This window comes from Rhodobacter sp. SY28-1, assembly GCF_005222785.1.
Lineage (GTDB): Bacteria > Pseudomonadota > Alphaproteobacteria > Rhodobacterales > Rhodobacteraceae > Tabrizicola.
This window is the reverse complement of record NZ_STGH01000002.1, coordinates 1-445,135: the sequence shown is the minus strand read 5'-3', so window position 1 is coordinate 445,135 and position 445,135 is coordinate 1. Positions and strand designations below refer to the sequence as shown.

Genomic DNA, 445,135 nt, shown 5'->3' with positions numbered 1-445,135 from the left:
ACCGACCGGAGTCTCGTCTGGAACAGCGACCTGATGGAGACGCTGGAGTTGACCAACCTGATGCCGAACGCCTTGGCGACGATCTACGGGGCCCATGCCCGGACCGAAAGCCGGGGGGCGCATGCGCATGAGGATTACCCGCAGCGCGATGACGTCAACTGGCGCAAACATTCGCTGGCCTGGGTGGATGGCGACAAGGTCACGCTTGACTACCGGGCGGTGCATACCGACCCTCTGACCACCGAGGCGCAAGGCGGGATCGCTCTGGCGAAGATCGCCCCGGCGGAAAGGAAGTTCTGATGGCAGTCACGCTGCGCTCGCTTTTTCGACGCAAGAAGGAAGTTAGCGAGTTCCACTCGGATGCTTACTGGCGTGATCGATATGAAGCTGGGGGGAATTCTGGAGCAGGGTCCTACGGCAGATTGGCCGAATACAAAGCCGGCTTCATAAATGATCTGGTGAAGACGCATGAAGTGCAAAGCGTCATCGAATTTGGCAGCGGTGATGGCAATCAGTGTTCGCTTCTGACGATTGAAAACTACACCGGGGTAGATATCAGCCCGGCAGTCGTCACCGCCTGTCGGAAGCGTTTTGCTGGACGAGAGAACTGGCAGTTTTTGACCGACGCAGAGTATCAAGTCAATCCAGCGCAAGCCGACATGTCCATGTCTTTGGACGTGATCTATCATCTGGTCGAGGATGCAATCTTCGAGCGCTATATGGAGACTCTGTTCTCTGCTTCGAGGCGGTTCGTGCTGGTCTACAGTTCGGATACAGATACTCCCAGCAGAGCGACCCATGTCCGGCACCGATCCTATTCGAATTGGATAGCGGCGCATGCGCCCGCTTTCGCTTTGGTCGAGGCGTTCGAACAACCCTATCCGATGCGACCGGGAAGCGACCCGCGCACAACGTCCTTTGCCAGTTTCAAGCTGTTTGCGCGCCCATGCGACACGCTGTCCGAGGGCAAACCGTGATCGTCGCGAATTTGGCCACCTATCCGCCGCGTCGTGACGGCATGCTGGACGTCGTACGAGCGCTTGCTTCGCAGGTCGACAGGTTGAATGTGGTCCTGAACGAGTATGATGTGATCCCTGCAGAACTGGCCAGCATTGACCGGGTGGTGCCGGTCATTCCGGAAGAGAACACGATGGATGTGGGCAAATTCTACGTCCAACCTGCCGCAGAAGATCTGGTGATGTATGTCGACGACGACATCTACCCTCGTGCTGACTTCGTCTCGCGCACTGTCGACCGGTTCAACGCACTTGGCCCCGGTCGCTGGCTGGCCGGGTATCATGGGTCGCTTTACCTGAAGCCGACCCTGAAACACCCGATCCGATACTTTTCCTTTTCGCGCCAGAGGATCGCAAACTATCGCAAAGTTTGGGCCTGTGACCGCGCCTTGGATCAAGCGACGGTGGTTGACCAGATCGCCACGAACTCGGCGATCATACGCGGGGCAGATGCCCCGACCTATGAGTTCATGCGCGACAGCCGCAAGTTCGTAGATGTCAGGTTGGCGCGCTGGGCGTTCGAGCGTGGGATCACGCCAGTGTGCCTGCCAAGGGATGCAAGCTGGCTGCGGATCGGGCGCTATGGACATGAGTCGATCCACAATAGCTTTACCATGCGTCACCACGCGCATGTTTCCGAAGAGATTTGGACCTACGCGTTCAAGGTCGCGGGTCGCGGCGAGGTCGTGCAATCGCAGGGAGGGATGGCATGAAGAAGTGCATTGTCAAGAAACAGCTTCAGAGGTCAGGGCAGATCTCTTTGTGCATTCTGCTGCTTGCCGCCTGCGATCCGGCCGAACTGGTCAATGACACGCTGAAGCGCACGGCGCATACGGTGGTGTTTCCGGTGGTGAACATCGACATGCCGGCTGAACCCGCCCGGAAGGCGACCAAGTGCATTCTGGACGCGGCCAGCGAGAACGAGCTGCGGCTTCTGGCGCGGGATGTGGGGGTGGAAGCGGGGACGGCGACCAAGGCCACGATCCGCGAGATCGCCTTGCGGCCTGCGGCGCAAAGCTGCTTTGCGGCGAATGGCGTTCCGCCTCTGGTCGGTGGCTGACACCCGACATGGCGGCGGCTGGGACAGAGCGGGGGGGTGTGAAGGGGCGCATCAGGCCAGACCTGAAGGTCGCGGTCGTCTTCTTCGGCATCACGCGCGCGCTGCGGCTGACCTTGCCTGCGATCCTTGAAAACGTGATCGACCCGGCCCGTGCCATCGCGCGGGAGGTGCGGCTGTTCGGGCATTTCTTCGCCCAGACGGCGATCCAGAACGCGCGGTCCGGGGAAGAGGGGCAGCTTGACCCCGAGGAATACCGGCTGCTGGCGCTGGACGGGGTGGAGCTTGAGGCTCCGGGCGCGTGTCTGGACCTGTATCCGATGGCCGCGATGCAGGCGAAGGGCGACATCTGGCGTGACGACTTCGCCTCGTTCCGCAATCTGGTGCATCAGCTGCATTCGCTGAAGCGGGCGACGCTGCTGGCGGAAGCGTTCGAGCCGGATATCGTGGTCTTTGCCCGGCCGGACCTGCTGTATCACGACAGCATGGCCGAGCCTCTGGACTTCCTCGCGCGGGCGCATCGGTCCTTCGTGCTGGTCCCGGACTGGTCGCAGTGGTTCGGGCTGAACGACCGGTTTGCGCTGGCCAAGGGGGCGGAGGGGATTGCCGCCTATGGCAAGCGGGCGGACCGGATGGGGGAATACTGCGCGCGGGGCAAGCGGCTCCATTCTGAGCGGTTCCTGAAATATGCGCTGGAGGGGCAGCGGGTGCGGCAGGTTCATCTGCGCGCTTCGCGCGTGCGGTCGAACGGGTTGCAGGTGCTGGAAGATTTTACCCCGGGTCGGGGTCCGATGGGCAAGCGCCAGCTGGTGCCCCTGGGGACGATCCGGCCCGAAGCGGCAGAGGCAAGGAGCGCATGATGAAACGGGTGATCGGGGCGGGTCTTCTGCTGCTGCCGCTGGTTCTGTCCGCCTGCGGGCCGATGTCGCTGGCCGAGGCCGAGCGGCAGTGCTTTGAGCGCGCGCGGCTGGCCAAGCAGCCCCGGGGCGAGGTCTCGGTCGGGGTTGGTTCGGGCGGGCGAACAGCGGCGGGGCTGGAGTTGAACGTGAGTTCGGACTTCCTTCTGGGCAAGGACCCGTCGGCGGTCTACGAGACCTGTGTGATGAACAAGGCGGGCGAGCCGCCGAGCCGACCCTTGTACGCGCGGCCGGATTGGCGCTGATGGCGAAGGATGTGATCCCCACGCCGGATCCGCGGCAGGTGCGGTTCGCCAAGGGCGCGCTGGAGCGCATCCGGCGGCGGCGCGTGCGCGAGTTCGAGGCGATGATGGTGACGGGGTTCACCCGGACCTGCCCGGTCTGCGGCTATGTCGGCGAGTTTGCTCCGGTGGGGGAACCTCCGCGTCTGGACGGGCTGTGTCCCTTGTGCCGATCACGGGAGAGGCATCGGCTGTTCAAGCTGTGGATCGACCGGCGGGGCGGGATCGGCAAGGACATGTCGGTCCTGCATTTCGCGCCGGAACCCGTGTTCGAGCCGATCCTGCGGGAGATGGCGGGGACCTATGTCACCGCCGATTTCATGCGGACGAAGGTCGACCGCAAGCTGAACATCGAGGCGCTGGAGCTGGACAACGCGAGTTTCGACCTGATCATCGCGCATCAGATCCTGGAACATGTCGATCACCACAAGGCGCTTGCCGAATGTTTCCGGGTGCTGACGCCTGGCGGGCGGCTGGTGGTGACGACCCCGGTGATCGAGGCCTGGGAGACGACTTACGTCAACCCCGCCATCACCACGGCGCGGGACCGGATGCTGCATTTCGGCCAGAAGGACCACAGCCGCTATTTCGGGCGCGACGTGAAAGATCACATGCGCGCGGCCGGGTTCGAGCTGCACGAGTTCGTCTCGGTCGAACCGGACGTTTCCACCTATTCCCTGATGCGCGGCGAGACGTTGTACGAGCTGACAAAGCCCGCGACCCCCACCCAGTCGAAGACCAAGACCAGGAAAGGTTGACCCATGGTCCAGTTCACCCTGCCGAAGAATTCCAAGATCCGCACTGGCAAGACCTGGCCCAAGCCCGAGGGCCGGAACGTGCGCAAGTTCCAGATCTACCGCTGGAACCCCGATGACGGCGAGAACCCGCGGGTCGACACCTATTTCGTCGACATGGATACCTGCGGTCCGATGGTCCTGGACGCGCTGATCAAGATCAAGACCGAGATCGACCCGACCCTGACCTTCCGGCGGTCCTGCCGCGAGGGCATCTGCGGGTCCTGCGCGATGAACATCGACGGGATCAACACGCTGGCCTGCATCTATGGCCTCGATGAGATCAAGGGCGACGTGAAGATCTACCCCCTGCCGCATATGGCGGTCATCAAGGACCTGATCCCGGACCTGACACATTTCTACGCCCAGCATGCGTCGATCATGCCGTGGCTCGAGACGAAGACGAACCGCCCGGCCAAGGAGTGGCGGCAGTCGATCGAGGACCGGAAGAAGTTGGACGGGCTGTATGAATGCGTGATGTGTGCGTCGTGTTCGACCTCTTGCCCGTCGTACTGGTGGAACTCGGACCGGTATCTGGGGCCTGCGGCGCTGCTGCATGCCTATCGCTGGATCATCGACTCGCGCGATGAAGCCACGGGCGAGCGGCTGGATCAGCTGGAAGATCCGTTCAAGCTGTACCGCTGCCACACGATCATGAACTGCGCGAAGACCTGCCCCAAGGGGTTGAACCCGGCCAAGGCGATTGCCGAAATCAAGAAGATGATGGTGGAACGGGTGGTTTAAGGGCCGCCCGTGCCGCTGCCACTGCTGATTCTGGCGGGCGCGGTCTACCTGTTTCTTTGGCACCAGTGGCGGACCACGACCTTGACGCGGGAGTGCCGCTGGCGACTGGATCGCAGCGTGGCGCCGGACTTCTGGCGCTGCGCGGTCTGCGGGGCCGAGGCGCGGGGGGCGGAGCCGAAGGATTGTCTGCGGCAGAAACGGTAGGGCTGGGCACGGCGTTTTCGATAACCGCTCGACGGAGCCCTTGAAGGCTTCGGTCCGTTTTCTTTCAAGAAATCGGCGCTTGCGGGGGGTGGCGGTTCCGGGAAGACTTGCGGCCATGAAGCCCGATCATCCCGAACACCCCGCCCCCGCCGATGCTGCAGCCCGCAAGGCTGTGGTCCCCGTGATTTGCTATCCGGTGGAGGGGCTGCCTCGGCCTGACCTTGCCGCCTACCGCGCGGCGCGGGAGGGGTGGACGCTGGTGTCCGAGGTGCTGGTCCCGCCGCGTGAGGCCCGCAGTTTCGAGGTTCCGGCGGGGTGGTTTTTCCGGATCGTCAGTGTCGAGGGGCCTCAGGTGGGTGACCTGAACCTGTTTGCCCTGGAGAACCTGGGCGAGCGGTTCTTTTCGGGCAAGACGCGGGCGCTGCACGGGACGCATTTGTCGACGGGGGACCGGATGTGGTCCTGTTTGCCCTATCTGCGGCCGATGGCAACGATCACCGAGGACACGCTGGACTGGTACGGGTTCGATGTCTTTGGCGGGTCGGTGCATGACGTGATCGGTACGCGCTGCGATCCCTATACTCATGCGCTGTTGTCGGGGGGCGAGCAGTATCACCACTGCTGCCATTCCAACCTGACCCGTGCGGTTGCGGATCACTGGGGCCTGCCCGCGAAGGCGGCGGAGTTGCATGTGCATGACGTGCTGAACGTCTTCATGTGCACCGGGTTCACCCGCGACACCGGGCAGTATTTCATGAAGGCCTCGCCCGTGCGGCCCGGGGACTACCTGGAGTTCATGGCCGAGATCGACCTTCTGGGGGTGCTGTCGGCCTGTCCGGGCGGGGATTGTTCCAGCGAGCATTCGTCCGATGTCGCCGCGTGTCATCCCCTGCTGGTGCAGGTGTTCAAGCCGAAGGCGCCTCCGGTCGGGTGGGCACCGTCGGGGCCGAACCCGTATGACCGGACCCACGGTTAGGAGTAGCGTTCGACCGTCTGTGCCTGAAGGTCGTCGTAGCGGTCGCCCCAGGCCCAGCCGATGGGGAGGAGGCGGTCGATCTCGTTCCGGTCGTGGTCGTCGAGGTCGATTTCGGGAGCCATGGCCCAAGCTCGGAGGTGCTCGGCCGTGCGGGTGCCAGGGATCGGCAGGATGTGCACGCCCCGGTCGAGGAGCCAGGCGAGGGCAAGGGCGGCTGGGGTGAAGCCTCGGCCCTGTGCGAAGGCGTGGAAGGCGTCGAGCTTGGCGCGGTTGTTCGGCCAGTTCTCCGGGTGGAAGCGCGGGATGCGGGTGCGGAATTCCTTCGGCTGGAAGGTCGCGGGGTCGGTCATGGGCGTGCCGAAGGCTCCGCGGGCGAGGGGGGAGAAGGGGACGAAGGCGACGCCAAGCTGGGCGCAGCGCTGGATGAGGCCGAGTTCCGGAGTGCGGGTCCAGAGGGAGTATTCGTTCTGGACTGCCATGACCGGGTGGACGGCGTGGCAGCGTTCCAGCGTGTAGGGGCCGATTTCGGACAGGCCATAGCCAAGGATTTTGCCTTCTTCGACAAGGCGTTGCATGGTGCCTGCGAGATCTTCCGCCGGGACTAAGGGGTCGTGGCGGTGGGCGTAAAAGAGGGTGACGTGGTCGGTGCCAAGACGCTTGAGCGAGCGTTCGAGTTCGGCGCGCAGGTGTTCCGGCCGGTTGTCGATGCGGCGGGCGGGGTCGTCGGAGAAGGCGGCCTTGGTGGCGATGTGCGGGCGTTTGCCTGACTGCTTCAGCCATTTGCCGATGAAGGTCTCGCTGACGCCCTCGCCGTAGCGGTTGGCGGTGTCGAGGAAGGTGATCCCTGCGTCCCAGGCAGCGTCGAGGGTGCGGAGGCTTTCGGCTTCCGTGGTGGGGCCGAACATGCCGCCGAAGGAGAGGCAGCCGAGGCCGAGAGCCGAGACTTTGGGGCCAGTCCGTCCAAGCTGCCGCTGTTTCATCGCCGTCTCCTGCCGTTTGGCGGCAGAAGACGGGACGGGGCGGGGATGGTCAAGCGTTGATGAAGTGGAGGCCCTGGAAGCGGGCGCGCAGGGCCTTGGTGCGCGGCGCGACGGATTCGGGGGCGTTCGAACGGAGGCCCTCGGCGATCAGGGCGGCGAGGGCCGGGGCGTCGGCGGGGGTGACGCCGCGGCGGACAAGCTCGGGCGTTCCGATCCTCAGGCCGTTCATGTCGCCGGGGACCTCGGGGAGGGGGAGGCCGATGCCGCAGGCTAGGAAACCTGCCTTGCGGAGTGTCTTCGAGACAGCCTGGCCCCCGCCGAAAGCGGCGGCTTCGATGGCGAACTGGTGCGAGGTGGTGGCGCCACGGTCGGCGGCGAAGACGGGGAGGCCGAGGGTGGTGAGTTCGTGGGCGAGGGCCTTGGCGAGGTCGGCCATCGCGTTGGCGTAGGCGTGCCCATGGTCGCGCCAGTCGAGGAGGGTGTAGGCGAGGGCAGCCGATTTCGCGGCGTCGAAGTTGGCGGTGAGGCCGGGGAAGGCGATGGCGTCGAGGCGTTCGGCGATGGCGGCGTCGTTGGTGACGATAAGGCCACCGGCGGGGCCGCCGAGGCTTTTGTAGGTCGACATCGTCATCAGATGCGCGCCTTCGGTCAGGGGGTTCGCCCAAGTACCCCCGGCGATGATGCCGCATTGGTGGGCGGCGTCGAACAGGACCTTGGCGCCCACTTGGTCGGCGATCTTGCGGACCTCGGCCACCGGATGCGGGAAGAGGTTCAGGCTGCCGCCGACGGTGATGATCTTCGGGCGGACGGCGTGGGCGAGGTCTTCGAGGCCTTTCAGATCAAGGGTATAGCCGTCCGCGTCGATGGGGGCCGCGTGGGTCGTCAGCCCATAGAGGCCCGCACAGCCGGCGGCGTGGTGAGTGACGTGGCCGCCGATGGTGCCGGGGGGCGCGATGATGCTGTCGCCGGGTTTTGCGAGGGCCATGAAGCCGTAAAGGTTGGCCAAAGCGCCCGAGGCCACGCGGATTTCGGCATACTTGGCGTGGAAGACCTCGGCGGCAAGCTCGGCGGCGAGGACCTCGATTTCCTCGATCGCCTCCAGCCCCATTTCGTACTTGTCGCCGGGGTAGCCGAGCGAGGGGCGCGAGCCGAGGCCGGAGGCCAGCGCCGCCTCGGCGCGGGGGTTCATCACGTTGGTCGCGGGGTTGAGGTTGAAGCAGTCCTGATCGTGGATCTCGCGGTTCTTCGCGATGAGGGCGTCAAGGCGGGCGGCGACCTGGGCGGAGGGTTTGGCGGCATCGGTGGCGAGGCGCTGGATGTAGGTCTCACACGCGGCGGGGACCCAGGGGCGGGGGGCGAGGTGGGGCATGGCGGACTCCGGTCAGGTCCGGGAAGATGACCTGTCCGCGAGAGCGGATGCAAGCCGGAAGCGGTCAGTTGGTGACGGTGGGCAGGCCGCGGGCAAGCCAGCCGGGACCGGCAGAAGAGCCGAGCATGCCTTCAGACACGTCGAGGACATTGGTGAACCCGGCAGCGGTGAGGGCCCGGGCCGTCCGCGCTGACCGGCCGCCTGTGGCGCAGATCAGTGCGATAGGGCGGTCGGTGTCGCCTTCGGCCAGTTCCGAAAGCCGATCGAGGAAGTCGGGGCTGCGTAGGTCCAGCCGCTGCGCGCCTTCCGGGCTGCCGGTATCGGCCCATTCGTCGGGCTGACGGATGTCTATGAGAAGGAGATTGCCCGCCTGGGCGCGCTGGAAGGCGGTTTCTGCGTCAAGTGTCTGCCCCGCCTGAGCCGGTTGCATCAGGGTATAGGCAGAGCCTGCGGCCACAAAGGCCAGTGGCAGGGAAAGCACGAGGCGACGTGAGAGCATGACACCGGACCCGTTTATTCTGTCCCAAGATGGGGACGCAGCGACCTTGTGCAAGGGCTTAGTCGAAGGCGGCGTGCAGCGCGATTTCCACCATCGCCCCGAAGCTGCGTTCGCGCTGGTCGGCGGGGAGCGCCTCTCCGGTCGTGATGTGGTCGGAGACGGTGAGGACGGCAAGCGCGCGGGCGCCGTGGCGGGCGGCGACCATGTAGAGTTCGGCCGCTTCCATCTCGACCCCAAGGCAGCCGTGGCGGAGGAGCTGCTCCGACAGGTCGGGGCGTTCGTCGTAGAAGGTGTCGGACGAGTAGATGCCGCCGACATGGACCGGGGTGCCCTTGGCCGTGGCGGCGGCGTGGGCCTTCTGGAGGAGGGTGAAATCGGCGCAGGGGGCGAAGTTCAGTTCCTTGAAGATGGTGCGGGAGGGCGAGCCGACAGTCGAGGCGGTCTGGGCCAGGATCACGTCGCGGACCTTGACGTGGGTCGGCAGCGCACCGGCGGACCCGATGCGGATCAGGGTCTTGGCGCCATAGTCGCGGATCAGCTCGTTGGCGTAGATCGACAGGGACGGCATCCCCATGCCCGAACCATGGATGGTGACGCGGTGGCCGTTCCAGGTTCCGGTATAGCCGAGCATGCCGCGCACCTCGTTCACCAGCACTGCGTCGGAGAGGAAGGTCTGCGCGGCCCAGCGGGCGCGATAGGGGTCGCCGGGCAAAAGCACGGTTTCGGCGATGTCGCCGGGCTTGGCGCCGATGTGGAAGGTCATTTTCCGATTCCCTGTCGTGTCTGCGGCTAAGGCCTTGTGCTTGCGCGGCTTTCCGGTGGTGTCCGGTCTGGTCGGGTGGCAAGGTCAAGCGTCCCTGGATCTGACCATTAATGCGGTGCAGCGGTCTGACCGGCAAGGGTGCAAAATCCGGTTTGTCCGCCCGTCCGACCTGCGCTATCCGGATGGGGATGCGGCGGGAGGGCATAGAGGCTTGGACTACGACATTACGCTGATCGCAGGTCACCGCGAGGCGCTGCTGGCGCGAACGCTGGAGTCGTTCACGCGGGATGTCTTTCCGAACTTCAACATCCGCCGGCTGATTGCGAACATCGACCGTTTCATGGGCGACGAGGCCGAGGGCGACCGCTGCGAGGCGATGATCCGCAGCCATTTCCCGGATGCGCTGATCTTCCGGCCCGAGACGCCGGATTTCGCTTCGGCCGTGATGCGGGTCTGGGCGGCGACAACGGCGCCTCGGGTGCTGCATCTGGAGGACGACTGGATCGCGCTGGAACCATTCGGCCCCGAGCGGATCGAGCCCCTGTTCGAGCCGGACGTGGGCGCGGTGACCTTCATGTGCGTGAACAAGCACACACGGGGGCTGTACCACCAGACCTCACGCCGGGTGGTGAAGAAGGGGCGCCGTATCGTCGAGGATACCCTGGTCAACGCGTTCTCCACCTCTCCGGGCGTGTTCGAGGGGGATTTCCTGCGCGAGGCGGCACGGCGGATGAAGCCGGGGCTCGACCCGGAAAAGCAGTTCTACCGGCAGATCAATCCGGACCTTGAGGCGCATGCCCTGCCGCGGCGCTGCATGTTCCTGCGGGGCAGCACGCACCGCGAGCTGGTGCAGGACATCGGGCGGCAGGCCCGGGCGGATGTGGGGCTGGTGAAGCTGTATGAAAACGGCGCCTCGGTCTGGCGCAAGGCAGACCCCGCGCCAGAGGGCTGAATGGTCTCAGACCATCTGGTGTGACAAGTCGGCAAAGACGGCGCGGTTGCCGCAGAAGCCTGCCTCATCCGGCCGCGCCGCCGAACCCTTGTCGAGGACCTTGCGGCAGGCGCCGCGGTCGGCGCAATGGCCGCAGGTGGTCAGAAGGTCGATCCATTGCGGATAGTTGCGCTTGAGGTCGGCCAAGGGCACGCCGAAGATGGCGGCCATCGCGGTCACCCGTTCAGTGATGTCCTGCGGCATGCGGAGGAAATCGAGGAGCTGGTCGCGGCTGATGCCGAGGTCGTGGAGGTCGCGGTCGGAAAGGGTGTCGGCCTCGGTGACCTCGTGCAGGCGGTGGATCAGGGAGCGGATACGGTCGAACATTGGAAGCCCTTGGCGTCGGGAGGATGGCCAAGCGTCGGGCAGGAAGAGGCTTACCGCCTTGACCTGCGTCAAGTGCGGTCTGCCACGGCGAGGACTTCTTTGCGAGAGACCGGGGATTTGGCGCGTTTCGCTATTCGGCAGCGACCGGGGCGGGATCGGCGAGTGCCACGAGGTCGAGCATGATCCGGTTCAGCTGGAAGTCCTTCGGCGTGTAGACCTGCGCCACGCCCATCGCCTTGAGCGTTGTCGCGTCGTCGTCGGGGATGATGCCGCCGACCACAAGGGGTTGGGTGAGGCCCTGCTTTTGCATGAGGTCCAGGGTTTCGCGGATCAAGGGCAGGTGGCTGCCTGAGAGGATGGAGAGGCCGATGACATCGGGCTGTTTCTCGACGGCGGCGGTGACGATCTCCTGCGGGGTGAGGCGGATGCCGTCGTAGGTGATCTCGATCCCGCAGTCGCGGGCGCGGGCGGCGATCTGTTCCGCGCCGTTCGAGTGGCCGTCGAGGCCGGGCTTGCCGAGGAGGAGGCGAAGCGGGCGGCCGAGTTTGGTGGCGACTTGGGCCACGGCGTCGCGGACGGGTTCCAGGCCTTCGGTGCGGTTCGAGGGGTGCTGGGAGACGCCGGTGGGCGCGCGGTATTCGCCGTAGAGTTGGCGCATCGCCCCGCCCCATTCGCCGGTGGTGACGCCTGCCTTGGCGCACAGGATGGAGGCTGGCATGATGTTTTCGCCGGACTGGGCGGCTTTCCGCAGCGCCGCGAGGGCTTCCTGGACTTTGCCCGGGTCGCGCTGTGCGCGCCATTGGGCGAGGCGGGCGCATTGGTCGGCCTCGGCCTTTGGGTCGGCGGTCATGATCGCGCCTTCGCCGGTGGCGAGGGGGGAGGGTTCTGTGGTGGTGAACCTGTTGACGCCGACGACAGTGGTCGCGCCGGATTCGATCTTTGCCAGGCGTTCGGCGTTGGCCTCAACCAGGCGGCCCTTCATGTAGGCGATGGCGGCAACGGCGCCCCCCATCGCGTCGATATGGGCGAGCTCTTCCAGCGCGCCTTGCTTGAGGGTTTCGACCTTGCGGTCGATGGCGGGGTTGCCGTCGAAAAGGTCGTCGTATTCCAGAAGGTCGGTTTCAAAGGCGAGGATCTGCTGCATCCGCAGCGACCACTGCTGGTCGAAGGGACGGGGCAGGCCGAGCGCCTCGTTCCAGGCGGGGAGTTGCACGGCGCGGGCGCGGGCGTTTTTCGACAGGGTGACGGCCAGCATTTCCAGAAGGATGCGGTAGACGTTGTTTTCCGGCTGCTGTTCGGTGAGGCCAAGCGAGTTGACCTGCACGCCATAGCGGAAGCGACGGAACTTCGGATCGGTGATGCCGTAGCGGGATTCAAGGAGTTCGTCCCACAGCGCGGTGAACGCGCGCATCTTGCAGAGCTCGGTCACGAAGCGGATGCCGGCATTTACAAAAAACGACATTCTGCCCGCCATTGCGGGGAAATCCTCGGGTGAAACTTTCACTTTTAGATCATCAAGGACCGCGCAGGCAGTTGCGAGGGCGAAGGCCAACTCCTGCTCTGGCGTGGCCCCGGCCTCTTGCAGGTGGTAGCTGCAGACGTTCATCGGGTTCCACTTCGGCAGGTGTTTCCCGGTGTAGGCGGCAACGTCGGTGATGAGACGCAAGGAGGGTTGCGGCGGCAGGATGTAGGTGCCGCGCGAGAGGTATTCCTTGATGATGTCGTTCTGGACGGTGCCCTGAAGGGCCCCGATGTCGGCGCCCTGTTCCTCGGCCACGGCGATATAGAGGGCGAGAAGCCAGGGGGCGGTGGCGTTGATCGTCATCGAGGTGTTCATCTGGTCGAGCGGGATGTCCGCGAAGAGGGCGCGCATGTCGCCAAGGTGGGCGATAGGCACGCCGACCTTGCCGACCTCGCCGCGCGAGCGGGGGTCGTCGCTGTCGTAGCCGGTTTGCGTGGGCAGGTCGAAGGCCACGGAGAGGCCGGTCTGACCCTTGGCAAGGTTCGTCCGGTAGAGCGCGTTCGAGGCTGCGGCGGTGGAGTGACCGGCGTAGGTGCGGAAGAGCCAGGGCTTTTCGGTCATCGTGGCCTCGTGAATCGAGCGGGTAATTTTATTGCGTCACGGATGGGATACGGGAAAGATCATGCCAATGTCAATCGCTGCGCTGCGGCGATGCTCCTCATTCGCCTTCGGCTTCTCATCGCTGGGGTCAGCCGGGGAGTGACGAAGTCATCGACGAGGTTTGCGGATTGGGGCAGGGTGGGACCATGTTCGGCACGGTGGCGGTTCCGGTCTGGTTGCTTGTCCTGATCCTCGGCTTTGCGGCGATCAGCTTTGCCACGCATTTCCTGTTCCCCTCCGTCCGCTGGTTCTTCCGGCGCCGGGCCGAGCGCGCCCTGTCGCGGCTGAACGCCCGGCTGGACCGGAAGATCGACCTGTTCAAGCTGGCGCAGCGATCCGACATGGTGGCGCGGCTGGCCTATGACCAGAAGGTGGTCGAGGCGGCCATGGCGCATGCGGCCGAGACCGGGGTGCCGGGGGAGGTCGCCTTCGAGGAGGCCCGACGCTATGCCCGCGAGATCGTGCCGGGCTTTTCGGCTACGGTCTATTTCGGCTTTGGGACACGTGCGGCGAAGTGGCTGTCGCGGCTTCTCTATCGGGTGCGGGTCGGGAAGGTGGACAAGGAACTGGGGCATCTGGACCCGAGGGCCACGGTGATCTTCGTGATGAACCACCGATCAAACGTGGATTATGTGCTTGTGACCTGGCTGGTGTCGGACCGGTCTGCGATCAGTTATGCGGTGGGTGAATGGGCGCGAATCTGGCCGCTGTCGGCGCTGATCCGGTCGATGGGGGCCTATTTCATCCGGCGCGGCGAGCGAAACGCGCTCTACCGGAAGGTGCTAGCGCGCTATGTGCAGCTGGCGACCGAGGAGGGAACGACTCAGGCGATCTTCCCCGAGGGCGGGTTGAGCCTGGATGGGCGGGTCGGACCGGCGAAGCTGGGGCTCTTGAGCTATATCGTCGAGGGCTGGGAGCCGGACGAGCGCGACGTGGTCTTCGTGCCGGTGGGGCTGGCCTATGACCGGGTACTGGAGGACCGGGTGCTGGTCGAGGCGGCGGCGGCGGGGACGCGACGGTTTCGTAATCGACCGGTTCGTGTGGCCTGGCATGCCGCGCGGTTCCTGTGGGCGCGGTTCCGAGGCCGGACGAAGGGTTTTGGGACGGCGGCGGCAGGGTTTGGCGCCCCTCTCAGTCTGCGGGCTCATCTGGCGGCGGGCGGGACGGTCGAGGCGCTGGGTGAGCGGTTGATGGCGGCGATTGCGGCGGTGGTGCCGGTCCTGCCGGTGCCGCTGGTGGCGAAGGCGCTGGGCGAGGGCGTGGCCAGCCGGGAGGAGTTGACGACGCGGGTGGAGGCGCTGATCGGGCGGTTGCAGGCGGCGGGGGCGGTCCTGAAGCTGCCACCGCAGGGGCTGGCGGTCACGGTTGAGGAAGGGCTGACGCCGTTGATCCGGCGCGGGCTGGTGCGCGAGGACCTGCAGCCGTTGGCGTCTGGACGGGCCCTGCTTGCATTCTATGCGGCCTCGGTGCCCGAGGTCTAGGCGTCGCTGCAACGCCGCAGACATAAAATTTCAAGAATAGCCGATCATACTATTGCAAAGTTGCGCGCAAGAATATTATCTGCCTCTCAACGGCGCGGCGATTCTGCGGCGCGGCATCTGGTTGGAGGCTAAGTTGGCTTTGGATACGCAAAACGCCCAAGTAATCTACGACGCGCCGAAGAAGGACCTGTACGAGTTGGGCGAGATGCCGCCCCTGGGTCATGTGCCGGCCAAGATGTACGCCTGGGCAATCCGGCGCGAGCGGCATGGCGCGCCGGAACAGGCCATGGTGCAGGAGGTGGTGGACACCTGGACCATCGACAGCAACGAAGTGCTGGTCCTGGTGATGGCCGCAGGCGTCAACTACAACGGCGTCTGGGCGGGCCTTGGCCAGCCGATCAGCCCGTTTGATGGGCACACGGCTGCCTATCATATCGCAGGATCGGATGCGTCGGGCATCGTCTGGGCGGTGGGTGACAAGGTCAAGCGCTGGAAGGTCGGCGACGAGGTGGTGATCCACTGCAACCAGGATGACGGCGACGACGAGGAGTGCAACGGCGGCGATCCGATGTTTTCGCCCAGCCAGCGGATCTGGGGCTATGAGACGCCGGACGGGTCGTTTGCCCAGTTCACCAAGGTGCAGGCGCAGCAGTTGATGCCGCGGCCCAAGCACCTGACCTGGGAGGAGTCGGCCTGTTACACGCTGACGCTGGCGACGGCCTACCGGATGCTGTTCGGGCACGAGCCGCATGACCTGAAGCCGGGGCAGAACGTGCTGGTCTGGGGCGCGTCGGGCGGCCTTGGGTCCTATGCGATCCAGCTGATCAACACGGCGGGGGCCAATGCAATTGGCGTCATCAGCGACGAATCGAAGCGCGACTTCGTGATGTCGCTGGGGGCCAAAGGGGTCATAAACCGCAACGAGTTCAAGTGCTGGGGCCAGCTGCCGAAGGTGAACTCGGAGGAATACAACACCTGGCTGAAAGAGGCGCGGCGCTTTGGCAAGGCGATCTGGGACATCACCGGCAAGGGTGTGAACGTCGACATGGTGTTCGAGCATCCGGGTGAGGCGACCTTCCCAGTCTCGTCGCTGGTTTGCAAGAAGGGCGGCATGGTGGTGATCTGCGCCGGGACCTCTGGCTTCAACTGCACCTTCGACGTGCGGTATATGTGGATGCACCAGAAACGCCTGCAGGGCAGCCATTTCGCGCATCTGAAGCAGGCTTCGGCGGCCAACAAGCTGATGTGCGAGAGGCGGCTTGATCCCTGCATGTCCGAGGTCTTTCCCTGGGCCGAGATCCCGCGTGCGCATACGCTGATGTGGAAGAACCAGCACAAGCCGGGCAACATGGCCGTGCTGGTGCAGGCGCCGCGCACGGGCCTGCGGACCTTTGAGGACACGCTGGAGGCGAGTCGGCTGATGTAATATCAACCGAAGCCAACGAATTCACCCTTTGCCTGCATATCTGTGCTTTAGTGGCGCAGCCAGTGAGAGGTGGCCCCTGGTTGGGTCCGCGTCTCTGGCAGCACTGTTGCGGGCCGAGGGAGTCATGAGCCACGACTGGGTTTTCGACGTCTTGTCGGATCTATTAGCCTACGCAAATCAGAACGATCTGCCTCGTCTGGCCGTGCGGGTTGCAGAGGCGATCTCGGAGGCGCGGCAGGAACTGGCGCTGCTGGACGGGCCGGACGAGCCGCCGCAGTCGCCTCCGCCATCGGGCCGCCACATGCATTAGGCCGGACTTACGCTTGCCATGCATCCCGATTATGGTCGGGCCCATGCAGGCCCCCGCGCTGACCTTTTCCGACGACCAGGCCGAGGCCTTTGACCGGCTGGCAGCCGCCTTCATCGGGGCCGGGATCGACCTGGCCGAGGGTGAGCTGTCCCCGATGGCCGAGGGGCGGACGTCGGTTCTGGCGGTTGTGGGCAAGGCGGGCTCGGGCAAGACCATGCTTCTGGCCGAGCTTTACAGGGGCCTGAAGGCGGCCGGGGTCGAGGTGATCTCGGGCGACTATGAGGGGCGCAAGCGCAAGGACCGGCGGACTTTGGCGATCCTGGCGCCGACGAACAAGGCGGCGAGCGTGTTGCGGTTGCGGGGCGTGCCGGCGACGACAATCCACCGGATCCTGTACACGCCGGTCTATGACCCGGAGTACGAGAAGATCGCGGAGTGGCTGGCGGGGACAGGGTCGCGGCCGGTGATCGACAGCCTCGCGATTGCTGGGCTGACGGATGTCGCGCTGGACCGGGCGCATGCGTTCTACAGCCAGGTTGCGTCAATCCCGGGTGCGCTGGCGTCGGCGGGGCTGAAAGGTTCCGATTTCATCAAGGGCTGGAAGCGGCGCGAGGAGCCGCTGGATGTGGGTTTTGTCGATGAGTCGTCGATGTTGGACGAACGCCAGTTCGACGACTTGCGCGAGATATTCCCGACGCTCGTCCTGTTCGGCGATCCCGCTCAGCTTGCGCCGGTGGGGCAGTCGGGCGAGATGGTGTTCGACAAGCTGTCCGAAGGGCGGAAGCTGATCCTGCATCGCATCCACCGGCAGACCGAGGACAACCCGATCCTGGACCTGGCTCATGCTCTGGGCGACGACCGGCTGGGGTTCGACGATTTCGAGGCTCTGGTGCAGGAAAAGGCGCGGGCCGATGATCGGGTGGTCTGGGCGGAACGGGTCGAGGCGGGGCTGATGGCGCGGTCTCCGGTGCTGGTCTGGCGCAATGCGACGCGGGTGCGGCTGATCCAGGCCTTCCGCAACGCCTATGGCGCACCGGAGGATGCGCTATTGCCGGGAGAGCCGCTGATCTGCGACGGGATCGAATTGCCGTTGAAGCATCGGAAAAAGCGGATCGACCTGGAGGCGCGGGGGCTGATCAAGGGCGCGCAGGTCATTTATCTGGGCGAGGGCAACCGCGAGGGGTTTGCGCGGCTGCATGTGGTGGGGGCGGAGGAGCCTCAGGTCAGCGCGGCGAGCATCATCAAGATCGAGAAGCCGGACGAGGAGGAACCCTTCATCCCGCACGCTGCGCGAATGGGGGCGGCCTTCCTGCACGGGGCAGCGGTGACGATCCACAAGGCCCAAGGCAGCCAGTGGGACGAAGTGCAGGTTTTTGCGCCCGACCTTTATGCGGCCGCGCAGTCGGGGCGGTCCGAGGCCGGGGTGCCATTGTGGAAGCGGCTGGCCTATGTGGCGATCACCCGGGCGCAGACGCGGCTGTACTGGGTGGTGCGGAACCGGCTGGCGCGGCCTGCGGGGCCGTTGACCGTGGACGATCTGCGGCGGGAGCCTGCCCCACTGGCTTTGGGCGAGGCGGAGTGAGGCTTTTCCTTGCGGGTCGGGCGGGCTAGAGTTGTAAGCAAGAATGGAGGCCCCGATGGCTTTGGTTTTCGTCCAGTTCCGCTGCACCCCAGGCCAGACCTATGAGGTCGCCAACGCGATCTGGGACCGCGAGGTGGTGAGCGAGCTGTATTCCACCAGCGGCGATTATGACCTGATCGCCAAGGTCTATATCCCGGACGACCAGGACGTGGGCCATTATCTGTCGTCCAGGCTGTTCGACATCCCCGGCATACAGCGGACGCTGACGACGATGACGTTCAAGGCGTTCTGACCGTCGCCGCGACCGGGTACCCAAATTCCTTGAGAAAGGAACTTGTCAAAATTCTTGCTAAAGAATTTTGGTCACAGCCAGGCGCTGCGTCCGGTGCCCACGGCAAGCGAGACACTGGCATAGCCGTCGCGGGCCAGCAGTGCGTCAAGCCCGGTGGCGACCTTTGGGACCATCGAAATCCCCTGATAGACCATGGCTGTATAAAGCTGGACGGCCGTGGCGCCGGCGCGGATCTTTTCATAGGCCTGCTCGGCCGATCCGACACCGCCGACCCCGATCAGCGGCAGAAGGCCGTGGGTGAGCTGCGACAGCCGGGCCAGCACCCTTGTAGACTTTTCGAACAAAGGCGCCCCTGAAAGTCCTCCAGTTTCCCCTTGGTTTGCAGATTTCAAACCTTCGCGGGACAGCGTGGTGTTGGTCGCAATGATCCCCGCGACTTTTGCGGCCAGGGCAACTTCGACGATGTCTTCCAACTCGCCCGGCGACAGGTCGGGGGCGATCTTCAGGAAAACCGGAAGCGGGCGCGCGAGTTTCAGCCGCGCCTCCATGACCTGCGTCAGAAGCCCGGCCAGCATCGTCCGGCCCTGAAGGTTGCGCAGGCCCTCGGTATTGGGAGAGCTGACGTTCACCGTGGCGAAATCGGCATGCGGGCCGCAATGCGCAAGGACCTTGGCGAAATCGCCGGCGCGGTTTTCCGAGGTCTTGTTCGCGCCAAGGTTCAGGCCCACCGGCACCGGGCCTCGGCTGCGTGCGGCCAGCTGGGCGCCAATGGCCTGCATGCCCTTGTTGTTGAAGCCGAAGCGGTTGATCGCGGCGCGGTCTTCGGTCAGCCGGAACAGACGCGGGCGGTCATTGCCGGGCTGCGGCAGCGGCGTGGCCGCACCGACCTCAAGAAAACCGAAACCCGCGCGCGAGAGGGGAGTAATGGCTTCGGCGTTCTTGTCGTAGCCGGCAGCGAGGCCGACCGGGTTGAGCAGAGGCATGCCCGCAAGCGTGACGTGCAGGCGGGGCAGGTCGACCGGACCTGGGTGCGGGGCAAGGCCCGCGCGCAGGGCCAGAAGCGACAGGCCATGCGCACGTTCGGGGTCCAGCCGGTGCAGGGCCGCGAGGCCCAGACGCTCAAACCTCTTCACCAGAGCCCCTCGGGGAAGATATGGCCGGTGGCCCCAAGCGGCAGGGACTTGTCCCAGACCACTTCGTCCAGCCGCAGGGCGCGGTAGAGATGCGGAAAAAGCTGGCCGCCGCGGGAAGGCTCCCACTTCAGCGCCGGGCCAAGCCGGTCGGGGTCGAAGGCCACGAGGACCAGGTCGCTTTCGGTGGCGAACCACTTGGCGGCGGTTTCGGCGACCTGGGCGGGGGTAGAGAAGTGGATATAGCCGTCGGCGAGATCGATCGGTGCGCCCAGGGTTTCCCCGGCGTCCTTGAACGCATCCCATTCGGGGCGGCGGAAGATCTTCAGGATCAGCATGCTGGCCGAATACCCAAGGTTAACGGGACTGGCAATGGTTTGCCAAAAATCACCCGTTTGTCACGATTTCGAGCGAAGGTTCTTTGACAGATGCCCCGCGACAGACGCATGCTGGGGCATTCACCGTTCAATCACAAGGAGACTTCCGATGAAACGGATTTCGAGACTCGCCATCATCGCGGCGATTGCCGCAAGTCCTGCCGCAGCGGAGACGGTGAAGCTGACGCTTCTGGGCGTCGGAGACGTCTACAATTTTGAGGAAGAGGATGGCCGTGGCGGCTTTGCGCGTCTTAACGCGGTGGCCAAGGCCGAGCGCGCGGCGAACCCCAACACGCTGTATCTATTCAATGGGGACATGCTGTCGCCCTCGCTGGCCTCGGGGTTCGACAAGGGGCAGAACACGATCGACTTCACCAACCTCGTGCCCTTCGATCTGGCGGTGCCGGGGAACCACGAGTTCGACTTCGGGCCAGAAAACTTCATGGAGAAGATGAAGGCGTCGAAATACCCGTGGGCGGCGATCAACATCACCAATGACGACGGGTCGGCCATCGAGGGCCTGGGCGGCGTCATGGTGAAGGAAGTGGCCGGTCTGAAGATCGCGCTGATCCCGGTGGCGCAGGATACTTCGCCCGAAGTGTCGTCGACCGGCAGCCTGAAGTTCCTGCCTACGGTGGAGACCGGGGTGGCCGCGGCAGAGAAGGCGCGGGAAGAGGGTGCGGATCTCGTGGTGGGCGTGGTGCAGACCAACATGGAGAACGACCGGGCGCTGATGGCGAGCGGGGCCTTCGACGTGATCCTGTCGGGCGACGACCATTCCTATGCCACGGCCTATGACGGGCGGACGGCCTATGTCGAAACCTCGATCGACGGGCAGTTCCTGTCGCCGATCGACCTGACGGTCGAGGTCACCACGACCGATGACGGCAAGCGCGAGATCTCTTGGGTCCCGGCTTTCCGGTTTATCGATACCGCCGCAGTGACCCCGGACCCGGACTCGGTTGCCATGGCGGATGCCTTGCGGGCGACGATGGATGAGAACCTGAATGTCGAGATTGGCACCGTGGAGGCGCCGCTCGACAGCCGCCGCAATGTGGTGCGGGCCGAGGAAGCCACGATGGGCAACCTGATCACCGATGCGCTGCGGGATGCGACGGGGGCGGATATCGCGATCATGAACGGCGGCGGTATTCGCGGTGATACGACCTATGAGGCGGGCCGGAAACTGACCCGGCGGGACATTCTGACCGAGTTACCCTTCGGCAATACCACGGTGGTGACCGAGCTGCCGGGGTCGCAGGTGCTGCTGGCCTTGGAGAATGGGGTGAGCCAGGTCGAGAATGGAGCGGGGCGGTTCGCCCAGGTCTCGGGCGTGACCTTTGCTTTCGACGCTTCGGCCCCGGCTGGGTCGCGGGTCAGTGAGGTAATGGTGGGCGGAGCGCCTCTGGAGGCGGACAAGCTCTACACGGTCGCAGTCAATGATTACATCCTTGGCGGTGGGGATGGCTATGCCAGCCTTGGCGGAGGCCGGATCATCACGGAAGGGCCGACGGGGCAGCTCGTGGCCAATGACGTGATGGCCTATGTCGAGAAGCTGGGCACGGTGAATATCGCCGTTGAGGGGCGGATCAAGAAGCTGGGGCAGTAAGGATCAGGGCCGCACCACGGAGTGCAGGGCGAGGTCGCGGCCTTCATCATCCTTGAAGAAAGCCATCCATTCCTCGGCCCCGTCAGGGTGTTTATGGATCATGTGCGGGGCGCCGGTCATGTTGGCGCCCCGTTCCGCTAGTGCGGCATGGGCTGACGTGATGTCGGGGGTGGAAAGGTAGAGGATGTCCGCCTCGTCCTGCGTGCCGGTTTCGCGTAGCATCAGCCGGGTGCCACCCAGGTCGAAGAAGGCGAGGCCGGGGAAGGCGTAGAGCTCGGGGATTTGCAGGGTGTCGCGCCAGAACGCGCGGGCGCGGTCGAGGTTTTTGACGCGGCGGGACAATTGCGAAAGCGGGGTCATGGGGATCCCTTGGTCTGGTGGCGTCCTCGCGGTGTGCGACAGCATAGCGCGGGAAGGCGCCAATTTCACTCCCCCAGCGGCTTGGCCTGGGCCGGACTTGGGCCTATCTTTGGCCGATGTGCGGGCGTTTCACCATCACCCATCCGAACGAGGCGCTGGCGGCGCTGTTCGATGCCGTACCGGGTAATGACCTGCCGATGACGCCGAACTTCAACGTCTGCCCGACGAATACGGTGGCCGTGGTGACCTCGGACGGCGGGGTCCGGCGGCTGCGGGCGATGCGCTGGGGGTTCATCCCAAGCTGGTACAAGGCGCCGAATGACGGGCCGCTGATCATCAATGCGCGGTCGGATACGGTGGCGACGAAGCCCGCCTTCAAGGCCGCGATCCGTGAGCGGCGGTGCATCGTCCCGGCCAGTGGCTTCTATGAATGGAGCGAGGGCGAGAACAAGGCGCGGCTGCCGTGGTATTTCACCCGGGCGGACGGTCTGCCGATGGCGCTGGCGGGAGTCTGGCAGCGCTGGGGCGACATGGATACGGTCGCCATCGTCTCGACGGAAGCCGGGCCGGGGATGGGGGCGATCCACCACCGCGAGCCGGTGATCCTGGAGCGCGAGGACTGGCCCTTGTGGCTGGGTGAGGCGGGGCATGGGGCAGCGGTCCTAATGAAGGCCACCGCCGAGGGAGTGATGACCAAGCCTTATCGCGTGGGGGTCGAGGTGAACTCCAACCGCGCCTTTGGGGCGCAGTTGATCGAGCCGGTTGCGGCCTGAGCCGGGCGGGGCGCGAGGCCCCAACCCTGATCGGGGAAGGTGCGGTCAGTCGGGGATGACGGCGGTTGCGTCGATCTCGACCAGCCATTCCGGGCGGGCGAGGGCGACGACGGTCAGCCCGGTGCAGACCGGGTGGACGCCCTTGATGTATTCGCCCATCACCCGGTAGACCGGCTCGCGGTGGCGGACGTCGGTCAGGTAGACGACCAGCTTGACCAGATGCTCCATCTTGCCGCCGGCTTCCTCGATCAGTTGCTTGATGTTCTGCATCACCTTGTGCGCCTGTTCCGCCGCGTCGGTGGTCATCAGGCTTTTGGACGTGTCGAGGTCCTGCGGGCAGGCGCCGCGGAACCAGAGGGTCGTGCCGCCCCGGGTCGCGACCAGGTGGCAAAGGTCGTTGTCCAGGTTCTGTTCGGGGTAGGTTACCTTGGTGTTGAACTTGCGATAGCGAGTGTGAGTGGTCATTTTCCGTGCCTCATGTCCTGGACGCGACCTGGGTCGCAATGTGTTCGCCGTCTTTCCAGCAGCCCCAGATAAAACTGGAGCCGCGCCGTGTCAGCCAGGGCAGGCCGACGAAGTAGAAGCCGGGGACGCGCGTTACGCCCCGGGAATGGTCTGGCCGACCTTCGGGGGTCAGCACGGGCAGGTCCAGCCAGCCGTAGTCATAGGTGAAACCGGTGGCCCAGATGATCGTTCCGATGCCTTGCGCCTTCAGGTCCAGCATACGGGTCGGGCGGGTCAGGCAGTCCGGGTCGGGGTAGATGCGGCGGGCCTCGGGGTCCTCGGGCAGGTCGAGGCCCTGTTCTTGGACGTGTGCGTCACATTCGTCGAGGAGGTTGGCCAGGTAGCTGTCGCCGTTCGCGATGTTTCGTTGCAGGTCGTCGGCAATGGACAGGACGCCGTCCTTGCAGGCTTCGGTCCGGCCAAGAAGGTGCAGCCCCTCACCGGCCAGACGGCGGAAGTCGATGTTCAGTCCGCCATAGGCGCCCGAGACGGCGATGGTCACATGCTCGGTTCCCGGGGCGGGGGCTTCGAGGTCCCATTTCCCCAGCGCGCCTAGCCACCAGACGAAATCCTTGCCGCGGTAGCGCCGGGGCGGGCGGTCGTGGGGGCCAAGCGAGAGCCAGGTCTTGCGGCCTGCGCGGTTCAACTCGTCGGCGATCTGGGTGCCGGAGGAGCCGCCGCCGACGACCAGAACGCCACCCGGTGGCAGTTGCGCGGGGTTGCGGTAGTGGGTGGAGTGGATCTGCATCAGGCCAAGGTCGGCGGGGACCAGCGGCGGGATCATCGGTTTCTGGAAGGAGCCGGTGGCGGAGACCACGTTGCGCGCGGTGATCGTTCCGGCGGGGGTGGTGGCGTGGAAGAGGCCGTCGTCGCCTTGGGTCAGATGCGTGACCTCGACCCCTTCGCGGATCGGGGCCTTGTTCGCGCGGGCGAAGGCGCGGAGGTAGTCGGCCACGTCCTCTTTCCCCGGGAAGGCGTCGGGATCGGTGGCGAATTCCATGTCGGGAAAGCGGTCATGCCAGGCGGGGCCATTTGCGACGAGGGAATCCCAGCGTTCGGCCCGCCAGCGGTGGGCGATCTGGTGGCGTTCCAGCACCAGATGCGGCACTCCCTTGCGGCCCAGATGGACCGAGGTCGCGATGCCTGCCTGTCCGGCCCCGATCACCAGGGTATCGACATGTTCGGTGTTCATCGTCTGGGTCCTTTCAGGCGGGAAGGCGTGAGGGGAGGGGGTCTAGGGCTGCGACCTCGCGCCGGAAGGCGGGGGTGTCGCCGCGGTCGTCGGGTATGTCCAGTTCCTCGGCAAAGCGGCGACCGGCGTAGGTGGCCCAGGCGATGGGGCCGGGGGCGGCGGCATCGCCGATCAGCTTGACGGAGCGGATGCCTGAGGCTTCCCACTCGGACTGCCGGGCGCGGAGATCGTGGTAGAGCGCGTCCTGCGGCGTGCGGGAGGTGACCATGACCACGGCGTCGGCGGGGAGGGTTTCGGTGCGACCGGTCCAGGTGCAGGCGAGAATGACCTCTCCCGCGCCGATGGCTTCGGGGGCTTTGTTGACGATGACGTTGACCCCGATGTCCAGCATCCGGCGCATGATGATGCCTTGTTCCAGCGTGTTCTTCGCCCATTCGGCGATCTTTGTCGCGGGGCAAACGAGATCGACGGTGCAGCCCCGCGCGACCAGAAGCTCGGCCAGGACCGAGCCCATGTAGAAATGGTCGTCGTCGTAGAGCGTGACGCGCCCGCCCGTCGGTCCACCGCCTGCCATCAGGTCGTCGGGGGTGAAGACGGGCATTGCGGGGTCGGTCGGGATCGGGTGCAGATACAGCCGCGCCACGGCATCGCGCCGCCAGGTGGCGCCGGTGGCGATGGCCACGTGTTCGGCCCCCATAGCGAGGATGTCGTCGGCGGTCAGGCGGCTGTCTCGGTAGACATCGAGGTTCGTGAGAGGCGCGATCTGGCCGTTGCGGTAGTCGGCCACGCGGCCCCAGGCGGAGAGGCCGGGGAGAAGGCGTTCCTTGGCCACGCGGCCGCCGAGGGTCGTCGTCGCCTCGGCGAGCGTCACCTGATAGCCGCGCCGGGCGGATTGTAGGGCGGCCTCCAGCCCGGTGGGGCCTGCGCCGACGATCAGGACGCTGGTTGAAGGCCCCTTGGGACGCGGGCGTTCGGGGTGCCAGCCCTTGCGCCATTCCTCCATGAATGCGGTGTTCTGGGTGCAGCGGCTGATGCTGCCGGTCATGTCACCGGTGACGCAGATGTTGCAGCCGATGCATTCGCGGATGTCCTCGATCCGGCCTTCCTGAATCTTCTTTGGCAGGAAGGGGTCGGCGATTGAGGGGCGGGCTGCGCCGATGAAATCGAGGATGCCGGACCTGATCTGGCGCACCATGGCATCGGCGCTGGTGAAGCGACCGACGCCGACAACCGGGCGCGAGGTAAGCGCCTTGATGCCGCGCACGAGATCCTCTTGTGCGGCTTCGCCCTTGAAACGCGAGGTACCGCTGCAGGCCTCCCATGTCCCGTGGGCGAGGTCCCAGAGATCGGGGAGGTCGCCGTGCATTTCGACGAAGTCGCGCACCTCGGCGTTGGAAAAGCCGTAGGGGCCGTCTTCGTGCAGGCTCATCCGGTAGGTGATGGCCAGTTCGCCCTTGGTCTCTTCCCGGGCCTCGTCGATCACTTCGCGCAGGAAGCGGCCACGGTTTTCCAGAGACCCGCCGTATTCATCGGTGCGGTGGTTAGTGGCGCGCGACAGGAAGTGCTGGAAGATGCCGAAGCCATGCGCGCCGTAAAGGCAGATCAGGTCGAAGCCCGCGGTCTGGGCGCGGCGGAAGGCGTGGCGGAACCAGCGGCGGAGGTCGCGGATGTCCTCTCGGTCCAGGGTGCGGGCCTGCACCGGGTCGGAGGTGAAGGTCAGGATCGGGCCGCCCGTCACGGCAAGCGGCACATCGCGGGAATAAAGGTTCGGGCCGTTGATGCCGGAATAGGCCAGCTGGATGCCCGCCAGCGCGCCGTGGCTTTTCATCGCCTCTGCCATGCGGGCGAGGGCGGGGATATCCTTGTCCTCCCACAGGTGCTGTTCGATGAAGGGGGTGATCTCGGACGAGGGATGGATTTCGGTCTGTTCGGTGAAGATCACGCCCCAGCCGCCTTCGGCCTTGGTGCGGCGCATCTCGACCACGGCCGAGGGGTCACGGTAGCCGCCACCGTTGCAATGGGGGACCTGGTAGAAGCGGTTCTTCGCCCGTTTTGGCCCGATCTGAACGGGGTCGAACAGGATGTCATAGCGGGGGTCGCGGGTCATGGGTTCAGACTTTCCGGTAATCCTGGGCCTGGGTCGTGATCCGCTGCGGATCGACCGGCGGAATGTCGGCGATCAGGAGGGCGGGATGTTCCCCCGCCTGCGCCAGAACCTCTCCATGCGGGCCGGCGATGAGGCTGCCGCCGACATAGGTCAGATCGCCCTCGGTGCCGCAAAAGTTGGCGTAGGCGATGGCAAGGCCGTGGTTGGCGGCCATCGCGGGGACGGTGTGCCGCACGACATGGGTGAAGGGCATCATGTTGGCGGTGGGGGCTAGGATCGCCTCGACCCCTTCGGCGGCGAGGGCGGCGACATGGGGGGCGAATTCCACGTCGTAGCAGATGAGAAGGGCGAGTTTCCGGCCCGCAAGGGTGAAGGTCACAAAGCGGTCGCCCGGCGTGTAGATCGACTTTTCCCGCGGGCCGTAGAGCTGGATCTTGCGGTAGCGGGCAAAGTCGTGCCCGTCCGGCCCGATGCAGAGGGCGGTGTTCCAGACCAGACCGGCGTCCGCTTCGGCATAGCCTACGACAAGGGCGGTGCCTGCCGTCCGCGCTGCCTGACGCACGCGCTGCAGCGCTGGGGCGTCGTCGGCAAGGGCAAGCCGGGCCACTTCGGGGTGGTTGTAGCCGGGCAGGAAGACCTCGGGCACGACAAGGACGGTCGCGCCCGCGGCGGCGGCGGCGGCAAGGGCCTGCTCGACCGCCACGCAGGCAGCAGAAAGGTCACCCCCGGCAGAGGGGGCTTGGAGGACGGCAAGGCGCATCAGGTCACCATCGGGTGGGGCGCCCTGCCGGATCGTGCGGTCGGGCAAGGCGCACAAGGGTTGGCGTTACTTTTTCAGGTTGGTCCAGATCGCGTCGTACAGCGCCTGGGTTTCGGCATCGCAGGCGATGATGAATTCGCCTTTCTGGTCTGCAGGCGGGTTGTTTTCCGGCGAGTCCTTGATCGCGGCATCCAGGAACTCGGTCGCGCCTTTGACGCCGGGACTGTAGGCGGCGTAGTTGGTGACGGCGGCGGCGTTCTGGGGATCAAGCAGGAAGTTCATGAACTTGATCGCGTTGTCGCGGTTCGGGGCGTCCTTCAGCAGCACCATGTTGTCCATCCACAGGACGTAGCCTTCCTTGGGGAAGGCATATTCGACATTCGCGCCCTCGGCCCGGGCCTTTGCGGAAAAGCCGTTGTAGATCATCCCGGCCGCCGCATCGCCCGAGACCAGAACGTCTTTGGCAATGTCGGACCCGAACGAGGCCCAATTTTCCTTTGCCGCCAGCAGCATGTCGTTCAGCGCCTTCAGCTGTTCGCGGTCGGTGGTGCATTGGGGGATGCCCAGATACAGTGAGCCGAGCGCCAGAACCTCGCCCTGGCTGTCGAGGACGTTGATCTTGCCCTTCAGCTCTTCCGGCGGGTTGAAGATGATGCCGAGGCTGTTGATGTCGCCCTGGTAGACGTCGCGGTTCACCGAGAACGCGGTCGAGCCCCACTGGTAGGGGATCGAGTGCTTGCGGCCCGGGTCGAACGGGACGTCCAGCCATTGCGGTTCGATGTTGGCGAAGTTCGGCATTTCCTCGGGCGCGTATTCACCAAGGATCCCCTCGCCGCGCATGATCTCGACCATGTAGTCGCCGGGGACGGCCACGTCGTACTGGCCGAGTTTCCCGGCTTTCAGCGAGGCCAGCATCGCCTCGTTGCTGTCGTAGGTGTCGATGGTGACGGTGATCCCGGTTTCGGCGGTGAACTTGTCGACCAGTTCCTGCGGGATGTATTCGAACCAGTGATAGACCTTCAGCTCGCCCTCGGCAAAGGCCGGGGTGGCGAGAAGGGTGGTGAGAGCCAGAAGTCGTTTCATGCGGTGTCTCCCTGTGCTTATCGGGCCGGGCGGCCCTTGCGGTTGATCAGATAGCTGAGGCTGACGAAAAGGACGGAAACCCCCAGCATCATGGTCGAGATCGCCATGATGTTGGGTTTGATCCCCTGCTTGACCGACCCGAAGATCGCGGTCGGAAGGGTCTCCATCCCGGCGCCTTTGACGAAGTTGGTGATGATGAAGTCGTCGAGGCTGATGATGAAGGCCAGAAGGAAGCCCGACAGGATGCCGGGGCCCAGAAGGGGCAGCAGGATCAGGCGGAAGGCCTGCCAGGGGCTGGCGTAAAGGTCGCGGGCGGCCTGTTCGTAGTGGCCTTCGATCCCCGACAGCCGGGCGGCGATGGGCAGGTAGGCGAAGGGGATGCAGAAGGTGATGTGGGCGATGAGGATGGTCAGGTAACCCGTGGTCAGCCCGATTGTGGTGAAGAAGATCAGGGTCGCGACGGCGATCACGATTTCGGGCACCAGAAGCGGCAGGTTGATCAGGGCGTAGCTGGCGGTCTTGCCGCGGAACCGGCCACTGCGGATCATCGCCAGTGCCGCCGCCGTGGCGATCACGGTCGAAACTGTCGAGGCGATGATGGCGATGGTCAGCGAGTTCCAGGCGGCTTGGCCAAAGCGCGTGGCCTCCGGCCCGGTGAAGACATCGGCATACCAGCGCAGCGAGAAGCCGCCCCAGGTAGTGATCGAGGTGGAGCCATTGAAGGAATAGGCCGCCACAACGGTCAGCGGCAGGTAGAGGACCAGAAGGCAAAGGAGCGTGACGGCCAGAAAGCCGGGATAATGACGGACGCCCTTCATTGCCCGGCCCTCGCCGCAGCGCGGGCCTGGATCATCAGAACGATCAGCACCAGCGTCATCAGGATGACCGAGACGGCAGCTCCGAAGGGCCAGTTGCCCTGGCTGCCGCGGAACTGTTCGTCAATCAGCGAACCGATCATGAAGGTCTTGGCACCGCCAAGAAGGTCGGGCGCGAGGAAGGCGCCGAGGGCCGGGACGAAGACCAGGATGCAGCCGGCGACGATGCCGGGGCGGACGACCGGCAGGACGACCTCGAACAGCGCGCGCCAGCGGTTGGCGCCAAGGTCGGCAGCGGCTTCGGAGAGGGCAAAGTTGTAGCGCTCGACTGCGGCGTAGATCGGCAGGACCATGAAGGGGAGGTAGCTGTAGAAGAGGCCAAGCTGCACGGCGAGGTTGGTGTTCAGGATCTCAAGCGGTTGGGAGATCACGCCAAGTCCGATCAGTGCGTCGTTCATCGGGCCCTGGTCGCGCAGGATGAAGCGGAGGGAGACGGTGCGGATTAGGAGGTTGACCCAGTAGGGGATGGTTATCAGGAACAGCCAGATGGGGCGCGAGGCCTCAGGCCTGGTGGCGATGAACCAGGCGGTGGGAAAGCCGATCAGCAGGCAGAGGAACGTGGCCAGCCCGGCCTGCCAGATCGATCGCCAGAAGATGGTGATGTAGGTCCATTCGATCTGGGCGGGCTCGTCCCCAAAAAGGCCGCGCGTGACGAAGAACTGGTCATAGGCGGCAAGGGTGAAATCCCATTCGACGCCGCCGCGGAATTCCTTGGTCAGGAAGGAGTAGACGACCATCAGGAGAACGGGCAGCAGCAGGAAGACGCCGATCACCGTCCAGGTTGGCGCCAGAAGGGGTCGGCGCAGGCGCGCATAGGTGGCGTCGCTGCCGCCTGCTTCGGGCGAGGGGGTGGGTGCAGCCCCGGCCATCAGTCGGCCAGAAGGCGGGCCGCGCCTTCCTCCAGTTTAAGCCCGATCCGCGCGCCGGGTTCCGGCAGGGCCACGCGGGAGGCGTTCTGCAAGCGAAGGGAGAACGGTTCACCTCCGTCCAGCCGGGTGATCAGGTGCAGGTCAGTGCCAAGGTAGATCACCCGTTCGACCGTGGCCTGCAGGTCGGGGGCATGGTCGGTGATGGCAACGCGTTCGGGCCGGATCGACAGGGCATGGCGTCCGCTGTTGTTGGAGGCCGCCGCGCAGACCACGGTGTGGCCACCGGGAAGTGTGACGGTGGCCTGGCCGTCGGTTACGGTGTCCACGTCCACCTCGATCAGGTTGGTCTCGCCGATGAAGTCGGCGACGAAGCGGTTGACGGGAGCTTCGTAGATTTCGCGCGGCGTGCCGATCTGCTGGACCTGGCCTGAGGACATCACGGCGATCCGGTCGGACATGGCCAGGGCTTCCTCCTGGTCATGGGTGACGAAGATGAAGGTGATCCCGGTTTCTTCCTGCAGTAACTTCAGTTCCACCCGCATCGCTTGCCGTAGCTTCAGGTCAAGCGCTGACAGGGGTTCGTCCAGAAGCAGGACCTTCGGCTGCGGCGCCAGCGCGCGGGCAAGGGCAACGCGTTGCTGTTGGCCGCCCGAAAGCTGGGAGGGCTTGCGGTCGGCGAAGCCCGAGAGGTGCACAAGCTCCAGCATCTTTCCGGCGCGCGCGTTCCGGTCGGACAAGGGGACGCCCTTCATCTTCAGGCCGAAGGCCACGTTTTCCAGCACGGTCAGGTGTGGAAACAGCGCGTATTGCTGGAAGACCGTGTTGACCGGGCGCTTTTCCGGGGGGAGGGACGCGATCCTTTCGCCGAACAAGTGGATCTCGCCTTCGGTCACATCCTCGAACCCGGCAAGCATCCGCAAAAGCGTGGTCTTGCCGCAGCCCGAGGGGCCGAGGAGCGTGAAGAACTCATTATCGGCGATATCCATCGACACGCCATGCAGGGCGGTGATCGGTCCATAGCGTTTCACGGCCTGGCGGATCGAGATCGCCGTCTGCATGTATGGTATACCCCTTGATTCGGTAAGAAAGGGTATCTTGGGGCGTTTCAGGTTGTATATACCCCCGCAGAGGTATCGATGCGCACAGACCAGAATTCGATAGAAAGCGGTCTTGCCGCTGCCATCCGGGCAACCGGAACGCCCGATTTTCCGGCAGCCCTGTTCGACTATCTTGTCGCGGCGACCGAGGCGGACAATCTGGTCATCCTGGCCTTTCCCAAGGGCAATGCGCCGCAGGTGCTGTTTCACAAGGCATCGGACCCCAGGGTCTTTGCCCAGATCGAGACAACCTATGTCGATGGGGCCTATCTTCTGGACCCCCTCTATGAGCTTCAGTTGTCAGAGGCGCCGCCAGGGGCCTACCGGCTGTTGGAGATCGCCCCGGATGCCTTTCACCGCAGCCGCTATTTCCAGGAATACTACCAGCAGACGACGATCCTGGATGAGGTCGGCTTTCTTCTCTATCCGCGCCCCGGTGTCGGGTTGACCTTGTGCCTGGCGCGTGACGCGAGTTCGGGCCGTGCCTTTTCGGCCCGGGCAATCGAGACCTGTCACCGGATCGCCCCCATCGTCACAGCACTGGCCGAGCGGCACTGGCCCGACATTGCCGCCCCGGCGCAGGCTGGGCCCGATGCCCTGGCCCGCATGAAGAAGGCGCTGGAGCGGGATAGGGGCATCCTCCTGTCGGGTCGGCAAAGCGAGGTAGCGCTTCTGATCCTGCGCGGGCATTCGACCGCGTCGATCGCGCAGCGGCTGGGCCTGTCGCCGCTGACCGTCAAGGTGTTCCGCCGACAAATCTATGAACGCTGCGGGATTTCGTCCCAGGCGGAACTCTTCGCGCTCATGATCCCGCATCTGGATACCGGGCGGACCGGGCCGGACCGCGGCTGACAGCGCATCCGGCCACAACCCAGACGGAGGGGCAAAAGGGCAATGGCCCTGAGGCGCAGGCCGATTGCGGCAGGGCATTTGTTCGGCTAACCCTATTGCCATGCGGTCTTTTCGTTGCGCAATTCTTGTTCTGTGTCTTTCCCTTTCCCCCTTCGCGGCAAGCGCGCAGGAGGTGACTGCTCAACCGCTGGAGATCAGGCCGTCCGGCGAGGCTTATCTGGACTCTCTGGGCTACCGTGGCATCGACACCGACGTCGGCTACTATGATCCAACTGGCGCCTTGCCCCCGCTGGAGACCAGGCAGGACCCGCAGAAGGCGCCGACGGAAAGTGACGGAACGACCGAGATTCATGCGCCGTCGGACCTGGTGATTATCGTGATTGCCGTGGCTATCCTGATCGGGGTGATGCTGATCTTCCTGCAGTTCGGGGGTGGGCTGACGTTTTCGCTGGAGGGCGAGGTGCAGAACCCGGCCCGGTCCCGGCGGCTGCGGGGGCAGCAGTCGCTCGCCGACATCGGCACTCCGGCGGATCTGCAGGCGATCCTTACGACAGCAGACCGCAGGCGCGCGCTGGTGATGCTGGTCCAGGCCGCCCTTGCGCGCACCATCGCGGCGAACGGAGTGATCCTGCAGCCAAGCTGGACGATGCGGGACGCGCTGCGCCATATTCCGAAGGCGCAGGCGCATCTTGACGCTCTGCGCGCCCTGGTGATGGCCGGAGAGAGGGTGCTGTTCGGCAACCGGGATGTGTCCGAAGAGGAATTCCAGTCCCATGTCGCCAAGATCCGTCCCCTGATGACGGGGCCTGCAGCATGACGGACACCAGCACCCAGAGCCCCGCGCCGATTCGGACCGATCTGGTGATCGTGGGTCTGGTGGCCGGGCTGGTGCTGGCCGGACTTCTGTATCTGTTGTCACAAGCGCAGCAGGAACTGCGTCGCTCGCCCGTGGGGTTCGATGGGTTGCAGGTTTGGCTCGCCTCGGAAGGGGGCAGCGCGCAGAACTTTACCGGGGGCTGGCTGCTGGATCCGGCCAGCATCGGCCTTCTGGTCCTGCCGGTTTTCGACACGGTGCCGGGCCGCGATCTTGAGCCTGCGCTGGACAAGCTGCAGCTTCTCTACCAGCAGGATGAATCGGACCTGGACTGGCGTCCGTTGCGGGAAAAGATCGAGACGCTGCCCGGGTTGATCGTCCTGCCGAAATGGCGCAGCGGCATGCGGCTGACGGGGATCGCCCATCCGGCGCTGCTGGTGGAAGAGGCCCGGCTGAATGCCCTTTTGCGCTCGCTTACCGGAGAAAAGACCATCCGTTTGTCGCGCGTCCGTCGGGTGTTCACCAGCTTGCCCTACCGGTCGCAGTCCGGGGTCGGGATGGAGGCCGAACTTTACGCGGCGCAACTGTTCGACGGGTCGGCCTGCGCGCCGATCATCGGGCAGGGGGCCGAGACGCTCTTGGCGTCCTGCCCGGTTGCCGGTTCCAACGGGACGGTCCTGATCCTGTCGGACCCGGACCTTCTGAACAACCACGGCCTGCGGCTGGGCGACAATGCCCAGATCGCGCGGGATTTCCTGTTGTCCGCCGCCGGTGACGGCAGTCTGGTCATCGACTACAGCCGCGACAACTGGCTGGCCTCGACCGAAGAGCCGATCCAGCGGGAACGAACCTGGGCGGACCTGTTGCGGTTCTTCCAGCCGCCGTTCCTGGCGCTTTGGCTGGGCGGCGGTATCACGCTGGCTCTGGTCCTGTGGCGATCCTTCCGGCGGGCCGGGCCGGTTCTTCGCACGAAGGTGGCGGACAGTGGCAAGCTCTTGGCGATCCGGGCGCGGGCGCGGCTGATGCGGCTGACCGGGCAGGATGGTGCGCTTCTGGCAGACTATGCCGCGGCCCGGGTTGCCGCCACCGCCGCGCGGCTGGTCGGGCCCGGTCATGCCCGACAGATCGGCGAGGAGCGGGCATTCCTGCGCTATCTGGCCCGCCGCCGCCCCGACCTCGCCGCGCGGCTGGAGGAGGTTATCGGACGGGTGAAGGCGCTGCCCGCCCGCATTCCCGCGACCGTCGCGATCCAACATGTCGAAGACCTGGAACAGATCCTGGAGTTGATTGCCAATGACCCTTGAAACCCTTCGCGACCGGGCCGATGCGTTGCGCGCCGAGATCGGGCGCACTGTCCTTGGCCAGGAAGAGGCCGTTGACCTGTTGCTGGTCGCGTTGTTCGCGCGGGGGCACATCCTCTTGGAAGGCCCGCCAGGCACGGCCAAGACCCTCTTGGCCCGCAGCTTTGCCGCCGCCCTGGCGCTGGAGTTCGGGCGTGTCCAGTTCACCCCGGACCTGATGCCGGGTGACATCCTTGGCACCTCGATCTTCAACTTCCAGACCAATGCCTTTGTCCTGACCAAGGGGCCGGTGTTCAGTCAGGTGCTGCTGGCCGACGAGATCAACCGCGCCCCGCCGAAGACGCAGGCTGCCCTTCTGCAGGCGATGAACGAACGGATGGTCAGCATCGATGGCACCGATCACACGCTGGGGTCGGACTTCATCGTCATCGCGACGCAGAACCCGATCGAGCAGCAGGGCACCTATCCCCTTCCCGAAGCCCAATTGGACCGCTTCCTGTTCAAGATCGAGATCGATTTCCCGCCCGAGGACGTGGAAATGGCGATCCTGAAGCAGCACGCCGCCAAGCCGATCGAGGCGGGGCTGGAGACGGCCGGGTTCGTGAAGGTGCTTGATGCCGCCACACTGGCAGAAAGCCGGGACCTGATCGACGGGATCATCCTGAAGGATGACATCCTGGCCTATATCCTGCGGCTGATCCGGGCGACGCGGACCAATCCGGAAATTTCGCATGGGGCCTCGACCCGCGCGGCGGATGCGGTGGCCCGTGCGGCCCGGGCGCTGGCGGCGCTGAGCGGGCGCGACTTCGCCATTCCTGACGACGTGAAACGGCTTTTCATTCCCGCGCTGCGCCACCGCATCGTGCTTGGCCCGACGGCCGAGATCGAGGGTCGGGACGCCGAGCAGGTCCTGCAGAACATCTTGAACCAGATCGAGGCCCCGCGCTGATCCGCCCTTCGCCCAGATTGCTGAAGGCAGCCGTGGCTGCGCTGCTGGCCTCGGTCGCGGCCGGGCTCTGGGGCGGGGCGCTGCGCGAGTTTGCGCTGGGGCCCTGGCTGGTGCTGATGGCGGTGGCCTTTGCCGATATCCTTCTGTCGCTGTCGCGCGGGAAGTCGGTCACCGCCAGCCTTGCGCCGGAAATCTTCCTTGGCGAAAGCGCCGACCTGACCCTGTCGGTCACTCCCGCGCCTGCCGGTCTGACGGTGCGGTTCGACTGGCCCGAAGGGCTGAGCGGTCCAGCCGACTGCCAGTTTGCGGGCGATGCGGTCAGGGTCACCTGTCTGGCGGTCCGGCGCGGGGTGTGGCGGTTGACGCGGCTCTGGCTCTCATGGCCATCGCGGCTGGGTTTATTCGAGTTCACGCCGCGTCTCGCCGTCGCGGTGGAGAGCCGTGTGGTGCCGAACATCCGGCCGGTCCAGTCCGGCGAGATCACCACCAGGGTGATGTCGAGCCTCTATGGCATGAAGGAAAACCGGGCGATCGGCGAGGGGTCCGAGTTTCACCAGCTGCGCGACTTTGTCCGCGGGATGGACGTGAAAAGCATCGACTGGAAGCGGTCGGCCCGGCGCCGGTCGCTGGTCGCGCGCGAACTTCAGGCCGAGCGCAACCACCATGTCATCCTGGCCTTTGACACCGGCTACCTGATGCAGGAAGAGGTGATGGGTCTGCCGAAGATCGACCATGCCACCACGGCGGCGCTGGCCACGGCATGGGCGGCGGCGGTCGGGGGCGATCTGGTGGGCTATTTCGCCTATGATGCGCGCCCCACGACCTTCATCGCGCCGCGTCCGGGTCGTCAGGCCTTTGCCCGCCTGCGCAGCTGGACCGCCGATCTGGCCCCCGTGGGACGCGAGACGAACCACACGCTGGCGCTGACCGACCTGAACGCCCGAACGCCCAAGCGCAGCCTGATCATCATCTTCACCGACTTCATCGACACCACTTCGGCCGAGCTGATGATCGAGAACATCGGCATCCTGTCGCGCCGCCATCTGGTGGTCTTCGTCACCATCCGCGACCCCGAGCTTGAGGCGGTGGTGGAGCAGGCCCCCGACGATCTGGACGGCGTGGTGACTCTGGTCGCGGCGAACCAGTGGGTCCAGGACCGCCGCCGCGTGCTGGAGCGGCTGGTGCGGCTTGGGGTGACCATCGTCGATGCCAAGCCGAACACGGTGACGGCCCGGCTGGTGTCCACCTATCTCGACATCAAGGCGCGGGACCTGATCTGATGGCAGAGACGCTTACCCTCCGCTCTGCCCGGTTCCGCGCCGAACGCGAGGCTGACTGGCGGCTTCTGGAATCGCTCGTCACCCAGGCCGAGCGTCGCGGGCTGCACCGGATGGACTTTGCCGCCGCGCGCGACCTTGCGGCAAGCTATCGGCGGGCTACGACATCCCTGGCCATCGCGCGGGAAATCTCGCTGGACCGGGCGCTGTTGGACTACCTGGAGGCGCTGACCGCGCGGGCCTATCTTTGCGTCTATGCCCCGCAGGAACGGCTTGGTGGATTGGTGCGCCGGTTCTTCACCGCATCCGCCCCGCAGGCGTTGCGCCGGTCTTGGGCGTTTATCCTGGTGGGTTTCCTCTGCATGGCGCTGGGGGGGCTGACGGGATTTCTTCTGTATCTGGAAAACCCGTCCTGGTACTTTGTCTTTCTTCCGCCCGAGCTTGCCGGCGGCCGCAGCCCGGATGCGACGACCTCGTATCTGCGATCGGTCATCTATTCGAATGATCCGGACACCACCGGGCTTGGGGCCTTTGCGACCTTCCTGTTCTCGCACAACACCCGCATCGCGATCTTTGTCTTCGGGCTGGGGGTGTTTGTCTGCCTGCCAGCGATTGCCCTGACCTTCTACAACGGGCTTGGGCTTGGGGCGATGCTGGCGTTGCATGTCGACCGGGGCTTGGGCTGGGACATGGGGGGGTGGCTGTCGATCCATGGCGTGACCGAGCTGTCGGCGATCTGCATCGCTTGCGGCGGGGGCATCCAGATGGGGGCGGCGATCCTGTTTCCCGGCGATCTGACCCGGCGCGAGGCCCTGCAGCGTGCCGGGCGCGACGCGGTGAAGCTGGCGCTGGTCGCTGCGGTGATGCTGGTTGTTGCGGCGATCCTGGAGGGCTTCTTCCGCCAGACGGTGCAGGATATGACCACCCGCTATGCCATCGGCTGGGGGATCGGTCTGCTCTGGCTGGCCTGGGCCATGCTGGCGGGACGAGGTCGGGCATGAGGATCTTTCGCCGCAAGAAACCGCGTCCGTCGCCCGACACGATCCTGTCGCCGGAGGGCGTGCCCCTGACGCTGAAGGTGGCGGGGGTTGGCGTCCGGGTCGCGGCGCAACTTGCCGACGTCTTGCTGACCATGGCCGGGGCAGGGGCGATCCTTCTGCTTCTTGACCTTATGCAGCTGACCCAGCCGCACACGCTGTTCGCCATCGCCATGATGCTGTTTTTCCTGACGCGCGTGCCCTATTACGTTATCACCGAGCTGATCTGGAACGGCCAGACGCTGGGCAAGCGGCTGATGAAGATCAAGGTCGTCAGCCACGACGGTGGCACGCTGGGCACCCACGCCATTGTCCTGCGCAACCTGTTGAAAGAGGCGGAGATTTTTCTGCCCGGCACGCTGCTGCTTGCCCTCGATGCCGCCTCGCCCACGCTGTCGCTGATCGCCTTTGCCTGGGTCGTCATGGCCTTCCTGATCCCTCTGCTGAACCCGTACCGGCAACGCCTGGGCGATCTTCTGGCCGGGACGCATGTGATCCACCTGCCGCAGCCGGTGCTGCTGAAGGACTTGGCGCAAGAGGCCATTCCGGTCGAGACCGATGGCACGCGGATCGTCTTCCTGTCCCACCAGTTGGACCATTATGGCGCGTTCGAATTGCAGACGCTGGAAGGCCTGTTGCGCGCCGACACCGGGCGGATGTCGCCCACGGCCTATGGCAACCACCGCAAGACCCTTGCCACGATCATCGAGAAGATCCGCCGCAAGATCGGCTATGCCGACCCGGTCGCCCCGGCTGACCATGCAGCCTTCCTGCAGGCCTTCTACACCGCCCAGCGCGCGCATCTGGAACAGCGCCAGCTGTTCGGGGATCGCCGCGCCGACAAGCATCACGCCGAGGCCGATACCCAGGCGTGAACAATTTGCCACAATTGCAAGGCACGGTTGCAGGACGGCTTGCTGGAATCCGCGGGATCGGGTCCTATCCTCACGCAGCCGTGAACATCGGCAGCACCGTATTCGAACGAAAGGCCTTTCTGGCTGAAGTCACATCGGAAGGAGTTCTCATGAGTTCTGCAACCACCAATCCGCCAGTAGCCGCGCTTGGCGTCGGCTCGATCATCAGCGAAAGCTTTTCCATCCTGTTCCGGCATCTCGGTCCGGTGCTGGTCCTGAGCCTTGGGCCGACGCTGCTTGGCATCGTGATCTCGGGTCTACTGAACGGCTGGAACGAAGCCCTGGGGGTGGCTGAGCCAACGGCGCCGGATGGCGGATACTTTGTCCGGGCAGGCATAGATACCATTGTCCAGCTGGTCCTGAGCGGCGTCACGACAGCGCTGATGGTGCAGATGGCCTATGATGCCAAGCTGCAGCGGCCGCTGCGGCTGGGCGCATATTTCGGCCCCGCCCTGTCGGCTGCGGTCCCGATTGCGATCCTGGGGCTTGCCGGGGGCATCCTGACGGTCCTTGGAATGATCGCGCTGATTATCCCGGGGCTGTGGATCTATGCGGTCTTCTCGATGATGCCGGCTGCGGTGGTGATCGAGAAGGTCGGGTTCGGAGGTCTGAGCCGCAGCGCCAACCTGACCAAGGACTATCGCTGGCCGATCGTCGGCGCGATCATCCTTCTGGTCATCATCGCGGCGGTCATCGGCTTTGTCGCGATGTTCCTGGTCGGGATATTCCTGGGTACGACCGGCTTTTCCGGCGTGGGTCTGGTCGTCGGCATCCTGGTCCTGGGACTGGTCTCGGCCATTGGCGCGGCGCTGGGGTCGATCTCGGTCGCGCTGATCTACGCCCGGCTGCGCGAGATCAAGGAAGGCGCCAGCGTGCAGGACATCGCGGCGGTCTTCGACTGAGACAAAGGGCGTCCCGGCAGCGCGATTGCGTTGCCGGGACGCCGGTTTATCAGGCCGCGGCGCGGCGCTGGGTCAGGACACGGGCCATGGTTTCGCCCATCGCCGAAGGGTTCGGCGCAACGGTGATCCCTGCGGCGGTCAGGATTTCCACCTTCTCCTGCGCGCTTTCGCCGAAGGCCGAGATGATCGCCCCGGCATGGCCCATCTTGCGGCCCTTGGGCGCCGACAGCCCGGCGATGTAGGCCACGATGGGCTTCGTCATGTGCTTGGCGGCCCAGGCGGCGGCTTCGGCCTCTTGCGGGCCGCCGATTTCGCCGATCATCATCACGGCATCGGTTTCCGGGTCCTGCTGGAAGAGCTCCAGGATGTCGCGGAAGGACGAGCCGTTGATCGGGTCGCCGCCGATGCCGACGCTGGTCGAGACGCCGATGCCAAGCGCCTTCATCTGCGAGGCTGCCTCGTACCCGAGCGTGCCCGACCGGCCGATGATGCCCACGCGGCCTGGCATGTAGATGTGCGGTGGCATGATGCCCATGAAGCCCTTGCCGGGCGAGATGATGCCGGCGCAGTTCGGCCCGATCAGACGCAGCTTGCGGCTTTCGGGATAGCGGCGGAGATAGCGCTTGACCCGCATCATGTCCTGCGCCGGGATGCCGTCGGTCACGCAGACGGCGGTCCGGATGCCGGCATCCGCGGCCTCCATGATCGCGTCGGCGGCGAAGGGCGGCGGCACGAACAAAAGCGAGGCCTCGGCGCCGGTGGCGTCCACGGCCTCGCGGACCGTATTGAAAAGCGGGCGGTCCAGCAGCGTTTCGCCGCCCTTGCCGGGGGTCACGCCGCTCACGACATTGGTGCCGTGCTTGATCATGTCGGCAGCGTGGAACTGGCCGATACGGCCCGACATGCCCTGGACGATGACGCGAGTGTTTTCGGTGATCAGGATGGCCATGGTGTCCTCCTTATGCAGCCAGTTTCGGACGGACGGCCACGGCCTTTGCGGCGGCCTCGGCCAGGGTGTCGGCGGTGATGAGCGGCAGGCCAGACTCCTGCAGGATCGCCTTGCCTTCCTCGACGTTCGTGCCCGCCAGACGGACGACGACGGGGATGGTCATGCCGACCTCACGGTAGGCCTTGACCACGCCCTCGGCCACCCAGTCACAGCGGTTGATGCCGGCGAAGATGTTCACGAGGATCACGCTGACGATCGGGTCGGCCAGCACGGTGCGGAAGGCGCGGACCACACGTTCAGGGCTGGCCCCGCCGCCGATGTCGAGGAAGTTCGCAGGTTCGCCGCCTGCCAGCTTGATCATGTCCATCGTCGCCATCGCCAGGCCCGCGCCGTTGATGATGCAGCCGATGTCCCCGGTCAGGCCGACGTAGGCAAGGCCGTGGTCCCCGGCGGTCGATTCCCGCGGGTCTTCCTGGCTGCGGTCGCGCAGTTCGGCGATCTCCGGGCGGCGGAAGAGGGCGTTGGTGTCGAAGCTCATCTTGGCATCGACCGCCAGAAGGTCGCCCGAGCCGGTGATGACCAGCGGGTTGATCTCGACCATCATCGCGTCAAGGTCGCGGTAAGCGCGATAGCAGGCCTGCAGGACGGTCACCATCTGGTTCACCTGCTTGCCCGCCAGCCCGAGCCCGAAGGCAAGCTCGCGGGCCTGGAACTCGACCAGCCCGGCGGCGGGGTCGATGGTCATTCGGCGCAGGCTTTGCGGGTCGGTTTCGGCCAAGTCCTCGATCTCCATCCCGCCATGGGCAGAGGCGACGATCATGATCCGCTCGGTCTTCCGGTCGAGGACGAAGCCGAGGTAAAGTTCCTTGGCAATGTCGCAGGCGGGTTCGACCCAAAGGCGGTAGACGCCCTTGCCAGCCTGATCGGTCTGCTTGGTCACTAACTGGCGGCCAAACAGGCTGGAGGCATAGTTCTGCACCTCGTCCACCGAGCAGCACAGTTTGACCCCGCCCGCAGCACCCCGGCCCCCGGCGTGGACCTGAGCCTTCACGACCCAGGCGTTGCCGCCCAGCTCGCGCGCCCGGTAGGCCGCCTGTTCGGGGCTGTAGGCAAGCCCGCCCTTCGGCACCGGGACGCCGAAGCGACCGAGGATTTCCTTCGCCTGGTATTCATGGATATCCATGTCCGTCCTCCTTGGGCATGACCGGATCGGTCACAGTCTGCCCGTGTTGCAGGTCTTGCGGGTGGTGGATGTGGGCCAGGAAGGCCCACCGATGTTACTTCGCGCTGATCGCGTCAGCGACGACCAACACGTTCCGGGCCATCTTCTCGCTGGCGGCGTCGATCATCTTGCCGTCCAGGCTGGCCGCGCCCTTGCCCTGCGCCTCGGCGGCGCGCAGTTCTTCGATGATGCGGCGGGCCTTGGTCACCTCGGCCTCGGTGGGCGAGAAGACCTCGTTCGCGAAGGTCACCTGTGACAGGTGGATCGCCCATTTGCCTTCGCATCCCAAGGCCGCCGCGCGGCGGGCACCGGCCTTGTAGCCCTCGGGGTCCGAGAAATCGCCGAACGGGCCGTCGATTGGACGCAGGCCATAGGCGCGGCAGGCGGTGACCATGCGGGCGATGGCGGCATGCCACTGGTCGCCCGGATAGTCGGGGTTCAGCCCGCCGATGTTGACGGTGCGCGCCCGCATCGAGGCGGCAAAGTCGGCCACGCCGAAGTGCAGCGCCTCAAGCCGCCCGCCGAACTGGGCGATGGCTTCGACATTGGCCATGCCAAGCGCGGTTTCGATCAGTGCCTCCAGCCCGACGCGGGTGGAGAAGCCCTTGGCCATCTCGATCTGGTTGACCATGGCGTCGACCATGTAGAGGTCGCCCGGCACGCCGACCTTGGGCACCAGGAGGGTGTGGACGCGGTCGCCCGCCTGTTCCATAACGTCGACCACGTCGCGGTACATGTAGTGGGTGTCGAGGCCGTTGATGCGGACCGACACGGTCTTGCCCTTGGCGGCCCAGTCGATGTCGTTCAGCGCCTGGATCGCGTTCTTGCGGGCCTGTTCCTTCTCCGGCGGCGCGACGGCGTCTTCGAGGTCGAGGAAGACGTAGTCGGCGGGGCCGTTTGCGGCCTTGTCGATCATCGTCGGGTTGCTGGCGGGAACCGCGAGTTCCGACCGCTGCAGGCGCTGTTTCTTCAGGGGGTAGAGGGTATGGCTCATCGTCTCACTCCGCGGCCAGGGCGACGACCCGGGCATCCTGTTCATAGACTTCCTGCGCCGCAGCGACGCCTGCACCCAGGGGCACCTTCGCCCCGGCGGCGCGCAGCGACAGTTCGGCCACGGCCAGCGCGGTAAGGCACATGCCTTCGTTCAGATCGCCCAGGTGGCCAATGCGGAAGACCTTTCCCGCCAGTTGCGCCAGGCCCGACCCGAACGAGGTGTTGTAGCGGGTCAGGCCGATCCGGATCACCTCGCGCGCGTCGACGCCTGCGGGGGTGCGGATCGCGGTGACTGTGTTCGAGGCAATCGAGGGGTGCTCGGCGCAGGTGTCGAGGCCCCAGGCCTGCACCCCGGCGCGGACGCCAGCGGCGAGGCGGGCGTGGCGGGCAAAGACCATGTCCAGGCCTTCGCGGTTGATACGGTTCAGCGCCTCACGCAACCCTTGCAGGACTGGGGTCGGCGGGGTGTGGGGGAAGTAGCCGGTTTCGGTCTGCAGCGCGTAATCGTCGAACTTCAGGAAGCTGCGGGCGATGCCGTTTGCCTTTGACGCCGCCATGGCCTTGTCGCTGACGCCCAGGATGCCAAGGCCCGCCGGGGACATCAGGCCTTTCTGGCTGCCGGTCACCGCAAGGTCGACGCCCCAGTCGTCCATCAGGAACGGGATGGAGCCGATGGAGGAGACCCCGTCGACGAACAGGAGCGCGTCGTGGAATGAGCTGTCCAGCGCCTGGCGGACCCCCGCGACATCCGAGGTGACGCCGGTCGCGGTTTCATTGTGGGTGACGAAGACCGCCTTGATCTTGCCTTCGCGGTCGGCGCCCAGGCGGCGGGCAAATTCGTTGACTGGGGTGGCGGCGCCCCAGGCGAGGTCGACAAGTTCGACATCAAGTCCCAGGTCCACCGCCATCTTGGCCCAGAGGGTCGAGAACTGGCCATGCCGCGCCATCAGCACGCGGTCGCCGGGGGACAGGGTGTTGACGATCGCCGCCTCCCAAGCGGAGGTGCCAGAGCCCGGAAACAGCATCACGCGGCCCTGGGTGGTGCCGAAGATCGGCTTCAGGTCAGAGAGGATCGACAGGACGAAAGCGCCGAACTCGGGCCCGCGCTGGTCCTGCTGCGGAACGTTCATCGCCATGCGGACGGTGTCGGGAACGTTGGTCGGCCCCGGGATGTACAGGTGGTTCAGGCCGGGGCGGAAGGTCATGGCGGGTCCTATGAATGCGGCGGTTGTCAGCGAACATGCTTCGCGCCCGATAATTCGGCAAATGCTGACGGGTTCTGCTGTGAATGCAGCAATTTACAAATGTGAGGTTTTGTAATATTGTAAATTCTACAACAGGAAATTTGTGTGCGACGGTATGCAGAAAACCTTCATTGGCCCCCAGTTGCGCCGCCTGCGGCAGGAGCGGCGCGAGACCCAAGGCGCTATGGCCCGGACGCTTGGCATCTCGGCATCTTACGTCAACCTGCTGGAAAACAACGAAAGATCGGTGTCGGTGCAGGTTCTTCTGCGGCTGATGGAGGAATACGGCGTCGACTGGCGCGATCTGGCAGACGACCAGACCGGCTCGATGTTGGCCGACCTGCGGGCCTGTCTGCAGGACCCGATCTTCGCCGGCAGTCAGCCGGACCTTGCCCAGTTGCGCGCCTCGATCGTCCATGCGCCGGACCTGGCGGCGGCGTTGCTGCGGTTGCATCGTGCCTACGGCTCGGCCATCGACCGGCTTTCCGCGCTGTCACAGACCGCGACGGATCCGGCGGGCAGCCCAGAGGCCTCTGTTCACGCGATCTTCCGTCGCAACCGCAACCATTTCCGGGAGCTGGAGCTGGCGGCGGAGGGATTCTGGGAAGGCGGCCGTCCGGACCGGGATGACGTGTATGCCAGCCTGAAGGCCCGGCTGCGTGACCGCATGGGAGTGACCGTGCGGCTGGCGCGGGTCGAGGACATGCCGGGTGCCTTGCGCACCTATGACGAAGCCCGGCGCGAGATCCTGTTGTCCGAGGCGCTGGACCACCCGAACCGCAGTTTCCAGCTGGTCCACATGTGCGCGCTTCTGGAGCGCAGGGGCCTTCTGGACAGCCTGATCGAGCGTGCGGGTCTGGCGGATCCCACGGCAGACAGCCGGTTGCGGGTAGAACTGGCGAACTATTTCGCGGCAGCGGTCCTGATGCCCTATGCTGCCTTCCTGGCCGAGGCGCGGGCCACCAAATACGACTTCGACCTGATGGCGACCCGGTTTGGCGTCAGCTTTGAACAGGCCTGCCACCGCGCGACAACTCTCCAGCGGGAAGGGGCGATGGGTGTGCCGTTCTTCTTCCTGCGGATCGACAAGGGCGGCAACGTGACCAAGCGTTTCAACGCGACCGAGTTTCCCCTGGCCGAATATGGCGGGGCCTGCCCGCGGCTGGACGTGCACACGTCGTTCCGGACGCCGGGGCGGATCGTGCCGCAGTTTGTGGAGATGCCGGACGGCAGCCGGTTCTTCGTGGTGTCGCGCACCGTCGACCGGCCGACCTGGTTCCGCCACGCGCAGGACAACCGGCTGGCCGTTGCCATGGGTTGCGCCATCGAACATGCGGCGCAGATCGGCTACGCCGAGGGACTGTCGGTGACAACCGCACGGATGACGCCCATCGGCATCAACTGCCGCATCTGCCCGCGCACCGGCTGCGACCAGCGGGCGCATCAGGCGGTGATCGACACAAGGCCGGTGGACGAACGGCGGCGCGGGGCCACACGGTTCGACGGCTGAGGCGGAACCCGCTGGAATGGTGGTGGCCGTTCGCCCGTCAATTCCCGGCTGGCGTTACCCCGGCATCTGATCGCGAGGTGATCGAAACACCGTCGGCAACCAGGTTGTTCGGATGCAGGATGACCTTGTCCCCCGGCGCAACGCCGTCCAGCACCTGCGCCAGGGTTTCATTGCGTTCGCCAAGTGTCAGCGATTGCAGCCGCGCCCGCCCGTCGCGCAGGACATAGGTTGCCCAGTTGCCCTGATCCCGGAACAGCGCGCCGACCGGGATGGTCAGCACATCGTCCTGGTGCCAGAGCGTGATCCGGCTGATAACCCGGAAGCCGTGGCCAAGCTGGCTGAAACTCTCTGCCGGGCCGGTCAGCGCCAGGATCACCCTGACCCGCTGCTCGTCGATGCCGAGGGCCGAGACCTTGGTCACCGCAAAGGGTTCCACCCGCGTGACCACCGCCGGGATCGGCGCGCCGCCCCAGCCACTTACGACCGCAGTGGCACCTTCCTGGACACGCACGGCGTCGCGGGACAGAAGTTCGACCTGGACCTCCATTTCCGAGGGATCGCCGATTTCCAGCAGCGGCGTGCCGGGTTGGACCACCTGCTCGCTTTCGGTCATGACCCGCAGCACGCGCCCGGACGCGGGGGCCAGCAGCTCGACACAGCATCTTGTACCGTCGCCCGTCCCGTCGGGCCGCAGGACCGCAAGCGCGCTTTCAAGCTCTTTCTCGCGGACTGCCAGATTGGCCAGCGCGCTGCTGACGGCGGCCTTTGCGGTCTTCTCCTCGCGGATCGCGTTGTCATGCGCACGCTGCGAGATGGCGCCCTTCTGATACAGCGCGATGGCGCGATTGGCTTCGCTTGCGGTGAACTCATGCGTGGCTTCGGCCTGGTCCAGCTGCGCGCGGGCGAGATCCATCGCGGCCTGTGCGGCGGCGGCCGACGCCTCGGCCACGGCGCGGGACCTGCTGTCCAGCAGGACAGGCGCCGCCGGGCCGATGACCGCGACGACCGTCTCACCCGCTGTCACACTGTCGCCGGCATGCAGGCTGACGCGCTGCAGCTTGCCTGCGATGGTCGCCGACACGGTGAAGACCTCGCGGATCCGGGCCTCGCCCTCTTCCTCGACCACAATTTCAAGCGGGCGCAGCGCGACTTCGGCGGCGTCCACCTCGACCGGGCGGGGCAGGAAGGCCCAGACCAGAAGGCCGGCGACAACAAGAAAGGCGGCAACGGGGATCAGGCGGCGCATCGGTCACTCCCGTGTCTTGAGGACTTCGATCATGTCGAGATTGTTGATCCGCCCCCGGATCGCCAGGGCCGAGACCAGGGCGGCGGCGAGGACGACAAGGCTGGCAATGGCATAGACCTCGCGTTCGATGACGAAGGGCACGCGATAGAGGTCCGAGGAGAAGGCCGCGACCATGGCGAGACCGATGCCGTAGCCGATCAGCCATCCCAGCGGCTGGGCAAGCAGGACAATGGTTGCCAGTTCGCCGAAGAGAACGCCCGAAACTTCCCGGTTGGTGAAACCAAGGACGCGCAGGCTGGCAAGCTCGCGTCCCTGTTCAGACAGCGCGATGCGCGAGAAGTTGTAGACCACCCCGACCGCGATGATCGCTGCCAGGACAACGTAGACCGTGATCATCACGGTGATGTTTTCCGCCAGGGTCTGCTGAAACCGTTCCAGCATCAGGGCGGTGACAGTGATCGTCTCGGTCTTCGGGGCGGCCTTGGCAGCGGCGTAGAAGGCTGCGTCCTGACTTCCGTCGATCATCAGGTTCACGCCCGAGATCAATGGGCCTTCGTCCATCAGCCGGTTCAGCGCCCCGATGTCCATTGCCGCACCCAGCCCGACATAGCCGAGCGAGATGCCGCTGACCGGCAGGGTCAGGATCGGGCGCCGACCCTCCAGCATCTCGACTGTCACCAGGTCGCCCGGCCGCACCTGCAGCGCATCGGCCAGGGCTTCGGACAGGATCAGTCCGCTGTCCGGCAAGTCCATCGGCCGCAGGGCTGTATCCAGCACCCGCGACAGCCCGGCCCCGGCCGGATGGCCGGTGATCGCCAGCTTTTTCGACAGGTTCCGGTGGCTGATCCGCGCGGCGACCTGACGGAAGGGTTCGGCCACCACCACGCCGGGCATCTGGCGCACGGCAAAGAGGGCGCGCTGCGGTTCCGGCACGCCGAAGACGATCTGTGCATCGTGGCGTTCGGTGCGGAAGAAGGTGACGTCGATCATGAAATTGATCGACCCGAAGGACCAGAGCGAGGCGACGAGGATCGCCACGGACATGGCGACCCCCAGTGTGCTGGAGGCGGTTCGCAACGGCCAGCGGAAAAGGTGCCGGGCCACCATGACCCCGGTCTGGCGCAACTGCACCAGCCGCCTGACCCAGCCGATTCGCTGCCGATAGCTTGCCGGGGCAGGGGGCGCCATTGCGACCGCAGGGGGCAGTCGCACCACCGTGCGAACCGCCTGGATCGCCCCCCCGACAGCTGCGCCCACGGTGATGACGGCGGCAAGACCGTAGATCTGGGGGTCACGCAGGAAGACGAGGTAGGGAAAGGAGAAGAACCGGGCGTACATTTGCGCCAGGCCCGCGCCCAGCCAGGTTCCGGCCGCCATCCCGATCAGGATGCCGATGGTGGCGATCAGCAGGACGAACTCGATATAGTGCTGCGCCACGGCTCGGGAGGAATAGCCGATGGCCTTCAGAAGACCGATCTGCTCGCGTTCCAGCGTGATCAGGCGCGACAGGGTCATGTTGACCAGCATGGCCGCGACCAGCAGGAAGATCGGTGGCAGCACCTTCACCATGGCGGACAGCTGTTTCAGTTCGGCGTCCAGAAAGGCATGCGAGATCTGGTCCTTGCGCGGCGCGGCACCCGTTCCGCCATAGGGGGCAGTCAGGCGATCCAGGGCCTCGATCACCAGGTCGGGATCGGTGCCAGGGGCAAGCTTCAGCACTAGGTTCGAGAACGCGCCCTCCAGATCGAACGCCGCTTCCAAGGCCGCGCGCGGGGCCCAGACCACGCCAAAGCGCCGCGGGTCGGGCATCATCTGGCCGGGGCCCAGCGCATAGATGAACTCGGGCGACAGGGCGACGCCGGTGACCAGAAGCTGGCGCTGCCTTCCGTTCATCACGACAGGCAGCGTGTCGCCGGGTCCAAGCCCGTGCGCTGTGGTGAAGCCGTCGGAGATCACGATTTCCCGTGCCGATTGCGGGTCGGGAAGTCGGCCTTCCATCAGGAAAAGCTGGTTCAGTCCCGTCTCGTCCCCCGGCAGCGACACGAACAGGACCGAGCCCGGTTCCTTCATCCCTTCGATGTCCAGAAGCCCCAGCCGGACGATCCGCGCTTCCGCCTCAAGCACGCCCTTGATGTCGCGGACCTCGCCCAGCAAGGCGCGGGGCGCGCGCGTCACATCGGCGAAGATATCGGCAAAGCGGTTCTCCTCATAATAGCGTGCCCGGGTTTCGTGCAGCGAGGCATAGGCGCCATTGCCAAGGATCAGCGTCGCGACCCCGGCGGCCAGCACCAGCGCAATCGCCAGCACCTGCGCCCACAGGCGGCGCAGGTCCCGCAAGACCTTGCGGCGGAGCGGCGGGATCACCACGACACCTCTGACGGTGCCTTTCTGGTGGCATTCACGATTTCCTCGACAATCCGGCCATCGGCAAAGCGGATCACCCGGTCGGCAATGTCCCGGATCGCGGCGTTGTGGGTGATGACCAGCGTTGTCGCCCCGACCGCCCGATTTACCTGGGTCAGCGCCTCCAGCACCTTGATCCCGGTGGCGCTGTCCAGGGCGCCGGTCGGCTCGTCGCACAGAAGGACCTGTGGATTCTTGGCGATGGCGCGGGCAATGGCGACGCGTTGCTGCTCACCCCCCGATAGCTGCGCCGGGAAATGGTCGGCCCGGTCCGACAGGCCGACCAATGCCAAGGCCTCGTCAGCCGGCATCGGGTGACGGGCGATTTCGGTGACCAGTTGAACATTTTCGCGTGCGGTCAGGCTGGGGACCAGATTGTAGAACTGGAAGACGAACCCGACGTGATCGCGACGGTACTGGGTCAGCCCGCGTTCCGTCAGCGCGGTCAACTGGTGTTCTTCGAACCAGGCCTCGCCCGAAGTTGCACGGTCCAGCCCGCCGACGATGTTGAGGAATGTCGACTTACCCGACCCGGACGGGCCGAGGATCACGATGAACTCGCCGGTCCGGGCCTGAAAGTCGATGCCGCGCAAGGCATGCACTTCGAGTGCCCCGTTGCGGTAGACCTTGGTCAGCCCCGACGCGCGAAAGACGATGTCGGCAGGTCCCTCCATATCGCTTCCGGCTCCTCTGGACGGCGCGCCCTGTGCACAGGCTGGGCCATGCTGCGGCACAAGGTGCCGGCGTGGCAAGCGTCCCGGCTAGTGGGCTGCCCGCTGTTCGGTCACATGCAACAGGGCCTCAAGCAGTGCCAAGTCCACGCTGCGCCCCGTTCCCATCCCGATCACGTCGACCTCGTCGCTGCCCCGCGTCTCACGCAGGGAGCAGCGCCAGTGCCCGTCCGGCTCTTGCGCCTTGCCGGTCAGCTGGATCGTCCAGCCGGGCAGGCAGATGTCGATCATGTGCAGAAGCTGCCCGACGATATCGGCCTTTCCAGCCACCTCGGGCGTCTTGGGAAAGACCCGCCGCACCAGGACCGCCGCCTCGTCCAGCAGGGCGGCGGTCACCGTGGGCTCGCTCTTGATCCTGCCGATCAGGCTGATGATCTCACTCTTGCTCATCTTGGGTCTCCCTTGGTTGGGTCGGTTCCAGATAGACCCGCCCCGCTGGTCCGCGCCTTGATCCGCATCAACGCCCCGCGTGAAAAGTACGCGCATGTTTCCGTTCGAAGCGGAAACCCGCGGCAGGAGGCCTGCGATGCCGAAGAAATCCCCAAATGTCCTCTGGTTCGAACACCTGTCGCGCGGCGATGTCGCGCTTGTGGGCGGCAAGAACAGCTCTTTGGGAGAGATGGTCCGCCAACTGGGCCGAAAGGGCATCAAGGTCCCCGGCGGCTTTGCGACCACAGCCGACGCCTACCGCGCCTATCTTGCCGCCAACAATCTGACCGACCGTATCGCAGATACCCTTCGGCGCTGGCAGGACAACCGGATCAGCCTGCATGAGGCAGGTTCGCAAGTCCGAGCGATGATCCTGGACGGCACCTGGCCCAGGGACATCGAAGCCGACATCGTGAAATCCTACCGCGAGCTTTCGCGCCGCGCCAAGACCACCGACCTGCCCGTCGCCGTCCGATCTTCGGCCACCGCCGAAGACCTGCCGGACGCAAGCTTCGCCGGCCAGCAGGAGACGTTCCTGAACGTGCGCGGCGAGGCCGCCCTCCTTGTCGCCTGTCGCCGCTGCTATGCTTCGCTGTTCACCGACCGCGCCATCACCTACCGCACGCTGAAGGGGTTCGACCATTCCAAGGTCGCGCTGTCCATTGGCGTCCAGCGCATGGTCCGGTCGGACACCGGCGGGTCGGGTGTCATGTTCTCGATCGACACCGAAAGCGGCTTTGACAAGGTCGCCCTCATCACCGCGGCCTGGGGGCTGGGGGAAAACGTCGTCCAGGGTGCCGTGAACCCCGACGAGTATGAAGTCTACAAACCCTTCCTTGCGAAGAAATCCCTCACCCCCATCGTCAAGAAGTCGCTTGGCGCGAAAGAGATCAAGATGATCTACGGGGGTGCTGAGGGCGGCACGACGAAGAACGTCCCCACCTCCAGGGCGGAACGCGCCGCCTTCGTGCTGAGCGACCGCGAAATCCTTTCGCTCGCCCGCATGGCCGTCACCATCGAGGCGCACTATGGCGGGCCGATGGACATGGAATGGGCCCGCGACGGCGACACGGGCGAGTTGTTCATCGTTCAGGCCCGGCCCGAAACCGTGCAATCCCGCGCCAAGGCGGGGCTGATCCGCTCCTACACGGTGAAGAAGGCCGGGAAGGTCCTCCTGAAGGGCCTTTCCGTCGGGTCTGCCGTCGCCACCGGCCGCGTCTCGATCCTGGAAAGCGCGAAGGATATCGACCGGTTTGTCGACGGCTCGATCCTTGTGACCTCCACGACCGACCCAGACTGGGTCCCGATCATGAAGCGGGCCTCGGCCATCGTGACCGACCACGGGGGACGGACCAGCCACGCCGCCATCGTCAGCCGCGAGCTTGGCCTGCCCGCCATTGCTGGCTGTGGCAACGCCACCCATATCCTGCACGACGAGCAGGAGGTCACCGTCAACTGCTCTGGCGGGGACGAGGGCGTGATCCACGAAGGTATTGCCGACTTCATCAGCGAGGACCTCCGCCTCGACGACCTGCCGAAGACGAAGACCAAGGTCATGCTCAACATGGCCAATCCCTCTGCCGCCTTCCGCTGGTGGCGCCTGCCCTCGGACGGCGTCGGCCTTGCCCGGATGGAGTTCGTCATCAACAATGCGCTGAAGGTCCACCCGATGGCGCTGGTCCATTTCGACCAACTTGTGGACGAGGACGCCAAGGCCCGCATCGCTGACCTGACCCGCGCCTATCCCGACAAGACCGATTACTTCGTCGATGGCCTTGCCCGCGGCCTGTCGCAGATCGCCGCCGTGGCCTACCCGAACCCCGTCATCGTCCGGATGTCCGACTTCAAGACCAACGAATACGCCGAACTTCTGGGTGGGCGGGCGTTCGAGCCGCATGAGGAAAACCCGATGATCGGCTTCCGTGGCGCGTCCCGCTACTACTCGCCCCGCTACGAGGCCGGGTTCGCGCTGGAATGCCGCGCCATCCTGCGCCTGCGCCGCGACATGGGTTTTGACAATGTCATCGTCATGATCCCCTTCTGCCGCAGTCCGGCCGAGGCCGACCGCGTTCTGGCCACCATGGCAAAGGACGGGCTCAAGCGCGGCAAGGACGGGTTGCAGGTCTATGTGATGGGCGAAATCCCGGCCAATGTGATCCTGGCCGAAGCCTTCGCCCAGCGGTTCGACGGCTTCTCCATCGGCTCGAACGACCTGACCCAACTGACCCTGGGGGTCGACCGCGATGCCGAGGATCTGGCCCAGCTGTTCGACGAATCCGATCCCGCCGTCCTCTGGATGATCGAGAGCCTGATTTCCCGCGCCCACAAGGCCGGGGCAAAGGTCGGTCTTTGCGGTCAGGCCCCCTCGAACGACCCGACCTTCGCCCGGCTTCTGGTCAAGGCCGGGATCGACTCGATCTCTGTCACGCCGGACAGCTTTGTCGCCGTCAAGCGCAACGTGGCCGCGGCAGAAGCATCCGGGGCATCGCGAAAATCACGGTAGCGCTGCCGCAGTGACTTCGACTTCAACCAGGAATTCGGGGCGGGTGAAGCCCGAGACGATCACAAGCGTCGAGGCGGGAAGTCGCGTCACGCCCGCAAGCCATTCGTCGCGCGCCCGCATGTAGCCTGCCATGTGCGCCCGGTCTGTCACGAATGCGTTGATCCGGACAACATCCGCCGGGCCCATCCCGGCCTCAGCCAGGATCGCCGCGCAGTTCTTCAGGCACTGGACCGCCTGCGCATAGGCGCCTTCGGGCAGTTCTTCCGCCTTGGTCAAGCCAAGCTGTCCAGATGTGCAAACCCACCGCAATCCTGCGGGCACCTCTACCCCATGCGAATAGGCGGCAAAGGGTGGGCGGATGTCAGGCGGGCCGAGGCTGCGCATCGAGAGTCTCCCAAAAGTGCCCGCCCATCCTGCTCTGTAAGGGTCGTGCATGGCAAATGCGCTGGTCAGAACGGCTTGAGATGCTTGAAAATCGTGCAGATGGTCCGCCACGGCCTGTCTTCGCGACATTTTCGGGCATCGGAAGCCGGTGAACCCATGAGAATCGCTGTCTGCCGCGCTGGCGCTTTGCAAAGATCGGACTACCGTCAATCGGCCGCCAACAGAACGAGCCGCGACCATGCCAACAGGAGAGTCTTCCATGCACTTGATGTCGAAAGCCTTGCTTGCCACGACACTCGCGGCGCTGTCCGCCGTGCCTGCAGTCGCCCAGAACGTCCCTGTCACCTTCGGAACCAACTGGGTCGCGCAAGCCGAACACGGCGGGTATTATCAGGCCGTTGCCGACGGGACCTATGCCGCCTGCGGCCTGGATGTGAAGGTCCTTCCCGGCGGCCCGCAGGTGAACAACCGCGCGCTGATGCTGGCGGGGCAGGTCGACTTCAATATGGGGGGCTCGACGCTCGACACGATCAACGCGGTGGTCGAAGGCCTGCCCATCGTCACCGTGGCCGCCAGCTTCCAGAAGGACCCGCAGGTCATCCTGACCCACCCGGGCGTGGCTGCGTCCTTTGCGGACCTCGCCAAGCTGGACAAGGTCCTGATTTCGGACGGGGGCGTCACCACGTTCTGGGCTTGGATGATCAGCGCCTACGGCTTCAAGCCCGAACAGCGCGAGGTCTACACCTTCAACGCGGCCCCCCTGATCGCCAACAAGACCTGGGGGATGCAGGGTTACCTTACCTCCGAGCCCTTCTTCGTCGAGAAGGAAGCAGGCTTCAAACCCGACGCCTGGCTGATCGCCGACGCGGGCTACAACGCCTATTCCACGATCATCGAGACGATGGCCGACACCGTGGCGAACCGGCCCGAGGTGGTGCAGTGCTTTGTCGATGGGTCCGCCATCGGCTGGTACAACTTCCTTTACGGCGACAACGCCAAGGCGATCGAACTGATCAAGGCTGACAACCCCGACATGTCGGACGAAGCCATCGCCTATTCCATCGCTGCGCTGAAGGAGCACGGGATCGTCGACAGCGGCGATGCCGAAACCATGGGAATCGGCGCGATGACCGATGCGCATATGGACGAGTTCTACGCCTCAATGGTCAAGGCGGGGGTGTTGCCGGATGGGGTGGACATCCGCAAAGGCTACACGCTCCAGTTCGTGAACAAGAAGACGGGCATGGACTTGAAGCCGGCCAACTGATGCAATCCGGGTGGGGCGGGGGCCGTCGGCCTTCGCCAGCGCTTTGGGGACCGCCATGACCGAACTGGCCCACCGCTCGATCCGCCCCCTGGGCAGCCGCCGCAAGCTTCTGGAAATGCAGGGGATTGCCAAGGTCTTCAACGGGACCGTGACCGCCCTGCAAGGGATGAACCTTGACCTGAACGAGGGCGATTTCCTGTCGCTCCTCGGCCCGTCGGGCTGCGGCAAGTCTACGGCGCTGCGGCTGATCGCGGGGCTGATGCAACCGACGCAGGGCCGCATCCTGTGGTCGGGCGGTCAGCAGAAGGGCGACCTTGGGGTGGTCTTCCAGGAGCCCACGCTGATGCCCTGGGCGACGGTGGCGCAGAACGTCTACCTTCCGTTCCGCCTGCGAGGGCAGGGGTATGACGCGGTCCGGTCGCGGGTGGCCGAGGCGCTGGACCTGGTGGGCCTCGCGAACTTCCACGATGCCTACCCGCGTGAGCTTTCCGGCGGCATTAAGATGCGCGTCTCCATTGCCCGGGCACTTGTCACAGGGCCGCGGCTGATCCTGATGGACGAACCTTTTGCGGCGCTGGACGAGATCACGCGGCAGAAGCTGAACAACGACCTTCTCGCCATGCGCGAGAAGATCGGCTGCACGGTGATCTTCGTCACGCACTCTGTCTTCGAAAGCGTGTTCCTGTCGGACCGGATCGTCGTCATGGCCCCGCGCCCCGGTCGGGTGGTGCAGGAAATCCAGGTCGACGCGCCCTATCCCCGGACGATGGAGTCCCGCACCTCGGCCGCTTATGCCGCCCATGCGCAGGTGGTGTCCGATGCGCTTGCCCAGGCGATGGGAGAGCCCGCATGACCCTTGCCGACGACCGTGCAGCCGTCTGGGACGCCGAGGAACGCGCCCGCGCCCGCGCCGCGCGGGTTGAGGCGGTGGCGCGCTGGCTGGTCCCCATCGCCGTTGTCTTCGCAACGCTCGGTCTCTGGCAGTGGTTCGTGATCGCCAACGAGGTGCCGCACTACATCCTGCCCTCACCCGTGCGTGTCTGGCAGCAACTTGTCGAGGACCGGGCGATCCTGGGCGATGCGCTTCTCGTCACCCTGCGCATCACCCTGATGGCGCTGGCCGTCGCGGTGATCGGCGGGGTCCTATTGGCAATCATTTTCGATCAAAGCCGCTTTGCCGAGTTGGTCTTCTACCCCTATGCCGTGATCCTGCAGGTGACGCCCATCGTCTCCATCGCACCGCTGATCTTCATCTATGTGAAGGAACCCACCGCGCGGGTCCTGATCTGCGCCTGGATCGTGGCCTTCTTTCCGATCCTGTCGAACACGACGCTGGGCCTCAAATCCACTGACCACAACCTGCGCGACCTGTTCTCGATCTACGGGGCCAGCCGGGTGCAGCGGCTGCTGTTCCTGCAACTGCCCTCCGCCATGCCCTATTTCCTGGGCGGCCTGCGCATCGCCGGGGGACTGGCGCTGATCGGGGCCATCGTGGCCGAATATGTCGTGGGCACCGGCGGCGCGGGGTCGGGGTTGGCCTTCCGCATCCTTGAGGCGTCGTATCGCCTGAACATCCCCCGCATGTTCGCGGCGCTGGCGCTGATCGCCGTGGTGGGCGTCGCGATCTTCGTGCTGACCAGCTTTGTCTCCTGGCTCATGCTGCGCAAATGGCACGAAAGCGCGATGCGGGGCGGGCAATGAGCCTGGTACTGCCAGATGGTCCGGTGTCGTTGCGCAACGCGACCGTGCCCGCCTGCCTGATCGGCGGGGCAGGGGACCTTGTGCGGCTGGACCTCGCCCTTGCGGGCGGCAAGCTTGTCGCGCCGGCTCCCGGCATGGCGGAGGTCGACCTGAAAGGCGCGATGGTCCTGCCGGCCTTCGTCGACATGCACACGCATCTCGACAAGGGCCAGATCTGGGGCCGGAGCCCCAACCCCGACGGCAGTTTCATGGGCGCGCTGGGCGCGGCGGGGGCGGACCGGGAAATGTACTGGTCAGCCGAGGACGTTCGCCGCCGCATGGACTTTGCGCTGCGCGGGGCCTACGCCCACGGGACTTGCGCGATCCGCACGCATCTGGACAGCATCCCGCCGCAGGACGCGATCTCCTGGCCGTTGTTTGCCGAAATCCGCGCAGAATGGGCGGGCCGCATCGACCTCCAAGCCGCCTCGCTTGCGGGCTGCGACATGGTGCTGGACCCGGCCTTCGACGTGCTGGCCGACCGGGTGGCGGCCCACAACGGTACCCTTGGCCTTTTCACCTTCCCGATGCCCGACATGCCCGCCCGCCTGCGCCGGTTCTTCCAGCTGGCCGCCGACCGGGGCCTTCAAACCGATTTCCACGCCGACGAGACGATGGACCCCGCAGTCAACACCCTGGCCCAGATCGCCGAGGCGGCGCTGGAGACCGGCTTCCAGGGTCGCGTCGTCGCCGGGCATTGCTGTTCGCTGTCCACCATGCCCGAGGTGGAGGCGCTGCGCACTCTCGACCTCTGCGCCAAGGCTGGGATCGGCATCGTCAGCCTGCCGATGTGCAACCTTTACCTGCAGGACCGCCACCCTGCCCGGACCCCCCGCAACCGGGGCATCACCCTGGTGCATGAAGCCCGCGCGCGTGGCATCCCGGTGGCTTTCGCCTCCGACAACAGTCGCGACCCGTTCTATGCCTACGGTGATCTGGACATGGTCGAGGTGTTGCGTGAGGCGACACGGATCGCGCACCTTGACCATTCCGCGACGGACTGGGTGCAGTCCGTGCTGACCACCCCGGCTATGCTGTGCGGCTTCCCCGCGCCGTCGCTTACCCCCGGCGCCCCTGCCGACCTGGTGATCTTTCGCGCCCGGTCCTGGACCGAGTTCTTCTCCCGCCCCCAAGCCGACCGGACTGTCCTGCGTGCGGGCCGGCCCATCGACACCGCGCTTCCCGACTATGCCGAGCTTGACGACCTGATGAGGACCGCATGACGACCGAAGCCCTGAAAGCTGCCCTCAGCCATCTGGAGATTGACGAGAACCCCATCTCCGTCCGCGCCAAGTCCCGCGATTTCTTCTGGTATTCCCCGGTCCTCAAGGCCCGCATGGACCACCTGACTGCCGATTTCGTCGTCTCCCCCCGATCCGAAGCCGAAGTGATCGAGGTCCTGGCCGCCGCCCATGCCCACGACGTCCCCGTCACCGTGCGCGGGGCAGGGACCGGGAACTACGGCCAGGCGATCCCCCTGAAGGGCGGGATCATCCTGCACATGAAAAACATGACGGCGGTGAAGGCGATCCATCCGGGCCGGGTGATCGTCGAACCCGGCTGCCTGATAAGGGACCTCGACGCCGCAACCCGCGCCCATTCAGGGCAGGAACTGCGGATGCACCCCTCCACTTGGTCGACGGCCACTATCGGCGGCTTTATTGGCGGGGGATCGGGCGGTGTCGGGTCCTGCACCTGGGGTGTCCTGCGCGATCTTGGCAACATCCTGCGCCTGCGGGTCGTGACGGCGGAGGCGACGCCGCAGGTCCACGACTTCACGGGGGAAGAGCTGCACCGCGTCAGCCACGCCTATGGCACGAACGGCATCATCACTGAGGTGGAGATGCCCCTCGCGCCCGCCTATGACTGGGTCGAAATCTTCGTCACCCACCGCGACTTTGCCACCGCCGTGCAGCTGGCCGGAGACCTCGGCCATCAGGACGGCATCCTGAAAAAGCTGATCTCGGTCTACGAGGCCCCGACAGCCAGCGCCTATTTCCAGCGCGTCGCCCCGCATGTGACGCCAGAGGACAACCTCCTTGGCCTGATGATCGCGCCGCAGTCGATGGACGGGTTCCTGACCTTTCTCGCCCGGTATCCCGGCGCGGAACTGATCTACCGCAGCGACCAGACGAAATGGGACCGCGAGCCCGGCCCGGTTTTCGAATACGGCTGGAACCACACCACCCTGCGGGCGCTGAAGATCGACCCCTCGATCACCTACCTTCAGGTCGGCTATGCACCCGGCGTCTATGAGGAGAAGACCGCCGCCATCCGCGCGGCCTTTCCCGGCGAACTGATCCAGCACCTCGAAGCCATGCGGATGGGCGGGCAGCTGGGCTTTGCGGGCCTGACGCTCGTCAAGTTCACCACCGAGGCGCGGCTTGATGAGATTGTCGCCCAGCACGAGGCGATGGGGGCCCATGTCTTCAACCCCCACCGCTACACGTTGGAGGAAGGCGGGCGGCAGTCCGCGGACGCGACGCAACTGGATTTCAAGCGCCAGGCGGACCCCAAGGGCATCCTGAACCCCGGCAAGATGATCGCCTGGGACGCACCCGACTGGAACTATTCCCGCATGTACGCCTACCCGGGGATGAGAGAGGCCGGATGACCACCCGCGCGCTGGTCCTTTACGCCCACCCTTGCGGCGAGAGTTTCGCAGCAGCCTTGCGAGACACTGTGACTGGCACGCTGAGGGAACGCGGTTGGGAAGTCGACCTCTGCGACCTTTATGCCGAAGGCTTCGACCCGGTGATGGGTGCCGAGGAACGCCGGGGCTATCACGACACCGCGACGAACACCGCGCCCGTGCAATCCCACGTCGACCGCCTGCGCGCCGCCCAGGCGCTGGTCTTCGTCCACCCGGTCTGGAACTTCGGCTTCCCGGCGATCCTGAAGGGCTATACCGACCGCGTCTTCCTGCCCGGGATCACGTTCAGTCTGCAGGATGGCCGGGTGAAACCCGCGATGACCCATATCCGCAAGCTCGCCGCCGTCACTACCTACGGTGCCGACCGGATGCGCGCCTTCTTCGCCGGCGATCCGCCCCGCAAGATCATGTCGCGGGCCTTTCGCCATGCCTGTCGACCGGATAGCTTTCTCTACATGGCGCTCCACGACATGAACCGAGCCGACCAGCGCCAGCGCGCGGACTATCTTGCCCGCGTGCAACGGAAGATGAGGCAGTTCTGAATGCGCGCCCTTGTCGTCTATTGCCACCCCTCACCGAAAAGCTTCACCGCCGCGGTCCGTGACCTGGTCATGGCGAAACTCCAGACCGCCGGGGCTGAAGTACGGCTCCATGACCTTTATGCCAGCGGGTTTTCCCCTGTCCTGACCCGCGAGGAATGGGAGGGCTATCTGACCTGCCCGACCAACTGCGCCCCGGTCAGCCGCGAGGTCGAGGACATCCGCTGGTGCGATACTCTGATCTTCGTCTACCCGACCTGGTGGTACGGGCTGCCCGCCATGCTGAAGGGCTGGCTTGACCGGGTGCTTCTGCCCGACGTGGCGTTCCTCATGCCTGATGGAGCGAACAAGACCATCCGCCCGGGCCTGCGCCACATTACCCGCCTTGGCGTCTTCACCACCTGCGGGGCCAGCCGCTGGCTGACCTTTGTCGTGGGTGCGCCTGGGCGGCGAACCCTGCGCCGGGGGGTCGGGTTCCTTCTGACACCGCGCCACCGCCGGGCCTTTGCGGCGCATTATCTGATGGACAGCTCTACCCCCGAAAGCCGCCGGGCCCACCTTGCCCGCGTTGCCGCCAAGATGGACCGGCTGATCGGCCGCCCGGTCCCCGTGCCGCTGCCCGAACCACCCTCTTTGCGCCCCGAGGCCGCCGAATGACCGCACGCGATTGGGCCAACTTCCGCGCCCCCGATTTCACCGCCATCGACCCGATGCGCACCATCGCGATCCTGCCCACGGCAGCGGTGGAACAGCACGGCCCGCACTTGCCCGTCGGCACCGACACGATCATCAACACTCACCTCTGCCGCTTGCTCGCCGACCGCGCGCCCGAAGACCTCGACCTGCGCATCCTGCCCGTCATGGCCGTAGGCAAGTCGAACGAACACCTCTGGGCCCCTGGCACCCTGACCCTGTCCGCCGCCACTGCCCTTGCCGCCTGGACCGAGATTGGCCTCTCCGTCGCCCGCGCGGGCGTCCGGAAGATCGTCATCCTGAACAGCCACGGCGGCAATGCCGACCTGATCTCGATCGTCGCGCGTGAGTTGCGGGTGCAGGCCGGGATGCTGGCCGTGCGCCTTGGCTGGGGGGCAATGGGCATGCCGCCAGGGCTCTATTCGGATCAGGAAACCCGCTTCGGCATCCATGGCGGCGACATGGAGACCTCGCTTCTCCTCCACTTCCGCCCCGACACCGTGGACATGACCGCCGCCCGCGACTTCCGCTCCACCGCCGAGACCGCCCCGATCCCCCCCATAGGCCCGGTGGCGCAGGCCTGGATCTCGTCGGACCTCAACCCCGCCGGAGTGGTGGGCGAGGCGCATCTTGCCACTGCCGATAAGGGTCGGCTTACGGCTGAGCATCTCGTCGCCGACGTGATCGGCCTGTTGCGCAAGATTGCGGCGGAGCCGTTGCCGGGGCGGTAGAGGCCACGGCCTTGTTGGTCGGTTGAAGAAAGCTCTGCCAACCGGTTAGTGGCGGCCGAGTGTCCTAGGGTCAGGGCACATTGATCATGCGTCTTTGGCCTGACTCAAGCTCCGCAAGGAGACTGGATCATGAGCAGCCTTTTCTGGCTGACGGACGCGCAGATAACGCGTTTGCAGCCCTTCTTTCCCAAGAGCCACGGGAAGCCGCGCGTTGATGACCGGCGGGTGATGAGCGGCATGAACACCAAGTTGCATGCCGTCACCGACGCCGAGGGCCGCCCTCTCCGCTTCTTCATGACCGCGGGCCAGGCAAGCGTTGAAATACAAGGGGGATAAAGCCCTGCATTCCCGGAAGGACGTCGCGCGGCAAACCCATCAAGCGTGACAAGTGCCGTTACAAACGCCGCAACCGGATCGAGATCCTGTTCGGGCGGCTGAAGGACTGGCGGCGGGTCGCTGCACGCTACGACAGATGCCCGAAGGTCTTCCTCGATGCCGTTGCCCTCGCCGCAACCGTCACGTTCTGGCTATGACGCGAGAACGAGTCCTGACCATAGCACGACGAAGGTCAGCGGCAGCATTGAGAAAGATTGGCGAGTGGCTACCGTAAGCCCCTTGGGCTGGAGCGGCCGGGCCTCGTGTCGAACCCAATCCACGACTGTGGGATTCAAGACGGGTGGGGCACGCAGCCGTTCGCTCTATCGTTCCGTATTGCCCCTCGCCCTTACCTTGGCGTCCATGCGACAATTTCCTGCAACAATCCATGCAAAGCACGGTCAAAGGCGGAGACCAAGACCTGCGTGTCGTCGGATGCGGTGGTCTCGGATGTAGAAAAGCGGCGGGAGGCGACAACGCGGCGGTCGGACTCGCGAATGAGAGTCATCATCATGGTGATCCGGACGACAAACTGATCCGGTGCCGACGGCTCGACCTGAAAGTCCATTAGCTCGGTCATCAGGGTGTAGTCGGGATTGAGACCGTTTGCCGTCCGCCCGACAAGCTCGAACCCTCCCAGGTTCTGGAAGGATGCGACCAGAAGCGTTTGCAAGAGGGCCGGCGCGGGTTCGATCCAGCGGCCGCCCGGCAGGTATTGCGCCTGATACGGGACCGGCTTGATCAGGATGCGGTCGGTCGCCAGCGCACCTGCCGAGCTTGGCAGTTCCACGATCAGGTGCCCGCGGCCTCGCGCTGGGGTGCCGGATCCGCTGGCGGGCGACAGAGTGTAGGCGTCCAGCTCTGCGCCTGCTTTCGAGAGCGACGAGATAGCCCCGCAGCCAGAAAGAGAAGACGTGGCGATAATCAAAGCGACAAAGATCCAGCGCATGATTCAGTTCCTGTATTCGGGGGTCTGCGTGCCAAGGATAAAGCGCCCCGGGTCACGCCCAATGCGGTCAGCCACCGCGCCGATGGCGGCAATCACCCGGCTCGCTTCGGTCGCCAGGTCGCGGTATTGCGGCAGGGCAGTGCGGGCAAAGGTCTTAAGTTCGGACGCGGTGTCACCGATGTCAGCTACGGTGACCTTCAGCCCGTCGATCAGACCGGGGATATCGTCCTTCATCACCGCATTCGCACTTTCGAACGCAGCCTCGGCTTTGCCCAAGGCGGCATCAGCGCGGGCCAGGGTTCCTTCGGCGGCAGTGGCCAGGGTTTCTGCGCGCGCTGCAATCGCATCGACCCGGGCGGTGACCTTCTCGACGTTTTGCAAGATGCTGGTGACCGCCTCGCGGTTTTCGGGCGTGGTGAACCGGCGGACATCCTCGATCAGCGCGATCGATTGCTTGAGAAGGTCGGGGGCGGCATCCGTCAGTTCCTGGACGACGGAAGGCTGCGACGCGATCAGCGGAACCGGCGCTGGGGGTATGGCGACGAGAGCTTCGGACGTCGGACTGCCGCCCGCGAGTGCCACGAACGAGACTCCGGTCACCCCCTGAGAGGACAGGGTCGCAACGGTATCCTTCCGCACCGGGGTGGCGGCGCGGATTTCGATGCGGACGCGCACGAACTGCGGGTTCTCGCGGTCCAGGTCAATGGACAGGACCTTGCCGACATCGACCCCGTTGTAGCGCACGACGCTGTCCTGGCTTAGGCCCGAGACGGTGTCGAAGACGATGTCATACTGCGCGTAGGCCCGCGTGATCTCGACCTGGGCGAGCCACAAAAGGAAGCCAAGAAGGGCGGCCATTGCGCCCAGGGTGAAGGCCCCGACCAGGATGTAGCGGGCTTTCGTTTCCATCAGGCGGCCCCTTGCAGCTGGGCGGCGTGCGCACGGGGGCCATGGAAGTAGGACCGGACCCAGGGGTCGTCGACCTCCATCATCTCGTCCATGGTGCCGGTCACCAGCACCTTCTTCTGCGCCAGAACGGCGATCCGGTCGCAGGTGGCGTGCAAGGTGTCGAGGTCGTGGGTGACAAGGAACACCGTCAGCCCGAGGGCCTTTTGCAGCGAGAGGATCAGATTGTCGAACTCGGATGCGCTGATCGGGTCAAGACCGGCGGTCGGCTCATCCAGGAACAGGATCTGCGGATCCAACGCCAAGGCACGCGCCAGCCCCGCGCGCTTGCGCATCCCGCCCGAAAGCTCGGACGGAAAAAGATCGCCTGCGGTCGCGGGCAGGCCCACCATCGCGATGCGAAGGTCGGCCAGGGCCGAGCGGGTCTGCGCATCAAGGGCCAGTTTTTCGCGCATCGGCGCCTCGACGTTCTCGCGGACAGTCAGGGACGAAAACAGCGCGCCATCCTGGAACATCACGCCCCACTTGTTCTGCACGGCGTCAGGTTTGCCTACCGTGGAGTCCGCCTCGGTAGGGGGATCGGTCAGGACTTCGGTGCCGAGAACCGTAATCGTCCCGGCAGAAGGGCGCTGCAGGCCGACGATGCTGCGCAGAAGGACGGACTTTCCGCTTCCCGATGCGCCGACGACGCCAAGCACCTCGCCCCGTCGAACATCGAGGTCGAGGTTCTGGTGGACGGTGGTCTTGCCGAACCGGTTCGTCAGATTCCGGACGCTGATGACTGTGTTCTCCATCAGACGCCCCAGATCGAGAAGAAGATCGATGCTATGGCATCGACGACAATGACCAGGAAGATCGCCACGACCACCGAACGGGATGTGCGGCTGCCAAGCGAGTCGGTGTTGCCTTCGACCTGCAGCCCCTGGTAGCAACCGACCAGCGCGATGATCATCGCGAAGATCGGCGCCTTGGACAGCCCGACCAGGGCGTGGGTGACCGACGTATTGGCCGCCAGTTGCGTCCGGAACATCGCGGGTGAAATCCCGAGGTCGATCCACGCCATCAGCGCGCCGCCCACAAGGCCGGTCATGTTGGCCACGAACCCAAGGATCGGCAGCATGACCAACAGAGCCAGCATGCGCGGCAGGACCAGAAGCTCGATCGGATCAAGGCCGAGCACCCGCATCGCGTCGATCTCTTCGCGCATCTTCATCGAGCCTATGGCTGCGGTGAACGAAGACGCGGACCGCCCGGCAACGATGATCGCGGTCAGAAGGATGCCAAGTTCGCGCAACATCGAAATCGAGATCAGATCGACGACGTAGATTTCGGCCCCGAACTGCTCAAGCTGCGACGCCCCCTGGAACGCAAGCACGATCCCGATCAGGAACCCCATAAGACCGACGATGGGCACGGCGTTCAGACCTGCCTGCTGCATGTGATGGGTGAGGGCCGTAAGCCGCAGGCGCGACGGATGCAGGGCGGTTGTTGCCAGCCGGGTCAGCACAAGACCGAAGAAGCCGATGGTCTGGCCCAGTCCGACCACAAAGCTGGAGACGGATTTGCCAACTTCGAATAGCACGTCGCCCGCTTCGTGATGCGGCAAGCGGCGGCGACGCTTTCGGGGCGAGGGCATCGCTTCCACGACGGTCCGAAGAAGAAGGGCCTGCGCCTCGGTCGCATTGTCGATAGTGACCTCGCGCCCCTTTGAATTTTGAGCGGCCTGGAAGGAGGCGATGGCCCAGGCTCCGGCAGTGTCAAGTTGAGTGACCTCGGACAGATCGAGACAGGTCGCCCCGGCCTGTCCATCAAGAAAGCTTCGCTGCCGATCCAGCGTGGTCAAGGTAACGGCCCCGACCATCTTGGCACGGGAGGTGCTGCCAAGTTCACCGGTTGCGGTGGACATCTGTCGCTCTTGAACAGGCCGACCGCGGGCACGGACACCCGCGCCCCACGACAGAGGCGTCATGCTTGGAGCTTCTTCTGCTCACGTTGGACCTTCCCACGCAAATCCTGGCAATCCTGCGCGCGCTGAGGGCGGTGAAAACGCAAGGCCGAGTGGGAAACGAAACGAAAGCGGAATCGGTTCCCTGTGCCGCGCAAGACGCTTTGTTGGGCAGAAGACGACTGCCTTGTCACCACCCAAACCCCGTTCCCGTCAGCCGGGGCCGTTCTGGTCTTCATGACCAACCAGCAGCAACCTGCGCGAATGTGTCCAGCGGTTCCGTCTGCTTCCCGCCTTACCGCTGATCTGCATCAGCACAAGGTGTCTCGACCTGCGGCAAGATCGTAACCGGCCATCACGCTGCTCCGGATTGATGGCGACTGAACAAAGGGGAACACCATGACACTTAATTTGCCTGCATCCCGTTTCAACACCGGGGTTCTTTCGGCGGAAAGGGAAATCGAGATGCCCACGACAGTGCATCGGGACGAGATCTTCACCCATGCCCAGCCGTTGCGCGCCCATGCCTTTCTGCTGGTTGGCGACCGGGCGATGGCCGATGACCTTGCCGAAGAAACGCTTCGGACCGCCTGGCGCGATTTCGCCAGCTTTCCGCCCAGCGACAATCTTCGCGGCTGGCTGTTCACGATCCTGGGCACCGTCCTCGGCTCATCGCCTATCGCTGAGTTATCTGGTCCTGCAACGATCGAAGAGACGGGAGCAGGCGACCTTCTGGTCCGCCCGATCGGCCTTCAGGATCTGGCGGAGTTCCGACGAGCACTTGCGGCACTGCCGGTGATCGAGCGGGAGGCTTTGCTTTTGACCGTGGCGGCAGGGTTTTCAAATGAGGACGCGGCGAGCATCTGCGGATGCAGCGTTGAGGCAATCCTGGATCGAGCCGATCGGGGACGGCAATCGCTGGCCGACAGGCTTGCGCCCCACTGAAATCCCCAGAGCCGACGCGGCGAACGATTACCGACGGCAAGCAAGGCCTATGCCGCGCGGGCAGACGACGGGAAAATCAGGGGTTCACCATCGGGCCGCACGGTCAGCATCTTTGTCAACTCGGTGTCGGAGAGTGTCGGGTCAACCTCGTCCGTCCAGACCCGGAAGTATCGCAGCTGGTAACCCCCGAACGAGGTGATCATGGCGACGTCCGACGCATCCGCCCCGCGCACCATCAGCACACGGCCGATCCTCGGGACGTTGTAGCGCGCGTCCAGAGTATGCCACTTGCCGCCAAGGAACACTTCGAACCAGGCGCAGAAATCGCCCGGGCCTGAATAAGGAACACCGATGTCGCCAAGATAGCCGCTGGCATAGCGGGCGGGGATGTTCATCGCCCGGCAAAGCGAGATTGCCAGATGGGCAAAGTCGCGGCAGACGCCGGTCTTTTCCCGAAAGACCTCAGACGCGGTCTTGGTGGCACGACCGAACTGGTAGCCGAACGTGACATGCTGGTGGACGAAAGCGGTGATGGCCTTTGCGCGTCCCCAGCCTTCCGGGGTCGAGGCAAATAGCCGCCAGGCCTCTTGGGTCAGGTTGTCGCTGTCACAGTAGCGGCTGGGGATAAGGTACTGCAGGACGTCGTCCGGCAGGTCCTGAATGGCGTGCTGGGCGGCATCGGGCGCATCTGTATCTGGCAACCCGTCCACTTCGACGACGCAGTCGCTGAACATCCTGGTCCGGCCCGAGGGGGCGACAAGCCGGGTGATCCAGTTGCCGAAGCGATCCTTGTAGCGATGGGTCTCGACGTTCGGCTCCACATGGACCAGATCGTCGCCGATCATCCGGCCCGCAGTCTCGCTGTGCGTGGAAAGCGCAAGCAGCATGGGAACCGGCGCTGTGCTATCAAGTTCAATCTCGAAGCCGATCCGAATGAGCATGGTGAAGCCTGTCTTGGGAATGCCGTTGGGTAGCCCCGTTTCGCAAGGTCTACCTGACTTCCAACGCTACGCGACCGGAAAGGTTCCAATGGCCAGCATCATCCGCATTCTGCACACGACCGAGTATCTTTATGATCAGCCGGTGATGCTGAACCCGCACCGGCTGATGTTGCGGCCAAGGGACGGCCATGACCTGTGGGTCGACGACGCCTATCTGACGATCTCTCCTCGGGCATCGCTTCGGTGGTTCTTCGATACCTTCGGCAATTCCATCGCAGAGGCGAGGTTCGACACCCTTACCAAGCGACTTCTCATCGAAAGCGAGCTTCTTTTGCGGCGCTACACGTCGGATCTGAGCGGCGAGAAAGCGGGAACACACAGCTGTCCGTTCCCGTTTAGATATACGAAAGATGAAGCGTTGGACCTCGCTCCGTTTCTGGCGCTGCAGAACCCGGGGGATGAAGCCCCCTTGCGCACCTGGCTGGCGGCGACCTTCGATGCGCCCGGTGCTGATGCGCTGACAGTGCTGCGCAGCCTGAGCGACTGCCTGCACCTCAACCTGCACTATTCGGCACGGGAAGAGATGGGCACGCAATCGGCGGCCGAGACATTGGAGCTTGGAGTCGGCACCTGCCGGGACTTCGCCTTTCTGTTCATGGAGGCCGCACGCTGTCTTGGGTTCGCCGCCCGCTTTGTCACCGGCTACCTGAACGACCGACCAAGGGGGCTGGGTTTGCAGGGCGGTGGATCAACCCACGCCTGGGCGGATGTCTACGTTCCGGGCGAGGGCTGGATCGAATTCGATCCGACCAACCGGATCACGGCGGGAAGTGACCTGATTCGGGTGGCCACCACCCGCACACCCGAGCAGGCCTCCCCGATCTCGGGCAGCTTTCAGGGAAACGGCGCCGTGTGTCTGGGTCTGCACGTCAGCGTCGACGTCGGAGAGGTGGAGGCCGCCTCACCTGCCGGACCGGGCGACCCTGCGTAAGGCGTGGCCCCAGCGGAACTGAATCGGACGCTGCTGGGTTCTTCTGGCGAACGGACAATATCTGGATCGCGAGGAGAGCGCCATGTTGACCCCCCAAATCGCTGCCGCCATGCTGGACTCATCATCAACAGACCCGAACGCCAGCGCAGAAGCGGGCAAGGACGCGCTTGTCACCTTGCACGAACGGACCGTCGATGCGCTGAAGGGCTATGTGAAGATGGTCGACAAGGCCGAGCCAGAGTTTCTTCCCGTTGCCCAACGGTTCCACGACCTTCACGCACGGCACGCAGCTACCCTGGCCGGGAAGCTTTCTTCCATGGGTGTCGCCGTCGATCCGGACGGGACCCTGATGGGCACGATCAATGAAACCGTCGTCGGCCTGCGCGCCTTCTTTGACCAGATCGACGAGGATGTGATGAGCAGCATCCGCAACGGCGAAAACCATGTCCTTGAAGCGTTCGACGACGCATTGGATCTTCCGCTTTCGCCTGAGGATGCCGCCGACATCTCGGCCATGCGTGACGAACTTGTCGGGCTCTTGGAAGACACGCGCGACCTTGATTGAAGCAAGCGTTGGCACCGCCGTAGCGACCCCGATGCTGGGTCGATACGGTGGCGCACCAGATTTTTCAGCCGAGCCTCGGCTTGCCCGACGCAGGCGCTTTGGCGCCAGCCGATGCAAGACAGGTCCTTGTGCTTTCCCGGCACAACATCCATATACCATCCATGGAGATGGTAGACATGGAAAACGTAACACCACTGCGCGCACCGCAGCCTGACAGCGAAAAGCTGACGATCAACCTTGGTTATGTCGACCTGGGGCGGATCGAGCTCCTGGTTCAGGAGGGTTTCTACGCCAACCGGAGTGACTTCATCCGGACGGCGATCCGAAAGCAACTGGATCAGCATGGCGATGTCGTCAGTGGCACCATCGAACGCCAGACGCTGGCGTTGGGCCTGCGCGACTATACCCGCGATGAACTTGAGACGCTGCGCGCTGCAGGCGAGATGGTGCATGTCAGGATGGTCGGACTGGTGCGTATTGCCAGCGACGTCTCCCCCGAACTGGCGCGCGCGACGATCGCATCGGTAAATGTCCTAGGCGGGCTGCAAGCCTCGGCCGAGGTGAAGAAAATCCTGGCCGATCGCATTCGGTAGAATCCAAAGGAAGACATGATGAAGACGTTGATTCCACGTGCATTCGGCACGGCGGCAAACCTCGCGCGCGCCGGTTCGGCAGCAGAGTATGCGAACGACCTTGTGCGGCGGACCCTGGCCCAGCACGGCCTTGCCCCGCAGACAAAGGACACGGTCCTTGCGCCAAGAAGTGCAGGGCCGACAAATCCAAGGTCGGCAAAGATGGCCAAGGGGGCAAAGCCAACCTCGGCCACAGGGATGCCGGACGGGGCCTCCTTCACGGCCAGCAATTTCTCCTGCACCGAGGGCGAGCGGCGCTATTTGACCTACCTTCCCGCCAGCGTATCAGATGGGCTTCAGGGCCTTGTCGTCATGCTCCACGGCTGCACGCAGACGCCCGAGGACTTTGCCGCCGGCAGCCGGATGAACGCGCTTGCCGAACAGCACCGCCTGCTCATCGTCTATCCCCATCAGTCGCGCGGGGAAAATGCGCAGTCCTGCTGGAACTGGTTCCGCCGTGGTGACCAGATGCGCGACCGGGGTGAGCCCGCCATCCTCGCCGGTTTGGCAGAACAGATTGCCGCGCGGCACGATGTTCCGTCGGACAAGGTCTTTGCGGCCGGACTGTCGGCTGGTGGGGCGATGGCGGCGATCCTGGGTGAAACCTATCCCGAGGTCTTTTCCGCCATCGGTGTGCATTCCGGACTGCCGGTCGGGTCGGCCAAGGATGTGCCCTCGGCCTTTGCCGCGATGTCGGGCAATCCGATGCCGCGCGCGTCGACCCAGCGCGCGCCTGCAGCGCGGGCCATAGTGTTGCACGGAACGGCGGACAGCACGGTTCATCCGCGCAATGGCCACGAGATCGTCGCCCAGGCGCTAGAGGCCGGACCGGTCCAGACACTTCAGACCGAAGATCGGGGCCAGGCCGCAGGTCGCAGCTACACCCGAAATGTGACCGTCGATGGTGCCGGGATTGCCCTGGTCGAACATTGGGAGATTGACGGTCTGGGGCATGCCTGGTCCGGTGGGTCACCCGATGGCAGCTACACGGACAGTAAAGGCCCCGACGCCAGCGCCGAGATCATCCGGTTCTTCCTGGTATAGTACCACCGGACCTTTGGCCAGGGCGTGCAGCGTCACGTTTCCTGGTCATGGGTCAGCCGCCGGAAGCAGACGGGCTGCCCTATCCGGGCAGCCCAGTTTCCGCGCGCTTGGGCAACGGCCGGTCAATCAGACCGGCAGTTTGACCTTCTTCTCGCGACTCCATTCCCGTGACGACAGCAGGGCCACCAGACTTTTGACTCCATCCGGCAAGGCGATGACGGACTTGTCCGCTGTCACTCCGGCCTTCTCCAGAAGCGCCTGAGCTCCGGGGGAATGGCCGATCGCCTTGCAATGCGCGTAGGCGTCGGACACGAAGTCCAGGGCGGCTTTCTCACCCTGCAACATCTGCGCCCCTGCGTCCGACAGCACCAGCGCCACCGCGTCAAAAAGAACGGAGGGCGCGCCGTCGATCTTTTCGTCGGCAGGCAGATGCTTTCCGCCTTTTAGCGTCACTCCGCCGACCTTCGGCGCGATGATCTTTACGGATGCGCCTGCCTCTGTCGCCGCGCTTTTCAAAGCGGCGACAACTTCACCCTCCGCGCCGTCGGTGACCAGGATACCCAGACACCGGCCGGTCAACGGCGCTGTCTTCTTCAGGATCGACAAGGCGGACGACACCGGCAAATCAAGGACTGGCTTGGCCGGGGGCATTGCGGGCGGCAGCGCTACCCCCAGCCCGTCGGCAACCCGTGCGGCCAGATCCTCCCCGACGTTGCGCAACTGTGCCAGCGCCCGTTCGCGGACATGCGGCAGCTGCACCTTGGACAGCTCGAACACCAGTGCGGCGACGATATGCCCCTGCTCGACCTCGGTCTGCGAGGCGAAGAACATCCGCGCCTGGCTGAAGTGGTCGGCAAAGCTTTCCGAACGGACCCGGCGCTTTTCGGCTGCGGGCTCTTCAAACCGGGCAACGGATACAAAGCCCTGGTCCGACGCCCTCGGCCCGCCGTCCTCACCCGCCTCACTCAGGCTGTTGGGCTCATAGTTCGCCCGACCCTGCGGGACCATCGTCTGCATCATGCCGTCGCGCTGGAAATTGTGCATCGGGCACTTGGGCGCGTTGACCGGGATCTGATGAAAGTTCGTCGTGCCCAGCCGGGACTTCTGGGTGTCGAGATAGGAAAACAGCCGCCCCTGCAACAGCGGGTCGTTGGAGAAATCAATCCCCGGCACGATGTTCGTGGGCAGGAAGGCCACCTGCTCGGTCTCGGCAAAGAAATTGTCCGGCCAGCGGTCCAGCACCATCCGCCCGATGATGCGCAGCGGCACGTCCTCTTCGGGGATCAGCTTGGTGGCATCCAGCACGTCATAGGGTTGCGCATCGGCGAAGGCCTCGTCGAACACCTGGATGCCAAGATCCCATTCCGGGAAATCGCCAGCCTTGATCGCGTCGAAGAGGTCGCGGCGGTGATAGTCGGGATCGGCACCGGAAATCTTCACGGCCTCGTCCCACAGGGTCGACTGCACACCCAGGCGGGGACGCCAGTGGAACTTGACAAACGTCGCCTCGCCCTCGGCATTGACCAAGCGGAAGGTGTGGACGCCAAAGCCTTCCATCATTCGCAAACTGCGCGGCAAGGCACGGTCCGACATCGCCCACATGATCATGTGCATCGATTCCGGCATCAGCGAGATGAAATCCCAGAACGTGTCATGCGCCGAGGCCGCTTGCGGAAAGCCGCGATCGGCCTCCGGCTTGACCGCGTGCACAAGGTCCGGAAACTTGATCGCATCCTGGATGAAGAAGACCGGGATGTTGTTGCCGACCAGATCCCAGTTGCCTTCTTGGGTGTAGAACTTGACCGCGAACCCGCGCACGTCGCGTGGCGTATCCTTCGACCCTTTCGAACCGGCGACGGTCGAGAACCGCACAAAAACCGGAACCTTCGCGCCCTTTTTCTGGAACAGCGAGGAGCGGCTCAGCTCTGGGATTGCTTCGGTGCATTCAAAGGTGCCATGCGCGCCAGTTCCCCGGGCATGGACGATGCGTTCGGGAATCCGTTCATGGTCAAAGTGGAAGATCTTCTCGCGGAGCACGAAATCTTCCAACAGCGTCGGCCCGCGCGGCCCCGCCTTCAGCGAGTTCTGATTGTCTGATACCGGAACACCGTGATTTGTGGTCAGGATGTCGCCCCCGCGCTGTTGCGTTTCTCCGCCTGTCCCTTTGGGAATGTCAGGAGCCGTCTCTTGATTGCTCGCCATGGTTTCATCCTTTTGTTCGAGGGCTGTTGTCGGGCGGTTGACGGACGGATCAGGACCTGCGGGACGATAGGCCGCCCGATGGGATCCCTCTTGAAATCGGAGCTCCAACTTCAGCCGTTCTCGTAGGTTGCGTGTCGAAAACCGCGAAGAGCCCTACGGTGTTTTCCACTCACATTTGTCTTTGTGGCAACGCAGGATGGGGCCAATGGTTCCTGCACCGGCGCAAGGTCTGCCACAAATGCACCCGCTTTTGCTGACACAGCCGACCCGAGCGCCACACCCCCTTTTCCCGCCTGACGCATGCTTTGAGCCCAGTTCGGAATGTCCAGCTTCACCCCCCGCGCCTTGGCCACCGCCATCGCCTACTTGGTGCTTTGCTAGATCGCCTTGCGCCCGTCCAGAGCCACCAGCACCATGATTCTCAAGGTCAAGTCGGGCTGTCAGAAGAATGCGAAGTAGTCTCCGTTACCCCAGCCTCAGCTAATGATCAGGTAGTGAGAAGGCTGGGCCACTCTGCAAGAGCCGCGGCGTCGGTCTGCTTGTAGATTTCGCGGTTCTGGAGGTGACTCTCCGTTCGAAAGTGGGTGTGGACTGAGGCATTGACTGAGGAATACTTCTGCAACGTTCGCGTGCGCCGGTACCGCAACATCTCCCATTCTCGTCGTCAGAAGGGCAGGTGCGAGTACTCGGCGCGATTGTTGAGCCAGCGCCCCATCTAGCGGTCATCACTGCGGCCCAGGTCCTCTAGAACAGCACCGCACGATCTTGACCGATCCGTCGCCGAGGAATTTCAGGCTGCCTTGCAACCTCTGTTCTTGGTGACGCTGCTTTTCCGCACTTCACCTTCGTGATCAACCGCCCGCCAGAGGTAGCGTGTCAACCGTTGATTTTCATGTAGACCTCGTCCAACTGCCACTGCCAGTGGCGATGGGCGCGCATCGCTTCGACCCGCTTGTCCCTGATCTCGGCGGTGAACATCGGGCCAAACCTGTTCCACCAATTGCGCACGGTCTCGTGGCTAACCTCGATACCGCGCTCATGCAGGAGACCCGCGACGTTACGGAGCGACAGTGGGAAGCGGACGAAGAGCATCACCGCCAGACGGATTCTCTCGGCTCGTCTTTAAGTACTGGAAAGGGGAGCGTTTGTTCATCCAGCGACGCTAGCGGGCCAGCGTACCAAGCCGCGGCCAAGTTCCTTTGACAACGCCTCCTTGCGAGCGACTACCATCGGCGTAAAGCCAAGTGCTTCGACGACACCTAGGCCAACATTTTGCGGGTTGAGCCGTCCATCCATAATGTGCGGATTGTCGGGTAGTTGGGCACGGTAACCTCGCGGGATTCACCGTTGATGGGCTGATGGAATCTGATTGTTTTCTCGCTGGCCGCATCGCTGTTGGCCGGTATTGTCTCCAGCAAGGCGGCGCGGGTCGCAAGGCGATACCGCTTGGGAGGACCCTTCGGCAATGCCGGAGCTTTACGGTAGAGAGGTGGATGCGGCGGCGCTGTCGGCGCGGGCAGGCAGCCTGACGCAGTTCGGCGGCGTGCGGCTGGTCACGGCGGGCGATGGGGTGGAGCGGGGACTGCGGCTGCTCGAGTTCCGCACCGGGTCGGGCCTGTGCTTTACCGTGCTTGTCGACCGGGCGATGGACATCGGCGAGGTGTCGCATGCAGGCCGCGCTATCGGCTGGCATTCCCCCACCGGCTTCCGTCATCCGGGCCTGCACGAACCCGAGGGCGAGGATGGACTGGGCTGGGTGCGGTCCTTCTCGGGCTTTCTGGCGACGGGCGGGCTGGACCATATCCTTGGCCCGGAAGAGGTGGATGCCGCCGAGTATGATTACCCCCGTCGTGCCACGGTGCGGCACGGGCTGCACGGACGGATCGGCGGCGCACCGGCGCGGCTGACCGGCTATGGCGAAAGGTGGGAGGGCGACCGCTGCGTCCTCTGGGCCGAAGCGGTGGTGCGGCAGGCCGCCGTCTTTGCCGAGGTGCTGGAGCTGCACCGCCGGATCGAGGCCGATCTGGGCGGCAACGAGATCCGCGTGACCGACCGGGTGGTGAACGCGGGCTTTGCGTGCACGCCGCACATGATGCTGTACCACGTCAACGTCGGCTATCCCGTTCTGGACGAGGGCGCGCGCTATCTGGCCCCGATCCGCGAGGTGGTTTGGGTCTCACACGGTGACGGGCTGGAGGCGCAGGGCGTGGGTTACGGCCGGTGCCCCGCGCCGCAACCGGGCTTCCGCGAACAGGTGTGGCAGCATGACATGGCCTCCGACGCGGCGGGTCTTGTGCCCGTGGCGCTGGTGAACGACCGGATCGGGCTGGGCATCCTGGTCGAGACACGCAAGGATCAGCTGCCCTGCGCGCTGCAGTGGCAAAACTTTCGCAGCGGCAATTATGTGATGGGGATCGAGCCGGTCAGCCACCATGTCCTGGGCAATCGCTTTGCACGCGACCGGGGAGAGATGATCTGGCTGAACCATGGCGAGGAGCGCCGTTATGACGTTCGCTTTGCCGTGCTGGACGGGGCAGGGGCCATTGCCGAGACTGAGGTTCGGATCGCCAGTCTGTGCCGCCAGCCCGATACCGATTACCCGCAACCGACCGGACAGTTCGCCCGGTTGAACCAGGACGGAAAGGCCCCGTCATGACGATGACCGACACGCCCTTTGTGCCCCGCGACTATTCGCTGACTGGCCCCGAAAACGCCCGAGCCGTGGCGGCAGGGCTTGCTTCGGCTGAGTGGTATCACTCCGACGTGCCGCGCAAGGTGATGAAGGACCTGATGCAACGGACCGATGGCCCGGCGATCCGCGATACGATCCTATGGCTGGGTCTACTGGTCGTCAGTGGCGCAGGCGGCGTGCTGACCTGGGGCACCTGGTGGGCGGTGCCGTTCTTCCTGGTTTACGGCGTGCTTTACGGCTCAGCCTGCGACAGCCGCTGGCACGAATGCGGGCACGGCACGGCTTTCCGCACGCCTTGGATGAACGATGTGGTCTACCTGATTGCCAGCTTTATGGTGATGCGCAATCCGGTCAGCTGGCGGTGGAGCCATGCACGCCACCACACTGACACGATCATCGTCGGGCGCGACCCCGAGATCGGGCATATGCGCCCGCCAAGCCTGGGAATGAAGGCGCTGGCTTTCGTCGGCATCCCCGACATCTGGCTGCACTTCCGCATCCTGTTGCGCAACGCGGCGGGGATCATCACCCCCGACGAGGCGGATTATCTGCCGGAAAGCGAACGCGGCAAGGCGATCTTCTGGGCGCGGGTCTTCGTCGCGATCCATTTGGCCGCCGTGGTCTGGGCGCTGGTCAGTTGGTCGATCCTGCCGCTGATGCTGATCGGGGGGCCGCGCATCTATGGCACCTGGCACATGGTGATGACGGGCCTTTTGCAGCATGGCGGGCTGGCCGAGGATGTGCTGGACCACCGGCTGAACAGCCGCACTGTCTACATGAACCCGATCAGCCGCTGGATCTACTGGAACATGAACTACCACGTCGAACACCACATGTTTCCCATGGTGCCCTATCACGCGTTGCCCCGGTTGCATGCGATCATCAAGAACGACCTGCCGGTGCCGGACCCTTCGATCCCCGTGGCCTATGCCTGGATGATCCGCGCCCTGTGGCGGCAGCGGCATGAGCCGGGCTATACGATGACGCCGGTTCTGCCACCGACCGCGCGGCCTTTCCGGGCCGAGTTGCACGACCATGTTCCAGCGCGGGAGGGTGTGGCATGACCTGGGTTTCGGTGTGCCCGGAGGGCGAGATTGACCCCGAGGACGTGATCCGCTTTGACCATGGAGGGCGGACCTATGCGGTGTACCGGTCTGCCGCGGGGGAGCCATTTGCGACGGACGGCCTGTGCACGCATGAAAAGGTGCATCTGTCGGACGGTTTGGTCATGGATGACACCATCGAGTGCCCCAAGCACAACGGGCGGTTCAATTATCGCACCGGGGCGCCGCTACGCGCGCCGGTCTGCGTGGCGCTGGCGACCTACCCGGCGCGAATCAACGATGGGCAGATCGAGGTGGACCTATGACCCGGCGGCTTCCCACGGTAGCTGACCTGCTCGCCGACAAGGGCAAGGGTCAGAAGACGATGCTGCGCTACTTCTCGCTGGACGAGGCGGCTGCGGCCGAGGCGGCGGGGATCGACATCGCCTCGGTCCCGCCGGAATTGTTGGCGCATCCGCAGTATCGGCAGCGGGCACCGGCGGTGTTCAGCATGACGGGCAAGGCCCATCCCGAGGCGGGGACGGCGGATGATTACCTGCGGTTCTGTGGCACGATGCTGCAGGCGGGGGCGGATGCGTTGTATTGCTCGGGCAGTTTCCAGACGGTGGAATATCTGGCGCGGGAATATGTGCCAGTTGTGGGGCATGTGGGGCTGGTGCCGTCGCGGGCGACGTTCACCGGCGGGTTCCGGGCGGTGGGCAAGACCGCCGAAGGGGCGATTGCCCTGTATCACGAGTGTCGCCGCTATCACGAGGCGGGGGCCTTCGCCGTGGAGATCGAGGTGGTGCCGGTCGAGGTTGCCTCGGCGATCAGCGCGCGTTTGCCGATCCTGTTGTGGTCGATGGGGTCAGGGCCGGGCTGCGATGCGCAGTATCTGTTTGCCGAGGATATCCTGGGCGAAAACCAGGGGCATATGCCGCGCCATGCCAAGGTCTACCGCAACTTTGCGGCGGAGCTGGACCGGCTGCAGGCGGAACGGATTGCGGCCTTCAACGAGTTCCGGGCGGATGTGGCCAGCGGGGCCTATCCAGAGGCGAAGCATGTCGTGGCGATGGACCCGCGTGAGCATGAGGCGTTTCTGAACGGGATCGGCGGATGAAATTCGGCCTTTCGGACAAGGCTGTCATCGTCACCGGGGCGGCCAGCGGCATCGGGGCAGCGATTGCCCGGATGCTGGCAGGCGAGGGGGCGGACAGCCTGATCCTGACCGACCGTGACGGGCCGGGGCTGGCGCAGATCGCGGCGGAGCTGTCGGCGGTTTCGGTCGAGGCGGACCTGATGGACTCGGGCGCTCCTGCCGTCATCGCAGGGGCTGCGCTGGATCGGTTCGGGCGGATCGACGGGCTGGTGAACGCGGCGGGGCTGACGACGCGCGGGTCTTTCGAGACGGGAACGGTCGAAACCTGGGAGGCCCTGTTTACCGTCAACGCCCGTGCGGGGTTCTTCCTGATGCAGGCGGCGATTGCCGACATGCGGCGGCGGGGGGCGGCGGGGGCCATCGTCAACATCCTGTCGATGAACGCCTATTGCGGGATCCCGGAACTGGCGGTCTACTCGGCCACCAAGGGGGCGATGGTGACGCTGACGAAGAACGCCGCCCACGCCCATATGGCCGATCGGATCCGGGTGAACGGGATCAACCTGGGCTGGGTCGCGACCGAGGCGGAGCAGGCGTTGCAGGCCGCGCGGCACGGGCCGGGCTGGCTGGAGGCGCAGGCGGCCGCGCAGCCCTTGGGGCGGCTGGTGACGGCAGAGGAGTGTGCGCGGCTGGCGGTGTTCCTGCTGTCAGAGGCGTCGGTCCCGATGAGCGGGGCGGTGATCGATCTGGAGCAGAAGGTGGCGGGGGCGATCTGACGATGGACGAGACGAACCGGGCGGCCCCGCGCGATTTCGAGGACCTGCGCCGGGCGCTGGTGGACCGGTCGGGAACGCTGAGCAAGCGGCTGGCGCAGGTGGCGCAGTTCTTCCTGAACCATCCCGAGGAGGTGGCGGTGTCCACGCTTGTCCGGCTGGCGCAACTGGCCAACGTGCCGCCCGCGACGATCACCCGGTTCGCCAAAGAGCTGGGGTTCCAGGGCTTTGCCGAGTTGCAACTGGTGTTCCGCGAGCGTCTGCTTGGCCCGCGCCTGCCCTATGCCGACCGCTTGTCGGGCATGGCGGACGGCGATCTGGACCGGCCGGGGAATGTCTTTGGCAGTTTTGTCGAGGCGGCGGTGCAATCGCTGCTGCGGATCGAAGAGGCGCTGGACCGCACGCAACTGGACGCCTGTGTCGAAGTGCTGGCCACAAGTGAGGTGGTGCATGTCGCGGCCGCGCGGGGGGCGTTCGGGCTGGGGGCCTATACCGTCTATGGGTTGGGAAGCATCGGGCGGCGGGCTCAACTGGTGGACAACCTGGGGTCGATGCGGGCAATGCAGGTCGCGGCGATGGGGCCGGGGGATACCCTGCTGGCGATGACCTTCGACGACTACACGCCCGAGACGGTGGAGGTGGCACGGTTGGCCGCGCAGCGCGGTCACCGGGTGCTGGCGATCACCGACAACGCGTTGAGCCCGGTCGCGGGTCTGGCGACTCATGTGCTCTATGTGAACGAGGCGCGGCTGGGCCATTTCCGTAGCCAAGTGCCGGCGATGGTCGTGGCGCAGGCGATGATCGTGGGCCTGGGCCGGCGGCTGAGTTTGGGTGAAAATTTTCAATCTATGAAAAATGAAAATCCTGTTGCATCGACTCGAGTGCTGGCCAAGGATGGCGGCGGGAGGACTGCGGGATGAAGCACAGCCGGTTCGAGTTCGACGGGGCGGAGGTTCTGGTCGTTGGCGCAAGCCGGGCGGGAATCGGGGCGGCGATTGCGCGGGCGTTCCAGGATGCCGGCGCGCGTGTCGCGATCACTGGAGCCGAACCGGAAGCCGCACCCGAGGACAGGACGCGGTTTGCCTATACCCAGCTGGACGTGACCGACGGGGAAACTGTGCGCGACTTTGCGGCGCGGCGGGAAAGGCTGGACGTGCTGGTGAACTGCGCCGCGATCACCGCGCGGGGCGAGGAGATGGCGCCGGACTTCTTTGCCCATGTGGTGAACGTGAATCTGCATGGCACCTTTCGGATGGCCGAGGCGTTTCATGCTCAGTTGAAAGCGGCCAAGGGGGTGCTGGTCAACATCGCCTCGATGTATGCGACCTTCGGCAGCCCGAAGAATCCGGCCTATGGCGCGTCGAAGGCGGCGGTGGTGCAGCTGACGAAATCGCTGGCGATTGCCTGGGCGGGGGATGGCATCCGGGTGAACGCGGTGGCCCCAGGATTTGTCGTCACGCAGCAATCGGCGCGGTCGCGCACGGACCCGGCGCATGTGGCGGCGGTCAATCTGCGGACACCGATGGGCCGCTGGGGCCAGCCGGAGGATATTGCCGGGCCAGTGCTGTTCCTTGCCTCGGACGCGGCGGCGTTCATGACCGGCACCTGCCTTGCCATTGACGGAGGATATTCGGTTGGCTGACCTTTCCCACATCGGCGCGGCGGTCATCGGGACCGGCTTTATCGGCGCGGTGCATTTGTCCACCTTGCGGCGGCTGGGGATTCCGGTCGTGGGCGTGCTGGGGTCCAGCGCGGCTCGGGGTGGGGAACGGGCGAAGGCGCTGGGGGTGGCGAAGGCCTATGGGTCGCTCGATGAGCTTTTGGCCGATCCGGCTGCGCAGGTGGTGCATGTCACCTCGCCCAACGTGGCGCATTATCCGCAGGTCAAGGCGATCCTGGCGGCGGGCAAGCATGTGATCTGCGAAAAGCCCTTGGCGATGACGGCCGCGCAATCGGCCGAGATGGTGGCGATGGCGCTGGCCAGCGGCAAGGTCGCGGCAGTGTGCTACAACACGCGGTTCTATCCGCTGAACCAGCATGCCCACGGCATGATGAAGGCTGGCGCGCTGGGCGATCTGCGGTTGATCACCGGGCATTTTCATCAGGACTGGCTGGCCAAGGAGACAGACTGGAACTGGCGGCTGGAGGCCGAAGAGGGCGGGCCGCTGCGGTCGGTCAGCGATATCGGGACGCATTGGGTGGACCTGACGAACTTCATCACCGGGCAGAAGCCGATTGCAGTGATGGCGGAGCTGGCGACCTTCATCCCAGAACGGCAGAAACCGCTGGGGCCGGTCGAGACGTTCACTGCCACCAAGGGCCCGACCGAGACCCGGAAGATCGAGACGGACGACGCGGCGACGATCCTTCTGCGTTATGGCAACGGCGGGCGGGGAATGATGTCGACCAGCCAGGTCAGCCACGGGCGGCGCGGGCTTTTGTGCTGGGACTTGTCCGGCTCCAAGGCTTCGGCGGCGTGGTCGGCCGAACATCCGGAGGATCTGTGGATCGGCCATCGCGAGGCGCCGAACCAGGTGCTGCTGCGCGATCCGTCGTTGATGAATGCAACGGGCGCGGCGGCGGCGTTCATGCCGGGCGGGCACCCGGAAGGCTTTGGCGACACTTGGGCCGCGTTCTTTACTCAGGTCTATCGCGATGTCGGGCGAGGGGGCAGGGGGGAGCAGTCGACCTGGGCCACCTTTGACGATGGGCATTACGAGATGCTGTTTTGCGATGCCGTTCTGGCCAGTGCGGCAAGCGGCAGCTGGGTCAGCGTCGGGTAGAGGGAGAGACACATGCATCTTGGCATCCTGACGGCACCCTTTGCGGAGATGTCCTTGGAGAAGGTCGCCGATTACGCCGCGGGGGCGGGGTTCGAGGCGCTGGAGATCGCCTGCTGGCCGCAGGCAGGGGGCGAGAAGCGGCGCTATGCCGGGACGGCGCATCTTCCGGTCGAAGACATGACGGCGGCGCGGGCCTCCGAGATCATGGGGATGATCGCGGGGAAGGGGTTGTCGGTGTCGGGTCTGGGCTATTATCCGAACCCGTTGCATGCGGAAGCGGGGCACCGCGAGGCGGTGACCTCTCATCTGAAGAGGGTCATCTCGGCGGCCGGGCTGATGGGGGTGAAGGTGGTCAACACCTTTGTCGGGGGCGACCGTTCACTGACCGTCGATCAGAACTGGGAACGGGCAACCGGGATTTTCGCCCCCATCGTGGCCCATGCGCGGGACAAGGGCGTGACGCTGGCCTTCGAGAACTGCCCGATGATCTTCAGCCACGACGAATGGCCGGGCGGGCACAACATCGCCTATGCGCCGAAGATCTGGCGGCGGATCTTCGAGACCTGGGGCGACGCCGTGGGCATGAATTACGACCCCAGCCACCTGGTTTGGCAGATGATCGACGCGAACCGCTTTGTCCGCGAATTCGGCCCTCGGATGGTCCATGTTCACGCCAAGGACCTGATGATCGACCGCGACGGGCTTTACGACCATGGCATCCTGTCCGCCGGGATGGGCTGGCAGATCCCCCGGATGCCGGGGCTGGGAGAGGTTGACTGGCAAGATTTCTTCGCCACCCTCTATCGCGCGGGCTACGATGGCCCCATCATCATCGAACACGAGGACCGCGACTTCGAAGGCTCGGACGAAAAAATCAAACGCGGCTTCGCCTTGGCGCGGGATGTGCTGCGCCCTTACGTCAAGTAGAACGACAACCAACGATCTGGGAGGATCACCATGAAACGACTGCTTTTTGGAACCGCGATGGCCCTGGGCCTGACCGGGATGGCCGCCGCCGAGGGCTACAAGATCGGCATCTCGAACACCGTGCAGGGGAACGGCTGGCGCGAGCAGATGGTCTGCGCGATGAAGGCCGAAGCGCTCGCCTCGGGCAAGGTCGAAAGCCTGAACATCGCCCACCGCAACACCGATGCTGCGGGCCAGTTGGAAGACATCCGCAACCTGATCCAGGCGGGCGTCAACGCCATCGTGGTCAACCCGTCGAACAGCGAAGGGATCAACGCCGCGATCAAGGAAGCGACCGATGCCGGGATCGTCGTCGTCGCCGTCGACCAGGCGGTGACCGAGCCGTCCGCCTATATCCTGTCGAACAACCAGACCGAATACGCCTACTTGGGTGCGAAGTGGCTGTTTGAACAGATGGGCGGCAAAGGTGCCGTGGTCTACATGCGCGGCGCTGCAGGTGCGGGTGCCGACAATGACCGTGACGTGGGCTTCAAGAAGGCGATGGCCGAGTTCCCGGAGATCACCGTCGCGCAGGAGGTCTTCACCGGCTGGCAGCAGGACCAGGGCAAGCAACAGATCAACGACATCATCGCCGCGGGCGTGCCGTTCCAGGGGATCTGGACCTCTGGCATCGACAACGTGATCGTCGACGCGCTGGTCGAAAGCGGCGCACCGATGGTTCCGGTCGTCGGCGCGGACAACGCGGGCTTCGTCGGCCAGCTTTCGTCGGTCGAGGGCCTGCAGGGTGCCGCCGTCACCAACCCCGGTTCCGTCGGTGGTGCGGGTGTCGCACTTGCGATCCAGATCCTGGACGGGAAGATGCCGGCCGAGAAGACCGTTCTGGTGAACCCGGCCTTGTGGGAAAACGTGACCGACGAGGGCAAGGCCAAGCTTGCAGCTGCCGCGAACCCGAACCTGTCGCCGGAATGGCCGGTGTCGGTGTCGATCGACGGCTGGACCAGCTACACGATGGACCAGATCATTGCCTGCAAGGGCCCGGGCGAGTAAGTCCGTCCGTCTGATCCATTGCGGCCCCCGGACAGCTTCCGGGGGTCGCTTTCCCTCACCCGAAAGCCTGCCATGCCGGATGTCCCCTCCGACGCCGTTCTCGACGCCACAGGAGTTGCCAAGCGCTTCGGAGCGGTCCAAGCTCTGAAGAACGCCTCGCTGCAAGTGAAGGCCGGGCAGGTCGTGGCGCTGATGGGGGCGAACGGGGCGGGCAAATCCACTTTCGTCAAGATCCTGACCGGCGTCCTGAAGCCTGACTCGGGGCATGTGAAGATCAAGGGCCGGGACAGCACTGTCGCCAACCCCGCAGGCGCCCGGCGCTGGGGACTGGTTCCGGTCTACCAGGAACCCTCGCTGATCCCCGACCTTTCGGTTCTGGACAACCTTCGGCTGGGTGACACACCGGTCGACCCCTTCCGCCACTGGGTATCGGAACTCGGTCTTCCCGACATCGATCCTGAGGCGCTGATCCGGTCGCTCCCCCTCGCCTCCCTCCGCATTGTCGACCTTGCCCGCGCGCTGGCCATCGAGCCTGACGTCCTCCTTCTTGACGAACTGACCGCCGCGCTGCCCACCGATCTTGTCGACCGCGTGCTGAAAACCGTCCGCGCCCAGGCCGACGCGGGCCGCTCGGTCATCTATGTCTCGCACCGTTTCAACGAGATCGCCGCGATCTGCGACCGCGCGACCGTGCTCCGCGATGGCCTGACCGTTGGCGACGTCGCCATCGAGCCCGGCATCGAGGAACGCATCGTCGAGATGATGCTCGGTGGGGCCGTTGCGGCCGCCGTCTCTGAGGACCGCCCGGCGAAGACCGTCCCCACCACGACACCGCGCCTGCGGGTCAAGGGTCTCAAGACCGGCACACGCCTCACCGACGTCTCCTTCGACCTGCACAAGGGCGAAGTGCTGGGCGTCGTCGCGCTGGAGGGCCAAGGCCAGGACGAGCTTTTCGACGTCCTCGCCGGCAACCGCAAGGCCAGCGCCGGCACCGTAGAGGTCGACGGCACCCCGAAGACCTTCCATCACCCCGCTGACGCCATCGCCGCAGGCCTCACGCTCGTCCCCGGCGACCGCGCCCACGCACTTCTCATGTCCCGCTCGGTCCGCGAGAACATCGCCGTGCCGCTGCTGGCCCGCATCAAGAACTGGGGCGCGATCCGGATGGGCGAGGAAGCGGCAAAGGTCGGCCAAGCCATCGAAACCCTGCAGATCGACACCCGCGCGCAAGGCGAGGTCCGCAGGCTCTCGGGTGGCAACCAGCAGAAGGTCACCATCGCCCGCTGGATCGCCAAGGGGGTGCAGACGCTCCTCCTCTTCGACCCCACACGCGGCATCGACATTCGCACCAAGCGGCAGATCTACGGGCTGGTCCGCGACCTTGCCGACGAGGGCGCGGCGGTTCTGTTCTATACCTCCGAGCTCGCCGAAATCCGCCTCGCCTGCGACCGCGCCGTGGTGATCTTCAACGGCCGCGTGGTCGACGTGATCGACGCGAAGGACGCCGACGAATCCACCCTGATGCGCGCCGCCTACGGGCTGACCGAAAGGGCCCCGGCATGACGCGCTGGATCGAAGCCAACAGCTGGACCCTGGGCCTCGCCGTCCTCCTCGCGGCTCTCCTGCTGATGACAAAGCTCATCCAGCCCGATTTCGGTGCCTCTGGTCTCGAAAGCCTCGCCCGCGCCGCGTTGCCGTTTGCCTTGGCCACAGTCGGTATGGCCATCGTCGTCATCGCGGGTGGCATAGACCTGTCGATCGCCGCGATGATGGCCGTCGCCAGCGTCACCGGAGCCGTCCTGATGGATGGTGCAACCGACGCTCAGTCGATCCCTATCGTGATCGGGGTCCTGCTCCTTGGACTTGCCATGGGCGCAATCAATGGCACTCTGATCGTCGTAACGCGCGTCCCTGACATCGTCGTCACCCTTGCCATGCTGTTCGTATGGCAGGGCGTCGCGCTCCTCATCCTCAACGCGCCGGGCGGTGGCATCGCCCCCTGGCTGCGCGGCCTCATCACCGGAAGCTTCGGTCCCGACTGGCTGCCCCGCGCCATTGTTTTCCTTGCCGTAGTCACCGCCGTCATCTGGCTCCCCATCCGCCGCTCCAAACTGGGCCTCCGCCTCTACGCCATCGGCTCAGACCCCCTCGCCGCCTTCCGCTCCGGCGTGCCCGTCGGCCAGACCCGCATCGTCGCCTACGCCCTCTGCGGCCTTTTCGCCGCACTCGGCGGTCTGAGCGTAAGCATGGGCACCGGCATCGGCGAGCCGATCCCCGGCCCTTACCTCCTCGCCTCGGTCGCCGCTGTCGTCCTCGGCGGTGTCGTCCTTGGTGGAGGACGCGGGGGCCTCCTTGGCCCGATCCTCGCCGTCCTGATCCTGCGCACCGTGCGGATGGACCTGACACTTCTCTCGGTCGACCCTAACGTCGCCGCGATCATCGAGGGCTCGATCATGGTCGCCGTCGTGATGTTCGGCGCGGTTCTCGCCACACGGGGGAGGCACGCATGACCCTGACCGACACCCCCACTGCAATGAGCCGCCTTGGCCGCCTGGTGGTCGACCGCCCGTTGCTGCCGCTGATCGGCCTGTTGATCCTGCTGGTGGCACTCCTCGCGATCCTGAACCCCGGCGTCCTCAGCATGTTCTGGGTCTCGAACACGCTGAAGATCGCGATCCCTCTAGCGATGCTTGCCGCATGCCAGACGCTGACGATGCTGACCGGAGGCATCGACCTTTCCGTTGGTACCGCCGCCACCATCGCCGCCTACCTGACCGCAACCCTCGCGCCGCTGATCGGTGTACCCCCGGCCATCGCGGTAGCCATCGCTTCTGCCCTGGTCATCGGCCTCGTCAACGGCTTCGGCATCGCCATTTGCCGGGTACATCCCCTCATCATGACCCTCGGCACCGCGCTGATCGCCACCGGCTGCCTTCTCGTCTACCAGCGCTATGTCATCGCCACCGGGGTCCTTATCCCAGACTTCCTCCTCTGGCTCGGCACCGGGCGGACCTGGGGCCTGCCGAACAGCCTTGCGCTCTTCATCCCCTTTGCGATCCTCGTCATCTGGGCCCAACGCCGCAGCGGCTTTGGTCGCCTGCTCTACGCCATCGGCGCGAACGAGGCCGCCGCGCGCCTGTCGGGCGTCCGGGTCTGGCAGGTGCACCTGACGCTCTACACCCTCTCCAGCCTGATCGCCGGGGTGACGGGCCTTCTCTACCTCGGCCAGATCAAGACCGCCTCGCTTTCGCTGGCGCTGCCGCTTGACCTGCCCTCCGTCGCCGCTGCCGTGATCGGCGGCACCTCGATCTTCGGCGGGCGCGGGGGATACGGCGGCACCATCGTGGGCGCGCTGATCCTGACGGTCCTCACCTCCATGCTCACCCTGATGCAGATCCCCGAGGGCGGCCGCCGCATCCTCTTCGGCCTCATCATCCTCGCCGTCACAGCCCTCTTCATCCGCCTCACCGAACGCAGCTGAAAGGACCCACCCATGGCAAAGTTCCGCATCGTCGGCATCAGTTTCGACCACATGCACATGGGCGACCTCTTGCGCTGCGTGCATGACCACCCGGAGGCGGAGATCGCCGGCATCTTCGACCCCGACCGCGGCACGATGCAGCGCGCCATCGACACCTTCGGTCTCCCCGAGGACAGGGTCTTCACCGACTTCGACACCTGCATGAAGACGGCGAAACCCGACCTTGCCATCCTCTGCGCCGCGACGGCCAACCACGCCGACTACACCATTCGCCTCGCCGCCTACGGCGTCCATGTCTTCGTCGAGAAACCCTTCGCTGCCTCAGTCGCCGATGCCCGCGCGATGATCGCCGCCATGCCGCCGGGCAAGACCCTCGCAATCAACTGGCCGCTGCGCTGGGTGGAAAGCCACGTCACCGCCAAGCGGCTGGTGGACGAAGGGATGATCGGTGAGGTGATCGAGATCCACTCCTACGGCGGCAACCGCGGCCCGCTTTACCACCTCGCCGACAAGATCGAGGTCAGCCGCGAGGAGGTCGAACGCCAGAAGCCCACCTCCTGGTGGTACAAGCGCTCCAGCGGCGGCGGCAGCCTTCTCGACTACCTCGGCTACGGTGCAACCCTTGGCACCTGGTACCGGAACGGCGAGGCCCCCCTGGAAGTGACCTGCGTTACGGATGAGACGCCGGGGATCGAGGTTGACCAGCACTCGGTCACCATCTGCCGCTATGCCAAGGGCCTGTCGAAGATGGAGACCCGCTGGGGCACCTTCACCGACCCTTGGGTGATCCAGCCGCAGCCAAAATGCGGGTTCATCCTGGTCGGGACCGAGGGCACCATTGCCTCGTGGGACTACGACTACCACGTCACCGTGCAAACCCGCGCCAACCCCGAGCCGCATCCGATCCCCGCCGACCCGTTGCCACTGGGGGGGCGAAACGCGATCGAGTACGTCCTTGGCTGCATCTCGCGCGGGGAACCCCTGGCTGGCCCTCTCGACCCCGCCGTCAGCCTTATCGGCCAGCGCATCGTCGACACCGCAGCCGAATCCGCCCGCCAGAAACGCACGCTGCCTCTGATCCCATGAGCGAACCAGACGCCGACAGCTATGCGCTGAAGTCCGCCGCACTGGCCGAAATTCCCGCGCCGGACCTGCCCTACCAGCCGCAAACCCCCCGCACTTACCGCCCTCGGATCGGGGTGATCGGGGCGGGGGGTATCGTGTCGGCCCATCTGGACGCCTATCGGAGCGCAGGCTGGGAGGTAGCGGCGATCTGCAACCGGACCCTGGCCAAGGCCGAGGCGAAGGCGGCGGAATTTGCTCCCAAGGCCCGGGTAACCGACCGCTGGCAGGATGTGCTGGACGACCCGTCCATCGACGTGGTCGACATCACCCCGCATCCGGCGGACCGGATGCCGATCCTTGAGGCGGCGTTGCAGGCGGGCAAGCATGTGCTGTCGCAAAAGCCTTTCGTGCTGGACCTGGACGAAGGCGCGCGGCTGGTGGCCTTGGCACGGACGCAGGGCGTGAAGCTGGCGGTCAACCAGAACGGTCGCTGGTCACCGCACATGGCCTGGATGCGGGCGGCGGTGCGGCAGGGGCTGGTGGGTGAAGTGACAGGCCTGCACTGCACGCTGCACTGGAACCACGGCTGGATTGCTGGGACGCTGTTTGAGGGGATTGAGGACTTGATCCTTTACGACTTCGGCATCCACTGGTTCGACTTTGCGCACAGCATTCTCGGCGACCGGGCGCGGAGTGTCTTTGCCATGGCAGGCCTTGCGCCCGGGCAGGCAGCGAAGGCCCCGCTGACGGCGCAGGCGCTAATCCGGCTGGACCGGGGGCAGGCTTCATTGGTGTTCGACGGCGCAACGCCCTTTGGCCCGCGCGATGCGACGGTGATTACGGGCACGAAAGGCACGCTGACCAGCGATGGCCCCGATCTGGGCCAGCAGGCGGTGACCTTGACCACGGCCGAAGGTCGGGCGCGGCCCGCCTTGCGTGGGACTTGGTTCAACGACGGCTTTCGCGGCGCAATGGGAGAGATGCTGGTCGCCATCGAAGAGGATCGAGAGCCCGCGAATGGCGCGGAGGAGAACCTTGGAAGCCTGGCGCTGGCCTTCGCGGCGATCCGGTCGCGGCGAACGGGGCAGGAGGTCGCCGTTGGAGCGGTGCGGCGGCTGGAACTATAGTCAGCGCACCGGGATGTTCTCGCGCAGGATGATGCGCGGCTCGATGTATTTGAGTGTCAGAAACGGCGCGGTCGAGGCTATGGAGCCAAGAAGCCGGATCACCGACTGCTCGCCGGTCAGTCTTGCGTTCTGGTCGATCACCACATCAATCACATCCTCTGCCAAAAGATCTCGGGTCAGGTTCGTCAGGTCGTGGAAGACGACGAAGGGCCGCCTGCCGCCAAGTTCGGCGACCGCGCGCGCAATGCCAGTTCTGCCTGCCCCGACACAGTAGATCCCGACGATCCGGTCCGACCCCCCCAGAAGCCGTGAGGCGGCGGCGTAGGATGTGCCGCTGTCCTCGTCCATCTCGATGGCGGGCAGGATGGTCAGGCCGGGGAACTGTTCGGCGATCACCGCGCGGAACCCTTCGGCGCGTTCCTCGTGTCCGTGATAGGCGCGCGAGCCGAGGAAAAGCGCCACGCTACCCTGCGTCTGCCGTGCCATGCGCCCCAGCACCAGCCCTGCCGTTCGCCCCGCCACGCGGTTGTCGACGCCGACGTAGGCCGAGCGGGGTGTTTGCAGCACGTCAGACGCGATGGTGACGACGCGAAGTCCCGCCTCGCAGAGCTGTCGGATCGCGTTGCGGCAGATCGGGTGGTCGACCGTGATCACGCCAACACCGTCGGTCTGCAGTGCAGTCCGTTCCATCGCCTTCACCAAAGCACTTGGCGCCAGCCCGTCGATGGCGTGAATTCGGCAGGATGCGACCAAGGGCAGGCTGGCAGCGAAATCGCGGATCGTCGCAGCGAGGTTGTGCATGAACTCGCTGCGGCCAAGCGGCAGGAAGAACTCCAGATGTGCCGGGCGCGAGGGCAGGATGACCTTATCCTCGGACGGCAAATACCCGAGCGCCTTGGCCGCAATGTTCACACGCTGCCGGTTCGCCGCCGAGACACCGGGACGGCCATTTAACACGCGGTCGACCGTCGCGGTCGAAACCTCGGCCATAGCGGCAATGTCGGTGATGGTGGCGCGGCGCATGGCGGACTGTCCAGGTTCAGGGGGTAGGCCAGTGTGGTTGGGATCACCCCCTCAACTCAGACCACAAGCGCCAATGGGCTTGCAAGAACCGTGCCGATTCAAGGGTCCGAGAATTGCGCCACGATTGATGTGATCCGATGCGACTTCGGTTCGCGCAGCCAGAGCGCGGCTGTCCCCTTCTTCGTGGCATGCCTTCGCGTGTCAGGGTTTCGCCGAAAGGCACCATCGCCTCAGCCTTCTTCACCCGTCGGTGTGGCGCTGACTGGCATCGACCGCATCATTGCAACCGTCTCGGGTTCTGCCCTGCGACATGCGACGGGGGGCAGGCGGCGGGCGATGAGGTCCATGTCTTCCAGCACCCGCGTACCGATCTCGCGAAGCGCAAAAGTCAATGCCCCGGCCCGGTGCGGCGAGAAGAGCATGTTCGGCACCCGGCGGATCGGATCGTCCTTCGGGATTGGTTCCACCGGAAATACATCTGTCGCAACCCGGATGCGTCCGGAGGCTGCTGCGGCGGTGAGTGCCTGAAAATCCGCCGCCGCCGCCCGGGACATGAGAAGCAGCATTGCCCCCGGCTGCATCAGGTCCAGGGCGCGGGCGTCAATCATTCCGGCGTTGTTGGTGGTTATCGTGGCCATGACGAAGACGAAGCGGTTGCCCGCCATAAGGGTGTCGAACTCAACCGGTTCGACCCCCAGCCGCTTCAGATGGCCGGGCGGCAGCCAAGGGTCGTAGACCTGAACCCGGCAGTTAAAGGGGGCAAGCAGGCGAAAAAGCGACCGGCCCAGATCACCGAACCCAATAATCCCGACTGTGGACCCTGCCAGAAGCTCGGACTGCTTGTTTCCTTCGAACAGCCACTTCTCTTGGCCCTGCAGGAACGCTGCGTGTTCGCCGTGGATGTTCCGAGCCAAGGACAGCGCCATGCCAAGCGCCATCTCGGCCACCGGGGCGGCAAAGACAGCGCCGGGGGCAAGGACGTGAACACCACGCCGGAAGCACTCGGCATAGTCCACGTTTGGCAGGAAGTTGGTCTCGACGTTGAAGATCGCCCGCAGGTTTGGCGCTTTTGCCAGCCGGTCGGCCCCCATCGCCTGCTGCGAGATCAGGATGTCGGTCTGCGGCAGGTGCTGCGCATAGAACGTGTCGCGAGCCTGTCCCTGCCATTCGGTCACCTCGTAGCGCGACCGCAATTCGGCCAGATCAACGGGCGAAAAGATTTCGTCTGTCGCTCGCGGTTCTGGATCATAAAGCACGCGCATTCCTGGTCCCTTCATCGGGTTGTCCGGCCCTTGATCTGGGTCGGACAGCCGTTCGTCAATCCGGGCCTAGACGGTGATGTGGTCGCCGGTGATCACATCCTCGACGTCCTGGATCGAGGATGTCTTCGGGCTAAGGTCGTCGGCCACCACCGTCCCGCGACGCATCACCACCATGCGATCCACCACCTGGAAGACGTGGTGAATGTTGTGGGCGATGAAGATGCAGGAATGTCCGGTGTCGCGCGCTTCGCGGACAAAGCGCAGAACGCCTTGCGTCTCGGCCACTCCCAGGTTGTTCGTCGGTTCGTCCAGGACGATCAGGTCGCTGTCGAAGTACATCGCGCGGGCAATGGCGACGGCCTGACGTTCGCCCCCCGACAAAGACCCGATGGGTGTCGTCGGCGGGATGTTCTTGGAGATGCCGACCCGCTTCAACAGATCGGCCGCGACCTGGTTCATCCGGTCCAGGTCCATTCGGCCCAGACTTCCCTTGGTCAGCTCGCGCCCGAGGAACAGATTTCGCGCGATGGAGAGCTGCGGGACCAGGGCAGAGTCTTGATAGATCGTCTCGATCCCGGCCGCGATTGCGTCATTCGTGGACGTCATTTTGACTGGCTTCCCCTTGATCCGGATCTCGCCCGAGGTATACGGAACCGCCCCCGACAGCACCTTGATCAGGGTAGATTTTCCTGCGCCGTTGTCGCCCAGAAGGCCGACGATCTCGCCGCGCCTGATCGAGAGGTTCACGTCGCGCAGGGCATGTACCCGGCCATAGGACTTTTCGATATGCCGCATCTCGACAAGTGGTTGGTCGGTCATGCTTCAGGTTCCTGCGTTGTGCCGGCGTTCCAGCGCGGCGTGCAGCGCCATCATTCCAAGGATGATCGCACCGATGAAGATGTTGTAGGCCAGTCCCGGCACCCCGATCAGGACGATGCCATTGCGCATCAGCCGCAGGATCAGGACGCCCAGCACCGTGCCGATGATCGTGCCGCGTCCGCCGGTCAGAACCGTTCCGCCGATCACCACCATCGCGATGACTTCAAGCTCATAGCCAGCGCCGGAGTTCGGGTTCGCTGCCGACACCCGGATCGACGAGATGATCCCGGCAAATGCCGCCATCGCCGCCGACAGCATGAAGAGGATCACCTTGACCCGATGGATCGGAACGCCCCGGTTTCGCGCTGCCCCGGGATTGCCGCCTGTGGCCTGGATCCAGTTGCCAAAGCGAGTGGACGTCAGAAGAAGATGTAAGATTATCGCCAGAACGATGAACCAGATCAGGCTCATGTAGATGCGCAAACCGCCAATGTAGAAGTCCCCGACCAAGAGCGTCGCGATCCACTGATCGCCCGCGTCCCAGGTCCGCTGCGGAAAGCCTGATGTCAGCCAGAGCGCCGCCCCACGCACGACAAGCAGCATGCCCAGGGTGACCAGGAAGGACGGAATGCCCAACCGCGTCACGAACAGCCCAGAGAAAAGCCCGATCCCCACGGCCAGAACCATTGCCACCACGAAGGCAGCCGGCAGCGGCATCAGGCCCGCGTTGAACAGGGCCCACATTACCACCGGCGAAAAGCCGAAGACCGACCCGACGGACAGGTCGAACTCTCCCGCCGTCATCAGAAGCGTCATCGCCAACGCAATCAGCCCAAGTTCGACCGTGAAGGTCAGCGCATTGCCGATGTTGTTCAGCGACAGGAAGGCCGGATTGATGGAGGTGAAGACGACAAGCATCGTCAGCAGAAGGATAAGCGGGCCAAACTCCGGCTTGGCAACAAAGCGCTTCAGGGCCCCTTGCTGTGCGGGATAGGCGGCCGAAACCGTGGAGGGTGTGGACATTCTGGTTCCTCGGGGAAGGGGAGACCGTTCCGCCCGCAACGGGTGCGGGCGGCTTCGGTCAGGGTCATCAACAGACGCGGCAGTAAGCCCGCGTCACTTGCCGCCCATGATGGTGTGGTAAACCATCGCCGTGTCTTTCTCGTAGAGCGCGCCGGTGGTGATGTTGAAGCCCAGCGGAATGCCGTCACCCTCCATCAGCAGCGACGACAAGCATAGGTAAGACGTTGCCTGCGGGTCCTGCCACATACCTGCGTTCACGTAGCCGTCCATCACCCCTTGTGTGGTGTCCAGCGAGTTGCCCCAGCCCACGACGGGGATTTCGCCCGGCTGCACGCCAGCTTGGTCCCAGACCCGCTTGACCGATCCCGTCACCATGTCGCCCAGACCGATCATGGCCTTGATCTTGTCGCGGTTCGCGGTGACGTAGTCGGTCATTCGGGTGATGACTTCGGCTTGGTCCAGCGTGGCATCGGTGACTTCCCAGGTGATCCCCAAGGGCTCGAACACTTCCTTGATGCCCTTCTCTTCTTCGACACCGTAGGAGGCACCGGGCACCTCAACTGGCATCCAGACGAAATCGCCGGATTTCACCAAACCCTTGTCGACGAGATACTGCGCCCAGGCCTTGCCGACGGCCTTCAGGTCGCCGCCGACATAGGCGTTCCAGTTCGGCGCAGAGTCAGAAGTGTTGAAATTGATGATCGGGATGTTGGCAGCGCGAGCCTCGGCCACGACATCGACCATCGAACCGGGATCGGGACTGGTCGAGCAGATTCCGTCAGCCCCCGCCGCGATGGCCGCACGCACGGCTTCCTGCTGGCTCGGCACGTCGCCCGAATGGAATGAGGTGTTGACCGTGTTGCCGGTCGTTGCGGCAAAGGCTTCGGCCCCCTGCAGGAAATAGGTCCAGACAGGATCGGCTGGACCGCCGTGCGATACCCAGTAGAAGGTCTTGCCCTCGGCGGTCGCAAGTCCGGCGGTCAGGGCGAGTGCCGCAGCGGCACCAAGCAACTTCTTGAACATTTGGGTTTCCTCCTTGATAACCCTTGGGTCTTGTGTGACCCGATTGACGGCCGGAGCCGGTCGTTTCCTGCAGGCAGCAGGACTGACCTGCGACGCTGATCACTCCAGCCCCGTCGTCGAACGCAATGCGACAAGGGTCTGCATCCCCTAAGCTTCACATTATCCTCGGGGGCCGGGTGCGTTCCGACTTTGCAGGCCCTCCTCCCATCGTGGGCCGTCGTAGGGGCAGCGCTTGATAGGTGCAGCTTGCGGGATGAGACAAATTGCCACAACGCAAGATCACATCAGATTACATCATCGCATCGATTGCTGGAGCGATGTCGAGTTAAGAGGCAGCCAAGCTTGAGAAAAGGTGACGACCATCATTGTCGCAACGAAGACGCAAGTGTCTCGAGTGCGTTAGTCGAAAGTGGGTCGATACCGTTGCGCTTTGACACCGCTGCTCCTGTCTTTTCTGACAAGCGCAATGGCCGCAGAACATGCTTGACCTGTTTGCCTCCCGACCAAAGGGTCCCTTGCTTGTATAGGGAGATCGTACGCCGATCAGGCTCGACAACGGCGGCTTCTTTGCATTTCGAATGGCTTACGATAGCAGCCATTAACGCCAGATGGTCACTCTCGGCCCATAGCGGACATTCATGTGTGTGTCGGATACCGGCAGCTCTCCAGACAACCGCCCTTCTGCGCGAGGTCGGTCACTGTGTCCAACACAGGTTTGCCCGGGTATGACCTCTCCTTTGCGGTCCTGTAGGCCTCGGAGGAAAGTCACTCGTTGCCTGGAACCTTGGAAGTGTGCCGGGCACTGAGGTCCGTGAGATTGTAGCCCCGGTGATCGCCGTCCCATGCGTGACGTTCTCAGCTAGGGATATCTGTCAGAAACGCCTCCCAAAACGATGAACGTTCAGTCTTACTGGTTCCGTTTGCGTCCTACGCATGCCGATTTCACTCAGGAAAAATGTGATTGACATTAATGATGATTATCATCATATAGCGGATAGATGATGATAATCATCAAAAGTGAACTCTGACCAGAAGCCCCAAAGGGATGGGCGGCCGACAGACGAGGGCGAAGAGGTAAACGCGATGGCGACCGTTGCAGCGAATGGGAATGAAACGGCTTTTGTTACCGGTGCATCTAGCGGGATTGGCAAAGCCACCGCACTTGCGCTGTTGAGGGCGGGGTATCGGGTGATCGGCACCAGCCGCAAGGCGACCCCGGGCGAAGTGCGGGACGGCATTCGGATGATCGCATGCGATGTGACGGATGATCAATCAGTCGCAGAAGCAGTGGCGCTGGCCCTATCCGAACTTGGCCGGATCGACCTGTTGGTCAACAATGCGGGTTACGCCGTGTCCGGGGCGGCCGAGGAAAGCTCGGTCGCGCAGGTCCGCGCGCTTTTCGATACCAACTTCCTGGGCGTCGTGCGGGTGACCAATGCGGTTCTGCCTTTCATGCGGGCGCAAGGACATGGCCGCATCCTGAACATCGGCTCTGTCTTGGGTCTGATCCCGGGTCCGTTCGGCGCATACTACGCCGCCAGCAAGCACGCGATCGAAGGCTATTCAGAATCGCTCGACCATGAGGTGCGCACCTTTGGCATTCGCGTCGCGGTGATCGAACCTTGGGCTACCAAGACCTCGATCGAGGCAAATTCACCGCAGGGTGACCGGCCGGTGGCGGCATACGGTCAGACGTTGGCCCGATATCGGGCGGCGTTTGATCTGGCGATGGCCGATGGAGACACCGCTGAGGACGTTGCGGCAACCATCGTGGCGGCGGCGCAGGACAAGACCCCTCGGCTCCGCTACCCCTCGGGCAAGGCCGCGCGGAAGACATCTCTTGCCCGGCGCTTCCTGCCACGCGCGTTGTTCGACCGCACGTTGCGCAAGCAATTCAACATCGCCTGAAGGCCCATCATGACAAACTCTTCCGGTTCGACGAGTCGCTATATCGACGCGGCAAACCAATTCATCTCGGTGGGCGGCACCCAACTGGCTTACCGTGAGCTTGGCCCGCGCGGTGGCGTGCCGCTGGTGCTGCTGAACCATTGGGGCGCGACCTTGGACAACTTCGACCCGCCGGTCGTTGATGGCCTTGCGGGCACGCATCACGTCATTGCGCTGAGCTATCGGGGGATCGGCCTGTCTGGTGGGACGGCCCCGGTCACGATTGACGGGATGGCGCGGGATGCGATCGCCGCGATCCGCGCCCTTGGCTTCGGCCAGATCGATCTGATGGGCTTTTCGCTTGGAGGATTCGTGGCGCAGGATGTCACGCTGAAAGAGCCCGGTCTGGTCCGCAAGCTGATCCTGACCGGAACCGGGCCGGCGGGGGGTGAGGGAATTGCCAGGGTTGGAGCAGTGTCCTGGCCGCTGATCTTGAAAGGCCTTGTGACGAGGCGCGACCCGAAGACCTATCTGTTCTTCACCCGAACCACCAATGGTCGCCGCGCGGCCAAGGACTTTCTGACCCGGCTGAAGGAGCGCAAGGCGGATCGCGACAAGGGCCCGTCGCCCCGCGCCTTCCTGCGCCAACTGTCGGCCATCCAAGCCTGGGGCCGTCAGACGCCGCAGGATCTCGGGCGCATCCGGATTCCGGTGCTGGTAGCCAATGGGGACGATGACATCATGGTGCCCACTCAAAATAGCCGCCACCTGGCCCGACGCATCCCAGGCGCACAACTGGTGATCTATCCCGATGCAGGCCACGGCGGCATCTTCCAATACCATGCAGACTTCGTGCCGAAGGCCCTGGCCTTCCTCGCCGCTTGATCCGCCATTCCAAACCGGAGAACACCCGTGAAAGCTTTTGTCGTCGACAAGTACAAGAAGAAGGGCGCGCTGCGTCTGGCTGATATGCCGGACCCGCAGGTCGGCGAGAATGACGTTCTGGTGCGCATCCAAGCCACCGCGATCAACCTTCTGGACAGCAAGATCCGGGATGGCGAGTTCAAGCTGTTCCTGCCCTATCGCCCGCCGTTCATTTTGGGCCACGACCTGGCGGGAACCATTGAGAAGATCGGTGCGAATGTTCGGGGCTTCAAGGTGGGAGACGAGGTCTACGCCCGCCCACGCGACCATCGTTCCGGCACCTTTGCCGAGTTCATCGCCGTCGATCAGGCCGACGTGGCGCTGAAGCCCGCAAGCCTGACGATGGAAGAAGCTGCCTCGATCCCGCTTGTCGGGCTGACCGCATGGCAGGCACTGGTCGAGGTGGGCAAGGTCAAGCCCGGCCAGAAGGTGTTCATTCAGGCAGGCTCTGGCGGGGTTGGCACCATTGCGATCCAGTTGGCCAAGCACTTGGGTGCTGTTGTGGCCACCACGACCAGCGCCGCGAACATCGAGCTGGTCAAAAGCCTCGGGGCCGATGTGGTCATCGACTACAAGACACAGGATTTCGAACAACTGCTGTCGGGCTATGACCTGGTACTGAACAGTCAGGATGCGGGCACGCTGGCAAAGTCGCTGAAGATCCTGAAGCCGGGCGGCCTAGTCGTCTCGATCTCGGGCCCGCCGAGCCCGGCCTTTGCCCGGGACCTGAAGCTGAATCTGTTCCTGCGTTTCGTGATCCGCATGCTCAGTCGGGGGGTACGCAAACAGGCCAGGCTACTTCGCGTCGGCTACGCCTTCCTGTTCATGCGCGCAGAAGGGGCGCAACTGGCCCAGATCGCCAAGCTGATCGACGCTGGCGTGATCCGCCCCGTGGTGGACAAGGTATTCCCCTTTGCCCAGACCGCCGAGGCGCTGGCCTATGTCGAAACCGGTCGTGCCAAGGGTAAGGTAGTGATCACCGTGGCCGGTTAGGCCGCTCACCGACCAGGTGGAACCAGGGGCCGCATACTGCGGCCCCTTCGCTATTGGACCTGCCGTTCCAACGTGCTGTGGCAATCGGCCCGACAGGTGTCCAGAATCTCATCCACCAAGGCCGAACTGTCCGGGCAGGCCCGCGACAGAACGACCGCGCCGACGGCCTGCGCAAGAAGGCTGATCGCCTGCGCCCGAGCATTGGGGTGACCCGCAAGACTGCCCTCCAGCGCCGCCACAAGACCCGCAATCCCTTCGCCGAACACAGCGCGAGTGTCTTCCGGCAACCGCGCCGCCTCACCACTCAAGGCCGCTGCTGGGCAACCCTGACCGCGCGTGTCACGATGCACGCGCGAGATATAGGCGTCGATCACATCGCCCACAGCATACCCGGCATAGCGCTCCGAGGTCTGGGCAAATCCCTTGGCCGATGCCTCGGCAATCAATGCCTCTTTCGAGGCGAAGTGATTGTAAAATCCGCCATGGGTCAGCCCGGCTTTCTCCATAAGATCTGCCACGCCCACACCATCGAAGCCCCGGTCGCGGAACATCTCTGACGCGACATCTACGATCCTGTCGTGGTTCGCCTGCTTCTTTTCCTTGGTGATCCGCATGTTGAACCCCTTTCTACAGCACCATATTTGCGGGATGCCGAATAATGCTGATGTATATCATTATTGCTTGATCAAGGGCAAGGATCACATCGTGCGGACTTCGCAGCGTCGCGCAATTCAGCCACGTGCCCCGTCAGCCGCGCGGAGAAAACAGTCGGTCCCGTGACTCTTGCAGGTGTCTATGCATCAGGTCACGCGCAAGGTCAGCGTTTGATGACTTGATTGCATCCAGAATTGCAGTGTGTTCAGCAAGTACCCGCTTGAGGCCATCTGCAGTACTACGGAGCGACAGACCGTGAAGACGCATGCCGACCGCGATGTGCTCTTCTAGCGCCTGCATCGCTGTCACAAAGTATGGATTGACCGAAGCTTGTGCGATGCTGAGATGAAACATGAAGTCAGCATCCGCACGGTGAGCCTGCCGCTTCGTCGCGTCACGCAAGAGGCTTAAGGCCTGCTTCATCTTTTCAAGCGCATCGGGGGAGTGACGCTTGGCCGCCATCGCGGCGGCTTCTGGCTCGATCGTAAGACGGAAATCGTAACAATGCTGGAGATCGGCGAGGTTCTCCATCTGACCAAAGCCGAGGGGTTCGCGCACCCCTTGCTCAAGGACAAAGCTTCCAGCACCGCGGCGGGAATAGATGAAACCTTGTTCACGCAAACGCTGAAGCGCATCGCGAATAACGGGACGCGAAACCTGGAACTCGGTCGCCAAAGCATGCTCGGTGGGCAAGCGCTCGTCGACGGCATAGGCACCAGACTTGATTGAGCGCTGAATGCGTTCAAACACCGTATCGGAAAGACTACGTCGGCCGACAATACTATTCGTCATTGGAGTGCAGAAGCTTCATTTCACACAGGTCCGGGTCGAACAGGCGGGATAGACTGTCCGGTCCGCCAAAGCCGCCCGATTTCGTCACTACAGTCAAGCCGCCACCGAGTGCGATCGGAAGCCCGGGTTGAATTTCCCCCAATACTTCCAGCGTTTCGATACCCAGCACTTGCAGGATGGTTTGCGCCGTCGCCCCTCCGGAAATGACCAGAAGAGACCCTGACGGCGGCGACAGGCGCAGCAATGATGCGCCCAGTTCTGCGGCGACGGACTGTCCGGTCACCCGCGCATCGCCAGGGACCGCCTGGATCAGCACAATTTCCGAGGTTTTGGCAAGAACCGGGGCGACGCCGTTGCGTGCCTTTATGTCGGTCAGGTGAGGGATGGTGCGGCGCATGTGGTCAAGCTGGGCCAGCGTGATCGGATCGGTGGAACCTACAATGCAATAGGTCGCCGACGGTGCAATCGATAGGCCGGGGGCCGACAGGCCCGGTTGCATTTTCCGTGCTATCGCCTCGGCAAGACCACGCGCTCCAACGTCAAGGTCATGTGGTTCCAACAGCGCTCGATCCATGTCTGCCGGGACCTCAATATCCGGAATGTATGCAGTTGCCGCATGGATCCCGAGTCTCGCCCTCACATCGACCGGTTCTGACAAACCGAAGCCACTGATTTGACGATTGCGAGTGATCCGCCCGAACTCTGGTATGGCAGGTGCCACCAGACTGCGCCTGTGCTCGATTGCGTCAAGCTCGGCCGCGACATTGCCCTTCAGACGTGAGTCCACCTTCTTGAACAGGGCAGTGCCGGGCGGAAGCAGGCTGATTGCCAGACGAACAGCCTTTGTTGCGGCATCAGGAGCGATCTCGCGACTGTCCGTTGAAACGCCGATCACCCGCGCGCCGGTGGCAAGCGCCTTTGGCAGCGCAGACGGGAACAAGGCCACCACGGTCGGGATGCCGCGCGCGGCAAAAGGCGCTGCAGCGTCCAGCGCCCCGGTCAGGTCATCAGCGATGATGGCCAGGTCAACCATCGCTGGCGCGCAGCCGCCTTTGTGCCTGCACGTCGGGATCGGGGTCCAGGTTGGCGGCCAGCAGTTTCTGCGTGTAGGGGTGTTGGGATGCCGAGAATATCTGCCCCGTAGGCCCGCTCTCGACGATCTGTCCCGCCTTCATCACCAGCACGGTATCGGCGAAGTCCCGCACGACCCCAAGATCATGCGCAATAAACAGGAAAGAGATGCCCAGGCGCTGCCGTAGCCCGTCCAACAGCGCGATCACCTGCGCCTGAATTGACACGTCCAGCGCTGAGACCGCCTCGTCACAAATGATCAGTTCCGGCTCCAGCGCCAGCGCGCGGGCAATGGCGATGCGCTGACGCTGGCCGCCGGAAAACTGGTGCGGGTAGCGTCGGGCATGTTCGGGGGCTAGGCCGACCTGCTCCAGCAGCTCGGCCACCTTGGCTTGTCTGGCGGTCCGATCAGGCATCAGGCCGTGAATGTCCCAGCCTTCAGAGATGATCTGATAGACCGACATGCGCGGGTTCAGCGACTGGGTTGGGTCCTGAAACACCATCTGGATTTCGCGGCGCATGCCCAGCACGTCGCGGGCCGTCATGCCGATCAGATCGCGCCCCTTCCAGACCGCCTGTCCGCTGTCGACCCCTTCCAGACGCAGGATGGCGCGCGCGAGTGTGGACTTGCCTGACCCGCTTTCGCCAACCACCGCAAGGCTTTGGCCACGATGCAGGGTCAGCGATACATCGTTCAAGGCCGTGAACGCGCCGTAGGTTTTGCACAGGCTCTTGACCTCCAGCAGAACCGGCGAAGCGATGTCCAGAATGTTGATTTCCCCTTTGCCGTGGGCCGCGCCGATCAACTGCCGCGTATAGGGATGCTTGGCCGCATGATAGACCTCGCGCGGGGTGCCTTGCTCGACGATTTCGCCCTTGCTCATCACCACGACGCGGTCAGCGATTTCGGCCACTACGCCCAGATCATGCGTGATCAGCACCAGACCCATGCCGGTTTCGCGCTGCAACTCTTTCAGCAGTGCCAGAACCTCGGCCTGGATCGTCACGTCAAGCGCGGTGGTCGGCTCGTCCGCGATAAGGATGTCGGGCTTCAGCATTAGGGCCATTGCGATCATCAAACGCTGCCGCTGGCCCCCGGAAAACTGGTGCGGATACTTGTGCAGCGCCGCTTCGGGGTCGGGAATGCCGACCCGCGCGATCAATTCCAGCGCCCGTGCCCGCGCCTGATCCGCGGGTCGGCCATGGGCGGTCATGGTCTCGATGATCTGCCAACCAACGCTGTAAACCGGGTTGAAATGGCTTAGCGGGTCCTGGAAGATCATAGCGATGCGCTTGCCGTTCAAAGCGCGATGCTCTTCGTAGCTGACCTTCAGCAGGTCCTGGCCCCCAAACAGGATTTCACCCTCGACGATATGGGCTGGCGGCATGTCGAGCAGGTTCATCACCGCCGACGCCGACACCGATTTGCCCGATCCGCTTTCCCCCAGGATCGCCAGGGTTTCGCCGCGCCCGACGCTCCACGATATTTGCTTTACCGCATGGACGGTTCCGCGCGCGGTGTGAAAGTCGACGGACAGGTTTCGAACTTCAAGCAAGGCGTCATTCATCGGTTGTGCTCCGGGCTTCCAGACGCCAACGCTGGGCAGGGTCGAGGGCAACGCGCATCCAGTTTGACAGCAGGTTCAACGCCAGCGTGGTGATGACGATGCACAGCCCCGGCCAGAAGGCGAGCCACCAGGCATTGCCAAGATAGGGTCGGCCCTGACTGACCATCAGACCCCAGGTCACATCCGGCGGCTGTATGCCGATGCCCAGGAACGACAGAGAGGACTCAGCCAGCATGACAAAGGCAAAATCGAGCGTGGCAATAGTGATCAAGGTCGGCGCGACCTGCGGCAGGATATGGCGGCCGATGATGCGCCAGTGCGAGGCTCCCATGACGATGGCCGCCTGCACGAACATCCGCTCACGCACTTCCAGCACTTCGGCCCGGGTGGTCCGCAGGTAGATCGGGATACGGGTGATGGCGAGCACCAGGATCATGTTCAGGATCGACGGTCCAAGGACGTAAAGAACCACCACCGCGATAAGCAGCGACGGGAAAGACATGATAACGTCGGCCAGTCGCATGATGACCTGCGACACGGTCTTTCCCATGTATCCGGCGACAAGGCCGAACAGGGCGCCGACGATAAGCGAGGCGATGACAGCTCCGGCGGCCACCAGCATCGTGCTGCGCGCCGCGTAGATCAGCCGGGCGAGCATGGGCCGACCCAGCGCGTCGCCGCCCAGCACGAAGGCCCAGCCGCGGGACAGGTCGAAGGGCGGGCTGTTGCGGCCACGCAGGTTCTGGTCGGTTGCGAGATCACCCAGCAAGGCGGGCCCCAAAAGAGCGCAGAGGAAGACGAACAACAGGACAATGACCGAGACAAAGGCCAGCTTGTCGCGCCAAAGCATCGACAGAACAGTCGCGGCGGCTGACTTTTCGGCGGAACGGGGCGGCTTGGCCAGGGATGCTTGGGACATGATGTGCTTCTATTGCCGGATCCGCGGATCAAGCAGGCCATAGGCGATGTCGATCAGGATGTTCATCAAGAAGATGGCGACGGCCGTAACCAAGATGGCGGCAAGAACCACGTTGAAATCGCGCTGCAGGATTGAATCGATCATCAGCTTGCCGACGCCTGGAAAGCCGAAGATCGTTTCGACGATGACCGCACCGTTCAGCATGGCGGCGGCCTGATCACCGATCACCGTGATGACCGGAAGCATTCCGTTGCGCAGCGTGTGAATAAAGATCAGCCTTAGGTTCTTGACCCCTTTGGCCCGGGCGGTTTTCACATAGGCAGATGACTGGGCCGACAGCATCGAGCTGCGCACCACCTGAACGATCAGCCCAAAGGGCCGAATGAAAAGTACAGCCATCGGCAGGATCCAGTGTGCAACGGAACCGACGCCAGAGGTTGGCAGCCAGCCCAAGCTAAGCGAAAACACCATGATGGCGACGATGGCGATCCAGAAGTCCGGCGCGGATGCCCCCACCAGAGACACGATCGACACCAGCCGATCAAAGAAGCCGCCGACCTTGAAAGCGGCCAGCGAGCCCAGGATGATCGCCGCAGTGATGACAAAGGTCATCGTGAGCAGCGCCAGCGGCAGTGTCCAGGCATAGGCTTCAAGCACAAGGTCAAGCGCGGGTCGCGCTTTGCGCAGACTGTCACCGAAATCGAACTGAAGAAGGTCCAGCACATACTGGTTGAACTGTTCCAGCAGCGGGCGATCAAGCCCGTGCAGCACTCGGAACTGTTCCTTCATCTCTTCCGTGGCGTCGATCGGAAGGAACAGGACCGCAGGATCCCCGGTAAGACGCGACAGGAAGAAGACTAGAACCATCAGCACGAGGAGCGACAGAAGGCTTGCCACCGCGCGCTGTCCGATCAGTTTGGTCATGGGACGGCTCCTTGGGGCAAGAACGGGCGATGCCGACTGGATCCGGCATCGCCCTGCTTGTCAGGTCTGCTTATTTGAAGTTGATCTCGCTCAACTGCAATTGGGCATTCGTCGCGATGGTGGGCGTGAAGTCCAGCCGTTCGCTGACGCGGCTGAGACCGACCATATGGAACAGCAGGACATCCGCGACGATGGTGTCATGGACATAGGCAAAGGTCTCTGACCAGAGGGCGGCACGTTCGTCCCCGGTCGCGGCCGAGGCCTTGGCGATCATCTCGTCAAGAGCCGGGTCAGCCACACCCGACTGGGTTCCGTCGCTGGCGTACTTGAAGAACATGGAGAACACCGGATCGCCGCGGCTGTTGTCGTGCTGCGCAACCACCAGGCGGGTGCCTTCAAATTCCGGGTAGGGCTTGGAATAGAACTGCTCGTGTTCAGCGACTTCCACCATCCGCAGGCTGGCGTTGAAGCCGACATCGGTCAGCATCTGGGTCAGCGCCTCGGCGACTTCGGTAACATTGGGGAAGTTCTCGGTCCGGGCGATGATCTCGATCGGCAGGCTGGTGTCGACGCCATCGGCTTTCGCTTCGGCGATCAGCTGCTTTGCAAGTTCCGGGTCAAAGGCTGGCGGCTTCAGGTTCGGGTTCCAGCCAAGCGTTGTGGGCGGAACCATCGCGACCGCCAGTTCCGTGCCTGCAGGCAGTAGCGTGCCGATGAAGGCTTCACGGTCGATGGCAGCGTTCAGCGCCTTGCGGATGCGGATGTCGCTGGTCGGGGCATCAAGGTTCTCGAGGCGCAGATAAACGGTTTCAGAGTTGGGATACGCGAAGTCGGTTGCCGGATTGTCCGCCGCTTCTGCCGTGATCTGCGGGGCAATGTCCGCTTCGCCTGCGGCGACCATACCAGCGCGAACGGCCGGTTCGGACCGGAATACATATGTGGCCTTGGTGACAGCTGGCTGCGCGCCCCAATAGCCGTCGCGACGATCAAGGACGATCTGCTGACCAGCAGTCCATTCGGTCATCACATAGGGGCCGGTGCCGATCGGATCGCGCACGAATTCCATCGGGGTCTCGGACGGCACGATGGTCACCAGCGACATCAAAAGCGGCAGGATCGGTTGGGCCGGTTCTGCCTTGACGTTGATGGTGGTGTCGTCCACCACATCGAAGGTCAGCTTCGTGTCAGCGAAGTAGCGCTTGCTTTCACAGGTGATGGCTTCGGAAAACACCCGGTCGAACGAATGCTTGACGTCGCCCGCGTCGAACGCCGACCCGTCCGAGAACGTGACGCCCTGGCGCAACTTGAACTGCCAGGTCCCGTTGCCCTTGTCCTCCCAGCTCTCGGCCAGGCGCGGCATCAGACCGGCGTCGCCGCGCACGTCCAGTTCTGTCAGCGTTTCGCTGATGTTCTGCATGATGACGCGACCAATGTTGGACCGCGTCGCCATGCAGGGCTCTACCAGGTCCAGCTCTTCGCTCAGCACCACGGTGATGTCGGTACCTGTCTGCGCAAGGGCAGATGTAACCGATGTTGACGCCAGAAGTGCGCCAACCAAAAGGGGCTTCATATACACAGTATCCTCCCATCGCAGCTTATCAGAAGCACGAGCAACGCTGCAGGTTACGCTCATGCCGCATGCGCAGGGTGTGCCAGCCGCACGCCATGGCTTAGCAATATTTCCCTTTGAGGCAATGTTGTCAAATCAAAAAAGATGAGTTGGTTCGTGGTCATGGCTACTCAGATTTAAATATATGATATATAATTCAAATTTGCCAATCATTGTGCGATACTAGGTGTGATTCTAGATTTTCTAACTTGACAACTTGTTGGCATCGGTGAAGTTTGAGGCAAGTTCTAACAGGAAGATTCATGTCACCGGAAGAGATCGCAGCGCGGATGGATGGGGTGCTGAGGCATCAGCCCGATGGTCGGGTCGAGGCCTTGATTCCCTCGCCAATGGTGCAAAACCATGCCGCATTCATCGAGCGCCTTGAGGGCGATGCGCTGGCCTGCCTGTGGTTTGGCGGCACGCTTGAAGGCAAGTCGGACATATCGATCTACGGCTCTGTTCTGACTCCAGACGCCAACGGCTGGAGCGTCAGCACGCGCCTGAGCGACGACCCGGACCGGTCAGAGCAGAACCCTGTGCTATGGCGCAACGGCGCAGGCAGCTGGCAGCTTTTCCACACCGCTCAGCCGTCCGGCAACCAGGACGAGTGCGTGATTCGTGCCCGTCCGATCACGTTTGACGGCACGCTTGTTGTCGGCTCTCCGCGTGAAATCGCGCTGCCCAAGGGCAGCTTCATCCGTGGGCGGTTCGTCAGGCGGCAAGACGGCGCATGGATGATGCCGGTGTTTCGCTGCATCTCGCGTCCGGGGCAGCGCTGGAACGGCAGTCACGACACTGCCGCTGTCGCGGTCAGCCAGGACGATGGACAAACCTGGGATCTGAACGAAGTCCCGGGATCGATCGGGTCGGTTCACATGACGATCGTTCCCTTGGACGGGGACCACATGGTCGCATTCTATCGGCGGCGTCAGTCCGATTTTGTCCACCGCTCGGAAAGCGCGGACGGCGGGTTCACCTGGTCTTCCCCGGTGCCGACGGATGTGCCGAACAACAACTCGTCGATCAACGTTGTCCGCCTTAGGGATGGCAGGCTTGCGATGGTCTGCAACCCGGTTTCCGCCGCGACCTCGACCGACCGGCGCGTGTCGCTGTATGACGAGATCGAGGAAGGCGACGACCGGCCGGATGCAACGGGCGGCTGTGCCCCGATCTGGGGGGTTCCGCGCGCCCCGCTGACGCTGTGTGTCTCTTCCGATGGCGGAAAAACCTGGCCGCTGCGCTCCATCATCGACGACAGTTCCGGAAGCTGCCTTTCGAACAATTCGGTTGATGGACGCAACAAGGAACTGTCCTACCCCTATCTGCTGGAAGGTCGGGACCGCGCGCTTCATGTCGCCTACACCTACTTCCGGCGCGCCATCAAATACGTCCGGCTGCCGGCAGGATGGATCGACAGAGGTCAGGCATGAGCAAGATCATCGGCATCACCATGGGCGACCCAACGGGAGTCGGGCCCGAGATCGCCATCAAGGCGGTTGCGGAAATGAGCACCGAAGATCGTGCCCACACCCGCATCTACGGCAACCTCGCCACGCTTGAACTGGCGCGCAAGGCCGTCGGACTGGATGTCGACCTTGACGGGCTTGTCGTCGATCTGCCGATCGAAGGGGGCCCGCTGCCCTGGGGCAAGCTGGATCCGCGCGGCGGCGACGCTGCATTCCGCTGCATCGAAAAGGCCGTGCGCGATGCAGAGGCCGGGACCATCGGCTGCATCGTCACGGCGCCGATCAACAAAGAGGCGCTGAATCTGGCAGGCCATCACTACGATGGCCATACCGGCATGCTGGCCGCGCTGACCGGTCAGAAATCCGCCTTCATGCTGCTGGCGTCGGATCGGCTGAAGATCATCCACGTCTCGACCCATGTGTCGCTCAAGACGGCCATTGATCGCGCAACGCCCGAACGCATCCTTGCGACGATCCGCGCCGGTCATCAGCATCTCAAGCGGATCGGCTATGACGCCCCGCGCATCGCGGTCGCAGGCATCAACCCGCATTGCGGCGAAGGTGGCCTCTTCGGCAGCGAAGACGATCTGCAGGTGGTGCCCGCCGTGGCCATGGCGCGTGCCGAAGGGATTGATGCGGTCGGGCCGATTTCGGCAGATACGGTCTATTACCGCGCCTATAGCGGCGTCTTCGACCTTGTCGTGGCCCAGTACCATGACCAGGGCCATATCCCGATCAAGCTTGTGGCCTTCGACACGGCCGTCAACGTGTCGTTGGGCCTGTCAATCGACCGGACCTCCGTCGACCATGGGACCGCATTCGACATCGCCGGCACTGGCAAGGCCAACCACGTAAACATGATCTCTGCTATCGCCTATGCCCGGCGGCTGGTTGCGGGGGCCAAGTCATGAATCCTGCGTCCAGACTGCCGGTCTCAGGAGTGTTCTGCGCCTCGGCGACGCCCGTTCTTGCCGATGGCTCGCCGGATCTTGCGGCCTTCGCCGCACATTGCCACGCGCTGATCGGTGAAGGCTGCGACGGAATTGCGTTACTTGGCACCACAGGCGAGGCCAATTCCTTCGGCATCGCACAGCGACAGGCTCTGCTGGATCATGTCATCGGCTCGGGCCTCAATCCACTGCGCCTTTTGCCGGGTACGTCGCAGACCAACGTGCCAGACAGCATAACCCTGGTCAGGCACGCCGTGGACGCGGGCGTGAAGGCCTGCGTCGTGTTGCCGCCATTCTACTACAAGGGTGTCAGCGATGAGGGCCTGTTCCGCTTTTATGCCGAAGTGATCGAGGGCGTTGGTCGCGACACGTTGCGGGTCATCCTGTACCACATCCCACCCATCGCACAGATCGGCATCTCGCTTGACCTGACTCACCGCCTGCGCGAGGCGTTTCCCGGCGTCGTCGTCGGGGTCAAGGACAGCTCAGGCAAGATCGAAAGCATGAAGGCCTTCGCCAGCGCATTCGAAGATTTCTCTGTCTTCGCCGGTGCGGATCCGTTCATGTTGCCGCTGCTGCAGGCAGGGGGGGCGGGATGCATCACCTCCAGTTCCAACCTGATCGGCCGCCACCTGCGCGTGGTCTTCGACAACTGGTTCGATGCAACCCAGTCCAATCGTGTGACGGCGGCCCAGGGCCGCATCAATGCCTGGCGGGATCTGTCAAACGCTTATGTTCAGTTACCGACGATCAAGGCGATGCTGGCCCGCCGTCGCAACCATCCAGGCTGGACGCGCGTTCGACCGCCGCTGGTCGAGTTGGGCGCCGAAGAGATCAGTTCGGTCTGGGCTGAAATGGACAAGTTGGAGGCGGCCGACAATGACTGAGAACCTTCATTCGATTGCGCGGACCATCACGCTGCTTCAGCCGACACGAATTGAAATCGGCGCAGGCGCAATCACCCGTCTGGGTGAGTGGGCCAAAGAGTTCAAGCGGATCTTCGTTGTCGCCATGCCATCGACGGCCGGCTTCGTTGATCGGGCTTGTCTGGTCGGCGACGTCGTGACCTATGTCGACATTCCACCCGAGCCCGACCTGCCGGCCGTTGACGCTGTATTGGCAGCGGCACGGGCCTTTCGACCCGACCTTGTGATTGGTCTTGGCGGTGGCTCCGTCATGGATGTTGCCAAGCTTGTGGCGGTCTTGTGGGATGCCGAGCAATCTGTCCTGGACGTTGTTGGCGTGGGCAAAGTCAACGGCCGCCGCACCGCTTTGGCGCAAGTGCCGACCACATCCGGCACAGGGTCCGAGGCGGGCATCCGTTCGCTTGTCACGGCACCGGATACGCTGGCCAAAATGGCGGTCGAAAGCGCGTTCATGCTGGCCGATCTAGCCGTACTTGATCCGGAATTGACGTACACCGTTCCGGCCGCCGTAACGGCTGCAACCGGGGTAGATGCGCTTGCCCATTGTGTGGAGGCCTTCACAAACATCAAGGCGCATCCGGTGATCGACGGTTACGCCACGCTAGGCATCACGCTTGTCGGTCGCTTCCTGGCCCGCGCCGTGGCTGATGGCACGGATACCGAAGCACGGACCGGGATGATGATGGCGTCCTACTTTGGCGGTCTCTGCCTTGGCCCAGTGAACACCGCAGGCGGTCATGCCTTGGCCTATCCCCTTGGCACACGTCTCAAGCTGCCGCACGGGCTGGCGAACGCGATTATCTTTCCGCATGTCCTGGCCTTCAACGCGTCTGCACGGCCGGAAAAGTCCGAGATCATCGCGCGACTTCTTGGCCTCCCAGGATCAGCCAAGGCAGACACCTTGTTCGGTGAAGGGTTTGCCTTTTGCGAGGTCTTAGGGCTTGATCTGCACTTGGCGCACTATGGCGCGCGGGAGCAGGATTTGCGGGGTTGGGCTGAAGAGGCGTTTGCAATCAAACGCCTGATCGACAACAACCCGCGCCCGCTGGCAGTGACCGACATTCTGTCGATTTATCAGAACGCGCTTTGACGGGTAGCGCCGTCTAGATGGAAATGCCTCGCGCCGTGGTGCAAGCCGCTGGGATGCCCTCTTCAACGCATTTTGCACTGCTAACTGAAGAGCCAAGTGGCAGCGGCGTGTAACGACGGATGCTCATCTGGGGCCCTTCGTTTCAGAACGGGGTCCGACTTCAGGACAGAGTCTTCCCATCGAAATGTGACTTGGGCCACGGCACGACTAAACTTTGCCGCCGAGCAGTCGTCACTTCAGTTCACAGCGAACGTCCGCTTTCCGCCCAACGCTCCCTCCCTTGGGCAAGAAGGTGGTATCCTGTATGGGTCGGCATTACCGAAGAAGGTGGGTCCGGTGGACAAGAGGTAATACCATGTCCATCGATCTTCTTCCCGCCCTACATCCTGCTCGAATCCCTTGAAACAAGGGCCGCATTATCGGCCAGGAGCGCCCACTGCTGCCACGCCACGTCTAGTCCATCCGCGTCCGCCTCGAAATGGCGGGAAACACACGCGGCCTGGCGCAGTTCAACATGGCTGTCAATAGCAAGCTTCGCGGTTGCGATTTCGTCGGCCTCAGGGTGCGCGATGTCTTCGCCGCTGGGCGGGTCAAGGAACGCGCCTCAATGATCCAGAGCAAGACGGGTAAACCGGTCGTTTTCGAGATCTCTGAGACCACCCGCCTGTCTCTTGAGAGGTGGATCAGCGACCCCGAGATGGTGGGCCTTGAGTTCCTGTGGCCCAGCCGAATCCATGGCAGCACACATCGCTCGACAAGGCAGTACGCACGAATCGTCAGTGGCTGGGTTGCTTCGCTCAGACTGGGGCCGAGCGCCCACGGAACGCATTTTATGCGCTAGGCCAAGGTAGCACAGATCTACAAAAAGACCGGCAACCTCCGTGCTGTTTATCTGCTGCTCGGCCACACGAAGATGGACAGCACAGTCCGCTACCTCGGGGTCGACATCGAGGATGCCCTGGCACTCTCGGAGCGGATCGACCCTTGATCAACCTCCCCGACCGGCGCACCATGCTCCGGTCGGCCTAAAGCGGCCATTCTAAGGTGCCCTTGCGAACGGCAGCTTTCCAAACCTCCTCTGACCCACTCGGCAGCAGAGTCACGGCGTGAATGGCTGGTGGGGAGCGGACTGCAGTCGAACCTTCTCCAATTCCGGTTTGGTCCCGAGGCTTATCCAAAGGGGCGACAAGCTCAAACCGAGGCGCCCATCTGCGGCGCCGATGCAAAGCTAGGAGTGATCGGACGCATAAACGTTGGCCGGTCGAACCTGCTCTATCAGAAATGGGCGGTTGAGGCCTCTATGGATGCCGCCGTGATCGTGAAGATTGATGCGACATCGACGACTGTAGATAGGTCTGGATTGCCTCTCAATTAATTCAAAAAAACGGTTCACGCTCCATCGCTATCGAAACTGTCGTCTGGCCCGCCGAGCAAACCGCTCACGGCCGCGCGCGGACTTGCACCGAATGCTTTGCGAAAACAGCGCTGGAAGTAGCTGAGATCGGAGAACCCGGCCTCATATGCAATGGTCGAAATCAGGTCATTGCGGCGTCCTGCCTGACGGTCGGCAAGCGCGCGCCGGACATGCTCCAACCGTTTGGTCAGCAGATACCGGGTCGGCGTCGAGTTGATCGCCGCAAACCCCCGCTGCAGCTGCCGTGTCGAGATGCCCAGATCGTCGGCCATTTCCTGGATCGACAGGTCATGATTGCGGTAATGCGCATCAATGTAGGCTTGGCCCTGCGCCAGGGCCTGCGCGCCGGAGATATCGCTGTCGATGCCGGAGAACCCGCTTGTTCCCGACCGTTCGTGCAGCATGGCACCGATCAGACCGAACAGGGCCTCGCGCATATAGGCTTCGCTGGTGGCGTTCTCGATCCCCTTCACGACTTTGCCAAGCACTGCACAAAGCGCCATGCTCGTCGGATCAAAGCGCGGCACGCTGATCCCGCCCCGGATCAGGTCGTAGCCGAATCGGGCATGCATCTCGGCGCGGGGAAGGTGCAGGGATATCTGGCGACTGTAGGATCCGAAGAACGTGAACTCGGACGGGCAAGCACTGTCGATCAGTACCATGTCGCCCGGCTCCAGGAGGCAGGCCGCATCGTTCTGCGACATCAGCGCACGGCCTTCTTCCTGCAGGATCAGGAAGTAGTTCTCGGAGTTGTCGCGTCTGATTTCCTTCTTGGTCCTGACCAGTTGCTGTAGGTCCGCGGCGACATGCGCGACCTCGATGCCTGCGGCGTGCTCCAGATTGATACCGCCACGAAGCTTTGCCGAACTTGACGCTGTGCGCATGTCAAAGCTGCCGCAGATCGAGAGCAGATCGGCGTGAAACTGGTCGGCAGGGACCTCGGACGTGCGGAAACGCATCAGCATCGGACAAATCTGTGTCGATGAAACTCAGGTTGCAAGTGAAACCAGTCCGGATTCCTGTGACAGCTGGTCTGCGTCGCATGAGTCCGCTTTTTTCGTCGCGACAGTCCAAGAATCCTCCCGCCTTTTGCCGGAACGTGACGGCAGGGAATACAGGGAGGAGAGAATGCTGGACTACAGCATGATCATCGGCGGCCATTCGGTCGCCGGTCAGGAAAGTTTTGCCGTGCACAATCCGGCGACGGGCGAACTGGTCGGTCGCGCGCCGAATGCCAGCCTGGCGGATCTGGACGATGCCGTCGCCGCAGCGCGCGGGGCGTTTCACGCCTGGGCCGCCCAGCCTGACGAAGCGCGCGCCGCCATCTGCGGCGCGATTGCGGGCAAGCTTGGGGAACACGCCGAGGACATCGCCCGGCTGCTGACGCTGGAGCAGGGCAAGCCGCTGGGTGGTCTGGGATCGCGCTTTGAGCTTGGGGGCGCGCAGGCCTGGGCCGGGTTCACCGGAACGCTGGGGCTGCCGGTCAAGGTGGTCCAGGACGACAACACGGGTCGGGTGGAACTGCACCGCAAGCCCATTGGCGTTGTCGGGTCGATCACCCCGTGGAACTGGCCAGTGATGATTGCCATCTGGCACATCCTGCCGGCCTTGCGGGCGGGCAATACCGTGGTCATCAAGCCCTCGCCCTTCACGCCGCTTTCGACGCTGCGGACCGTGGAAATCCTGAACACTATCCTGCCGAAGGGCGTACTGAACGTCGTCACCAGCGACGACCGGTCCACCAACATCGGCGCGGCGATGAGCGCGCATCCGGGCATAGCCAAGATCGTCTTCACCGGGTCCTGTGCCACAGGCGAGAAGATCATGCAGTCGGCGGCCCGCACGATGAAGCGGCTGACGCTGGAACTGGGTGGCAACGACGCAGGCATCGTCTTGCCCGACTGCGACCCGGCGGCGATTGCCGAAGGGCTGTTCTGGGGCGCCTTCATCAACAACGGCCAGACCTGCGCCGCGATGAAACGGCTTTACGTCCATGACAGTATCCACGACGCGGTCTGCGACGCGCTGGTTGCCTATGCCCGCAACGTGCCGATGGGCAACGGCTTGACCGACGGCGTGGCGCTGGGTCCGATCAACAACCGGATGCAGCATGACAAGGTCAGCCGCTTGGTCGCCGATGCCGCGTGCTCGGGCCGCGTGCTTCTGGGCGGGGCGCCGGACGAAGGGCTGTTCTTCCCGGTCACGCTGGTCGCGGACCTGCCGGACGACGCGCCCCTGATCGTTGAGGAACAGTTCGGCCCGGCGCTGCCGATCATCCGGTTCACCGACACCGACGAAGCAATCGCCGCCGCCAATGCCAGCGACAATGGCCTGGGCGGCTCGGTCTGGTCCAAGGACATCGGCAAAGCCAAGTCCATCGCCCTGCAGATGGAGTGCGGGTCGGTCTGGATCAACAAGCACGGCGCGATCCAGCCCAATGCCCCCTTCGGTGGGGTAAAGCGGTCGGGCTTTGGCCGCGAATTCGGCGAGGAAGGTCTGTTCGAGATGACCGACCTTCAGACCCTGTTCTGCTGAGGAGGCGGCCATGTCCAGTTTCGACTATATCGTCGTCGGCGGAGGGTCGTCCGGCTGTGTCCTGGCCTCGCGGTTGTCGGAAGACCCGGGTTCTCGGGTTCTGCTGATCGAAAGCGGGCGGCGCGACACGCATCCCTGGATTCACATCCCTTCGACCTTCTTCAAGGTCATCGCCAAGGGCCGCGACATCGTCGCCTATGTCGGCGAGAAAAGCGAAGGCGTGAACAATCGCGACAGCATCGTGTTGCAGGGCCATGTGATCGGCGGCGGGTCCTCGGTCAATGCCATGCTTTACGTCCGCGGGCATGCCAATGACTACAACCACTGGGCCCAGCTTGGGAACCGGGGCTGGAGCTATGAGGACGTGCTGCCGGTCTTTCGCGATCTGGAAGACAACATGGTGCATTCGGATGCCTTCCACGGCACCGAGGGCGAGCTGCATGTTTCTGAGCCTCGTTTCAAGCATCCGCTCAGCCGTGCCTTCATCCGCGCCGCGCAAGAGGCGGGGCTGCCCTACAACCCCGACTTCAATGGGGCCGAACAGGAGGGCGTCGGCTTCTACCAGTCCACCACCCATGAAGGGCGGCGCTGGTCCTCGGCCCAGGCCTTTCTGCGCAAGGCCGAGGGCAGGAAGAACCTGGAGATCCGGACGCAGACCCGCGTGGCCAAGGTGCTGTTCGACGGCAACCGCGCCTGCGGCGTTCAGTTGGAGGACGGCAGCCAGATCAAGGCGAACCGCGAGGTCATCCTGTGCGCCGGGGCAATCGAGACGCCACGGCTTCTGCAGCTGTCTGGCATCGGGCCGGGGGCGCATCTGCAGTCGCAGGGGATTGCGGTTGTCGCCGACCTGCCCGGTGTGGGCGAGAACTATCAGGACCATCTGGAAAGCACGGTCCAGGGCGAGACGCATGAACCGATCAGTTTCTATGGCGAAGACAAGGGTCTGCGTGCGGTCAGACACTTCCTGCAATACATGACGACGAAGACCGGCCTGATGACTTCCAACGTGGTCGAAAGCGGCGGCTTTGCCGATGTGTCGGGGATGGGTCAGCCGGATGTGCAGTTCCATGTCCTGCCCTTCATGGTCGGCTGGGCCGACCGGGCACCGGTCGAAAGGCACGGGATCGCCATCGGCCCCTGCTTCCTGCGGCCGAAGTCGCGCGGGACCGTGCGGCTGCGGTCGTCGAACCCCAAGGACCGGGCGCTTTTCGATGCGGGCAGCTTTAGCGACCCCGATGATCTGGAGGTTCTGGTGCGTGGTGTGCTGCTGGGAATCAAGATCCTGGAGCAACCCTCGCTGGCAAAGCTGATCAAGCGCCGCCACTTGCCCGAACCGGGAATCGAGAACGACCCGGCCGCCCTGCGCAGCTATGTGCGCCAGACCGCAAAGACGGTGTTCCATCCGGTCGGCACGGCCAAGATGGGCCCCGACACCGACCCCATGGCCGTGGTCGACGACCAGCTTCGGGTGCGCGGCGTGACCGGGCTTCGCGTCGCCGATGCCTCGATCATGCCGACCCTGATATCGGGCAACACCAATGCTCCAACAATGATGATCGCCGAAAAGGCGGCACGATTCATAACCGGCAAGAAGCTTGTCGCGGCGGCCTGACCGCCAGGAATTCCATCTCTCTGGGAGGAGAAAACATGAAGAGAACCACCCTGCTTTCAGCGGGCACATTGCTTGCATCCATGATGGCCAGTGGCGCTTTTGCCGACACGATCTGTGGGGCAAACACCGGCGAAGCCGCGACCGGCGCGCCTATCAAGGTCGGCGGTATCCACGGCAACGCAGCACCTGGCGACTTCTCGTCGTCGACCACGGCCGCGAATGCCTATTTCGACTGCGTGAACGCCAACGGCGGGATCAACGGTCGGCCAATCCAGTACCTGGTCGAGAATGATCAGTGGAACCCGGAACTGGCGGCCCAGGCGGCAGCCAAGCTTCTGAAGGACGAGAACGTCGTCGCCATCGTCGGCAACGGGTCCTTTGTCGAGATGGCGGTCAATGCGCCGACCTACAAGGAACAGAACATCATGGCGATGGCTTCGGCCTGCGCTGTGTCGGAATGCTTTGAAAGCTCCAACATCGTCTCTACCAACCAGGGGCCGCTGTCGTCGACGGTCGGGGCAGCGCAATACATGGTCGAAGAGCTGGCCGCGCAGTCCATCGTCTGCATCGGTCTGGCCATTCCCAACGTAGGCAACTGGTCCTGCGGCGCGATGGAGGAATACATGACCTCCAAGGGTCTGACTGGAGCTTCCGTCCTTCTGAACCCGGCCAGCCCCGACGTGAACTCCAGCCTACTGGAAGCTGTGGCATCGGGATCCGACACGATCCTGGTCAACCTGCCTGCCGGACTGGCCATCGCCTTCATGAAGGCCGCCGAAGAGCAGGGCATGGTCGACAGCTACAAATGGGCGTCTTCGACCCCGCTTTACGACCAGTCGGTCCCGTCGGCTGTCGGCAGTGCCTGGGATGGCAAGATGTACATCAACGCCGAACTGACCCCGTGGGACAAGGGTGGGCCGGACGCGACGAACTGGCTTGCGGTGCTGGACGCCCATGCGCCGGATGCGCCCCGCGACACCTTCAGCCAGTCGGGCTTCCTGTCGGCCAAGTTCTTCGTCGACACGCTGCTGAAGATGGACCCGGCCCAGCTGGACGACCGCGCTGCGGTGACCACCGCAATCAAGGCGATCAGCGGCTATACCTCGGATCTGATGTGCGGACCCTACTATGTCGGCGAGGCGGATCGGCACATGCCGAACCACGCCGGGACCATGGTCGTGGTGAAGAACGGCGGCTTCGAGACGGTGCGCGATTGCTACGAATACGACAGCCCGTATTTCGCGCCGATTTTCGAGAACGAAAAAGCGCTGGGACTGCGCTGAGACACCTGACAAGGGGGCGCGCAGCAATGTCGCGCCCCTGTCTTTCCGGAGGAACTGCCATGCGTGCCGTCCTGATATCAATCGGGATCTGGGGAGCCTTGTGCCTGGCCCTGGCCCTGCTTGTGGCTTGGGGAAAGCCTGCGCCCGTGATCGGAATGTTCGTCGTATCGGGCATGGCCGTGGGGTCGCTATACGCCCTGGGCGGGATTGGGCTGGTGGTGCTTTACCGCGCGACGGGCGTTCTCAACCTTGCGTCGGGTGCTGTCGGCATGGCCAGCGCGATGGTGGCCTGGCAACTGGTGCAATGGGGTATCTTCGCTCTGGTCTCATGGATCCTTGGCCTTGCGCTTGGAGTCCTGCTGGCGGTCGCCTATTGCCGCGTGATCACGCCCTACATGGCCTGGCGCGAGCCGGTGGTGAAGGCAGTGGCAAGCCTTGGGTTCGCGCTGGTCATCCTGGGGACCGTCAGCTTCCTTTGGCCCGATGATCCCCGGCGGTTTGAACTGCCGACCGACAAGGCCTTTGTCACGATCCTTGGCCTGCGCGTCACGGCGACGCGGTTGATGGTTGTCGCGGTCTCGATCCTCGCGGTCATCGTGATTTCCGTTGTTCTGGTGCGGACCCGGATCGGGTTGCATATGCGCGCATTGGCCAATGACCGCCGGATCGCCTCGCTGATCGGGATTCCGGTGGTCCGGGTCGAAACCATGGCGTGGGCAATGGCCGGTCTGTTGTCCGCCTTCACCGGGCTGATGTTCGCCAATCTGGTCCGGCTTGAGCCGGTCGTCATCACCTTCCTGATCATCCCCTGCATCGCGGCGGCCATCGCCGGGCGGCTGCAGTCGCTGCCCGATGTCCTGATTGGCGGCATCGCCATGGGCGTGATCGAAAGCCTGCTGACGCTCAGCGACCCGCTCAAGTCCATCCGACCGGTGGCCCCGTTCGTCATCGCGTCGGTCGTGCTTCTGGTCACCAACCGTGGCCGCCGCCTGACTTTCGCGGGAGAAGACTGATGAAAGTCACCGGTTTGCTTGCAGCCTTTGCCGTGATCGCCGTGATCGGGCTACTGCCGACGATCCTGGGCGGTCAGTGGATCGGCATCTTTATCTCGACCACCTGCTTCGCCTTCGCCGCGATGGGGGCGGGGTTCATGTATTCGCGGCTTGGTATGGTCAGCCTAGCGCAGGTCGCCCTGATGGGTCTGGGCGGCTGGGTCACGCTGCGGCTGAACCACGCCACCGACCTGCCGTTCGAAGTCAATCTGCTCGGTGGGGCGGTCGCAACCGCGGTCCTGGGAATGCTGCTGGCGCTGCCTGCCCTTCGGATGCGTGGGCTATACCTTGCGCTGGTCACGCTGATGGTTGCGGGCGGGCTGGAGGTCGTGTTCACCGCCTTTCAGTTTCCCAACGGTGGCGCGGGGTTCTGGGGGGTGGGAACTTCATTCTCGGCCCCGATGCGGCGACCGACCATCGCGCCCGATGATGCCAACTACCTGCGCTATTGCCTGGCGGTTCTGGTGCTGGGCTTCCTGCTGATCGAGGCACACCGCCGCAGCGCGCCAGGCCGGGCCTGGGCTTTGATCCGGCGCAGCGAGGCGGCGGCGCTGGCCTCGGGCGTGAACGTCACGTTCTACAAGACCTGGGCCTTTGGCCTGTCGGGCCTTCTGGCCGGAGCGGGGGGCGGGCTTCTTGCCGCCAGTCTTGGTCTACTGGACGCCGCGACCTTCCGCGCCAGCGAAAGCGTTCTGCTGTTCGCGCTGGTGATCGTTGGGGGCGCCCGGTTTTGGTACGGCGCGATCCTCACCGCATTTCTGTACCGCGTCGCCCCGGGCTTGCTGAACACCTGGGGAGTCGATGCAGACCTGGCGCTGGTCTTCTTTGGTGCGGCCCTACTGCATGCCGTGATGACCGCGCCGGACGGGATTGCGGGACAGATCAACGACCTCCTTGGCAAGGTCAGGAAGGAGCAAACCCGTGATCGTGCTTGACAAGATCACGATCCGGTTCGGAGGGCTTGTTGCCCTGGATGCAGTCTCGGCCGAGTTCACGGCGGCTGTCTCGGGCATCATCGGACCGAACGGGGCGGGCAAGACCACGACGATGAACCTGATCTCAGGGTTCATCACACCCACATCGGGCAAGGTGCTGGTCGATGGCGACGACATCCTTCGCATGCCACCGCACCAGCGCACCCGCTGGGGTCTGCGGCGTAGCTTTCAGCGCGAACAGATCGCCGACGACCTTTCGGTCTGGGAAAACGTGCTGGCCATCACCGACAATCTGCCCGGAAGCCGATCCGACCGCCGGACCGAGGCTGAGCAGGCGATAGACTTTGCAGGCGTCGGCAAGCTTCGCCACAGGCTGGGGGCCAGCCTGAATACATACGAACGCCGCCTGACCGACCTGGCGCGCTGCTTTGCCGGTCGTCCCCGCCTGATCATGCTGGACGAACCGGCAGGAGGTCTTTCACCGGAAGAGACCGATCATCTGGGGGCGCTTGTTGTTCGTATGGCACGGCTGTCTGACGCAAAGGTTCTGGTTATCGACCATGATGTCGACCTGATCCAGCGGATTTGCAGCGAAACTCTGGTCCTGGACTTCGGTCGCCGCATCGCCTTTGGACCCACGCGGGAGGTCCTGAATGACCCGGCGGTCAAGGCCGCCTATCTGGGGGTGGAACATGCTTGAACTCTCGGGCCTTTCAGTGACCAGACAGGGGCGGGTCGTCGTCGACGATGTCAGCCTGACGGTCGAACCCGGCAAGGTCACCGCCCTTCTGGGCGCGAACGGGGCTGGCAAGTCCGAACTGGTTCTGGGAATTGCGGGCCTTCTGCCTGTCACCGGCGGCAAGGTCCTGGCGAACGGTGCCGATCTGACCGCGGCGTCACCCAACATGGTCCGTGCCGCTGGAGTGGCCGCTGTGCCCGAGGGTCATCAGATCCTGACTCAGCTTAGCGTTGAGGACAACCTCCGCGCCGCTGCCGCGCTGCTGCCACCTTCTGGCGAAGCCGAGACGCTGGACTTTGTCTGGTCGCTTTTTCCCGAGCTTGCCGAACGCAAGCCGCAACGCGCGGGAACCATGTCTGGCGGACAGCAGCAGATGCTGGCCATTGGCCAAGCGCTGATGTGCAAGCCGAAGTATATCCTGATCGACGAGATGTCGCTGGGCCTTGCACCCCTGATCGTCAAGCGGCTGACCAAAGTCGTCGGCGATCTGACCGGGCGGGGTATCGGGGTGCTTTTGGTCGAACAGTTTGTGGAAGTTGCCTTGCAACTTGCGTCGCATGTCGTGGTCTTGCGCAAGGGCAAGGTGCGCCTTTCGGTGCATCCGGATGAAGTGAGGGCCGACCGCACGATACTTTCTAACGCTTACCTGTGACAGGAGCCAGTTGTGCAACTCCTGTGAGATTGCTGTCAGACAAATGCGTCGCAGTCTTCGTTACCCCTACCCCACCTTCTGCTCAGGCAGCGAGAAGGCAGCGCCGCGCCTCCCGTTCTTTGTCTCGAGGTCCGAGCAAAGCCGAGGAGGCCGCCGTTCAGGCGGGATGCAGCGAATGACCGCTATCCGCCCTTCGTGCACTACCGGTCGCTCTCGGCGGCATTGTCAGAGACATCGCCGTACTGACTGTTTGACGTCCCCTGGATTGGATCAGGGGGGATAAGTCACTGTCTTCCAAGGCATGCGCCGTGAAACAGAGCCGTGCACTTCAACGGCCGAGCAACCATATGCCTAGCAGACTGGTCTCCTCTGAAAATACCTCGCCGCGTCATAGCCCGTGCCCGGTGTCCGAGGCGCTGTATCCGCGCATGTGTGGTACGATCACGAAGCGGTCGGTGGCCAAGAGTGGCGCGAGCTTGCGCCGGGTGTGCAAGCTGCAAAGCCAGCCGTGCATAGCACCACCGCCGGATTGGCCGGGTCGCCCCAGGTCTGGACGTTGTAAGTGATCCCGTTGGTCGGAACGGGTCCGGAGTCCTGCGCTAAAGAGAGGCTCGGAACGGCGTTCAGGGCCGCACCGGCAAGGACCCGGGCAAGGGTCCTGGCGGAGGTCCCTTCAGTTGGTGAGGCGGTCGAAGTCACGGTCCAGCGTCGCCTGGTCAAAGGCGGTCAGCCGTCCCATGCCGCCCGCCGCAAAGCGGGCACGGAAGGTACGGACCTGCGCCTCGGTCGAGGCGACGAACGGTCCGGCAGGGATGACGGCGTGGCGCAGCGGCGGGCCGCCGAAGACTGTCAGGCGGGCATCGTTCCGCGCGGTGAGACGAAGGTCTGCGCCATTCAAGAAGACGGCGGTGCCGGGACCGGCGCGACCGCCATCCGTCTCTACCTCGCCTGCGCGGATGACGGCAAAGGCGGTCTCGCCTGCCGGGACGGTCTCCTCCACCACCGCGCCTGCGTGCAGATCGATATCCACGATCCGCGCCGACAGAGGGGCGGAAATGGGCGAAGTCAGCCCGCCAGACGTGCCCAGAAGCACACGGCGCGTCACGCCATCGGCAGTCGTGGTCGGCACGTCGGCAGCCGCCAGATGCAGGGCGGCGGGCGCGACCTCGCGGTCGGCATCGGCATGGTCGATCCAGATCTGCAGGCCAAGGGCCGTGCGCCCACTGCGCGTGACGGTTTCCTCATGCATCACGCCCGCGCCTGCGACTGTAAGGTGCAGCGACCCTGGCCGGATCAGGTTGCTGTTGCCCAGCGTGTCCTGGTTCCAGAAGCCGATCTCGCTTTCGGGAAAGATGTAGGTCGCCACCGAAAAGCCCGCGTGCGGGTGCGGCGGGAACAGCGGCCCCCGCATCTCGAACAGCGAGATGACAAGGAAAGGGTCGATCCGGTCGCCCAGGCTCGCGGCCATCAGGTCAAGGGTGCTCAACTCCGGGCGGTCGATGCCGGTGGGCATGAGAAACAGGGATGCGGCCATGACTATGTCCTCTCTAGGCGTGCAAGAGAACTATGCAGTCCGGCTGATCGGCTGGTAGAATACGAAATCGAATACTCTATCCGAAAATCCGCATGATCTATCGCAACCTCAACCATCTCGCGACCTTTGCCGCCTTGGCCGAGACCGGCAGCTTCGCTCGGGCGGCACGACGGCTGCAGTTGCCGACCTCGACTGTCAGCGAGCATGTCGCGGCGCTTGAGAAGAACCTTGGCCTGCAGCTGGTGATCCGAACCACGCGCTCGAACCGACTGACCGAGGCCGGGCAAATCCTAGCGCAGGGTGCTGCGCGGATGATGGTGGGCGTGGCCGAAACGCTGGCTGGCGTCGAGGTGCTGGTGGACCGGCCCACCGGCACCTTGCGCCTGAGCCTGCCCTTCGCCTTTGCAGCCGACATAGTTGGCCCCGCTGTTGCACGATTTGCAGCACTCTATCCAGGCATCCGGCTGGACATTGTCGTGTCCAATGAGGTGGAAGACCTGATTGCCGGTGGCTTCGACCTTGCCGTGCGGATCGGGCCGTTGGAAGACAGCAGCCTGACCCGCCGCGGCCTGGGGACCATGCCGATGGATCTGGTGGCAAACCCCGCCTACCTCGCGGCCCGCGGTCGACCGGGCAGGCTGACTGACCTTGCCGGGCATTGTCTCGTCGGGATCCGACCGACTCTGTCCTTGTCCGCGACCGGCCCTGGCGGCCCCGAGACCGTACCACTGGACGCGCAAGTTGCGGTCAACGATCCAAAGACGATGGTGTCCATTCTGCGCGGGAGAGGCGGGATCGGCGTCGTCCCGCGCTTCCTCGCGCAGGCCGGACTGGACGACGGCAGCCTTGAGATCCTGCTGCCTGAGTATCGTTTGCCGTCAGCCGAGATGTCAGTCGTCTACTACGGTTCCGGAACGGCAAATCCACGGGCGGATCTGTTCGCGTCATTCCTACAGTCCGAAATGCGTGATCGCGCGACAAACTTGCGGCGCTAAGAATCTCAAGACCGTCCGCTTTCCGCCCTTTGCTGCCCTTTGAAGTTTGTCCTCACGACAGGCCGCACTCGCATGATTCTCCGTTGCGCCTTGACGAACTGTTCACGCCCGAATACCTACCGAGAGCAGCGCGGGCGTTGTGTAATGGTAAGACCTCTGCCTTCCAAGCAGAAGACGCGGGTTCGATTCCCGCCGCCCGCTCCAAGAATCATTTTCCGACAGTATGCCGACAAATCCTCACATGGAGGATGCATAACATTTTGAAAAGGTGAGGTTTTCACAGCGCTGCGCATTGGCCTTCCAAGCAGAAGACGCGGGTTCGATTCCCGCCGCCCGCTCCAGCCTCTTCCAGCAGAAAACCGAACTGTGTCCGCGCTGGGCAGGCCTGACGTTTGCTGCAATTCCAATACCTTGCTCGTGGACGCTTACGAAGCGGTAACCCTTTTCACGGCCCTTGGCCGGGCGGGACTGCAGGTCGCGACGGAATGACATCGTCGCAGCGTATCAGGTGGCATCAGGCAACGGAGCATCGCACATGACCGATCACGACGACCACGGGCCAGAGGGGCTGGCGGCCGACCTTCCGCATCTGACACGGCGTCGGCTGATGCTGACGGGGCTGGCCATGGGCGGAGCCGCGCTGAGCCTTTGGGGAGTGCGCGGTGGGGCCGAGACACTGACCGGCACGGCCGCCGACGGATCGGTCTGCGTGGCTCTGCCTGCCGAGACGGAGGGCCCGTTTCCGGCGGATGGCACCAATGTCCGGGAAGGCCAGACGGTCAACATACTGACCGAGACCGGTGTGATCCGCGAGGACATCCGCACCTCGATCGGCGGGCTGACCCCGGTTGCTGAAGGCGTCCCGCTGGCGCTGGAGATCACGCTGGTCGATGTCCGCAACGCCTGCGCCCCCCTGCGGGGAATGGCGGTCTATGCCTGGCAATGCGACGCCGAAGGGGTCTATTCGATCTATGGTGCGGCAGACCGGAACTATCTGCGGGGTGTCGGTATCAGCGACGCCGAGGGCAAGGTCCGGTTCACCAGCGTTTTCCCGGCCTGCTATCCGGGCCGCTGGCCGCATATCCATTTCGAGGTCTTCTCCAGCGCCGAAATGGCGGTGTCGGGGAAGGCTGCACTCCTCACCTCGCAGTTTGCCTTGCCGGAGTCGGACTGCCGCGCGGTATACGGCGCAAATCCGCTTTATGCCCCGAGCGTGCAGAGCCTTGACGGAGTCACTCTGACGCGAGACGGCATTTTCCGCGATAGTTCCCCGGCCGAGCTTGCGGCGCAGACTTTGACGCTAAGTGGTGATCCGGCGACTGGATACCGGGCAACCGGGCGGGTCGGGCTGGTGCTGTGACGGGAGAGTCGGTCTGAAGACCGATCTACGGGGGTGCGCTGTCGGTTGGCGCGTCTGCAGGAAAGGTCACCAGACCCGTCGTGCAGTGCAGCGACCGGCCCGGGAAGATGCGGGCGTACTTGGCGACAAACCGGTCGCGGCAATTGAGGAAGCTTTGGCCCTTGCTGCCTCGCCCGTGATGACGCAGGTGGAAATCGATGGCCCAGGCGCTGCCGCCCGCGAGTTCCGCCTGCAGGCACAGGTCGGGGCCGTAGTAATGAAAGCCTGACAGATCGGTCGAAGGCAGGACCGGCCGCACCCGGCGCATCAGGATGAAACATTCGTCCAGCGTCTCGACCCGTGCTGGCATCGCACCACGCCTGCGGTCCTGACCGTAGATGTCGCTGATATGGAAGGTCAGCATAAGGCGCGAATGACTGTCGGGGCGGAACCGGCCCCCGGCGATACCGGCCAGCAGCCACGTTGGGTCGCGCCCGGTCAGATCGTCCAGCAGAGCCAGGAGATCGTCATGGCCCTGCTCGATCAGTTCGATGTCGTCATGGCAGAAGATGACATAGCGACCCCGGGCTTCCGCCAGCAGCGGGCCTTGCCAGGAATAGCCGTCGAAACGGTTGCCTGCGCGGTTGTCCGCGGCCAGAAACTCTGCCCGGTCCGGTGTGAAGCCCAGCCGGACAAACGAGGCGATCAGCCGGTCGAACCGGTCCTGCGACTGGACCAGTGCGCAGACCGAGAAGGTCGGTCCGGATTCAGTCTCCGCCGGATAGTAGGCGGGCCGCGGATCGGTCAAAGGTTGTCGGCCTGCGGCATGCCAAGGACGTGGTAGCCGCCATCGACGTGGATGATCTCACCCGAGGTGCAGGCGCCATAGTCCGAGCAGAGCCAGACGGCGGTGCCGCCGATCGCCTCAAGCGTCGCGTTTGACCGCAGGGGGGTGTTCGCCTCAGTGTGGCGGTAGGTCGCGCGCGCCCCGCCGATGGCCGCCCCGGCAAGCGTCTTCATCGGGCCGGGCGAGATCGCGTTGACCCGGATGCCCTGCGGCCCAAGGTCGTTGGCCAGATAACGGGTGGCGGACTCCAGCGCGGCCTTGGCCACGCCCATCACGTTGTAGTTCGGAACCACCTTGTTCGACCCTTGGAAAGTCAGGGTGATTAGCGTCCCGCCATTCGTCATCAGCGGTTCGGCGCGGCGGGCGACGTCGATGAAGCTGAAGCAGGAAATGTTCAGCGAATTCAGGAAATTGCCCTTGGTCGTGTTGATGAAGCGGCCCGTGAGCTCGTTCTTGTCGGAGAATGCGATGGCGTGGATGACGAAGTCGAGGCTGCCCCAGCGGCGGCCGATTTCACCGAAACAGGCGTCAAGGCTGTCTTCGTTGGTCACGTCGACGTCGATCAGGAAATCCGATCCGACGCTGGCAGCCAATGGTTCGACCCGCTTGCCGAACGCCTCGCCCTGGTAGCTGAAGGCCAGTTCCGCGCCCTCGGCCGCAAGTGCCGAGGCGATGCCCCAGGCGATGGACCGTTCGTTCGCCACGCCCATGACAAGCCCGCGCTTGCCCTTCATCAGATCGGCCATGATGCGTTACCCGAGGTATTTGGACATGACGAGGGTGGCGTTGGTGCCGCCGAATCCGAAGCTGTTCGACAGCACAGAGTCGAGCTGGACGTTGTCGCGCATCGTGGTCACGATCTCGGACGGGTCGAGTGCGGGGTCCAGCGTCTCGACATTGGCCGAGGCCGCGATGAAATTGCCGTTCATCATGATCAGCGAATAGATTGCCTCCCAGACGCCCGCGCCGCCAAGGCAGTGGCCGGTCAGGGATTTCGTCGATGCGATGGGGGGCGTGGTGCCTTTGCCGAAGACACGGCGGATTGCCTCGACCTCGGTCACGTCGCCGACCATGGTCGAGGTGCCGTGGCTGTTGATGTAGTCGATCCTGCGGCCCTTGGGCAGGGTGGACAGCGCCAGCCGCATCGCCCGTTCGCCGCCTTCGCCCGACGGGGCGACCATGTCGTAGCCGTCAGAGGTCGCGCCGTAGCCGGTAACCTCGGCATAGATCTTGGCACCGCGCGCCAGGGCGTGTTCCAGTTCTTCCAGCACCACGACCCCGCCGCCGCCCGCGATGACAAAGCCGTCGCGGTTGGCGTCATAGGTGCGCGAGGCGCGGTCCGGGGTGTCGTTGTACTTGGATGACATCGCGCCCATGGCATCGAAAAGGCAGGAGAGCGTCCAGTCCAGTTCCTCGCCGCCGCCGGCAAAGACGATGTCCTGCTTGCCCATCTGGATCAGTTCGGTGCCGTTGCCGATGCAATGCGCCGAGGTCGAGCAGGCCGAGGTGATGGAGTAGTTGACGCCCCTGATCTTGAAGGGGGTGGCAAGGCAGGCGGAGACCGTCGATGACATGCCCTTGGTCACGCTGAACGGCCCGATCCGCTTTGGTGCGCCGGTTTCGCGGACGATGTTGTGCGCCTTGAAGAAGGCCTTGGTCGACGGCCCGCCGGAGCCGACGATGATGCCGGTGCGGTCGTTCGAGATGTCCTCGGGGGCGAGCCCTGAGTCCTTCACCGCCTGGTCCATCGCGATGAAGGTATAGGCCGCGCCATCGCCCATGAAGCGCAGGTCACGTTTGTCGATGTGGTCCTCCAGCACGATGTTCGGCTGGCCGTGAACCCGGCAGCGGAAACCGTGCTCGGCGTAATCGGGGGCGAAGACGATGCCGGATTTCCCGGCGCGCAGGGATGCCTCGACCTCGGCGGCAGTGTTGCCGATGGACGAGACGATCCCGATCCCGGTGATGACGACGCGGCGCATGGGGCCTCCCTTGATGGCTTGACGCCTGTTTAGGGCAGTGGGGGGGAGGGGGCAAGGGTGGGTGCTACCTCAACACCCATTCCAAGGGCTCACTTGTCAGATTTGCGGGAAGCAGTCGCGAGCCAACTTGGACGCCACCGCTTCTTGGTGACCGCGCCGCGTGCTCGATCTGCCGTTGCGGTCCACTGTTCGTTGGTCAAGGTTGCCCTCCGCCAAATGCGCCCTGTCCGATGCAAATCTGTCAACTAATCTACAGTGATTGCTTCAAGAAGTCGCCCTTGACTGCTGACCCAAAGAACTGATGTGATGTGACGGGTGGGTTTCTGACAATCCCCAAGGGTCATTGGTCCTTTGTGAACATCGGAGGCATTGAGATATACGCATGACCATAGACACCTTTGCTGTGCACTCTGCGTGCATATCGCTGGCAATACTTCTGTTCTTTGCTGTGAACTGGATTGGCCGACATGCGGTGAGCTTTGGATACTCCAGCACGACCCTTTTCGAGCACCCTAACGAATCTATTGCTTTGAACTTCGTTTTTCGAACCCTGCCGCCAATGGTGCTGATGGTGCTTTTGTCAGCAGTTGCCGTTGCCTCCGGAAACGATGAACTTCGCCTTCAAAGTTATTGGATCGCCGTCTACTACTTTCTCATACGTGCAGTCTATTTTCCAGTTTTTGGCCTTCATCAATTGATCGATTGGCGTCGCTTTTCGCTGCACGCTGGAATGGGACTGGCAGCAGCTTGGGCTGCTTACCGTTTCTTAATTCTGCCGAAGAAGTCACTTCTTCCAGATCTGGAAACCGCTGGCAACGAGCTATGGCTGGCCATGATTTTCTTCATGTATGCACTTGCAAACAGCATAACCGTTGTCGACTCACGCAGTGCTGGTAGGCGCAACTCTTTTGTTGCAAAGAGATATCTCTCCGCGAGATACCGCTACGGCGCGTTGATAGATGAGAGCACTACTGAAGACCTTCTAAAGCTAATAGTCTATTCTGTGATTGTATTTGAGGACTACTGCCGCCCCCCAATTGTGCGCTTTGTTGAGCGAACTCTGTTTTGGAGGGCGGGTAGAACGACTGGCGTGATGCAGGTGTCATCAGAATGCCGTCTAGATGACATGGAAAGTGTGAAGCTGGGCACGGCAAAGCTCAAGGAATCTTGGGTCGATCATAAGGAAGAGAGCTTTTGGGAAAGAGTTCGATCTGTAGTCGCTGACTATAATCGAGATGACGACTACGTTTACAAAGTTCTGGAAGTAATGGAAATTATTGCGAAGCGTGTTGAACCGAATTTTGCGATCGCCTACGAAAGTGCAAGCTCTTACCAGCCGATTCAGCGGCAGCGTAACATTAGCGGTCGAAGTTCGCGCGTTCGGCGCGCAAGATATTCTCAGATTGATTCTCCCAGACGACGCAAAACGCGATTGCGTGGGCAGAAATAGAGCCTTCGAAGATCGGATTCTCTTAGATCGGAATCCTTCCATCCCGCACCTTTCACACGGCTCGTGCAGTTTTCTTCTGCCGCCCCCCGCTTGCATTTCAGTTCATCTTGAGATTTAGCGCGTGAGGGTCGAAACCCCGATCCTCGCCAAATGGGGCCGCGACCGCGCGTCACTGGACCATCCGGACTATGACTTCTGGTGGCATGCCTGGGAGGCAGAGGGCTGGGTGAGCCTCGGAAGATCGCGCAACTTCGACTGGATGCATGTGCAGGCGGCACGGTTGTAAGGGCAAATGTTCGGCTCAGCCGGCCAAAAGCTCCGAACCGGATTTCAACACGCGGTCGCCGTCTTCCTGTTTGACGAGGTAGGCCGGATCGTCGCTAGTGGCATTGCGCGTGATCGATTTTCCCTTGATCTTGCGGGTGACCTTTGCCGTGAACACTTCGGTCACAACGCCCGTTGCCATTCCGCTGCCCCAGTGCCAGGTCACTGGCTCGCCCTTTTTGAAGGTCATCGTGTGCGCTCCGTTGCCATGCGACGGGCAACGCAGGACCCCGCGCACTGTTCCACGGACCGGCAGGCTGGCACTCACGCTTCGGAGAGCGCGACCTTCATATCCTTGACGAGGTAGATCGTCTCGCCATCCGCCTCCACGCGCCCATCCGCCACGCCCATCGTCAGGCGGCGGGTCTGCAGGGCTTTGGTAAAATCGACGTAGTAGGTCAGCTTCTTGCGGTCGGGGCGGACCATGCCGGTCAGCTTGACCTCTCCCACGCCAAGCGCATAGCCGCGCCCCTGCCAGCCACGCCAGCCGAGGTTGAAGCCGGTCAGCTGCCAAAGCCCGTCAAGGCCAAGGCAGCCCGGCATGATCGGGTTGCCGGGGAAGTGGCAGTCGAAGAACCAGAGGTCCGGGGTGATGTCGAACTCGGCCACCACATGGCCCTTGCCATGTTCGCCCCGATCCTCCGAGATGTCGGTGATCCGGTCCATCATCAGCATGGGCGGGGCGGGAAGCTGGGCGTTGCCGGGGCCGAAAAGTTCGCCCCGCGAACAGGCCAGAAGCGCTTCCTTGTCGAAGTAGGTCGGATACGACGCCATCCCTTGTGGTCCCCCATTTGCCCCTTCACCCTCCCTAGCATTCGGGGGCGAAGACTGGCAAGTCTGGCGGGATTTCTCGGAGGGGCCGACATGACGGCGTTGCAGCGGTTCATCACGGCCAGCGGGATGACGAACCTGGCTGACGGGATCGCGGTGGTGGCCTAGGGCTGGATCGCCTCGCTGCTGACCCGCGATGCCTTGCTGGTCGCGCTGGTGCCGGTGGCACTGCGCCTGCCCTGGGCCTTGCTGGCCCTGCCGGCGGGGCTGGTGACCGACCGGGTGGACCGGCGGCGGCTGATCCTGGGCATGGACGCGCTGCGGGCGCTGGCCTTCCTTTTTGCCGCGCTGTCGCTCTGGGCTGCCCTGCCATTGGGCGCAGCACCGGCCGAGGGCGTGTCTTCCCCCGGGCTTTATCTGGCGCTGTTGATCGCGGCGCTGGTCGTGGGCGGGGCCGAGGTCTTCCGGGACAACGCTGCGCAGACGATGCTGCCTGCGCTGGTCCCGTCCGAGCGGCTGGAGCGGGCGAATGGCCAGTTGTGGAGCGCGGAGTTGTTGACCAACGCGCTGATCGGTCCGGCGCTTGGGGCCTTCCTGATCGGGCTTTGGTTGCCCCTGGCCTTCGGGCTGAACGCGCTGGCCTACGGGATGGCGCTGCTGCTGGTCGCCGGGCTGGCGGGGCAGTTCAAGGCCGAGCGGACGAACCGGCGCGGCTGGAAGGCCGAGATCGGCGAGGGCTTCGCCTTCCTGCGTGGCGTGCCTCTGTTGCAGACCCTCGCCTGGACCACGGGGTTCTGGAACCTGTTCCACCAGATGATTGTGATTGGCGTGGTCCTGCACGCGCAGGAGAACCTGGGGCTTTCGGCGCAGGCCTATGGCCTGACCCTCGCAGGCGGCGCAGTGGGCGGGATCGCGGGCAGCCTCATGGGCGCGCGGATCGGGTCCGCGCTGGGTCCGACGCGGACGATGCAGTGGATGCTTGCGGCCTCGGGTCCCTGCTTCATCGGGATGGCACTGGCGCCGGGGGCCTGGACGCTGGGGCTTTGTTTTGCCGCGATGGAGTTCACGGGCTTTGTCTGGAACGTCGTTTCGGTCAGCACGCGACAGCGGATGATCCCGGATGCGCTTTTGGGTCGGGTGAACAGCCTGTACCGCCTATTGGCCTGGGGAATGATGCCGCTGGGGCTGGTCCTGTCGGGGCTGGTGGTGTCGCTGGGCGAAGGGCTGCTGCCGCGCGGGACGGCGTTGGTCTTGCCGTTCTGGGTGGCCGGGGCAGGGTCGCTGGTGGTGGCCGCGCTGGTCTGGGGCCGGATTCGGCAAGGTTTTGCGGGGATTTCCCACTAATCGCCACGATTCCGCATTGAAATAGTCGGGTTTGCGGCCCTATATCGACTGTAGCAACGTCAGGGACTGGCATTTGACCGGCACGGAACGCAGCGCGGACTGGTTGAAGGCGGGGGGCCTGCGCCCCACGCGGCAGCGGCTTGCGCTGGCGGAACTTCTGGTCGGTGACGGGATGAACCGGCATGTGACGGCGGAAAGCCTCTATGCGCTGTCGTCCGACGCGGGCGAGAAGGTCAGCCTGGCCACTGTCTACAACACGCTGCGCGCCTTCTGCGATGCGGGCCTGATGAACGAGGTCGTGGTCGACGGATCGAAGTCCTACTTCGACACCCGCACCGACGATCACCCGCATTTCTACTGGGAAGACAGCCACACCCTGACCGACGCCCCGGCCGAAGAGCTGGAGATCGCGTCCCTGCCGCAGGTGCCCGAGGGCATGACGGTCTCACGGGTCGATGTGGTGATCCGCCTGCGCAAGGCCTGAAACGGCTACAGCCCGTCCAGCATGGCGTGCAGCTCGTGCCGTGAGATCCCGATGTCGTCGAGGATATGGTCGCTGGCTTCAAGAAGCGTGGCCAGCGCCGCCCGTTCTGCGCGGCGGACACGCCAGCTGCGCAAGCGGGAAAGAGCCATCCGCAGCGACACACCGGGCTTTGCCTTCGTGGGGAAGACGTCGGCAGCCCGGCGTGTCTGCGGCGCGGGGATGCGCCCTGCGGTGGTCATGGAAAATGTCTGGATCTGTGACATGGGTTCAACGCTTTGATAAAAAAGAATTTAGTAGGCCGCGTCTAAAATTGACGCTGGGTCAGTTATTGCCATGAGCGGGCGGCGGCTTCCAGTTGCAACGCAATGAGACGGGTTGCTTTGGCAGGCGCGGTGTTGCATCTCGTTGCACGGGAGGCATGCGATGGACATTCCCGAGGATTTTGCCGGACGGCTGAAGCTGGCGCTGAAGCAGGCCAATCTGTCACCCGCCGCGCTTGGGGCGGCGGTGGGGGTGGACAAGTCCGTCGTCTCGCGCTGGATCGCCGGGCGGGTCCGGCCGACGCAGCACAATCTGGCGCGGATCGCTGGGGTTCTGGCGCAAAACCTGCCGGGTTTTACGGTCCTGGCCTTCGAGGCCACGGCTCCGGCGTTCCGGGCGTTGGTGCAGACGAACCTGCCCGAAAGCGGGCCTGAAGGGCAAAGCCTGCCGATCCCCTTCGGCCTGCTGGATGCCGCCCGGAGCGAGACGGGACGGCGGGGAATGGAGTATTTCGGGTCGTACTTCATGTACTACCGCGCCTTCAGCCAGCCCGGGCGGATTGCCCGCATGGCGATGATGCTGCGTCCCGTCGACGGATTGATCGAGGCGCGCTATGGGGCCGAAGGCTTTGCCTTTCAGGGCTGGGCGCTTCTGATGCTGAACCGGATGTATGTGGTTCTGGCCGAAGAGCGGTTCGAGGCCATGGCCTTCCTGGTCCTGAATGCTGGGCAGCAGCCGAAAGCGCGGTTCATCACCGGAATTCTCACAGGCCCGGCAGAGGGGCTTCTGATGCCGACAGCTTCGCCCGTGGTGCTTGTCCGCGAGCGCGACCTGTCCGGTGAGGCCGAGACCGATCTTGCTGCGCATCTGCAGGATTGTCGGCTTGGGCCGATTCTGGAGCCGGAAGCCGCGCCCCCGGCGGTGCAGCGCGTGCTGGAGGGCCGGACGCTGCCCCCGGGAGCGCTGCTGCAGGTGCCCTTCGCGACCGGCCAGGAGCCATGAAAAAGGGCGGGGTTTCCCCCGCCCGCACTTGTCACAACTGCCGGGATCTCACTTCGGAACCATCACCGTGTCGATGACATGGATCACGCCGTTCGACTGGTCGACATCGCCGATGGTGATCGTGCCGATGTTGCGCGACTCCGAGTAGATCATCGCCTTGTCGCCCCGGAACTTCACCGACAGCGCGTCGCCGGACAGGGTTTTCAGGTTGGCGAAACCGTCCTTGCCCACCTTGGCGCGCAGATCGGCCAGCTTCAGGTCGCCCGCCACGACGTGGGCGGTCAGGACCTTGGTCAGCATATCCTTGTTTTCGGGCTGAAGCAGCGTGTCGACAGTCCCGGCGGGCAGAGCGGCGAAGGCGTCGTTCACCGGGGCGAAGACGGTGAAGGGACCCGGGCCCATCAGCGCATCCACCAGGCCCGCGGCCGTCACGGCGGCGACCAGCGTGGTGTGGTCCTTCGAGTTCACGGCGTTTTCGACGATGTTCTTCGTCTCGAACATCGGCGCGCCGCCGACATCAGGGTTGGCGGCAAAGACCGAGGTGGCAAGGGCAGACAGCGCGACGGCGCCAAGGATGGATTTCAGCGACATGGGACACTCCGTTCCAGGACCAGCCAGACCATCCGGCTGTCACATTCAAGGGAACGGAGGCGTCAGAGCAGAAGTTTCGGCGGACCGATCACGGCTGCGTGAAGGGTCAGAACCATTGGCCCGGCTCCATCAGCCCAAGGTCCATCAGCTGCTGGCCGCGCCAGTCGAACTTGACGGAATTGGGCCAGCGGAAGCCGTGGATCGCGTGGCGCGACCCGGGGTTGGTGCGCAGCGCCTTGGCTGTACGGAAGGAACAGACGGCCGCCGTCAGGTTGTTGTGCCAGCGGCAGGAATAGGTGTTCATTTCTTCGTCGGACATGGTGAAGTCGGGCAGCAGCTTCAGACCGGGCTTGGCACGGAACAGCGAGATGCGGTCGATCCGGCGGCGGGCATAGGGGATATGCTCCTCGAACCGCCAGCGCAGTCCGCCGTAGAAATCCAGCTGCCGGTCTTTTGGTTGCCATTCGTTGGCCGGGTCCTTGCGGGCCAGCGCGTAATAGCCGGACCGGTCGAGCCAGGCATCCTCAACCGACACGGCGTCGGGATGCGCGGCAAGGTCTCCGGCATAGAGATCAATGACATAGGTCAGCATCGCCTGCCGCCGTTCCTCGGCATGGAAGGCCAGCATCTCGCCCACGCTGCGCGTTTCGCAGAACGGGTAGAACAGGTATTCGGCGTTGTGACAGTAATGAATCCAGGTGCCGGGAAAGCGCCCGATCGCTGCATTCACCGCCGCAACCAAGGCGCCCTCGGCATGGACGTCATGCTCGACGACATGGACCCGGGCTTCCTGTTCCGGCGGAATCTGGACGCCCTTCGGCGCCAGCAGGATGATGTCGCGAAAGCCGTGCCGGATGTGATGGGCCAGGGTTGAAGTGATCTCGACCTCGTCCTCGGCCAGGATCAGCGACAGGGGACCCTTGCCGAAACCGGGGGTCGTCCGTTCCAGAAGGGCAGGCAGGTTTGGGTAACGCATGGTCGGTCCGGGTGGGTCGCGGCGCAGACTCTGCGATCCTTCTTCCCGACGCAAGAGAGCATCCGGCACGCATGTCGCAGCGGTTGAGGCGGGGCCACGCTTACGCTAGAAGCCCGGCAGTTCCCAAGAGGCCCGCCGATGACCGAAGCCAAGAAGCTTTTCGTCAAGACCTATGGCTGTCAGATGAACGTCTATGACAGCGAGCGCATGGCGGAAGCTTTGGGCGCGAAGGGCTATGTCACGACCGAGGCGGTCGAGGATGCGGACATGGTGCTGCTGAACACCTGCCACATCCGCGAAAAGGCGTCGGAAAAGTTGTACTCCGACCTTGGCCGGTTGCGCGCGCTGAAGGTGGCGAAGCCGGGCCTGAAGGTCGGGGTCGCGGGCTGTGTCGCGCAGGCCGAAGGCGAGGAGATCCTGCGCCGGTCACCGGTCGTAGATCTGGTTGTCGGCCCACAGGCCTACCACCGGCTGCCCGAGATGGTCGAGGCCGAAGGGCGCGTCGTGGACACGGATTTCCCGGTCGAAGACAAGTTTTCGCTTCTGCCCGAACGCAAGTCCCTGCGCGGCCCGACGGCGTTCCTGACGGTGCAGGAAGGTTGCGACAAGTTCTGCGCCTTCTGCGTGGTGCCCTACACCCGTGGCGCCGAGGTCAGCCGTCCGGTCGCGCGCCTGATGGACGAAGCGCGTGGGCTGGTGCCGCAAGGGGTGCGCGAGATCACGCTGCTGGGCCAGAACGTCAACGCTTATCACGGCGCGGGGCCGGAGGGCGTCTGGGGTCTGGCGCGGCTTCTGCGTGCCCTGGCGGGGATCGAGGGGCTGGAGCGGCTGCGCTACACCACCAGCCACCCCAACGACATGGACGACGACCTGATCGCCGCGCATGGTGATTTGCCCGAGCTGATGCCCTACCTGCATCTGCCGGTGCAGTCGGGCTCGGACCGGATCCTGAAGGCGATGAACCGCAAGCACACGGCGGACGCCTATCTGCGGCTGGTCGAGAGGATCCGGGCGGCGCGGCCCGATATCCTGTTGTCCTCGGATTTCATCGTGGGCTTCCCCGGCGAGACGGATGCGGACTTCCAGGCGACAATGGACCTGATCCGCGCGGTGGGCTTCGGGGCCGCGTTCAGCTTCAAGTATTCTGCTCGTCCCGGCACCCCGGCCGCCGAAAAGCCGCCGGTGGCCGCAGAGGTCGCCGATGCGCGGCTGCAGGAGTTGCAGGCATTGGTCACTGCGCAGCAACAGTCGGCGCAGAAGGCCATGGTCGGCCGCGAGGTCGAGGTCCTGTACGAAAAACCCGGCCGCTTGCCCGGTCAGATGGTGGGAAAGTCCGGCCATCTGCACGCTGTGCATATCGCGGACCCTGTCGGCCGAATCGGTGAAATGGTTCGCGCCCGCGTTTCAGCTTCGTCGACCAACTCATTGGCGGCAGACCTGATTTCCCGCAGTGCTTGACCTTATCGGACGCAACTGCGATGGCAATAAAGCCGCAGTTCAGAGCCATTGGACGGCGATTTTCCGGTTCTGCCCGACGATTTCCTTCTCTATGACAGGTTTAGGCGGCAATATCGCCCGGAACGCGCAAAATGACTCGGCCGGGTCAGTTACGAGGAGTGGGGCAGTTATGAAACGGGAAAGCATGCTTCGGCAGGCGCTTTCGGTTGCGGTCGCGGGCCTGTGCCTGATGTCCGCACCCATGGCCATGGCTCAGGACGAGGCCGTGACTGGCAAGATCGAATGGGGCGTCTGGATCGACCGGGATGGCTGCCAGCACTGGTGGGCCGATGGCGGGACCGAAGGCTACATGGTGCCCCGGCGCGACCCCAAGACCGGCAAGCCGGTGTGCCTGAAGCAGGTCAGCTGCCTGACCGAAAGCACGGATGCCTATTTCGCCACGGCCAGCGCCACGCTGACGGCGGCAGGGCGGTCGAAGCTTGAGACCTATTTCCGCCAGACCGGTGCCTTTTCGTACTCGATCGGCGGACATACCGACAGCCGCGGGTCGGACGAATACAACCAGGGCCTCTCCGAGGCGCGGGCAGCTTCGGTGGCCGCCGTGGCGCAGTCGGTGGGCGCCGTGGTTGACAGCGTGACGGGCTATGGTGAAAGCCAGCCAGCCGCGTCCAACGCGACGGCCAAGGGCATGGCAAAGAACCGCCGTGTCGAAATTCTCTGCAAGAAGGGCTGAAGATCATGACGCTTGCAGGAAAGCTGGAATTGGTGCGTTTCGGCGCGGTGACACGGGCGGGCCTTGTGCTTGGTCTGGGGACTCTGCTGTCGGGCTGCGGCGGGTTCTTCGAAGGGGTCGAAGGGACCCAGCCCTACTCGGGGCCGGATTCGGTGATCGCCACGGCGGAAGACTACGGCCGCGATGCGGTGGCGCTGAAGGACGGCGAGGCGGCGATTGCCTATGACCCGGACGGCTGTCAGGTCTGGATCATCGACGACGGCGTCGAGGGCTATTCCAGCCCGCGCTTCGACCCGAAGACCGGCCTGCCGATCTGCGACGGCAAGTATCCGCCGGGCACCGTGATCGGCGTCTACGAGACAAGCGATGCGGGCATCCCCGACCGTGTGTCGGGTCCGGCCAGCGGCCATATCCGCCAGTAACCGGCCGCAAAGAGACCGTTTCACAAGGCCCCGGCACTGCCGGGGCCTTTTTCTTGGGCCGCAAGGGAACCGTTGTCATGAATTCGGCATGTTTTCCCACAACAGTTTGTGTCGGCATCGAGTTTCACTTGCCAGATGCCGTGTCCGGTAGCAGACTTTCCTTGTGGCCCCACATGAAGGAGACCCCGTTGGGCATCAGCGCGCTGACCCCCCCGTCCGCCGAGGATATCGTGGAAACTGTCCTCGAATTCCCTGACAACCGATTGCTGATCGACCTTTGCGGCGAATTCGACCGCAACCTCGCGCAGATCGAGCACCAGATGGGGGTCCACATCCTGCGGCGCGGCAACCGGCTGGCGGTGGTGGGCGACAAGGGGGCGCGGGAACAGGCGGCGGCAGTCCTTCGCTCGCTTTATGCGCGTCTGGAAGCGGGACGCAGCGTGGCGGCGGGTGACATCGACGGTGCCATGCGGATGGGTCGCCCTGCCGACGCGGAGAGCGCGGAACAGATCGAGCTCTTTTCGACCGGCATGGAGTTGCGAACCCGGAAGAAGCCGATCGAACCCCGGACCGAGGCGCAGAAGGCCTATGTCGCGAACCTGTTCCAGCACGAGCTTGGCTTCGGCATCGGGCCGGCGGGGACAGGCAAGACCTATCTCGCGGTCGCCGTCGGGGTGACCATGTTCATCTCGGGCGCAGTAGAGAAGATCATCCTGTCGCGCCCGGCGGTGGAAGCGGGCGAGCGGCTGGGCTTTCTGCCGGGGGATGCCAAGGAAAAGGTCGACCCCTACATGCAGCCGCTTTATGACGCGCTGAACGACTTCCTGCCCGCAAAGCAGGTGGAAAAGCTGATGCAGGAAAAGCGGATCGAGATCGCGCCCCTGGCCTTCATGCGTGGCCGGACGCTGTCGAACGCCTTCATCGTCCTGGACGAGGCGCAGAACGCCACCTCGATGCAGATGAAGATGTTCCTGACCCGCCTTGGCGAAGGCAGCCGGATGGTGATTACCGGCGACCGCACCCAGGTCGACCTGCCGCGCGGCACGGCCTCGGGGCTGGCCGAGGCGGAGCGGATCCTCAAGGGCGTTCGCGGGGTCAGCTTCAACTACTTCACCTCGAAGGACGTGGTGCGTCACCCGCTGGTCGGCCGGATCATCGAGGCCTACGAGGCCGACGAAGCCCAGGGGTGAGGGGCGACTTTCAAAAGGAGCGCTGGCGCGCGAGTTTCTTGTCTCGTCGTCGGCCTTCGCCTCCTCCTCGGTGATGGGGGTTCACCCCCAAACCCCCGAGAGTACTTGATGACGTGAGCAAATGGCATTTGCCCATGTCCGAAATACTCCCGCCGGAGGCAACCCGAGGAGGAGGCGAAGGCCGACGACGAGACAAAAGGTCTTCGCGCGTCAGCGCTCAATTTGACGAGCGGGCGTCTTCACGCTAGGGCGCTGGCATGGATCTGGTTGACACAGTGATCGAGGATGCGCGGTGGGAGGCGTTCGGGCTATCGTCCCTCGCCGAGCGCGCGGCAACCGCCGCGCTGGCCGGGGTCGATCTTGCGGCGGAGGGCTTCTCGGTCTCTGTCATGGGCTGTGACGATGCCCGGATCGCGGCCTTGAACGCCGATTTCCGTGGTAAACCGCAGCCGACCAACGTCCTGAGCTGGCCGTCGGAGGAGCGAGGGGCTGAGTTAGTGGGCGATGCGCCGGACTTGCCCGAACCGGGCGATCCCGAGGACCCTGAGTCGCTGGGGGACATCGCCATCGCCTGGGAGACCTGCGCCCGCGAGGCCGAGGAGCAGGGCAAGCCGATGGGGGACCATGTGACCCATCTTCTGGTGCACGGCGTGCTGCATCTTCTGGGCTACGACCATGTCGAGGACGAAGATGCGGCGTTGATGGAGGCGCTGGAAGTGCGGATACTTGCAACGCTTGGGGTTTCTGACCCATATTGAGCGTCGCACCCGCAGGACAGGTGTCATTTGGACAAAGGACCGATGGGCAGTAGCACCGACGGGTCTCCCGCAGCGCAGGGCGCGCTGACCGAGACCGATGATCCCGCCTCAGACCAAGGCCAGCGCGGCTTTCTGGGTCGACTTTTTTCCGCCTTCAGCCCTTCTGCCGAACCAGCAGCCCCCGAGGCCGCGCCCGGTGTGACGGCCATGTCGCAGGGCCTCCACGCGCTTCGCCGCATGCGGGTCGACGACGTGGCAATCCCGAAGGCCGAGATCGTGGCCGTGCCCCTGGACATCGGCAAGGACGAGCTGGTCGAGGCCTTCCGCGAACATGGCTTCAGCCGGTTGCCGGTCTACAAGGGCACGCTGGACCACCCTCAGGGACTCGTCCTGTTGAAGGACCTGGCCCTGCAGCACGGCTTTGGCGCCTCGGGGCGGTTCAGCCTCAAGCGGCTGCTGCGCCCGATCCTTTATGCTCCACCGTCGATGCCGACCGGGGTCCTGTTGCAGAAGATGCAGAAGGACCGCGTCCACATGGCGCTGGTCATCGACGAATACGGCGGGGTCGACGGGCTGGTAACGATCGAGGACCTGATCGAGACGGTGATCGGCGAGATCGAGGACGAGCATGACGAGGACGAAGGCGCGCTGTGGAAGGAAGAAAAGCCCGGCGTGATTCTGGCGCAGTCCACGGCGCCTCTGGAAGAGATCGAAGGGGCGCTTGGCCTGGCCCTGCGGACGGGCGAGGACGACGAGGAGATCGACACGCTGGGGGGGCTGGTGTTCCTGCGCTCCGGCCGCGTGCCCGCGCGGGGCGAGGTGATCGAGCATGAAAGCGGCGTCCAGTTCGAGATCGTCGATGCCGATCCGCGCCGCATCAAGCGTCTGCGGGTGCGGATGCCTGCGACAGCCGCGGAGTGACGGGTGACTGACGCCTGGCTGGCCGGAAGGCGCCGCCTTGCGCTGGCCTTCGCCCTGGGCGCGCTTGCGGCCCTGGGACAGGCGCCGCTCGGGTTCTGGTGGGCGACGCTTCTGGCGCTGGCCGGACTGATCTGGCTTTTGCGCCCGGTGACCGATGGACGGGGGGCGTTTCTCGTCGGCCTCTTTGCCGGTGCCGGGCATTTCGGCCTGGCGCTGAACTGGATCGTCGAGCCTTTCCTGATCGATATCGCCCGCCACGGCTGGATGGCGCCCTTTGCGGTGCTGCTACTGTCCTTCGGCCTTGGCCTCTTCTGGGCCGGGGCGGCGGTTGCCGCGCGGTTGTTTGCCAACCCGGTGTTGGGCTTTGTGGCGTCCCTCACGGCGCTTGAGGCCTTGCGCGGGGTGATCTTCACCGGCTTTCCCTGGGCCATGCTGGGCCATGTCTGGATCGGCACGCCGCTGGACCAGCTGGCCGCCCTGGGCGGGGCCTCGCTGTTGACGTTAGTGACGCTGCTGGCCGCCGCCTTGCCGGTTCTCTGGCGCTGGACAGGGGCGGCGGGGTCGCTTGCCTTCCTTGCCGCCGCGCTGGGCTTCGGCCTCTGGCGGCTGGCGCAACCCTTGCCCGAACCGGGCGCGCTGACCCTCCGCCTGGTGCAGCCCAACGCCGAACAGTCGGCGAAATGGGAGGCCGCCCGGGCGCGGGAGTTTCTGGACCGGCTGCTGGCGCTCACCGCCAAGGACACCCCGGCGGATCTGACGATCTGGCCGGAAACCGCCGTACCCTACATGCTGGAGTATGCCCCGGAAGTGGCCGGGATGGTTGTTGCGGCCTCGGAGGGGAAGCCCGTCGCCCTGGGCATCCAGCGTGAGGAGGGCGAGCGGTTCTACAACTCGCTTCGCGTGCTGGAGGGCGAGGGCGAGGAGACCGCGCGCTATGACAAGGCGCATCTGGTGCCGTTCGGCGAATACATCCCCTTCGGCGACCTGGCCTACCGATGGTTCGGCCTGCGGGCCTTTGCGGCGCAGGCGGGCAACACCTATTCGGCCGGGCCGGGACCGCAGGTTCTGGACCTCGGCCGCTTTGGCAAGGTGCTGCCGCTGATCTGCTACGAGGCGATCTTTCCGGGCGACGTGAATGCGGCCCCCGAACGGGCCGACTGGATGCTGCAGATCACCAACGACGCCTGGTTCGGGACGCTGACCGGACCCTTCCAGCATTTCGCTCAGGCCCGTCTGCGCGCGGTGGAACAGGGGCTGCCGCTGATCCGGGTGGCGAATACCGGGGTTACGGCGGTCGTCGACGCGCATGGGCGGCTGGTGGACCAGCTGCCCTTCGGCAGCATGGCCGCCCTCGACACCACGATCCCGGGCGCCCTGCCGCCCACGCCCTACAGCCGCTGGGGCGATCTTCCGGTCCTGTTGTTGCTGGCGGGCCTCGCCCTTGGCGCAATGGCGCGGCGGCGGATCGCGGCCCATTGACGGGCTGGCCCCGCCCGTCTAGTCAGGCGCATCTTGAACCCCCTCCACAACGGCTTCCTGGCGTGGCGGGGTGAACCCAACGGAGCACTTCCCATGAGCCGCCAAGACTACGTTTTCACCTCGGAATCCGTTTCCGAGGGTCACCCCGACAAGGTCTGCGACCGCATCTCGGATGCCGTCCTCGATGCCTTCCTGAAGGAAGAACCGAACGCCCGCGTCGCCTGCGAGACCTTTGCCACCACCAACCGCGTCGTGGTCGGAGGCGAGGTCGGCCTGTCCTCGAAAGAGGCAACCAAGGCGATGATGGGTCGGATCGACGGCATCGTCCGCGATTGCGTCCGCGACATCGGCTATGAGCAGAAGAAGTTCCACTGGGACAAGATCAAGGTCCACAACTACATCCACGAACAGTCCGCCCATATCGCGCAGGGCGTCGACAAGGATGGCGCGGGCGACCAGGGGATAATGTTCGGCTATGCCACGCTGGAGACGCCGGAATACATGCCGGCCCCCATCCAGTACGCCCACGCGATCCTGCGCCGTCTGGCCGAAGTGCGGAAATCGGGCGCCGAGCCGACGCTGGGCCCGGACGCGAAAAGCCAGCTGACGTTGCGCTATGCCAACGGCAAGCCTGTCGAGGTGACCTCGATCGTGCTGTCCACCCAGCACACCTCCAAGCGCCAGACCTCCAAGGTTATCCGCAAGATCGTGGAGCCCTATATCCGCGAAGTCCTGCCAGAGGGCTGGATCACCCGGAAAACCGAATGGCACGTCAACCCCACCGGGACCTTCGTCATCGGCGGGCCGGATGGCGACGCTGGCCTCACGGGCCGCAAGATCATCGTTGACACCTATGGCGGTGCTGCCCCGCATGGCGGCGGCGCGTTTTCCGGCAAGGACCCGACCAAGGTTGACCGCTCGGCCGCCTATGCCGCGCGCTATCTGGCGAAGAACGTCGTGGCGGCGGGCCTCGCCGAACGCTGCACGCTGCAGGTGAGCTACGCCATCGGTGTGGCGAAGCCGCTGTCGATCTATGTCGACACCCACGGCACCGGACAGGTCGAAGCGTCGCGCATTGAAAAGGCCGTGGCCGAAGTTATGGACCTGACCCCGCGTGGCATCCGCACCCATCTGGACCTGAACCGCGCAATCTATGCCCGCACCAGCGCCTACGGCCATTTCGGCCGCGCGCCGGAAGCCGACGGTGGGTTCAGCTGGGAACGCACCGATCTGGTCGAGGCGCTGAAGAAGGCGGTTTGATCCAAAGCTGCGCCGCCCTCACCCGGGCGGCGCAAGTCTTTCAGGCGGGCGCGGAATATTTCTGCGCGATCTCTCCAGCCCGCTTCTGCGCGGCCGTGAATTCGGCTGAGCTGAAGGCCTGCACGGTCTTCAACCCCGACACCGCGCCCGAGGCCCCGGCCACGATCAGCGCGGCAAGCATGTCCTGCAGATTGTCGGTTTCAGTGACCATCAGAAAATCATTGTCCCCGGTGGTCATGTAGAAGGACTGCAGCTTTCCGCCCGACGCTGCGACAAGCGCCGAAGTCGCTGCTTCCCTGTCCGATGGCTTGGCCAGAAGACCTTTCATTGCGGCGGCAGTATAGCTTCCAGTGATGATATAGCGTGCCATCCTCTGTCTCCCCAGGCACCGCCCGTCGGCCCATTGCCCGCGGGTCAAGTGCCAAGCCGGGACAGTAGCACGCTTGGGGCTGAAAGTATTGTTGGATCTGAATGCGTGGGGGTCGGGACGGTCCTGCGTCCGATGTGGCGGCACTTTGACCCAGTCGTCTCCTGTGGCTGACGGCTTGCGGGCGCGGGTCTGGCTTGACCATCCTGGCACCCGGTTCTAAAGCGCGCCATGTCCGACGCACCCGCCCCCCGCCGCAACTTCTATGGCCGCATCAAGGGCAAGACCCTGCGAGCCAGCCAGAAGGACTATCTGGCCGAGGACCTCGGTCCACTGACCCTGCGCGGCGTCACGCGGGACGACAACCCTGATCGCAAGGTGCTGGATCTGGGCTTCGTGCGCGGGCCGCTTTGGCTGGAAGTCGGCTTCGGCGGGGGTGAGCACCTCGTCCACATGGCCGCCCGCAACCCGGGCGTGACGATCATCGGGGCCGAGCCCTTCGTGAACGGCATCGCGATGCTTCTGGGCAAGATCCGGGGGGCGGGGGTCACGAACCTCTGGCTGCATCCGGGCGATGTGCGCGATCTGTTCGACGTCCTTCCGGATGCCTGCCTGTCAAAGGTCTTCCTGAACTACCCCGACCCCTGGCCCAAGGCCCGTCATCACCGCCGCCGCTTTGTGACGCCGGAATACCTGAACGCCCTGGCGCGGGTGACGGCCCCGGGGACCGAGTTCCGGGTGGCGACTGACATCCCGGATTATGTCCGCCAGACGCTGGAAGAGGTGCCGCCGGCCGGGTTCGATCTGGTTCATGAGGCGGGGCAGGGCGGGGCCTGGGACGACTGGCTGTCTACCCGCTACGAACAGAAGGCCCTGCGCGAGGGCCGTAGCCCGCACTACCTGACCTTCCGGCGGCGCTAAGGCCCGCTTTCCACGGCTCCCACCCGCCCACCCCGCCACGAAAAGCGGGCCGTGGACCCCGGCATCCGCTTGCGCTATCAGGCTTTCCGGAATGACAGGGGAGACGATGATGTCCGGCCATGGCGACGCGCAACCGATGAAATCCCGGAAGTCCGGGCCGTTGAAGGGCGTGGCAGCGGTGCCGGGCGACAAGTCGATCTCGCACCGGTCGCTGATCTTCGGCGCGATGGCGGTGGGGGAGACCAAGATCTCCGGGTTGCTGGAGGGCCAGGACGTGCTGGACACCGCCAAGGCGATGCGGGCATTCGGCGCGACCGTCACGCGGCATGGTGAGGGGGCCTGGACCGTGAACGGCGTGGGGGTCGGAGGGTTCCAGGAGCCGGCGGATGTGCTGGACGTCGGCAACTCCGGCACCGGCGCGCGGCTGATCATGGGGACCATGGCGACGACGCCGATCACCGCGACCTTCACTGGCGATGCCAGCTTGCGCAAGCGCCCGATGGGGCGGGTCACCGACCCGTTGTCCCTGTTCGGGGCGAGGGCCTACGGCCGCAAGGGTGGCCGCCTGCCGATGACCATCGTCGGCGCGGCGAACCCGGTGCCCATCCGCTATGCGCTGCCCGTCGCTTCGGCGCAGGTGAAGTCGGCGGTCCTGCTGGCGGGGCTGAATGCTCCGGGTGAGACGGTGGTGATCGAGAAGGAGCCGACGCGGGACCATTCCGAGCGGATGCTGGTGGGTTTCGGCGCTCAGCTGTCGGTCGAAAAGACCGGCGAGGGCCATGTCATCACCCTGACAGGCCAGCCCGAACTGCGCCCGCAGACGGTCGCTGTGCCGCGTGACCCGTCCTCCGCCGCTTTCCCGGTCTGTGCCGCGTTGATCGTCGAGGGGTCGGACATTCTGGTGCCGGGAGTTTCCCAGAACCTGACCCGCAACGGGCTTTATCTGACCCTGGTCGAGATGGGGGCGGAGATCGAGTTCCAGAACCCCCGCGAAGAGGGCGGCGAGCCGGTGGCCGACCTGCGCGTGCGGTTCTCGGGCAACATGAAGGGGATCGACGTCCCGCCGGAACGGGCGCCGTCGATGATCGACGAGTACCCGGTCCTGTCGGTCGTTGCGGCCTTCTCCACCGGCAAGACGGTGATGCGCGGCGTCAAGGAGCTGCGGGTCAAGGAGAGCGACCGGATCGACGCGATGGCGCGGGGCCTGGAGGCTTGCGGGGTGAAGATCGAGGAAGACGAGGATACCCTGATCGTCCACGGCATGGGGCCGGGCGGGGTGCCGGGCGGGGCCACCTGTGCGACCCATATCGACCATCGGATCGCGATGTCGTTCTTGGTCTGCGGGCTGGCCTCGAAGGCGCCGGTCGCGGTGGATGACGGGTCACCGATCCAGACCTCGTTCCCGGTTTTCGAGGGGCTGATGCGGGGCCTGGGGGCGGAAATCGAGCGGGGCTGAGGCCTGACATCGCCCAAAGTGTCCACGGTGGACAAACCAGGGAAACCGCGAGGTTTCAAGGGCTTGGGTTTTTCTGTTAGGCTTCTGTCAAGGTTTGTCCCCCCAGGCCGCAAGGGTTGACGGCCCGGGGGGCCTGGTCGTCAGAATACATCGACCAGGTAGAGAATGATGATGATGGGGATCGGGATGCCGATCAGCCAGGCCAGGACGCCTTTCATGGGTAAACTCCGTTTGGTTCGCTGAGCCGGTAACGCGTCCGGTTGGCCTTGGGTTCCCATTGCTGGCCTTCCCAATCCCGCTCCGCGCGACGCCGATTGCCCCGGCGGCCCACGTCGGGTGCTTGCAGTGCCGACCTCGCGGCGGCAATGATCGACCAAAGCGGAGGGCGGCCTTGGACCTGAACTGGCTGGAGGATTTCCTGGCACTGGCCGAGGCCCGCAGCTTTTCGCGTGCGGCCGAGGCGCGGGGCGTCACGCAAAGCGCCTTCAGCCGTCGGATCCGCGCGCTGGAGGATTGGCTGGGCGTGGGCCTGGTCAGCCGCGACAGCCATCCGGTCGCCCTCACCGACGAGGGCCGCCAGTTCCGCGAGACGGCGGAGGAGGTGCTGCGGATGCTGACCGCCAGCCGCGATGCCTTCCGCCACCGCGCCCATGTCGGCGTGCCGCAGATCGCGCTGACCTCGCTGCATTCGCTGGCGGTGACGTTTCTTCCGGTCTGGCTGATGCAGGTGCAGGACCGCATCGGCCCGGTCGCCAGCCGGGTCATGCCCGACAACTTTGACCGCTGCATCACCGCGCTGACCGAGGGCGGCTATGACTTCTTCCTGACCTATCACCATCCGGGCGTCGAGGTGCCGCTGGGGCGGGGCTTCCCCTTCGTCGTCGTGGGAAAGGACAGCCTTGCCGCCGTCGCGCGCCCCGGCTGGCCCCGTGCCTGGGCGACCGAGGGGATGCCTCTGGTGCAATATTCGCGCGGGTCCTTTCTGGGCAAGCTGGCGCAGATCGCCCAGACTCAGGAGGGCGCGCCCAAGGCCTATGTCGCGCATGTGAATGAGGCCTCGATGGCCGAGGCGATGAAGTCGATGGCGCTGCAAGGCCATGGCGTCGTGTGGCTGCCGCGTCGGTTGGTGGCCGAGGACCTGGCCTCTTCCCGGCTGGAGGTCGTGGCGCCGGAGCTGCCGATGGAGATACGCCTTTATCGCAACGCCGCACGGGGCCGCGCCCTGTCGTCCCGCGTCTGGGCTGCCGCCGAGGCACTGGCGCAGGATTATGCAGAAACGGAATAGGTCTGCATAACTTGGCATTGGCCCTGCCGAAAAAACAGGCGTAAATCGGGGCCATTGCGGCAGTCAGGCCGCATGACCCTCTGAAACCCAGACCGGACGCGCATGACACCCTGTTTGCACGGGGCGGTCGGCCTTTGCCCATGGACCCGATGATGACCCATATTCCCGCCCCGATGACCCGCCGCGAACATGACCTGCTCGGCGACCGCGACCTGCCCGCCGAGGTCTACTGGGGCGTCCACACCCTGCGCGCCATCGAGAATTTCCCGATCTCGGGCACCCGGATCGGCGAGGTTCCGGACCTGATCATCGCCCTGGCCGCGATCAAGGAAGCCGCCGCCTGCGCCAATGCCGGGCTCGGCCTGCTGGACCTGCCCCGCCGCGACGCCATCGTGGCCGCCTGCCAGGAAATCCGCGCAGGCCGCTGGCACGACCAGTTCGTCGTGGACCAGATCCAGGGGGGCGCGGGGACCTCGACCAACATGAACGCGAACGAGGTGATCGCCAACCGCGCGCTGGAGATCATGGGGCAGCCCCTTGGCCGCTATGACCTTTTGCACCCGAACGAACACGTCAACCTCAGCCAGAGCACCAACGACGTCTATCCCACCGCCCTGAAGCTTGCAGCCTTTGCCGGGATCGTGCGGCTGATCGCGGCGATGGCCTCCTTGCGCGGGGCTTTTGCCGAGAAGGCGGTCGAGTTCGCCGATGTGCTGAAGATGGGCCGAACCCAGCTGCAGGACGCGGTGCCGATGACGCTGGGCCAAGAGTTCAACACCTTCGCCATCATGCTGGGCGAGGACGAGGCCCGGCTGACCGAGGCGCTGCAGTTGATCCTGGAGATCAACCTTGGCGGCACGGCGATCGGCACCGGCATCACCACCGATCCCGCCTATGCGGCGCGGGTCTGTGCAGAGCTGGCGCGGATCACCGGCCTGCCGGTCGTCCCGGCCTTCGACCTGATCGAGGCGACCCAGGACTGCGGCGCTTTCGTCCAGCTGTCGGGCGTGTTGAAGCGGGTCGCGGTCAAGCTGTCGAAGACCTGCAACGACCTGCGGCTGCTGTCCTCGGGTCCCCGCGCGGGTCTGGGCGAAATCAACCTGCCCGCGATGCAGGCGGGGTCCTCGATCATGCCGGGCAAGGTTAACCCGGTGATCCCGGAAGTCGTCAACCAGGTGGCGTTCGAGGTGATCGGCAACGACGTGACGATCAGTTTCGCCGCCGAAGCGGGGCAGCTGCAGTTGAACGCCTTCGAGCCGATGATCGCCTACAGCCTGTTCCGGTCGGTGCGCCATCTGGAAGCCGCCTGCCGCACGCTGGAGACCCGCTGCATCCGGGGCATCACCGCGAACCGCGATGCCTTGCGGGCGTCGGTGGAGAATTCCATCGGGTTGGTGACCGCGCTGAACCCGATCCTTGGGTATGAGGCCGCGACCCGGCTGGCGCTGGAGGCGCACCACAGCGGGCTGTCGATCCCGGACCTCGCGCGGCGGCAGGGGCTGTTGACCGAAGCGCAGCTGGCCGCCGTGCTGAACCCCGAGGTGCTGACACGGCCCCAGCGGCAGGCTGCGGCAAAGCCTGTCGGGGCGGGGCGGGTCAGAAGGGACAATGGCCTTGGGCAAAGGCGGTGATAGTGTCGGTGATCCGCTGAAAGCTTGCGGTGGCGCGGGGGACTGAGTGTCGGGCGCGCAGGTAGCCGTGGACGAGGCCAGGTTCGGTGATTGACTGGGCGCGGCCTCCGGCTTTCCGGATTTCCCCGGCATAGGCGGGGGCGTCATCTGCGAGGGGGTCGCATTCGGCGGCAATGGCAAGGGTCGGGGGCAGGCCGGTGAAGTCGGTGTCCTGCAATGGGCTGACGGTGGGGTCTGCGTCCGGCGCGGGGCCATCGTGGCGGATGTCCTTGTAGAAAAGGACGTCGTCGCGGGTAAGCATGGGGGCATGGGCGTAGGTGAGGTAGCTGCCTTGGGTGAGGTCTCCGCCGAGGCCGGGGTAGATCAGGATCTGGCCCTTGATCTGCGGGTTTCCCCGGAGGGCGTGGCAGGCGGCAGCGGCGAGGTTGGCCCCGGCGCTGTCGCCGACCAGGATCAGGGGGCCTTTGGCGGCGAGGGCGCGGGCCACGGCGCAGGCGTCGTCGAAGGCGGCGGGGTGTTTGTGTTCGGGGGAGAGGCGATAGTCGGCGGAGACGACGGTCAAGCCGGTCGCCCCCCGGATGTCGGCGCAGACCCCGTCGTGGGAATGGAGGCCGCCGACCACGAAGCCGCCGCCGTGGAGGTAGAGGACAGTGGGTTGCGCGCCCGGATAGATGCGGCAGGGGACGCCGGCGATGGGTTGGTCGTGGGAGGTCACTCCGGCCGGGTAGGGGCTGTCGAAGGCCGCGCACATCCGGTCGTAGATCGCCCGCTGGTCAGCGATGGAGAGGGTCGCGGTGTTCTCGGGGTAGGAGTCGTTGGTCTTCTGGATGAAGGCCCAGGTGGGGGCGTCGATGAGGGTCTGGTAGTCGGTCATGGCGGGCCTCCGTTCAGCGGGGAGTGTAGGGGCCGCAAGGGGGGCTTGTCCACGCAGGACGGGGGTGGGGGAGGCAGGGATATCAAGGAGTTGGGTGTGGGCGTTAGGGGGGTGTTAAGGATAGGGGTCGGGGAGTGACGCTGTAGCAGAGAAAGATTAGTATGGAATCTGGGTGGCGAAGGCGGATGTTGCGTGAAATCACGCACCCTACGGCTCGCTAAACTACTAGAATTCTAGTATTCGACACCAGTCGCTGCGGGGCGCTTACCTTCAAAACGAGCCAAAATTATATCCATTGCGTCTCGAATTGCCGGGGAGGTCGAAAAAGGAATTGATAGTTTCGAGTACGCGCGCGCAATTTCTTTGTTCTGTCCCCCGCTACAGCCATGAAACCAAGAAAAGCAAACTGCGATATGATAGTCAATCAACCCCTGTACCATGGAAAAGTACCGAGACTTCTCAGCATCGTTGCCGTGAAAATTCTCAACTAAATCTACCAAAGATGAAAGCAAATTTACTAAGTTGAAGGACTGATCCGCCAACAGATCAAGTTCCAATTTCTTCGCTGGATCAAACTGCGATTCAATAGCAAAGTTAAGCAAGAGATCATTGACGGCACCACTGATCCTTTGAATTTCAGGTAGCTGGATTCTTGCGCGCGGATTGTCTTTCAGAAGGCGAGCCTTTTCCTGATTTATCAAAGAAAGCAGTGAGTAAAATGATTGTTCGAACACTTGTTTGTCGAGCGCGTTCTTCTGTGCGCCGAACAGTTTCTGTTGCTCAGACACTAATTTGCGGTTCTCGTTGCGCTCTTCTCGCATGATGCTTAACTCCTCGCGCTGAGAAAAAAGGCAAGCACAAGAAAATACAAAGCTGATCCAGAGAATAGTGCGTTCACTGCGCCGAAGGTATCTCCAAACGTGCCACCTTCTTTGCCCTTCGACACCGCATAAATGAAATTAAGACCATAAAGAAAAGCGAGAAAAAGACCTGCAATAACAACAATTTTTGCACTTACCCTCATTAGTGATTACCTCAATTTATGACGCTGGAGAATTTGAAATATAGTAGTCAATCTCGTGGCAAAAGGCAAGATGAACTGGCGCCGGATCTCTTTTCAAAAATCCCGCCTGAACTAACATTCCGGATCGGCAGGTGATATCGTACAATCACTGAGTTGCGTGAATATTAGCGCATGCAAGGTTGTGAGGATAGCTGGCTTGGGTTCAGCAAAGCGGGACTAGATACCCCCCGCCCGGCTTGGAATCAAGGTCGTAAGCCCGCCGGGACGCGCCCTCCCCACTGCCTGGCCACGGGCCGGGCGTTCTTCGCGGAAATCCTACACTGGAGGATTTCTGATCGCCCATCATCCCCCCGGGAGGGCGCTTTGAGGCGGCGGTCACTTGAACTGCGGTGGGAGGGGTTGAGGGATAAAGTGCTTCGATCTGCCGTTGGGGTGCCCGCCCGAGGGAGGGCGCCGCCCTTTGTTGGGCGGGGTGGTGGGCAGGGTGCCCACCCTACTCTCGGTGCAGGCGGAGACGGTGGGTTTGGATGGTTGGGGTTGTGCCCCCCACCCCTACCCCTCCCCACGAGGGGGAGGGAGGTCCGGTGGTGGGCGTTTCGCAGGGTGGTGCGCTGTAACGCACCCTACGGGTGGGTGTCTCAGCCCCTCGGAGCTGGGTGGTTGGTTGGGCGGCTGCGGCTCCCTGCTTTCGCGGGGATGAAAGGTGGGAAAAGGAGTCGGGCTGAAGCCCGACCTACGGGTTGCGCGCAAAGGGTCGACGCAGGCATCGACCTGCCAGGCAGGCCGTCGTCCGCCACCTACCCGCAAGGCGTGGTGTTCGTGCCCTGCAGGATGCGCTCCACTCGGTCCATCAGGTCGGCGCGGGAGAGGAGCGGCATGTGGCCGTCCTGGGGCAGGACGCAGACCGGCGCGTTCAGGCGCTCGCCAAGGCGGCGCACTCCGGGGAGCGGGAAGATCGGGTCGTTCTCGCCGTGGAAGAAGGTGATCCGGGCCTTCGACGCCTGCGCCTCGGGCGAGAGAGACCAGAGGAGGAGGCTGGCGGATTGCGAGCGGCCCCGGCCCTCGCCGGGCGTGTTGATCTGGTCCTTGAAGGCCTCACGCAGGCGGTCGGCCATCGCGCGCTTTTCGGGGGACACGCGCCAGCCGGAGCCGAGGTAGAGGGTGATGAAATACTCGTCCCAGACGGTCTTGGCGGAGAAGCTGCCGGTGGCAAGCGCCGAACCGGCCACGCCAAGCCCGCCCCGGACAAAGGCCAAAGCCGCGCCGGGGAAGGGGGTGGGGCTGGAGATGGCGATGACCTGCACCCTCTCGGCCCGGTCGATCCGGCCTGTGGCCTCGATGGCGATGGCGGCGCCGGTCGAATAGCCGAGGAGGTTGATCCGCGCGTCAGGGTAGCGGTTGGCGTAGTCGGCGATCCAGCGGGCGGACCGGTCAAGGTCGAGGGGCGGGTTCAGCGGCTCGCCCCGCATGCCGGGAAGCCGGTATTCCACGACGCGGTGGCGGGGGCTGTCCCAGCCGTTCGCGGGGCCGAAGATGCGCGTAGTGGTCAGCGCGCCGGGCAAAAGGAAGGTGATCTGTTCAGGGCTGGCGGCGGTGTTGGTGGTGTAGAGCGGCGGCTTTGCAGCCACGGGCGGCTTGGCGCAGGCGGTAAGCGCGAGGCCTACCACCAGTGCCAGCCAGCCCCATCTCACCGGGCAAACCGCTTGTACTTCACCCGCTTCGGCTCCAGCGCATCCGGTCCCAACCGGCGGACCTTGTCTTCCTCGTAGGCCTGGAAGTTGCCCTCGAACCATTCCACATGGGCGTCGCCTTCGAAGGCGAGGATGTGGGTGCAGAGACGGTCGAGGAAGAAGCGGTCGTGGCTGATGATGATCGCGCAGCCGGCGAAGTCTTCGATGGCGGCTTCGAGGGCCTGCAAGGTTTCGACGTCAAGGTCGTTGGTCGGTTCGTCAAGCAGCAGCACGTTGCCGCCCGACTTCAACAGCTTGGCCATGTGGACGCGGTTCCGCTCCCCGCCCGACAGGAGGCCGACCTTCTTCTGCTGGTCGGTGCCCTTGAAGTTGAAGGCCCCCGTATAGACGCGGGAGTTCATCGCCATGTCGCCCAGGTGGATAACCTCGGCCCCGCCGGAAATTTCCTCCCACACGTTTTTGTTCGGGTCGAGCGCGTCGCGCGACTGGTCGACATAAGCCAGTTTCACCGTGTCACCCAGCTTGATCGTGCCGGCGTCGGGCTTTTCCTGACCGGTGATCATGCGGAACAGGGTCGACTTGCCCGCGCCGTTCGGGCCGATGACGCCGACGATGGCGCCGGGGGGGACGGTGAAGGACAGGTCCTCGATCAGAAGCTTGTCGCCCATCGCTTTCTTCAGGCCCTCGACCTCGATCACCTTGTTCCCCAGGCGTTCGCCGTTCGGGATGATGATCTGCGCGGTGGTGGCGCGTTCGGTGACGGTCTGGCTTGCCATCTCGTTATAGCGGTTGAGGCGAGCCTTGCCCTTGGCCTGCCGCGCCTTGGCGCCGGAGCGGATCCACTCCAGTTCCTTTTCCAGGGCCTTCTGCTTGGTCTTGTCCTCACGGGCCTCTTGCGCCATCCGCTTGGCCTTCTGGTCCAGCCAGGCGGAGTAGTTGCCTTCGTAGGGGATGCCCCGGCCGCGGTCGAGTTCCAGGATCCAGCCGGTGATGTCGTCGAGGAAGTAGCGGTCGTGGGTGACGATCAGGATCGTGCCCTTGTAGTCGATCAGGTGTTTTTGCAGCCAGGCGATGGATTCGGCGTCGAGGTGGTTGGTTGGTTCGTCCAAGAGGAGCATGTCGGGCTTTTCGAGCAAAAGCTTGCAGAGCGCGACGCGGCGGCGTTCCCCGCCGGAAAGCGTGGTGACATCGGCATCGTCCGGCGGGCAGCGGAGCGCGTCCATCGCGACGCCGACGGTCGCCTCCAGCTCCCACAGGTTCTGGGCGTCGATCTGGTCCTGGAGGGCGGCCATCTCGTCCGCGGTTTCGTCCGAGTAGTTCATGGCGAGTTCATTGTAGCGGTCGAGGATCGCCTGCTGGGCCGCGACGCCGAGCATGACGTTTTCCTTCGCGGTGAGCGCGGGGTCGAGGTAGGGCTCCTGCGCGAGGTAGCCGACCTTGGCGCCCTTGGCGGCCCAGGCCTCGCCTTTGAAGTCCTTGTCCATCCCGGCCATGATCTTCAGAAGGGTCGACTTGCCCGCGCCGTTGACGCCGACGACGCCGATCTTCACCCCGGGCAGGAAGTTCAGGTGGATGTTCTCAAAGCAGGTCTTGCCGCCCGGGTAGGTCTTTGAGACGTTCTCCATGTGGTAGACATATTGATAGCTGGCCATGACGTGCTCCGGGGATCCTTGGGGTTGGCGCGTATGTAGCGATGAAGGGGCGGCGCTGCAACGGGAAGGGTGCGGGGATCCAGACTTGGCATTCGCCTGCGGAAACGGCCTTTGGGCTGCAGTGAAACTGGAGGTGCAGGATGCAGGCAAGATTGTCTTTGGCGTTGACGCTATTGACGGCAGGCGGAGCCGCGGCCCAGGTGACGAATAACGAGGCGCCGGGAAACCTTGCACCGACTGTCGATCCGGGCTGCGTGACGATGACCACGGCCGATCCACGTCTGTCGCCCCCGGATCTGGCATTGGGCGTGCTGGCCTGTGGCCGTGACGGCAACTGGGATGCTGCTGCGGAGCTCTATGTCCTGATGCTGATGCGATCGTCTTTCGACGTCAGGCGGGTCGCCGATCCCACCGCGCATCAGGCTGGCGAGGTGCTGACGATGCAGCTGAACGACGCCCAGTCCGAGGCGGAAAGGGCCAGCCTTGGCGAGGCCATCCAACGTTACGCCGACCCTGGCATGACCCAGCGCGACATCCTGTGTAACGCGCTCAGGACCTCGGGTGTGCCGCAGCATGATCCGTCCTGGATGATCCAGCACGGGATGGCCGCCTTCACGGGTCAGCAGGGCGACGGACTGGTTCCGGGCGCCGATCCGACCGTTCTGTGGGAACAGGTCATGCAGGAGGATGTGGCCTGCGGATGAAAAGCAACGCGTGAAGATGCGTCTCTGAACCGGCAGGCCATTGTAAAGACGCGCCTCCTGCGGTCAATTGATCGCAGGGACTGGCAGCGGGGGGCCATGCGGCAGGGGTTTCCGATTGCGACCAGGGGAATGGTCATTGGCCTTCTGGGCGGGTCCTTCGACCCGGCCCACGACGGCCATGTGCACATCACGCGTGAGGCGCTGAAGCGGATGGGGCTGGACCAGGTCTGGTGGCTGGTGACGCCCGCGAACCCGCTCAAGGCGCGGCAACCGGCGCCTTTGGCGGATCGGATCGCGCGGGCGAAGGCGGTGATGCGGGACCCGCGGGTGAAGATCACGGCGCTGGAAGAGCGGCTGGGGACGCGGGCGACGGCGGATACGATTGACCGGCTGAAGGCGATCTATCCCGGCGTGACCTTCGTCTGGCTGATGGGGGCGGACAACCTGGTGCAGTTCCACCGGTGGGGCCGCTGGCGCGACATCCTGCGCAGCGTGGCCGTGGGGGTGCTCGCGCGGCCGGGGGCGGGCGTGCAAGCGCGGTTGTCGGTCGCGGCGCGGGCGTTCCGGGTGCATCAGGTCGACCGGGGCGAGAATTTGCGCGGACGAAAGGCTCCGGTCTGGGCCTTCGTGAATTTGCCGATGAACGATGCGTCGTCGACCGAGATCCGGGCCAGGGGCGGGTGGAAGTCGGGGCGGTAGGGAAAGCTCCTCGACGACTTGGTCACTCGTCGCGGCGGCGCTCTGACGAGGAGACGCAGTCGAACGAGGAGGCGTCGGTCAGAGCGGCTTTTCCATCCAGACATCGGCCGGTGCCCCGGTGTAGGGCGCGATGTCGGTCCAGCCTGTCGCACGGTAGAGCGCAATCGCCTCGGACAGGGCGGAATTCGTGTCGAGCCTGAGCCACTGGTAGCCAAGCTGGCGCGCCTCGTTCTCGATCGCTGACATCATGCGGCGGGCAAGGCCCTGGCCGCGGGCGGAGGCATCGACCCAGAGGCGTTTCACCTCGGCTGTCGGGCCGTCGAGCGGGCGGAGCGCGACGCAGGCCACCGGCAGATCGTCGGACCAGGCGACGAGGCAGGCGCCACGGGGTGCGCGGTAGCTGGCTGCGCCGGGGTCGGGCAGCGCAAACATGTCGGGCCTGGCGGCGGGGACGCGGGCGACAAGCTCGTCGAAATAGGCCTGCCAGCAGGCCGTGACCTCCAGGCTGTCGGGATCGGCAGGGCGGATCTCCAACTGGTCGCGGTTGAGAAGTGTGGCGATCAAGTCCATTGCGGCTACGAGTTCGTTGGCCCGAGTCCCGGCCCGGGCGATCAGTCGTGCCGCCCGGGCATGGCCGATGGCATCATAGGCTGCAACCTCTGCCTCGCCCGCCGGGGTCAGGCGCGCGATCCGGCGGCGTCGGTCGGCGGGGTCGGTCGCGGTTTCGATCAGGCCTTCGCGTTCCAGGCTGCGCAGGAAGCGGCTCATCAAGCCCGAGTCCAGCCCCAGCCGATCCCGGATCAGCGCGACATCGGTCCCCTCGGGTCGCACCATGACCAGCACGCGAACCGCGCCGAGGGGTCGCCCGCGACCGAGGAACGAGGTGTCGAGCGCCCCCGCTTCGCGGGTAACGGCACGGTTGAAGCGGCGGAGGCGGGCGACGGCGTCAAGCATGATGGCGGACCCCAGTCAGGTGTTTTTCCTGACTATAGTCAGATATATGGCTCACGCAAGCGCGAATGCGGGACGGCAACGCAGGCTGGCGGAATCGGCGGGGTTGCGGTTATGACGGGGTGACGCTGGTGTGGGCGTGGAGGTGGCATGGTGATTTCGCGGCGGATGATGCTGGCCGGGCTTCTGGCCGGGGTTGCCAGTTCTGCGCTGGGCGAGGCGATGGACAGCTCTCCCCGTCCGGTGGCGCGCGGCGGCAAGGCGGCCGCACCTGCCCCGGTTGCGTCGCGCGGTCCCGTCGATGCCGAGGCGCTGATTGCGCAGGCCAAGCTGGGCGGGGCGGTCGGTTTCGTGCTGATGGACGCGAAGACCGGCGAGGTCCTGGAAAGCCGCGAGCCGGACCTGATGCTGCCCCCTGCGAGCGTGGCGAAGGCGGTGACCTCGCTTTACGCGCTGGACCGGCTTGGGCCGGGCTACCGCTATGCGACCCGGGTTCTGGCGACGGGGCCGGTGCAGGGCGGGATGGTGCAGGGCGATCTGGTGCTCGCGGGCGGGGGCGATCCGACGCTGCAGACCGACCAGTTGGGCGATCTGGTGGGGCGGCTGGCGCAGGCCGGGTTGAAGGGCGCGACGGGCCGGTTCCTGTATTGGGACGGCGCGCTGCCCGTCCTGCGCGGCATTGCCGGGGACCAGCCCGACCATGTCGGCTACAACGCTGCCGTGTCGGGGCTGAACCTGAACTTCAACCGCGCCTATTTCGAGTGGAAGAAGGTCGATGGCAGCTGGCGCACTTCGGTTGACGCGCGGGGCGAACGTTTCCTGCCCGCGGTCAGCATGGTGCGGGTCGATGTGGCGCAGCGCGAGGCGCCCTTGTTCACCTACGCGCCGGGACGGGTCGAGGAATGGACCGTTGCCTCGGCCGCGCTGGGCAAGGGGGGCAGCCGCTGGTTGCCGGTCCGCGACCCGGGCGCCTATGTGGCCGAGGTGTTCCGCACGTTGGCCCGTGCGCAGGGAATCCGGCTGGAGCCGGGCGAACGGGTCGGCGCTGTGCCCTCGGGCACGGAGCTGGGCCGGGTGGAAAGCGAACCCCTGACCGAAGTCCTGCGCGACATGCTGAGGTTCTCGACCAACCTGACGGCGGAATGTTGCGGGCTGACGGCCTCGCGGCTGACGACGCTTGAGGCTTCGGGGCGGGCCATGTCGGACTGGGTGGCGGCGGCCTTCGGGGTGCGGCTGGACCTGCATGACCATTCCGGCCTCGGCGGGCAGTCGCGGGTGACCGCGCGGGGGATGGCGACGGTCCTGCAGCGCGCCGAGGCCGGCGGGCGCGGGCTTCGGGCGATCCTGCGCGATGTGGGCATGAAGGACGACGCCGGGAAAGAGATCAAGGGCCACCCGGTGAAGGTTCTGGCCAAGTCGGGGACGCTGAACTTCGTCTCGGGCCTGGCCGGTCATGTGTTGCCGCCCGCGCCGGGGCGGGAGCTGGTGTTCGCCATCTTCTCGGGCGATCCCGAACGGCGCGATGCCGTGCCGGTTGCCCTGCGTGAGGATGCCGAAGGGGCCAGTGCCTGGACCAAGCGGGCGCGGCGGCTGCAGGGGCAGCTGATCAGCCGGTGGGCCGGGGCTTACGGCTGATCCCGTAGGCCCCGGCGGCCGAGATCAGGACGCCGCCCGGGCGCGGCTGGCGGGGGCCGGATACTGCGGCAGCCATTGGGCCTGCGCCTCCAGCATCTCGTCGACCATCGACCAGACCTCGGCGGGCGTGCAGACCGCGCCGACCAGCGGGTCGTGCAGGACGGCGAGTTTCAGAAGATCCACGTCGCCGGTTATGGCCGCCTGCACGGACATCCGCTGCACGTTGACCGAAGCCTGGCAGGTCGCGGCGCAAGCGAGCGGGAGGGTGACGCCTTCCACCATGTTGATGCCAAAGCGGTCCACCCAGCCGGGGCTTTCGATGATGCAGTCGTCGGGCAGGTTGGTGATCACACCGCGGTTCTTCACGTTGAAATGTCCGCGGTAGGGGCGCCCCGTCTCCAGCGCCTCGATGATGTGGGAGGCGTGTTCGTCGGTGCGCTTCCACTGCGACAGGGGCTTTTCGGCGTCTTTCAGCATCGTCGGATATTCGGTCTCGAACCAGTTCCGCGTCTCGCGCGTGTGGCGCAGATAGCCGCCGGTTTCGCCGTGGATCCAGTCGTCGGTGCTGATCCAGTTCGGGATGTCCTCGCGGCGTTTCCGGTACCAGGGCAGGTATTCCGAGAGGTGGCCGTTGGATTCGGTCGAGTAGAAGCCGAAGCGTTTAAGAACGTCGATCCGCACCTTTTCCTGGCGGCTGAAAACGGGATGCGCCTCGAAGGCGGCGATGAGTTCGTCCTTCTCGATCTTCCGGCCCTTGTGGCGGATGTCGAGGTACCAGGTCTGGTGGTTGATGCCCGAGCAGATGATGTCGACCTCGCCCATCGGCACGCCAAGGGCGGCGGCGATCTGGCGGTGGCCGTTCTGGACGCCGTGGCAGAGGCCGACGGTGTTGACCCCGCCGTGGTCGATCGCAGCCCAGGTCATCATCGCCATCGGGTTCGCGTAGTTGAGGAGGAGGTGGTCGGACGGGCAGACCTCACGGATGTCCTTGCAGAAGTCAAGCATCGCGGCGATGCCGCGCTGACCGTAAAGGATGCCGCCCGCGCAGATCGTGTCGCCGACGCATTGGTCGACGCCGTATTTCAGCGGGATCGAGATGTCGGTGGCGAAGGCTTCGACACCTCCGATCCGCACCGTGTTCATCACGTATTTCGCGCCCTCAAGAGCCTTGCGGCGGTCGGTGGTGGCGGTGACTTTCGTCTTGAGGCCCGAGACCTCGATCATCTTGCGCAGGATCTGGGCGATCATGTCGAGGTTCTGCTGACTGATGTCGGTCAGCGCGATCTCGATTCCCTCGAACTCGGGCACCGACAGGATGTCCGAGCAGAGCTTGCGGGTGAAACCGACGCTGCCCGCGCCGATGATGCAGAGTTTGAACGGCATGGTTGAGCCCTCCCTTTGGGGAAAAGGCTAGGCTTCACCAAGTCGGGCGTGTAGAGAAATCTTGTGCCAATTAGGGTAATTTCATGCTGTCCGCGCTTCTATCCCACGGCCACGACATCCGCGTCCTTTCCCCTCGGGGGGCGGTGCCGTCGCTGGGGGTCCTGGCCGAGGCGGTGGGCTATGAGCAGCGCCGGAATGAGCTGTATAGCTGGGACGGGATGAAACGGGGGAGCGAGCCGTTCCTGGTGATCCAGCATACCATCCTGGGCGAAGGGCGGCTGGACTTCGGCGGAGCGCGCTATCGGCTGGGGGCGGGTCAAACCATGCTGGTGACGATGCCGCACGCGCACCGCTATTGGCTGGAGCGTGGGGGGCATTGGGAATACTTCTGGTTCATCCTGTCGGGCCGCGAGGCCTTGCGTCTGGCGCGCGAGGTCTTGGCCGTGGCGGGGCCAGTGTTGCAGCCGGGGGCCGAAGGGGAAATGCGGCTGGCGGGAGCGTGTCATGGGCTGCTGACCCGCGCGCTGACGCCCGCTCAGGCTTCGGTCCTGGGGTATGAGGCACTGGCCGTGCTCCACGATGCGGCCTTTGCTGGGGCGAAGCCGCCCGTGGCTTTGGCGCCCGAGATGGCGCGGGTTTTGTCTCATATCGAGGCAAACCTTGGCGGCGATCTGCGGGTCGATACGCTGGCGCAGGTCGCGGGCCTCAGTCGGGCGCATTTCGTGCGGCGCTTTGCCGAGGAGGTCGGGGTGCCGCCGTCCGATCTTGTCTTTGCAAGCCGGATGGATCGGGTGGAGCGGCTGCTCACCGCGTCGGAGATGAAGATCGGCGACATTGCCCGGGCGACGGGATTTGCGGATGGGAACTACCTCGCCAAGGCGTTTCGTCGCCATCGGGGCCTGTCGCCGATGGAGTTCCGGGCGATGCGGGATGAGGCTTTGTGACTGACGCCTCCTCGTGCGCCTTCGGCTTCTCGTCGGTCAGCGAGGAGAAACGAAGTGCACGACGAGCGGGTCAGGCGGGTTCGTGCAAGCCTCGCAGGAAGGCGCGGTGGGGTAGGGCTTTGCTGGCCGCCATGCGATACTCGCGGGTCAGTGATTGGGCTGACTGCCGGGCTCTTGCGCGAAGTTCTGGACGAGCCGCCAGCCAGCCCTTCGCGGCCTTGGGGTTCAGAAGGCCCAACCCGTCCAGCACCGGGACATGCAGGTGGTGGTCGGTGTGGGGCAGGGACATCGGGAAGGGCTGGAAGTCCTCCGGCCCCGGGACCTTGGTCTGCCAGAGGGCGAGGCGGTCAGCCAGTCGGTCGGGGAGCGACCCCGCGACGTCCTGCCAGAACGGCGTATCGCGGCGTTCGGAGACATAGTGCAGGCGGATGAAGTCGCGGAAGTCGTCCACCTGACGCGCGGCGGCGGCGTTGAAGGCGGCGCGAGCGCGGTCGTCGGGGTTGGGCAGGACCGAGGACAGGAGCATCAACTGCACCACCGTGCCGTGGATCGAGGTCGCCTCCAGCGGTTCAAGGAAACTGGAGGAGAGGCCGAGGGCGATGCAGTTGTGGGACCACTGCTGGTCAAGGCGTCCGGCGTCGATCTTGATGTCGTTGCGGACCTCGATGGGGTGGCCGAGGGTGGCTTCGATTTCCGCCTTCGCTTGGTCCGGGGTGACGTGGGCGTCGGAGAAGACATAGCCGCAGCCGTAGCGGCCCTGGGTCGGGATCTTCCACATCCAGCCGGACCCTTGCGCCCACGCCAGCGTGCAGGGTTCGATCTCTTCGCCGTCCGGGATGTCCAGCCAGAAGGGGATCGCCCGGTTCACCGGCAGGGTCCCCCGGTAGCTGACCCACTCGCCCCCCATCGGGCCGATCAGCGCGCGGCGGAAGCCGGTGCAGTCGATGTAGAGGTCGGCCTCGACCCTTGTGCCGCCTTCAAGCTGCAGGGCGGTGATGTCGCCGGTCTCCGGGTGGCACTCGACGGATTGGACCTGATCGTCGATGGTGGTGATGGCTTTTGCCTTTGATCGCAACCACTTGCCCGCCAGCGCCTGATCGAAGTGGTAGGCATGGTGATAGGGGCCGACGGGGACGCGGCGGCCTTGAACCATCGCAAAGGGGCTGCGGTTGGCGTTCAGGAGGTGCTGGAAAAGGTGCGTCTGGCCCACGCTTTCGCCCTGCGCCACCTGGTAGACGTCCAGCGCGTTTACGTCGAACCCGGCCACCCGGTGCGGGTCGTCGATGGGGCCGTCGTAGGAGTGGCCCACCCGCCGCCAGTCGCGGTGGCGGATGCCGAATTTGATCGTGGCCCCGGTGGCGGCGAGGAATTCGGCCTCATCAAGGCCGAAGTGCTGGAGCATCTGGCGGAAGACGGCGGTGGTGCCTTCGCCGACGCCGATGGTCCCGATCTTCGAGCTCTCGATAACCGTGACCTCGCAAGCATGGCCGCCGCGACGCGCCGAGTCACCCAGCATCATCGCGGCAAGCCAGCCTGCAGTTCCGCCCCCCACCACACAGATGCGCCGGGGCCACATCGCCTTAGCCCGCCTTGCGCACGGGAACCCGCGCCCATTCCGGCAGCCAGTCGCCGTGCGCGGCCAGAAGGTCATGGGTCATCGCCCAGATCTGGTCGAGGTCAAGCTCGGCCCCCGTATGCGGGTCCAGCATGGCGGCGTGGTAGATGTGGTCCGGGTTTTCGGTCAGGAGCGCCTGCACCGTCAGGTCCTGCACGTTGATGTTAGTGCGCATCAGCGCGATCAGCTGCGGCGGGATGTCGTGGACGATGGTGGGCTGCAGGCCGCTTGCGTCGACCAGAACCGGCACCTCGACGGCGCAGCCATCGGGCAGTTGCGGGATGTAGCCGCGGTTGCCGATGTTGCCGTAGATCACTGAAGGCTCACCCGTCACGACCGAGTTCACGATCTGCGACGCGTATTCGTGGCTTTCCTTCACCTCGACGGTGTTGGCGGACTTCAGCGCCTCGGCCTCGCGCTTCCAGCGGGCGATCTGTTCGACGCAGCGCTTGGGGTATTCGTCCAAGGGGATGCCGAATTTCTCGATCAGGTCCGGGCGGTCGCGCTTGATGAACCAGGGGGTGTATTCCGCGAAGTGTTCGCTGCTTTCGGTGACGAAGTAGCCCAGCCGGGTCAGCATTTCGTAGCGGACCTTGTTCGGGCAGCGCGGGTTCCAGTGGGAGGGCTTGGGGAAGCGGCCCTCGTGGTAGCCTTTCAGGAGGTCGGGGTAGAGATTCTTGTAGGTCCCGTCCGCCTGCCGGTGTTCGAAGGTCAGGTAGAAGGCCATGTGGTTGATGCCGCCTGCGCGGTAGCGGATCTCCTCGACGGGCAGGTCGAGGTCGCGGGCCAGTTCCCAGGCCGTTCCTTGGACCGAATGGCAAAGGCCGACTTGGCGGATCGTCGGGTATTTCGCCGCGATGGCCCAGGTGTTGATCGCCATCGGGTTGACGTATTGCAGCATGATGGCGTTCGGCGCGACCTGCAGCAGGTCGTCGCAGATCGACCAGAGGTGCGGTACAGTGCGCAGACCGCGCATGATGCCGCCGATGCCGAGGGTGTCGGCGATGGTCTGGCGGAGGCCGAAGGCCTTGGGGACCTCGAAGTCGGTGATCGTGCAGGGGTCATAGCCGCCGATCTGGAAGCAGACGACGACGAAATCCGCGCCGGTCAGGGCGCGCTTCTGGTCGGTGTAGGTCTTGACGCTGGCCTTGCCGCCCAGGGTCTGCGCCATTTTGCCGACGATGATTTCGGATTCGGCCAGCCGCTCGGGGTTGATGTCCATCAGCCGGATTTCGGCTGCGGCAAGTGCCGGGCGGGACAGGATGTCGCCGGCGATGTTCTTGGTGAACACGGTCGATCCGGCGCCGATGAAAGTGATGACGGGGGTAGGCATGATGTTCCTCTAGGCTGCGATTTCGAAGGCCGCTTTGACAAGGCGGCGGGTGTAGTCGGTTTCGGGGCGTTCCAGGACGGCGTCGACAGGACCCTGTTCGACGATCCGCCCGTTCTGCATGACGATGACGCGGTGACAGAGCGCGCGGACGACCTTCAGGTCGTGGCTGATGAAGAGATAGCTCAGGCCCTTTTCGCGCTGCAAGCCGCGCAAGAGTTCGATGATTTGCGCCTGAACGGAGAGGTCTAAGGCAGACGTGGGTTCGTCCAAGAGGATGAACTCGGGTTCCAGCGCGATGGCGCGGGCGATGGCAAGGCGCTGGCGCTGGCCACCGGAGAATTCGTGCGGGAAGCGGGAGAGGATGGTGTCGGGCAGACCGGCATCGCGGAGGGCCTGTTTGACGCGGATTTCGCGGTCGGCGCGGGTGCGGCCAAGGCGGTTGACGATCAGGCCTTCCTCGATCAGCTGGCGCACCGACATCCGGGGGTTCAGGCTGGAGAACGGATCCTGAAAGACGATCTGCATCCGCTGGCGGTAGGGGTTCATGCCCTTGCGGTCCAGCCCGTCGATGCGGTGGCCGAGGAAATCCACCTCGCCTTCGGTGAGGTTGTTGAGGCGGAGGAGCGCCTGGCCGAAAGTGGTCTTGCCCGAGCCTGACTCGCCCACAAGGCCTAGCGTCTCGCCGCGCTTCAGGGACAGGGTCAGCCCGTCGACGGCCTGCAGCTTGGACCAGGTGCCACGGAAGGCTCCGCCCTTGCGCAGGTTGTAGGTCACGCGGATGTTGCGGCCTTCCAGCACGGTTTCCGTCCCCACCTGCGCGGGGTCGGCGCGGCCCTTGGGTTCGGAGCCGAGGAGGCGTTTGGTATAGGGGTGCTTCGGCGCGGTGAAGACAGTTTCGGTTGGCCCTTCCTCGCGCACCTCGCCGTGCTGCATGACATAGACGTGGTCGGCGAACTGGCGGACGACGGTCAGGTCGTGGGTGATGAGGATCACGGCAAGGCCGGTCCTTTCCTTCAACGCTTTGATGAGGTTCAGGATTTCCGCCTGCACCGTCACATCAAGTGCCGTCGTCGGCTCATCAGCGATTAGCACGTCGGGGTTGTTGGCCAAGGCCATCGCGATCATCACCCGCTGGCGCTGGCCGCCGGAGAGCTGGTGGGGATACTGGTTCAGCCGGGCCTCGGGTTCGGGGATCTGCACGTCTTTCAGGAGCGCCAGCGCCTTGGCCTTTGCCTCGGCCTTCGACATCCGGTTGTGGATACGCAGCACCTCGGCGATCTGGTTGCCGATGGTGTAGACCGGGTTCAGCGAGGACATCGGTTCCTGAAAGATCATCGACAGCCGGTTGCCACGCAGGCCCCGCATTTCCCTTGGGGAAAGCTGCGCCATGTTGCGCCCAGCATAGAGGATTTCGGTCTGCGGGCTGACGGTGGCGCGCTTGGACAGAAGCCGCATGATCGCGCGGGCGGTGACGGATTTGCCGCTGCCCGACTCTCCGACAAGGGCGATGGTCTGGCCCTTGGCAAGCGTGAAGGAGACGTCCTTCACGGCCTCGATGGTGCCGCCGTCGACCTTGAAGGTGACGCCGATCTTGCGGGCTTCGATGACGGTGTTGGTCATGGGCGGCCTCAATATGGGTCGATGGCATCGCGGAGGCCATCCCCAAGGGCGTTGAAGGCGAAGACGGCGAGAAGGATGAAGCCCACCGGCGACAGGATCCAGGGGTAGGAGCCGATGACCGAGAAAGTTGAGGCGTCCTGCAGCATCAGGCCCCAGGAGATCAAGGGCGGTTTCACGGCAAAGCCGAGATAGCCGAGGAACGACTCCAGAAGCACGATGGCCGGGATGCCAAGGGTGATCGAGACGATCACATGGCTCATCACGTTGGGCAGGATGTGACGGGTGATGATGCGCCCGTCACTTGCGCCCACGGCCTGTGCGGCGCGGACATAGTCGACCTTGGCCATGGCCATGGTCTTTGACCGGACCTCGCGGGAAAGCTGCGCCCAGCCGAGGCCCGCGATGACGAGGATCACGAAGGCGATGAAGACGGGCGAGGGCGCGGTGACCGGGATCAGGGTAGTCAGCGTCAGGTACAAGGGCAGCTGCGGGAAGGCGAGCACGATTTCCACGAACCGCTGGAACCACAGGTCGAAGCGGCCCCCGATATAGCCCGAGGTGATGCCCAGAAGCGTGCCCGCGATGGTGATGAGGGTGATCGAGGTCAGCGCGATGGTCAGGCTGATCCGGCTGCCCATGATCCCGCGGCTCAGGACATCACGGCCCAGCTTGTCGGTGCCAAGAAGCCGCAGGGGCGTCCCGTCCGCAAGGCCGATGAAATGGGTGTCCATCGGGATCAGGCCGAAGAGATTGTAGCTCCACCCCTCGACAAAGAAGGCGAGCGGGCGCGGGTTGTCGAGGTCGGGGCCCATGAGCGGCTGGAAGGTGATCGGGTCCAGCTCCTCGCTTTCCGTGATGGCATAGACCACGGGCCAGAGGGTGAAGCCCTCCTTGGTGGTGAAGCTGATCTGATCCGGCGGCGCGAAGGAGGCGCCGTTGGCGTTGGGGTTCTGCGGTGCGAAGAACTCGGCGAAGATCGCGATCAGGAACAGAAGCGAGACGAGGATCAGGCCCAGCATCCCGGGGATGGACTTGCGAAACCGCCGCCAGACCAGCGCCAGATAGCTTTGCGATGTGGTCGAGACGGTCGAGACGCGGGCATCGGCGGCTTCGCCTTCGTGGATCGTGGCCATCAGTTGCCCCCCACCCGGATGCGCGGGTCAAGCACGGCCAAGAGGAGGTCGGCAATGATGTTGCCGATGATGAGGGTTGCGCCAAGGACGAGGAGCAGCGTCGCGGTGACATAGACATCGCCGATGGCCATGGAGCCGACGATGGCCGGGCCGATGGTGGCCAGGCCGAAGACGATGGCCACCTCGATCTCACCCGTCAGCATGTAGGGCAGCACGACGCCCTGATAGGCGACCAGGGGGTGCAGCGCGTTGGGGACCGCGTGGCGCATGATGACCGCGCCTTCGCCAAGGCCCTTGGCCCGCGCAGTCTCAATGTACTGGGCGTTCAGCGTGTCCAGCAGGTTCGCCCGCATCACCCGCATGTTGTAGGCCAGCCCCCCGAAGGCCGCGACGGCGATGACGGGCCAGACATGCTGGATCAGGTTCCAGAACTTGCCCCAGTTGAAGTCGAGGAAGCCCTCCCAATAGGGCTGCCCACCATAGCGGCTGGAGTAGAACGACCCGATCTCCTGCACGTTCAGCTTGAACACCAGGATGTAGAGGATGATGAGCGCGAGGAGGAAGCGCGGGATCGTCATGCCCATGAAGCTGACGAAGCTAAGGACGGTATCGACCCAGGTGTATTGCCGGGTGGCGGCAAGGATGCCGAAGCCGATGCCGATCACGGTCGCCAGAAGGTGGCAGGTCAGCGCGATGGCGATGGTGGGCGGCAGGCGCTGGGCAAGGATCTCGGATACCGGCTTGTTGTAGGCGTAGGACTGGCCGAAGTCGCCTTCGCTGACGATGCCCCAGATCCAGTAGAAATACTGCAGGATCAGCGGATCGTTCAGGCCGTGCGTTTCGCGATACTGGTTGGCGGCTGCGGTTGCCGCCTCGGGCGAGGCCCCGCCCTGCACGATCATGTTGGTCCGGATGAAGTCGCCGTAGTCGCCTGGAGGGGCCTGGATGATCATGAAGGTGATGAAGCTCATCACGATCAGGACCGGCACCGATTGCATCAGGCGGACGCCAAGAAAGCCCAGCATCGCGGTTACCTGCCTAGGAAAAGGGGAAAGGACGGGGTGAAGCCTTGGGTGTCCGGGGGCGACGGTCGTCTGCCGCCCCCGAACTTCGGGAGGAAACCCTTAATTCGCGCTCACCGGCCCGGCCGAGCCCGGAGCACCGGGCAGGGTCTGCGGATGCAGTTCGGCGCCAAGCTGCTTGTCGGCCGGTACGAAGACACGTTCACGGATGATGTTGTCCTCTGCCCAGTTGTACATGAAGATCGGAGCCCCCGCCGGGATGTTGGCGAAACGCTTGTTGATGATCAGCGCACCGGGATAGGAGGTCAGGCCGACGGCCGTCACGTTTTCGGTGAACACCTTCTGGTAGGTCTTCATCGCCTCGATCTTGGCGGCGGCGTCGCGCGTGCCGGTGAAGGCCTTGATCGCCTCGACCAGCTGCTCTTCATAGGGCAGAAGGTCCATCTCGCCTGCCCCGTTCGCACGGTGCCAGACCGCCGTCATCGGACCGATCGGAGCAAGCCGGTCGGTGCCCTGGACGACCGAGACGAACTCCTGGTCGTTGCGACGTACCAGCCAGTCCCAGGCGCCAGAATCGCGGGCGTTGTCATAGTCCTTGCCGGTCAGGCTGTTCAGCGTGACCTTGACGCCCACATCCGCCATCATCGCGATCACGCCTTCGGCGAGGTTCTTGTCGGTGGCATAGTCGGCATTGGCCAGAAGCGTGACCGTCAGGTCACCGCCGCCGGGTGCGTCGACAAAGCCGTTGCCGTCGCCATCGGTCAGCCCGGCCGCCGCCAGCGCCTCTTTCGCCGAGGCCTGGTCGAACGGATAGAACACCGTCGAACCCGCATCGTAGAACGAGGTCGAGGTCAGGAGACCCCCGGCATAAGGCGCAGTGAACGGGCCTTTCACCAGACTGTCGCCCAGCCGCTGCCGGTCCATCGCGTAGGTCACGGCCTTGCGGAAATCGAGGTTCCGGTTCAGCTCGCGCACGCCCTGCGCCCGGGCATCGGGCTCGCCCCAGCCGTTGGCCGAGGTGTTGAAGAACATCTGGTAGCCGATGGACCGCGGACCAAAGGCCAGACGCGCCGGGCTGGCCGGATCGGCGGCCTTCTTCAGGCTTTCCACATAGTTTTCCGGCTGTTCCAGGTTCGAGAAGTCGCCCGTCCCGGCCACGGCCTGCACGTCGCGGTCACCCCAGGTGGACAGACGGAAGTGCATCTCGTCCAGATAGGGCAGCTGCTGGCCGGTCTCGTCGACCTTCCAGTAATAGGGGTTGCGGCGTTTCACCACGATGTCATCGGGGCGGTGTTCGACCACGACCCAGGCGCCCATCGTCGGGAAGTTCATGTAGTCCGACGGGAAGGCGTTCAGGAAGGCCTCATAGCTTTCGCCGCCGTATTTCGGATGCTTCGGCTTCAGGACATGCGCCGGGCCGGGGCAGAAATTGCCGTAGGCCATCGCGTAGAGGACCTGTTCCGGGAAAGCTTCCTGGAAGGTCAGGGTGAAGGTGTAGTCGTCCACCTTGGCGAAGGTCGCGTTGTTGTAGGTGGCGGGGCTTGCGCCCATCAGCGGGGTGACCTGCTCGTCCATGATGACATCGTTCCAGTAGAACTCGATGTCCTCGACGTCGAAGGGGTCGCCGTCCGACCACTTGGCGCCCTCGATCAGCTTGATGGTCAGGACCTTGCCGTCCTCGGACCATTCCCAGCTTTTCGCCAGGTTCGGCATCGGCTGCAGGTCTTCGGAGTTCACGGTGAACAGCGGGCCTGTCCGCGTCAGACATTCGACCAGGCCGATGTCGATCCCGCCCCAGCCGTAGGATTGCCCGGCCCAGAAGTTCCACCCCTCGGGCCGGCCGCCGATCACATGGCGCATCACGTCGCCATAGACGCCGGGGCCGTCGGGCATGTTCGCGGCCTTGTACACCAGCGGTTCCTTCGGCAGGCGTTCGGCCACCGGCGGCAGCTTGCCCGCATCCACGAAGGCCGTGACCCAGGCCGGTTCGGAATAGGCGGGCAGGGCCTTGAACTCGAAGATGTCCGAGCGGTTGACATAGACCGGTTCGGTCTGCGCCTCGAACTTGGGGGCCTCTGGCGGGGCAGTCGGCGCGGCCATCTCGGCCATCACCGCCCCGGTAGACACCCCCAGAAGCAACGTCGCCAAAGCGACGCGCTGGATACGGATCGTCATAGTACCTCCCTTGACCTGTGGTTGTTCCAGGTCGTTCGACGTTGACTGGGCCGCCGGTCGAAGAATTCCTCCTCCCCCGTCCGACAGTCAAAGCTTGCGGAAGTCGGGCGCTTCCAACAATATCACTTTGTCAGATAGTTTTCCGGTTTTCTAAGATCGGCGGGGAAGGGTGGGGATGGACGGCGGTCGCAGCACGGCGCAAAGGCGGCGCAACCCGATGCCGGTGCCGAACCACGACCGGCATTTCTATTCGCGCAACCGCGCCTTCGGCCGCTTCGGCATCCGCATCTTTGAACCCGAACTGATGGCGCTGCCGCACTGGCACGGCCATGTCGAGCTGAACTTCGCGATGAACTTCCGGATGGACTACGACTTTGACGGCACCAGCCTGACGGTGCCCGAGGGGCGGCTGGTGCTGTTCTGGGCCGGGGTGCCGCATCAGCTGACCGGAATCGACCCGGTCGGCGAGGGGGCACAGCGGCTGGCCAACATCTACCTGCCCTTGGACAGTTTCCTGCAGATGCGTCACATCATGCCGCTGCAGGCCGCACTGATCGGACGCGGCATGGCGGTGCTGCCCCCCTCGCTCTGCGACAGCGACCTCGTGCAGCGCTGGTATATGGACTACCGGTCGGGCGATTTCGAACGGGCCGAGATCGTCAAGATGGAGCTGAACGCGCTGTTCCGCCGCGCGGCGATCACCGGGGTCGATTTCCTGCGCCCGCCCCAGCACGAGATCGGGACGGACCGTTCGCTCAGCTCCGCCCATGTGCGCCACATCATCGCGATGGTGCGCTATGTGCTTGAAAATCTGGACAAACCGCTGCTGAACGCGCAGGTGACGGCGGTCACCGGGCTGCATGAAAACTATGCTCTGTCGCTGTTTTCAAAGACCATGCAGGTGCCGTTGAAACAGTTCATCAACCGGATGCGGCTGATGCGGGCGCGGGCGCTGTTGGTGGAAAGTTCGACGGCGATCTCGGCGGTGGCCGAGCAGAGCGGGTTCAGCTCGATCACCCAGTTCTACGCCCAGTTTCGCGCGGGATATGGCATCTCGCCTGCAGCGCTGCGTCAGCACTACATCCAGATGGATCTGCGCTAGGGTTGCGCCGCGACGGACGCAGATGAGCGCATCCGGCAGGGGACGGTTCCCCCTGCCGGACGCGCGGTCCGGTATCAGAACGACTGAGCCTGCTCGATGTTCTTGACCTGAACGCGGGCCATGCCCAGGTTCGCGGCCTTGCGGTCCAGGGCGACGTACATGAAGACTGCCGGGTTCTTTTCCATCGGGCGGATCAGGTGATACTGCTTGCCCAGCGAGATCAGGATGTCTTCGATGTGATCGCTCAGCTTCAGCATCTTCATCGCGGCGCGCTTGGCTTTCACCACTTCGGTGTTCGCTGCGGCTGCACCCTCGATGTCGAACGAGCCGCTGCCCTCGGCAGCCATCATCAGGCCGGTGTCGCTGTCCACCAGGCAGCCCGCGATGAAGCCCGAAATCTCGTTCAGTCCCTTGAGATCAATTGCCATTTCTTTTTCCTTCTTGAGGGCCAGCCCCTCGGTTTCGGTTCCAGCGGCGGTTGCTTCAACCGCGCTCTCTTTGGTTGGCTTGCGGACGGAGGTCACACCAAGGGCCGTCAGCAAAGTCTTGAACTTCATGCTCTACCTGCTTCAAGAACTTCTCAACGCTCATTGCACCAATCGCACTTCCGGTCAAAGCCCGGACAAGAACGTCCCGATGCTCGACAGTGACTGGTTTTTCGGTTAACTTTTGGTTAAGAAGATGGCGGATTATGTCCAATCCTTGCTCATTTGGTGGGAAGTTTTTGACAACTTCCAGTAGTGAATCAATTCCCCAGATCCGCTTCTGAGAAGCCTTCGGCGCGGCCTTGGCGGAGGGCGTCTTTTTCTTCGAAATCACGCTTTCTGACCGCTCCCGCATATCAGCGGTCAGCGGCAGGATTTTTAGCGCAACCGGCTCATCAACCAGTGTGTGGGCAGCGCAAAGTCTTTCGGCTTCGGCGACCGATTGGTCAAGCTTCAGGCAAAACTCTGCAATCCCGCTTGCCCGCATCAGGTCTGCTCGGTCCTAATCGCTGGAAGCGGCCTTGGCCTTGGCTGCCAAGGGGGCGGCAACGGGCAGAACGGCCGAAAAACTGCCGTCGGATTCCGCCGTGCAGCGCCGGATCACCTTGTCGGTGTCCCTAGTGCTGGCGATCAGGTCGGCCCGGGTCAGCGCCAGGATACTGGCGAGTTTGATCCTGTCGGGCAGGGCCTTCCAGAACGCTCGCTCCGTCTGCCGCCAGGCTTGCGTCATCGGCGAACACCAGACCACGAAATCGACGTTCCGCGCCACTTCCTCGACGATGTCCGTCGTCATGCGCGGGTCGGAAATGCCTGGAGTATCAATGATATCGACACGTTCCAGGATCTTCGCATCGATCTCGATCCGGATGCAGAGAAACCGCATCGCCTGGCCTTCGGTCAGTTCGGCCATCGTCAGTTCGACGAGGTGGCCGTCGAAGCCAAGCCCGGTCACCCGCTCCGTCGCGCCATGGCTGATCCAGATCGCCGGCATGTCGGTTGCAGTTACCCGGGTGGGCAGCAGCCGGCGGTCGAGGAGGCAGTTCAAGAGGGCCGACTTGCCCGAGCTGAATTCCCCCATCAAGGCAAGCGTCGGCCGTCGCGAGTGCCAGGCCGCAAGATAGGCCCGCGCCCGCTGCGATATGATGTCCGTCATTTGCGCTTCAACCGAAAGTCCGCAACGACAGCTTCGGTCTGGGCCTGCAATTCCGACAGGAGACCTTTCAGTGAAACAAGCCGCTTCCGTACCTCAATTTCAGTTCCCAGTTTTTGCCGCGCCTGATTGCCACGGGCGGCCCCATCGACAGACGCCAGCTTTTGCAAGGTTTCCAGATGTTCGACAAGAAACGCATGCAGGGTCTGGCGGGCAGCGTGAACAAAGTCCGAGACATGTTCATTGCGCAGTTCGTCGAGAAAATTCACCATCTCGGAGGTAACAAGATCATTCAGCCGTTTTATCATCGTGGCTGGTCCGGTGGCTTTTGCCAGCCAGCTGCCGATCCAGGATGTCTTGACGTCGAAGCTCATCGTCCGCATCAGGGTCGGCGGTGTCTTCGGCTCGGACAATTGCGGGGCCTGCACCGAAAACAGCTGGCTTTGGCCGTCAAGGATTTCAGCATAGATCGCGCTGATGGAATTGGCGGTCCGTTCATAGATCGCGCCGATGTCTTCGCTCATCTCGGTCGCGAAGGCGTGGTAGGCGTTGTTCAGCTCGGTGCGCAGATGGTCGGTGTCGGGCGACCAAGTGGTCATCCGGTTCCCGTCAAGCGCCATGTCGCGCAGCCGCGCGCTTTCGTGGTCGATGAACTCGCGGAAGGCGGTCGACATCTTGATCAGCATGCGTTCGGTGATCGTGGTGGCCAGTTGCGGAAAGTCGACCTCCAGCCCGTGCAGAAGCCGCTGCATCCGCGCGATCATCGCGTTCATGTCGAGGTTCGGCCTGATCTTCAGTTCGCCGTCGAGAGTGTCCGACAACAGGATGATCGACTGCTGCGCCACGTCGGTTGCCCGCACCAGGACATCAGCGGCGAAGGGCGCGCCGACATTCATCACCGACTTGTGGGTAATGAGGTTCTTCAGCTCGCTGATGCCCGACAGGTCGCGGATCTTGTCGGTGCTGTAGGGCGGCTGTCCCAGGTGCAACTTGTCACCCGTCCCGGTCTTTCCGGCGCGAACCACGCGGGCGTCGGCCAGAAGCATCAGCCGCTGCAGTGCGGCGCGGGGGATCGTGGACTGTTCGCCGCGCATGGCCAGTTCGGCCCAGACCGCGCTGCCGTAGATGATCGGAACCCGCGTTCGGATCCCCTTCGACTGCAGGACCCCGCGGATGAAGGCGTCGATCTCGGGGATCTGCACATCGGGGTTTTCCAGCTCGTCCACCCGGTTGACGAACAGGATGATCTGCTCGGCCTTCATCGCCATCAGGACGCGCATCAGTGCAAGGTCGACGGTGCTGAAGGCCTGGTTCGCGGACAGGACGATGACGCAGACGTCGGTCTTGCCCAGCGTGGCCCGTTCGCGGGCAAGGAATGGATCATTCACCCCGGGTGTGCCGCTGATCGTGGTCGGCAGGATGTAGTCGGCCGAATCGATGTACAGGTCCGCCGCCTTGGTCACGTCGGCATAGCGGCCGCTGGCCTGAGTTACCTCGCCGTCTTCCCCCAGACAGACGTATTTTTCCAGCAGGTCCGGCCCGAAGCCGCGGAACTGGTGCTGCTATCCCAGGAGGAAGCTGAAGTTCGCGCCCAGCCGCGCTTCGGTCTTGGCCCGCATCGCGCTGATCTGCGCACGCATCTCGTCCTGTTCGGCCTCGAAGTTCGCGCGCTGCGCCAACTTGCCAAGATGGTCGCCGTCTTCGGTCAGCTCGGCCCAGTCCTTTTCCGTGTAGAAGGTGAAGACCGCATCCGACCCGCGCGGCTTGGGCGTGTTGACATGGATCGAGGTCACGACCGAGGTCCAGGGGTTGACGTCCGAGGGCAGCATTTCCGGCATGCCGGTCAGGGCATTGGTCAGCTTGGTCTTGCCGGCCTTGACCTGCCCGATCAACGAGACCTTGGCGCTGAAGGCACCCATGTCCCGGACCAGTCTTGAAGCCACGCCTAGGCGTTCGGGCACGACAAGATCTTCCAGCCGGTCAAGCAGCGACCTGATCGAGGCAAGATGCGCCGACAGGCGGTGGGCGGCGACAGAGTGATCTTCATGCGCGTTTCCATCATTTCACAACTCCCGGCGGCGTGAGGCGAACTGCCCAACTGCCTGCATCATTCGTTACGCTTGCAATCATGCGCGACCCGGCGCCCAGCACCTGCAACCGGCAGTCAGGGCCAGGATCAAGCGGGCCCAGGGCCTCGACCAGTGTCATGGCCAGCCGCACCTCGGCAAGGCTGGCCGACCCCGGCAGGGCGGTTGGCCAGCAATCGCCTCCAATGCGGATATCGGTGCCCGAAAGGTCATCCGCCAGCAGCGCCGCGACGGGCTGGGTCGGTCCCCAGCCGGTGTCCGGCGCCTCGGCCAGGCTGTAGCGGATGGCGCGTCCCTTCTTCGCGGCCGCCGAGACGGCCGATCTGACTGTGTCGGGCGTCATCTCCGGGGGCAGGGCAAAGCCGTCGCGGCGGACGAGGATCGGCAGGCGGTCACCTGCGTCGAGAAGATAGACCCGCTCGGCCTCGACCAGGGACATGCGGCTCGCCAGGGCCCAGAGCACCTGGTAGAGGTCACCGGCGGGCAGAAAATCCGGCAAGGGCCCTGCCTCAACTTCGGCAATCTCGCCCCTCAGGGTCGGCATCAGAAAGCCGATGTTCAACCCCTTCTGTCCGTCGATCAGCAGGCTTCCGGCCGCGACACAGCAGCGGTCGAGATGGTGCAGGACCATGATGCGCGCGGCGTCGATCCGCCGGACCAAACCCCAGATCCGGGCGACCTCGGCCTCGATGCCGCCAGTTCCGGCCGCTGCGTTCGGGCCTGCGTCTTCCAGCCGGTATGTGCCTCTAAAGGCAGCATATTCCACCGACGGTATTTCTACCGCGTGCACGTCGATCCGCCCCCCAGGCAGCGTTGTTCCCTCGGCGGAGGTAAAAGTCGATTGAGGCAAAGTTTGGATGAATCTATGAAATAGTCATATTATACTCGGCGACCCGAACCCTGCCCTGCGACCGTCGCATCGGTTGGCCGGGTCGGCCCTGCTTCGGACGCCGCCCTGACCGAAATGAGACGCCCGCATGACGCGTCATGCGCGGAGTTGGTGCGGTTTGGGGGAGAGGTGGTGCCCAGAGCCAGCATTGAATACGTCTATATGCAGAGCTCGTCGATCATCAGGCGGTCTTATTGATACCTAGTGATCGTCAGAGTGCCTGATTTTGTTGGTTCAAGCTATCTCCCCGCCTATCTTTTCGGATCAGTCAATCCTACATCTAGGGGGGGATACAAAGGGGGATAGAATAATGCGCCTTCTGAACAGGCTCAGTGCAGCAAAGGTTCGTTCCTGCCAGACAGGCAAGTATGCAGACGGCGGCGGGCTCTGGCTGTACAAGCGAGAGGACGGCGGAGCGCAATGGGTTCTCCGCGTAACGATCCACGGGCGACGGCGCGAGATGGGACTGGGAGCCTTGACTGACGTCTCGCTTAAAGAGGCCCGCGAAGCTGCAGACAAGTGGCGGGCAACGGTACGGGAAAACAAAGACCCGATAAAAGAGCGAGAACGTTTGCGCCGAGAAGCGGCTCGCAATATGCATTTGCTTAAGGACATCGCCGTCGACGCCTTTGAAAGCCGAAAGGCCGAACTTAAGGGTGACGGTGCGAACGGCAGGTGGTTCAGCCCCCTCGAACTGCACGTGCTTCCAAAGCTGGGCAAGATCCCGGTCGCGGAGATCGACCAGAATGACATCCGCGACGTGCTGGCGCCAATTTGGCACACCAAGGCGGAAACCGCCCGCAAAGCGATTAATCGGCTTGGCATTTGCCTGAAGCACGGCGCGGCCTTAGGCTTGGACGTCGACCTTCAAGCGATAGCAAAAGCAGTAGCTTTGTTGGGCAGGCAGCGTCACAAACCGGAGAACATCCCTGCTCTGCATTGGCGAGAGGTTCCGGAGTTCTATGGAACTCTTTCAGATGGCACTCCTGCGCACCTTGCATTGCGCTTGGTAATCCTGACAGGCATGCGGCCTGGCCCCGTACGTAATATGCACCTAGCTCAGATTGAGGATGATGTGTGGACGGTAGCCGGAGAGGGCATGAAAGGACGTCGGGATTCGACCCCGGATTTTCGTGTGCCGCTATCGACTGAAGCTTTGTCGGTCATAGATCAAGCCAAACGACTAGCCCGAGATGGCGTGATGTTTCCCAGCGTCCGCAACGGAGTACTATCCGATGCAACGATGGCTCGCTTGATGGAGCGGCGGGGAATGAAAGCCCGGCCGCATGGGTTCCGTTCGAGTCTTCGGACTTGGCTTGCAGAAGCGACGGACGTTCCGCGCGACATCGCAGAAACCTGTCTGGGACATACGGTCGGCAGTGCCGTAGAGCGCGCTTACCGGCGAACTGACTTTCTGGAGCAACGGCGCATCATTATGGAGCGATGGGCATTACATGTCACCGGTCACAACGGCGCGGTAGTGAAAATGGCTATGGCTTCTAAATGATGCCGTTCCGGGGCCAGGGACTACACGATGATCATCGATGCCTTCGGCAAGATGCAAAGTGCATGGAAAATGTATTCCTAAAATCAATAGTTTAAGGAAAGTACTGTTAGCGTTCGCCACAGCTTGGCCATGCGTTTGGCCGTCTGGTGGACTTCCTTAGCTCAATGACGCGCAACTAGACTCACCTCATGGCAACGCGACTTGAGGCAAACCTATGGGAATTGTAGATCCACTCCTGACAGTGCGTGAAAGCGCGCGAATTCTTCAGATCAGCGTACCGACCTTCTGGCGTCGCGTCGCAGACGGGACTGTCCCCAAACCGGTGAAGCTCGGCGGTCTCTCTAGGTGGCCAGAATCGGAAATCTTGGCTGTGATCGAACAGGCCAAGGCGGCAAGGATCAAATGATCCGGCCGCACCACTCCAACCGGTTGCGTAGCCCGGCTCGCCAGTCCCCTGGGGACAAACATCCCGAAACACAAGCAGTTGATCGGTCAATCCTACACAACACTTGCGACGAGGAGGGTCTATCCCCGTCGCGGTCAAACTCCCGAGACACCAAGATCCCTCGTCACGTCGACGCTAATGCCCATTTTGAGGAGATCGTCGGCGACCCGCGGGCGCGAATAGTCCCCCCAAGTGTGACAGAACTGGCGACGGTCGATGCAAGCAGAAACGCTGAAAACCTCTGTAGTTCGCTCAATAGCGCGGAATCTGCTGCGAGCCTTCCTATAGTAAGTGGAGAAGTAAGCAGAGAATGCGTCGCAGAGCACACTGGCATTGCGGCTTCCCGATTGCCCGCATCGGCTGGACCTCTGCAGCAACGAATGGACGCGGTCGCAAAAGGTCGCTCCCCAAGGTACGAGAGGCGGGATGCGAAGAGGCGGTACCAGCAAGCAGTAAGCGCGGTCGAGTTCGCCTACAGGATGGACTGGCCGCTCAACTGCCATCTCACCATAACGTGGCACGCCCTGATCGTTGCCGCAGACGTCAAAGAGGGTCACTGCCTATGGCGCCCGCCTGGACGTCGTGAAGTTTACGTGCGTACTGAGTTGGCACGACGTTTACGGGCCATCGGACTGCCGTTTGCAGCAATCTGGGCACGGGATGTTGGCAAACGGCTTGGATCCCACATGCATATCTTGATATATTGGCCGACCTATTTCGTTGAGCAGTTTCTGCGCCTGGTTGAGCGCCTGACAGGCAGCCCAAGGGCTCATGCGACTGCCACCAGGACCCGTCGATGCCTTGCTCGGTCCGAGTGTGGAGGTTGGATGATCACTGTGGTCGATCAACGCTGGGTAAAGGCGGGAGCGCTAAATGTCGCGACCTACATAGCGAGCCAGCGTGAAAAACATCCTGTGTTCTTATTCACTGGAAAGGCGTTCGGCGTGTCACAGTCGTTGGGGCCGGCGGCGCGTCGACGGCACGACTTACAATAAATGTCGAGACAGCGGTCGCCTTCGCACAGGGCGGAAAGCTGACCTTCGCTGCCACTGCTGCTTTCGATTCTGTGCAAGAGCCGGGCTATCGGAAGCGACCATGGAGGCGATGAACGATACAAACTGATTCCCACGCCCAAGATGATTGACAGCACGGTGGCTTGCGTCCGATGCGCCTCTGGCTCCGCCACTCGTCAACGGGACACAAAGTCGCTTAACGTCAGCGCGCCTGACCGCCTCTGACAGCGACGATCGAGATTGCCACCCAAGTGGCAAGGCGAAGCCCCATGGCACCCATGGTCCGCGCTTCGTATGGTGTCCCGCTCCAGACCTTCCAGAGGAAGGTGGCGAAGACGGCTGCGGTTGCCAATGCGATGACGATCGAAAGGCTGGTCGCCCAGCTTGTGCGATACCAAAGGCCAAGACCCGCGACGACATAGGCGAACCCGGCGAGGAAGTTGAACCACAGCACTAAGGGCACAACAGCACCCATGTCGGCCCCCGCAAAGAGGGCGCGCCCGCCGGAGAAGATCGTCAAAAGCCCGAAAATGACGGCAACTATGGCGGCAGCAGTGACAGAACGGGTGCGGGGTGACATGGCCTTCTCCTTTGTTCAGCTGTCCACGAGGCGACCATCGCGCAGGTGGATCAGGCGGTCGAAGCGGTCGAAGATCTTTTCGTCATGGGTGACGGCGATAATGCAGGCTTCCTGTTCGGTCGCGAGCTTGCGCAACAGGTCCATAACAAGCTGCGCGCGCCCGCTGTCCAGGGCAGCGGTCGGCTCATCTGCAAGGATGATCCGTGGTCGGTTGGCCAGGGCGCGTGCTATGGCCACACGCTGCGCTTCTCCTCCCGACAGAAGTGCTGGCTTCACCGATGCGCGATGTCCGACTTCGAGGTAGTCAAGCAACTCACGCGCACGGGCGCGGCCCTTGGCGGCAGGCCAGCCCGCAAGGTCGAGCACGACGGAGACATTTTCTTCGGCGGTCAGGAAGGGCAGGAGGTTGTGCGCCTGAAAGATGAAGCCGATCTTGTCCAGTCGCAGCCGCCGCAGGTCGCTGCGCAGCCATTTGCCGTCAAACACCGGGTCACCGTCCAGTTCCACCCGGCCCGCTGACGGGGCAAGGATGCAGCCGATGATGTTGAGAAGCGTGGTTTTGCCCGAGCCGGAAGGGCCCAGAAGTGCTATCACCTCGCCCGCGCGGACTTGCAGGTCGACGGCGCGCAGGGCGTCGACGCGGGTTTCGCCCGAGCCGTAGTGCTTTGCCACGCCCTGCACCGTTACCAGAACATCGCCCCGGGTCATGGCCTTAGCCTCCCAGAGCGGTGGCAGGGTCGACCTTCATCGCCGCGCGCACGCCAAGGCCCGATGCAACGATGCAGACCACAAGGATGATTCCGGTCAGCACCAGCGCGTTGAATGGCTCCAGCACCACGCGGCGGGGGAAGTTGTCCTTGACCAGCAGGATCAGCGCCAGCCCGATGCCAAGGCCAGATGCGCCAAGGATCAGGGCCTGCTGCACGATCAGCCCGATGATGGTGCGGTCCGGCGCGCCGATCAGCTTGAGCGTGGCGATCTGTTTCAGCTTCTCCATTGTCATCGTGTAGATGATGAGGGCGATCACCACCGCGCTGACTGACAGCAGGATCGCAAGGAACAGGCCGATCTGGCGCCGTGCCCTGTCCACGACCGAAGCAAGCAGCAGATTCTCTTGTTCGGCCTGGCTGAGGGCGGAAAGGTGCTTCCATTGCCGCACAGTCGCGGTCAGCAATGCGACATCCGCGCCCGGTTCCAGCACCGCGATCACGGCGGCCACGGTGGGCAGGCGGGCACCACCCGCGCCCCGTGCGGCCTGCACACGCGCGGCGGCAGGGTCCAGTGCGGTCTGCAACGCAATGGCGTCGGCAAGGGTCACATAGACCGCCGGGTCCCCGCCCGAGTTCATCGCATTTTCCACCAGACCCACGACAGTAAACCGGTCGCGGCCAAGGCGGATCCGGTCACCGATCACCAGCCCGGTCTTGCGGTCGGCGATCAATTCGAAATGGCTGCTACCAAATCCGCGCCCTTCGGCAATGCGCTGCGGTCCACCGGGACGGCCGGGTTCAAAGCCGATGACGTAAAGCCGCAAGGTCCGGCCCGCATGGGCGGCCTCGATGGTCTGGAAGGTGATGGCACCCGCCTCGGCCACGCCGGGCATGCGGGCGACGGCGTCCCGCGTATCCGCAGGGATGCTTGAGGCCTCGGCAAACGGGCCCTGCGTGCCCGCCTCGACGACCCAGACATCGGCCGCGGGGGCCTTCACCACGGCAAGCGCATCGGCCACCAGCCCGTTGTAGATGCCGATCATCGCCAGCACGACCGTCATCAGAAGCCCAAGACCAAAGCAGGTCAGGACAAAGCGGAACAGACCGTGCCGGATGTCGCGGATGGCAAGGTTCATGGCGTATCCCCGATCCGGGCCAGCCGTCCCTCGTCCGCGCCCTGCGGCGGGTTCGCCACGATCTGCGCGCCTTCGGGCAGGCCGCCCGTCACCTCGATCCGGCCACGGTCATCGCGTGCGCCGAACGTCAACTGCGCGCGCACCAGCCGCCCGTCCTGCACCGTCCAGACTTGGCCCTGAAAACCATCAAAACCGGAAATCGCCTCTTCGGGCACCATCAAGGCGCTGGCCCGTGTGCCAGTCAGAATGCGCACCTCGGCCTGTTCACCCAGAAACATTTCGGCCGGGCAATCGGTGCAGGTCAGCCAGACCCGGCGTTCTTCGTTCACCCGGTCGCTTTCAAGACCGATGCGGGCAATGGTGCCGTGAAATTCGCCAGCGGGCTGCGACCGCAGGCGAATGGTGCCGGGCTGGCCCAGGGCAAGCTGACCTGCGCGCTCTTCGTCGATGTAGGCCTGTATCCAGATGGTGGCGGGATCGATGAGGGTAAAGATCGGATCGCCCGCCCGGACCACGGCCCCCGTTTCAGCGTGGCGGGCAACGATGACTGCGTCAAAAGGCGCAAACAGCCGGTGATGCGCCAGCAGTGTCTCTTCAAGTTGAAGGGCGGCGGCGGCGTCCGCTGCCTGTGCGCGGATCACGTCGCGCTCGGCCTCGGCCACGGCCACGTCGGCCCGGGCCACATCCTCGTCTCGCTGGGCCTCTTCGGCGCGCTGAAGACTTGCGGCTTCCTGACGGCTCAGTTCCAGCAGACGCAGATTTGCTGTCTCACGCTGCGCCAGAATGGCCCTTGCGCGGACAACGGAAGCCTCTGCCTTGGCTTGGTTGGCATGGCTGGCCGCAACAGCGGCGTGGGCGCGGGCAACGCGCGCTTCCTGTTCGCCCTGATGCAATGCGCCGAGGACTTGCCCCTTCGCAACGCGGTCGCCCGCGTCGGCCGAGAGGGAGAGAAGCGTGGCGCTGACTTCAAAGCCAACCCGCGTCAGCACCCGCGCCTCAACGGTGCCAAGGCCGTAGATGCGCAGGGCCACGTCAGGTTCAGGTTCCACGACCGTCACGGTCAGCGGCCGCTCTGTCATGAACAGAACGCCTGCCCCGATGGCCAACACTGCCACAGCCCCGATGAACCATGCTTTTTGCATCACTCAGCCCCCTCTCACTCCTAGCAGCCGAAGTTGGACGGCCAGAAGCCGCAGTCCTTCGTCGCGCAGGACGAAATCCCGCGCGCCCAGCGACCAACGGATCGCCAATCCCTGAATGAGGGACGTCAGAAGTACGGCCACATCCCCGGCAGCAACATCCTTGAGCAGAGCGTTGTCCCGTTGGCCTGCGATGACTTCTTGCATCAACAGGCCGTGCAGCGCAGCCAGACGATCCCGGAACGCTGCACGCAAGGCGGCGTTTTCGACGTTCAGTTCGCGCGAGAACAAGAGCATGGGCAACGCGGGGTGTGCCGTGATCTGGTCCAGTTGCGCACCAACCAACGCCTTCAAGCGGTCGACCGGCGGGTTGGCTTCTTTCAGTGCTTCGGCCCAGGCTGCCGTGAGCAGGCCCGCAATATGATCGGCAACAGCCACCCACATCTCGGCCTTGGTCGGAAAATGCCGGAAGATGGCAGCCTGTGTTACCCCGACTTCTGCCGCGACGGCACCTGTCGTCACCCGGTCCGGTCCGATCCGGTCGGCAAGATCAAGGATCACCGCGACGATCTGGGCCTTGCGAAGGTCTGCCGATTTGCGCATGGGGTTTCCAGAATTAGTAAGTGAGTGAATACTAACTAAAGTGCGCGCAAGAGTCAATCCGACTGTGGCAAAGCTTGCAGAGATCCGCGGACCAAACTTAGGCCGAAGCGCGAGGGGTTGACCGCACGGGAAAACGCGACGTGGAAAGGATCGCGCCAGCCGCATCAAGGGTGAACCTGCAGGCCCGGCCAGCATGACGAAACGTCAGCCGCCAGCGCCCCGCATCTTCGCCCTCCCCCGCTTCGCAAAGTGAGGTGAGAGTGCCCTCGCGCATGGCAAGGCGCACATCGTCCTCGGTCATCCTGAAGGCTTCAGCCAGGAGGACAGCCGGAATGACGAAGCCCTCACCATCGCGTTCGATCCGGTTCATGGCTGACCCACCAAGCCAAGGGGACTTTGCGGTGCCAGCGCGATATCGGCCAGGGTCGACCGGTTCAGATCGTTCAGAAATGCCACTTCCGCCGACCTGAGACGGGCCTTCAGGCCGCATCGCCCGTCGATCGAACAGGTTCCTGTCCCGGCCCCAAAGCACTCGACTAGCGGCTGACCTTCCTCAAGCAGGCGCACGATGTCGCCCAGACGGATATCTGCCGCCGGTCGCGCAAGTACGGCACCACCACCGCCACCACGCCGGGTGTCGATGAACCCGGCGCGAGACATATGCTGCATGATCTTGGCCAGATGGTTGCGTGACAGCCCCAGATCCTCGGCCAGCTCAGAGGTGGAAAACGCCCGTGCGGGATCGCCCGCCATGCGCATCAGCATCCGAAGGCCGAAGTCGGTGAACGAAGTCAGGCGCATGCCGGTGAGTATCCTTGAATTGGTATTTACAATACCTATTAGCAGGTCTATGCCAAACCGCAAGACGGAGACTCAGATGGAAACGGTCGCTCCACTAGAAAATCCCACTTCAGCACGCCCGGGGATGACGGCCGCGCTGATGGCGGAAACCGGGCTGGATGAGGCGGTGCTGTGCAAACTTGTGCACCGCTTTTACAGCAAGGTCCGCGCCGATCAGATGCTGGGACCGATCTTTGCCACAAGGATCACCGACTGGACCCCGCATCTGGAACGTATGGTCGCATTCTGGTCATCGGTCGCCCTGATGACGGGGCAATATCACGGCAGGCCGGTGCCAGCGCACACTCCCCTGCCCATCGACGCCGCACATTTCGACCGCTGGCTTGCCCTGTTTCGCGCCACGGCAGAGGAAACCTGCACACCCGCAGGCGCGGCCCATGTGATCGAACGCGCCGAACGGATCGCCCATTCCCTGCACATCGCAGTTGTTTCGGCCCAGGCCCGCCCGGACGCACCCCCCAAGCTGTTCTGATGACAGGAGGACCAGGATGACACCCCTTGCGACCAATGACCCCGCGGCCCTGACCCATCATATCGAGACGCGCTATCACGCGCGCCACCGTGAACAGTTGCCGATGCTCGCCAGCCTGGCCGAACGGGTCGAGGACGTGCATTTCGGCGGTGACAAGGTGCCCGACGGCTTGTCCATCCTATTGCGCCAGATGATCGGCGAGATGGAAGTCCACATGAAAAAAGAGGAGCTGATCCTCTTTCCAGCCATCCGCCGCGGCGGGATGCCAGGGATCGAGGCACCGATTGCGGTGATGCGGGCGGATCACGCCGGGCATGATCGCGATCTGGCCGAAATCAGGCGCCTGACCGGCAACCTGACCCTGCCTGATGGGGCCTGCGGCACCTGGACCCGGATGTACGAAGGTCTGACTGAGTTCGTCGCGGATCTGACCGAACATATGCGGCTGGAAAACGAGGTGCTGTTTCCGCAGTTCGAGCCGGTTGGTCGTGCCGATGCCTGATCCGGTCCGCTATGCCTCGCCACCCTGTCTGGCTGCCGAGATCGCGCCCGATTACTTTGACCCGCTGGCAACAGACCCCGAACAGGCCCGCGACGTGGCGCGCTGGCGACGGGCCGAACGAATCCGCCTTCGGGCCGAGCGGGATGCGCTTTCGGTGGCCGACCGCCAGAACATCGGCACGACGCTGGCCGGACATCTGCGGCAGTTTCTTGCGTCAAGGTTCGATGGCGCGGCGGGGATGGTCCTGTCTGCCTACTGGCCGATCAAGGGTGAACCCGATCTGCGCGGACTGATGGCCGAACTGCACGAGGCAGGCGTCATCATCGCGCTGCCGGTGGTGGAAGTGCGGGCCAGCCCGCTGGTCTTTCGTCGCTGGCATCCCGGGTTGCACATGATCCGGGGGGACTGGAACATACCCGTGCCCCCACCCGAGGCTGACCGACTTGCACCCGATGTGGCGCTGGCACCCGTCGTCGGGTGGGACAGCGCCGGGTTCCGGCTGGGCTATGGCGGCGGGTATTTCGACCGCACTCTGGCCACGCTGGCGCCACGACCATTTACCATCGGGATCGGATTGCAGGCGGCGCAGCTGTCCACCATCTTTCCCCAGCCTCACGACATTCCGCTGGATGTCATCCTGACCGAAGCGAGCGTCCAGTTTCAGCGCGAGGACCCATGACCAGCTCTGCCGAACAGATGCGCGCCTGGCGTGGGCCGGCCCTCCTGACCTACGGGTTTCGCCCCTTCTTTTTCGGCGCTGGCGTCTGGGCCGCCCTGGCGATGACCCTGTGGGTGCCGATGCTGTCGGGGCATCTGACCCTGCCGACCGCCTTTGACCCGGTGTCCTGGCATGCGCACGAATTTCTGTTCGGTTATGTGGCTGCCGTCATCGCGGGGTTCTTGCTGACAGCGGTTCCGAACTGGACCGGCAGGTTGCCGATAGTCGGCTGGCCGCTCGGTGCCCTGTTCGCGCTGTGGCTGATCGGGCGGTTGGCGGTTGCGGCATCGCTTTACCTGCCGCCCATTGCCGTGGCGCTGGCCGACCTTGCGATGCCGGTCGCGCTTGCCGCCGTGATCGGGCGCGAGATCGTGGCGGGCAGGAACTGGCGCAACCTGATCGTGCTGGCAATGCTGGGCGTGCTGACCCTTGGCAACGGCATCTTCCATCTCGAGGCCGCGCGTGGAGACTATGCCGCGCAAGGCTACGGTCTGAAGATCGGGCTTGGCGCGATGGTCATGATGATTGCGGTGATCGGGGGGCGGATCGTTCCGTCCTTCACGCGCAACTGGCTGGTCAAGCGCGGGCCGGGGCGGTTGCCCGTGCCGCCGATGCAGCGGTTCGACAAGGCAGCACTTCTGACCCTGCTGACCGCTCTTCTGGCCTGGGTCGTCTTGCCAGATCACCTGGTGACCGGCGCGCTGCTGCTGACGGCGGGGACGCTGCACGCCGTCCGGTTGGCGCGCTGGGCTGGGGACCGGACGCTGGCCGAACCCTTGGTCGCGGTCTTGCACCTTGGCTATGCTTTCTTGCCGATTGGTGCCCTGGCACTGGGTGCAGAGATCCTTGCCCCCGGCCTGATTGGCATGGCGGCAGCGCAGCACCTTTGGATGGGCGGTGCGGCTGGACTGATGACGCTGGCCGTGATGACCCGGGCCACGCTTGGCCACACCGGACAGACCCTGACCGCCGGGCCCGGTACGGTCCTTGTCTATGCGGCGCTGGTCGTGGCGGTGCTGGCCCGGTTTGCCGCAGGGATCTGGCCGAACCAAGCGTCGGTCCTGCACATGGTTGCTGGCACGGCGTGGATCCTGTCCTTTGCGGGATTTGCGGTGCTCTATGGCCGTCTGCTGCTGCGCCTGCCTGCTGCAAAGCGCATCTGAGGAACGCCATGGACTGGCTGGAATTCACGGCGGCGTTTGCGGCGTTCTTCCTGACCCACTCGCTACCGCTGCGACCGGCCATGCGCCCGCACCTTCAGCGGGCTCTCGGCCGACGCGGTTTCACGCTGGCCTATTCGGCACTGTCGCTTGCCGTCCTAGGCTGGTTGATCGCGGCCGCGGGCAGGGCGCCCTATGTGCCGCTGTGGACCTGGGCCCCCTGGCAATATCTTGTCCCCCTTGTCATCATGCTGCCGGTCTGCGTGATCCTGTCACTGGCCATCGCGCGACCCAATCCGTTTTCCTTTGGCGGAGCCCGGAACGAGACGTTCGATCCGGACCGTCCGGGGATCGTGCGCCTGAACCGCCATCCGCTGCTTCTCGCGCTGGGGGGGGGGGGACGGCCCATGTCGTGCCGAACGGTGACCTTGCGCATGTGATCCTGTTCGGCACTTTCACCGGTTTCGCACTTCTTGGGCGACGCCTGATCGACCGTCGGAAACGGCGCGAGATGGGCAAGGATTGGGACGCTTTGGCCGCAAAGGTCAAAGGCGCGGCACCCCTGCCGTTGCCGCTGCTGCGCCTTGTGACGGGTTTGGCCCTTTATCTGCTGCTGATCGCCGCGCACCCGTTGCTCTTCGGGGTCAGCCCCTTGCCGTGACCATCAGGTCGAATGGTCGTCGATCAAGGGATTGGGTCTTGCGAACCTCTCCAGATCGGCCTGATCGGCAATCGCAATGCGCGTGCCCTCGACCGTGACGCCGTACGGTTGCAACCCCTTGAAGGCGCGGCTCAGATTCTCGGGCGTCATGCCCAGCACGGAAGCCAGCCGCCGCTTTTCGAAATCCAGATCGAACGCGGCAGCCCCACCAGCGCGCTTTTGATAGCGCAGCAAATAGTTTGCCAGCCGTTCCAGCGAGGTCCGAAGCTTCAAGTCCTTCTGAGCCTTGATGACCGACCGATAGCACTGCGCCAGCTCTGTCACGATCGCGCGGGCAAAACTGCCGTCGACATCGAAGATCGCGCGCACGTCCTGGCTGGGGATCAGGACGATCCGGCTTTTCTCCAGTGTTCTGGCAGACATTAGGTAAGGCGCATTCTTGACTGTCGCTGCAAGAATGAAGGTCGAGATCGGCCGAACCGTCGCAAGACTGGTGTCGCGGCCGTTCCAGGTCGAGAACAGATCGACCGAGCCGGACAGAACGACGTGCAGGAAGTCGCTGGGTTCGCCCTCGCTGATCAGTTCGATATGCGGGGGAAAGTTCTGCACATAGGCGCCGCGCATCAGCGACAGGAAATTCGCCTCTGCCATTTCCGCAAACAGACCAAGCGCTCGAATCTCGGGGTACTGGGCCTCGGGCATGCCATGCGCTCCGCATCAGATGCGACAAGGTCGCCGGATCGCTTGATATTTGTCAAGCCGCCATTTGATTGCCGCCGCGACGGGCTTGATATCGCGACACACCCAAGGCAACATTTTTCGCCAAGCCATTTATTTCGTTCAGATAATTTTTCGGCGTGATCTAGATCAAGTCTTTCGGCCTATTCTGGCGGCAGGTCTGCTTGCGACCCCTTTCCCGGGTGACCAAGCCATTCTTGCCGGAGGCCCCTGCCATGCAGACCGAAGCCATCGCCTCACGCGCGGACCAGACGCGCGCCCTTGGCCTTAGCACCATCGCCTTCACCGCCTGTTTCGCGGTCTGGACGATCTTTTCCATCATCGGCGTCGCCATCAAGGGCGAGCTGGGTCTGAACGATACCCAGTTCGGCCTTCTGGTCGCCACCCCGATCCTGACGGGATCACTGACCCGGATCTTCCTTGGCGTCTGGACCGAGAAATACGGCGGACGGCTGGTGTTTTCGGCGCAGATGATCCTTGCGGCTTTGGCCACCTGGGCGCTGACCTTCGCCGACAGCTACGTCATGTATCTGGTCGCAGCGCTGGGCGTGGGTCTTGCCGGCGGGTCCTTCATCATCGGCGTGGCCTATGTCAGCCGCTGGTATGACGCGGGCCATCAGGGCACGGCCCTGGGCATCTTCGGCGCGGGCAATATCGGCGCGGCGGTAACCAAGTTCGTCGCCCCCTTCGTGATGGTCGCCTATGGCTGGCAGGGTGTGGCCAACACCTGGGCCGCAGCCCTTGCCCTGATGGGCGTGATTTTCTTCGTCTTCGCCAAGGACGACCCCGCGCTGGTGGAGCGTCGCAAATCCGGCGCCAAGGCTCCTGGATTTGCCCAACAGTTCGCGCCGCTGAAGAACCTGCAGGTGTGGCGTTTCTCGCTGTACTACTTCTTCGTCTTCGGTGCCTTCGTGGCGCTGGCGTTGTGGCTGCCGCACTATCTGATCGACGTCTACGGCGTCGACGTGCGCACGGCGGGTATGGCGGCCGCGTCCTTCAGCCTGTCGGCCAGCCTGTTCCGCGCCTACGGCGGGCACCTCTCGGACAAGTTCGGCGCGCGGTCGGTCATGTACTGGACCTTCGGCTTTTCCATGCTGTTCCTGTTCATGCTCTCCTATCCGCCAACGGATTACATCATCCAGGGCAAGGACGGCCCGATCGCCTTTTCGACCAGCATGGGCCTGTGGCCCTTCATCGCCACCCTGTTCGCGCTTGGCTTTTTCATGAGCCTCGGCAAGGCGGCGGTCTTCAAGCACATCCCGGTCTACTACCCCAACCATGTCGGCGCAGTCGGGGGTCTTGTCGGCATGATCGGCGGGCTTGGCGGCTTTGTTCTGCCCATCGCCTTCGGCGCGCTTCTGGACCTGACCGGCATCTACACCTCGTGCTTTGCGCTGCTGTTCGTGCTGGTCGCCCTGGCCCTGACCTGGATGCACCTGTCGGTCCGCGCGATGGAACGTGCCGCCCATGGCGAGGCCTTGGACAGCCTGCCGCAACTGCCGGAAATGCAGGCCATCCACCACCCGGACCGCACCACCATGCCCCGCGTGCTGGAGGATTGGCGTCCCGAGGAACCCGCGTTCTGGGCCGATAAGGGCCGCAGCATTGCCCGTCGCAACCTCTGGATCTCGATCCCGGCGCTGCTGCTGGCCTTCTCGGTCTGGATGGTGTGGTCGATGGTCGTAGCCAAGCTGCCGCTGATCGGCTTTGCCTTCACGCCCGAGCAACTGTTCTGGCTGGCGGCCCTGCCCGCCCTGTCAGGCGCGACCCTGCGGATCTTCTACGGCTTCATGGTGCCGATCTTTGGCGGCAGGCTTTGGACGACGCTGTCCACCGCCTCACTGATGCTGCCTGCCATCGGGATCGGCTATGCGGTGCAGAACCCGGAGACCCCCTACTTCATCTTCCTGGTGCTGGCGCTGCTGTGCGGGCTTGGCGGGGCCAACTTTGCCTCCTCCATGGCCAACATCGGCTACTTCTTCCCCAAGGCCGAAAAGGGCAACGCCTTGGCCCTGAATGCAGGTCTTGGCAACCTGGGCGTCAGCGTCATGCAGTTCCTGGTGCCGCTGGTCATTACCGTGGGCGTCTTCGGCGCGATGGGAGGGGCACCGCAAGCCCTGACCGACGGTGGCGAGCTCTGGATGCAGAATGCAGGCTTCATCTGGGTTCCGTTCATCCTGATTTCGACCATCGCGGCATGGGTCGGGATGAACGACATCGCCGATGCCAAGGCCAGCTTTGCCCAGCAATCGGTAATCTTTGGCCGCACCCACAACTGGCTGATGTGCGTCCTCTATATCGGCACCTTCGGCAGCTTCATCGGTTATTCAGCAGGCTTTCCGCTGCTGAGCCGGATCGCCTTTCCGGACATCAACGCCCTGCAATACGTCTTCCTCGGTCCCCTGGTCGGTGCGCTGTCCCGCGCGGGTACGGGCTGGGTGTCTGACAAGTTCGGCGGCGGACGGGTCACCTTCTGGGTCTTCGTCGGCATGACCGCCTCGGTCCTTGGTGTGATCCTGTCGCTGCAGGCAGGCAGCTTTGCCGGGTTCTTCGCCGGGTTCATGGCGCTGTTCTTCTTCACCGGGGTCGGCAATGCGTCGACCTTCCAGATGATCCCGGTGATCATGGGCCGCGAAGTGCCGCGCCTGATGCCGCACCTGACCGGGGCAGACCGCGCCCGCCAGATCGCGATGGAATCGGGCGGCATCGTCGCCTTCACCAGCGCCATCGGGGCCTATGGCGGGTTCTTCATCCCCAAGGCCTATGGCTCGTCCATCGCCATGACCGGCAGCCCGATCGGCGCGCTGTGGCTGTTCCTGGCCTTCTACGTCGTCTGCCTTGCCATCACCTGGGTCGTCTACACGCGCCCCGGCGGGCTTCTCCACGATATCGAGCGCGGCCGTGCCTCTTCGGGCGCCGCTGCCCATCCCGCAGAATAACGAAAGGACGCCAAGATGAGCCACCTTCTCGACAGACTGAACTTCTTCCAGAGCAAGGAGTTGGAACAATTCTCGGATGGCTGGGGTCAAACCACGCGGGAAAACCGCGACTGGGAAGACACCTACAGAAACCGCTGGCGGCACGACAAGATCGTGCGGTCAACCCACGGGGTGAACTGCACCGGGTCCTGTTCGTGGAAGATCTACGTCAAGTCGGGGATCGTCACCTGGGAGACGCAGCAGACGGATTACCCCCGCACCCGGGCGGGCCTGCCGAACCATGAACCGCGCGGCTGTGCACGGGGGGCGTCCTACAGCTGGTATCTCTATTCCGCCAACCGGGTGAAGAACCCGCTGATCCGGGGCGCGCTGATGCGGGCTTGGCGCAAGATGCGGCCCACCATGGCTCCGGTGGCTGCCTGGGCCGCGATCCAGAACGATCCCAAATTGCGCGCCAGCTATACCAAGACGCGCGGCAAGGGCGGCTTCGTGCGCGCCACCTGGGACGAGGCGACCGAGATCATCGCCGCAGCCAATGCCTATACCGCCAAGACCCATGGCCCGGATCGGGTGTTCGGCTTCTCGCCGATCCCCGCGATGTCGATGGTCAGCTATGCCGCCGGTTCGCGGTATCTGTCACTTCTCGGCGGCACCTGCATGTCGTTCTACGACTGGTATTGCGACTTGCCGCCCGCCAGCCCGCAGACCTGGGGCGAACAGACCGACGTGCCGGAATCGGCCGACTGGTACAACGCCGGGTTCCTGATGCTCTGGGGCTCGAACGTCCCGCAGACCCGTACGCCTGACGCGCACTTCTACACCGAGGTCCGCTATCGCGGCACCAAGTCCGCCGTGGTCAGCCCTGACTATTCCGAAGCGGCCAAGTTCGGCGACATCTGGCTGAACCCGCAGGCGGGCACCGATGCGGCGATGGCGATGGCGATGGGCCATGTGATCCTGCGCGAATATCACCTGGATCGGCAGGCCGAGTATTTCGAGGACTACGCCCGCAAATACACCGACATGCCGATGCTGGTCCGGCTGGAAGACCGCGACGGCCACCTTGTCCCCGGCCGCATGCTGCGGGCCGAGGATTTCGCGGGTCAGTTGGGCGAAACCAACAACCCCGACTGGAAGACGGTCGCTTATGACGAGGCTTCGGGCCAGATCGTCGCCCCCAACGGCTCCATCGGTTTCCGCTGGGGCGAAGAGGGCAAGTGGAACCTGGAACAACGTGCCAAGGGGGCCGAGGCGAACCTGCGGCTCAGCCAGATCCTGGACGAGCATCATGACGAGGTTGTCGGCGTCGACTTCCCCTATTTCGGCGGCGTCGCAACCGGCGATTTCGTGAAATGCGACCACCCCGAGGTGTTGACCCGCAATATCCCAGCCCGCCGCGTGACCCTCGCTGACGGGTCGCAGGCACTGGTCGCCACGGTGTTCGACCTCTTCTGCGCCAACTATGGCCTTGACCGGGGTCTTGGCGGCAAATGGGTGTCCAAGGACTTCAACGACGACAGCCCCTATACCCCGGCGTGGGCCGAAAAGATCACCGGCGTCGCGCGCGAGAAGATCATCGCCGTCGCGCGGGAATTCGCGGGCAATGCCGAAAAAACCCATGGCAAAAGCATGGTCATCCTCGGGGCCGGTTTGAACCACTGGTACCACATGGACATGAACTACCGCGGCATCATCAACATGCTGGTGATGTGCGGTTGCATCGGTCAGGAAGGCGGCGGCTGGTCGCATTATGTGGGGCAGGAGAAGCTGCGCCCGCAGACCGGCTGGGCACCTCTGGCCTTCGCGCTGGACTGGAACCGCCCGCCGCGGCACATGAACTCAACCTCTGCCTGGTATGCCCATACCGACCAGTGGCGCTATGAGACGCTCCGCGCGGGCGAGATCCTGTCGCCGACCGCACCCAAGGGCGACTGGGATATCTCCCTGATCGACTACAACATCCGCGCCGAACGGATGGGCTGGCTGCCTTCGGCCCCGCAGCTGAAGACCAACCCGCTGGAGGTGTCGAAAGCGGCCAAGGCCGCAGGCAAGGCCATTCCGGCCTATGTGGCCGAGGAGTTGAAGGCAGGCCGTCTGCAGATGTCCTGCGAAGACCCGGACGCCCCGGAGAACTGGCCGCGCAACCTGTTTGTCTGGCGCTCGAACCTGCTGGGGTCGTCGGGCAAGGGGCATGAATACTTCCTCAAGCACCTGCTGGGCACCGATCACGGCGTGATGGGCAAGGATCTGGGCGAGGAAGGTCACGCCAAGCCGGTCGAGGCCGTCTGGCATGACGAGGCGCCGAAGGGAAAACTTGACCTGCTGGTGACCATCGACTTCCGGATGTCCACCACCTGCGTCTATTCCGACATCGTGCTGCCGACGGCCAGCTGGTACGAAAAGGACGACCTGAACACGTCCGACATGCACCCCTTCATCCACCCGCTGCAGGCGGCGGTGGACCCGGCCTACGAGTCGAAATCCGACTGGGAAATCTTCAAGTCCATCGCGAAGAAGTTCAGCGAAGTCGCCCCGGAAGTGCTGGGGGTTGAGACCGACATCGTCCAGCTTCCCCTGCTGCACGACACCCCCGGCGAGTTGGCGCAGGCGCATGTCCGCGACTGGAAGAAGGGCGAATGTGACCTGATCCCCGGCAAGACCGCGCCGAACTATATCGCGGTCGAGCGGGATTATCCGAACCTCTACAAGAAGTTCACCTCGGTCGGCCCGCTGCTGGAAAAACTCGGCAACGGCGGCAAGGGGATCAACTGGGATACCAAGGTCGAGGTTGGCCTGCTGCGCGATCTGAACGGCGTGGTGCACGATGAGGGCGTGTCGCATGGTCTCGCCAAGCTGGATACCGCTATTCAGGCGGCGGAAATGATCCTGATGCTGGCCCCCGAAACCAACGGCGAAGTGGCCGTCAAGGCGTGGGAAGAGCTGGAAAAACCCACCGGCCGCCACCATGCCCACCTTGCCGAAGGCGCGCATCACACCAAGATCCGCTTCCGCGACATCGCGGCGCAACCGCGCAAGATCATCTCCAGTCCCACCTGGTCGGGGATTGAATCGGAAACGGTCTGCTACAACGCGGGCTATACCAACGTGCACGAGCTGATCCCGTGGCGCACCCTGACCGGCCGCCAGCAGCTGTATCAGGATCACCTCTGGATGCGGGCCTTCGGCGAAGGTTTCGTCAGCTATCGCCCGCCGGTGGACCTGAAGACCATCACCAAGGCCGTCAACAACGACGCAGCCGAGGGCAACCCGCATGTCGTGCTGAACTTCATCACGCCGCACCAGAAATGGGGCATCCATTCCACCTATACAGACAACCTTCTGATGCTGACGCTGAACCGCGGCGGGCCGGTGGTCTGGATGTCCGAGGTCGATGCCAAGAAGGCCGGGCTGGTCGATAACGACTGGGTCGAGGCCTACAACAGCAACGGCGCGCTGACCGCGCGGGTGGTGGTGTCCCAGCGCATCAAGCAGGGCACGCTCTTCATGTACCACGCGCAGGAAAAGATCGTGAACACGCCCGGATCGGAAAAGACTGGCAATCGCGGCGGCATCCACAACTCGGTCACCCGCACAACGCTGAAGCCCACCCACATGATCGGCGGCTATGCGCAATTGTCCTACGGGTTCAACTACTACGGCACCGTCGGCAGCAACCGCGACGAGTTCGTGATCGTGCGGAAAATGAAGAAAGTTGACTGGCTGGATACGCCCGCAACCCGCAATGTGGAGGCAGCGGAATGAAAGTTCGCGCGCAAATCGGCAAAGTTCTGAACCTGGACAAGTGCATCGGCTGTCACACCTGTTCCGTCACCTGCAAGAACGTCTGGACCAGCCGCGAAGGCGTCGAGTACGCTTGGTTCAACAACGTCGAAACTAAGCCCGGTACCGGCTATCCGACCGACTGGGAAAACCAGAAGCGCTGGAATGGCGGCTGGTCGCGATCGAAATCGGGCAAGCTGCACCCCAAGCAGGGGTCGAAATGGCGGATTCTGGCGAACATCTTCGCCAACCCCTCGATGCCGGAAATCGACGACTACTATGAGCCGTTCGATTTCGACTATGACCACCTGAAATCCGCGCCCGACATGAACGCCTTCCCCACCGCGCGCCCCCGCTCCAAGATCACGGGCGAAAGGATGGAGAAGATCGAAAAGGGCCCGAACTGGGAGGAAATCCTGGGCGGCGAATTCTCGAAACGGTCCAAGGACTACAACTTCGAGAACATCCAGAAGCAGATCTACGGAGAGTATGAGAATACCTTCATGATGTATCTGCCGCGCCTGTGCGAACACTGCCTGAACCCGACCTGCGCCGCCTCCTGCCCCTCGGGCGCGATCTACAAGCGCGAGGAAGACGGCATCGTGCTGATCGACCAGGAAAAGTGCCGCGGCTGGCGGATGTGCATCACCGGCTGCCCGTACAAGAAGGTCTATTACAACTGGGAATCCGGCAAATCCGAGAAATGCACCTTCTGCTATCCGCGGATTGAGTCCGGCCAGCCCACCGTCTGTTCGGAAACCTGCGTCGGGCGCATCCGCTATCTGGGGGTGATCCTCTACGACGCCGACAAGATCGAGGCCGCCGCCAGCGCGGAACGCGAGACCGACCTCTACGGCGCGCAGCTGGATGTGTTCCTTGACCCTAACGACCCCGAAGTGATCGCCGCCGCCCGCCGTGATGGCGTGCCGGAGGACTGGATCGAATCCGCCAAGGTCAGCCCGATCTGGAAAATGGCGATGGAATGGAAGGTCGCCTTCCCGCTGCATCCCGAATACCGCACCCTGCCGATGGTCTGGTACATCCCGCCGCTGTCGCCGATCCAGAACGCGGCCCAGGCCGGTCAGATCGCGATGAGCGACCAGATGCCCGATGTGCGCAGCTTGCGCATCCCGGTGCAGTACCTCGCCAACATGCTGACGGCAGGCGACGAAGAACCCATCGTCCACGCGTTGGAGCGCATGTCCGCCATGCGCCTTTACATGCGGGCGCTGACCGTTGACGGCGTCCGCGACGAAGGCATCGCGGCCCGCGTCGGCATGTCGGGCCGGATGATCGAGGACATGTACAAGATCATGGCCATCGCCGACTACGAAGACCGCTTCGCCATCCCCACCGCGCACCGCGAACAGAACGAAGCCGGCGCGGATATCCGGGGCGGCTGCGGGTTCACCGACGGCAACGGCTGTTCCTCGGGCGAAACTGGCAAGACCAGCCTGTTCGGCGGCAAGAAGAAGTCCTTCGCCCTTCCGCTGGAGTCATTCTGATGGACCGCACACTCAAGGCACTGTCACTGATCCTCAGCTATCCGACGGCGGAACTGCAGGAGGCCATGCCCGAGATTGGGTCTGTACTGGCCGCCGATCCCCGGTTGAAGCCCGCAACCCGTGCGGCGTTGCAACGGCTGACCAGCAACCTCGGACAGGGTGACCTGTTCGACGTGCAGGAAAGCTATGTCATGCTGTTCGACCGCTCACGCACGCTGTCATTGAACCTCTTCGAACATGTCCACGGCGAAAGCCGGGACCGGGGCGGTGCGATGGTCAGCCTGATCGAAACCTACCGGGCGGCGGGTTTTGAGCCTGCCACCACGGAACTGCCCGACCACCTGCCGGTGCTGCTGGAATTCCTGTCGACGCGTCCCTTTGCCGAAGCGCAGGAAACCTTGGCGGACGCGGCGCATATCCTTGACGCTCTCGCAACCCGTCTGGTCCGGCGCGAAAGCGGATATGACGCCGCGTTCGCCGCTCTTTCCCAGCTGGCAGGCGGACAGGCCGATGTCGAAGCCGTGGCGGGAATGCTGGCGCAGGCCGACGACGATCCGACCGATCTCACCGCGCTGGATGCGGTGTGGGAGGAAACCGAAGTGACCTTCGGGCCCGACCCAAACGCTGGCTGCCCGCAGGTCCGCGACATGCTGGCCACCATGGACAAGCCAGCCCCCAACCCCCTGAACAGGAGCGCATGACATGTTCGGCGATTTCGACATCAACTTCGTCATCTTCGGGGTCATGCCCTATGTCGCGCTGACCGTGTTCCTTGTCGGCTCCATCGCGCGCTATGAACGCGACCCCTTCACCTGGAAAAGCTCCTCCAGCCAGCTTTTGCGCAAGAAGCAACTGATCTGGGGATCAATCCTGTTCCATGTCGGCATCCTGACGGTGTTCTTTGGCCACCTTGTCGGCCTTTTCACCCCGGTCTGGGTGCTGGATGCGCTTGGCGTGCCCTACGGGCTGAAGCAATGGCTGGCCGTGCTGATCGGCGGTCCGGCGGGCCTTGCCGCGCTGATCGGCGGCACGATGCTGATCCACCGCCGCCTGACCGACCCCCGCATCCGCGCCACCTCGACAACGTTGGACATCCTGATCCTGCTGCTGATCTGGCTGCAGCTTGCCATCGGCCTGCTGACGATCACCCAGTCGCTGCAACACATGGACGGGGCCGAAATGATCCGCTTCATGGAATGGTCGCAAAGCGTGGTCACCTGGAACGTGAACGCCTGGGTCACCGTGGTGGATGTGCACTGGCTGTTCAAGCTGCACATCTTCCTTGGCCTGATCATCACCATGCTGTTCCCCTTCACCCGGCTGGTGCACATCTGGTCCGGCTTTGCCGCGCCCTTCCGCTATCTCCTGACCCGGCCCGGCTACCAGATCGTGCGCTCACGCCGCCGTCGCCCGCTGGATGAACGCCGCCGCGACTATGACGCCCGGCAAGGCAAATCCGGCCCCAAAGCCACCACACCGGCGGAGTGATCGCGATGAACATGGCCCTTTTCCCCGAAGTCGTCGTGAACGGCGAAACCATCCCCTCGGCGGCGATTGCTGCCGAGGCCCAGAACCACAGCGCGCCCAAGGACAAGCCCGGCATTGCCTGGCGCAAGGCGGCGCAGGCACTGGCGATCCGAACCCTTCTCTTGCAAGAGGCTCGGGCGCGCGGACTGCAGCCGGACCCGGAAGAGCTGTCCCCCGGCCGGGTCGAGACCGAAGATGAGGCATTGATCCGCGCGCTTCTGGACGACGCGCTGTCCATCGCTCCGGTGACGGATGCCGATGTGCAGGCCGAATGGGCCAAGGACCCTGAACGGTTCCGGTCAGCCCCCTTGTGGGACGTGTCGCACATCCTGTGCGCCTGCGACCCGCGCGACGATGCGGAAACCGCCGTGGCCGAGACCCGCGCCAAGGCCGTGCTGGTCCGGCTGGACGGCGATGCCAAAGGCTTTGCCAATGCCGCCCGCGAAAGCGATTGCGGGTCAAAGGCGCAAGGCGGCCATCTGGGCCAGCTTGGCCCCGGCGACACCGTGCCCGAGTTCGAGGCCGCCCTGCGCAACCTGGCCGAGGGCACCATGACGCCCGCGCCGGTTCTGTCGCGCCATGGTTGGCACATCATCCGTCTGAACGCGATTGCGCCGGGTCAGGTGCTGCCCTTTGACACGGTGCGCCCGAAGATTGCTCAGGCGCTGGAAAAGGCGGCCTGGGCGCGTGCGTCGCGGGACTACATCGCAGGTTTGGCCAAAGGCGCGCAGATCACCGGCGCAAGCCTGGAACCGATCTGAAAAGCACGAGGGGTAGGCATGAAGGGCCAGAATTCCTCGCAGACGCAGATCGCACGGCGCGGCGACGGACTGTCGCCGACCGACCTCTCGCTGCTTGCGACCCCTTTGGACTTTCTCTGCGCTGATCATCTGCGCGAGCGTCAGGTGTGTTCCGTGATCGACTGGCTGGCCCTGTCCGCGTCCTTTGATCCCTCTGCCGCGCGAACCGTCCTGCGCTTTGTGAACGAAGAGCTGAACATCCACATGCGGGATGAGGCCGAGGACCTTTTTCCTCTGCTTGCCCGCCGCTGCCCCGCAGAAGACGGCATCGCCCGCGCGATCTCCCGGATCCGCACTGATCTGGACGAAGCAACAGGCCTCTTGCCCGGACTTCGGTCGGCCCTTGCCCGCTGCCTGGATACCGGGTCCGGGCTGACTCCCGAAGATCGCCAGTTGCTGACACGGTTTGCGGGTCATGTGCGCCGTCACCTTGCCGCCGAAAACGCCATCCTGCTGCCCATCGCCCGCGCCCGGCTGACGCGACGCGATCTGCAAAAACTGTCCCGCCAGATGCGGGCGCGCCGGGGCCTGTCCCCCTATGCGGAGACACCTGATGCTGAATGACCTGATGGCACGCAACCGAATCTGGTCGGCAAACCGGCAGGCCCAGGAGCCCGACTACTTCACCCGGCTTGCCGCCCTGCAGGCGCCTGAATATTTCTGGATCGGCTGTTCCGACAGCCGGGTGCCCGCCAACGTGGTCGCGGGTCTGGATCCGGGCGAGGTCTTCGTCCACCGCAACGTCGCAAACATCATCCACTCGTCCGACATGAACCTGCTTTCGTCGCTGGAATTCGCGGTCGAGGCGCTGAAGGTGCGGGAAATCATCGTCTGCGGCCATTACGGCTGCGGCGGGATCAAGGCCGCGACCGAGGACCTGCCGCATGGTCTGGTGGACCACTGGCTTGAACCGATCCGACGTCTGGCGCGGGCCTATGCCGTTGATCTGGGTCGCGAACCGGACATGGAAGGCCGGCGCGACCGTCTGGCCGAATTCAACGTGGTCGAAGGTGTGCGCCGCGTCTGCGAGACGCCGATCCTGCAGCGGGCGTGGCGGCGCGGCGCGAATGTTCGCGTCCACGGTCTGATCTACGGCCTGAAAGATGGCCGCCTGCGCGATCTGGACTGCACCATCGGGCCGGGCCATTTCAAAGAGGAGGCAGCGGAATGACGATCCTGCACCCCATCGGCACGTCAGGCTGTGGCTGCGACCGGCGCGACACGGCCAAAGCCCTCCTCAGCGTCGATGACGCCCTGGCACTGATCCGCGACCGGACGACTGCGGTCACGGGAACCGAGCTTCTTGCGACCGATAACGCCCTTGGCCGCATCCTTGCCGACCCGGTCACAGCGCTTCTACCCACACCGCCTTTCGACAATTCCGCGATGGATGGTTATGCAGTCGCAACGTCTGCCTTGACCGGTCAGGGTCCGTGGGACGTGCCCGTCGCCGCGCGTATTCCCGCCGGGCAGACAGCCGCGCCGCTGTCAGGTCTGCAAGCCAGCCGCATCTTCACCGGCGCCCCGATCCCGGTCGGCGCGGATGCCGTCGTGATGCAGGAAGACGTCCAGCGGACCGGCTGCACCATCCGCATCGACCACCGCCCGAATCCCGGCCTGAACATCCGCCGCGCAGGCAGCGAGATGGCTGCGGGCGCACTCGTCCTGCAAAAGGGGAGACGCCTCGGCACCCGCGAAATCGCGGTCTGCGCCGCAGCCGGGGCGGCACAGGTGCGCGTCCGCAGACCCCTGCGCGTGGCGCTTCTGGTGACCGGCGATGAAATCCGGCAGGCGGGCGCAGACCGGTCAGCGGCGCAGATCTGGGACGTGAACACGCCAATGCTGCGCGCGGCCTTGATGCGACCGAACATCGATCTGGTCGCCATTGAAACGGGTCTCGACAGCCGGGATGGGTTGTTCCTGCAGATCGCCGAACTGGCGGAAATCGCTGACCTGTTGATCACCACGGGCGGGATTTCAGTTGGCGAAGAGGATCATGTGAAGCCTGCCCTCACCGCCAAGGGGGCCGATATCATCTTCAGCGGCGTCGCAATCAAACCGGGCAAGCCGATATCGTTCGGGCAGGTCCGGGGGGCCCTGTGGCTTGGCCTTCCCGGCAACCCGCTGTCTGCCTTCATCACCTGGCATCTGTTCGGCGAGGCGCTGGTCAAGCGCCTGACAGGCGAAATTGGCCACGGCGTCGCACGCAGGCATGTCGTCATCTCACAGGACATCACCCGCAATCCAGGGCGTTGCGAGGTTCGCCCCGCGTATTGCACCGGTTTTGATCCGCACGGACGGGAAGTCGTAAGCTTTGAGCCCGAGACGCATTCCTCTCGGGTGGCGGGCCTCTCCATGGCGTCTGGCCTGATCTACCTACCCGCCGATGCTGACATTCTTCCCGCTGGGGCATTGGTTGAATTCCAGCCCTTTTGCCCAAACTGAGGACTACCAAGATGAACCTTGCCTACACGATGGCGCCCGGTCGGGGTGATACCGACCTCATTCTCCACAAACTCGCCGCCGATCTTGGCGCGTGTGGTCTCAGATGTTGCGGCACCGTACAGATTAATTCCGAGCGAGCAGACTCCGGCCCCTGCGACATGGATGTGCAGGTTCTGCCAGATGGCCCGGTCCTGCGTATCAGTCAGGACCTCGGCCCGTCTGCACGCGGTTGCAGGCTTGACCCCGCCGCATTGGAAACAGCTGTCGGGTTGGTTGCAGCCAGCCTCGCGGGTGGCGCAGATGTTCTGATAGTCAACAAATTCGGCAAACATGAAGCCGAAGGCCGCGGCTTTCGCGGGGTGATCGCCGAGGCACTGGCGTTGGGGATACCTGTGATCGTCGGAGTGAATGGCTTGAACCTGGCTGGCTTTGAGGAATTTGCCGGAGGACTGGCCAGCCGTCTGCCACCAGACTGCGAAGCGCTGGCAGCTTGGGCTTCCCGGGCAATCGCGCCTGCGATCGAAGCTGCGTGATAAGCGGTGCCTGCAGCTAACGCGCCGGACGCAAGTGAGCACAAGGGAACGGCAGGACTAGCGACGTGTGAGGGCGGCCTGACTTTCAACAGCATCGCTTTCCCAGGCGGGCATCGCCTGCACAAGAGCGATGGGGCCAGACAGCCTGGGGCGAGGTCGAACGGCGGCTAAGGGCCGAGTGCGACCTCACAGACGCCGTGGCGGGAGGCGCCAATTTCGTGCTTCCAATGCGGTGTGCAGTTCCTTTCAATTGGGTTTGCCATCGCTTGGGTATCGAAACCCATCCCTTGGGGCCACTGCGGCCCTTGGGATTGCGCTGGCTGGAACGTCGTCAAGTCTGCATGGTCGCTAGCAGCGCCTCAGCTTAGAGCTACACCCCGCGCACCGCAGCGTCCTCCAGATCAGGTGGATAGCCATACTTCCGGAGAATCCGCTTGACCAGCACGCGCAGCCGAGCCCTCGCGCTGTCTCGATGCGCCCAATCAATGCTGAAATTCGCTTTAAGTCCCTTGAGCAATGCATGTGCGATAATCTTCAACTGGTCATTGCCCAGCGTGTCGACGGCGCTCTGGCTATCCGCCAGCGCGTCATAGAAAGCGATTTCCTCCGACGTTAGTCCGGTTTCCCGACGTGCTTGTAGTCCGAAGGCTCCATGTTGCCGCGAAGCTTGTCGGCGGTCTTGAAGAGGCTGGCCTCAATGCCAAGGTCGGAGCCGTTGTCGATCGATGCCGTACTTGAGAAGATCCTTGAAGTTCGGTCGCCGGAGGTTAGCCGAGACGCAGACCAAAATCCACATAGTGGCAAGCTTGCGGCGAGCACATTTCAGCCTCGTTCGATGTGATTGCAAACGGCGATTACCTTAGGGACTATTTCGGTGGGTGCTGACGACCCGACAGAGAGCGCCGAGTGCGCAGAGCGAGAATACTCTGCCGGCGCCTCTCCTGACTGAAACGACGTTTCTGCGTCCGGGTGCATAGACCCGCTAGGTACCTGGTGAGAGTGGTGCCTGCCGTTCGAAATGGAAATGCAACATGCCGTCAAGCTGCAACCCGTCAAATTGCAACCTGTCAGATTGCCGTGATACGCGCCGTAGATCCTATCAGCATGAAGGCTGCGAAGATCAGGTGGCTGCAATTTGACGTGATGTCTTCCTGGGAGCGAGCACTGCCAGGGTTGTCGCCGCCTCGCCGATGGGTGGGACGCGCGGCCCAATTCCAAACATTGGCGGAAACCTCATTTCAGGAAGTGGCTATCGGGTCACTCTCGTGCCAGACGAAGTGTATGCCTAAGCTGTCTGCCCGATGTCCCTCCGTCGAAACATCTCCGAGACGCAGCATTCACTGTGCCCAAGAGAAGATCGCAGTGCGCCACGAAAGGTGGATGCCAAGGGGGATCAAAAACACAAATGATAGTCTATGCTGTTGATTTTAAATAGTTACAAGAAGATTTATGGTGCCCAGAGCCGGAATCGAACCAGCGACACGCGGATTTTCAATCCGCTGCTCTACCAACTGAGCTATCTGGGCACCGAGGCCATGGGGCGCTGCCCCTTTGGTGGGCGGGTGATACTCAAGGGGCGGGGGGCTGTCCAGAGGGAAAACGACCCTCAATGCGCCTTTGGCGGGGTCTCGTCGGCGGGCCCATCCTCGGCTTCGTCCTCGCTCTCGGCCGGGATGCGGTAGCTCTCGTTCAGCCAGCGGCCCAGGTCCACATCGGCGCAGCGGCGTGAGCAGAAGGGGTGGTAGGCAACCACCACGGGTTTGCCGCAGATCGGGCAGCTCATGCCTGCCCCCGGGGCACCAGCTGGCCCAGCGGCAGCCGGTCGCGTTTCCGGGTCAGCTCGTAAAGGCCCAGCGTGGTCCAGCCTGCCAGGTTCGCCTCGCCGTCGGACTTGAACGCGGCCTTCAGCACCTGATCCAGGATATGCCGCTCGCGCTTGGGCATCGGCGCGAAGTCCACCACCACCTGCCCGCCAAGCCCGCGCAGCCGGAGCTGCCGCGGCAGGTCGCGCGCCGCCGCGACATTCGCCTTCAGCGCCGCCGCAGGCGACGTATCCGGCCCGGTGTTCACATCCACTGCCACCAGCGCCCGGGTCGGCTCGATCACCATGCTTGCCCCGGCCTCCAGATCGACGCGGGCGGCAAGCAGCGCTTCCACCGCCTCATGCACCCCGTGGCGTTCAAAGCTCTCCGGCTCGGTATCCGCATCGTCCACCGCCGGGTCCAGCCAGTCGCGGAACGCCAGGTCATGCGCCGAAGGGCCATCGACCAGAAGCTCCGGCCCGCCCGACAGATCGGCCAGCACCGCCTCGGCAAGGCCCCGCATCGCGGCGATGTCCTCGGCCACGGCTTGATCCTCGGCCTCCATGCAACCCGACCGCAGGATCAGCCCAAGCCGCCCGTCCGCGCCGGCCATTCCGGCCTCGGCCATGGCCGACAGCTCGGCTCGCCGCTCCTCGTCCTTGATCCGGCGGCTGATGTTCAGGCCCGGCGCATCCGGGGTCACGATCGCAAAGCGCGACTTGAACAGCAGCCGTGTCGTCACCGGCAGCGCCTTGCCGGGCTCGGCCGGGCCGGTAACCTGCACCAGCAGCCGCTGACCGGGCGCCACCCCGGAAATCTGCCGCAGGAAGCCCGAGCCACCCGGAAGCTTGACGAAGATTCCGCCCTGGCCCTTCACCGGCCGGTCCGCCACGGCCCGGTAGATCGCGCCGGGGATCGCCATATCATCGGCCGGGTCGATGGCCAGTTCCTCCAGCCGCCCGTCGACCATCAGCGCGGCAGCCTGCCGCCCGTCGATCTCGTCCAGAACCAGAAGCCGTCCCTTCATGCCTGCCTCCAGACCGGATAGCCGATGGAGGTCAACAGCGCCGCCGTCTCGGCCACCGGCAAGCCCATGATGCCGGTGAAGGACCCGGAAATCCACGGGATCAACGCCCCCGCCAATCCCTGGATGCCATAGCCCCCGGCCTTGCCCTGCCATTCGCCGCTGGCGAGATAGGCGTTCAACTCGTCATCCGAAAGCCGCTTCATCCGCACCACGCTGACACTGTCACGCGACAGCATCCGGTCGCCCCGGCGCACCGCGATCCCGGTGATCACCTGGTGCCGCCGCCCGGCGAGGGCTGTCAGGAAGGCTGCAGCCTCTCCCGCGTCCTCGGGCTTGCCCAGGATGCGCCGCCCCAGGGCAACGGTGGTATCGGCACACAGCACGACGTCCTCGGGGCCTGCTGGCACCGCCAGCGCCTTCTCCCGCGCCAGCCGCAGCGCATAGGGGCGCGGCAATTCGCCCTTCTGCGGGGTCTCATCGATGTCGGGGGGCAGGATCAGGTCGGGCATGATGCCAAGCCCCGCCAGCAATTCCTTGCGACGCGGGCTGCCGGATCCCAGGATAAGCCGCAAGATCAGTTACTTGAAGCGATAGTTGATGCGACCCTTCGACAGGTCGTAGGGGGTCATCTCGACCTGCACCTTGTCGCCGGCCAGAACCCGGATGCGGTTCTTGCGCATCTTGCCTGCCATCGTCGCGATAAGTTCATGGCCGTTCTCGAGTTCGACCCTGAATGTCGCGTTCGGCAGGAGTTCCTTCACGACACCGGGGAATTCGAGAATGTCTTCCTTGGCCATGGTCTCTCCATTGCAGATGGGCCCGCGAGGTGTTTCCCGCAGGCGCCCGGGCCGCCGTATGCCCCCGAAAGGCCCGGTTTTCAAGCGAATTCGTGTGGGAGGGAGCGCGGGCAGAGGCGCGCGCGGTGCGATGGCCGCAAGGCATCCGCGTCAGGGCGCAGGCGTTCTGGTACGCTTGCAGGCTGCCGGAGGAGGGGCTGAGAGCGGAATCGTTGCAAAAACGGGGAAAAAGGCGCAGTGTAAAAGCATATTGATTACGGAATTTTTACGGAGCATTCACCATGCCACTGCGCATTGCCGTCGCATTTCTTCTGGTTTTGCTGGGCTGCGCCCCTTTGGTGCAGCGTGACCTTCGTCTGGAGTATTTCGCGCAGACCCGGGCCATCGGCATGACACCGGTCTATCCGCCGCGTGGCGAGGTGCAGGTTGGCGATGTCTATCTGATCTACACCCCTGCCTCAGGAGGGGTGGACGAGGCAACATCGCTGTACATGGGGCGGATGGGCAGCATGCGGCAGCAGGCGCTTGCTTACCTGTCCAGCCGCGACAACATCGGCGCGCTGATGCCGTCAGGAACCTCGACCGGCGACCTGACCGGCATGAAAGAGCTTCCTGCGGTCAACTTCCCGACAATCACCGGCAGTGCCGCCTCTTCCGCCTCGCTCGGGGCCATCGCGCCGGTCTTCTCCGGGGTGTTTTCGGTCGGCTCGCTGGACACCGTCAGCATGAAGTTCGTCGATGTCCGCGCCTTCGGGGTGCCGTTCCTGTCGGCCCTGATCGACAGTCACGACTTCCATCAGACGGTCTGTCCGGTGCTGCTGGACCGCAAGTCCAAGCTTTATCGCCAGCTGGGCTATACCAAGGTGCCCGAGGATATGACGGCGCCCTGTGCCGATACCGATGCCATGGCCAAGGGCCAGCGCTGCGACGTGCATATCGTGACGCGCACCTATCTGACGCGGCAGATCCAGTTCACCTACAACCAGAAGCGTCGTCTGGGGGCCAGCGGCTCGGCCGCCAGGCCCTTGCCCGCCGCCGCGCCGGTCGCACCAGTTCCGTCGGTCTCGGTGAACATCGATGCAAACACTCCGCCCAACACCGCGACGGCGGTGATCGACGCTTTGAAGGCACCGACCAATACCTCGACCAGCAGCGTTGGCGCTGCCGTGGTGTCGGAAACCAGTCAGGGGCTCGCCTTCGACCAAAGCTTCAAGGACCCGCTGGCCGTCGCCTACGAGTCGGTGACCGTGCCCATCCTCGACGCGGCCCGGCTGTGCTCGTCATTGTTGAAGTGATCGTCCTGAAACGGGAAAGGGGTTCGGCATGGCCGGAAAACAGGTGAAGCTGCGCGGCGATCTGGCCGACGTGGTGGTCGAAATGAGCGCAGGCCGCAAGATCACGCGGGTGGTCAAGAACGGCAAGGTGATGGAGTGCGAGACGACCCCGTTCGGAACCTTCTGCAAGGTGGTGGACGATGCGGTGCCGTCACCGGGACATGGGCCGGTGCTGCAGCTTCGGGTCACGAAGAAAAGCCTCTTCGCCAAGGAGATTCCGGGCGGCGGTCCGGTCATCGAAGGGGCGGAACAGACCGGCTTCCAGCGCCATCGGGCCTGATCCGCCGTGGTCGGGACCCGGCGGGGCGACACTGTTAAGAAATCCCTAACGTCGCGAGCAAGTCTCGGAAAAGACGGGTGGATCAGGATTTGTCCACCGTGGACACGTCCTCGGATCACAGCTCCCGCATCCAGAACTGCAGCGGTTTCTCGGTCTCGCCGGTGTCGCCCACATCCTTCCAGCTGAACCGGGCGACCACGCCGGGCAGGGGATCATAGCCCCGGCCCATCCAGAAGCTGTCGTTTTTCCGGTAGATCGCTGGCCGGGCAGGGTGATCGTCGGGCCGGATGACCGAGCAGAAGGCCACATGGGTCCGCCCCAGCGCGCGGGCGTGGTCCTCGCGCAGGTCGATGAAACGGTGACCCAGTCCGATGCCCCGGTAGGGCCGCAGCAGAACCGACTCCGCCCCGTAGAGGATGTTTTCCGGCGGGATCCCGAGGTCACGGAACGGCGCCGAGAACTCCGGCGCGTGGTCCTCCATCGGGGTGGAGGTCGAGGCGCCGATCAGCTGCCCGTCATGGAAGGCCCCGACCAGCAGCGCCCCCGGATTGTCGCGGTAGGTGGAGAGGTATTCGCGTTCGTAGTCCAGCGACCCGTCATAAAGATAGGGCCACTCCCGGAACACGGTGATCCGCAGTTGGGCGACACCATCGAGGGCGGCTTCCAGGTCGGGGCCGCGCAGGACCCGGACGTCGATCTCGTCGATGTTCATCGGCTGACCTGCGCGATCCAGTCGTTCAGGTTGTAGAAGGTGGTGATGCGGGAGATGAGACCGTCGCGGACCTCGAAGAACCCCCCGGCGGGGAGGATGTAGGTCTGGCCCTTCGCCTCCGGCAGTCCGGGGTCGGTCTTCAGATACTCCCCGTGGACCATGAATTCGGCTGCGCCTCGGGAGCCATCGTCGGTCGCGAAGATGGTGAGGTCGTGCAGTTGCTCCCGGTAGCTGACCCCCATGTGGCCGCAGAACTCCCGGAACTTCGCCTTGCCGATCCGGTGCCCGCCCTCGTTCACCCGATGCTCGACGTCGTCGGTCAGGCAGGCGAGCATCCCCTCGGGGTCGCCCGCATTAAAGGCGTCGTAGTAGCGGCGGATCAGGGAGAGGGTCGTCTCGCAGGGCATGGGGGTCTCCTTTGGGGGCGGAGAGTAGCGGGCCGGGGGAGGGTTTCCAAGCCGGAGGGGACGGGTTGGGGGCGGAAAGCGACCTTGGGGGGAGGTGTGTCCACGGTGGACAAAACGGAGTTTAGTGGGAATTTCAGGGGGTTGGGATTTTGCGTTAGGGTGGTGTTAACTTTTGAATGAAGGCATCCTTCCTGCTGTCATCCCCGCGAAAGCGGGGAGCCAGTCGACGCAAGGTGGGCTTCCGCTTTCGCGGGAATGACAGTTGGGCGTTTGTCAGAAGGTCGGAAGAGTGACTGTCCAGTGGACAGTCACTCGACGCGATTGCCTGGAGGCGAGAGCCGGAAAGAGAGGCGATGTCAGCATTACAGGAAAATTGGAAGCAGGGGCGAGACAGCCTGCGCGGGCGCAGGATTACGTCAGGTCAGCACCCACGGCCTTGCGCTTCTTGGAACGCGGAGAAATTTGTACTTTGGCGCGACCGATGGAGACGCGGGAGTGGGATGGAGAGGAGAATGGGGCGGCAGGAGTAATTTGTACAGTCGATTGGAAAATATGCTATAATTTTTTGCGAATCAATGCAAGGAACGTTAGCACAGAAAGGATCAAGAATGACTAATCACTTTGGTTTAATTCTCTTGGGGTCACTATTCTGCTCATCAGCAAACGCAGATCTATTCGATATTGATATCATTCGAAAGCTACAGGAAGCGCAACCAATTGTCCAAAACATTGGCGAAATTGAGTTGAACGCGGCAACAGCAATCATTGCAAACATTGAAAATGCGGACGCGTCCCTGGCAATTTCAACCTTGCAGGCCGGTGTTCATCTTGACCCTCGGATAGTTGGCGGTGTACCAACAACTATCGAGCAAAATCCGTGGCAAGTTGCATTGATCCACGGAGGTACGCCAGATGTTGTCCGACAGCAGTTTTGCGGCGGTTCACTAATATCCCAGTCCGTCGTATTGACGGCAGCACACTGCGTCGACTGGATCACTGGTCCTGCCGCTGTTGAGGTAATTGCAGGAACATCTTACTATCGACATGGTGGCGAGCGGATCAAGGTGAATCAATTAGTTGTACACCCGGAATGGAACTCTGCAACTCAATCCAATGATCTGGCGATCTTGGTTCTTGAAAGATCAAGTGCCTTGGGAGCCTCAATAGAGACAGCAAATGACCCTGCGGCAGTGTTTGCGAACGAAACGCTCATAGTGTCTGGATGGGGCGCACTGTCGCAAGGCGGAATTGGGTCGGATATTCTAATGCATGCTGCAGTTCCACCAGTTAACCTAGAAGAGTGTAACAAGCCCGAATCTTACAATGGGGCCGTCGACCAAACGATGTTCTGTGCAGGACTTCGGGACGGAGGTGTCGACTCCTGTCAGGGAGATAGTGGTGGACCAATTTATGGAGTCGTGAATGGAAAACCAATGCTTTTCGGCGTAGTTAGTTGGGGAGCAGGGTGCGCTCAAAGGTTGAAGTATGGCGTTTACTCCAACCTTGCCCAAAGTAAGGAATGGATTCTGGGCCACCTTAGCAAACCCTAAGTCGGCTTTCTCCTCACCCCTGCAACGTCCTAACCCCATACCCCTCGCCCCGGGCCTTCATCGCCGCCACAGCCGCAACCGACGCCGCAGCGGTGGTGAAATACGGGATCTTGTCCATGAGTGCGACCCTCCGGATATCCCGGCTGTCGGACACAGCCTGCGTGCCCTCGGTCGTGTTCATCACCAGGGCGATGTCGTTGTTCTTCAGCCGGTCGACGATGTTCGGGCGGCCTTCGTAGACCTTGGCGACGGCCTCGGACGGCACGCTCTGCTCGGCCAACCATTTCGCGGTGCCCTTGGTGGCGACGATCACGAAGCCCATCGCCACAAGGTCGCGGGCGGCATCAGCCAGCGCGGGGGTCTTGTCCATGTCCTTGACCGACAGGAAGACGCGGCCCTCGGTCGGCAGGATCGTCCCGGCGCCCATCTGGGCCTTGAGGAAGGCCAGGGCGAAGGTGCGGTCCCAGCCCATCACCTCGCCGGTCGATCGCATTTCCGGGCCGAGGACCGGATCGACGCCGGGGAAGCGGGCGAAGGGGAGGACGGCCTCTTTGACGCTGAACCACGGGGTGTTCGGGTCTGCGAGGGTGAGCGGGTCGGCGAGGGGCAGCGGGCTGTCGGGGCCGACGCCGGCGGGGTAGGGGGCGCGCATCGGGAAGTTCGACAGGGGCTCACCGGCCATCAGGCGGGCGGCGATGGAGGCGATGGCAGAGTCGGTGGCCTTGGCGACGAAGGGCACGGTGCGGCTGGCGCGGGGGTTCACTTCCAGGACGTAGATCACGCCGTCCTTGATCGCGAACTGCACGTTCATCAGGCCGACGACGTTGAGGGCGAGGGCCATGACGACGGTCTGGCGTTTCAGCTCCTCGACCGTTTCCGCAGACAGCTGGTGCGGCGGCAGGCAGCAGGCCGAGTCGCCGGAGTGGACGCCGGCTTCCTCGATATGCTCCATGATTCCAGCGACATGCACGGCTTTACCGTCGCTTAACGCATCGACGTCAACCTCGACGGCACCAGAGAGATAGGAGTCGAGGAGGACGGGGGAGTCGCCGGAAACCTGCACGGCGGTGGTGATGTAGCGTTCCAGCTGGGCGTCGTCGCGGATGATCTCCATCGCGCGGCCGCCGAGGACGAAGGAGGGGCGGATGACGAGGGGGTAGCCGACGTCTTGGGCGACCTTGAAGGCTTCGTCGCGGGAGCGGGCGGTGCCGTTGTGCGGCTGCTTGAGGCCGAGCTTGTGGAGGAGCTGCTGGAACCGCTCACGGTCCTCGGCGAGGTCAATGGCGTCGGGCGTGGTGCCGAGGATCGGGATGCCTTCGGCGTGCAGCGCGTTGGCGAGTTTCAGGGGGGTCTGGCCGCCGAACTGGACGATCACGCCGTGAAGGGTGCCGTTTTCCTGCTCGACCCGCAGGATTTCGAGGACGTGTTCCAGGGTCAGCGGCTCGAAATAGAGGCGGTCGGAGGTGTCGTAGTCGGTCGAGACGGTCTCGGGGTTGCAGTTGACCATGATGGTCTCATAGCCCGCGGCGGTGAGCGCAAAGCAGGCGTGGCAGCAGCAGTAGTCGAACTCGATCCCCTGGCCGATCCGGTTCGGGCCGCCGCCGAGGATGACGACTTTCTTGGCCTTGGTCGGGCGGGATTCGCACTCCACGTCGCCCATCGCGGGGGCTTCGTAGGTGGAATACATGTAGGGGGTCTGGGCCTCGAACTCGGCGGCGCAGGTGTCGATGCGCTTGAAGACGGCGGTGACGCCGAGGCGGGTTCTTGCGCGGCGGACTTGCGCCTCGTCCCGGCCGGTGAGTTTGGCAAGGCGGGCGTCGGTGAAGCCCATCATCTTGAGCTGGCGGAGCGCCTCGGCGTTGGTGGGGAGGCCGTTCTTGCGGATGCTGGCCTCGGTGTCGATGATCTCGCGGATGCGGGCGAGGAACCAGGGGTCGAAGGCGGTGACGTCCTGGATTTCGTCGTTGGTCAGGCCGTGGCGCATGGCCTGTGCGATGACGCGGAGACGGTCGGGGGTGGCCTGGCCGAGCGCCTTGACGATGGAGGCCTTGTCGGGTGCGCCGGGGATCGCGATTTCGTCGAAGCCGGTGAGGCCGGTTTCGAGGCTCGCCAGCGCCTTCTGCATCGACTCGTGGATGGTGCGGCCGATGGCCATGGCTTCGCCCACCGACTTCATCGCGGTGGTGAGGTTCGGCTGGCTGCCGGGGAATTTCTCGAAGGCGAAGCGGGGGATCTTGGTGACGACGTAGTCGATTGAGGGCTCGAAGGAGGCGGGCGTGACCTTGGTGATGTCGTTGTCAAGCTCGTCCAGGGTGTAGCCGATGGCGAGTTTGGCGGCGATCTTGGCGATGGGGAAGCCAGTGGCTTTGGAAGCGAGGGCGGACGACCGCGACACGCGGGGGTTCATCTCGATCACGACCATGCGGCCATCGGCGGGGTTGATCGCCCATTGCACGTTGGAGCCGCCGGTCTCGACCCCGATCTCGCGCAGGACGGCGATGCTGCCGTTGCGCATGATCTGGTATTCCTTGTCGGTCAGCGTCAGCGCCGGGGCGACGGTGATGGAATCGCCGGTGTGGACGCCCATCGGGTCGACGTTCTCGATCGAACAGACGATGATGGCGTTGTCGGCTTTGTCGCGCACGACCTCCATCTCGTATTCCTTCCAGCCGAGCAGCGACTGGTCGACCAGAACCTGAGCGACTGGGGAGGCCTCGAGCCCCGATTTCACGATGGCCTCGTAGTCGTCGCGGTTGTAGGCCACGCCGCCGCCGGTGCCGCCGAGCGTGAAGGCGGGGCGGATGATGGCGGGGAGGCCAACGTATTCGATGGCCTCGATGGCCTCGCGCACTCCGGCGGCGATGTCGTATTTGCCGTTCACCTTGGGGGCGGCGATGATGGTGGCCTTGGGGTTTTCCAGGCCGATCCGGTCCATTGCCTCACGGAAAAGTTTCCGGTCCTCGGCCATTTCGATGGCTTCGCGCTTGGCGCCGATCAGTTCCACCCCGAACTGGTCCAGCACGCCCATGTCGGCCAGCGCCAGCGCGGTGTTCAACCCGGTCTGCCCGCCCATCGTCGGCAGAAGCGCGTCGGGGCGTTCCTTTTCGATGATCTTGGCGACGACTTCGGGGGTGATCGGCTCGATGTAGGTGGCATCCGCCAGACCGGGGTCGGTCATGATCGTCGCGGGGTTCGAGTTCACCAGGATGACCCGGTAGCCTTCCTCGCGGAGCGCCTTGCAGGCCTGGGCGCCGGAGTAGTCGAACTCGCAGGCCTGGCCGATGACGATGGGGCCCGCGCCGATGATCATGATCGACTTGATATCGGTCCGCTTCGGCATCTGAGCCCCCACCTATTGCGCAAAATTGTGCGGGTTATAGAGAGAAGCCGGACCGGCGCAAGGGGCAAACGGTGCCCGGGAAGGGCCAAAATCCTTCGAAGGATTTTGCAAATTTCTTCGAAGAAATTTGGTCCCGGCCCCGCCCGCAACGAAAAGGGCCGGAGGTTTACCCCCGGCCCCGATGTCGCATGGACCGACGTTCAGCCCGTCTCGCCCACTGCGGCCTCGGCGGCCTTTATGGCTGCCTGGCGCTGGGCGATGCGCTCGCCCGTCGGCGGACCTTCGAAGCGGCGGTTCTCGACGGCGAACCACAGCACCAGCGCAATCGCGATGAAGCCCGCGACGACATACAGCACCCGCTCGTTCGGCGGCGCGACAGCGATGAAGAGGATGATCCCCATGCCTGCCACCGACAGCACGGTCACCAGCTTGTAGACGCCTGCCGACATGGCCCAGGGGCCGGGCTTCGGCCACTTCGGCCCGCCGAAGTTCAGCATCGCCGCGACCAGCGGGATGGTGAAAGACAGGAACAGGAAGACGAGCGTCGAGTTCACCACGATCACGTAGATCGAGGTGCCTTCCACCTTGATCGACAGCGCCAGCACCACATAGAGGATGCACAGCGCGGTCGCCGTCCAGATCGCGTTGACCGGCGTGCGGTACTTCGGCGACACGGTCGCCAGCGCCTTGGAGAAGCCCGGAACGCCGTCATCGCGCGAGAAGGCGAAAAGCATTCGGCTGGCCGAAGTCACGGTCGCCAAGCCACACAGCAGCTGGGCGATGAAGATGCCAAGATACAGAACCGTGGCCAGGCCCGCAGGCATGATCGCGTTGATCGTGCCGAAGAAGGCACCCCAGCCCTGGGCCGCCGCCGCGTTCATGTCCGGGATCGCAAGCATGATCGCGCACAGCATGAGCCAGCCGACCAGCGAGGACCACAGCACCGCCGAGACGATCCCCTTGGGCACCGAGACCGCCGCGTTCTTCGTCTCTTCCGAAGTATGGGCCGACGCGTCGTAGCCGGTGATCGTGTAGACCGGCAACAGAAGGCACAGGAGGAACAGGTAGAACATGTTGTCGGATTGCGGGAAGACGTTGCCGCCGGCCTCGCCCGAGTAGTTGCTGAAGGTCCACAGCCGCGAGATTTCGATCGCGGGGGCGAAGTAGAGGCATGACACCACAAGGACTGCAGTCGTTGCGAAGATGATGTAGCCGGAGATATCGGTCAGGAAGGTCGTGGCCTTGATGCCGATGTGGTTGAAGATCGCCTGAATGATGGTAATCACCGCGACGAAGCCGACAACCTGCCAGTCCGTGCCGGTGAAGCCGAACGAAGGCCCGAAGGTCCCGGCAAAGAAGTAGGCCGTACCGATGTTGATGGCCCCCAGAACAGTGATCAGGCCCAGCAGGTTCAGCCAGGCCGTCAGCCAGCCCCAGAAGCGCGAGCCCAGAATCGAGGCCCAGTGATAAAGCCCGCCCGCTGTCGGGAAAGCCGAAGCGATCTGCGCCATGGACAGCGCGAACATGCCCGAAATGAGGCAGCCGGTGATCCAGCCGATGCCGGCGCCCGCGCCGCCCACGGAGGAGATGGCCTGGGCGAAGGAGTTGATGCCGCCGGAGAGGATGCAGATGATCGAGAAGGAGATGGCGAAGTTCGAGAACTTCGACATGGAGCGCGAGAGTTCCTGCGCATAACCCATGCCGTGGAGGACTTTCATGTCCTCGTGCTTGGCATGGTCCGTGTAGTTGTCGGAAGCCATTTTCGGTGTCCCTTCGTACCGGAGTTGGACGATTCTTGTTATTTGTATTGACCCGACCACATCATGTGGTGGTCTGGTGCTGCGCAGGGAACGCCTAATTTGATCAACTGACAAGCTTTGAATGAGTCTGCTGGTCGGGCGATCATGCTTTTCGCGCTGCAGCGTCGGTTTTGGCTGCAGCTGCGGCGTGGAATGGTCTGGCGAGAGTCGCGGCTTGGGCCTATCTCGGGATGACGAGGGAACGGGGGCCGACGGGTGATCCTTATCGAACATGGACCGAGGGGCGAGCCGTCGCTCTTCGATCTGCCGCGCGAGATCATCCTGGCCTGGCGCCCGGGCGAAGTGCGCGCGGCGCTTGACCGGGCCGAGGCGGCGCGGGCAAAGGGCAGCTGGCTTGCGGGCTATGTCGCCTACGAGACGGGCTATGCGCTGGAGCCGAAGCTTTCCCGCCTGATGCCGCGCAGGCGCCCCGGGCCGCTGGTCGCGCTTGGGGTCTTTGAGGCCCCGCTTCCGGCAGATCAGGCGCTGGAGCAGGCGGCCGAGGAGGGCCGGTCGACCCGGATGACCGCACCCAGGCCGCTGATCGGGCGGCGGGCCTATGGCACTGCAGCGCGCAAGGTGTTCGACTATATCGCTGCGGGGGACTGCTATCAGGTCAACCTGACCTTCCCGATGGCCGCATCCCTGGTCTCGGGCACGGCGCTGGGCCTATACGGCGCGTTCCGGCGGACGGGGGCGGTGGGACATGGCGCTTATGTCGATCTGGGGGTGGGGCCGGTGGTGGTGTCGCGCTCGCCCGAGCTGTTCTTCAAGGTGGAGGGTGGGAGGATCGTCACCCGCCCGATGAAGGGGACGCGGCCAAGGGGCAAGGATGCGGCCGAGGATGCGGCGATCATCGCCGACCTGAAGGCCGATGAGAAGGACCGGGCCGAAAACCTGATGATCGTCGACCTTTTGCGCAACGACATCAGCCGGTTGTCGAAGGTGGGCACGGTGAAGGTCCCGGCGCTGTTCGCGATCGAAAGCTACTCGACGGTGCACCAGATGACCTCGACCGTCGAAGGTGTGCTGGAGGGGGCTGCGACCCTGCCCGGTCTGATGGCGGCGCTGTTCCCGTGTGGCAGCGTAACCGGTGCGCCGAAGATCCGCGCGATGGAGATCATCCGCGAGGTAGAGCCCTTTGCCCGCGGGGTCTATTGCGGGGCGGTGGGCTGGATGTCGCCAGAGGGGGATGCGGATTTCAGCGTGGCGATCCGGACCCTGTCGGTTTCGGGCGAGCAGATCGTTATGAACGTGGGCGGCGGGCTGACGCATGGGTCCACCGTGTACGGCGAATGGGAGGAGGCGTTGTGGAAAGCGCGCTTCGTGAAGGCGGCGGTGAGCCGGGCCTGAGGCTGATCGAGACGCTGCTGTGGGACGGGGCAGGGGCCCCGCGTTGGCCGTTGCATCTTGCGCGGCTCCGGCGGTCGGCGGATCTCCTCGGCTGGTCCTGTCCGGAGGTCGCGCCGTCTGGTCCCGATCACCCAGCGCGGCTGCGCCTGACGCTGGACCGGGACGGCGGGGTGGAGTGGACCGTGGCCCCGCTGCCCCCGGCAAAGGCAGAGTGGCGGGTGGGTCTGGCGGCGGCGCGCTTGCAGTCGGACGATCCCTGGCTGCGGGTGAAGTCGACGAAACGGGCGGCCTATGACCAGGCGCGGGCCGCCCTGCCGGAAGGCTTGGACGAGGTGATCTTCCTGAACGAACGCGGCGAGGTCTGTGACGGGTCGATCACCACGGTCTTCTTCGACCGGGGGCAGGGGATGCGGACGCCGCCTTTGTCCTGCGGGTTGTTGCCGGGCGTGCTGCGGACGGAACTGGGGTACGCCGAGGACGTGTTGAGTGCAGAGGACCTGCCCAAGGTCCGGCTCTGGGTCGGGAATGCGCTGCGCGGGCTGATCCCGGCGCGATTCTGTTCGTAAGGTGGGCAGGATTGCCCACCCTACCGGGGCAAGCGGGCTTGACTTCGGGCAGGGGGCAAGGTGTATCGGCGCGATGGAATTGAGGCCCTGGAAAGGGGAACGCAGATGCACGCCTATCGCAGCCATACCTGTGCCGCGCTGAACAAGTCCCATGTGGGCGAAACCGTCCGGCTGTCGGGCTGGGTCCACCGGGTGCGCGACCATGGCGGCGTGCTCTTCATCGACCTGCGCGACCACTACGGGATCACCCAGGTGCTGTGCGACGGCGACTCGGCCGCGTTCAAGGCGCTGGAACAGGTGCGGTCGGAATGGGTGATCCGGGTGGACGGCCGGGTGAAGGCGCGCGACGCCTCGCTGGTCAACGCCAAGATCCCGACGGGCGAGATCGAGGTCTATGTGACCGACCTGGAAGTCCTGGGCGCCTCCGAGGAACTGCCGCTGCCGGTCTTCGGCGACACCGAATACCCTGAAGAAACCCGGCTGACCTACCGCTTCCTCGACCTGCGTCGCGACACGATGCACCAGAACATGATGCTGCGCTCTAACGTCGTCCGCTGGCTGCGGAACGCCATGTGGGACCAGGGCTTCACGGAATTCCAGACGCCGATCATCACGGCGTCTTCGCCGGAGGGCGCGCGCGACTTCCTCGTGCCCTCGCGCCTGCATCCGGGCAAGTTCTATGCCCTGCCGCAGGCCCCGCAGCAGTTCAAGCAGCTGATCCAGGTTGCGGGTTTCGACCGCTATTTCCAGATCGCCCCCTGCTTCCGCGACGAAGACCCTCGGGCGGACCGCAGCCCGACCGACTTTTACCAGCTGGACATCGAGATGTCCTTCGTGACGCAAGACGACGTCTTTGCCGCCGTCCAGCCGGTGCTGCAGGGGCTGTTCGAAGCGTTCGGGAAAGGCCGGAAGGTCTATTCCGACTGGCCGCGCATCGCCTATCGGGACTCTTTGAAGTGGTACGGGTCGGACAAGCCGGACCTGCGCAATCCGATCCGGATGCAGGATGTATCCGAACACTTCCGGGGTTCCGGCTTTGCGATCTTCGCCAAGCTTCTGGAGCAGGAGGGCAACGAGGTCCGCGCCATTCCCGCGCCCAAGGGCCCGTCGGGCGAACCCGTTGGCCGCAAGTTCTGCGACCGGATGAATGCCTTTGCGCAACAGCAGGGTTTGCCGGGAATGGGCTACATCTTCTGGCGCGACGCCGAGGATGGGTCGGGGATGGAGGCCGCAGGGCCCCTGGCCAAGAACATCGGGCCAGAGCGGACCGAGGCGATCCGCCAACAACTTGGTCTTGAGAAGGGCGATGCGGCCTTCTTCCTCGGCGGCAAGCCCGAGGCCTTCGAAGGCATCGCCGGCAAGGCGCGGAACGTGATTGGCGAGGAACTGGGGCTGACCGACAAGGACAGCTTCCGCTTTGCCTGGATCGTCGACTTCCCGATGTACGAGAAGACCGACGAGGGGAAGATCGACTTCTCCCACAACCCGTTCTCGATGCCGCAGGGCGGGCTTGAGGCGCTGAACGGCGACCCTCTGAAGGTCTATGCCTACCAGTATGATCTCGCCTGCAACGGCTATGAGGTGATCTCGGGCGGCATCCGCAACCACAAACCCGAGATCATGTACAAGGCCTTCGAACTGGCCGGGTATCCGAACTCCGAAGTCGACAAGCGCTTCGGCGGCATGGTCAAGGCGTTCAAGTACGGCGCGCCGCCCCACGGCGGTTGTGCGGCGGGAATCGACCGGCTGGTGATGCTTCTGGCCGACACCCAGAACATCCGCGAAGTCATCATGTTCCCGATGAACCAGCGGGCCGAGGACCTGCTGATGAACGCGCCCAGCGAGCCGACCCTGCAGCAGCTGCGCGAGTTGAACCTCCGCGTCGTGCCGAAGGACAGCTGATGTACCAGGCCTCGGTCCCCGTCTTCCGCCACTACCTGTCGCGCGTCAGCGACATCGTGGCGGTCGCGGGGCCGGATGCGCTGGACGCCCGTATTGCCGACAGCTTTCCCGCCCGCCAGCAGTTCGCCACTGCGGCGGGCTTTGCCTTGCGGATCGCCTGCCCCCTGGCGGGCCGCGAGGTGCCGGACCTGCCGCAGGGCCTTGGGCCGCGTCTCGCGGTGGCGCGCGCGCTTTTGGGGTCGATGAGCCCGGCTGATTTCGAGGGGGCCGAGACGCGGGTGATCCGCCACCGCGCGGGCTTTGCCGATCTGGAGCAGAGCGGAGCCGACTTCCTCTATCTCTATGGCCTGCCGAATTTCTTCTTTCATCTGACCATGGGCTATGCCGCCCTGCGCGCTGCCGGAGTGCCTTTGGGCAAGGCGGATTTCGACGGGTTCCACGCCTATCCGGCGGATTTCCACTTCTGACCGGGCGGCTCTTCGCGGGCGCTTCGCTGGCTCATCGCCGGGCTGCGACGGAGCGTCGCGCGTTGCGCGTATGATCCTGCACAAACAGGGAGGCGCGTATGGACGGCGAAAGCTTTGCGATCCGCTTCGGCTATGGTCTGCCCGCAGGCGGGTCGGGCCTTGGCGCGGATGATCTGGCGGCGCGGACCTGGCCGGGGGTGCGACTGGCCGAACTTGCCCCAGTGGCCCTGGCCTACCGGGCAGCGAAGAAGGCCGAGGACGATGCGGCAGTGAGAGAGGCTCAGCGTGCGGTCGATGCGCTGGCCCTGCGGGGGGCGAAGGCGATCTTTGCCCGCGCCCTGGGGTCTGACGACCCGTATCGTGAGCGTCTGGTGGCTTTCTGGGCCGACCATTTCACCGTGGCCCCGCGTAACCGGACCGAACGCGCCTTGCCAGGGGCCCTGGTGGACGAGGCGATAAGGCCGCATGTCACAGGGCGCTTCGCCGACATGCTGAAGGCCGTCACGACGCACCCCGCGATGCTGATCTACCTGAACCAGGAGGCGTCCTTCGGCCCGTCCTCGCCCAAGGGCAAGCGGCAGAAGAAAGGTCTGAACGAGAACCTCGCGCGCGAGTTGATCGAGCTGCACACCCTGGGCGTGGGGGCGGGTTATACGCAAGCCGATGTTCGAGAACTGGCAGAATTGCTCACGGGTTTGACGGTTTCGCCGCAAGAAGGGTTCGTTTTTGACAAGAATCGCGCCGAACCGGGGGCCGAGATGGTGCTGGGCGTGACCTATTCCGGCAACGGCGCGGCACCGATCCTGCAGGCGCTGGACGACCTTGCCGCCCGACCCGAGACGGCGGCGCATCTGGCGCAGAAGCTGGCGGTGCATTTCGTGGCCGATGACCCGGACGAAGGCCTGGTGGCCGACCTTGCCGCGCGGTTCCGCGACACGGATGGCGATCTGGCAGAGGTCGCGCAGGCGCTCGTCGCGCATCCGCTGGCCGGGACCGGGACCAAGGCACGGCAACCCTTGGATTTCCTGGTGGCCAGCCTTCGCGCGCTGGGCGTCGGGCCCGAGTTCATCCTGGGGCTGGAGCCGCGTCCCTTCCGACGGCTCATCCTCGACCCGTTGGAGGCGATGGGTCAGCCGTTCCAGCAGGCGCCGGGCCCGGACGGCTGGCCCGAACGCGAGGCGGACTGGATCACCCCGCAGGGTCTGGCCGCGCGGATCGACTGGGCCATGCAGGCGCCCGAGCGGCTGGTGCGGCCCCTTCCGGACCCGCGTGCCCTTCTGTCCACGGCGCTGGGCGCAAGGGCGGGCGAAAAGCTTGCATGGGCCGTGGGGGCCGCGGAATCGGCGCGCGACGGGGTGGGGCTGGTCCTCGCCTCGCCCGAATTCAACAGGAGGTAGCACGATGGATCGGCGGATTTTCCTGAAGGGGCTGGGAGCCGTGGGCTGCTCGGCGGCGGCGCATCCCCTGATGACGACACTGACGCTGGCGGCCGCGCCGGGCGAGAACCGGCTGGCGGTCATCATCCTGCGCGGGGCGATGGACGGGCTGGACGTGGTGCAGCCGCGGGGCGACCGGGACCTTGCGGCGGCGCGGCCGGGGGTGCTGGCAAAGGCGCAGGACCTGGACGGGTTCTTTGCCCTGCATGAGGGGCTGTCGGGTCTGATGCCCTTGTGGCAGGCGGGGGAACTGGCCTTTGTCCACGCGACCTCGACCCCCTACCGCGACAAGCGCAGCCATTTCGACGGGCAGGACCTGTTGGAAGCCGGGACGGGCACCGACCTTGCGCCCGCCGCGCAGCGGGATGGCTGGCTGAACCGGCTTCTTGGCGTCCTGCCGGGGGCGACCTCGGAAACCGCCTGGGCCGTGGGACGCGAGGCGATGCCGATCCTTACGGGTGCCGCCCCCGCAGAAAGCTGGGCGCCGGATCAGGACCTTGCGGTTTCCGCCCCGGCGCGGGCGCTGCTGGAACAGGTCTATGCCGAGGACGCGCTGTTCCATCAGGCCTCGGCCACCGCGTTCGGGCTGGCGGGGATGGAGGAGGGCGAGGGGCAGGACACCGACATGATCGTCGATTTCGTCGCTGAACGCCTGCGCGGCCCGGCCCGGATCGCGGCGTTTTCGCTGACGGGCTGGGACACGCACAAGGGGCAGGAGCGGGCGATACGGAAACCGCTTGACCGGCTGCAGCGCGCGGTCCTGCGGTTGAAGGATGGCGCGAGGCCAGAGGTCTGGGGCAAGACCGTGGTGCTGGCGATGACGGAGTTTGGGCGGACTGTGCGGCAGAACGGCTCGGGCGGGACGGATCACGGCACGGGCGGCGCGATGCTGGTGGCTGGAGGTGCGGTGCGGGGCGGGAAGGTGCTAGGCCGCTGGCCGGGTCTGGCCGAGGCTGACCTTTACGATCGCCGCGATCTGATGCCGACCTCGGATGTGCGCGACTGGGCGGCGCAGGCAATGGCCGGGCTGTTCGGGCTGGACCGCTCGGTGCTGGAAGGCACGGTCTTTCCGAAGCTTGCGATGACGACCAGCGACAAGCTGATCCGGTGATGTTGCGGCCATCCGTCGCCCGGCCTAGCCTTCGCAGGAGGGACGGGGAGGTTGCGAGATGGATTCGAAAGCGCTGGGCAGCGAAGTGACGGGCTGGCAGCCGCCGCCGCGACCGGGTCATGACGCGATGGACGGGCGGTTCGTCCGGCTCGAGCCCCTGGACGCCGACCGCCACGCTTTCGAGCTGCAGGAGGCGTTTCAGGGCCACGACGCCCTGTGGGACTACATGCCTTACGGCCCCTTCGCCTCGGGTTCGGCCTATCACCGCTGGGCGCGCGAGCGTGAGGCGGGCGAGGACCCGCGATTTTTCGTGATGCGCGATGCGGGAAGCGGGAAATGCGGCGGGATCGCCAGTTACTTGCGGATCGCGCCCGAGGCCGGGTCGATCGAGGTCGGGCACATCTGCATCTCGCCCTCGATGCAGCGGGGAGCGGCGGCGACCGAGGCGATGTTCTTGATGATGGACTGGGCGTTCCGCGCGGGCTACCGGCGCTATGAATGGAAGTGCAACGCGCTGAACCTGGCTTCGCGCCGGGCGGCACAGCGGCTGGGGTTCAGCTTCGAAGGCGTGTTCCGGCAACACCTGATCGTCAAGGGACGAAACCGGGACACGGCCTGGTTTTCGGTGATCGACAAGGAATGGCCCGCGCTGTCCGAGGCCTTTGCGCTGTGGCTGTCACCGTCGAATTTCGACGCCAAGGGCCGCCAGCGCGAGCGACTGTCGGACCTGACCCGCCTGGTCCGGTCAGGCAGCGACCCGGCGCTGTAGGGCTGACAGGAGATTTCAGGCAGGCGACTGCAGCGCGGCCAGCCGGTTCTCGATCAGCTGGACCAGTTTGGCGCGGTCAAAGGGCGTGCTGCTGTGGCGCACGGCCTGTTCCAGCGCCAGATCGCCCGAGGCGCGGGCGAGGCTTTGCAGGAAGGCGCGCGCATAGGTCGGATCGCCCGGGGCCGTGATCAGCGTGGCCGCGCGGGCCAGATCGTCGCGCAAAGCCATCGGATCGCCGGATGGGGCGGGCATGTCCTCGCCCTTCTCGATCGGGCCGACGCCTGTGGTCAACTGCCGAATCAGCCGCACCAGACCCGCGACTGACCCGATCGGCTTTTCCAGGAATCCCGCCGCTCCGGCATCCAGCGCCAGGTCGCGCCCGTCCGGATCGCCCGACAGGCCCAGCACCGGAAAGCCCTGCGCCGACAGTTCGGCAATCAGGTCCTCCCCCCTTCCGTCGGGCAGGCCAAGATCGACGATGGCCAGGTCGGGACGGTAGCAGTTCAAGTGAAGTCGCGCGATTTCAAGACTTTCCGCCCGCCGCAGCTTTGCCCCGGCGCGGCTAAGGATCAGCCGCAGCGCATCGCAAGTAAAGCGGCTGTCATCCACGATCATCAGCGTCTGCCCCTGCAAGGGCAGGTCGCTGGCGCCCGGTGGAACGGTTGGCAGGACAGGATAGGGACGATGCGGCATGGCAGACCTCGTTCGGAACGGGTGCGAGTGTCGCCACGGTCCGTTAAGCTGCGGTTAATGGGCCTGCGACCTTCGCGCCGCTTGCAGGCCCCGGCCGCTGAACGCATAACCCGTCGCACAGTCTTGCGAGGTACCCATGATCGGACGCCTGAACCATGTCGCCATCGCCGTCCCCGATCTGCAGGCGGCGGCGGACCAATATCGCCAGACCCTCGGCGCAAAGGTGGGCGCCCCGCAGGCCGAGCCGGACCACGGGGTGACGGTGGTCTTCATCGAACTGCCGAACACCAAGATCGAGCTCTTGCATCCGCTGGGCGAGGGCTCGCCCATCCTGGGGTTCCTGGAAAAGAACCCCGCGGGCGGCATCCACCATATCTGCTATGAGGTCGACGATATCCTCGCCGCGCGGGACCACCTGAAGGCGTCGGGCGCGCGGGTGCTGGGGAACGGGGAGCCGAAGATCGGCGCGCATGGCAAGCCGGTGCTGTTCCTGCACCCGAAGGACTTCAACGGCTGTCTGGTGGAGCTTGAACAGGCATGAGCATCACCGGCGCCATCGTTCTGTACTCGATCACCTGGTTCATGACCCTGTTCTGCGTGCTGCCCTATCGCACGCAGTCGCAGGATGAGGCCAACCACGTCGTACCGGGCACGCCCCCGGGCGCGCCTGCAGGCGAGGTGATGAAACGCAAGGCCTGGGTCACGACGCTGATCGCGACGCCGATCTTCGCGGTGATCGCGGCGATCATTCTTTCGGGCTGGATCACCGTGGAAGACCTGGACTGGTTTGGCCGGTTGAAGGACTGACCCAAAATCCTTGAGTAAGGATTTTGACAAATTTCTTGCTTAAGAAATTTGGCCCCCGCCTCTACCGCCCCGCGCTGGCCAGTCGGTGGTAGAGATGGGTGAAGGTCGCCACCCCCAGCGTCGGCACCACCAGGTTCAGCAATGGCACCGACAGGGGCGCGGCCATCAGCGTGCCCGCCGCCCAGAGCGTCCAGCGATTGCGGCGGCGCATGGCCTTGACCTCGCCCGGAGGCAGGCGGCGTAGCGCGACGAGGCTGAAGTATTCCCGGCCCAGGAGGAACCCGTTGATCGCCCAGAAGACCAGCGGAATGCCGGGGCCGACGAAGGGGTAAAGGAACAGCGCGCCCAGGTTCACCGCGATCACCAGGCCCAGGAAGTTCACCGACTGGCGCAGGCTTTCGCCCAGCGTCAGCGGCGTCGCGGGGGGCAGGCCCGGGTAGTGCCGGTCCTCGACCGCGTCGGCCACGTCCTCCAGGAAGAACCCGGTGAAGGCCGAGGCGACGGGCACCATCAGGAAGACCGACAACCCGATCATCAGGAACAGCGAGGCCCAGCCGAGGAAGGTCTCGATCCCCGAGACCGGGCCGATCACCGGCAGGTCGACTGTCTCGGGCGAGAGCCACCAGATCAGCTGGATGAACAGGATGTAGGCGGCAAAGAGGAGCGCGAGCGCCAGAAGGACGCCCAGGAACACCACGCGGCGAAAGCGGCGGTCGCCCAGCTGGCCAAGCGCCTGGAAGAAGGCGGCGAAGATCATGCGTCGACCCAGGTCACCAGCCGCGACAGGTCGGGGCGCGGCCGGTCGGGGCCGTCAGCGGGCGGTGTGGCGATATGGACGATGCCGGCAACCGTTTCGCCGTCCATGCAGCCAAAGGCGCGGGCGGCGAAGGTCGCGTCGTGCGCGGGCCAGCCGGTCAGCCAGCAGGCGCCCCAACCCGCCGCTTCGGCCGCGTTGACGATGCCGAAGCAGAGCGCGGCGGCCGAGGCCACCTGTTCGGCCAGCGGGATCTTCGGCGCGGATTTGGGTGAGGAAATTACCACCACGGCCAGCTTGCCCAGATCATATTGCCCGCGCCCCTTGGCGGCCATCTCGGCATCCCCGCCCAGTTCCAAGGCCCGCGCTTCGGCCAGATCGGCGAGCCGCGCGAAGGCCGCGCCTTCGATGACCTGAAGCCGCCAGGGTTCGAGCTTGCCGTGATCGGGCACGCGGGTCGCGGCGGTCAGGATTTCGGTCAGCTCGTCGCGGGACGGGACGGGATAGGTGAACAGCTTCGCCTGGCGCGAGCGGCGGGTTTTCAGGAAGGCGAGGGCAGCGTCGTTGCGAGCGGGCATGGGAATCCTTCGGGTAGGGGCAGACGATTGGCAGGGAAAGCCGGGAACCGATCCAGACCCGAGGAACTTTCGACGAAAATTCCTCGGGTCTCGGGGCGTTACAGGCCTAGGCTTCGGGCCGCCTCCTCGATCCAGGCGCGGGCGAAGGCGTCGAAACGGGCATCGGGCTGGCGTTTGGCCAAGGTGGCGGCAAGGGGGTCGGGGGCGCTGATGTCCGAGCCGCTGAGTTCCTCCAGCACCGCATGGCCGCAGAAGGGGACGTAGACCTCGGAGTAGCCGCCCTCGTGGACGAGCAAGAGCTTGCCGCCGCATAGGCTATCGGCGGCCTGCATCATCTGGCGGGTCATAGCGCGGAAGGTTTCGGCGGTGCAGAGCATCCGGCCCAGCGGGTCCACGGCGGCGGCGTCAAAGCCGCAGGCCACGATGATGACGTCTGGCTTGAAGCGGGTCAGGGCGGGCAGGACGACACGTTCCATCGCGTGAAGATAGGTCGTGTGGCCACAGCCGGGGGGCAGGGGCAGGTTCAGGTTGGACCCTGGCGCGTCCGGTCCGCCCCGCGCATCGAGATCGCCGGTGTCCAGCGGGTAGTTCCTCTCTTGATGCAGGCTGATCGTCAGGACATCGGGGTCATCCCAGAAGATCGCCTCGGTCCCGTTGCCGTGGTGGACGTCCCAGTCGACAACGGCCACGCGCCGGACCAGACCATCGGCCTGCGCTGCCCGAATGGCCACGGCGATGTTGTTCAGAAGACAGAAGCCGTTCGGGAAATCGGCGGTGCAATGGTGCCCCGGCGGGCGCGACAGGGAATAGGCATTCCGCACCTCGCCCGTCAGCACCGCGCGCAGGGCGGCTGTCGCAAGGCCCGCCGACAGCGCCGCGATCTCAAACCCGCCCGCGCCGAAGGGGGTGCGCAGGCCAAGTTCGCCCCCGCCCGCGTCGGACGCGGCCTTGAAGGCCGTCAGATAGCTGTCCGGATGGACGCGCAACAGGTCGTCGCGGCTGGCAGGTTCGGCCCCCCGCGTCGACAGGTGGCGCGTCAGGCCCGTCACCTCGATCAGGTTTCTCAGCCGCCGCTTGGTCTCAGGGTTCTCGGGCAATCCGCCAGGGGTGGGCTGCACCAGCCCCGCGACTGGCAGGGTGAAGGCGTAGTTGCCCCCGCCATGCCAGAAACAGCGTTCGTCGGAATAGAAGGCAGTGGTCATGGCGCGGTCCCCTTTCGACGAAGCCTAATCAGACGGCGCGCGATTGGCCAGCGGCGGGCGACAATACCGGGGCGCACGGGCCTCTCACGATCATTTGTGTCAAGTCGCCTTTTGCCATTTGTGCCCGGCGGGATACTTCGCTTTACTGGCGGGGACAGGACCCTGAAGGGAGCATGAGGCATGGCCGACACCAAGGCGCTGGTCGCGGAAATCGAAGCACTGGGCGCGACGCTTGGTCAGGCGAAGGCCTCGATCAACCGCCGCTTCATCGGGCAGGAGAAGGTGGTAGAGCTGGTGCTGGCCTCCATGCTGTGCGGCGGGCACGCGCTGCTGGTGGGTCTGCCGGGCTTGGGCAAGACCCGGCTGGTCGATACGCTGGGCACGGTGATGGGCCTGAAGGCTAACCGCATCCAGTTCACGCCGGACCTGATGCCCGCCGATATTCTTGGCTCCGAAGTGCTGGACACCGGCACTGACGGCAACCGGGCCTTCCGTTTTGTCGAAGGCCCGATCTTCTGCCAGCTGCTGATGGCGGACGAGATCAACCGCGCCTCGCCCCGGACGCAGTCCGCGCTTCTGCAGGCGATGCAGGAGAAGGAAGTCACCATCGCTGGCCAGCATCGGCCTTTGGGCAAGCCCTTCCACGTTCTTGCGACCCAGAACCCGATCGAGCAGGAAGGCACCTATCCGCTGCCCGAAGCCCAGCTTGACCGCTTCCTCGTGCAGGTCGACGTCGAGTATCCCACCCGCCAGACCGAGCGTGACATCCTGATCGCCACCACCGGCGCCGAAGAGGCCGAGGCGCATCAGGTCTTCACCGCCCAAGGCCTGATCGACGCACAGGGCGTGATCCGCCGGATGCCCGTGGGCGATCAGGTGGTCGAGGCGATCCTGGACCTCGTCCGCGCCTGTCGGCCGGGCGAGGCCGAGGGCCGCGATCTGGCGGATTCGCTCAGCTGGGGTCCCGGCCCCCGCGCGGCGCAGGCGCTGATGCTGATGGTCCGGGCGCGGGCGCTGCTGGATGGCCGGCTTGCGCCGTCGGTCGCGGATGTGGCCGATCTTGCGCAATCGGTGCTGATCCACCGGATGGCCCTTTCCTTCGCCGCCCGTGCAAGGGGCGAGACGCTGGCCGGGATCATTTCCCGCGTCACCGCCAAGACCCTGCGGCTTGAGGCGGCGGCGTGACCATAAGCCCCGATCTGCGGTCCCGCGCCGAGGCGCTGGGGCAGACCCTGCCGCCCCTCTTGGCCGAGGCCGAAATGCTGGCCTCGACCGTGATGATGGGCGAGCATGGTCGTCGCAGGGCGGGGCTGGGGGATGAATTCTGGCAGTACCGCCCGGCGCATCAGGGGGATTCAGCGCGGGTGATCGACTGGCGGCGGTCGGCTCGGTCGGATGCGCATTTCGTGCGCGAACGCGAATGGCAGGCGGCGCAGTCGGTGACGATCTGGGTCGATCCGGCGAAGTCGATGACCTTCACCGGCGACAAGTCCCGCGCGCCCAAGGCCGATCGCGCCAAGCTTCTGGGCCTGGCGCTGGCGGTCCTTCTGTTGCGCGGCGGGGAACGGGTGGGGTTGGCGGGTCTTGCCTCGCCGCGTGCCGGTCGGGCGCAGCTTCTTCGGCTTGCGGCGCGACTGTCGGGTGAGGAAGCGGGCGAGGATTACGGCGCCCCGGAAACCGAAGGCATGGTGAGCCATGGCCGGGGCGTCTTCTTGTCGGATTTCCTGGGCGATCTGTCCGGGATCGAAACGGGGTTGGCGCGTGCGGCGGACCGGGGGGTGAAGGGCGTGCTGATCCAGGTCCTTGATCCGGCCGAGGAAGAGTTTCCCTTCGACGGCCGAACGATCTTTGAATCGATGGGCGGCACCATGCGGCATGAAACCCAGCAGGCGGGTGAACTCCGCACCCGCTATCTGGCGCGGCTGGCGGAGCGCAAGGACCGGCTGGCACAGTTGGCCCGGGCCGTGGGCTGGCATTTCACCACGCATCACACCGGTGCGCCTGCGCAGTCGGCGCTCCTTTGGGCCTACCTGGCGCTGCAGGGGGGGCGGTAGATGTTCACCCTCGGCCCCCTTGGCTTTGCCGCGCCCTGGCTGCTTGTGGCGCTGGTCGCACTTCCGATCCTGTGGCTCCTCCTCCGCGCCGTGCCGCCCGCGCCGATCCGGCGGCGGTTTCCCGGCGTGGCGCTGCTTCTGGGCCTGAAGGATGAGGAAGCCGAAACAGACAAGACGCCGTGGTGGCTGCTCCTGCTGCGCACCATCGCGGTCGGCGCGCTGATCCTTGGTTTTGCCGGGCCGGTTCTGAACCCGCAAGATCGGATCGCGGGCAGCGGGCCGTTGCTGATCGCCGTGGATGGTGGCTGGGCCGATGCGCGCGACTGGCCAGAGCGGCAGCAGAAGATCGAGGCGCTGGTCGAGGAGGCCGGAGCGATGGGTCGCACCGTGGCGCTGGCCCGGCTCAGCGATCTGCCCGACCGGGTCGAGTTCCAGACGGCCGAGGCCTGGGCGGGTCGCGCTGCCGGTCTGCAACCGCAGGCCTGGGCGCCCGGAGAATTTGCCGGTTGGGCCGATGCCCTGCCGGATGGTGAGTTCGAGACGGTGTGGCTGTCGGACGGCCTCGCCCATGCCGGGCGCGATGCGCTTCTGTCCGTCCTGCAGGCGCGGGGCGACGTGCGGGTGGTGGAAAATATCCGCCCGGTCCTGGCTCTGCATCCTGCGGGCTATGCCGAAGGTCAGGTCACGGTCGCGGCCAGTCGCGTTCCGGCTGGTGCGGCGGTTACGGTCGACGTGATCGCACAGGGGCCGGACCCTTCGGGGGTGGAACGCGACCTCGGCCGGGTGACGCTGACCTTTGACGCGGGTGCCGACCGGGCCGAGGCGGCCATCGACCTGCCCCCCGAGCTGCGCAACCGGATCACCCGTTTCGTGCTGGAAGGCGCGCGGACGGCCGGGGCGGTCAGTCTGGCCGACGACAGCCTGAAACGCCGAAAGATCGCGCTGATCCGCATGGGGGCCGATCAGGAAACCCTGCAGCTTCTGTCGCCGCTGCACTACCTGCGGCAGGCGTTGGCCCCCACGGCAGACATCATCGAGGGCAACCTGACGGATTCACTGTTGGCCAATCCCGACGTGGTGATCCTGGCGGATGTGGCCGATGTCTCTGCCTCGGAACGCGCCGAGCTGACGGAATGGCTGGAAAAGGGGGGGCTTCTCCTCCGCTTTGCCGGGCCGGTGCTTGCGGCGAGCGACATCAGCCGGGTCGACGAGGACCCGCTGATGCCGGTGCGCCTGCGCGAGGGTGGACGCACCGTGGGCGGCGCGATGAGCTGGGGGGAGCCGAAGGCCCTGGCACCGTTCCCCGAAGGCTCGCCCTTCTTCGGCCTTGTCGCCCCCGCCGACGTGGTGGTGCGCGAGCAGGTTCTGGCCCAGCCCGATCCCGATCTGGCCGAACGCACCATCGCCGCGCTGGATGACGGCACCCCCCTGATGACCCGCAAGGTGGTGGGGGCGGGGCAGGTGGTGCTGGTCCATGTGACGGCGAACGCCGAATGGTCCTCGCTGCCTCTGTCCGGCCTTTTTGTCCAGATGCTGGAACGGCTTGCCGTGTCGACCAAGCCGGCGACGCCCGAGGCGACGGACCTTGCGGGCCAGACCTGGGTGCCGGAAGTGGTGCTGGACGCCTACGGCCAGACCTCCGACGCAGGCGAGCTGCCGGGGGTCGAGGGCGAGGCCTTGGCCAAGACCATCGCCGAAGGTCCGACCGCCGCGACCCCGCCCGGGCTTTACGCCGGGGCAGAGCGTCGTGTCGCGCTGAACGTGATCGGGGCCGAGACCGTGCTGGAGCCCGCCGTCTGGCCCGCAAGCGTGCCGGTCGACCGGCTGGAGACGAACGCGGCGCGTCCCTTGAAGGGCGAATTCCTGACGCTGGCGACAGGGCTTCTGCTGCTGGATGTCCTCGCCGCGCTGTGGCTGGCCGGACGCCTGCGCGGGCTGGTCCGGGGGGCCTCGGCAGTGGTCCTGCTGGTGGCCGTTGCGGCAGTGCCGCGCGGCGCGCAGGCGCAGGAGGCGACCAACGCGGACGATTTCGCGTTGCAGGCAACAAGCTCGGTCGTCCTGGCCTATGTGCTGACCGGCGACCGCCAAGTGGACGAAATGGCGCGGGCCGGGCTTCTGGGCCTGTCCGACAAGCTGTGGCAGCGCACCTCGATCGAGCCGATGATGCCGATGGGCGTCGATATCGAGAAGGACGAACTCGCCTTTTTCCCCTTCCTCTACTGGCCCGTGGTGGCCGGGGCCGCGCAGCCCTCTGACGCCGCCTATGCCAAGCTGAACCAGTATCTGCGCACCGGGGGCATGATCCTGTTCGACACCCGCGACGCCGATTTGACCGGCTTTGGCGGCGGGACCACACCGGAAGGCCAGGCCCTGCAGGTCATCGCCGGCGGGCTGGACATACCGCCGCTGGAGCCGATGCCGGGCGACCACGTCCTGACCCGGACCTTCTACCTTCTCCAGGACTTCCCCGGCCGCCACCAAGGGGGGCAGGTCTGGGTCGAAGCCTCACCCGATGCGGCTGCCGAGGCGGCGGAGGGGATGCCGTTCCGCAACCTCAACGACGGGGTGACGCCGGTGGTGATCGGTGGCAACGACTGGGCCTCGGCCTGGGCGACGGATGAAAGCGGCGTGCCGCTGGTGCAGGTCGGTCGAGGCTATGCCGGCGAACAGCAGCGCGAGATTTCCTACCGGTTCGGCATCAACCTCATCATGCATGTGCTGACCGGCAACTACAAATCCGACCAGGTCCATGTGCCGGCCCTTCTGGAAAGGCTTGGGCAATGAGCGCAACCGTCGTCTTCGCGCCGCTGGTGGCCTGGGTCCTGATCTATGCCCTGGCCGGTCTTGCTGCCGCCATGGTCGCCTTTGCGCTGTGGCGCGGGCTGTCGGGCTGGTGGCTGCGCGGCCTCGCGCTTGGGGCGCTGGTGCTGGCGCTGGCCAACCCCGCCCTGCAGGAAGAAGAACGCCAGAACCTGTCGGACATCGTCATCCTTGTCGTCGACGAAAGCGCCAGCCAGGGTCTCGCGGACCGCCGCGCCCAGACCGAGGCTGCCGTCGCCTCGGTTCAGGCCGAAGTGGCAGCGATGCCCAACACCGAACTGCGCATCCACCGGGTCGGCGACGGGGCCGAGGACAGCGGCAGTCTGGTGATGACCGCCTTGTCCGAGGCCCTGGCCGAAGAACCCCGCGCCCGGGTGGCCGGGGCGATCCTGATCACCGACGGTCGGGTGCATGACGCGGGCGTGGTCCCGAACCTGCCCGCGCCGCTGCAGGTGCTTCTGACCGGGCGACAGGCCGACTGGGACCGCCGGATCGTCGTCAAGAACGCCCCCGCCTTCGCCATTATCGGCGAGGAGTTCCAGCTGGAGCTGCGGGTCGAGGATATCGGCGCCCCGCCCGACCTTGGGTCCGAGGTCGAACTGACCATCGCGGTCGATACCGAGGAGCCGGTCACCTACTCCGTCCCCCTGAACGAGGACCTGGAACTGCCGGTCACCCTGCCGCACGGCGGCGCGAACGTGCTGCAGTTCAGCGTGGCCCCGGTCGAGGGCGAGATCACCGACCGCAACAATGCCTCGGCCGTGCAGATCAACGGCGTGCGCGACCGGCTGCGGGTGTTGCTCATTTCCGGTGAGCCGCACGCGGGCGAACGGGTCTGGCGCAACCTCCTCAAGTCCGACGCGGCGGTGGATCTTGTCCATTTCACCATCCTGCGCCCGCCGGAAAAGCAGGACGGGGTGCCGGTCGATGAACTTTCGCTGATCGCCTTCCCCACGCGCGAGCTGTTCGTCGAGAAGATCGAGGAATTCGACCTCATCATCTTCGACCGCTACCGGATGCGGGGCATCCTGCCGATGGACTACATCGAGAACATGGTGACCTATGTTCGTAACGGCGGCACCGTCCTTGTGGCGGCGGGACCGGAATTCGGCGCGGTCGACAGCCTTTACCGTTCGCCCCTCGCCGAGATTCTGCCGGTCGCGCCCACGGCGCAGGTGATCGAGGAAGGTTTCCGCCCCAAGATCACCGAGCTTGGCAGCCGTCACCCGGTGACCGAGGGGCTGGAGGACGAGGCGCCCGAAGGTGGCTGGGGCCGCTGGTTCCGGCTGATCGAGGTGCAGCAGACCGCAGGCCAGGTGCTGATGTCCGGCCCCCGCGACCTGCCGCTTCTGGTCCTGAACCGGGTCGATCAGGGCCGGGTCGCGGTGCTGGCCTCGGATCAGGCCTGGCTCTGGGGCCGGGGCTATGAGGGCGGCGGGCCGCAACTGGAACTGCTGCGCCGCCTCGCGCACTGGATGCTGAAAGAGCCCGAGCTGGAAGAGGAAACCCTGACCGCCGAGGTCCGGGGCGAAGCACTGACCATCACCCGCCGCTCGCTTGCCGAAGAGGAACCCGGGCCGGTCACCATCACCGGGCCGGATGGCGCAACGGTGGAACTGGCGATGCCGCTGGTTGCGCCGGGGCGGTACGAGACCGCCTGGCAGGCCCCGGCGCTGGGGCTTTACCGGCTGGAACAGGGCGATCTGACCCGGGTGATCGCCGTCGGCCCCGCCACTCCGCGCGAATTCACCGAGACCATCGCCTCGGGCGCAGACCTGCAGCCCTTGGCCGAGGGAACGCGCGGTGGCGCAACCCGGCTGGAACCCGGCAATCCGGACATCCGGACAGTCGCCGAGGGCCGCGTCGCGGTCGGGCGCGGCTGGATCGGGATCACCCCGCGCGAGGCCTATCTGACGACCGAGGTCAACGTGGTGCCCGTCCTGCCCGCCTGGGCCTGGCTGCTGATCGCGGCGGGGCTTGCCGTCGTCGCCTGGCTGATCGAGGGCCGCAAGGGCGCCAAGGCGGCCTGAGGGTGGCTCGTCCCTCCCTTGCGGTCGCTCCTCGCAGACGCCAGCGAAGAGCGACCGAAGGAAGCGATGAGCGGTCCCGGAACCACCCGGCCCTTGGCGCGAATCGGTTGGCAGTTGCATCCTGTCCGCAAGTCAGGTGGGAGGGTCTCGGGATGACCGATGTCGATGTGGTTGTCGTCGGTGCAGGCTGCGCCGGCCTTGCGGCGGCCAAGCGGTTGCGGGCGGCAGGGCTGACCTTCCGCGTGGTCGAGGCGATGGACAGGATCGGCGGGCGGGCCTGGACCACGACGACCGACTTCGGCATCCCCTTCGACATCGGCTGCGCCTGGCTGCATGCCGCCGACCGCAACCCCTTCTTCCGCGAGGCCCAGGCTGCGGGCTGGACGCTGCAGCATCACGACATGGGACTTGACCATCTGTGGTTCGGTCGCCGCAAGGCCACCGAGGCCGAGATGGAAGCCGAGAGGCGCGCCGAGGCCGAACTTCACGCCTGCATCGAACGCCACCGGGGTGAAAGCGACCGCCTGTCGACCCTCGTCGAGGTCTGCCACAGCCTGCGGGTCAGCGCGACCTTTGCAGGGCCGATGGATTTCGGTGCCGACGATGACGAGATCAGCGTGACCGACTACCGCGCGGCGGCGGACCTTGATCCGAACTATTTCACCAAGGAAGGCTTCGGCGCCCTGATCCACCGCTGGGGTGCCGACGTGCCGGTGACGCTGTCCACCCCGGTCCGCCGCATCCGCTGGGACGGGCCGGGGGTCCAGGTCGAGACCGACCGCGGCACCATCCGGGCGCGGGCGGTCATCGTTACCGTGTCCACCGGCGTCCTCGCCTTCGAAGACATCGCCTTTACCCCCGACCTGCCGGAAAGCCATCAGGAAGCGATCTTCGACCTGCCGATGGGGCTTCTGACCAAGATACCCGTCCGCATCGAGGGCACCCGGCTAGGCCTGAAGCCCTTCGACGATCTCCTGATCGAACGCCACGCGCGGCACGATCTCTATTTCCTCGCCTTCCCCTTCGACCTGGACCTGATGGTCGGCTTCGTCGGCGGCGATTTTGCGTGGGAGATGGAAGCCGCGGGCCGCGCGGCGGCGGTGGATTTCGTGACCGACCGGCTGGTGGACACCTTCGGCTCCGACGTCCGGAAGGCCATCACCCATGGCACCATGACCAACTGGTCGGCCGAGCGCCACGTCCGGGGCGGTTACGCCGCCGCGCGACCCGGCAAGGCCCATGCCCGCGAGGTGCTGAAGGACCCGGTTGGCGAGCGCATCTGGTTCGCAGGCGAGGCGTTGGCCGGGGGCCTGAAACAGACCGCCGCCGGGGCGCGGCTCTCCGGCGAGGCGGCGGCGGGGCAGGTGGCGCTGGAACTTGTCGGATCCTGACAGAGCATCGGTTCAGCGCCAGATTCGCTGTGGTCGCCTGTCTTCCGACCGAACCGGACGCCACGTCTGTCGGACAGGCTCTAGGGCTCGCGGGCGAGGATCACCTTGCGTGAATGGCTTGCGAATTCCCGTCTCAGCAGGATGCCGGTGGCCAACACCGTCCCGGCCAGAAGCCCCCAGGGACCCAGAAGCCAGCCAAGCGCTGCCAGCGCGTAGTAGATCGACTTCAGACCGCGGTTGAAGCTGCGCGCTGCGGTGATGTTGATGTCCGCCGCCTGGCCGGCGCGGTGGAAGGCAATCGGGTCCTGTGGGTCGTTCGGGACGGCGGCCATCAGGATCGAGCAGTAACCGAAAAGCCGATGCGCCCAGACAAATTTCAACAGCGCATTGGCCAGAAAGCCGATCACCGGCAGCATCTTCAGGGCGACGTCCGGGCCTGACCCGATGGGCAGCTCATCGGTCAGCCGCTGGACCGCAGCCGCATTGCCGATCAGCGCGACGCCGCCCCCGATGGCGATCATGCAGGCCGAGGCGAAGAAGGCCGTCCCTTGCCGCAAGCTGTCGATCAGGGTCGCGTCAAAGATTCTTGGCTGGCGGGTGACAAACGTGCGCATCCAGTCGCGTCGGTAGTCCTCCATCAGGATCGACACCGAGGGTAGGCTTTGCGGCGGATGCTCGCTGAGCCAGCCCGAGACGAGCCAGCAAAGAATCAACCCCGCCAGAAGAACGAGGTCGAGTGTGGGGAGGCTGCCAAGGTCCATCGTCATGCGTGAACACTAGGTCTGGGGTTTTCGCTTGTCAGCCAGCGAAATTGGTTATATTTTCTTACCAGTCAGCGGAGGACAGATCATGGACATGCCAGCGCCCGACCCAAGCGTGATCGCCCGCAAGGCCCGGATCATCTCGCGCCTGCGCGCCGTCCTGCCCGCCGACGCTGTGATCGACGCGCCCGAGGAACTCCGCGCCTACGAATGCGATGCCCTGACCGCTTACCGCTGCCCGCCCCTCGCCGCCGTCCTGCCTCGGACGACCGAGGAGGTCAGCGCCGTCCTTCGGGTCTGCTGGGAGGAGGGGGTGCCCGTTGTACCGCGTGGGTCGGGGACCTCGCTTGCCGGGGGTGCCATGCCGACGGCGGATTCGGTGATCCTGGGCGTCGCGCGGATGAACGCAGTCCTGGAGACGGATTACGAGAACCGCTTCATCCGCGTCCAGTCGGGGCGGACGAACCTGAGCGTCAGCGGCGCAGTGGAGGCCGAGCGGTTCTTCTACGCCCCCGACCCCTCCAGCCAGCTGGCCTGCGCCATCGCGGGGAACATCGCGATGAACTCGGGTGGGGCGCATTGCCTGAAGTATGGGGTGACGACGAACAACCTTCTGGGCGTGACGCTGGTCAAGATGGACGGGACGGTGGTGACGCTGGGCGGGCCGTGGGGGGAACCTGCGGGGCTGGATCTTCTGGGCGTCGTCTGCGGGTCGGAAGGACAGTTGGGCGTGGTGACAGAGGCCTGGCTCCGTATCCTGCCAAAGCCCGAAGGCGCGCGGCCGGTGCTGGTGGGCTTCAACTCGAACGAGGTCGCGGGGGCTTGCGTCAGCGACATCATCAAGGCGGGCATCCTGCCCGTCGCCATCGAGTTCATGGATCGCCCCTGCATCCGCGCCACGGAAGCCTTCGCCAAGGCGGGCTACCCGGATTGCGAGGCGCTCCTCATCATCGAGGTCGAGGGGTCGGAGGCGGAGATCAGCGAACAGCTGGGCCGGATCAAGCAGATCGCCCGGGCGCATGACCCGGTCGAGTTCCGCGAAGCTGCCGATGAGGATCAGGCCAAGCGCATCTGGCTGGGCCGCAAGTCGGCCTTCGGGGCGATGGGCCAGATCAACGATTACATGTGCCTGGACGGGACCATCCCGGTGTCGTCGCTGCCCTTCGTGCTGAAGCGGATCGGCGAAATGAGCCGCGACTTCGGCCTTGACGTCGGCAACGTCTTCCACGCGGGCGACGGCAACATGCACCCCCTCATCCTGTTCAACGCCAACAAACCCGGCGATCTGGAGAAATGCGAGGCTTTCGGCGCGGAAATCCTGAAACTCTGCGTCGAGGTTGGGGGTTGCCTTACTGGCGAACACGGGGTGGGGATCGAGAAGCGCGACCTGATGGCGGTGCAGTTTGCGCCTGCCGACATGGAGGCGCAGATGCGGGTCAAGGATGTGTTCGATCCGAAATGGCTGCTGAACCCGGCCAAGGTGTTTCCCCTTGCCACAACAGCAACCCGGCGCGCCGGATGACGCGGCCAAAAATTTTCGGCGAAAATTTTTGGCCCGAGGGAGGAGATGATGCGACCGACAACTGAAGCGGAACTGGCAGAAGCCGTGGCCGGGGCCACCGGACCGCTTCTTGTGCGCGGTGGCGGAACGCGGACCCTTGGTCATGCCGTGGGCGAGGTGCTTGAGACGGGCGGCCTGTCGGGGGTGGAGGTGTACGAACCCGGAGCGCTGACCCTTGTCGTGCGCGCGGGGACGCCGGTGGCCGAGGTGGACCGGGCTTTGGCATGCGAGCGCCAGCGGCTGGCCTTCGAGGTGCCCGACCTGCGCGGGCTTCTGGGGCGCGAGGGCGTGTCGACCATCGGCGGCGTCGTGGCCACCAATGCTTCGGGTCCGCGCCGCGTGCAGGTGGGGGCCTGCCGCGATGCCTGCCTTGGCGTGCGCTTCGTGGATGGGACAGGGACGGTGGTCAAGAATGGCGGCCGGGTGATGAAGAACGTGACCGGCTATGATCTGGTCAAGCTGATGGCAGGCAGCCGCGGCACACTGGGTGTGTTGAGCGAGGTCAGCTTCAAGGTCCAGGCCCTGCCTGAGGCCGAAGCGACGCTGGTCGTCGAAGGTCTGGGGGACGAGGCGGGTCTTGCGGCGCTTCGGGTGGCGTTGGGCTCGCCCTTCGATGTCTCGGGGGCCGCGCGCCATTCCGGGCGCAGTCTGATCCGGGTCGAGGGGATGGCGGGTTCGGTGGCCTATCGCGTCGGACAATTGCGCGCCCGCGTCGGGGGCGAGGTGACGGTGGTCGAAGCCGAAACCTCGGCGGCCCTCTGGCGCGAGGTGCGGGACGTGGTCCCGCTTATGGGCAAGCCGGGCGAGGTCTGGCGCATCGCGACCTTGCCGACGGCGGCAGCGGGGATCGTGGCGCAGCTGGAGGCAGAGGCCCTGTGGGACTGGGGCGGTGGTCTGATCTGGGCGCTGCTTGATCCCGGGCACGGGGCCGAGGTGGCGGCGGCGGTCGCCGGCCGCGGCCATGCCACGCTGGTCAAGGGCGAGGGCGGGCCGGTCTTCCCGCCCGAAGCGCCCGAGGTGGCCGCACTGGTCGCCGGGGTTAAGGCGAAGTTCGATCCCCGGGGGATCCTCAACCGCGGGATGATGGGCTGATGCAGACGACCTTTACCCCCGAACAGCTCACGGATCCCGGCATCGCGCGGGCGAACCAGATCCTTCGGTCCTGCGTGCATTGCGGCTTCTGCACCGCGACCTGCCCGACCTATCAGGTGCTGGGCGATGAACTCGACAGCCCCCGCGGCCGCATCTACCTGATCAAGGACATGCTGGAGCAGGGGCGCCCGGCGGACGAGAAGACCGTCAAGCATATCGACCGCTGCCTGTCCTGCCTCGCCTGCATGACGACCTGCCCCTCGGGCGTGCATTACATGCATCTGGTCGACCACGCCCGCGCGCATATCGAGAAGACCTACCGGCGGCCCTTCATGGACCGGATGCTGCGGGCGGTGCTGGCCCGCGTGATCCCTTATCCGGGGCGGTTCCGGCTGGCCTTGCTGGCGGCGAAGTTTGGCAGGCCCTTCGCCTGGCTGATCCCCGATGCCCGGTTGAAGGCGATGCTTGCGATGGCACCGAAGACCATCCCTCCGGTCAGCCGCAACGACGACCCGCAGGTGTTCCCCGCGCAAGGCGAGCGGAAGCTGCGCGTCGCCCTGATGACCGGCTGCGCGCAGAAGGCGCTGAACACCGACATCAACGACGCGACGATTCGACTTTTGCGTCGACTGGGCTGTGAGGTCGTTATCGCCAAGGGCCAGGGCTGCTGCGGGGCACTGACGCATCACATGGGGAAGGAGGACCTCTCCCATGCCCACGCCGCCGCCACGATCCGCGCCTTCATGGCGGAACAGCGGGCCGGGGGGCTGGATGCCATCGTCATCAACACCTCGGGCTGCGGCACGACGGTCAAGGACTACGGTCACATGTTCCGCACCGATCCGGCCCTGGCCGAGGATGCGGCCACGGTTGCCGGGCTGGCGAAAGACGTCTCGGAACTGCTTGCGAAGATCGGCCTGCCCGAAGGCGCGCCCAAGGGCCTTCGCGTCGCCTATCACGCCGCCTGCAGCCTGCAGCACGGCCAGCAGATCAAGTCCGCCCCGAAGGACCTGCTGAAGCGCGCAGGGTTCGAGGTGGTGGAACCCGCCGACAGCCACCTGTGCTGCGGCTCGGCGGGGACCTACAACCTGCTGCAGCCGGAAATCAGCGCCGATCTCAAGCGCCGCAAGGTCGCGACGCTGGAAGAGAAATCCCCCCAGGTCATCGCCGCCGGGAACATCGGCTGCATGATGCAGATCGGCTCGGGCACCGCGATTCCGGTGGTCCATACCGTCGAGCTTCTGGACTGGGCGACCGGCGGGCCACAGCCGCGCAGCCTTCAGGGGTAGGGGCGACGGCCGCACTTGCGCAAAGGGCCGCAAATCCGCCAAACTCACCCCATAGGCTGAAGGCCGCGCGGATGGGGAGGGGTTCCATGCGTCACCTGATCCCCGGTCTTCTGACCCTGGGGGCGATCCTGCTGGGACTGTCTCTCGGGCCGTCACCGGCCCGGGCGCAGGAGGCCGGCATGGTCCGGCTGCAGACCGCCGACGATTCGCGTGGCTGGGATGCTGTCGGCAAGCTCATCATCGGCAAGAAGGGGTTCTGCACCGGGGCGCTCATCGGCCCGCAACTGGTGCTGACCGCGGCACATTGCCTGTATGACAAGACCACCGGCGTGCAGATCCACCCCGAAGAGATCGAGTTCATGGCAGGCTTCCGCAATGGCCGGGCGGTGGCCTATCGCCGGGTCAGCCGCGCCGTGGCCCATCCCGACTACCGCTATGCGGCCGTGGACAAGCTGGACCGCGTCACCGACGACCTGGCGCTTCTCGAACTCAGTCAGCCGATCCGGCTGCCCTCGCTCTTGCCGTTCGAGACCGGCACCACCCCGGTCGAGGGCGATGCCGTCGATGTGGTGTCCTACGCGCAATACCGCGAGGAGGCCCCCTCGATTCAGGAAGCCTGCGAAGTGCTGGCCGACAGCCGCGAGACGCTGATCCTGACCTGCAGCGTCGATTTCGGATCGTCGGGCGCTCCGGTGTTTTCCATCCGCGACGGTGTGGCCCAGGTCGTCTCGGTCATCTCTGCCAAGGCCGAGATCGACGGCCAGAAGGTCGCGCTGGCCGTACCGCTGGCCGAACCGCTTGCCGCCCTGATGGCGGCGCTTGAAACCAGCAAGACGGATTCGGGCGTCAAGTCCGGCGGGGTGCGGGTCCTGTCCGGCGGCAACGGCAACGGCGCGAAATTCGTCAAGCCATGAGGGCGCTGTCCGCTCTCCTCCTGCTCTGCGCCGGGATGGCTTCGGCGCAGGAAAACTCGGGCCTGGACGAACTCACCACGCGCGAGGACCTGCGCGGCTGGGAACCGGTGGGGCGCGTCGACTTCAAGGATGGCGGGTTTTGTACCGGCGCGCTGATCGCCACGGACCTGGTGCTGACGGCGGCGCATTGCGTGATCAACCGGGACGGAACGCCGGTCGATGCGGCTGACCTGACCTTCCGGGCCGGGTTTTCCTACGGCCAGTCCATCGCCGAATCCGACGTTCTGCGCACCGTGGTCGATCCCGACTATCGCTTCCTTGATCCCGCCCCGCATGAGATGGTCCGGATCGACGTGGCGCTTCTGGAACTGGCGACCCCGATCCCAAGCGCGGTGATCTCACCCTTTGCCATCGGCATCCCGGGCACGGGCGACGAGGTCAGCGTCGTCTCCTATGCCGAGGGACGCGAGGAGGCGCTGTCCTGGCAGCGGGTCTGCGGGATCGTCGCCCGGCAGGACGTGCTGATCGGCGTCGACTGCGATGTCTCTTTCGGGTCGTCCGGCGCGCCGGTCCTGGACCGGTCGGGCTACCGCGCAAGGATCGTGTCGCTCATCTCTGGCGGGTATGAGGAAGACGGCAAGTGGATCTCGGTCGGGATGCAGCTGCCGAAGCTTGTGGATGAACTGAAGGCAGCGCTTCGGCGTGGCGATGCGACCAGCGTGGCCGACCTGCCAGAGGACGCGACCATCGGGACCCCCGGCACGGGAATGCCCGGAAAGCCCGGCAAACGCATCATCCTGCAGGGCGGCGCAGGGTCGACAGACGGATCGGACGGCGGCGCACGCTTCGTCTCGCCCTGATCTTCGCAGCTGCTTTCCGGCCTCTTGAAAGGCCAATTCCCGTTTCCTACTTCACTGGCATCCGGGTGCCATGACGGGCCCGGGTTTACCCGCCTTGCCCCGGAAGGGGAGGGCCCCTGACATCGCTTCCAGGAGGATGACAATGCGTAACCTCGATTTCGCACCGCTGTACCGTGCTACCGTCGGCTTCGACCGGATCGCCGACCTGATGGACCGGGTGCTGTCCACCGACGTCGCCCAGCCGACCTATCCGCCCTACAACATCGAAAAGACCGCCGAGGATGCCTACCGCATCTCGATCGCCGTCGCCGGGTTCACTCCCGATGAGCTGTCGGTCGAAGTGAAGGACGGCTCGCTCTTCGTGACCGCCCGCAAGGCCGCCGAGGAAACCGAGCGCACCTACCTGCACCGCGGCATCGCCACCCGCGCGTTCGAGCGCCGCTTCGCCCTTGCCGACCATGTCCGTGTCGCGGGCGCGGTGCATGAACACGGGATGCTTCACATCGACCTCGTCCGCGAAGTGCCCGAGGCGATGAAGCCCCGCCGCATCGAGATCTCGCGCAGCGCCGCGACCCCGGTGCTTGAGGCGAAGGCCGAAACTGTCAACTGACGTGGCAAAGGCCGGAACCGTCAACTGACGTAGCGAAGGCCGAAACCGCAGGTCCACTTGCAGAGCCCGGGTTCATTCCCGGGCTCTTTGCATCTTGAACCCCCAGCACGGGCGGCGGATGAAGGGCCAAAGGAAAGGCCCGCCCATGTCTGCCAAGCTGCCCCCCGCCCAGATGCACCCCGCCACCCGGGCGCTCGATGCAGGTCTTGTCCCAGACCCGGTGACCGGGGCCATCGCGCCGACGCTCGTCGCCTCGGTGAACAACACCTTCACACCCGGCTCCGCAGGCTTCTCGGCCGAGGGCGCGGACCTGACCGAACAGCCCTTCCTCTATGCCCGCTGGACCAACCCCACCGTCCGCGCGCTGGAGGAACGTCTCGCCGGGCTGGAAGGCGCCGAAGACGCGCTGGCGACCGCAACGGGCGTCGCCGCTGCCGCTGCGGTGTTTCTGACCCTCCTCAAGGCCGGTGACCACCTGATCGTGTCAGAGGTGTGCTACGCCGGCGTCTACGAACTCGCCACCCGCATCCTTCCCGACCTCGGCATCGCGGTCACCCCCTGCGACCTGACCGACCCGGCCGCCGTCCGCGCCGCCCTGCGCCCCACGACCCGCCTGATCCACGCCGAGACGCCCTGCAACCCGATCCTGCGCCTCACCGACCTCGCCGCCTTGTCGCACATCGCCCGTGAGGCCGGAGTGCTCTTGTCGGTGGACAGCACGCTTGCCACCCCCGTCATCACGCGCCCGCTCGACCATGGCGTCGATCTCGTGATCCATTCCCTGACCAAGTTCATGAACGGCCACGGCGATGCCCTGGGCGGGGCCGTCATCGGCCGCAAGGACCTCATCTCCCGTCTCCGCTCCCGCGCAGGGGTCTATCTGGGGGCGACGCTCTCGGCCCAGAACGCCTGGCTGATCCTCCGCGGCCTCGACACGCTGTTTCCGCGCCTTCGCACCGCCTCGGACACGGCGGGCCAGTTGGCCAACTGGCTGAAGTCTCACCCCGCCGTGACCCGCGTCACCTGGCCCGGGGCCGAGGACCACCCGCAACGCGACCTCGCGCAGCGCCAGATGGCGCTTGGCGGCGCGATGATCGCCTTCCAGACCCGCGAAGCCCCCGCCACGGTCGCCGCCCGCATGGCCGCCCGCTTCCGGGTGATCCACTATGCCTTTTCGCTCGGCCACCAGCGGTCGATCTGCGTCCATATCGGGACCGAGGAAATCCAGCGCAGCACCTTCCGGATGGAGGGCGCTGCGCTGCAACGTTGGACGGATTGGGCGGGGGAGGGGGTCTTCCGGCTGTCCGTCGGCCTTGAAGACCCCGCCGACCTGATCGCCGACCTCTCCTGCGCGCTGGAGTGACCACGCTCCCCGGCCGGGCGCCAAAATATTTCGTCGAGAAATTTTGGCCCGCCGAACAGCGGTTGGCCCTGCGTGGTTCAGTTCGCCGACAGGCTCTCGGCCAGCCGCATCAGGTTCACCGCCTCGATCCGGTAGCCGAAGGCATCCTCGCCCCGGTTCGCGACGGCCAGTTCGATGGCCTGATCCCAGCCCCAGTCGCCCAGATAGACCGACCTCTGCAACAGCTGGCCGAACCCCGCAATGGCGGCGGCGAACCGAGTCTCGTCGCTCGCGCCCTCCGTCCCGGTGATCGGCGTCTCGACCAGCGTCGACTGATCCTCTCCCGGCGCCTTCCAGCGCAGCCGCAGGAAGCCCAGCTCGCCGGTCGCATCCCCGGTCGTCGCCGTCCCATAGCGCAGCGGGTCGTTCAGCAACGCCTCCGACCCCGGAGCCGTCACCTCGTAGATCGCCGTAACCTGGCGACCCGCCCCGATCTCGCCCGCATCTACCGCGTCGTTGTTGAAATCCTCACGCCGCAGCGCGCGGGTCTCGTAGCCGATCAGCCGGTACTCCGCGACCGTGGCCGGGTTCCATTCCACCTGGATCTTCACGTCATCCGCGATAGGGAACAGGGCCCCCGTCAGCTGGTCGACCAGCACCTTCCGCGCCTCGGACAGGGTGTCGATATAGGCCGCTGTCCCGTTCCCGTTCTGCGCCAGCGCCTGCATCACCGCGTCGTCCAGGTTCCCCCGACCGAATCCCAGCACCGAAAGGTACGTCCCCGTCTCGCGCTTCTTCGCGACGTAAGCCTCCAGACCCTCGGGGTCTGAGACGCCCACGTTGAAGTCCCCATCCGTCGCAAGCAGGATGCGGCTGACCTCTCCCTCCGCTTTCATCCCCTCGGCCACCTGATAGGCCAGTTCCAGCCCCTCGGCCCCCGCCGTGGATCCGCCCGCCGCGAGATTGTCCAGCGAGGCGAGGATCGTCGCCCGCTCTCCCGCCGCCGTAGGCTCCAGCACCAGCCCTGCCGAACCCGCATAGGTGACGATGGCCACCTGATCCTCGGGCCGAAGCTCCGCCAGCATCAGGGACAGGGACTGCTTCAACAGCGGCAGCTTGTTCGCATCCTCCATCGACCCGGACGTGTCGATCAGGAACACCAGGTTCAAGGGGGGGCGAGCAGCCACTTCGGGCAAAGCCCCCTGGATGCCGATGGTCACCAGCCGCGTGCCGGGGTTCCAGGGCGTCGGCATCACAGAGATGGTCGAGGCAAAGGCCTGATCCCCCTCGGGCGCCGCATAGGCATAGGGGAAATAGTTCACCATTTCCTCGATCCGCACCTGGTCGGGCGTCGGCAGATAGCCCCCGGTCAGCGACGACCGCACCACCGCATAGGACGCGGTATCCACGTCGATCGAGAAGGTCGAGACGGGCTCTTCCGCCGTCACCTTCACCGGGTGCGGAGCTTCGTTCGAATAGGCCTCGGTGTTCTCGACCGGGGCGGGCAGGGCGTCCGATACAGACACCGCCGGAGCCTCAAGGTAGCCGACCAAGCCATCCGCTTCTGCAGGAGCCTCGGCCCGCAGGCGCATTTCGGAATCGTCGAACATCTTCTTGGATTCAGTCGCCGACGGTACCGCCTCCTCCGCCATCGTCATCGGGGACGCGGCCAGCGGCTCGGACGCAGGCTCGGCCTCCACGGCAGAGGACGCCATGCCTTCGTCAGTCCGGGCCAGCGCATCCGCCGCAACCTCGGGCTCTGGCTTCGGCACAGCAACCGCCTCGGGCACCGTGGGGGCGGCTTCGGTCACCACAACGGCCTCGCCACCACCGGGGGCAAGGTCCGCTGTCGGGGCTGCCTCGGGCGCGGCATCGGCAACCGGCTCGGACATCTTGGGCAGAGCGGTCTCTTTCGTCTCGACGACAACCGTCGGCTTGCCAAGCCGCAGGTCGGCCACCGGCAGGATCACCGCGACCCCGATCAGAAGGGCGGCCGCCGAGGTGGTCATGGCAAGGGCAGGACGGGAGGTCAGGTAGTTCAGCATGCGACGTACTCCGTTCAGGTGGGCCGCTCCTTGGCGGTCCTCACTGGAACGGACGGGATCGGTCGATCCTTGGAGCCGGTCGAAATTTTCCATCGCCAGGGCCATCGCCCGCGCTTTCGCATCCCCATCCGGGGCGGGCGCGGCCTTCAGCGCAGACCGGAGGTCGTCGAGATCGTCACTCACTTCGCGTCCTCCCTGGCCATGGCCCGCAGGCGTTTCTTCACTTCGCTCATCCGCCAGGCGATTGTCCCCTCGCTGACGCCCAGCACAACCCCCGCCTCGGCCTGGGTCATCTCCTCGCCCAGAACAAGCGCCACCGTATCGCGCAGTTCCGGGCTAAGCTCGGTCATCGACTGCGCCAGCCAGTCCCGGGCTTCGGCCTCGGCGCTGATCTCGTCCTGCCGCGCGATCTCCCAGTCGCCCCAGCCCTGCGCGGCCTTTGCGCGCGTCGCCTGCCGCCGCCGCAGGTCATGCGCGGCGTTCACTACCACGCGGTAAAGCCAGGTGGTGAACTTCGCCTCGCCCCGCCAGTTCCGCAGCTTGGCAGGCAGCGCCGCGCAGATGTCCTGCGTCAGGTCCTCGGCCTGATCCTTCGCCCCGGTCAGCCGCCAGGCAAGCCCGTGGATGCGGTCATAGTGCCGCCCGACCAGCGTGGCAAAGGCCGCGCGGTCTCCTCCAACCGCGGCAGTAGCCAGCATCTCGTCGGGCGTATCCATCAGCATCACGTTACCTGTGACGCGACCCAAGGGGCAATCCTTGGAACCCTCGGCAAGAAATCTGGCACGGAAATCCTTACCCCGAACGAAAAGACCCCCGGTCCGGGCGTCGCCCAGGCCGGGGGTCGGATCAGAGGCCGGACCCTTGGTCACGACTGCCAGATCAGTAGATCATGCCGTCATAGGCGCCATAGGCTTTGGCCGTGGTCGACAGCGAGATGCCTTCGTCACGGGCATAGGCCGTGATCGCGTTGTAGGTGCCCGGGCCGAAGGACCCGTCGATCCCGCCGCGATAGTAGCCCCAGGCGCGCAGGTTGCGCTGGATCGCCTTGCGTTCGGACAGCGAATAGCTCTGGAAGGCGCGGGCCGCCGGGGTCGAATAGATCGAGGTGGTGTGGCGCGGCTCGACATAGACCGTGCGGGGCTCGACGTAGGTCGGGCCAGCGGTATAGCCGCGGTCATACAACCGGGCCTTGCGGTTGTTCTTCAACAGCTCGTCGACGATCACCGCAGTGGCGACACCGGCGAGAAAGCCTTGCTCCTTCTCGCCCCAGGCCAGCGCCGGGGTGGCGGGCACGGCGGCGATGGAAAGTGCGGTCAGACCGGCGATCAGGGTGGTCTTGGCGTTCATGACAGAGAGCAGCATGTCGTGTCCTTTCGTGTGGTCCCGGGCAGTCCGGGGTTCGATGCCACTGGTTATGGGCATCGGGGCCACGCTAGGCAAAATCAGTGCCACGCTAGGGGAAAACACCCCCGTGCTATCGGATAACGCCTTTTATGTCAGTGACTTGCGCAGTCAGGCCAGGTCGCGCAGCGCCGCCGAAAGCCGCTCTAAACCTTCGTTGAGCCGCGCTTCAGGCCCGCCCCCCGCCCCGATCCGGATGTGATGCGGCAGGCCATAGGCCGATCCGGGCAAGAGGAAGGTGCGATAGGGCGGCTTAAGGAGCGCCCGCGCCAGGGATTCTCCGTCCACGCCCTCGACCCGTGCCAACCCGATCAGCCCCGCTTCGGGCCGGTGCCACGACAGGCGGGCTTCATCGGACACGAAGCGGTCCAGCAGGTCCAGCGTCGCGCGCCCGTCCTCCCGCGCCCGCCCCAGTGCCGCCGCCAGCCGCTCCGGCCGCAGGGCGACCTCCGCGATGTGCTCGCCCAGAACATTCATGATCTCCGACCCGTTCTCGCGCAGGATCATCGTATCGCGGATCACGTCCGGCGACTGGCAGATCATCCACCCGGTCCGCAGCCCCTGCAGCCCCAGCGCCTTTGACACCGACCCAGTGGTGATGCCAAAGCGCGTCATTCCGGCGATGGAAGGCGACCGGGCACCCACCCATTCCAGCCCCGCATAGACCTCGTCCACCACGAGCCAGATCCCGTGCCGTTCCGCCAAGTCGGCCAGAGCGCGGAGATCGGCTTCCGGGACCAACCGCCCCGTCGGGTTGTTCGGATTGGTCAGGAAGATCATCCGCGTCCGGGGCGTGATCGCCCGCGCCACCGCCTCGGGGTCCAGTCCCCAGCCCCGCGCCTCATCCCGCGCCACCTCTACCAGCTTCGCGCCAATGGCCTTGGCCATCACCCCCGCCTGCGGCCAGCCGGGGGATTCGGTGATGATCTCGTCGCCGGCCTGCACCAGCTGCCGGAACAGAAGGTAGTTCGCCTCTGCCGCCCCTGCCGTGATGAGGACCGAGTCCAGCGGCAGGTCCAGCCCCGCCTGATCCAGCACCCGTTGCCGCAGGGCTGGCAGACCCAGAAAGCTCTTCCCGTTCCAGTCCAACGACAGCTCGGGGTCAAGGTCGGTCAGGAAATCCTTCAGCCGGGGCGAACGGGCCAGCGAAAACCCGATGAAGCACTCCGGCGGCTCGGCGGACGTGGTCTCCAGCAGGTAATCGAACAGCTTGTGAATGGTGACCTTCATCCGCCCCCTCGCGCGCAAAAGTTTTCGAAGACTTTTGCAAAATCCTTCGAAGGATTTTGGCCCCTCACCTGACGTCGCGCCCCTGATTGAGGACGATCACGTTCCCCGACGACACATCCCCGGCGGGCGAGATCAGGAACCCCACCCAGTTGGCAATCTCCTCCGGCTGCATCGCCCGCCCATGCGGCATCGCGCTGATCGCTTTCGCCAGCACCTCCTCGGTCAGCACGTTGAACAAGGGCGTCTCGGTCATCGCCGGTGCTATCGAGTTCACCGCGATCTTCTCCTTCGCGTAGCGCCGCGCCAGGTCTTTTGTCAGCGTATCCATCGCCGCTTTCGAAGCCCGGTAATGCGGCGGGTCGAAGACATCGAAGTTGTAGGCGCCATTGGACGAGATGTTGACGATCTTCCGCACCCCCGGCCGCCCAGCCATCGCCTTCACCGCCCCCTGGCAGCAATGGAAGGCCGAGGAGAAATTGATCGCCATCTGCCGATCCAACTCGCTGGCCGGGATGTCCGGGAAGTCCGACATGAAACAGGTCCCGGCGTTGTTCACCAGCGCGTCCACTCCCCCGAACCGCGCGGTCAGCCGGTCGAACAGGTCGGCAATCGCCTCCGCATCCGTCAGGTCGACGGCTTCGGCCACAAACCCCTCCCGGTCCGCCGCCATCGCCAGCAGCGCGGGGCCGTCGATGTCTACCCCTACCACGGTCAGCCCATCGGCCAGCAAACGGTCGACAAAGGCCCTCCCCAACCCCCCGGCGGCTCCGGTCACGACAGCGATGCGATTGGTCATGGCTCCCCCCCAGACATGGAAAAGCCAGCCTAGGCCAAGGCCCGGGCTGGCTCAATCCGTCCTGTAGAGAAGTCAGGGCGCTTTTGGCAGCGCGTCGAAATCAGCTGCCGAGTGGCGCTCGGGCAGCTTCTCCCAATCCTCGCCCCAGGACCGGTTCACCTTCCGCCCCCGGATCACCCCCGGCCGCGCGTCGATGCGCTTGGCCCAGGCCATGACGTTCTTGTAGCTCTCCACATCCAGGAACTCGGCAGCATTGTAAGCGCGGCCCAGCACCAGATTGCCGTACCAGGCATAGATCGCCATGTCGGCCAGCGAGTATTCCCCCGCCATCCACTCGTTCGTCGCCAAGTGCTGGTCCAACACGTCCAACTGCCGCTTCGTTTCCATCGCGTAGCGGTTGATCGCATATTCGATTTTCACGGGCGCATAGGCGTAGAAATGCCCGAACCCGCCGCCGACAAAGGGCGCGCTGCCCATCTGCCAGAACAGCCACGAGAACATCTCGGTCCGCTTGGACGCATCCTTCGGGATGAACGCCCCGCCGAACTTTTCCGCCAGATACAGCATGATCGAGGCACTCTCGAACACCCGCTGCCCGTTGCCGTGATCCATCAGCGCCGGGATCTTGGAGTTCGGGTTCACCTCGACAAACCCCGACCCGAACTGGTCGCCCTTGCCGATGTCGATCAGCCAGGCGTCGTATTCCGCGTCATGGCCCGCTTCCAGAAGCTCTTCCAGCAGGATCGTCACCTTGATCCCGTTCGGCGTGGCCAGGGAATAGAGCTGCAGCGGGTGCTTGCCGACCGGCAACTCCTTGTCATGCGTGGCGCCCGCAACCGGGCGGTTGATGTTGGCGAAAGTACCGCCCGAGGGCTGCTCCCATTTCCAGACCTTCGGCGGGGTATAATCGTTCGGCATCGGTAAACCCTTGAATGGCTGCTCGAACAGAAAAGCTAGTGCATCGCCTCCGCACCTGCCAGAGGTCCAAAACGGCGGGAGGACCCTGCCCAAATGCACAGCCGAAACGATTGGGGCGGCCCGAAGACCGCCCCCTTTGCCGCCGTCCCGGTACCCGTCAGACCGACAGGCAGACGTATTTCAGTTCCATGTAGTCATCCAGGCCATGGCGTGAGCCTTCGCGGCCCAGACCCGACTGTTTCACGCCACCGAAGGGTGCCATCTCGTTGGAAATCAGGCCGGTGTTCACCCCCACCATCCCGTATTCCAGCGCTTCCTGGACCCGGGTGATCCGGCCGATGTCGCGGGCGTAAAAGTACGAGGCCAAGCCGAAGATCGTGTTGTTGGCCAGCTCGATCACCTCTTCCTCGGTCTCGAACTTGAACAAGGGCGCCAGTGGCCCGAACGTCTCTTCCTGTGCCACCTTCATGTCCGGCTTGACCCCGGTCACCACGGTTGGCTGGAAGAAGGTCCCGCCCAGCTCATGCCGCTTGCCGCCGGTGACGATCTTGCCGCCGCCCGCCAGCACATCGGCGATATGCTCCTCGACCTTGTCCACGGCCGCCGCGTTGATCAGCGGGCCGGTGGTGACCCCGGATTTCAGACCGTCGCCAATGGCCAGCTTCTCGACCGCCACTGCCAGCTTCTTGGCAAAGGCGTCATAGACCCCGGCCTGCACATAGATCCGGTTCGCGCAGACGCAGGTCTGGCCGTTGTTGCGGAACTTGGAAATCATCGCGCCTTCCACCGCCGCATCCAGATCGGCGTCGTCGAAGACGATGAAGGGCGCGTTGCCGCCCAGCTCCATCGAGCATTTCAGGATCTGGTCCGCCGCCTGTTTCAACAGGATGCGTCCCACTTCCGTGGACCCGGTGAAGGTCAGCTTGCGGATCAAGGGGTTCTCGCAGAACTCCTTGCCGATGTCCGACGACCGCTTCGAGGTGATGACCGAAAACAGCCCCGCCGGAACGCCAGCGCGTTCCGCCAGCACAGCCAGCGCCAGCGCCGACAGCGGCGTTTCCGCCGCCGGGCGCGCCACAAAGCCGCAGCCCGCCGCCAAAGCAGGGGCCACCTTCCGCGCGATCATCGCGTTGGGGAAGTTCCACGGCGTGATCGAGGCGGCCACGCCAATCGGCTGCTTCAGCACATGGATGCGCTTGTCGCGCTGATGCCCGGGGATGATGTCGCCATAGGTGCGCTTGGCTTCTTCCCCGTAGAATTCGATGTAGCTGGAGCCATAGGCGATTTCGCCCTTGGCCTCGGCCAGAGGCTTGCCCATCTCGGCGGTCAGGATCGTGGCCAGGTCGTCCTGGTTCGCCATGCACAGGTCGAACCACTTGCGCAGGACCTGGGCGCGCTCTTTCCCAGTGCGCTTGGCCCATTCGCGGTGCGCGGCATGGGCGGCCTTGATCGCGCGGGCGGCTTCGGCCCGGCCAAGGTTCGGCAGATGGCAGATCACATCGCCCCGGGCGGGGTTCGTCACCGGAAAGGTGGAACCGTCGTCTGCCGCAATCCACTCACCGGCGACGTAGGACTTGGTCACCAGAAGCGAGGGGTCTTTCAGAAGCGACGCAAGATCGGTCACGGAATCGAGCATGGGTGGGCCCTCCTTATGCTTTCCCGACAGGTGCCACGCAGGGCGGCTCATGTCCAGTTGCAAGGCCGGGTTCAGGCCATGGTTTGATCAAATCCCCGGCAAGCTGGACTTGTTCCGCCGGGAGCCACAAATCTTTTCGAGAAGATTTGCAAATTCCTTCGAAGGAATTTGTCCCCGATCACCCGTTCGCGTGCATCCGCTCGATGTAGCTGCGCATCTCCTCGGCCTCGTGCCGGGCGTCGCGCAGGCCTTCCATCGCGGCCTTCAGCTCGGCCTCGGTCTGGCTGATGTGGTTCATCAACTCGGCCTCGCGCTGCTCCAGATAGGCCAGCGCCTGATCCCGCAGTTCCTCGGCCTCGTGCAGCGATTGCGCCAGCTTGTCCATCTCGGCCATGTCGCCGCCCTTGACGCGGGTGAAGCGGTGCAGAAGCCAATGCGTGAACCACCCCAACGCGAAGGCGACCATAAGGATGATGGCAGTGGCGATGACGAATTCGGTGCGGTTCATTGATCTTCCTCGGCCGTCAGGCCTTCGGGGCGGGGCTTCGGAGCAATGGTCTTTTCGGTCGGCGCGACCGAGGGGCTGGTGTCCGAAGAAAAGTCGGGTCCCGGTGCAGTCGGCGCAGCTGCGCCGCCTTCGGCAGCCGGGGCCTCGGTCGCAGTCTCTCCGGGGGCTGCCTCCGGTGCGGCTGCAGGATCGGTCTCCCCAGCCCCTTCCGCCGCCGCCCCATGCGCGCCTTTCAGGACGAACTCGATCCGCCGGTTCGCCTCGCGGCCTTCCTCGCTGCCGTTGTCGGCAATCGGCTGCGCTTCGCCATAGCCAAGCGCAGTCATCCCCGACACATCGACCCGCCGGCCCTGCAGCGCCAGCAGCACCGCCTCGGCCCGCGCCTGGCTCAGGGACAGGTTGCCCCCTTCCGAGCCCTGGCTGTCGGTATGTCCGCCGATTTCCATCTGCATCGCCGGGCAGTTGGTCAGGATACCCGCCAACTCGTCCAGCACCGGCCGCGCTGTCGTCGCGATTTCGGCCGAGGCCGGGGTGAAGGTGATCTTGGTCCGCGCGATGACCGCGTTCACATCGGCCACACATTCCTCGGGCGTCGGCAAGGCCGCCAGCGGGTCCAGCGCCTCGTCATAGCGGACATTCACCCGAAAGGTCTCGCCCTGGCCCAGTTCCTCGGACAGGATCTGCGTGATCCGGCCCCGCGCCGTCGTGGACCCCGTGACCCCGGTCACCTCGACCAGATCGGCCCGGACGAGGAGCTTGCCATTGTCCACCTCGGCCAGAGCTTTCAGCCCGGCCAGCACCCGGATCGCCCAGCCGTCCGGCAGGCCCGCGTCCACCCGCGTCGCGGTCAAGACATCGGCCCCGGCAAAGGCCGACTTCGCGAAGGCGTCGACCGCCTGCCGCTGCATCTCGTCAGTGACCCGGCCGCGTAGTTCGACCTTGCCATTCTCGCCCAGAACCGCGGTGAACTCCGCCGGCCCCTGGGTCGCCGCTTCCTTCTTCTCCAGCGTCGAGGTCAGCGAGAAGACATCCGGCAACCCGGTCTCCAGCTCGCCCACCACCTTGTCGAACGTCGCCTGCGGCACATCCGCGCTGGCCAGAAGCGTCACGTCCGCATCCGAAAAGGTGATCGACGCCGCCCCCAGTTCCGTCACCGCCCGCATCGCAAGGCTCACCGCGTCTGCCCAGCGGGGTGTCGGCGTACCCAGGCCCACTTGGCAGACCGGCGCGCCCTGCACCCCCGCTGCCGTCGCCGCCCGCAGGATCTGCGTCCGCGCGCGTTCCGTGTCGGCCGAGCAGCTGTCGAACCGCGGCCCCTCGGCATCGACGACAAAGCGCAGGGTAAAGGGCGTGATCACCGGCCGCGGGGCCGAGATGTCCAGCACCAGCTGCACCCCTTCAGGCGCGGCGGCCCGCAACTCGCGCTCCAGCTCGCGCTTTTCCTCCTCGCTGTCGGAAATCGCCGTCACCTCGACCACATCCGCCGCGACCGAGATTTTCGAGCGTTCCAGCTTGCGCAGCGCCTCCAGCCCGAAGGCCAGCGCCGCATTCCAGGTCTCGGTCGCGGGGTAACCCGCCGTCTCCAGCATGTCGGGCAGTTCGGTCCCAGGCGCCAGCGCCGCCGCGGCCTCGGTCAGCTGCGTCTCGCCCATCCCGCCTTCACCCGGTTCCTCCGGGATCAGACCGATCAGCTGGATGCCGTCTTCCGTCCGCAGCATCTGCACACTGAATTTCGGTGCCTCGATCGCCGTCGTCGGCGCCACGTCCAGCCCGTCGCGGATGCGGCTCGCGTCGATCAGCGACCCCACCATGTTCACCGCGCGGAACCGCATGTCCTCACGCGGGGCGGTCCCGGTCAGGCGCACTTGCAACCCGTCCGTCGTCACGGTGATCCAGTCGATTCCCGCCTCGGTCAGCTTGGACGTCACCACCTTCAGCGTCCGCGATTCGATGACCTTCGCCGCCCCGAAGGCCACCGAAAACATCAGTGCCGCCGCAAGGATGAACGCAAGAAGCGCGAGGGTGGTCGAGGACAGCTTGGCGATACGGGGCAGCAACTGGATGACTTCCGGAAGACTCAGGGCGCTCAGCGCGCGCCCCCTGCTTCCTAGGGGTTCAGGGCTGAAGGTTCAACCAAGCCATGCGGCAGCGGCAAGAAACGGCAAGGGGATCAACCCCGCATCCCGGTTGGCGCGAAAGATCTTCAGGCAGGACGCCGGGTCGTCCAGGTCCAGCTGCCGCATCTGCCACCCAAGATGCAGCCCCATCGCCCAGACCCCGGCCAGCGCCACGACAAACCCCAGCGGGCGACCCTGTCCGGCATGGGCGAGAACCACCGCCGCCGCGAACAGCAGCAGGGTCGCCGCGAAGAAGCCCCAGAGCCAGGTCCGGCTGTTGTCTCCGAACAGCCGCGCCGTGGATTTCACGCCGATCAGCGCATCGTCCTCGCGGTCCTGATGCGCATAGATCGTGTCGTAGTACAGCGTCCAGGCAATCCCGCCTGCGTAAAGCGCGATGGAGGCCGGGGGGACCTCGCCCGCATGCGCCGCCCAGGCCAGAAGCGCCCCCCAGTTGAACGCGAGGCCCAGGAAAACCTGCGGCCACCAGGTGAACCGCTTGGCAAAGGGGTAGATCGCGACCAGCGCAAGACTTGCGACCCCCAGCCCGACGGCCAGCCAGTTGTAGGTGAACAGGATGCAGGCGGCCAAAAGCGCCTGCACCACCATCCAGACCAACGCGCCCTTCAAAGTCACCTGGCCACTGGGCAAGGGCCGCGACCGCGTCCGCGCCACCTGCGCATCAATGTCCCGGTCGGTGATGTCGTTCCAGGTGCAGCCCGCACCCCGCATCAGGAACGCGCCGACGCCGCAGGACACCGCCAGCCACAGATCCCAGGGCCGGAACCCCCCGGCCCCCCCCGCCAGCGCCAGCGCCCAAAGGCAGGGCACGAGCAAAAGCCAGGTCCCGATCGGCCGGTCCGCGCGCGACAGCCGCAGATAGGGCCGCGCCGCCGCCGGGGCATAGATGTCCACCCAGTTCGCCTTCGGCGCGTCGGCCACCTGTCCGGCGACACCCTGGGCCAGGCGGTCGCTACCGGCCTCCGCCTCTGGCAATTCGGGCGCTTGGGACATAGGTTCACGCTCATGGATGCGAAGATCAGGCTCTATGTAGATCAGCCCCTTGCTCCGGGGCAAGCCGTGCGGCTGTCGCAGGATCAGGCGCATTACCTCGTTGGCGTGATGCGCCTGGCGGCAGGCGCCGCTGTCCTTCTGTTCAACGGGCGCGACGGGGAATGGCGCGCAACACTGGCCGAAGCCGGCAAGCGCGGGGCGATTGCCATCTGTGAAACCCAAACCAAACCCCTGCACCTGCCGCCCGACCTCTGGCTTCTCTTCGCGCCGATCAAGAAGGCCCGCACCGACTTCATTGTCGAAAAGGCCGTCGAACTCGGCGCGTCCCGCATCCTGCCCGTCCAGACCCGGCACACCAATTCCGAGCGTATCCGGCAAGACCGCCTCCAGGCCCATGCCGTTGAGGCCGCCGAACAATGCGGCGCGACCTTCGTGCCCGAGGTGACGGACCTCCAGCACCTCGACAAGCTCCTGTCGAAATGGCCCGAGGACCGCCGCCTCTACTGGTGCGACGAAACCGCCATCGGCCAGCCCGCGACCCTTTCGCCCGCGGAAGGCCCCGCCGCCATCCTGATCGGCCCCGAAGGTGGCTTCTCTGCCGACGAGGCCGCAAAACTCCGCGCGCGCCCCAACGTTACTCCCCTAAGCCTCGGCCCCCGCATCCTCCGCGCCGACACCGCCGCTGTCGCCGCCCTGACCCTCTGGCAAGCCGCCTGCGGGGACTGGCAATGATCCGCGAGGCCGGGCCGGATGACCGCGCAGCCGTCGAGGCGCTGCTGACCACCCGCATTGATGCCGCGATGTTCCCGCTGACGAACCTCCGCGCGCATGGGCTGGGGAGGGGCGGCTTCGCCTCCGACCACCCGCATGCCACGCGCTACTGGCTCGTTGCCGACCACGGCCTCGTTGCCCTGACGCAAGAGGGGATGCTGATGGCCCTCCTTCACGGCACCCCCGACCTCGCACCCTTGCGCGCCTTGCTGCAGGGCCTCGTCGTCAGCGGGGCCGTCGGCCCCGCCGTCTCGATCCGCCCCGTCCTCGCGGCACTCGGCCTCGCCCGGCTGCCCGCCACGACCGACCGGGATGAGCCCGGTTTCACCCTGGACCTCGATACCCTGATCCTTCCCGACCTGCCCGGCACCAGCCTCCGTCCGCTGACATCGTCCGACCTGTCCCGCGTCACTGCATGGCGCGAAACCTACATCGGCGAGGTCATGGGCGTGACCGGGCCCCCGGCCCGCGCCAAGGCGGCAGCCGACATCGACAGCTACCTCACCCGCGACAGCCACCGCATCCTCCTCCACGACGACCAGCCCGTCGCCCTGACCGGCTTCAACGCCGTCCTGCCCGAGATCTTGCAGGTCGGGGGCGTCTACACGCCCGCAGCCCTGCGCGGCCGTGGATACGCCCGCCGCGCCGTCGCCCTGCACCTTGCCGAAGCCCGCGCCACGGGCATCCGACGCGCCGTCCTCTTCGCCGCCTCGGATGCCGCCGCCCGCGCCTACCTTGCCATCGGTTTCCAACCTGCCGAAACCTTCACCCTCTTCCTTCTCGCCACCCCCGCCCGGATCGCCGCATGAGCTTCATCCGCCCCGAACTTCTCGCATCCGCCCGCCGCTGGCACGAGGTTATCCTGGGCGCGATCCTCGCTACCTTCGGCCTCTGGACCGCTACGCGCGGCGGCTATTTCCTCACTCCAATCGGCCTTGCTCTCCTGGCCCTCGGGCTTGGCTGGGCGCTGACCGCCTTCCGCCGCCTGCGCTTCCAGCAGGAGGGCGAGGCCCCGGGGATCGTCCGCGTGACCGAAGCGCAGATCGCCTATTACGGCCCCCGCACGGGCGGCTTCGTCGGCCTGCCCGACCTTGCCGAAATCCGCCTTCTGACGCTGCGCGGCCGTCGCATCTGGAAGCTGAAACAGGGCGACGGCCAGCTTCTGCACATCCCGGTGGAATCCGATGGGGCCGAGACGCTGTTCGACGCCTTTGCCACGCTGCCCGGCATCGACATGGCCGCTGTCGTGGCCGCCCTTGGCAGCGATGCCCCGCCATCGGACAGCCGCGTCATCGCGCTGAACGAGGTCGACCGCCTGCTCTGGACTCGCAAAGGCGCAGGGATCGTGGCCGTGTAAAAATTTTCGCCGAAAATTCTTGGACCCGCCCGGCATTGCGCTGACCGGACATTTCCTCTGTGCAAATGCTAACAAATCTATAACGTCCGCGACCAACCCACTGTTTTCATTGCGGTCCCGGCATTTGTCCACCGTGGACACGATCGCCGCCTCCCGCGACCCCCCTTGACTTGCCCCGTGCCGCGCGACACCTCTTGGCGTCCCCGCACCCCAGCCGGGATCGCCGAAGCAGCCAAGACCCGGAGTCCGTCTACCCATGTCCATCCCTCAGTCCGGCGGCGGCCTCATCGAAAGCTTCGACCAGCTCGCCGCCTACATGGAAGCCGGGAACAAACCGAAGGACCAGTGGCGCATCGGGGCCGAGCATGAGAAGTTCGGCTGGCTCACTGACACCCGGCAACCGCTGCCCTATTCCGGTGACCGATCCATCTCTGCCATCTTCGCCGCGCTGGAGTCCCGCTTCGGCTGGACCCCGGTCCGCGAGGGAGAGAACGTGATCGGCCTGACCCGGAACGGCGCCAACATCAGCCTTGAACCCGGCGGCCAGTTCGAATTGTCGGGCGCGCCGCTGATCTCGACAGTCGAGGTCGGGGCGGAACTGCAGACCCACCTGGACGAGGTCCGCTCCATTGCCGACCCGATGGGCGTCCGCTTCATGGGGATCGGGGCGGCTCCGGAATGGACGCATGACCAGATGCCGGTGATGCCCAAGGGCCGCTACCGGCTGATGACCGATTACATGGGTCGCGTCGGCACCCACGGCACGCAGATGATGTACCGGACCTGCACCGTGCAGGTGAACCTCGACTACGCCTCCGAGGCCGACTTCGTGAAGAAGATGCGGGTGGCCCTTGCCCTGCAGCCCGTCGCCACCGCCCTTTTCGCCTCCTCCCCCTTCTTCGTGGGCAAGCCCAACAACCACCGCAGCTGGCGCAGCCGCATCTGGCGCGGCCTTGACGACAGCCGGACGGGCATGCTGCCCTTCGCTTTCGAGGACGGGATGGGCTTCCAGCGCTATGTCGATTGGGTCCTCGACGTGCCGATGTACTTCGTCTACCGCGACGGGAAATACATCAACGCGCTCGGCCAGTCGTTCCGCGATTTCCTGAAGGGCCAGCTTCCCGCGCTGCCCGGCGAGAAGCCGACGCTGTCGGACTGGGCCGACCACATGACCACTGTCTTCCCCGAGGCGCGGGCGAAGAAGTTCATCGAGATGCGCGGGGCCGATTGCGGCGACCAGGCGCATATCGCAGCACTTCCGGCCTTCTGGGTAGGCCTGATGTACGACCAGACCGCCCTCGATGCCGCCTGGGACCTGGTGAAGGGCCTCGATGCGGAAACCCGCGAAGGCCTGCGCGTTGCCGCGTCCGTTTCGGCCCTGCAGGGCGAAGCCGGGGGCGTGAAGCTTCTCGACCTCGCCCGCGCGGCGGTGGGACTGTCCCATGCCGGTCTTGTGGCCCGTGGCCATGGCGAAGAAGTCCAGCTTCTCCCCCTCGTCGAAAGCCTGAAGACGGGCCGGGTGCAGGCGGACAAGTGGCTCGACCTCTACAACGGACCCTGGGGCCACGACCTCACACCGCTTTACGAGGCCGCTTCCCTGTAAGGAGCCACCATGCGCACCGACTTCGACACCGAGCTGGAAGAGCGCCTCATCCGCTATTGCGCCATCGACAGTCAGAGCGACGAGGACAGCAAAAGCCAGCCCAGCACTGCCCGGCAGTTCGACATCCTGAACCTGCTGGTCGAGGAACTGCGCGGGATCGGCGCGGCAGACGTGACGCTGACCGACTACGGCACCGTCCTTGCCACCATCCCGGCGACTGCCGAAGGCCCGACGATTGGCTTGCTCGCCCATATCGACACCGCCCCCGCCTTTAACGCCACCGGCGTCAAGCCCCGCGTGATCCGGGGCTACAACGGCGGGTCCATCCGCTTTCCCGATGCGCCGGACCTGGAACTGTCGCCCGAGGTCTCGCCCTACCTTGGCACGCGCCTCGGTCATGACATCGTCACCGCCTCAGGCACCACGCTGCTCGGCGCGGATGACAAGTCCGGGGTGGCTGTCATCATGACTGCCGCGCGCCACCTGATCGCCAACCCCGACATCCCGCACGGGCCAATCCGCATCGCCTTTACCCCGGACGAAGAGATCGGACGTGGCGTCGATCCGCGGCTGTCCAAGGACCTGAAGGCCGACTTCGCCTATACGCTGGACGGCGGGGCGGAGGGCGAGATCGAGTATGAAAGCTTCTCGGCCGACGGGGCCGTGGTGAAGATCGAAGGCGTCTCGGTCCACCCTGGCACGGCCAAGGACAAGCTGGTGAACGCCCTGCATCTGGGCGCCAAGATCATCGCCACCCTGCCGCAGGCCCGCATGACGCCCGAGACGACCTCGGACCGCGAAGGCTTCCTGATGATCTACGAGATGCGCGGCACGGCAGCAGAGTGCGAGTTGCGCTTCATCCTGCGCGACTTTGAACTGGACGGGCTGGAGGCCAAGGGCACACTGCTGCGGCAGGTCTGCGAGACGGTGGCCGCGACCGAGCCCCGGGCGAAGATCACCTGCGAAATCCGCCCGCAGTATCGCAACATGCGCTACTGGCTGGAAAAGGACATGTCCCCGGTGGACCTTGCGCAAGGCGCCTGCCGCGACCTCGGGGTAGAGCCGAAGTCGGTCCCGATCCGCGGCGGCAGCGACGGCTCACGCCTGACCGAGATGGGCGTGCCCTGTCCGAACGTGTTCACCGGGATGCAGGAGTTGCACGGGCCGTGTGAGTGGATTTCTGTGCAGGACATGGCGCTGTCGACCCGCGTCGTGTTGCGGCTGGTGGAATGCGCGACCGAAAAGGACTAGCGCCCGACATGGTTTCCGGGCGGTAAACGTCCACGCGCAAGTATTTGATTTCATTTGGGCTGCCAGACTGTCCTGCGTGGACAGTCAGGCCTTCTTCGCCCCGATCTTCGGCTCGGTCCCGGCCTTGATCCGTTTCAGGTTCTCACTGTGGCGGACATAGATCAACACGGTCAGGATCAGGGTCAGCAAGAGGAGGCTCCCGTCCGTCAGGGCCAGCACGAACAGCCCCGAGGCTGCCGCCGCAACCAGCGCCGCGATGGATGAAGTCCGGGTCACGACCACCCCCAACAGCCAGGTCACGCAGACCGCCAACCCCACCAGCCCGTTCAGCGCCAGCAGGACGCCGATGAAGGTCGCCACCCCCTTGCCGCCCTTGAAGCGCAGCCAGACCGGGAAAAGATGCCCCAGGAACGCCGCCAGCCCGGCGACCTGCGCCGCATCCTCACCCACCAGCCAGCGGGCCAGCAGGACGGCGACCGCCCCCTTGCCCCCGTCGAGCAGGAGGGTGGCCAGCGCCGCCCCCTTGTTCCCGGTCCGCAGGACATTGGTCGCCCCGATGTTCCCCGACCCGATCTGCCGCAAGTCGCCCAAACCCATCGCCCGGGTGACCAGCACCCCGAACGGGATCGAGCCCAAGAGGTAGCCCAAGGCGGCGGTCAGCAGGAGCATCCCCTGCGAGGTCACGAATTCAGGCATCTCTCATTCTTCCGCCGCGAAGACCTGCGTCCCGCCGACCCAGGTCGCCAGCACCTTACCTTCCATCCGCGCGCCGTCAAACGGGGTGTTCTTGGATTTGGACAGCAGCTTGAAGCGGTCCATCAGGAAGGGCGCGTCGGGATCGAACAGGATCAGATCGGCGGGCGCGCCAAGGGTCAGGCGGCCCTGCGGCAGGCCCAGCCGGTTGGCCGGGTTCAGCGCCATCGCGCGGAAAAGTGCGGGCAGGTCGATGTGCCCGGCATGGTACAGCCGCATCGCGGCGGGCAGGAAGGTCTGCAGCGCGACGGCCCCGGCGGCGGCCTCTTCGAAAGGAAGGCGCTTGGATTCCTCGTCCGCCGGGGTGTGGAAGGACGAGATCACGTCGATCGTCCCGTCCGCCACGGCGGCGACAATCGCCAGCCGGTCCTGTTCCGACCGCAAGGGCGGGGTGACCTTGAAGAAGGTCCGGTAATCGCCCACGTCGAATTCGTTCAGCGTCAGGTGGTGGATCGAGGTCCCCGCCGTCACGTCCAGCCCCGCTGCCTTGGCGCGGGCCAGCGCGGGCAGGGACTTCGCCGTGGTGATCTGGTCGGCGTGGTAACGCACGCCCGTCATCTCGACCAGCGCAAGGTCCCGTTCCAGCCCCATCCGTTCGGCCATGGGCGAGACGGCCGGGATGCCGCGCAGCGAGGCGAACTTGCCCGAGGTCGCCGAAGCCCCTGCAGACAGCCCTGGATCCTGAGGGTGGCCCACCACCAGCGCCCCCAGCGAGCGGGCATAGGTCATCGCCCGGGTAAGAGCCTTCGCCTCGGTCGAGACCTTGAAGACATCGGTGAACGCAATCGCCCCGGCATCGCGCAGGAAGCCGATCTCGGTCATCTCGCGCCCGTCGCGGCCCTTGGTCAGCGCGGCCATGTGGCGGATGCGGACCGGGGCCTCGGACGCGCGGCGGGTCACGAACTCCAGCACCTCCGGCGTGTCGATGGCGGGGTGGGTGTCGGGTCGGGCGATGATCGTGGTCACGCCCCCCGCGGCCGCAGCCGCCCCGGCCGAGCCGAAGCTTTCGCGGTGCCTCTCACCCGGTTCGCCGATCTTGACGCCCAGGTCGACGATCCCGGGTGCCAGGCACCTGGCTCCGCAGTCCACCACCTTGGCACCTTTCGGGGCCTTCTCGTCGCGGGCCAGGACCACCCCATCCCTCACCGTCAGACTGCCCGGGGCATCCGTCCCCGCCTCGGGGTCGATCAGGCGGGCGTTCGAAAAGTGCAGCGTGGTCATGTCCGGTCCGTCCGAGGGTCCGGCAGGGTATGCGACGGCGCGGGCGGCTTGTCCACTGGAACTCACCCCAGCGCGAGCCACAGCGCAACGCCCGCCACAAGGAACAGGGCAAGCCCGAGGAGGATGAAGGCCGAGGCGGGCCGTTGCGGTGTCCGGTCCGGGGGGAGATCAGGCGTCACATGACCCTGGGCTGTAACGGTGGGCAGGGGCTCGAAATGCACCGGGGGGCGTTCCTCGGCATAGGTTCCCACCAGGGTCAGCCGGGAATCGGGCGTCAGGGTGACCGCGCGACCGTGCAGCGCCTTTGACAGCAGGATAAGGACCGGCCCCTGCAGGGCATCAAGCCGGGCAGGGTCTTGAACCGCGGCGGACGGGACGCCCAGCCCCTCGACCAGATAGCCGGAGAGACCCACGTCGGCGAGGTCGGCAAGATCGAATATCTCCACGAAGGCGGGGTCGAGATCGGGGTCGCCCAGCAGTTCGGTCGCAAGGCGGCCCTTGTCGCGCTGCAGATCCTCGGCGGTCAGCTTGGCGGTGAAGACATGGACGCCGTCGCGGTCATGGGCAGGGATCGTCAGTTTCATCGGCGCGTCGTGATCCGGTTGGCGGTGGCGGTGGGGTCGGCCTGGTACTTGATCAGGTGACGGTCCCCTGAAGTGGTGGTGATCTGGACCGAGCCGAGGAAGGGCTTCGTGGACTGCACCTGCCGCAACGCAATGGCCCTGCCCCCCGGACCCAGGAGCCTGCGGTCGGTCAGCCGCCAAGTCTCGGCCAACGCCTCGGACGCCAGATAGGCCGCCCGCGCCCCGATGGCGAGCAGCGCGCCCATCGGTCCTGCGACCGGGTAGGGGTTGCCCTGCCACATCAGGAAGACCCCCGCCGCCGCGCCAAGGGCAACGGCCATGATCAAGTGGCTGCGCCAATAGGCTGTCCGGTCGGCGCGGAATTCGGCCAGGACCGTCTCGCCCTCCTGCAGGGGCGTGACGGTGCCAAGGATCGGGTCGGGTTCGATCCGGGCCATCAGGCGATCCAGACGAAGACGATGGTGAACAGCGCGATGAAGACGAGGACGGCAGTGGCCACCATGCCGCCCTGGCGCATCTCGGCTTTCGTGGGCTTGCGGTCGGGGTCGGGGGTCATTCGGTCTTGCCTTGCAGATCACGGATTATCAGGAACACCTTTTCAGCCTCGGCGATGTTTTCAAAGCCCGCTTTCGTCGTGCCAAGGTCGCCGTCGGAATCCCTCTCGCGCCGGGAATGCACCCAGACGGTGCCTGCGCGCGAGCCGTACTCCAGTTCCAGGGCGGTCGAGGGCAGGATCGGATAGACCCTTACCACGGGGAACCGCCCCTGCCGGATGACATAGGCCGCGCGGGTCGTCAGCACATAGCGGATGTCGCGGGCTGTGGCGCGGGCCTCGATGATCGGACCCAGGGTCAGAAAGCCTCCGAAGGCGGCGAAGGGCAGGCTGAAGGCCATGGTGACCAGGGCATTGCCGCCGTCCGGGAGGCTTGCCGCCTGCGGATAGAGGAGGAGGCTGTAGAAGAAGAGGGCGACGCCGACGATCAGGAACGGCAGCCCGAAGAGCATCAGGAAGAACGTCAGTCGGCGCTGGTGGAAGCCCGGGACGGGCGCGCCCTCCCAGAGGAGGGTTTCGCCAGGGCGGAGGGGGAGGGGGGCATCGGATGGTGCAGTCATCCCTTGCCGTCCTTTACAGCCTGTTCCACCTTCAGGCTGCTGATCAGACGCAGAATGCTTTCGGCGTCACCGGGTCGCAACGGCCCGAAGGTGATCGGTTTCTCCCCGACACCTGTGAAATGCAGGTGATTGCCCTTGCGCGTGGCGCTGGCGAGAGCAAGGGGCTGCGACCGCACACCCGACAGCGGCCAGCCCGTCGTTACCCGAATCTCCCGGTCCGTAAGGGTGTAGCGTTCATGCGGAAAGCCCATTGCGATCTTGACGATGATGCTGCCCGCCACTGCGGCTATGCCGGCAAGAACAAGGAAGATGGCCTCCATCTTGGAGCGGCTCGGCTTTGTGCAGTCAGCCTCCAGCAGCAACGAAACACACCGACCGGTTGCATGGGCGTACCAGTACAGTAGGGCGAACACGGCAAGGGCCAGGACCAGAATTGCAGCCCAGACCAGCAGTGCGGGCAATGGCGAGGGCGTGCCCTGCCAACGCACTGCATCCGCTTCGCTCACGCCATCATCCCCACGATCTTCCGCCCCCGCTCGGCCCGCAGGTTCCGGGCCAGAAGGTCCATGCAGGCCATGCGCACCGCGACGCCCATCTCCACCTGGTCCTGGATCACCGACCGGTTGATGTCGTCGGCGAGATCTCCGTCGATCTCTACCCCCCGGTTCATCGGGCCGGGGTGCATCACGATGGCCTCGGGCGAGGCGGCGGCCAGTTTCTCGGCGTCCAGCCCGTAGCGGTGGTAGTATTCGCGTTCCGAGGGGATGAAGCCGCCGTCCATCCGCTCCTTTTGCAGCCGCAGCATCATCACCACATCCGCGCCCTTCAGCCCTTCGCGCATGTCGTCGAAAAGTTCGCAGCCGAAGTCCTCGACGCCCGAGGGCATCAGGGTCGGTGGAGCGATGAGGCGGAGGCGGTTTTCCATTTTGCCCAAGAGGATCAGGTTCGACCGGGCCACACGGGAATGGGCGATGTCGCCACAGATCGCGATGGTCAGGCGCTGGATGCGGCCCTTGGCGCGGCGGATAGTGAGGGCATCGAGAAGCGCCTGCGTCGGGTGCTCATGCCGCCCGTCGCCCGCGTTCAGGACCGCGCAATCCACCTTCTGCGCCAGCAGGTTCACTGCGCCCGAGGACCCGTGGCGGACCACCAGAAGATCCGGGTGCATCGCGTTCAGCGTCATCGCGGTGTCGATCAGCGTCTCGCCCTTCTTCACGCTGGAATTCGCCACCGACATGTTCATCACGTCGGCCCCAAGCCGCTTGCCGGCGAGTTCGAAGGAGGACTGCGTGCGGGTCGAGTTCTCAAAGAACAGGTTGATCTGCGTCATCCCCGCCAGCACGTCGGACTGCTTCACCGTGCGGCGGTTCAGGTCGACATAGCGGTCGGCAAGGTCGAGGACGGTAGTGATCTCCAGGGGGGCAAGATGCTCGATCCCCAGAAGATGGCGGGCGCGGAAGGCCATGGTCGTCCCCTTGTCCGGTTTCAATCCTCTATTGCAAAGGCCGGGGGGCGGGGCAAGCATCAGGATGCCGGGCAGGGGCCGCCGGATAGGAGTCGTAGCTGCGGAAGCCGAAGGACCGGTAGGACCAACGGAAATCCCTCTGGCCGCTTTCGGTCATCACCGTCAGCACAAGGTTCGGCCGCCGTCCCAGCGCCTGCGGCAGGGTCAGTAGGCGCAGCTGGTCCGTGGTCGGGGCCTTGCCGTTTGGGGTGCGCAGGCAGCGCGGGGCACCCCGCTGGATGGCCTCGGCCTTGGCGTGTATAAACTTCGGGTAGGCCACCCCACCGGCCAATGTCAGGAAGAGGATGGTGGACAGCGCGATCACCGTCATGCAGCGCGGGCGCTGGGGCAGGCGCATGGCCGCATAAGCCCCGACGGACGCAAGTCCCGCAACGCCCAGATGCAGGGCCAGCCCGCCCGTCAGCCCGCGCAATCCCGCAGCCAGAAGAAGTGTGGCCCCCACGCCCGCGACCAGGCCATACAGCCCGGCGAGGATGCAGTCGGGAACCAGCATGTCCTTGGACAGCGAGGACAAGTCCAGTGGAGCCAGAGCCAGGGTCCAGAAGGCTCGGGCCGCGACCCCGAGCGTGGCGAAGGCAAGAATCCACAGGTCCAGCACGTCCTGCAGCCCGTCGAGTGGCGCCTGGTTCTGGAATGGCGTGATCGGGTGCAGTACCCATGACCAGACCAGCGGTAGTGCTGCCAAGGCCCAGGCACGCAGCCCCCAGTTCGGCGGAAGCAGAAATACGACAAGCGCCAGCAGAACAAAGGGCAAAAAGGTGACCAGCACAGCGGGAACCGTTTACTTCCGCTTCAGATGCTCTTCCAGACGCGGCATGATCTCGACGAAGTTGCAGGGCCGGTGGCGGCTGTCGAGTTGGCGAGCCAGGATCTCGTCCCAGGCATCGCGACACGCGCCGGGGCTGCCGGGAAGCGCGAAAAGGTAGGTGCCCCCCGCCACGCCCCCGGTGGCGCGGCTTTGCACGGCGCTGGTGCCAATCTTCTGCATGCTGACGATGGTGAAGACGGTGCCGAAGGCCTCGATCTCCTTCTCATAGACTTCGCGGTGCGCCTCGACCGTCACGTCGCGGCCGGTCAGCCCGGTGCCGCCGGTGGTCAGGATTACGTCTACGCCTGCGTCGGCGATCCACTGGCGCAGGCGGGCCACGATGGCCGGGCGGTCGTCCGGCACGATGCCCCGGTCGGCCAGCACATGACCCGCACCGGTCAGCCGGTCGACCAAGGTGTCGCCGGACTTGTCCGTCTCGGGCGTCCGGGTATCGCTGACGGTCAGGACGGCTATGCGGACCGGGTGGAAGGGCAGGGTTTCGTCGATGCGGGACATCTCAACTCCTTGGCATGAGCGCGAGCCGCAGGGCCAATGCGCCGAAGATCGTCGCACTGATCCGGGACAGCCATTTTGCAAGGCCGACCGAGCGGGCGACGCGCTGGCCGATGGATCCCGCAAAGATCCCGACAGCGCCGTTCACCACCAGCCCGCCCAGCGAGAAGACGAGCCCCAGCGTCAGGAACTGCGGCAGGATCGCACGAGAGGCGTCGACGAACTGCGGCAGGAAAGCGAGGATGAAGAGGATCACCTTGGGGTTCAACAGGTTGACCATCAGCCCCTGCCAGAAGGCCTTGGTGGCCGAGGTCGACACAACCTGCGCCTCGGCCGCAAAGGGAGAGGACCGCAAGGCGCCGACGGCCAGCCAAAGAAGATAGCCGACGCCCAGCCAGCGGATCGCCTCGAAAGCCGCCGGGTGGGCGGCAAGCAGTGCGCCAAGGCCAAGCGCAGCAAAGAGGGTGTGCACCATCCCACCCAGCGCGATCCCGAAATTCGCCGCCATCGCGGGCCGCCAGCCGGATTTCAGGCCCTGGCCCAGGCAGAACATCATGTCCGCCCCCGGTGTCAGGTTCAGCGCGAGGCCCGCCGGAATGAAGGCAAGAAGGGTCAGGGGCTCGACCGGAAGCATTCAGCGCAGCCTTGCTTGCAGGGACAGAAGATCGGCCCAGGCCTCGCGCTTGGCCGCGGGGGTGCGGAGCAGGTAGGCCGGGTGGGTCATCGGCAAGAGCGGCTTTCCAAGCGCCTGCGACCAACTGCCCCGGGCGCGCAGGATGCCGCGTTTGCCGGTCAGCGCGTCCAGGGGCGTGTTGCCCATCACCACGATGACCGCAGGGTCGACCAGTGCGATGTGGCGTTCGACAAAGGGGCGCATCATCGCGATCTCGGCGGGTTCCGGGTCGCGGTTGCCGGGAGGGCGCCACGGCATCACGTTGGTGATGTAAAGCGCAGCCTCGGCATCAGGAGAGGTGCGCGACAGGCCGATGGCCCCGAACATCCGGTCCAGAAGCTGCCCGGCGCGACCGACGAAGGGACGGCCTTCGCGGTCCTCGTCCGCGCCCGGGGCCTCGCCCAGGATCAGGACGCGGGCCTTCGGGTTTCCATCAGCAAAGACCGTGTTCCGCGCGCCCTTCTTCAATTCGCACAGGTCAAAGGCCGCGATGGCCGCGCGCAGCGCCTCCAGGGTCTGCGCCTGCCCCGCAACCTGGCGGGCCACCGCGACCGGGTCTGCTTCTACCCGGGTTGGCACCTCGGCGGACGGGACCGCGCCTGAGGCCACGGGCCTCGGGGCGGCAGTTGGCATTTCGTAGCGGTTGATAGGGGCATCAACGATTGGCTCGTCCACCCCTGCCTCGACCTGCCAGTCCAGGGCCGCCAGGGCGGCCTCCCAGTCTTCGGCGATTTCGGTGGCGATTCCCATGCGGCGAGACTAGGGCCCGGGGGCAATGCGGACAACCCGCCGCTGCTCGGACTGGCGCTAACCCAGGGTCACGGGGCGGGGCACCCCTTCACCTCCACCACGCCGGTGTCGGCGAGGATGGTCATCGTGACCTGCGAGCGGTCCAGCGCGAAGGGTGCGCCGCTGGGCGGCACGAGTTCGGTCATCGCCACCAACTCGCCGCCCTGCCGTTCGGTGATCGCCTCGGCGACCCAGACTGCGCGGTCGGCGGTCTCGAACGCCACGACCTCGGGCAGGCCGGGGTCGGGAAGGCCAAGGCGCGCGGTGATGCGCAGGCCGTCCTTGATCGGGTCGATACTGCAGGAAACCCTTGTAATTCCAGCCTCTTGCGCGGTGGCGGCGCGCTGCGACAGGGCAGCCTTGATGCTGGCATCGGGGGCGCCCGGCGCCGCGAGGTCAGCGGCCAGATCCAACGTGGCAGGCAGGCAGATCTCGTCGCAGACCCCAAGCTCCATCCCGACCCGCAGGCGGATCGGCTTGCCGGGGTCCTCGGGCGTGATCTCGACCGGCAGGATCAGGCGGTCGTGATAGCCGATGGTCTGCATCCCGTTGGCGTGAAACACCACCGGGGCGGGCCAGTGCAGGCGCACGGCCTTCACGTTCTCGGACCCCGACCAGTCAAAGCTGGGCGGGATCCCCGCATCGCCCGGACTGCGCCAATAGGTCTTCCAGCCGGGGGCCAGCTGCAGTTCCACCGCCGCCATGTGGCCGCCATTTTCCATTTGCCATCCGGGCCTTAGCTGCGCGGACAGGACATCCTCCTGCGTGGTGGCAAGGGCGGGGGCGGCGATCAGGGCAAGGGTGGCGGCGGTCTTGAACATGGGTCGAACATAGGAAATGCCGGGGCTTTGGGAAATCACTTTGCGGCGAAGGGCTGTGATCGTGGCGCTTCGGCCATGGTCCGGGGCTTGTCCCCTGCGGCCCGGGGGTCCATGTTTCCTGAAAGGGGATGGGGGCGCCGATGGACCTTTCCGGACAGATCCTGATTGCAATGCCGGGCATGGCCGACCCGCGGTTTGAGCGCAGCGTGGTGCTTCTTTGTGCCCATTCGGCCGAAGGCGCGATGGGGTTGATCGTCAACAAGCCATTGGAGGAATTGAGTTTTTCCGGCCTTCTGGAGCATATCGGCATCCCCCGCGCACCCATGGGCCGCGACATCCGCGTGCATTTCGGCGGGCCGGTGGAGCGGGGGCGGGGGTTCGTGCTGCACTCCTCTGACTGGGAGCGGGAGGGCGAGGGCACGATGAAGGTGCCCGGCGGCCTGGAGATGACCGCGACGATCAACATCCTGGAGGCCTTGGCCAAGGGCGGGGGTCCGGGTAAGGCCTTGCTGGCGTTGGGTTATTCCGGCTGGGGGCCGGGTCAGTTGGAGGCCGAGATCGCGCGGAACGACTGGCTGACCTGTAACGCTCCGGAGGGGTTGGTGTTCGGCCCGGACGACCGGGTGAAATGGTCGGCGGCGCTGCGGGGGATGGGGATTGATCCTATGACCTTGAGTGCGGCGGCGGGGCGGGCGTAGGGGCCGCAAGGGACTCCGGGTAACGGGTTGGGAACGCTGGGTTAATCGGGGGGATTTCGGGCTGGATGGGGGGCTACAACCCGTATTCATTGCATATGCATTCCATGCATACGCGCGTCCGGGTGGTGGGGCGTTAACCTTGGGGGGCGAATCGCCTTTGATTGGCCGTGGCGGTGCGCTGTAGCGCACTCTAGGCCTGGCCAGAGCCGTAAAGCGCGATCTCTAACGCACGCGCCTCGTCAGGCCGCATTTGAAACTCCATGTCATCAAGTACGAGCAAAGTTGAATGATCACGAGTCCAGAGCCATGAACTGGGACCCAGTACGTGCTTTGGCCCTCCGGGTTTGAGCGTTTTCCTGAAGGATGGGGTGGGCGCCCAGAACCAGATGAAGGGGGCTGTGTCGCTATGGCCAAGTCTGCTGAACCGGCCGGGACTCCTCAAGATCATGTAGCGCTTTGGGACTCCGGATTTTCTCAGAAACGTGAGCAACTCAAGCCGCTCAGATAAGGGTTGCCGCCGGGCTTGCATGCGCCGCAGAAATGGCGGGTAGAGCGTTAATTCAAAAGAAAGCAGCCATTCGTCAACTGGTCGTGCCATTATGAACCGAACGCTCGATGTGCCATTTAGGGTGCGCTACAGCGCACCGTCGGATGGTGCGCTGTAGCGCACCCTACGATGACTTGCGCCGGTTGGCCAAGAACCTGAGGACGCCCTTTCCGGCTTTCAGCCACAACCAATCGAACCACACGACAGAGAGAACGAAGGCGATGTAAATCGCAAAGTCTGTGGTTATGGGGCGGTCTCCAAACCAGACCGTTAGGATTGCACCGACCGTAACAATTAGATTTCCAACAAGGCGTCCGTTCATTTTCACCCGCACTGAGATCGGTAGGCGGCGTAGAGTGCGCTACAGCGCACTGGCGGATGGTGCGCTGTAGCGCACCCTACGATCGGGACGATGGCGGCTCTTTCACTCCCCATACGGCACCCAGACTGTCTTGATCTCGGTCCCCTGGGACAGGAACGTCCGGCCTTCGCCCTCGGGTCCCATCCAGTTCCGCGCTCGGCCGTGGTTGACCCAGGTGCGTTTGAGGTTTCCTGCCGCTTCGCGCTCGATGAGGGCGGAGAGGGGGTGGGAGGAGAAGCTCCAGACCGCGTCGACGTCCATGTGGCCGGCGAGGGATTTGGCGAGGTCTTGCGGGGGGCCGGTGACGATGTTGACGACCCCGGCGGGGACGTCGGAGGTGTCGAGGATCTGGTAGAAGTCGGTGGCGGACAGGGGGTGCTGGCCGGGGACTAGGATCACCGTGTTGCCCATCGCGATGGCGGGGGCCATGAGGGAGATGAGGCCGAGGAGGGGGGCCTCGTCGGGGCAGAGCGCGCCGATGACGCCGGTGGGTTCGTTCATCGCAAGCGCGATGCCGCGGATGGGGACGGATTTGGCGTGCCCGTCGTATTTGTCGGCCCAGGCGGCGTAGGTGAAGAGGCGCTGGATGGAGGCGTCGACCTCGACTGCGCCGGGCTTGCCGGTGAGGTCTTGCAGGCGCTGGGCGAACTCGGGGCCCCTCGCGGAGAGGTTTTCGGCGATGAAGTAGAGGACCTGGGCGCGGTTGTAGGCGGTGGTCTTGGCCCAGGATTTGGCGGCGTGAGCGGCCTCCACCGCGTTGCGGATGTCCTTGCGATTGCCGATGCCGACATGGCCGAGGAGTTTGCCTTTGGGGCTGTAGACGGGTTGCGAGTAGCCGGAGTCGGGGCGGGCCTGTTTGCCGCCGATGTACATCTTGGCGGTGCGGTCGAGGGTGTCGACTTGTGGCTCGGCGGGGGTCGCTGGGGCGGGGGCGGATTTGAGGGCGACGGGTTTTGAGGAGGGTTTGAGGTAGGCCATCAGGCCCTCCCACCCGCCTTCGCGCCCGAAGCCGGATTCGCGGACGCCGCCGAAACCTGCAGCGGCGTCGAAAAGGTTGGTGGCGTTGACCCAGACGACTCCGGCCTTGAGTTTCGGGGCCACGTCGAGGGCGAGGTTGATGTTCTCGGTCCAGAGGGTCGCGGCGAGGCCGTATTTCGTGTTGTTGGCGAGTTGGACGGCTTCCTCGGGTGTGCGGAAGGTCATGGCGACGAGGACGGGGCCGAAGATTTCCTCTTGCATGAGGGGGGAGGCGGTGCCGAGGCCGGTGATGAGGGTGGGGGGGTAGAAGGAGCCGTGGGCGGGCAGGGGGCAGGGGGCCTGGTAGTGGTCGCCCTCGGGGTTGTTGGCGACGAGGTCGGTGATGGTGCGCAACTGGATGGGGTCGACGATGGCGCCGATGTCGATGGCCTTGTCGAGGGGGTCGCCGACCCTGAGGCCGTCCATCCGGTGTTTCAGTTTGGCGTAGAAGCGGGGGGCGATGCCTTCCTGGACGAGGAGGCGGGAGCCCGCACAGCAGACCTGGCCCTGGTTGAACCAGATGGCGTCGACGAGGCCTTCGATGGCGCTGTCGAGGTCGGCGTCGTCGAAGACGATGTAGGGGGATTTGCCGCCGAGTTCGAGGGTGAGGGCCTTTCCGGTGCCGGCGGTCGCCTCGCGGATGCGCTTGCCGACGGAGGTGGAGCCGGTGAAGGCGATCTTGTCTACCGGGCTGTCCACGAGGGCGGCCCCGGTGGAGCCGTCGCCGGTGACGATGTTGAGGACGCCTTTAGGGAGGCCCGCCTCGCGGCTGATTTCGGCGAAGAGGAGGGCGGTGAGGGGGGTGTATTCGGCGGGTTTGAGGACGATGGTGTTCCCGGCGGCCAGCGCGGGGGCGACCTTCCAGGCGAGCATCAGGAGCGGGAAGTTCCAGGGGATGATCGCGCCGCAGACACCCAAGGGTTGGAGGTCGGGGTGTTCGGAGGGGAGGAGCTGGGCGAGGCCCGCGTGGTAGGAGAAATGGCGGGCGACGAGGGGGATGTCGATGTCGCGGGACTCGCGGATCGGTTTGCCGTTGTCGAGGGTTTCAAGGACGGCGAGGAGGCGGGAGTGCTTCTGGGTGAGGCGGGCGAGGGCGTAGAGGTATTCCGCGCGCCGGAAGGCGGGGAGGGCGGCCCATTTCGGCTGAGCGCGGCGGGCGGCTTGCACCGCGCGGGCGACGTCCTCGGCGGTGCCTTGGGTGACCTGGGCGAGGGGTTTGCCGGTGGCGGGGTTGTGGGTGGTGAAGGTGTCACCCGGCGCGGTGAATTGGCCGTCGATGAAGTGGCCGAAGGTGGCACTGTGCTTGGCGATCCAGGCGAGGGCCTCGGTGGCGGATTCCGGGGCGGGGCCGTAGGCCATGCTGTCGAAGATTTCCTTGATGGTCATGGGGTCCCTCGATTGTGCGGGCGGGGCTCGTCGATGACTTCGTCACTCCTCGCGGGCGCACCGATGAGGAGACGAAGTCGAACGAGGAGGGTTTCGGTGACGGGCATTCCTCAGCCCATCGCGTGGCGGAAGCCAGCCGAGTAGTGGCCGGTGAGGTGGTGTTCGAGTTGGCGCTCGATGTCTCCCAGCAGGGAGGACGCGCCGAAGCGGAAGAGGTCGGGTTGCAGCCAGGGGTGGCCGAGTTCGTCCTTCATCAGCGTCAGATAGACCAGCGCGTCCTTGGCCTTGGCGATGCCGCCCGCGGGTTTGTAGCCGACCTTGTAGCCGGTGCGGGCCTCGTAGTCGCGGATGGCGCGGATCATGGTGAGGGAGACGGGGAGGGTGGCGTTGACCGCCTCTTTCCCAGTGGAGGTCTTGATGAAATCGGCGCCGCCCATCATGCAGACGAGGCTCGCGCGGGCGACGTTGCGGAGGGTGCCGAGTTCGCCGGTGGCGAGGATGGCCTTCACATGGGCGTTGCCGCAGGCTTCGCGCATGTCGCGCATTTCGTCGTAGAGGGCCTGCCAGTTCTGGGTCAGGACATGGCGGCGGGAGATGACGATGTCGATCTCTTTAGCCCCGGCGCGGACGCTTTCGCCGATTTCGGCGATGCGGAGTTTGTAGGGGGATAGGCCTGCGGGGAAGCCGGTGGAGACGGCGGCGACGGGGATCGAGGTGCCTTCAAGCGCGCGGACGGCGGTTTCGACCATCTCGTGGTAGACGCAGACTGCTCCGGTGGTGAGGCCGGGCATGCCGAGTTTCTCGAGCATCCAGGGTGCCACCGGCTGGCGGGCCTTGGCGCAGAGGCGCTGGACGCGGCCGGCGGTGTCATCGCCGGAAAGGGTGGTAAGGTCGATGAGGGAGATCGCCTTCAACAGCCAGGCGGCCTGATAGTCCTTCTTGACCGAGCGGCGGCCGGGCAGGGTGGCCGCGCGGCGTTCGATGGCGGAGGTGTTGGCCTGGATGGAGGCGACCCAGTCGAGGTCCAAGGCCATGCCGGGGTTCCGGGCATGGGTGACCTGGGGCAGCAGGCCCGCCTGGGCCGGGGACAGCGTGTTCATGGGATTTCCCCGAAGGTGCCGGATGCGGGCGACGATGCCATGCGGGGGCGGCCCCGCGCAAGGGGCGTGGGGGCAAATTTCTGACCGAATGGTCAAATTCAGGGATCGGGGCGTTCCTGGCCGAGGGTCGCCCAAGGCTTGCCGGTTCCAGTGTCGGGCAGGTTGGGATCAGCCTCGCCCCGCAGGATCAGGGTCTTGGCCATGAACAGCGCCGAGATGGGCGCAGTGAGCAGGAGGAAGAGGGTGATGAGACCCTCTTGCCAGCTGATCTGGCCCTGGCCCAGCATATCGAGCGCCGAGACCAGCAGCGCCGCGCCGACGCCAATGGTGGTGGCCTTGGTCGGCGCATGCAGGCGCTGCATGGGCCGGGGCAGGCGGAGGAGGCCGTAGGAACCGACGAGGGCGAAGATGCCGCCGCCAAAAAGGATCGCGGAGAGGAAGAGTTCGAGGGCAAGGGCGGTGGTCATTCGATGATGCTCCCGCGCAGAAGGTACTTGCAGTAGGCGACGGTGCCGACAAAGCCGGTCAGGGCGAAGAGCACCGCGACTTCGAGGTAAAGCCCGGTGCCCGCCCAGATACCATAGGCGACGACAAGGGCGATGACGTTCACGGTCATCGTGTCGAGGGTCAGGATGCGGTCGGTCACGGTGGGCGCGGTGAACAGACGCCAGAGGTTCAGGATCAGCGCAAGGGCGATGCTGCCGACGAAGAAGCCGAGGGCATAGGACAGGATCATTCGAAAATCCTTTTCAGCCGGGATTCGTAGCGGGCCTTGATGTCGTCGCGCACGGCATCTGGGTCCGGGGCGTGCAGCGAATGGACGAGGAGCGCGCGGCCACAGGCCGACATGTCGGCGGTCAGCGTGCCGGGGGTCATGGTGATGGTTCCGGCGAGGAGGCTGATCGCCTCGGGCGAGTGCAGGTCGAGGGGCACGGTGACCCAGTTCGACTGGATCTTGTCGCGCGGCGTGAAAAGGACGATGCGGGCGACCTGGAAGTTGGCGACGATCACGTCCCACATGACCAGAAGGCTGTAGGCGGCAAGGCTGAAGGGGCGCTTGACGCGCGGGCGGTCGGGCCACCAGGCCGAGGTCAGAAGCGGGATCACCGTGCCGAGGATGATGGCCATCACAAGGCTGCCGACCTTCCACTGGTTGACCAGAAGGAACCACAGGACGATCAGGGTTAGCGTCAGGTAGGGGTGGGGGAAGAGGCGCTTCATTGTCCTGCCCCCAGCTTGTTGGCCGCGATATAGGCTGCCGGATCGGCCAGGCTGTTGGCGGTGTCGGTCAGCCAGCCGGTGATCGGGCCAGCAAGGACCGTCAGGGCGGCAAGCAGGGTCAAGGCCGCGAAGGTCGCCGCAAAGGCCAGGGGTTCGCGGACGGGCTCGTCCGGGTCAGGGTCCAGAGCGCTGGCCTTCCAGAACACCAGCGACCCGGCGCGGGCTAGGCCGAGGATCATCAGGAACGAGGATACGAGGACCACCGACCAGACCAGCGGGGCCTGATCGCGGAAGGCGTCGAGGATCAGAAGCTTGCCGATGAAGCCAGACAACGGCGGCATCCCGGCGATGGCCACGGCCGCAGCCATGTAGAGCGCGGAGATCAGCCCGGACTGGGCGATGGCGGGAGCCGTTTCGGTCAGGCGCAAATGGGCGCGGTGGCGGGTGACAAGATCTGCGACCAGGAACAGGGCCGCGGTCGCCAGGGTGGAGTGCAGGATGTAGTAGAGCGCGGCCGCCGTCGTTTGCGGCGTGAAGGCCGAGATGGCGAGGAAGGCCGTCCCCATCGAGGCGATACCCGCGAAAGCCGCGAGGCGGGGCAGGGTATTGGCGCCAAGGACCCCCACCGCTCCGACAAGGAGGGTGACCAGCGCGGCGGGCTGGATCAGGTCTTGCAGAAGCGGGCCGGTGGCGGGAAGGCTTTCGGGGAAGATCAGCGTGCCCGCGCGCAGGGTGGCATAGGCGCCAATCTTGGTCATCACGGCGAACATCGCGGCGACGACTCCGGGGCTGTTGGCATAGGTCCCGGGCAGCCAGAACTGCAGCGGCACAAGGGCGCCCTTGATGGCGAAGACCAGGATCAGCATGACGGCCGCCACCCTCAGAAGGGCAGTGTCGCCTTCGGGAAGTGTCGGGAGTTTCTGCGCGAGATCAGCCATGTTGAGCGTGCCGGTGACCCCGTAGAGGAGTGCCAGCGCGAAGAGGAACAGCGAGGAGCCGACCAGGTTGAAAGCGACGTACTGGATGCCCGCGCGGGTGCGGGCGGCGCCTCCGCCGTGGATCATCAGGCCGTAGGAGGCGATGAGCAGGACCTCGAAGAAGACGAAGAGGTTGAAGGCGTCGCCGGTCAGGAAGGCTCCGCCGATGCCCATCAGGAGGAACATGAGAAGCGGGTGGAAATGCGCGCCCTTGGCGTCCCAGCTCGAGCCGATGGCGTAGAGTGTGGAGATGAGGGCGAGGAGGGCGAGGAGCGCGACCATGAGCGCCGAGAGGCGGTCGAGGACCAGGACGATGCCGAAGGGGGCGGGCCAGTCGCCGAGGAAATAGGCCTCGGAGCCGTGCAGGGTGGCCGACCAGAGAAGCGCAACGGCGACGGCGTTCAGTGCCAGGATCGTGGCGAGGCTCGCGATGCGTTGCAGGGACAGTTGGCCGCGCAGGCCGATCACCATCAGGGCGGCGACGAGGGCAGGCAGGGCGACGGGGGCGATGATCCAGTGGCTCATTTGGCGTCCCCGTCTTCCGCGGCATCGAGGTCGATCCGGTCGTGCCCTGCGGACAGGTAGCCGCCGATGGCCATGATCATGATGACGGCCGTCATCCCGAACGAGATCACGATGGCGGTCAGGACCAGGGCCTGAGGCAGGGGGTCGGCATAGGGTTCGGGGGTGCCGATGATGGGGGCGGCGTTCAGCGTCAGGCGGCCCGATACAAAGAGGAACAGGTTCACCGCATAGGACAGGAAGGTCAGGCCCAGGATCACCGGGAAGGTCCGCAGGCGCAGTGTCATGTAGATGCCGACGGCGGTCAGGGTGCCGATGGCGATGGCGACGAGGAGTTCCATCAGGTGCCCTCCTCGATGTCATAGGCCCGGGTGTTCGCCCCTTCCCCGGTGCGCAGGGCCAGGCGCGACAGCGAGGCCAACGCCAGCAGGATCGCGCCGAGGACGCAGAGGAAGACGCCTAGGTCGAAGATTGCGGCGGTGGCGACTTCGAATTCCTCCAGCGGCCAGAGATGGACGTATTCGTAGCCCGAGGTCAGGAACGGCAGGCCAAGGAACCAGGGGCCGATCCCGGCCAGCGACGCGATCAGGACGCCCCAGCCGATCAGCGCGTGGTGGTCATAGCGCTGGCGGGCGTGGCTCCAGTCATAGCCCGAGGCCATGTATTGCATCAGGTAGGCGATGGCAAAGACAAGGCCCGCGACGAAGCCGCCGCCCGGCAGGTTGTGGCCGCGCAGGTAGATGTAGACGCCCACCATCATCGCCATTGGCAGCAGGAGACGGGTGGAGACGACCAGCATCATCGGGTGGCGGTCACCGGATTCCGCTTGCCGCGGCTGCGCGGCGAGGCGGCGGTTGACGGTCGCGTCGTGCAACAGGGTGCGCGACAGCGCGAAGATCACCAGCGCGGCGATGCCAAGGACGATGATCTCGCCGAAGGTGTCATAGCCGCGGAAGTCGACGATGATGGTGTTGACGGCATTGGTCCCCCCCGCGCCCGGTTTCGACTGGGCAAGGTGGAAATGCGAGATCGGATCGAAAGCGGGGCCGCGCGTCATCATCGCGTAGGCCAGCCCGCCGATGCCGATCCCGGCGATCCCGGCGATGCCTGCGTCGCGCAGGCGGCGCGGGACGGTGCTTTCGACGGGAGTCTCTTTCGGCAGGAAATGGAGCGCCAGAAGCATCAGGAGGATGGTCACCACTTCGACCGACAGCTGGGTCAGGGCAAGGTCGGGGGCCGAGAACAGCATGAAGAGCGGGGCAATGAGCAGGCCCACGACCCCGGTCAGGATCAGTGCGACCAAGCGGTTGCGGTGCAGGAACGGGGTGACGAGGGCGGCAATCACCATGACCGCCCAGACGATGGCCGTGACGGGGGTGACTGGCAGCGTCGGCCGAGATCCGGCAAGGTGGGACCCGCCGTCGAAGGCCCAGTACGCGGCCCCGGCGATGGCCAGGACGGCCAGCACCAGCGAGCGGGCGAAGCCGCCGTTGTGCAGGCCTTCGGTCACGCTGCGGGACAGGGCGGCCAGCGGTTCGACGATACCGTCGAAGATGCGCTTGGCCTCGGGGCGCGGGGTGGCGTCCCACATCGCCCGGAGGCGTGGATAGGCGCCAAGCATCACCAGCCCGCCGCCGATGGCCGCCAGCGACATCCAGAGCGCGGGGGCGTAAAGCCCGTGCCAGTGCGAGATGTGCACATGGACCGCCTCGCCGGTCACCGCGCTGGCGGCGACATCGACCAGCCAGGCGGCGGTGGCCATGGGAACAAGACCAATGATGACGACGAGTGCAGCCAGCAGGCCGGGCGCGGCCCAGAGACCGAAGCCAGGATCATGCGGCTTGTGGGGATAGTCGTCGCGCACCGGGCCGAGGAAGCCATGAGCCAGGAAGCGGAATGAGTAGGCGACCGAGAACATCGCGCCGATGGTGGCCAGAAGACCCATCGCCCAGGGCGTGATCCAGGTGGTGTGGGCGGCCTCTTCCAGCATCAACTCCTTGGACAGGAACCCGTTCAGGGGCGGGATGCCGGCCATCGAGAGGCTGGCGAGGACCACGATGCCGAAGGTGATCGGCATCAGGGTGCGCAAGCCCCCGAGGCGGCGGAGGTCGCGGGTGTGCGCCTCGTGATCGACGATCCCGGCGGACATGAAGAGCGCGGCCTTGAAGGTGGCGTGGTTGATGATGTGGAAGACGGCGACGGTGGCGGCGGCCTTGGTGCCGAAGCCCAGAAGCATGGTGATCAGGCCAAGGTGGCTGACGGTCGAGAAGGCCAGAAGCGCCTTCAGGTCGTCCTTGAAGAAGGCGATCTTGGCGGCCATGACCATGGTCACGAGGCCAGCGGTCGAGACGATCCAGAACCATTCCGGCGTGCCTGCCAGCACCGGCCACATCCGCGCCATCAGGAACAGGCCCGCCTTCACCATCGTCGCCGAGTGCAGATAGGCCGAAACCGGGGTGGGGGCCGCCATCGCGTGCGGAAGCCAGAAGTGGAACGGGAACTGCGCCGATTTGGTGAAGGCGCCGAGCAGGATCAGGATCAGGGCGGGCAGATACCAGTCGGAGGCCTGGATCAGGTCCTTGTTTTCAAGGATCACGGTCAGGTCGTAGCTGCCGACGATGTTGCCCAGGATCAGCATACCCGCGATCATCGCCAGCCCGCCGCCTCCGGTGACTGCCAGCGCCATCCGCGCGCCCTGGCGGCCTTCGGGCAGGTGTTTCCAGTAGCCGATGAGGAGGAAGGAGCTAAGCGAGGTTAGCTCCCAGAAGATGAGCAAAAGCAAGATGTTGTCGGACAGGACGATCCCCACCATCGCCCCTTGGAACAGGAGGAGGTAGGTGTAGAACTGCCCCATCGGATCCGACTTCGACAGGTAGAAGCGGGCGTAAAGGATGATGAGAAGGCCGATCCCCAGGATCAGGCCCGCGAAGAGAAGGCCAAGCCCGTCGAGGAAGAAGGTGGCGTTGAGGCCGAGCGCGGGCAGCCAGTCGATCCGGGTCTGGACCACCTCGCCGCGCAGGACGGCGGGGGCCTGCAGAGCCAGAAGGAATAGAGCAAGCGCAGTGACCGCACCGGTGGCCGTGGCGCAGGCGGTGCGTCCGGCGCGTATCATCAGGCCGGGCAGAAGCGCACCAAGGAAGGGAAGCGCCGCAATCAGGGCTAGGGACATTCAGGCGGCTTCCTCGTCGTGGCGGCGGGTGCGGTTTCGCGTCGCGGCGGGTTTCGGCCGATTTTGGGCCTTTGGTCAAGGGTTTCAAGCCCCATGCGCCGAGATACCGCAGGTTTTCCTGCCGGAGGCCGTGCCCTGGGGGCGCAAGGCGGAACAGGATATGCGTTCCGCGGCGAGTATCTGGCAAAGGGCCATTGGAAGGAGTGGCGCTGGCTGAGCCTGGGCACCCTGCGCCCAAGGAGCCGGGTGCAAGGCTGGAAAGGGCGGCGGCAACCCCTCCCCGGACTGCCGCCGCGGCGAGGGTCAGACCGGCTCGGTCACGCCCTCGGGAAGTTTTGCGCCGGTCATGAAGGCGACGGCGTCGGACATTGAATAGTCCTTGGGATTGATCACGCACAGCCTGCGGCCCAGCCGGTGGATGTGGATGCGGTCGGCGACCTCGAACACATGCGGCATGTTGTGGCTGATCAGGATGATCGGGATGCCGCGTGCGCGGACATCACGGATCAGTTCCAGCACACGGCGGCTTTCCTTGACCCCCAGCGCGGCGGTCGGTTCGTCGAGGATCACGACCTTGGACCCGAAGGCGGCGGCGCGGGCCACGGCCACCCCTTGCCGCTGGCCGCCCGACAGCGTCTCCACCGCCTGGTTGATGTTCTGGATCGTCATCAGCCCCAGTTCGTTCAGCTTCTCCCGCGCGAACTTCTCCATCTTCGGGCGGTCGAGCTTGCGAAGGAGGCTGCCCATGATCCCGGGCGCGCGCAACTCGCGGCCCATGAACATGTTGTCGGCGATGGAGAGCGCGGGGGACATGGCGAGCGTCTGGTAGACCGTCTCGATCCCGGCAGCGCGGGCCTCGATCGGGGTCTTGAAGCTGACTTCGCGCCCGTCGAGGAAGATCTGGCCTTCGTCCGGGACCACGGCCCCGGAGATCGCCTTGATCAGCGTGGATTTGCCCGCGCCGTTGTCGCCGATCACGGCGAGGATCTCGCCGGGATACAGCTCGAAGTCGCAGTTGTTCAGCGCGGTGACCTTGCCGTAGCGCTTGGTCAGGCCTTTTGCGTTGAGGATCGGTTCCATCAGCCAGACACCTTTCTGATCCATTGGTCCACGGCGACGGCGAAGATGATCAGCACGCCGATGAGGAAGAAGGTCCATTGCGGGTCGGTGCCGACAAGGCGCAGGCCCATCTCGAAGACGCCAACGATCAGGGCGCCGAAGAACATGCCGACGATGCTGCCGCGCCCGCCGAAGAGGCTGATCCCCCCGATCACAACGGCAGTGATCGACTGGATGTTGCCAAGCTGGCCGGTCGAGGCTGTGGGCGAGACGGATCCGAAGCGGCCGATCATCACCCAGCCTGCGATGGCGCAGAAGAGGCCGGCCAGGGCGTAGACCTGGATCAGCACCTTCTTGGTCGGCACACCCGCCAGTTCGGCTGCATCCGGGTCATCGCCCGTGGCATAGACATGCCGCCCCCAGGCGGTGTTGCGCAGGACATAGGCCATGATGGCCACCAGCGCGATCATCAGGAAGACGGCGTAGAGGATCTTGACGCCCCCGGGTTCGATGGCATTGCCCCAGAAGCGCAGCGCCGGGGCCTGTTCCGAGATGTCGGACGAGCGGATCGTCTCGTTCGCGGAATAGATGAAGTTCGAGGCAAGCAGGATCTGCCAGGTCCCGAGCGTGACGATGAACGGCGGCAGGCGCAGTCGCGCGATCAGGAAGCCGTTCAGTGCACCCATCGCAGTGCCAAGTGCCAGGCCGATGGCGATGGCGACCGGGGCCGGGATGCCATAGCGGAAGGACATCTGGCCCATCAGGACCGAGGAGAACACGGCGATGGCGCCGACCGAAAGGTCGATGCCTGCGGTGAGGACGACGATGGTCTGGGCGCAGCCCAGAATGCCGACGATGGCGATCTGCTGCAGGATCGTCGACAGCGTTGCCGCCTTGAAGAAGTTGTCCGCCAAAAAGCCGAAGATGATCAGCGAGACGACCAGGACGATCATCGGCACCGCCGACGGCGTCTGGTGCAGCCAGTGCTGCAGCTTCTTCAGCGGACCCTGGTCTTCGTGAAACTCGGCCACCGTTTCGACGGCACCCTTGAGGCCAGCCTCATAAGTGCCGGAAACCGACTTTGCGTCATTGCTCATGCGTTCCCTCCCGAGGGCCCGCCTGCACTGGACGGGCCGGTTATGCGAAGGGCGGCGCGATGGCCGCCCTTGCACGTCAGCATGGGGTCAAGGCGGGCCGCAAATCAACTGCGGCGTTCGCCCAACGTGTCAGATCAGCCCCAGCAGAGCTCGGTGCCCTTGGTGGTGTCGATCGACTCGACGCCTTCGACCGGCTTGTCGGTGATCAGCGCCACGCCGGTGTCGAAGAAGGCCTTGCCTTCGGTCGGAGCCGGCTTGGTGCCGTCCGCGGCGAACTTGGCGATGGCTTCGATTCCGAGCGACGCCATCAGCAGCGGATACTGCTGCGAAGTTGCGCCGATGACGCCGTCCTTGACGTCTGCGACGCCCGGGCAGCCGCCGTCGACCGAGACGATCAGCACGCCTTCCTTGCCAGCGGCTTTCAGCGCCTCGAAGGCACCGGCGGCCGACGGCTCGTTGATCGTGTAGACGACGTTGATGTCCGGGTCCTTGGCCAGCAGGGCTTCCATCGCCTTCAGGCCGCCTTCTTCATTCCCGGCGGTGACTTCGTTGCCGACGATGCGCGGGTCGGTCTCGTCGCCCCACTTGTTGATGTCGACGGTGTCGATGCCGAAGCCGGTCAGGAAGCCCTGGTCGCGCAGGACGTCGACCGACGGCTGCGAGATGGCAAGGTCAAGCATCGCGATCTTGGCGTTCGCGGCCGCGTCGCCCAGCGTCGCCTTGGCCCACTGGCCGATCAGGAGGCCCGCCTGGAAGTTGTCGGTGGCAAAGGTCGCATCGGCCGCGTCGATCGGATCGAGCGGGGTGTCGAGCGCGATCACCAGAACACCGGCGTCGCGGGCGGCCTTGACCGAATCGACGATGGCCTTGGTGTCCGAGGCGGTGATCAGGATGCCCTTGGCGCCGTCGGCCACACAGGCCTCGACCGCCGCGACCTGGCTTTCGTGGTCGCCGTCGATCTTGCCTGCATAGGACTTGAGGGTCACGCCCAGCTCGGCCGCCTTGGCTTCGGCGCCTTCCTTCATCTTCACGAAGAAGGGGTTGGTGTCGGTCTTGGTGATCAGGCAGGCCGAGACGCCGTCCTGCGCCGAAGCGACGCCAGCCGACAGCGCAAGTGCGCCTGCGCCCAGAAGGGCTTTGGTGATGACTTTCATGGTCTTCCTCCCAAGTGGGGGCATTTTTGCCCCCGTTTCAGAAATTCACGCGCCAGGCTGGAGAGCCTTGCGACGCTGCTCAGAAAAGCCGATTCCATCGCTCACGTCAAGATAATTAAATCACTCTGATTTATTATTGACAGGAGACGGATCGCTCGCCAGTCTGCATCAGATTGTCCGGGGCGTGGCTGCGCCGTGGGGACGAATCCGGCGCACCTGCAAGGAGGGGAGGCCCGCATGCTCATCGGTATACCGCCCTTGCTGGGGCCGGACTTCCTGGCCGTGCTGCGGGCAATGGGGCACGGCGACGAGATCGCCATCGTGGACGGCAACTACCCGGCCGCCGACCACGCGCGGCGCCTGGTCCGGGCCGATGGCCATGGGCTGCTGGCGGTGGCCGAGGCGGTGCTGACGGTGATGCCTCTGGACCGCGCGGTCCCGGCTGCCCTGTTTCGCGCCAGCCTGAACAACGACCCGGTGCAAGCCGCCGGGATTCATCGCCAGATCGATGCGCTTTTCGCGCGCATGGCGCCGGGGATGAAAGTGGTTCCCCTGTCTGGCGAGGCGCTCTATCCGCGCATCCGGGCCGCGCATGCGATCGTGGCAACCAGCGAGACGGCGCTGTTTGCCAATGTCATCCTGCGCAAGGGCGTGATCGGGGCCTGAGGGGGGCAGAGCGGATGCAGGACTCCTCACCCGACCGTAGCCCCGCTGAAGGCTCTGTCCTGCGCGGCACCAACCAGTCCGGCATGCGCGATCACAACGAAAGGCTGGTGTTGTCGCTGGTCCGCCAGAACGGGGCGCTGCCCAAGTCCGACATCGCGCGGATGACGGGGCTTTCGGCGCAGACGGTCAGCGTCATCATGCGCGGGCTGGAGGACGAGGGCCTGCTGGAACGGGGCGAACCCGTGCGGGGCCGTGTCGGCCAGCCCTCGATCCCGATGTCCCTGGCGGCGGAGGGGGCGTTCTTCTTCGGTCTCAAGCTGGGGCGACGCTCGGCCGACCTGGTGCTGACCGACTTCCGCGGACGGCTGCGCGCCGCGCGGCGGAAGGTCTACCGCTATCCGACACCTGATGCGGTGGTGGGGTTTGTCCGTGACGCGGCCCCGGCGCTGGCGGGAGAATTGCCTCCGGCGTTGCGGGGGCGGATCATGGGGATGGGCGTGGCGATGCCGTTCCAGCTGTGGAACTGGGTCTCCGTCCTCGGGGTCCCGCAGGAAGAAATGGATGCCTGGCGGTTCCGCGACCTTGGAGCCGAGCTTGGGGCCATCACCGGCCTGCCGGTCTATGTCCAGAACGACGCGACCTCGGCTTGCGGGGCGGAACTGATCTTCGGAACGGGGGAGCGGCCGAAGGACTTCCTCTACTTCTACTTCGGGACCTTCATCGGCGGGGGGTTGGTGATGAACGGCCAGCTTTACCTCGGCCGGACCGGCAACGCGGCGGCGGTGGGGTCGATCCAGGTGCCTGCGCCGGGCGGCGGGACGCGGCGACTGATCGACCTCGCCTCGATGTCGGTGCTGGCCGAGGCGATGGAGGCGGCGGGCGAGGGGTCCGATCACCTCTGGTCGCAGCATGACCGGTGGGAGGTGTCTTCCGCCGTGCTGGAACCGTGGCTGGATCAGGCCGCGGGGGCGCTGGCCCATGCGACGCTGGCGGCGGCGGCCTTGCTGGAGATCGAGGCGGTGCTGATTGACGGGTGGATGCCGGTCTCGGTGCGGGCCGAGATGGTGCGGCGGACGCAAGGGGCGCTTCTGGGGCTGGACCTGGCCGGGATCGAACCTCCGATGATCCGGGAGGGGACGGTGGGGGCGGATGCCCGGGCCCTGGGGGCTGCAGCGATCCCCTTGTCGCAGCGGTATCTGATCGACCAGAACGTGGCCGTGCGCGAGGGGTAGTGTCCACGGTGGACATTTTCTGATTTCGTTTTGGAATCAGGGGGATGGGCGTGGGCGTTTACCGGGTGTTAACCCGGGGTGAGGGGTGGGCGGGTGTGATGGCTTGGGATGCTGCCGGGCCGCTGGCAAGGAATCGCTTGGAGGCGTAGACTGATCCTGTCCGATCGAAGGGAGGGAGTGTGCCATGCAACTCAGTGCCCAACAGGTGACAGTGATGCTTCCGGTTCGTGATCTTGCCCGCGCGCGTGACTTTTACGAGCGAGCGCTGGCGCTGCCGTCGGGCGAGGAGCGGCCTGACGGAAAGGTGGTCTACCACTGCGGCGGCACCGAAATCGCGCTGTTCCCCAAGCCCGAGGGGACCAAGGCCGAACATACCGCGCTGAGTTTCCGGGTGGATGACATCCGGTCCTCGATTGCCGAGCTGGAGGGCCGGGGCGTGGTCTTCGCGGACTATGACCTGCCGGGGTTCAAGACGGTGGAGCATGTCTGCGTCCTGGGGTCCGAGAAGGCGGCCTGGTTCAATGATCCCGAGGGCAATATCCTGTGTTTGCATGAGGATATTGCTTAGCGGGCGGTCTGGCGGGGAGCCTTGTGGCTGGCGACCGGGGGTTTCACACCCCCGGACCCCTGTGGGATATTCGGGAACAGGTGAATAGGAGCGAGGACCGCGCCTCTCTAGACCCCCGTCTTCCGGGGGTGTACGAATTGTAGAGGCTGTGCAAGCTGGAAGCCCGGCAGTTACTGCATTCCTAGGCAACAGAGTGGGCAGTCTCCGTGAAGTTCAGGGATGCAATCAAACAGGACTGGTGGAAGCTATTGGTCTGCTTTGCCGGCCTAGGCTATGCCATTTACAATGAACGCGGGGTGATTGCGTTCTTTGCCGTGGCCGCGATTGTCGCCTGGCCCTTCTACCGTTTGGGGAAGAAGGGCGACGAACGGGGCAGGTGGTAGTCGCGTCGGTGCGCTGTAGCGCACCCTACGATGGCGGCAACTCTTGATTGCACTGGACCCCGCATTCGCTGGGATGACAGGTGGTCTGCGGGATCAGACCTTGGCGAGATCCTCGAACAACCGCGCCACGCCCTCTGCGCCCGGATCGTTGTGCCCCTTGAGCTTGTCGGCGGCGAGGTAGCTCGCGCGGCCTGCCTTCGCGCGGGTCATCTGGGCGGTGGCATTCGCGCCCTCGCGGGCGGCTTTGGCGGCGGCGGCGACCCCCTGCGGGAGGGCGGCAAGGGCGGGGGCGAGGGCGTCGATCATGGTGCGGTGGCCGGGGGCGGCTCCTCCGACCTGCATCACGCGGTCCAGGCCTGCGGTCAACGCGCCGATCCAGGTTTTGCCGGAGGCGCTCGCGTCGCCTGCGGCGGCGAAGAAGATGGCGAGGAGGACGCCACTGGAGCCGCCCATGGTCTGCGACAGTTCCATGCCGATGGCGCGGTAAAGCTGGGTCGGGTCGGCGAGGGGGAGGCGGTCGAGGGCGGCGTGGAGGGCGCGGGCGGCTCCGGCCAGAGTGCTGCCTGTGTCGCCGTCGCCGGACTTGGCGTCCAACTGGTTCAGGTCGGATTCGATGGCGATGAGGGCCTTGCAGCAGCGCTCGATCAGGGCGCGGCGGGCGGGGTGGGCGCTGGGGACGGGCTGGATTGGGGCGAGGCCGTCGGGGAGCGGTTTTACGGCGACAGCGCCGAAGGGGGAGAGGCCGGGCCAGGCGTGGGGGGCGACGGGGGCGGCGAGGCTGGTCACCTGCGCGTGGTCGACGGGGAGGAGCGAGACGGAAAAACCGTGCATGTCGAGCGAGGTCATCAGCGGGGCCGGGCCGATCATCCATTTGACTTTTGCGCCCAAGGGGGAGCGGGCGAGTTCTTCGGCGAGGACGGACATCTCCAAGGGCGTGGTGGAGCCGAGGTTGTTGAGGAGGGCGACGTGGTCTCCCGGCCCGGTGTGGGGCAGGAGTTTTTCAGCCACCATCTGCATGGCCGACTGCGCGCCGGAGAAGTCGACCTGTTCGATCCCGGCTTCGCCATGGATGCCGAGGCCAAGCTCGGCCTTGCCGGCGCTGATGCGGTCTTCCTTGGGCGAGCCGGGGACGGTGCAGGTGTCCAAGGACATGCCGATGGAGACGGCGCCCTTGATGACGGTGTTGGCGGCGGCGGTGATGGTGTCGAGGTCGGCGCCGGATTCGGCCATGGCTCCGGCGATCTTGTGGACGAAGAGGGTTCCGGCGACGCCCCTTGCTTGCGGCAGGTCGGGAAGGGCGATGTCGTCGTCGACGATGACCATCGAGACCTTGAGGCCGAAGGCGCGGGCCCGTTCGGCGGCGAGGCCGAAGTTCAGGCGGTCGCCGGTGTAGTTCTTGACGATGAGAAGGCAGCCTGCCTTGCCGGTGACGGCGAGGATACCTGCCAGCACGGCATCCACCGAAGGCGAGGCGAAGACGTCGCCGCAGACGGCGGCGGTGAGCATGCCTTGGCCGACGAAACCGGCGTGGCTTGGTTCGTGGCCGGAGCCTCCACCGCTGACGAGGGCGACCTTGGAGCGGTCCCAGTCGGTGCGGATGACGACGCGGATGTGGGGGTAGCCGTCCAGCCTTGCGAGTTTCCCGCCGGAGGTTCTGAGGAGGCCGTCGATGGCTTCGGTGATCAGCGTCTCACGCGAGTTCATGAACTGTTTCATGGGGTTGGCCTTTCAGATGCGATTGCCGGAGGCGTCGAACCAGAGGGGGTTGTGGGGGCGAATATGGAGGGTTTCGCCGGGTTTGAGGGCGGTGTGCGGCTCGGTCAGGGTGATGAGGGCATGGGGGCCGAGGGAAAGATGCAGGCGGGTCTGGTCGCCGAGGTGTTCGACGCGGGTGATGGTGGCGGGTTGGCCATCTCCGACGTGGATATGTTCGGGGCGGAGGCCGATCTGGGCGGCGTTGGCTGGGGCGTTGCTGAAGGCCGAGGCGGGGAGGAGGTTGATGTGCGGCTGGCCGAGGCGGGAGGCGACGTAGGTGGAGACGGGTTCCTCGTAGATCTGGCGGGGGGTGCCGAACTGGACGAGTTTGCCGTGATCCAGCACGCCGACGTGGGTGGCCATCGTCATCGCCTCGATCTGGTCGTGGGTGACGTAGAGGAAGGTGGCGTTGAGGTCATTGTGGATGCGTTTCAGCTCGATCCTGAGGTCGGCGCGGAGTTTCGCGTCGAGGGAGGAGAGAGGTTCGTCCATCAGGTAGATACGGGGGTTGCGGACGAGGGCGCGGCCGATGGAGACGCGCTGCATCTCTCCGCCCGAGAGGGCCGTGGCCTTGTTGTCGAGCTTGTGGGGAATGCGCAGGACCTCGGCGACCTCGGCGACGCGCTTGGTGATCTCGGCTTCGGGCATCGCGATCATGGGCGAGCGGAGGGGGAAGGCCAGGTTTTCGCGGACGGTGAGGTGGGGGTAGAGCGAGTATTGCTGGAAGACCATCGCAACGTCGCGCTGGGCGGGGGTGTCCTGCAGAACGCTAGCCCCGTCGATGCGGACGTCGCCCGCATCGGGTTTGTCGAGGCCGGCGATAAGTCTCAGCGTCGTGGTCTTGCCAGCTCCGGTGGGGCCGAGGAGGACGACGAAGGCGCCGCTGGGGATGGTCATCGTGACGTCCTTGAGGGCCTGGGTGGCGCCGTAGGACTTGGACAGGTGGGAGAGCTGGACCTCAGCCATGGAAGACCCCGGCGTTGGCGGCGGTGCGGATGGCGCGGCCGGTGGTGGCGTCGAAGAGCGAGAGGCGCGGAGTGTTGAGGGTGAGGCCGGTGAGGTCGCCAGGTTTCGCGGGGGTGGTAGAGGGGGTGCGGGCTTTCACGGGGCCGAAGGGGGTGGAGAGGGTGACGATCTGAGTGGTGCCGAGGTATTCGGTGGCTTCGATCCGGCCCTTGAGTGCGCCCGTGTCGGAGAGGGCAACGTGTTCGGGGCGGACGCCGAGGACCAAGGCGCCTGCCGCGGGTTCCTGCAGTTGGGGGAGGGGGATGGGGGTGTCTCCCAGGCTGACCTGTTCCGCGCCTGCGGTGGCGGTGCCTTCAAAGCGGAGGAAGTTCATCGCGGGGCTGCCGATGAAGTCGGCGACAAACAGGGTGGCTGGGTGGTCGTAGATGTCCTGAGGGGTGCCGAACTGCTCCACGACGCCGTGGTTCATCACCACGATCTTGTCGCCCATCTGCATCGCTTCCAGCTGGTCGTGGGTGACGTAGACTGTGGTCGCGTGCATGCGGTCATGAAGGGCGCGAAGCTCTTCGGCCATGATCTCGCGGAACTCGGCGTCGAGGGCACCCAGGGGTTCGTCCATCATGAAAGCCTTGGGGTTGCGCACGATGGCGCGACCAAGGGCGACGCGCTGGCGGTCGCCGCCAGAAAGGCCGCCAACGGGTTTGTCGAGCATGTGGTCGATGCGGAGGATCTTGGCGACCTCGGCCACCTTGCGCTGCACCTCGGCCCTTGGGACGCCTTGGGAAACAAGGGGATAGGCGATGTTCTTGCGAACGTTCATGTGCGGGTAGAGGGCGAACATCTGGAAGACCATGGCGATGTCGCGCTGGCTGGCGGGCTTTTGGCTGACATCTTCGCCGTCGATCAGGATCTCGCCGGAGGTCGGGAGTTCCAGGCCCGCGATCATCCGCAAGGTGGTGGTCTTGCCACAACCCGAAGGGCCGAGGAGCATGAAGAACTCACCGTCCTTGATGGTGAAGCTTGAGCCCTTGACGGCGGTAAACGCGCCGAATTCCTTGCGGAGGTTCTTGATGACGATTTCAGCCAATGGGGGTCTCCTGCCCGGCGCGGATAAGGTTGCCGTTGAGGTCGAGGAGCGCCAGTTCGCGCATGCCCCAGGGCTTGTCGGACGCCCGTTCCAGGCGAGGGATGCCGGTGGATGGAAGGCCGAGCGTCGCCCACTCGGCGTCAAGCGTGTTGATGTCGGACGGGCGCAGATAGGCGCCGTGGTCGCATTTGAAGGGGTCGAGGGTGGCATGGTGGAAGAAGTGAACCTCGGCCCCTTCGCGCTTCATCAGGAGGTAGGTGGCGTCGACGTAGACGGTGTGAAAGCCCAAGCGCTGCCAGAAGGCCTCGGTCTCGGCGATGTCGCGGGCGGGGAGGATGGGGGAGAGCTTTTCCAGCATCGGCTATTCCGGGAAGTGCGACACGATGATGAACATCACCGTGCCGATCAGGGTCACGAGGAAGGACCAGGTGTAGGCCCAGAGTAAGAAGGGTTGCATCAGCATCACCACGCCCAGGGCGATCAGGATGGTGGCGAGCATTTCCCACGGGCCACGGCGAAGGCGGAGGAGTCCGTCAAGAAAGGACATTGCTGCGCTCCGCTGGGGCCGAAAAATTTTCGGCGAAAATTTTTCTGGCGCTGGTCATTTGCGGACGGCTCCGAAGGTGATCCCACGCAAGAGGTGTTTGCGGAGGAGAATGGTGAAGATCATCACCGGCAGCAGGAACAGGGTCGCACCTGCGGCCACAGCGGGCCAGTCCTGGCCGCCGACGCCGATGATCGTGGGGATGAAGGGGGGCGCGGTCTGCGCGTTGCCCGAGGTGAGAAGGACGGCGAAGGCGTATTCGTTCCAGGCGAAGATGAGGCAGAAGATCGCGGTCGAAGCGATGCCAGTTGCGGCCTGCGGCAGGACGACTTTGCGGAAGGCCTGAAAGCGGGTGTAGCCGTCGATCAGCGCCGCCTCTTCGTATTCGCGGGGGATCTCGTCGATGAAGCCCTTCAGGAGCCACACGGCCAGCGAGATGTTCACGGCGGTGTAGAGGAGGATCATGCCGAGATGCGTGTCGCTTAGACCCAGTTCCCGGTACATCAGGTAGATCGGGATCGCGACGGCGATGGGGGGCATCATCCGGGTGGAGAGGATGAAGAACAGAAGATCATCCTTCAGCGGGACTTTGAAGCGGCTGAAGGCATAGGCGGCCAGCGTGCCGAGGAAGATCGACAGCGCGGTCGAGCCGAAGCCGATGATGACCGAGTTCATGAACCTTTCGCCGAAGCGCGAGGGGCCGGTGATGATGGTGCCCTGGCGGCGGGCGATTTCTTCCATCAGGCCGTCGGGCGGGGGGAGGGCTTCGAGTTCCGATACGGCGGGGCGGGTGCGGGTGGTGAAGAGGTTGACGTAGCCTTCGACCGTGGGGTCGAAGAAGACCTTCGGCGGATAGGATATCGAATCCGGCCCGGTCTTGAAGCTGGTGGAGATGATCCAGACGAGCGGCAGAAGGGTGATGATTGTGTAAAGCGTGACCAGGAGGCCTGCGGCCCACTTGGAGGCCTTCGAAGGTTCGGTGACGGAATAGGCGCTCATCTTTCTTTCACCTTGTTCAGGGCCTTCACGTAGATTGACGCAAGGCCGAAGACCGTGACGAACAGGATGATCGCGTAGGCCGAGGAATAGCCGGTGCGCCACTTCTCGAAGGCTTCGCGCTTGAGGTCGATGGAGGTGAGGAGCGTCTCGCTTCCAGGGCCGCCCCCTGTCAGCAAATTGACCATATCGAACATCTTGAAGTTCTCGATGCCCCGGAAAAGCACCGCCAACATGAGAAAAGGCAACACCATGGGCACGGTGATGGTCCAGAACTGCCGCCATTTCGAGGCGCGATCGACTTCGGCTGCCTCATAGATGTAGTCGGGGATGGAGCGGAGGCCCGCGAGGCAGATCAGCATCACAAAGGGCGTCCACATCCAGGTGTCGACGATGACGATCGACCAGGGGGCCAACCCACCGGGGCCGAGCATCGAGAAACTGGCGGCGGGGATGCCGGTGAAGAATTCGACGACGTAGTTCACCACCCCGATCTGCGGCTGGTACAGGAAGGTCCAGAAGTTCCCAACCACGGCAGGGGACAGCATCATCGGCAGGACGATCAGCGTGGTCAGCAGGTCGTTGCCTTTGAACTTTCGGTTGATGAGCCAGGCGAGGGTAAAGCCGATCAGGACCTGGAAGAAGATGGTCCAGATCAGGAAATGCGCCGTGGTGGTCATGTGCGACCAGATGTCTTCATCGGTCAGGATGCGTTCATAGTTGCGCAGACCGACCCATTTCACCTCGGCATTCGGCTTGTTGGCGGCGTAGTTGGTGAAGGACAGGCGGATCGTCCAGATCAGCGGGAAGATGTTGATTGCCAGCAGCAGGAAGATCGTGGGGGCCACGAAGATCCACGCGATGGCCCGGTCCGAAAGGCCGCGCACTTTGCGGGCAATCGTCGGCGGAGTGGCCTGTGCTGCGATGTCGATGGGGTTTGCCATGATCCGGGATCCGTGGGGGGATGCGCGCCCAGCCTACCCTCTTGCGGCGAAGAGGGAAGTTTCTTGAGGGTCACCCCTCTCCCATTTCGGGAGAGGGGCAGGGGTTTGGGGGTCAGAGCTTACCTTCGTCCTCGAAGACTTCGGTCCAGTCGGCGATCAGGCCGTCCAGGGCCTCTTTCGCGGTGCCGTTGCCGGCGACGACATAGTCGTGGAACCGCGCCTGCGACGCCTGGAGGAGCGAGGCATAGGACGGCTCGGCCCAGAAGTCCTTCACGATGGCCATGCTGTCCAGGAAGGTCTGGGCATAGGGCTGGCTGGTGGCGAAGGCCGGATCCTCGACCACGGCGCGGAGGCAGGAGAAGCCGCCCATCGACCACCACTTCTGCTGGACGTCCTGCTGGGCGAACCATTTGATGTAGGCCAGCGCCCCGTCCATGTTGTCGGTGTTGGCGACGACGCTGATGCCCTGACCGCCCAGCTGGGCGAAACGTTCGCCACCCGGACCGGCGGGGTTCACCAGGTAACCCGTCTTGCCGCCGCCGACGTTGGGGTCGACCTCGAAGCCGGGCCAGGTGAAGGCGAAGTTCATCTGCAGTGCAACTTGCCCCGATTTGTAGGCGTCGATGCCTTCGCCCATGTAGGTGTTCGAGGTGCCGGGGGCGACGCAGCAGTCGTAGAGGGACTTGTAGAATTCGAGCCCCGCGACCGAACCTTCGGAGTTGACGAAGCCTTCCATTTCGTAGGGCTTGTCGGGGTTGTCGTACTTGAAGCCGAAGCTGTAGAGCACGTCCATCGCGCCCATGGTGATGCCTTCGGACCCGCGCTCGGTGTAGATCGAGGCGCCGTAGACCGTCTTGCCGTCGATGTCGCGGCCCTGGAAGAACTCGGCGACTTCCTTGAGTTCGGCCATGGTGGCGGGGGGCGTCAGGTCACGGCCGGTCTTTTCCTTGAAGGCGGCCTGGATTTCGGGACGTTCGAACCAGTCCTTGCGGTAGGTCCAACCGACCACGTCACCGAAGGCGGGCAGCGACCAGTAGTTGGGCGTGTTCTTCGGCCATTCCGAATAGCCGGTCACCGTGGCGGGGACGAAGGCATCCATCGAGATGCCCTCTGCGTCGAAGAAGTCGTTCAGCTTGAGATACCAGCCGTTTTCGGCAGCACCACCGATCCACTGGCTGTCGCCGATCATCAGGTCGCACAGCTGGCCGCCGGAGTTGAGTTCGTTCAGCATGCGGTCGGCGAAGTTGGGCCAGGGGACGAACTCGAAGTTCATCTTGGTGCCGGACTGGGCCTCGAAGTCCTTGGACAGTTCGACCAGCGCGTTTGCCGGGTCCCAGGCGGCCCAGCAGAGGGTGAGTTCATTGGCCTGTGCATTGGCCTGAGCGGCCCAGACAAGCCCAAGCGCCGCTGTTGCGACGAGCGTCTTCCGTGACATGCAATCCTCCCGATGATGGTGATGGCGGACCCGTGCGGATGCCGGGCCTTCTTGAATTGCGGTCACGATAGGCACGAGGCGTGGCAGCTGGCAAGCATTTTTGAGGTGCGTACCTCATTTCCGATTGCGGACCTTGCTCAAAGCGATTTGAGGCTGTTGTCAGGCGGCTGTGCTGGTGGCTTCGGTTGCCGAATCGGGGGCGTCGGAGGGGGTGGGCGGCAGGTTTTCCCGCAGGAGAACCTCGATTCGAATCTGCTCCTGCCCCTCGTCCAGTGGCAGGTTGTCGACCTTGGCGCGCAGGACGCGCAGGGTGGAACGGGCCAGATGGCCGGGGTTCTGCGCAATGACTGCGGTGATCTCGCCTGCCTCAAGCGCCTTGCGGGTATGGGGGGTCAGTTCATGGCAGATCACGGTCAGCTTGCCGGAAAGTCCAAGCTCTTGAATGGCTTGCGTCAGGGCGCGGTGACCGTCGCCCATCGCGTAGATGCCGCGGACATCCGGGGCATTGGCCAGCATCTCGGTAACGACCTGGCGCAAGGTGCGCCCCGACCCGTGCGTTTCCAGCGACTGCAGGACCGAGACGCCGGGAAAGTCGCGCAGCATCACCTCGTCAAAGCCGCGCCTGCGTTCGATCATGTCGCGGGCCAGAAGCGAGGAGCCGATGACCATCACCTGACCGGGTCCGCCGCCGAGGAAGCGGCCCATCAGGACGCCCGCCGTGCGCCCGGCCGCGCGGTTGTCGGTGCCGATGAAATGGTCGCGCCCGGTATTCGGCAGGTCAGAGACCAGCGCCACCACCGGCAGACCCCTGGCGCGCAGCGATCGGACGGCATCGCGCAGCACCGGCGTTTCCGGCGCCATCAGGGCGACGCCGGCATACCCCCTTGCGGGCAGGTCCAGCAGCAGCGCCGCCAGCGCATGGGGGTCCTCGGGCGGAAAGCGATGCAGGCTAAGGTCGATGCGGGCGGTAGCGACGAGATGTCCCGCGTCCTGGAACGTGTCGGCAAGTGTTTGAACAAACTGGCTTTCCGTGTCTGGCAGGACCACGGCCATGCGGTAGGTGCGGCTGCGCGCAAGGTTCGCGGCGCTGAGGTCGCGGACGTAGCCGAGCCGAGAGATCGCGTCGTTCACCGCCTTGATGGTCTTTTCCCGCACGCCCGGGCGCGCGTTCAGAACCCGGTCGACGGTGGCAAGGCTGACCCCCGCTTCGCGCGCAATGTCGTTGACGGTTGGCCGCACGGCAGACCCCGAAGATGTGCTCCCAACTATCGACAGACCACTGAGGTACGTCAATCAGTTTGCGCGACCCGGTCAACGACGCGCCGGGCCGGAAGCGTGTCAGTCGACGTTGTTCCCGGCCCCGACGATGCGGGCAAAGTCGGGCTGGCCCAGGATCCCGCGCTTCTTCGAGGCCGCGAGCGTGTCATCGCCGAACCAGGTCGTCAAACCGAGGCTGACGCGGGTGACGTCATGGGCGCCGTGGTCCATGACCGTGTCGTTTGAGTACGAGCCACCGTCGAGCCCCACGCTCCACGCGAAGGGCTCGGCTGCGAACTGACGGGAGTATTTGACCCCCCAAGTTCTGGCGGTCATGTCGTAGCGGTTCAGGATGTTGTCCTGCTTGCCGTCGAAGAAGCCGACCTCGGCCTCGATCACCCGGGCGTCACCCAGCGTGTAGATCCCGGACAGCCGCACGAACTTGCCGTCGTGAAAAGCGTCGGTTTCGTCCGGTTCGGTGTCGTCGAACCGGCCGATCCGTCCAGCGAAAGCGAAATTGCCCGAAGGCGCCGGCGCCTTCCAGCGCGTAGAAGTCGAGGTCTGCGGTGTCGTCACCGCCGGGCCGGGTGCTGCCTTCGCCATACTGCGCGCCGAAGCTGCCGGAGATGTCCACGGATTCCGGGTTGCGGTCGAAGATCGAGTTGGCGTTGCCCTCGGTGTCGCCCTTCCCATACTCGATGCTCAGGTTGCCCCAGGTCAGAGTTTCGGCCGTGGCCGAGGTCGCAAGGGTTACGACCGCGCTGCGTTCTTCATGGCAGGTCTCCTCATGAACCTGAATGTAGGATTATCACAAACTATACGCATTTCATTTGCAGTATCATAGATTTGGGAACTTCTCGTAAAGTGGATGTGACCGGCGTGACATAGCGATCTGGTTGACGAGCACGGCGCGTTGCGGTTCGTTTTGCCCCGAGGATTGGGGAGAGACGCGATGCGCAGCCTGCTGCTTCTTGGCGACAGCAACACTCATGGGACAATGCCCTTGGCCGACCTGGGCATGTCCGACCGTTTTGGCCGCGATGAACGCTGGCCGGGGCGCCTGCGCAAGCTGTTGCCGGACTGGGAGGTGATCGAGGAAGGTCATCCCGGCCGGACGTCTGTGCATGACGACCCGGTGGAGGGTGCGCATCGCAATGGGCTGACAGTCCTTCCGGCGCTGCTGGAAAGCCACCGACCGCTGGATGTGGTGGCGGTGATGCTGGGCACCAACGATTTGAAGGAGCGGTTTTCGGTCAATGCCACGGACATCGCCCTTTCGCTTGAGCGGCTGGTGCGGGTGATCCTGGGCTCGGGCGCAGGGCCGGGGCAGGGCGCGCCTGGGGTACTGCTGATCTGCCCACCGCCGATCATCGAGGTGGGCTGTCTGGCGGGTATGTTCGCGGGCGGGGCGGCCAAGTCGCAGGCGCTTGCCGCCGAGGTGCGGAAGGCGGCCGCGCGAGTCGGCGTGCCGTTCCTCGATGCGGGCGAGGTGGTGACGGTATCGCCGATCGACGGCATCCACTACGATGCCGAGGCGAACCCGGCGCTGGCCGGGGCGGTCGCGGCGGCGATCAGGGCGCATTTCCCCTGAACCTGTCGGATTTCCGCTGGAACGGGGGCCTTTGCGGCCGCAAGATCAGGACAGGAGGCCAGGCCCATGACCCAGCACGATCCCTCGCTTGCCATCGCCGAGTTGCGCGCCAATGTCAGTGTGCCGTTCGAGCGGGCGCGGGCGATGCCGAAGTCGGTCTATACCTCGCCAGAGTTCGCCGAGGCCGAGCAGCGCCACATCTTCGCGCAGGACTGGCTGTGCGCGGGCCGGGCGGATGCGCTGGCGACCCCGGGCGACTACCTGACGATGGAGATCGGAGGCGAGCCGGTCATCATCCTGCGTGACCGGGAAGGGGCCCTGCGGGGGATGTCGAACGTCTGCCGTCACCGGATGAGCACTCTGCTGGAGGGCAGGGGGCATGTCAGGTCGATCGTCTGCCCCTATCACGCCTGGACCTACAACCTTGACGGCTCATTGCGGGGCGCCCCGGCGATGGCCCGCAACGAAGGGTTTTGCAAGGAGGACGTGAAGCTGCCCGCCGTCCGGGTCGAGGACTGGCTGGGCTGGATCATGGTCACGCTGAACCCCGAGGCTCCGCCGGTGGCGGAGCGGCTGGCGGGGGTTGAAAAGCTGGTCGGGCACCTGCCGATGGCCACCTACCGCGAAGTCTTCCGCGAAGATTTCCGCTGGGACACCAACTGGAAGGTCCTGGCCGAGAATTTCATGGAAAGCTACCACTTGCCGGTCTGCCATGCCGGGACCATCGGCGGGGCCAGCGATCTGAACCTGATGGAGTGTCCGCCAGGGGAAGAGGCGTTCAACTACCACTGGATCGTGAAGAACGACTCGGTGCCTTTGGCGCTGGCGCATCCGTCCAACACCGCGTTGCAGGGCGATGACCGGCGGATCACTTGGCTGCTGGCGATCTATCCGTCCCTGCTGATCACGCTGACGCCGGGGTATTTCTGGTATCTGTCGCTGACCCCGGATGGCCCGGGTTCGGTCAAGGTGCTGTTCGGTGGCGGGATGAGTGCGGAATGGATGGCCGACCCCGAAGCCCCGGCGCATCTGGCGGCGGTCAAGGCGCTGCTCGATGACGTGAACGTCGAGGACAAGGGCTGCGTGGAGCGGGTCTGGAAGGGCCTGTGCGCCGGGATGTCGTCGCCCGGTCAGCTCAGCCATCTGGAACGGCCGAACTACGATTTCGCGCGCTATATTGCGGGGCGGATGCCGTAGGCCGGGGTTGACCCCGGCGCGGACCGCGTCAGGTTAGCGCCCATGACGCAGACCGCCCTGATCGTGGCCCATGGCCAGCCGTCGGACCCCCGCCCTGCCGGGGCCGCGCTGGAGGCTTTGGCGCTTTGCGTGCAGGCCCTATTGCCCGACTGGGAGGTCCAAGCGGCAACACTGGCCGAGGACGGCGCGATGGCGCGGGGCGTGGCGGGACGGGCGGGGGGCGTCGTGTTCCCGATGTTCATCGCCGGGGGCTGGTTCACCAAGGTCCAGATCCCGAAAAAGCTGGCAGAAGCCAGGGCCGTAGGCTGGACCGTGCTGGAGCCATTCGGCTGCGACCCGGCCGTGCATGACCTGTGTGTGGCTTTGGCGCGCGAGGCGGGGGCGGACAGGGTGATCCTTGCGGCGCATGGGTCGTTCAAGTCCCCGGTCCCGTCCGACATCGCGTTTCATGTCGCGGGCCGGATCGCAGCAGAGGCGGGGGTTGCCGCCGAGGCCGGTTTCATCGACCAGGACCCGCAGTTGTCCAGCCTGACCGGCGGGGCAGGGGTGTGCCTGCCGTTCTTTGCGGCCGAGGGCGGGCATGTCAGCGACGACATCCCCGCCGCGCTGGATCGGTCCGGATTCACGGGCCGCATCCTGCCCCCCGTGGGGCTGGACCACCGGGTGCCCGGGATCATCGCGGCGGCGATCCTGCGCGGTGTGCCTGTCTGTGCTGGTGCTTGCCGCTGGGCGAAGGGTCAGATGGCCTGAACCGCGGTCAGTCGTGCTGCGGCACCTTGCCCGATGGCGCGCGGTAGGGCCGGGTCACATCGTCCAGCCGCACTTCCAGCGCCTCGACGTCGAGCGCAATCGCGCCGTCGCCGGCAAGGACAAAGGTCAGGCGGCCCGCACCATCCTGACCGGGCGTGAACTCCAGCGACAAGAGCGACAGGATCAGGTCCTTGTCGGCCCGGTCGAAGCCCTGCGTCTGCACCCGCAGCACATCCTCGACCACCATCACCGACCGCACCCGTTCATAGGCGCGGCCGACCTGCTCGGCCTGGGTCCGGTCTTCCCAGCGGAAACGGTTCAGCATCAGGGCAAAGCGGCGGCGCTTGGCGTCGTAGGTCAGTTCCGTCACCGGCAGGACGGCGTCCTGTACCAAGGTCGAGATGACCTTCAGGTCCTCGCCATCCTGGGCGATCAGCCGCAGCGGGCCTTCGCCGCCATCCTGGAACTTGGCGTCGCTCATGCCTGGATACGCTCGATATGCGCGCCGCAGGCCCGGAGCTTTTCCTCGACCCGCTCATAGCCGCGATCAAGGTGGTAAACGCGGGAGACGACGGTTTCGCCTTCCGCCGCAAGCCCGGCAAGGATCAGGCTGACCGAAGCGCGAAGGTCGGTCGCCATCACCGGGGCGCCCTTCAGCTTCTCGACGCCGGTCACCGTGGCCGTGCCGCCCTGCACGTTGATCCTCGCGCCCATGCGGATCAGTTCCGGGGCATGCATGAAGCGGTTCTCGAAGATCTTCTCTTCCAGCACGGAAGTCCCCTCGGCCGTGCAGAGCAGCGCCATCATCTGCGCCTGCAGGTCGGTCGGGAAGCCCGGGAAGGGTTCGGTCGTCACGTCCACGGCGCGCACGCGGCCGTTCTTGCGGGAAACCTTCAGGCCCCGGTTGGTCTGGGTCACCGAAACCCCCGCCGCATCCAGCTTTTCAGCGAAAGCGCCGACCAGATCCAGGGTGCCGCCGATGCATTCCACTTCGCCGCCACAGATCGCGGGAACCAGCATATAGGTGCCAAGCTCGATCCGGTCGGTCACCACCTGGTGCGTCGCCCCGCCCAGCCGGTCGGTGCCCTCGATGGTGATGGTCGATGTCCCCTCGCCCTCGATCTTCGCGCCCATCTTCTTCAGGCAGCGGGCCAGATCGACGATCTCGGGTTCCTTCGCGGCGTTCTTCAGGACCGTGGTGCCCTTGGCCAGCGTGGCCGCCATCAGCGCGTTTTCCGTGGCCCCGACCGAGACGAAGGGAAACTCGACGACTGCGCCCTTCAGCCGGCCGCCGGGGGCCTTGGCGCGGACATAGCCGTCGCGCAGGTCCAGTTCGGCGCCCATCGCCTCCAGTGCCTTCAGGTGCAGGTCGACGGGGCGCGCGCCGATGGCACAGCCGCCGGGCAAGGAGACCTCGGCATGGCCATAGCGTGCCAGCATCGGCCCAAGGACCAGGATCGAGGCGCGCATCTTGCGGACGATGTCGTAGTCGGCCTTGAAGTTGGTGATCGAGTGGCTGGAGAGCGCCAGCACCAGCCCGTCCTGCAGGCTGGCCACTTCCGCGCCCAGCGACTGCAGAAGCTGCGTCATCGTCCGGATGTCCGACAGGCGCGGGGCGTTGGTCAGCGTCAGCGGCTCGTCCGACAGCAGCGTGGCCGGCATCAGCGTGAGACAGGCGTTCTTCGCCCCCGCAATCGGGATCGCCCCCGACAAGGCCCCGTTGCCGCGCACCAGAATCGAATCCATCCGCCCTACTCCTTGTCCTCGGTTTCCCCGGCCGCGTCTTCGGCGGTCCGAGCCTTCGCCTGTGCCTTCCGCCGCGCCATATTGGCCTTAAGCGCCGCCTTCAGCCGGTCTTCCCGGGAAAGCGTTCGCTCAGGTTTCCGGGACTTTTCGCCAGGCGAGGGGTCCGAGGGGCTGCGCATGCGCAAGGCTTCTACCCCAAGGGCGCGGGTGGGTCCAGAGAGGGTCGGGATTCCCGCCAAATCCCCCTTGCGCCCCGTTTCGATTGCGTCTAATGACCCGCCACCAACGGCGCTGCAGTAGCTCAGTGGTAGAGCACTCCCTTGGTAAGGGAGAGGTCGAGAGTTCAATCCTCTCTTGCAGCACCATCCATCCCCTTGATTGATAAGCCTCCCCTGAACGCCATGCCGCGCGGTCCGGGGAGTTCCGACTAAAGCGTGCGGTCCAGCAAGGACAGCCAGTTGCCGTGGGCCAGCTTTTCCAGAAGCGGTCGGTCGTAGCCATGGTCGGACAGCGCCTGCACCAGCTTTGGCAGTCCCGTGACGTCGTCGATGACCTCCGGCGTGGTGCAGCCGTCGTAGTCGGAGCCGAAGCCGAGGTGGTCCTCGCCCAGATGCTCCAGCAGATAGTCCATCTGGCGCAGGATCGGGTCCCAGCCGGTTTCGGCCAGCTGGCGGCCGTCCGGGCGCAGGAAGGACACCGAGAAGTTCAGGCCCACCATTCCGCCGCTGTCACGGATCATCGCCAGTTGCCGGTCGGTCAGGTTTCGCGACGACGGGCAGAGGGCGTGGGCGTTGGAATGGGTGGCCACCAGCGGCGCATCGGAGAGGCGGGCGACGTCGTTGAACCCGGCCTCGTTCATGTGGCTGAGGTCCAGCATGATCCGCAGCCGGTTGCATTCGGAGACCAGCCGCTTGCCCGCATCGGTCAGGCCCGGCCCGGTGTCGGGACTGGAGGGAAAGGCGAAAGGCACACCATGGCCGAAGATCGTCGGACGCGACCAGACCGGGCCAAGCGACCGCAGGCCCATGGCGTGGAAGAGATGAAGCGCATCGAGGCTGTCGTCGATCGCCTCGGCGCCTTCCATGTGCAGGATCGCGGCGATGGTGCCGTTTGCCACGCAGGCCCGGACCTCGGCGGCGGTGCGGCAGACCTTCAGGGCGCCTGCCGAGGCGCGTTCCATCCACAGAAGGTGGCGCGCCGCCGCCAGGGCCGGGGTGATCGCCTCGGCATGAGGAATCGGCTGGGGCAGGGGCAGCGCGTAGGGCGGGTTCTGCATCTGCGCCCGGTAGTCGGGATCGTCATGCGCGATGGGCGAGGGCAGGTAGATCGCGAAGAACCCCCCGGCGAACCCGGAGGCCTGCATGCGCGGCAGGTCGAGATGGCCTTTGCCTTCGCCGGTCAGGAAGATCTCCTCCCGCCGCACCGGATCAAGGAGCAGCCGCAGAAGCAGGTCGTTGTGGCCGTCGAAGACCGGGATCATGGTGCGGGCCTCTCGCTGCCCTCCAGCATCCGGTCGGCGCTGGCGGCGAACAGGCTGCGGGCATAGGGCGTGGTCATCCGTGCCCCGGCAAGATCGTCGCGGGTGATCTCCTCGACCGTACGACCATGCTGCAGGACCATGATCCGGTCGCACATGTGGTCGATCACGGCCAGGTCATGCGACACCATCAGGAAGGTCAGCCCCTGTTCGGCGCGCAGGCGGTTCAAGAGGTTCAGGACCTCGGCCTGGACCGAGGCGTCAAGCGCGCTGGTCGGTTCGTCCAGAAGCAGGATCTTCGGCCGCAGCATCAGCGCGCGGGCGATGGCGACGCGTTGGCGCTGGCCGCCGGACAGCTGGTGCGGATAGCGGAAGCGGAAGGCGGGGGGCAGGCCCACGTCGGTAAGCGCCTGCACGACGCGGGCATCGCGGTCAGGCATCCCGTGGATCGCCAGCGGCTCCGACAGGGTGCGGTCAATGGTGTGGCGGGGATGCAGGCTGGCGTAGGGGTCCTGGAAGACCATCTGCACTTCGGTCGAGAACGCCCGCCCTCGCGGGGTCGGGACGGGCTGGCCACCGATCCGGATCGTGCCGCCGGTCACAGGCGCCATGCCGCAGATCGCGCGCAGGATGGTGGACTTGCCCGACCCACTTTCGCCCACCAGCCCATAGCTTTCGCGCTCGTCCACCGACAGGCTGACGTCCTGCACTGCCTGCACCTCGCGTCCCTTGGCGCGGAAGGTCACGGTCAGGTTCTCGATCTCGATCAGGGCCATCGGTCAGAACCCCGCCCGATCCAGCACCGGCAGCGGCTCACGCGGGCCGCCGATCCGGGGCAGGCAGTTCAGAAGGCCGCGGGTGTAGGGATGCTTCGCCTCCATCAGATGCGCGGCCGCGATCTCTTCGACGACCAGGCCCTTGTGCATCACCAGCACCCGGTCGCAGAACCGGGCGACCAGCCGCAGATCGTGGCTGATGAAGATCAGGCCCATGCCCCGGTCGCGCACGAGGCCGTCCAGGATCGACAGCACCTCGGCCTGCACCGTCACGTCCAGTGCCGAGGTCGGTTCGTCGGCGATCAGCAGTTCCGGTTCCGGGATCAGCATCATCGCGATCATCACCCGCTGGCCCATCCCGCCCGACAGCTCATGCGGGTAGGCCTCCATCACCCGCGCCGGGTCGCGGATCTGCACGGCCTCCAGCGCGGCGATGGCCTTGGCGGTGGCGTCGGCCCGGCCCAAGCCATCGCGCAGGCGCAGGCCTTCGGTCAGCTGGCGGCCCACGGTCATCACCGGGTTCAGGCTGTATTTCGGGTCCTGCATCACCATGCCGATCCGCTTGCCCCGCAGCGCCCGCATCTCGCGTTCCGAGGCGTGCAGGATATCCTGGCCGTCGAAGGTCATCGCATCGGCCTCGATCCGGCCCGGCGGGCGGATCAGGCGCAGGACCGACCGCCCGGTCATCGTCTTGCCCGACCCGGATTCGCCCACGATCCCCAGCCGTTCGTGACCCAGCGAAAACGAAACGCCGCGCACCGCCTCGACTTTTCCGGTCTCGGTATCGAAGGTGACGCGCAGGTTCTTGACCTCCAAAAGGCTCATCGTGAGGCGCTCCGCGGGTCAAGGACATCGCGCAAGCCGTCGCCCAGCAGGTTGAAGCCAAGGCTGACGATGAAGATCGCAAGGCCGGGCATCGTGGCGACCCACCATTGTTCGAACAGGTACTTGCGGCCCGACGAAATCATCAGGCCCCATTCCGGCGTGGGCGGCAGGACGCCGAGGCCGAGGAAGCCAAGGCCCGCCGCGATCAGGATGACACCCGCCATGTCCAGCGTGACCCGGATGATGACCGAGGGCAGGCACATCGGCACGACATGGCCCGCGATAATGCGGGGTGCGCTGGCCCCCTGCAGCCGTATCGCGGCGATGTAGTCGGAGGAGCGGACCGTCAACGTCTCGGCCCGCGCCACACGCGCATAGGGCGGCCAGGCGGTCAGCGCGATGGCAAGGACCGCGTTCTCGATCCCCGGGCCCAGGACGGCCACCAGCGCCAGCGCCAGGATCAGGCGGGGGAAGGCCAGGAAGATGTCGGTCAGGCGCATCAGAACGGCGTCGATCCAGCCGCCGAAGTAACCCGCCACCGTGCCAATGAGCAGGCCCAGGACCGGCGCGGTGACCGCGACCAGCGCGATGATATACAGGGTGATCCGCGCGCCATAGATGATGCGGCTCAGGATATCCCGCCCGAAATCGTCGGTGCCGAGCAGGTTGCCGGGCGTGCCGGGCGGCAAGAGCCGGCGCGACAGGTCCTGGGTCAGCGGATCATGCGGGGCGATCCAGGGCGCAAGGGCCGCGACCATGAGCAGGATGCCGACGATCACCAGCCCCGCCATCGCCAGCCGGTTGCGCCGGATTCGTTGCCAGGCAAGCCAAGCTTGCCCCAGCCGGGCCTGCCGCCGCGAGGCGGGGTTTGGGTCGGAAAGCCAGGCGCGGAGTGTCGTCATGTCCGCGCCCTCGGGTCGACCAGCCGGTAGAGGATGTCGGACGCCATGTTCAGCGTGACAAAGGCCACGCCGACGACCACCGTTCCGCCCAGCACCGCCGGCATGTCGGCCGAGAACAGCGCGTCGGTGATATAGCTGCCCAGGCCCGGCCAGGCGAAGATCGTCTCGGTCAGGACGGACCCTTCCAGGAGGTAGGCGTAGGACAGCGCGATGACGGTAATTAGCGGGACCAGCACGTTCTTCATCGCATGCACCCAGATCACCCGCCATTCTGGCATGCCCTTGACCCGGGCCGTGGTGATGTACTCCTGCCCCAGTTCATTCATCATGAAGCTGCGGGTCATCCGGCTGATGTAGGCCATCGAGACATAGCCCAAGAGGCCCGCGGGCAGGATGATGTGGCTGACGGCATTGCCGAACACGTCCCAGGCCCCGTTCAAGGCCGAGTCGATCAGGATCATCCCGGTGTAGCTGGTCAGGGTGAACTCCATCATCATGTCATAGGTCGGGTCCAGCCGCCCGGGGCCTGCCACCCAGTCAAGCTGGCCGTAAAAGACCAGAAGGCCGATCAGTCCCAGCCAGAACACCGGCATCGAATAGCCCATCAGTCCCACGACGCGGACGATCTGGTCACTGATGCTGCCGGGCCGGGTCGCGGCCAGCACGCCGGCGGGCACGCCGACAAGGGTGCCGAAGATGGTGCCCAGCGTCGCAAGCTCCAGCGTGGCGGGGAAATAGCGCGCGATTTCCGACGCGACGGGGGCGCCAGTCTTGATCGAATTGCCAAGATCGCCGCGCATTGCGTCCCAGACGTAGATCGCGAACTGCTGCCACATCGGCAGGTCCAGCCCCAGCTTTTCGCGGATCGCCGCGATCTGCGCTTCGGTCGCACGTTCGCCGACGATCGACAGCACCGGGTCGGTGGGCACCACGCGGGCGATGATGAAGGTGATGAGGAGCAGGCCCAGCAGCGTGATGGCCAGGGTGCCAAGCCCGAGCAGGATCTGCTTCACCAACGGAAGCAGACGGCTGCGCGACGGCGGAGCGGGAATGGATGTCATGCGGAATTCGGGCCGCCGCCGGATCAGGCGGCGGCCCGGTCGCTTACTTGGTGACGGTCCAGTAGGACGCCGAGTCGGTCGCCCCACCAGCGTAGAAGCCGCTCACATTGGCGCGCATCGCGTCCTGCCGGGCCTGCTGGAACATGAAGACGAAGGCGGAATTGTCCCGCACCTTGGTCTGCAGGTCCTGATACATCGCCTCGCGTTTCGCGGTGTCCTTCTCGACCACGGCGGCATCGGTTGCGGCGTTGATCTCGGCACCCGGATCCCATGCGGTCCGCCAGGCGAGGTAGCCCGTGGCCTTGGCCTCGTCCGAGTTGTCGGGGTTCGAGGCAAAGGTCGAGGCGTTGGTATGCGGGTCGGGATAGTCCGGCCCCCAGGTCTGCAGCGTCATCTCGTGCAGACGGCCGCGATAGACCTCCAGCCCCTGCGCGCCGTCACCGACGTCGAGGACAAGGTTGATGCCGATCTGCGCGAAGGTGTTCTGCAGCGAGGTGGCGATGTCCAGCCGCTCCTGGTTGTTGCGGACGGTGAACTTCACCTCCAGCGGCAGGGTGACCCCCGATTCCGCCATCAGCGCCTTGGCCTTTTCGACGTCCAGGCTGTAGGGCGTTTCGGTCAGCGCGCCGAGGAAGCCCTGCGGCAGGAAGGCCTGGTGCACAACCCACTGGCCTTTGAGGATGCTGTCGGTCATGCCGACATAGTCGACCGCCCACCGCATCGCCTCTTGCACCTTGGGATTGGCCAGTTCGGCCTTCTTCTGGTTCAGAGCGAGATAGTAGATCTGCCCGCCGACGTCGTTCTGCACCTTGATGTCGGCATTGCCCTCGACCCCGGCGATGTCAGTGGGCGTCATCTCGCGGGCCACATCGATGTCGCCCTTTTCCAGCAGGAGGCGCTGGGTCGCGCCTTCCGGGACGTGCTGCATGAACACGTTCTTGATCTTCGCATCGCCGCGCCAGTGGCCGGCACGGGCTTCAAGCACATAGCCTTCGTTCGGCTTGAACGACTTCAGCACATAGGCCCCGGTCCCCGCCGAATTGGCCTTGAGCCAGGCATTGCCCATGTCGCCTTCAACCTCATTCGCCATGACGGTTTTCATGTCGACGATGTTGGCCACGCCCGCCGTCAAGCAGTTGTAGACGAAGGACGGCGCATAGGCCTTGTCGGTCTTCAGCGTGACGGTGTCGCCTTCGAAGGTGATCATCTGATCGACATTTTCCGGCGTCAGGCCGAACTGGGTCAGGATGAAGGCGGGGGTCTTGTTCAGCTTGACCACGCGGCGGAGCGACCCTGCCGCGTCCTCGGCGGTGAGCGGGTTGCCGCTGCTGAAGGTGATGCCCGACTTGATCTTGAACGTATAGGTCATCCCGTCATCCGACACCGACCAGCTTTCGGCCAGCCCAGGGACCAGCTCGCCCGGCTTGGTCGGATCAAGCTCAATCAGGGTGTCGTAGGTGTTGTTGTTCAGGTCCACGCCCGAGAATTCAAAGGCTTCGTGCGGGTCGATCGACACGATGTCGTCGATGGCGTCGGCCAGAACCAGCGTGTCCGCGGGCGTTTCGGCCATCAGTGCCATGGGGGCAGTGCCCGCCAACAGCGCGGCAAGAACCGCCGCACGGCCAAGTCCATGCTTCAGGTGCATCGTCTATCTCCCTGTGTTCCGTCGTTGAGGCGGCGCAGCGCGCCTGATCCTGGGGCGATTGGATGAAAGCGGACCGCCGGAGTCAATGGTTAACCTGCGGACCTTGTGCGGGATCCCGCGGTTCGGTCCTTCAGCTGCCCTCGCCGCAAGCCGGTTGACCTTGGGTCAGTCCAGAAGGCCCTTCTTGCGCATCATGTCGTCGGTGTTCTTCAACAGCACCCGCACCGCCTTGCGTGCCGTGTCGGGGCGCTGCAGGCGGATCGCCTTTTCGATCGCCTCGTGCAGGTCCTGGGCATAGCGCAGGTCGTTCGCCTCGCGCGTGACGAAGGCGAAGAGGTAGTCGAGCGAGGAGTCGATCATCGCACCAAGCGGCATCAGGAGTTCGTTCTTGGTCGCGTTCAGGATCGCCTGGTGGAACCGCCGGTCGGCGCGGGTGCGCTGGGCCAGCGTCGTCGCGGTGCCCATCTCGTGGCAGGCGGCGCTGATCACCGCCATCTCCTCCTCGGTGCGGATCTCGGCTGCCATCGCCGCCGCTTCCGGCTCGACGATGTGGCGCAGCTGCTGGACCGACCGCATCAGCGCGTCGCGTTGCGGCGACTGCGCGACCCAGATCAGCACGTCGCGGTCCAGGTGGTTCCAGTTCTCGCGCGGTTCGACCCGACTGCCGATCTTGGTGCGGGACACCAACAGGTTCTTCGACATCAGCATCTTGATCGCTTCGCGCACGACGGACCGGCTGGTGCCGAACATCGCCGACCATTCCGCCTCGTTCGGCAGGATGGATCCTGGGGGGTAGTCGCCCGACACGATGCGGCGGCCGATTTCCTGGGCGACGGAGTAGTGCGCAAAGGACCCGGCCTGGCGCGGAAGGCCTACGGGCGGGGCGGAGGTTGCAGTTGCGCCCTTGGCGTCGGCTTGCGCCGACTTGTCCTTCCCCCGCTTGATCGTCACGCAACCACCTGCCTGTCCCCTGTGGGTCAACACCTAGTGTGATCGTTCTCCGCTGGCAACCGCTGCCCGTCCCCTTTGGCCCGTCAAACTGTGGCTGTTCGCGCGGCGCGGCGCTGCAAGAGCCAGTTGTCCGCAAGCACGCCGAGAATGATGACCGACCCCATCACCGCGAAGTTGAGCGAGGAGGGGATGCCGAGGAGGTTCACCAGGTTCTGCAGCACCTGCAACAGGACCGTCCCCAGCACCACGCCCAGGATCGACCCCTCGCCGCCACGCAGGGAACAGCCGCCTAGGACGGCGGCGGCGATGGCGTAAAGCTCGTAGAAGTTCCCGTGCGAGGCGGGCGAGATCGAGCGGGTGTACATCGCGAGGTAAATCGCCGCGATGGCGGTCAGGACGGCGCAAAGCGTGTAGGCGGTGATCAGCACGGCTTGCGTGTTCACCCCGGAATAGCGCGCCCCGTCGGGGTTTCGGCCGGTGGCGAGAAGGACGCGGCCAAAGACCGACCGGTGCAGAAGGACGCCGGTCACCCCCGCGATGACCAGCATGGCGACCAGGCTGTTCGGCAGGCCCAGGATGCGGCCCGTCGTCAGCCATTCCAGGGTCGGGAAGCTGGCGCCAAAGGCGAAACCCGCCGTGGCGTCCTCGGTGTAATACCGCGCGACGCCGCGATAGATCAGCAGGCCGCAAAGCGTGACGACAAAGGGCTGCAACCCCACCCGCGCGATCAGCACGCCGTGCAGCACCCCGATCAGCGCCCCCAGCGCCAGGACCAGAAGCGTCGCCGTCGCGGGGGAGAGGACGTTGTTGCCGACGAGGTCGACGAAGATCACACCAAGCAGTGCAATGACCGAGCCCGATGACAGCTCGATCCCGCCCGAGATGATGACGAAGGCCTGCGCGATGGCGAAGATGCCGAAAAGCCCGATCAGGTTCGCGGTGTTCGACAGGTTGACCGGCGACAGGAAGCGCGGGTTCAGGATCGCGACGGCGGCGGACACGACAAGGATCAGGATCAGCAGGCCAAGGTTCTTGCGGTCGATCATGCGTGCCTCGCGTTTTCGGGCTGGCCCACCGCCAGCGACAGGATGGCGTGTTCGGAAAGCTGATCGCGCGTCAGGCTGCCCGCGATGCGGCCCTCGTGCATGACGATGACGCGGTCCGAGACGCCGATCACCTCTTCCATGTCCGAGGAAATCATCAGGACCCCCACGCCCTCATCCGACAGGGCGCGCATCAGGCGGTAGATTTCGGCCTTGGCGCCCACATCGACGCCGCGGGTCGGCTCGTCGAACAGGATGACGCGCGGGGATAGCGCCAGCCAGCGGGCGAGCACCACCTTCTGCTGGTTGCCCCCCGACAGCGCGCTGGCCGGCAGGTCCAGGTTCGACGCCCGCAAATCCAGCGCCGCCTTCTGCCGTTCGGCCAGCACGGTTTCCGCCCGGCGGTCCACCAGCCCCCGGCGCGCAAGCTGGCCAAGGGAGGGCAGCGAGATGTTCTGCGTGATCGGGAAATCCAGGATCAGCCCATGCGCCTTTCGGTCCTCGGGCACCAGGAAGACGCCCTGCGCGATGGCCTGGCGCGGGGTCGTCAGGCGGACCGGGGCGCCGTCCAGCACGACCTCTCCGCCCAAGGCCGGGGTCAGGCCGAAGATCGTCTCGGCCAGTTCCGTCCGCCCCGCGCCGATCAGGCCCGCCAGCCCCAGGATCTCGCCCCGGCGCACGGTCAGGTCGACGGGCCGGTCGGGATAGCGCGGGGTCCGCAGGCCCGTGACCTGCAGGACCGGTGCCCCCGGCGGCGCTACAGGGGGCGTGTAGACCGACTTCAGGTCGCGCCCGATCATGTGGCGGATCATCACCGGGGCGGTCACGTCGTCCCGTTCCAGGTCCGCCACATGCCGCCCGTCGCGCAGCACGGTGACCCGGTCGGCCAGCCATTCGATCTCGCTCAGCCGGTGGGTGATGAAGATGATCGACACGCCGCTGGCGCGCAGGCTGTCGACGACGGTCAACAACCGCTCCGTCTCGGTCGCGGTCAGGCTTGAGGTCGGCTCGTCCATGATGACAAGGCGCGCGTTCAGCGACAGGGCCTTGGCGATCTCGGCCAGTTGCATCTGGGCGAGCGACAGCCGCGACAGGGGCGTATCCCCGGCAAAGGTCGCACCCAGCCGCGTCAGCAGCACATCGGCATCGGCGTTCAGAGCGCGGGTGTCGACCAGCCGCAAGGGGCCGCCGCGCGTCGGCATCCGTCCCAGGAAGATGTTCTCGGCCACCGTCAGGTTGTCGAAGTTCGACAGCTCCTGATGCACGAAGGCGATCCCGGCGGCGATGGCGCGGGGGACGGTTAGTCGGTCAACCTCGACCCCGTCGATCTCGATCCGGCCCTCGCTTGGCGCATGCACCCCGCCGATGATCCGCATCAGCGTCGATTTGCCCGCACCGTTTTCACCGACCAGCCCCAGCACCTCGCCCGGGCCAACCGCCAAATCGACGCCCGACAGGGCCGCGACCGGGCCAAAGCGTTTGTGGATGCCGGAAAGGCGCAGGAAGGCGGTCATGTCACTGTCCCAATGGGGATGCAGGCCGGAAAGGGAGGAAACCAAAACAATCCGGCCTGCACCTTGCCTGAGCCGTCAGCCGCCGATGCGGGCTTTCAGCTCAGCCTCGAAGGCATCGACATTGTCCTTGTCGATGATGGCGGTGGGCACGATCACCAGCTTGTTCTCCGGGATCATGGAGTCGTCACCCTCAAGATGCGCGGCCATCAGCTTCATGCCCTGATAGCCCCATTCGTAAGGCTGCTGGACCACGGTGCCCGCAATGGTGCCTTCCTTGACGCCGCCGAGGGTAATCGGGTCCTCGTCAAAGGCGACGACCGTCACTTCACCCAGCTTGCCCGCCTCTTTCAGCACCTCGTAGATGCGCGGCGGGTTGTAGCTGTAGAAGCCGACCATGCAGTCGATGTCGGGGTTGGCGGCCAGCGCGTCCTCGACATTGCGCTTGGCGCGGGTCATGTCGATGTCGTCGCCGCGCACGTCGATCAGTTCGACGTTCGAGCCTTCCAGCGCCGCCTTCATTCCGTCGATCCGTTCCCGCGCGTTGTCCGCGCCCAGAAGGCCCACGAACCCGATGCACTTGCCGCCGTCGGGCATCGCCTTCTTGGCGATCTCGCCCGCCTGCATCCCGGCATCGGTGTTCGACGACCCGATATAGGCCACGCGGTTGGTGTCGGGCGCATCGCTGTCGGTGGTGAACAGGGGCACCTGCGACCCGATCCGGTTCAAAGCCTCGGTCGAGGATTTGGGATCGACGGCCGAGACCATGATCGCCGACGCACCGGCGGCCACAAGGTCATCCATCAGCCGCTGCTGGATCGCGGCGGCGGCCTGTTCGGGGTATTTGAACTGCAGGTCGTAATTCGGCAGCTCTTCCTGCGCCTTCTTCACGCCGGCCTCGGCCAGCTTCCAGAAATCGGAAGCGCCGTTGACGACGAAGACGAGGGTTTTCTTGTCCTGGGCAAAGCCGCTGGAGGCCGTCAGGGCAACAACCAGCGCAAGCGCAGAAATCCGGGCGTTCATGGGTCTCTCCATTGACAAAGGGATGGGGTCCCGGGCGGAAGGCAGGGTCCCTTCCGCCCGGGCAGGCCGTCAGCCGCCGATGCAGCTGTCGACGTTCTCTTGCGTGCACTCATCGAGGCCCGTGTAGATCACCGGGTCGACGGCCTTGCCGTTCAGGATGTCGATCATGACCGTTGGCGCGCGATAGCCCATCTCGAACGGGCGCTGCCCGACCTGAACGTGGCTGCGACCGGCCTTCAGCGCCTCCATCTGCGGGGGCAGGGTGTCGCCCGCGACGATGACCAGCGACTTGTCCTTCAGCTTGTCCATGACCTGATCGGTGACCTGGGCATAGGCCTGCGGCGCGAACTGAGCCCAGCCGCCGATCAGCATGAAGGCAGTCAGGTCAGGGTTCGCGGTGAAGGTGTCGGCCATCTGCTGGTTCGCCAGATCGGCCTGGTCGTTGGTGAATACCGGGCACCCGGCAATCTCCGTCCAGCCGCCCTGGCCGGTCAGCATCTCGATGCCCTTTTCGCCCGACAGGGTGTCGCGGGTTCCCGCCGCACGGGCGTTGATGTTGGCCGCCGCCACGTTGCCCAGCTGCAGGCAGACCGTGCCACCCTCGGGCTTCAGCGCCTTCAGATGCTCGGCGAACTTGACGCCCATCAGGTAGTTGTCGGTGCCAAGGTAGGTCACCCGCAGATCGGCGTCCTCCTCCAGGAAGTCGGCGTCGATGGTCATGATCGGGATCTTCGGCGCCTGTTCCCGCAGCATCTTGGCCATCAGCGGCGCATTCGAGGGCGAGATGGCGATGGCCGCCACATCCGGGCGCTGCAGCAGGTCCTGCACGATCTGCACTTCGCCAACCTCGTCCGCCGAGGAGGCGGGGCCGGTATAGAAGCAGGAATAGCCCGACCCGGCGTTTTCACCGTTCCACTTCTGGCAGCCCTTGTTGATCTGCTCGAAGAACGGGTTGTCCAGGCCCTTGACCACGATGGCCAGAACCTTGTCTTCCGCCCAGGCAGCGCCCGAGGCAAGGAGAGTGGCCAATGTCGTGGCCATCAGAATTCTGCGGTGCATGTCAGTCCTCCCGTAGGGTTTGTTGTCGTTGTGGCCGGATGGCCCTGGTCAGCCCGGGTACCAGACCCGCCGCGGATCATCCGGCGCGCGGGTAAAGGCCCAGGATTCGGTAACAAGTCGGCGGGTGTCGTAGGCGGGGCGCCAATCCAGTTCGTCCCGTGCACGGGCGTTCGAGAACCAGGTGGACCGGTAGGGCGACCGCAGCGGTACCGAGGGCAACCCCTGCGTCTCGGCCAGGATCGCGGCGACCTCGTCGTAGTCGACGGGCTCGTCCATCGCGATGTTGTAAAGCCGCTGCCGCGCAACCGGAGCGGTCAGGGCGATCAGGATCGCGCTGACTAGGTCACTGACATGGACAAAATTGCGCTTGATCGCGATGCCGTCCTTGTCCTGCAGGATCGGGACCGCCCCGGTCCGGCGGGCGTACTCGGCCATCTTTGGCCCAGCCAGCGCGGCCCAGTCTGGCCCGCCGAACAGGTCCGGCCCGAAGGACAGCGTATGGCGGAAATCGTCCTTCTCCATGATCCAGGGCGCGCGCAGGCAGCACCAGTCGATGCCGTACTGGATGCCGAACTGCGACAGCATCACCTCTTCCAGCACCTTCGACAGCGCATAGCAGCCCGGATAGGCCCGGTGCGGTGTTGCCTCGGTCACCGGGCCGTCGTGGTCATAGAAGAAATGCCCCACCGCCGCGTCGCCCCCGACCAGCAGGAAGCGCTCCGCCACGGGGTTCTCGCGCCAGGCTTCCAGCATCCAGAACAGCCCCTTGACGGTGACATCCATCACGTCGTCCGGGGTTTCCTTGCAGGTCGCCAGATGCACGACATGGGTGCAATCCCGCACCGCCGCCTCGGCCACCGCGCGGTCTGACAGCGAACCCTTCAGCGTCTCAAGCCAGGGCTGCGCGGCCAGGTCGCGGCTGTGCAAAAGCGCCCGCACCATGGCCTGCGGATAGGACTGCCGGACCTGCGCCAACAGCGCCTGTCCCACCTTTCCCGCCGCCCCTGTGACCAGAATCCGCATCGCTCTCCCCACCGTTGCCGAGGTGATAAGCGCGGTCCGAAGATTCGGTCAATCATTTTGTAGGACAAATAGGATAAAACTATTAAGACAGGGTATTGACCTGCCGACCAGCCCTGCGCGATATGGATGCGGAAGGCTGGAACGGGATGATGCGATGTCGGTGTTGCAACTGGATGGCGTGGCCAAGAACTTCGGCGCGATCGAGGCGCTGAAGGGCGTGTCGCTGACCATCGGCAAGGGCGAGGTGATCGGCCTGATGGGCGACAACGGCGCGGGCAAGTCCACGCTGGTCAAGATCATCGCCGGGAACTTCCGCCCGTCCTCGGGCCGGATCTTCCTGCAGGACCGCGAGGTCACCTTTCACGGCCCCCTCGATGCCCGCCGCCACGGGGTCGAGATCGTCTATCAGGACCTCGCCTTGTGCGACAACCTGACGGCGGCGGCCAATGTCTTCCTTGGGCGCGAACTGACCCGCGGCTTCGGCCCAATCCGGATCAACGACTACGCCGCGATGAACCGCCGCGCGGCGGAACTGTTCCAGGAGTTGAAGTCGGAAACCCGGCCAAAGGACCTCGTCCGCCAGATGTCCGGCGGCCAGCGCCAGGCCGTGGCCATCGCCCGCACCCGGCTTTCAAACGCCGACATCGTGCTGATGGACGAACCCACCGCCGCGATCAGCGTGCGGCAAGTGGCCGAGGTGCTGAACCTCATCCGCCACCTGCGCGACCAGGGCGTCGCCGTCGTGCTGATCAGCCACCGGATGCCCGACGTCTTCTCCGTCGCCGACCGGGTCACCGTGCTGCGCCGCGGGACTGTGGTGGCCGACAAACCTGTTGCCAAGACCTCGCCCGAAGAGGTGACCGGCCTGATTACCGGAGCGATCGAACATGCCTGACCAGACAACCGCATCGGTCGAGGGCGACCTGTCAAAGGCGATAGCCGGGCAGACCCAGACCCGGCTTAGCGCCCTGTTCGCGGAACAGGCGACCTGGGTGTTTCTGGCCGCCGTGATCTGCGCGGTGGGCCTGTCGCTCATGACCGACACCTTCGCCACGCCGCAGAACCTGTTCAACGTCACGCGCAATTTCGCCTTCGTGGGCCTTGTCGCGCTGGGCATGACCGTGGTCATCATCTCGGGCGGGATCGACCTGTCTGTGGGGTCCGTCGTCTGCCTGTCCGCGATGGTCGTCGCCATCGTGATGAACGCGGGCTACGGCTTCTGGACCGCGGCCTTCCTGGCGCTCGCCGCCTCGGCCCTGACCGGCTTTGTCAACGGAGCGCTGATCGCCTGGCTGCGGATGCCGTCCTTCGTCGTCACCCTGGGTATGCTGTCGGTCGCCCGCAGCCTTGCAATGGTGCTGTCCGACAACCGGATGATCTTCGAATTCGGCCCGGATGAGGACCTGTTGTTCGATCTTGGCGGCGGCTCCACCTTCGGCATCGCGCATCCGGTGATTGCGCTGGTGCTGCTGGGAATACTCACCTCGTTCCTCCTGAAATGGACCCGCTGGGGCACCCATGTCTTCGCCATCGGCGCGAACGAACGCGCCGCCGTCCTGACCGGGGTCGCGGTCCCTTGGGTCAAGATCAGCGTCTACGTCTTCTCCGCCCTGATGGCCGGGATCACCGGGATACTGGAGGCCGGCTGGCTCGGCGGCGTCACCACCAACCTTGGTCAGTCGATGGAACTGGCGGTGATAGCCGCCGCCGTCATCGGGGGCGCGAACCTTCTGGGCGGGGCAGGGACCATCACCGGCGCCATCGTCGGGGCCGCGCTGATCGAGATCATCCGCAACTCGCTGATCCTTCTGGGAATCTCAACCTTCTGGCAAGGCGCTTTCGTGGGGTCCTTCATCATCCTCGCCGTCGCCTTCGACCGCATCCGGGCTTTGCGTTCGACGAACCTGTAACGCCCGTTGCCCCCGGTAAGGCGCTGGGGGCAACAACCGGCTTCCCTGGCGGTTTTTCGTCAGCTAGCCTCCGGCCATGTCGAAAAACCGCATCTCGACCGGCCCCGCCACACCCCCGCACTTGCGCCGCCCAGTCGCGCCGATGACCCGGGTGACCTTCGTCATCATCCCGCGCTTCAACATGGCGACGCTGATCACGATGATCGAACCCCTGCGCGTCGCCAACTACCTCGCGCCCGAGCCGCTGTATCACTGGGACATCCTGTCGCCCGACGGCACCGATATACCTGCCTCGAACGGCCTGACCATCACCGCGCAAGCCCTGGACGACCGCAATCACCGTGGCGAGACGATCTTCCTCCTCGCCTCCTGGGGGGCCGAGGACTACACGAACCGCGACCTGACCGCCTGGCTCCGCCGCCAGTCCCGCGACGGCGCGCGGCTGTGTGCGGTGGAGCTTGGCTGCTACCTCCTCGCCCGCGCGGGCCTTCTGACCGACCGCCAGCTTGCCACCCACTGGTCCTGGGCCCCGGGGTTCCAGGAACGCTATCCCGACGTGCCCTTGGTCGAACAACTCTACACCCTGGGCGACACCATCCTCACCTGCGCCGGCGGCATGGCCGGGGTCGACCTGATGCTGCGCCTGATCGCCGACCGGCATGGCGAGGGGATGGCGGCCGAGGTCGCCGACCAGATCATCCACCAGCCGATCCGCCCCGCGACCGCCCCGCAACGCCGGACGCCGGGGCAGGGGACCGATCAGTTCTCGCCCATCCTGCGACAGGCGATCCGCCTTATCGAGGACAACATCGCCGAGCCGCTGCCCGTCCCCGCTATCGCCGAGGAGCTTGGCCTGTCACAGCGCCAGCTCGAGCGGGTGTTCCAAAACGGCCTTGGCTGTTCCGTCGTGCAGTTCGGCACCCTTGTCCGCCTGCAGCACGCCCGCGTCCTTCTGATCGCGACCAAGCTTTCGGTGCGCGAAATCGCCACCGCGACCGGGTTCAACTCGCTGTCGCATTTCGCAACCGCGTTTCGCAAATGCTTTTCCCGCCGCCCCAGCGACTACCGGCAAGGTTGGGCCCCGACCGAGGAAACCCCGTCCTGGCCCGGCACGCTCGCCGGTTACCTCGACACCCTTCGCCAACGCACGACCCGCGCCGTCCGGGGCGGGGCCTCCTCGTTCGACTTCGTCTCCTCGTCGGGGGACCCCGGCGAGGAGAAGCCGCAGGCGCAGGACGAGCGGCACGTCACGAGAACGCCGGAATGACCTCCTTGCAGAACAGCTCCAGCGACCGCTTCTGCTCGGCCAGCCCAAGACCAAGCGACGCGTAGTAGATGAACTCGTCCACCCCGATGGCTTCGTACTGCTTCAGCTTGGCGATCACTTCGTCGGGCGTCCCGAACATCAGGTTCCGGCTCAGCATCTCCGGGTCATACTCCGCCCGGTTGCCCAGCTGATCGAAGGGGATCGACTTCGGGAAACCGTTCTCGACATCGCCCATGTTCTTGAACAGGTTCTCGAACTGCGACAGCTGACGCTGCGCTGCCCGGACCGGGACCATCCAGTCCTCCTTCCGGTCATACAGCGCCGTGTGCCGCATCATCGCCATCACGGGCCGCTTCTTGCCGGGATTGTTCGCCAGCGCCTCGGCCATCCGGTCCATGTAAAGCTGCGCCTCACCCATATCCCGCGTCAGCGGCCAGGACTGAATGTTGCAGCCATGCTTGACCGCATAGTCATAGGTGATCGGTGCCCGCGCCGCGACCCAGACCGGGACCTCGGCCTGCACCGGCTTCGGCACCGAGGTGGAGGCCGGGAACGACCAGTGCTCCCCCTCATGCGCGTAGTCGCCCTTCCACAGCTCCCGGATCACCGGCAGCATTTCCTGCATGTAGCGCCAGGCGTCGGTCTGCTTCAGCCCCGGCCGCATCCGGTCGAACTCGCGCTGGTAGGCACCCGAGCCGATGCCGAACTCCAGCCGCCCGCCCGAGATCAGGTCGACGAAAGCCGCCTCCCCCGCCACCTTGATCGGGTGCCAGTAGGGGGCGGCGATCACCGCCGTCCCGAGACGGATGTCATTGGTATGCTCCGCCCACCAGGTCAGGATGGAAAACGGGTTCGGCGCGATGGTCATCTCCAGCGCGTGATGCTCCGCCGCCCAGGCAATGCGGAACCCGCCCGCGTCGGCCATCTGCACCATTTCGAGCGTGTGCTTGGCCACGTCCTTCATGGCAAGCGTATCGTCGATCCGCTCCATGTTGATCGCCAGATGAAATTTCATTTCAGTCTCCCTGGTTCAGCGCATCACGAAGGGGTTGGCGATGGGCTCGGATGAGGTGTTGACCCAGATCGTCTTGGGCCGGCTGTAGTCGTACATGGCCTGGAACCCGCTCTCGCGCCCGTAGCCCGATCCCTTGACGCCGCCAAAGGCCGCAATCGGCGACACCGCGCGGTAGGTGTTGACCCAGACGATCCCGGCCCGGATCGCCTTCGCCACCCTCATCTGGCGCGCGCCGTTCAGCGTGAAGACGCCCGCCGCCAGCCCGTGTACAGAGCGGTTCGCCAAGGCAACGGCCTCAGCCTCGTCCTTGAAGCGCAGCACCGACAGCACCGGCCCGAACAACTCGGTATCCACGATGGTCAGGTCGGGGGAGGGGCAGTCGACAATCGTCGGCTCATAGTAGGTCCCCCCCAGCGCGGGCTGCTTGCCCCCGGTCAGAACCGTCGCCCCTTCCGACACCGCCAGCGCAACCTGCGTCTCGATCAGCCGCACCTGCGCCTCGGTGCAAAGCGGCCCCATCTGCGTCTCCTCCGCCAAGGGATCGCCAATCCGGATCGCCTGCGCCGCCGCCACCAGCCGCGCCAGGAACGCCTCCGCCACGGCCTCGTGCACAATCAGCCGAGACCCCGCCACGCAGCTTTGCCCTGTCGCGCCAAATATCCCCGCCACGCAGCCATTCACCGCGCTTTCCAGGTCAGCATCCTCGAACACCACGAAGGGCGACTTGCCCCCCAGTTCCAGCGACACTTCCGCGAAATTAGCGGCCGAGTTCCGCACGATATGGCGCGCCGTCTCTGGCCCCCCGGTGAACGACACCCGAGCCACCAGCGGATGCGAGGTCAGCACCCGCCCCACCTCGCCATGCCCGCTGACGATGTTCACCACCCCCGCCGGAAACCCCGCCGCTTCGATCAGCCTTCCGAACTCCAGCATGGGAACCGAGGCATGTTCCGACACCTTCAGAACCACCGTATTCCCCGCCGCGAGCGCTGGCCCCAGCTTCACCGCCGACAGGAACAGCTGCGAATTCCACGGCACCACCGCCGCCACCACGCCCAAGGGTTCGCGGTTGGTGAAGACCAGCAGGTCCGGCTTGTCGATCGGCAGCACCTCGCCCGCCAGCTTGTCCGCCGCCCCGGCGTAGAAGTGGAAGAACTCCGCGATGTACTTGGCCTGCCAGCGCGTTTCCTTCAGCATCTTGCCGGTATCTAGCGTCTCCGCCCGCCCCAGTTCCTCCGACGCCTCCGCCAGCAAATCCCCCAGCTTCCGCAAGCACTTGCCCCGGGCCGAGGGTGTCATCGCCCCCCAGGGCCCCGCCAAAGCCCGGTCCGCTGCCCGCACCGCCCGGTCCACGTCCGCCGACGTCGCCTCCGGCACCTCGGCCCAGACAGCGCCATTGACCGGCGAGACCGACGGGAACACCTCCCCATCCGAGGCCCCGACCCATTCCCCGTCGATCAGCATCTGGCAGCGCTTCAACTCGCCCATCCGGTCCTCCGTGGCCTTTCTCCCTTGATGCCGCGCGCAAATGCCGCACGTTTCCGAAAATTCGCCACCGTCTGGCGAAAATTCGCAATCCGTACCCATCCGGGGATGGCACACCGATCCCATGGAGGAGCGCATGAAAGAAATCATCGGCGGCCCACTGGTCATCAATGGACGGCAGCTTTCGCTCTCGAAAGCCGTCCGCGCGGGCGACTTCGTCTTCCTGACCGGCCAAGTCCCGATGGTGGGGGGCGAGGTCCTCACCAGCGGCACCATCGAGGACCAGACCCGCGCCTGCCTTGACCGCATCACCGAGACGTTGGCCCAAGCAGGCTGCACCCGCGAGGATGTCGTCAAAACCATGGTCTGGCTGAAAGACCGCGCCGATTTCCCCGGCTTCAACGCGGTCTACGGCGAGTATTTCCCGACCAATCCCCCGGCCCGCTCCGCCCTCGTCAGCGACTTCCTCGTCGACATCCGCCTCGAGGTCGAGGTCATCGCCTGGAACCCGCAATGATCTTCAACGGCACCACTTACGACCTCACCGGCCTCGAAGACGCCCCTGTGGTCGTCCTGATCCACGGCCTTGGTCTGACCCGCGCCGTCTGGCAGTGGCTGCTGCCGGACCTCAAGAAATTCCGCGTCCTCACCTACGACCTGATCGGCCACGGCGAAACCGCGCCTCCGGCAGGTGACCCCACCCTCAAGAACCTGTCAGACCAGCTCGCCCATCTCCTCGACCACCTCCAGATCGACAAGGCCGCGATCGTCGGCTTCTCTCTCGGCGGGATGATCGCCCGCCGCTTCGCGCAGGACTACCGCGACCGCACCACCGCGCTGGTCGTCCTCCACTCCGCCCACAAGCGGACCGAGAAACAGCAGGGCGCGATCCTCTTCCGGGTCGAACAGGCACGGGAGCACGGTCCCGAAGCCACCGTCGAGCTGGCCCTGCAGCGCTGGTACACCGAGGCCGCGCAGGCCTCTCGCCCCGACCTGATGGACCTGACCCGCGCCTGGGTTCTGGCCAACAAGCGCGAGGTCTACGTCAAACTCTACCGCATCCTCGCGCATGGGGTGGACGAGATCGTCGGCCCGCAGACACCCCTCACTGTCCCAACCCTTGTCCTCACCGGGGATGAGGATACCGGCAACGGCCCAGAGATGAGCATCGCAATCGCCGAGGAGATCCCCCGCGCCCGCCTCGTCATCCTGAAAGGCCTCCGCCACATGGCGCTCGCCGAGGCGCCCCAGGCCGTGAACCGCCCCGTCGTCGATTTCCTGACCGAGGTCCTGCGATGACTGACCCCAAAGCCCTGCGCAACGCCTTCGGCGCCTTTGCCACCGGCGTCACCGTCGTCACCACGCGCCAACCGGACGGCACCCCGCGCGGCTTCACCGCGAACAGCTTCACTTCGGTCTCGCTCGACCCGCCCCTTCTCCTCGTCTGCCTCGCCAAGACCGCCCACTCCGCCAATGTCTTCGCGACCGCCCCCCATTTCGCCGTCAACATCCTGGCCGAGGACCAGAAGGCCGTCTCCGGCCTCTTCGCCTCGCGCACGCCGGACAAGTTCGCCCAATGCACCTGGACCCCCGGTCCCGCCGACATGCCGCTCATCGACGGCTCGCTCGCCCAGTTCACCTGCGCGAACCACCAGATCATCGATGCAGGCGACCACCTGATCCTGATCGGCCGCATCGACCACTTCGTCACGACCGAAGGCCAACCCTTGGGCTACTTCCGGGGCAACTACTTCTCCATCGGCATCGAGAAAGACCTCGCCGAAGCCGCCGCGGCCGCCAAGGGCAGTCGCCTCGGCGCGGTCCTCGCCTGCAACGGCGGTGTGCTCCTGAAGGACGATGGCGCCGCCCTGAGCCTGCCCCTCGCTCCGAAACCCACACTCGACAGCCTGACGGCCAGCCTGACCGCCCAAGGCCTGACCCCGCAGATCGACTTCGTCTACGCCACCTTCGACGACCGGACGACGGGCGGCCACGCGATCTACTACCATGGCAGCGTCTCGGGCATCCTGCCGCAAGGCTACCGCATCCTGCCTCTGGCCGACCTTGCCACCGCCAGCATTGCCAACCCGGCCGAGGCCGCATTGCTGCACCGCTATGCCGAGGACTACCGTAACGGCAGCTTCTCGATCTACCACGGCACCGAAACCACGGGCCAGGTCCGCCAACTCGGCGCCTGAGAAAGGAAACCCCGATGTCGCTCAGCGAAACCCTCCCCGAACTCCGCAAGCTGGTGACCTATGACGAGGACACCGTGACCGACGGCGGCCGCGCCTGCATGCCGCCCCTGCGGATGATCGCCGTCGCCGCAGTGGTCACCAACCCCTGGTATGGCCGCGGTTTCGTTCAGGACCTTTCCCCCGAGATCAGGCGCATGGGCCCCGCCCTGGGGAAACTCCTGACCGACCGCCTGATCCGCCTCGCGGGCGGGGGCGACAAGATCGAGGCCTACGGCAAGGCCGCCCTCTGCGGGACGGCCTGCGAACTGGAACATTGCTCGGCGCTCATCCACACCCTGCGCTTCGGCAACTTCTTCCGCGAGGCGGTGGGGGCCAAGACCTACCTCGGCTTCACCAACACGCGCGGCCCGGCGAACACCCAAATCCAGATCCCCCTGATGGACAAGCACGACGCCGGCCGCCGTTCGCACTATCTGACCGTCCAGTTCTCCGTCCCTGATGCACCCGGCGATGACGAGCTGGTCGTCGCTCTCGGCGCCTCCCTCGGGGGCCGCCCGCACCACCGCATCGGCGACCGCTATCAGGATATCAAGGAGATGGGCGGCGAGATCGACAATCCCGCTGGCGTCTGACCGGGGCAGGGCAGGGCGGGGGGCAACCGGCGCCCCGCCGCCGCCCGTGCCAAACAAAATCGGCAAGCGGGTTGCTTTGTTGCCGGATAAAGCCTATGTGATCCCTGCGAAGCTTCTTCTTTCGACCTTCTGTTTCCTGACGGCTTCAGTTGCGACTCTGACGACACTGAGCCAGGCCATCGCACGACGCGGATGGCATACTAGAACAGGAGACATCACGATGGCCAACGGCACCGTGAAATGGTTCAACGCCACCAAAGGTTTCGGCTTCATCGCTCCGGCAGGCGGCTCGAAGGACGTTTTCGTCCACATCACCGCCCTGGAACGCGCCGGCATCCGCCAGCTGAATGACGGCCAGGCTGTGACCTATGACGTCGAAGCCGACCGCAACGGTCGCGAATCCGCCGTGAACCTCGCTCTGGCGTAAGCCGCGGGGTCCAGCCGGACCAGAATCAAGAAGGCGGAGGGATGCAAATCCCCCCGCCTTTTTCTTTTGGCTTGAGGATCGGGCTTCAGGCCGACTCTGCAACCCTTGCCAAACCCTTGACGGCCACACCCAACCCTTTGAAATCATTCAGCCCGAAAACCTGTCCGGCGTGGACAGGTCAGGCATTGAACAGGAAGTGCAGCACGTCCCCGTCCTTGACCTCGTAGGTCTTGCCCTCGACCCGGAACTTGCCCGCTTCCTTGGCCCCCGCCTCGCCGTTTCCGGCGATGTAGTCGTCGTAGGCCACGGTTTCCGCTCGGATGAAGCCCTTCTCGAAATCCCCGTGGATCACCCCCGCCGCCTGCGGCGCCAGGGTCCCCCTGGTGATAGTCCAGGCCCGCGCCTCCTTTGGCCCGACCGTGAAATAGGTCTGCAAGCCAAGCAGCGCGTAGCCCGCCTTGATCAGGCGATCCAGCCCCGCCTCGTGCAGCCCCATCTCCTCCAGGAACATCGCCGCCTCATCCTCGGGCAGCTGCGCCAGTTCCTCCTCGATCCGGGCCGAGATCACCACCGAGGCCGCGCCCTGTTTCGCCGCCATCTCGGCTACCCGCGCCGATTGGGAGTTGCCCGAGGCCGCCGAGGCCTCCTCGACGTTGCAGACGTACAGGACCGGCTTTGCCGTCAGCAGCTGCAGCATCCGCCATTGCTTCCGGTCATCCGCCGCCACCTGCACCGTCCGGGCGGGACGCCCCTCGTTCAGCACAGCCAGCGCCGCCCGCAGCAGGCGATCCTGGTCCAGCGTGTCCTGATCCCCGCCGCGCAGCTTTTTCGACAATGCGGTCAGGCGGCGTTCGATCGATTCCATGTCGGCCAGCATCAGCTCGGTCTCGATGGTCTCGGCGTCGGCCACCGGGTCGATCCGGCCCTCGACATGAGTGATGTCGCCATCTTCAAAGCAGCGCAGCACATGGGCGATGGCGTCGCATTCGCGGATGTTGGCCAGGAACTGGTTCCCCAAGCCTTCCCCCTTCGACGCCCCGCGCACGAGGCCCGCGATGTCCACGAAGGTCATCCGCGTCGGAATGATCTGTTTCGACCCGGCGATGGCCGCAAGCTTCTCCAACCGCGCATCCGGGACCGACACCTCGCCCACGTTGGGTTCGATGGTGCAGAACGGAAAGTTCGCCGCCTGCGCCGCCGCTGTGCGGGTCAGCGCGTTGAAGAGGGTCGACTTGCCCACGTTCGGCAGCCCGACGATGCCCATCTTGAAACCCATGCGACCCTCCATTGGCGACAGGGGGCCTTCTACGGGGGCGTCGCAACGGGATCAAGGAAGATACCGCAGGTAGAGGGCGGACTTCAGTGCGATCCTTCCCAAAGCATCGCGAACATCGGGATGCTGTTCATCACGACCCGGTCCAGAACCGGCAGGTCCCAGACCTCGACAAGAGACTCTCCGGCCTCGGGTGAAAGCAGCGAAACCCCAAGCCCCGCTTTGCCCCCGACAGCCGGAAAGTCAAGCCATTCCAGCAGGGTCGGATACACGTCCATCATGGTGCCGGGCGTGGCGACCGACACCCCGCTTTCGGCTCCGCCAATCAGGATCAGCGTATTCACCTTGAGAGTGGCATCGTCCGGAAGCAGCTGGCGTGCATGGTTGAGGTGGTCGGACTGGAGAATGATCCGCAGTTCGTTCGGTCGACCTGACTGGCGGTGCATGTCCTGAATGTCGGCAACCAGACGTTCCGTCAGTCTTGTCAGGCAGTGCGCCGCAAGAAACACGTCGTCGGTGGCAACGGCCTGCGCGTCGGCAGTGCACTCCCGCGACAGGTAGTTCGGCACGCCATGCGGGCCGATTGTGGCGATGGTCAGCAGGATCGGCGCGTCCTGGCCCAGAGCATCGCTGAAGACGGTTCTGGCAAGGTCATAGGTCATCTGGTCATCGGCAAACCACGTGACGCTGGCCTTCTGCACCTCGTCGGGCGGAAAGAGCGCCACCATGTCCTTCTGTGCCAATATCGTCTGGTACTGGTGGGTCACATAGAAAGCGGCCGTTCCGGCGAATTTGGCTTCGGCACCCATGATGAAGGTCTGCGAATATCCCCGCCCGGCCAGCAGATCGCCCAGGCAGGTGACCCCCGGCAGAAAGCTCTCGCCGATCGATTCAATGATGTCGTTGTTCAGATTGCCGCGCGGCAACAGCGGCACACCGCATTGCGAGGCGACCATGCCTGCGATGCTCCAGCCCGTTCCGGCGACCTCGCGAATATCGGTGAAGCTCAGACCCTGCGCCTCCAGCCCGCGCAGCATCCCCGCGGTTTCCGGTCCGAGTTCTGGGTCAAAGAAACGGCGGTCCAGGCCTTCGAGATAGACATGCACGATATCGGGCGGCAGCGGGTTTGCCGCGATCACCGGCTCGATCAACCGCGCGGCCAGGTCCATGTCGGGAACCGGCAGAAGCAGACGCTTTGCCTGAAAGACGACAAAAGGATGGAACACGACAAGAGCCACCCCGATCACCAGCGGAAGCCAACGCATCCAGCGGACAGAACTTGCGAGATAGCAGATCAGGAGAATGCCGATGAGGGAAAAGAGCGTCGCCAGAATGTGGTTGAGCAGCATCTCCGGGCGGACGCCGGCTATCCCGGCCTGGGCGTGAAACAGGAAGGACATCATGTCGACCTGGCCGAAGGCCCGGTAGATGACCCCGAATGGCAGCACCGCCGCCGCCGCCAGCGTCAGGAATATTATCGAGCCCGAGGGTCGGCGCCAGGCCTTGCGACCCAGGAGAACGACTGCGGCGATCATGCTTCCAGCAAAGACCGGCTCGGGCCGGGGCAGCATTTTAAATCGAACCTCCTTCATGGGTTCTGGCATAAAGGGTGTCACGAACATCGCGACGACAATGGTGGCGCCCGACATCAGCGCCAGAACAGCAAGAATTTCACGCGCGTGCTGACCGGAAAAATGCATCGGGCCACTCAGCTGATCTATCTACAATGGGCATGACAATACACCGACGATTGACGTGGCTCCAAAGACTTTGTTTGCAGGCCGGGCGTCCGATCGCGCGCCGAGTGGAGACGACCGGACCCGCAACTTGTTGGGCATATACCGCCCGCACCTTGCGGAAATGGCACGATGACCAATTGCATTTCCGTCAGAGCTTGTGCACATCGTGCCCAAGACCCGGATCGCAAGGGAACAGCCATGACACGGATCGACGACACTTTCGCCCGCCTGCGCGCGCAGGGCAAAAAGGCCTTTGTCGCCTACATCATGGGCGGCGATCCCGATGCGGCGACCAGCCTCGCCGTGATGCAGGGTCTGCCCGCCGCAGGCGTCGACGTGATCGAGCTTGGGATGCCCTTCACCGACCCGATGGCCGACGGCCCGACGATCCAGGCGGCTGGCCAGCGCGCGCTGGAAGGCGGGATGACGATGGACAAGGTCCTGAACATGGTCCGCGCCTTCCGCGCCGGGGACAACACCACACCCATCGTCCTCATGGGCTACTACAACCCGATCTATTCCCGCGGCGTCGACCGCTTTCTGAAGGACGCGCAGGATGCCGGGATCGACGGGCTCATCGTCGTGGACCTGCCGCCCGAGGAAGATGACGAGCTGTGCATCCCCGCCCAGAAAGCGGGTCTGAACTTCATCCGCCTTGCCACCCCCACCACCGATGACAAGCGGTTGCCCAAGGTGCTGCAGAACACCTCGGGCTTCGTCTACTACGTCTCGATCACCGGCATCACCGGCGCCGCCGCCGCACAGGCGACGGATGTCGGGCCGGAAGTCGCAAGGATCAAACGGTCTACTGACCTGCCGATCATCGTGGGCTTCGGGATCAACACCCCCGAGCAGGCAAAGTCTATCGCCAGCGTGGCGGACGGTTGCGTCGTGGGTTCGGCGATCGTCAAGGACATCGGCGCGGGCGTCCCGGTTCAGGACGTGCTGGCCAAGGTCAAGGCCCTGTCCGACGGCGCGCATTCGGCCTGAAGCGGTCTGCGGGCGACGTAGGCAAGGCTCAGCCGTCGCGGCGGTCCCGCAGGCGGCTGCCAGCAGTGCAGGTCGGCAAATCCGGCGCGGCGCAGGGCATCACGCATTTCGGCCTCGCGAAAGCGGCGGTGGCGCCAGTTCAGCCAGACAAGATGGCTGCACCAATGCGGGCGGCTGACCATCAGGATCAGACTCCCGCCCGGCTTCAACAGGTGCATCATTCCGGCAAGGGCCGCGTCCGGGTCGGGCAGATGTTCCAGAAGATGCGCGGCGGTGACGATGTCCTGACTGCACGGCGGCATATCAAGGCCCGCCATATCCCCGGCGATCAAGCGGGCACGACCCGGTCCAAGGCGGGCCTCGGCCGCGCGCAACATGGCGGGCGAACGGTCAACGAGGGTCAGCGACAGGCGCGGTCCCAGCTTGTTGGCCAGGGCCTCGGCAAAGGCCCCGTCCCCGCACCCCAGATCGACAGCGGCAACAGGTCCTTCGGGTGGCGGCAATCGGTCCAGCGCCTGGTCCATGATCGCGCGGTAGGCCGCCAGAAAGCCCAGTTTCGCCAGCCGCCGCCCCCAGGACGGAGCAGCGGCCTCGTAGCGCGCAGTCAGGCTGTCTGCCATGGTCCGATCGGCTCGATCCGCGTCACGGTCCCGGCCTCGCGGCCTGTGGGATCGATATAGGTCAGCCGTCCGATGTCATGGGCGATCTTCCAGGCCCCCTCCGGCCCACCCGACCAGGCGACATGATAGCCGTCAGGCAGGGGCTTCCATTCGCCGTTCATCGGCGGCTTGCCGGGCAGCACCATCTGCGCAAGGCCCCCTGCGCCAAAGCTGATCCTCGCATCCGAGCCTTGGCCAATGTCCACATGATGCGTAAAGCCAGGCAGCAGCACGTCCAACACGGATTTCTCAAGTACCGTCATCGCAATATCCTTTCATGGCCCTGCAACGGGGTTGCGGGGCAGCTGGCAATCAACCACAATTGGTCTAGCAACTTGACTATTTCCCGATCTGACGGATATTGTCAAGTCACTTGACTATTATTGCAAAGGGGTGCCCCGTTGGTCCCAGATCACATCGGCTGGACGCTCTGGCGGGCCACGAATGCCTGGCGCAAGGACTTCCTCGCCGGAATGGTCGCGGCGGGCCATGGCTGGTTCGCCCAAGCACGCGGCAACATCATGGTCTACATCGGCCCCGCCGGCATCCGGCAGACTGAACTTGCCGAGAAGGCGGGCCTGACCAAGCAGGCTGTCCAGCAATTCGTGGACGAGCTGGAGACCGACGGCATCGTTCACCGCACCCGGGACGAAAGGGACGCCCGCGCGCGCTGGGTTCGCCTCACCCCGGCGGGCGAAGCCGCGATGCGCGACGCCGACCGCATCAAGGTGCAGATCGAAACGCGCTGGCGGGAAAAGCTGGGGCCCGAAGGCTTCGACAACCTGGACCGGCTCCTCCGCCAGGTGGTTGACCGCTAGGCGTCCCGCATCGCGTCCATCGCCTTGCGCAGGTCTGTCAGCACCGGCAGCACCTCGGCCAGCCGCTCCACCGGAAACTCCGCCGCCACGGCCGCCATGTCTGGCATCAGCCGACCGATCGCCTCCAGCCGGAAGGCACGGCCCGCCTCGGTCAGGAACACGCATTTCGACCGCCCGTCGCGGGCATTCGGGCGCATCTCGATCAGCCCGTGCCGTTCCAGAACCGCCAGGCTGTGGGTCATGCTGGTCTTCGGCACCTGAAAGGCGCGCGCCAGCGCCAGCGGAGTCTGCCCGTCCTTCACCCGCACAAGATGGTTCAGCACGGTGAACTGCGGCAGGTTGAACCCGTCCGGCAGCCGCGCCTCGAACAGGGCGCGGCTCAGTTGGGCAAGGATCCCGACCTCGTTGAAGAAGCCGAAAAGCGTCGCTTCCGGGGTCGGGGCCTGGTCAGCCATTCAGGATCTTCGCCTCCAGCGGCCAGCGCGGGGAAGGGGCCACCTCCGACCCGTACCCGATACGCGCCAACATCTGGACCGTCCCGCCCGTTGGCGCAAGCCTGGCGTGCAGATCGGCGTAAGGCTTAGCCATCTCGGGATATTCCTGCAAGGCCTGGGACAGAGGCTGGAACGCCACCCCCGCCGCCGTCGCCGCCAGGTTCACCCTCAGCCAGTCGGCCCCCGTGGCGATCTGGTCAGGGCGAGAGTTGCCGTCCGTCACCAGCCAGACATGCCCCATCGCCGTATCGGTATTGGCATAGACCGCGTCCAGCCCAGCCTTGTAGGCCTGGGACGAGGGATCCAGCACACTCTCCCGCGTCATCAGCCCTGTCGTGCCTAGTACTTCGAACAACGGGCCGGTGAAGTCGATGCCGTCGGGGTTCGCGTCCACTTCCGCCCGACCGATGCGGAACAGGTCCACCGATTCCTTGTAGGTATTCGGCGTCTCGATCTCGATCCGCAGCGCCTCATGCGTGAAGGCGCGCCAGTCCGCGACCTCCTTCGGGTCGAGCGTTCCGCCGAAGCGGGCGGTTCTGGCGACGGCCAGCCTTTCCAGCGTTCCCCCGGGCAGCGGGCGGGCGGTGTCATAGGGTTCCTTTGTCGACCGCCGCGCCAGGGCCTGCGCGAACAGCGGGTCCGGCGTCACGCCTGCCTCCTCCGTGAACACCGCCCGCGCCACGGGCCGCGCGTCCAGCGCCCGGTCGTCGTAGCCCTGCGGGAAGGGCGTGATCTCCACCCGCTGCCCGTCATGGCTCGCCGCCATCCGCATCAGCTCCAGAAAGCAGCCGAGGCCGATGGTGATCTGACGGTTGTAGGGGTCGGTGTGGGGCAAGAGCTTGGCTGTGTCGACATACAGCACCACCTCGCCCGGCGTCGCCAGGTCCACCAGCCAGGGCTGCCGGTTGTGCGGGTTCGGTGCCAGAAGCGCCCAGGACAACGCCCGGTGGCGCGCATCCTCGCCCAGCCCGGCCTGCCCCCACGGCAGCAGGGCCGTGCGCGGTTGGCGACTTGCAATGGCACCCAGCGAAGCGGAGGCGGCAAGGATCACGCCACCCCCGATCAGGGCAAGCGTTCTGCGGCGGGACAGGGTCATGGTGCTCTCCATTTAATGCGATATCGCACTAAATAGTACGAAACCGCACCAAATGCAACCCCAACGAAGTATTTGCGCCTCGCCCGGCAAATTGGTAACCAAAGATGACCAATCCCGGAGAGTGCCATGCCCGTCATCACCTGCATCGAGGACCTCAAGCGCCTCCACCAGAAGCGCACGCCGAAGATGTTCTGGGATTACTGCGAAAGCGGCAGCTACACCGAACAGACCTTCCACGAGAACACCTCCGACTTCCAGAAACTCCGCTTCCGCCAGCGCGTTGCCCGCGACCTTTCGGAACGCGTGCTGGAAAGCACCATGGCGGGCCAGAAGGTTTCGATGCCCGTGGCCCTTGCCCCCGTCGGCTCCTGCGGGATGCAGCACCCCGATGGCGAGATCCACGCAGCCCGCGCCGCCGCCAAGGCCGGGGTGCCCTTCACCCTCTCCACCATGTCGATCTGCTCGATCGAGGATGTTGCCGCCCACAGCCCCGACCCGTTCTGGTTCCAGCTTTATGTGATGAAGGACGAGGATTTCGTCGACGCCATCATCGAACGCGCCCGGGCTGCGAAATGCTCGGCACTGGTGCTGACCCTGGACCTGCAGATCCTGGGCCAGCGCCACAAGGACCTGAAGAACGGCCTGACCTCGCCGCCGAAGCCCACGATCCCCAACCTCATCAACATCGCCACCAAGCCGCGCTGGGCCTGGAACATGGCGCGCACCCCGCGCCGCCAGTTCCGCAATATCGTCGGCCATGTGAAGAACGTGCAGAAACTGTCGGACCTGACGGCCTGGGCGAACGAACAGTTCGACCCCAAGCTCGACTGGTCCAAGGTCACCCGCATCCGCGACCAGTGGAAGGGCAAGTTCATCTTGAAAGGGGTCCTCGACGCCGAGGATGCCAAGATGGCCGCCGACGCCGGGGCCGATGCGGTCATCGTGTCGAACCACGGCGGGCGGCAGCTCGACGGCGCTTTGTCCTCCATCCGCATGCTGCCGCAGGTTGTCCGCGCCATCGGCGACCGGACCGAAGTCTGGATGGACGGCGGCATCCGCTCGGGCCAGGACGTGCTCAAGGCCCTGTCGCTCGGCGCAAAGGGCACGATGATCGGCCGGGCCTATATCCACGGCCTGGGTGCCATGGGCGAAGCCGGGGTGACTAAGGCGCTGGAGGTGATCCGAAAGGAAATGGACATCACCATGGCCCTGTGTGGTGAGCGTGACATCAAGAACATGGGCCGCCACAATCTGCTGGTGCCCGAGGATTTCGAGGGCCGCTGGGCCTGAGCAGAGGGAACCGCAATGCAGATCACCCCAGGGCGGAACATTGCGATCAAGGTCCCCGCCCACCGCTGGGAAGAGATGTTGGCCTTCTACCGTGACCGCATCGGTCTTGCCGTGCGGCGGGACGGCCCTGAAAACATCGCTTTGGCCTTTGGCGAGATCACCCTCTGGCTTGACCGCGTGCCGCAGCAAAGCCAGGTCGACGTCTGGCTGGAACTGACCTCCGACGATCCCGACGCGGCCCTTGCCCACCTCGGCAGCCCGCAGCGCGACGAGCTGGAGCCGCTGGACGGCGTCTCTGGCCATTGGACCTCCGACCCGGCGGGCGTCGTGCTTCTCCTGCGCAAGGACTGATGCCGCCGCTTGCTTTTTGATCAAATTCTGTCGCATATACCGCCAGACGTTCCACGGGGGCTTCCATGCCAGACGAAACGATTGCCGGTATCCGCCAGGACCGCCTGGCCGCGTTCGCCAAGCGCGAGGCCGAAATCTACGCCAAGGCCCGTCCCAAGGCGCTGAAAGCGCTCTCCAAAAGTGCGGACACCTTCCTCGGCGGCGTGCCGATGCACTGGATGGCCGACTGGCCGATGCCGCACCTGCCCCTGGTCGCCCGCGCCCATGGCGCGCGGATCGAGGATATCGACGGCCTCACGCTCGACGACTTCTGTCTGGGCGACACCGGCTCGATGTTCGGCCATTCCCCCGCGCCAGTCGCCAAGGCGATCCGGAGCCAAGCCCGCCGCGGCCTGACCTACATGCTGCCGACCGAGGCCGCCCTTGAAGCCGGCCGCCTCCTGACCGACCGCTTCGGCCCCTTCCGCTGGCAGATCGCCACCACCGCCACCGACGCCAACCGCTTCGCCCTCCGCGTTGCCCGGGCGATCACTGGCAAGCCCAAGGTCCTGGTCTTCAACGGCTGCTACCACGGCACCGTGGATGACACCTTCGTCTCCCTGCAGAACGGCCGCACCGTGAACTCCCCCGGCCTCCTCGGCCAGGTGAACGACCTGACGCAAACCGCCGTCTGCGCCGAATTCAACGACCTCGCCTCGGTCGAGGCCGCGCTTGCCAAAGGCGACGTCGCCGCAATCCTGACCGAGCCGGTGATGACCAACTCCTGCATGGTCCTGCCCGAGGCCGGGTTCCACGACGGCCTCCGCCAGCTTTCAAGGAAATACAACGCGCTCCTCATCATCGACGAGACGCACACCATCTCTTCCGGCCTCGGCGGCTATACCCGCGTCCATTCGCTCCGCCCCGACATCTTCGTCGTCGGCAAATGCGTTGCAGGCGGCATGCCGACCGCCGTCTGGGGCCTCACCGACGAGACCGCGAAGCGGTACGAAGAGGCGGATGCCAAGCGCGCGCCGGGCCGCACCGGCATGGGCACGACCCTCTCCGCCAACCCGATGCAATTCGCCTGCCTGGTCGCCACCCTTTCGCATGTGATGACCCCGCACAACTACGCCCATATGGAGAAACTGGCCGAACGTCTCTCCCACGGCCTCGCGAAGATCATCGACAAGCACAAAGCCCCTTGGCACGTCGTCCGCGTCGGCGCGCGGGTCGAATTCATCTGCGCCCCCGGCCCCCTTCGCAACGGCACCCAGGCGGGATACGCCCATCAGCCGAAGGTCGAGGCCGCAATCCACACCGGCCTCATCAACCGCGGCACGCTCATCGCGCCGTTCCACAACATGATGCTCATCAGCCCCGCGACGAAAAAGGCCCAGGTCGACCGCCTGCTTGCCAGCTTCGACGCCATCCTTACCGATCTTTTCCAGGCAGCCTGACCATGACCCAAAGCCCCTCCGGTTCCACCGCAGCCGAGGCGCAAGCCTTCCTCGACGCCCATCCCGAGATCGAGGCTTTTGACATTATCCTGCACGACGCAAACGGGATTGGCCGCGGAAAGATCATCCGCCGGCATGAGCTTTTGTCTTTTTACAACAATGGCCGCCATCTGCCGATTTCCATCCTCGGCCTCGACATCTGCGGCGAAGACGTGCACGAAACCGGCCTGATCTGGGACCAGGGCGACGGCGACCTGCGCGCCTGGCCGATCCCGGGCACCTTGAAGGCGCTGCACAACACCCAGCCGCCGCGCGGCGAGGTGTTCATGTCGATGTACATGCTCGACGGCGCGCCGATGACCTCGGACCCCCGCCACGCCCTGCAACGGCAGGTGGACTTGCTGGCCAAGGACGGCCTCCACCCCGCCGGGGCATTTGAACTCGAATTCTTCCTTCTCGACCCCGAACGCGGTCCCGACGGCAAGATGCAGCCCGCCCGCGACGTGCTGGACCGCCGCTCCTCGCGGAAGACCGAGGTCTACTCGGTGGACCATCTGCACGGGATGCTCCCGCTCTTCAGCGACATCTACGCAGGCGCCGAAAAAGCTGGAATCAAGGCCGAGACGCTGATCTCGGAATACGCCCCCGGCCAGTACGAACTGACGCTGCACTACCGCGAGAACGTGATGCAGGCCGCCGACGACCTGATGCGCCTGAAGCGCATCGTCCGGGCGCAAGCCCGCGACCATGGCGTCGTCGCCTGCTTCATGGCCAAGCCGAACGAGAACTACGCGGGCTCGGGCATGCATTTCCACGTCTCGCTCTTGGACGACAACGGCAAGAACGTCTTCATCGAGAAAGACGAAGGCGAATGGAACCCCACCATCCTGCACGCCCTTGGCGGGTTGCAGGCAACGATGGGTGAATCGATGCTGGTCTTCGCCCCCCATGCGAACTCCTGGCGCCGTTTCGCCAACCAGTCCTACGCGCCGGTCTCTCCCACCTGGGGGGTCAACAACCGCTCGGTCGCGCTGCGCATCCCCGCAGGCGACATCAAGGCCCGCCGCATCGAACACCGCCCCGCAGGCGTCGACGCGAACCCCTATCTGGTCGGCGCCACCGTTCTGGCGGGCATCCGCAAGGGGTTGAAGGAGCAGATCGACCCCGGCCCGGAAACGACCGGCAACGGCTATGCCGACGAAGACAACGCGGGCATCCCGACCGACTGGAAATCCGCCATCGACGCCGCCAAGCGTTCCACCTTCCTGCAGGACGCGCTGGGCGCGGACATGCACCGCACCTTCACCGCGATCATGGCCGCCGAATACGCCCGCGTCATGCGAACGGTCAGCGAGGTGGACTTCGACCTCTACCTCCACACGGTCTGACGGCAGGGCAGGGGGGCGACCTCCGGCCTTGAGCCTGCCAGCCCCCCGCGCTATCTGACCCGCGACCAGCCGGAGGCCGCGATGCCCGTTTTCCTCAACACCGCCGACCCAGGCTTTGAAGCCGCCTTCCAGACCCTCCTCGGGCAAAAGCGCGAAGAGGCCGAGGACGTCGACCAGGCTGTGGCCAGCATCATCGCCGACGTCCGCACCCGTGGCGACCAAGCCGTCATCGACCTGACCGCCCGCTTCGACCGCCTTAGCCTCACCCCCGACACCCTTGCCTTCTCCCAGGCCGAGATCCACGCCGAGATCGCCAAGGTCTCGCCTGAGGACCGCGCGGCCCTCGACCTCGCCGCAACCCGCATCCGCGCCTACCACGAACGCCAGAAACCGCAGGACGAAAGTTGGACCGACAGCACCGGGGCCACGCTCGGCTGGCGCTGGACCCCTGTCTCGGCCGCGGGCCTCTACGTCCCCGGCGGCCTCGCCTCCTATCCGTCCTCCGTCCTGATGAACGCGATCCCCGCCAAGGTCGCGGGCGTCGAACGCCTGGTCATCGCCTGCCCGACCCCGGACGGGAAAGTCAACCCGCTGGTGCTGTTGGCCGCCCGCATCGCCGGGGTCGACCACGTCTACCGGATCGGCGGCGCCCAGGCGATTGCCGCGCTGGCCTACGGGACCCAGACCATCCTGCCCGTCGACAAGATCACCGGCCCCGGCAACGCCTTCGTCGCCGCCGCCAAGCGCCGGGTCTTCGGGCGCGTCGGTATCGACATGATCGCCGGCCCCTCGGAAATCCTCGTCATCGCCGATCAGGACAACGACCCCGACTGGATCGCCCTAGACCTCCTCTCCCAGGCCGAACACGACGAAAGCGCGCAGTCGATCCTTGTGACCGACAGCGAGGCCTTTGGAGAAGCCGTGGCAAAAGCCGTCGCCAAGCGCCTGGAAACGCTGGAAAGACGCGCCATCGCCGGGGCCTCCTGGGCGCAGCACGGTGCCGTCATCGTGACCCGCGACCTGACCGAGGCTGCCCAGCTTTCCAACCGCGTTGCCCCCGAACATCTGGAGCTTTGCACCGCCGACCCCGAAGCCCTCAGCCCCAAGATCACCCACGCCGGCGCGATCTTCCTCGGCCAATACACGCCCGAGGCCATCGGCGACTACATCGGCGGCCCGAACCACGTCCTGCCCACAGCCCGCTCGGCCCGGTTCTCCTCGGGCCTCTCCGTCCTCGACTTCATGAAGCGCACTACCATCGCCAAGATGACCCCCGAGGCGCTGAAGGCCATCGGCCCCGCCGCCGAACGCCTGGCCACCAGCGAAAGCCTGCAGGCCCACGGCCTGTCCGTCCGCGCCCGGCTCGACCGGCTGAACGACTGACTTGCACCAAGGGACGCGCTCGGGCATCACGGGCGGAACCACCGGGAACCGCCCATGACCAACCGCATCTGCCAGATCGAGATCGACGAGCGCGGCCTCGCCCGCCCAACGCCCGAGATCGAACAGGAACGCCGCGTCGCGATCTTCGACCTCTTGGAAGAGAACTCCTTCACCCCCGCCCGCCGCCCCGACCGCGAGATGCCGGAGGGCCCCTACCGCGTGCTCCTGGCCATCCGCGAGGGCCGCCTCGTGTTCGACATCGCCACCGAAAGCGGCGAAAAGGCCGCCGAATTTCACCTCTCGCTCGGGCCCTTCCGGCAGGTCGTGAAGGACTACTTCCAGATCTGCGAGTCCTACTTCGACGCGGTGAAACGCCTGCCGCCCAGCCAGATCGAGGCGATCGACATGGCCCGCCGCGGCATCCACAACGAGGGCGCCTCGATCCTGCAGGACCGCCTTGGCGGCAAGGCCGAGGTCGACACCGACACCGCCCGGCGCCTCTTCACCCTGATCTGCGTCCTGCACTGGGGCTGATCTTGGGCGACTTCCCTCAGTCCGTCCTCTTCTGCTGCGACCACAACGCCGTCCGCTCGCCCATGGCAGAGGGGCTGATGAAACAGATGTACGGCCAGCGCGCCTATGTCCAATCCGCGGGCGTCAAGAACGACATGGAGATCGACGGCTTCTCCGTCGCGGTCTGCAAGGAATTGGGGATCGAACTCAGCCGCCACCGCTCGCGGTCCTTCGACGAGATGCAGGATTGGGGCGACGATCTTTCCCAATTCGACCTCATCATCGCCTTAAGCCCCGCCAGCCAGCGCATGGCCCTGGAATTGACCCGGTTCCATCATCTCGAGATCGAATACTGGCCGATCCTTGATCCAACCGGCCTGGGCGAGACGCGCGAGGCCAAGCTTGCGGCCTACCGCCAGGCCCGGGACCAGATCAGGTCCAGGATGCTGGAACGCTTCGGGCCGCCGACGGAGGGCGCTGAATCGTAGGGTGGGCGACACGCCCACCCTACCAATCCTCACTCCGCCGCCATCGCCAGCTTCCCCGCCATGATCCGCGGCAGCGCCCCCTCGATCCAGCCAACCAGCGCCACCACATGCCCCGCGGCCTCCACCCCCAGCGGGGTCAGCTCATAGACGACATGCGGCGGCACCACCGGATGCGCGGTCCGCAACACGAACCCGTCCGCCTCCAGCTCCTTCAGGGTCTGCGACAGCATCCGCTCGCTGACGCCCCCCACCTTCCGCCGCAGTTCCGCAAACCGGTGCGGCCCCGTCGCCAGCGCCACCATCACGAGGACCCCCCAGCGGTTCGTCAGGTGGCTGAGGATTCCGCGCGACGGGCAGTCCGTCGCCAGCACATTCCCCAGCCGCCAGCCGTCCAGCAGCCCCTGTGCATCCCGCTCCATCATGTTGTGCGCCCCTTTGGGATACTTACAATTTTGTGCGTACTTCCTTTTCGTAAGTAATGCCGTATCTCACACCCTGTCAACAACAGGAGAGATCCATGACCATCGCCATCACCGGAGCCACCGGCCAGCTCGGCCGCCTTGCCATCGCCGCCCTGAAAGCCCGCGGCGCAAAGCCCGTCGCCCTGGCCCGCGACCCTTCAAAGGCCGACCTCGGGGTCGAGACCCGGGCCTTCGACTACACCAAATCCGATCCCGCCGCGCTGCAGGGCGTCGACACGTTGGTCCTGATCTCCTCGAACGATTTCAATGACCGGGTGGGGCAGCACCGCAACGTCATTGCCGCCGCCAAGGCCGCGGGCGTCCAGCGGCTGATCTACACCTCGATCCTGAAGGGTGACCGGAACCCGATGATCCTCGCGCAGGACCACATCGCCACCGAAGCCGCGCTGCGTGAATCGGGCCTCGCCGCCACCATCCTGCGCAACGGCTGGTACACCGAGAACTACACCGGCTCCCTGGCCGCCTCGGTCCAGCACGGCGCGATGATCGGCGCGGCGGGCGAAGGCCGGGTGAACTCCGCCGCGCGCAAGGACTATGCCGAGGCCATCGCCGTGACCGCACTCGACAACGCCCATGCGGGCAAGGCCTATGAACTGGCGGGCGACATCGCGCACAGCGGGTCGGACTTCGCCGCCGCAGTCGCCAAGGCTGCGGACAAGCCGGTCGCCTATGTGTCGATGCCGCAGGCCGACTATGCCCAGGCGCTGACCGGCTTCGGCCTGCCCGAAGGCTTTGCCCAGATTCTGGCCGACTGCGATGCCCGCGCCGGCGAAGGCGTCCTGTCCGACGACAGCCGCACGCTCAGCCGCCTGATCGGTCGCCCGACGACCCCGATCGCCGAAACCATCGCGGCCGCCCTCTGACCCGGCAGGGGGCCGCAAAGGCCCCCTTACCCCTGCTTCCGTCGCGCGAGGACCTTGCGGAACCGCGCCCGGTTCGTCTCGATGAACAGATCGAAGGGCGCCCCCAGTCGCCCCGCCCGGCCCAGCAGGTAGACCACCCCGGCCCCAGCCGCCAACGCGGCGCCCACGGCGTCGACCATCAGATCGCCCATCGTGTCCGGCAGCCCCGACTTCATCATGTTGAAGCCGAACAGCGTATCCATCGCATATTCGAAGATTTCCCACAGCGTGCCCACCGCCAGTGCCACGCAAAAGGACAGCACCCCCAGTGCCCAGGGCGGGGCGGCATAGCGATCGCCCTGGAACAGCATGAAGATCAACAGGAACCCCAGGATGCCGAAGCCCATGGCCGACCCGAAATGCAGCACAAGGTCCCACCACCAGAACCGGTTGTAGAAGTCGTAGACCTCGCCCAGATACAGCGTCGCCAGCACGAACAGCGCGATGGCGGCCAGAAAGCTGGGCGGCAGGCGCAGGCCCACGCGGCTAGCCAGCAGCCCGGGCAACAGGGTCAGCGCCAGCGCGGCAAGCGAGATGAAGACGGCCGGAAGGACGCCCCGCCACACGGCGATCAGCGCCTCTGCCAGCAACAGAAGGCGGATGCCGTTCAACAGGATGGCCGAGGTTCCTGGCACTTCCCTCTCCCGATCCGGGGCCCGACCTCTATATTGGGCGCATGAGCCCGGACTTAAAGCCCAGCCTGCGCGTCGCCTCGTGGAACATCCACAAGGCGGTCGGCACCGACCGGCGCCGGGATGCAGATCGGGTCCTGGCCGGAATCGCCGCGTTGCAGGCCGACATCGTGGCCCTGCAAGAGGCCGATCGGCGGCTGGGCGACCGCCCCTCGGCCCTGCCACGCGACCGCATTGCCCTGCTGACCGGCCTTGACCCCCTGCCCATCGGCCGCAATGCCGTCAGCCTCGGCTGGCATGGCAATGCGCTGCTGGCGCGGCCGGGCATCCGGATCTGCGGGCTGGAACGGCTGGACCTTCCGGGCCACGAGCCGCGCGGGGCGGTGATCGTCGATCTCGACACGCCCGCACCCCTGCGCGTTGTGGCCGTACACCTTGGCCTTCTGCGCGCCGCCCGCCGCCGCCAGCTGGACGCGATCAAGGCCGCGCTGCAGCGCCACCCGGTGCGGCCGACGGTGATCCTCGGTGATTTCAACGAACATTCCCGCCGCGTGGGCCTCGGCCGCATCGCCACGCCTTTCGTGATCCTGCCGACCGCGCCCACCTTCCCCTCGCGCCGACCGCTTTTGCCGCTGGACCGGATCGTCCACTCGCCGGACCTTGAACTGACCCCGCTTCGCCACCTGCACGGCAGCGGCCCGCACGCTTCGGACCACCTGCCGCTTCTTGCTGAACTGCGTTGGCTCTAGTCCCCCTTGTCCAGCTTCCGGTCTTGCCTTTGTCCAAATGCTCCACGGGTGCATCCAGTGGTGCGCCGTTGGTTCGAGAACCACTGGAAGCGGGGTGTGTGAGACCCCTGTCACCCGAGCCGCTTTGCGTCACGCAAAGGGGCGAGACAAAAGCCTTGCGCGTCAGCGCTCAATCTGAAAACCGCCCCCACCCGCGCGACGTCTCGGAACCAGACCCGGACCGCGTCACCCGCGTCCCCTATCCCCACCGGGGGAGAGGGTCAGGGTGAGGGGGTAGGCCGCAGGTTAAGACACTCCTAACGGAAAAAGCCAAGTACCTGTGAAGCAATGGAAAATGAAAACTGTCCACCGTGGACAGGTCAGGGCATGATCTCGAACCGGTCCACGTCGACCATGCCCATGTCGGTGATCTTCAGATGCGGGATCACCGGCAGGGCGAGGAAGGCCAGCTGCAGGAACGGCTCCTCCAGCACCACCCCCAGCGAAGTCGCCGCAGCCCGCAGCTTCAGCAGTTCCTCCCGCACCTCCTCGAAGGACCGCAGCGACATCAGCCCCGCCACGGGCAGCGACAGTTCCGCCAGCACCTGCCCCCCCTCGACGACGACGAACCCGCCCTCGATCTCGACCAGCCGGTTCGCCGCCAGGGCCATGTCCCCGTAATCCGCCCCGACGACCGCGATGTTGTGGTGGTCGTGACAGACCGTCGACCCGATCGCCCCCCTCTGCAACCCGAAGCCCTTCACGAACCCAGTCGCCCGGTTCCCGTTCATCCCATGCCGCTCGATCACTGCGATCTTCACCAGGTCGCGGGAGAGGTCCGGCCGCTTGTCCCCATCCTGCGGGGCGATATCGAAATTCAGGTGCTCGGTGATGATCTTGCCCGGCAGGATGCCGATCACCGGCGTGTCCACCCGGTTGCCGCCGGTCCGGAAATGCGCCGCCTCGATCTTCGCCGACTGCACCGAGTTCCGCGCCATCGGCTCGGTCCCAACCCGCGCAGCAAAGGCCGCAGCATCGGCCACGACGCCTCCCGCCAGCACGAGGCTGGCATGGCACCCTTCAAGCGAGTCGATCACCGCAATATCCGCCCGCTTGCCCGGCGCGATCAGCCCGCGGTCCTTCAGCCCGAACGCCTCGGCCGCGCTGAGTGACGCCGCCCGATAGACCGCCAGAGGAGGCGCCCCCAGTTCGATGGCCGTCCGGATCATGTAGTCCAGATGCCCATGCTCGCCGATGTCCAAGGGGTTGCGGTCATCCGTGCAGAGGCAGAGGTAGGGAGAGAAGCGTTCGGTCAGCAGCCCCACCAGCGCATGCAGATCCTTTGACACCGACCCTTCCCGGATCAGCACCCGCATCCCCTTGCGCAACTTCTCAAGCCCTTCGTCGTAACTCGTCGCCTCATGCTCGGTCCGGATCCCCGCCGAGATGTAGCCGTTCAGATCGTTCCCCCGCAGCAGGGGGGAATGCCCGTCGATGTGGCGGCCTTGGAACGCCTCCAGCTTCTCCAGACACTCCGGGTCCTTCATCAACACGCCGGGGTAGTTCATGAACTCGGCCAGACCGATGACCTTCGGATGGTCCATGAATGGCACCAGGTCGGCGGCGACCAGACGGGCGCCCGTCGTCTCCATATGGGTCGAGGGCACGCAGGACGACAGTTGGACCCGCAGGTCCATGACCAGCTGAGACGCGGACTCAAGGAAGTACCGTATCCCCTTCACACCGCAGACATTCGCGATCTCGTGTGGATCGCAGATCGCCGTCGTCACCCCACGGGGCGTCACGCAACGGTCGAACTCGTGCGGGGTGACGAGCGACGATTCCACATGCAGGTGCGTGTCGATGAACCCCGGAACGAGGACACTGCCCGAAACGTCGATCTCCCGCTTGCCGGCGTAATCCCCGAATACCCCTACGATGGTATCACAGCAGATCGCCACATCGGTCTCGACCAGATCGCCGGTGATCAGGTCGAAGACCCGGCCCCCCTTCAGCACCAGATCGGCGGGCTCGATCCCGCGGCCCTGATCAATTCTGTCGGCAAGCGGCGCTTTCGGCATGGTCTTCTCCTTTCCGAACAGGGAAACTCAACCGTGGCCCGGCGTCCATAGCCTTTGGCCCGAAACCGTCTGAACAAAAGCAAGAGTATCGGAATGCGCCCGCTGCGCGGCATTGCCCTCAAACTGGCCTCGGTGATGGTGTTCATCGTCATGGCCAGCCTAATCAAATCGACGGCCCAACATGTCCCCGCCGGTCAGGCGGTGTTCTTCCGGTCCTTCTTCGCGATCCCGGTCATCGTTGCCTGGCTCGCCTGGCGGAAGGAACTCTCCACCGGCCTCAAGACCGTGCAACCCCTCGGCCATGTCTGGCGCGGAGTGGTGGGGACCATGGCGATGGGGCTGGGCTTCGCGGGACTGGGCTACCTGCCGCTGCCCGAAGTTACCGCCATCGGCTATGCCGCACCGCTGCTGACGGTGGTCTTCGCCGCGATGTTCCTGGGCGAGGAGGTTCGCGTCTTCCGCATCTCGGCGGTCATCCTGGGCATGATCGGCGTGTTGATCGTGCTTGCCCCGCGCCTGTCGATTGATCCGGAAACCGCAAGCATCGCCGATGCGCTTGGCGCGATGCTGGTCCTGGGCGGGGCGGTCTTCGCGGCTCTGGCGCAGGTCTTCGTGCGAAAACTGGTAAATACCGAGCAGACCTCGGCCATTGTCTTCTGGTTTTCCGTCACGGCAACGGTGATGTCCCTCATCACTCTGCCCTTCGGCTGGGTCTGGCCCACGCCGGGCGAAGCGATGATTCTGGTGCTGGCGGGCCTTCTCGGGGGCCTTGGCCAGATCCTCCTGACCTCCAGCTACCGCGAGGCGGATGCGTCCCTGGTGGCACCCTTCGACTATGCCTCGATGATCTTTGCGCTTGGGATCGGCTACTTCGTCTTCAGCGAAGTGCCGACCTTGCCGATGCTGGGCGGCGCGGCGCTGATCGTGACGGCGGGCATCCTGATCATCTGGCGCGAGCGGAAACTGGGCCTTGAACGCGCCCGGCAAAGGAAGGCGATGACGCCGCAGGGATAGCCTCCTCGTTCGACGTCGTCTCCTCGTCGGTGGCCCCGGCGAGGAGAAGCCGAAGGCGCACGAGGAGCCTTCCGGTCAGAGCCCCAGCCGGTCCACTACCCAGACGCCCATCGCCTGCACCATATCGTCCCGCCACGACAGCGGCCCGGGCTTGTAGAGCGCCGACCCCAAGGCGCGCTGCTGTTTCTCCAGAATGCCCACGTCTTCTTTGGCAACCCGTTCCCAGCGGTCGTAGTAGGGCTCGGCCCGAGCCTGGAAGTCGGGAAGGGAAAGCCGGTCTTCCGGGAAGCAGCCGCCGACCTCCAGGATCGTGCGGCTTTCGCTGACGGGGACCGTTTTCAGCCACCACAGGCAATCCTGCGCCACGGCGAACTGGACGGTGGGGAAGACGACGGTGAAATAGGTCCCCATCTTCGCGTCCTCGTCGAGGCCGACGATCGGCGGAAACGGCGGCTGGTCGGTGCCCAAAGTGGCGATGGAGCGGCCCGAGATCACCTGGATCGTGATCCAGTTGCCTTTCGTCTTGGGCGACCGCGACTGCTGCGCCCCCACCGTGTCGCGGTGGACGATCCCGGTGTGATAGGTCTCGACCGCGTTTTCCAGGATCAGCTTCCAGTTCGCCTGCACATCCAGCGTCACCGCCCAGGTGCAGCGCATCTGGCCAAGCTTGTGGCTGGCCATCCGGTCGGAGAAGTCGCCCAGATGCTCTCGCAGGGACGGGCCTTCGCGGGTGAAGCGGGCGAAGACAAAGCCCTCCCAACTGTCGAGGTCGAGCGCCACCAGCCCGTTCTCGACCTTGTCGAAGCCCTCCGCATCCTTCATGTCCGGGCAACCATAGAGGCGACCGTCATTCAGGTAGCTCCAGGCGTGGTAGGGGCAGGTGATCCGGCCTCCGACATTGCCCGACCCTTCCAGCAGGATCGACCCCCGGTGGCGGCAATAGTTGGCAAAGCAGCGCAGCTGCCCGTCATTGCCCCGGATCAGCACGATGGGCCCGCCGGGGCTGTCGAAGGCGCGGTAGTCACCGGGGTCGGGCAGTCCTTCGGCCCGGCACAGAAAGAACCAGTGTTTCAGGAACACCCGCTCGTGCTCGGCCTTGAAGATCGCGGGGTCGGTGTAGAACCCCGCAGGCATCGACCGTGCGCGGTTCAGGGGTTGCGTGGCAGCTGCGATCTCGGCGCGTTCTAGGCCCATCGGTGGTCCCTTCCTCCTGTCCCGAAGTCTGCTGCGTCCGGTCCAAGCTGGCAAGTCCCGCGCATTTGGTCCGTGCAATCGCACGACCGGAGGTCTAGGGTCAGGGTCTGGCCATCCAGGCCGGCAGGGGGATGCGGTCATGGCCAAGGGCATGAACAAGCGCAAGGAAGTGAAGAAACCGAAGAAAGAGGCCGCGAAGGCCGCGATCTCGGTCTCCTCGACTAATGCGAGGGTCACGATTTCCCCCGGAAAGCCAAAGGACTAGGGCGACGTCGCGCACTGTCCGTCAGAACACTTCCTTCACCGCCTCCATCGCCACATAGGTCGAGGTCGAGGCGACATGGGGCAGGGCCGAGATCACCTCGCCCAGCACCCGGCGATAACTCTGGATGTCGGCGGTGCGCACTTTGAGGAGGTAGTCGAAGCTGGATGCCATCATGTGGCACTGCTCCACCTCGGGCACCGTCAGCACTGCCCGGTTGAACGCGGTCAGCGCCGCCTCGCGGGTGTCGGAAAGCCGCACTTCGACAAACGCCACATGGGCCTGGCCCATCCTGATCGGGTCCAGGATCGCGCGGTAGCCGGTGATGATCCCGATCTCTTCCAGCCGCTTCATGCGCGCCTGGGTGGGCGATTTCGACAGCCCGATCCGGCGGGCAAGCTCCACCGCGGCGATGCGCCCCTCGGTCTGCAGGACCCGCAGGATCGCAAGGTCGAAACGGTCCAGATCGGCGCGGTCACTTGACATGGGTATTTCCGGGATTGTCGCGATTCCGGCCTGCATATTACATGATCTTCAGGAAAACAGCCTGCAATTTTCGCGTTATGCTGGGCGGAAAGAAAGGTGCCTGCCATGAAATCCGCAACCGCCCCCGCCGCCTGGTCCGTCATCACCACCGGAACGCTGACCGATGAGACCGCGCTGGTGCAGCGGCTGGTGGCCGAGGCGGCCCTCGACCCCTCTGCGCGCGCGGCCATCGTGGGGCAGGGTGCGGACCTCGTGCGCCGCATCCGCGCCAGCTCGCGACCCGGTCTGATGGAGGTTTTCCTCGCCGAATATGGCCTCTCAACAGACGAAGGCATCGCCCTGATGTGTCTGGCCGAGGCGCTGCTCCGCGTGCCCGACGCCGAAACGATGGATGCCCTGATCGAGGACAAGATCGCGCCCTCGGACTGGGGGCGGCATCTTGGGAAGTCGGCCTCCAGCCTCGTCAATGCCTCGACTTGGGCTCTGATGCTGACCGGCAAGGTGCTGGACGACCGTGAGGGCGGCATTGCGGGCGCGCTGCGGGGCGCGGTGCGGCGGCTGGGCGAGCCGGTGATCCGCACCGCCGTCTCCCGCGCGATGAAGGAGATGGGGCGCAACTTCGTCCTGGGCGAAACCATCGACAAGGCGATGGACCGGGCCGAGGAGCTGGAGGCGAAGGGCTACACCTACAGCTACGACATGCTGGGCGAGGCCGCGCGGACCGAAGCCGATGCGCGGCGCTATCACCTGTCCTATTCCCGCGCGATCACCGCCATTGCGCGTGCCGCCAAGGGCAATGACATCCGCACCAACCCCGGCATCTCGGTCAAGCTGTCCGCCCTGCACCCGCGCTATGAGGTCGCAAAGCGCGAACGGGTGATGGAGGAGCTGGTCCCCCGCGTCCGGGCGCTGGCGACTTTGGCCAAGGCGGCGGGGCTTGGCTTCAACATCGACGCCGAGGAAGCCGACCGCCTCGCCCTCTCGCTGGAGGTCATCGAGGCCACGCTGTCCGACCCCGCGCTGAAGGGCTGGGACGGGTTCGGGGTCGTGGTGCAGGCCTATGGCCGCCGGGCGGGTGCGGTGATCGACTGGCTTTACGCCCTGAGCCAACGCCTTGACCGCAAGATCATGGTGCGGCTGGTGAAGGGCGCCTATTGGGATGCCGAGGTGAAGCGGGCGCAGGTCATGGGGCTGGACAGCTTCCCGGTCTTCACCCGCAAGCAATCGACCGATGTCAGCTACATCGCCAACGCCCGCAAGCTTTTGTCGCTGACCGACCGCATCTACCCCCAATTCGCCACCCACAACGCCCATACCGTCGCCGCGATCCTGCATATCGCCGGTCAGCAGGGCCTGACGCCGATGGACTACGAATTCCAGCGCCTGCACGGAATGGGCGAGCGGCTGCACGACATCGTGCTGACGGACAACGCCACCCGCTGCCGGATCTACGCGCCGGTAGGGGCGCACCGGGACCTTCTCGCCTATCTCGTTCGCCGCCTCCTGGAGAACGGCGCGAATTCCAGCTTCGTCAACCAGATCGTCGATGAAGATGTCCCCCCCGAAACCGTCGCCGCCTGCCCGTTGACGATGGTCGAGGGCCTGACCGCCATCCCCAGCCCCGCGCTCAAGACCGGGCCGGGGCTCTTTGGCGCTCGGAAGAACTCGAAAGGCTGGGACCTGACGGATGCCGCCGATCTGGCCGAGATCGAAGCCGCCCGCACGCCCTTCATGGAGACCCGCATCGACGCCGCCCCGCGTCTGGCCGGCAGGGTCGTCGGCGGCCCGCAGCTTGCCGTCCTGAACCCCGCCACCGGCGCGCTGGTCGGCCATGTCACCACGGCAGGGCTGCCGGATGTGGACACCGCCCTGCGGCTTGCCGAACCCTGGACTGCCGCTCCACGGGAACGGGCCACGGTCCTGAACCGCGCCGCCGACCGGATGGAGGCCGACTTTGGCCGCGCCTTCGCGCTGCTGGCACGCGAGGCGGGCAAGACCCTCTCAGACGCCGTGGCCGAACTGCGCGAAGCGGTGGATTTCCTGCGCTACTACGCGACGCAGACTGCCCAACCGCACCCGGCGCGCGGTGTCTTTGCCTGCATCAGCCCCTGGAACTTCCCGCTTGCCATCTTCTGTGGCCAGATCGGCGCGGCCATTGCCGCCGGGAACGCCGTCCTTGCCAAGCCGGCCGAGCAGACCCCCCTGATCGCCTGCCTTGCCGTCGATCACCTGCTCGCCGCAGGGGTGCCCGCAACGGCGCTGCAACTCCTTCCCGGAGACGGTCAGATCGGCGCGGCCCTGACCCGCGACCCGCGCGTGAACGGTGTTGCCTTCACCGGATCGACCGAAACCGCGCAGGCGATCCGGCGCTCGATGGCCGGCCACCTCGACCCCACCGCCCCGCTGATCGCCGAGACCGGAGGCTTGAACGCCATGCTGGTCGATTCGACCGCACTCCCCGAACAGGCGGTGCGCGACATCATCGTCTCCAGCTTCCAGTCGGCGGGCCAGCGGTGTTCGGCGCTGCGCTGCCTCTATCTGCAGGAAGACATCGCCCACACCGTCACCGAAATGCTCTTCGGCGCGATGGAGGATCTGTCGCTTGGCGATCCGTGGAGCCTCGCCACCGACATCGGACCCGTGATCGACGCCGAGGCGCAGGCCGGCATCCGGGCCTATGTCGACGCGGCCCGGGCCGAGGGGCGGGTGCTGAAGGAACTGCCGGCGCCGGGGCAGGGGACCTTCGTCGCGCCCACCGTCCTGAAGGTCAAAGGTATCCAGGACATGCCGCGCGAGATCTTCGGCCCGGTCCTGCACATTGCCACCTTCAAGGCACATGAGATCGACCGGGTGATCTCTGCAATCAACGCCACTGGCTATGGACTGACTTTCGGTCTGCACTCCCGCATCGACGACCGGGTGCAGCACATCGTCGACGGCATGCGGGTCGGCAACACCTACGTCAACCGCAACCAGATCGGCGCGGTCGTGGGGTCGCAACCTTTCGGCGGCGAGGGGCTGTCCGGCACCGGACCCAAGGCAGGCGGGCCACACTACCTGACGCGGTTCACCAAGGCCCCGACGTCGGCCGCCCTGCCGGATGACGCCACCGCGACCGTCTCTGACGTGAACAAGGCCCTTGCGGCCCCCTGGCCTGCCACGGCGCCGATCACCGAGGACATGCCAGGCCCGACCGGCGAATCGAACCGCCTGACCCTCACCCCCCGCGCGCCCCTCCTTTGCCTTGGCCCCGGCCGGGCCGCAGCGCTTGCCCAGGCCGAAGCCATCCGCAAGCTGGGTGGTCACGCGGTCGAAGCCCCCGGCCTTGACCCGCAGGCGCTGACAACCCTGCACGGCTTTTCCGGCGCTGTCTGGTGGGGCGCGGCCGAGGCCGGTCGCCCCTACGCCCAGGCGCTGGCCAGCCGGCAAGGCCCGATCCTGCCCCTGATCGCCGCCCCCGACGCGGGCCACGCGCATCTGGAACGGCACCTCTGCATCGACACCACCGCGTCGGGCGGCAACGCCCAGCTTCTGGCCGATGCCGCCGATGCTTGACGGGCGGCCTTCCTTCGGGAAGGCTGCGCGCCATGTTCCCGATCCGCGACCATAACCCGTCAGGGCGCACGCCCTATGTCACCTTCGCGCTGATCGCGATCAATATCCTGATCTTCCTTGCCTATTTCCCCAGCCTTTCAGACTGGGACCTGCAGGGCTTCTTCATGACCTGGGGCCTGGTCCCCGGACGCTTCATGTCGGGCGACGGGCTGGAGACGATCCTGACCTCGATGTTCCTGCACGGCGGCTGGATGCACCTTGCGGGCAACATGCTGTTCCTGTGGATCTACGGCGACAACCTGGAAGAAGAGATGGGGCATCTCGGCTTCCTGATCTTCTATCTTGCTTGCGGCGCGGCGGCGGGCCTGGCGCAGGTGCTGCCCGACCCGGGCTCGCCCGTGCCGATGGTGGGCGCCTCGGGCGCGATTGCCGGGGTGATGGGGGGCTATCTCCTCTTGTTCCCCAAGGCCAAGGTCGACGTGCTGTTCATCTTCATCATCTTCTTCCGCATCTTTGCCATCCCGGCCTGGATCGTCCTCGGACTCTGGCTCGTGATCCAGATCGGCTCGGGTGTGGCGATCCCGGGAGACGAGGGTGGGGTGGCCTACTGGGCGCATGTCGGCGGTTTCGTGGCCGGGCTGATCCTGACGCTGCCGGTCTGGCTGCGGCGCGGGGCCAGTGGCTATTGGCGTCAGACCGCTGGTCATCCGCCGCATCCGGAAACCCATTTCGAGGCGTCGCGGTCAAACGTTCCCTTGGTGCGTCGCCGCCGCTGATCCCGCGTTTGACGGCGCTGGCAGGTCGGGTGCAGGATCACGCAGGGAACGGGGGATGCAATGCCGCTTGCCAGCCTTCTTCGCGCCAGCCTGTATGCCCTTGGCCTGGTGGCTGCCTGTGTGGCCCCCGCGCTGTCCGACTGCCGTCTGGCTTTAGCCCTTGCGGTCGACATTTCACGGTCGATCGATTCGCAAGATTACATCATCCAGACCGAAGGGCTCGCGCAAGCCCTGGAGGACCCCGAGGTCCGGCGGGCGATCTTCGTGCCCGAGGGTGAGGTCGCCCTGGCGATCTACTACTGGTCCGGCAACGGCTATCAGGACCTGGTCCAGCCCTGGGTCAGCCTCGACAGCCCCGAGGCCCTGGACAGCGTCATCTGGACCGTGCGCCGGACGCCAAGGCCGCTTGCCCGGCTGGCCACCGCGCTGGGCGATGCCTTGCGTTTCGGTCTGGACCTGATGTCCGAGGCACCCCCCTGCGACCGTAGGGTGATCGACGTGGCGGGAGACGGGCAGAACAACGAGGGGATCTCGGTTCACCGGACCTATGAGCGTGAGGATTTCACTGGCATCACGGTGAATGGCCTCGCCGTGGGAGAGCATGAGGCCGGCATCCTCGACTATTACCGGACCCAGGTGATCCGCGGTCCGGGGGCCTTTGTCGAAAGCGCGCCCCGGCAAGAGGACTACCCGAAAGCGATCCGCCGCAAGCTCCTGCGCGAGTTGGAAGGCCCGATGATCGGCGCGCTGTCTCTGCCCGGTTCTGACGAAGGTTGACCCAAACCCGCCACAAATCCGGGATTCCTGACCGGATTTTTGCCGGTTTTTCATTGACTAATGCACAACAGCGGGAATTCTTCTCGCAGATTGGTGAATACATTCGGAGGTTTCTATGCGCCGCCATTTTGCCGCGCTTGCCCTGGTTCTGGCGCTTCTGCCCGGGCAGGCCCTTGCAGACCGGGTCCTCGCCCGTGTCTCGATTTCGTCGCAGACCATGAAGGTCTACCACGAGGGTCGCCTGCTTTACACCTGGCCGGTTTCAACCGCTAAGGCGGGAAAGATCACTCCCACCGGCACCTATGCGCCGGAATTCTTGTCGAAGAACCATCGCTCGCGCCGCTACAACAACGCGCCGATGCCCTTCGCGATCTTCTACGACGGGCACTATGCGATCCACGGCACCGACCAGATCAGCAAGCTTGGCGCGCCGGCAAGCCGCGGTTGCGTGCGCCTGCATCCCGACAACGCCAAGATCCTGTTCAACATGGTCAAGGCCGAGGGGATGGAGAACATGCGCGTGGTGATCGTCCAGTAGGCCTCGCCCCCTTTCTTTCCCGCCCCCGACCCGCTATAGCGCCGGGCTTGAAATGCTGTTGGAGCGGAAGATGCAGGGCTCGGCCAACCTCAACCTGATGATCAAGGCTGCGCGCAAGGCGGGCCGCAGCCTGGTCAAGGACTTCCGCGAGGTGGAGAACCTGCAGGTGTCGACCAAGGGTCCGGGGGACTTCGTGTCCCGGGCCGACCGCGAGGCCGAACGTCTCATCAAGGAAGAGCTCCTCGGTGGCCGCCCGACCTACGGTTGGCTGGGCGAGGAAACCGGTGGCGCCGCGGGTGCCGACCCGACCCGGCGCTGGATCGTCGATCCGCTGGACGGGACCACCAATTTCCTGCACGGGATGCCGCACTGGGCCGTCTCCATCGCGCTGGAGCACAAGGGCGAGATCGTCTCCGCCGTCGTCTACGACCCCGCCAAGGACGAGATGTTCTGGGCCGAAAAGGGCGCGGGTTGCTGGCTGAACGACAACCGCCGCCTCCGCGTCTCGGCCCGCCGGGCGATGCACGAGGCGGTCTTTGCGACTGGCGTGCCCTTCGGCGCAAAGTCCACGCTTCCTGCGATGCTGAAGGACCTAGGCCGCCTGATGCCCGCCTGCGCCGGGGTGCGGCGCTGGGGGGCCGCGTCGCTGGACCTCGCCTACGTCGCCGCCGGCCGGTTCGACGGGTACTGGGAACGTGAATTGTCGGCCTGGGACGTGGCGGCCGGGATCCTGCTGGTCAAGGAAGCCGGGGGGCTGGTCGAAGGTCTGCGCGAAGGCACCGACCCGCTGGACGGCGCGCTGATCGCGGCCAATGACGGGCTGTTCAAACCGATGGCGGACACGATCCGGGCGTAAGGCTCGTCGGGGACTTCGTCCCTCCTCGCGGGCCTTCCGACAATGAGACGCAGTCGAACGAGGAGGCGTCACCCACGCCTGCGGTACCGATTCGTCCCTCATGGTGAACGACACACAGGCCCGCCTGCGTCGGTACGGAAACCCGACACATGCCAGACGGATGCCAGACGCTTAACCTTTCCGAAACACCCCGGATTAACCCAGCGTCCGCAGTGACTTAGTCGGCACGCTGCAGCTTCACCGGCTCCGACCGCGCCAGCCGCAGGAAATGCGCGATATAGGGTTTCGCCGCATCCTCCTCCCGCGTCGCCGCATACATCCGCTTGGTCACCACCTCGGGCCCCAGCGGCCGCGTGATGTAGTCGGCATTGGATTTCACCTCGCGCATCACCCAGTCCGGCAGCACCGCCACCCCCCGGTTCGATCCCACCAGCATCAGGATCACCGCGGTCAGCTCCGCCGTCCGCTGCGCCCGGGGTTCCACCTTTGCGGGCGTCAGGATTTCGGTGAAGACGTCCAGCTTGTCGCGGCTGACCGGATAGGTGATCAGGACCTCGTCCCGGAAATCCTCGGCGGTGATGAAATCCTTTGCCGCCAAAGGGTTCTGCGAGGACGCGACAAAGGTCGGGTGGTAGTCGAACAGGGGGTTGAACACGATCCCGGGCGGCGGCTCACGGTCGGAGGAGATGACCAGATCGACCTCCTCGCGGTTCAGGGCGGGCAGCGCCCCAAAGGCCAGCCCCGCCCGGATGTCCACGTCGATTTCCGGCCAGGCGTGGCGGAACATCTCCAGCACCGGGAACAGCCAGTCGAAGCAGGCATGGCACTCGATGGCGATGTGCAGTCGGCCCGTCCGCCCAGCACGCAGCGCGCGGAACTCTTCTTCCATCGCGTCAATCTCTGGCAGGATCCGTTCCGCCGCCCGCAACATCCTGATGCCGGCCGCCGAAAGCCGCATCGGCTTCGACCGCCGCACGAACAGCTCCATCCCCGCCTGATCTTCCAACCCCTTGACCTGATGGGACAAAGCCGACTGCGTCATGTTCAGCATATCCGCCGCCCGCTGCAGCCCCCCCGCCTGCTGGATGGCCCGGATCGTCCGCAGATGGCGCAGCTCGATGTACATGAACGAACCTCATGAAGATCGTGAGAACTATGAATTGGTCTCACATTTAGAAATCTGCGACAAGAACCCATCGCAGGAGAACACCATGTCCACGCCCCGTATCAGTTTCGAATTCTTCCCGCCGCAGTCGCTCGACGCCTCGTTCCGGCTGTGGGAAACGGTGCAGGCACTGGCGCCCATGAAGCCGTCCTTCGTGTCGGTCACCTACGGCGCGGGCGGGACCACCCGCACCCTGACGCACGAGGCGGTCTCGACCATCCATCGCAACTACGGCCTGCCGGTCGCCGCGCACCTGACCTGCGTCGACGCGACCCAGACCGAGACGCTCGCCATCGCCGAGGCCTATGCCGCTGCCGGCGTCACCGAGATCGTCGCCCTGCGCGGCGACGCCCCCAAAGGTGCGCAGCGCTTCGTCCCGCACCCTCTGGGCTTTGCCAACTCGGTCGAACTGGTTGAGAAGCTTGCGAAAACCGGCAAGTTCAAGATCCGCGTCGGTGCCTATCCCGAACCCCACCCGGACGCCGCCGACAGCACCGCCGACGTCACCTGGCTGAAGCGCAAGACCGATGCTGGGGCCTCCAGCGCGATCACCCAGTTCTTCTTCGATGCCGACACCTTCTTCCGCTTCCGCGATGCCTGCGTGAAGGCGGGGATCACCGCCCCGATCATCCCCGGCATCCTGCCGATCACCAGCTGGGAGGGCGCGAAAAAGTTCGCCCGCCGCTGCGGGACCTCGGTGCCGCAGAAGCTGGACGAGGCCTTCACCACCGCCGCCCGCGACGGGCGCGAGGAGCTTCTGGCGCTCGCCCAATGCACCCAGCTTTGCGACAAGCTGATCCAGGGCGGGGTCGAGGATTTGCATTTCTACACCCTGAACCGCCCGCATCTGACCCGCGAAGTGGTGCGCGCCCTGGGCATCCTGCCCGAACTGGTTCTTGAGAAAGTGGCCTGATTTCAACCCCTTGGGGTGTAATGGTGTCTCCCTGGGCGGCTTTCCGGACTGTCCCCAGCAGGTCCCTGGAAAGCCGCCAATTTTTTGCCCGTTGTCCCGACAGGCATATCGGCTAATCTCGCGCGAACCCTTTGCGCGGACGCCCCATGTCGAAACTCGTCACCCTGCTGAACGGCCCGAACCTGAACCTGCTTGGCCTGCGCCAGCCGGAAATCTATGGGCGGGAAACGCTGGACGACGTGGCGGCCAAGGTGTCGGACCTGGCGGACGACCTCGGCCTCCGGGTCAAGGCGCTGCAGTCAAACCACGAAGGCCAGCTGGTCGACTGGATCCACGCGGCGCGGGGGACGAGTGCGGGGATCATCATCAACCCTGGTGCCTATTCCCACACTTCCATCGCCATCCTGGACGCCCTGAACGCCTATGAAGGTGTGGTAATCGAGGTCCATATCTCGAACATCCACAAGCGCGAGGCGTTCCGCCACCACTCCTACGTCTCGGCCCGCGCCGACGGGGTGATCGCGGGCTGCGGGACGGAAGGCTATCTTCTGGCGCTGCGCCGGATCGCCACGCTTCTGACGGCATGACCGACAGCTTTCGGTGGCATCCCAAGGCCCGGCTGTTCGACAGTTCCGGGACCTTGGTGCCACCTGTGCCGCAAAGCGGTGCGGTGCTGCCCGACACCCCGGCAGGGCTTGCGGCGGCGATCGGACACCCGGCCTTCCGCATCGGCGCGGCGGATCAGCCCGCGCCGGACCCGGAGGGGCGGCCGGTGTTCGAAACGCTGACATCTGGGTCGACCGGGCGGCCACGCCGCATCCGTCGCACCCAAGCCTCCTGGACGGCAAGCTTTGCGGTCAATGCGGGCTTCGGCATCGGCCCGGGGGCGCGGGTTGCCGTTCTGGGGCGGCTGGCCCATTCCCTGTCGCTCTACGGTGCGGTCGAGGGGGTGCATCTGGGGGCGGAGGTCCACCTTCTTGATGCGCTGCGCCCGGACCGTCAGGCTGTTGCGCTTGGACGGCGTGGGGTCACCCATCTGTATGCCACGCCCGCGCAATTGCGGCTGCTGGCTGCGGCGCAGGACCCATGTCCGGACCTGCAGTTCGTCTTCGTCGGCGGGTCAAAGCTTGATGCGACACTGTGCAACGCGCTTGCCGCCTTGGCACCCAACGCGCAGGTGCGCGAGTTTTATGGCGCGGCAGAGACAAGCTTCATCACGCTTGCCGATGCCGAGACTCCCGATGCATCGGTCGGGCGAGCCTATCCGGGTGTCGAGATCACGGTTGATCCCGGCGATGAGGTCTGGGTGCGCAGCACCTACCTGTTTCTTGGCTACGGCGATCAATCGGTCCTCGGCGCCGGACAGGAAGGGCAGGGACCCGGCGGTACAAGGTGGCGGGATGGCTGGTTGTCGGTGGGCGAGATCGGCAGTCTGCAGTCTGGCTACCTTTACCTGAAAGGGCGCGCAGGGCGCATGGTCACGGTGGCCGACCAGAACGTCTTTCCCGAAGAGATCGAGGCGCTCTTGCAGGCGCTGCCCGGCGTGAGCCGCGCTGCGGTGCTGCCGGTCAAGGACGCACTGCGCGGCCATGCGCTGGTGGCGGTCCTGCAGGGCGATGCGGGGCAAGAGGATGCGATCCTTGGCAGCCTGCGGGGAACGCTTGGCCCGACCAAGGCCCCCAAGGCGTTGATCTGGCGGGACGACTGGCCGGTGCTTGCCTCGGGCAAGACCGACCTCAAGGCGCTGGAGGCAAGCCTGTCATGGCCCGGCTGATCGCGGCGCGCCGGACGGCGGTGGTTCCCCGGGGCGGGGCCTTCGCGCGGCTGTCGCTGGAGGAGCTCGCGGCGCCGGTTCTTGCCGCATGCCTTGCCGATGCCGGGATTGCCCCCGGACAGGTTGATGAGGTGATCCTGTCCAACGCCCTTGGCGCGGGGGGAAACCCCGCCCGGCGGGTGGCTCTGGCGGCTGGCCTGCCGCAGATGGTGGCGGGTCTGACCATGGACCGGCAATGCGCGGGGGGCCTCGATGCCATCCTGCTGGCCAAGGCCCTGGTGGATTCCGGCGCGGCCGAGGTTGTGGTCGCGGGTGGCGTCGAAAGCTACTCCCGCCGTCCCTTGCGCCTGCGGACCGATCCGGATGGCGGCCCTGCGGTGCCCTACGACGAGGCGCCTTTCACCCCCTGGCCGGACCGCAACCCGGGCATGGCAGAGGCCGCCGATGCGCTGGCTTTGCGGCTGGGGATTGGCCGGGACCGGCAAGAGGCCTGGGCGACAGCAAGCCACGACAAGGCGCTGGCGGCGGATTTGTCGGCCGAGATCGTGCCGCTGCACGGGGTGATGCAGGATGCGTTCCCCCGGCAACTGTCGCCGCGCCTTCTTGCCCGGGCACCCGTCGTGCACGGCGGCATCACCGCCGCGACGGCTGCCGTCGCTGCCGATGCGGCTGCACTCTGCCTGGTGGTCAGCGACCGGGTTGCGCAAGGCCGTGGGCTGACGCTTCTGGCGGGGAGGACGGTCGGAGGCGACCCGATGGAGCCCGGCCTCGCCCCAGTGGCCGCGATCCGGGCGATCTGGGGCGGCCAGGCGCTTGCCATGGCCGAGATCATGGAGGCCTATGCCGTTCAGGCCATCGCTGTGGTGGAGGGGGCGGGGCTGGACCCCGCCATCGTCAACCCGGGCGGGGGAGGGCTGGCCCGCGGGCACCCGGTCGGGGCCTCGGGCGCGGTGCTTGCGGTCCGGCTGTTCCACGGCTTGCGACAGGGCCGGGGCCTTGCCGCAATCGCCGCAGCCGGGGGAATCGGGACCGCGCTGCTGGTCGAGGCCCCGGATTAGTCTCAGGCGCGGGAGAGGAGCGAGGCCGGCCGCATCCGCGACAGGCTTTGCGTCACGAGACCGGCGATCACCGCCTTGATCGCGTCGCCCGGCAGGAAGGCTGCGGACAGGAAGGCGGCCTCGCCCAGCGTCTTGTCCAGCACCATCGACATGCCGATGATACCGAAGACGTACAGCACTCCGATCCCGCCGATCACCGAGGCCGCCGTTGCCGCGACCATGGGCGAAAGTGTGGTCCGTTCCATGAACCATCCGGTGACGAAGGCCGCGACTGGGAAGCCCACGAGGAAGCCGACGGACGGTCCGGCAAAGACCCCGATCCCGCCGCGCCCGCCGGACAGAAGCGGCAAGCCCGCCGCCACAAGCGCCAGGAACAGCAGCACCGCCAGCGCACCGCGCCGCGCACCCAGCACCGCGCCGCAAAGCATGATGCCCATCGACTGTGCGGTGATCGGCACACCCGAGGCGAGATCGATCTTCGGGATCAGGCCCAGCACTGCGATCAGCGCGGCGAACAGAGCGATATGGGTAAGGTTGCGTTCCACGATGTCCCCGCCAGTTGGTTCGCGCCCACTTATCCCGACCCGCCGCGTGCCCGCAAGGCATCGGCCACGCGGTCCGCGTCGTCCAGCGCCGCCAGCACCGCCGGGACCAGCACCCGCCAGCGCGGCCGGCGCGGGGCGCGGGCGGACCAGGATTGCCGGATCTGGTCCATCCGTTCGACCATCACCGGGATGGAGCGGATCACCAGCGCGAAGGCCAGCGCCAGTCGCCGTGGCGGCAGAACGGGAGACAACGGGCTGGCCAGACGCTCCATGACCGCCAGCATGTCGGACAGCCGCGTGGTCATGGTGACGAAATTCGCCAGCGCCACCGCGCTGAACATGCGCAGCAGCACCACCGCTCCGCCGACAGGGTCCGCAGTCCACAGATGCCAGAGCCCGACCACCAGCACGAAGGGCCAAAGCGGCCACAGAAGCCGCAGCCCCGCCCGCGCAAAGACCCATCCCCCGGACAGATAAAGCGCCAGTGCGGCCAGGGCCGGTCCCGCCAGCGTCCAGGGCGAGGACAGAAGGAACAGTCCGGTCGTGACCCCGGCCACCGCGGCCAGCTTAGGCCCTGCAGGCAGGCGATGCGCCCAGGTCTCAACCGGCGAGGTCAGCGTCAGCATCTTCAGCTCCGATCCTGGTCATTTCGGCGGTGAAGTCCGGGATGACCTCGCCGGGCAAGCCATCGGCTGCGATGCGTCCATTTTCCAGCCAGATCACCCGGTCGCAGTCCTGCACCGTCGCGGGATCATGCGTGATGGTCACCAGCCGCTGCGGCAGGGAGGCGAAGCGGCGGGCCAGACGGGTCTGCGTCGGCAGGTCCAGCCCGGCAAGGGGTTCATCCAGAAGGATCGTGCGGGGCGCCATCAGCAGGATCGACATCAGGCACAGGTAGTGACGCTGTCCCTGGCTGAGGCTCGTCACTGGTGCTTTGGCCCAATGCCCGCGCGTCTCAACCTGCAAGGCCGCATTGGCGCGCGCCAGGGCTTCGGCCTGTGACAGGCCCTTCTGGGCCAGACCGAAGGCCAGTTCTTCCTCGACCGTCGGAAACAGGATCTGGTGATCCGGGTTCTGGAACAGGATGCCGATGGCAGACAGGGCGGCGCGCCGGTCGGTGTAGGGGTCGAACCCTTCGACCCGAACGGTTCCCGCCGCCGCCGGGATCAGCCCCGCGATCAGCCGCAAGAGCGTCGTCTTGCCCGAGCCGTTGCGGCCAAGGATACCGATCCTGCGCTGGGTCAGGCTGAGGGTGAGGCCATCCAGAACCGTGCGATACCCAAGCCGGACACGGGCGTCAGCGATCTCGATGCCGGGAAAAGGATCAGCCATTTCGGGCCCTTTGTGGACTGGCCGCGCTTCTAGCCGCTTCGCCCGCCCGGCGAAAGGGGCGTGCGAAGGTGCTGCAGATCGGACCTGCTGCAAAAGCAAAAACCCTGGCCGGTGACAGCCAGGGTTTTCGAAACAGGCAGGACCGTTTGGGTCCAGCGTCCGCCTTACGCGCAGTCGGCGATAAAGCGGTTGCCATACTGGTCGCGGTAGTAGCATTTGCCCTGCTGCGGCGCCGGGCCGATCAGCTGCGACGCCGCGACGCCGACTATTGCGCCGACGATGGCGCCTTTTTCGCGGTCGCTGTCCGACGAGACTGCCGCGCCAACCGCAGCACCGCCCAGAGCGCCGATCGTCGCGTTCTGTTCAGCGGGGGTGCAGGCCGCCAGAGTGGCGAAGACCAGGGGAAGGGTGAGGATAGAACGCTTCATCATGTGTGCTCCAAGTGATGAGTCTACGGCTGCACTGTAACGCCGCGCCGCGCGGAAGGTTCCACAATCTGTGGTTAGGCTGCCAACTGGGCGGAATTCAACCGACTTCAGTGGTCCGGAAGTTTTCCATTCCCAGCCTTCGGGATCAGAACGCCGGGCTGCCGCCACCGTGCTTTTGCGCAAAGGCCCGGGCGCGTTCATAGGCCGGGCGCAGGTCCGGGTTCAGAAGCGGACGCTGGGCGGCAGCCTGGTAGACGTGGCCGGGGTTGGCGTTGGCTTCGTTCAGGATCGGACCGGCATCGGTCAGGAAGACGTCCCAGCCGATGATGCCATGACCGGGAAAGCTGGCATGGGCTTCGCGGCAAAGCTCCACCGCGCGCGCCCAGTCCGGTATCCGGAAGCCGAGGAAAGGCTGGTCGGGGTCGTTGCCGTGGCGCAGGTCCTCGGTCTGCGGGTCGCGCAGGATGCGGAGCTTCACCACTTCGCCCGAGGTGATGTCGATCAACCCCCAGATCCGATCGTCCTTTGCGTCCCCGTCATGCATCGCCGACCTGGCAGGCAGGCGTATCACCGCGTACCAGGGCTCGATCCCGCGGTCGGTCCAGAGAGTGACGATCCGGACCGATGCCATCGCGGCCCCGACATGTGGACGCAAGCTGGCCTCGCACTGGTAGAAGGGCTGGAAGACATAGCCCTGCCGCCAGTCACGCACGATCTCGGCCGCAAGTCCGTCAATCGGCACGACCTCGCCCGTCAGAAACCGCAGCTTTCCCGGCTCTGCCAGGCCCGAGATCGCCGCCGCCCCCCGGGCAAAGCTGTCGGCGCGCGGTTTGCCGAACACCGGCAGGTTTGCAGGGTCCGAAAAGAAGGCCTGCAGGTCCTCGGCCGAGTGCAAGGGCCGAAGATAGGGCAGGTCAGGCAGCGATGCCCCGTCTGGTGCAAAGGCGGCCAGGGTCTTGCTGACCGGCAGTCCCCGGGCATGAAGCAGCGCCTCGGTCGCAAGCTTGTCGTTCACCAAGTCATGCGCAAGACCCCGGTCCGGCATGTTCAGCGAGGCGTTGAACGCCTTGATCCGGCGGTTGGCGATGAAGTCGCGCAGAAAGGCGCGCCCGCGGTCTTTCCGCCAGAGCGCAAAGGTGAAGTATTCCTCGGGCCGCACCTTGTAGCGACTGAACTGAAGCCGGATCAGGCTGAAGCCCTGACGCAGCGGTCCGGGCCCGCCTTTCGCGGCGAGACGCTCGACCGCCCGTACTACGTCATACTGCCCGGCCTCGGCCGTCGCCGAAAGGTATCCCACCGCATTCAGCCCTGGCGCGCGGCGGCGACCGAGGCTTCGAGGATATCCATCGCTTCCGCGAAGTGCGCGTCGGGAATGGTGATCGGGGCCAGGAAGCGGACAACGTTGCCGTAGACGCCGCAGGTCAGAAGGATCAGCCCGCGCTTCTGCGCCTCCATCCGGACGCGACCAGTGAACCCGGCGTCAGGCTCTTTCGAGCCGGGCTTGCCGAATTCGACAGCGACCATGAAGCCCGGGCCGCGGATGTCCATGATCTCGGGCGAGGTGGCGCGGATCGCCTCCAGCCGCTGCTTCAGCCGGCTGCCAAGCTCATTGGCACGGGCGCAGAGGTCTTCCTCCTCGATCACGTCCAGAACGGCATTTGCCGCGGCGATCCCCAGCGGGTTCCCCGCATAGGTCCCGCCCAGGCCGCCCGGATTGGCCGCGTCCATAAGGTCGGCGCGGCCCGTGACGGCCGCCAGCGGCAACCCACCTGCGAGGCCCTTGGCCATGGTGGTCAGGTCGGCGGCCACGCCATGCATCTCCATCGCGAACAGGTTGCCCGTGCGCGCAAAACCGGTCTGCACCTCGTCGGCGATCATCACGATGCCATGCTGGTCGCACAGCGCGCGGATCGCCTTCACCAGGTCGGTCGGCGCCGGATAGAACCCGCCCTCGCCCTGCACGGGTTCGAAGATCAGCGCGGCCACGCGGGCCGGGTCGAGGTCGGCCTTGAACAGCTTCTCGATCCCCGCCATCGCGTCCTTGGTGGAAATCCCGTGCGGCTCCATCGGGAAGGGGACATGGAACACCCCCGGCATCATCGAGCCGAAGCCCTTCTTGTAGGGCTCAACCTTGCCGGTCAGTGCCATGCCCATGAAGGTCCGGCCATGGAAGCCGCCGCCGAAGGCGATGACGGCATCGCGGCCGGTGGCGATGCGGGCGATCTTGATCGCATTCTCGCAGGCCTCGGCGCCGGTGGTCACGAAGATCGTCTTCTTCTTGAAGTTGCCCGGCACCTTCTCGTTCAGCCGTTCGGCCAGACGGATATAGTTTTCATAGGGCATCACCTGATGGCAGGTGTGGGTGAACTTCGTCATCTGGTTCGCCACGGCTGCCATCACCTTCGGATGGCAATGCCCGGTGTTCACCACCGCGATCCCGGCGGCAAAGTCGATGTAGCGGTTGCCCTCGATGTCCCAGATCTCCGCGTTGAGCGCCCGATCCGCGTAGATCTGGGTCATCATGCCCACCCCACGCGAGATGGCTTCGTCGCGGCGCTTGGCTACTTCGGCGTTCAACATGGTCTTGGCTCCCCAGAAAGCATGACAACCCCGGAGATCAGACTCGGGCCTCGGGGTCTTTGGGTCATTTGATCAAATATCCGCGCCAACTTCAATCCTTGTAACACTGATCCTTACTTGCGTGATTCAGCATTCCTTAACCTTCCCCGACGCAGACTGGACCCTACGAATGCAACGAGGGCACTGATGGCGGATGGTCAGCTTGCGAACCTGTCTTCCGGTCTGACCAGCGACGAACGGCGGGATCGGCTGCGGCTTGTCCGATCCCGGCGGGTGGGGGCGGTCACCTATCATCGGCTGATGGCCGAACACGGCTCGGCCTGCGCGGCGCTGGCGGCTCTTCCAGCGATTGCCGCCGCGGCGGGGGTCGAAAACTACGAATGTTGCCCGGTGGGGGTCGTGCTTGCCGAAGAACGCCAGGGCCTTGCGGCAGGCGCGCGGCTTCTGATCCACGGCGAGGATGAGTATCCCCGCGCCCTCCGGGATATCCCCGACGCGCCGCCCGTGCTGTGGGCAAAGGGCGACCTGTCCCTGTTGAACCGCCCCGCCATCGGCATGGTCGGTGCGCGGAATGCCTCGTCGTTGGGTATGCGCATGGCCCGCAGGCTGGCCCAAGGCCTGTCTGAGGCTGGGATGACCGTGGTCTCCGGTCTCGCGCGTGGCATCGACACCGCCGCCCATGAAGCTGCCCTGGAAGGCGAGGGGCGTACGATCGCAGTGATGGCGGGCGGAATCGACGTGATCTACCCGGCCGAAAACGATGCCTTGGCGCAGGCAATCGACGCCAGAGGCTGTCGCATCAGCGAGCACCCCCTGGGTCTTGAGCCCCAGGCCCGGCATTTCCCCCTGCGCAACCGGATCGTCGCGGGCCTGTCCCGCGCCGTGATCGTGGTCGAGGCCGCGGCCAAGTCGGGCAGCCTGATTACAGCCCGCGCCGCTCTCGACTATGGGCGCGACGTCATGGCCGTCCCCGGCCACCCCTTCGATGCCCGGGCCTCGGGCTGCAACATGCTGATCCGCGACGGGGCGGTGCTGGTCCGTGGCGTTCAGGACGTACTTGAAGCGCTTGGAACCCCGGGTGAGGCGCGGACCGAAACGCATATGACGCTTGCGCCGCTTCCCGGCCCCGAGACGCCCCAGCGCCCCCTGAAGGACGTGGCGCTTCTGCACGCGATGATCCTGTCCAGGCTTGGCCCCAGCCCCCTGGCCGAGGATCAGCTGATGCGGGATCTCAAGGTCACCCCGGCCCAACTTGCGCCCGAACTTCTGAACCTTGAGCTTGAGGGTCGGATTGCCCGCCAGCCGGGCGGCCTGCTTTCCCGGCTGGAATAGGCAGGGGCATCGCGTTTGTTGACCTCGGGACGTCCGCTCCGTCTCGGCCCGTCCGCCGCGGCGAATTCGCCCCCACAGGTTGACAAGCGCGCGGCTTCCCCCACATGTTGCCCCGCCATTTGCCGGCCGCGGGAGCCCCTAGATCATGCCAGTCGTTGTCGTCGAATCCCCCGCCAAGGCCAAGACAATCAATAAGTATCTCGGCCCGGACTTCACGGTCCTTGCCTCTTACGGCCACGTCCGCGATCTGCCTGCAAAGGATGGCTCGGTCGACCCCGAGAACGGATTCGACATGCTTTGGGAAGTCGCGCCCGAGTCGAAAAAGCATATCCGCGCCATTACCGAAGCGCTGAAATCCGACGACACCCTGATCCTTGCGACCGACCCCGATCGTGAGGGCGAAGCGATCAGCTGGCACCTGAAGGAAGCCCTGCAAAGCTCACTGAAGAAAGGCAAAAAGGTCGCCCGCGTGACCTTCAACGCGATCACCAAGGACGCGGTGACCAAGGCGATGAAGGAACCGCGCGAGGTCGACCAGGCATTGGTCGAAGCCTATCTCGCTCGCCGCGCGCTGGACTATCTGGTGGGCTTCACCCTGTCGCCGGTCCTGTGGCGCAAGCTTCCGGGTGCGAAATCGGCAGGACGGGTACAGTCAGTCTGCCTGCGACTGATTGTCGAGCGCGAGATGGAGATCGAGGCCTTCAAGGCCCAGGAATACTGGACGGTGAAGGCCGTCTTCCGCACCCCGCGGGGCCAGGAGTTCGAGGCCGGGATGGTCACCCTTGGCGGCAAGAAGCTGACCAAGTTCGACATTCCCACTGCCACCGCTGCCGAGCTTGCGGTCGAGGCGGCGAAGCACCGCGATTTCAAGGTGATGGCGGTCGAATCGAAACCGGCGACGCGCAACCCCTGGCCGCCCTTCATGACGTCGACGCTTCAGCAGGAGGCCAGCCGCAAATACGGCATGGGCGCAAAGCAGTGCATGAACGCCGCGCAGCGCCTCTACGAGGCGGGTTACATCACCTACATGCGGACCGACGGCATCGACATGGCGCCCGAGGCCGTGATGGCCGCGCGGGACGAGATCAAGCGGCGGTTCGGGGCGGAGTATGTTCCGGACTCTCCCCGCATGTACAAGAACAAGGCCAAGAACGCTCAGGAAGCGCATGAATGCATCCGACCGACGGACATGGCCCTGGGGCCCGAGAAGATCCGGGTCGAGGAGGATCAGCGGAAGCTTTACGACCTGATCTGGAAGCGGACGATTTCTTCGCAAATGGCAGCGGCGCGGCTGGAGCGGACGGCGGTGGACGTGGCCTCGCCCGACGGCGAGGTGGCGTTCCGGGCGAACGGGCAGGTGGTGCTGTTCGACGGCTACCTCAAGGTCTACGATCAGGGCCGCGACGACGAGGACGACGAGGAAGGCCGCCTGCCGCAGGTGATGCAGGGCGAAAAGCTGGACAAGGGCGCGGTCACGCCCGAGCAGCACTTCACTCAGCCCCCACCACGCTATACCGAGGCGACGCTGGTCAAGCGGATGGAGGAGTTGGGGATCGGTCGGCCGTCCACCTATGCCTCGATCCTGACCACGATCGTCGACCGGGAGTATGTGAGGAAGGACAAGAATCGCCTGTTCCCCGAAGACAAGGGGCGGCTGGTGACGGCGTTCCTCGCGAACTTCTTCAAGCGGTATGTGGAGTATGACTTCACCGCTGACCTTGAGGCGGAGCTTGACGATGTCTCGGCTGGCGACCGCGACTACAAGGACGTGCTGGCGCGGTTCTGGCGGGATTTCAGCGCGGCGATTGCCGAGACGGCGGACCTGCGCATCGGCGAGGTGCTGGAGAAGCTGGACGATTTCCTCGCCCCGCACCTGTACCCGGCACGGGCGGATGGGGGCGATCCCCGGGTCTGCCCGACCTGCGGGACGGGTCGTCTGCACCTGAAGACCGCGCGGTCGGGGGGGGCCTTCATCGGCTGCGGCAACTATCCGGAGTGTCGGTATACCCGTCCCTTGGCGGGGGATGCGGAGTCGGTCGCTTCGGACGGACGGGTGCTGGGGCAGGACGAGAACGGGGTGGAGATTTCGCTCCGGGCCGGTCGGTTCGGGCCCTACGTCCAGCGGGGGGAGGCTTCCGAGGCAAACCCGAAGCCCGACCGGGCGAGCCTGCCGAAAGGATGGACTCCGGACGGGTTGACCTTGGAGCGGGCATTGCAACTGCTGTCGCTGCCCCGGGAAGTCGGCAAGCATCCGGAGGACGGGGTGCTGGTCGAAGCGGGGATCGGCCGGTTCGGGCCCTATGTGAAGCACGGGGCGGTCTACGCGAACATTCCGGAGGTGGAGGAGGTCTTCACCATCGGGATGAACCGGGCGGTGGAGGTGCTGGCCCAGAAGCTGGCCGGGCGGCGCGGAGGGGCGGCGAAGGCGGGGCCGTTGAAGGTTCTGGGGGCGCACCCGGATGGGGGTGAGGTCCAGGTCATGCCGGGCAAGTACGGTCCCTATGTGAAGTGGGAGAAGGTCAACGCTACGCTGCCCAAGGGGGTGGAGCCGGAGGCGGTCACGCTGGAGGAGGCGCTGGTCCTGATCGCCGAGAAGGTGGGGAAATCGGGGACGAAGAAGAAGGCCGCGCCGAAGAAGGCGGCGGCTGGGGCGAAGAAGGCGGCCCCGAAGAAGGCGACGGCGAAGAAGGCCGCGCCCAAGAAGACGGCGGCGGCGGAGTGAGTGTCCACGGTGGACACTTTCGATTGTTCCCGTGAAATCAATGGCTTGGTCGCGGACGTTAGGGGAAACTTAACTTTTGCCCGCTGCGCCTGCGACAGGGGGAGCAAAATTCCTTACTCAAGGAATTCGCCAAGAATTTTACTTAAAATTCTTGGACTTAGCCCCGTGGATTGATCAGCTTTGCCATCAGCCCGGCGGTGCGGATCATGCCAAGGTTGCGACCGTTTTCCGTTACCACCAGCTCGGCCACGCCCTGGGACATCAGGTCCATGATGTGCTTGACCGGGGTTTCGGCGGGAAGCTGATGCGCGACGGCTGAGGCTTCGCCCGGCTCCATCACGTCGCGGGCGGTCAGGACGCCGAGCGGGTTCATGTGGGCGACGAAATCGGCGACATATTCGCTGACCGGGTTGGCGATGATCTCGCGCGCGGTGCCGCATTGCACGATCCGGCCGCCCTCCATCAGCGCGATGCGGTTGCCGATCTTGAAGGCTTCGTCCAGGTCGTGGCTGACGAAGACGATGGTGCGCTTCAGCTTGGCCTGCAGGTCCAGAAGTTCATCCTGCAGCTTGGACCGGATCAGGGGGTCCAGGGCCGAGAAGGGTTCGTCCATCAGAAGGATCGGCGCGTCGGTGACGAAGGCGCGGGCAAGACCCACCCGCTGCTGCATGCCGCCCGAAAGGTCGCCGACCTTGCGATCCGCCCATTGCGACAGGTTCACCAGTTCAAGCTGGGCATCGACCTTGGGCTTGCGCGCCTCCGGCGACATGCCGGCCAGTTCCAGCCCTAACCCAACATTTTCGCGCACGGTGCGCCAGGGCAGAAGGCCGAACTGCTGGAAGACCATCGCGATCCGCGTCGCGCGCAGGCGACGGAGCGTTTCGGGGTCGGCCTTGGTGACCGAGACCATCTTGTCGTTCTCAAGCACCCGCACTTCACCCCGGACGACGGGGTTCAGCGCGTTCACGCCGCGCAGAAGGGTGGACTTGCCAGAGCCGGAAAGTCCCATCAGGACAAGGATTTCGCCTTCGGCCACGGTCAGCGAACAGTCGTGCACGCCCAGCACCTGACCGCAGGCCTGCTGCACCTCCGCCCGGGTCTTGCCCTGGTCCATCAGGGGCAGGGCGCGCTCCGGGTTGTCGCCGAAGACGATGGAGACGCGGTCGAATTCAACGGCAGGGCGGGTCATCGTGTCACCCTCAGCATACGGTCAAGGAGGATCGCCACCACGACGATGATGAAGCCCGATTCGAAGCCTAGCGCGGTGTTGACCGAGTTCAGCGCGCGGACGACGGGGACGCCCAGGCCGTTCGCGCCCACAAGTGCGGCGATGACGACCATGGACAGGGACAGCATGATGGTCTGGTTCAGCCCCGCCATGATCTGCGGCATGGCCCAGGGCAGTTCTACCTTCCAGAGCCTTTGGCGCGGGGTCGCGCCGAACGCCGTTGCGGCCTCCAGCAGCGCGTTCGGCGTGGAGGAGACTCCAAGGTGGGTCAGTCGGATCGGTGCGGGCAGGACGAAGATCACCGTGGCGATCAGGCCCGGGACCATGCCAAGGCCGAAGAAGACGATGGCCGGGATCAGGTAGACGAAGGTCGGCAGGGTCTGCATCAGGTCTAGGATCGGCGCAAGCGCGGTGTAAAGCCGGGGCCGGTGCGCGGCGGCGATGCCGATGGGCACGCCAAGCCCCATGCAGACCACGCAGGCCGACAGGATCAGGGTCAGGCTTTCCGTCGTCTCTTCCCAGTAGCCCTGGTTCAGGATGAAGAGAAAACCCAGGAAGACGCCGAGGCAGACTTTCCAGCTGCGCTGCAAATACCAGGTCAGCGCGATGAAAATGGCAATGATAACAAAGGGGTGAGGCGTCTGCAAAAGCCACAGGATGCCCTCGATCATCGCTTCCATGACGGCCGAGATCGCGTCGAACAGCGGCGAGAGGTTGTCCTTCATCCAGTCGAAGATGGACTTCGCCACCTTGCCGACCGGGATCTTGTAATCCGTCAGCCAGTCCATTCCCAGTCCCCCTGGTCGGAACGAAAGCGGCCCCGGGTTGGTCCCCGGGGCCTTGTCTGATTACTGGAGCGCAGCCTCCACGGCCGCCACGGCATCGCTGCCGTCCTTTGCGGTCACGCCGTCAAGCCAGGCCTTCCAGGCATCGGGGTTGGCGGCAAGCCAGGCCTTTGCCGCATCGCGCGGGTCCTCGCCGTCGTTCAGGATCTTGCCCATGATCTCGTTTTCCATGGCCAGCGAGAACGACAGGTTCTGCAACAGTTTGCCCTGGTTCGGGCATTCCGCGACATAGCCCGCGCGGACGTTGGTATCGACCACGGCGCCGCCGAAGTTCGGGCCGAAATAGTCGTCACCGCCGGTCAGGTAGGTCATCTTGAAGTTGGCGTTCATCGGGTGAGGTTCCCAGCCGAGGAAGATGATCGGCTCACCGGCGTCGGACTTTTTGGCGACTTCGGCCAGCATGCCCTGTTCCGAGGATTCGACGACTTCAAAGCCGTCCAGCCCGAAGGGACCCGAGGCGATCATGTCGAGGATCAGGCGGTTGCCGTCGTTGCCGGGTTCGATCCCGTAGATCTGGCCTTCCAGCGCGTCCTTGTGGGCGGCGATGTCCTTGAAGTCGGCGATGCCGAGGGCGGCGCCGGCCTCGTTCGTGGCAAGGGTGTACTTGGCGCCTTCAAGGTTGGTGCGGACCGTTTCGACTTTCCCTGCGTCACGGTGCGGGGCGAGGTCGGCCTCCATCGTCGGCATCCAGTTGCCAAGGAATACATCGACGTCGCCTTCGGCAAGGCCGGTATAGGTGACGGGGACCGAGAGAACCTTGGTTTCGGTCTCATAGCCAAGCGCTTCGAGGACGAGCGTCGTGGCGGCGGTCGTCGCCGTGATGTCGGTCCAGCCGACGTCCGAGAAGACGATCTTGTCGCAACCTTCGGCGAAGGCGGACCCGGCAAGGGCGAAGGTGACGGCGGTGGTCAGGAGGGTGGAACGGATGGTCATGCAGGCTCCCCGTGTTTTTTGTTGATTGACGAGTCAATAAACTTCGCCCTACTTCGGTTTGGCAAGACATTTTTGGGGCCGCACCGATGCCAAAGCTTGGGATGGAGCCTATCCGCAAGGAAGCGCTGGTAAAAGCCACGATTGTCGAGATCGGCAGGGTGGGGTCGCTGGACGTGACGGTGAGCCAGATCGCCAAGCGGGCAGGGATGTCGAGTGCGCTGGCGCACCACTACTTCGGGTCGAAGGAAGAGATGTTCCTGGCCGCGATGCGCCACATCATGACGCTGTATGGCGCGGAAGTTCGGGGCGCGCTGGCGGCGGCAGAGGGGCCGGAGGGGCGGATTCGCGGGATTTTGCGGGCATCGTTCAGCCCCGGCAACTTCCGGCGCGAGGCGGTGGGGGCCTGGCTGAACTTCTGGGTTCTCGCGCAGACGGCTCCTCCTGCCAAGCGACTGCTGGCGATCTATCAGGGGCGGCTGCGGTCAAATCTGGTGTCCGCCCTGCGCCCTCTGGCGGGTGACCGGGCCGAGGGAATCGCCGAATCGCTGGGGGCAATGATCGACGGTCTGTATCTGCGCGAGGTGCTGAAATCGGGCCCGCCTGACGGGGCGGAGGCAGTGGCGTTGGCGTTGCGACATCTGGAAGTGGAATTGGCGCGGGGGGCGGTCTGATGCATGCGGACTATGTGATCGTGGGCGCGGGTTCGGCGGGCTGCGCGATGGCCTACCGGCTGGCCGAGGCGGGCAAGCGGGTGACAGTGATCGAGCATGGCGGGTCGGATGCCGGTCCGTTCATCCAGATGCCGGGCGCCTTGTCCTATCCGATGAACATGGGGATCTACGACTGGGGCTTTGCCACCGAGCCGGAGCCTCACCTGGGCGGCCGGGTGCTGGCGACGCCGCGGGGGAAGGTGATCGGGGGGTCCTCCAGCATCAACGGGATGGTCTATGTCCGGGGCCATGCGAAGGACTTCGACACCTGGGCCGAGATGGGGGCGGATTGCTGGGGATATGCCGATGTTCTCCCGTATTTCAAGCGGATGGAAGCCTCGCACGGCGGGTCAGGGCCAGAGTTCCGGGGTACCGACGGCCCGCTGCATGTCAATCGCGGAAGGCGGGAGAACCCGCTGTTCGACGCCTTCATCGAGGCGGGGCGGCAGGCGGGCTATCCGGTGACGGCGGATTACAACGGCCAGCAGCAGGAGGGATTCGGGCCCTTCGAGGCGACGATCCACAAGGGTCGGCGCTGGTCGGCGGCGAATGCCTACCTCAAGCCCGCGATGGCCGGGGGGAACGTGCAGATCGTGCGCGGCTTTGCCCGGCGCGTGGTGATGGAAGGCAAGCGCGCAGTGGGCGTCGAGATCGACACCCGCGCGGGTCGGCAGGTCATCAAGGCGGGGCGGGAGGTCATCATCGCGGCCTCGTCGATCAACTCGCCCAAGCTGTTGATGCTGTCGGGGATCGGGCCCGCCGCGCATCTGCGCGAGCATGGGGTGGAGGTCGTCGCGGACCGGCCCGGGGTGGGCGCGAATCTGCAGGACCATCTGGAAATCTACATGCAGTTTGCGGCAAGCCAGCCGATAACCCTTTACAAATACTGGAATCTCTGGGGCAAGGCCTGGGTTGGAGCGCAATGGTTGTTTAGCCGCAAGGGGCCGGGCGCGTCGAACCAGTTCGAAGCCTGCGCCTTCATCCGGTCGAAGGCCGGGGTCGAATACCCCGACATCCAGTACCACTTCCTGCCCATTGCGGTCCGCTATGACGGCAAGGCGGTGGCGGAAGGCCACGGGTTTCAGGCCCATGTCGGCCCGATGCGGTCGAAGTCGCGCGGCTCGATCACGCTGCGGTCGGGCAACCCGACGGACGCGCCGGTCATCCGGTTCAACTACATGTCCGACCCGTCGGACTGGGAGGACTTCCGCACCTGCATCCGACTGACCCGCGAAATCTTCGGGCAAGAGGCGTTCAAGCCCTATCTGAAGGGCGAACTGCAGCCGGGTCCCAAGGTGCAAAGCGACATCCAGTTGGACGATTTCCTGCGCGAGCATGTCGAAAGCGCCTATCACCCTTGCGGGACCTGTCGGATGGGGCGGGCCAGCGATCCGATGGCGGTCGTCGATCCGGAATGCCGGGTGATCGGGGTGGAGGGGCTGCGGGTCGCTGACAGCTCGATCTTCCCCCAGGTGACGAACGGCAACCTGAACGCGCCGTCGATCATGACCGGCGAGAAGGCGGCGGATCATATCCTGGGGCGGACGCCCCTGCCGGCCTCGAACCTGGAACCCTGGATCAACCCGAACTGGCGGGTTTCACAGCGGTAGGTTGATCCGGGTCAAGGTGCCGCGGGGCTGGACCCTCTAGACTGGTAGGGACAGTCAAGAAGGAGATAGGCATGTCGAACACCCCGCACACGCTGCACGAGGAATTTCCGGCGGACGCGCAGAAAATCAGTGCCTTGAAGGCGTCTGACGCGCATTTCGCGAAGCTGCTGACGGACTACGATGCAGTCAACGACAAGGTGCACCGGGCGGAGACGCGGCTGGACCTCGTGACCGAGGCCGAGGAGGAAGGACTGCGGAAAACGCGGTCGCGGCTGAAGGACCAGATCGCGGCGGCGTTGCGCAAGTAGGCCGCTCGTCGAAGGCTTCGCCACTCCTCGCTGACCGCCCCGAGGAGGACACGAAGCGAACGACGAGGTTCAGCCGATCTCGTAGGGCAGGACGTCGCGGGCGTTGGGATTGATCTTCAAACGCCCTTCCAGCGGCGGAACCGACCGCTGGTGGCAGTCCACCCGCTCGCAGATTCGGCAGGAGATGCCGATGGGCTCGAACCGGCCTTTCAGGTCGAGCCCATCGGAGTAAACGAGGTGTTGGGCGTGCTGCACCTCGCACCCCAGACCGATGGCATAGCGGCGAACCGGGGCGAGGAAGGCCCCGGCGGGTTTTGACACGTCGCGGGCCAGGCAGAGGTAGCGGACCCCGTCGGGCGTTTCGGCCAGTTGGCGCAGGAATTGCCCAGGGGTTTCAAAGGCCTGGTGGACGTTCCACAAGGGACAGGCCCCACCGAAGCGGGCGAATTGCAACCGGGTGGAGGAGTGGCGCTTGGTGATCGTGCCCGCCTGATCGACACGGACGAAGAAGAAGGGGATACCCTTGGCGCCGGGGCGCTGCATCGTGGAAAGGCGGTGACCGACTTGCTCGATGCTGGCACCGAAGATGTCGGCGAGGCGTTCGAGGTCGTGGCGGACCTCTTGTGCCGCGGTCAGGAAGGCGCGGTAGGGCAGGAGGGCGGCCCCGGCGAAGTAGTTCGCAAGGCCGATCTTGGCGATGTCGCGGGCTTCGGGCGTGGAAAACCTTGCCAGGTCGAGGGTTGCTTCAAGCAGTTCATTCTGCGTGAGAAGGGCAACCTGGTGGAGAAGCTGGAAGCGTTGCGACGGGCCAGAGGCGCGGGCGGAGATGTCGAGGCGCCTGGCCTGCGGGTCGTAGTGCCGCAAGGGCGCGGTATTCGAATAGTGCAGACTGATTCCTGCGCGTTTCAGCAGGTCCTGCGCGAGAGTTTCGATGGGTTTTCCGCTGGTTGCCGAGGTCGCGAAATATTCTGCCGCGCGGTCGATGGCATCCAAGTAATTGTCGCAATAGTGAAAGAAGTCGCGGACCTCCTCCCATGCCGAGGGGCGGAGATCGGCGTCTTCACGACCCAAAGCCTCATCCAGCGAGGCGAGGCGTTCATGGGTCTGGCGGTAGGCGCGGTGGAGGTCGAGGAAGGCGCGTGCGAGTGCCGGAGCGTTCGAGGCGGCAAGGCGGAGATCGGCCAGCGGGGGCGTGGCGGTGGTGAAGACCGGGTCTGCCAAGGCCTCGCGCATGTCGGTCACCAGGCGTTCGCTTTCGCCCACGGTCAGTTCGGTGACGTCGAGGCCGAATTCCTGGGCCAAGGCGAGGACCACGGCGGCGGAGACGGGCCGGTGGTTGTTCTCCATCTGGTTCAGATAAGGCAGCGAGACGTTCAGCTTGTCGGCGAAGGCCTTCTGGGTCAGCGACAGCCGCCCGCGAATCTCGCGCAGTTTGACGCCGGCATAGAGTTTCTGGGTGGCCATCGGAACCTCTTTGCAAAGCTATGCGGCGCTTTGCAAAGCCTCGTCAAGAGTCAGGCGGCGTCGATCTGCCGGGCGCGGCGGATAACGAAGAGGATGGCGATCACCGAGGCGATGGAGGAGGCGAGCATCAGGAGGATGAGCGGCATTTCCGAAGAGCCGGGTCCGAGGAGGACACCGGCGAAGGCGGCAAGGGCCGCGCCGCCGCCGATCAGGATTGCTCCGCCAAGGCCGGAGGCGGTGCCGGCAAGGTCGGGGCGGACCGAGAGCATTCCGGCGTTGGCGTTGGGCAGGCAGATGCCGTTGCCGAGGCCCATGAAGATGGTGAGACCGAAGAAGACGGTGGGGCCGGAGAGGCCAGCGAGGGTGAGGAGGGCCAGAAGCGCAAGCCCGGCAGAAGTGACGATGCAACCCAGCAGGATCATCCGGTTCATGCCGATGCGGACGGAGTAGCGGCCTGCGAAGAAGTTTCCCAGGGCGTAACCGATTGCTGTCAAAGCGAACAGGGCGCCGACATGAGTGGAGGACAGGCCAAAGATCTTGTCGCCGACATAGGGCGCTCCGCCGAGGTAGGCGAAAAAGCAGCCCGAGGCGAAGGCGGCAGCAAGGGTGTAGCCCCAGAACCGGCGCGACGCGAGGAGGGTGGGGTAGGTGCGGATCTGGTCCATCAGGCTGACGCGGCGCAGGGTGGCGGTTTCGCCGAGGTCAGCCCAGACGAGGGCGAGAGTGCCGAGGCCGAGGATCAGGAGGAGCGCGAAGTTAGCCTTCCAGCCGTAAAGGTCGTCCAGGACACCGCCGATGACCGGGCCGATCATGGGCACCAGGCTCATCCCCATGGTGACATAGCCGATCATGCTGGCGGCGCGTTCGTCGGCGACCATGTCGCGGACGACGGCTCGGGACAGGACCATGCCCGAGGCGATGACGGCCTGGGCCATGCGGAAGATCAGGAACCAGGTCGCGGTGGGCGCAAGGAGAGTGCCCACGGTGGCCAGAAGAAACAGGATCAGAGAGCAGAGCAGCACGGCGCGGCGGCCGTAGCGGTCGGAGATCGGGCCGATGATGATCTGGAGAAGGGCGGAGAGGAGGAGATACAGCGCGACGGACTGCTGCATCACGCCGTAGGGCACGCCGAAGTAAGTCGCCATGCCGGGGAGGGATGGCAGGAAGATGTTCATCGTCAGGGCCGACAGTCCGGCCATAAGGATCAGCGTGACGATCTTCGGCGGGGTCGTCCGATCAAGAAAGCGGGGGTCTTGGAGGGAGGTCATCCCTTTTCCTACGCCCCGGGTCAGGCGAAGTCCACCTCCGGGCGGGGTGGGTTTTGCCTACCGGAAGTGCGCTTTCTCGACCAACTGAAGATCGGAGATCATTCGCAAACGCTGCCAGTGTGCGCTAAGGGCCGGGCAGTTGTCGGCAAGCCAGGCTGTATCCATCCAGAAGCAGAGCATCCAGAGATAGATGTCGAGCACGCAAGGCGTGTCGCCGCAGGTGAAGGCGCGTCTAGAGTGCCGGGCCAGCTCGGCCTCGAAGATCAGGAAATGGCGGCGGACATAGGCGGTTGCGGCCGTCGCGACGGCTGGGGTGCAGGCGGGGTCGGCGGTATACCGGTCGGGGAAAAGCTCACGCAGCATGCCTTCGTAGACGTTGGCCTGGAAGAAGGCGAGCCAGCGGTCATGCCAGGCGCGGAGGGACGTTCCGGGTGCGGGGGCAAGACCCGCGGCAGGGAAGGAATCGGCGAGGTGCAGCAGGATCGCGGGGCCTTCGGTGATGATTGTGCCGTCGGGGTGGATAAGAATTGGCACCTGGCCGCGCGGGTTGATCTGGTGGAGGGCGGCAAGCTCGGCCTCGGTCCTGGGGCGGGGCGTGTCGATCGGCTCCCACTGCGCGTCGCAAAGCCTGAGGGCCGCCTCAATGGCCATCGAGCCGGTCTGGCGTCGTCCGAACAGTCTGTAGCCCATGCCGTCCTCCCGCCAATCCAATAGGAGATTACGTTAGGGCAAGCGCCTGCGTCACGCCCATTTGTGGAAGATGAAGAAGGCCCCGATAGCGATGAAACCAAAGCCGACGAGGTGGTTCCAGTGCAGTGGTTCCTTCAGGTAAAGGACGGAGAAGACGGCAAAGACCGACAGGGTGATGACCTCCTGGATCGTCTTCAGCTCGGCTGCCGAGAAATAGCCGTGGCCGATGCGGTTCGCCGGAACCTGCAGGACGTATTCGAAGAAGGCGATCCCCCAGGAGACGAAGATCACGGTGAAGAGCGCGCTTTCCTTGAACTTGAGGTGCCCATACCAGGCGAAGGTCATGAAGATGTTCGAGGCCAGCAGAAGGCCGATAGTGACGACGGGGATGGGCAGGGTCATGGTGTCCTCGGGTTTGCGGTCCGCGACGGCTTAGCCTGACCAACGGCCAAGGCAAGGCTTTGCGGATTTGCGATTTGATGGCGCGTCTTTCAAAGGTATTTGCAAATTCGCCGTTTCGTGCTTCTCGCATCCGCAGCGTTCCCTTAGATTGCCCACGACATCAGCCGGGGGAGGGCGCGATGAAGGACATTCTCGAAGAGCTTGAGGGTCGTCGTACCGCCGCGCGGGCCGGGGGTGGCGAGCGTCGGGTGCAGGCGCAGCACGCCAAGGGCAAGCTGACCGCACGGGAGAGGATCGAGCTTCTGCTGGACGAAGGGTCGTTCGAAGAGTTCGACATGTTCGTCGCCCACCGCTGCACCGACTTTGGGATGGAGAAGGATCGGCCCGCGGGCGACGGGGTCGTGACCGGCTGGGGCACGATCAACGGGCGGCAGGTCTATGTCTTTTCCCAGGACTTCACCGTTATGGGTGGCTCGGTCAGCGAGACGCATGGCGCGAAGATCTGCAAGATCATGGACATGGCGATGCAGAACGGCGCGCCGGTGATCGGGATCAATGACTCGGGCGGCGCACGGATTCAGGAGGGCGTCGCCTCGCTGGCAGCCTATGGCGAGGTGTTCCAGCGGAACATCGAAGCCTCGGGTGTGGTGCCGCAGATATCCCTCATCATGGGCCCCTGTGCGGGCGGGGCGGTCTATTCCCCGGCGATGACCGACTTCATCTTCATGGTGAAGGACTCGTCCTACATGTTCGTCACCGGCCCCGACGTGGTGAAGACCGTGACGAACGAAGTGGTGACGGCAGAGGAGTTGGGCGGGGCCTCGACCCACACCCGCAAGTCGTCGGTGGCCGACGGTGCTTTCGAGAACGATGTCGAGGCGCTGGCGGAAATCCGCAGGCTTTTCGACTTTCTGCCGCTGAACAACCGGCAGAAGGCGCCGGTGCGGCCGTTCTTCGACGATCCGGCGCGGATCGAGAGCAGTCTGGACACGCTGGTCCCTGACAACCCGAACCAGCCCTACGACATGAAGGAGCTGATCACGAAGATCGCAGACGAGGGTGATTTCTTCGAGGTGCAGAAGGATTACGCCGCCAACATCATCATCGGTTTCATCCGGCTGGAGGGGCAGACGGTCGGTGTGGTGGCGAACCAGCCGATGGTGCTGGCGGGGTGCCTCGACATCGACGCCAGCCGCAAGGCCGCCCGGTTTGTCCGGTTCTGTGATGCCTTCGAGATCCCGATCCTGACCTTCGTCGACGTGCCGGGCTTCCTGCCGGGGACGGGACAGGAGTACGGTGGCGTCATCAAGCACGGCGCGAAGCTGTTGTTCGCCTATGGCGAGGCGACGGTCCCGAAGGTCACGGTCCTGACCCGCAAGACCTATGGCGGGGCTTATGTGGTGATGGCGTCCAAGCACCTGAAGGCCGATTTCAACTATGCCTGGCCCACGGCCGAGGTTGCGGTGATGGGCGCGAAGGGTGCGGTCGAGATCCTCTATCGCTCGGAGCTGGGCGAGCCGGAAAAGATCGCGGCCCGGGTGAAGGACTATGAAGACCGCTTTGCCAACCCCTTCGTGGCGGCCGAGAAGGGGTTCATCGACGAGGTCATCATGCCCCATTCCACCCGCCGCCGGGTGGCACGGGCCTTTGCGGCGCTGCGCGGCAAGAAGGCCGCGATGCCCTGGAAAAAGCACGACAACATCCCGCTGTGATGATGAAACCGCGCGCGCTCCTTCGTCGCCCCGTTCTGCTGGCCGCCCTTGTGCTGCTGTCGGCCTGTCAGGACGACGCGCCAGCGGGCGAGGCTGTCGAGGTGCCTTCGGGGCGCGCGCTGTCCTTGATCGAGATCGTGACCAATGCCCGAGGTCCCGAAGGGGCGACGGCGCGGTTCCGGTTTCTGGCCCCGGACCTTGTGCCCGAAGATGCCGAGGCGGCCTTTGACGACATGCAGGCGGTCTGCGACAGCTTTGCCATCCAGCGCATCGACGGGATGGTCCCGGCGCCCCGACAGATCGTGATCTCATTCGCAAGCGAAGTGGTTCCATTCGGCGAACCCGCGCCGGATGTCGTCCAGTTCTTCGAGGCCTACCGCCCCGAAAACGGCGCCTGCGTCTGGGAGGTCTTTTGATGCAGACGCGAAATCTTGTTTTTCCGGCTGGCCACGCACTATCGGCTGATGTAGGAACGCCACAGGTCGGGAACTTGGTCCAGCCGACATACCAATCCGGAAATCTTTCGGATAAAGTGGCGACGGGCCGGGCCAAATCGGCCTTAAACAGCGAACAGGTGCCGGTAGTCCGCGAGGCTTCCGAAGCACCCCTAGAAGGATGGAGTAGAGGATGTCGAAGAGCGCACGTCTCGTTCTGGTTCTGGCTGCGGTTGCAGCTCTGGCTGCTTGCGCCAAGAAGGAAGAGCCGATGCCCGAGCCGGTCACCCCGGAAGTCGTGGACACCGGCAAGTACAAGTAATGTACCGGAGCGGGCCTGCCGGCATCAGCCGGGCGGGCCCGCACCAATCCCTTGCCTCCTGCGCGCAGACGCGGTCGAGGCAGCTTTCTCAATAATAATCCGAGCGATTTTGCTGTCTTCCCTCTGGGCGGGCGTGGTGCTTTGGCCTATCGGTCCCGTCTGCTGCCATGACAGAGGACAGGACAGATGCTGAAGCACCGTGGCTTCCCGGGCCGGATGCCGGGGACCGATTTCCAGTTCACAATCCGCCGCGCCAACGTGAAAGAGGGCGCGACCAAACTGATCAAGCGCGAGCGGTTCAAGGACCGCAAGCACGTCGACCGCATGGCCGATCAGGCCTTCATGGCGGCGCTTTGGCAGTATTTCGGGGAAGAACCGTTCGAGCGCGGCAATCTGGATGCCGGGCGGCTGTCCTGGCTGTTCGGCCGCGAGGTCGTGGCGGCAGAGGACCCGTTCGATCCCTGTTCCTACGAGGCGCTGTTACGGATCGACGTCAAGCGCGCCGAGGCGGCATTTCCGCAGGTCTTTGCCCCCGATGCCCCCGATGCGCTGGCCGACGATTGGGATGAGGACGAGGATTAGGCATGATTTCGCCGACCCATCAGGCCATTTGGCACAGTTTTGCTCACGCTGGGGCGGATGTTTTCAATGGATTTGCAATGGCCGGATCGTGGGGCCATTGTTTCCTGGCGGGTCTTTGGCAGTCCGGCCACGACCTGCGCAGTCTACGTTGTTACCCTTCCCCTTCTTTTCGGTCCGGCCCGTCCCAGGCCGGACCGATCCTTGTCGGGCGGCAGGGTGGTGCCGACGGCGCAGGCGGTGCGAGATATTGCTTCCAAATCCGTGATCTTTCGGTAGAATCCGGCGCAATAACAACAAACCTACGAGGCAGTATCACATGCAGAAGTCGCTTATCGTCTTCGCTCTTCTTTCCACCTCTCTGGCCGGCTGCATGCAGGACCCTGCGTCCCGCGGCATGGCAGGTGCGGCGGCCGGCGCGCTGGTCGCCGACGCGCTGGACGAAAACATGCTGGCCGGGGCTGCGCTGGGCGGTCTTGCCGGTGTCGCAACTTGCGGCATCGAACTGGGCCTGCCGCCCTGCAACTCGGGCTACTGAACGACTGACTGAACGGGCCGCCTTCGGGCGGATCATACCGACCACAAGGACCATCCGGGCCGACCGCCCGGGTGGTCCTTTTGCATTTCCGCTGGGGGGAGCCGATGTTTGACAAGATCCTGATCGCCAACCGGGGCGAGATCGCCTGCCGCGTCATCAAGACCGCGCGCAAGATGGGGATCAAGACGGTGGCGGTCTATTCCGACGCCGACCGCAATGCGCTGCATGTGCAGATGGCGGACGAGGCGGTGCATATCGGGCCGCCCCCCGCCGCGCAGTCCTACATCGTGATCGACAAGATCATGGCCGCGATCAAGGCGACGGGCGCGCAAGCGGTGCATCCGGGCTATGGCTTCCTGTCCGAGAACCGCAACTTCGCCGCGGCGCTGGAGGCGGCGGGGGTGGTGTTCATCGGTCCGCCTTCGCCTGCGATCGAGGCGATGGGGGACAAGATCACCTCGAAGAAGATCGCGCAGGAGGCGGGTGTCAGCACGGTCCCCGGCTACATGGGTCTGATCGCCGATGCCGACGAGGCGGTGAAGATCAGCGCCCAGATCGGCTATCCGGTAATGATCAAGGCCAGCGCGGGCGGCGGCGGCAAAGGGATGCGTATCGCCTGGAACGACGCCGAGGCGCGGGAGGGCTTTCAGTCGTCGAAGAACGAGGCGGCGGCTTCGTTTGGCGATGACCGGATCTTCATCGAGAAGTTCGTGACCCAGCCGCGCCACATCGAAATTCAGGTGCTGGCCGACAAGCATGGCAACTGCGTCTACCTGCAAGAACGCGAGTGTTCGATCCAGCGCCGGAACCAGAAGGTCATTGAGGAGGCGCCGTCGCCCTTTCTGGACGAGGCGACGCGGAAGGCGATGGGCGAGCAGGCCTGCGCTTTGGCGAAGGCCGTGGGTTATACCAGTGCCGGGACGGTGGAGTTCATCGTCGATGGCAACCGCAACTTCTATTTCCTTGAAATGAATACGCGTTTGCAGGTCGAGCATCCGGTGACGGAGCTGATTACCGGGGTCGATCTGGTGGAGCAGATGATCCGCGTGGCCGATGGTCAGCCGCTGCCGTTCAAGCAGTCTGACCTGAAAATCAACGGCTGGGCCATGGAAAGCCGGCTTTATGCCGAGGACCCGTACCGGAACTTCCTCCCCTCCATCGGGCGGCTGACTCGCTACCGGCCCCCGGTCGAGGGCAAGACTGAACGCGGTGGGGTCGTGCGCAACGATACCGGCGTTTACGAGGGCGGCGAGATCAGCATGTTCTACGACCCGATGATCGCCAAGCTGTGCACCTGGGGGCCGACCCGCGCCGATGCCATCGAGGAAATGCGGCTGGCGCTGGACACGTTCGAGGTGGAGGGGATCGGGCACAACCTGCCGTTCTGTTCCGCCGTGATGGACCATCCGCGCTTTGCCAGCGGGAACATCACGACGGCCTTCATCGCCGAGGAATATGAGGGCGGGTTTGCCGGCGCGAAGTTGGACTCCAGCCTTCTGCGCCGGGTGGCGGCGGCGGCGGCGGCAATGAACCGGGTCGCCGAAATCCGGCGGACGCGGATTTCCGGGACGATGGACAACCATACCCGTCGGGTCGGCGATGACTGGGTGGTGACGCTGCAAGGGGAAAGCTGGCCGGTGACCATCAAGGCCGACCATCACGGCTCTACCGTTGTCTTTGAGGATGGCACTGACCTGCGGGTGGAAAGCGATTGGACCCCTGGCCAGCCGCTCGCTCGCCTGTCCGTGGGCGGTGAGCCCTTGGTCATCAAGACCGCGAAGATCCCGATGGGCTTCCGGATGCGGCTACGCGGGGCGGATCTGAAGGTCCATGTGCAAAGCCCACGCCAGAAGGCGCTGGCCGGATTGATGCTGGAGAAGGCCCCGCCGGATACGTCGAAATACCTTCTGTGCCCGATGCCGGGCCTGGTGGTGAAGATCGCTGTCTCAGAGGGTGACGAGGTGCAGGAGGGTCAGGCTCTGGCGACCGTCGAGGCTATGAAGATGGAGAACATCCTCAAGGCCGAGCGGAAGGGCGTGGTCAAGAAGATCAAGGCCAGCGCGGGGTCGAGCCTGAAGGTCGACGACGTTATCATGGAGTTCGAATGATGGCGCAAAGGTCGGGCCGGGATCGATTTCTTCAAAGAAATCGTGTCGGAGCCGTTGAAGGCTCCGGTCCGGAGTTTTCAAAAACTCCGGGTTACCGCCCGGCCGGATTCCGCTCCAACGCCTCGGTGCGCGCGATCGGCATCTTGTCGATGGAATTGATGATCTCGCGCCCCTCCCAGGGCAGGGGCTTGCGGATCATAGGCTTCCAGTCCTTGTCCATCAGCACCAGTGAAAAGCCCCGGGGCCGCAGTTTCTTGCGCAAGGCACTGGGGTTCGCGGGGTCGGTGTCCGTGATGAGGATCACGTCGCGGGTTTCGAACTGGGGGTAGTAGCGGGTCAGAAGCTCCATCTGGCGGACGAAGGCGGGGTCGGCGGGAGAGTCGGCGAAGACGATGACCGGGCGGCGGAGGAAGAGGAGATCGGCCTCGACCACCTCTGACGCCGGGACGGGAGCAAAAGCGACAACGGCTTCGGGGGCCTCATCGGCCCACGCGGTCAAGGACAGCGCCGGGATGGCAAGGGCCATGACGGCAAGGAACGGACGACGGGCGACGGCTTTCATGGTCCTGATATAGGGGCCAATTGTCAAAAGCCCAAGCGTCAGAACGGCGCGGATTGGAGAGCGTGATGGCGGACCTGAAGCAGTGGGAGGCGTTGGCCTCGAAAGAGTTGAAGGGTAGGGACCCTTCGAGCCTGAATTGGCAGACGCTGGAAGGGATCACGGTCAAGCCGCTGTATACGGCGGTGGACGTGGAGGGCCTGCCGCAGATGGGCGAATTGCCCGGGGTGGCTCCGTTCACGCGGGGGGTCAGGGCGACGATGTATGCCGGGCGGCCCTGGACGATCCGGCAGTATGCAGGGTTCTCGACGGCCGAGGAGTCGAATGCGTTCTATCGCAAGGCCCTGGCGGGCGGGCAGCAGGGCGTGTCGGTCGCCTTCGACCTGGCGACGCACCGGGGGTACGACTCGGATCACCCACGCGTGGTGGGGGATGTGGGCAAGGCAGGGGTGGCGATTGATTCCGTCGAGGACATGAAGGTGCTCTTCGACGGCATCCCCCTGGAAAAGATCAGCGTTTCCATGACGATGAACGGGGCGGTGATCCCGATCCTGGCGAACTTCATCGTGGCGGGGGAAGAGCAGGGCGTGTCGCGGGCGGACCTGTCGGGGACGATCCAGAACGACATCCTGAAGGAATTCATGGTGCGGAACACCTACATCTATCCGCCCGAACCTTCGATGCGGATCATCGCGGACATCATCGAATACACGTCCGCCGAGATGCCGAAGTTCAATTCGATCTCGATTTCCGGCTACCACATGCAGGAGGCGGGCGCGAACCTGGTGCAGGAGCTGGCGTTCACGCTGGCCGACGGCAAGGAGTACGTTCAGGCCGCGATGGCGCGCGGGATGGACGTGGATGACTTCGCCGGGCGGTTGTCGTTCTTCTTTGCGATCGGGATGAACTTCTTCATGGAGGTCGCGAAGCTCCGCGCCGCGCGGATGCTCTGGCACCGGATCATGGATGGGTTCGGGGCGAAGAAGGCGTCGTCGCTGATGCTGCGGACGCATTGCCAGACGTCTGGGGTCAGCCTGCAGGAGCAGGACCCTTACAATAACGTGATCCGCACGGCTTATGAGGCGATGGCGGCGGTGTTGGGCGGCACACAGTCCTTGCACACCAACGCGCTGGACGAGGCGATTGCCCTGCCGACCGAGTTCGCGGCGCGGATTGCCCGGAATACTCAGCTGGTCTTGCAGGAGGAGACGGGGATCACGCATGTCGTCGATCCCCTCGCCGGGTCCTACTATGTCGAGAGCCTGACGAACCAGCTGGCCGAGGAGGCCTGGAAGCTGATCGAGGAAGTCGAGGCGATGGGGGGCATGACCAAGGCTGTGGCCAGTGGCATGCCGAAGCTGCGGATTGAGGAGTCGGCGGCGCGGCGGCAGGCGATGATCGACCGGGGCGACGAGGTGATCGTCGGGGTCAACAAGTACCGCAAGGACAAGGAAGACCCGATCGACATCCGCGACATCGACAACGGGGCGGTGCGGGAAGCGCAGGTCGCGCGGTTGGCTTCGGTGCGGGCTGGCCGCGATGAGGTGCGGTGCCAGGCGGCGCTGGCGGAACTGACGCGGCGGGCTGGGGAAGGTGGCAACCTTCTGGAAGCGGCGGTGGAGGCGGCTCGGGCTCGGGCCTCGGTCGGGGAGATTTCGGACGCCATGGAAAAGGTATTCGGGCGGCATCGGGCCGAGGTGAAGACCCTCGCGGGGGTTTACGGCGCGGCCTATGAGGGCGACGCGGGGTTCGAGGCGATCCAGAGGGACGTGGAGGCTTTTGCCGAGGCTGAGGGTCGCAGGCCGCGGATGCTGGTGGTGAAGATGGGGCAGGACGGGCATGACCGGGGGGCGAAGGTGATCGCCACGGCCTTCGCCGACATCGGGTTCGATGTGGATGTGGGGCCGCTGTTCCAGACCCCGGAAGAGGCGGCGCAGGATGCGATCGACAATGATGTGCATGTGATCGGGATTTCGTCGCAGGCGGCGGGGCACAAGACGCTGGCTCCGAAGCTGATCGAGGTGCTGAAAGCGCGCGGGGCGGGGGATATTCTGGTCATCTGCGGGGGGGTCATTCCGCAGCAGGACTATGATTTCCTGAAAGGGGCCGGGGTGAAGGCGATCTTCGGGCCGGGGACCAATATTCCGGCGGCGGCGAAGGAGATCCTGGATCTGATCCGCGCGGCGCGGGGGTAGGCTGTCCACGCAGGACAGGTTGCGGGCCGGAAGCAATTTCAAGAGGTTGGCTGTGGGTGTTTACGGTTTGGTAACTTGACGTCCGCGCCCCGTTGCGGATCGTCGATGACTTCGTCACTCCTCGCCGGTTTGGCGACGAGGAGACGAAGTCGAACGAGGAGCGGGCGGAGAAGGTGCCTCTGGCGGAGGTAATTGGGCAGAGTGCAGGACCTGACGCGGTCAGGCGATCAGAGGTCGATCTCGCCGTTCGGGCCGGGCTGGGGGTCGGCTTGCGGGGCCATCTTCGGCACGAGCGGCGCGTTGCGGCGGATCAGGATGTCGCCGTTCGGCAGCATGACCGGCGCGTCGTAGTTCTTGATGTCGTCGATCAGCGCGATCAGCTGACGCAGCTTGGGACCGAGTTCTGCGCCGAGGCCTTCGAGGGCGGGGCCCGCCTCTTCCAGCGCCTTGCCCATCTCGTCAAGCGCGGGCTGCATTTCCTGCATCATCCCGCGCATAACCAGCTTCATGCCTTCTTCCATCAGGCTGAAGCCTTCGTCATCGGCTTTCGGCGTGACCGGCTGGTCTTCGGCGAATGCCGGAGCGGCAAGGAGGCAGAGGGCGAGGGCGAGTCTCATGACGGGAATATGGGGACGCGGACGGCGGTTTTCAAATCACATCTGGCAGGTCAATGGTAACCGGGAAATGGTCGGAGGCCTGCAGCAGCGCCTCGCGCAGTTCGGGGATGTCCATGATCCGGGGGTCGTTGAACGGATGCCAGATGCGCCAGTCGGGTCCACTGGCGGCAAGATCGGGCGAGACCATGATGAAATCGAGGAGCGCCTCGAAGTAGCGCTTTTTCGGGGCGAGGTAGAACCGGGCCGAGGTGGGGGCTAGGCTGACGAGCGATTGCAGCGCCATGGTGGCGTGGGGGTCGGTCAGGCGGGTGGCGGGGTCCACGTCGGTGCCAAGCACGATCTCGACCCCGGAATGGCCGAAGAGTTTCTCGAACTCGTCGATGCCGGGGCCGTCGTTGAAATCGCCCATCACCAGAAGGCTGTCCTTTGCCACAAGGTGGGAGTCAACGCGCTGCCTGATCCAGAGGCATTGGGCCAGCTGCTTGCGGCGGTTTTCGATGGAGAGGCGGATCTGCGCCTCGCGGCCGATGGCGCCGTGCGGATTCTTCGATTTGGCGTGGACCCCGATGAGGCGGAGCTTCGTGCCGCCCGAGGTGGTCAGCGCCAGTTCGAGAGGTGGTTTCGAGAAGCGGATGGATTCCGAGATGTTGTCGGCGTCGAGGTCGTAGCGGAAGGTGGTGTCGAAGCGCGGGGCGTCGTGGGAGCCGTGGCTGGTGGCCGGATGGCCTTTCGGGTCGTGGCGCGCGGTCAGTCGGTCGGGGTCGTAGAGGAAGGCGATTTCCTGTTCGGTTTCCGAAGAATAGCCGATGATCGCCTTTCGGGCACGCAGGCCTGCCGCCCGGGCGAAGGTTTCCAGCGCTTTCACTGTCGAGCGGCGGCCGTTGGTGTCGGGGGCTTCGATGATGGTGATGCCGTCGGCATCGAGCGCGGTGAAGACGATGGCGAGGGCGGCAAGCTGTTCGCCGCGTGTGATCTTGTAGCGGGTCGAGGATTCATGGTCTTCAAGCATCCTTCCCGCGTCATCGAACAGCGCGTTGAACCATTCGACATTGTAGGTGGCGAGGCGGAGGCCCTTGCGGCTTTCGCTCATGCGGCTTCCTTGGCGCTGATTTCGCGCCAGGCTTCGTTGATGAGCTGCAGGCGACGTTCGGCAAGCTTCATCGCCTCGGGCGGGACGCCGCGGGACTGGAGGACGTCGGGGTGGGTGTCGCGGACCAGGTCCTTCCACGCCTTGCGGGCAGCGTCCTTCGTGGCGTCGCGCGGCAGGCCGAGGACATCATAGGGGTCGCGGGGCGCGCCCTCGACAAGGCGGGAGCGGACGATGGTGAAACAACGGTCGTCGAGGCCGAATTCCTGCGCGACATGGGTCAGGAAGGCGTCTTCGCCGGGGTGGTAGGTGCCGTCGGCGATGGCGATCTGGAACAGCGCCTCAAGAATGTCGACCAGGACATGGTGGTCGTCGGCACAGATCTTGTGGCCGTCGGGGTTGAACAGGCGGGCGATCTTGCGGGCGTAGGCGTCGAAGCCCGCGACGTCCTGGCGGGCGAGGTTGTAGACGCGGGCGGCGTGTTCTTCCTCGCCGGGCGGAAAGGTGAAGATGCGGCGGAAGGCGGTGACTTCGTCGCGAGTCACGGTGCCATCGGCCTTGGCCATCTTGGCGCCAAGGGCAAGGACGGCGATGGTGAAGCCGATGGATTGTTCGGGCGCGGGGTCAGCGCGCAGGCGATCGAAGACCACCGAAAGGGGCTCGCCCTGAACAAGGGCGGCGAGGGCCTCGGTTATGCGGGTCCAGATTGACATGGGGGGAGAATAGCGGGGGCGGCGGCGGATGTCAGAGGAACTTCTGCATCAGCACAAGGTCGATGAAGCGCCCGAACTTGTAGCCCGCCTGCGGGACGGTGGCGATGTGGGCATAACCCATGCGGGCATGGAAGGCCTGGCCATCGGGGTTTTCCCCCGAGACGCCGGCGATCATCTGGTGGGCACCTGTGGCGCGGGCGTGGTCCTCGACAGCGGTAAGGAGGGCGCGTCCGAGGCCGCGGCTGGGCGTGCCGGGGAGAAGGGAGATCGAGTGTTCCATGCAGGTCCTGTACCCTGCGCCGCCGCGGAACTGGCCATAGCTGGCCTGGCCGATCACGGTGCCTGCGTCCTCGGCCACCAGGAAGGCGTGCTCGGCAGCGTCCTTGTCGGCGATCATGGCAAGGATGTCGGCCGTGGTCTTCGGGACTGGGTTGAAGGTGACGGCGGTGTGCAGGATCCAGTGGTTCAGCAGCGCCGCGAGGGCGGGGGCGTCGGCGGCGCGGGCGGGGCGGATCATGTCAGGACGCGGGGGCCGTGCGGGGTGTCGAATGTGGCGCGGAAGCCGCGGTAGGGGCCAAGCTGGATTTGGACGCGGGGATCGGTCAGGCCCTTGAGCGCGGAGCGCAGGGTTGGGGCTTCGGGGTGGGTGATCTCCAGCCGGGTCAGGCGGATGCCGTGGTCGCGGAGCGATTTCGCGGGGTGAAGCTCGCCCTGCCACTGGATGAGGGCGGGGTGGCAGTCGTCGAAGGGGAGGCAGCCCGAGGCGGGCACGGCGAAGCGCCAGCGGTAGTCGCCGCGCGAGAGGTCGGTCGCGGTGCCGGTGCCGGGGGGCGCGGCGGCGAGGGCGGCGTCGAGGTCATCTGTGCGGCAGATCCAGTTCGTCAGGCGCGGGGGGCCGCGGAAATGGTCGAGGTCGAACCAGCGAGGATGGGCGGGCTTTGGGGCGGCGGGGTCGATGGCGATGACTTCAAGGTAGAGGTCACCAAGGCTGAGCAGCCGGTTGTGGGTGCCCATGTGCGGGTGCTTGCCGCCGCCTGCGAGGGGCACGCCAAGGGCGGTTTCGACCCAATTCGCGCCGTCCTCGAGCGTGGCGGCGGATATGGCGAGGTGATCCAGGTGCAGCATCACTCTTCCGCCTTCAGCGTGACCTTGGTCTGGGCTTTCAGGGCGAGAGCCAGAGCGGCAAAGCGGGCCTGGGCGACCTCGCCAAAGAGACCGACACCGTCGTCGGTGAGGGAGAGGGTCAGCTGGCGCTTTTTCGGGTTCCAGCGCAGCTCGCCCGCCTTGGACGGGTCGCCGATCGAGAACATGGCGCCGAAGCGCATGGCCTTGCCCAGGGCTTCGGCCTCCTGGATGTCCGTCTCGGAGAGGAGGCGGAACAGCGGTTCCATCCGGCTGCCGGCGCGGCTGTTCTTGTAGCGGTGGAGAAGGGCGAGGCCGAGGAAGACCCGGCCGGGGTGGTCGAGGCCGCCGAGGTTCGCGCGGGTGGCGTTGTCGAAGCAGGCCTCGGCCCGGTAGTCGGGGTGGGCGCGCCAGGTTGTGTCGTGGAGAAGACAGGCGGCCTTGATGAGGCGCAGGCGTTCCTCGGTCGCGCCCTTGAACAGGGGTTCGAGGAAGGTGAAGAGCTTCTTGCCGAAGCCGGGGATGCGGGCCTGGGTCAGTTCGGTCATCCGTGCGGCCTCGATCAGCGGGTCGCGGGCGCGGAGTTTCTCGGGCATCTGTTCGTAGAGAAGGCCCTCGCGGATGCCATAGGCGGAGATGTCGATCTCAGACGGTTTCAGGACACGGATGATCTCACGCAGGACCTCGCAGGCGAGGGGGACCAGCTCCATCCGTTCGGCGCTGGTGCCGGTGCGCCCGCGGAGCGCGGGGAGGTCGGTGGTGGCCAGCCAGTCGAGCGTGGCGTTGAGGTTGTCGGGCGTCATGCGGTATTCGTGCAGGACGGTCAGCGGGTAGTTGCGCCGTTCCATGTCCAGACGCGCGATGACGCGCCAGGAGCCGCCGACAAGGTAGATGCGGTCACTGTCGGGTTTGATCTCTTTCGCGGCGGCTTCGAGGATGGCGTCGATGTGCGCTTTCCGCTTTTTCGGGTCGGACGAAACCTGTTGCAGGCGGAAGGGGCCGAGCGGGGTCGAGACGCGCTTGCCGACGCGGCCGTCGCCGATGCGCGCGAGTTCCATCGAGTTGCCGCCGATGTCGCAGACGATGCCCTTGGCCTCGGGCCAACCCAGAAGCACGCCCTGCGCGGAAAGCCGGGCTTCTTCCGAGCCGTCGATGACGTGCAGCCTGAGGCCGGTTTCGCGCAGGACCTGGGCCTGGAACTCGGGCCCGTCGGCGGCCTCGCGCGTAGCGGCGGTCGCGACGACGGTGAAGGGGTTGATGTCCATGCCCTTGGCCAGGAGCGAGAAGCGCTTCAGCGCGGCCAACGCGCGGAGCTTGCCTTCGGGGTTCAGTCGGCCGGTTTCGGCCAGGCCCTTGCCAAGGCCGCACATGATCTTTTCGTTGTAGAAATAGGCCGGGCTGCGGGCCGCCCCATCGAAGACCACCATCCGGACCGAGTTCGAGCCGACATCGACCACGCCGACCCGGGAAAGCGCGCGGGCGGAAGGGTCGTCGAACAGGGGTTTGCCGAAGGGACCCCAGTCGCCTGCGTCGTCGTCGTCGTCGGGCTGGGGGGCAGGTCCGTCTGCGGCCATGGAAGAATCCTCCGGGGTCGTGCGGCGGTATCGTGACGGTGCGGGGGGATGCGGTCAACCGGCTGGGCGGGCCAAATTCCTTCGAAGGAATTTGCAGATCTCTTCGAAAAATTCTGTCCGCCCTGCGTCCGGCGTCAGCGCTTCTTCGGCTTGGGCGAGGGCCGGTCGCCCATCACCCGCGCGGCTTCGGCGGCGGCGCGCAGTTCCTCGGCGATTTCTTCGGCTTCTTCGGGGTCGAAATCCAGCGGCAGTTCGATCCCGCCTTCGGCTTCGATGTAGATGCGAACCATGCCAGTGTCGGTCGGCCCGATCTGGATGTTTGCGGCGATGTCGCTGGGGGAATTGATGCCCATGGGGATGCTCCGGCTTTGCTGATCGGGTATCGGCAGGCGCGGGGCGGTGCAAGAAAAAACCGTCGGTCGGGCCGCGCTGGAACGGGTGAAGGTGCTTGCATTCCGGGGGGAGCGGGGCTAAATCGCGCCTCAAGTGCAGCTTTAGCTCAGTTGGTTAGAGCACCAGATTGTGGATCTGGGGGTCCCCCGTTCGAGCCGGGGAAGCTGTACCATCCAAATCAGATAGTTGATTTGCAGGGCCGGTCAGCCAGAGGCGACCGGCGCTTTGCTGTTTGCTGTCAGCTTGCACAGGGCTGACCGACCGTGCAGCCAACCGGATTCGGTAAGGCTGGAAGAGAGTTGCCCTTCGGACAGGCGTGCGAAAGCGGTCGCGGCGCGCTTCGCCGTATCGTCGGCCCCCTGATTGGGCACGACCGGATGCAAGGAAAGGTTGCCGAGAAGCCAATCTTGAAGGCCATCGAGGACCTTGCAAGATTGCATTTGTCGGATGGGCAATACCTGCCTAACTGTGATCCGACATCATTTGAGGCTGAGGTGCCCGTTTGTCGGAAGGCGACCGCAAATCAAGGAAGGGTGGGCCTTCGGTCGGTTTGGGGGTGTGGATGTTCCAGCGGGTCAGCGTCGGTGGGCTGGCTGCGGGCGCGGTTCTGGCCTGCCTGTCATTGACGCCCTCGATGGTGCCGCGCCAGCCGGAACTTCAGGGCGTTCTGTCCGGCGTCGTGTTCGCCTTCGGCTATGGGGTCTGGTCCCTTTTGCGCGGGATGCTCGACTGGCTGTGGGACGGACGTCCCGCCTGGCCGGTATCCCCTTGGATCCCCCGTGCGGCCCTTGCGGCCAGCGTCATCGGTTCGATTTGGTGCCTCTGGCGCAGTGTTGTCTGGCAGAACTCGATCCGCAGCGTGTGGAACCTTCCGGATGTCGACTCGGTCGCTCCGTTCACGGTGGCGGGCATTGCGGCGGCAGTCTTTCTGATCCTTCTGATGGTGGCGCGGGTGTTTGCTGGCTTGTCCCGGCGCTGGAGCCGGAAGAGCACGCGCTATCTGCCGCCGAGGCTGGCCAATCTTGTCGGGCTGGCAATCGCGTTTGCGCTTCTTGCCGCTTTGGTCGACGGGGTCCTGTTCCGGTCGGTGCTGCGCGGTGCCGACCGTTCGGCGCAGATTGCGGATTCACTCATTCCGCCGGATGTCATGCCGCCCGAGGACCCGAGCAAGACGGGCAGCGCGGCCTCGCTTGTGTCGTGGGAGGATCTGGGACGCTGGGGGCGCAACTTTGTCACCTCTGGCCCCGGTGAGGCGGAGATTGCCGCGTTCTGGAACGCACCCGCAAGGCCGCCGATCCGGGTCTATGTCGGCCTGAATGCGGCCCCCACGGCAGAGGACCGTGCCGCATTGGCACTGGCTGAACTGGAGCGTGTCGGGGGCTTCGATCGCGAGGTGCTGGTGGTTGCGATGCCCACCGGGTCTGGCTGGCTGGACCCCGGCGCGATGGACACGCTGGACTATATCACGCGGGGCGATGTCGCCACGGTGGCGGTCCAGTACAGTTACCTGCCAAGCCCGGTATCCGTTGCGGTTGATCCGACGCATGGCATCGCCGAGGCACAGGCACTGTTCGATCTGGTCTACCGGCGCTGGACGGCCATGCCAAAGGACAGGCGGCCCCGGCTTTATCTGCATGGGCTGAGCCTTGGGGCCTTCCTGTCGCAGGAAACCATGCCCTTGCTGGATGTGCTGGGCGACATGCCGAACGGAGCCTTGTGGGCCGGTTCGCCGTTTCTGAGCGATTTCTGGCGCATGGTGGTGGATCGCAGGCAAAGCGGCAGTCCGGCGTGGCGGCCGGAGTTCGGCAATGGGTCGCTCATCCGGGCTGACAATCAGGCTGCAAGCTTTGCGACAGCGGCGGCCGACTGGGGGCCGATGCGGCTGGTGTTCCTGCAATATGGCAGTGATCCGATCGTGTTCTTCGATTGGTCATTGGCCTGGCGGCGGCCGGACTGGCTTGGCGCGTCCCGCGCCCCGGACGTGTCGCCGATGATGCAATGGGTGCCTGTCGTCACGATGCTTCAGGTGGGCGTCGACATGGCGGTCGCCGTCGGCACTCTGGGATACGGGCACGACTATGCCGCGCGGCATTACATCCCCGCCTGGGCCGCCACGCTGGCCCCGGAGGGTTGGGACGCCGAGACAGAGAAGCGCCTGATCGAGCATCTGAGCGATCTTCAGCCGCGCTAGGTGCGTAAGGGGCAGGCTTTCTGCGCCCTGCCACTCGGCAAGCCGGGAATTGACAGGGGCTCATCCCGGGCGCAGAAGCGGAGATGTCGCATTTGTCTGCCTTGCCAGCAAAGGACACCTGCCGGTGAGCCGTCCCTCTGATGACAAAGCCTTTGTCCGGGCCAGCGCGGTGATCCCGCGCGGGGTGGCGCATGTGCGGCTTGATGGGCCCGTGGTCACGCGGGACTTCGCCTTTCTGGTCCTGCCGCGGTTCACCCTGCTGGCGTTCAGTTCGGCCATCGAGCCCCTGCGCATCGCCAACCAGCTGACGCAACAGCCGCTGTACAACTATCGGCTGGTCAGCATGGACGGGCAGCCGGTGGAAAGTTCGGCCGGGGTGCGGATCGAGGTCGACCAGGGCCTGGAGCCGTTGAGCCGGGAGACCACGGCGATTGTCTGTTCCGGCACCGATGCCAGCCTGGCAGCGGACAAGAAGGTGCTGGCCTGGCTGCGCGACCATGCCCGGCGCGGAGGGGGCTTGGGGGCGATCTGCACCGGAGCCTATACCCTGGCCCGTGCGGGGCTTCTGGGGGACGACGCCCCTGCCGTGCATTGGGAAAACCGGCCGGCCTACCGGGAGCTGTTCGACGTTGAGCCGCTGCAGCAGATCTATGTGATTGGCCGCAAGCACTTTTCCTGCGCGGGGGGCGAGGCCGGGGTGGACCTGATGCTGGCGCTGATCACCCGGGACCATGGGCCGAAACTGGCGGATGCGGTGGCCGAGATGTGCCTGCATTCGCGGCGGCGTGAGGCGAGTGCCACGCAGAAGAAGGTCTACCCGGCGCCGATGCTGGCCCGAAATCCGGCGGTAGCGCGGGTGATAGCGGCGATGCAGGCGAATATTGCGACTCCGTTGGATCGCGAGGCGTTGGCCGAGGTCTTCGGCCGGTCGCCCCGGCATCTGGAGCGAATCTTCCAGTCGGTCGTGCAGGAGACGCCCAAGGGCTATTACCTGGGGCTGCGGCTGGAAGAGGCGCGGGATCTGTTGTCGGACACCACGCTGTCGATCCTGGAGGTGGCGGTGGCGACCGGGTTCAACTCGCGGTCAAGTTTCTCCAAGGCTTACAAGAAGCGGTTTGGCCAGAGCCCGGCGCGGACGCGCTGAGGGGGCGGGCAGGCTTCACCCTGCGGGGAGGCGCGGCTAAGGTGCCCACCCCTGCCTTTGAGGATTCGCATGAGCCTGACCCAAATCCCTCGCCTGATCGCCACGGAAATCGCTGCCACGCCCGCACAAGTGAGCGCTGCGATTGAGTTGCTGGACGGGGGGGCCACGGTGCCCTTCATCGCGCGCTATCGGAAGGAAGTGACGGGGGGGCTGGACGACACGCAGCTGCGCAAGCTGGAGGAACGGCTGGGCTATCTGCGCGAGCTCGAGGCGCGGCGGGGGGCGATTGTCGGGTCGATCACCGAACAGGGGAAGATGACCGATGAGCTTGCCCGGGCGATTGCCGGGGCGGTGACGAAGGCCGAGCTTGAGGACATCTACCTGCCCTACAAGCCCAAGCGCCGCACCAAGGCGATGATCGCCCGCGAGGCGGGGTTGCAGGGGCTGTATGATGCGATCCTGGCCAACCGGGCGGCGGACCCGGTGGCGCTGGCGGGCGGGTTCCTGTCGGAAGGGTTTCCCGATGCCAAGGCTGCGCTGGAAGGCGCGCGGGACATTCTGGCCGAGGGCTTGAGCGAGGATGCGAGCCTTCTGGGCCGGTTGCGCGATCATATGCGCAAGGCCGGGAAGCTGGCGGCGAAGGTGGTGCCGGGGAAAGAGGCCGCCGGGGCGAAATTCTCGGACTACTTCGCGCATACCGAGGACTTTGCCCGCGTGCCGTCGCACCGGGCGCTGGCGATGTTCCGGGGGCGGAACGAAGAGGTGCTGGTGCTGGACCTTGAGGTCGATGCCGAGGCCCCGCGCGGCGAAAGCCCGGCGGAACGGGCCTGCGGGGCGGCGGTCGGCGCTGCGGGGCAGGGTGCGGGGGACAAGTGGCTGCGTGAAGCGGCGGCATGGGCCTGGCGGGTGAAGCTGAAGACCAGCCTGACGCTGGACCTGATGGCCGAACTGCGCGAGGCGGCAGAGGCCGAAGCGATCCGGGTTTTCGCGCGGAACCTGAAGGACTTGCTGCTGGCGGCCCCGGCAGGGGGGAAGGCCACGATGGGGCTGGACCCGGGCATCCGGACCGGGGTCAAGGTCGCGGTTGTCGATGCGACGGGAAAGGTCGTGGCGACGGATACGGTCTATCCCTTCCAGCCGAAGCTGGACCTGAAGGGCGCGCAGGTCGCGATTGCCCGTCTGATCGGCCAGCACGGCGTCAAGCTGATCGCTATCGGCAACGGGACCGCCAGCCGGGAGACGGAGAAGCTGGTCGCCGACCTGCTGGCGCTGCTGCCTGCGGGCGCAGAGAAACCGACGAAGGTGATCGTGTCCGAAGCGGGTGCCTCGGTCTATTCCGCGTCCGAACTGGCGGCCAGGGAGTTTCCAGATCTGGACGTGTCTCTGCGCGGGGCAGTGTCGATCGCTCGCCGATTGCAGGACCCGCTGGCGGAACTGGTGAAGATCGAGCCGAAGGCGATTGGGGTCGGCCAGTATCAGCACGACGTGGACCAGCACCGGCTGGCGAAATCGCTGGATGCGGTTGTCGAGGACGCGGTGAACGGGGTGGGGGTGGACCTGAACACTGCCTCGGCCCCCTTGCTGGCGCGGGTCTCGGGCGTGGGGCCGGGGCTGGCCGAGGCCATCGTCGCGCATCGCGACCAGAACGGGCCGTTTGCCACGCGGAAGGACCTTCTGAAGGTCGCACGGCTGGGTCCGAAGGCGTTCGAACAGGCGGCAGGGTTCCTGCGGATTTCGGGCGGGAAAGAGCCGCTGGATGCCTCATCCGTCCACCCGGAGGCCTATGACGTGGCGCGCAAGATCGTCGCGGCCTGCGGGCGGGACATCCGCAGCCTGATGGGTGACGGGGCGGCGCTGAAGCAGCTGAACCCGGCCAGTTTCGTGGACGAGCGGTTCGGGTTGCCGACGGTGAAGGACATCCTGGCAGAACTGGAGAAGCCGGGCCGCGACCCCCGGCCCTCGTTCAAGACGGCGACCTTTGCGGATGGGGTGGACGAGATCGGCGACCTGCGGCCGGGGATGGTGCTGGAGGGCACGGTGACCAACGTCGCGGCCTTTGGCGCTTTCGTGGACATCGGCGTGCATCAGGACGGGCTGGTGCATGTCAGCCAACTGTCCGACAGCTTCGTCAAGGACCCGCATGCGGTGGTGAAGGCGGGTGATGTGGTCAAGGTCCGGGTGGTCGAGGTCGACGTGCCCCGCAAGCGGATCGGGCTGACGATGAAGTCGGACGGAGGAGCCAGCGCTAAGGATCAGGCGCGCGAGCGGGGGCCGGGGCCGCAAAAGCCCGTGCGGGGGCCGATGCAGAGCGGGCCGCAGTCGGGTCCGCAGGGCGGCGGCAACGCTTTTGCCGATGCGCTAAAGGGCAAGTTCGGGCGGTAGCGGCGGCTGGGTGGCGGACAACCGCCGGTCAGCGTGGCACGTCCCGGTTTGCCCGGAACGACTGACGTGCAACGGCGTTTTCCCTGCATCGCGGCGTTTGGCCGCCATAGCAGGAGATCCACGATGGCTACGACGAAACCGAAAGACCCGATGGAGCTTGAAGCGCTGTTCGAACATGCGCTGAAGGACATGTATTACGCGGAGAAGAAGATCTACCGCTCGCTGCCGAAGATGATCAAGGCGGCCAATGATCCGATGCTGAAAGAGGCGCTGTCCGCCCACCGCGACGAGACGCAGGGCCAGATTGAAGCTCTGGAACAGGTGTTCGAGCTGATCGGCAAGCGCCCGAAGGCCGAGAAATGCGACGCGATGGACGGCATCCTGGAAGAGGCGACGAGCCTTCTGGAAGATTTCACCGGCGGGGCGGCGAACGACTCGGCGATCATCTTCTCGGCCCAGGCGGTCGAGCATTACGAGATCAGCCGGTATGGCTCGATGCATGCCTATGCGGTGCAATTGAAGATGAAAGAGGCAGCTGGCCTGCTGAAGGGCATCCTTGACCAGGAATACGCGGCCGACAAGTCGCTGTCGGCGCTGGCCGAGGGGCAGCTGAACGCGAAGGCGGCCTGACGCCGGAGAAGCATCAGGCGTGCCGGTTCGGTGCGCCTGATGGTCAAAGGGTGGCTGGTGCGGCCAGTGCGCGTCGGACCCGCCAGGAGCCAAATTTCTTGAGGAATAATTTGTCAAATTCCTTGCTTAAGGAATTTGGGTCCTCCCGTCACTTCGGCATCTTCTCGAAGTCGCTGATCGCGGCGGCGCGGAAGGCGGGGAGTGTTTCACAATGCTGTGCCAGCGCGATCAGCGGGGCATGGGCGGAGGGGGACAGGACTTCGTCCATCCGGTCCTGCATGTACCAGATCAGCGTTGTGATCATCACGTCGGCATGGCTGAGCGCGGCCCCGCAGGCGTAGGGGCGGTCCAGACGGCGGGTCAGTTCGTCCAGCCCCGCGCGGGCTTGTCCGAGGCAGCGGGACAGCCATTCGGCGCTCTGGTTTGCAGCGTGGTGGAAGTGGCGCTCGTAGACCACGGCGGCGGCCTTTTCCAGCGTGCCTTGCGCCAGTGCGGTCATCTGCAGGACCTGGCGGCGGGATGGGCCGGATACAGGGCAAAGTGCCCGGTCCCCCGACAGTTCGTCCAGGTAATCAAGGATCGCGGCGCTGTCGATCAGGACCTCGCCATCGTCCAGCACCAGCGCGGGGATGCGGGTCAGGGGGCTGATCTTGCCCACCGCTTCAGCCTCGCCGAAGATTGACCGGGTGTCGCGGGTGAAGGGCCTGCCGTAGTGATGCAATGCCACGGCGACGCGGCGGGTGACGGGGCTGTCGTATTGGCCGACGAGGATCATCTGGGGCTGCTCCGGTTGAGGTCGGAGGTGAGGCTAGCCGATGCGGGCAAAATCCTTCGAAGGATTTTGACAAAACTTTTCGAAAGGTTTTGGCCCCCGTCAGGCTGCTGCGCCGCCGACGGTCAGCCCGCCGATCATCAGGGTCGGCTGGCCGACGCCGACCGGGACCCATTGACCGGCCTTGCCGCAGTTGCCGATGCCGGGGTCCAAAGCGAGGTCATTGCCGATGGCGCGGATGCCTGTCAGCGCCGTCGCTCCGTCGCCGATCAGGGTTGCACCCTTCACGGCTTCACCGATGACGCCGTTCCGGACCCGGTAGGCCTCGGTGCAGCTGAAGACGAACTTGCCGCTGGTGATGTCCACCTGGCCACCGCCGAAGCCCACGGCGTAAATGCCGTCCTTGAGGCTGGCCACGATGCCCTTGGGGTCGTCGGGGCCGGAGAGCATGTAGGTATTGGTCATCCGCGGCATCGGGATATGGGCAAAGCTTTCGCGGCGGCCGTTCCCGGTGGGGGCGACACCCATGAGGCGCGCGTTCTGGCGGTCCTGCATGTAGCCCACCAGCACGCCATCCTCGATCAACACGTTCTTGCCCGAGGGCGTGCCTTCGTCGTCAATGGAAATGCTGCCGCGACGGTCGGGGATTGTGCCGTCATCAAGGACAGTCACGCCCTTGGATGCGATCTGTTTCCCCATCAACCCGGCAAAGGCCGAGGTTTCCTTGCGGTTGAAGTCGCCCTCCAGCCCGTGGCCGATGGCTTCGTGCAGAAGGATGCCGGGCCAGCCGGGGCCGAGGACGACGTCCATCACGCCTGCCGGGGCCTCGACGGCGCCAAGGTTGACCTGGGCGATGCGCAGCGCCTCGGCGATCATCGGTTTCCAGGTGTCGGGGGACATGAGCGTCGCCAGGCCATGGCGGCCGCCCTTGCCCATGCCGCCCTGTTCGCGGCGGCCGTTCTCCTCCAGCATCACGCTGACGTTGATGCGCGCCATCGGGCGGATGTCGGCCAGGCGGCTGCCTTCGGGGCGGAGGATCTCGACCTCTTGCAGGCTGGCCGAGAGGGTGGCCGAAACCTGCACCACACGGGGATCAAGCGCGCGGGCATAGGCGTCGATTTCGCGCAGAAGCTCGATCTTCACCGGGAAGGCAGCCTCGGCCATCGGGTCATCAGCCCGGTAGAGCCGGGTGTTGGTGCCGCGTGGCGGCGGGGCGAGGGTCCCGCCACCTTGTCCCACGGCAAGGCGGGCGGTCTCGGAGGCGCGGCGAAGCGACGTTTCGGTGATTTCGGTCGAATGGGCATAGCCTGCGACCTCTCCCCTGACCGCGCGAAGGCCGAAGCCCTGGGACGCGTCATAGGTCGCCTGCCGGATGCGTCCGTCGTCAAGGACGATGCTTTCGGCCCGGCGGCGTTCCAGGAACAACTCGCCATCGTCTGCCCCCGCCGTCGCCTCGCGCAGGGTGGCCAGCGCGGCGGCTTCGTCAAGGTGGGTCTCGAACGGGCGGAAGGGGGCGTCGGTCATTTGGGCCTCATCAGGTCAGGCATCACAGATGGGCCGCAGCGCGGGAAGGGTCAAGGACCGACCGTCCGGTCGATGAAGTCCGCGCCCCTGGCCCAGGTGTTGGGAGAGAACAGTGCCTCGTGCCCGACGGGGCCCAGCGACAGGAAGGTCTTCGGATCGCGGGCGGCATCGAACAGGCGTTTGCCGAAGCCCTGAGGGATGACGCGGTCGTCGTCGCCGTGCAGGATGAGGAGGGGCGCGTTGATGCGGTCGATCTGGTCGCGCGAGCGGAACTGGTCCTTCATCAGCAGGCCCACGGGCGCCCAAGGGTAGGCCTGGCGGGCAATGTCGACAGCGGCGGAATAGGGGGCCTCCAGCACCACGGCGGCGACGGGGTTTGCGGCGGCGGTAAGGACGGCGGGGCCGGTGCCAAGGCTTTCGCCGACCAGGACGATGCGGTCGGCGGGGATGCCTTGGGCGCGCAGATGGTCATAGGCAGTCTTGGCGTCGATCAGAAGCCCGCGTTCCGAGGGGGTCCCGGTCGAGCCGCCATAGCCGCGATAGCTGAGGAAGAGGGTGCCTAAGCCCTGCGACTGGTAGAAGGCGAGGCGGTCGGCGCGGTCGGCGATCTCGCCCGCGTTGCCCTGCAGGAACAGGATCACCGGCCGGTCGCCCCGGGGCGGGCTTTCCCACAGGACAAGGGTTTCGCCGTCCGGCGTGGGCAGCGTGATCCGGGTTACCCCGGTCAGCCCGACTGCCATCGGCGTGGGGTCGCGGCGGGTCGGGAAATATTGCAGATCGCGCTGGAAGGCGTACATCCCGGACAGGGCGACGGCATAGACCAGGCCGAAAGTGACGAGGGTCAGCTTGACGAAGGTCACGAGGGGCAATCCTTGTGCCGGGGGCGGGGTGCAAAGCGCCGATTTGTCGCGACGGTTTTGCTTGTCGTGGCCAAGCTAATATGGTTTGAGGGCCGTGGGAAACGGCGGGATTCTGACCTTTGGGCCGGGGTTCCGTGAAAGCGGCGCCAAGCCGCGATGTGCACGGGAACAAAAGCATGCGTCTTTCGACAGTGATCGGCGGAATCGCCGCAGCAGGGATGACCACGCTCGTTGCAGGGCAGGTCCTTGCGCAGCAGGCCCTGGAAATCATCGGGCAGCCCGAGCAGGGTGGCATGGGGTTCCAGCCGTCGGCGACCGAGCTGAAGCATGACATCGTCTGGCTGGACACGATGATCAACTACATCATCGGTGCCATCGTCGTCTTCGTGACCGCGCTGTTGATCTACACCATCGTCCGCTTCAACCGCCGCGCCAACCCGACGCCGGCCCGGTTCACCCACAACACGCCGCTGGAAGTGGCATGGACCCTGATCCCGATCGTGATCCTCGTGTTCATCGGGGCCTTCTCGCTGCCGATCCTGTTCAAGCAGCAGGAAATTCCGGTGGGGGACGTGACGATCAAGGCTACCGGCTACCAGTGGTACTGGGGCTATGAATATGTCGACGAGGGCATCGCCTTCGACAGCTACATGATCGGCTCGCCTGCGACCGGCGGCACCAACATGCTGACCCCCGAGGTCGAGGCGCAGCTGACTGCGGCGGGCTATTCGAAGGAGCAGTTCCTTCTGGCCACCGATACCGCAGTGGTCGTCCCGGTGGGCAAGACCGTTGTGGTGCAGGTCACGGCGGCAGACGTGATCCATTCGTGGAAGATCCCCGCTTTCGGCGTGATGCAGGACGCCGTTCCGGGCCGGACCGCTGCGCTGTGGTTCACGGCGGAGCAGGAAGGCATCTACTTCGGCCAGTGCTCGGAGCTGTGCGGGCAAATGCATGCCTACATGCCGATCACCGTCAAGGTCGTGTCGGAAGCCGCCTATGCCGAGTGGCTGGCCAAGGCGAAGGCGGGCGACGTGCAGCTGTCCTCGGTTGCCACGCCGGCCGACGTGCAGGTTGCGTCGAACGACTGACGCACCAGGATTGCGACCATGTGACGGGGCTTGGCCGGGGGTCAGGCCCCGGTTCGCCAAAGAAGGGCCGGGATGAGCGAGACCTCAGCATATCAGGGCGTGACTGCCTCTGCCCATGAGCCGGGGTTCGGCGATTATGTGCAGCTTCTGAAGCCACGCGTCATGTCGCTGGTGGTGTTCACCGCGCTGGTGGGGCTTCTGGTTGCGCCAGTGGGCCTGCATCCGGTCGAGGCGTTTTCCGCGATCCTGTTCATTGCGCTTGGGGCAGGTGCCAGTGGCGCCTTGAACATGTGGTGGGACGCCGACATCGACGCGGTGATGAAGCGCACGGCGCGGCGGCCGGTTCCGGCGGGCAAGGTGCAGGCGGGCGAGGCGCTGGCCGTGGGTCTGGCGCTGTCGGGGATCAGCGTCGTGATGCTGGGCCTGGCGACAAACCTGATGGCCGCCGCTTTGCTGGCTTTCACCATCTTCTTTTACGCCGTCGTCTATTCGATGTGGCTGAAACGGACGACCCCGCAGAACATCGTCATCGGGGGCGCGGCCGGGGCCTTCCCGCCGATGATCGGCTGGGTCTGCGCGACGGGTTCGGTCTCGGTCGAGGCGGTGCTGATGTTCGCGCTGATCTTCATGTGGACGCCGCCGCATTTCTGGGCGCTGGCGCTGTTCATGAAGGAAGACTACCACACCGCCGGCGTGCCGATGCTGACGGTGACGCATGGCCGCAAGTCGACGCGGGTGCATATCCTGGTCTACACACTTCTTCTGGTCCCGGTAGCCGTCGGCGCGGCGCTGACATCGATTGGCGGGCCGCTGACGCTGGCCGTGGCCGTGGCGCTGAACGCCTGGTTCGTGATTGGGGCTTTCCGCATCTGGAAACGCGACGAGGCGATGGCCGAGGCCGACAAATATGCGGTCGAGAAGGCGTTCTTCCGGTTCTCGCTCCTCTACCTCTTCCTGCATTTCGCGGCCTTCCTGGCGGAAGCGGCGCTGAAATCGGCCGGGATCGGGGGCTGGTGAGATGACCTTCCGCCCGGAACACGAGCTGCACAAGCGCCGGTTCAGCCGCAACCTGGGGCTGGGCCTGACGCTGGCGGCCTTTGTGGCGCTGGTCTTTGCGCTGACCGTGGTCAAGGTCAAGCGCGGCGATCCGATGCAGGGCTTTGACCACAGCTATTCCCCCGCCATGCTGCCGAAGGAGGAGGCCCAGCCATGATCTTCCCGAAGCTGCAGGGCAAGAACCGGACCGCGGCGCAACTGGTGGCCGTGGTGGTGACCATGGGTTCGCTGTCCTTTGCGGCGGTGCCGTTCTACGACTGGTTCTGTCGCGTGACCGGCTATGGCGGCACGCCCCAGGTGGCCGAGACCGCTTCCGACACGATCCTGGACCAGACGGTGAAGGTCCGCTTCGACGCGTCGGTCGAGGCCGGAATGCCCTGGAGCTTCAAGCCGGTGGTCCGGTCGATGGAACTGCGGATCGGCGAGACGGGCCTTGCCTTTTACGAGGCGCACAACCCGACCGATCGGCCGATCGCGGGGACGGCCAGCTTCAACGTCTTCCCGGACACGGCAGGCGGCTATTTCACCAAGATCGAGTGTTTCTGCTTTACCGAACAGGTGCTGCAGCCGGGCGAGACGGTGCAGATGCCGGTGACGTTCTTCGTCGATCCGTCGGTCGTGGACGACCCGGATGCGGCATTTGTGCGTGAGATCACGCTCAGCTATACCTTCCACGAAACGCCGCTGCCGGAGGATCAGGCAGCACTGCAACCATCCGCCGCAGACGACGCAGCTGCGGTGAACTGAAGAGAAGAAACGAGGGGAAACCGGCCATGGCCCACGCGAAGAACCACGATTACCACGTTCTGCCACCGTCGATCTGGCCGCTTCTGGGCGCGGTAGCGGGCTTTGTGATGCTGTTCGGCTCGGTGCTGTGGATGCACGGCTCGGGCCCGTGGATGGGTCTGATCGGCCTCGCTGGGGTGCTGTATGTGATGTACGCCTGGTGGGCGGAAGTGGTGCATGAAAGCCAGGTCGGCGATCATACCCCGGTCGTGCGGCTGGGCCTGCGCTATGGCTTCATCCTTTTCATCATGTCGGAAGTGATGTTCTTCTCGGCCTGGTTCTGGACCTTCTTCAAGCACCGCATGTACCCGATGGGGCCGGACAGCCCGGCCATCGACGGCGTCTGGCCGCCGGCCGGGATCGAGACCTTCGACCCGTGGCATCTGCCCTTCATCAACACGCTGATCCTGCTTCTGTCGGGCTGCGCCGCCACCTGGGCGCACCATGCGCTGGTGCATGAGAACAACCGCAAGGACCTGAAGAATGGCCTGATCCTTGCCATCGCGCTGGGCGTCGTGTTCACGATCATGCAGGCTTACGAATATAGCCACGCGGCCTTCGGCTTTGCCGGCAACATCTACGGCGCCTCGTTCTTCATGGCGACGGGCTTCCACGGGTTCCACGTCATCATCGGGACGATCTTCCTGACCGTCTGCCTGATCCGCGTCTACAAGGGGCATTTCACCCCCGAAAAGCACGTCGGCTTCGAAGCCGCCGCCTGGTACTGGCACTTCGTCGACGTGGTCTGGCTGTTCCTGTTCGCCGCCGTCTACGTCTGGGGTCAGGGCTGATCCTTCGCCTTTGACAGGACAGCAGCGCGGGCCTTCGGGCCTGCGCTTTTCATTCCGGGGTATCCGATGCGCCGTTACGTCTTTCCGGTCCTGATGGGCATCGTCGGGGTCGCGATCCTGATGAGCCTTGGCTTCTGGCAGCTAAGACGGATGGAGGAGAAGCGGGTCTACCTCGACGAGATCGAGGCGAGGATCTCCAATGCGCCGATCCCGTTGCCCGCGGTGCCCGATGAGGGCCGCGACAAGTTCCAGGCAGTCGTTGCCGAGGGGACCTTCACCGGGGAATACCTGGAGGTGCTGGCGGGCCAGAAGGGTGCCAGCCCTGGCGTGATGGTGATCGAGGCCTTTGCCCTGCCGGACGGCCGACGGATCATGGTCCAGCGCGGCTTTGTCGAAGAGGAGGCGCGGTCTGTGCCGCGGCCGCCGCATGAGGCGAAGGTCGAGGGCAACTTGCATTGGCCGGACGACACAAGCAGCTCCACACCGCCGCCAGACGAGAAGACCGGCCTTTGGTTCGCCCGGGATGTTCCGGCGATGGCGGCAAAGCTGAAGACGGAACCGACACTGATCGTCGCCAGCGCACCGACCGGCGACGGGATCGCGCCGATGCCGGTGGACACGTCGGGAATACCCAACGACCATTGGGGCTATGCCATCCAGTGGTTTCTGCTGGCAGCGACCTGGGCGGGGATGACACTGTTCCTGCTCTGGCGTATCAGGGGCCGGAAGATCTGAAGGCGATACCGATGCAGTATATCTCGACCCGTGGTGCGGCGCCCGTCCTTGGCTTCGGCGAGGCGATGATGACCGGCCTTGCCCGAGACGGCGGGCTTTATGTGCCGGAAACGGTGCCGGTCCTGTCCAAGGCGGAATTCGCGGCGCTGGCGGGCGCGCCTTATGAGGAGGTCGCGTTCAAGGTGATGCGGCCCTATCTGGGCGGCTTCTTCACCGATGACGAGTTCCGTGGCCTGATCGCCAAGGCCTATCAGGGCTTCCACCACGCCGCCCGCGCGCCGATGGTGCAACTGGGGGCGAACCACTTCCTCTTGGAGCTGTTCCACGGGCCCACTTTGGCCTTCAAGGACTTCGCCATGCAGTTGATCGGCCAGATGATGCAGGCGGCGCTGGCCAAGACCGGGGAGCGGATCACCATCGTCGGCGCGACCTCAGGCGATACCGGGTCGGCGGCGATGGAGGCGTTCAGGGGGCTGGCGAATGTGGATGTGTTCATCCTGTTCCCGCACGGGCGTGTCAGCGATGTGCAGCGGCGGCAGATGACCACTCCGTCCGAGGCGAACGTCCATGCGCTGGCGATGGACGGCGACTTCGACGACTGCCAGGCGCAGGTCAAGGCGATGTTCAACGACTTTGCCTTCCGCGACGGGGTGCGGCTGGCGGGGGTGAACTCGATCAACTGGGCGCGGGTGCTGGCGCAGGTGGTCTATTATTTCTACGCCGGGACGGCGCTGGGTGCGCCGCACCGCGAGGTCAGCTTTACGGTCCCGACGGGCAATTTCGGCGACATCTTCGCGGGCTATATCGCGAAACGCATGGGTCTGCCGATCGACAAGCTGGTGATCGCGACGAACCAGAACGATATCTTGGACCGCGCCTTGCGGTCGGGAGACTATCGGACGAACGGGGTCAGGCCCTCGATCAGCCCGTCGATGGACATTCAGGTCTCCTCGAACTTTGAACGTGCGCTGTTTGACGCCTATGGCCGCGATGGCGCGGCGGTGGCGCAGTTGATGGGCGAACTGAAGGCTGGCGGGTTCAGGATCAGCCAGGGGGCGATCGAAAGCCTGCGCAGCACGTTTGCCTCGGGCCGCTGCGACGAGGACGAAACGCTCGCCGTGATTGCGCGGCACTGGAAGACGACGGGGGAACTCCTATGCCCGCATTCTGCCGTGGGCGTGAAGGTCGCCGAGGAGCATCTGGGCGGCGCGCCGATGATCACGCTGGCCACCGCGCATCCGGCGAAGTTCCCGGACGCCGTCCAGCGTGCGACCGGGATCAGGCCGGGCCTGCCACCGCACATCGCGGACCTCTTCGACAAACCGGAACGGATGTCCCGGGTGCCGAACGAACTGGCTGCGCTGCAGTCCCTGGTCCGCGAAAGGACCCGACACTGATGCAGAGACTGCACACGCTTTCGAACGGCTTCCGCATCGTCACTGAGGCGATGCCAGGGCTGCAATCCGCATCGGTCGGCCTGTGGGTCGAGGCGGGGGGGCGCCACGAGACGCCCGAACAGAACGGCATCGCGCACTTCCTGGAGCATATGGCGTTCAAGGGCACGCGGCGGCGGTCGGCCTTGCGGATCGCGGAAGAGATCGAGGATGTGGGCGGTTACATCAACGCCTACACCAGCCGCGAGATGACGGCGTACTACGCCCGCGTGTTGTCGGGCGACGTGGTGATGGCCTTGGATGTGATCGCGGACATCGTGCTGAACCCGGTGTTCCGCAAGGCCGACATCGAGACCGAGCGCCACGTCATCTTGCAAGAGATCGGCCAGGCGCTGGACACCCCTGACGACATCATCTTCGACTGGTTGCACGAAGTCAGCTACCCCGATCAGCCGTTCGGGCGCACGATCCTGGGGCCGGAAGAACGGGTCGCGTCGTTCCGCAAGGCAGATTTTGAGGGCTTCACTGGCGCGCACTACGGTCCCGACCAGATGATCCTGTCTGCGGCGGGTGGCGTGGAGCATGACGCCATCGTCGCTGCGGCAGAGCGCATCTTCGGCGGGCTGAAGCCGGTTGGTGCCTCGAAAGTTGAAGCCGCCCGATTCATCGGCGGCGAGCGGCGCGAGGTGAAGGATCTTGAACAGGTGCATTTCGCATTGCAGTTCGAAGCTCCAGGCTACCGCGACGACAAGGTCTACACGGCGCAGGTCTATGCGACGGCAATGGGCGGCGGCATGTCCTCGCGCCTGTTCCAGAAGATCCGCGAAGATAGGGGTCTGTGCTATTCAATTTATGCGCAGTCCGCGGCCTATGAAGATACCGGGCAGATCACGGTCTATGCGGGTACGTCGGAGGCTGAGATCGGTGAGTTGACTCAGCTGACGGTGGACGAGCTTAAGAGGGCGGCCGAGGACATGACCGAGGCCGAAGTCGCGCGCGCCCGGGCCCAGCTGCGCGCGGGCCTGTTGATGGGGCTGGAAAGCCCGTCGTCGCGGGCGGAACGCAATGCGCGGCTGCTGTCGATCTGGGGCCGGATTCCGGACGTGGCCGAGGCGGTGGCGAAGATCGACGCGGTCGATACCGCCGCGGTCCGGTCCTATGCGGGCGAGCTGACCGCGGCCCGGTCGGCCTTGGCGATCTATGGCCCGGTGGCGCAGGCGCCGGGCATCGACGACGTTCGCCGGGGTCTGGGCGCCTGATGCTGGGGCTGAAGCGTCGCGTCCGGGTCGAGACCGAGCGGATGACGCTGCGGCTGCCGGAACACGGCGACTGGCGGCAATGGTCCGAGGTGCGCGAGGCCTCGGCCGAGTTCCTGGTGAAATGGGAGCCAGTCTGGGCCAACGACCACCTGACGCGGCGGGCCTTCACCAACCGGGTCTACTGGGCGCAAAGGGCCGAGGCGCAGGGGACGGCGCTGCCGATGCTTCTCATCCGGCGCGAGGACCAGCAGCTTCTGGGCGCGCTGACGCTGGACAATATCCGGCGTGGCCCGTCGCAGACCGGGACCTTCGGCTACTGGATCGGCGAGCCCTTCGCCCGGCAGGGATACATGCGCGAGGCGCTGGTGGCGCTGACCCATCATGCTTTCACCCGGATGGACCTGTCCCGACTGGAGGCGGCCTGCCTGCCGGAGAACGTCGCCTCGCGCGGGGTGCTGGAGAAATGCGGCTTCAAGTATGAGGGCGTGGCGCAGAGCTATCTGCAGATCAACGGGCGCTGGCGCAATCATGTGCTGTACGCCAACCTGCGCGGCGACCGGCGCGGGCGGACCGACGTCGGCTGAGGTCGGGGCGGATGCTGAATCGAGCGCCTTGCGGCGCGCCCTTTTTCTCGCGGTCTTGCGTGAAGGACGCCAGACCGCTCGGGTTTGGCCTCTGGCGGGGATGTTTGGCGAAGGGAAAACCATGGGCGTCTGGGTTGCGCTGCTGCGCGGGGTGAACGTCTCGGGCGCGGGGAAGCTGCCGATGGTGGAGTTCCGGGCGATGCTGGCGGGCCTCGGGCTGGGGGCGGTGCGGACCTATATCCAGTCAGGCAATGCGGTGTTCGAGAGTGAGCGGCCTGCGGCGGAGCTGGAGGCAGCGATCCGGGACGCTGTGGCGGCGCGGTTCGGCTTTGCGCCGGAGACCTTCGTCATGACGGCAGAGGAGATCACTGCGGCACTGACCGACCATCCCTATGCCGGGGCCGATCCGAAGTTCGTCCATGCCTGTTTCCTGCGCGAGACACCTGCGCCGGACGACGCGGCTTTGCGGGCGCTTGCCCTGCCCGGGGACGGCTGGCACATCGGGCCATGCCGGTTCACGCTGCACACGCCGGGAGGCTATGGCACTTCGAAACTGGCAGAGCGCCTGCCGCGTCTCTTGCCGCAGCCGATGACTGCCCGCAATTTGCGCACGCTGGCCGCCCTGCAGGACATGATCGCGCATCCGTGATCGCTGAGCCGCGTGACGCAAGGGCAATCCGGGTTACCCTTTCTGCCAAACCGGAGGTGACCCATGCGCCTGCTTGCCGCCCTGTTCCTGCTTGCCACCCCGGCCTTAAGTCAAGAGCGCATTCCCTCACACTGCATCGCGGTCGCGGCGGGACAGCCAAGCGTGGTTCCGGTGGCGCTGGAGGAGGGGCTGGACGAGGACAGCGTCCTGATCCGCTATATCGACCACGCAAGCTTTGCCATCGTCACGGCGGACGGGACCGTGGCGGTCACCGACTACACCGGCTATCTCGGGACGGCGGACCTGGTGCCGGATGTCGTCACCATGAACAACGCCCATTCCACGCACTGGACCGCCGCCCCCGACCCGCGCATCCCGAATATTCTGCAAGGCTGGCCCGAAGGCGCGGGTCCGGCGCAGCACCGGCTGGACCTTGGGTCGATGCTGGTCCGCAATGTCACGACCGACACGCGGGGACCGTTCGGCGAAGGTGCGCGGCGGGATGGCAACTCGATCTTCATCTTCGAGGCCGGGGGCCTCTGCATCGGGCATCTGGGGCACCTGCACCAGATCCCCTCGGACGAGCAGTATGCCGTGATCGGGCGGCTGGATGTGGTGATGGTGCCGGTCGACGGCGGCTACACGATGCGGCTTGAGGATATGGCGGGGGTCGTGCGTCGGCTGCGGTCAAGCGTGGTGATCCCGATGCACTGGTTCAGCCAGGGCTCGCTGCAGACCTTCCTGTCCGAGATGTCGGCGGAATTCACCGTGGTCGAGACGGGCGGGGCGCAGATTGCGCTGTCGCTGGACGACCTGCCGTCGCAGCCGACGATCATGGTCCTGGAACCCGCCTATATCGACTGACCTCTGGTCCCTGTGCCGCGCACGCGGTAGGTGAGGGCAGGAGGCCGCCGATGCTGAACCCCTGCGATACCGATTTCGTCACCCGTCTGGCCGGAGACCTGCCCGAAGGGACGCTGTCATCGCCCGAGCCCCGGCATCTGGAAGAGCCGCGGGGTCGCTGGACGGGGCAGGCGGGGGTTCTGGCCCGGCCCCGGACCACGGGCGAGGTGGCGGCCATCGTCCGGGCCTGCGCGGCGGCACGGGTGGGCGTGGTGCCCTATGGCGGCGGCACCGGGCTTGTCGGCGGGCAGATCATGGTGCGGGGGGCCTCGCCGCTCTTGTTGTCGCTGGAGCGGATGAGTGCCTTGCGCGGGGTCTGGCCCGACGAGAATGCCATGGTGGTCGAAGCGGGCATGGTGCTGGCGGATGTGCAGGCCGAGGCAGAGAAGGTCGGTCGGCTGTTTCCCCTGTCGCTTGCCTCAGAGGGCAGTTGCCGGATCGGCGGCAACCTCGCCGCGAACGCCGGGGGGACGGCCGTCCTGCGCTATGGCAATGCGCGGGACCTGTGCCTGGGGCTGGAGGCGGTCCTGCCGGATGGCAGCATTTTCAACGGCTTGACCCGGCTTCGCAAGGACAATGCGGGCTATGATCTGCGCCACCTTCTGATCGGGTCCGAGGGCACGCTTGGCGTCATCACGGCGGCGAGCCTGAAGCTGTTCCCCCAGCCGGCAGCACGGGTCGTGGCGCTTTTGTCCGTGCCCTCGCCTGCAACGGCGCTTGAGCTTCTGGCTTTGTGCGGTGAGCGGGCTGCGGGGATGGTCTCGGCCTTCGAACTGATCCACCGGATGGGGATCGACTTCCTGGCGGAGACCGGGTTTGACCTGCGCGCGCCCTTTGATCCGGTGCCCGAGTGGCTGGTGCTTCTGGAACTGGAATTGCCGGTGGGGCTGGAGCCCGAGGTGACGATGGCCACGGTCTATGAAGCCGGGGCCGGAGCGGGGCTGGTGACGGATGGGGTGATCGCCACGTCCGAGGCGCAGGCGGCGGCGATCTGGGCGCTGCGCGAGACCATTCCCTTGGCCAACCGCAAGGTGGGGGCGGTGTCGAGCCACGACATCTCCTTGCCGCTGTCGGCGATCCCGGGGTTCATCGAGGAGGCGCCACGCACGATTGCCAGTCTGGGGGCGTTCCGGGTGAACTGCTTCGGGCACTTGGGTGACGGCAACCTGCACTGGAACGTCTTCCCCGAAACGGGGCACACGAAGGCAGAGCACGAGGGCGTGCGGGACGAGGTGAAGCGGGTGGTGCATGACCTGGTGCATGGCCTGGGCGGATCGGTCGCGGCGGAACACGGGGTGGGTCGGCTGAAGGTTTCCGACCTTGCGCGCTATGCGGACCCGGGGAAGCTGGCGGCGATGCGGGCGATCAAGGCGGCACTGGACCCTGCGGGTATCATGAACCCGGGGGCGGTGCTGGGCTGAAAGGGCAACTCCTCCAGCACGTCGTGCACGCGTCACAGAGCGGCGGACCTTGGATCAAGAGGCCGGGATCGAGACGCGAGGAGGGCACGACGCGATCGACGAGCGCCCGAAATCAAACATCCCCGCCGCAGGAAGCCTGCGACGGGGTGCTTTGGGGGGTGTGTGGATCACGCTGTGGGTAGCAGCGCGGCCAGGGTGGGTAGCCCTGACAAGCCAAGGTGTAGGGTGATTCTCTTTAAAGAAGGTTAACGAAGGCCCGCCACAGCGTCCGATCAATCGACTTCTGCGAGACTGCGGTCGCGGCTTTCCCTGGGGCCAGCTTTCCCGGTCGTCAGAGCCCCTCGAACGCGCAGAGCGCGTGGACGTCCATTCCCATCGCTTCCAGCTTTTTTCGGCCGCCGAGGTCGGGCAGGTCGACGACGAAGGCGCAGCCGACGACCTCGGCGCCCAGGCGCTCGATCAGGCGGATGCCGGCCTCGGCGGTGCCGCCGGTGGCGAGCAGATCATCGACCAGCAGGACCTTCTCGCCGGGCTGCATCGCGTCGTCGTGCACCTCGACCACGGCCTCGCCGTATTCCAGCTTGTAGGCCTGGGAAATGGTCTGGCCGGGCAGCTTGCCCTTCTTGCGGATCGGGACGAAGCCGGTGGACAGCTGGTGCGCGACCGCTCCGCCCAGGATGAAGCCGCGCGCCTCCAGCCCCGCGACCTTGTCGATCCGCATGCCCGCGTAGGGGGACAGAAGCTGGTCGACGCACATCCGGAAGCCCCGGGGGTCGGCGAAGAGGGTGGTCACATCTCGGAAGAGGATGCCCTCGTGCGGGAAGTCGACGATGGTGCGGATGTAGTCCTTGACGGTCTTTTTCATCTTCGGTCCTTCAAAGAACGCGGGCCGCGACGGAGTCGAGCTTGGCCAGCAGATCGGGGTCGCGTTTGTCCGGGGCGGTCATGATGGCGTGGGTCAGGGCGCGGTCGCAGCCGTGGGGGCAGGGTTGGCGGTCGGGGTCGAGGAGGGCGGGCAGGCGGGCGACGAGGCCACGGGCGGCGGCGGCGTTGGCGTGGACGACGGCGATCACCTGGGCCACGTCCACCGCGCCGTGGCTGTCGTGCCAGCAGTCGTAGTCGGTGACCATGGCGAGGGAGGCGTAGCAAAGCTCGGCCTCGCGGGCGAGGCGGGCCTCAGAGAAGCCGGTCATCCCGATCACGTCGGCACCCCAGGTGCGGTACATCCGGCTTTCGGCGCGGGTGGAGAACTGGGGGCCTTCCATCGACAGGTAGGTCGCCCCGGTATGGACGGTCAGGCCTCCGTCGCGGGCGGCCTGGACGGCGAGCTGTCCGAGGCGGGGGCAAGTCGGGTCGGCGAGGCTGACATGGGCGACGCAGCCGGGGCCGAAGAACGACGGGGGCCGCTGGGTGGTGCGGTCGATGTACTGGTCGACGAGGACGAAGTGGCCGGGTTCGAACTCCTCCCGCAAGGACCCCACGGCGGAGACAGCGAGGATGTCGGTGCAGCCGAGGCGCTTCAGGGCGTCGATGTTGGCGTGGTAGGGGACCGAGGTCGGGCTGTGGACGTGGCCGCGGCCGTGGCGGGGGAGGAAAGCGACAGGGAGGCCGTTAAGGCGACCGACCAGGACCTCATCGGAAGGCTTGCCCCAGGGGGTCTTGACCTTCACCCAGCTGGCCCCTTCCAGGCCGTCGATCTGGTAAACCCCCGATCCTCCGATCACGCCGAGCATGGTCTGCATGGGGTTGTCCTTCAGGTTGGCCGGGCGGGAGGATAGCGGGGTGCGCGGCATGTGTCCACGGTGGACAAACGCGGTGATGGCTGGAATTTCAAGGGGTTGCGATTTTCTGTTAGGGTGGTGTTAAGGATTCTCCTAGCGGGGTCCAAGGGGCAAAACTCTTCGAGAAGTTTTGCGGTACCCGGGCGCGACCTTCCGCCTAGGGGGCGGCGGTGTCGCAGCTCTCGCGGGCCAGGAAGGCGGCCAGGCTGCGGGCGGGGTCTTCGGGGAAGCAGTCCGGAGTGAGGATCAGGGCCTGCACCCGATCAAAGCGCCAGGTGCGGAAATCGGCGCGAAGCTCGCACCAGCCGGAGAACATCCAGCCCTCTGCCATCGCCCAGATCGCCAGGGGGTGCAGGCGGCGCGTCGAGGTCCGGGCCTGACCGTCGGTGTAGTCGATCTGCACGACGCGACGCTGGCGGATCGCGCGGCGGATGAGCCGGGCATGGACGGGCGCGCCCGTGGAGCGGCGGAGCGCGAAGAACGGGGCATCCGCCAGGCGGCGGGTCTCGGGGCGCGGGAGCGCGGCTTGCAGCTTGGCCCGAGCCTCATGCGCGGCGAGGGAGAGGTCGGGATCGTCGAGGCTTGCGGCGATGGCGAGGCCCAGGGCCAACGCCTCGATCTGGTCGTGGGTGAAGGTCATGGCGGGCAGGTCAAAGCCGGGCTGGAGGAGATAGCCGACCCCGGCCTCGCCGTCGATCGGCAGGCCCGAGGCCTGCAGATGCGCGATGTCGCGGTAGATTGTGCGGGGGCTGACTTCCAAGGTTCGGGCAAGGTCGTCGGCCCGGGTGACGTGCCGGGTGCGAAGTTCATCGACCAGTCGGAACAGCCGTTCGGCGCGGCGCATCGTGGGGCCTTCGCGGTGATGGGGCGCAGGCATCTGGGATAGCACGGGGCGGGCGCGGCTGTCTGCACCGGATGCGGGCCGCCGCGCCGGAGCCTCGGTCAGGCGGCAGCGGTTGCCTCGATCTCGATCATCAGGGGTGGGATCGCGAGGCGGGTCACGCCGACCAGGGTCATCGGCGGCATGGCACCGGCAGCGCCTAGCCTTTGGCCCAGAAGGTCGAAGTTGCGCAGTGCAGCGTCGACGTCAGTGGCGAACACCTGCAGACGGGTCAGGTTGGCGAGGCGCATGTCGGCGGCCAGCAGCACGGCTTCAAGGTTGTCGAGCGTCAGCGCCAGTTGCGCTCGCATGTCCCCTGCGTGCTGCGGCGTGCCGGTCGCGTCGACGGCGGTCTGCCCAGCGATTGTCAGGTGGCGGGTCGCGCCGGTGATGACTTCGCCCTGATGGTAGCCAAGCGGCAGGGACCAGGGCCAGGGATTGATCGGGGTGCGTTGCATGGGACCTCCTGCGGTATGTCACGGGGGTCTAGCAGCGGGCTCCTGACAGCCTCGTGTCAGGAGAGTTGTGCGACTTGCGCTTCAGGCAGCTCGTCGTGCGCCTTCGCCTTCTCGTGGCGGACGAGGAGAAGCGATGTGCACGACGAGCGGTCAGGCGCGGCGGAGTTTCAGGTGGTCCAGCCCCCAGACGGCTAGCCCAACCACCAGCCCCCAGAAGGCCGCGCCGATGCCGAAGGCGGCGATCCCTGAGGCGGTGACGACTACGGTCAACGCGGCGGGCAGGCGTTGGTCGGCATGCGCGAAGGCCCCCGTCAGGGCGCCGGTGAGGGGCGACAGAAGCGCGAGGGCGACGAGGGTGGCGACGACCTCGGTCGGGAGAGCGGCGATCAGGTCGAGGACGGTGGGGCTGAGGAGGCCGAGGATCAGCCAGGCGGCGGCGTAGTACAGGCCGACGATCCAGCGACGGTCTTTCTCGGGGTGGACATCGGGGCCAAGGCAGATCGCGGCGGTGATCGCGGCCATCGAGACGGTATGCGCGCCGAAGAAGGCGGTGACGGTCGAGATGATCCCGGTAGTTGTCAGGGCGGCAGAGACGGGCGGCTCATAGCCTGCGGCGCGGACGGTCGCGAAGCCGGGCAGGTTCTGCGAGGCCATGGTCACGAGGTAGAGCGGCAGGCCGAGGCCGAGGACGACCGAGAGGCGGAAGGAAGGAAGGACGGGCTCCAGCACCGGGGCGGCGAGCTGCAGGGTGGTCAGGTCGGACCCTGTGGCGAGCGCCAGAAGGATCCCGGTCGCGAAAGCGGCGAGGACGGCGAAGGCGGGGTTCCAGAGCCGGACGATCAGGAACACGCCGACCATCGGCAGGACCAGCGCGGGCAGGCCTTGCGCGGCGGTGGCGCCCTTCAGGCAGAAGGGCAAAAGGACCCCGCCCAGCATGGCGGCGGCGATGCCATCGGGGATGCGGGCGACGAGGGCGCCCAGCGGGCGGATGAGGCCGGTGGCGGCGATCAGGAGGCCCGCGACGACGAAGGCACCGACGCCCTCGGCGAAGGAGATGCCCGAGGTGGCGGCGATGAGGGCTGCTCCGGGCGTGGACCAGGCGAGGACCACGGGGACCTTTGCGAGCCAGGAGAGGAAAGCCGAGCCGATCGCCTTGCCGATACAGATCGCCAGAAGCCAGCTGGCGGTCTGGGCGGGCGTCGCCCCCAGTGCGGTTGCGGCGGCCAGAAGGATCGCGACCGAGGAGGCGTAGCCGACAAGGGCGGCCACGGTTGCGGCCGAAATGACTGAAAGGCGCATCCTGTCCCTTGCTGCTGCTCGTCGCGCTGACCGCGGGACTATTTCGCGGTGGGGCAGGGGCTGCAAGGGGAGAAAGGCGGCGGCTCCCAGGGAGGAGGAGAGGGAGCCGCCGCAAGACACGAGGTCCCGGGAGGAGGTTGGGACGCCCGATCACGGGTCGGGCCTTCTCGGCCCGGAATGGGGGCGGCGGTGCCAGGGAGGAGGGAGGCACCGCCGCGATCCTTGGGCCCCAGGGAGGAGGAGGGGGGCCTTCGGGAGAAGTGGCGCGGAGGGGCCAGGGAGGAGGAGAGGCCCCGCCGCGCAGACCAGATAACCCGGGAGGAGGGTAGGTCACCCGATAGGTTTGGGGCGGTCACGCCCCGGAATGGGGGCGGCGATGACCTCGGGAGGAGGAGAGGCATCGCCGCGATCCTTGGGCCCCAGGGAGGAGGAGGGGGCCTTCGGGAGAAGTGGCGCGGTGGGACCAGGGAGGAGGAGAGGTCCCGCCGCGCAGACCAGGTGACCCGGGAGGAGGGTGAGTCACCAGGCTCGGTTTGGGGCTGTTCGGCCCCGGATGGGGGCGGCGGTGTCCAGGGAGGAGGACGGACACCGCCGCATATCGTTTCGGTCCCAGGGAGGAGGAGGGGACCTCACGAATTCTTACTTGCCGTAGGCGGCCTCATGCGCGATCTCGGTGATCCCGAGGCGGCTGATGCCGAGATCGGCAAGCTCGCGGTCGGTGAGCGCATTCAGTTCGGCCACGGTGCGCAGGTAGGTCCGGCGCTGGGCAATTGCCGTCAGGACGGCGTCACGGAGCACGACCAGGCGGTCGGCGAAACCCTTGCGGGCGATGGAGGAGCTGTTCACATATGCCATGTCACTCAAGCCTCTTTGGTTCGGTCAGCAACGTTCTGTCGCGCTGTTAGGGGTAACATGGGCCACATGCTGCAGATGCACAATACCGGGCCTCGGCAATGCTGCCATGCAGCAACTGCATGGCTGAGGTCACGGAAATGTCATGATTTACCAAGGTCTTCGCCGATTTTTTGAGCAACTGGTCAACGGACCTTGCCCTTCGGCTGAAACGCTACGACCTTAGTGCAAATCTTCAGCGGAGTTGAAACGATGGCGGTGGACCGGGACGAGGTGTTGGGCGTCTTGGCCGGGGTGAAGCACCCGGACGGAGGCGATCTGGTGAGCCGCGATCTGATTCGCGCGCTGACGGTCGAAGGCGGTGCGGTGCGCTTTGTGATCGAGGCGGCGACCCCGGACGAGGCGCGGGCCCTGGGATCGGCGCAGGCGGAGGCGGAGGCGAAGCTGAAGGGCTTGGCGGGGGTGACCTCGGTGCAGGTGGTGATGACGGCGCATGGGCCGGCGGCGAAGGCGGCGCCCCCGTCGCTGAAGATCGGGCAGCATCCGACGCCTCAGGCTGGCGGGCCGCAGCGGATTTCGGGGATCGACCGGATCATCGCGGTGGCGTCGGGCAAGGGGGGCGTGGGGAAATCCACGGTGGCCTCGAACCTGGCGGTGGCGCTGGCGCGGCGGGGGCGGAAGGTCGGGCTGCTGGATGCAGATATCTATGGGCCGAGCCAGCCGAAGATGATGGGGGTGAACCGCAGGCCCTCCAGTCCCGACGGCAAGACCATCGAGCCCTTGGTCGCGCATGGGGTCACGATGATGTCGATCGGCCTGATGCTGAAGGAAGACGAGGCGGTCGTCTGGCGTGGGCCGATGCTGATGGGGGCCTTGCAGCAGTTGTTGGGGCAGGTGGCCTGGGGGAAGCTGGATGTCCTTATAATAGACCTGCCGCCGGGGACGGGGGATGTGCAGCTGACGCTGTGCCAGCGGACGCAGCTGACGGGGGCGATTGTGGTCTCGACGCCGCAGGACGTGGCGCTGCTGGATGCGCGGAAGGCCCTGGACATGTTCGGCAAGCTGAAGACCCCTGTGCTGGGGCTGGTGGAGAACATGTCCACTTATATCTGTCCGAACTGCGGGCATGAGGCGCATATCTTCGGTCATGGCGGGGTGGCGGCCGAGGCGGCGAAGCTGGACCTGCCGTTCCTGGGCGAGCTGCCGCTGGCGCTGGATGTGCGGGTGGCCGGCGACAGCGGGACACCGATTGCGGCGACGGACGGGCCGTTGGCCGCACCCTATCTGGCGCTGGCCGACCGTCTGATCGCGGGCGGAATGGGCTGAGGCTTCACCATCCGATGACCTGACGAAACCCCGCCCTTCGTGGCGGGGTTTTGCGTTCCGGCGGTTGCGGGTTGATTACATACCAACTAGTCGGTATAGTTGTGGCACAGGATGCGAGTCGCACGACCGGCCTGCGCCACAAAGGGAGGACAAACCATGGCCAATTCCATCCGCACCTGCCTGTGGTTCCGCGACGGTCGCGGACCCGAGGCGGCGGCCTTCTACTGCAGCCTGATCCCGAACAGCCGGGTGGAGCACACCTTCTCGGCCGATGTCGGCCTGGGCACATTCTCGGTGACCGATTTCTCGCTGGGCGGCGCGCCCTACCAGATCCTGGACGCTGGGCCGCATTTCCAGCTGACCGAGGCGGTGTCGATCAGCGTCGAGACGGACGATCAGGCGGAAAGCGACCGGCTGTGGTACGCGCTGATCGCCGACGGTGGGGAGGAAAGCATGTGCGGCTGGCTGAAGGACCGCTATGGCGTCTCATGGCAGGTCTTCCCGCGGCGATTGACCGAATTGACGATGCACTCGGACGGAAAGATCGCGGCGGCGGCTTCGGCCGAGATGATGAAGCAGAACCGGATCGACCTCGCCCCAATCGAGGCCGCCGTCGCGGCGGTGGCCTGAGCTGATGCGGACGCTCCGCATTATCGAACATGTCTCACTGGATGGGGTCATCCAGGCTCCGGGCGGGCCGGAGGAGGACCGGGAGAACGGGTTTGACTGGGGTGGCTGGGCCTTTCCGCATGCCTCGGAAGAGGGCGGGGCGGCCATCGACGCCGCGCATGGCACGGGGTTCGACCTGCTACTCGGCCGCAAGACCTATGACATCTTCGCGGGCTACTGGCCGAAACAGGCCGGTCCGATGGCCGACAGCCTGAACGCTGCGCGAAAGTTCGTGGCGACGCACCGGCCCGAAAGCCTTGGCTGGGGGCCGGTGGAAGGCCTTGGATCGGACATCGCGGCGGGCATCGCGCGGGTGAAGCAGGCGGGCGGGCCGGACCTGATCGTCTGGGGCAGTTCCACGCTGACGCCGCTTCTCATCTCGGAGGGGCTTGCGGACGAAGTGCTGCTGCTGGTCTTCCCGGTGACGATCGGGCGGGGCAAGCGGATCTTCTCGGATATCGGGCAGCCGACCGGGCTGCGCTTGATCGAAAGCAAGGCGACGCCCACGGGCGTCATCCTATCAAGGTATCAACCCGCCGGCGCGATGCGCTTGGGCAGCTATTGAGCGGAGGATCAGATGAACGACATTCCAGCCGACCAGCGCTATCGCCCCGAGGACCGGATCATGCAGGGGGTGATCCCCTATCTGGCCCTGCCCGGTCAGGCGGGTGCTGCGGCGGACTTCTACATGAAGGCTTTCGTCGCCAAGGACATCGGGCGGATGCCGTTCGAAGGACGGCCCGGCCAGTTCATGCACGTGCAGGTCGAGATCAACGGCGGCGCGCTGATGTTGACGGACAATGACATGATGTCGAGCGCGGTCGGCGGAACTGATCCGATCCCGCGCGGGCATTTGCAGCTGGTGGTCCCGGACGGTCAGGTCTGGTGGGACCGGGCGGTTGCGGCGGGATGTACCGTAGTCGCCCCGTTCGAGAAGCAGTTCTGGGGCGATACCTGGGGGCTTCTGTCCGACCCGTTCGGGCTGAAATGGGCGGTGTTGACACCTGATCCCGCTCTTTGGGAGAAGCAGCCATGAGGGGATGGTGACCGATTGACGACAGTGACCCGGGTTCCAAGGGGCGAAGCGCGCGCGCGGCTGATCGAGGCTGCGCGCAGTCTTGTCCGCCACCGGGGCTTTGCGGCAACGTCGGTTGATGAGCTTTGCGCAGCGGCGGGGGTGACGAAGGGGGCCTTCTTCCACCATTTCCCGTCGAAAGAGGCGCTGGGCGTCGCGCTGGTCGATGACTGGACCGCGATGACCGGGGCGATGTTCGCGGCGCATCCCTACAACACGAAGGCCGACCCGCTGGACCGGGTCTTTGCCTATATCGACCTGCGGCGCGAGCTTCTGGGCCAGCCCTTGCCCGAATTCTCTTGCGTGGCCGGGACCACGGTCCAGGAAAGCTATGAGACCTCACCCCCGATCCGGGCTGCGGCGGAACGCAGCATCCGGTCGGGGTTCGATCATGTCCGGCGGCATCTGGAAGAGGCGCTGGCGGCGCATCCGGTGCCGGGGATCACGGCTGACAGCCTGGCGCAGCAGTTCCAGGTGGCGACGCAGGGCGGGATCATCCTGGCCAAGGCGCTGAATGATCCCGCGCCCGCGCGCGAGGCCTTCGACCATCTGGAGCGCTATCTGCGGCTGCTGTTCGGCCGCTGACCCCGGACGCTTTCCCCATGCGTGGGAAAGTGGGGCTTTCGAATCACACATTCTGGGAAAATCCGGGAAACGCCGGTCCGAAGCTGGCCCGAACGCCTTTCCACGCGCAGATTCCGTGGGAATGACCCCGGGTTTTGGGCGGTCACGGTCTGATCGCAGCACTTCCCGGCAAGTCACGGGACTGTCAACTCCCGTGATGGGACCACAAGATGTAGGGCAGACTTGGGCGGTATTCGCCTAGAGATTGAAGGTTTAGGGCTGAAAGCGCCACAAGATGCTGGATTCAGGGGTCTTTCGACACAAGATGCGGGGCGCTTTCCCAAGATTTCCCTTGCCAGCCCATGATTTCCCAGTCATACATATCTCACACGGATGAGATGGGCAGTGAAAATCAGGGGCGGACTTAAGACCCCGAACAAGGCGTAAGGCAGCTTCATACAGGCAGCCCCTTTCATCGGTGAACAGAGATCCGGCGCGCAAGCGAGCAGCATCTCCCCCAGGTGGCAAGCGTAGCTGGACGCCCAGCGATGGGACAGCGGCGGATCGGGTAGTGGCAGCAACCCGATCCGCCTTTTTCTTTTTCATCGCAGGTGTTTGGAAGTTTAGGTGAAGGTCGCGACAAGGCGATGGCAGAGCGGTTCGTAGGCGAGATCTACCAGAAGGTGGATGCCAAGGCGCGGGTGTCGATCCCGGCCGACTTCCGCACGATCCTGAAAGAACTTGATCCCACCGCCCCCGACGCAGCGCGTCCGCGTGTTCACATGGTCTACGGCGGGCCGATGCGGACTTTCGTCGAGTGCTACAGCAAGCAGGCGTTCGAGGCCCTGGCCGCCGACATCGAGTCGATGGAGGAAGGTGACGAGCGGGACGACGCCGAGCTGAACCTGATTACCCGGTCGGTCAAGGTCGAGGTCGAGCCGGATGGCCGCATCGTCCTGCCCCAGCGCGTGCGCGAGAAGATCGGCTTCGGCGACGAGATGCCGGACAAGGCCGAGGTCGTCTTTGCCGGCAAGTCGGACCGTTTCCTGATCTATCGCCGCGATGTCTATGACGCCGCCTTCGGCAATATCTCCAAGGTCGAGAAGGAAGGTGCCGTGGATCCGCGCAGGCTGGTCTCGATGCACAAGCGCAGGGGCTGACCATGCCCGGTCCGCTGCCCCGATCCTCCAACGCTGGCCATCCGACCCCCGATCCCCATGTTCCGGTGCTGATCGACGCGATCCTGCGGGAATGTGCCCCGGTGGCCGGTGTCTGGCTGGACGGGACGCTGGGGGCGGGGGGCTATACGCGGGCACTGCTGGCGGCCGGGGCGGACCGGGTGATCGGCGTGGACCGCGATCCGCTGGCGCTGGAGATGGCGGGGGCCTGGGCCGGAGCTTATGGCGACCGGGTGCGTCTGGTGGCGGGGACGTTCTCGGACCTTGATGAATTGGCGGGGGAACTGCTGGACGGGGTGGTGCTGGACCTCGGGGTCAGTTCGATGCAGCTCGACCAGGCGGAACGGGGGTTCTCCTTCATGAAGGACGGGCCGCTGGACATGCGGATGAGCCAGTCGGGCGATAGTGCTGCCGACCTGGTGAACACGGCGGACGAGGGCGTGCTGGCCGATATCCTGTATCACTACGGCGAAGAGCGGGCCTCGCGCCGGATCGCGCATGCCATCGTGGCGGCGCGGGGGATGGAGCCGATCACGACGACGGCAAAGCTGGCCGAGATCGTCGCGAAGTGCCTGCCGCGCCCGAAGCCGGGGCAGTCGCATCCGGCAACGCGCAGTTTCCAGGCGATCCGCATCGCGGTGAATACGGAATTCCAGGAACTGGCCGAGGGGCTGAACGCTGCGGAACGGGCGCTGAAGCCGGGGGGTCTCTTGGCGGTGGTGACCTTCCACAGCCTTGAGGACCGGATCGTGAAGCGGTTCTTCCAGCTGGCCAGCGGCCATGAGGCGAACGCCAACCGCTATGCCCCGGCCAAGGCGGACACAGCGGCCAGGTTCGAGATGGTGACGCGCAAGGCTGTGGCTCCGGACGAGGCGGAAGTGGCCCGCAACCCGCGCGCGCGGTCGGCCAAGCTGCGGGTCGGGCGGCGGACCGCGGCCCCGGCCCGGACGCTGTCGGCAGCCGATCTGGGCCTGCCCGAGATTCAGAAGAAAGGACGCCGCTAGATGCGCGCCGTTTTGTATGTGCTGTCGTTTCTGGGCCTGATCGCGCTGGGCTTCTGGGCCTACCGCGAGAACTATGCGACGCAGGCCGCCCTGAAAGAGGTGGAGGCCCTGCAGCGCCAGATCGTCGGCCTGCGCGAGGCGCTGTCGGTGCAACGGGCGGAATGGGCCTACCTGAACCGCCCGGACCGTCTGCGTGACCTCACCACGGCGAACTTCGACCGGCTGGGACTGTTGCCGATGGAGCCCTCGCAGTTCGGGACGGCGGCGCAGGTCGTGTATCCGCGGGCGAAACTGCCCGAGATCAGCTTCAGCACCGACATCCAGGGCACGCTTGCCGAACCCGAGGAGGGGCTATAACCCATGCGCACGCCGCTTCGCCCCTTGGCCCGTATCCTGCAGGCCCGGCAGGACGGATTGAACCCCGACAGCATCGAGAAGGAAAACCTGCGCATCCGGCACGAGGCGCTGCGGGAAAAGGCGCGGGGGCGGGCGCAGTTCCGGCTGGTGATCCTGTGCGCGAGCTTCGTGGTGGCGTTCGGGGCCATCGGCGCGCGGATGGGGCTGATGGCCGCGACCGAGCCGATGGAGCCGCGGGCGAGTGCTCCGGGCGCCGAGATCATCGCGCAGCGGGCGGACATCACCGACCGCAACGGGCGGGTGCTGGCCACCAACATGACCACCCATGCGCTGTATGCGCATCCCAAGGTCATGGTCGATCCCAAGGGGTCAGCCGAAAAGCTGGCCGAGATTTTCCCGGAACTTGACGCAAAGGCCCTGGCGCGGCGGTTCACCGACGGGCGCAGCTTTGTCTGGGTGCGCAAGGTGTTGTCGCCCGAACAGATGCAGCAGGTGCACGAGATCGGCGATCCTGGGCTTCTGTTCGGCCCGCGCGAGATGCGGCTTTACCCGAACGGGGCGCTGGCAGCGCATGTATTGGGCGGCACATCCTTCGGGGCCGAAGGCGTCCATTCGGCGGAAGTGATCGGTGTGGCGGGGATCGAAAAGGCGCTGGATGCCCGGTTGCGCGATCCGGCGCAGGGCGGCAAGCCTTTGGCCTTGTCCATCGACCTGACGCTGCAGTCCACGATGGAAGAGGTGTTGTCGGCGGGCATGGGGATGCTGAACGCCAAGGGCGCGGCGGCGATCCTGATGGATGCGCGGACGGGGGAAATCCTGGCGCTGGCGTCCTTTCCGACCTTCGATCCGAATGACCGGCCAAGCCCGCTGGTCGACAAGAATGCCGAGCCCGGGGACAGCCCGCTGTTCAACCGCGCGGTGCAGGGGGTGTATGAGCTTGGCTCAACCTTCAAGATCTTCGCTGCGGCGCAGGCGATGGAGCTGGGGCTGGTGTCACCGGAAACGATGGTGGACGCCAATGCCCCGATGCAGTGGGGCAAGCACAAGATCAAGGAGTTCGAGGGCAAGAACTATGGCCCGCTGCTGTCGGTCAGTGACGTCATCGCCAAGTCGTCGAACGTCGGAACGGCGCATATCGCGCTGATGATCGGACCCTTGCGGCAGCAGGCCTTCCTGAAATCGCTGGGCTTTTTCGATCCGACGCCTTTGGAACTGGTCGAGGCGCCGGGGGCCAAGCCGCTGATCCCGAAGAAATGGCCGGAGATCGTGACCATCACCACGTCCTACGGGCACGGGATGTCGGCCTCGCCCATGCACCTTGCGGCGGCCTATGCGGCGATTGCGAATGGTGGGGTGATGATCAAGCCGACGCTTCTGAAGAAGGACGGCCCGACGACGGGCGTCCGGGTGATGAGCGAGAAGACCGCGCATGAAGCGGTGGCCATGCTGCGGCGCGTGGTGACCGAGGGGACGGCGTCCCTGGGTGACGTTCCGGGCTATGAGGTCGCAGGCAAGACCGGGACGGCCGACAAGCCCAAGAAATCCGGGGGCTATTACAAGGACAAGGTGGTGAACACCTTTGCCTCGGTCTTCCCGGCCAGCAATCCGCAGTATGTGCTGATCGTCACGCTGGACGAGCCGCAGGATGACACCCTGTCCGAGACGCGCCGCACGGCGGGCTGGACGGCGGTGCCGGTCGCGGCCGAGATCATCCGGCGCGTCGCCCCGCTGATGGGTCTGAGACCCAAACTTGAACCCCCTGCCATGGATGCGGTAACAGCCGCCAGCAACTGAGGGTTCATGGCATGGCAGCGCGCGCGAAACGGCTTTCCGACCTTGGGCTGACGGCCCGGGCTGGTCGCGATCCGGCGCTGTCCGGGATCACTGCCGACAGTCGGGCGGTGCGGGCCGGGATGCTGTTTGCCGCCCTGCCGGGCACGGTCACTCACGGCGCGAAGTACATCCCGGCGGTGCTGGAACAGGGCGCGGCGGCGGTGTTGACCGATGCGGCGGGCGCGAAGATGGCGGCTGAAGCTTTGGCCGATACGGACGTGGCGCTGGTGGTGGCCGAGGATCCGCGCGCCGCTTTGGCCTGTGCGGCGGCGCTGTGGTTTGGTGCGCAGCCCGAGGTGATGGTCGCGGTGACGGGGACGAACGGGAAGACGTCCGTGGCGACCTTCACCCGGCAGATCTGGGCGGCGCTGGGGCGCGAGGCGATCAATATCGGCACGACGGGCATCGAGGGGGCCTGGACGGCCCCGAGCGGCCATACGACACCGGACCCGATCACCCTGCAAAAGCTTCTCGCGGCGGCGGCGCAGGGCGGCGTGACCCATGCGGCGATGGAAGCCTCCAGCCACGGGATCGACCAGCGGCGGCTGGACGGGGTGCGTCTGTGCGCGGGTGGCTTCACCAACCTGACGCAGGACCATCTGGATTATCACGGCACGATGGAGGCCTATTTCGAGGCCAAGGCGCAGTTGTTCACCCGTCTCCTGCCCGAGGACGGGGTGGCGGTGGTGAACCTCGACGGTGCCCGCGGGTCGGACATGGCGGAACTGGCGCTGAACCGGGGCCTTCGGGTGCTGACCGTGGGCAAGGGGCAGGGGGCGGACCTGCAGATTGCCGCGACACGGCCCGATGCAACGGGGCAGGAGGTGCGCTATCTGTGGCAGGGCCGGGCGTTCCAGACGCGGCTTGCGCTTATCGGGGCGTTTCAGGCCGAGAACGTCGCTGTGGCGGCGGGGCTGGCGATTGCGGCGGGAGAGGCCCCCGAGGCGGTGCTGGGCGTGTTGCCTCGGCTGACCGGAGTGCGGGGCCGGATGCAGCTGGCGGCGACGCGGCGGAACGGGGCGGCGGTCTATGTGGACTACGCGCATACGCCGGACGCCATCGAGACCGCGCTGCGGGCGCTGCGGCCGCATGTGATGGGGCGGATCGTGGTGGTCTTCGGGGCGGGCGGCGACCGGGACCGGACCAAGCGGCCCCTGATGGGCGAGGCCGCGCGCAAGTATGCGGACGTGCTTTATGTCACCGACGACAATCCGCGCACCGAGGACCCGGCGTCCATCCGTCGTGCCATCCTGGAAGCCTGCCCCGAGGCGCATGAGGTGGGCGACCGGGCCGAGGCGATCCTGCGGGCGGTGGATGCCCTGTTGCCGGGCGATGCGCTGCTGATCGCGGGCAAGGGGCATGAAAGCGGGCAGATTGTCGGGACCGATGTCTATCCGTTCGACGATGTGGAACAGGCGAGCGTGGCCGTGGCAGCGCTGGATGGGGTGATCTGATGGCGCTCTGGACATCGTACGAGGGGGTCGCGGCGACAGGCGGGTGGGCGACACGCGCCTGGGAAGCCGATGGCGTGTCGATCGACTCGCGGACGATTGCCAAGGGCGATCTGTTTGTTGCGCTGAAGGACGTGCGAGATGGGCATGATTTCGTGGCGCAGGCACTGGAGAAGGGCGCTGCAGCGGCCTTGGTGGACCGTGTGCCTGAGGGCGTGGCCCCGGATGCTCCGCTGCTGATCGTGCCGGACGTGCTGCGGGCGCTGTCGGCCCTGGGGGCGGCGGCGCGGGCGCGGACGCGGGCCAAGGTCGTGGGTGTCACCGGGTCGGTCGGCAAGACCTCGACCAAGGAGATGCTGCGGGCGATCCTCTCGGGGCAGGGGGCGACCCATGCGGCGGAAGCGAGCTACAACAACCATTGGGGCGTGCCCCTGACGCTGGCGCGGATGCCGGTCGAGACCCGGTTTGCGGTGATCGAGATCGGGATGAACCATCCGGGCGAGATCGCGCCCCTGGCGCGGCTGGCCGATCTGGACGTGGCGATGGTCACCACGGTCGCCCCGGCGCATCTGGAGGCCTTCGACAGTGTCGAGGGCATCGCACGGGAAAAGGCCTCGATCTTCGAGGGGCTGCGCCCGGGCGGGGTGGCGGTGATGAATGGCGACATCGCGACTGCGGACATTCTGGCGGCCAAGGCCGCCGAGGTTGGCGCGCGGGCCGTCCGGTTCGGCACCGGCCCGGATGCCGACTGGCGGCTGGTCGAGGCGCTGCCCTCCGAGACAGCCACGGTGTGCCGGGCCACGCGGGGCGGCGAGCCGCTTCTGTTCAAGGTGTCATCCCCCGGTCGGCACTTCACGCTGAACGCGCTGGGCGCGCTGGCGGTTGCCGAAGCCTTGGGGGCTGACCCGATGATCGCGGCGCATGATCTGGGGCGCTGGATGCCGCCTGCGGGACGCGGTCAGCGCGAACGGATCGTGCTGGACATCGTGGAAGAGACCTATGTCGACATGATCGACGATGCGTTCAACGCCAACCCGGCCTCGATGGCCGCCGCGCTGGATGTGCTGATCGCGGCCAAGCCCACCGACGGCATCGGCCGGGTGGGCGGCGGGCGGCGGATTGCCGTCCTGGGCGACATGCTGGAGCTGGGCCCGACCGAGGCTGCCCTGCATGCCGAGATTGCCCGGCATCCAGGACTGGCGGCAGTGCAGGTCATCCATTGCGTCGGCCCCCGTATGCAGGCGCTGCACGCAGCCCTTCCCCGCCGCCAGCGCGGCGAATGGGTCGAGACCGCGCAGGAACTGGCCCCCCGTGTCCGCACCCTGGTCGATGCGGGCGACATCCTTCTGGTCAAGGGCTCGAAGGGATCGAAGGTCAGCCTGGTCGTTGACGCGCTACGGAAAATGGGGCAGGGCACGCCGCCGACAGAAGGATCTGCGTAAATGTTCTACTGGCTGACCGAGTTTTCCGATGGCGGGGACTTCTTCAACCTGTTCCGCTATACCACGGTCCGCGCCGGCGGGGCCTTTGTCACGGCGTTGATCTTCGGGTTCCTGTTCGGACGTCCGTTGATCGACCTTCTGCGCCGCAAGCAGGGCAAGGGCCAGCCGATCCGCGATGACGGACCGCAAAGCCATCTGGCCAAGGCGGGGACCCCGACGATGGGCGGCCTGTTGATCCTGTCGGCGCTGATCTCTTCCACGCTCCTCTGGGCGCGGCTGGACAGTCCCTATGTCTGGATCGTGCTTCTGGTCACCATCGGCTTCGGCCTGATCGGCTTTGCCGACGACTATGCCAAGGTCACCAAGCAGAACACCAAGGGCGTCTCATCGCGGGTGCGCATGGGGATGGGCCTGCTGATTGCGCTGCTGGCGGCCTATGCGGCCGCGATGTTCCACCCGCCCGAGCTGACCAACCAGCTGGCCTTCCCGTTCTTCAAGGACGCGCTGCTGAACTTGGGCTGGTTCTTCGTGCCCTTCGGCATGGTGGTGATCGTAGGCGCCGCGAATGCGGTGAACCTGACCGATGGCCTCGACGGGCTGGCGATCATGCCGGTGATGATCGCCGCCGGGACGCTGGGGATCATTTCCTATGTCGTGGGACGGGTCGACTATACGACGTTCCTGGGCGTGCATTACGTGCCAGGCACATCCGACCTGATGGTCTTTGCCGCCGCCCTGTTCGGGGCAGGCCTTGGCTTCCTGTGGTACAACGCGCCCCCTGCGGCGGTGTTCATGGGGGATACCGGGTCGCTTGCGCTTGGCGGGGCGCTGGGGGCCATCGCGGTCTGCACCAAGCACGAGATCGTGCTGGCCATCGTCGGCGGGTTGTTCGTGGTCGAGGCTTTGTCGGTCATCATCCAGGTCCTCTACTACAAGCGGACCAAGAAGCGGATCTTCCTGATGGCCCCGATCCACCACCATTTCGAAAAGAAGGGCTGGGCCGAGCCGCAGATCGTGATCCGGTTCTGGATCATCAGCCTGATCCTGGCGATGATCGGTCTGGCGACGCTGAAGGTGCGTTGACGGCAGGGCCCGGGTGGGGTCCGCACTCGGACGGCGCAGAACTGAATCAATCCGCAGGGTGATCGGCCAGCGGGGCCGGACTGCAACCGATTGCGACGCATCGATTCAATCGTAACGAGAGTATTGCGCCCATTTGGAGAACAATCAGGGGCGCAAGGCCTTATTTCAGTCACGAACGCGCAAAGTTATCGACCCATTTGCGGGTAGTCTCGAAACTTGTCGTGTTAACTTTAACTGCGAGACACAAGATGCTTGGCAACAAAAGATTGGGTTGGGCGGTAGCGATTGGACTTGGTTTGGTCATGCCGTCCCTTGCGTCGGCGCAGGAGGCTTGCACCACCTATACCGTGAAGGACGGCGATACGCTGGGCTCGATCGCGCAGTCCGCCTACGGCACCTTCGACTATCAGCTGATCTTCAACGCGAACCGCGAGATTCTGGCCTCGGGCGCGAATGTCCTGAGCGCCGGGACCCAGCTTGTCCTGCCCTGCGAGGACGGGCGCCTTACGGCTGATGCCGAGGTCGGCACCATCATCCAGCAAGAGGCCGACAAGGCCGCTGCGGCCCCGAAGAAGGACGGCGCCTACCGCCCGGCGGTGCGGGTGCTGACGGCGAATGGCTGGGCCGCATTTACCGACGAATCTCTGCCGGGCGGCGGCATGTTCGTCCGTCTGGTGACCACTGCGCTGGAGCGGGCCGGAAACGATATGGCCTACAAGGTGTCCTATGTCGACGACGTGGTGTCCCATATCGACACGCTGCTGCCCTCAGGCGCGTTCGATGTCGGGATTGCCTGGGACATCGAGGACTGCACCAACGCGGACCTGCTGCCCGATCTGGCGCGCAAGCTGTGCCTGGAGTTCAACTTCTCGGACCCGATCTACGAGATCGTCTATGGCTATGCCACAATGGCCGACAGCAAGTACGCCGAGGCGCGGAGCTATGATGATTTCGCCGGGGCGCGCATGTGCCGTCCGGTCGGCTGGGCAAGCTCGGACCTGATCCGGAACGGTCTGGTGGAACCGCTGGTGACCTGGGTGCGGCCGGAGGCATTCAACGAATGCTACGAAAAGCTGCAAAGCGGCGAAGTCGATGTCTATGCAATGGATGTAGAATTCATCGCGGGGAACCTGAAGGAGGACCCGGAGGGCGGCAAGAACGTGGTGGTGAACAGCTACCTGGCAGAGTTCATGCCGCAGGGCTTTGTTGTCCTGAAGTCCAACCCGCGGGGGCGGGACTATCTGGATGCGGTCAACGCGGGCCTGCGCGAAATGCGCGAGTCAGGCGAGTGGTATGATGTCGTGGCCTCCAGCCTTGCGGCCTACAACAACATCGCCCAGTGACTGGGGTCGGGGACGGTTCGGGCCGCTGGTCTTGGCCGTCCCCGGCAAGGCAAAGACCCGAATAGTGTCGTTTTTGATCGAAAAGCAGTCGTATTGACTGCGCGATTCCCCATGTTCGGGAAAATGACCTGACGCATTCCCGCTAACGTCCCGCAAGCTGAAACAGACCGCCAGGGAGGTGACGGGATATGACGAAGCGACAGATGGGGGGCGTGGGGGCTGCGTTCGGGCTTGTCCTGGGGTTGCCTGTGGCTGCCATGGCGCAAGAGGCCTGCACGACCTACACGGTCAAGGAGGGGGACAGCTTGGGCTCGATCGCCCAGGCGGCCTATGGGTCCTACAATTACCAGATGATCTTCAACGCCAACCGTGAAGCCATTGCCAGCAATCCAAGTGACCTGCCGGTCGGCCTGCAACTGGTCCTGCCCTGCGAGGACGGGCGCCTGACCGCCGGTTCTGAACTGAGCAGCGTGATCTCTGCCGAAACCGCCAAGCAGGCCGAGACGAGCGATCCGAACCGCCCCTACAGCCCGCCGATCAAGCTGGTCACCGGCAACGACTGGAAGCCCTTCACGGATGAAAGCCTGCCCGGGGGCGGCATTTATGTGCAGATGACCGTGACCGCGCTGAACCGCGCAGGCAACGCCAGCGCGCACAAGATTTCATTCGTCGATGACTGGGATGCCCATATTCAGGCCCTGTTGCCGTCGAACGCCTTCGACATGTCGATTGCCTGGTCGAAGCCCGATTGTTCCAAGCTGGACATGCTGGGCGAGTTTGCGGTCAAGATGTGCACCGAGTTCGAATTCTCGCTGCCGCTCTACGAGGTTGCCTATTCCTACAACACGCTGGTCGACAGCAAGTATGCCGGCGCGCGCGCGTTCTCCGACTACCTGGGCGCCACGATCTGCCGTCCCGAGGGCTGGCCGATCAGCGATCTTGAGGTGGAAGGCCTAGCCGAGCCAACGGTGACTTTCGTGCGCCCGAAGACGCCGATGGAATGCGCCGAAATGCTGCTGGCGGGCGAAGTGGACCTGTATTCGCTGGAGATCGAGACCACCACAGCCAACTTCGAGGCGCTGGATGCCACGGACAAGGTAGAGCTCAACCCGGCGTTGGCGACCTTCAACACGCATCATCTGGTGATCGCCAAGTCCAACCCGCATGCGAAGGAATACATCGAGATTGTGAACCGCGGCCTGCAGGAGATGCGGGAAAGCGGAGAATGGTACGACATCGTGGCGACGGGTCTTTCGGCCCACAACACGTCGAAGGAATAGGATCAGCGGCTGTCAGGTCAGACGGCCTGGCAGCATCCGTCCCCGGCATAAGGCCCGGACCCGTGCGACTTTCGCGGGCCGGGCCAGCCGCATCCTGACGGCAAAATCATCACCGGAATCGGGCCGGTTTCGTGCTAAGGTTGCGGCATTGAACCGGAAAGGATTTTGCCATGAAGCTGCGCGCATTGGACATCGCCACCTTCAATCTGCTGAACCTGAATGAGCCCGGCCTGCCCTTGTATGGCGATGACGATGCCTGGCCGCAGGATGTCTATGACCGGAAGATCGACTGGACCCGGGCAGTGATGACCCGGCTGAAGCCGCATGTGATGGGGTTTCAGGAACTGTGGCATCGCGCCTCGCTGGAACGGGCGGTGGCGGCGGCAGGGCTGGCGGCGGATTATGACCTGCTGATCCCGCCCGACGCGGACGGCAAGCGCATCGTCTGCGCGGCCATGGTGGCCAAGGGGTTGCTGGTGGGCCAACCGGAGTGGATCACCGTTTTCCCCGAGGGCTTTGTCCTGGAAAGCCGGGGCGACGATCCGCAGACCGCGGCGATCAGCGTGAAGCTGCGCAGCTTCTCGCGCCCGGTCCTGCATTTCACCATCCGCCCGCGCGAGGATCAGGCGCTGGTCCATGTCTTCGTCTGCCATTTCAAGTCGAAGGCCCCGACCAAGGTCTTCCGCGAGCGCTGGTTCAATGCCGACCGCGACCGATACAGGCCGCATCAGGGCAATCTCGGCGCGGCGCTGTCGACGATCCGGCGGACGGCCGAGGCCTCGGCGCTGCGGTTCCTGCTGACCGGGCTGATGCGTGGCAACGACGCGCCGGTCATCGTGCTGGGCGACATCAACGACAGCCAGATGTCGAACACGGCAAACATCCTGACCGAACAGCCGCAGTATCTGGTGGGCGACAGCATCGGTGGCGGGGACGCGGCGCTGTACACTGCGCAGACGCTGCAGGAATACCGCAACACGCGGGATGTCTATTACACCCATATCCACCAGGACATGATGGAAAGCCTGGACCATATCCTGGTCAGCCAGGAGTTCTACGACAACAGCCGCAAGCGGGTGTGGCTGTTCGACGGGATGGTGGTGATGAACGACCACCTGAACTGGGACGACCACAAGGAAAGCGGGACGAACGATCACGGCATCATCTCGGCCCGGTTCAAGTACCGCCCGATGAAAGCTGAGGCGCAGGCATTGGTCTCGGGGCCGGTAGCCTGACACAGAAGGCGGCGGGCTTGCGGCAAGGTGTTGCAGGACGTCGTCACCCGGGGCTTCGGTGAAAAGGTGCGGATTGGACAACTCTTGCGAGAATGGAACCTGTCCCCTACACCATTTCGGACCGTCGCAGCGTGACGGCCGTGGACCTGCAGGACGAACGTGACGCGACTGAACCAGATGTCTGCCTTTGCCGAGGCCCCCGGATCGGGCTGGCCTGAGACTGCTTCGGACATGGGTGCAGATACGGGCGAGGCGGCGCTGGTCGCCCGCAAGGCGGTGCTGCGGGGTGAGTGCGAGGCCCTGTTCCTGCAACTGCGTGAGGCGGGTCCGGCCGAGGCGGTTGCCTTGCGGGCCGGGCTGGAGCGCGCGCATCGGGCGCTGATGGCGGTGGTGCAGCAGGTTGCGAACCGGCCCTGGGACGGGATGGCCCTGGCCGAACAGCAGGCCGAGATCGGTCAGCTTCTGGTCGAGGCAGTGCAGGTCCTGGGACGGACGGGGCTCGTGCGGCTGTCCGAGGCGATGGCTGGCTTGCGGGTGGGCCGGATGGGCCCGGCCGACATGATCCTGGCCGAACTTGCCGATCTGAACGCCGCCCCGGCGGACCTGGCGGGGCGGCTCGCCTTTGCCCGGGGGGTGATCGCCGAAGCCGCCTTGCGCTGGACCGAGGCGGCAAACCACTACCTGGAGGCCGCGCGGTTGAACCCCGACCTGCGGTCCCTGCAGAAGGCACGCGCGCTCGCCTGCCAGACTAGCGACCTGACGGCGGCCTTCCGCTTTGGCAAGGGGCTGCTGGTGCTGGCCGAAACCTCAGGTCTGGCCGCGGACCGCGCGATGGCGATGGCCGACCATGCGCTGACGCTGGAAGCGCAGGACCGCCTGTCCGAGGCGGAAGGGATGCTGCGCAAGGCGGTTCTGGTGGGGCGCGGTGCGGCGGGGATTGCCGGTGTGGACCATGCCCGGCACCTGGCGCAACTGGCCCGGGTGCTGGAGGCGCAAGAGCGGTTCGCGGATGCCGAAGGCGTGCTGCGCAAGGCGCTGACGGTCACCCGGGAAACCCTGGGCGAGGCGCATCCCGACTATTGCGCCCGGCTGAACGCGATGGCGCTAATCCTGCAGGCCCAGGATCGCGACGCTGAGGCGGAACCCTTGCACCTGAAGGCGCTGGACCTGTCGGGTCGTCTGGCAGGCGGGACGCACCCGGTGGCCATCGAATGTCTGACCGGTCTGGCGCAACTGGCCGAACGGCACGGCCGCCCCGATCTGGCCGAGCGGCACTACCGGCAGGCCCTGCAGCTTGAGCAGACGCTGATCGGCCGGACGCATCCCGAGTTCGCCGGGCGCATCTGCGCCCTGGCCGAAGCGGTCCGGGCGCAGCGCCGCCTGCCCGAAGCGGAGACGCTGTTCCGCACGGCGCTGGAGATCGACCGGGCGACCATCGGCGAGGCGCATCGCGACTATGGCATCGGCCTGAACAACCTGGCCGGGGTGGTCGAGGCGCAGGGTCGTCCCGCCGAGGCCGAGGAGCTTTACGCGGCCGCACTCACGATCTTCCGCGCCACGCTGGGTGACCTGCATCCGGCGACGCAAAAGGTGACGCGGAACTTCCGCGCTCTGATCGCGGCGCATCTGCCGGGCTCGGCCCACCGTCCAGGGGTCGAGGCTCTGTGGGCCGCCGGGCAGGCCGGTGCGCCGGGACTGGCGGCTGGCGCCTAGCGGCGGAAATGCACCCAGCTGAGCCGGCCGGTGGGCGAGCAGCGGAAATCCCGCGAGGTCTTCAGGTCGGCATCGGTGAAGTCGATCTTCGGCAGCGAGAAGCCTGCCGCGTAACGGAAGTGCCAATAGCGCGCGGCGGCAACGCCGTAGATCGCCTGGATCACCATCACGGAACTGGCCCGGCCATCGACCACCCCGTGGATCACCGGGGCGGATGACAGTTCCATCGCGCGGAAGATGTCGGCGCAGAAGGCGAGACCACGCTCGTCCCAGAACTTCGGGCCGTCCAGAAGGACGAAGTCATAATCGTGCTTCGGGATGTTGCCGTGGATATAGCCGCGGAACATCGCGATCTCGAACTTCTCGCGCGGGCCAAGGACGATCTCGACCACGTCGCGGCAGGCATCGGGCAGCATCGTCTCGGCGGTCGCGTGCCATTCGGGGACGCTTTCCATGCTGACGATGCGGCCCTGGTAGGTCGGGTCCTCGCGCCGCAGGCGGTGGACGGCGGCGGCAAGGATCAGGGTCGAAGAGCCGGTGCCGGATTCAAGGATCCAGTTCGGGCGGTGCTTCAGGATGCGCTTGACCGCTGCCCACATGGTGATGGCTTGAGTGCCCGTGGTGGTCGAGCCTTTGGAATAGGCCTTCAACTGGGCATGGATGCCGGGCAGCGCGCGCTCCAGCTGCCAGCGGCAGTAGCGATTTCCGATCTTCTGCAATACCTTGCGCATGGGCGTCCCTGTCCGGCCGGTCCGTAGGGGTCTGTCGCCCCGGGTGGACCCGTTGTCGGCGGGACAATGCCCGTGGCGGCGGGAATAGACAAGGCGGACGGGGTTTGCCGGGCGGCACCGGGCCGATCACCCCCTTTCCCTTGTCGAGCGCGTCCCCTATCCCTGTCTCAGCGCAAAGGGGGAAGGCATGATCCCGGTCAAGGGTTACAAGGGCGAGAGGGTTGCGGTGCTGGGGCTGGGCCGGTCGGGGCTGGCGACGGCGGCGGCGCTGCAGGCCGGGGGGGCAGAGCCCTTGCTCTGGGACGACAGTCCCGAGGCGCGGGCCAAGGCCGAGGCCGAGGGGTTTACGCAGACCGACCTGACCCGCCACGCCGCGCTGGAAGGGGTGGCCTGTCTGGTGACATCTCCCGGCATCCCGCATCTCTATCCGGCGCCGAACCCGATCATCGCCCGGGCGTTGGAACTGGGGATCCCGGTCGACAACGATATCGGCCTGTTCTTCCAAAGCGCCGCGGGGCCGGAATGGGACGAGATGGAAACCCCGCCAAAGATCGTGGCGGTGACGGGGTCGAACGGCAAGTCGACGACAACGGCCTTGATCCACCACATCCTGCAGGTCGCAGGCAAGCCCACGCAGATGGCGGGGAACATCGGCAAGGGGGTGTTGTCCATCGACCCGCCCGTCGATGGCGAGGTGGTGGTCTTGGAACTGTCCTCCTACCAGACCGAGCTTGCCCGGGCGCTGACGCCGGATGTGGCGGTCTTTACGAACCTCTCGCCGGACCATCTGGACCGGCATGGCGGGATGGGCGGCTATTTCGCTGCCAAGGCGCGGCTGTTCATGCTTGGCGGGCCGGACCGGGCCGTGGTGGGGGTGGATGAGGTTGAAGGGCGGTATCTGGCGGGCGCGCTGGGGCAGGGGCCGCAAGATGACCGGGTGATCCGGGTGTCGTCGGGTCAGAAGCTGGAGGGCTACGGCTGGTCGGTCTTTGCCCGGAAGGGGTTTCTGGCGGAATGGCGCAAGGGGCGGCAGGTGGCGTCCATCGACCTGCGCGAGATCAAGGGGTTGCCGGGTGCGCATAACCACCAGAACGCCTGTGCCGCCTATGCGGCCTGCCGGTCGCTGGGGCTGGCGCCGAAGCTGATCGAGGGGGCGCTGCATTCCTTTGCCGGTTTGCCCCACCGCAGCCAGCTGGTCGGCGAGAAGGGCGGGGTGCGGTTCGTCAATGACTCGAAGGCGACGAATGTGGATGCGGCGGCGAAGGCCTTGCAGGCCTTTCCGAAGATCCGCTGGATTGCCGGGGGGATGGGCAAGGACGGTGGGATTTCGGCGCTGAAGCCCTATCTGGGCTCGGTCGTGAAGGCCTATCTGATCGGCCATTCGGCGCGAGACTTCGCCTTGCAGATCGGCGACCTGCCGCATGAGATCTGTGAGACGATGGAGCGGGCGGTGGCGCGGGCGGCCGAGGAGGCAGTGGCGGGGGAGGTGGTTCTGCTTGCCCCGGCGGCGGCGAGTTTCGACCAGTATCCGAACTTCGAGAAGCGGGGCGAGGACTTCACCGCGCGGGTGAAGGCGCTGATCGGCTGACTTCAAGCGCGGGTTCGGGCGGTTTTCTGATGGAGCGCTGACGCGCAAGTCTATTGTCTCGTCGTCGGGCCTTGCGCCCTCCTCCTCGGAGAGCGCGCCGCGCGGGAGTATTTGGGACATGGGCAAATCGGGGCGGGAGAGTGTTGTCCCGCCCCGTTTGTGTCAGACGGCCAGCAGTTTCCCGTCCTGGCCGGCGGAAGCCTCGGCCTTGTCCAGAAGGACCTGCAGCGCGGCACCCCGGGCGAAGTCGGGGTCGGCCGGGCCTTCGCCGCGGATGGCGGCGATGAAGCGCTGGTAGACGGTGGGGACGGCGGGGCAGTCGACGTCTACCCAGGTGCCAGTGTTGATGTCGTCGCCCAAGCAGGCGCGCAGGTGGCTTTCCGCTTTTTCGAACCGCACTTCCAGACCGCCGGTCATGCCGTAAAGCCGCAGGCGCAGGTCGTTCAGGTGGCCGGTCGCAAAGCGGGTGGCCGCTACGGTGCCAAGCGCGCCGTTGGACAGGCGGACCTGCATCGTGGCGCTGTCGTTGGCGTCGAGGACGTATTCGCCGATCTGACCGCCGGGTGCCTTGTCGAAGGTCTGCAGCAGGCAGGAAATCTGCGTTGCATCCATCCCGGCAATGAAGGTCGCGAAGTCGAGGATATGGATGCCGACGTCGCCCAGGACGCCCTTGGAACCGTGCCTTGTCGACAGGCGCCAGAGCCACTGCGGCTCCTTGTCCCAGGCTCCCCAGGCGGGTTGGGTGAGCCAGCTTTGCAGGTAGGAGGCCTCGAAATGCCGGATGGTGCCGATGGCGCCGGCGCGGACCATCTGGGCGGCCTTCTGCAGCGCGGGGACGTTGCGGTAGGTGAGGTTCACCATGTTGACGACGCCCGCCTTCGCCGCAGCTGCCGCCATTTCGCTGGCATGGGCGGCGTTGGTGGCGAGCGGCTTTTCACACAGGACATGCTTGCCCGCAGCCAGGAAGGGCAGGGTCGTCGCATAGTGGGCGGCGTCGGGAGTGACGTTCGTGACCGCGTCGAACTCACCCCAGGCGATGGCGTCCTGGACGGAGGCAAAGCCGTGCGGGATGTTGTGGGCCTGCTGGAAGGCGGCAAGCTGTTCGGGACGGGTGTCGATCCCGGCGACGACGGTGACGCCGGGAATGGCGGCAAAGTGGTCGGCATGGTTCTTCGCCATGCCGCCGGTGCCAAGGATCAGGATGCGGACGGGTTGCATCAGCGGAACCCCGCCTCGCCGTCGTGGTGCAGGCGGGGGCCGCGTTCCTCCAGCGGTTCCAGCGTCTTGCCGATGGGGGTGTTCGGGGCGTCGGTCGGTTTCGCCAGCCGCGCCTCGGGGTTGTAGGCCCAGCGGACGCCGTTGGTGATGACCTTCTGCACCAGGGGCTGGTGGTAGGTCGGATAGGTCTCATGCCCCGGGCGGAAGTAGAAGATGTTCCCCGCGCCGCGCCGGTAGGTGAGGCCCGAGCGGAAAACTTCGCCGCCCTGGAACCACGAAACGAAAACGGTTTCCAGCGGTTCGGGGACGCCAAAGGGCTCGCCGTACATCTCTTCGTATTCGATCTCGAAGTGGTCGGGGATGCCGCGGGCGATGGGGTGGTGACGGCTGGTGACCCAGAGGCGTTCCCGTTCCCCGGCCTCGCGCCAGGACAGGTTGCAGGGCGTGCCCATCAGCCGCTTGAAAGGCTTGGAGAAGTGGGCGGAGTGCAGGAAGATCACGCCCATGCCGGACCAGACGGCCTCGGCCACGCGCTCGACGATCTTGTCATCGACGTCGCCGTGGGCGGCATGGCCCCACCAGATCAGCACGTCGGTTTCCTTGAGCTTGGCTTCGGTCATGCCATGCTCTTTGTCCTGCAGCGTCACGCTGGTCGCCTTGATCCCGTCTTCCTTGTTCAGGAACTCGGCGATCGTGCCGTGCATGGTCTTGGGGTAAACCTCGGCCACCACCTTGTTCTTCTGCTCGTGGACGTTTTCGCCCCAAACGGTGACTCGTATGGTCATAAGTCGTCTCCATGGATAAGGATACGCGCCCGGGAACGTCCCGGGCACGGGGTAGGGTCAGCGGACGGGTTTGCCGTCGGCGTCGAAGCGGTAGAGGTGGCCGGGTTTCGGCGCGATGGACACCTTCGCGCCCACCGCGATGTCGGCTTTGCCGGGGCGGCGGACAATGACAGGTTCGTCGCTGCCGATTTCCACGAAGAGGAAGTGGTCGGAGCCGAGGTCCTCGACGTGCAGGACCTCACCCGACCAGGGGCCGTTCGGATCGACATCAAGGTGTTCCGACCGGACGCCAAGCGTGGTGCAGCCGTGGTCGGCGGCGAATTTGCCGGTGAGGAAGTTCATCTTCGGGCTGCCGATGAAGCCCGCCACGAAGAGCGAGTTCGGGTTTTCGTAAAGCTCTGCCGGCGACCCGGCCTGTTCCAGCCGCCCGTCACGCAACACGGCGATCCGGTCGGCGAGGGTCATCGCCTCGACCTGGTCGTGGGTCACGTAGATCATCGTGACGTTGGACATCGAATGGTGGAGCTTCGCGATTTCCAGCCGGGTCTGAACCCGCAGCGCCGCGTCCAGATTCGACAGCGGTTCGTCGAACAGGAACACGCGCGGATCGCGGACGATGGCGCGGCCGATGGCGACGCGCTGGCGCTGGCCGCCGGACAGCTGCTTTGGCAGACGGTCCAGAAGGTGGTCGATCTGCAGAAGCTTGGCGGCACTTTCGACGCGCTTGCGGATCTCGGCGTCCGAGGTTTTGTCCAGCTTCATCCCGAAGGCCATGTTGTCGTAGACCTTCATGTGCGGATAAAGCGCATAGGATTGGAACACCATGGCGATGCCGCGCTTGGACGGGATCAGGTTGTTCACCCGTTCCCCGTCAAAGAGCATGTCGCCCGTAGTGATCTCTTCCAGCCCCGAGATCAGGCGCAGAAGCGTGGACTTGCCGCAGCCCGAAGGCCCGACGAAGACCATGAACTCGCCCTTCTCGATGGTCAGGTCGATGCCCTTGATGACCTGGACGGCGCCATAGGACTTGGTGACGTTCTTCAGTTCGATCTTTGCCATGATGTCAGCCCTTCACGCCGCCCGCGGTCAGACCCGCGACGATCTTGCGTTGGAAAATGAGGACGAGGATGATCAGCGGGACGGTCACGATGACCGAGGCCGCCATGATCGGACCCCAGGGGATTTCCTGCTGGCTTGCGCCGGACAGAAGGCCGATTGCCACTGGCACCGTCCGGGTCGTTTCGGACGAGGTGAAGGTCAGGGCGAACAGGAATTCATTCCAGGCACCGATGAAGGCCAGAAGGCCGGTCGTCACCAGGGCGGGCCACAGCAGCGGCAGGAACACCTTGGTGATGATGATCCAGGGGGTGGCGCCGTCGACGATGGCGGCCTCCTCGATCTCGACCGGCAGGTCGCGCATGAAGGTTGTCAGCACCCAGACCGTGAAGGGCAGGGTGAAGATCACATAGGACATGATCATCGCCCAGGGCGTGTTGAAGATGCCCAGGAACCGGACAAGCTCGAACAGGCCCGCCAGCACGGCGATCTGCGGGAACATCGACACTGCGAGGATCATCATCAACAGAAGCCCGCGCCCCCGGAACCGCACCCGCGCCAGAGCGTAGGATGCGGTGACGGCCAGGAACAGCGCGAAGACCACGGTCGTCGTCGCGATGAAGACCGAGTTGACGATGGACCGCAGGAAGTTGCGGCCACCCAGCACGGATTCGTAGTTCCCCCAGTCAAAGGACTTGGGCAGGTAGTTGACCTTGAAGAGCTCGGTCCCGGTCGCGAAGGACGTGACGATCGCGTAGTAGAACGGGAAGACCGAGAAGACGACGATCACCACGACAAGCGCGTAGAAACCGACGGTGGACAGAAGTTTCTGAGCGGTCATTTCTGGCCCTCCCCGGAAAGGTCGACCTTGCCCAGCCAGATGTAGAGGCTGACGAAGACGGCGATGATCGCGAAGAGAAGCGTCGACTGCGCGGCCCCGTAGGCGAACTTGTCGAAGTCGATCATGTTCTCGCGGCTGATGACCGACATGGTCTTGGTGGCCGCCGAGTTGGGCGTCAGCACATAGACCAGGTCGAAGATGCGCAGGGCATCCAGCATCCGGAAGATGATCGCGACGGCGAGCGCGGGGCGGATCAGCGGCAGAGTGATCTTGAAGAACACCTTGACCGGATTGACGCCGTCCAGTTTCGCGGCCTCGTAGATGTCGCGGGGGACCATCTGCAGACCGGCGAGGATCAGAAGTGCCATGAAGGGCGTGGTCTTCCAGATGTCGACCATCAGCACGGCATACATCGCGGTGTCCACGGAGGCGGTCCAGGCGATCTTCTGGTCGATCAGGCCAAGGTTCAGCATGATGTCATTCAGGATCCCGAACTGGTCGTTCAGCATCCAGGCCCACATCTTGGCCGACACGATGGTCGGGATGGCCCATGGGATCAGGATCGCGGCACGCACGAAGCCGCGGCCCTTGAATTCGGCGTTCAGCACGAGGGCGACGATCAGGCCCAGGATGGTCTCGAAGAAGACCGAGACGAAGGCGAAACGCACCGTGTTCCAGACCGCGTTCCACCAGGCCGGATCGACCAGCGTGCCGCGCCAGATCCAGCGACCCGACTCCAGGACACGGACCGACAGATAGTTGTCGAACCCGATGAATTCGCCGCCGTACAGGTCGGACAGTGCGGTGTTGGTCAGCGAGAACCAGATCGTCCGCAAAAGCGGCCAGGCCGCGACGAAGAATAGTGCCGCCAGCATGGGCGCGATGAACCAGAAGGCCGCGCGTTGGCGTTGTTGCAGAAGGCTCAAGCCCCCCGAATTCGTTGCCATGATGTCCCTCCCCTATCGGGTCCCCCTCCGAGACCCGGTCTTGTAACAGCGGGCGGCCCCCGCAATTCAGAAGCCGCCCGCCTTTGGGATCAGTCAGGTCCGGGAGGACTTACCAGGCCGACCCCTTGATGTCGGTCAGTTCGACTTCCAGCAGTTCCAGGTTTTCTGCCGCCGAGCCCTGACCAGACAGGGTGTTGTGGACGGCCGACCAGAACTTGGCCGAAACCTCGTTGTACTTGCCAAGCGTCGGAGCCGAAGGCCGCGGAACGGCGTTCAGGAACACGTCCTTCCACTGCGGGATGATCGGCTGCGCGGCCGCGATGTCGGCGTCATCGTAGAGCGCGATGATCGTCGGCAGGTTCGATTCCGCGATGGCGCGCTGCTTCTGCGCCTCGGGGCCCGCCAGATACATGGCAAGGCTGATCGCCGCTTCCTGCTTGGTGGAGTACTTGGACACGGCCACGTTCCAGCCACCCAGCGTTGCCGCCGAGGTGTCGCCTTCCTTGCCCACGGGCAGGGTGGTCACGGCGAACTTGCCCTTGACGGCGGAGTCGTCGCCATTGCCCAGGCCATAGGCATAGGGCCAGTTGCGCATGAAGACGGCATTGCCGGTCTGCCAGACGCCACGGGCTTCTTCTTCCTGGTAGGCCAGGACGCCATCCGGGCTGATCGTGCCGACCCAGGACTTCGCAGCCTCCAGTGCCGCGACGGCGTTCTCGTTGTTGATCGAGATCGTGCCATCAGGCTCGACGATCTGGCCGCCGCCGAAGGACTTGACCCATTCCAGCGCGTTGCAGGTCAGGCCTTCATAGGCGTTGCCCTGCCAGACGAAGCCCCAGAGGTCCGCCGCACCCTCGGCACGTTCGGCGTCCTGGATGAACTTGGCGGTCTCGGCCAGTTCCGCCCAGGTCTTCGGCGGGGTCTTGCCGTGCTTTTCCAGAAGGTCGGTGCGGTAGTACAGCGCCGGCGCGTCGGTGAAGATCGGGAGCGCGACGAGCTTGCCGTTCACGGTCTGCGACTGGATGATCGAGGGGAAGTGCGTCGGCGCGAGGTCCTTGGCAACCTCGGTCAGGTCGACGAAGTGGTCGGCCAGCTGCGGCGCCCAGATCACGTCGGTCTGATAGAGGTCGATGTCGGTCGCCCCTGCGGCAAGCCACAGGCGATACTGGCCGAACTGGTCGGTGGTGGAGGCGGGCATCGGCACCAGCGTCACGGTGTTGCCGGTGGCTTCTTCCCACGGCTTGACCAGGGTCTTGAAGTTCTCGACCGCATTGCCGACAGCGCCGGAGACGTAGAACAGCTCTTCCGCCACGACAGGTGCGCCGAACACGGCGAGCATGGCTGCGGTTGCAGTCGCGCGAAGCGCGCGGCCCTTCATGATATTCATTGGTTTTCCTCCCTAGGGCCGCCCTTGTTGGCGTCCACTTTCCATTCAAAACGCTTTGGATGCGAAGGCAAGCATCGCAACTCCCTCCAAAACGTTTTGAGAGAAATAGTCTCCAAAGCGCTTTTGGTCAACGATTCGATGCTTGCCGCCCAAGTTTCTCCCGCGACCCGGCTTTCGCGGCAGGGCCCTTGTCAGCCCGGGCCATTGCGGCAATCCTTTCGGGATGGCGGATCAACCGGTCACTTTGCGGCTGCGGCTTCTGTTCGGCGACCGGCTGGTCTTCGGGCCGGGGAAGGGCGAGCTTCTGGCCCGGATCGCCGAGACCGGGTCGATTGCGGCAGCTGGCCGCGCCATGGGGATGAGCTACAAGCGCGCCTGGGCGCTGGTCGAAGAGATGAACGCAGCCTTCCGCGCGCCGCTGGTCCTGTCGGTGCGCGGCGGGGCAGGCGGTGGCGGTGCCGTGCTGTCCGAAGACGGGCAGGCGGTCCTGGCCGCCTACCGCGATCTGCTGGCAGCCGTCGATTCCGCCGCAGAACCCGGCGTCACGCGCATCGCGGCCCTCCTTGGGGATATGTCCAGCCGGAAATAACGCTTGCCTCGCTGCCCTCCCTTCGCCATATGTTCGGCCAGACATATCGGAGATCCCATGCGCCCGATCCTTGCCGCAGCTTTCGTCCTGATGGCCCAGCCCGCCATGGCCGATGTCACCGTCTTTGCCGCGGCCAGCCTGAAGACCGCACTGGACGAGATTGCGGCGGACTATGCCGAGGCGACCGGGAACAGGGTCGTAGTGTCCTATGGCGGCAGTTCGGCGCTGGCCAGACAGATCGCGGAAGGCGCGCCTGCTGATATCTTCCTGTCGGCCTCCAAGCAGTGGATGGACGATCTGGAGGGCAAGGGATTGATTCGGCCGGACAGCCGCAGGGACCTTCTGGGCAACACGCTGATCCTTGTGGGTGCGGCGGGGGCGGCCCCGGCGACGGTGGACGCTTCGCTGGATCTTGTCGGGCTCCTCGCGGGGGGCAAGCTGTCGATGGCGCTGGTCGACTCCGTCCCGGCAGGGCAATACGGCAAGGAGGCGCTGGAAAGCCTTGGGCTGTGGGCGGCGATCCAGCCGAGCGTCGTGCAGACGGAGAACGTTCGCGCGGCGCTTGATCTTGTGGCGCTGGGCGAGGCGCCGCTTGGCATCGTCTATGCCTCGGACGCGATTGCGGAGCCGAAGGTTTCGGTCGTGGGCAGCTTTCCGGCCGACAGTCACCAGCCCATCGTCTATCCAGGCGCGCTGACTGCCACCGCAAGCGAGGAGGCGGGTGCCTTCCTGGAACTTCTGTCCGAAGCCGAAGCCACCGCGGTCTTCGCGGCGAACGGCTTCGTCCCCTTGCCATGACGTCCGGCCGCATGTCAGCGTGACCCGACGATGGACTGGCTTTCACCCGAGGAAACCACAGCGCTCTTGTTGTCCCTGCGGGTGTCGCTGGTGGCGACCTTGGTCAGCCTTCCCTTCGGGGTCGCTGTCGCGCTCTTGCTGGCGCGGGGGCGGTTCTATGGCCATGCGCTGCTGAACGGTCTGGTGCATCTGCCGTTGATCCTGCCGCCGGTGGTGACGGGTTACCTGCTCCTTCTGACCCTCGGGCGGCAGGGCTGGGTGGGTGCTGCCCTGTGGGAGTGGTTCGGCTTTACCTTCGCCTTCCGCTGGACCGGGGCTGCGCTTGCCGCAGCGGTGATGGCCTTTCCGCTGATGGTCCGCGCCATCCGGCTGGCGATCGAGGCGGTGGACCCGAAGCTGGAGGAAGCCGCCGGAACGCTTGGCGCCTCGCGTCCCACGGTGTTCCTGACCGTCACCTTGCCGCTGATCCTGCCCGGCATCATCGCGGGCGCGGTCCTCGCCTTCGCCAAGGCGATGGGCGAGTTCGGCGCGACGATCACCTTCGTCGCCAACATTCCGGGCGAGACGCAGACCCTCCCGACGGCGATCTATGCGTTCCTGCAAGTCCCGGGCGGTGACGCCGCGGCGCTGCGGCTGGTCGTGATCTCGGTCGCGGTGGCGATGGTCGCGCTGATCCTGTCGGAAGCACTGTCACGCCGGGTGGCAAGAAGGATCGCGGGGCGATGACGCTGGACATTCACCTGCGCCACGCCTTTCCCGGCTTCCGGCTGGAGGTCGACATGGTGCTGCCCGGCGGGCTGACCTGCCTGTTCGGGCGGTCGGGGTCGGGCAAGACCAGCATCGTGAACGCGGTCGCCGGACTGTTGCGCCCGGATGAGGCGCGGATCGTGCTGGACGGTGCCCGGCTGGACAACCTGCCGCCGCACCGGCGCGAAGTGGGCTATGTCTTTCAGGATGCGCGGTTGTTTCCGCATCTGACGGTGGCCGAGAACCTGACCTATGCCCCGCGCGTCCGCGGTCGGAAGGTCGAAGGCATGGCGCGGGTGGTCGACCTCCTGGGGATCGGGGCGCTGCTCTCGCGCCGGCCAGCGGCATTGTCAGGGGGCGAGAAGCAGCGGGTGGCCATCGGGCGGGCGCTTTTGTCGCAGCCGCGCCTTCTTCTGATGGACGAGCCGTTGGCCGCGCTGGACGAGGCGCGCAAGGCCGAGATCCTGCCTTATGTCGAGGCCTTGCGGGACGAGACCGGCCTGCCGATCCTCTATGTGAGCCACGCCCTGCCCGAGGTCGCCCGCCTGGCCACGACCATTGCGGTGATCGAGGCCGGGCGGGTGCAGGCTCTGGGCCCCGCGGCCGAGATCCTGTCCGATCCCGCGACGGCGCAATTGATGGGGCTGCGCGATGCGGGTGCGGTCCTGACGGCGCGGATCGCGGCGCAGGAGGAGGACGGGCTGACCCGGCTGGAGACGGCGGCAGGGCCGCTGTGGCTGCCGCGTATTGCTGGGCTGCCGGGGCGCAGCCTGCGGGTGCGGATCGCGGCACAGGATGTGATCCTGTCGCGTGACCGGCCGGTCGGCCTGTCGGCCCTGAACATACTGCCCGCCCGTGTCGCAGCCCTGCACGAAGGGCAGGGGCCGGGGGTCCTGGTGCGGCTGGAGGTGGGGCAAGAGCATATCCTGGCCCGCCTGACCCGCAGATCGGCGCAGGCCCTAGCGCTGGCGCCCGGGGTCACGGTGCATGCCGTCCTGAAATCCGTCGCGGTGGCGCAGGCCGATGTGGGGGGCCTGCCTCCCGCCGGATGATGCGAATCGCCGTCCGCCAGGTCGGGCCGGATGCGCTTCCGCTTCCGGGGATTTTCGCCTGAAAACGCGGCGGGCGCTGGTGGCGTGCTTACCTGCGGTTGCACTGTCATAAAGCCCCGTTGACAGCCCCACCCAAAGCGGGAGTAAGGTCGGCGCGCACGGCAACTTCTTGCGACTGACAAGGTCCTGTTACACGGTGCCTGTTAGACCGCAGCAAGCGCGCCCGCATGAACGAAAAAATCGGGGACAGCCCGCGCCTCTGCCCATCAAACCAGGGAGACTAACTGTGACACACGAAAAATCTGCCTTCAGCCGCCGCCGGTTCCTGAAAGGGTCCGCTGCTGGTGCGGGCGTACTCGCCGCTCCGGCGATCATCTCGTCGAAGGCCTTGGCCTCGTCGGGCGAAGTTAACTTCATCGGCTGGGCCGGCTATCCGGTGCTGGCTGAAAAAGTGTTCCCGGCCTTCGAAGCCGCAACCGGCATCAAGGTGAACTTCAAGGAACTTCCCGACCAGGACACGATGTTCGCCGAGGGCAAGGTCGCCCTTGAAACCGGCGGGATCGACGTGATGGAGCCGACCATCGACCGTTGGGGTGGCTGGAACTCGAACGGCCTGCTGGGGGCCTGGGACGAATCCAAGCTGGCGATGGACAACTACCTGCCCGGTCTGGCCGACGGCTCGGCCGGTGAGCGGTCGCGCCTGGACGGTCAGCTGTACTATGTCCCGTCGAACTGGGGCACCGAGGCGCTGGTCGTCAACGAGGCCAACGCCAAGCTGTCCTCGCCCGCCTCGCTGGGTGACCTGTTCAACCCGGAAAACCCGGCCGTCCTGCGTCCGCATTCGGCCCTGGCCGCGATGGGCCGCTGGCTGGACGCCCAGGGCAAGCTGCCGCGTCCGTGGATGGACGGCTACACCGACATGGCCGCAATGACCGAGCTGTGGGACATCGCGCTGGCGGAAGCCATCAAGTCCAAGGGCAACATCGTCCAGTGGTGGTCGGGCGAGAACGAAGCGAACGCCGGCTTCACCGCGAACGGTGCCACGATCGGCCTGTGCTGGGATTCGACCGGCTACAACCTGCGCAACGACGGCTACAAGTACATCGCCCCGGTCGAAGGTGCTTTTGCCTGGCACCAGGGCTTCGTGCTGATGAAAAACGCAGCCAACGTCGAGCAGGCGCACGAGTTCGCCAAGTTCGTCTCGACCGGCGAAGGGTCCGCGATGTGGGCGACCGCCTTCTCGTCGAACCCGGTGGGCAAGGGCTCGGCCGAGTTCATGTCGCCGGACGTTGCCACCTACTACAACGGCACCTTCAACGAAGATGCGCTGGCGAAGCTGTGGTGGTGGCCGGAACAGACCGCCGAATTCATCGCCAAGCGGTCGGAATATGCCGACAAGTTCAAGGCCGCCTGAGTGCGCCTATGACCTGCAGAGCGCCGGGCCCGCAAGGGCTCGGCGTGACTTTTTTGGGCAGAGCCGGATCGTCCTGGACTGAGAACCGGGCTTGAACTGGCGATACCCATTGCTTGGGCCGGGTTGCCTGCTAGCCTGACCAACAAAAAGAATGACTCTGGGGACTACGATTGGGGGACCACGCGACATGAGCGCGGGAATTGATCTTGAAAACGTCTGCTGCGACTTCGGCACCTTCCGCGCCGTCGACAACGCCAATGTCTCGATAAAGCCGGGAGAGTTCTTTTCCTTCCTCGGGCCGTCGGGCTGCGGCAAGACCACGATCCTGCGCATGGTGTCGGGGTTCATCGAACCCACGCAAGGCGCGATCAAGATCGGCGGCAAGGACATGAAGGGCACGCGGCCCAACCAGCGGCCGACTGCGTTGATCTTCCAGAACCTCGCGCTGTTCCCGCTGATGCCGATCTGGGAAAACATCTCGTTCGGGCTGGAAGTGCGCGGCGTCGACAAGGCCACACGGCGCAAGAAGGCCGAGGACCTGTTGAAACTCGTCGACCTGCCGGGCGCTGCCGACAAGATGGTCAGCCAGCTGTCCGGCGGGCAGAAGCAGCGGGTGGCCATCGCCCGCGCCCTGGCGGTGGAGCCGCAGGTGATGCTTCTGGACGAACCCCTTTCGGCGCTGGACCTCAAGCTTCGCCAGCACATGCGGGCGGAACTGCGCGCCATCCAGAAACGGACGGGCGTCACGTTCATCTACATCACTCACGACCAGGGCGAGGCGCTGGCGATGTCGGACCGGGTGGGCGTCATGTCCCAGGGCCGCATCCAGCAGATCGCCGCCCCGCGCGACATTTATGACAACCCGGTCAACGGCTTCGTGGCGTCTTTCGTCGGCGAAAACAACATCTTCGAGGGCGAGGTGGGCCCGGTGGCCGATGGCATGGCTGCCCTGAACGGCGCGCACGGCAGCTTCCGCGCCCGCGTCCTGCCCGAGGCGCAAGGCAAGGCGCTGAAGCTGTATGTCCGCCCCGAACACACGCTTCTGACCAAAGTGAAAGCCGCCGAGAACTCGGTCGAGATGGAGGTGACCGAGGTTGCCTTCGAAGGCGCGTTTATCTCGGTCCACGGCCAGGCGGCGGGGGGCAAACGCCTTTCGGCGGAGGTCAAGAACGACGGGGTGACCGTGGTTCCGGCGGTGGGCGAAAAGGTGTTCGCCACCTTCGATGCGGCGCGGGCCCTTCTGTTGCCCGACGCAAACGTCAGGGGGTAACGCCATGGAGGACCTTATCCGCCGCTATGGCACCGGGTTGACCGCAGTCTTCTGCCTTCTGGTCGCCTTCTGGATCCTCGTCCTGGTGATCCTGCCGAACTTCTCGATGCTGTTCGAAAGCTTCTTCCCCTACCTGCCGGTGGCCGAATTGGGCGGGCCGAAGGATGTCTTCACGCTGCAGAACTACGAAAAGATCCTGGCAAACCCGATCGAGACGAACTGGTTTGGCATCCCGATCTCGATCCCGGTCCACATCAGCACCTTCGTCGATACGGTGTTCTTCTCGGCGCTGGTCACCTTCATGACGCTGATCCTGGCCTATCCCCTGGCCTACTTTCTGGCCAAGGTCGCCAGCCCCAGGTCGATCCCGACGCTGCTCCTCCTGCTCTTCATCCCGATGTGGGTGTCCGAGGCGCTGCGGGCCTTCGCCTGGTACATCATCCTGACCTTCAACGGCCCGCTGAACGCGCTGTTGAAGGGCCTGGGGATCATCGATCAGGGAATCCGCTGGCAGAACGGGGTCTTCACCTCTTACGACGCCATCGTGATCGTGCTGACCTACTGCTACGTCCTGTTCATGCTGTTCCCGATCTACACGGCGATCACGTCGCTGGACACCAACCAGATCGAGGCGGCCGAGGACCTTGGCTCGCCCTGGTGGCGGACGCATTGGCGGGTGGTGATCCCGCACGCGAAACCGGGCATCGCCTCCGGCTGCGTGATGGTGTTCATGCTGTCGGCAGGCTCGCTTCTGGTGCCGACCGTGGTCGGGTCAACGAAGGCCAATTGGTTCCCGCAGACGATCTACACCTGGTTCAATGACGCGCTCGACTGGAACACGGGTGCCGCCTATTCGATGATCTTCCTTCTGGTCTGCATCATCTTCGTGATCCTCGCGATGCGGCTCTTCAAGGTCAAACTGTCGGATATCGCCAAATGAGCCGGAACCGCGCATTCCTGGGCCAGCTCTACTTTGGCCTGTTCATCCTGTATCTGCTGGTCCCGCTGATCGTGATGGCGGGGGCGGCGTTCAACGACAGCAAGCTGCCCACGGTTGCGCCCTGGAAGGGCTTCACCTGGGCCTGGTTCGGTGAGCTTTTCGCCGATCAGACCATGTGGGGGGCCTTCCTGAACTCGATCGTCGTGGCGCTGGCCGTGGTGGCGCTGGCGGTGCCGATCGGGACGGCGGCGGCCATCGTGCTGAACTCGATTTCCGGCAAGTATCGGGCGACGCTGTATGGCTTCATGGTTGCCCCGGTTCTGGCGCCCGGCCTTGTCATCGGTATCTCGACCGTGCTGTTCTGGAACCAGCTGGGCCAGACGGTGGGGGCGAACGGCTTCTTCCTGTTCGGGCGGGGCCTGCATCTGGCGACGCTGGGTCAGGTGAGCTACATCGCGGCCTATGTGATGCTGCTGGTCCTGGCGCGGCTGCAAAGCTTTGACCCGGGGCTGGAGGAGGCGGCGCTGGACCTGGGCGCGAACCACGGTCAGGTGCTGCGGCGCATCCTTCTGCCGCATCTCTACCCGGCCATCGCGGCTTCGGCGGCCATCGCCTTCTTCCAGTCGATCGAGAACTTCAACGTCACTCTGTTCACCAAGGCGAACGAGACGACGCTGACGGTCTATGTCTTCAGCCAGGTCCGGTCGGGGATCACGCCGAAGATCAACGCGCTGGCGTTCCTGCTGATCCTGCTGACCCTGGTGCTGGCCCTGGCCTACGAGATGAACCGCCGCCGCAAGGCGCGGATCGAGGCCGAACGCGAAGCCGAGGCGCGGCGGGCGGAAGAAGCGATGCTCTGACGAACTGCTCGTCGTTCGACTTCGTCTCCTCCTCGCTTGAGCGCAGCGAGGAGGGACGAAGTCCACCGACGAGCGGGTGTTGGGCAAGTCTTAAGAAACGGTTGACGTCCGCGGGCAAGTCTTTGGTTCTGCACGGGAATCCGAAAATGTCCACCGTCGACAGATGCCGCTAGAGACCTTCAAGCAGGGTCTTGCACAAAGGGCTTTCCGCGTCCGCCAGACAGTCGATCACATCGAAATGGTGCCGCCCCGGATCGACCGTCCAGCCGCAGCCCCATTCCTCGGCCAGCACCCGGGCATGCCAGAGGAAAGCCGGGCGTTCCTCCCCGCCGACCCAGACATGCGCGCTGACCCCGTCCCGCAGGGCCAGTCGGGCCGGGCTTTCGCTGACGGCTTCCTGCTCGTCGATCTTCAGGGTCGCATTCATTCCCGTGGCGATCAGCGGCCCCAGCTCGGTCAGGGGCGAGATCGGCACCACCCGCGCGACCGGGACCGGAATGTCGGCACAGCCCATCCGGGCCGCCAGGTGACCGCCGGCGGAATGGCCGGTCACCACGATCGGCCCCGAGACCCGAGTGCCGACGAACCAGGCGGCGCGGGCGATCTCGGCGGTGATCTCGGCCAGCCGGGCGACGGGGGCCAGGGTATAGCTGGGCATCGCCACCGCATAGCCCCGCGCCAGTGGACCGGCGGCCAGGTGCGACCAGTGCGCCTTGGAAAACAGGTGCCAGTATCCACCGTGGACGAACATGACAACGCCCTTGGGCTGGCCCTCGGGTAGGAAAAGGTCCAGCCGCTGGCGGGGCGAGGGGCCGTACTCCAGGTCCAGATCGGCGCGCTTGCCGATCGTCTGCCGGAATGCGGCGGCCTCTTTGGTCCAGCGCGGCGGATAGTCGGCTGCGCCGGGGATGAAGGCGCCATTCGTATAGTCGCGGTCGGGGTCCGGCCAGCGATAGGGGGGAAGGGTCAAGGCATTGCTCCGGTCACGTCGCGGTGACACTGCGCCAGCCCTGCAACCCTGCGCAAGGGGGGTGCTGCGGACCAGCCGCAGGACCGGCGGGCGAGGTCCAGCCGCCACGGGCGGGTTCCGTCATTCATCTGTTACAAATCCGTCGCATATGCTTCACCATGCCGTCCTAGACCGGCAGGCAGGCGGCGCTTTCCGGCGGCCGCGGACGTGGAGCAGACGATGGACGACTTGCGCGGGGCAACTCCCGGACTGGACAGCGCGACAGCCAAGATCTCGGCGACGGGCGTTCAAGTCTACTACGGGCAGAACCACGCGCTGAAGGACGTGTCGGTCGATATCCTCGACCGGGCCGTGACCGCCTTCATCGGGCCCTCGGGCTGCGGCAAGTCGACCTTCCTGCGCTGCCTGAACCGGATGAACG

Annotated in this window: 437 protein-coding genes, 5 tRNA genes, 4 pseudogenes and 1 riboswitch (1 of these 447 cut by a window edge); of the genes and pseudogenes, 239 read left to right on the top strand and 207 right to left on the bottom strand. The window is 65.2% G+C overall.

Going from position 1 to position 445,135, the window contains the following annotated elements; genetic code table 11:
* The 10 genes from sdhA to E8M84_RS11150 all read left to right on the top strand — a co-directional run.
* Positions 1-300, top strand: the final stretch of a protein-coding gene (gene sdhA, locus E8M84_RS11195) for a succinate dehydrogenase flavoprotein subunit (RefSeq protein WP_137111281.1). 1,503 nt of this gene lie to the left of the window's left edge; only the last 300 of its 1,803 coding nucleotides appear in the window; its start codon lies off the left edge, out of view; the stop codon is at positions 298-300.
* Positions 300-977: a class I SAM-dependent methyltransferase gene (locus tag E8M84_RS11190; RefSeq protein WP_137111280.1), complete on the top strand. Its 678-nt coding sequence runs from the start codon at positions 300-302 to the stop codon at positions 975-977. The genes sdhA and E8M84_RS11190 overlap by 1 nt, the downstream gene beginning before the upstream one ends.
* Positions 974-1,729, top strand: coding sequence for a hypothetical protein (locus E8M84_RS11185; RefSeq protein WP_137111279.1), 756 nt, complete (start codon positions 974-976; stop codon positions 1,727-1,729). Before E8M84_RS11190 ends, E8M84_RS11185 begins: the two co-directional genes overlap by 4 nt.
* Positions 1,726-2,076, top strand: a complete 351-nt coding sequence (locus tag E8M84_RS11180; RefSeq protein WP_137111278.1) for a hypothetical protein — start codon at positions 1,726-1,728, stop codon at positions 2,074-2,076. Before E8M84_RS11185 ends, E8M84_RS11180 begins: the two co-directional genes overlap by 4 nt.
* 8 nt (positions 2,077-2,084) lie before the next feature.
* A complete protein-coding gene (locus tag E8M84_RS11175; RefSeq protein ID WP_137111277.1) occupies positions 2,085-2,933 on the top strand; it encodes a hypothetical protein in 849 nt (282 codons plus the stop codon).
* Entirely contained in the window at positions 2,933-3,235 is a 303-nt protein-coding gene (locus E8M84_RS11170; protein ID WP_137111276.1) for a hypothetical protein, read from the top strand. Before E8M84_RS11175 ends, E8M84_RS11170 begins: the two co-directional genes overlap by 1 nt.
* The gene (locus tag E8M84_RS11165; protein ID WP_137111275.1) at positions 3,235-4,029 is read left to right on the top strand and encodes a methyltransferase domain-containing protein; all 795 of its coding nucleotides are present in this window, start codon (positions 3,235-3,237) and stop codon (positions 4,027-4,029) included. The genes E8M84_RS11170 and E8M84_RS11165 overlap by 1 nt, the downstream gene beginning before the upstream one ends.
* A 3-nt stretch (positions 4,030-4,032) precedes the next feature.
* Complete coding sequence (locus tag E8M84_RS11160; RefSeq protein ID WP_137111274.1) at positions 4,033-4,809, top strand: succinate dehydrogenase iron-sulfur subunit; 777 nt, start codon at positions 4,033-4,035, stop codon at positions 4,807-4,809.
* A gap of 9 nt (positions 4,810-4,818) precedes the next feature.
* Positions 4,819-5,013: a hypothetical protein gene (locus tag E8M84_RS11155; protein WP_137111273.1), complete on the top strand. Its 195-nt coding sequence runs from the start codon at positions 4,819-4,821 to the stop codon at positions 5,011-5,013.
* A 115-nt stretch (positions 5,014-5,128) separates the two neighbouring features.
* Complete coding sequence (locus tag E8M84_RS11150) at positions 5,129-5,989, top strand: DUF1989 domain-containing protein (protein ID WP_137111272.1); 861 nt, start codon at positions 5,129-5,131, stop codon at positions 5,987-5,989.
* On the opposite strand, the gene E8M84_RS11145 is transcribed toward E8M84_RS11150, so the two are convergent.
* The 4 genes from E8M84_RS11145 to deoD form a co-directional block, all read right to left on the bottom strand.
* Positions 5,986-6,969 (bottom strand): aldo/keto reductase, encoded by a 984-nt coding sequence (locus E8M84_RS11145; protein WP_137111271.1) that lies wholly within the window; start codon positions 6,967-6,969, stop codon positions 5,986-5,988. The genes E8M84_RS11150 and E8M84_RS11145 overlap by 4 nt on opposite strands.
* Before the next feature lie 49 nt (positions 6,970-7,018).
* Positions 7,019-8,338 carry a serine hydroxymethyltransferase gene (gene glyA / locus E8M84_RS11140; protein ID WP_137111270.1) on the bottom strand — a complete coding sequence of 440 codons (1,320 nt, stop codon included), beginning with the start codon at positions 8,336-8,338 and terminating at the stop codon, positions 7,019-7,021.
* A 64-nt stretch (positions 8,339-8,402) separates the two neighbouring features.
* Positions 8,403-8,837 carry a rhodanese-like domain-containing protein gene (locus tag E8M84_RS11135; protein ID WP_240790357.1) on the bottom strand — a complete coding sequence of 145 codons (435 nt, stop codon included), beginning with the start codon at positions 8,835-8,837 and terminating at the stop codon, positions 8,403-8,405.
* A 58-nt stretch (positions 8,838-8,895) separates the two neighbouring features.
* Complete coding sequence (gene deoD, locus E8M84_RS11130) at positions 8,896-9,600, bottom strand: purine-nucleoside phosphorylase (RefSeq protein WP_137111269.1); 705 nt, start codon at positions 9,598-9,600, stop codon at positions 8,896-8,898.
* Between the two features lie 211 nt (positions 9,601-9,811).
* Here deoD and E8M84_RS11125 point away from each other — a divergent pair, with 211 nt between their 5' ends.
* Positions 9,812-10,552 (top strand): hypothetical protein, encoded by a 741-nt coding sequence (locus E8M84_RS11125; protein WP_137111268.1) that lies wholly within the window; start codon positions 9,812-9,814, stop codon positions 10,550-10,552.
* 6 nt (positions 10,553-10,558) lie between these two features.
* On the opposite strand, the gene E8M84_RS11120 is transcribed toward E8M84_RS11125, so the two are convergent.
* Together E8M84_RS11120 and E8M84_RS11115 are read right to left on the bottom strand one after the other, a co-directional pair.
* Positions 10,559-10,918 (bottom strand): DUF6455 family protein, encoded by a 360-nt coding sequence (locus E8M84_RS11120; RefSeq protein WP_137111267.1) that lies wholly within the window; start codon positions 10,916-10,918, stop codon positions 10,559-10,561.
* 130 nt (positions 10,919-11,048) lie between these two features.
* Positions 11,049-13,016 (bottom strand): methylmalonyl-CoA mutase family protein, encoded by a 1,968-nt coding sequence (locus E8M84_RS11115; RefSeq protein ID WP_276607123.1) that lies wholly within the window; start codon positions 13,014-13,016, stop codon positions 11,049-11,051.
* 170 nt (positions 13,017-13,186) lie between these two features.
* On the opposite strand from E8M84_RS11115, the gene E8M84_RS11110 reads away from it, so the two are divergent.
* The 5 genes from E8M84_RS11110 to E8M84_RS11090 all read left to right on the top strand — a co-directional run bounded on the left by E8M84_RS11110 (position 13,187) and on the right by E8M84_RS11090 (position 18,131).
* Positions 13,187-14,521, top strand: coding sequence for a 1-acyl-sn-glycerol-3-phosphate acyltransferase (locus E8M84_RS11110; RefSeq protein WP_137111265.1), 1,335 nt, complete (start codon positions 13,187-13,189; stop codon positions 14,519-14,521).
* Positions 14,522-14,654: 133 nt separating this feature from the next.
* On the top strand, positions 14,655-15,947 hold the full coding sequence (ccrA, locus tag E8M84_RS11105; protein WP_137111264.1) for a crotonyl-CoA carboxylase/reductase: 1,293 nt from the start codon (positions 14,655-14,657) through the stop codon (positions 15,945-15,947).
* A gap of 124 nt (positions 15,948-16,071) precedes the next feature.
* Positions 16,072-16,257, top strand: coding sequence for a hypothetical protein (locus tag E8M84_RS11100; RefSeq protein ID WP_137111263.1), 186 nt, complete (start codon positions 16,072-16,074; stop codon positions 16,255-16,257).
* A 43-nt stretch (positions 16,258-16,300) separates the two neighbouring features.
* Positions 16,301-17,839, top strand: a complete 1,539-nt coding sequence (locus E8M84_RS11095) for an ATP-dependent RecD-like DNA helicase (RefSeq protein ID WP_240790356.1) — start codon at positions 16,301-16,303, stop codon at positions 17,837-17,839.
* Positions 17,840-17,894: 55 nt separating this feature from the next.
* The gene (locus tag E8M84_RS11090; RefSeq protein ID WP_137111261.1) at positions 17,895-18,131 is read left to right on the top strand and encodes an Lrp/AsnC ligand binding domain-containing protein; all 237 of its coding nucleotides are present in this window, start codon (positions 17,895-17,897) and stop codon (positions 18,129-18,131) included.
* A gap of 71 nt (positions 18,132-18,202) precedes the next feature.
* On the opposite strand, the gene E8M84_RS11085 is transcribed toward E8M84_RS11090, so the two are convergent.
* Together E8M84_RS11085 and E8M84_RS11080 are read right to left on the bottom strand one after the other, a co-directional pair.
* Complete coding sequence (locus tag E8M84_RS11085; RefSeq protein WP_137111260.1) at positions 18,203-19,264, bottom strand: quinone-dependent dihydroorotate dehydrogenase; 1,062 nt, start codon at positions 19,262-19,264, stop codon at positions 18,203-18,205.
* Positions 19,261-19,599: a DUF952 domain-containing protein gene (locus E8M84_RS11080; RefSeq protein WP_137111259.1), complete on the bottom strand. Its 339-nt coding sequence runs from the start codon at positions 19,597-19,599 to the stop codon at positions 19,261-19,263. Before E8M84_RS11080 ends, E8M84_RS11085 begins: the two co-directional genes overlap by 4 nt.
* A gap of 148 nt (positions 19,600-19,747) precedes the next feature.
* Between E8M84_RS11080 and E8M84_RS11075 the strand changes: the two genes are divergently transcribed.
* Positions 19,748-21,247: a bifunctional UDP-sugar hydrolase/5'-nucleotidase gene (locus tag E8M84_RS11075; protein ID WP_170971908.1), complete on the top strand. Its 1,500-nt coding sequence runs from the start codon at positions 19,748-19,750 to the stop codon at positions 21,245-21,247.
* Positions 21,248-21,250: 3 nt separating this feature from the next.
* On the opposite strand, the gene E8M84_RS11070 is transcribed toward E8M84_RS11075, so the two are convergent.
* A complete protein-coding gene (locus E8M84_RS11070) occupies positions 21,251-21,607 on the bottom strand; it encodes a VOC family protein (protein WP_137111257.1) in 357 nt (118 codons plus the stop codon).
* 116 nt (positions 21,608-21,723) lie between these two features.
* Between E8M84_RS11070 and E8M84_RS11065 the strand changes: the two genes are divergently transcribed.
* Positions 21,724-22,380, top strand: a complete 657-nt coding sequence (locus E8M84_RS11065; protein WP_137111256.1) for an SOS response-associated peptidase — start codon at positions 21,724-21,726, stop codon at positions 22,378-22,380.
* A gap of 45 nt (positions 22,381-22,425) precedes the next feature.
* Here the strand turns inward: E8M84_RS11065 and E8M84_RS11060 are convergent, their stop codons facing one another.
* From E8M84_RS11060 to E8M84_RS11025, 8 genes are all read right to left on the bottom strand, one after another.
* Positions 22,426-22,845 carry a RidA family protein gene (locus tag E8M84_RS11060; RefSeq protein ID WP_137111255.1) on the bottom strand — a complete coding sequence of 140 codons (420 nt, stop codon included), beginning with the start codon at positions 22,843-22,845 and terminating at the stop codon, positions 22,426-22,428.
* 10 nt (positions 22,846-22,855) lie between these two features.
* Entirely contained in the window at positions 22,856-24,076 is a 1,221-nt protein-coding gene (locus E8M84_RS11055) for an NAD(P)/FAD-dependent oxidoreductase (RefSeq protein ID WP_137111254.1), read from the bottom strand.
* A 13-nt stretch (positions 24,077-24,089) separates the two neighbouring features.
* Entirely contained in the window at positions 24,090-26,183 is a 2,094-nt protein-coding gene (locus E8M84_RS11050; protein WP_137111253.1) for an FAD-dependent oxidoreductase, read from the bottom strand.
* Positions 26,184-26,187: 4 nt separating this feature from the next.
* The gene (locus E8M84_RS11045) at positions 26,188-26,943 is read right to left on the bottom strand and encodes a nitrilase-related carbon-nitrogen hydrolase (RefSeq protein WP_137111823.1); all 756 of its coding nucleotides are present in this window, start codon (positions 26,941-26,943) and stop codon (positions 26,188-26,190) included.
* 66 nt (positions 26,944-27,009) lie between these two features.
* Positions 27,010-28,026 (bottom strand): extracellular solute-binding protein, encoded by a 1,017-nt coding sequence (locus E8M84_RS11040; RefSeq protein WP_137111252.1) that lies wholly within the window; start codon positions 28,024-28,026, stop codon positions 27,010-27,012.
* Between the two features lie 17 nt (positions 28,027-28,043).
* Positions 28,044-28,844: an ABC transporter permease gene (locus E8M84_RS11035; RefSeq protein WP_137111251.1), complete on the bottom strand. Its 801-nt coding sequence runs from the start codon at positions 28,842-28,844 to the stop codon at positions 28,044-28,046.
* Positions 28,841-29,770, bottom strand: coding sequence for an ABC transporter permease (locus E8M84_RS11030; protein ID WP_137111250.1), 930 nt, complete (start codon positions 29,768-29,770; stop codon positions 28,841-28,843). The genes E8M84_RS11035 and E8M84_RS11030 overlap by 4 nt, the downstream gene beginning before the upstream one ends.
* Entirely contained in the window at positions 29,770-30,828 is a 1,059-nt protein-coding gene (locus E8M84_RS11025; RefSeq protein WP_137111249.1) for an ABC transporter ATP-binding protein, read from the bottom strand. The genes E8M84_RS11030 and E8M84_RS11025 overlap by 1 nt, the downstream gene beginning before the upstream one ends.
* A 78-nt stretch (positions 30,829-30,906) precedes the next feature.
* On the opposite strand from E8M84_RS11025, the gene E8M84_RS11020 reads away from it, so the two are divergent.
* The 8 genes from E8M84_RS11020 to E8M84_RS10985 all read left to right on the top strand — a co-directional run bounded on the left by E8M84_RS11020 (position 30,907) and on the right by E8M84_RS10985 (position 38,913).
* Positions 30,907-31,719: a response regulator transcription factor gene (locus E8M84_RS11020; protein ID WP_137111248.1), complete on the top strand. Its 813-nt coding sequence runs from the start codon at positions 30,907-30,909 to the stop codon at positions 31,717-31,719.
* 172 nt (positions 31,720-31,891) lie between these two features.
* Positions 31,892-32,536 (top strand): DUF4129 domain-containing protein, encoded by a 645-nt coding sequence (locus E8M84_RS11015; protein ID WP_170971907.1) that lies wholly within the window; start codon positions 31,892-31,894, stop codon positions 32,534-32,536.
* Positions 32,533-33,837: a hypothetical protein gene (locus E8M84_RS11010; RefSeq protein ID WP_137111246.1), complete on the top strand. Its 1,305-nt coding sequence runs from the start codon at positions 32,533-32,535 to the stop codon at positions 33,835-33,837. The genes E8M84_RS11015 and E8M84_RS11010 overlap by 4 nt, the downstream gene beginning before the upstream one ends.
* Positions 33,827-34,783 (top strand): MoxR family ATPase, encoded by a 957-nt coding sequence (locus E8M84_RS11005; protein ID WP_137111245.1) that lies wholly within the window; start codon positions 33,827-33,829, stop codon positions 34,781-34,783. The genes E8M84_RS11010 and E8M84_RS11005 overlap by 11 nt, the downstream gene beginning before the upstream one ends.
* A gap of 32 nt (positions 34,784-34,815) precedes the next feature.
* Entirely contained in the window at positions 34,816-36,063 is a 1,248-nt protein-coding gene (locus E8M84_RS11000; protein WP_240790355.1) for a DUF58 domain-containing protein, read from the top strand.
* The gene (locus E8M84_RS10995; protein WP_137111244.1) at positions 36,063-37,061 is read left to right on the top strand and encodes a stage II sporulation protein M; all 999 of its coding nucleotides are present in this window, start codon (positions 36,063-36,065) and stop codon (positions 37,059-37,061) included. The genes E8M84_RS11000 and E8M84_RS10995 overlap by 1 nt, the downstream gene beginning before the upstream one ends.
* Positions 37,058-37,972: an RDD family protein gene (locus E8M84_RS10990; RefSeq protein WP_137111243.1), complete on the top strand. Its 915-nt coding sequence runs from the start codon at positions 37,058-37,060 to the stop codon at positions 37,970-37,972. Before E8M84_RS10995 ends, E8M84_RS10990 begins: the two co-directional genes overlap by 4 nt.
* A 149-nt stretch (positions 37,973-38,121) precedes the next feature.
* Positions 38,122-38,913: a hypothetical protein gene (locus E8M84_RS10985; RefSeq protein WP_137111242.1), complete on the top strand. Its 792-nt coding sequence runs from the start codon at positions 38,122-38,124 to the stop codon at positions 38,911-38,913.
* A gap of 49 nt (positions 38,914-38,962) precedes the next feature.
* Here E8M84_RS10985 and sucD read toward each other — a convergent pair whose 3' ends face one another.
* The 4 genes from sucD to E8M84_RS10965 all read right to left on the bottom strand — a co-directional run bounded on the left by sucD (position 38,963) and on the right by E8M84_RS10965 (position 43,282).
* Positions 38,963-39,862, bottom strand: a complete 900-nt coding sequence (gene sucD / locus E8M84_RS10980) for a succinate--CoA ligase subunit alpha (protein WP_137111241.1) — start codon at positions 39,860-39,862, stop codon at positions 38,963-38,965.
* 10 nt (positions 39,863-39,872) lie between these two features.
* Positions 39,873-41,045 (bottom strand): malate--CoA ligase subunit beta, encoded by a 1,173-nt coding sequence (locus tag E8M84_RS10975; RefSeq protein WP_137111240.1) that lies wholly within the window; start codon positions 41,043-41,045, stop codon positions 39,873-39,875.
* A gap of 94 nt (positions 41,046-41,139) precedes the next feature.
* On the bottom strand, positions 41,140-42,078 hold the full coding sequence (locus E8M84_RS10970; RefSeq protein ID WP_137111239.1) for a CoA ester lyase: 939 nt from the start codon (positions 42,076-42,078) through the stop codon (positions 41,140-41,142).
* 4 nt (positions 42,079-42,082) lie between these two features.
* The gene (locus E8M84_RS10965) at positions 42,083-43,282 is read right to left on the bottom strand and encodes an alanine--glyoxylate aminotransferase family protein (RefSeq protein ID WP_137111238.1); all 1,200 of its coding nucleotides are present in this window, start codon (positions 43,280-43,282) and stop codon (positions 42,083-42,085) included.
* Between the two features lie 154 nt (positions 43,283-43,436).
* On the opposite strand from E8M84_RS10965, the gene E8M84_RS10960 reads away from it, so the two are divergent.
* Positions 43,437-44,831 (top strand): short-chain fatty acyl-CoA regulator family protein, encoded by a 1,395-nt coding sequence (locus E8M84_RS10960; protein ID WP_137111237.1) that lies wholly within the window; start codon positions 43,437-43,439, stop codon positions 44,829-44,831.
* 37 nt (positions 44,832-44,868) lie between these two features.
* On the opposite strand, the gene E8M84_RS10955 is transcribed toward E8M84_RS10960, so the two are convergent.
* The 4 genes from E8M84_RS10955 to E8M84_RS10940 all read right to left on the bottom strand — a co-directional run bounded on the left by E8M84_RS10955 (position 44,869) and on the right by E8M84_RS10940 (position 49,601).
* Positions 44,869-46,077, bottom strand: a complete 1,209-nt coding sequence (locus tag E8M84_RS10955) for an efflux RND transporter periplasmic adaptor subunit (RefSeq protein ID WP_137111236.1) — start codon at positions 46,075-46,077, stop codon at positions 44,869-44,871.
* 3 nt (positions 46,078-46,080) lie between these two features.
* Positions 46,081-48,441 carry an FtsX-like permease family protein gene (locus E8M84_RS10950; RefSeq protein WP_205914595.1) on the bottom strand — a complete coding sequence of 787 codons (2,361 nt, stop codon included), beginning with the start codon at positions 48,439-48,441 and terminating at the stop codon, positions 46,081-46,083.
* Entirely contained in the window at positions 48,438-49,154 is a 717-nt protein-coding gene (locus E8M84_RS10945; protein WP_137111235.1) for an ABC transporter ATP-binding protein, read from the bottom strand. The genes E8M84_RS10950 and E8M84_RS10945 overlap by 4 nt, the downstream gene beginning before the upstream one ends.
* 87 nt (positions 49,155-49,241) lie before the next feature.
* Positions 49,242-49,601 (bottom strand): hypothetical protein, encoded by a 360-nt coding sequence (locus E8M84_RS10940; protein ID WP_137111234.1) that lies wholly within the window; start codon positions 49,599-49,601, stop codon positions 49,242-49,244.
* 136 nt (positions 49,602-49,737) lie between these two features.
* Here E8M84_RS10940 and ppsA point away from each other — a divergent pair, with 136 nt between their 5' ends.
* Complete coding sequence (ppsA, locus tag E8M84_RS10935) at positions 49,738-52,143, top strand: phosphoenolpyruvate synthase (RefSeq protein ID WP_137111233.1); 2,406 nt, start codon at positions 49,738-49,740, stop codon at positions 52,141-52,143.
* Here ppsA and E8M84_RS10930 read toward each other — a convergent pair.
* Positions 52,135-52,527, bottom strand: a complete 393-nt coding sequence (locus tag E8M84_RS10930; RefSeq protein ID WP_137111232.1) for a RidA family protein — start codon at positions 52,525-52,527, stop codon at positions 52,135-52,137. The two genes, ppsA and E8M84_RS10930, sit on opposite strands and share 9 nt — an antisense overlap.
* Before the next feature lie 259 nt (positions 52,528-52,786).
* On the opposite strand from E8M84_RS10930, the gene E8M84_RS10925 reads away from it, so the two are divergent.
* The 9 genes and pseudogenes from E8M84_RS10925 (at position 52,787) to E8M84_RS10885 (ending at position 60,683) form a co-directional block, all read left to right on the top strand.
* On the top strand, positions 52,787-53,794 hold the full coding sequence (locus E8M84_RS10925) for an ABC transporter substrate-binding protein (protein WP_137111231.1): 1,008 nt from the start codon (positions 52,787-52,789) through the stop codon (positions 53,792-53,794).
* Positions 53,795-53,849: 55 nt separating this feature from the next.
* Entirely contained in the window at positions 53,850-54,647 is a 798-nt protein-coding gene (locus E8M84_RS10920) for an ABC transporter ATP-binding protein (RefSeq protein WP_137111230.1), read from the top strand.
* Entirely contained in the window at positions 54,644-55,495 is an 852-nt protein-coding gene (locus E8M84_RS10915) for an ABC transporter permease (protein WP_137111229.1), read from the top strand. The genes E8M84_RS10920 and E8M84_RS10915 overlap by 4 nt, the downstream gene beginning before the upstream one ends.
* Positions 55,492-56,757 carry a cytosine deaminase gene (locus tag E8M84_RS10910; RefSeq protein WP_137111228.1) on the top strand — a complete coding sequence of 422 codons (1,266 nt, stop codon included), beginning with the start codon at positions 55,492-55,494 and terminating at the stop codon, positions 56,755-56,757. The genes E8M84_RS10915 and E8M84_RS10910 overlap by 4 nt, the downstream gene beginning before the upstream one ends.
* Positions 56,754-58,148, top strand: a complete 1,395-nt coding sequence (locus E8M84_RS10905; RefSeq protein ID WP_137111227.1) for an FAD-binding oxidoreductase — start codon at positions 56,754-56,756, stop codon at positions 58,146-58,148. The genes E8M84_RS10910 and E8M84_RS10905 overlap by 4 nt, the downstream gene beginning before the upstream one ends.
* Entirely contained in the window at positions 58,145-58,729 is a 585-nt protein-coding gene (locus E8M84_RS10900; protein WP_137111226.1) for an NAD(P)H-dependent oxidoreductase, read from the top strand. Before E8M84_RS10905 ends, E8M84_RS10900 begins: the two co-directional genes overlap by 4 nt.
* Complete coding sequence (locus E8M84_RS10895) at positions 58,730-59,383, top strand: NAD(P)H-dependent oxidoreductase (protein ID WP_137111225.1); 654 nt, start codon at positions 58,730-58,732, stop codon at positions 59,381-59,383.
* Positions 59,380-60,150: a creatininase family protein gene (locus tag E8M84_RS10890; protein ID WP_137111224.1), complete on the top strand. Its 771-nt coding sequence runs from the start codon at positions 59,380-59,382 to the stop codon at positions 60,148-60,150. Before E8M84_RS10895 ends, E8M84_RS10890 begins: the two co-directional genes overlap by 4 nt.
* 129 nt (positions 60,151-60,279) lie before the next feature.
* Positions 60,280-60,683, top strand: a pseudogene (locus tag E8M84_RS10885) (transposase).
* Positions 60,684-60,874: 191 nt separating this feature from the next.
* Here E8M84_RS10885 and E8M84_RS10880 read toward each other — a convergent pair.
* Genes E8M84_RS10880 through E8M84_RS10865 form a run of 4 tightly spaced genes read right to left on the bottom strand, consistent with a single transcriptional unit; the run spans position 60,875 to position 64,286 of the window.
* Positions 60,875-61,474 carry an ABC-type transport auxiliary lipoprotein family protein gene (locus E8M84_RS10880; RefSeq protein WP_137111223.1) on the bottom strand — a complete coding sequence of 200 codons (600 nt, stop codon included), beginning with the start codon at positions 61,472-61,474 and terminating at the stop codon, positions 60,875-60,877.
* Positions 61,475-61,477: 3 nt separating this feature from the next.
* On the bottom strand, positions 61,478-62,383 hold the full coding sequence (locus tag E8M84_RS10875) for an MlaD family protein (protein ID WP_137111222.1): 906 nt from the start codon (positions 62,381-62,383) through the stop codon (positions 61,478-61,480).
* Positions 62,383-63,177 carry an ABC transporter ATP-binding protein gene (locus E8M84_RS10870; RefSeq protein ID WP_394347419.1) on the bottom strand — a complete coding sequence of 265 codons (795 nt, stop codon included), beginning with the start codon at positions 63,175-63,177 and terminating at the stop codon, positions 62,383-62,385. Before E8M84_RS10870 ends, E8M84_RS10875 begins: the two co-directional genes overlap by 1 nt.
* Positions 63,174-64,286, bottom strand: coding sequence for an MlaE family lipid ABC transporter permease subunit (locus tag E8M84_RS10865; RefSeq protein WP_240790354.1), 1,113 nt, complete (start codon positions 64,284-64,286; stop codon positions 63,174-63,176). The genes E8M84_RS10870 and E8M84_RS10865 overlap by 4 nt, the downstream gene beginning before the upstream one ends.
* Before the next feature lie 438 nt (positions 64,287-64,724).
* Between E8M84_RS10865 and E8M84_RS10860 the strand changes: the two genes are divergently transcribed.
* Entirely contained in the window at positions 64,725-65,270 is a 546-nt protein-coding gene (locus E8M84_RS10860) for a sigma factor-like helix-turn-helix DNA-binding protein (RefSeq protein ID WP_137111220.1), read from the top strand.
* Between the two features lie 47 nt (positions 65,271-65,317).
* Here E8M84_RS10860 and E8M84_RS10855 read toward each other — a convergent pair whose 3' ends face one another.
* Entirely contained in the window at positions 65,318-66,157 is an 840-nt protein-coding gene (locus E8M84_RS10855; RefSeq protein WP_205914594.1) for a transglutaminase family protein, read from the bottom strand.
* Between the two features lie 142 nt (positions 66,158-66,299).
* On the opposite strand from E8M84_RS10855, the gene E8M84_RS10850 reads away from it, so the two are divergent.
* From E8M84_RS10850 to E8M84_RS10835, 4 genes are all read left to right on the top strand, one after another.
* Positions 66,300-67,202 carry a transglutaminase family protein gene (locus E8M84_RS10850; RefSeq protein WP_137111218.1) on the top strand — a complete coding sequence of 301 codons (903 nt, stop codon included), beginning with the start codon at positions 66,300-66,302 and terminating at the stop codon, positions 67,200-67,202.
* Positions 67,203-67,284: 82 nt separating this feature from the next.
* The gene (locus E8M84_RS10845) at positions 67,285-67,767 is read left to right on the top strand and encodes a DUF2383 domain-containing protein (RefSeq protein ID WP_240790353.1); all 483 of its coding nucleotides are present in this window, start codon (positions 67,285-67,287) and stop codon (positions 67,765-67,767) included.
* 176 nt (positions 67,768-67,943) lie between these two features.
* On the top strand, positions 67,944-68,360 hold the full coding sequence (locus E8M84_RS10840) for a CopG family transcriptional regulator (protein ID WP_137111818.1): 417 nt from the start codon (positions 67,944-67,946) through the stop codon (positions 68,358-68,360).
* 237 nt (positions 68,361-68,597) lie between these two features.
* Positions 68,598-69,443 (top strand): PHB depolymerase family esterase, encoded by an 846-nt coding sequence (locus E8M84_RS10835; protein ID WP_240790352.1) that lies wholly within the window; start codon positions 68,598-68,600, stop codon positions 69,441-69,443.
* Between the two features lie 126 nt (positions 69,444-69,569).
* On the opposite strand, the gene E8M84_RS10830 is transcribed toward E8M84_RS10835, so the two are convergent.
* Both E8M84_RS10830 and E8M84_RS10825 read right to left on the bottom strand, forming a co-directional pair.
* On the bottom strand, positions 69,570-71,645 hold the full coding sequence (locus E8M84_RS10830) for a catalase (RefSeq protein ID WP_137111216.1): 2,076 nt from the start codon (positions 71,643-71,645) through the stop codon (positions 69,570-69,572).
* A 487-nt stretch (positions 71,646-72,132) separates the two neighbouring features.
* A pseudogene (locus E8M84_RS10825) lies at positions 72,133-72,798 on the bottom strand (transposase).
* A gap of 312 nt (positions 72,799-73,110) precedes the next feature.
* Here E8M84_RS10825 and E8M84_RS10820 point away from each other — a divergent pair.
* The 15 genes from E8M84_RS10820 to E8M84_RS10750 all read left to right on the top strand — a co-directional run bounded on the left by E8M84_RS10820 (position 73,111) and on the right by E8M84_RS10750 (position 87,682).
* Positions 73,111-74,301, top strand: coding sequence for an aldose 1-epimerase family protein (locus tag E8M84_RS10820; RefSeq protein WP_137111215.1), 1,191 nt, complete (start codon positions 73,111-73,113; stop codon positions 74,299-74,301).
* 2 nt (positions 74,302-74,303) lie between these two features.
* On the top strand, positions 74,304-75,401 hold the full coding sequence (locus E8M84_RS10815; RefSeq protein ID WP_137111214.1) for a fatty acid desaturase family protein: 1,098 nt from the start codon (positions 74,304-74,306) through the stop codon (positions 75,399-75,401).
* Positions 75,398-75,706 carry a MocE family 2Fe-2S type ferredoxin gene (locus E8M84_RS10810; RefSeq protein ID WP_137111213.1) on the top strand — a complete coding sequence of 103 codons (309 nt, stop codon included), beginning with the start codon at positions 75,398-75,400 and terminating at the stop codon, positions 75,704-75,706. Before E8M84_RS10815 ends, E8M84_RS10810 begins: the two co-directional genes overlap by 4 nt.
* Positions 75,703-76,500: a 3-methyl-2-oxobutanoate hydroxymethyltransferase gene (locus E8M84_RS10805; protein ID WP_137111212.1), complete on the top strand. Its 798-nt coding sequence runs from the start codon at positions 75,703-75,705 to the stop codon at positions 76,498-76,500. Before E8M84_RS10810 ends, E8M84_RS10805 begins: the two co-directional genes overlap by 4 nt.
* A complete protein-coding gene (locus E8M84_RS10800) occupies positions 76,497-77,255 on the top strand; it encodes an oxidoreductase (protein WP_137111211.1) in 759 nt (252 codons plus the stop codon). The genes E8M84_RS10805 and E8M84_RS10800 overlap by 4 nt, the downstream gene beginning before the upstream one ends.
* A gap of 2 nt (positions 77,256-77,257) precedes the next feature.
* Positions 77,258-78,172 (top strand): MurR/RpiR family transcriptional regulator, encoded by a 915-nt coding sequence (locus E8M84_RS10795; protein ID WP_137111210.1) that lies wholly within the window; start codon positions 77,258-77,260, stop codon positions 78,170-78,172.
* Entirely contained in the window at positions 78,169-78,894 is a 726-nt protein-coding gene (locus tag E8M84_RS10790; protein ID WP_137111209.1) for an SDR family NAD(P)-dependent oxidoreductase, read from the top strand. The genes E8M84_RS10795 and E8M84_RS10790 overlap by 4 nt, the downstream gene beginning before the upstream one ends.
* The gene (locus E8M84_RS10785) at positions 78,887-80,035 is read left to right on the top strand and encodes a Gfo/Idh/MocA family protein (protein ID WP_137111208.1); all 1,149 of its coding nucleotides are present in this window, start codon (positions 78,887-78,889) and stop codon (positions 80,033-80,035) included. The genes E8M84_RS10790 and E8M84_RS10785 overlap by 8 nt, the downstream gene beginning before the upstream one ends.
* Positions 80,036-80,047: 12 nt before the next feature.
* Positions 80,048-80,962 (top strand): sugar phosphate isomerase/epimerase, encoded by a 915-nt coding sequence (locus E8M84_RS10780; protein ID WP_137111207.1) that lies wholly within the window; start codon positions 80,048-80,050, stop codon positions 80,960-80,962.
* A 30-nt stretch (positions 80,963-80,992) separates the two neighbouring features.
* The gene (locus E8M84_RS10775; RefSeq protein ID WP_137111206.1) at positions 80,993-82,009 is read left to right on the top strand and encodes an ABC transporter substrate-binding protein; all 1,017 of its coding nucleotides are present in this window, start codon (positions 80,993-80,995) and stop codon (positions 82,007-82,009) included.
* A 72-nt stretch (positions 82,010-82,081) separates the two neighbouring features.
* A complete protein-coding gene (locus E8M84_RS10770; protein WP_137111205.1) occupies positions 82,082-83,572 on the top strand; it encodes a sugar ABC transporter ATP-binding protein in 1,491 nt (496 codons plus the stop codon).
* Positions 83,569-84,519 (top strand): ABC transporter permease, encoded by a 951-nt coding sequence (locus E8M84_RS10765; RefSeq protein ID WP_137111204.1) that lies wholly within the window; start codon positions 83,569-83,571, stop codon positions 84,517-84,519. The genes E8M84_RS10770 and E8M84_RS10765 overlap by 4 nt, the downstream gene beginning before the upstream one ends.
* Positions 84,516-85,490 (top strand): ABC transporter permease, encoded by a 975-nt coding sequence (locus E8M84_RS10760; RefSeq protein ID WP_137111203.1) that lies wholly within the window; start codon positions 84,516-84,518, stop codon positions 85,488-85,490. The genes E8M84_RS10765 and E8M84_RS10760 overlap by 4 nt, the downstream gene beginning before the upstream one ends.
* Before the next feature lie 12 nt (positions 85,491-85,502).
* Positions 85,503-86,576 carry a Gfo/Idh/MocA family protein gene (locus tag E8M84_RS10755; protein ID WP_137111202.1) on the top strand — a complete coding sequence of 358 codons (1,074 nt, stop codon included), beginning with the start codon at positions 85,503-85,505 and terminating at the stop codon, positions 86,574-86,576.
* Positions 86,573-87,682 (top strand): Gfo/Idh/MocA family protein, encoded by a 1,110-nt coding sequence (locus E8M84_RS10750; RefSeq protein ID WP_137111201.1) that lies wholly within the window; start codon positions 86,573-86,575, stop codon positions 87,680-87,682. Before E8M84_RS10755 ends, E8M84_RS10750 begins: the two co-directional genes overlap by 4 nt.
* On the opposite strand, the gene E8M84_RS10745 is transcribed toward E8M84_RS10750, so the two are convergent.
* From E8M84_RS10745 to E8M84_RS10725, 5 genes are all read right to left on the bottom strand, one after another.
* Positions 87,683-88,705: a LacI family DNA-binding transcriptional regulator gene (locus E8M84_RS10745; RefSeq protein ID WP_137111200.1), complete on the bottom strand. Its 1,023-nt coding sequence runs from the start codon at positions 88,703-88,705 to the stop codon at positions 87,683-87,685.
* Between the two features lie 230 nt (positions 88,706-88,935).
* A complete protein-coding gene (locus E8M84_RS10740) occupies positions 88,936-89,967 on the bottom strand; it encodes a hydroxyacid dehydrogenase (RefSeq protein WP_137111199.1) in 1,032 nt (343 codons plus the stop codon).
* A 66-nt stretch (positions 89,968-90,033) separates the two neighbouring features.
* Entirely contained in the window at positions 90,034-90,786 is a 753-nt protein-coding gene (locus E8M84_RS10735) for an ATP-binding cassette domain-containing protein (RefSeq protein WP_137111198.1), read from the bottom strand.
* Between the two features lie 3 nt (positions 90,787-90,789).
* Complete coding sequence (locus tag E8M84_RS10730; protein ID WP_137111197.1) at positions 90,790-91,809, bottom strand: ABC transporter permease; 1,020 nt, start codon at positions 91,807-91,809, stop codon at positions 90,790-90,792.
* A gap of 93 nt (positions 91,810-91,902) precedes the next feature.
* Complete coding sequence (locus E8M84_RS10725; RefSeq protein WP_137111196.1) at positions 91,903-92,832, bottom strand: substrate-binding domain-containing protein; 930 nt, start codon at positions 92,830-92,832, stop codon at positions 91,903-91,905.
* 1,083 nt (positions 92,833-93,915) lie between these two features.
* Between E8M84_RS10725 and E8M84_RS10720 the strand changes: the two genes are divergently transcribed.
* Genes E8M84_RS10720 through E8M84_RS10710 form a run of 3 tightly spaced genes read left to right on the top strand, consistent with a single transcriptional unit; the run spans position 93,916 to position 96,636 of the window.
* Positions 93,916-94,740: an oxidoreductase gene (locus E8M84_RS10720; RefSeq protein ID WP_137111195.1), complete on the top strand. Its 825-nt coding sequence runs from the start codon at positions 93,916-93,918 to the stop codon at positions 94,738-94,740.
* A 9-nt stretch (positions 94,741-94,749) separates the two neighbouring features.
* Positions 94,750-95,604 (top strand): alpha/beta fold hydrolase, encoded by an 855-nt coding sequence (locus tag E8M84_RS10715; protein WP_137111194.1) that lies wholly within the window; start codon positions 94,750-94,752, stop codon positions 95,602-95,604.
* Between the two features lie 27 nt (positions 95,605-95,631).
* Positions 95,632-96,636 (top strand): NADP-dependent oxidoreductase, encoded by a 1,005-nt coding sequence (locus E8M84_RS10710; RefSeq protein WP_137111193.1) that lies wholly within the window; start codon positions 95,632-95,634, stop codon positions 96,634-96,636.
* Between the two features lie 50 nt (positions 96,637-96,686).
* On the opposite strand, the gene E8M84_RS10705 is transcribed toward E8M84_RS10710, so the two are convergent.
* From E8M84_RS10705 to E8M84_RS10675, 7 genes are all read right to left on the bottom strand, one after another.
* Positions 96,687-97,250, bottom strand: a complete 564-nt coding sequence (locus E8M84_RS10705; protein WP_137111192.1) for a TetR/AcrR family transcriptional regulator — start codon at positions 97,248-97,250, stop codon at positions 96,687-96,689.
* Between the two features lie 133 nt (positions 97,251-97,383).
* Complete coding sequence (locus tag E8M84_RS10700; protein WP_137111191.1) at positions 97,384-98,082, bottom strand: FadR/GntR family transcriptional regulator; 699 nt, start codon at positions 98,080-98,082, stop codon at positions 97,384-97,386.
* Positions 98,072-99,115, bottom strand: a complete 1,044-nt coding sequence (locus E8M84_RS10695; RefSeq protein WP_137111190.1) for a four-carbon acid sugar kinase family protein — start codon at positions 99,113-99,115, stop codon at positions 98,072-98,074. Before E8M84_RS10695 ends, E8M84_RS10700 begins: the two co-directional genes overlap by 11 nt.
* Positions 99,108-100,721, bottom strand: a complete 1,614-nt coding sequence (locus E8M84_RS10690) for an ABC transporter ATP-binding protein (RefSeq protein ID WP_137111189.1) — start codon at positions 100,719-100,721, stop codon at positions 99,108-99,110. The genes E8M84_RS10695 and E8M84_RS10690 overlap by 8 nt, the downstream gene beginning before the upstream one ends.
* Positions 100,714-101,640, bottom strand: coding sequence for an ABC transporter permease (locus tag E8M84_RS10685; RefSeq protein WP_137111188.1), 927 nt, complete (start codon positions 101,638-101,640; stop codon positions 100,714-100,716). Before E8M84_RS10685 ends, E8M84_RS10690 begins: the two co-directional genes overlap by 8 nt.
* A gap of 9 nt (positions 101,641-101,649) precedes the next feature.
* The gene (locus E8M84_RS10680; protein ID WP_137111187.1) at positions 101,650-102,564 is read right to left on the bottom strand and encodes an ABC transporter permease; all 915 of its coding nucleotides are present in this window, start codon (positions 102,562-102,564) and stop codon (positions 101,650-101,652) included.
* Between the two features lie 70 nt (positions 102,565-102,634).
* On the bottom strand, positions 102,635-104,134 hold the full coding sequence (locus tag E8M84_RS10675; protein WP_137111186.1) for an ABC transporter substrate-binding protein: 1,500 nt from the start codon (positions 104,132-104,134) through the stop codon (positions 102,635-102,637).
* 302 nt (positions 104,135-104,436) lie between these two features.
* On the opposite strand from E8M84_RS10675, the gene E8M84_RS10670 reads away from it, so the two are divergent.
* The 5 genes and pseudogenes from E8M84_RS10670 to E8M84_RS10650 all read left to right on the top strand — a co-directional run bounded on the left by E8M84_RS10670 (position 104,437) and on the right by E8M84_RS10650 (position 109,596).
* Entirely contained in the window at positions 104,437-105,606 is a 1,170-nt protein-coding gene (locus E8M84_RS10670; RefSeq protein WP_137111185.1) for an exo-alpha-sialidase, read from the top strand.
* Positions 105,603-106,553, top strand: a complete 951-nt coding sequence (gene pdxA, locus E8M84_RS10665) for a 4-hydroxythreonine-4-phosphate dehydrogenase PdxA (RefSeq protein ID WP_137111184.1) — start codon at positions 105,603-105,605, stop codon at positions 106,551-106,553. Before E8M84_RS10670 ends, pdxA begins: the two co-directional genes overlap by 4 nt.
* On the top strand, positions 106,550-107,479 hold the full coding sequence (locus E8M84_RS10660) for a dihydrodipicolinate synthase family protein (RefSeq protein ID WP_137111183.1): 930 nt from the start codon (positions 106,550-106,552) through the stop codon (positions 107,477-107,479). The genes pdxA and E8M84_RS10660 overlap by 4 nt, the downstream gene beginning before the upstream one ends.
* Positions 107,472-108,608, top strand: coding sequence for an iron-containing alcohol dehydrogenase (locus tag E8M84_RS10655; protein WP_137111182.1), 1,137 nt, complete (start codon positions 107,472-107,474; stop codon positions 108,606-108,608). The genes E8M84_RS10660 and E8M84_RS10655 overlap by 8 nt, the downstream gene beginning before the upstream one ends.
* 478 nt (positions 108,609-109,086) lie before the next feature.
* Positions 109,087-109,596 (top strand): annotated as a pseudogene (locus E8M84_RS10650) (tyrosine-type recombinase/integrase).
* Between the two features lie 401 nt (positions 109,597-109,997).
* On the opposite strand, the gene E8M84_RS10645 reads toward E8M84_RS10650, so the two are convergent.
* Positions 109,998-110,987 (bottom strand): helix-turn-helix domain-containing protein, encoded by a 990-nt coding sequence (locus tag E8M84_RS10645; RefSeq protein WP_137111181.1) that lies wholly within the window; start codon positions 110,985-110,987, stop codon positions 109,998-110,000.
* A 163-nt stretch (positions 110,988-111,150) separates the two neighbouring features.
* On the opposite strand from E8M84_RS10645, the gene E8M84_RS10640 reads away from it, so the two are divergent.
* The 7 genes from E8M84_RS10640 to E8M84_RS10610 all read left to right on the top strand — a co-directional run bounded on the left by E8M84_RS10640 (position 111,151) and on the right by E8M84_RS10610 (position 118,830).
* Positions 111,151-112,557: an aldehyde dehydrogenase family protein gene (locus tag E8M84_RS10640; RefSeq protein ID WP_137111180.1), complete on the top strand. Its 1,407-nt coding sequence runs from the start codon at positions 111,151-111,153 to the stop codon at positions 112,555-112,557.
* Positions 112,558-112,567: 10 nt separating this feature from the next.
* Positions 112,568-114,169, top strand: coding sequence for a GMC family oxidoreductase (locus tag E8M84_RS10635; protein WP_137111179.1), 1,602 nt, complete (start codon positions 112,568-112,570; stop codon positions 114,167-114,169).
* A gap of 35 nt (positions 114,170-114,204) precedes the next feature.
* Positions 114,205-115,452 (top strand): ABC transporter substrate-binding protein, encoded by a 1,248-nt coding sequence (locus tag E8M84_RS10630; protein ID WP_137111178.1) that lies wholly within the window; start codon positions 114,205-114,207, stop codon positions 115,450-115,452.
* A gap of 155 nt (positions 115,453-115,607) precedes the next feature.
* On the top strand, positions 115,608-116,465 hold the full coding sequence (locus E8M84_RS10625) for a branched-chain amino acid ABC transporter permease (protein WP_240790391.1): 858 nt from the start codon (positions 115,608-115,610) through the stop codon (positions 116,463-116,465).
* Entirely contained in the window at positions 116,465-117,439 is a 975-nt protein-coding gene (locus E8M84_RS10620; RefSeq protein WP_137111176.1) for a branched-chain amino acid ABC transporter permease, read from the top strand. Before E8M84_RS10625 ends, E8M84_RS10620 begins: the two co-directional genes overlap by 1 nt.
* Positions 117,426-118,139, top strand: coding sequence for an ABC transporter ATP-binding protein (locus E8M84_RS10615; RefSeq protein ID WP_137111175.1), 714 nt, complete (start codon positions 117,426-117,428; stop codon positions 118,137-118,139). The genes E8M84_RS10620 and E8M84_RS10615 overlap by 14 nt, the downstream gene beginning before the upstream one ends.
* Positions 118,132-118,830, top strand: a complete 699-nt coding sequence (locus E8M84_RS10610; protein ID WP_137111174.1) for an ABC transporter ATP-binding protein — start codon at positions 118,132-118,134, stop codon at positions 118,828-118,830. Before E8M84_RS10615 ends, E8M84_RS10610 begins: the two co-directional genes overlap by 8 nt.
* A 673-nt stretch (positions 118,831-119,503) precedes the next feature.
* On the opposite strand, the gene E8M84_RS10605 is transcribed toward E8M84_RS10610, so the two are convergent.
* Positions 119,504-120,364, bottom strand: a complete 861-nt coding sequence (locus tag E8M84_RS10605; protein WP_137111173.1) for a pirin family protein — start codon at positions 120,362-120,364, stop codon at positions 119,504-119,506.
* A 92-nt stretch (positions 120,365-120,456) separates the two neighbouring features.
* Here E8M84_RS10605 and E8M84_RS10600 point away from each other — a divergent pair, with 92 nt between their 5' ends.
* From E8M84_RS10600 to E8M84_RS10590, 3 genes are all read left to right on the top strand, one after another.
* A complete protein-coding gene (locus E8M84_RS10600) occupies positions 120,457-121,359 on the top strand; it encodes a LysR family transcriptional regulator (RefSeq protein ID WP_137111172.1) in 903 nt (300 codons plus the stop codon).
* Positions 121,360-121,489: 130 nt separating this feature from the next.
* Positions 121,490-121,563, top strand: a tRNA-Gly gene (locus E8M84_RS10595).
* A 331-nt stretch (positions 121,564-121,894) separates the two neighbouring features.
* On the top strand, positions 121,895-122,719 hold the full coding sequence (locus E8M84_RS10590) for an intradiol ring-cleavage dioxygenase (RefSeq protein ID WP_137111171.1): 825 nt from the start codon (positions 121,895-121,897) through the stop codon (positions 122,717-122,719).
* A gap of 25 nt (positions 122,720-122,744) precedes the next feature.
* Here E8M84_RS10590 and E8M84_RS10585 read toward each other — a convergent pair whose 3' ends face one another.
* The 3 genes from E8M84_RS10585 to fabB are packed head-to-tail and all read right to left on the bottom strand — an operon-like array spanning position 122,745 to position 125,527.
* Entirely contained in the window at positions 122,745-123,506 is a 762-nt protein-coding gene (locus E8M84_RS10585) for a hypothetical protein (RefSeq protein WP_137111170.1), read from the bottom strand.
* A complete protein-coding gene (locus tag E8M84_RS10580; RefSeq protein WP_137111169.1) occupies positions 123,503-124,291 on the bottom strand; it encodes an enoyl-ACP reductase in 789 nt (262 codons plus the stop codon). Before E8M84_RS10580 ends, E8M84_RS10585 begins: the two co-directional genes overlap by 4 nt.
* A gap of 6 nt (positions 124,292-124,297) precedes the next feature.
* Positions 124,298-125,527 carry a beta-ketoacyl-ACP synthase I gene (gene fabB, locus E8M84_RS10575; protein WP_137111168.1) on the bottom strand — a complete coding sequence of 410 codons (1,230 nt, stop codon included), beginning with the start codon at positions 125,525-125,527 and terminating at the stop codon, positions 124,298-124,300.
* Positions 125,528-125,909: 382 nt separating this feature from the next.
* Between fabB and E8M84_RS10570 the strand changes: the two genes are divergently transcribed.
* Together E8M84_RS10570 and E8M84_RS10565 are read left to right on the top strand one after the other, a co-directional pair.
* Positions 125,910-126,977 carry a hypothetical protein gene (locus E8M84_RS10570; RefSeq protein ID WP_137111167.1) on the top strand — a complete coding sequence of 356 codons (1,068 nt, stop codon included), beginning with the start codon at positions 125,910-125,912 and terminating at the stop codon, positions 126,975-126,977.
* A 121-nt stretch (positions 126,978-127,098) separates the two neighbouring features.
* Positions 127,099-127,263 (top strand): hypothetical protein, encoded by a 165-nt coding sequence (locus E8M84_RS10565; RefSeq protein ID WP_205914591.1) that lies wholly within the window; start codon positions 127,099-127,101, stop codon positions 127,261-127,263.
* 15 nt (positions 127,264-127,278) lie between these two features.
* On the opposite strand, the gene E8M84_RS10560 is transcribed toward E8M84_RS10565, so the two are convergent.
* Both E8M84_RS10560 and fabA read right to left on the bottom strand, forming a co-directional pair.
* Positions 127,279-127,491 (bottom strand): DUF2945 domain-containing protein, encoded by a 213-nt coding sequence (locus E8M84_RS10560; RefSeq protein WP_137111166.1) that lies wholly within the window; start codon positions 127,489-127,491, stop codon positions 127,279-127,281.
* 74 nt (positions 127,492-127,565) lie between these two features.
* Positions 127,566-128,075 (bottom strand): bifunctional 3-hydroxydecanoyl-ACP dehydratase/trans-2-decenoyl-ACP isomerase, encoded by a 510-nt coding sequence (gene fabA, locus E8M84_RS10555; RefSeq protein ID WP_137111165.1) that lies wholly within the window; start codon positions 128,073-128,075, stop codon positions 127,566-127,568.
* A gap of 171 nt (positions 128,076-128,246) precedes the next feature.
* Between fabA and E8M84_RS10550 the strand changes: the two genes are divergently transcribed.
* Together E8M84_RS10550 and irrA are read left to right on the top strand one after the other, a co-directional pair.
* The gene (locus tag E8M84_RS10550; RefSeq protein ID WP_346763693.1) at positions 128,247-129,416 is read left to right on the top strand and encodes an MFS transporter; all 1,170 of its coding nucleotides are present in this window, start codon (positions 128,247-128,249) and stop codon (positions 129,414-129,416) included.
* Positions 129,417-129,489: 73 nt separating this feature from the next.
* Positions 129,490-129,900 carry an iron response transcriptional regulator IrrA gene (gene irrA, locus E8M84_RS10545; RefSeq protein WP_137111164.1) on the top strand — a complete coding sequence of 137 codons (411 nt, stop codon included), beginning with the start codon at positions 129,490-129,492 and terminating at the stop codon, positions 129,898-129,900.
* 5 nt (positions 129,901-129,905) lie between these two features.
* Here irrA and E8M84_RS10540 read toward each other — a convergent pair whose 3' ends face one another.
* Positions 129,906-130,139 carry a DUF1127 domain-containing protein gene (locus E8M84_RS10540; protein ID WP_170971906.1) on the bottom strand — a complete coding sequence of 78 codons (234 nt, stop codon included), beginning with the start codon at positions 130,137-130,139 and terminating at the stop codon, positions 129,906-129,908.
* A gap of 184 nt (positions 130,140-130,323) precedes the next feature.
* On the opposite strand from E8M84_RS10540, the gene E8M84_RS10535 reads away from it, so the two are divergent.
* Positions 130,324-131,163: a helix-turn-helix transcriptional regulator gene (locus E8M84_RS10535; RefSeq protein ID WP_137111162.1), complete on the top strand. Its 840-nt coding sequence runs from the start codon at positions 130,324-130,326 to the stop codon at positions 131,161-131,163.
* 48 nt (positions 131,164-131,211) lie between these two features.
* Here the strand turns inward: E8M84_RS10535 and E8M84_RS10530 are convergent, their stop codons facing one another.
* A complete protein-coding gene (locus E8M84_RS10530) occupies positions 131,212-131,754 on the bottom strand; it encodes a fasciclin domain-containing protein (protein WP_137111161.1) in 543 nt (180 codons plus the stop codon).
* Positions 131,755-131,860: 106 nt separating this feature from the next.
* Positions 131,861-132,730: a hypothetical protein gene (locus E8M84_RS10525; RefSeq protein ID WP_137111160.1), complete on the bottom strand. Its 870-nt coding sequence runs from the start codon at positions 132,728-132,730 to the stop codon at positions 131,861-131,863.
* A gap of 138 nt (positions 132,731-132,868) precedes the next feature.
* Between E8M84_RS10525 and miaB the strand changes: the two genes are divergently transcribed.
* The 9 genes from miaB to metK all read left to right on the top strand — a co-directional run bounded on the left by miaB (position 132,869) and on the right by metK (position 140,951).
* Positions 132,869-134,188, top strand: a complete 1,320-nt coding sequence (miaB, locus tag E8M84_RS10520; RefSeq protein ID WP_137111159.1) for a tRNA (N6-isopentenyl adenosine(37)-C2)-methylthiotransferase MiaB — start codon at positions 132,869-132,871, stop codon at positions 134,186-134,188.
* Positions 134,189-134,357: 169 nt separating this feature from the next.
* Positions 134,358-134,921, top strand: coding sequence for an OmpA family protein (locus tag E8M84_RS10515; RefSeq protein ID WP_137111158.1), 564 nt, complete (start codon positions 134,358-134,360; stop codon positions 134,919-134,921).
* A 5-nt stretch (positions 134,922-134,926) separates the two neighbouring features.
* Positions 134,927-135,343, top strand: a complete 417-nt coding sequence (locus tag E8M84_RS10510; protein ID WP_137111157.1) for a hypothetical protein — start codon at positions 134,927-134,929, stop codon at positions 135,341-135,343.
* A gap of 173 nt (positions 135,344-135,516) precedes the next feature.
* Positions 135,517-136,533, top strand: coding sequence for a PhoH family protein (locus E8M84_RS10505; RefSeq protein ID WP_137111156.1), 1,017 nt, complete (start codon positions 135,517-135,519; stop codon positions 136,531-136,533).
* Positions 136,513-136,588 (top strand) — tRNA-OTHER (locus tag E8M84_RS21435). The genes E8M84_RS10505 and E8M84_RS21435 overlap by 21 nt, the downstream gene beginning before the upstream one ends.
* A gap of 202 nt (positions 136,589-136,790) precedes the next feature.
* Positions 136,791-137,291, top strand: coding sequence for an rRNA maturation RNase YbeY (gene ybeY, locus E8M84_RS10500; protein ID WP_137111155.1), 501 nt, complete (start codon positions 136,791-136,793; stop codon positions 137,289-137,291).
* Positions 137,292-137,333: 42 nt separating this feature from the next.
* Positions 137,334-138,212, top strand: coding sequence for a transporter associated domain-containing protein (locus E8M84_RS10495; protein ID WP_137111154.1), 879 nt, complete (start codon positions 137,334-137,336; stop codon positions 138,210-138,212).
* Between the two features lie 3 nt (positions 138,213-138,215).
* Positions 138,216-139,691 (top strand): apolipoprotein N-acyltransferase, encoded by a 1,476-nt coding sequence (gene lnt, locus E8M84_RS10490; protein ID WP_137111153.1) that lies wholly within the window; start codon positions 138,216-138,218, stop codon positions 139,689-139,691.
* A gap of 38 nt (positions 139,692-139,729) precedes the next feature.
* Positions 139,730-139,778: riboswitch (SAM-SAH riboswitch) on the top strand.
* Positions 139,779-139,784: 6 nt separating this feature from the next.
* The gene (gene metK / locus E8M84_RS10485; protein ID WP_137111152.1) at positions 139,785-140,951 is read left to right on the top strand and encodes a methionine adenosyltransferase; all 1,167 of its coding nucleotides are present in this window, start codon (positions 139,785-139,787) and stop codon (positions 140,949-140,951) included.
* Positions 140,952-140,991: 40 nt separating this feature from the next.
* Here metK and E8M84_RS10480 read toward each other — a convergent pair whose 3' ends face one another.
* Positions 140,992-141,321, bottom strand: coding sequence for a GYD domain-containing protein (locus tag E8M84_RS10480; protein ID WP_137111151.1), 330 nt, complete (start codon positions 141,319-141,321; stop codon positions 140,992-140,994).
* 228 nt (positions 141,322-141,549) lie between these two features.
* Between E8M84_RS10480 and E8M84_RS10475 the strand changes: the two genes are divergently transcribed.
* The 4 genes from E8M84_RS10475 to aspA all read left to right on the top strand — a co-directional run bounded on the left by E8M84_RS10475 (position 141,550) and on the right by aspA (position 146,611).
* A complete protein-coding gene (locus tag E8M84_RS10475) occupies positions 141,550-142,239 on the top strand; it encodes a tRNA (guanosine(46)-N(7))-methyltransferase TrmB (RefSeq protein ID WP_137111150.1) in 690 nt (229 codons plus the stop codon).
* Between the two features lie 109 nt (positions 142,240-142,348).
* The gene (gene aroA / locus E8M84_RS10470) at positions 142,349-143,695 is read left to right on the top strand and encodes a 3-phosphoshikimate 1-carboxyvinyltransferase (protein WP_137111817.1); all 1,347 of its coding nucleotides are present in this window, start codon (positions 142,349-142,351) and stop codon (positions 143,693-143,695) included.
* A 391-nt stretch (positions 143,696-144,086) separates the two neighbouring features.
* Entirely contained in the window at positions 144,087-144,980 is an 894-nt protein-coding gene (locus E8M84_RS10465; protein WP_137111149.1) for a LysR family transcriptional regulator, read from the top strand.
* Positions 144,981-145,129: 149 nt separating this feature from the next.
* Positions 145,130-146,611 carry an aspartate ammonia-lyase gene (aspA, locus tag E8M84_RS10460; RefSeq protein WP_205914590.1) on the top strand — a complete coding sequence of 494 codons (1,482 nt, stop codon included), beginning with the start codon at positions 145,130-145,132 and terminating at the stop codon, positions 146,609-146,611.
* Here the strand turns inward: aspA and E8M84_RS10455 are convergent.
* The 4 genes from E8M84_RS10455 to ettA form a co-directional block, all read right to left on the bottom strand.
* The gene (locus tag E8M84_RS10455; protein WP_137111148.1) at positions 146,577-147,485 is read right to left on the bottom strand and encodes an alpha/beta hydrolase; all 909 of its coding nucleotides are present in this window, start codon (positions 147,483-147,485) and stop codon (positions 146,577-146,579) included. The genes aspA and E8M84_RS10455 overlap by 35 nt on opposite strands.
* A 233-nt stretch (positions 147,486-147,718) precedes the next feature.
* Positions 147,719-148,306: a hypothetical protein gene (locus tag E8M84_RS10450; protein WP_137111147.1), complete on the bottom strand. Its 588-nt coding sequence runs from the start codon at positions 148,304-148,306 to the stop codon at positions 147,719-147,721.
* Positions 148,307-149,306: 1,000 nt separating this feature from the next.
* Entirely contained in the window at positions 149,307-150,200 is an 894-nt protein-coding gene (locus tag E8M84_RS10445) for an alpha/beta fold hydrolase (protein ID WP_170971905.1), read from the bottom strand.
* A complete protein-coding gene (gene ettA / locus E8M84_RS10440; RefSeq protein WP_137111145.1) occupies positions 150,197-151,852 on the bottom strand; it encodes an energy-dependent translational throttle protein EttA in 1,656 nt (551 codons plus the stop codon). The genes E8M84_RS10445 and ettA overlap by 4 nt, the downstream gene beginning before the upstream one ends.
* A gap of 200 nt (positions 151,853-152,052) precedes the next feature.
* On the opposite strand from ettA, the gene E8M84_RS10435 reads away from it, so the two are divergent.
* Positions 152,053-152,556 carry a hypothetical protein gene (locus tag E8M84_RS10435; protein WP_137111144.1) on the top strand — a complete coding sequence of 168 codons (504 nt, stop codon included), beginning with the start codon at positions 152,053-152,055 and terminating at the stop codon, positions 152,554-152,556.
* Positions 152,557-152,652: 96 nt separating this feature from the next.
* Entirely contained in the window at positions 152,653-153,255 is a 603-nt protein-coding gene (locus tag E8M84_RS10430; RefSeq protein ID WP_137111143.1) for a nicotinate-nucleotide adenylyltransferase, read from the top strand.
* Positions 153,256-153,333: 78 nt separating this feature from the next.
* On the opposite strand, the gene E8M84_RS10425 is transcribed toward E8M84_RS10430, so the two are convergent.
* Complete coding sequence (locus tag E8M84_RS10425; protein WP_137111142.1) at positions 153,334-154,209, bottom strand: helix-turn-helix domain-containing GNAT family N-acetyltransferase; 876 nt, start codon at positions 154,207-154,209, stop codon at positions 153,334-153,336.
* Between the two features lie 147 nt (positions 154,210-154,356).
* Between E8M84_RS10425 and dacB the strand changes: the two genes are divergently transcribed.
* Complete coding sequence (gene dacB, locus E8M84_RS10420) at positions 154,357-155,841, top strand: D-alanyl-D-alanine carboxypeptidase/D-alanyl-D-alanine-endopeptidase (RefSeq protein ID WP_137111141.1); 1,485 nt, start codon at positions 154,357-154,359, stop codon at positions 155,839-155,841.
* A 24-nt stretch (positions 155,842-155,865) separates the two neighbouring features.
* On the opposite strand, the gene E8M84_RS10415 is transcribed toward dacB, so the two are convergent.
* Positions 155,866-157,224, bottom strand: a complete 1,359-nt coding sequence (locus tag E8M84_RS10415; protein ID WP_137111140.1) for an alpha-glucosidase/alpha-galactosidase — start codon at positions 157,222-157,224, stop codon at positions 155,866-155,868.
* Between the two features lie 83 nt (positions 157,225-157,307).
* Between E8M84_RS10415 and E8M84_RS10410 the strand changes: the two genes are divergently transcribed.
* On the top strand, positions 157,308-158,168 hold the full coding sequence (locus E8M84_RS10410; protein ID WP_137111139.1) for an AraC family transcriptional regulator: 861 nt from the start codon (positions 157,308-157,310) through the stop codon (positions 158,166-158,168).
* A 70-nt stretch (positions 158,169-158,238) separates the two neighbouring features.
* Here E8M84_RS10410 and E8M84_RS10405 read toward each other — a convergent pair whose 3' ends face one another.
* From E8M84_RS10405 to E8M84_RS10380, 6 genes are all read right to left on the bottom strand, one after another.
* Positions 158,239-159,744 carry a tryptophan halogenase family protein gene (locus E8M84_RS10405; protein ID WP_170971904.1) on the bottom strand — a complete coding sequence of 502 codons (1,506 nt, stop codon included), beginning with the start codon at positions 159,742-159,744 and terminating at the stop codon, positions 158,239-158,241.
* Positions 159,745-159,748: 4 nt separating this feature from the next.
* Positions 159,749-161,116: an alpha-glucosidase/alpha-galactosidase gene (locus E8M84_RS10400; RefSeq protein WP_276607119.1), complete on the bottom strand. Its 1,368-nt coding sequence runs from the start codon at positions 161,114-161,116 to the stop codon at positions 159,749-159,751.
* Positions 161,117-161,125: 9 nt separating this feature from the next.
* A complete protein-coding gene (locus tag E8M84_RS10395) occupies positions 161,126-162,736 on the bottom strand; it encodes an ABC transporter ATP-binding protein (RefSeq protein WP_137111136.1) in 1,611 nt (536 codons plus the stop codon).
* 8 nt (positions 162,737-162,744) lie between these two features.
* The gene (locus E8M84_RS10390) at positions 162,745-163,869 is read right to left on the bottom strand and encodes an ABC transporter permease (protein ID WP_137111135.1); all 1,125 of its coding nucleotides are present in this window, start codon (positions 163,867-163,869) and stop codon (positions 162,745-162,747) included.
* Positions 163,869-164,894: an ABC transporter permease gene (locus E8M84_RS10385; RefSeq protein WP_137111134.1), complete on the bottom strand. Its 1,026-nt coding sequence runs from the start codon at positions 164,892-164,894 to the stop codon at positions 163,869-163,871. Before E8M84_RS10385 ends, E8M84_RS10390 begins: the two co-directional genes overlap by 1 nt.
* A gap of 99 nt (positions 164,895-164,993) precedes the next feature.
* Positions 164,994-167,066: an ABC transporter substrate-binding protein gene (locus E8M84_RS10380; RefSeq protein ID WP_137111133.1), complete on the bottom strand. Its 2,073-nt coding sequence runs from the start codon at positions 167,064-167,066 to the stop codon at positions 164,994-164,996.
* Positions 167,067-167,241: 175 nt separating this feature from the next.
* Here E8M84_RS10380 and E8M84_RS10375 point away from each other — a divergent pair, with 175 nt between their 5' ends.
* Positions 167,242-168,168, top strand: a complete 927-nt coding sequence (locus tag E8M84_RS10375) for a helix-turn-helix domain-containing protein (protein ID WP_137111132.1) — start codon at positions 167,242-167,244, stop codon at positions 168,166-168,168.
* Positions 168,169-168,242: 74 nt separating this feature from the next.
* Here the strand turns inward: E8M84_RS10375 and E8M84_RS10370 are convergent, their stop codons facing one another.
* The 6 genes from E8M84_RS10370 to E8M84_RS10345 form a co-directional block, all read right to left on the bottom strand.
* Entirely contained in the window at positions 168,243-168,596 is a 354-nt protein-coding gene (locus tag E8M84_RS10370; protein ID WP_137111131.1) for a roadblock/LC7 domain-containing protein, read from the bottom strand.
* A 55-nt stretch (positions 168,597-168,651) separates the two neighbouring features.
* Entirely contained in the window at positions 168,652-169,140 is a 489-nt protein-coding gene (locus E8M84_RS10365; RefSeq protein WP_137111130.1) for a hypothetical protein, read from the bottom strand.
* Positions 169,141-169,155: 15 nt separating this feature from the next.
* Positions 169,156-169,806 (bottom strand): dynamin family protein, encoded by a 651-nt coding sequence (locus tag E8M84_RS10360; RefSeq protein WP_137111129.1) that lies wholly within the window; start codon positions 169,804-169,806, stop codon positions 169,156-169,158.
* Positions 169,803-171,266, bottom strand: coding sequence for a hypothetical protein (locus E8M84_RS10355; protein WP_137111128.1), 1,464 nt, complete (start codon positions 171,264-171,266; stop codon positions 169,803-169,805). The genes E8M84_RS10360 and E8M84_RS10355 overlap by 4 nt, the downstream gene beginning before the upstream one ends.
* 99 nt (positions 171,267-171,365) lie before the next feature.
* Positions 171,366-171,764, bottom strand: coding sequence for a hypothetical protein (locus E8M84_RS10350; protein ID WP_137111127.1), 399 nt, complete (start codon positions 171,762-171,764; stop codon positions 171,366-171,368).
* 97 nt (positions 171,765-171,861) lie between these two features.
* Positions 171,862-172,656, bottom strand: coding sequence for a hypothetical protein (locus E8M84_RS10345; protein WP_137111126.1), 795 nt, complete (start codon positions 172,654-172,656; stop codon positions 171,862-171,864).
* A gap of 433 nt (positions 172,657-173,089) precedes the next feature.
* On the opposite strand from E8M84_RS10345, the gene E8M84_RS10340 reads away from it, so the two are divergent.
* Entirely contained in the window at positions 173,090-174,286 is a 1,197-nt protein-coding gene (locus tag E8M84_RS10340) for a site-specific integrase (RefSeq protein WP_170971903.1), read from the top strand.
* Positions 174,287-174,500: 214 nt separating this feature from the next.
* A complete protein-coding gene (locus E8M84_RS21875; protein ID WP_137111125.1) occupies positions 174,501-174,692 on the top strand; it encodes an AlpA family transcriptional regulator in 192 nt (63 codons plus the stop codon).
* A gap of 1,254 nt (positions 174,693-175,946) precedes the next feature.
* On the opposite strand, the gene E8M84_RS10330 is transcribed toward E8M84_RS21875, so the two are convergent.
* From E8M84_RS10330 to E8M84_RS10300, 7 genes are all read right to left on the bottom strand, one after another.
* Entirely contained in the window at positions 175,947-176,324 is a 378-nt protein-coding gene (locus tag E8M84_RS10330; RefSeq protein WP_137111124.1) for a hypothetical protein, read from the bottom strand.
* A gap of 15 nt (positions 176,325-176,339) precedes the next feature.
* Positions 176,340-177,032, bottom strand: coding sequence for an ABC transporter ATP-binding protein (locus tag E8M84_RS10325; protein ID WP_137111123.1), 693 nt, complete (start codon positions 177,030-177,032; stop codon positions 176,340-176,342).
* Between the two features lie 4 nt (positions 177,033-177,036).
* Positions 177,037-178,170 carry an FtsX-like permease family protein gene (locus tag E8M84_RS10320; RefSeq protein WP_101754743.1) on the bottom strand — a complete coding sequence of 378 codons (1,134 nt, stop codon included), beginning with the start codon at positions 178,168-178,170 and terminating at the stop codon, positions 177,037-177,039.
* Positions 178,167-179,312 carry an efflux RND transporter periplasmic adaptor subunit gene (locus tag E8M84_RS10315; RefSeq protein ID WP_137111122.1) on the bottom strand — a complete coding sequence of 382 codons (1,146 nt, stop codon included), beginning with the start codon at positions 179,310-179,312 and terminating at the stop codon, positions 178,167-178,169. The genes E8M84_RS10320 and E8M84_RS10315 overlap by 4 nt, the downstream gene beginning before the upstream one ends.
* Positions 179,313-179,315: 3 nt before the next feature.
* Positions 179,316-179,870, bottom strand: a complete 555-nt coding sequence (locus tag E8M84_RS10310; protein ID WP_240790350.1) for a TetR/AcrR family transcriptional regulator — start codon at positions 179,868-179,870, stop codon at positions 179,316-179,318.
* A 139-nt stretch (positions 179,871-180,009) separates the two neighbouring features.
* On the bottom strand, positions 180,010-180,282 hold the full coding sequence (locus tag E8M84_RS10305; protein ID WP_137111121.1) for a DUF6522 family protein: 273 nt from the start codon (positions 180,280-180,282) through the stop codon (positions 180,010-180,012).
* Positions 180,279-180,713 carry an Rrf2 family transcriptional regulator gene (locus E8M84_RS10300; RefSeq protein ID WP_137111120.1) on the bottom strand — a complete coding sequence of 145 codons (435 nt, stop codon included), beginning with the start codon at positions 180,711-180,713 and terminating at the stop codon, positions 180,279-180,281. Before E8M84_RS10300 ends, E8M84_RS10305 begins: the two co-directional genes overlap by 4 nt.
* A gap of 124 nt (positions 180,714-180,837) precedes the next feature.
* Between E8M84_RS10300 and E8M84_RS10295 the strand changes: the two genes are divergently transcribed.
* The 6 genes from E8M84_RS10295 to E8M84_RS21870 are packed head-to-tail and all read left to right on the top strand — an operon-like array spanning position 180,838 to position 184,286.
* Positions 180,838-181,245 carry a group III truncated hemoglobin gene (locus tag E8M84_RS10295; protein ID WP_137111119.1) on the top strand — a complete coding sequence of 136 codons (408 nt, stop codon included), beginning with the start codon at positions 180,838-180,840 and terminating at the stop codon, positions 181,243-181,245.
* 16 nt (positions 181,246-181,261) lie between these two features.
* Entirely contained in the window at positions 181,262-181,747 is a 486-nt protein-coding gene (locus E8M84_RS10290; protein WP_137111118.1) for a hemerythrin domain-containing protein, read from the top strand.
* Positions 181,740-182,426 carry a 5-formyltetrahydrofolate cyclo-ligase gene (locus E8M84_RS10285; RefSeq protein ID WP_137111117.1) on the top strand — a complete coding sequence of 229 codons (687 nt, stop codon included), beginning with the start codon at positions 181,740-181,742 and terminating at the stop codon, positions 182,424-182,426. Before E8M84_RS10290 ends, E8M84_RS10285 begins: the two co-directional genes overlap by 8 nt.
* Complete coding sequence (locus tag E8M84_RS10280; RefSeq protein WP_137111116.1) at positions 182,423-183,628, top strand: NnrS family protein; 1,206 nt, start codon at positions 182,423-182,425, stop codon at positions 183,626-183,628. Before E8M84_RS10285 ends, E8M84_RS10280 begins: the two co-directional genes overlap by 4 nt.
* 8 nt (positions 183,629-183,636) lie before the next feature.
* Positions 183,637-184,065 carry an NnrU family protein gene (locus E8M84_RS10275; protein ID WP_346763689.1) on the top strand — a complete coding sequence of 143 codons (429 nt, stop codon included), beginning with the start codon at positions 183,637-183,639 and terminating at the stop codon, positions 184,063-184,065.
* Positions 184,038-184,286, top strand: coding sequence for an NnrU family protein (locus E8M84_RS21870; protein ID WP_346763688.1), 249 nt, complete (start codon positions 184,038-184,040; stop codon positions 184,284-184,286). Before E8M84_RS10275 ends, E8M84_RS21870 begins: the two co-directional genes overlap by 28 nt.
* 3 nt (positions 184,287-184,289) lie before the next feature.
* Here E8M84_RS21870 and E8M84_RS10270 read toward each other — a convergent pair whose 3' ends face one another.
* The gene (locus E8M84_RS10270) at positions 184,290-184,988 is read right to left on the bottom strand and encodes a cyclic nucleotide-binding domain-containing protein (RefSeq protein WP_137111115.1); all 699 of its coding nucleotides are present in this window, start codon (positions 184,986-184,988) and stop codon (positions 184,290-184,292) included.
* Positions 184,989-185,206: 218 nt separating this feature from the next.
* Between E8M84_RS10270 and E8M84_RS10265 the strand changes: the two genes are divergently transcribed.
* From E8M84_RS10265 to E8M84_RS10220, 10 genes are read left to right on the top strand one after another with little or no spacing between them, the layout of a single operon-like run.
* A complete protein-coding gene (locus tag E8M84_RS10265; RefSeq protein WP_276607118.1) occupies positions 185,207-187,963 on the top strand; it encodes an MFS transporter in 2,757 nt (918 codons plus the stop codon).
* Between the two features lie 15 nt (positions 187,964-187,978).
* On the top strand, positions 187,979-191,725 hold the full coding sequence (locus E8M84_RS10260; protein WP_137111114.1) for a nitrate reductase subunit alpha: 3,747 nt from the start codon (positions 187,979-187,981) through the stop codon (positions 191,723-191,725).
* Positions 191,722-193,248: a nitrate reductase subunit beta gene (narH, locus tag E8M84_RS10255; protein WP_137111113.1), complete on the top strand. Its 1,527-nt coding sequence runs from the start codon at positions 191,722-191,724 to the stop codon at positions 193,246-193,248. The genes E8M84_RS10260 and narH overlap by 4 nt, the downstream gene beginning before the upstream one ends.
* Positions 193,248-193,949 (top strand): nitrate reductase molybdenum cofactor assembly chaperone, encoded by a 702-nt coding sequence (gene narJ, locus E8M84_RS10250; protein ID WP_137111112.1) that lies wholly within the window; start codon positions 193,248-193,250, stop codon positions 193,947-193,949. The genes narH and narJ overlap by 1 nt, the downstream gene beginning before the upstream one ends.
* Before the next feature lies 1 nt (position 193,950).
* The gene (narI, locus tag E8M84_RS10245) at positions 193,951-194,736 is read left to right on the top strand and encodes a respiratory nitrate reductase subunit gamma (RefSeq protein WP_137111111.1); all 786 of its coding nucleotides are present in this window, start codon (positions 193,951-193,953) and stop codon (positions 194,734-194,736) included.
* A gap of 5 nt (positions 194,737-194,741) precedes the next feature.
* The gene (locus E8M84_RS10240) at positions 194,742-195,536 is read left to right on the top strand and encodes a peptidylprolyl isomerase (RefSeq protein ID WP_137111110.1); all 795 of its coding nucleotides are present in this window, start codon (positions 194,742-194,744) and stop codon (positions 195,534-195,536) included.
* Between the two features lie 18 nt (positions 195,537-195,554).
* On the top strand, positions 195,555-196,139 hold the full coding sequence (locus tag E8M84_RS10235) for a hemerythrin domain-containing protein (RefSeq protein ID WP_137111109.1): 585 nt from the start codon (positions 195,555-195,557) through the stop codon (positions 196,137-196,139).
* The gene (locus E8M84_RS10230; protein WP_137111108.1) at positions 196,129-196,746 is read left to right on the top strand and encodes a carbonic anhydrase; all 618 of its coding nucleotides are present in this window, start codon (positions 196,129-196,131) and stop codon (positions 196,744-196,746) included. The genes E8M84_RS10235 and E8M84_RS10230 overlap by 11 nt, the downstream gene beginning before the upstream one ends.
* On the top strand, positions 196,743-198,020 hold the full coding sequence (locus E8M84_RS10225) for a molybdopterin molybdotransferase MoeA (RefSeq protein ID WP_137111107.1): 1,278 nt from the start codon (positions 196,743-196,745) through the stop codon (positions 198,018-198,020). The genes E8M84_RS10230 and E8M84_RS10225 overlap by 4 nt, the downstream gene beginning before the upstream one ends.
* An 11-nt stretch (positions 198,021-198,031) precedes the next feature.
* The gene (locus E8M84_RS10220; protein ID WP_137111106.1) at positions 198,032-198,553 is read left to right on the top strand and encodes a DUF2478 domain-containing protein; all 522 of its coding nucleotides are present in this window, start codon (positions 198,032-198,034) and stop codon (positions 198,551-198,553) included.
* A gap of 370 nt (positions 198,554-198,923) precedes the next feature.
* Here the strand turns inward: E8M84_RS10220 and E8M84_RS10215 are convergent.
* The 6 genes and pseudogenes from E8M84_RS10215 to infA all read right to left on the bottom strand — a co-directional run.
* A pseudogene (locus E8M84_RS10215) lies at positions 198,924-199,172 on the bottom strand (type I restriction enzyme endonuclease domain-containing protein); the annotation flags it as partial.
* Positions 199,173-200,003: 831 nt separating this feature from the next.
* Positions 200,004-200,079, bottom strand: a tRNA-Phe gene (locus E8M84_RS10205).
* Between the two features lie 80 nt (positions 200,080-200,159).
* Positions 200,160-200,336: a DNA gyrase inhibitor YacG gene (locus E8M84_RS10200; RefSeq protein ID WP_137111105.1), complete on the bottom strand. Its 177-nt coding sequence runs from the start codon at positions 200,334-200,336 to the stop codon at positions 200,160-200,162.
* On the bottom strand, positions 200,333-201,382 hold the full coding sequence (locus E8M84_RS10195) for a ribonuclease E/G (RefSeq protein WP_137111104.1): 1,050 nt from the start codon (positions 201,380-201,382) through the stop codon (positions 200,333-200,335). Before E8M84_RS10195 ends, E8M84_RS10200 begins: the two co-directional genes overlap by 4 nt.
* Positions 201,379-201,954 (bottom strand): nucleoside triphosphate pyrophosphatase, encoded by a 576-nt coding sequence (locus tag E8M84_RS10190; RefSeq protein WP_137111103.1) that lies wholly within the window; start codon positions 201,952-201,954, stop codon positions 201,379-201,381. The genes E8M84_RS10195 and E8M84_RS10190 overlap by 4 nt, the downstream gene beginning before the upstream one ends.
* Positions 201,955-201,960: 6 nt before the next feature.
* Positions 201,961-202,179: a translation initiation factor IF-1 gene (gene infA, locus E8M84_RS10185; RefSeq protein ID WP_135450909.1), complete on the bottom strand. Its 219-nt coding sequence runs from the start codon at positions 202,177-202,179 to the stop codon at positions 201,961-201,963.
* Between the two features lie 281 nt (positions 202,180-202,460).
* On the opposite strand from infA, the gene E8M84_RS10180 reads away from it, so the two are divergent.
* On the top strand, positions 202,461-203,474 hold the full coding sequence (locus E8M84_RS10180; protein ID WP_137111102.1) for a hypothetical protein: 1,014 nt from the start codon (positions 202,461-202,463) through the stop codon (positions 203,472-203,474).
* 28 nt (positions 203,475-203,502) lie between these two features.
* On the top strand, positions 203,503-203,793 hold the full coding sequence (locus E8M84_RS10175; RefSeq protein WP_137111101.1) for a hypothetical protein: 291 nt from the start codon (positions 203,503-203,505) through the stop codon (positions 203,791-203,793).
* A gap of 115 nt (positions 203,794-203,908) precedes the next feature.
* Here E8M84_RS10175 and E8M84_RS10170 read toward each other — a convergent pair whose 3' ends face one another.
* Together E8M84_RS10170 and E8M84_RS10165 are read right to left on the bottom strand one after the other, a co-directional pair.
* Positions 203,909-204,505, bottom strand: coding sequence for a GNAT family N-acetyltransferase (locus E8M84_RS10170; protein WP_137111100.1), 597 nt, complete (start codon positions 204,503-204,505; stop codon positions 203,909-203,911).
* Positions 204,502-204,912: a ketosteroid isomerase-related protein gene (locus E8M84_RS10165; protein ID WP_137111099.1), complete on the bottom strand. Its 411-nt coding sequence runs from the start codon at positions 204,910-204,912 to the stop codon at positions 204,502-204,504. Before E8M84_RS10165 ends, E8M84_RS10170 begins: the two co-directional genes overlap by 4 nt.
* Positions 204,913-205,520: 608 nt before the next feature.
* On the opposite strand from E8M84_RS10165, the gene E8M84_RS10160 reads away from it, so the two are divergent.
* Positions 205,521-206,462, top strand: coding sequence for a serine protease (locus E8M84_RS10160; RefSeq protein ID WP_170971902.1), 942 nt, complete (start codon positions 205,521-205,523; stop codon positions 206,460-206,462).
* 13 nt (positions 206,463-206,475) lie between these two features.
* Here the strand turns inward: E8M84_RS10160 and carB are convergent, their stop codons facing one another.
* Complete coding sequence (gene carB, locus E8M84_RS10155) at positions 206,476-209,802, bottom strand: carbamoyl-phosphate synthase large subunit (protein ID WP_137111097.1); 3,327 nt, start codon at positions 209,800-209,802, stop codon at positions 206,476-206,478.
* Between the two features lie 200 nt (positions 209,803-210,002).
* Positions 210,003-211,562 carry an amino acid permease gene (locus E8M84_RS10150; protein WP_137111096.1) on the bottom strand — a complete coding sequence of 520 codons (1,560 nt, stop codon included), beginning with the start codon at positions 211,560-211,562 and terminating at the stop codon, positions 210,003-210,005.
* Between the two features lie 255 nt (positions 211,563-211,817).
* Here E8M84_RS10150 and E8M84_RS10145 point away from each other — a divergent pair, with 255 nt between their 5' ends.
* The 7 genes from E8M84_RS10145 (at position 211,818) to E8M84_RS10115 (ending at position 219,205) form a co-directional block, all read left to right on the top strand.
* Positions 211,818-212,954: an aminodeoxychorismate synthase component I gene (locus E8M84_RS10145; protein ID WP_137111095.1), complete on the top strand. Its 1,137-nt coding sequence runs from the start codon at positions 211,818-211,820 to the stop codon at positions 212,952-212,954.
* Positions 212,912-213,520, top strand: a complete 609-nt coding sequence (locus E8M84_RS10140) for an aminotransferase class IV family protein (RefSeq protein WP_394347405.1) — start codon at positions 212,912-212,914, stop codon at positions 213,518-213,520. The genes E8M84_RS10145 and E8M84_RS10140 overlap by 43 nt, the downstream gene beginning before the upstream one ends.
* 105 nt (positions 213,521-213,625) lie before the next feature.
* Positions 213,626-215,422, top strand: coding sequence for an aspartate--tRNA ligase (aspS, locus tag E8M84_RS10135; RefSeq protein WP_137111093.1), 1,797 nt, complete (start codon positions 213,626-213,628; stop codon positions 215,420-215,422).
* Entirely contained in the window at positions 215,422-215,889 is a 468-nt protein-coding gene (locus E8M84_RS10130; RefSeq protein ID WP_137111092.1) for a DUF1993 family protein, read from the top strand. The genes aspS and E8M84_RS10130 overlap by 1 nt, the downstream gene beginning before the upstream one ends.
* Before the next feature lie 98 nt (positions 215,890-215,987).
* Positions 215,988-217,286, top strand: coding sequence for a DUF1800 family protein (locus E8M84_RS10125; protein ID WP_137111091.1), 1,299 nt, complete (start codon positions 215,988-215,990; stop codon positions 217,284-217,286).
* A gap of 4 nt (positions 217,287-217,290) precedes the next feature.
* Complete coding sequence (locus E8M84_RS10120) at positions 217,291-218,436, top strand: DUF1501 domain-containing protein (RefSeq protein WP_137111090.1); 1,146 nt, start codon at positions 217,291-217,293, stop codon at positions 218,434-218,436.
* A gap of 58 nt (positions 218,437-218,494) precedes the next feature.
* Positions 218,495-219,205: a GNAT family N-acetyltransferase gene (locus E8M84_RS10115; RefSeq protein ID WP_137111089.1), complete on the top strand. Its 711-nt coding sequence runs from the start codon at positions 218,495-218,497 to the stop codon at positions 219,203-219,205.
* 15 nt (positions 219,206-219,220) lie between these two features.
* Here the strand turns inward: E8M84_RS10115 and E8M84_RS10110 are convergent, their stop codons facing one another.
* On the bottom strand, positions 219,221-219,898 hold the full coding sequence (locus tag E8M84_RS10110; protein WP_137111088.1) for a response regulator: 678 nt from the start codon (positions 219,896-219,898) through the stop codon (positions 219,221-219,223).
* A 136-nt stretch (positions 219,899-220,034) separates the two neighbouring features.
* Here E8M84_RS10110 and mce point away from each other — a divergent pair, with 136 nt between their 5' ends.
* Positions 220,035-220,439 (top strand): methylmalonyl-CoA epimerase, encoded by a 405-nt coding sequence (mce, locus tag E8M84_RS10105; RefSeq protein WP_137111087.1) that lies wholly within the window; start codon positions 220,035-220,037, stop codon positions 220,437-220,439.
* Positions 220,436-220,705, top strand: a complete 270-nt coding sequence (locus E8M84_RS10100) for a DUF1467 family protein (protein ID WP_137111086.1) — start codon at positions 220,436-220,438, stop codon at positions 220,703-220,705. Before mce ends, E8M84_RS10100 begins: the two co-directional genes overlap by 4 nt.
* A gap of 61 nt (positions 220,706-220,766) precedes the next feature.
* Here E8M84_RS10100 and E8M84_RS10095 read toward each other — a convergent pair whose 3' ends face one another.
* The 3 genes from E8M84_RS10095 to E8M84_RS10085 all read right to left on the bottom strand — a co-directional run bounded on the left by E8M84_RS10095 (position 220,767) and on the right by E8M84_RS10085 (position 223,239).
* Positions 220,767-221,462 (bottom strand): EI24 domain-containing protein, encoded by a 696-nt coding sequence (locus E8M84_RS10095; RefSeq protein ID WP_137111085.1) that lies wholly within the window; start codon positions 221,460-221,462, stop codon positions 220,767-220,769.
* Positions 221,459-222,037, bottom strand: coding sequence for a nitroreductase family protein (locus E8M84_RS10090; RefSeq protein WP_137111084.1), 579 nt, complete (start codon positions 222,035-222,037; stop codon positions 221,459-221,461). The genes E8M84_RS10095 and E8M84_RS10090 overlap by 4 nt, the downstream gene beginning before the upstream one ends.
* Before the next feature lie 98 nt (positions 222,038-222,135).
* Positions 222,136-223,239, bottom strand: a complete 1,104-nt coding sequence (locus tag E8M84_RS10085; protein ID WP_137111083.1) for a class II histone deacetylase — start codon at positions 223,237-223,239, stop codon at positions 222,136-222,138.
* A 180-nt stretch (positions 223,240-223,419) separates the two neighbouring features.
* Between E8M84_RS10085 and E8M84_RS10080 the strand changes: the two genes are divergently transcribed.
* The 5 genes from E8M84_RS10080 to E8M84_RS10060 all read left to right on the top strand — a co-directional run bounded on the left by E8M84_RS10080 (position 223,420) and on the right by E8M84_RS10060 (position 231,534).
* Positions 223,420-224,424, top strand: a complete 1,005-nt coding sequence (locus E8M84_RS10080) for a MoxR family ATPase (RefSeq protein WP_137111082.1) — start codon at positions 223,420-223,422, stop codon at positions 224,422-224,424.
* Positions 224,421-225,293, top strand: coding sequence for a DUF58 domain-containing protein (locus E8M84_RS10075; RefSeq protein WP_240790349.1), 873 nt, complete (start codon positions 224,421-224,423; stop codon positions 225,291-225,293). Before E8M84_RS10080 ends, E8M84_RS10075 begins: the two co-directional genes overlap by 4 nt.
* A complete protein-coding gene (locus tag E8M84_RS10070) occupies positions 225,294-228,077 on the top strand; it encodes a DUF4159 domain-containing protein (protein WP_137111081.1) in 2,784 nt (927 codons plus the stop codon). It begins immediately after the preceding gene.
* Positions 228,074-230,143 (top strand): hypothetical protein, encoded by a 2,070-nt coding sequence (locus tag E8M84_RS10065; protein WP_137111080.1) that lies wholly within the window; start codon positions 228,074-228,076, stop codon positions 230,141-230,143. Before E8M84_RS10070 ends, E8M84_RS10065 begins: the two co-directional genes overlap by 4 nt.
* A gap of 152 nt (positions 230,144-230,295) precedes the next feature.
* Positions 230,296-231,534 carry an NAD(P)/FAD-dependent oxidoreductase gene (locus E8M84_RS10060; protein WP_137111079.1) on the top strand — a complete coding sequence of 413 codons (1,239 nt, stop codon included), beginning with the start codon at positions 230,296-230,298 and terminating at the stop codon, positions 231,532-231,534.
* 80 nt (positions 231,535-231,614) lie between these two features.
* On the opposite strand, the gene E8M84_RS10055 is transcribed toward E8M84_RS10060, so the two are convergent.
* Complete coding sequence (locus tag E8M84_RS10055; protein ID WP_137111078.1) at positions 231,615-232,301, bottom strand: DUF599 domain-containing protein; 687 nt, start codon at positions 232,299-232,301, stop codon at positions 231,615-231,617.
* An 82-nt stretch (positions 232,302-232,383) separates the two neighbouring features.
* Here E8M84_RS10055 and E8M84_RS10050 point away from each other — a divergent pair, with 82 nt between their 5' ends.
* The 7 genes from E8M84_RS10050 (at position 232,384) to E8M84_RS10020 (ending at position 239,984) form a co-directional block, all read left to right on the top strand.
* Positions 232,384-233,817, top strand: coding sequence for an FAD-linked oxidase C-terminal domain-containing protein (locus E8M84_RS10050; protein ID WP_137111077.1), 1,434 nt, complete (start codon positions 232,384-232,386; stop codon positions 233,815-233,817).
* Positions 233,818-233,865: 48 nt separating this feature from the next.
* Positions 233,866-234,948, top strand: a complete 1,083-nt coding sequence (locus E8M84_RS10045; RefSeq protein WP_137111076.1) for an FAD-binding protein — start codon at positions 233,866-233,868, stop codon at positions 234,946-234,948.
* Entirely contained in the window at positions 234,948-236,237 is a 1,290-nt protein-coding gene (gene glcF, locus E8M84_RS10040; RefSeq protein ID WP_137111075.1) for a glycolate oxidase subunit GlcF, read from the top strand. The genes E8M84_RS10045 and glcF overlap by 1 nt, the downstream gene beginning before the upstream one ends.
* A gap of 86 nt (positions 236,238-236,323) precedes the next feature.
* The gene (locus E8M84_RS10035; protein WP_137111074.1) at positions 236,324-237,151 is read left to right on the top strand and encodes a serine protease; all 828 of its coding nucleotides are present in this window, start codon (positions 236,324-236,326) and stop codon (positions 237,149-237,151) included.
* The gene (locus tag E8M84_RS10030; RefSeq protein WP_137111073.1) at positions 237,148-238,011 is read left to right on the top strand and encodes a serine protease; all 864 of its coding nucleotides are present in this window, start codon (positions 237,148-237,150) and stop codon (positions 238,009-238,011) included. The genes E8M84_RS10035 and E8M84_RS10030 overlap by 4 nt, the downstream gene beginning before the upstream one ends.
* Positions 238,012-238,153: 142 nt before the next feature.
* The gene (locus tag E8M84_RS10025) at positions 238,154-238,621 is read left to right on the top strand and encodes an Hsp20 family protein (protein WP_137111072.1); all 468 of its coding nucleotides are present in this window, start codon (positions 238,154-238,156) and stop codon (positions 238,619-238,621) included.
* Between the two features lie 145 nt (positions 238,622-238,766).
* A complete protein-coding gene (locus E8M84_RS10020; protein WP_240790348.1) occupies positions 238,767-239,984 on the top strand; it encodes a PLP-dependent aspartate aminotransferase family protein in 1,218 nt (405 codons plus the stop codon).
* Between the two features lie 77 nt (positions 239,985-240,061).
* On the opposite strand, the gene E8M84_RS10015 is transcribed toward E8M84_RS10020, so the two are convergent.
* The 10 genes from E8M84_RS10015 to ubiA form a co-directional block, all read right to left on the bottom strand.
* Positions 240,062-242,191 carry a VWA domain-containing protein gene (locus tag E8M84_RS10015; protein WP_240790347.1) on the bottom strand — a complete coding sequence of 710 codons (2,130 nt, stop codon included), beginning with the start codon at positions 242,189-242,191 and terminating at the stop codon, positions 240,062-240,064.
* Positions 242,188-242,724: an RNA polymerase sigma factor gene (locus E8M84_RS10010; protein WP_137111810.1), complete on the bottom strand. Its 537-nt coding sequence runs from the start codon at positions 242,722-242,724 to the stop codon at positions 242,188-242,190. Before E8M84_RS10010 ends, E8M84_RS10015 begins: the two co-directional genes overlap by 4 nt.
* 163 nt (positions 242,725-242,887) lie before the next feature.
* The gene (locus E8M84_RS10005; RefSeq protein ID WP_170971901.1) at positions 242,888-243,370 is read right to left on the bottom strand and encodes a peptidoglycan-binding protein; all 483 of its coding nucleotides are present in this window, start codon (positions 243,368-243,370) and stop codon (positions 242,888-242,890) included.
* Positions 243,371-243,520: 150 nt separating this feature from the next.
* Positions 243,521-244,639: a pyridoxal phosphate-dependent aminotransferase gene (locus tag E8M84_RS10000; protein ID WP_137111070.1), complete on the bottom strand. Its 1,119-nt coding sequence runs from the start codon at positions 244,637-244,639 to the stop codon at positions 243,521-243,523.
* 64 nt (positions 244,640-244,703) lie between these two features.
* Positions 244,704-245,435, bottom strand: a complete 732-nt coding sequence (locus E8M84_RS09995) for an SDR family NAD(P)-dependent oxidoreductase (protein ID WP_137111069.1) — start codon at positions 245,433-245,435, stop codon at positions 244,704-244,706.
* Between the two features lie 72 nt (positions 245,436-245,507).
* Positions 245,508-246,353 (bottom strand): glutathione-dependent disulfide-bond oxidoreductase, encoded by an 846-nt coding sequence (gene yghU, locus E8M84_RS09990; protein ID WP_137111068.1) that lies wholly within the window; start codon positions 246,351-246,353, stop codon positions 245,508-245,510.
* A gap of 157 nt (positions 246,354-246,510) precedes the next feature.
* Positions 246,511-247,989, bottom strand: a complete 1,479-nt coding sequence (locus tag E8M84_RS09985; RefSeq protein ID WP_137111067.1) for an NAD-dependent succinate-semialdehyde dehydrogenase — start codon at positions 247,987-247,989, stop codon at positions 246,511-246,513.
* A 178-nt stretch (positions 247,990-248,167) separates the two neighbouring features.
* The gene (locus tag E8M84_RS09980; RefSeq protein WP_137111066.1) at positions 248,168-248,497 is read right to left on the bottom strand and encodes a hypothetical protein; all 330 of its coding nucleotides are present in this window, start codon (positions 248,495-248,497) and stop codon (positions 248,168-248,170) included.
* The gene (locus tag E8M84_RS09975) at positions 248,494-250,554 is read right to left on the bottom strand and encodes an OmpA family protein (protein WP_240790346.1); all 2,061 of its coding nucleotides are present in this window, start codon (positions 250,552-250,554) and stop codon (positions 248,494-248,496) included. The genes E8M84_RS09980 and E8M84_RS09975 overlap by 4 nt, the downstream gene beginning before the upstream one ends.
* 72 nt (positions 250,555-250,626) lie before the next feature.
* The gene (gene ubiA, locus E8M84_RS09970; RefSeq protein ID WP_137111065.1) at positions 250,627-251,628 is read right to left on the bottom strand and encodes a 4-hydroxybenzoate octaprenyltransferase; all 1,002 of its coding nucleotides are present in this window, start codon (positions 251,626-251,628) and stop codon (positions 250,627-250,629) included.
* A 12-nt stretch (positions 251,629-251,640) separates the two neighbouring features.
* Between ubiA and E8M84_RS09965 the strand changes: the two genes are divergently transcribed.
* The 5 genes from E8M84_RS09965 to pepT all read left to right on the top strand — a co-directional run bounded on the left by E8M84_RS09965 (position 251,641) and on the right by pepT (position 256,610).
* Positions 251,641-252,360 (top strand): 16S rRNA (uracil(1498)-N(3))-methyltransferase, encoded by a 720-nt coding sequence (locus tag E8M84_RS09965; RefSeq protein WP_137111064.1) that lies wholly within the window; start codon positions 251,641-251,643, stop codon positions 252,358-252,360.
* Entirely contained in the window at positions 252,357-253,208 is an 852-nt protein-coding gene (locus E8M84_RS09960) for a GNAT family N-acetyltransferase (protein WP_137111063.1), read from the top strand. Before E8M84_RS09965 ends, E8M84_RS09960 begins: the two co-directional genes overlap by 4 nt.
* On the top strand, positions 253,205-253,756 hold the full coding sequence (locus E8M84_RS09955; RefSeq protein WP_137111062.1) for a hypothetical protein: 552 nt from the start codon (positions 253,205-253,207) through the stop codon (positions 253,754-253,756). The genes E8M84_RS09960 and E8M84_RS09955 overlap by 4 nt, the downstream gene beginning before the upstream one ends.
* 256 nt (positions 253,757-254,012) lie before the next feature.
* Complete coding sequence (locus E8M84_RS09950) at positions 254,013-255,359, top strand: glutamate--cysteine ligase (RefSeq protein WP_137111061.1); 1,347 nt, start codon at positions 254,013-254,015, stop codon at positions 255,357-255,359.
* 9 nt (positions 255,360-255,368) lie between these two features.
* Positions 255,369-256,610: a peptidase T gene (gene pepT / locus E8M84_RS09945; protein ID WP_137111060.1), complete on the top strand. Its 1,242-nt coding sequence runs from the start codon at positions 255,369-255,371 to the stop codon at positions 256,608-256,610.
* Between the two features lie 84 nt (positions 256,611-256,694).
* Here pepT and plsY read toward each other — a convergent pair whose 3' ends face one another.
* From plsY to E8M84_RS09885, 12 genes are all read right to left on the bottom strand, one after another.
* A complete protein-coding gene (plsY, locus tag E8M84_RS09940; RefSeq protein ID WP_137111059.1) occupies positions 256,695-257,306 on the bottom strand; it encodes a glycerol-3-phosphate 1-O-acyltransferase PlsY in 612 nt (203 codons plus the stop codon).
* 3 nt (positions 257,307-257,309) lie between these two features.
* Positions 257,310-258,584 (bottom strand): dihydroorotase, encoded by a 1,275-nt coding sequence (gene pyrC / locus E8M84_RS09935; protein WP_137111058.1) that lies wholly within the window; start codon positions 258,582-258,584, stop codon positions 257,310-257,312.
* Between the two features lie 62 nt (positions 258,585-258,646).
* Positions 258,647-259,168 carry a hypothetical protein gene (locus E8M84_RS09930; RefSeq protein WP_137111057.1) on the bottom strand — a complete coding sequence of 174 codons (522 nt, stop codon included), beginning with the start codon at positions 259,166-259,168 and terminating at the stop codon, positions 258,647-258,649.
* On the bottom strand, positions 259,165-259,605 hold the full coding sequence (locus tag E8M84_RS09925; protein WP_240790345.1) for a hypothetical protein: 441 nt from the start codon (positions 259,603-259,605) through the stop codon (positions 259,165-259,167). The genes E8M84_RS09930 and E8M84_RS09925 overlap by 4 nt, the downstream gene beginning before the upstream one ends.
* A 115-nt stretch (positions 259,606-259,720) precedes the next feature.
* Positions 259,721-260,281: a hypothetical protein gene (locus E8M84_RS09920; protein WP_137111056.1), complete on the bottom strand. Its 561-nt coding sequence runs from the start codon at positions 260,279-260,281 to the stop codon at positions 259,721-259,723.
* Positions 260,278-260,787, bottom strand: a complete 510-nt coding sequence (locus E8M84_RS09915; RefSeq protein WP_137111055.1) for a hypothetical protein — start codon at positions 260,785-260,787, stop codon at positions 260,278-260,280. Before E8M84_RS09915 ends, E8M84_RS09920 begins: the two co-directional genes overlap by 4 nt.
* Positions 260,784-261,746 (bottom strand): aspartate carbamoyltransferase catalytic subunit, encoded by a 963-nt coding sequence (locus tag E8M84_RS09910; RefSeq protein ID WP_137111054.1) that lies wholly within the window; start codon positions 261,744-261,746, stop codon positions 260,784-260,786. Before E8M84_RS09910 ends, E8M84_RS09915 begins: the two co-directional genes overlap by 4 nt.
* Positions 261,747-261,774: 28 nt before the next feature.
* Positions 261,775-262,575: a hypothetical protein gene (locus E8M84_RS09905; RefSeq protein ID WP_137111053.1), complete on the bottom strand. Its 801-nt coding sequence runs from the start codon at positions 262,573-262,575 to the stop codon at positions 261,775-261,777.
* Positions 262,576-262,587: 12 nt separating this feature from the next.
* Positions 262,588-263,130 (bottom strand): molybdenum cofactor biosynthesis protein B, encoded by a 543-nt coding sequence (gene moaB, locus E8M84_RS09900; RefSeq protein ID WP_137111052.1) that lies wholly within the window; start codon positions 263,128-263,130, stop codon positions 262,588-262,590.
* Between the two features lies 1 nt (position 263,131).
* On the bottom strand, positions 263,132-263,761 hold the full coding sequence (locus tag E8M84_RS09895; RefSeq protein ID WP_137111051.1) for a LysE family translocator: 630 nt from the start codon (positions 263,759-263,761) through the stop codon (positions 263,132-263,134).
* Positions 263,762-264,550 carry a uracil-DNA glycosylase family protein gene (locus tag E8M84_RS09890; protein WP_137111050.1) on the bottom strand — a complete coding sequence of 263 codons (789 nt, stop codon included), beginning with the start codon at positions 264,548-264,550 and terminating at the stop codon, positions 263,762-263,764.
* A gap of 68 nt (positions 264,551-264,618) precedes the next feature.
* Positions 264,619-265,410 (bottom strand): protein-disulfide reductase DsbD domain-containing protein, encoded by a 792-nt coding sequence (locus E8M84_RS09885; protein ID WP_137111049.1) that lies wholly within the window; start codon positions 265,408-265,410, stop codon positions 264,619-264,621.
* Between the two features lie 140 nt (positions 265,411-265,550).
* Here E8M84_RS09885 and E8M84_RS09880 point away from each other — a divergent pair, with 140 nt between their 5' ends.
* Entirely contained in the window at positions 265,551-266,108 is a 558-nt protein-coding gene (locus E8M84_RS09880) for a YqgE/AlgH family protein (RefSeq protein WP_137111048.1), read from the top strand.
* Positions 266,109-267,079: 971 nt separating this feature from the next.
* Here E8M84_RS09880 and E8M84_RS09875 read toward each other — a convergent pair.
* The 11 genes from E8M84_RS09875 to E8M84_RS09825 form a co-directional block, all read right to left on the bottom strand.
* Positions 267,080-269,419, bottom strand: coding sequence for an aldehyde dehydrogenase family protein (locus tag E8M84_RS09875; RefSeq protein WP_137111047.1), 2,340 nt, complete (start codon positions 269,417-269,419; stop codon positions 267,080-267,082).
* A gap of 110 nt (positions 269,420-269,529) precedes the next feature.
* Entirely contained in the window at positions 269,530-270,519 is a 990-nt protein-coding gene (gene deoC, locus E8M84_RS09870; protein WP_137111046.1) for a deoxyribose-phosphate aldolase, read from the bottom strand.
* Between the two features lie 98 nt (positions 270,520-270,617).
* A complete protein-coding gene (locus tag E8M84_RS09865; RefSeq protein ID WP_137111045.1) occupies positions 270,618-270,986 on the bottom strand; it encodes a monovalent cation/H(+) antiporter subunit G in 369 nt (122 codons plus the stop codon).
* Positions 270,983-271,252: a K+/H+ antiporter subunit F gene (locus E8M84_RS09860; protein ID WP_137111806.1), complete on the bottom strand. Its 270-nt coding sequence runs from the start codon at positions 271,250-271,252 to the stop codon at positions 270,983-270,985. Before E8M84_RS09860 ends, E8M84_RS09865 begins: the two co-directional genes overlap by 4 nt.
* Positions 271,252-271,740 (bottom strand): Na+/H+ antiporter subunit E, encoded by a 489-nt coding sequence (locus E8M84_RS09855; protein WP_137111044.1) that lies wholly within the window; start codon positions 271,738-271,740, stop codon positions 271,252-271,254. Before E8M84_RS09855 ends, E8M84_RS09860 begins: the two co-directional genes overlap by 1 nt.
* Positions 271,737-273,242, bottom strand: coding sequence for a monovalent cation/H+ antiporter subunit D (locus tag E8M84_RS09850; RefSeq protein WP_137111043.1), 1,506 nt, complete (start codon positions 273,240-273,242; stop codon positions 271,737-271,739). The genes E8M84_RS09855 and E8M84_RS09850 overlap by 4 nt, the downstream gene beginning before the upstream one ends.
* Positions 273,239-273,580, bottom strand: coding sequence for a Na+/H+ antiporter subunit C (locus E8M84_RS09845; RefSeq protein ID WP_137111042.1), 342 nt, complete (start codon positions 273,578-273,580; stop codon positions 273,239-273,241). The genes E8M84_RS09850 and E8M84_RS09845 overlap by 4 nt, the downstream gene beginning before the upstream one ends.
* Complete coding sequence (locus E8M84_RS09840; RefSeq protein ID WP_137111041.1) at positions 273,580-276,408, bottom strand: monovalent cation/H+ antiporter subunit A; 2,829 nt, start codon at positions 276,406-276,408, stop codon at positions 273,580-273,582. Before E8M84_RS09840 ends, E8M84_RS09845 begins: the two co-directional genes overlap by 1 nt.
* Before the next feature lie 303 nt (positions 276,409-276,711).
* Positions 276,712-277,488, bottom strand: coding sequence for an ATP-binding cassette domain-containing protein (locus tag E8M84_RS09835; RefSeq protein ID WP_205914589.1), 777 nt, complete (start codon positions 277,486-277,488; stop codon positions 276,712-276,714).
* Positions 277,488-278,564: an ABC transporter permease gene (locus tag E8M84_RS09830; RefSeq protein WP_137111039.1), complete on the bottom strand. Its 1,077-nt coding sequence runs from the start codon at positions 278,562-278,564 to the stop codon at positions 277,488-277,490. Before E8M84_RS09830 ends, E8M84_RS09835 begins: the two co-directional genes overlap by 1 nt.
* Positions 278,565-278,698: 134 nt before the next feature.
* Entirely contained in the window at positions 278,699-279,718 is a 1,020-nt protein-coding gene (locus tag E8M84_RS09825) for a sugar ABC transporter substrate-binding protein (RefSeq protein WP_137111038.1), read from the bottom strand.
* Positions 279,719-279,955: 237 nt separating this feature from the next.
* Here E8M84_RS09825 and E8M84_RS09820 point away from each other — a divergent pair, with 237 nt between their 5' ends.
* The 4 genes from E8M84_RS09820 (at position 279,956) to E8M84_RS21430 (ending at position 282,567) form a co-directional block, all read left to right on the top strand.
* Complete coding sequence (locus E8M84_RS09820; RefSeq protein WP_137111037.1) at positions 279,956-280,384, top strand: RbsD/FucU family protein; 429 nt, start codon at positions 279,956-279,958, stop codon at positions 280,382-280,384.
* Positions 280,385-280,398: 14 nt separating this feature from the next.
* Positions 280,399-281,616, top strand: coding sequence for an ROK family transcriptional regulator (locus tag E8M84_RS09815; protein ID WP_137111036.1), 1,218 nt, complete (start codon positions 280,399-280,401; stop codon positions 281,614-281,616).
* 184 nt (positions 281,617-281,800) lie between these two features.
* A complete protein-coding gene (locus E8M84_RS09810) occupies positions 281,801-282,184 on the top strand; it encodes a VOC family protein (protein WP_137111035.1) in 384 nt (127 codons plus the stop codon).
* A 206-nt stretch (positions 282,185-282,390) separates the two neighbouring features.
* Positions 282,391-282,567: a hypothetical protein gene (locus E8M84_RS21430; RefSeq protein WP_170971899.1), complete on the top strand. Its 177-nt coding sequence runs from the start codon at positions 282,391-282,393 to the stop codon at positions 282,565-282,567.
* A 93-nt stretch (positions 282,568-282,660) separates the two neighbouring features.
* Here the strand turns inward: E8M84_RS21430 and E8M84_RS09805 are convergent, their stop codons facing one another.
* The 10 genes from E8M84_RS09805 to E8M84_RS09760 all read right to left on the bottom strand — a co-directional run bounded on the left by E8M84_RS09805 (position 282,661) and on the right by E8M84_RS09760 (position 292,154).
* On the bottom strand, positions 282,661-284,283 hold the full coding sequence (locus tag E8M84_RS09805; RefSeq protein WP_137111034.1) for a dihydroxyacetone kinase subunit DhaK: 1,623 nt from the start codon (positions 284,281-284,283) through the stop codon (positions 282,661-282,663).
* Between the two features lie 12 nt (positions 284,284-284,295).
* Positions 284,296-285,288 carry an ABC transporter ATP-binding protein gene (locus tag E8M84_RS09800; RefSeq protein WP_137111033.1) on the bottom strand — a complete coding sequence of 331 codons (993 nt, stop codon included), beginning with the start codon at positions 285,286-285,288 and terminating at the stop codon, positions 284,296-284,298.
* Entirely contained in the window at positions 285,281-286,375 is a 1,095-nt protein-coding gene (locus E8M84_RS09795; protein WP_137111032.1) for an ABC transporter ATP-binding protein, read from the bottom strand. The genes E8M84_RS09800 and E8M84_RS09795 overlap by 8 nt, the downstream gene beginning before the upstream one ends.
* Positions 286,368-286,733 carry a VOC family protein gene (locus E8M84_RS09790; protein WP_137111031.1) on the bottom strand — a complete coding sequence of 122 codons (366 nt, stop codon included), beginning with the start codon at positions 286,731-286,733 and terminating at the stop codon, positions 286,368-286,370. The genes E8M84_RS09795 and E8M84_RS09790 overlap by 8 nt, the downstream gene beginning before the upstream one ends.
* 3 nt (positions 286,734-286,736) lie before the next feature.
* Positions 286,737-286,874 carry a hypothetical protein gene (locus E8M84_RS09785; RefSeq protein ID WP_240790344.1) on the bottom strand — a complete coding sequence of 46 codons (138 nt, stop codon included), beginning with the start codon at positions 286,872-286,874 and terminating at the stop codon, positions 286,737-286,739.
* Positions 286,875-286,976: 102 nt separating this feature from the next.
* Entirely contained in the window at positions 286,977-287,918 is a 942-nt protein-coding gene (locus tag E8M84_RS09780; protein WP_137111029.1) for a carbohydrate ABC transporter permease, read from the bottom strand.
* Positions 287,915-288,862 carry a carbohydrate ABC transporter permease gene (locus tag E8M84_RS09775; protein ID WP_137111028.1) on the bottom strand — a complete coding sequence of 316 codons (948 nt, stop codon included), beginning with the start codon at positions 288,860-288,862 and terminating at the stop codon, positions 287,915-287,917. The genes E8M84_RS09780 and E8M84_RS09775 overlap by 4 nt, the downstream gene beginning before the upstream one ends.
* 109 nt (positions 288,863-288,971) lie before the next feature.
* The gene (locus tag E8M84_RS09770; RefSeq protein ID WP_137111027.1) at positions 288,972-290,294 is read right to left on the bottom strand and encodes an ABC transporter substrate-binding protein; all 1,323 of its coding nucleotides are present in this window, start codon (positions 290,292-290,294) and stop codon (positions 288,972-288,974) included.
* A gap of 159 nt (positions 290,295-290,453) precedes the next feature.
* Positions 290,454-291,533, bottom strand: a complete 1,080-nt coding sequence (locus tag E8M84_RS09765; protein WP_137111026.1) for a LacI family DNA-binding transcriptional regulator — start codon at positions 291,531-291,533, stop codon at positions 290,454-290,456.
* Between the two features lie 99 nt (positions 291,534-291,632).
* Positions 291,633-292,154 carry a hypothetical protein gene (locus tag E8M84_RS09760; RefSeq protein ID WP_137111025.1) on the bottom strand — a complete coding sequence of 174 codons (522 nt, stop codon included), beginning with the start codon at positions 292,152-292,154 and terminating at the stop codon, positions 291,633-291,635.
* Between the two features lie 349 nt (positions 292,155-292,503).
* On the opposite strand from E8M84_RS09760, the gene E8M84_RS09755 reads away from it, so the two are divergent.
* From E8M84_RS09755 to E8M84_RS09745, 3 genes are all read left to right on the top strand, one after another.
* Complete coding sequence (locus E8M84_RS09755) at positions 292,504-293,142, top strand: SGNH/GDSL hydrolase family protein (protein ID WP_137111024.1); 639 nt, start codon at positions 292,504-292,506, stop codon at positions 293,140-293,142.
* Between the two features lie 66 nt (positions 293,143-293,208).
* On the top strand, positions 293,209-294,339 hold the full coding sequence (locus E8M84_RS09750) for an SRPBCC family protein (RefSeq protein WP_137111023.1): 1,131 nt from the start codon (positions 293,209-293,211) through the stop codon (positions 294,337-294,339).
* A gap of 42 nt (positions 294,340-294,381) precedes the next feature.
* Positions 294,382-295,089, top strand: a complete 708-nt coding sequence (locus tag E8M84_RS09745) for a cobalamin biosynthesis protein CbiX (protein ID WP_137111022.1) — start codon at positions 294,382-294,384, stop codon at positions 295,087-295,089.
* Positions 295,090-295,096: 7 nt separating this feature from the next.
* Here the strand turns inward: E8M84_RS09745 and E8M84_RS09740 are convergent, their stop codons facing one another.
* From E8M84_RS09740 to E8M84_RS21425, 3 genes are read right to left on the bottom strand one after another with little or no spacing between them, the layout of a single operon-like run.
* Positions 295,097-295,570: a DUF2948 family protein gene (locus E8M84_RS09740; RefSeq protein ID WP_137111021.1), complete on the bottom strand. Its 474-nt coding sequence runs from the start codon at positions 295,568-295,570 to the stop codon at positions 295,097-295,099.
* The gene (murA, locus tag E8M84_RS09735) at positions 295,567-296,835 is read right to left on the bottom strand and encodes a UDP-N-acetylglucosamine 1-carboxyvinyltransferase (RefSeq protein WP_137111020.1); all 1,269 of its coding nucleotides are present in this window, start codon (positions 296,833-296,835) and stop codon (positions 295,567-295,569) included. The genes E8M84_RS09740 and murA overlap by 4 nt, the downstream gene beginning before the upstream one ends.
* Positions 296,836-296,840: 5 nt before the next feature.
* Complete coding sequence (locus E8M84_RS21425) at positions 296,841-297,014, bottom strand: hypothetical protein (RefSeq protein WP_170971894.1); 174 nt, start codon at positions 297,012-297,014, stop codon at positions 296,841-296,843.
* A gap of 111 nt (positions 297,015-297,125) precedes the next feature.
* Here E8M84_RS21425 and E8M84_RS09730 point away from each other — a divergent pair.
* Positions 297,126-297,200 (top strand) — tRNA-Thr (locus tag E8M84_RS09730).
* A gap of 62 nt (positions 297,201-297,262) precedes the next feature.
* Here the strand turns inward: E8M84_RS09730 and E8M84_RS09725 are convergent.
* The 12 genes from E8M84_RS09725 to E8M84_RS09670 all read right to left on the bottom strand — a co-directional run bounded on the left by E8M84_RS09725 (position 297,263) and on the right by E8M84_RS09670 (position 310,131).
* Positions 297,263-298,315, bottom strand: coding sequence for a dipeptidase (locus tag E8M84_RS09725; RefSeq protein ID WP_137111019.1), 1,053 nt, complete (start codon positions 298,313-298,315; stop codon positions 297,263-297,265).
* Positions 298,312-299,088, bottom strand: coding sequence for an ABC transporter ATP-binding protein (locus tag E8M84_RS09720; protein WP_137111018.1), 777 nt, complete (start codon positions 299,086-299,088; stop codon positions 298,312-298,314). Before E8M84_RS09720 ends, E8M84_RS09725 begins: the two co-directional genes overlap by 4 nt.
* Positions 299,089-299,091: 3 nt before the next feature.
* Positions 299,092-299,913, bottom strand: a complete 822-nt coding sequence (locus tag E8M84_RS09715; RefSeq protein WP_137111017.1) for an ABC transporter ATP-binding protein — start codon at positions 299,911-299,913, stop codon at positions 299,092-299,094.
* Positions 299,910-300,815 carry an ABC transporter permease gene (locus E8M84_RS09710; RefSeq protein WP_137111016.1) on the bottom strand — a complete coding sequence of 302 codons (906 nt, stop codon included), beginning with the start codon at positions 300,813-300,815 and terminating at the stop codon, positions 299,910-299,912. Before E8M84_RS09710 ends, E8M84_RS09715 begins: the two co-directional genes overlap by 4 nt.
* Complete coding sequence (locus E8M84_RS09705; protein WP_137111015.1) at positions 300,812-301,876, bottom strand: ABC transporter permease; 1,065 nt, start codon at positions 301,874-301,876, stop codon at positions 300,812-300,814. The genes E8M84_RS09710 and E8M84_RS09705 overlap by 4 nt, the downstream gene beginning before the upstream one ends.
* Before the next feature lie 43 nt (positions 301,877-301,919).
* Positions 301,920-303,521, bottom strand: a complete 1,602-nt coding sequence (locus E8M84_RS09700) for an ABC transporter substrate-binding protein (RefSeq protein ID WP_137111014.1) — start codon at positions 303,519-303,521, stop codon at positions 301,920-301,922.
* A 165-nt stretch (positions 303,522-303,686) separates the two neighbouring features.
* On the bottom strand, positions 303,687-304,472 hold the full coding sequence (locus tag E8M84_RS09695) for a FadR/GntR family transcriptional regulator (protein WP_205914587.1): 786 nt from the start codon (positions 304,470-304,472) through the stop codon (positions 303,687-303,689).
* A gap of 83 nt (positions 304,473-304,555) precedes the next feature.
* Positions 304,556-305,518, bottom strand: coding sequence for an ABC transporter permease (locus tag E8M84_RS09690; protein WP_240790343.1), 963 nt, complete (start codon positions 305,516-305,518; stop codon positions 304,556-304,558).
* A complete protein-coding gene (locus tag E8M84_RS09685; RefSeq protein WP_137111013.1) occupies positions 305,515-307,029 on the bottom strand; it encodes a sugar ABC transporter ATP-binding protein in 1,515 nt (504 codons plus the stop codon). Before E8M84_RS09685 ends, E8M84_RS09690 begins: the two co-directional genes overlap by 4 nt.
* Before the next feature lie 75 nt (positions 307,030-307,104).
* The gene (locus E8M84_RS09680; protein WP_205914586.1) at positions 307,105-308,049 is read right to left on the bottom strand and encodes a sugar-binding protein; all 945 of its coding nucleotides are present in this window, start codon (positions 308,047-308,049) and stop codon (positions 307,105-307,107) included.
* Positions 308,050-308,118: 69 nt separating this feature from the next.
* Positions 308,119-309,108, bottom strand: coding sequence for a substrate-binding domain-containing protein (locus E8M84_RS09675; RefSeq protein ID WP_137111011.1), 990 nt, complete (start codon positions 309,106-309,108; stop codon positions 308,119-308,121).
* Positions 309,109-309,156: 48 nt separating this feature from the next.
* A complete protein-coding gene (locus E8M84_RS09670) occupies positions 309,157-310,131 on the bottom strand; it encodes an NAD(P)-dependent oxidoreductase (protein ID WP_137111010.1) in 975 nt (324 codons plus the stop codon).
* A gap of 154 nt (positions 310,132-310,285) precedes the next feature.
* Here E8M84_RS09670 and E8M84_RS09665 point away from each other — a divergent pair, with 154 nt between their 5' ends.
* From E8M84_RS09665 to E8M84_RS09655, 3 genes are all read left to right on the top strand, one after another.
* Complete coding sequence (locus tag E8M84_RS09665) at positions 310,286-311,026, top strand: ATP-binding cassette domain-containing protein (protein ID WP_137111009.1); 741 nt, start codon at positions 310,286-310,288, stop codon at positions 311,024-311,026.
* Positions 311,019-312,041, top strand: coding sequence for an ABC transporter permease (locus E8M84_RS09660; RefSeq protein ID WP_137111008.1), 1,023 nt, complete (start codon positions 311,019-311,021; stop codon positions 312,039-312,041). Before E8M84_RS09665 ends, E8M84_RS09660 begins: the two co-directional genes overlap by 8 nt.
* Before the next feature lie 76 nt (positions 312,042-312,117).
* A complete protein-coding gene (locus E8M84_RS09655) occupies positions 312,118-313,308 on the top strand; it encodes a GlxA family transcriptional regulator (RefSeq protein ID WP_240790342.1) in 1,191 nt (396 codons plus the stop codon).
* Here the strand turns inward: E8M84_RS09655 and E8M84_RS09650 are convergent.
* Positions 313,289-314,323, bottom strand: coding sequence for an LLM class flavin-dependent oxidoreductase (locus tag E8M84_RS09650; RefSeq protein ID WP_137111007.1), 1,035 nt, complete (start codon positions 314,321-314,323; stop codon positions 313,289-313,291). The two genes, E8M84_RS09655 and E8M84_RS09650, sit on opposite strands and share 20 nt — an antisense overlap.
* 15 nt (positions 314,324-314,338) lie before the next feature.
* Positions 314,339-315,811: an aldehyde dehydrogenase gene (locus E8M84_RS09645; RefSeq protein WP_137111006.1), complete on the bottom strand. Its 1,473-nt coding sequence runs from the start codon at positions 315,809-315,811 to the stop codon at positions 314,339-314,341.
* 133 nt (positions 315,812-315,944) lie between these two features.
* Between E8M84_RS09645 and E8M84_RS09640 the strand changes: the two genes are divergently transcribed.
* The 5 genes from E8M84_RS09640 to E8M84_RS09620 all read left to right on the top strand — a co-directional run bounded on the left by E8M84_RS09640 (position 315,945) and on the right by E8M84_RS09620 (position 319,065).
* The gene (locus tag E8M84_RS09640) at positions 315,945-316,325 is read left to right on the top strand and encodes a RidA family protein (RefSeq protein ID WP_137111005.1); all 381 of its coding nucleotides are present in this window, start codon (positions 315,945-315,947) and stop codon (positions 316,323-316,325) included.
* Entirely contained in the window at positions 316,322-317,107 is a 786-nt protein-coding gene (locus tag E8M84_RS09635; protein ID WP_137111004.1) for an alpha/beta fold hydrolase, read from the top strand. Before E8M84_RS09640 ends, E8M84_RS09635 begins: the two co-directional genes overlap by 4 nt.
* Complete coding sequence (locus E8M84_RS09630; RefSeq protein WP_137111003.1) at positions 317,104-318,006, top strand: flavin reductase family protein; 903 nt, start codon at positions 317,104-317,106, stop codon at positions 318,004-318,006. Before E8M84_RS09635 ends, E8M84_RS09630 begins: the two co-directional genes overlap by 4 nt.
* 14 nt (positions 318,007-318,020) lie before the next feature.
* Positions 318,021-318,638, top strand: a complete 618-nt coding sequence (locus E8M84_RS09625) for an amino acid synthesis family protein (protein ID WP_137111002.1) — start codon at positions 318,021-318,023, stop codon at positions 318,636-318,638.
* 220 nt (positions 318,639-318,858) lie between these two features.
* Positions 318,859-319,065: a cold-shock protein gene (locus E8M84_RS09620; RefSeq protein ID WP_137111001.1), complete on the top strand. Its 207-nt coding sequence runs from the start codon at positions 318,859-318,861 to the stop codon at positions 319,063-319,065.
* Positions 319,066-319,243: 178 nt separating this feature from the next.
* Here E8M84_RS09620 and ychF read toward each other — a convergent pair whose 3' ends face one another.
* Positions 319,244-320,341 carry a redox-regulated ATPase YchF gene (gene ychF / locus E8M84_RS09615; RefSeq protein WP_137111000.1) on the bottom strand — a complete coding sequence of 366 codons (1,098 nt, stop codon included), beginning with the start codon at positions 320,339-320,341 and terminating at the stop codon, positions 319,244-319,246.
* A gap of 83 nt (positions 320,342-320,424) precedes the next feature.
* Positions 320,425-321,909 (bottom strand): sulfatase-like hydrolase/transferase, encoded by a 1,485-nt coding sequence (locus E8M84_RS09610; RefSeq protein ID WP_170971898.1) that lies wholly within the window; start codon positions 321,907-321,909, stop codon positions 320,425-320,427.
* Positions 321,910-322,275: 366 nt separating this feature from the next.
* On the opposite strand from E8M84_RS09610, the gene trpA reads away from it, so the two are divergent.
* Positions 322,276-323,067 (top strand): tryptophan synthase subunit alpha, encoded by a 792-nt coding sequence (gene trpA, locus E8M84_RS09605; RefSeq protein ID WP_137110998.1) that lies wholly within the window; start codon positions 322,276-322,278, stop codon positions 323,065-323,067.
* On the opposite strand, the gene E8M84_RS09600 is transcribed toward trpA, so the two are convergent.
* The gene (locus tag E8M84_RS09600; RefSeq protein ID WP_137110997.1) at positions 323,013-323,687 is read right to left on the bottom strand and encodes a bifunctional 2-polyprenyl-6-hydroxyphenol methylase/3-demethylubiquinol 3-O-methyltransferase UbiG; all 675 of its coding nucleotides are present in this window, start codon (positions 323,685-323,687) and stop codon (positions 323,013-323,015) included. The two genes, trpA and E8M84_RS09600, sit on opposite strands and share 55 nt — an antisense overlap.
* Complete coding sequence (locus E8M84_RS09595; protein ID WP_137110996.1) at positions 323,672-323,989, bottom strand: hypothetical protein; 318 nt, start codon at positions 323,987-323,989, stop codon at positions 323,672-323,674. The genes E8M84_RS09600 and E8M84_RS09595 overlap by 16 nt, the downstream gene beginning before the upstream one ends.
* A 138-nt stretch (positions 323,990-324,127) precedes the next feature.
* On the opposite strand from E8M84_RS09595, the gene E8M84_RS09590 reads away from it, so the two are divergent.
* Positions 324,128-324,544, top strand: a complete 417-nt coding sequence (locus E8M84_RS09590) for a MarR family winged helix-turn-helix transcriptional regulator (protein WP_137110995.1) — start codon at positions 324,128-324,130, stop codon at positions 324,542-324,544.
* Here the strand turns inward: E8M84_RS09590 and E8M84_RS09585 are convergent.
* Complete coding sequence (locus tag E8M84_RS09585; protein WP_137110994.1) at positions 324,541-324,999, bottom strand: MarR family winged helix-turn-helix transcriptional regulator; 459 nt, start codon at positions 324,997-324,999, stop codon at positions 324,541-324,543. The two genes, E8M84_RS09590 and E8M84_RS09585, sit on opposite strands and share 4 nt — an antisense overlap.
* Positions 324,992-326,134, bottom strand: a complete 1,143-nt coding sequence (locus tag E8M84_RS09580; protein ID WP_240790341.1) for an Acg family FMN-binding oxidoreductase — start codon at positions 326,132-326,134, stop codon at positions 324,992-324,994. Before E8M84_RS09580 ends, E8M84_RS09585 begins: the two co-directional genes overlap by 8 nt.
* A 126-nt stretch (positions 326,135-326,260) precedes the next feature.
* Between E8M84_RS09580 and E8M84_RS09575 the strand changes: the two genes are divergently transcribed.
* From E8M84_RS09575 to E8M84_RS09545, 7 genes are all read left to right on the top strand, one after another.
* The gene (locus E8M84_RS09575; protein WP_137110993.1) at positions 326,261-327,424 is read left to right on the top strand and encodes an alpha-hydroxy acid oxidase; all 1,164 of its coding nucleotides are present in this window, start codon (positions 326,261-326,263) and stop codon (positions 327,422-327,424) included.
* Positions 327,425-327,439: 15 nt separating this feature from the next.
* Positions 327,440-327,775: a VOC family protein gene (locus E8M84_RS09570; protein ID WP_137110992.1), complete on the top strand. Its 336-nt coding sequence runs from the start codon at positions 327,440-327,442 to the stop codon at positions 327,773-327,775.
* A 65-nt stretch (positions 327,776-327,840) separates the two neighbouring features.
* Entirely contained in the window at positions 327,841-329,214 is a 1,374-nt protein-coding gene (locus E8M84_RS09565) for an aspartate aminotransferase family protein (RefSeq protein ID WP_137110991.1), read from the top strand.
* On the top strand, positions 329,211-330,602 hold the full coding sequence (locus E8M84_RS09560; protein WP_137111801.1) for a glutamine synthetase family protein: 1,392 nt from the start codon (positions 329,211-329,213) through the stop codon (positions 330,600-330,602). Before E8M84_RS09565 ends, E8M84_RS09560 begins: the two co-directional genes overlap by 4 nt.
* 81 nt (positions 330,603-330,683) lie before the next feature.
* Positions 330,684-331,985 (top strand): histidinol dehydrogenase, encoded by a 1,302-nt coding sequence (hisD, locus tag E8M84_RS09555; RefSeq protein WP_137110990.1) that lies wholly within the window; start codon positions 330,684-330,686, stop codon positions 331,983-331,985.
* Between the two features lie 54 nt (positions 331,986-332,039).
* Positions 332,040-332,519 (top strand): UPF0262 family protein, encoded by a 480-nt coding sequence (locus tag E8M84_RS09550; RefSeq protein WP_137110989.1) that lies wholly within the window; start codon positions 332,040-332,042, stop codon positions 332,517-332,519.
* A 62-nt stretch (positions 332,520-332,581) separates the two neighbouring features.
* Positions 332,582-332,986 (top strand): low molecular weight phosphatase family protein, encoded by a 405-nt coding sequence (locus E8M84_RS09545; RefSeq protein ID WP_240790389.1) that lies wholly within the window; start codon positions 332,582-332,584, stop codon positions 332,984-332,986.
* 29 nt (positions 332,987-333,015) lie between these two features.
* On the opposite strand, the gene E8M84_RS09540 is transcribed toward E8M84_RS09545, so the two are convergent.
* Complete coding sequence (locus E8M84_RS09540; protein ID WP_137110988.1) at positions 333,016-333,408, bottom strand: helix-turn-helix domain-containing protein; 393 nt, start codon at positions 333,406-333,408, stop codon at positions 333,016-333,018.
* Positions 333,409-333,503: 95 nt separating this feature from the next.
* Here E8M84_RS09540 and E8M84_RS09535 point away from each other — a divergent pair, with 95 nt between their 5' ends.
* On the top strand, positions 333,504-334,331 hold the full coding sequence (locus E8M84_RS09535; RefSeq protein ID WP_137110987.1) for an SDR family oxidoreductase: 828 nt from the start codon (positions 333,504-333,506) through the stop codon (positions 334,329-334,331).
* Positions 334,332-334,357: 26 nt separating this feature from the next.
* Here the strand turns inward: E8M84_RS09535 and E8M84_RS09530 are convergent, their stop codons facing one another.
* On the bottom strand, positions 334,358-335,005 hold the full coding sequence (locus tag E8M84_RS09530) for a hypothetical protein (RefSeq protein WP_137110986.1): 648 nt from the start codon (positions 335,003-335,005) through the stop codon (positions 334,358-334,360).
* Between the two features lie 41 nt (positions 335,006-335,046).
* Here E8M84_RS09530 and E8M84_RS09525 point away from each other — a divergent pair, with 41 nt between their 5' ends.
* On the top strand, positions 335,047-335,751 hold the full coding sequence (locus E8M84_RS09525) for an endonuclease/exonuclease/phosphatase family protein (RefSeq protein WP_137110985.1): 705 nt from the start codon (positions 335,047-335,049) through the stop codon (positions 335,749-335,751).
* 359 nt (positions 335,752-336,110) lie between these two features.
* Here the strand turns inward: E8M84_RS09525 and ade are convergent, their stop codons facing one another.
* Positions 336,111-337,811, bottom strand: coding sequence for an adenine deaminase (gene ade / locus E8M84_RS09520; protein ID WP_137110984.1), 1,701 nt, complete (start codon positions 337,809-337,811; stop codon positions 336,111-336,113).
* Positions 337,812-337,904: 93 nt separating this feature from the next.
* Between ade and E8M84_RS09515 the strand changes: the two genes are divergently transcribed.
* A complete protein-coding gene (locus E8M84_RS09515; protein ID WP_137110983.1) occupies positions 337,905-338,825 on the top strand; it encodes a DMT family transporter in 921 nt (306 codons plus the stop codon).
* Between the two features lie 75 nt (positions 338,826-338,900).
* Here the strand turns inward: E8M84_RS09515 and E8M84_RS09510 are convergent, their stop codons facing one another.
* Entirely contained in the window at positions 338,901-340,019 is a 1,119-nt protein-coding gene (locus E8M84_RS09510) for an aromatic ring-hydroxylating dioxygenase subunit alpha (protein ID WP_137110982.1), read from the bottom strand.
* Between the two features lie 139 nt (positions 340,020-340,158).
* Between E8M84_RS09510 and E8M84_RS21805 the strand changes: the two genes are divergently transcribed.
* Positions 340,159-340,284, top strand: a complete 126-nt coding sequence (locus E8M84_RS21805; protein ID WP_276607117.1) for a hypothetical protein — start codon at positions 340,159-340,161, stop codon at positions 340,282-340,284.
* A gap of 21 nt (positions 340,285-340,305) precedes the next feature.
* Here the strand turns inward: E8M84_RS21805 and E8M84_RS09505 are convergent, their stop codons facing one another.
* A complete protein-coding gene (locus E8M84_RS09505; RefSeq protein WP_137110981.1) occupies positions 340,306-340,767 on the bottom strand; it encodes an Lrp/AsnC ligand binding domain-containing protein in 462 nt (153 codons plus the stop codon).
* A gap of 105 nt (positions 340,768-340,872) precedes the next feature.
* On the opposite strand from E8M84_RS09505, the gene putA reads away from it, so the two are divergent.
* The 5 genes from putA (at position 340,873) to E8M84_RS09480 (ending at position 347,269) form a co-directional block, all read left to right on the top strand.
* Entirely contained in the window at positions 340,873-344,322 is a 3,450-nt protein-coding gene (putA, locus tag E8M84_RS09500; protein ID WP_137110980.1) for a bifunctional proline dehydrogenase/L-glutamate gamma-semialdehyde dehydrogenase PutA, read from the top strand.
* Positions 344,323-344,354: 32 nt separating this feature from the next.
* Positions 344,355-345,098 (top strand): rhomboid family intramembrane serine protease, encoded by a 744-nt coding sequence (locus E8M84_RS09495; RefSeq protein WP_137110979.1) that lies wholly within the window; start codon positions 344,355-344,357, stop codon positions 345,096-345,098.
* Between the two features lie 60 nt (positions 345,099-345,158).
* Complete coding sequence (locus tag E8M84_RS09490) at positions 345,159-345,875, top strand: DUF1194 domain-containing protein (protein ID WP_137110978.1); 717 nt, start codon at positions 345,159-345,161, stop codon at positions 345,873-345,875.
* 115 nt (positions 345,876-345,990) lie between these two features.
* A complete protein-coding gene (locus E8M84_RS09485) occupies positions 345,991-346,413 on the top strand; it encodes a L,D-transpeptidase (RefSeq protein WP_137110977.1) in 423 nt (140 codons plus the stop codon).
* A gap of 70 nt (positions 346,414-346,483) precedes the next feature.
* The gene (locus E8M84_RS09480) at positions 346,484-347,269 is read left to right on the top strand and encodes an inositol monophosphatase family protein (RefSeq protein WP_137111799.1); all 786 of its coding nucleotides are present in this window, start codon (positions 346,484-346,486) and stop codon (positions 347,267-347,269) included.
* 217 nt (positions 347,270-347,486) lie between these two features.
* Here E8M84_RS09480 and E8M84_RS09475 read toward each other — a convergent pair whose 3' ends face one another.
* On the bottom strand, positions 347,487-348,395 hold the full coding sequence (locus E8M84_RS09475; protein WP_137110976.1) for a LysR family transcriptional regulator: 909 nt from the start codon (positions 348,393-348,395) through the stop codon (positions 347,487-347,489).
* Between the two features lie 85 nt (positions 348,396-348,480).
* Here E8M84_RS09475 and metF point away from each other — a divergent pair, with 85 nt between their 5' ends.
* From metF to E8M84_RS09455, 4 genes are all read left to right on the top strand, one after another.
* On the top strand, positions 348,481-349,347 hold the full coding sequence (gene metF, locus E8M84_RS09470) for a methylenetetrahydrofolate reductase [NAD(P)H] (protein ID WP_137110975.1): 867 nt from the start codon (positions 348,481-348,483) through the stop codon (positions 349,345-349,347).
* Between the two features lie 146 nt (positions 349,348-349,493).
* The gene (gene aroQ, locus E8M84_RS09465) at positions 349,494-349,934 is read left to right on the top strand and encodes a type II 3-dehydroquinate dehydratase (RefSeq protein WP_137110974.1); all 441 of its coding nucleotides are present in this window, start codon (positions 349,494-349,496) and stop codon (positions 349,932-349,934) included.
* A complete protein-coding gene (locus E8M84_RS09460) occupies positions 349,931-351,121 on the top strand; it encodes an AMP-binding protein (protein ID WP_137110973.1) in 1,191 nt (396 codons plus the stop codon). The genes aroQ and E8M84_RS09460 overlap by 4 nt, the downstream gene beginning before the upstream one ends.
* On the top strand, positions 351,109-352,179 hold the full coding sequence (locus E8M84_RS09455) for a thiolase family protein (protein WP_137110972.1): 1,071 nt from the start codon (positions 351,109-351,111) through the stop codon (positions 352,177-352,179). The genes E8M84_RS09460 and E8M84_RS09455 overlap by 13 nt, the downstream gene beginning before the upstream one ends.
* A gap of 2 nt (positions 352,180-352,181) precedes the next feature.
* On the opposite strand, the gene E8M84_RS09450 is transcribed toward E8M84_RS09455, so the two are convergent.
* The 6 genes from E8M84_RS09450 to E8M84_RS09425 form a co-directional block, all read right to left on the bottom strand.
* The gene (locus E8M84_RS09450; RefSeq protein ID WP_137110971.1) at positions 352,182-352,724 is read right to left on the bottom strand and encodes a biotin transporter BioY; all 543 of its coding nucleotides are present in this window, start codon (positions 352,722-352,724) and stop codon (positions 352,182-352,184) included.
* 29 nt (positions 352,725-352,753) lie between these two features.
* Positions 352,754-353,350, bottom strand: a complete 597-nt coding sequence (locus E8M84_RS09445; protein ID WP_137110970.1) for an energy-coupling factor transporter transmembrane protein EcfT — start codon at positions 353,348-353,350, stop codon at positions 352,754-352,756.
* Positions 353,325-354,056 (bottom strand): energy-coupling factor ABC transporter ATP-binding protein, encoded by a 732-nt coding sequence (locus E8M84_RS09440; RefSeq protein WP_137110969.1) that lies wholly within the window; start codon positions 354,054-354,056, stop codon positions 353,325-353,327. The genes E8M84_RS09445 and E8M84_RS09440 overlap by 26 nt, the downstream gene beginning before the upstream one ends.
* A gap of 164 nt (positions 354,057-354,220) precedes the next feature.
* Positions 354,221-354,487 (bottom strand): glycine zipper 2TM domain-containing protein, encoded by a 267-nt coding sequence (locus E8M84_RS09435; protein WP_240790340.1) that lies wholly within the window; start codon positions 354,485-354,487, stop codon positions 354,221-354,223.
* A gap of 142 nt (positions 354,488-354,629) precedes the next feature.
* The gene (locus E8M84_RS09430) at positions 354,630-355,781 is read right to left on the bottom strand and encodes a sugar-transfer associated ATP-grasp domain-containing protein (RefSeq protein WP_137110968.1); all 1,152 of its coding nucleotides are present in this window, start codon (positions 355,779-355,781) and stop codon (positions 354,630-354,632) included.
* 5 nt (positions 355,782-355,786) lie between these two features.
* Positions 355,787-357,064 carry a 4-aminobutyrate--2-oxoglutarate transaminase gene (locus E8M84_RS09425; RefSeq protein ID WP_137110967.1) on the bottom strand — a complete coding sequence of 426 codons (1,278 nt, stop codon included), beginning with the start codon at positions 357,062-357,064 and terminating at the stop codon, positions 355,787-355,789.
* 186 nt (positions 357,065-357,250) lie between these two features.
* On the opposite strand from E8M84_RS09425, the gene dprA reads away from it, so the two are divergent.
* Together dprA and topA are read left to right on the top strand one after the other, a co-directional pair.
* The gene (dprA, locus tag E8M84_RS09420; RefSeq protein WP_137110966.1) at positions 357,251-358,396 is read left to right on the top strand and encodes a DNA-processing protein DprA; all 1,146 of its coding nucleotides are present in this window, start codon (positions 357,251-357,253) and stop codon (positions 358,394-358,396) included.
* A gap of 145 nt (positions 358,397-358,541) precedes the next feature.
* The gene (topA, locus tag E8M84_RS09415; RefSeq protein ID WP_137110965.1) at positions 358,542-361,118 is read left to right on the top strand and encodes a type I DNA topoisomerase; all 2,577 of its coding nucleotides are present in this window, start codon (positions 358,542-358,544) and stop codon (positions 361,116-361,118) included.
* 157 nt (positions 361,119-361,275) lie between these two features.
* On the opposite strand, the gene choV is transcribed toward topA, so the two are convergent.
* Genes choV through choX form a run of 3 tightly spaced genes read right to left on the bottom strand, consistent with a single transcriptional unit; the run spans position 361,276 to position 364,124 of the window.
* On the bottom strand, positions 361,276-362,307 hold the full coding sequence (gene choV, locus E8M84_RS09410; protein ID WP_137110964.1) for a choline ABC transporter ATP-binding protein: 1,032 nt from the start codon (positions 362,305-362,307) through the stop codon (positions 361,276-361,278).
* Positions 362,304-363,134 carry a choline ABC transporter permease subunit gene (choW, locus tag E8M84_RS09405; RefSeq protein ID WP_137110963.1) on the bottom strand — a complete coding sequence of 277 codons (831 nt, stop codon included), beginning with the start codon at positions 363,132-363,134 and terminating at the stop codon, positions 362,304-362,306. The genes choV and choW overlap by 4 nt, the downstream gene beginning before the upstream one ends.
* 60 nt (positions 363,135-363,194) lie before the next feature.
* Positions 363,195-364,124 (bottom strand): choline ABC transporter substrate-binding protein, encoded by a 930-nt coding sequence (choX, locus tag E8M84_RS09400; protein ID WP_137110962.1) that lies wholly within the window; start codon positions 364,122-364,124, stop codon positions 363,195-363,197.
* Positions 364,125-364,210: 86 nt separating this feature from the next.
* Between choX and betI the strand changes: the two genes are divergently transcribed.
* The 3 genes from betI (at position 364,211) to E8M84_RS09385 (ending at position 366,752) form a co-directional block, all read left to right on the top strand.
* Positions 364,211-364,795, top strand: a complete 585-nt coding sequence (gene betI, locus E8M84_RS09395) for a choline-responsive transcriptional repressor BetI (RefSeq protein WP_137110961.1) — start codon at positions 364,211-364,213, stop codon at positions 364,793-364,795.
* On the top strand, positions 364,795-366,444 hold the full coding sequence (gene betA, locus E8M84_RS09390) for a choline dehydrogenase (protein ID WP_137110960.1): 1,650 nt from the start codon (positions 364,795-364,797) through the stop codon (positions 366,442-366,444). Before betI ends, betA begins: the two co-directional genes overlap by 1 nt.
* Before the next feature lie 71 nt (positions 366,445-366,515).
* A complete protein-coding gene (locus E8M84_RS09385; RefSeq protein WP_137110959.1) occupies positions 366,516-366,752 on the top strand; it encodes a YdcH family protein in 237 nt (78 codons plus the stop codon).
* Between the two features lie 69 nt (positions 366,753-366,821).
* Here the strand turns inward: E8M84_RS09385 and E8M84_RS09380 are convergent, their stop codons facing one another.
* From E8M84_RS09380 to E8M84_RS09365, 4 genes are read right to left on the bottom strand one after another with little or no spacing between them, the layout of a single operon-like run.
* Positions 366,822-368,216, bottom strand: a complete 1,395-nt coding sequence (locus E8M84_RS09380) for a short-chain fatty acyl-CoA regulator family protein (RefSeq protein ID WP_137110958.1) — start codon at positions 368,214-368,216, stop codon at positions 366,822-366,824.
* 50 nt (positions 368,217-368,266) lie between these two features.
* Positions 368,267-369,484 (bottom strand): Bcr/CflA family efflux MFS transporter, encoded by a 1,218-nt coding sequence (locus E8M84_RS09375; protein WP_137110957.1) that lies wholly within the window; start codon positions 369,482-369,484, stop codon positions 368,267-368,269.
* A 57-nt stretch (positions 369,485-369,541) separates the two neighbouring features.
* A complete protein-coding gene (locus tag E8M84_RS09370; RefSeq protein ID WP_137110956.1) occupies positions 369,542-370,174 on the bottom strand; it encodes a glutathione S-transferase family protein in 633 nt (210 codons plus the stop codon).
* A 51-nt stretch (positions 370,175-370,225) separates the two neighbouring features.
* The gene (locus E8M84_RS09365) at positions 370,226-370,576 is read right to left on the bottom strand and encodes a DMT family protein (RefSeq protein WP_137110955.1); all 351 of its coding nucleotides are present in this window, start codon (positions 370,574-370,576) and stop codon (positions 370,226-370,228) included.
* Positions 370,577-370,755: 179 nt separating this feature from the next.
* On the opposite strand from E8M84_RS09365, the gene E8M84_RS09360 reads away from it, so the two are divergent.
* From E8M84_RS09360 to E8M84_RS09340, 6 genes are all read left to right on the top strand, one after another.
* Positions 370,756-372,288: an acyl-CoA carboxylase subunit beta gene (locus E8M84_RS09360; RefSeq protein ID WP_137110954.1), complete on the top strand. Its 1,533-nt coding sequence runs from the start codon at positions 370,756-370,758 to the stop codon at positions 372,286-372,288.
* Entirely contained in the window at positions 372,288-372,704 is a 417-nt protein-coding gene (locus tag E8M84_RS09355; RefSeq protein WP_137110953.1) for a DUF6497 family protein, read from the top strand. Before E8M84_RS09360 ends, E8M84_RS09355 begins: the two co-directional genes overlap by 1 nt.
* Positions 372,705-372,915: 211 nt before the next feature.
* Entirely contained in the window at positions 372,916-373,044 is a 129-nt protein-coding gene (locus tag E8M84_RS21800) for a hypothetical protein (RefSeq protein WP_274378896.1), read from the top strand.
* A gap of 186 nt (positions 373,045-373,230) precedes the next feature.
* Positions 373,231-373,626, top strand: coding sequence for a hypothetical protein (locus E8M84_RS09350; RefSeq protein ID WP_137110952.1), 396 nt, complete (start codon positions 373,231-373,233; stop codon positions 373,624-373,626).
* A gap of 316 nt (positions 373,627-373,942) precedes the next feature.
* Positions 373,943-374,161 (top strand): hypothetical protein, encoded by a 219-nt coding sequence (locus tag E8M84_RS09345; RefSeq protein ID WP_137110951.1) that lies wholly within the window; start codon positions 373,943-373,945, stop codon positions 374,159-374,161.
* 104 nt (positions 374,162-374,265) lie between these two features.
* Positions 374,266-376,269, top strand: a complete 2,004-nt coding sequence (locus E8M84_RS09340; protein ID WP_137110950.1) for an acetyl/propionyl/methylcrotonyl-CoA carboxylase subunit alpha — start codon at positions 374,266-374,268, stop codon at positions 376,267-376,269.
* Positions 376,270-376,360: 91 nt separating this feature from the next.
* Here E8M84_RS09340 and E8M84_RS09335 read toward each other — a convergent pair whose 3' ends face one another.
* Positions 376,361-376,831, bottom strand: coding sequence for a DUF4174 domain-containing protein (locus tag E8M84_RS09335; protein ID WP_240790339.1), 471 nt, complete (start codon positions 376,829-376,831; stop codon positions 376,361-376,363).
* A gap of 65 nt (positions 376,832-376,896) precedes the next feature.
* On the opposite strand from E8M84_RS09335, the gene scpA reads away from it, so the two are divergent.
* Positions 376,897-379,023: a methylmalonyl-CoA mutase gene (gene scpA / locus E8M84_RS09330; RefSeq protein ID WP_137110949.1), complete on the top strand. Its 2,127-nt coding sequence runs from the start codon at positions 376,897-376,899 to the stop codon at positions 379,021-379,023.
* Between the two features lie 227 nt (positions 379,024-379,250).
* Here scpA and E8M84_RS09325 read toward each other — a convergent pair whose 3' ends face one another.
* The 7 genes from E8M84_RS09325 to E8M84_RS09295 all read right to left on the bottom strand — a co-directional run bounded on the left by E8M84_RS09325 (position 379,251) and on the right by E8M84_RS09295 (position 384,489).
* A complete protein-coding gene (locus tag E8M84_RS09325) occupies positions 379,251-379,640 on the bottom strand; it encodes an AAA+ family ATPase (RefSeq protein WP_137110948.1) in 390 nt (129 codons plus the stop codon).
* 31 nt (positions 379,641-379,671) lie between these two features.
* Positions 379,672-380,730, bottom strand: coding sequence for an endonuclease (locus E8M84_RS09320; RefSeq protein ID WP_137110947.1), 1,059 nt, complete (start codon positions 380,728-380,730; stop codon positions 379,672-379,674).
* Positions 380,727-381,440: a molecular chaperone DjiA gene (locus E8M84_RS09315; protein ID WP_137110946.1), complete on the bottom strand. Its 714-nt coding sequence runs from the start codon at positions 381,438-381,440 to the stop codon at positions 380,727-380,729. The genes E8M84_RS09320 and E8M84_RS09315 overlap by 4 nt, the downstream gene beginning before the upstream one ends.
* A 31-nt stretch (positions 381,441-381,471) precedes the next feature.
* Positions 381,472-381,957: a GNAT family N-acetyltransferase gene (locus E8M84_RS09310; RefSeq protein ID WP_137110945.1), complete on the bottom strand. Its 486-nt coding sequence runs from the start codon at positions 381,955-381,957 to the stop codon at positions 381,472-381,474.
* Complete coding sequence (locus tag E8M84_RS09305; protein ID WP_137110944.1) at positions 381,954-382,565, bottom strand: VOC family protein; 612 nt, start codon at positions 382,563-382,565, stop codon at positions 381,954-381,956. The genes E8M84_RS09310 and E8M84_RS09305 overlap by 4 nt, the downstream gene beginning before the upstream one ends.
* The gene (locus E8M84_RS09300) at positions 382,565-384,136 is read right to left on the bottom strand and encodes a Ppx/GppA family phosphatase (RefSeq protein WP_137110943.1); all 1,572 of its coding nucleotides are present in this window, start codon (positions 384,134-384,136) and stop codon (positions 382,565-382,567) included. Before E8M84_RS09300 ends, E8M84_RS09305 begins: the two co-directional genes overlap by 1 nt.
* Positions 384,137-384,270: 134 nt before the next feature.
* Positions 384,271-384,489, bottom strand: a complete 219-nt coding sequence (locus E8M84_RS09295) for a DUF6324 family protein (protein WP_137110942.1) — start codon at positions 384,487-384,489, stop codon at positions 384,271-384,273.
* A gap of 135 nt (positions 384,490-384,624) precedes the next feature.
* Between E8M84_RS09295 and E8M84_RS09290 the strand changes: the two genes are divergently transcribed.
* The 5 genes from E8M84_RS09290 to E8M84_RS09270 all read left to right on the top strand — a co-directional run bounded on the left by E8M84_RS09290 (position 384,625) and on the right by E8M84_RS09270 (position 390,876).
* Positions 384,625-384,701: transfer RNA gene (locus E8M84_RS09290), tRNA-His, on the top strand.
* 390 nt (positions 384,702-385,091) lie between these two features.
* Positions 385,092-386,720, top strand: a complete 1,629-nt coding sequence (locus E8M84_RS09285) for an alpha/beta-hydrolase family protein (RefSeq protein WP_137110941.1) — start codon at positions 385,092-385,094, stop codon at positions 386,718-386,720.
* Positions 386,721-386,844: 124 nt separating this feature from the next.
* On the top strand, positions 386,845-387,864 hold the full coding sequence (locus E8M84_RS09280; protein ID WP_137110940.1) for a GlxA family transcriptional regulator: 1,020 nt from the start codon (positions 386,845-386,847) through the stop codon (positions 387,862-387,864).
* A 69-nt stretch (positions 387,865-387,933) separates the two neighbouring features.
* Positions 387,934-390,246 carry a Tex family protein gene (locus E8M84_RS09275; RefSeq protein ID WP_137110939.1) on the top strand — a complete coding sequence of 771 codons (2,313 nt, stop codon included), beginning with the start codon at positions 387,934-387,936 and terminating at the stop codon, positions 390,244-390,246.
* A 123-nt stretch (positions 390,247-390,369) separates the two neighbouring features.
* A complete protein-coding gene (locus E8M84_RS09270) occupies positions 390,370-390,876 on the top strand; it encodes a ferritin-like domain-containing protein (protein ID WP_137110938.1) in 507 nt (168 codons plus the stop codon).
* A gap of 148 nt (positions 390,877-391,024) precedes the next feature.
* On the opposite strand, the gene E8M84_RS09265 is transcribed toward E8M84_RS09270, so the two are convergent.
* The 3 genes from E8M84_RS09265 to E8M84_RS09255 all read right to left on the bottom strand — a co-directional run bounded on the left by E8M84_RS09265 (position 391,025) and on the right by E8M84_RS09255 (position 394,032).
* A complete protein-coding gene (locus E8M84_RS09265; protein ID WP_137110937.1) occupies positions 391,025-391,651 on the bottom strand; it encodes a glutathione S-transferase family protein in 627 nt (208 codons plus the stop codon).
* A 99-nt stretch (positions 391,652-391,750) separates the two neighbouring features.
* On the bottom strand, positions 391,751-393,172 hold the full coding sequence (gene tldD, locus E8M84_RS09260; RefSeq protein ID WP_137110936.1) for a metalloprotease TldD: 1,422 nt from the start codon (positions 393,170-393,172) through the stop codon (positions 391,751-391,753).
* A 50-nt stretch (positions 393,173-393,222) separates the two neighbouring features.
* Complete coding sequence (locus E8M84_RS09255; protein ID WP_137110935.1) at positions 393,223-394,032, bottom strand: alpha/beta hydrolase; 810 nt, start codon at positions 394,030-394,032, stop codon at positions 393,223-393,225.
* A gap of 176 nt (positions 394,033-394,208) precedes the next feature.
* Between E8M84_RS09255 and coxB the strand changes: the two genes are divergently transcribed.
* The 12 genes from coxB (at position 394,209) to E8M84_RS09195 (ending at position 404,698) form a co-directional block, all read left to right on the top strand.
* Positions 394,209-395,120, top strand: a complete 912-nt coding sequence (gene coxB / locus E8M84_RS09250; protein ID WP_137110934.1) for a cytochrome c oxidase subunit II — start codon at positions 394,209-394,211, stop codon at positions 395,118-395,120.
* A 72-nt stretch (positions 395,121-395,192) separates the two neighbouring features.
* The gene (cyoE, locus tag E8M84_RS09245) at positions 395,193-396,137 is read left to right on the top strand and encodes a heme o synthase (RefSeq protein ID WP_137110933.1); all 945 of its coding nucleotides are present in this window, start codon (positions 395,193-395,195) and stop codon (positions 396,135-396,137) included.
* 1 nt (position 396,138) lies between these two features.
* Positions 396,139-396,333 (top strand): hypothetical protein, encoded by a 195-nt coding sequence (locus E8M84_RS09240; protein WP_137110932.1) that lies wholly within the window; start codon positions 396,139-396,141, stop codon positions 396,331-396,333.
* Complete coding sequence (locus E8M84_RS09235) at positions 396,330-396,923, top strand: cytochrome c oxidase assembly protein (protein ID WP_137110931.1); 594 nt, start codon at positions 396,330-396,332, stop codon at positions 396,921-396,923. Before E8M84_RS09240 ends, E8M84_RS09235 begins: the two co-directional genes overlap by 4 nt.
* A gap of 26 nt (positions 396,924-396,949) precedes the next feature.
* Entirely contained in the window at positions 396,950-397,753 is an 804-nt protein-coding gene (locus E8M84_RS09230) for a cytochrome c oxidase subunit 3 (protein WP_137110930.1), read from the top strand.
* Positions 397,754-397,819: 66 nt separating this feature from the next.
* Complete coding sequence (locus E8M84_RS09225; RefSeq protein ID WP_137110929.1) at positions 397,820-398,488, top strand: SURF1 family protein; 669 nt, start codon at positions 397,820-397,822, stop codon at positions 398,486-398,488.
* Between the two features lie 11 nt (positions 398,489-398,499).
* Positions 398,500-399,885 carry a threonine synthase gene (gene thrC, locus E8M84_RS09220; RefSeq protein ID WP_137110928.1) on the top strand — a complete coding sequence of 462 codons (1,386 nt, stop codon included), beginning with the start codon at positions 398,500-398,502 and terminating at the stop codon, positions 399,883-399,885.
* The gene (locus E8M84_RS09215; protein WP_137110927.1) at positions 399,885-401,141 is read left to right on the top strand and encodes a pitrilysin family protein; all 1,257 of its coding nucleotides are present in this window, start codon (positions 399,885-399,887) and stop codon (positions 401,139-401,141) included. Before thrC ends, E8M84_RS09215 begins: the two co-directional genes overlap by 1 nt.
* Positions 401,141-401,725: a GNAT family N-acetyltransferase gene (locus E8M84_RS09210; protein ID WP_137110926.1), complete on the top strand. Its 585-nt coding sequence runs from the start codon at positions 401,141-401,143 to the stop codon at positions 401,723-401,725. The genes E8M84_RS09215 and E8M84_RS09210 overlap by 1 nt, the downstream gene beginning before the upstream one ends.
* 121 nt (positions 401,726-401,846) lie before the next feature.
* Positions 401,847-402,374 (top strand): DUF1697 domain-containing protein, encoded by a 528-nt coding sequence (locus E8M84_RS09205; RefSeq protein ID WP_170971896.1) that lies wholly within the window; start codon positions 401,847-401,849, stop codon positions 402,372-402,374.
* 63 nt (positions 402,375-402,437) lie between these two features.
* Positions 402,438-403,238: an MBL fold metallo-hydrolase gene (locus tag E8M84_RS09200; RefSeq protein WP_137110924.1), complete on the top strand. Its 801-nt coding sequence runs from the start codon at positions 402,438-402,440 to the stop codon at positions 403,236-403,238.
* 50 nt (positions 403,239-403,288) lie between these two features.
* Complete coding sequence (locus tag E8M84_RS09195; RefSeq protein WP_137110923.1) at positions 403,289-404,698, top strand: FAD-binding oxidoreductase; 1,410 nt, start codon at positions 403,289-403,291, stop codon at positions 404,696-404,698.
* Positions 404,699-405,029: 331 nt separating this feature from the next.
* On the opposite strand, the gene E8M84_RS09190 is transcribed toward E8M84_RS09195, so the two are convergent.
* The 6 genes from E8M84_RS09190 to E8M84_RS09165 form a co-directional block, all read right to left on the bottom strand.
* Entirely contained in the window at positions 405,030-405,563 is a 534-nt protein-coding gene (locus E8M84_RS09190) for an adenine phosphoribosyltransferase (protein WP_137110922.1), read from the bottom strand.
* A gap of 10 nt (positions 405,564-405,573) precedes the next feature.
* Complete coding sequence (locus E8M84_RS09185) at positions 405,574-406,440, bottom strand: S-methyl-5'-thioadenosine phosphorylase (RefSeq protein WP_137111796.1); 867 nt, start codon at positions 406,438-406,440, stop codon at positions 405,574-405,576.
* Between the two features lie 196 nt (positions 406,441-406,636).
* The gene (locus E8M84_RS09180) at positions 406,637-407,356 is read right to left on the bottom strand and encodes a YafY family protein (protein ID WP_240790338.1); all 720 of its coding nucleotides are present in this window, start codon (positions 407,354-407,356) and stop codon (positions 406,637-406,639) included.
* A 65-nt stretch (positions 407,357-407,421) separates the two neighbouring features.
* The gene (locus tag E8M84_RS09175; protein WP_137110921.1) at positions 407,422-407,817 is read right to left on the bottom strand and encodes a RidA family protein; all 396 of its coding nucleotides are present in this window, start codon (positions 407,815-407,817) and stop codon (positions 407,422-407,424) included.
* A gap of 150 nt (positions 407,818-407,967) precedes the next feature.
* A complete protein-coding gene (locus E8M84_RS09170; RefSeq protein WP_137110920.1) occupies positions 407,968-409,116 on the bottom strand; it encodes a benzoate/H(+) symporter BenE family transporter in 1,149 nt (382 codons plus the stop codon).
* Between the two features lie 639 nt (positions 409,117-409,755).
* Positions 409,756-409,971, bottom strand: coding sequence for a DUF1127 domain-containing protein (locus tag E8M84_RS09165; RefSeq protein ID WP_137110919.1), 216 nt, complete (start codon positions 409,969-409,971; stop codon positions 409,756-409,758).
* 249 nt (positions 409,972-410,220) lie between these two features.
* Between E8M84_RS09165 and E8M84_RS09160 the strand changes: the two genes are divergently transcribed.
* The 16 genes from E8M84_RS09160 to E8M84_RS09085 all read left to right on the top strand — a co-directional run bounded on the left by E8M84_RS09160 (position 410,221) and on the right by E8M84_RS09085 (position 427,521).
* A complete protein-coding gene (locus E8M84_RS09160) occupies positions 410,221-411,294 on the top strand; it encodes an Mrp/NBP35 family ATP-binding protein (protein ID WP_137110918.1) in 1,074 nt (357 codons plus the stop codon).
* Positions 411,295-411,450: 156 nt separating this feature from the next.
* Positions 411,451-411,924: a VOC family protein gene (locus tag E8M84_RS09155; protein WP_137110917.1), complete on the top strand. Its 474-nt coding sequence runs from the start codon at positions 411,451-411,453 to the stop codon at positions 411,922-411,924.
* 4 nt (positions 411,925-411,928) lie between these two features.
* On the top strand, positions 411,929-412,528 hold the full coding sequence (locus tag E8M84_RS09150; protein WP_137110916.1) for a dihydrofolate reductase family protein: 600 nt from the start codon (positions 411,929-411,931) through the stop codon (positions 412,526-412,528).
* A 12-nt stretch (positions 412,529-412,540) separates the two neighbouring features.
* Positions 412,541-412,999: a glyoxalase/bleomycin resistance/extradiol dioxygenase family protein gene (locus E8M84_RS09145; protein WP_137110915.1), complete on the top strand. Its 459-nt coding sequence runs from the start codon at positions 412,541-412,543 to the stop codon at positions 412,997-412,999.
* A 24-nt stretch (positions 413,000-413,023) separates the two neighbouring features.
* On the top strand, positions 413,024-413,623 hold the full coding sequence (locus E8M84_RS09140; RefSeq protein ID WP_205914615.1) for a TetR/AcrR family transcriptional regulator: 600 nt from the start codon (positions 413,024-413,026) through the stop codon (positions 413,621-413,623).
* Positions 413,624-414,249: 626 nt separating this feature from the next.
* The gene (locus E8M84_RS09135) at positions 414,250-414,762 is read left to right on the top strand and encodes a division/cell wall cluster transcriptional repressor MraZ (protein WP_137110913.1); all 513 of its coding nucleotides are present in this window, start codon (positions 414,250-414,252) and stop codon (positions 414,760-414,762) included.
* Positions 414,763-414,764: 2 nt separating this feature from the next.
* Complete coding sequence (gene rsmH, locus E8M84_RS09130; protein WP_137110912.1) at positions 414,765-415,784, top strand: 16S rRNA (cytosine(1402)-N(4))-methyltransferase RsmH; 1,020 nt, start codon at positions 414,765-414,767, stop codon at positions 415,782-415,784.
* Entirely contained in the window at positions 415,785-416,141 is a 357-nt protein-coding gene (locus tag E8M84_RS09125) for a cell division protein FtsL (RefSeq protein WP_137110911.1), read from the top strand.
* 3 nt (positions 416,142-416,144) lie between these two features.
* A complete protein-coding gene (locus E8M84_RS09120; protein WP_137110910.1) occupies positions 416,145-417,935 on the top strand; it encodes a penicillin-binding protein 2 in 1,791 nt (596 codons plus the stop codon).
* Between the two features lie 11 nt (positions 417,936-417,946).
* Positions 417,947-419,428, top strand: a complete 1,482-nt coding sequence (locus E8M84_RS09115) for a UDP-N-acetylmuramoyl-L-alanyl-D-glutamate--2,6-diaminopimelate ligase (RefSeq protein ID WP_137110909.1) — start codon at positions 417,947-417,949, stop codon at positions 419,426-419,428.
* A complete protein-coding gene (gene murF, locus E8M84_RS09110) occupies positions 419,428-420,867 on the top strand; it encodes a UDP-N-acetylmuramoyl-tripeptide--D-alanyl-D-alanine ligase (protein ID WP_394347401.1) in 1,440 nt (479 codons plus the stop codon). The genes E8M84_RS09115 and murF overlap by 1 nt, the downstream gene beginning before the upstream one ends.
* Positions 420,868-421,950, top strand: coding sequence for a phospho-N-acetylmuramoyl-pentapeptide-transferase (gene mraY / locus E8M84_RS09105; protein WP_137110907.1), 1,083 nt, complete (start codon positions 420,868-420,870; stop codon positions 421,948-421,950).
* A gap of 302 nt (positions 421,951-422,252) precedes the next feature.
* Positions 422,253-423,293: a LysM peptidoglycan-binding domain-containing protein gene (locus E8M84_RS09100; protein ID WP_240790337.1), complete on the top strand. Its 1,041-nt coding sequence runs from the start codon at positions 422,253-422,255 to the stop codon at positions 423,291-423,293.
* A 188-nt stretch (positions 423,294-423,481) separates the two neighbouring features.
* Positions 423,482-424,573: a LysM peptidoglycan-binding domain-containing protein gene (locus tag E8M84_RS09095; protein ID WP_137110905.1), complete on the top strand. Its 1,092-nt coding sequence runs from the start codon at positions 423,482-423,484 to the stop codon at positions 424,571-424,573.
* A gap of 170 nt (positions 424,574-424,743) precedes the next feature.
* Positions 424,744-425,808: an endonuclease/exonuclease/phosphatase family protein gene (locus tag E8M84_RS09090; RefSeq protein ID WP_137110904.1), complete on the top strand. Its 1,065-nt coding sequence runs from the start codon at positions 424,744-424,746 to the stop codon at positions 425,806-425,808.
* A gap of 159 nt (positions 425,809-425,967) precedes the next feature.
* Positions 425,968-427,521, top strand: coding sequence for a tetratricopeptide repeat protein (locus tag E8M84_RS09085; protein WP_137110903.1), 1,554 nt, complete (start codon positions 425,968-425,970; stop codon positions 427,519-427,521).
* Here the strand turns inward: E8M84_RS09085 and E8M84_RS09080 are convergent.
* Complete coding sequence (locus E8M84_RS09080) at positions 427,518-428,252, bottom strand: hypothetical protein (protein WP_137110902.1); 735 nt, start codon at positions 428,250-428,252, stop codon at positions 427,518-427,520. The genes E8M84_RS09085 and E8M84_RS09080 overlap by 4 nt on opposite strands.
* A 187-nt stretch (positions 428,253-428,439) precedes the next feature.
* Between E8M84_RS09080 and murD the strand changes: the two genes are divergently transcribed.
* Positions 428,440-429,840: a UDP-N-acetylmuramoyl-L-alanine--D-glutamate ligase gene (murD, locus tag E8M84_RS09075; RefSeq protein WP_137110901.1), complete on the top strand. Its 1,401-nt coding sequence runs from the start codon at positions 428,440-428,442 to the stop codon at positions 429,838-429,840.
* 162 nt (positions 429,841-430,002) lie between these two features.
* On the opposite strand, the gene E8M84_RS09070 is transcribed toward murD, so the two are convergent.
* From E8M84_RS09070 to E8M84_RS09045, 6 genes are all read right to left on the bottom strand, one after another.
* Entirely contained in the window at positions 430,003-431,058 is a 1,056-nt protein-coding gene (locus E8M84_RS09070; RefSeq protein WP_137110900.1) for a Gfo/Idh/MocA family protein, read from the bottom strand.
* On the bottom strand, positions 431,058-431,843 hold the full coding sequence (locus E8M84_RS09065; protein WP_137110899.1) for a ThuA domain-containing protein: 786 nt from the start codon (positions 431,841-431,843) through the stop codon (positions 431,058-431,060). The genes E8M84_RS09070 and E8M84_RS09065 overlap by 1 nt, the downstream gene beginning before the upstream one ends.
* A 57-nt stretch (positions 431,844-431,900) precedes the next feature.
* The gene (locus tag E8M84_RS09060) at positions 431,901-432,902 is read right to left on the bottom strand and encodes an ABC transporter ATP-binding protein (protein ID WP_137110898.1); all 1,002 of its coding nucleotides are present in this window, start codon (positions 432,900-432,902) and stop codon (positions 431,901-431,903) included.
* 4 nt (positions 432,903-432,906) lie between these two features.
* Entirely contained in the window at positions 432,907-433,740 is an 834-nt protein-coding gene (locus E8M84_RS09055; protein ID WP_137110897.1) for a carbohydrate ABC transporter permease, read from the bottom strand.
* Positions 433,737-434,687, bottom strand: a complete 951-nt coding sequence (locus E8M84_RS09050) for a carbohydrate ABC transporter permease (protein ID WP_137110896.1) — start codon at positions 434,685-434,687, stop codon at positions 433,737-433,739. Before E8M84_RS09050 ends, E8M84_RS09055 begins: the two co-directional genes overlap by 4 nt.
* 109 nt (positions 434,688-434,796) lie before the next feature.
* Entirely contained in the window at positions 434,797-436,074 is a 1,278-nt protein-coding gene (locus E8M84_RS09045) for an ABC transporter substrate-binding protein (RefSeq protein WP_205914584.1), read from the bottom strand.
* Positions 436,075-436,297: 223 nt separating this feature from the next.
* Here E8M84_RS09045 and E8M84_RS09040 point away from each other — a divergent pair, with 223 nt between their 5' ends.
* From E8M84_RS09040 to E8M84_RS09005, 8 genes are all read left to right on the top strand, one after another.
* Positions 436,298-436,663: a winged helix-turn-helix domain-containing protein gene (locus E8M84_RS09040; RefSeq protein WP_137110895.1), complete on the top strand. Its 366-nt coding sequence runs from the start codon at positions 436,298-436,300 to the stop codon at positions 436,661-436,663.
* A 57-nt stretch (positions 436,664-436,720) separates the two neighbouring features.
* Entirely contained in the window at positions 436,721-437,461 is a 741-nt protein-coding gene (gene modA / locus E8M84_RS09035; protein WP_137110894.1) for a molybdate ABC transporter substrate-binding protein, read from the top strand.
* Positions 437,462-437,491: 30 nt separating this feature from the next.
* Positions 437,492-438,187 carry a molybdate ABC transporter permease subunit gene (modB, locus tag E8M84_RS09030; protein ID WP_137110893.1) on the top strand — a complete coding sequence of 232 codons (696 nt, stop codon included), beginning with the start codon at positions 437,492-437,494 and terminating at the stop codon, positions 438,185-438,187.
* Complete coding sequence (modC, locus tag E8M84_RS09025) at positions 438,184-439,260, top strand: molybdenum ABC transporter ATP-binding protein (protein ID WP_137110892.1); 1,077 nt, start codon at positions 438,184-438,186, stop codon at positions 439,258-439,260. Before modB ends, modC begins: the two co-directional genes overlap by 4 nt.
* 286 nt (positions 439,261-439,546) lie before the next feature.
* Positions 439,547-440,674, top strand: a complete 1,128-nt coding sequence (locus tag E8M84_RS09020) for an extracellular solute-binding protein (RefSeq protein WP_170971895.1) — start codon at positions 439,547-439,549, stop codon at positions 440,672-440,674.
* A 187-nt stretch (positions 440,675-440,861) separates the two neighbouring features.
* A complete protein-coding gene (locus tag E8M84_RS09015) occupies positions 440,862-441,944 on the top strand; it encodes an ABC transporter ATP-binding protein (protein WP_137110890.1) in 1,083 nt (360 codons plus the stop codon).
* Between the two features lie 4 nt (positions 441,945-441,948).
* Complete coding sequence (locus E8M84_RS09010; RefSeq protein WP_137110889.1) at positions 441,949-442,884, top strand: ABC transporter permease; 936 nt, start codon at positions 441,949-441,951, stop codon at positions 442,882-442,884.
* Positions 442,881-443,744, top strand: a complete 864-nt coding sequence (locus E8M84_RS09005; RefSeq protein ID WP_137110888.1) for an ABC transporter permease — start codon at positions 442,881-442,883, stop codon at positions 443,742-443,744. Before E8M84_RS09010 ends, E8M84_RS09005 begins: the two co-directional genes overlap by 4 nt.
* Positions 443,745-443,913: 169 nt before the next feature.
* Here the strand turns inward: E8M84_RS09005 and E8M84_RS09000 are convergent, their stop codons facing one another.
* Complete coding sequence (locus E8M84_RS09000) at positions 443,914-444,714, bottom strand: alpha/beta hydrolase (protein ID WP_137110887.1); 801 nt, start codon at positions 444,712-444,714, stop codon at positions 443,914-443,916.
* Positions 444,715-444,933: 219 nt separating this feature from the next.
* On the opposite strand from E8M84_RS09000, the gene E8M84_RS08995 reads away from it, so the two are divergent.
* A partial coding sequence (locus E8M84_RS08995; RefSeq protein WP_137110886.1) for an ATP-binding cassette domain-containing protein occupies positions 444,934-445,135 on the top strand: 202 nt, incomplete at its 3' end.

Excerpts from the sequence above, each read along its gene's own strand:
- E8M84_RS11190 (WP_137111280.1), top strand. The coding sequence starts at position 300 with ATGGCAGTCACGCTGCGCTCGCTTTTTCGACGCAAGAAGGAAGTTAGC.
- E8M84_RS11180 (WP_137111278.1), top strand. The coding sequence starts at position 1,726 with ATGAAGAAGTGCATTGTCAAGAAACAGCTTCAGAGGTCAGGGCAGATC.
- E8M84_RS11175 (WP_137111277.1), top strand. The coding sequence starts at position 2,085 with ATGGCGGCGGCTGGGACAGAGCGGGGGGGTGTGAAGGGGCGCATCAGG.
- E8M84_RS11170 (WP_137111276.1), top strand. The coding sequence starts at position 2,933 with ATGAAACGGGTGATCGGGGCGGGTCTTCTGCTGCTGCCGCTGGTTCTG.
- E8M84_RS11165 (WP_137111275.1), top strand. The coding sequence starts at position 3,235 with ATGGCGAAGGATGTGATCCCCACGCCGGATCCGCGGCAGGTGCGGTTC.
- E8M84_RS11160 (WP_137111274.1), top strand. The coding sequence starts at position 4,033 with ATGGTCCAGTTCACCCTGCCGAAGAATTCCAAGATCCGCACTGGCAAG.
- E8M84_RS11150 (WP_137111272.1), top strand. The coding sequence starts at position 5,129 with ATGAAGCCCGATCATCCCGAACACCCCGCCCCCGCCGATGCTGCAGCC.
- E8M84_RS11145 (WP_137111271.1), bottom strand. The coding sequence starts at position 6,969 with ATGAAACAGCGGCAGCTTGGACGGACTGGCCCCAAAGTCTCGGCTCTC.
- glyA (WP_137111270.1), bottom strand. The coding sequence starts at position 8,338 with ATGCCCCACCTCGCCCCCCGCCCCTGGGTCCCCGCCGCGTGTGAGACC.
- E8M84_RS11135 (WP_240790357.1), bottom strand. The coding sequence starts at position 8,837 with ATGCTCTCACGTCGCCTCGTGCTTTCCCTGCCACTGGCCTTTGTGGCC.
- deoD (WP_137111269.1), bottom strand. The coding sequence starts at position 9,600 with ATGACCTTCCACATCGGCGCCAAGCCCGGCGACATCGCCGAAACCGTG.
- E8M84_RS11120 (WP_137111267.1), bottom strand. The coding sequence starts at position 10,918 with ATGTTCGACCGTATCCGCTCCCTGATCCACCGCCTGCACGAGGTCACC.
- E8M84_RS11110 (WP_137111265.1), top strand. The coding sequence starts at position 13,187 with ATGTTCGGCACGGTGGCGGTTCCGGTCTGGTTGCTTGTCCTGATCCTC.
- E8M84_RS11100 (WP_137111263.1), top strand. The coding sequence starts at position 16,072 with ATGAGCCACGACTGGGTTTTCGACGTCTTGTCGGATCTATTAGCCTAC.
- E8M84_RS11095 (WP_240790356.1), top strand. The coding sequence starts at position 16,301 with ATGCAGGCCCCCGCGCTGACCTTTTCCGACGACCAGGCCGAGGCCTTT.
- E8M84_RS11090 (WP_137111261.1), top strand. The coding sequence starts at position 17,895 with ATGGCTTTGGTTTTCGTCCAGTTCCGCTGCACCCCAGGCCAGACCTAT.
- E8M84_RS11080 (WP_137111259.1), bottom strand. The coding sequence starts at position 19,599 with ATGCTGATCCTGAAGATCTTCCGCCGCCCCGAATGGGATGCGTTCAAG.
- E8M84_RS11075 (WP_170971908.1), top strand. The coding sequence starts at position 19,748 with ATGAAACGGATTTCGAGACTCGCCATCATCGCGGCGATTGCCGCAAGT.
- E8M84_RS11070 (WP_137111257.1), bottom strand. The coding sequence starts at position 21,607 with ATGACCCCGCTTTCGCAATTGTCCCGCCGCGTCAAAAACCTCGACCGC.
- E8M84_RS11065 (WP_137111256.1), top strand. The coding sequence starts at position 21,724 with ATGTGCGGGCGTTTCACCATCACCCATCCGAACGAGGCGCTGGCGGCG.
- E8M84_RS11060 (WP_137111255.1), bottom strand. The coding sequence starts at position 22,845 with ATGACCACTCACACTCGCTATCGCAAGTTCAACACCAAGGTAACCTAC.
- E8M84_RS11055 (WP_137111254.1), bottom strand. The coding sequence starts at position 24,076 with ATGAACACCGAACATGTCGATACCCTGGTGATCGGGGCCGGACAGGCA.
- E8M84_RS11050 (WP_137111253.1), bottom strand. The coding sequence starts at position 26,183 with ATGACCCGCGACCCCCGCTATGACATCCTGTTCGACCCCGTTCAGATC.
- E8M84_RS11045 (WP_137111823.1), bottom strand. The coding sequence starts at position 26,943 with ATGCGCCTTGCCGTCCTCCAAGCCCCCTCTGCCGGGGGTGACCTTTCT.
- E8M84_RS11040 (WP_137111252.1), bottom strand. The coding sequence starts at position 28,026 with ATGAAACGACTTCTGGCTCTCACCACCCTTCTCGCCACCCCGGCCTTT.
- E8M84_RS11035 (WP_137111251.1), bottom strand. The coding sequence starts at position 28,844 with ATGAAGGGCGTCCGTCATTATCCCGGCTTTCTGGCCGTCACGCTCCTT.
- E8M84_RS11030 (WP_137111250.1), bottom strand. The coding sequence starts at position 29,770 with ATGGCCGGGGCTGCACCCACCCCCTCGCCCGAAGCAGGCGGCAGCGAC.
- E8M84_RS11025 (WP_137111249.1), bottom strand. The coding sequence starts at position 30,828 with ATGCAGACGGCGATCTCGATCCGCCAGGCCGTGAAACGCTATGGACCG.
- E8M84_RS11020 (WP_137111248.1), top strand. The coding sequence starts at position 30,907 with ATGCGCACAGACCAGAATTCGATAGAAAGCGGTCTTGCCGCTGCCATC.
- E8M84_RS11010 (WP_137111246.1), top strand. The coding sequence starts at position 32,533 with ATGACGGACACCAGCACCCAGAGCCCCGCGCCGATTCGGACCGATCTG.
- E8M84_RS11005 (WP_137111245.1), top strand. The coding sequence starts at position 33,827 with ATGACCCTTGAAACCCTTCGCGACCGGGCCGATGCGTTGCGCGCCGAG.
- E8M84_RS10995 (WP_137111244.1), top strand. The coding sequence starts at position 36,063 with ATGGCAGAGACGCTTACCCTCCGCTCTGCCCGGTTCCGCGCCGAACGC.
- E8M84_RS10990 (WP_137111243.1), top strand. The coding sequence starts at position 37,058 with ATGAGGATCTTTCGCCGCAAGAAACCGCGTCCGTCGCCCGACACGATC.
- E8M84_RS10985 (WP_137111242.1), top strand. The coding sequence starts at position 38,122 with ATGAGTTCTGCAACCACCAATCCGCCAGTAGCCGCGCTTGGCGTCGGC.
- sucD (WP_137111241.1), bottom strand. The coding sequence starts at position 39,862 with ATGGCCATCCTGATCACCGAAAACACTCGCGTCATCGTCCAGGGCATG.
- E8M84_RS10975 (WP_137111240.1), bottom strand. The coding sequence starts at position 41,045 with ATGGATATCCATGAATACCAGGCGAAGGAAATCCTCGGTCGCTTCGGC.
- E8M84_RS10970 (WP_137111239.1), bottom strand. The coding sequence starts at position 42,078 with ATGAGCCATACCCTCTACCCCCTGAAGAAACAGCGCCTGCAGCGGTCG.
- E8M84_RS10965 (WP_137111238.1), bottom strand. The coding sequence starts at position 43,282 with ATGACCTTCCGCCCCGGCCTGAACCACCTGTACATCCCGGGGCCGACC.
- E8M84_RS10960 (WP_137111237.1), top strand. The coding sequence starts at position 43,437 with ATGCAGAAAACCTTCATTGGCCCCCAGTTGCGCCGCCTGCGGCAGGAG.
- E8M84_RS10955 (WP_137111236.1), bottom strand. The coding sequence starts at position 46,077 with ATGCGCCGCCTGATCCCCGTTGCCGCCTTTCTTGTTGTCGCCGGCCTT.
- E8M84_RS10945 (WP_137111235.1), bottom strand. The coding sequence starts at position 49,154 with ATGGAGGGACCTGCCGACATCGTCTTTCGCGCGTCGGGGCTGACCAAG.
- E8M84_RS10940 (WP_137111234.1), bottom strand. The coding sequence starts at position 49,601 with ATGAGCAAGAGTGAGATCATCAGCCTGATCGGCAGGATCAAGAGCGAG.
- ppsA (WP_137111233.1), top strand. The coding sequence starts at position 49,738 with ATGCCGAAGAAATCCCCAAATGTCCTCTGGTTCGAACACCTGTCGCGC.
- E8M84_RS10930 (WP_137111232.1), bottom strand. The coding sequence starts at position 52,527 with ATGCGCAGCCTCGGCCCGCCTGACATCCGCCCACCCTTTGCCGCCTAT.
- E8M84_RS10925 (WP_137111231.1), top strand. The coding sequence starts at position 52,787 with ATGCACTTGATGTCGAAAGCCTTGCTTGCCACGACACTCGCGGCGCTG.
- E8M84_RS10920 (WP_137111230.1), top strand. The coding sequence starts at position 53,850 with ATGACCGAACTGGCCCACCGCTCGATCCGCCCCCTGGGCAGCCGCCGC.
- E8M84_RS10915 (WP_137111229.1), top strand. The coding sequence starts at position 54,644 with ATGACCCTTGCCGACGACCGTGCAGCCGTCTGGGACGCCGAGGAACGC.
- E8M84_RS10910 (WP_137111228.1), top strand. The coding sequence starts at position 55,492 with ATGAGCCTGGTACTGCCAGATGGTCCGGTGTCGTTGCGCAACGCGACC.
- E8M84_RS10905 (WP_137111227.1), top strand. The coding sequence starts at position 56,754 with ATGACGACCGAAGCCCTGAAAGCTGCCCTCAGCCATCTGGAGATTGAC.
- E8M84_RS10900 (WP_137111226.1), top strand. The coding sequence starts at position 58,145 with ATGACCACCCGCGCGCTGGTCCTTTACGCCCACCCTTGCGGCGAGAGT.
- E8M84_RS10895 (WP_137111225.1), top strand. The coding sequence starts at position 58,730 with ATGCGCGCCCTTGTCGTCTATTGCCACCCCTCACCGAAAAGCTTCACC.
- E8M84_RS10890 (WP_137111224.1), top strand. The coding sequence starts at position 59,380 with ATGACCGCACGCGATTGGGCCAACTTCCGCGCCCCCGATTTCACCGCC.
- E8M84_RS10880 (WP_137111223.1), bottom strand. The coding sequence starts at position 61,474 with ATGCGCTGGATCTTTGTCGCTTTGATTATCGCCACGTCTTCTCTTTCT.
- E8M84_RS10875 (WP_137111222.1), bottom strand. The coding sequence starts at position 62,383 with ATGGAAACGAAAGCCCGCTACATCCTGGTCGGGGCCTTCACCCTGGGC.
- E8M84_RS10865 (WP_240790354.1), bottom strand. The coding sequence starts at position 64,286 with ATGTCCACCGCAACCGGTGAACTTGGCAGCACCTCCCGTGCCAAGATG.
- E8M84_RS10860 (WP_137111220.1), top strand. The coding sequence starts at position 64,725 with ATGACACTTAATTTGCCTGCATCCCGTTTCAACACCGGGGTTCTTTCG.
- E8M84_RS10855 (WP_205914594.1), bottom strand. The coding sequence starts at position 66,157 with ATGCTGCTTGCGCTTTCCACGCACAGCGAGACTGCGGGCCGGATGATC.
- E8M84_RS10850 (WP_137111218.1), top strand. The coding sequence starts at position 66,300 with ATGGCCAGCATCATCCGCATTCTGCACACGACCGAGTATCTTTATGAT.
- E8M84_RS10845 (WP_240790353.1), top strand. The coding sequence starts at position 67,285 with ATGTTGACCCCCCAAATCGCTGCCGCCATGCTGGACTCATCATCAACA.
- E8M84_RS10840 (WP_137111818.1), top strand. The coding sequence starts at position 67,944 with ATGGAAAACGTAACACCACTGCGCGCACCGCAGCCTGACAGCGAAAAG.
- E8M84_RS10835 (WP_240790352.1), top strand. The coding sequence starts at position 68,598 with ATGCCGGACGGGGCCTCCTTCACGGCCAGCAATTTCTCCTGCACCGAG.
- E8M84_RS10830 (WP_137111216.1), bottom strand. The coding sequence starts at position 71,645 with ATGGCGAGCAATCAAGAGACGGCTCCTGACATTCCCAAAGGGACAGGC.
- E8M84_RS10820 (WP_137111215.1), top strand. The coding sequence starts at position 73,111 with ATGCCGGAGCTTTACGGTAGAGAGGTGGATGCGGCGGCGCTGTCGGCG.
- E8M84_RS10815 (WP_137111214.1), top strand. The coding sequence starts at position 74,304 with ATGACCGACACGCCCTTTGTGCCCCGCGACTATTCGCTGACTGGCCCC.
- E8M84_RS10810 (WP_137111213.1), top strand. The coding sequence starts at position 75,398 with ATGACCTGGGTTTCGGTGTGCCCGGAGGGCGAGATTGACCCCGAGGAC.
- E8M84_RS10805 (WP_137111212.1), top strand. The coding sequence starts at position 75,703 with ATGACCCGGCGGCTTCCCACGGTAGCTGACCTGCTCGCCGACAAGGGC.
- E8M84_RS10800 (WP_137111211.1), top strand. The coding sequence starts at position 76,497 with ATGAAATTCGGCCTTTCGGACAAGGCTGTCATCGTCACCGGGGCGGCC.
- E8M84_RS10795 (WP_137111210.1), top strand. The coding sequence starts at position 77,258 with ATGGACGAGACGAACCGGGCGGCCCCGCGCGATTTCGAGGACCTGCGC.
- E8M84_RS10790 (WP_137111209.1), top strand. The coding sequence starts at position 78,169 with ATGAAGCACAGCCGGTTCGAGTTCGACGGGGCGGAGGTTCTGGTCGTT.
- E8M84_RS10780 (WP_137111207.1), top strand. The coding sequence starts at position 80,048 with ATGCATCTTGGCATCCTGACGGCACCCTTTGCGGAGATGTCCTTGGAG.
- E8M84_RS10775 (WP_137111206.1), top strand. The coding sequence starts at position 80,993 with ATGAAACGACTGCTTTTTGGAACCGCGATGGCCCTGGGCCTGACCGGG.
- E8M84_RS10770 (WP_137111205.1), top strand. The coding sequence starts at position 82,082 with ATGCCGGATGTCCCCTCCGACGCCGTTCTCGACGCCACAGGAGTTGCC.
- E8M84_RS10765 (WP_137111204.1), top strand. The coding sequence starts at position 83,569 with ATGACGCGCTGGATCGAAGCCAACAGCTGGACCCTGGGCCTCGCCGTC.
- E8M84_RS10760 (WP_137111203.1), top strand. The coding sequence starts at position 84,516 with ATGACCCTGACCGACACCCCCACTGCAATGAGCCGCCTTGGCCGCCTG.
- E8M84_RS10755 (WP_137111202.1), top strand. The coding sequence starts at position 85,503 with ATGGCAAAGTTCCGCATCGTCGGCATCAGTTTCGACCACATGCACATG.
- E8M84_RS10750 (WP_137111201.1), top strand. The coding sequence starts at position 86,573 with ATGAGCGAACCAGACGCCGACAGCTATGCGCTGAAGTCCGCCGCACTG.
- E8M84_RS10745 (WP_137111200.1), bottom strand. The coding sequence starts at position 88,705 with ATGCGCCGCGCCACCATCACCGACATTGCCGCTATGGCCGAGGTTTCG.
- E8M84_RS10740 (WP_137111199.1), bottom strand. The coding sequence starts at position 89,967 with ATGCGCGTGCTTTATGATCCAGAACCGCGAGCGACAGACGAAATCTTT.
- E8M84_RS10735 (WP_137111198.1), bottom strand. The coding sequence starts at position 90,786 with ATGACCGACCAACCACTTGTCGAGATGCGGCATATCGAAAAGTCCTAT.
- E8M84_RS10730 (WP_137111197.1), bottom strand. The coding sequence starts at position 91,809 with ATGTCCACACCCTCCACGGTTTCGGCCGCCTATCCCGCACAGCAAGGG.
- E8M84_RS10725 (WP_137111196.1), bottom strand. The coding sequence starts at position 92,832 with ATGTTCAAGAAGTTGCTTGGTGCCGCTGCGGCACTCGCCCTGACCGCC.
- E8M84_RS10720 (WP_137111195.1), top strand. The coding sequence starts at position 93,916 with ATGGCGACCGTTGCAGCGAATGGGAATGAAACGGCTTTTGTTACCGGT.
- E8M84_RS10715 (WP_137111194.1), top strand. The coding sequence starts at position 94,750 with ATGACAAACTCTTCCGGTTCGACGAGTCGCTATATCGACGCGGCAAAC.
- E8M84_RS10705 (WP_137111192.1), bottom strand. The coding sequence starts at position 97,250 with ATGCGGATCACCAAGGAAAAGAAGCAGGCGAACCACGACAGGATCGTA.
- E8M84_RS10700 (WP_137111191.1), bottom strand. The coding sequence starts at position 98,082 with ATGACGAATAGTATTGTCGGCCGACGTAGTCTTTCCGATACGGTGTTT.
- E8M84_RS10695 (WP_137111190.1), bottom strand. The coding sequence starts at position 99,115 with ATGGTTGACCTGGCCATCATCGCTGATGACCTGACCGGGGCGCTGGAC.
- E8M84_RS10690 (WP_137111189.1), bottom strand. The coding sequence starts at position 100,721 with ATGAATGACGCCTTGCTTGAAGTTCGAAACCTGTCCGTCGACTTTCAC.
- E8M84_RS10685 (WP_137111188.1), bottom strand. The coding sequence starts at position 101,640 with ATGTCCCAAGCATCCCTGGCCAAGCCGCCCCGTTCCGCCGAAAAGTCA.
- E8M84_RS10680 (WP_137111187.1), bottom strand. The coding sequence starts at position 102,564 with ATGACCAAACTGATCGGACAGCGCGCGGTGGCAAGCCTTCTGTCGCTC.
- E8M84_RS10675 (WP_137111186.1), bottom strand. The coding sequence starts at position 104,134 with ATGAAGCCCCTTTTGGTTGGCGCACTTCTGGCGTCAACATCGGTTACA.
- E8M84_RS10670 (WP_137111185.1), top strand. The coding sequence starts at position 104,437 with ATGTCACCGGAAGAGATCGCAGCGCGGATGGATGGGGTGCTGAGGCAT.
- pdxA (WP_137111184.1), top strand. The coding sequence starts at position 105,603 with ATGAGCAAGATCATCGGCATCACCATGGGCGACCCAACGGGAGTCGGG.
- E8M84_RS10660 (WP_137111183.1), top strand. The coding sequence starts at position 106,550 with ATGAATCCTGCGTCCAGACTGCCGGTCTCAGGAGTGTTCTGCGCCTCG.
- E8M84_RS10655 (WP_137111182.1), top strand. The coding sequence starts at position 107,472 with ATGACTGAGAACCTTCATTCGATTGCGCGGACCATCACGCTGCTTCAG.
- E8M84_RS10645 (WP_137111181.1), bottom strand. The coding sequence starts at position 110,987 with ATGCTGATGCGTTTCCGCACGTCCGAGGTCCCTGCCGACCAGTTTCAC.
- E8M84_RS10640 (WP_137111180.1), top strand. The coding sequence starts at position 111,151 with ATGCTGGACTACAGCATGATCATCGGCGGCCATTCGGTCGCCGGTCAG.
- E8M84_RS10635 (WP_137111179.1), top strand. The coding sequence starts at position 112,568 with ATGTCCAGTTTCGACTATATCGTCGTCGGCGGAGGGTCGTCCGGCTGT.
- E8M84_RS10630 (WP_137111178.1), top strand. The coding sequence starts at position 114,205 with ATGAAGAGAACCACCCTGCTTTCAGCGGGCACATTGCTTGCATCCATG.
- E8M84_RS10625 (WP_240790391.1), top strand. The coding sequence starts at position 115,608 with ATGTTCGTCGTATCGGGCATGGCCGTGGGGTCGCTATACGCCCTGGGC.
- E8M84_RS10620 (WP_137111176.1), top strand. The coding sequence starts at position 116,465 with ATGAAAGTCACCGGTTTGCTTGCAGCCTTTGCCGTGATCGCCGTGATC.
- E8M84_RS10610 (WP_137111174.1), top strand. The coding sequence starts at position 118,132 with ATGCTTGAACTCTCGGGCCTTTCAGTGACCAGACAGGGGCGGGTCGTC.
- E8M84_RS10605 (WP_137111173.1), bottom strand. The coding sequence starts at position 120,364 with ATGGCCGCATCCCTGTTTCTCATGCCCACCGGCATCGACCGCCCGGAG.
- E8M84_RS10600 (WP_137111172.1), top strand. The coding sequence starts at position 120,457 with ATGATCTATCGCAACCTCAACCATCTCGCGACCTTTGCCGCCTTGGCC.
- E8M84_RS10590 (WP_137111171.1), top strand. The coding sequence starts at position 121,895 with ATGACCGATCACGACGACCACGGGCCAGAGGGGCTGGCGGCCGACCTT.
- E8M84_RS10580 (WP_137111169.1), bottom strand. The coding sequence starts at position 124,291 with ATGGCCGATCTGATGAAGGGCAAGCGCGGGCTTGTCATGGGCGTGGCG.
- fabB (WP_137111168.1), bottom strand. The coding sequence starts at position 125,527 with ATGCGCCGCGTCGTCATCACCGGGATCGGGATCGTCTCGTCCATCGGC.
- E8M84_RS10570 (WP_137111167.1), top strand. The coding sequence starts at position 125,910 with ATGACCATAGACACCTTTGCTGTGCACTCTGCGTGCATATCGCTGGCA.
- E8M84_RS10560 (WP_137111166.1), bottom strand. The coding sequence starts at position 127,491 with ATGACCTTCAAAAAGGGCGAGCCAGTGACCTGGCACTGGGGCAGCGGA.
- fabA (WP_137111165.1), bottom strand. The coding sequence starts at position 128,075 with ATGGCGTCGTATCCGACCTACTTCGACAAGGAAGCGCTTCTGGCCTGT.
- E8M84_RS10540 (WP_170971906.1), bottom strand. The coding sequence starts at position 130,139 with ATGACCACCGCAGGGCGCATCCCCGCGCCGCAGACACGCCGGGCTGCC.
- E8M84_RS10535 (WP_137111162.1), top strand. The coding sequence starts at position 130,324 with ATGGACATTCCCGAGGATTTTGCCGGACGGCTGAAGCTGGCGCTGAAG.
- E8M84_RS10530 (WP_137111161.1), bottom strand. The coding sequence starts at position 131,754 with ATGTCGCTGAAATCCATCCTTGGCGCCGTCGCGCTGTCTGCCCTTGCC.
- E8M84_RS10525 (WP_137111160.1), bottom strand. The coding sequence starts at position 132,730 with ATGCGTTACCCAAACCTGCCTGCCCTTCTGGAACGGACGACCCCCGGT.
- miaB (WP_137111159.1), top strand. The coding sequence starts at position 132,869 with ATGACCGAAGCCAAGAAGCTTTTCGTCAAGACCTATGGCTGTCAGATG.
- E8M84_RS10515 (WP_137111158.1), top strand. The coding sequence starts at position 134,358 with ATGAAACGGGAAAGCATGCTTCGGCAGGCGCTTTCGGTTGCGGTCGCG.
- E8M84_RS10510 (WP_137111157.1), top strand. The coding sequence starts at position 134,927 with ATGACGCTTGCAGGAAAGCTGGAATTGGTGCGTTTCGGCGCGGTGACA.
- E8M84_RS10505 (WP_137111156.1), top strand. The coding sequence starts at position 135,517 with ATGAAGGAGACCCCGTTGGGCATCAGCGCGCTGACCCCCCCGTCCGCC.
- ybeY (WP_137111155.1), top strand. The coding sequence starts at position 136,791 with ATGGATCTGGTTGACACAGTGATCGAGGATGCGCGGTGGGAGGCGTTC.
- E8M84_RS10495 (WP_137111154.1), top strand. The coding sequence starts at position 137,334 with ATGGGCAGTAGCACCGACGGGTCTCCCGCAGCGCAGGGCGCGCTGACC.
- metK (WP_137111152.1), top strand. The coding sequence starts at position 139,785 with ATGAGCCGCCAAGACTACGTTTTCACCTCGGAATCCGTTTCCGAGGGT.
- E8M84_RS10480 (WP_137111151.1), bottom strand. The coding sequence starts at position 141,321 with ATGGCACGCTATATCATCACTGGAAGCTATACTGCCGCCGCAATGAAA.
- E8M84_RS10475 (WP_137111150.1), top strand. The coding sequence starts at position 141,550 with ATGTCCGACGCACCCGCCCCCCGCCGCAACTTCTATGGCCGCATCAAG.
- aroA (WP_137111817.1), top strand. The coding sequence starts at position 142,349 with ATGTCCGGCCATGGCGACGCGCAACCGATGAAATCCCGGAAGTCCGGG.
- aspA (WP_205914590.1), top strand. The coding sequence starts at position 145,130 with ATGATGACCCATATTCCCGCCCCGATGACCCGCCGCGAACATGACCTG.
- E8M84_RS10455 (WP_137111148.1), bottom strand. The coding sequence starts at position 147,485 with ATGACCGACTACCAGACCCTCATCGACGCCCCCACCTGGGCCTTCATC.
- E8M84_RS10450 (WP_137111147.1), bottom strand. The coding sequence starts at position 148,306 with ATGCGAGAAGAGCGCAACGAGAACCGCAAATTAGTGTCTGAGCAACAG.
- ettA (WP_137111145.1), bottom strand. The coding sequence starts at position 151,852 with ATGGCCAGCTATCAATATGTCTACCACATGGAGAACGTCTCAAAGACC.
- E8M84_RS10430 (WP_137111143.1), top strand. The coding sequence starts at position 152,653 with ATGCGGCAGGGGTTTCCGATTGCGACCAGGGGAATGGTCATTGGCCTT.
- E8M84_RS10425 (WP_137111142.1), bottom strand. The coding sequence starts at position 154,209 with ATGCTTGACGCCGTCGCCCGCCTCCGCCGCTTCAACCGTGCCGTTACC.
- dacB (WP_137111141.1), top strand. The coding sequence starts at position 154,357 with ATGGTGATTTCGCGGCGGATGATGCTGGCCGGGCTTCTGGCCGGGGTT.
- E8M84_RS10415 (WP_137111140.1), bottom strand. The coding sequence starts at position 157,224 with ATGCCGTTCAAACTCTGCATCATCGGCGCGGGCAGCGTCGGTTTCACC.
- E8M84_RS10410 (WP_137111139.1), top strand. The coding sequence starts at position 157,308 with ATGCTGTCCGCGCTTCTATCCCACGGCCACGACATCCGCGTCCTTTCC.
- E8M84_RS10405 (WP_170971904.1), bottom strand. The coding sequence starts at position 159,744 with ATGTGGCCCCGGCGCATCTGTGTGGTGGGGGGCGGAACTGCAGGCTGG.
- E8M84_RS10400 (WP_276607119.1), bottom strand. The coding sequence starts at position 161,116 with ATGCCTACCCCCGTCATCACTTTCATCGGCGCCGGATCGACCGTGTTC.
- E8M84_RS10395 (WP_137111136.1), bottom strand. The coding sequence starts at position 162,736 with ATGACCAACACCGTCATCGAAGCCCGCAAGATCGGCGTCACCTTCAAG.
- E8M84_RS10390 (WP_137111135.1), bottom strand. The coding sequence starts at position 163,869 with ATGGCCACGATCCACGAAGGCGAAGCCGCCGATGCCCGCGTCTCGACC.
- E8M84_RS10385 (WP_137111134.1), bottom strand. The coding sequence starts at position 164,894 with ATGCTGGGCTTTCTTGGCGTCCGCCTGATGCAATCGGTGCCGGTCCTG.
- E8M84_RS10380 (WP_137111133.1), bottom strand. The coding sequence starts at position 167,066 with ATGACGATCCGTATCCAGCGCGTCGCTTTGGCGACGTTGCTTCTGGGG.
- E8M84_RS10375 (WP_137111132.1), top strand. The coding sequence starts at position 167,242 with ATGGACGGCGGTCGCAGCACGGCGCAAAGGCGGCGCAACCCGATGCCG.
- E8M84_RS10370 (WP_137111131.1), bottom strand. The coding sequence starts at position 168,596 with ATGGCAATTGATCTCAAGGGACTGAACGAGATTTCGGGCTTCATCGCG.
- E8M84_RS10365 (WP_137111130.1), bottom strand. The coding sequence starts at position 169,140 with ATGCGGGCAAGCGGGATTGCAGAGTTTTGCCTGAAGCTTGACCAATCG.
- E8M84_RS10360 (WP_137111129.1), bottom strand. The coding sequence starts at position 169,806 with ATGACGGACATCATATCGCAGCGGGCGCGGGCCTATCTTGCGGCCTGG.
- E8M84_RS10340 (WP_170971903.1), top strand. The coding sequence starts at position 173,090 with ATGCGCCTTCTGAACAGGCTCAGTGCAGCAAAGGTTCGTTCCTGCCAG.
- E8M84_RS21875 (WP_137111125.1), top strand. The coding sequence starts at position 174,501 with ATGGGAATTGTAGATCCACTCCTGACAGTGCGTGAAAGCGCGCGAATT.
- E8M84_RS10330 (WP_137111124.1), bottom strand. The coding sequence starts at position 176,324 with ATGTCACCCCGCACCCGTTCTGTCACTGCTGCCGCCATAGTTGCCGTC.
- E8M84_RS10325 (WP_137111123.1), bottom strand. The coding sequence starts at position 177,032 with ATGACCCGGGGCGATGTTCTGGTAACGGTGCAGGGCGTGGCAAAGCAC.
- E8M84_RS10320 (WP_101754743.1), bottom strand. The coding sequence starts at position 178,170 with ATGAACCTTGCCATCCGCGACATCCGGCACGGTCTGTTCCGCTTTGTC.
- E8M84_RS10315 (WP_137111122.1), bottom strand. The coding sequence starts at position 179,312 with ATGCAAAAAGCATGGTTCATCGGGGCTGTGGCAGTGTTGGCCATCGGG.
- E8M84_RS10305 (WP_137111121.1), bottom strand. The coding sequence starts at position 180,282 with ATGAACCGGATCGAACGCGATGGTGAGGGCTTCGTCATTCCGGCTGTC.
- E8M84_RS10300 (WP_137111120.1), bottom strand. The coding sequence starts at position 180,713 with ATGCGCCTGACTTCGTTCACCGACTTCGGCCTTCGGATGCTGATGCGC.
- E8M84_RS10295 (WP_137111119.1), top strand. The coding sequence starts at position 180,838 with ATGACGGCCGCGCTGATGGCGGAAACCGGGCTGGATGAGGCGGTGCTG.
- E8M84_RS10290 (WP_137111118.1), top strand. The coding sequence starts at position 181,262 with ATGACACCCCTTGCGACCAATGACCCCGCGGCCCTGACCCATCATATC.
- E8M84_RS10285 (WP_137111117.1), top strand. The coding sequence starts at position 181,740 with ATGCCTGATCCGGTCCGCTATGCCTCGCCACCCTGTCTGGCTGCCGAG.
- E8M84_RS10280 (WP_137111116.1), top strand. The coding sequence starts at position 182,423 with ATGACCAGCTCTGCCGAACAGATGCGCGCCTGGCGTGGGCCGGCCCTC.
- E8M84_RS10275 (WP_346763689.1), top strand. The coding sequence starts at position 183,637 with ATGGACTGGCTGGAATTCACGGCGGCGTTTGCGGCGTTCTTCCTGACC.
- E8M84_RS10270 (WP_137111115.1), bottom strand. The coding sequence starts at position 184,988 with ATGCCCGAGGCCCAGTACCCCGAGATTCGAGCGCTTGGTCTGTTTGCG.
- E8M84_RS10260 (WP_137111114.1), top strand. The coding sequence starts at position 187,979 with ATGAGCCACCTTCTCGACAGACTGAACTTCTTCCAGAGCAAGGAGTTG.
- narH (WP_137111113.1), top strand. The coding sequence starts at position 191,722 with ATGAAAGTTCGCGCGCAAATCGGCAAAGTTCTGAACCTGGACAAGTGC.
- narJ (WP_137111112.1), top strand. The coding sequence starts at position 193,248 with ATGGACCGCACACTCAAGGCACTGTCACTGATCCTCAGCTATCCGACG.
- narI (WP_137111111.1), top strand. The coding sequence starts at position 193,951 with ATGTTCGGCGATTTCGACATCAACTTCGTCATCTTCGGGGTCATGCCC.
- E8M84_RS10240 (WP_137111110.1), top strand. The coding sequence starts at position 194,742 with ATGAACATGGCCCTTTTCCCCGAAGTCGTCGTGAACGGCGAAACCATC.
- E8M84_RS10235 (WP_137111109.1), top strand. The coding sequence starts at position 195,555 with ATGAAGGGCCAGAATTCCTCGCAGACGCAGATCGCACGGCGCGGCGAC.
- E8M84_RS10230 (WP_137111108.1), top strand. The coding sequence starts at position 196,129 with ATGCTGAATGACCTGATGGCACGCAACCGAATCTGGTCGGCAAACCGG.
- E8M84_RS10225 (WP_137111107.1), top strand. The coding sequence starts at position 196,743 with ATGACGATCCTGCACCCCATCGGCACGTCAGGCTGTGGCTGCGACCGG.
- E8M84_RS10220 (WP_137111106.1), top strand. The coding sequence starts at position 198,032 with ATGAACCTTGCCTACACGATGGCGCCCGGTCGGGGTGATACCGACCTC.
- E8M84_RS10200 (WP_137111105.1), bottom strand. The coding sequence starts at position 200,336 with ATGAGCTGCCCGATCTGCGGCAAACCCGTGGTGGTTGCCTACCACCCC.
- E8M84_RS10195 (WP_137111104.1), bottom strand. The coding sequence starts at position 201,382 with ATGAAGGGACGGCTTCTGGTTCTGGACGAGATCGACGGGCGGCAGGCT.
- infA (WP_135450909.1), bottom strand. The coding sequence starts at position 202,179 with ATGGCCAAGGAAGACATTCTCGAATTCCCCGGTGTCGTGAAGGAACTC.
- E8M84_RS10180 (WP_137111102.1), top strand. The coding sequence starts at position 202,461 with ATGCCACTGCGCATTGCCGTCGCATTTCTTCTGGTTTTGCTGGGCTGC.
- E8M84_RS10175 (WP_137111101.1), top strand. The coding sequence starts at position 203,503 with ATGGCCGGAAAACAGGTGAAGCTGCGCGGCGATCTGGCCGACGTGGTG.
- E8M84_RS10170 (WP_137111100.1), bottom strand. The coding sequence starts at position 204,505 with ATGAACATCGACGAGATCGACGTCCGGGTCCTGCGCGGCCCCGACCTG.
- E8M84_RS10165 (WP_137111099.1), bottom strand. The coding sequence starts at position 204,912 with ATGCCCTGCGAGACGACCCTCTCCCTGATCCGCCGCTACTACGACGCC.
- E8M84_RS10160 (WP_170971902.1), top strand. The coding sequence starts at position 205,521 with ATGACTAATCACTTTGGTTTAATTCTCTTGGGGTCACTATTCTGCTCA.
- carB (WP_137111097.1), bottom strand. The coding sequence starts at position 209,802 with ATGCCGAAGCGGACCGATATCAAGTCGATCATGATCATCGGCGCGGGC.
- E8M84_RS10150 (WP_137111096.1), bottom strand. The coding sequence starts at position 211,562 with ATGGCTTCCGACAACTACACGGACCATGCCAAGCACGAGGACATGAAA.
- aspS (WP_137111093.1), top strand. The coding sequence starts at position 213,626 with ATGCACGCCTATCGCAGCCATACCTGTGCCGCGCTGAACAAGTCCCAT.
- E8M84_RS10130 (WP_137111092.1), top strand. The coding sequence starts at position 215,422 with ATGTACCAGGCCTCGGTCCCCGTCTTCCGCCACTACCTGTCGCGCGTC.
- E8M84_RS10125 (WP_137111091.1), top strand. The coding sequence starts at position 215,988 with ATGGACGGCGAAAGCTTTGCGATCCGCTTCGGCTATGGTCTGCCCGCA.
- E8M84_RS10120 (WP_137111090.1), top strand. The coding sequence starts at position 217,291 with ATGGATCGGCGGATTTTCCTGAAGGGGCTGGGAGCCGTGGGCTGCTCG.
- E8M84_RS10115 (WP_137111089.1), top strand. The coding sequence starts at position 218,495 with ATGGATTCGAAAGCGCTGGGCAGCGAAGTGACGGGCTGGCAGCCGCCG.
- E8M84_RS10110 (WP_137111088.1), bottom strand. The coding sequence starts at position 219,898 with ATGCCGCATCGTCCCTATCCTGTCCTGCCAACCGTTCCACCGGGCGCC.
- mce (WP_137111087.1), top strand. The coding sequence starts at position 220,035 with ATGATCGGACGCCTGAACCATGTCGCCATCGCCGTCCCCGATCTGCAG.
- E8M84_RS10100 (WP_137111086.1), top strand. The coding sequence starts at position 220,436 with ATGAGCATCACCGGCGCCATCGTTCTGTACTCGATCACCTGGTTCATG.
- E8M84_RS10095 (WP_137111085.1), bottom strand. The coding sequence starts at position 221,462 with ATGATCTTCGCCGCCTTCTTCCAGGCGCTTGGCCAGCTGGGCGACCGC.
- E8M84_RS10090 (WP_137111084.1), bottom strand. The coding sequence starts at position 222,037 with ATGCCCGCTCGCAACGACGCTGCCCTCGCCTTCCTGAAAACCCGCCGC.
- E8M84_RS10085 (WP_137111083.1), bottom strand. The coding sequence starts at position 223,239 with ATGACCACTGCCTTCTATTCCGACGAACGCTGTTTCTGGCATGGCGGG.
- E8M84_RS10080 (WP_137111082.1), top strand. The coding sequence starts at position 223,420 with ATGGCCGACACCAAGGCGCTGGTCGCGGAAATCGAAGCACTGGGCGCG.
- E8M84_RS10070 (WP_137111081.1), top strand. The coding sequence starts at position 225,294 with ATGTTCACCCTCGGCCCCCTTGGCTTTGCCGCGCCCTGGCTGCTTGTG.
- E8M84_RS10065 (WP_137111080.1), top strand. The coding sequence starts at position 228,074 with ATGAGCGCAACCGTCGTCTTCGCGCCGCTGGTGGCCTGGGTCCTGATC.
- E8M84_RS10060 (WP_137111079.1), top strand. The coding sequence starts at position 230,296 with ATGACCGATGTCGATGTGGTTGTCGTCGGTGCAGGCTGCGCCGGCCTT.
- E8M84_RS10055 (WP_137111078.1), bottom strand. The coding sequence starts at position 232,301 with ATGACGATGGACCTTGGCAGCCTCCCCACACTCGACCTCGTTCTTCTG.
- E8M84_RS10050 (WP_137111077.1), top strand. The coding sequence starts at position 232,384 with ATGGACATGCCAGCGCCCGACCCAAGCGTGATCGCCCGCAAGGCCCGG.
- E8M84_RS10045 (WP_137111076.1), top strand. The coding sequence starts at position 233,866 with ATGCGACCGACAACTGAAGCGGAACTGGCAGAAGCCGTGGCCGGGGCC.
- glcF (WP_137111075.1), top strand. The coding sequence starts at position 234,948 with ATGCAGACGACCTTTACCCCCGAACAGCTCACGGATCCCGGCATCGCG.
- E8M84_RS10035 (WP_137111074.1), top strand. The coding sequence starts at position 236,324 with ATGCGTCACCTGATCCCCGGTCTTCTGACCCTGGGGGCGATCCTGCTG.
- E8M84_RS10030 (WP_137111073.1), top strand. The coding sequence starts at position 237,148 with ATGAGGGCGCTGTCCGCTCTCCTCCTGCTCTGCGCCGGGATGGCTTCG.
- E8M84_RS10025 (WP_137111072.1), top strand. The coding sequence starts at position 238,154 with ATGCGTAACCTCGATTTCGCACCGCTGTACCGTGCTACCGTCGGCTTC.
- E8M84_RS10020 (WP_240790348.1), top strand. The coding sequence starts at position 238,767 with ATGTCTGCCAAGCTGCCCCCCGCCCAGATGCACCCCGCCACCCGGGCG.
- E8M84_RS10010 (WP_137111810.1), bottom strand. The coding sequence starts at position 242,724 with ATGGATACGCCCGACGAGATGCTGGCTACTGCCGCGGTTGGAGGAGAC.
- E8M84_RS10005 (WP_170971901.1), bottom strand. The coding sequence starts at position 243,370 with ATGCTGCTCTCTGTCATGAACGCCAAGACCACCCTGATCGCCGGTCTG.
- E8M84_RS10000 (WP_137111070.1), bottom strand. The coding sequence starts at position 244,639 with ATGAAGGTCACCATTCACAAGCTGTTCGATTACCTGCTGGAGACCACG.
- E8M84_RS09995 (WP_137111069.1), bottom strand. The coding sequence starts at position 245,435 with ATGACCAATCGCATCGCTGTCGTGACCGGAGCCGCCGGGGGGTTGGGG.
- yghU (WP_137111068.1), bottom strand. The coding sequence starts at position 246,353 with ATGCCGAACGATTATACCCCGCCGAAGGTCTGGAAATGGGAGCAGCCC.
- E8M84_RS09985 (WP_137111067.1), bottom strand. The coding sequence starts at position 247,989 with ATGCTCGATTCCGTGACCGATCTTGCGTCGCTTCTGAAAGACCCCTCG.
- E8M84_RS09980 (WP_137111066.1), bottom strand. The coding sequence starts at position 248,497 with ATGAACCGCACCGAATTCGTCATCGCCACTGCCATCATCCTTATGGTC.
- ubiA (WP_137111065.1), bottom strand. The coding sequence starts at position 251,628 with ATGTCCCAAGCGCCCGAATTGCCAGAGGCGGAGGCCGGTAGCGACCGC.
- E8M84_RS09965 (WP_137111064.1), top strand. The coding sequence starts at position 251,641 with ATGGATGCGAAGATCAGGCTCTATGTAGATCAGCCCCTTGCTCCGGGG.
- E8M84_RS09960 (WP_137111063.1), top strand. The coding sequence starts at position 252,357 with ATGATCCGCGAGGCCGGGCCGGATGACCGCGCAGCCGTCGAGGCGCTG.
- E8M84_RS09955 (WP_137111062.1), top strand. The coding sequence starts at position 253,205 with ATGAGCTTCATCCGCCCCGAACTTCTCGCATCCGCCCGCCGCTGGCAC.
- E8M84_RS09950 (WP_137111061.1), top strand. The coding sequence starts at position 254,013 with ATGTCCATCCCTCAGTCCGGCGGCGGCCTCATCGAAAGCTTCGACCAG.
- pepT (WP_137111060.1), top strand. The coding sequence starts at position 255,369 with ATGCGCACCGACTTCGACACCGAGCTGGAAGAGCGCCTCATCCGCTAT.
- plsY (WP_137111059.1), bottom strand. The coding sequence starts at position 257,306 with ATGCCTGAATTCGTGACCTCGCAGGGGATGCTCCTGCTGACCGCCGCC.
- pyrC (WP_137111058.1), bottom strand. The coding sequence starts at position 258,584 with ATGACCACGCTGCACTTTTCGAACGCCCGCCTGATCGACCCCGAGGCG.
- E8M84_RS09930 (WP_137111057.1), bottom strand. The coding sequence starts at position 259,168 with ATGAAACTGACGATCCCTGCCCATGACCGCGACGGCGTCCATGTCTTC.
- E8M84_RS09925 (WP_240790345.1), bottom strand. The coding sequence starts at position 259,605 with ATGGCCCGGATCGAACCCGACCCGATCCTTGGCACCGTCACGCCCCTG.
- E8M84_RS09920 (WP_137111056.1), bottom strand. The coding sequence starts at position 260,281 with ATGACTGCACCATCCGATGCCCCCCTCCCCCTCCGCCCTGGCGAAACC.
- E8M84_RS09910 (WP_137111054.1), bottom strand. The coding sequence starts at position 261,746 with ATGGCCTTCCGCGCCCGCCATCTTCTGGGGATCGAGCATCTTGCCCCC.
- moaB (WP_137111052.1), bottom strand. The coding sequence starts at position 263,130 with ATGTCCCGCATCGACGAAACCCTGCCCTTCCACCCGGTCCGCATAGCC.
- E8M84_RS09895 (WP_137111051.1), bottom strand. The coding sequence starts at position 263,761 with ATGCTTCCGGTCGAGCCCCTGACCCTTCTTGCCTTCATTCCGGCGGGC.
- E8M84_RS09890 (WP_137111050.1), bottom strand. The coding sequence starts at position 264,550 with ATGGGAATCGCCACCGAAATCGCCGAAGACTGGGAGGCCGCCCTGGCG.
- E8M84_RS09885 (WP_137111049.1), bottom strand. The coding sequence starts at position 265,410 with ATGTTCAAGACCGCCGCCACCCTTGCCCTGATCGCCGCCCCCGCCCTT.
- E8M84_RS09880 (WP_137111048.1), top strand. The coding sequence starts at position 265,551 with ATGGACCTTTCCGGACAGATCCTGATTGCAATGCCGGGCATGGCCGAC.
- E8M84_RS09875 (WP_137111047.1), bottom strand. The coding sequence starts at position 269,419 with ATGACCATCAAGGAAATCTTCGACAGCATGGCCTACGGCCCCGCCCCG.
- deoC (WP_137111046.1), bottom strand. The coding sequence starts at position 270,519 with ATGAACACGCTGTCCCCGGCCCAGGCGGGCCTGCTGCCCCAGGTCACC.
- E8M84_RS09865 (WP_137111045.1), bottom strand. The coding sequence starts at position 270,986 with ATGACCACCGCCCTTGCCCTCGAACTCTTCCTCTCCGCGATCCTTTTT.
- E8M84_RS09855 (WP_137111044.1), bottom strand. The coding sequence starts at position 271,740 with ATGAAGCGCCTCTTCCCCCACCCCTACCTGACGCTAACCCTGATCGTC.
- E8M84_RS09850 (WP_137111043.1), bottom strand. The coding sequence starts at position 273,242 with ATGAGCCACTGGATCATCGCCCCCGTCGCCCTGCCTGCCCTCGTCGCC.
- E8M84_RS09845 (WP_137111042.1), bottom strand. The coding sequence starts at position 273,580 with ATGGAACTCCTCGTCGCCATCGCCATCGGCACCCTGACCGCCGTCGGC.
- E8M84_RS09840 (WP_137111041.1), bottom strand. The coding sequence starts at position 276,408 with ATGTCCCTAGCCCTGATTGCGGCGCTTCCCTTCCTTGGTGCGCTTCTG.
- E8M84_RS09835 (WP_205914589.1), bottom strand. The coding sequence starts at position 277,488 with ATGGAACCGATCCTCAACGCAAAAGGCCTGACCAAGCGCTACGGCAAG.
- E8M84_RS09830 (WP_137111039.1), bottom strand. The coding sequence starts at position 278,564 with ATGAGCAATGACGCAAAGTCGGTTTCCGGCACTTATGAGGCTGGCCTC.
- E8M84_RS09825 (WP_137111038.1), bottom strand. The coding sequence starts at position 279,718 with ATGAAAGTCATCACCAAAGCCCTTCTGGGCGCAGGCGCACTTGCGCTG.
- E8M84_RS09820 (WP_137111037.1), top strand. The coding sequence starts at position 279,956 with ATGCTCATCGGTATACCGCCCTTGCTGGGGCCGGACTTCCTGGCCGTG.
- E8M84_RS09815 (WP_137111036.1), top strand. The coding sequence starts at position 280,399 with ATGCAGGACTCCTCACCCGACCGTAGCCCCGCTGAAGGCTCTGTCCTG.
- E8M84_RS09810 (WP_137111035.1), top strand. The coding sequence starts at position 281,801 with ATGCAACTCAGTGCCCAACAGGTGACAGTGATGCTTCCGGTTCGTGAT.
- E8M84_RS09805 (WP_137111034.1), bottom strand. The coding sequence starts at position 284,283 with ATGAAACAGTTCATGAACTCGCGTGAGACGCTGATCACCGAAGCCATC.
- E8M84_RS09800 (WP_137111033.1), bottom strand. The coding sequence starts at position 285,288 with ATGGCTGAGGTCCAGCTCTCCCACCTGTCCAAGTCCTACGGCGCCACC.
- E8M84_RS09790 (WP_137111031.1), bottom strand. The coding sequence starts at position 286,733 with ATGCTGGAAAAGCTCTCCCCCATCCTCCCCGCCCGCGACATCGCCGAG.
- E8M84_RS09785 (WP_240790344.1), bottom strand. The coding sequence starts at position 286,874 with ATGCTCGCCACCATCCTGATCGCCCTGGGCGTGGTGATGCTGATGCAA.
- E8M84_RS09780 (WP_137111029.1), bottom strand. The coding sequence starts at position 287,918 with ATGAGCGCCTATTCCGTCACCGAACCTTCGAAGGCCTCCAAGTGGGCC.
- E8M84_RS09770 (WP_137111027.1), bottom strand. The coding sequence starts at position 290,294 with ATGTCACGGAAGACGCTCGTCGCAACAGCGGCGCTTGGGCTTGTCTGG.
- E8M84_RS09760 (WP_137111025.1), bottom strand. The coding sequence starts at position 292,154 with ATGGCGAAGGCAGCACCCGGCCCGGCGGTGACGACACCGCAGACCTCG.
- E8M84_RS09755 (WP_137111024.1), top strand. The coding sequence starts at position 292,504 with ATGCGCAGCCTGCTGCTTCTTGGCGACAGCAACACTCATGGGACAATG.
- E8M84_RS09750 (WP_137111023.1), top strand. The coding sequence starts at position 293,209 with ATGACCCAGCACGATCCCTCGCTTGCCATCGCCGAGTTGCGCGCCAAT.
- E8M84_RS09745 (WP_137111022.1), top strand. The coding sequence starts at position 294,382 with ATGACGCAGACCGCCCTGATCGTGGCCCATGGCCAGCCGTCGGACCCC.
- E8M84_RS09740 (WP_137111021.1), bottom strand. The coding sequence starts at position 295,570 with ATGAGCGACGCCAAGTTCCAGGATGGCGGCGAAGGCCCGCTGCGGCTG.
- murA (WP_137111020.1), bottom strand. The coding sequence starts at position 296,835 with ATGGATTCGATTCTGGTGCGCGGCAACGGGGCCTTGTCGGGGGCGATC.
- E8M84_RS21425 (WP_170971894.1), bottom strand. The coding sequence starts at position 297,014 with ATGCGCAGCCCCTCGGACCCCTCGCCTGGCGAAAAGTCCCGGAAACCT.
- E8M84_RS09725 (WP_137111019.1), bottom strand. The coding sequence starts at position 298,315 with ATGATCCCGGTCTTCGACGGCCACAACGACCTGCTTCTGCGGCTGCTC.
- E8M84_RS09720 (WP_137111018.1), bottom strand. The coding sequence starts at position 299,088 with ATGGCCCTGATCGAGATCGAGAACCTGACCGTGACCTTCCGCGCCAAG.
- E8M84_RS09715 (WP_137111017.1), bottom strand. The coding sequence starts at position 299,913 with ATGAGCCTTTTGGAGGTCAAGAACCTGCGCGTCACCTTCGATACCGAG.
- E8M84_RS09710 (WP_137111016.1), bottom strand. The coding sequence starts at position 300,815 with ATGACGACACTCCGCGCCTGGCTTTCCGACCCAAACCCCGCCTCGCGG.
- E8M84_RS09705 (WP_137111015.1), bottom strand. The coding sequence starts at position 301,876 with ATGACATCCATTCCCGCTCCGCCGTCGCGCAGCCGTCTGCTTCCGTTG.
- E8M84_RS09700 (WP_137111014.1), bottom strand. The coding sequence starts at position 303,521 with ATGCACCTGAAGCATGGACTTGGCCGTGCGGCGGTTCTTGCCGCGCTG.
- E8M84_RS09690 (WP_240790343.1), bottom strand. The coding sequence starts at position 305,518 with ATGATCGACCGCAAGAACCTTGGCCTGCTGATCCTGATCCTTGTCGTG.
- E8M84_RS09685 (WP_137111013.1), bottom strand. The coding sequence starts at position 307,029 with ATGACCGCCTTCCTGCGCCTTTCCGGCATCCACAAACGCTTTGGCCCG.
- E8M84_RS09680 (WP_205914586.1), bottom strand. The coding sequence starts at position 308,049 with ATGAACGCCCGGATTTCTGCGCTTGCGCTGGTTGTTGCCCTGACGGCC.
- E8M84_RS09675 (WP_137111011.1), bottom strand. The coding sequence starts at position 309,108 with ATGCACCGCAGAATTCTGATGGCCACGACATTGGCCACTCTCCTTGCC.
- E8M84_RS09670 (WP_137111010.1), bottom strand. The coding sequence starts at position 310,131 with ATGCGGATTCTGGTCACAGGGGCGGCGGGAAAGGTGGGACAGGCGCTG.
- E8M84_RS09665 (WP_137111009.1), top strand. The coding sequence starts at position 310,286 with ATGTCGGTGTTGCAACTGGATGGCGTGGCCAAGAACTTCGGCGCGATC.
- E8M84_RS09660 (WP_137111008.1), top strand. The coding sequence starts at position 311,019 with ATGCCTGACCAGACAACCGCATCGGTCGAGGGCGACCTGTCAAAGGCG.
- E8M84_RS09655 (WP_240790342.1), top strand. The coding sequence starts at position 312,118 with ATGTCGAAAAACCGCATCTCGACCGGCCCCGCCACACCCCCGCACTTG.
- E8M84_RS09650 (WP_137111007.1), bottom strand. The coding sequence starts at position 314,323 with ATGAAATTTCATCTGGCGATCAACATGGAGCGGATCGACGATACGCTT.
- E8M84_RS09645 (WP_137111006.1), bottom strand. The coding sequence starts at position 315,811 with ATGGGCGAGTTGAAGCGCTGCCAGATGCTGATCGACGGGGAATGGGTC.
- E8M84_RS09640 (WP_137111005.1), top strand. The coding sequence starts at position 315,945 with ATGAAAGAAATCATCGGCGGCCCACTGGTCATCAATGGACGGCAGCTT.
- E8M84_RS09635 (WP_137111004.1), top strand. The coding sequence starts at position 316,322 with ATGATCTTCAACGGCACCACTTACGACCTCACCGGCCTCGAAGACGCC.
- E8M84_RS09630 (WP_137111003.1), top strand. The coding sequence starts at position 317,104 with ATGACTGACCCCAAAGCCCTGCGCAACGCCTTCGGCGCCTTTGCCACC.
- E8M84_RS09625 (WP_137111002.1), top strand. The coding sequence starts at position 318,021 with ATGTCGCTCAGCGAAACCCTCCCCGAACTCCGCAAGCTGGTGACCTAT.
- E8M84_RS09620 (WP_137111001.1), top strand. The coding sequence starts at position 318,859 with ATGGCCAACGGCACCGTGAAATGGTTCAACGCCACCAAAGGTTTCGGC.
- ychF (WP_137111000.1), bottom strand. The coding sequence starts at position 320,341 with ATGGGTTTCAAGATGGGCATCGTCGGGCTGCCGAACGTGGGCAAGTCG.
- E8M84_RS09610 (WP_170971898.1), bottom strand. The coding sequence starts at position 321,909 with ATGCTGCCCCGGCCCGAGCCGGTCTTTGCTGGAAGCATGATCGCCGCA.
- trpA (WP_137110998.1), top strand. The coding sequence starts at position 322,276 with ATGACACGGATCGACGACACTTTCGCCCGCCTGCGCGCGCAGGGCAAA.
- E8M84_RS09600 (WP_137110997.1), bottom strand. The coding sequence starts at position 323,687 with ATGGCAGACAGCCTGACTGCGCGCTACGAGGCCGCTGCTCCGTCCTGG.
- E8M84_RS09595 (WP_137110996.1), bottom strand. The coding sequence starts at position 323,989 with ATGACGGTACTTGAGAAATCCGTGTTGGACGTGCTGCTGCCTGGCTTT.
- E8M84_RS09585 (WP_137110994.1), bottom strand. The coding sequence starts at position 324,999 with ATGGCTGACCAGGCCCCGACCCCGGAAGCGACGCTTTTCGGCTTCTTC.
- E8M84_RS09580 (WP_240790341.1), bottom strand. The coding sequence starts at position 326,134 with ATGACCCTGTCCCGCCGCAGAACGCTTGCCCTGATCGGGGGTGGCGTG.
- E8M84_RS09575 (WP_137110993.1), top strand. The coding sequence starts at position 326,261 with ATGCCCGTCATCACCTGCATCGAGGACCTCAAGCGCCTCCACCAGAAG.
- E8M84_RS09570 (WP_137110992.1), top strand. The coding sequence starts at position 327,440 with ATGCAGATCACCCCAGGGCGGAACATTGCGATCAAGGTCCCCGCCCAC.
- E8M84_RS09565 (WP_137110991.1), top strand. The coding sequence starts at position 327,841 with ATGCCAGACGAAACGATTGCCGGTATCCGCCAGGACCGCCTGGCCGCG.
- hisD (WP_137110990.1), top strand. The coding sequence starts at position 330,684 with ATGCCCGTTTTCCTCAACACCGCCGACCCAGGCTTTGAAGCCGCCTTC.
- E8M84_RS09550 (WP_137110989.1), top strand. The coding sequence starts at position 332,040 with ATGACCAACCGCATCTGCCAGATCGAGATCGACGAGCGCGGCCTCGCC.
- E8M84_RS09545 (WP_240790389.1), top strand. The coding sequence starts at position 332,582 with ATGGCAGAGGGGCTGATGAAACAGATGTACGGCCAGCGCGCCTATGTC.
- E8M84_RS09540 (WP_137110988.1), bottom strand. The coding sequence starts at position 333,408 with ATGATGGAGCGGGATGCACAGGGGCTGCTGGACGGCTGGCGGCTGGGG.
- E8M84_RS09535 (WP_137110987.1), top strand. The coding sequence starts at position 333,504 with ATGACCATCGCCATCACCGGAGCCACCGGCCAGCTCGGCCGCCTTGCC.
- E8M84_RS09525 (WP_137110985.1), top strand. The coding sequence starts at position 335,047 with ATGAGCCCGGACTTAAAGCCCAGCCTGCGCGTCGCCTCGTGGAACATC.
- ade (WP_137110984.1), bottom strand. The coding sequence starts at position 337,811 with ATGCCGAAAGCGCCGCTTGCCGACAGAATTGATCAGGGCCGCGGGATC.
- E8M84_RS09515 (WP_137110983.1), top strand. The coding sequence starts at position 337,905 with ATGCGCCCGCTGCGCGGCATTGCCCTCAAACTGGCCTCGGTGATGGTG.
- E8M84_RS09510 (WP_137110982.1), bottom strand. The coding sequence starts at position 340,019 with ATGGGCCTAGAACGCGCCGAGATCGCAGCTGCCACGCAACCCCTGAAC.
- E8M84_RS21805 (WP_276607117.1), top strand. The coding sequence starts at position 340,159 with ATGGCCAAGGGCATGAACAAGCGCAAGGAAGTGAAGAAACCGAAGAAA.
- E8M84_RS09505 (WP_137110981.1), bottom strand. The coding sequence starts at position 340,767 with ATGTCAAGTGACCGCGCCGATCTGGACCGTTTCGACCTTGCGATCCTG.
- putA (WP_137110980.1), top strand. The coding sequence starts at position 340,873 with ATGAAATCCGCAACCGCCCCCGCCGCCTGGTCCGTCATCACCACCGGA.
- E8M84_RS09495 (WP_137110979.1), top strand. The coding sequence starts at position 344,355 with ATGTTCCCGATCCGCGACCATAACCCGTCAGGGCGCACGCCCTATGTC.
- E8M84_RS09490 (WP_137110978.1), top strand. The coding sequence starts at position 345,159 with ATGCCGCTTGCCAGCCTTCTTCGCGCCAGCCTGTATGCCCTTGGCCTG.
- E8M84_RS09485 (WP_137110977.1), top strand. The coding sequence starts at position 345,991 with ATGCGCCGCCATTTTGCCGCGCTTGCCCTGGTTCTGGCGCTTCTGCCC.
- E8M84_RS09480 (WP_137111799.1), top strand. The coding sequence starts at position 346,484 with ATGCAGGGCTCGGCCAACCTCAACCTGATGATCAAGGCTGCGCGCAAG.
- E8M84_RS09475 (WP_137110976.1), bottom strand. The coding sequence starts at position 348,395 with ATGTACATCGAGCTGCGCCATCTGCGGACGATCCGGGCCATCCAGCAG.
- metF (WP_137110975.1), top strand. The coding sequence starts at position 348,481 with ATGTCCACGCCCCGTATCAGTTTCGAATTCTTCCCGCCGCAGTCGCTC.
- aroQ (WP_137110974.1), top strand. The coding sequence starts at position 349,494 with ATGTCGAAACTCGTCACCCTGCTGAACGGCCCGAACCTGAACCTGCTT.
- E8M84_RS09460 (WP_137110973.1), top strand. The coding sequence starts at position 349,931 with ATGACCGACAGCTTTCGGTGGCATCCCAAGGCCCGGCTGTTCGACAGT.
- E8M84_RS09455 (WP_137110972.1), top strand. The coding sequence starts at position 351,109 with ATGGCCCGGCTGATCGCGGCGCGCCGGACGGCGGTGGTTCCCCGGGGC.
- E8M84_RS09445 (WP_137110970.1), bottom strand. The coding sequence starts at position 353,350 with ATGCTGACGCTGACCTCGCCGGTTGAGACCTGGGCGCATCGCCTGCCT.
- E8M84_RS09440 (WP_137110969.1), bottom strand. The coding sequence starts at position 354,056 with ATGGCTGATCCTTTTCCCGGCATCGAGATCGCTGACGCCCGTGTCCGG.
- E8M84_RS09435 (WP_240790340.1), bottom strand. The coding sequence starts at position 354,487 with ATGATGAAGCGTTCTATCCTCACCCTTCCCCTGGTCTTCGCCACTCTG.
- E8M84_RS09425 (WP_137110967.1), bottom strand. The coding sequence starts at position 357,064 with ATGTTGAACGCCGAAGTAGCCAAGCGCCGCGACGAAGCCATCTCGCGT.
- dprA (WP_137110966.1), top strand. The coding sequence starts at position 357,251 with ATGGCGGATGGTCAGCTTGCGAACCTGTCTTCCGGTCTGACCAGCGAC.
- topA (WP_137110965.1), top strand. The coding sequence starts at position 358,542 with ATGCCAGTCGTTGTCGTCGAATCCCCCGCCAAGGCCAAGACAATCAAT.
- choV (WP_137110964.1), bottom strand. The coding sequence starts at position 362,307 with ATGACCCGCCCTGCCGTTGAATTCGACCGCGTCTCCATCGTCTTCGGC.
- choW (WP_137110963.1), bottom strand. The coding sequence starts at position 363,134 with ATGGACTGGCTGACGGATTACAAGATCCCGGTCGGCAAGGTGGCGAAG.
- choX (WP_137110962.1), bottom strand. The coding sequence starts at position 364,124 with ATGACCATCCGTTCCACCCTCCTGACCACCGCCGTCACCTTCGCCCTT.
- betI (WP_137110961.1), top strand. The coding sequence starts at position 364,211 with ATGCCAAAGCTTGGGATGGAGCCTATCCGCAAGGAAGCGCTGGTAAAA.
- betA (WP_137110960.1), top strand. The coding sequence starts at position 364,795 with ATGCATGCGGACTATGTGATCGTGGGCGCGGGTTCGGCGGGCTGCGCG.
- E8M84_RS09385 (WP_137110959.1), top strand. The coding sequence starts at position 366,516 with ATGTCGAACACCCCGCACACGCTGCACGAGGAATTTCCGGCGGACGCG.
- E8M84_RS09380 (WP_137110958.1), bottom strand. The coding sequence starts at position 368,216 with ATGGCCACCCAGAAACTCTATGCCGGCGTCAAACTGCGCGAGATTCGC.
- E8M84_RS09375 (WP_137110957.1), bottom strand. The coding sequence starts at position 369,484 with ATGACCTCCCTCCAAGACCCCCGCTTTCTTGATCGGACGACCCCGCCG.
- E8M84_RS09370 (WP_137110956.1), bottom strand. The coding sequence starts at position 370,174 with ATGGGCTACAGACTGTTCGGACGACGCCAGACCGGCTCGATGGCCATT.
- E8M84_RS09365 (WP_137110955.1), bottom strand. The coding sequence starts at position 370,576 with ATGACCCTGCCCATCCCCGTCGTCACTATCGGCCTTCTGCTGGCCTCG.
- E8M84_RS09360 (WP_137110954.1), top strand. The coding sequence starts at position 370,756 with ATGAAGGACATTCTCGAAGAGCTTGAGGGTCGTCGTACCGCCGCGCGG.
- E8M84_RS09355 (WP_137110953.1), top strand. The coding sequence starts at position 372,288 with ATGATGAAACCGCGCGCGCTCCTTCGTCGCCCCGTTCTGCTGGCCGCC.
- E8M84_RS21800 (WP_274378896.1), top strand. The coding sequence starts at position 372,916 with ATGTCGAAGAGCGCACGTCTCGTTCTGGTTCTGGCTGCGGTTGCAGCT.
- E8M84_RS09350 (WP_137110952.1), top strand. The coding sequence starts at position 373,231 with ATGCTGAAGCACCGTGGCTTCCCGGGCCGGATGCCGGGGACCGATTTC.
- E8M84_RS09345 (WP_137110951.1), top strand. The coding sequence starts at position 373,943 with ATGCAGAAGTCGCTTATCGTCTTCGCTCTTCTTTCCACCTCTCTGGCC.
- E8M84_RS09340 (WP_137110950.1), top strand. The coding sequence starts at position 374,266 with ATGTTTGACAAGATCCTGATCGCCAACCGGGGCGAGATCGCCTGCCGC.
- E8M84_RS09335 (WP_240790339.1), bottom strand. The coding sequence starts at position 376,831 with ATGAAAGCCGTCGCCCGTCGTCCGTTCCTTGCCGTCATGGCCCTTGCC.
- scpA (WP_137110949.1), top strand. The coding sequence starts at position 376,897 with ATGGCGGACCTGAAGCAGTGGGAGGCGTTGGCCTCGAAAGAGTTGAAG.
- E8M84_RS09325 (WP_137110948.1), bottom strand. The coding sequence starts at position 379,640 with ATGAGACTCGCCCTCGCCCTCTGCCTCCTTGCCGCTCCGGCATTCGCC.
- E8M84_RS09320 (WP_137110947.1), bottom strand. The coding sequence starts at position 380,730 with ATGAGCGAAAGCCGCAAGGGCCTCCGCCTCGCCACCTACAATGTCGAA.
- E8M84_RS09315 (WP_137110946.1), bottom strand. The coding sequence starts at position 381,440 with ATGTCAATCTGGACCCGCATAACCGAGGCCCTCGCCGCCCTTGTTCAG.
- E8M84_RS09310 (WP_137110945.1), bottom strand. The coding sequence starts at position 381,957 with ATGATCCGCCCCGCCCGCGCCGCCGACGCCCCCGCCCTCGCGGCGCTG.
- E8M84_RS09305 (WP_137110944.1), bottom strand. The coding sequence starts at position 382,565 with ATGCTGCACCTGGATCACCTCGCCATATCCGCCGCCACGCTCGAGGAC.
- E8M84_RS09300 (WP_137110943.1), bottom strand. The coding sequence starts at position 384,136 with ATGGCCGCAGACGGACCTGCCCCCCAGCCCGACGACGACGACGACGCA.
- E8M84_RS09295 (WP_137110942.1), bottom strand. The coding sequence starts at position 384,489 with ATGGGCATCAATTCCCCCAGCGACATCGCCGCAAACATCCAGATCGGG.
- E8M84_RS09285 (WP_137110941.1), top strand. The coding sequence starts at position 385,092 with ATGTTCCAGCGGGTCAGCGTCGGTGGGCTGGCTGCGGGCGCGGTTCTG.
- E8M84_RS09275 (WP_137110939.1), top strand. The coding sequence starts at position 387,934 with ATGAGCCTGACCCAAATCCCTCGCCTGATCGCCACGGAAATCGCTGCC.
- E8M84_RS09270 (WP_137110938.1), top strand. The coding sequence starts at position 390,370 with ATGGCTACGACGAAACCGAAAGACCCGATGGAGCTTGAAGCGCTGTTC.
- E8M84_RS09265 (WP_137110937.1), bottom strand. The coding sequence starts at position 391,651 with ATGATCCTCGTCGGCCAATACGACAGCCCCGTCACCCGCCGCGTCGCC.
- tldD (WP_137110936.1), bottom strand. The coding sequence starts at position 393,172 with ATGACCGACGCCCCCTTCCGCCCGTTCGAGACCCACCTTGACGAAGCC.
- coxB (WP_137110934.1), top strand. The coding sequence starts at position 394,209 with ATGCGTCTTTCGACAGTGATCGGCGGAATCGCCGCAGCAGGGATGACC.
- cyoE (WP_137110933.1), top strand. The coding sequence starts at position 395,193 with ATGAGCGAGACCTCAGCATATCAGGGCGTGACTGCCTCTGCCCATGAG.
- E8M84_RS09240 (WP_137110932.1), top strand. The coding sequence starts at position 396,139 with ATGACCTTCCGCCCGGAACACGAGCTGCACAAGCGCCGGTTCAGCCGC.
- E8M84_RS09235 (WP_137110931.1), top strand. The coding sequence starts at position 396,330 with ATGATCTTCCCGAAGCTGCAGGGCAAGAACCGGACCGCGGCGCAACTG.
- E8M84_RS09230 (WP_137110930.1), top strand. The coding sequence starts at position 396,950 with ATGGCCCACGCGAAGAACCACGATTACCACGTTCTGCCACCGTCGATC.
- E8M84_RS09225 (WP_137110929.1), top strand. The coding sequence starts at position 397,820 with ATGCGCCGTTACGTCTTTCCGGTCCTGATGGGCATCGTCGGGGTCGCG.
- thrC (WP_137110928.1), top strand. The coding sequence starts at position 398,500 with ATGCAGTATATCTCGACCCGTGGTGCGGCGCCCGTCCTTGGCTTCGGC.
- E8M84_RS09215 (WP_137110927.1), top strand. The coding sequence starts at position 399,885 with ATGCAGAGACTGCACACGCTTTCGAACGGCTTCCGCATCGTCACTGAG.
- E8M84_RS09210 (WP_137110926.1), top strand. The coding sequence starts at position 401,141 with ATGCTGGGGCTGAAGCGTCGCGTCCGGGTCGAGACCGAGCGGATGACG.
- E8M84_RS09205 (WP_170971896.1), top strand. The coding sequence starts at position 401,847 with ATGGGCGTCTGGGTTGCGCTGCTGCGCGGGGTGAACGTCTCGGGCGCG.
- E8M84_RS09200 (WP_137110924.1), top strand. The coding sequence starts at position 402,438 with ATGCGCCTGCTTGCCGCCCTGTTCCTGCTTGCCACCCCGGCCTTAAGT.
- E8M84_RS09195 (WP_137110923.1), top strand. The coding sequence starts at position 403,289 with ATGCTGAACCCCTGCGATACCGATTTCGTCACCCGTCTGGCCGGAGAC.
- E8M84_RS09190 (WP_137110922.1), bottom strand. The coding sequence starts at position 405,563 with ATGAAAAAGACCGTCAAGGACTACATCCGCACCATCGTCGACTTCCCG.
- E8M84_RS09185 (WP_137111796.1), bottom strand. The coding sequence starts at position 406,440 with ATGCAGACCATGCTCGGCGTGATCGGAGGATCGGGGGTTTACCAGATC.
- E8M84_RS09180 (WP_240790338.1), bottom strand. The coding sequence starts at position 407,356 with ATGCCTGCGCCCCATCACCGCGAAGGCCCCACGATGCGCCGCGCCGAA.
- E8M84_RS09175 (WP_137110921.1), bottom strand. The coding sequence starts at position 407,817 with ATGCAACGCACCCCGATCAATCCCTGGCCCTGGTCCCTGCCGCTTGGC.
- E8M84_RS09170 (WP_137110920.1), bottom strand. The coding sequence starts at position 409,116 with ATGCGCCTTTCAGTCATTTCGGCCGCAACCGTGGCCGCCCTTGTCGGC.
- E8M84_RS09165 (WP_137110919.1), bottom strand. The coding sequence starts at position 409,971 with ATGGCATATGTGAACAGCTCCTCCATCGCCCGCAAGGGTTTCGCCGAC.
- E8M84_RS09160 (WP_137110918.1), top strand. The coding sequence starts at position 410,221 with ATGGCGGTGGACCGGGACGAGGTGTTGGGCGTCTTGGCCGGGGTGAAG.
- E8M84_RS09155 (WP_137110917.1), top strand. The coding sequence starts at position 411,451 with ATGGCCAATTCCATCCGCACCTGCCTGTGGTTCCGCGACGGTCGCGGA.
- E8M84_RS09150 (WP_137110916.1), top strand. The coding sequence starts at position 411,929 with ATGCGGACGCTCCGCATTATCGAACATGTCTCACTGGATGGGGTCATC.
- E8M84_RS09145 (WP_137110915.1), top strand. The coding sequence starts at position 412,541 with ATGAACGACATTCCAGCCGACCAGCGCTATCGCCCCGAGGACCGGATC.
- E8M84_RS09135 (WP_137110913.1), top strand. The coding sequence starts at position 414,250 with ATGGCAGAGCGGTTCGTAGGCGAGATCTACCAGAAGGTGGATGCCAAG.
- rsmH (WP_137110912.1), top strand. The coding sequence starts at position 414,765 with ATGCCCGGTCCGCTGCCCCGATCCTCCAACGCTGGCCATCCGACCCCC.
- E8M84_RS09125 (WP_137110911.1), top strand. The coding sequence starts at position 415,785 with ATGCGCGCCGTTTTGTATGTGCTGTCGTTTCTGGGCCTGATCGCGCTG.
- E8M84_RS09120 (WP_137110910.1), top strand. The coding sequence starts at position 416,145 with ATGCGCACGCCGCTTCGCCCCTTGGCCCGTATCCTGCAGGCCCGGCAG.
- E8M84_RS09115 (WP_137110909.1), top strand. The coding sequence starts at position 417,947 with ATGGCAGCGCGCGCGAAACGGCTTTCCGACCTTGGGCTGACGGCCCGG.
- murF (WP_394347401.1), top strand. The coding sequence starts at position 419,428 with ATGGCGCTCTGGACATCGTACGAGGGGGTCGCGGCGACAGGCGGGTGG.
- mraY (WP_137110907.1), top strand. The coding sequence starts at position 420,868 with ATGTTCTACTGGCTGACCGAGTTTTCCGATGGCGGGGACTTCTTCAAC.
- E8M84_RS09100 (WP_240790337.1), top strand. The coding sequence starts at position 422,253 with ATGCCGTCCCTTGCGTCGGCGCAGGAGGCTTGCACCACCTATACCGTG.
- E8M84_RS09095 (WP_137110905.1), top strand. The coding sequence starts at position 423,482 with ATGACGAAGCGACAGATGGGGGGCGTGGGGGCTGCGTTCGGGCTTGTC.
- E8M84_RS09090 (WP_137110904.1), top strand. The coding sequence starts at position 424,744 with ATGAAGCTGCGCGCATTGGACATCGCCACCTTCAATCTGCTGAACCTG.
- E8M84_RS09080 (WP_137110902.1), bottom strand. The coding sequence starts at position 428,252 with ATGCGCAAGGTATTGCAGAAGATCGGAAATCGCTACTGCCGCTGGCAG.
- murD (WP_137110901.1), top strand. The coding sequence starts at position 428,440 with ATGATCCCGGTCAAGGGTTACAAGGGCGAGAGGGTTGCGGTGCTGGGG.
- E8M84_RS09070 (WP_137110900.1), bottom strand. The coding sequence starts at position 431,058 with ATGCAACCCGTCCGCATCCTGATCCTTGGCACCGGCGGCATGGCGAAG.
- E8M84_RS09065 (WP_137110899.1), bottom strand. The coding sequence starts at position 431,843 with ATGACCATACGAGTCACCGTTTGGGGCGAAAACGTCCACGAGCAGAAG.
- E8M84_RS09060 (WP_137110898.1), bottom strand. The coding sequence starts at position 432,902 with ATGGCAAAGATCGAACTGAAGAACGTCACCAAGTCCTATGGCGCCGTC.
- E8M84_RS09055 (WP_137110897.1), bottom strand. The coding sequence starts at position 433,740 with ATGACCGCTCAGAAACTTCTGTCCACCGTCGGTTTCTACGCGCTTGTC.
- E8M84_RS09050 (WP_137110896.1), bottom strand. The coding sequence starts at position 434,687 with ATGGCAACGAATTCGGGGGGCTTGAGCCTTCTGCAACAACGCCAACGC.
- E8M84_RS09045 (WP_205914584.1), bottom strand. The coding sequence starts at position 436,074 with ATGAATATCATGAAGGGCCGCGCGCTTCGCGCGACTGCAACCGCAGCC.
- E8M84_RS09040 (WP_137110895.1), top strand. The coding sequence starts at position 436,298 with ATGGCGGATCAACCGGTCACTTTGCGGCTGCGGCTTCTGTTCGGCGAC.
- modA (WP_137110894.1), top strand. The coding sequence starts at position 436,721 with ATGCGCCCGATCCTTGCCGCAGCTTTCGTCCTGATGGCCCAGCCCGCC.
- modB (WP_137110893.1), top strand. The coding sequence starts at position 437,492 with ATGGACTGGCTTTCACCCGAGGAAACCACAGCGCTCTTGTTGTCCCTG.
- modC (WP_137110892.1), top strand. The coding sequence starts at position 438,184 with ATGACGCTGGACATTCACCTGCGCCACGCCTTTCCCGGCTTCCGGCTG.
- E8M84_RS09015 (WP_137110890.1), top strand. The coding sequence starts at position 440,862 with ATGAGCGCGGGAATTGATCTTGAAAACGTCTGCTGCGACTTCGGCACC.
- E8M84_RS09010 (WP_137110889.1), top strand. The coding sequence starts at position 441,949 with ATGGAGGACCTTATCCGCCGCTATGGCACCGGGTTGACCGCAGTCTTC.
- E8M84_RS09005 (WP_137110888.1), top strand. The coding sequence starts at position 442,881 with ATGAGCCGGAACCGCGCATTCCTGGGCCAGCTCTACTTTGGCCTGTTC.